This is a genomic window from Methyloversatilis universalis EHg5, assembly GCF_000378945.1.
GTDB lineage: Bacteria > Pseudomonadota > Gammaproteobacteria > Burkholderiales > Rhodocyclaceae > Methyloversatilis > Methyloversatilis universalis_A.
Genome location: NZ_KB900539.1, coordinates 2,330,471 through 2,788,404, shown reverse-complemented (window position 1 = coordinate 2,788,404; position 457,934 = coordinate 2,330,471). Strand labels below are relative to the sequence as shown.

Here is a 457,934-nt window from a genome sequence, read left to right as displayed (position 1 = left end):
ACCTCGCGTTTCGTGCGGGTGCTGAACGAGTTCGAGCGGCTGAACGGGGATCTGGAGGCGCGGGTGCGGCTCAAGCACGCGCAGCTGGAACAGACTTTCGCCCGTGTGCGCGAGATGGAGATGGAACAGGCGGTGACCGACGAACGCGAGCGCATCTACCGCGACCTGCACGATGATGTCGGCGCCAAGCTGCTGTCGCTGGTGTATCGCGCCGGTTCGCCGTCGGCAGCCGACCTCGCGCGGTCGGCACTGCAGGATCTGCGCGACGTGGTGTCGCGCAGCGGCAGCGATTTCTTCCGGATGGACGATGTGGCCGCCGACTGGCGGGCCGAGTGCGAAAAGCGGCTGGCGGAAGCCGCGATTCCGCTGGACTGGTCGCAGTATGGCGCGCTGGGCGAGGTCGAACTGAGCCAGCCGCAGGTGCTCAATGTCGGTCGCGTGCTGCGTGAGGCGGTGACCAATGTGATCCGTCACGCGCAGGCGCGTGGCGTGTGGATAGAACTGGGCAGCGACGGCGAGCGGCTGGCGCTGCGGGTGTGCGACGACGGCATCGGCCTGAAGGGCGGTGAGCCGGGCGCAGGCACGACGGGCAGCGGGCCGGGCGGACGCGGCCTGCGCAATATGGATGCGCGGGCGGCCCGGCTGGGCGGTGTGCTGCTGCGCCGGCAGGCGCCTCAGGGCGGGCTGGAAGTGCTGCTGGAACTGCCGCTCGGGGCCACCCCAGCGGGCGCCTGATCAGCCGCGCGCCAGCGGCAGCGAGAACGAGGCGCGCAGGCCGCCTTCGGCGCGGCGCGACAGCGTGATGTCGCCGCCCTGGGCGCGGGCGATGGCGCGGGCGATGGCCAGACCGAGCCCGCTGCCGCCGGTGTGGCGGGCGCGCGAAGCCTCCAGCCGCACATAGGGTTCGAACACCCGTTCCAGCTCGGCGTCCGGAATGCCCGGTCCGGCGTCCTCGATGTCTACCTGTGCCCGGCCTGCAGCTTCGGACAGCCGCACGGTCACCCGGCCGCCGCCGTAGCGGCGCGCGTTGTCCATCAGATTGACCAGTGCGCGGCGGGTCTGTACCGGGCGCAGCACCACCGGCTGCGACAGGCCGCCTTCGACCGCGATGTCCGCACCCAGCGCGGCGATGTCGTCCGCCACGCCTTCGACCAGCGCATCCAGCCGGGTCGGGGCGGCACTTTCCGCGCTGTCGCCGGCGCGCAGGAAGGCCAGCGTGTCGTCGATCAGGGTTTCCATTTCTGCCAGATCGCGTTCGATCGCGTCGCGTACCGGGCTTTCCGGCAGTTGTTCGAGGCGCAGGCGCACCCGGGTAATCGGCAGCCGCAGATCGTGAGACACGCCGGCCAGCGCCTGGGCGCGGGTCTGTATCAGCGCGCGCAGTGCCGACTGCATGCGGTTGAATGCCTGCGCTGCACCCGCCACTTCGCGCGGGCCGGCGGTGTCCATCGGCGCCTGTTCGAGGTCGCGCGCCAGACCGTCGGCGGCGCGCGCGAACATGGCCAGCGGCCGGGTCAGCCGGCGCACCACCCAGACCGACAGCAGGCCCACCGCCAGCGCCACCAGCAGCAGGCTGATGACGATGCGCACCGGCCGTTCGACCGCCGGCGGCGGGGGCGCGTAGCGGAAGGTGAGCACGCTGCCGTCGGACAGCCGCGCCTGGGTCGATACATTGCTCAGCGTCGGGCGGCCGATCAGCCGGGCCAGCGCATCGGGCGGCGGCGGGGGCGGGCGCAGCGTGCTGGCTTCAGCCAGCGCGCGGCTCACCGGCTGGGCGCGGGTGACCACATGGTGGGTATAGCGCCCCTTGAGCCGGTCGCCGACCGCTCGGGCGAACACCTCGAATTCCTCCGGCACTGGCGGCGCGTCGTCATACCAGGGCTCTTCCAGCGACAGCCGGGTGCTCGGGCTTTCCAGCAGCCGCACCAGCCGGGCGCGGCCGGCCGGCGGCGTGTCGTCGACCAGCGCGATCGATTCGGCCACACGGGTGGCGGCGTATTCGCTGCGCATGTGGCGCGACAGCCGCTCGCGGTCATCCACCACCAGCCACAGGCCGACCGAATTGGCGACCAGCAGGCCACCGAGCAGCGCGCACAGGATCTGGCCGAACAGCGTGCGCGGCCACAGCCGCGACAGCAGGGTCAAAGCAGTTTCTCCACCGGCCCGGTCAGCACATAGCCTTCGTTGCGCAGCGTGCGGATGATGCGCGGCTCGCGGCCGTCGTCGCCGAGCCGGCGGCGCAGCCGGCTGATCATCACGTCCACGGTGCGGTCGAAGGGGCCGGCGTCGCGGCCGGCCAGCACGTCCATCAGCTGGTCGCGCGACAGCACCCGGTTCGGATTCTCGGCCAGCGCGTTCAGCATGCGGAATTCACCGCTGGACAGCGGCGTTACGACGCCGCTGTCGTCCACCAGGTGGCGGGCGCCGAGATCCAGCGTCCAGCCGGCGAATTTCAGCGCGCGCACGCTGCCGTCGCCATCCGGGTGTTCCGGCGCGCGGCGCAGGATGCTGCGCACCCGGGCCAGCAGTTCGCGCGGGTGGAAGGGTTTGGGCAGGTAGTCGTCCGCGCCCATTTCCAGACCGATGATGCGGTCCAGCTCGTCGCCGCGGGCGGTGAGCATCAGGATGGGCAGGCGCGATCTGGCGCGGATTTCCCGGCACAGCGTGAGGCCGTCGTCGCCCGGCAGCATCACGTCGAGGATGAGCAGGTCGCAGCCGTCGCGCTCGAGCGCGACGCGCAGCGCGTCACCGTCGGGGACGGTGCGTACGTCCATGTCCTGCTTGCCGAGGTAGTCGCGCAGCAGGTCGCGCAGGTCCGGGTCGTCATCGACCACCAGGATGCGCGGGCGGGCATTCGGTCCGTTCATGGACCGGAGCTTAGCCGCTCGCGCCGCCGCGGTGGGCGATCCGGACAATTCCGGACAATTCGTTTACGTCGCGTTTACAGCGCGGCCATGGCCGAGGCGGACGAACAGCCCGAGCAGCAGCCCGACCGCCGCGAAGTCGGCCGCATACAGCACCAGGCCGGCGCCCCCCGCAAGCACCGCCAGCGCAGCGAGCGGGCGCTGCCGGGTGATCAGCGCGAGCACGCCGAGCGCCAGCGCCGCCAGGCCGATGCGCTCATGCATGAACAGCTGCGGTGCCCACTGACGCACCGTGCAGCGCCAGTCGCCGGTCGCGCTTGCGCACAGGCCGTGCAGCAGGTCGGATTCCATCAGCCCGTAGCGCAGACCGGCGCTGACCGCGATCGCCAGCGCGAGCGCCGCCAGCAGGCCGGTACCGACGCGCAGTTTCAGGTCGACGCACAGGCCGGCTGCGGGCACGGCGGGTGAGAGCGGGATAGTCATATGTAGGTGTCTTCTGTCAGGGCGCAAAGCCGGATTTTCGCTGTGTTAGCATCGCCGCGCTGCAACATTCTGCCGCGATCCGGCCAGCGCCTGAAGTCCGATGCCGCTCTGCCGCTGAATCCGCCGCCGACCCGATTCCCGCCGAACTGATCGCCGCCGATCCCCAATACCGGACCCGACGCGCATGAAAAGACAGATTTCCTTTGCCCGCGTGATGATCGCGCTGCTGATCGCAGGCGGTGTCGCCGCGGTGCATTTCGCGCTGTGGGCGGTGAGCAACCGCCCGGTCAGCGTGGTCGAGCCGCTCGACTACATCGACGGCTTTTCCTACAGCCCCTACCGTCGTGACCAGACGCCACTGAAGGGCAAGTATCCGAGTTACGCCGAGATCGAGGCGGACATGAAGCAGCTGGGCGGCATCGCTCACCGCATCCGCACCTACAACTCGACCGAAAACCCGGAAGTGTCGGATCTGGCCGGCCAGTTCGACCTGAAGGTGACCGCCGGTGCCTGGCTGGACCGCAACAAGGACAAGAACCGGCGCGAGATCGGTGCGGTACTGGCCGATGCACGGCTGCACGACAACATCGACCGCATCATCGTTGGCAACGAGGTGCTGCTGCGCGACGACCTCACCTTCCCCGAGATGTACGCCTATCTCGACGAGGTGCGCAGCGCGACCGACCTGCCGGTGTCCACCGCCGAGCCCTGGCACGTGTGGCTGAAGAACCCGGAACTGGCTGACCACGTCGACTTTCTCGCGGTGCATCTGCTGCCCTATCACGAAGGCGTGCCGGTCGAGAAGGCGGTCGATTACGCGATGGCGCGCTATCTGGAACTGGTGGAAGCCTTTCCGGGCAAGCCCATCCTGATTTCGGAAATCGGCTGGCCGAGCAAGGGGCCGACGCTGCAGGCCGCAGTGGCGTCGGAACAGAACCAGGCGCGCTTCGTGCGCGAATTCCTGTACCGCGCGCTGTGCAAGAACCTCGACTACTTCCTGATCGAAGCTTACGACCAGCCCTGGAAGATCGACATCGAAGGCTGGGCCGGCGCCTATTGGGGCATGTTCAATGCCGACCGCGAGCTGAAATTCCCGCTCGAAGGCACGGTGGACCGCAACAGCGGCTGGATGGACGACGCGCTGCTGGCCACGGTGTTCGCGCTGGTGCCCATGCTGCTGCTGTGTCTGGCCCAGCGTGGCATGAGCGTCGGCGGCCAGCTGTGGATGTGCGTGCTGGTGCAGTCCTGCGTCACCGCCATCGTGATTTCCGCCCGTCTGCCGGCCGACTACTACTTCACGCTGCGCGACCTGACCGCGCTGATCGGCCTGGTGTTTGGCGTGGTGCTGACCGCCGGCGTGCTGCTCACCAACGGGTTCGAGTTCGCCGAGGTGTTCTTCAAGCCGCGCTGGCGCCGGGCCTACAAGCCGGCCGAGCCGCTGCCGCCGGAGCAGCAGCCCTTCGTGTCGGTGCATCTGGCCTGCTGCAACGAACCGCCGGACATGGTGATCGCCACCATCGACAGTCTGGCCGCGATGGACTATCAGAACTTCGAAGTCATCGTGGTCGACAACAACACCAAGGATGAGGCGCTGTGGAAGCCGGTCGAGGCGCGCATGGCTGAACTGGGCCCGCGCTTCCGTTTCTTCCATCTGCCGCAGTGGCCGGGCTTCAAGGCCGGCGCGCTGAATTTCGCGATGAAGCAGATCGATCCGCGCACCGAGGTGGTGGGCGTGGTCGACGCCGACTACGTGGTCACCGCCGACTGGCTCAGCGCGCTGGTGCCGCATTTCCGCGATCCGAAGGTGGCGGTGGTGCAGGCGCCGCAGGCGCACCGTGAGTGGGAACGTCACTTCTTCAAGCGCATGTGCAACTGGGAATTCGATGGCTTCTTCCGCATCGGCATGCACCATCGGCACGAGCGCAACGCGCTGATCCAGCACGGCACGATGACGCTGGTGCGCCGCGCGCGGCTGGAGGAATCGGGCAACTGGTCGGAGTGGTGCATCTGCGAGGACACCGAACTGGGCCTGCGCCTGCTCGAGCGCGGCGACGAACTGCGCTATGTCGACCGCGTGTTCGGCCGCGGCCTGACGCCGGCCAGCTTTGCCGCGCTGAAGTCGCAGCGCTTCCGCTGGGCCTTCGGCGCGATGCAGATCATGAAGGGCCACTGGCACGCACTGGTGGGCAAGAGCCAGCTCACCGCCGGCCAGCGTTACCACTTCATCACCGGCTGGTTCTCGTGGTTCGGCGACGCGCTGCAGTTCATGTTCGCGCTGGGCGCCATCGGCTGGACCGCCGCCATGCTGATCTGGCCCAAGATGTTCTCGCTGCCGGTCACCATCATGCTGGCACCGGTGCTCGGCCTGCTGGTGGCCAAGGCGGCGATGGGGCCCATCCTGTACCGGCGCGCGATGGACTGTCCGTGGGCCGACATCGCCGGCGCCTCGCTGGTGAGCCTGGGCCTGTCGCACGCGATCGCCCGCGGCATCATCGCCGGTCTTACCCACAAGCGCGGCGTGTTCCTGCGCACCGCCAAGGGCAAGGCCGAGGGCGGACTGGCCAAGTTCTTCCAGCCGATACGGGAAGAGATGTATCTGCTGCTGGCACTGCTGTCGGCCGGCGGCGCCATGCTGGCGCTGCGCGGCACCGACAGCGTCGAGGTGCTGCTGTGGGTGACCATGCTGGGTCTGCAGTCGCTGCCGTACTGGGCGGCGCTGGCCTGCCAGTTCATTGCCCAGCTGCCGGAAAAACCGGCGCCGGCGGCGTCCGCGCCCAAGGCAGCCTGACGCGATGATCGAACCGCTGAACCGTGCGCCGCGCTGGGCGCGCTATGCACTGGTGCATCTGGTCGCGCTGGCGCTGATCGCGTTCTGGCTGTGGCGCGCCAACCAGCCGCAGGCGCTGGCCGAGGTGCCGCCGGATCGTGCGCGGCTGCAGTGCGTGTCCTACGCGCCCTATTACCGGCCGGGCGAATCGCCGCTGGTGCCCGGTTTCCGGGTGGAGCGCGAGCGCATCGATGCAGACCTTGCACGACTGGCCCGGGTGACCGACTGCGTTCGCCTGTATTCGGTTGATCAGGGGCTGGACGCGGTGCCCGAACTGGCCGGCAAGCACGGGCTGAAAGTGCTGGTCGGTGCCTGGATCGGTGGCGACCTGAAGCGCAACGACGCGGAGCTGAGCGAGGCGATCGCGCTGGCCAACCGCCACCGCGACGTGGTGCGCGGCCTCATCGTCGGCAACGAGGTGCTGCTGCGGCGGGAACAGACCGAAGCGGCGATGCGTGCCTACATCGAGCGCGCGCAGCGCGAAACCGAGGTGCCGGTCACTTATGCCGACGTGTGGGAGTTCTGGCTGAAGCACCGTGGCCTGGCCGACAGCGTCGATTTCGCGACGATACACATCCTGCCGTACTGGGAGGACGAGCCGCGCGCCATCGACGAGGCCATCGTCCACGTCAGTCATGTGATGGAGCGCATGTCCGGCGAACTGGGCAAGCCGCTGCTGATCGGCGAGACCGGCTGGCCCAGCCTGGGCAAGCAGCGCGATGGCGCGCGTCCGGGGCTGATCGAACAGGCGCGCTATCTGCGTGAATTCCTGCTGGCGGCGCAGGCGCACGACTGGCAGTACAACGTGATCGAAGCGTACGACCAGCCCTGGAAGCGCCTGCTTGAAGGCACGGTGGGTGGCTACTGGGGCGTGCTGGATTCGGCGGGCCACGCCAAGTTCGGCTGGCATGGCGCACAGGCCGAGCGCAGTGACGGCGCGACGCCGCTGACCGCGGGTGCCGCCGGCCTGCTGATCGGCGTGTGCGTGGTGCTGGCGGCGCGGGTGCGCAGATCGGGCGCCGCGGCCGCGTACGCACTGTCGGGCGCGCTGGCCGGGCTGGTGGCCCTGCTGCAGTGGGAATATCTGCAGCTCGCCTGCCGCAATCTGCCGGAATGGCTGGGCATGGGCGCGGTTGCGCTGGCCGGCTGGGTGGCCTGGGCGCTGCTGCCCTTCGCGCTGACCGGCCGCGCGCAGGGCGCGCTGCGCGCTGCGCTGCGGGTGCTGCTGTTCGGGCTGGCGGTGGCCGGCCTGCTGCTGGCGGTCGATGGCCGTTACCGCGACTTCCCCTTCCTGCTGTTCGCGCTGCCGGCGCTGCAGTTCGGCCTGGCGGCGCGCTGGGCCGGCTTCGGCCTGATGCCGGCGCTGCCCGAGGCGCGTCTGTTTGCGCTGATTGCGGTCGCCGGCAGCACCGTCGCCTGGCTGGCCGACTGGCGCAACCCGCAGGCGCTGGCCTGGGCGCTGATGGCCGCCGTGCTGGCGGCCGCTTTTGCAAGGCCCGGTTCAGCCCGCGACTGAGGGGTTCAGCGCATAGACGCCGGTCAGGCGAGCCTGGCCGAGCACATGGCCGGACAGTGCGGCCTTCACCGCGTCCATCGTGAGGCGCCCCTCGACCGGCAGCCGGTCGACATCCAGTGCGTACAGCGTGAATACGTAGTGATGCAGGATTTCGTCATTCCACGGCGGGCAGGGACCGTCGTAGCCGTGGTAGTCGCCCTTCATCGCGTCGTCGCCGGCGAACCAGGCGGTGTAGTCATTGATGCCCTGACGGGTGCCGCGCGGACCAGCCGGGCCGGGCTTGCCGGTCGGCGTGACCGACGACGAGAACTCGCCTTCGGCGATCTCGCCTGCCGGTGCCAGATCCACCAGTATCCAGTGGGTGAAGTCGCCGCGCGGCAGGCTGGCCGGCACGGTACGGCCGTCCTGGTTCACGTCGTCGCCGCGGGTGGGCACATCCGGGTCGTGGCAGGTGAGCACCAGCGAACGGGTGCCGGCCGGCAGGCCGGACCAGGCCAGATGCGGATTGCGGTTGCCACCCAGCTGCGCACGGCCCTGACCGTCCGGAATGCAGAAGGCGTTGTCGCCCGGAATGCGGGCGCCGTCAGCAAAGGTACTGCTCGTCAGCTCCATCGTTCAGCTCCTCGTCACGAAGCGGCGCGACGTGAGAAGTCGCGCAGCCGGAAACCCAGTGCGAACAGCACCGCGAAATAGGCACCGGCGCCGGCGGGCACCAGCCAGCACAGGTGCAGGATGCGGGTGAGCGTGCCCATCTGCAGCCAGTCGCCCGGCAGCCGGGCACCGAAGTACAGCACCGCACCCATGACTGTCAGCGCGGACAGCATCCGGATCCAGAAGCTCCGCCAGCCGGGCGCGGGCAGGTAGGCGCCGGTGGCGCGCAGGCCGCGGTACAGGAAGGCCGCGTTCACCAGCGAAGCCAGTCCGATCGACAGCGCCAGACCGGCGTGTGCGAAGGGCTTGATGAAGGCGAGGTTCATCAGCTGGGTGAGCACCAGCACGCCGAGTGCGATCTTGACCGGGGTGCGGATGTCCTGCCGCGAATAGAAGCCGGGCGCCAGCACCTTGACCAGGATAAGACCGGTCAGCCCGACGCTGTAGGCCAGCAGCGCTGAACGGGTCTGCATCACGTCGTGGGCGGAGAACTGGCCGTGGTGGAACAGCGTGGCAATCAGCGGCGTGGCGAGCAGGCCGAGCGCGAGTGCTGCCGGCAGCGTGAGCAGCAGGGTCAGGCGCAGGCCCCAGTCCAGCAGCGCCGAAAATTCGGTGCCATTGCCGTCGGCGTGGCTGCGCGACAGCGAGGGCAGCAGGATGGTGCCCAGCGCCACGCCCAGCAGACCGGCCGGGAATTCCATCAGGCGGTCGGCGTAATAGAGCCAGGACACCGACCCGCTTTCCAGGAAGGACGCGAACACGGTGTTGATGAGCAGCGAAATCTGCGACACCGACACACCCAGTATGGCCGGCAGCATGAGCTTGAAGATGCGGCGCACGCCCGGGTCCTGCAGATCCAGCCGCGGGCGCGGCAGCATGCCGATGCGCGCCAGCGCGGGCAGCTGCAGCGCCAGCTGCAGCGCACCGCCGATGAATACCGCCCAGGCCAGCGCCAGCACCGGCGGGTCGAACCAGGGTGCGGCGAACAGGCTCATGAAGATGAAGCTCAGGTTCAGCAGCACCGGCGTGAAGGCGGGCACCGCGAAACGGCTGAAGGTATTGAGCACGCCGCCGGCCATGGCCACCAGCGACATGAACAGGATGTAGGGAAAGGTGATGCGGGTGAGCGTCACCGTCAGGTCGAACTTGTCGGCGTCCGTGGCAAAGCCGGGTGCCGTTACATAAATGATGACGGGCGCGGTGACGATGCCGATCACGGTCACGGCGGCCACCACCAGCGCAAGCAGCGTGGCGACGTGGTCGATCAGCGTGCGGGTGTCGTCGGTGCCGCGCCGGTTGCGGTATTCGCCCAGTATCGGCACGAAGGCCTGCGAGAAGGCACCTTCGGCGAACATGCGCCGGAGCAGGTTGGGCAGACGGAAGGCGACGAAGAAGGCGTCGGTCGCCATGCCGGCGCCGAAGGCCCGGGCAATGAAGAAGTCGCGGACGAAACCGAGGATGCGCGACAGCAGCGTCATGCTGCTGACCGTTGCGAGGGCGCGGAGCAGGTTCATCGGGGGAGGGCGTTGCGAAACAGCGCGCACCTTACCAGAGCCGGCTGCTGCAGGACGCGCTGAGGCGAGTGGCGCAGGGCTTGCGTCGCGCACGGTGCTTGCGTATACTCGCGCGTTTTCCCGAATACCACTTCGCAAGAAACATGGCCAATTCCGCACAAGCACGCAAGCGCGCCCGTCAGGCGATCGTTCGTCGTGATCACAACATGAGCCAGCGCTCGGAGCTGCGCACCGCCATCAAGAACGTTCGCAAGGCCATTCTGGCTGGCGACAAGGCAGCCGCGCAAGCCGTGTTCGTGCAGGCCCAGACGACCATCGACAGCATTGCCGACAAGAACATCATCCACAAGAACAAGGCTGCTCGTCACAAGAGCCGTCTGTCCGGCGCCATCAAGGCGATGGGCCTCGCTGCCTGAGCGGTGGATGCAGCGCCCTGAAGGGCGCGCAATAAAAAAGCCGACCATCTGGTCGGCTTTTTTATTGCCTGTTTTGTCTGTTCCGCTTTCGGTTCAAAGAGCGAAGGGCGCTTCAGGTTCTGCAGGGTTTTCGCAGGTCTGGGGCGAGTGATCGCGTTTTCCGTGCCGCTTGATTTCCGGACGGAGGCATCCGGAAAAAGGATGCCTGCAGATGAATGCCGGTCAGAGTTCGGCGGCGCCGACCTCGAAATCGACCTTCAGGTCGTTGTCGCGTGCGAAGTGCATCAGAAAGTTGTAGGCCAGCGGTTCGAGTTCATACAGGCGGGCATCGACGAACACGCACTTCTCACCGCTGATCCAGCAGCCGGGCCGCACGAACGGGGAGTAGCGCATCTTGCGCTGGCTGCCGAAGGAGGACATGACGCCACACAGGCGGTCTGACCAGTCACTCGGCCGGAAAGTCTTGCCCTTGCTGGTGGCGCCGATGATGGTGAAGCTGCGGGCGCGCCGCGGATCGTCCGCCTGTCGGGCCAGGGTTTCGTTGGCCGGCGTCGGGGTGGGGGCGGGCTGTAGCTGGGGCTGAGGGATCGCGCTCATGTTCTGTTCTGGGCCTCCGGCAGATCGTGGGCCCGGTTCTGCACCGATATGCTTGTGGCGGGTGCAGGTCCGGGGCAGTGTTGCGTCAGACAGTGCTCTTCGTTTTTCTTTTAAAAACAACAGTAATCTGTTGTAAAGCTCAAGTGGTGTTTCTATACTCCGCCTATCCCTATGAGGAGACGGCGTTTATGCTTTATTCAAGTCTTCGGTCGCGACGGCACCAGGCAGTGAGTGAACCGTCGTCTCCAGCCCTTCCGCCACCCATGGCCCGATTCGGTTTCAGCATCCGGACCCGCAGTGGCGTGTTGATTGAAAACCTCGCCATCCCGGGTGTCAGTGCCGAAGAAGCCGAACGCAAGCTCAGGCAGATCTATATGGGCTGCTCGGTGGTAGCACGCTTCGTGCCAGAGGCTGTTGTTGGTGTGCTTACGGGGCGACGACAGGCCTAAGTCCATGTTCCTGAATCCATTCGCGCTGGGTGCTACACAAACAGGCACAGCGCGTGCAAAGAGGTGTGCGCCACCCGGCGGGTGACAATGTGCGCCGCAACATGAGCGACCTCTGCTACACAGCAGGCGGGCTTTGAACTAAAATCCTTGTTCAATCAAGCACGGCGGCGCAAGCCGCCGTGTTTTTTTCGCGCCGTGCTTTCCTGTTTTCAGCGCTGCGCCGCCCAGAGGTCGGTTGCAGCGTCCCGGAGCCGTTTTGATGACGCATCTGATGAATACCTACGGCCGCCAGCCGGTTGCCTTTACCCATGGCAAGGGCGTACGCCTGTACGACGAGGCGGGTCGCGAATATCTGGACGCGGTGGCGGGCGTGGCGGTGAATACGCTGGGCCACGGTCATCCCGATCTGGTGCAGGCGGTGTCGCGCCAAGCCACCGAGCTGATCCACTGTTCCAACCTGTACCGCGTGCTGGCGCAGGAAAAGCTGTCTGACCGGCTGGCCGAACTGTCCGGCATGGACGAGGTGTTCTTCTGCAACTCGGGCTGCGAAGCCAACGAGGCAGCGATCAAGCTGGCGCGCCTGTACGGCCACCAGCGCGGTGTGGAACTGCCGGGCATCATCGTGATGGAGCACGCCTTCCACGGTCGTACGCTGGCCACGCTGTCGGCCACCGGCAACCGCAAGGTGCAGGCCGGTTTCGAGCCGCTGACCCCGGGCTTCCACCGGGTGCCGTTCAGCGATATTGCCGCGGTGCGCGCGATTGCCGAGCACAGCCGCAACATCGTTGCGGTGCTGTTTGAACCGGTGCAGGGCGAAGGCGGCGTGCATGCGGCCGATCTGGCCTACATGCGCGAACTGCGCGCACTGTGCACCGAGCAGCAGTGGCTGTTCATGGTGGACGAGGTTCAGTGCGGCATCGGCCGTACCGGCAGCTGGTTCGCTTTCCAGCACGCAGGCATCGAACCGGACGTGATGACGCTGGCCAAGGGCCTGGGCTCCGGCGTGCCGATCGGCGCCTGCCTCGCGCGCGGCCCGGCGGCCGGCGTGTTCAAACCGGGTACTCACGGCTCGACCTTCGGTGGCAATCCGCTCGCGTGCACCGCCGCGCTCACCACGCTGGACGTGGTGGCGCGTGACGATCTGCGCGGCAACGCGGTACGCCAGGGCGACGCGATACGCGCCGGCTTCCGCGAGGCGCTGAAGGACGTCGCCGGCGTGAAGGACATCCGCGGTGCCGGCATGATGATAGGCATCGAACTTGACCGCCCCTGCGGCGTGCTGGTTGCGCGCGCGCTGGAGGCTGGCCTGCTGATCAACGTGACCCAGGACAGCACCATCCGCCTGGTGCCGCCGCTGGTCTATACCGACGCGGACAGCCGCGAACTGGTCGACCGGCTGGTGCCGCTCATCCGCAACTTCCTCGCGGGCGCCTGACCCGCTGCGTGAAATGACTGAACCCAGACACTTTCTGCAACTGAAGGACCTGTCGCGCGAAGAACTCGACTACGTGTTCGCGCGCACCCGCTGGATCAAGGACAAGTTCAAGCGCTACGAACAGTACTGGCCGCTGCAGGACCGCACGCTGGTGATGATTTTCGAGAAACAGAGCACGCGCACGCGGCTCTCGTTCGAAGCCGGCATGCACCAGATGGGCGGCAGCGCGATCTATCTGAACACGCGCGACTCCCAGCTGGGCCGCGGCGAGCCGGTGGAAGACGCGGCGCAGGTCATTTCGCGCATGTGCGACGTGGTCATGATCCGCACCTTCGAACAGACCATCATCGAGCGCTTCGCCGCCAACTCGCGCGTGCCGGTGATCAACGGCCTGACCAACGAGTACCACCCCTGCCAGGTGCTGGCCGACATCTACACCTGGATCGAGCACCGCGGCGACATCAGCGGCCGCACCGTGGCGTGGATCGGCGATTCGAACAATATGTGCCACACCTGGATGCAGGCGGCCGAGATTTTCGATTTCAAGCTCAACATTTCGACCCCGCCCGGCTACGAAGTCGAGCCGGACAAGGTGGGCGTGGCCGGCAGCCACCACGAGTGCTTCGCCGACCCGATGGATGCGGCGCGCGGCGCCGACCTGGTCACCACCGACGTGTGGACCTCGATGGGCTGGGAAGCGGAGAACGAGGCGCGCTGCGCCGCCTTCGCCGACTGGCAGGTCGATGCCGACATGATGAAGGTGGCCAGGCCCGATTCGCTGTTCATGCACTGCCTGCCGGCGCATCGCGGCGAGGAAGTGTCGGCCGACGTGATCGACGGCCCGCACTCGGTGGTGTGGGACGAAGCCGAAAACCGCCTGCACGCCCAGAAGGCGCTGATGGAATTCCTGCTGCTCGGTCGCGTGTCCGGCAGCTGAACTGACGACTCTTATTGAAAGACTGACGACGATGAGCGACATCAAGAAAGTGGTCCTCGCCTATTCGGGCGGCCTGGACACCTCGGTCATCCTGAAATGGCTGCAGGATGTGTACAAGTGCGAAGTGGTGACCTTCACCGCCGACCTCGGCCAGGGCGAGGAACTCGAGCCGGCGCGTGCCAAGGCGATCAAGCTGGGCATCAAGCCGGAGAACATCTTCATCGACGATCTGCGCGAGGAGTTCGTCCGTGATTTCGTGTTCCCGATGTTCCGTGCCAACACGATCTACGAAGGCGAGTACCTGCTGGGTACCTCGATCGCACGTCCGCTGATCGCCAAGCGCCTGATCGACATCGCCCGCGAAACCGGCGCCGACGCGATCTCGCACGGTGCGACCGGCAAGGGTAACGACCAGGTGCGCTTCGAGCTGGGTGCCTACGCGCTGATGCCGAACGTGAAGGTGATCGCGCCGTGGCGCGAGTGGGACCTGCTGTCGCGCGAAAAGCTGCTGGCCTACGCCGAGAATCACGGCATCCCGATCGAGATGAAGCACAAGCAGGGCGGCTCGCCGTACTCGATGGACGCCAACCTGCTGCACATCAGCTACGAAGGCCGCCATCTGGAAGATCCGTCGGCCGAGGCCGAGGAATCGATGTGGCGCTGGACGGTATCGCCGGAAGCGGCACCCGATGCGGCCGAATACCTCGACCTCGAATTCGAGCGCGGCGATCTGGTGAGCATCAACGGCACCCGCATGCCGGCGCACGAACTGCTGGCCACGCTGAACCAGATTGGCGGCAAGCACGGTATCGGCCGTCTCGATCTGGTCGAGAACCGTTACGTCGGCATGAAGTCGCGCGGCTGCTACGAAACGCCGGGCGGCACCATCCTGCTGCGCGCCCATCGCGCAATCGAGTCGATCACGCTGGACCGCGAAGTGGCCCACCTGAAGGACGATCTGATGCCGCGCTACGCCAGCATCATCTACACCGGTTACTGGTGGAGCCCGGAGCGCCGCGCACTGCAGGCACTGATCGATCACACCCAGCAGACGGTGAATGGCTGGGTGCGGCTGAAGCTGTACAAGGGCAATGTCATCGTCGTCGCGCGCGATTCGAAGACCGATTCGCTGTTCGACCCGACCATCGCCACCTTCGAGGACGATGCGGGCGCCTACGACCAGAAGGACGCGGCCGGCTTCATCAAGCTGAACGCACTGCGCATGCGCATCGCGGCCAACGCGGCGATCAAGCGCGGCAAGTAATCGTCCATCTGCCGCGGACAGGCGCGGGAGGGCGCAGCGGGGCAGGGCCCACGAGGCCTGCACCCGCATCACGTCTTCGCGCCGGTGCGCGGCACCCACTTCATTCCAGGAAAATAAAATGTCCCAGTTCGACAACATCAGCGTCGTCAAGAAGGCCAACGTCTATTTCGACGGCAAGTGCGTGAGCCACAGCATCCAGTTCGCCGACGGCACCAAGAAGTCGGTCGGCGTCATCCTGCCGGCCACGCTCACCTTCAACACCGGCGCGCCGGAAATCATGGAAGGCGTGGCGGGCAGCTGCCGCGTGCGCCTGAAGGGCGAGACGGAATGGAAGACCTACGGTGCCGGTGAGTCCTACAACGTGCCGGGCAACTCGTCCTTCGACATCGAAGTGAGCGGCGAGCCCTACCACTACGTCTGCCATTTCGGTTGATCACAGCGGGCTGACGCTGCGTCAGCCGACGGCGATCCGGCCGGCGCCGGTTTCGCCACGCATCACCGGACGTACACGGGCCTTCCGCTCCGCGTGCGTCCTTTCGCCGTTTACGAGGTGCCCAGCATGCCGTCCTTCGACATCAGTTCCGAAATCGACATGGTCGAACTGCGCAACGCGGTTGATCAGGCCAACAAGGAAATTACCAACCGCTTCGACTTCAAGGGTTCGGACGCGCGGGTGGAACAGGGTGAAAAGCTGCTCACGCTGTTCGCTGACGACGATTTCAAGCTGGATCAGGTGTTCGATGTGCTGGTCGGCAAGTTTGCCAAGCGCGGCATCGACGTGCGCTCGGTCGAGCGCGGCGACGCGCAGAAGGTCAGCGGCAACAAGATGAAGCAGGAGCTCAAGCTCAAGGTCGGCATCGAGAGCGAGTCCGCCAAGAAGATCGTGCGCATCCTGAAGGACAGCAAGCTCAAGGTGCAGGGCAGCATCCAGGGCGAGGAAGTGCGCGTCACCGGCGCCAAGCGCGACGTGCTGCAGGAAGCGATCGCGCTGCTGCGCAAGCAGGTGACCGACATCCCGTTGCAGTTCGGCAACTTCCGCGACTGAGCCTGTCAGCGCCTGCGCCGCTCCTGAAAACGCTCAGGAGCGGGCGCTGCCCGCGAGAGGGTGGCCGTCAGCCCGGAGCTGACGGCGATTCACCTCAATCCTTCAGGCCCTGCACCCACTTCGCGTAGGCGCTTTCCGCCACCGCGTGCAATGCCGCGACCCGTGCTTCCAGATCGCGCTGGATGTCTGCCGGCTGCTGCACCGTGGGCTGCGCCGATGCTTCGGCAATCTCGTCCGCGCCGCCGGCGCACCACGACTTCACCAGATCTTCGGTCATTTCGATGTGACACTGCATCGCCAGATGCTTGCCCATCACCCAGGCCTGATTGTCGCAGCCGTCGGATGCCAGGATGCGGGTCGCGCCGGCCGGCAGCGTGAAGGTTTCGCCGTGCCAGTGAAAGGACGGGAAACGCGCGCGATCGCCGAACCATTGCGCGGTCTTCGGGTCGGTGGCATGGACGTCCAGCCAGCCGATTTCCTTGCAGCGATTGGCGCCGACAGTGCCGCCCAGCGCCTTGGACATGAGCTGTCCGCCCAGACAGTGACCGATCACCGGTATGTCGGCCGCGACCGCCTTGCGGATCAGTTCGAGCACCGGCGGGATCCACGGCAGCGGATCGTTCACGCTCATCGGGCCGCCCATGAAGCACAGGCCGGCGAAGGCGGACGGGTCGGTCGGCACCGGGTCACCGACGTCCATCGCGTACAGGCGGATTTCGCGGCCCAGGCCGGCGACGTATGCTGCAAAATGACCGGGTCCTTCGGTCGGGCTGTGACGGAATACTGCAATGGGTTTCATTGGAACACCTCCTCGCCGCATTCTAGCGGCGCTTGCGTTCGGCGTGCTCGCGCTGCCCGCCCATGCGCTCGATGTGTCGCTGGCTGGCGTGTTCGGCGGCAAGGCGGTGCTGGTCATCGACGGCGGTGCGCCGCGTACGCTGGCGGTCGGTGGCCGGTCGCCGGAGGGCGTGAAGCTGCTGTCGGTCGAGGGTGACCGCGCCTGGGTGGAAATCGAAGGACGGCGCACCCAGCTGCGCATCGGCGAGAACGTTGCGGCGATGAAGGGCGGTACGGATTCGTCCTCGGTCATCCACCTGAATGCCGACGCGCAGGGCCATTTCGAAACGCCGGGCGCGATCAATGGCGTGCCGATGAAATTCCTGCTCGATACCGGTGCCACCGTGGTGGCGATGGATCGCCATCACGCGCGCAGGGCCGGTATCGATCTGTCCCGGGGGACGGAAATCCAGGTGCAGACCGCCAACGGCGTGGTGCGTGCCTGGCGGGTGAAACTGGCCAGCGTGAAGGTGGGCAGCGTGCTGCTCACCGATATCGATGCGGCGGTGATGGAAGCCGACATGCCGCGGGTACTGCTGGGCATGAGTTTCCTGAATCGCATGGACATGCAGCGCAACGGTCAGGTCATGACGCTACGGCAGCGTTTCTGATGACAGTCGAGCCGTCGCCGGGCATGTTGTCCGGACTGCATATCGAACGGTTGCGCGTGCGGCTGGCAGGTTTGCCGGCGCGTCCCGCAGACCCGCTGCACGCCGGCTATACGCCGGCTGCGGTGCTGGTGCCGCTGGTGCTGGGCGGCGCCGAACCCACGCTGCTGCTCACCCGGCGCACCGCCCACCTGCACGATCATCCAGGCCAGATCGCCTTTCCGGGCGGCCGCGTGGATGCCGGCGACGTGTCGCCGGAAGCGACTGCGCTGCGCGAGGCGGAGGAGGAGATCGGTCTGGCGCCCGGTTGCGTCGAGCTGATCGGCCGCCTGCCCGAATACGCGATCACTGCCACCGGCTTCCGTGTTACGCCGGTGGTCGGGCTGGTGCATGCGCCGCTGGCGCTGCGGCTGGACAGTTTCGAGGTGGCCGAAGCCTTCCAGCCGCCGCTGTCCTTCCTGCTCGACCCGGCCAACCGGCGACGCGGGCGCATCGAGCATCAGGGTGTGGTGCGCGAGTTCTGGGCCATGCCCTGGCAGGGCTACGACATCTGGGGCGCGACCGCCGGCATGATCGTGTCGCTGGCCGAGCTGGTGCTGGAAGGCTGAAAGCCCCTTGCTGAAAGGATCCCGCAAGCTTCGCTGTGTTATCGTCCCGACGCTCGCACGGCAAACATGCTTTAAATGACCTGGTTGTCCCTTTTCGTTGCGCTGCTGATCGAGCAGTACAAGCCGCTGTCCTACGAGCGCGTGGTCGCCGGGCCGCTTGCCCGCTACGCGACCTGGTTCGAACAGCGCCTCAATGCAGGCGAAGCCCGCCACGGCGTGGTCGCGTGGTCGCTCGCGGTCGGCCTGCCGGTCGCCGCCGTGTGGTTCCTCTACCTGCTGCTGGTGTGGATCAATCCGCTGCTGGGCTGGGTGCTCAACGTGCTGGTGCTCTACGTCACCATGGGTTTCCGCCAGTTCAGCCACCATTTCGAAGCCACCGCCCACGCGCTGCGCGAGGGCGACCCCGAAGCGGCCCGCCGCGAACTGGGCAACTGGCTGTCGCGCAACACCGACCGCATGCGCGCCGAAGAGATCGCTCGGCTGGCGATAGAGCAGGGGCTGCTGGCCGCCCATCGCCACGTGTTCGCGCCGCTGGCGCTGTTCGCGCTGCTGCCGGGCCCGACCGGCCCGCTGATCTACCGCCTGACCGAACGCCTGTCGTGGTCGTGGGCGCGGCGCGAAAACATCGAATTCGGAGCCTTCGGCCGCTTTGCGCGGAACATGTACGAATGGCTGGATTTCATCCCTGTGCGCATGACTGCAGCGACCTTCGCCATCGTTGGCGACTTCGAGGACGCGGTGCATTGCTGGCGCACGCAGGCCGCAAAATGGCCTGAACAGGCGGCGGGCATTCTGCTCGCCAGCGGTGCGGGTGCGCTGGGCGTCAAGCTCGGTGCCCCGCTGTTCGAACTGGGCGAAGTCGCCGACCGGCCTGAACTGGGCATGGGCGATGAAGCGGATGTTGACCTGATGCAGAGCGCGATCGGTCTGGTCTGGCGCACACTTATATTTTGTCTTCTTCTGCTGGGCCTGCTTACGCTGGCTGGCTATGTCGGTAGCTGATTTCTACGGGAGGGTGGTTCTGATGGCTGACAAAAGAGAAGTGGTGATCGTAGGTGCAGCGCGTACGCCGATCGGTGGTTACGGCGGTTCGCTGAAGGATTTTTCGGCCTGCGATCTGGGCGCGCACGTGGTGAAGGCCGCGTTTGCGCGCGCCGGCGTCGACGCGAAGGAAGCGCAGCACCTGGTGCTGGGCAACGTGATCCACACCGAAGCCCGTGACATGTACGTTTCGCGCGTGGTCGCGATCAATGGTGGCATGTCCAAGGAATCGTGCGCGATGGGCGTGAACCGCCTGTGCGGTTCCGGCCTGCAGGCCATCGTGTCGGCCGCCAACGCGATCCAGCTCGGCGATGCCGAGTGCGCGGTCGGTGCCGGCGTCGAAACGATGAGCCGCGGTGGCTACCTGGTGCCGAGCGCCCGCTGGGGCGCGCGCATGGGCGATGCCAAGATGATCGACATGATGGTTGGCGCGCTGACCGATCCGTTCGACACGGTGCACATGGGCATCACGGCTGAAAACATCGCCAGCCAGTTCGGCTTCACCCGCGAAGAGCAGGACGCCTTCGCGGTGGCCTCGCACCAGAAGGCGGCTGCGGCGACCGATGCCGGTCACTTCAAGTCGCAGATCGCGCCGCTCGAAGTGGTGACCAAGAAGGGCACCACCGTCATCGATACCGACGAACACTTCCGCCGTGATGCGTCGGTCGAAGGCATGGGCAAGCTCAAGCCGGTGTTCAAGAAGGACGGTTCGGTTACCGCCGGCAACGCTTCCGGCATCAACGACGGCGCAGGCGCCGTGGTGCTGATGGAAGCCGGTGCGGCCGCCCGCGCAGGTGCCAAGCCGCTGGCCCGTCTGGTGTCCTACGCGGTGGCCGGTGTCGATCCGACCATCATGGGTACCGGCCCGATCCCGGCCGTCAAGCTGGCGCTTCAGCGCGCCGGCCTGAAGGCGGACGATCTGTCGGTCATCGAGTCCAACGAAGCTTTCGCGGTGCAGGCCATGTGCTGCACCCGCGAACTGGGTCTGGACCCGGCCAAGGTGAACCCGAATGGCGGCGCGGTGGGCCTCGGCCACCCGGTCGGCGCCACTGGTGCCATCCTGACCGTCAAGTGTCTGTACGAGCTGCAGCGCACCGGCGGCCGTTACGGCCTGATCACGATGTGCATCGGCGGTGGCCAGGGCATTGCCGCAGTGATCGAGCGCCTCTGATCACGCTGCGCCTTTCGCGCACAGACGCCCCGCCTTCGTGCGGGGCGTTTTGTTTTGTGCGGGCTGCACCAGATGCACTCCGCACCTGCACCTCACTGGTGCGCAAGACCCTGCGCGGCGCAGGGTTTCCAGCACTGGCAAGGGTTTCCGGGGTGGCACATTTTTCGCTGATAGAAAAATGCGCCACACAACACGAGAAACCCGATCATGGTCCATCCGTCCTCGATCTACGACGAAATGAACGGCGCCGACGGCACGGTGCGCGCTCATTACGCCGGCTACCAGAAGTGGCTGGCTGAAACGCCGCCTGAGCGCATTGCGCAGAAGCGTGCCGAAGCGGATCTGGTGTTTCACCGGGTCGGCATCACTTTCGCGGTCTATGGCGAGGAAGAGGGCAAGGAACGCCTGATTCCGTTCGACGTCGTGCCGCGCATCATCCCGGCGCAGGAATGGAAGCAGCTCGCCGCCGGTCTGCGCCAGCGGGTGAAGGCGCTGAACATGTTCCTGCACGACGTCTATCACGAGCAGAACATCCTGAAGTCCGGCCGCATTCCGGCCGAGCAGGTGCTGTCCAACAGCCAGTACCGGCCCGAAATGCAGGGCGTGGACGTGCCCGGCGGCATCTACGCCCACATCGCCGGTGTCGACGTGGTGCGCGCCGGCGCCGGCGAGTTCTACGTGCTGGAGGACAACCTGCGCGTGCCCTCCGGCGTGTCCTACATGCTGGAAGACCGCCGCATGATGATGCGGCTGTTCCCCGAGCTGTTCTCGCGTCACCGGGTGGCGCCGGTCGAGCACTACCCGGACATGCTGCTGAGCAATCTGCGCGCGGTGGCGCCGGCCGGCGTGATCGATCCGACCGTCATCGTGCTGACCCCGGGTGCCTACAACTCCGCCTACTTCGAGCACGCCTTCCTGGCCCAGCAGATGGGCGTGGAACTGGTCGAGGGGCAGGATCTGTTCGTGCGTGACGAGCACCTGTACATGCGCACCACCCAGGGGCCGCAGCGGGTCGATGTGATCTACCGCCGCATCGACGACGACTTCCTCGATCCGCTCGCTTTCCGCGCCGATTCGATGCTGGGCGTGCCCGGTCTGCTGCAGGTGTATCGCGCCGGCCATGTCACGCTGGCCAATGCCATCGGCACCGGCGTGGCGGACGACAAGTCCATCTACCCCTATGTGCCGGACATGATCCGCTTCTACCTGGACGAGGAGCCGCTGCTCAACAACGTGCCGACATACATGTGCCGCAAGAAGGAGGATCTGGCCTATGTGCTGGCCCACCTCGACGAGCTGGTGGTGAAGGAAACGCATGGTGCAGGCGGCTACGGCATGCTCATCGGCCCGCGTGCGTCGAATGAGGAGATTGCACGCTTCCGCCAGCTGCTGACCGACAACCCGGAGGGCTATATCGCCCAGCCCACGCTTTCGCTGTCGGCCTGCCCGACCTTTGTCGAACAGGGCATTGCGCCGCGGCATATCGATCTGCGCCCCTTTGTGCTGTCGGGCAAGGACATCAACATGGTGCCGGGTGGCCTGACCCGGGTCGCGCTGCGCGAAGGGTCGCTGGTGGTGAATTCGTCGCAGGGCGGCGGCACCAAGGACACCTGGGTACTGGAGGAGTGATGATGGCCCCCACGCTCACTTCGTTCGCTCAACAGGGCCGGCTTTGCACAGCCGGCCCGTTCGGCCGGCACGGCGCAGTGCGCCGCGCAACCCCAGCCTCACCCCCCCGAGGGGGCTGCGCGATGGCCCCCACGCTCACTTCGTTCGCTCAGCAGGGCCGGCTTTGCACAGCCGGCCCGTTCGGCCGGCACGGCGCAGTGCGCCGCGCAACCCCAGCCTCACCCCCCCGAGGGGGCTGCGCTCGCCCTTGGGGCGGCCCTGCTGGCGGCGCGATGGCCCCCACGCTCACGTCGTTCGCACAGCGCCGGCGCAGCGCAGGTGCGTCGGCCGCTTCGTTCATCGCGATTGCAGATAACCGGATGGTGTTCCCATGCTGAGCCGAACCGCAGACCACCTGTACTGGATGGCGCGCTACATCGAGCGCGCCGAGAATATCGCCCGCATGCTGGACGTGAACTACCGCATGTCCATGGTGCCGGAAGGTGACGCCGGCTGGGGTGCCACGCTGTCGATCAACGGGCTGGAACAGGCTTTCCGGGCCAAGCATGACGAGGCGACCGCCGAGGCGGTACTGGATTTCATGGTGTTCGATGGCGACAACCCGTCGTCCATCCTGAGCTGCCTCCGCATGGCGCGCGAGAACGCGCATGCGGTGCGCGGCACCATCACCTCGGAAATGTGGGAAACCACCAACGACACCTGGCTCAGGATGCGCGACTACCCGCGCTGGAAGCTGGTCGGCAGCGAGATCGGCGAGTTCTTCGAGTGGGTGAAGTTCCGCTCCCACCTGTCGCGCGGTGTCACGCTGGGTACCATGCTGCGCGATGAGGCCTTCCACTTCATCCGGCTGGGCACCTTCCTGGAACGGGCCGATGCGACCGCACGTTTCATCGATGTGAAGTACCACATGCTGGTCGATGGCAAGGTGCCGCCGGACGCGGCCGCCGACTACTACCAGTGGAGCGCGCTGCTGCGCTCGGTGTCGGCGTTCGAGGTGTACCGCAAGGTGTATCGCGATCTGATCACGCCGGTGAAGGTGACCGAACTGCTCATCCTGAATGAGCAGATGCCGCGTTCGCTGCGCACCAGCATGGTCGAGGTGTACGAAAACCTGCAGGCGGTGTCCAACTACCGCTCGAAGGAAACCCAGCGCCGCGCCGGCGAACTGCAGGCCAGCCTGAAGTTTGGCCGCATCGAGGACGTGTTTGCGCGCGGCCTGCACGAGTACCTGACCCAGTTCATCGTGCGCGTGAACGAACTGGGCAACCGCATTTCCAACGACTTCCTGGTCCCGATGTCCGCAAGTTAAGGAGTTCGCCATGCTGCTCGACATCCGTCACGAAACCACGGTGAAGTACGCCACCCCGGTCAGCTACAGCATCCAGCAGCTGCGGCTTACGCCGCGCGAGGAATCGACCCAGCGCCCGCTGAACTGGCGGGTGCAGGCGCCGGGCAGCGCGCGGCGTGCGATCGACGCGCACGGCAATGTCGGCCATCTGCTCACGATGGACCGCCCGCACAGCGAACTGACCATCGTGGTCAGCGGCACCGTGCGCCTGACCGATGCCGATGCGTGGATGCCGCGCGATGCCGGTCCGCTGTCGCCGCTGTCCTATCTGGCCGGTACCCGGCTGACCGAAGCGGACGAACAGGCGCACGCGATGGCCGCCAGCCATCTGCGTGCGCGTCGCGACACGGTCGGCGAACTGCTGGATCTGAGCGGCGCGGTGTGCGGCGCGGTCCGCCATCTGCCGGAACGTCTGCCGCCCGGCGGCGCGCTGAGCGCGCTCGCTGCCGGCGCTGGCTGCAGCGCCGACATCGCGCACGCCTTCATCGCCTGCTGCCGCGCCGCCGGCCTGCCGGCGCGCTTCGTCAGCGGCTATCTGATCGACGCCGCCGGCGAGTGGGCGGTGCCGCACAGCTGGGTGGACGTGTGGCTGGCCAGCGGGCCGGCAGCTGGCGGCGAGGCTGGCTGGGTCAGCGTGGATGTGCTGGAGCGCACGCTGGCCGGGCATGGCTACTGCCGTCTCGCGGTCGGGCGCGATCACCTCGACGCCTGCCCGGTCCGTCTGGCAGGCGGCGAAGCGGTGCAGGGCACCTTGACCCGGGTATCGGTGCACGCACACTGAGGCCTGTGCAAGCGGGCGGCGTACACGCCGCCTGTCCATCCTTCAACTTTCGCTGACTGAAATCCGCCATGACCTACTGCGTGGGCATGCTGCTCGATGCGGGCATCGTGTGCCTGTCCGATTCGCGCACCAATGCCGGTGTCGACCACATCAACACCTTCCGCAAGCTCACCGTGTTCGAACGTACGGGCGAGCGGGTGCTGGTGCTCATGAGTGCTGGCAATCTGGCGCTTACCCAGACCCTGATGAGCCTGCTGCGCGAGCGGCTGGCGGCCGACGGGCCCAGCCTGCACACGGTGAGCAATCTGTTCGAGGCGGCGCGGCATGTCGGCGACTGCCTGCGCGAGGTGCACGCACGCGACGCCGAGGCACTGAAGGAATTCGGCATCGAGTTCAACGCCAGCTTCATACTCGGTGGCCAGATACTGGGCGAGGAGCCGCGGCTGTTCCAGATCTACGCGGCCGGCAATTTCATCGAAGCCACCCGTGACACGCCGTATTTCCAGATCGGCGAGGCGAAGTACGGCAAACCCATCATCGACCGGGTGATCCGGCCGGACACCACGCTGGACGAAGCGGCCAAGTGCGCGCTCATTTCGATGGATTCGACCATACGGTCCAACCTGTCAGTCGGTTTGCCGCTGGATCTGCTGGTGCTGCGCACCGGTGAGCTCAAAGTGACTTCGCATACCCGTATCGATGCCGACAACGCCTACTTCGACATGATCCGGAAGCGCTGGAGCGACAGCCTGCGCGAAGCCTTCCACGCGCTGCCTTCGCCAGACTGGGTCCCGGCTGGCTGAAGCCAGTGGCAGGGCAGGCAGACTGGCGTGCAGCGGCCGGTCTGCATCGAATCAGGCCTGCAAGCTAAAGGTTCCCCCGGAATGGGCCGTTCACGTCTGTCCGTGCCGGTGCTCCTGATCCGATGTCCATTTCTGCCCGATCGCTGCTCAGACCGCTTTTCACACGCATCCTTTCGCGCCACGCAGGCCTGCTGCGTGCATTGCCGTTCGTGCTGCTGGCAGCCGCGTCGATGCTGCAGGCGGCCGAACTGCCGTCGGTCGCGCTGCACTACGGCAAGGATGCACCGCTGGCCGCGATGAAGGCCTTCGATATCGCCGTGGTCGAACCCGACCATGGTTTCGATCCGCTCGCCTACAAGGGGCGGGGCGCCTCCGAACTGTTTGCCTATGTCAGCGTGGGTGAAGTGCATCCGACCCGGGACTACGCCGCGCGCATTCCCGAGGCCTGGCGCATCGGCCGCAATGCGGCCTGGAAGTCGCTGGTGATCGACCAGGCCCAGCCGGCCTGGCCAGCCTTCTTCGCCGACGAGGTGGTGGGCCCGCTGTGGGCGCGTGGCTACCGCGGCTTCTTCCTCGATACCCTGGATTCCTATCATCTGGTGAAGGATGTCGACGTCGCCGCCCAGCAACGCGGACTGATCGCGGTGGTGCGTACCTTGCGTGCGCGCTTCCCGGGCATCCGGCTCATGTTCAACCGCGGTTTCGAACTGCTGCCCGAGTTGCGCGGTGAGGTTCATGCGGTGGCGGCCGAGTCGCTGTACCGCGGCTGGGACGCGCGTCACCGGCGTTATGTCGAGGTGCCGGCCAAGGACCGCGAGTGGCTGCTCGGCCAGTTGCAGACTGCGCGCGACCGCTATGGCGTGACCGCGATCGCCATCGACTACGTGGCGCCGGCCGCTCGCGAACTGGCCCGCGATACCGCACGACGCATTCACGCCCACGGCATCGTGCCCTATGTGACCGACGGCGATCTGAAACACCTCGGTGTCGGTCTGGTGGAGGTGCTGCCGCGCAAGCTCATGTTCCTCTACAACAGCCGGGAGGCCGCCCGGGTCAATGTTTCCAGCCCGCATCGCTACGCGGAGATGCCGGTCAATCACCTGGGCTATGTCGCCGAATATGTCGATGTGACCGGACCGCTGCCGGACGCCGTGCCGGCCGGCGAATACGCCGGTGCGGTGCTGTGGTTCGACGGCCATGTGCCGACCGACCGCGCCCGTGCGCTGATGGACTGGATGTCCGCGCGCATTGCCGAGGGCACCCGGATGGCGGTGTTCGGCTCCTTCGGTTTCGAACCGGATGCCGATTTCCTGCGCGTGGCCGGCCTGACGCAGGCGCCACCGGCTCGCGGCCGGCTGGACATCGCCGTGCGCGATCCTGCGGTCGGCTTCGAAACGCCGGCCATTCCCGACCGCGGCCGGCTGGAACGCATAAAAGTAGCGCAGCCGGATGCGCGCGTGCTGCTGGGCCTGAACGACACCGCCGGCAACCGCTACGACGCGGTGGCGCAAACCACCTGGGGCGGTTTCGCGCTGCATCCGTTCGCGGTGAGGGTACTGCCGCTGGACGAGGCACAGACGCGCTGGGTGGTCGAGCCCTTCGCCTTCATCCGCGATGCGCTGGCGCTGCCGCCGCTGCCGGTGCCGGATACCACCACGCTGACCGGCCGCCGCATGTTCTTTGCCCATATCGACGGCGACGGTTTCGCATCGCGCGCCGAAATGAAGGGCCGCAGGCTGGCCGCCGAAGTGCTGCTGGAAGATGTGCTCAAGCGCTACCGGGTGCCGCACGCGATGTCGGTGATCGAGATCGAAACCAGCGAGCGCGGTCCGTTCGCCCGCGATTCCGCCGAAATGGAGGCGGTCGCTCGCCGCATGTTCGCGCTGCCGCACGTCGAAATCGCCTCGCACAGCTACACCCATCCGTTCTACTGGGACAGCGTCGAGCGCGGTGAGGCGAAGGAGGCCGCCCAGGGCTACTCGCTCGCCCCCGCAGGTTACGCGCCCAGTCTGGAGCGCGAGATCGCCGGTTCGGTGGACTACATCCGCAGCCGGCTCGCGCCGCCGGGCAAGCCGGTTGGTCTCATGCTCTGGACCGGTGACGCTGCGCCCACCGAAGCGGCGCTGGAATGGGTCGAACGGCTGGGCATGGTGCAGATGAACGGCGGCTATACCGTGGCCAGCACGCTGTATCCGAGTCTGGCCGCGGTGTCCTCGCTCGGGACCTGGCAGGGGCGCCACTTCCATGTGCACGCGCCCATCATGAACGAGAACGTCTATACCAATCTCTGGACCGGGCCGTACTACGGCTTCGAGCGGGTGACGCAGACCCTGGCCTTCACCGACAGGCCGCGCCGGCTCAAGCCGGTCAATCTCTATTTCCATACCTACTCGGCCAGCAAGCCGGCGTCGCTGGCGGTGCTGCACAAGGTGTACCGGCATGCGCTGGCGCAGCCGGTACATCCGGTCTATCCGAGCGAATACGTGCGCATCGCGATGAATTTCAATGATGTCGTGCTTGCCCGCACGCTGGATGGCGGGCGCTACCTGGTGCGCAACGCCACCCATCTGCGCACGCTGCGCCTGCCGGCGGAACTGGGTCTGCCGGACATGCCGGCTTCGTCCGGCATCGGCGGCTGGCGCGACGGCGTCGAAGGGCGTTACGTCCATCTGACCGCAGACGAAGCGACGCTGACGCTGGTCGGCCGCACCGCCCTGGCGCCGGTGCTGGCCGAAGCGAATGCGCGACTGGAGTCGGCCAGTGTTGAGCAGGACGTGCAACGCTACCGCCTGAACGGCCATGTGCCGCTCGAATTCGCACTGGCCGGCGCCGGCCAGTGCCGCGTCACCGCCGATGGCCGTACCCTCGGCCCGGTGCGCAGCGAGGCCGGCCTCGCCCATTTCCGTCTGGACGCCCATGCTGCGACGATCGAGCTACGCTGCCGCGTCGGTTGAGCGTCCGCGCCTGGTCGCGCCGCATGTGCTGCTGGCCATCGGTCTGCTGGTGGGCGTGCTGTTCACGCTGCTGTTTCCCTACCGAGCGCTGGTCCAGTACACGCTGAACGCCACCCGGGGCGACGCGCTCACGCTGGCTTATCTGCGCAACCTGCTGCGCACCGATCCGCTGAATCCGGAACTCAGGCTTGCGCTGGTGCGCCAGTCCATCGCCCGGCGCGATTACGAACAGGCGCGCGCCGATCTGGCGCCGCTGCTCATCAGCCCGGCCGACCGCGAGGCGCTGACCGAAGCGCGCTGGGTCGAATGGACGCTGTACGAGAGCGAACTGCTGTCCGCGCCGCCGTTTTCGGCGCGCCACGCCGAACTGGAAGCGCAACTGCCGCAGCGGCTGCGCAATGCGGTGACGGTAGAGGGGCTGACCGACCAGAACCGGATGTCGCTGGTGCAGCGCGCGCTGTCGCGCGGGCAGGCGCTGCTGGCGCTGGAACTGATCGCCTCCTTCCGGCGCGATGGCGACGATATCGACCCGCGGCTGTACGGTCAGGCGGCCGCCGAAATGCTGGGTCACGGCGAATACGAAGGTGCGGCGCGCATGCTGCTGCTGCAACGCAGCCGCGAGCCGGATGCCGCGAAGCGCCGCGCGCTGTTCCTGCAGGCGTTGCGCACGCTGCAGTCGGGCAACCGGCTCGATCTGGCGCTGGACATGGCCGAGCGCGAAATCGGCGAACTGGCGAACGACACCGAAGTGATGTACTTCCTGGTCACGCTGGCGCGCGCCGCCAATCGGCCGGATGCTGCCGCCCGCTACGCGAAACGGATGCTGCAGCTGTCGCTGGAACGGCAGCTGCGCCGCAGTCAGTTCGCCGCCGCCGGCATCGACGTGCTGCCGTGGCGGGTGGCGGCCACGGGCGGACCGGAGCTGCCGTTCGACGACCGCATCTACACGCTCGGTTACGAAGCTTTTCTCGGCAACCGTCAGCTGGAGGACGCCGAACGGGTGGCGCAGTCGGCGGTGCGGCAGGCGCCGGACGATCTGCGCTGGCGCGAACGGCTGGCCACGGTGCAGGAATGGATGGGCAAACCGCAGGAGGCGCTCGACCAGTGGTCGCAGATCGCCCGCCGCGGCGGGCGCGAAGAGGCCTGGGAGGCGGTGCTCAGACTGGCGCCCGGCCTGCTCGACGACGACGCGCTGCTGCCGGCGCTCGAATACCGGCTGCGCCGCCGACCGCACGATCTCAAGCTCATGACTGAAATCGTCGCGCTGCACGAGCGTGCCGGCCGGCCGCGCGAAGCGATCGCCTTCCTGCAGCGTGCGGCCGGTGACGCGCCGTCGGTGGCCGAACTGCAGATGCTGGCCGATCTGGCCGAACGCGCGGCTGACATCGAACTGGCCCGGCGCACGCTGGCCCGGCTCGACGCGCTGCTGCCGCCGGACCCGGCGCGCGCGGCCCGGCGTGCCGCGCTGTTCATCCTCGACAGCCGCTTCGACGACGCGCTGCAGGTGATGGAGGGTGCGAAGGCCGCTGCCGATGACGGCAGTCGCGATTTCTGGCGACTGTATGTCGCGCTGGCCCAGCTGGTGCAGGACGATGAACGCGCTCGCAGCGCACTCGAGCGGGTGACCCGCTTTGACGATTCCGATGCTTTCGAACAGAGCGATCTGGTCGACCTGCTGAGCGATGTGTCGCCGCTGGCGGCGGCCCGCGAAGCCGAGCGTGGCTGGCGCCGCTTCGGCGGCAGCGTCTGGTTCCTGCGCACGCTGGATCTCTATGCCGGTGCCGGCCAGCGCACAGAACTGGCGCGGCTGTTCGGCGAACTGCAGCAGCCGGCACAGGCGGTGCAGCGTGCCGAAGCCGAACGCAGCACGGCCTTCCTGCAACGGCGCGCGCAATGGCATCTGGACGGTGGCCGCCGCGCCGATGCCTTTGCCGATCTGTCGGCGGCGCTCAGGCTGGAGCCGGAATCGGCGTCGGTGCGCACCACGCTGCTGTGGCTGCTGATCGATGGCAACGACACCCGCATGCTGCGCGAACTGCTGGCCCGGCATGAACAGGCCTGGGCGCGTGACGAAACGCTGCACGACGCACTGGCCGCCGCATGGCAGGCGCTGTCGCGCCCGCAGGTGGCGCTGGACCGCTACCTGCTGCCGCGGTTGGGGGCGCAGCGCGACGACTTCCTGTGGATGATGAATGTGGCCGACGCGCTGGAACAGAACGGCGATGTCGACCGCGCCTGGCGGGTGCGCCAGATGCTGTGGAAGAAAGAGCGGCCGCGGCTGGCCGAACTGGGCGCCGACGACATCGGCCGCCTTCAGCGTCAGGCCCGTGTGCGGCTCGCACGCACGCTGGCGCCGGGCGATGCGGCCAACGCGCTGCTGCGCGAAGTGATGCGGCTGGACCGCGAACCGGATGGGCGCTGGCTGCCGGCCGCACGCGAATTGGCGCTGTCCGCCTTCATCGACCGTGGCGAGTTCGACGCGGTGCGCGGTTTCCTGTGGCAGCAGTACGGTCGCAGTCTGAACCGGCCGCTGTGGGCCGACATCACCGCCGCACTGGCGCAGGGCGACGTGGCCGCGGTCGGCGCGCTGCTGGAAACCTGGGACGAACGCCTGCCGCGCTATGACCGGGTGAACAGTGCGCGCATGGTGGGCGACCTGCGTCTGGCGCAGAGCGCCGCCTTCGACACCCTGGACGCGCAGCGCGACGACGCGCCGCTGCACCTGCAGCTGTCCGATGCGCTGCTCGATTTTTCGCACCGCTTCGATCTCGACATCGCGCAGCGCACGCTGGGCGGCATCGACGAACGGCAGAGCGGCGCCACGCTGGACATGGCGGTGGCACCCGATCTGCGCATGAGCGTGGAATTCGGCTCCATCACCCGCGAGCGGGGTGACAACGTGCAGTTCAGTTCGACGCCGGGCGAAAGCAGCTATCTGCTGGCCAGACTCGCCTGGCAGCACGATGACGGCGTCACCCGCATCCTGATCGGTCAGCGCGACGGCTTCGAAACCATCCATCCGGTCGCCATCGAACGCGAACAGCGCATCGACAGCCGGCTCAGCGCCACGGTCGGCGTGGGGCTGCACATGCCGGCGACCGAAAACCTCGGGCTGCGCATGGCCGGCATGCGCGACCAGATCGATCTGCGCGCCAACTACCGCGTGGCGCGCGACGACCGCATCGGGCTGCAGTTCGGCAGTTACCGCTACCAGGCGCAGAACGGTCTGGACATCGGCCGTGGCCGGCTGTGGCAGGTCGAGGTGGCGCACGCCATCCGCACCGAACTGCCGGATCTTGAAGTGAGCGCCTACGCCGCCGGTTACCAGTTCAGCCGCGCCGACATCGATCTGGCCGATGCGCGCGCGGTCGAGGTGCGGCAGCGGCTGTTCGCCGGCAGCGGGCTGGATGCCACCGCGCTGCGGCCGCAGAGTTTCACGCTGCAGGGCGTGCGGCTCACCCACAACATCCGGCTGTTGCGCGATTACACAAAGGCGCTGCGGCCTTTCGGCTCGATCGGCGTATCGAACAACAGCGTGGCCGGCGCGGGCTACGACGTGTCGCTGGGCGTGGCCGGCAGCGTGCTCGGCACCGATCATTTTTCGCTGTCCTGGCGACAGGACAAGGGCGGTGGTGGCATCTTCGCGCGCACCACCGAATTCGCACTGCATTACCGACTGTTTTTCTGAACCGGGAGCGTTCGCATGAAACACCTGATCAAGCTCATCTGCGCCCTCGTGGCCTCCGTCACCCTGTTTTCCGGCTGCGCGGTGATCGACCACTCGGCCCCGTCGGGCGCCGACAAGTCAGCCGCCTGGGTGCTGCTGCCTTTCGGCAACGCGACCGAAACGCCGTTCGCCGGCCAGCGCGCCGAAGCGGTGACCGAAAACCTGCTGCGCAGTCTGGGCGTGGCCCAGGTGCAGCGCTACCCGGCCAGCCTGCAGAACGACAACCTGTTCGAGAGCGGCCAGCTGAAAGACGCGGCGCGCGCACTGGCCTGGGCGAAGGAGCAGGGCGCCCGCTATGCGGTGACCGGCACGGTCGATGAATGGCGCTACAAGGTGGGCGTCGATGGCGAGCCGGCGGTCGGTGTCGCGCTGCAGATTGTCGAGGTCGACAGCGGCCGCGTGCTGTGGAGCGGCGTCGGCGGCAAGAGTGGCTGGAGCCGCGAATCGCTGTCCGGTGTGGCGCAGGAACTGATCAAGTCGCTGCTGGTGCCGGCGCTCAAATGAACGATACCCGTACGCCCGGCGACCGCCCGGTCATCCGGCGCGTCGACGAGCCCCTGTGGCGGCGCCTGCTTGCGCGCTTCACGCCGACCGGTTCCGGCGCCGGCCCGGCCGCGCTGGCGGAAACCGTGGCGCTGCCCATGCTGGCGCTGCTGCTCGCTTTCTGGCTGAATCCGCTGGACCCCTTCTTCCTGCGCGCCCAGTTTGCCTGGGTGTGGCTGGGGCCGCTGCTGGTGGCGCTGCGCTATGGCCCGGTGCCTGGCCTGGCCGGCAGCGCGCTGCTGTTTTCGGCCTGGTTCGTGTTCGGCGAAATCGGCGTGGCGCTGGGTGAACTGCCCAAGCTGTACTTTCTCGGCTGGCTGATCGCGGTCATGATCTGCGGCGAGTTTTCGTCGCTGTGGCGCGGCCGGGTGCGGCGCGCCGAAAGCGTGCAGTCCTATCTCGAACAGCGTCTGGAATACCTGACCCACCAGCACTATCTGCTGCGCCTGTCGCACGACCGGCTGGAGCAGGACCTCATTTCCCGCCCGGTGTCGATGCGCGATGCGCTGGTCGGCCTGCGTGGCCTGGCGGCCTCGCCGGCGGCCGCTGGCGAGGCGCTGCCGGGCGCGGCCGATCTGCTGCGTCTGGTGGCGCAGTACTGCCAGATCGAGCGTGCCGCCCTGCTGGCGGTCGATGCCGAGGGCAAGCCGGTCGGCACCGCGCCGGCCTGGCTGGGCACGCCGTTCGACGTGGACGCCGGCGATCCGCTCATCCGCTTCGCGCTCGAACACCGCCGGCTCGCCCACGTCGCGCTCGACGGCGGCACCGCGCCTGCCGGTTCGCGCTATCTGGTGGTGGCGCCGCTGACCGGCCTGGGCGGCGATCTGCACGCGCTGCTGCTGGTCGATCGCATGCCTTTCTTCGCGCTGCACGACGAAACCCTGCAGATGCTCAACCTGCTGCTGGGCTACTACGCCGACGGGCTGTCGGCCAGCGCGCTGGCCGCACCGCTGCGCGCGGAACTGCCGGACTGCCCGCTGGACTTCGCGTTCGAAATGGCCCGCATGTGGCGGGTGCGCGTCGAATCCGGCGTCAGCAGCGCGCTCGTCATGCTCAGTTTTCCGGCTGGCGAAGCAGGCCAGGATCTGGCGCTGCAGATCGCGCGCATGCAGCGCTCGCTGGACGTGGTGTGGCGGGTCGAGCGCACCGATGGCGTTCGCCTGCTCACGCTGATGCCGCTGGCCGGCCCGGCCGCGGTCGAAGGCTATCTGGCGCGCATCGACAACTGGCTTGCCCAGCACCGCGGCGGCGGGCTGGATCATTGCCGAGTCGGCAGTCGCACCCGCATGCTGGACCAGGAAGCGCCGGCCGATCTGCTGGCCCGTCTGACCGGAGCGCGCGATGGGCAGTAGCAAGCTCGCGCTGGCCGCGCTGCTGGCCGAACTGGCCGCCTTCTACGGCCTGGGTCACATCGAGTCGCCCGACCTCGCGCTGTCCGCCTATCTGGCGGCCCACGCGCCGGCCAGCCTGCTGCTGGCGCTGGCGGTCTATCTGCTGATTCCGCTGGCGCGCTCCAAGCCGCGGCTGAGCGTGCTGTCACTGCTGTTCTGCAGCATATTCTTCGTGCCGGTGCTCGGCTTCGTCGGCGTGCTGGTCGGTGCGCTGGTGCGCCATCTGCTGCCGCGGCTAGAGTCGCCCAGCCGCTTTTCCGCGGTGCGGCTGCCGGATCTGGACATCCACGAAAGCAGCGAAAAATCCGGTGCCGGTTTCCGCCAGGCCGGCGTGCGTCAGTTCCTGAAGAACGATCGGGCACCGGTGCCGCAGCGGCTGCGCGCCATGGTGGCGCTGTCGCACGCGCCGTCGCGCATCGGTTCGCCGGTGTTGCGCGAACTGCTGGGTGACGCCGAGGACGATCTGCGTCTGCTGGCCTATGGCCTGCTGGACAACCGCGAAAAGCGGCTCAATGCCGACATCCATGCCGCGCGCCAGAAGCTGGCCGCCTGTCGCAGCGACGACGAGCGCGGCCGGGTGGCGCAGCAGCTCGCCGCGCTGTACTGGGAACTGATCTATCAGGGGCTGGTGCAGGGCGATCTGCTCGACTATGCGGTGGGCGAGGCGCTGCGCCACACCGAAACCGCGCTGGCCACGCTGCGCGACAACCCGGCGCTGCACCTGCAGCACGGCCGGCTGCTGCAGCAGCTCGGCCGGCTGGACGAGGCGGATGCCGCCTATCAGCGCGCGCGCGAGCTGGGCCTGCCAGCGTCGCGCGTGGTGCCCTATCTGGCCGAACTGGCGTTCGCTCGCCGCGATTTTTCGCGCGTACGTACGCTGCTGCAGTCGATGCAGGACTGGGAAGGGCTGTCGCGGCTGCAGCCGGTGCTGAAATTCTGGGGGCAGGCATGAGCGAAGTGATCCGCCGCGCGCCCGAGGGTGTCGATGTCGCCCTGCTGCTCGAAGGCACCTTCCCCTATGTGGCGGGCGGTGTGTCGAGCTGGGTGAACCAGATCATCCGCGCCTTCCCGGACCTGCGCTTCGGCGTGGTGTTCATCGGCAGCCGGCGCAGCGATTACGGTGACATGCGCTACACGCTGCCGGACAACGTGGTGCATCTGGAAACCCACTATCTGCACGACGACCTCGGCACGGTGGCCACTGCGCACGAGCGCAAGCGCGGGCTGCAGGGCGACGCGAAGGCGTTTGCGCAGATGGCGTCGCTGCACGACGCCTTCCGCCGCGGCGGCGGTCGCGAGGGCGCACCCGACGTGCTGTCGCTGTTCGGCGAAGCCTGCCGCGACATCGCGCCCGGCGGCCGCATCGATCTGGAGGCCTTCCTGCGCAGCGAGGCGTCGTGGGACGTGGTGACCGATCGCTACCGTACCTATTGCAGCGACCCCAGCTTCGTCGACTACTTCTGGACCGTGCGCATCATGCATCAGCCGCTGTGGCAGTTGGCCCGCATCGCGCACACGCTGGTGCCGGCCCGGGTCTATCACAGCGTGTCCACCGGCTACGCCGGCTTTCTCGGTGCGCTGCTGGCGCAGTCGACCGGCCGGCCGCTGGTGCTGTCGGAGCACGGCATCTACACCAAGGAACGCAAGATCGACCTGTACCAGAACGAATGGATACGGGACAACCGCAACGTGTTCCAGAAGGACGCGTCCGAACTGAGCTATTTCCGCCAGCTCTGGATACGCTTCTTCGAATGGCTGGGCCGGCTCACCTACGCGGCGGCCGACCCCATCGTTGCGCTGTACGAAACCAACCGGCTGCGCCAGGTCGCCGACGGGGCGGATGCAGCGCGTACCCGCAACATTCCGAATGGCGTGAACATCGGTCGACTGGCGCCGCTGCGCGCGCAGCGGCCGGCCGAAGTGCCGCCGGTGCTGTGCCTGATCGGCCGCGTGGTGCCGATCAAGGACATCAAGACCTTCGTGCGCGCGATGCGCCGTGTGGTGAACCGGATGCCCGAGGCGCAGGGCTGGATCGCCGGCCCGGCGGACGAGGATCCGGCCTACGCGGAGGAGTGCCGCAATCTGGTCGACAGCCTGGGCCTGACCGACAACGTGCGTTTTCTGGGCATGCAGAAGATCGACGAGCTGATGCCGAAGATCGGGCTGGTGGTGCTGTCGTCGATTTCCGAAGCGCTGCCGCTGGTGCTGCTGGAAGGTTTCGCCGCAGGCGTGCCGGCGGTGGCCACCGACGTAGGCTCCTGCCGCCAGCTCATGCACGGGCTGGGCGCGGAGGACGAGGCGCTGGGCGCGGCCGGCCGTGTGGTGGGCATCGCCGACCCGCAGTCGCTGGCCGACGCCGCGCTGGATCTGCTCAATGACGGCGCCGCCTGGCAGGCGGCGCAGCAGGCGGGCATCGCGCGGGTCGAGCGCTATTACGCCGACACGCTGATGTTCGACCGCTACCGCGAGGTGTACGCCGGCGCGCTCGAACGCGATACGCGCCGCGCTGGCGTCTGCCCCTTCGGACACGGAGCGCGCTGATGGCCGGCATCGGTTTCGAACTGCGCAAACTGCTGAAGAAGGACAGCCTGCTCGGGCTGGTGCAGGCCTATAGCTATGCCGGCGTGATCGGCTCCGGGCCGTGGGTGCTGTCCATCGTCGGCATCCTGATGGTGGGTCTGCTGTCGCGTGCGGTGGTGGTGCCGGAATTCCTGATCACCCAGTTCCAGGTGTCGGTCACCTATCTGATCTCGACTTCGCTCATCCTGACCGGGCTGGTGCAGCTGGCCTTCACCCGCTTCATTTCGGACCGCCTGTTCGAGAAGCGCGACGATCTGGTCATGTCCAACTTCAACGGCCTGCTGCTGTGGGTGATCGGCGTGGCCGGCGTACTCGGGCTGCTGCTGGCGTTCACGCTGTTCGCCGGGCTGCCGGTCATCTACCGGCTGCTCATGCTGTCCGGCTTCGTGCTGCTGTGTGGCATCTGGGTCGCCACCATCTTCCTGTCCGGTCTCAAGATGTACCGCGCCATCCTGCTGCTGTACGCGCTGGGTTACGCGGTCACCGTCATCACCGCGCTGCTGGCGCGTCCCTGGGGGCTGGAAGGCCTGCTCGGCGGCTTCGTGCTCGGCCACTTCGTGCTGTTCATCGGCATGTGGCTCATCACCGCCTGGCACTACCGCTCGCGGGTCACCATTTCATACGAGTTTTCGCGCGCGGAAACCCGCTACCCCTCGCTCATGCTGATCGGCCTCCTGTACAACCTGGGCGTCTGGGTGGACAAGTTCATGTTCTGGAGCTGGCCGGAAACGTCGGACGCCATCATCGGGCCGCTGCGCGCGTCGGTCATCTACGACCTGCCGGTGTTCATGGCCTATCTGTCCATCATTCCGGGCATGGCGGTGTTTCTGGTGCGCATCGAAACCGATTTCGTCGAGTACTACGACCGCTTCTTCGACGCGGTGCGCACCGGCGGCTCGCTCGAATACATCGAAGACATGCGCGACGAAATGGTGCTGTCCATCCGTCAGGGCCTGGCGGAGATCGGCAAGATACAGACGCTGGCCATGCTGGCCGCCATCGTCGCCGGTCCGGCGGTGTTCGCGGTGCTGGACATTTCGGAACTGAACCTGCCGCTGCTCTACATCCAGACCCTGGCCGCCAGCCTGCAGGTCGGGCTGCTGGCGCTGCTGAACGTGTTCTTCTACCTCGACCAGCGCCGCATCATCCTCGCGCTGTGCGGCTTCTTCTGCCTGTCCAACATCGCCTTCACCGCGCTGTCGTTCAAGCTGGGCGCCAGCTTCTACGGCTATGGCTACGCGCTGTCGGTGCTGCTTACGCTGATGCTGGGCCTGTGGGCGCTGGACCGGAAGCTGGGGCGGCTGGAGTACGAAACCTTCATGCTGCAGTAAGCGGCGCTCACGGACGCGCAGCCCCGGAGGGCCGGCCGGTTTCAGTACTGCGGCGTGGCGGCGGTGGTGATTTCGTGCCGCAGCAGGTGGTAGAGCGCGAGGCGGTCCGGTGCGACGTGGTCGCGCAGGCCGCAGCCAGGTTCGCTGTCGTGCGCGCAGTCGCGGAAGCGGCAGCTGCCCAGATGGGCGCGGAAATCCGGGAAAGCCTGTTCGAGATCGTTCACGTCGAGCTGGGCCAGGCCGAATTCCTGCAGGCCCGGGCTGTCGATCAGCGCGCCGCCGCCGGCCAGGTCGTACAGCTTGGCGTAAGTGGTGGTGTGCTTGCCCGAATCGAGCGCCTGCGACACTTCGCGCGTCGCCGCCCGGGCGTCCGGCACCAGCGCGTTGACCAGCGTCGATTTGCCCATGCCGGACTGGCCGGTGAATACCGCGGTGCGTCCGGCAAGGTGGGGCCGCAGCGCGTCTGCGCCCTGCAGCGCGCTCAGTTCGAGCACGTCGTAGCCGAGGCGGCGGAAAGGTTCGAGCGCGGCGCGGGCGGCCGGCAGGGCTGCGGCCAGATCGCACTTGTTCAGCACGATGAGCGCGTCGACCTGCTGCGCTTCGCAGGCCACCAGGATGCGCGCCACCAGTTCCGGGCTGAACGACGGTTCGGTGGCCACCACGATGGCCACCAGATCGACATTGGCCGCCACCATCTTCTGCTTCCACATGTCCTTGCGGTAGAGCAGGCTGCTGCGCGGCAGCACTTCGGCGATGCGCGCCTGGTCTTCGCCCTGCATGTCGAGCAGCACGCGGTCGCCGCAGGCGATGTCCGATTTCTTGCCGCGCGGGAAGGCCTGCAGCTCGCGGCCGTCCTCCAGCCGGGCGACGTAGTGCCGGCCGTGGGCCGACACGATGCGGGCGGCCGGCTGTGCGCTCTTCTTCAAACCGTCAGCCGGCGTCGCGCATCGCTTCGATGCGGGCGGCGCAGATGAGGTCGTTGATCGAAATGCTGCGCACGCTGTGGGTGGTGAACACCACGCGCACGCGGTTGGCGCCGAACATGATGTCCGGGTGGTGGTCCTGCGCCTTCGCGATCGCGGCCACCTGGTTCACGAAATTCACCACCTGATCGTAATCGCCGAACTGGAAGTCCTTCGCCAGGTGCTTGTCGGCCTCGATCCAGCCGTGCAAGTCCTTCAGTGCCAGGGCGAGCGCTTCGCCCTCGATGCGGCGGTGCGCGCCCTTCTGCGGCGCGCACTGCTGTTGTGCAAGTTCTTGTCGGGTCATGGATCAGGCGGACTGCAGCCGGGCCACGCGCAGCGCGGCCGGCGGGTGGGAATCGTAGAACTGCGAATACAGCGGGTCCGGCGTCAGCGTGGACGCGTTGTCGCGGTACAGCTTGACCAGCGCGGCGACCAGCCAGTCGGCGCGGGTCTGCGCGACCGCGTAGGCGTCAGCCTCGAATTCGTGCTTGCGCGACATGAGCTTGAGCAGCGGCGACAGCGGGAAGCTGAACACCGGAATCACCAGCGCGAACAGCGTGAGCGCCATCGCGTGGCCCCAGCTGGCCGGGTCGGTAACACCCAGCTCGGCGAAGAACCACGGCGCATCGACCAGCCAGCCGAGCAGCGCGAAGAAGGCGAAGCTGCCGGCGGCGATCCAGCCCACGCGCTTCCAGATGTGGTGGTGCTTGTAGTGGCCCAGTTCGTGCGCCAGCACGGCTTCGATCTCGTCTGCACCCAGCCGGTTGAGCAGGGTGTCGAAGAACACGATGCGCTTGCCCTTGCCGAAGCCGGTGAAATAGGCGTTGCCGTGCGCCGAGCGGCGCGAGCCGTCCATCACGAACAGACCTTCGGAGCGGAAGCCGCAGCGCTCCAGCAGTGATTCGATGCGGCTGCGCAGCTCTCCGGCCGGCATCGGCTCGAACTTGTTGAACAGCGGCGCGATGAACGTGGGGTAGATCACCATCAGCGCGAGGCTGAAGCTGAGCCAGAAGGCCCACGCCCACACCCACCAGGCGCTGCCCAGGCTGCCCATGATCCACAGCACCGCGGCCACCGCCGGCGCGCCGATGGCGGCGCCGACCAGGCCGTGCTTGATCTGGTCGCCGAAAAACATGGCCAGCGTCATCTTGTTGAAGCCGAAACCCTGTTCGATCACGAAGGTGCGCCACAGCAGCACCGGCAGGTCGATCAGCGACGACGCGAAGGTGACGATGCCGATGAACACCAGATCGCGCAGCATGCCGCTGCCGGCCAGACCGGTGGCGACATCGAACATCCACTGCAGACCACCGCCCAGCGTCAGCACCGCCAGCCACAGCGCGCCGATGATCACGTCGGTGCGCGCCAGCCCGGCGCGTGCCACGGTGTAGTCAGCCGCTTTCTGGTGGGCTTCGAGCGGAATGGCATCGCGGAAGGCGAGCGGTACCTCGCCGCGGTGGGCGGCCACGTGCGAGCGGTGGCGGGTGGCCAGCCACAGGCGCACGGCGCTGGTCAGCACGAGGGCGACGACGAAGATTTCGGTCAGCATGATGGGGTGGCCTCGGGTTGGAAACGGTTGTCGGACTGATTGCCGACGCAATTGCCAGACTGGGTGCCGGGACTGTATTTAGACTCAGTCCAGGTCACGCGAGTGTGACAAAATCGGGCCGCTCCGCGTTCGGACGAACGCATTAATCCCGCTTGGAAATTTTCTCGATTATGGCACAGGACCCCTCCCATCTCGTCTGGCTGGACATGGAAATGACCGGTCTGGATCCGGACAACGACCGCGTGATCGAACTGGCCTGCGTGGTCACGAACGCGCAGCTCGAAGTGATCGCCGAAGGCCCGGTGCTGGCGGTGCATCAGTCCGACGAAGTGCTCAATGGCATGGACAAGTGGAACACCTCCACCCATGGCAAGTCGGGCCTGACCGACCGCGTGCGCGCATCGACGCTGGACGAGGCAACGGCCGAGGCGCAGATGATCGCCTTCCTGAGCCAGTACCTGCCGGAGCGCGCCAGCCCGATCTGCGGCAATTCGATCTGCCAGGACCGCCGCTTCCTCGCGCGCCACATGCCCGGACTGGAAGCGTGGTTCCACTACCGCAACCTGGACGTGTCGACGCTGAAGGAACTGTGCCGGCGCTGGCGTCCGGAACTGTCGGGTCAGTTCAAGAAGGCGCAGCGTCACGAGGCGCTGGCCGACATCTACGAATCGATCGACGAACTGAAGTTCTACCGCGAACACTTCCTGCGCATGGAATGAGGCGATGAGCACGCTCCGCATCGCTGTTGCCCAGCTGAACTGCGTGGTCGGCGATCTCGACCACAACGCCGCGCTCATCCTTGACGCCGCCCGGCGGGCGGCAGAGCAGGGCGCCGACCTGCTGCTGACGCCGGAACTGGCGCTGTGCGGCTACCCGCCGGAAGATCTGCTGCTGCGGCCGGATTTCCATCGCGCCTGCGCGCGCCAGATCGCCCGCATCGCGGCAGGTGCGCCGGCCGGACTGGCGCTGCTGGTCGGCCATCCGCATGCGCAGGACGACCGGCTCTACAACGCCGCCAGCCTGATCCGTGGCGGGCAGGTCGAGGCCACCTATCGCAAGATGCGGCTCCCGAACTACGAGGTGTTCGACGAGGAACGCTACTTCGATGCCGGCAGCGAGGCGTGCGTTGTCGAGGTCGCTGGCGTGAAGGTGGGCGTGAACATCTGTGCCGACGTGTGGGAAGCGGGCGCGCCTGAAGCTGCCGCTGCCGCCGGTGCGCAGGTGCTGGCGGTGCTCAATGCGTCGCCCTATCACCTGAACAAGCCGCTCACCCGCGAACAGGTGGTGGGTGAGCGCGTCACCGCCACCGGCCTGCCGGTCGTGTACTGCAATCTGGTCGGCGGACAGGATGAACTGGTGTTCGACGGCGCCTCGTTCGCGCTCGACCGCAGCGCTCGGCTGGTCTGGCGCGCGCCGCACTGCCGCGAACATTTCGCGCTGGTCGAACTGCGCGACGGCGATGTCGTGCCGCAGCCGCTGCCACCGCAGTCCACGGTGGAACAGGACTGTTACGAGGCGCTGGTGCTGGGTGTGCGCGACTACCTCGGCAAGAACGGCTTCAGGTCCGCCCTGATTGGTCTTTCCGGCGGTGTCGATTCGGCGCTCACGCTGTGCATCGCGGTGGACGCGCTGGGCGCGGACCGGGTGCGCGCGGTCATGATGCCGTCGCCCTATACCGCGCAGATGAGTCTCGATGATTCGCGCGCACTGGTGAAGAACCTCGGCGTGCAGTACGACGAGGTGTCGATCGCGCCGGCCATGGCCACTTTCGAACAGATGCTGAAGCCGCTGTTCGGCGATGCCGCTGCCGACACCACTGAAGAGAACGTGCAGGCCCGCGCCCGCATGATCATGCTGATGGCACTGTCGAACAAGACCGGCGCCATCGTGCTCACCACCGGCAACAAGAGCGAAATGGCGGTGGGCTATTCGACGCTGTACGGCGATCTGGCTGGCGGCTTCGCGGTGATCAAGGACATCTTCAAGACCTTCGTCTATCGCCTGTGCGACTGGCGCAACAGCGTGCGGTACGACATTCCGGACAACATCCTCACCCGAGCGCCGTCGGCCGAACTGCGCCCGGACCAGACTGACCAGGACAGCCTGCCGCCCTATGCGGTGCTCGATGCCATCATCGAAGCCTATATGGAGCGCGACGAGTCGCCGCGCGACATCATCGCGCGCGGCTTCGCCGAGGCGGACGTGCACCGCGTGATCGGTCTGCTCCGGCGCAACGAGTACAAGCGCCGGCAGGCGCCGCCCGGTGTGCGGGTGACCGAGCGGGGCTTCGGGAAGGACTGGCGGTATCCGATTACCAACCGGTATCGGGACGAAGGCGCGGCCTGAGAAATGAGGCAGATGCTGCGCGGGCCTACTGAGGCATGAGCAGTGCCCCCATCGACGGCTTGAATTCGGTGACACTGCTGCGCAGGCCGGCCGCGGCGGTGGCGTCGATCTGATGCAGCGCGCGGTAGGTGGCGATCAAGCCCTTGCCGTCGTTGCTGTGCGTCTGGATCATGCCCTTGATGTGCCACGCGACAGTCAGCTTCGGTCGTAGCTGAATGACCTGTTCGATCAGTGGCAGCGCCCGGTCGAGCTGACCGCTGCCGGCATAGGCCTGGGCGAGATAGAGAAGGGTATCGAAGGCGTGCGGCGACAGTGCGCGTGCGCGCTCCAGTGCAGCGATCGCCTCGCCGATCTGCCGATGCTGAAGCAGCGCGTTGCCGAGATTGACCCAGCCGTTGCTGGCGTCCGGCTGCAGGCTGGTAGCGGTCCGCAGCGCTTCGATGGCTTCCGGAAAGCGCTTCATCCGCAGCAGTGCGTAACCTCTGGCGCTCCACGCAGCGCCGAGAGAAGGTGCCAGCACCGTCGCACGTTCGGCCAGCGCGAGCGCATCGGTGAGCTGGTTGCCTCTGTCGTGCAGGTGCGCTGCCGCGATCAGCGCGTTGGTATCGTCCGGCGCTTCGCGGCGCGCGGCTTCGATCAATGGCTCGGCGCTGGCAATATCGCCGGTTTTCAGCAGTGACTGGGCGAGGGTCACGCGGTCGTCGAGCGTGGCGTCCGACAATGTGACAAGTGTCCGACCGTGGGCGATGCTCGCTGCGATATCGCCGGACGCATTCTCCAGTGCGGACAGTTCACGCAGTATGCCTGCGTCCTCGGGGGCGCTGACCAGGGCGCGCCGCAGCAACGCGATTGCGCCGCCTGTGTCCTTCTCGTGGGCATGCTGCCGGGCCTTGATCTGCAGCCCATGGGGGCTGTCCGGATTCCGTTCCAGCAACGCGTCGAGAAGGGTCGCTGCCCGCGCGGAGCGTCCGGTCGCCTGCAGCAGTGCGGCGAACCGGACGCTTGCGTCTTCCGATCCGGGGGCGAGGGACAGCGCACGCTCGAAGGCGGATTCTGCATCCCGGTGATGCCCGCGTTCGAGCGCGCGCTGCGCGAAAGCGACCAGCGCCGGAACGGCGGCAGGCGTGCCGACTCGCGACAAGGTTCTGCGGGCGGCTTCGATGTTGCCGGTTTCCAGTTGCATGCGGGCGAGCAGCGCGAGCAGTCGCCCGTCCTCCGGCGCGTAGGCGAGCGCAATGAGCAGCGCGCGTGCCGCCTCGCTGTGGTGCTGCAACTGAGCCGCGAGTTCGCCGCGCATCTGCCACGCGTAGCCGTCGGCGAAGTCGCGGCCGGTGGCGCGGCGCAGCAGTGCCAGCGCGTCGTCGAGCTTGCCTCTGCGCCACAGGTGAGCCGCTTCGATGCGGTCGGCGTAATCCTGGACACTGGCAAGCGTGCGCGCTTTGCGCAGCGCTTCGACGCCTTCGGCCTCGCGGTCGCGGAGCAGCAGCAGGTCGGCCAGTGCGGCCCACAGTCCGGCGTCCCGGGGATTCGACGCAAGCGCTTCGTGCAGTTGCGCAACGGCGCCATCGGCCTGATCGAGCGACGCCAGCGCCAGCGCCCGCAGTCGCGCAGCCTCGCGCGCGTGGGGCCATGCGCGAAGCCATTGCACACACCATCGATCGAGACCGGCCCAGTCAGCGGCGGCGCGCAGACGCTCTGCCTCCTGCGCCCACGGCGGTTCCGCCTCGGGCTCACGCGGCGGCAGCGGCGGCGGGCTGCCGCGCTTCGTCAGTTCGTCGATCCAGGCCGCGGGAAGTGCCAGATTGGTGTTCTGCCCGGTACTGAAGATTGCGGTGGTGATGCCGATCAGGCGACCTTCGCTGTCATAGAGTCCGCCGCCGCTTGATCCTGGTGACAGCGGGGCGGAAACGATGAGGCGGGGTGACCCGGTTTGATCGATGACTGCGGTCAGCAGTCCGGTACTGTGGGCCAGGCCCAGCCCGAGCGGATTACCGATCGCGATGATCGTTTCGCCGGGTTGCGGCGAATCGCCTGCAGGGCGCCGTGCGACCGGCGCATCTTTCAGCCCCGTCACGCCGAGCAGACACAGGTCGCGGGCACCGTCCGCCAGCGTCGGCTGTGCATCGAAATTGCGTCCGTCGTGTGTGCGTACGCGCACGGATCGAGCGAAGCGCAGTACGTGGCAGTTGGTCACGACCTGCCCTGCCGCGACGATGACGCCGCTGCCTTGTGCCGTATCGCCGAAAGCGCCGACGACGTCGAGCGTGACCGTTGCCGCACGCGCACGATCGAGCGGTGCGCGATCTGTACCGGGGGCGGCCAGGACTGCAGCGCATGGCGCGAGCATGAATGCGGCGCAGAGCGCGAGGCGCGTGCGCCACGCTCCGGAAGCGCACACCGTCGGCTGCCGTGTTGTAGGTTCTCGATCTGTGGCGAGAGGGCGTGTGGCCATCATTCGACGATATCCAGCGGCACGATGCAGCACAGGCGTGCGGCTTCCGCACGCACCGGGTCGAGGTCGCGCAGCCGAGCCCATGCACGGCGCACGTCGTCGGTGCGCGCTTTCAGCGCATACGATTCGATCAGCGCATGCCAGACCTGCGGCTGGCGTGCGTCCAGTGTCAGGCTGCGTTCCAGCGCCTCGATCGCTGCGTCGGGATGACCAAGCTGGCTTTGGACAAGGCCGAGCTGACGCCATGCTTCGGCTCGCTGTGGCGCCTCTGCGACGAAGGCGGAGAAAATCTCCAGCGCTTCGTCGGCATGTCCGGCATCCTTGAGCGTTACGGCGAGAGACCAGCGCCAGCCGGGTTCGCCAGGATCGAGTTCGGTCGCTTTGCGGAATGCCGCAATGGCCGGCTGCCATGAAGCCTGTTCGTAATGGATGCCGCCGATGCCCGCCCATACCCAGGCGGGTGCAAGCGGCCTGTGGTCGAGACCGCGTTCGAAACTGCGCAGCGCGTCGCCCGGGCGTCCGACCGCCTGCAGAGCTCGACCATGGTAGTAAAGCAGGTCGCCGTTGTTCCTGTACGCGGGAGCCGTTTCGATCAGCGCCAGCGCCTGCGCTGCACGCCCAGCGGAAAGCAGAGCGTCGGCATAGTTCATCAATGCAGCCGGATTGTCCGGCGACAGATTGAACAGACGCGCGCGGTGGTCGATCCACGCGTCCGTGCGACTGCGCGCCTGAGCGGTACGGGCCAGCAGATCAAGCGCGGCCGGCGACCACGGATGCAGTGTCAGCGCTCGCCGAGCCGACGCATCGGCGCCGTCGTGGTCACCCGTTGCCGCTTGCGCCTGGGCTCGCGCGATCCATGCGTTGGCATCGCCCGGCCAGGTGTCGGTCAAGGTGCGCGCGGTGGCGGCTGCATGAGCGTCCTGACGTGCGATCTGCATGCGAAGCAGCCCGAAGAGGGCGGCGCGCGATCCTGGATCGAGGGCGACTGCGCGCTCGAAGTCACGGCTTGCCGCGTCCGCGTCGCCACCAGCTGCCGATGCATCGGCTCGCGCAATCAGTGCTGCGGCATCGTCCGGATGGCGCGCCATCCATGCGTCGGCATGAATGCGCAGGTCGTTCCAGGATCCGCGCTGGCGCAGGGCTTCGGCCTGCGCTACCCACCGGTCGCGTTCGGCAGTGTCGAGTGCCTGCGCAGCCGCACGCGCCCCAATGCCTTGCACGGCGGACGCGGGCACGGCGAAGTTCACGTTCTGGCCGCCCTGCAGCGGCTGGTCGATGATGCCGATCAGGCGGCCCTGTTCGTCGAACAGTCCGCCACCGTCCGAGCCGCTGGAGATGGATGCCGTGAATTGAATGCGGGTGGCGTTGCTGCGCCGATGGATGGCCGCGACCACGCCCTCGCTGATGCCGATACCGAGTCCCATCGTGTTGCCGACGGCGAACACCCGGGTGCCGGGTTCGGGCAGATCGGCAATCTCCGCCACCGGCGGCGCGACCGGCCACTCCACGTGCAGGAGGCACAGCTGGCTGTCCGGATCGCGCGCATGCAGCGTCGCCGGTATCGAACGGTCGGCGAGCAGCAGTTCGAATGACGGGGTGGCATCGTCGCAGCGCGATACGAGATGTCCGTCGCTACACGCCACCGCGCTTCGCGCACCGGTTTCGGCACCGGTGGAATCGAGCAGGCGAATACGGAACACGTTCGGCGAGGTGGCCACGAACACCTCTCGGGCGCGCGTATCCGCGCGGCCGTCCGGCGCAGTGACCGACAGTGCTGCGCCGACGAAGAGGATCGCGTTGCGGAGAGCAAACATGCCAATGGATTTGGATAAGAGGGGGCGAATTATGCTCCACGTGTGTTGCAGATCGGCATCGTGACTGGGTGCTCCCCGCACGTTCGGGGTGATCCGGTTGCGGAGGCCGCTGCGGTCACGACATCCCGCGCAAGCTCCGCCGAACGGCGCACCGGCCAGGCCGTGCTGTGTCGCCCCCGGCGAGGCGGGCGTATCCGACCACCGGTGGCCGTGCGTCGGCGCCGCTGTCGCGCAGGTCAGCGCAAAGCGCGTAACCGGCCTGCTCCGGCGCAACGAGCACAAGCGCCCGGTGTGCGGGTGACCGAGCGGGGATTCGGCAAGGACTGGCGCGACCCGATCACCAGGCGCTGCTCGAACGCGTACGACGCCGGCTGAGCGCCGCCGGCCGTCTCCACAATTCGCACACATACGCTCGACAGTCACTCAAGGTTCCCTCTCCAGACTGCAGGCTCCGCACACCGGCGCAGCGCACGGTGCTGCGGATGACCGGCCCGCGCCCGGCACCGCCGGCGGCCGCCCCGCATGATCTGGATATGGAGTGCTCGAGAGATGAATGAACAGCTGCTGGCTGACGAAGCGACCTATTGCTCCTTCGGAGACACGGTCCACTATGTGAACCCGCCCAAGGTGTTCGCCGGATGCGAAGGCAGCTACATGTTCGACGAGGCGGGCACGCCCTATCTGGACCTCCAGATGTGGTATTCCGCGGTGAATTTCGGTTACCGCAACAAGCGCCTCGAAGACGTGATGAAGCGCCAGCTCGAAACGCTGCCGCAGATCGCCAGCCAGTATCTGCATCCGACCAAGATCGAACTGGCGAAGTGGATTGCGCAGGACGCGCAGCGCAAGTGGGGCCGGCCGGGCCGCGTTCATTTCAACGTCGGCGGCGCCCAGGCGATCGAGGATTCGCTGAAGATCGTGCGCAATGCCAGCCAGGGCAAGAGCCTGATGTTCGCCTTCGAGGGCGGCTATCACGGCCGCACGCTGGGCGCCTCCAGCATCACCTCCAGCTACCGCTACCGCCGCCGTTTCGGTCACTTCGGTGATCGCGCGCAATTCATTCCCTTCCCCTATCCCTTCCGTCGTCCCAAGGGCATGACCTCGGAAGAGTACGCGGACGCCATCGTCGCCGAGTTCGCACGCAAGTTCGAGAACGAGTACCACGCGGTGTGGGATCCGAAGACCCGCCAGTGCGAGTACGCCGCCTTCTACGTCGAACCGATCCAGGGCACCGGCGGCTATGTGGTGCCGCCGGCCAATTTCTACACCGGCCTGAAGAAGGTGCTGGACGAACACGGCATCCTGATGGTGGTGGATGAAATCCAGATGGGGTTCTGGCGCACCGGCAAGCTGTGGTCGATCGAGAACTTCGGTGTCCAGCCGGACGTGCTGGTGTTCGCCAAGGCGCTCACCAACGGGCTGAATCCGCTGTCCGGCCTGTGGGCGCGCGAAGAGCTGATCAACCCGACCGTGTTCCCGCCCGGCTCGACCCATTCCACCTTCGCGTCCAACCCGTTGGGTACCGCGCTGGGTCTGGAAGTGCTGAAGATGACCGCCGAGGTCGATTACGGCGCAAAGGTGCGCGCCAGCGGTGCCTACTTCCTCGAAGGCCTGAAGGATCTGCAGAAGCGGCATCCGGAAATCGGCGATGTCGATGGCCTGGGCCTGGCGCTGCGCGCCGAAATCTGCACCGCCGACGGCTTCACGCCCAACCGGGCGCTGCTCGACCGCATGGTGGACATCGGCCTCAGCGGCCGGCTCGAATACCAGGGCCGGCGCGCCGGTCTGGTGCTGGATGTCGGCGGCTACTACAAGAACGTCATCACCTTCGCGCCCTCGCTCGAAATCACCCGTGCCGAGATCGACGAAGCCATGGTGCTGCTCGACCAGCTGCTGGTGTACGCCAAGCGTCCGTGAGCACCGCCCGGGAGGAGGGGCACACCGCCTTCCAGCTCGAACCCGACGCGCTGATCGAAGCCTTCCGCGCACATCCGCCGGAAGGCTTCGATGTGCTGGCCAATCTGCCGCTGCTGTTCGGTGCGCCCTTCGATCTGCTTACCACCGCCGACCCGACGCTGAAGCGCCGGGTGGCGCGGCTGCCGCTGTCCGGGCTGTGGTCGCGGCTTCTGCGCATCCGTGCCGCTTTCTTTGGCGCCACGGTGTCGGAATACCTGCCGTGGCCGCGGGACGACCGGCGGCTGGAACTGCTCCGCCGTTCGCTTGCGGCCTGGGCGCCGCGCTATCCGCTGCTCATCGTCAAGGACCTGCCGGTCGCGTCGCCGCTGCTCGGGGCGCGCGACAACGCCTTCGCCGAGGCGCTGGCGCAGGCCTGCGTGCAGGCCGGCTGCATCCTGGTCGAAGGCCAGGCGCTCGCCTACGTACCGATCGACTTCGACAGCATCGACGCCTATCTGCAGCGGCTGTCGGCGGGCCGGCGCAAGGATCTGAAGCGCAAGCTGCGCCAGCGTGCGCGGCTGGAGGTGCGCCGCCGGCCCTGCGGCGATGCCGCGTTCGCCGACGAGGCCGCTGTCGATGCGTACTGCGCGCTGTACGAGGCGGTCTATGCCCAGAGCGAACTGCATTTCGATCGCCTGACCCGCGACTTCTTCGCCACCGTGCTGCGCGACGCCGCGACTGGCGGCATCGTGTTCGAGTACTGGCTGGAGGGCGAACTCGTCGGCTGGAATCTGTGTTTCGAGCACGACGGCCGTCTGGTCGACAAGTACATCGGTCTGCGCTACCCGCAGGCACGCGACTGCAATCTCTATTTCGTGAGCTGGATGGTCAATCTCGAATACGCGCTCGAACGCGGCCTCACCGCGTATGTCGCCGGCTGGAGCGACCCCGGCGTGAAGGCGCAGCTGGGTGCACGTTTCACCTTCACCCGGCACGCGGTGCATGTGCGCAACCCGCTGCTGCGGGCGCTGGCCCGCCGCTTTGCCGGACATTTCGAAGGCGACCGCATCTGGCAGGCGGAACGGGAAGGAGACGCGGCATGACGCTGCCGTTCCGCATTCCGGTGGTGCTGGATGTCGATGGCGCAGTCGGTGCGCTCGACCGCGAACTGCGGATTCCGCTGCGCCACCGGCAGGACGCGCTGCGCTTCGGCTGTTCCGCACGCCAGCTCGACCGGCTCGCCGGCGATCTTGCGCCGCTGCTGCCGACGGTGCGGCGCTCCGGCACCGCCTTCATCGGCAGCGGCGATTTCCACCATCTGAGCGCGCCGCTCATCCTGCGCTGCGCACGGGCGCTGCACGCGCGCACCGGCCAGCGCCTGCGCGTGGTGGTGCTCGACAACCATCCGGACAATATGCGTTTCCCGTTCGGCGTGCACTGCGGTTCATGGGTAAGACAGGTGGCGATGGACGAGGCGGTGAGTCACGTTCATGTGGCCGGCATCACCTCGGCCGACATCGGCTTGGCCCACTGCTGGGAAAACCGGCTGCAGCCGCTGCGGGCCGGCAAGCTGAGCTACTGGAGCTGTGGCGTCGATACCGGCTGGGCGCGCTGGCTTGGGCTGGGCCACGCTTTTCATGCGCACCGCGACGGCGCCGAACTGGTGGCCGCGCTGACCAGCCACCTGGTGACGCGACCCGAACCCACCTATCTGTCGATCGACAAGGACGTGCTGTCCACCGCCGTGGTCCAGACCAACTGGGATCAGGGCGTGCTCACGCTGGAGCAGGCCGGGGCGGTGATCGACGTGCTCACCGGCTGCATCGAAGGCAGCGACATCACCGGCGAAATTTCCAGTCACCGCTACGCCACGCTGTGGAAGCGGTTGCTGAGCGGTCTGGACGGGCAGGACATCGAACTGAACGCCGCCGCACTCGACGGCCGCCAGGGCCGCCAGCATGAAGTGAACCGCGCGCTGCTCGCCCGCATCGCTGCGGCGGGCGGCTGATCAGTCCGCCACCAGCGCCGTGCACAGGCGGTCGAAGCGGGCATCGTCCAGCCAGGGGCTGTTGCTCAGCGACAGCACGCGCGCCGCGAAGTCGCGTGCGTTCGGCAGGGCGCCGGCGTCCTGCCAGGGTACGACTGAGGCATAGCGCCGGTAGTCCGGCAAAGCGTGTGCGAACGGCAGCCCGACGCCGCAGCCGGCAGCCCACAGACGATCGAGCAGGCGGTCGCGCCGCGCTGCGTCGCTGACCTGCAGCAGCAGCACCGGCCAGGTGCCGGCGGCGTCGGGCACCGCCGGGCTGTCGCCCAGCACTTCGATGCCCGGCAGGCTTTCAAGCTGCGCGCGGCGCCTCAGTGCCCGTTCGGTGCAGCCGGTGATGAAGGCGGGCAAGCGGCCGAGCGCGCGCAGGCCCACCGACTGGCGCCAGCGTCCGGGCCGGTGCAGCGGTATGCGGAGGTCGAACAGGTCGCCGGCCGCCTCCACCCGGTCGCCGGCCCGCAGCGCGTTGCGCAGCGGGCGGCCATAGACCGCGCCCAGCAGCGCCGGCCGGTAGCACAGCGCATAGGCGACCAGTTCGAGCGTGCGGCGCAGTTCCCAGCCGGCGTGCCTGCGGGCCAGCGCCTCGCTTGCCCGGGTGCAGGCGGCGCGCAGCGCCGGGTCGCGCGCGGTCAGCACGCCGCCTTCATAGAGCGTGAGACCCTTGCCCACCGCCAGGCTGAAGAAGCCGATGTCGCCCTGTGTGCCCACGCTGTCGGTTCCGATCCGGGCCCCCAGTGCCTGCGCGGCGTCCTCGATCACGAAGGCGCCGGTGCGGCGGGCGATGGCTGCCGCACCGGCCACATCGCTCACCCGCCCGGCGAGGTGGGTGGGCAGCACCGCCAGCGTGCGCGCACTGCACAGTCTTTCCAGATGGTCGAGGTCCATGTCGGGCCGGCCCGGCTGCAGATCGCACAGCCGCAGTTCGAGTCCGCAGTGCGCCACCGCGATGGCGACCAGCGGGCAGGTGTAGGCCGGCACGATGACCTCGTTGCGCGCGGGCTGCAGGCGCTGCAGTGCGGTCAGCGCGATCACCAGCGCGGCGGTGCCTGAGCATTCGATGCGGGCCCAGGGCAGGTCAAATGCGCGCGCCAGCCCGCTCGCCAGATCGGGGGCCGCGCCCGGTACGCGGCCGAACAGGTCGGACAGTGCCAGCGGCAGCCCCGCGGTCGGCGGGACGCAGCGTTCAGCGGGGCGGCTCATGCGGCGCGGGCGGCAGGTGTTCCAGCGTGGCGCCGGCGCGTTCGCTTTCGGTTTCGCCGACCGCCAGACACAGGATGCCGGCCACGATGCACAGCGCACCGAGCAGCTGCAGCGTGCCGATGTGCTCGTCGAACAGCCCGTGCGACAGCAGCAGCACCGACACGATTTCCAGGTGCGAGGCGGCGAAGGCGGGGCCGATCGGCGCGTGCCTCAGCAGCGTCATCCAGGTGAAGAAGGCACCGACATAGCCGACGAAGGCGCCGTAGATCCACGGTGCGCCGAATACCCGCAGCAGCCAGGCCGGGCCGAATTCGAGCGGCAGCGCGTAGTCGCCGGCCAGCTTGAAGCTGATCTGGGCCAGCGTGTCGAACAGCAGCAGCAGCCCGAAGCCGATGACATAGAAGCGGCGCATCAGGGCAGGCCCACCAGCGCGACGCCGGTCGCGATCAGCAGGATGCCGGCGGTGCGCATCCGCGACAGCCGTTCGCCGAACAGCAGGCGGCCGGCCAGCATGACGACCACGATGTTGATCGATCCGAGCAGCACGCCTTCGGACAGCGGCACCAGCGACAGGAAGGCCAGCCAGACCAGGAATTCGGCGATGTAGCAGCCTATGCCCAGCCACAGCCAGGGGCGGCTGGCCATGTGCCGCCAGCGCTGCAGGCCGTCACTTTCGTGCGCGTCGTGGGCGGCCGCCTTGAAGGCGAGCTGGCCGGCGGTATCGACCACCACGTTCAGCGTCCACAGCAGCGCGACCAGCCCTCCGGAGGGCGCATTCATGCGGCGGCGGTTCCGTCGGCATCCACCGCCAGCCGGCCGACGAATTCGGTGGCCAGCGTGGTCACGGTGCGCCGTTCGCGGTCTATCGTGATCATGTGATAGCTGTCGTGCAGCAGCACCAGACTGACCGGCCCGCGTACCCGGCGGGCGATCAGGCGGGCGTTGTTCACGCTGGAAATGTCGTCTTCGCTCGCATGCAGCACCAGGCAGGGCGCGCGCACCGACTGCAGACGCCGGCGCACGTGGGACGACAGTCGGTGCATTTCGATCACTGCGTACCACGGGTTGCCCGGCAGACCGGCGGCGCTGCTGTCGCCGCTGTTCATCTGTTCGACCACGCGCTTGCGCAGCGCCTCGTCCTTGATGCCGTAGGGCGGCTGTTCCATGAAGGCGCGCCGGCGGCCGATGCCGAGCAGGCGGAACAGCGGCAGCAGGAAGGACAGACGGGTGTAGCGCGGAATGCTCCAGCCGTCGTAGCGGAAGGTGGCGGACAGCGCGCCCACGCCTTCCACCAGATCCGGGCGCGCGATGGCCAGTTCCAGCGCCAGCACGGCGCCCATCGACAGGCCCATCACCACCACGCGGTCGACCTGGGCGCGCAGCCGCTCGGCGCCGGCGTGCACGCTGGCGGTCCAGTCGGTCCAGCGCACCCGGATGAGGTCGTCCGGCGTGCCGCAGTGGCCGGCCAGCTGCACTGCATAGACCGCGAAACCGCCCCGGTTCAGGCCTTTGGCGAGCAGGCGCATTTCGTTCGGCGTGCCGGTGAGGCCGTGCACCAGCAGCACGCCGGTGCGGCCTGCTTCGCCGCTGCCGGGCAGGAAGAATTCGTGTGGCGTGACACACGGGCCAGGTGGCGTTTCCAGAGACGCCTCGAACAGACCGTCATCGGCGCGGGCATTCATGCGCAGGCTCCTTCCGGCAGGGCCAGCTGCTGCAGCATCGCGCACGCCTCGTCGAACTGCACGAAGGGGGTGTGCGGATAGCCGCGTTCGCGGCAGTGGTCGATCAGCCGCGCCTTGGCCAGCACATGGTCGGCACGGCCGGACACGCAGAAATCGGAACTGCCGTCGCCGACGAACAGCACCTGCCGGGCACGGGCCGGTTTCACGTCCGCCAGCCGCGCGCACTTGCAGTTGCCGCTGGCGCGCACGCAGGCGTCGCTGCCGTGCGGGCATTCGAGCGCCCAGCTGCGCTCGCCGGTGCGCAGCAGCCGGTTGGCCAGCACCGGCAGGTGATCCAGCCCGTGTGCGGCCAGGATGCGGTGGATCGCGTAGTCCAGGCCGTCGCTGACCACCTGCAGCGGCACGCCGAGGCGTTCCGCGGCGGCGACGAAGGCCGGGAAGCCCGGATCGATCTTCAACCGGTCCAGATGCGCATCCAGTTCGTCCTGGCTCATGTCGAGCAGCGCGACCTGGCCCTGCATGCAGGCACGCGAGCCGATGTGGCCTGCTTCCCAGTCCTCTTCCAGCGCCTCCCAGCCGGGCCGGCCGAAGCGCTGCAGCAGCGAGTCGGCGACGTCGGTCAGGCAGATGGTGCCGTCGAAATCGCACTGCACCGCCCAGGTGCTTGCGGACGAAGCTGCGGTCTGCCGGAGCGGGGCGTACAGCGCACGATTGCATGCGTCATTCATGGAAACTCACCTTCACGTTCTGACCCAGGCGCAGCGCCGATGACGCGGCCGGATCCAGTTCGAGGAAACAATCGACCACCCGCACGCTGCCGCGCACCGCGTCTTCGCCCAGCCGGCTGCCGCTGTAGGCCGGACTGAGGCGGGCCACCCGCGCCTGCTGAGACGGCGCGTGCTCGCCCGGATGCAGATCGACGTCCGGTGTGACCGTGGCGCTCATGCCCGGATGCACGCTGGCGAGAAAGCTCTCGTTCAGCTCGGCGCGCACCAGCAGCGGCCGGTGCGGCAGCAGCACCATCAGCGCGCGGCCCGCCTGCGGCCCGACCCGGGCGCCCGGCTGCACCGCGAGCTTCAGTACGCTGGCATCGGCCGCCGCCCGCACCGTGAGCCGCTGTTCCGCCAGCCGGGCCTGGCGCAGCTTCTGCCGCGCCACCGCCTGTTCGGATTCCAGCACCGCGATGCCCGAGTCGATGTCCTGCAGCGCCTGGTGCGCCTCGTCGGCGCGCTGCTGTTCGAAGGCGCCGGCGCGCGCCGCCGCGGCAGTGCGCTCGGCCAGCTGCCGTGCGGCCGGCTGGCGGGCGCGCTGCGCGTGTTCGCGCGACTGGATCAGCGACAGTTCGGCTTCGGCCATGTCGACGTCCAGCCGGGCCTGATCGGCCTGCAGCTGCAGCAGCACCTGTCCGCGGCGCACGCTGTCGCCTTCCTTCACCGCGACGCTGTCTACCGTGCCCTCTACCGGCGCCAGCACCTCGAACAGTCCGCCTTCCACCTCGACCTTGCCGCGTGCCATCGCCGCCGGCATCGCGGGCGTCGCGGTGGCCGCGCTGGCGCTGCCCTCGTTGCCGTCGCAGCCGGTGAGCGTCAGTGCCAGGGCCAGCGTCAGCCCGAATGACAGGCCCTGGCCGCGCCATCTTTTCGGTGCCGCCTTCACGATGCGATGTCCTCGATGCAGGCGCGCGCGGCGCCGGGTCCGATATCGTCCTGCGCCGGTGGTCGCCAGTCGCTCTGCATGCGTCCGTCCTCCATGGTCAGTACCCGGTCCGCCTGGCGCACCAGGCGCGGGTCGTGGCTCACGCACAGCACGGTGGTGCCGTGCTGGTGCGCGATGCGTCTCAGAATGCCGGTCACCCGCTGGCCGTTCTCGGCGTCCAGCGCGCTGGTGGGTTCGTCGGCGAACAGCAGGCGGGGCGACTTGGCCAGCGCCCGCGCGACCGCGACACGCTGCTTCTCGCCGCCGGAAAGCTGTGCCGGAAAAGCGTCGCGCCGGTGCGCCATGCCCACTTCTTCCAGCGCCTCCTGCGCCCGCCGCAGCGATTCACGCGCGCTGACGCCCATGTAGCCGAGCGGCAGCTGCACCTGTTCGCACGCGGTCAGCGCCGGGAACAGGTTGAAGCCCTGGAACACGAAGCCGGTGTGGCGCAGCCGGAAGCGCTCGAGCGCACCCTTGCCCATGCGCGACAGGTTTTCGCCGAGCGCCACGGTGTCGCCGTCGTCCGGTGCCTGCAGGCCGCTGAGCAGCGACAGCAGCGTGCTCTTGCCGCAGCCGGACGGGCCGGAAATGAGGGTCAGTTCGCCGGCGTGGATGGCGACCGACAGCCGGTCGAGCACGTGCACCGTCACCGTGCCCGAGCGGAAGGCCTTGCTGACGGTATGCGCTTCGAGGCTGACCGGGGCAGATGTGCGTGCATTCATGAGCCGTATGTCCTCAGCGCAGCAGCAGGGCAGGGTCGGCGCGCAGCAGGCCGCGTACCGCGAACAGGCCTGAACCCAGCGCCAGTGCAAGCACCGCCAGCGCGCAGCCGCCGGCCACCGGCAGCGTGAGCTGGACCGGCACGTCGTTGCGCGCGGCGATGAACAGCAGCACTGCGCTGGTCACGCCGCCGATCGCGAGGCCCAGCCCGCCTATCCAGCACGACTGTTCCAGCACCACCCGGCTGAGTGCGCGCAGGCTGGCGCCGAGCGCATTCAGCGTGGCGTATTCGCGGGCGGACGCGATCACCACCGCGGTCAGCGACTGGCTGGTGACGATGGCGCCGACGATGCAGACGATGACCGCCATGAACAGAACCGCGATGCCGGCGCCGGTATCGAGCAGCCAGTACAACTGCGAACGGCGTGCGAATTCGCGTGCGGTCCACAGTTCGTACGGCCCGAAGCTGGCGGCACCGGCCAGGCGGTCGCGCACTGCCGTCGCCTGCACCGGGTCGCGCAGGCGCGCCACCACATAGGTGCTGCCGGTACCGGCGTCGCCCGGCTGCAGCAGGCGGGCGGTGTCCTGCGATGCCAGCACGTTCACGCCGCCCAGCGCCCGCAGGCCGGTGACTGCCGCGGCGATGCGCACCCGCCGGCCGTTCAGCCAGGCGGTGCCGCCGACGCCGGTGCCCAGCTGTTCGAGATCGGCGCGATCGACGATGACCGTGTCCGGGCTGCGCAGCAGCGCTCTCAGATAAGGCGTCAGGATGCGCGAGAACATCAGCGCGTCGGCCGAGGTGGAAATGCCGGACACGAAGACCGAAACCCCGCCGCCTGAGCGCTGCGCGTTGTACCAGTCGCCCTCGACCCACAGATAGGATTCAACCGCGCTCACAGCCGGGTCCATGCCCAGGTGCAGCGCCACGTCCGGCCCGATCTCGCGGCCGAAGTTCACGCTCTGCGTGCCGGGGTAGCCGGCCCACAGGTCAGCGGAAGAGGCATTGATGTAGAGGGCGGCGCTGCCGAAGATGCCCTCGACCAGAGCAGCCTGCACCACCAGCAGCACGCATGAGAAGGCGACCGCGAACAGCGCGGGCACGAAGCGCCGCCATTCATGGAACAGCGTCTTGCGTGCCAGCGGAATCATGGCGTGGCCTCCGCCGGCAGCGCGGCACCGCCGAGCGAACGGAACAGCGCGACGAAGGACAGCGTGCGGTCCAGTTCGGCGGCCGAGAGGTCCAGTTCGGCCAGCAGCGCGTCGCGGTGTGCGCCCAGCACCGCAAGTTCGCTCGACAGGCCAGCCTGCCTGCGCGCGATGGCCGCCTGTTGGCGGCTGCGCAGCAGGTCCAGCGCGTCGGCCAGCCGGTCGCGGCGGGCGGTGGTCGCCTGCAGCGCAGCCAGCGCCTGTTCGGTTTCGGCCACGCCTTCGAGCACGGTCTGGCGGTAGGCCTGCAGGCTGCCCTGCAGCGCTTCTTCGCGTGCGCTGACTGCGGCGCGGCGCTGCCCCCAGTCGAACAGCGGAATGTCGATCGCCGGCCCGATCGCCGGCAGATGGTCGGTCCGGGTGCCGATGCTTTTCGTGATGTTGTAGGCGTAGAGCAGTGACGCACCCAGCGACAGCTTGGGGTAGAGGTCGGCCCGTGCGATGCCCAGTTCGCCGGCGGCCCGCAGCACGCCCGCTTCAGCGTGGCGGATTTCCGGCCGCTGGCGGAGCAGGTCGGCCGGCAGCTGAGTCAGCGAGAACGGTGGCACCACCGGTGACGACGCGTCCTGCAGCCAGGACGGATCGGGTTCGGTGCGGCCGAGCAGCAGTGCCAGGCCCTGCGCCGAACGGTCGCGCTGTTGTTCGGGCTGGGCGCCGCCGGCTTCGGTGCGTGCGAGCTGGGCGCCGGCTTCGAGTACCGCGCCGTGCGTGCCCAGGCGCTGGGTTTCGAGTACCGCCAGCAGATCGCGGCTGCGGCCGTCGACTGCGGCCAGATCGTGGAACAGTGCGGACTGACGGCTGGCGGCACGCAGTTCGGCATAGGTGCGGACCACGCCGGCCACCGTATTGACGCGCGCCAGCTGGGTGTCGGCGTGGACGATGTCGAGGTCGGCGCGGGCGGACCTCTGGTGGGATTCGCGTGCGCCGAAGGCGCCGATCTCCCACACCATGTCCAGACCGACGTGCAGATAGGTGTCGGTGGCTGACACGTCCTGCAGCGTGCGCGAGGACAGCGACAGCACCGGGCGGTACAGCGCGTCACCGCCGCTGGCGATGGCTGCGGCCTGGCGCAGCCGGCTGTGCGCCTGAGCCAGCGTGAGGTTGTCGCGCAGTGCGCGGGTGACCAGATCGTTGAGTACCGGATCACCCAGACGGGTCCACCAGAGCGCCGGGTCGGCGACCGGAGCGCCGGCATGCAGCACCGGTCGCGCGCGCCAGGCGGCCGGCACCACGTCGGGCAGCGGCGGCATGTCCACCGTGGCGCAGCCGGCCAATCCGCTCAGTGCGAGGGCGCCCATCATCAGCGTGCCAAGTCGGTGCAGCTGCAAGGTATGCAAAATCCGGAACAGGTCAGGGTGCCTATTGAATCGCGGCAACCTTGAGCCGTCGTGCGGCTTGTGTGGAGGTTTTGTGGAGAGGGCGCAGGCTTGCCACACCGGCTGGACGGGGCGCTACACTGCGCGTCATTCCTGTGCGCCCGATGCCGCTTTCATTCATCGGCGCAGGCAGCCGAGGTCCGTTTGCAGATGTCCGCAACCCACGATGCGTCCCCGTCCTCTCAGCTCGTCCTGGTCGTCGAGGACGAACCGGCGATCGCCGAAATCCTGCTGGCCTACCTGAAGCGCGACGGCCTGCGCGCGGTGCATGCCCTGTCCGGCGAAGAGGCGCTGCAGATGTTCGCGCGCATCCGGCCGGATCTGGTGCTGCTCGACATCCAGCTGCCGGGCATGGACGGCATCGACGTGCTGAACAGCGTGCGGGCGGCCGGTGAGGTACCGGTCATCATGGTGACCGCCCGCGCCGAAGACGTGGACAAGCTGCTCAGCCTGCGGCTGGGCGCCGACGACTACGTGGTGAAGCCCTTCAGTCCGGCCGAAGTGGTGGCCCGGGTGCGCGCGGTGCTGCGCCGCTCTGCCCGGCGCGAGGAGGGGGCGCGCAAGGAACTGATCCGGGTCGGGCGGCTGATCGTCGACATGAGCGCGCACTGTGCGCTGGTCGAGGACGAGCAGGGCAACCAGCTGCCGCTGCCGCTCACGCTGACCGAGTTCCGGCTGCTCGCCTGCATGGCGCGACAGCCGCGGCAGTGCTTCTCGCGCAGCCACCTGATCGAAACCTGTCTGCCGGAGAGCGACGCGATGGACCGCGTCATCGACTCCCATCTGAGCAAGCTGCGGCGCAAGCTGCAGCAGGCCGGGCTGGGCGACCTGATCGAAACCGTACGCAGCATCGGATACCGCCTGTGGCCCGAGGCCTAGACCGCATCTGGATCCGCTTCGGCCTGTGGATCGCCGCCACGGTGCTGGTGACGGTGGCGGTGCTCAGCGTGAGCGTGGGCCTGTTCGCGCAGCACGAGTACAGCGAGTTCCAGAAAAGCCTGCCGGAAGCGGTGCGGCACGAGCTTGATGCGCTGCACGGCGCCGGGCTGGAAGACAGCCCGCGCGCGATGGCGATCTACGGCGAGTACTGGACCGGCGACATCCTGTTCGGCGAGAAATGGTCGCTGGTGATCGGCCTGCTGGTCTGTCTGCCGGTCGGCCTGGTGACCGGCTTCATGGTGTCGCGGCTGGTGACGCTGCCGCTGGCATCGATGGCCGAAGCGGCGCAGCGGGTGGCGACCGGCGATTTTTCAGTGCGGGCGCACACCGGCCGCTATCGCGGCGAGCTGGCGGAAATGGTGCGCCACTTCAATCACATGACCGACGCGCTCGAAATGCTCGAACGCGAACGCAAGATGACGGCGGCCGCGGTGTCGCACGAACTGCGCACGCCGCTGACCGTGCTGCGGGCCCGGCTGCATGCGCTGTGCGATGGCGTGATCGCGCCCGGGCCGGACGAGTTCCATACCTTGCTGGATCAGGTCGAACATCTCGGCCGGCTGGTCGAGGATCTGCACACGCTGTCGCTGGCCGATGCCGGCCGGCTGTCCATGCAGCTCGAATGGCTGGATCTGGTGCCGCTGGTCGACGAGGTGCTGGCCACTTTCGAGGGTCGGCTGATGGAGCATGCGATGACGACCGAAATCCGTCATGAGCTGGACGAGGCCTGGGTGCATGCCGACCGCGACCGCATGCGCCAGGTGCTGGTCAATCTGATCGAGAACGCGCTGCGTCACGCGCATGACGGCGGCTGGCTGGGAGTGCGGGTGGCGGCCGAGGCGGGTGGCCGGAACGCGCTGATCGAAGTCAGCGACGGTGGCATGGGGTTGTCCGAAGAGGCGCGGCGCCATCTGTTCCAGCGCTTCATGCGCACCGACCGGTCGCGCTCGAAGGCCACCGGCGGATCCGGTCTCGGTCTGTCGATCGCGCATGCGCTGGTGGTGCGTCAGGGCGGCACGCTGGTGGCGGATGCGTCGGAACGCGGCGGCGCACGCTTCATCATCACGATGCCGCTGCGGCCCTCGCTGTCTTCATCCTGAAGCGCCCGGACGGGGCACCGTCTGCCCGGGCCTGACCGCCCGCTGCCGGACCTCGGCGGTGTCGGCAGCAGGCGCCGGTGTGGCCGGCAGCTGGAGCTGGAAGCGAAAGGTGCTGCCGGCGCCCGGCTCGCTGTCGACCTCGATGCGGCCGCCCATTGCGCCGACCAGACGCTGACTGATGGCCAGACCGAGGCCGGTGCCGCCATAGCTGCGGGTGGCCGAGCCATCGACCTGCGAGAACGGGCGGAACAGCCGCTCCAGCTTGTCCGGCGCGATGCCGATGCCGGTATCGCTGACCGCCCATTCCAGCGCACCGCGCCCGTCGTCCGTCGCGGTGGCACGCACGCCCAGCGTGACCCGACCCAGCCGGGTGAATTTGACCGCGTTGCCGACCAGATTCACCAGCACCTGACGCAGCCGCTGCGCATCGACCTCAATGTGCAGATGCGGCGGCAGGGCGGATTCGACGGCAAGTGCGAGCCCTTTCGCTTCCGCTGCGCTCCGGCTGATGGACAGCACGCTCTCGTGCAGTTCGGTCAGCAGGCAGGGTTGCGGGTCGAGCTCCAGCATGCCGGCTTCGATCTTGCTGAAGTCGAGGATGTCGCTGATCAGGCTGAGCAGGTTATTGCCGCAATCGATCAGCGTATCGACATAGGCGGTCTGCTCTGCGTCGAGCGAGGACGACGCGAGCAACTGGGCCATGCCGATCACGCCATTCATCGGCGTACGGATTTCATGGCTCATGGTGGCCAGGAACTGCGATTTGGCGCGGTCGGCCTGTTCCGCCCGTTCCAGTGCGGCGGCGAGATTGCGGGTGCGTTCCTCGACCTGTGCCTCCAGTGTGGCGGTGAGCCCGCGCAGCGCCTCGTTGCTGGCGTACAGCTCGCGTGCCTTGTCCTCGAGCACCTTCTCCGCCTCCTGGCGGGCGGTGCGTTCGCGTGTGAGCCGGCGCTCGTAGAGCGCCAACGTCTTCGCGACCTCCTCTTCGTTCATGTTCAGATACGCGTGAGCGTGAAGCGGATCGCGCTGCCGGACGCTGCCTGCAGGTCTTCGCGGCGGACGGAGATGCGTTCGCCGAAATGTGCGATGCAGGCGCGGATGAGTCCCTCGGCCAGATCGCCGAAATGGCGGTCCGAGCGGTAGGTCATTTCCAGCGTCCTGACGCCGTCACCACCGATGTCGAAATGGGGCGGCCGGGCATCCGGATAGAGCTTGCGTACCTCCGGGTGGATGATGGATTCAATGCTGGACAGCATCTGGAACGCGTCCTTCATGCCGGCAAACAACTGGGGGTAGCCCTTGTGGAAGCGCCCGAACAGGTACTCACCGAAGGTTTTCACCAGATCGGACACCGGCGCACCGGTGCGGGCCGACAGTTCGACCACCATATTCACCAGTTCGCGGTGATCGTAATGGCCGACCGCGGTGTAGGCGCCGCCATTGGGTGGCGCGACCGCCTGGATCACCTCGTCCATCAGTTCCGGGGTGTAGCGCTGTTCCACCATGTCGATGAATTCGGTAAACACCATGCCCTTCATCCGGATCTCCGAGCGCTCTTGTCGTGAACAGCGTTATCGGTTGTCACAACAGGGGCTTGAGTGCGTGTTCCGTGCGCCGGTGGCGGGTGGGACGCCGCAGCGCACTTCCGAATATGCACCCTTCTGAGGCGTTCGAACCTTTATACTTCGCCGCCTCAGCGAGGAGAGCGCCCCATGAAGAAAATCGAAGCAATCATCAAGCCGTTCAAGCTCGACGAAGTCCGCGAAGGTCTGTCCGAAGTCGGTGTGACCGGTCTTACCGTCACCGAGGTAAAGGGTTTCGGCCGCCAGAAGGGCCATACCGAGCTGTACCGCGGCGCCGAGTACGTGGTCGACTTCCTGCCCAAGATCAAGATCGAGGTGATCGTGGCCGACGAGACGGTCGAACAGGCGGTGGAGGCCATCATCAAGGCCGCGCGCACTGGCAAGATCGGCGATGGCAAGATTTTCGTGATGCCGGTCGAGCAGGTGATCCGCATCCGCACCGGCGAAGCCGGCGAAGCGGCGATCTGATTTCCGCCGCGGCCGGCGGCGCGCAGTCAGGCGAAGGCCTGACTCAGTCGCGCGTGGCCGGCTTCAGCAGCACCATCAGGGCCCCGGCGCCGCCTTCGTGCGGCCGGGCCTGACAGAAGGCGAGCACCTCCGGCCGGTGCATCAGCCAGCGCAGCACCAGTCCTTTCAGTACCGGCTCCCGTCCGGGAGATCCCAGTCCTTTCCCGTGTATCACCCGCACGCAGCGAATGCCGCGGCGGTGAGCGTCGTGCAGGAATTCGACCACAAGGTCGTGTGCCACGTCGCGCGTGGCGCCGTGCAGGTCGATCTGCCCCTGTGACACCCAGCGGCCGCGGCGCAGGTCGCGCAGCACCTGCCGGGTCAGTCCGGCGCGCAGGAAGGAAGGCTCTTCGCCCCCCTCAAGTCTGAGGTCGATGGACAGCGGGCCGCGCAGCGATTCGGCCAGCACCGACAGGTCGTCGGCTTCGCGCTGCGCAGGCCAGGCGCGCGGCGGCGGAAGCTCAAGCAGGACGCGGTCGGTGGTGATCGGCTGTACGCCGACCACCGCCTGCCGGAACAGCGCGATGTCGTCCTCGCTGGGCAGCGCGGGCGCCTTCGGGTGGCGCCGCTTCTTCGATGACATGCAGCGGGTCTTGCGACCGCACTCAGGCCAGGCCGAGACTGTCCAGGTAGCGTTCGGCGTCCAGTGCCGCCATGCAGCCGGTGCCGGCGCTGGTGACCGCCTGCCGGTAGATGTGGTCCTGCACGTCGCCGGCCGCGAACACACCGGCAATGCTGGTGGCGGTGAAATTGCCGTTGCGGCCGGCCTGGGTCACCAGATAGCCGCCTTCCATCTCGAGCTGGCCTTCGAAAAGCTGGGTGTTGGGCTGGTGGCCGATGGCGATGAACACGCCGGCGAGCGCGACGTCCTCGGTGCTGCCGTCCTGCGTCGACTTGATGCGCATGCCGGTCACGCCGGTCTTGTCGCCCAGCACTTCGTCCAGCGTGCTGTTCCAGCGGATGGTGACCTTGCCCTGCTTTTCCTTTTCGAACAGCTTGTCCTGCAGGATTTTCTCGGACTTGAACTTGTCGCGGCGATGCACCACGGTCACGTGGCGCGCGATGTTCGACAGGTAGAGCGCCTCTTCGACCGCGGTATTGCCGCCGCCGATCACCGCCACGTCCTGGTTGCGGTAGAAGAAGCCGTCGCAGGTGGCGCAGGCGGACACGCCCTTGCCGGCGAAGGTCTCTTCCGACGGCAGGCCGAGGTATTTGGCACTGGCGCCGGTGGCGATGATGAGTGCGTCGCAGGTGTACTCGCCACTGTCGCCGACCAGACGGATCGGCTTTTCCTTCAGGTGCGCGGTGTGGATGTGGTCGAACACCATTTCGGTTTCGAAGCGCTCGGCGTGGCGCTGGAAGCGGGACATCAGGTCCGGGCCCTGGACACCGTCGGCGTCCGCCGGCCAGTTATCCACGTCGGTGGTGGTCATCAGCTGACCGCCCTGCGCCAGGCCGGTGATCAGCACCGGCTTGAGGTTGGCACGGGCGGCATAGACGGCGGCGGTATAGCCGGCCGGGCCCGAACCGAGGATGAGCAGGCGGGAATGACGTACAGCCATGGCGGTATTCCGTTCGTTGTATTGAAAAGGAGTCGGGCGATTATAGCGAGCCGGCCTGCATCGGCTGCCCGGGCTCAAGTTCGGGTGAGTCAGGACCGATACAGGTGACAGATAATGGGTCAGTTTGTTTCCGCTGTGAAAAACTCCCTATAATCAGGGCCGCTTCAGTGTTTGTGGCTCGATCAGGCTGAAGGCACGCAGCGACGCGGCCTCGGCAACGACCACAGGCGCGACGATCCATTCAAAGCGGCGCAGCCTGTTGCCCCATCCGGCATGCCCGTATCAGGAGGTCTTTTGATGGTAACGGCTCACCCCGTTTCAATTACCGCTCTGCGGACGTTTTCGATGTTCAGCGGTCTGGCCGACGCGAGCCTGGAGCCGATCGCCAAGGTTTCGAACATGCGGCGCGTGCCGCGTGGTTCCATCGTGGTGCGCGCTGGTGACAAGACCGATTTCGTATATCTGGTTCTTTCCGGCAGTCTCAAGGTGCTGGTGAGCGACGAGGAAGGTCGCGAAGTCATCCTGTCCATGCTCGGCCCGGGCGAACTGTTCGGCGAAATGGGCGTGCTGGATGACAACCCGCGCTCCGCCACCGTGGTGACCGTGGTGCCCAGCGATCTCATCGTGATCGCCAAGAGCGATTTCAAGCGGGTGCTGCAGGAGAACTTCGAAGTGTCGATGTTCATCATGCGCAATCTGGTGGCGCGCCTGCGCACCGCCGACCGCAAGATCGAAAGCCTGGCGCTGATGGATGTCTATGGCCGTGTTGCCCGCCTGCTGCTGGAAATGGCCGACGAGGTCAATGGCGAGAAGGTGGTGAACCGCAAGATTTCCAAGCAGGACATCGCCAAGATGATCGGTGCGTCGCGCGAAATGGTGTCGCGCGTCATGAAGGACCTGCACCTGCAGGGCCTGATCGAGGAAACCAACGGCAAGATCCTGCTGCGCGAGCGGCTCGAAACCGTCTGACCCGGCTGTTTCCCCCTGATGCACACGGGCCGCTGATGCGGCCCGTGCCGCTTATATAATCCGGCTTTGTTTCTCCCCCGGCCCCGCGCCATTTCCCCTGTGGCGAAAGACGCTCAGCAGCTTCCCCTTCCCGAACGCATCGCCGCCGTGCTGCACGAAGCACGGTGGCTCATCCTGGGCGCGCTTGCGCTCTATCTGGTCATGGTGCTGGGCGGTTACGACCGCGCCGACCCTGGCTGGTCGCACGCGTCCATCGTCGAGCAGGTGCACAACCCGGGTGGCCGCTTCGGCGCCTGGCTGTCCGATCTGGCGCTTTTCCTGTTCGGCCTGTCCGCCTGGTGGTGGGTGGCCATGCTGATAGGCGGCTGCGTCTGGCTGGCCCGCAGCGCCGAGCGTCGTGAGGACCGCCGTCCGCTGTTCGTCGCGCTGGCCGGTTTCCTGATTGTGCTGCTGGCCAGCTGCGCACTGGAAGCCATCCGTTTCTACAGTCTGAAAGCCGAACTGCCGGTCGGTCCGGGCGGCATGGTGGGCATGGAACTCGGGCGGTTGCTGAGCGGGGCTTTCGGTTTCACCGGCAGCACGCTGCTGCTGCTGGTCACGCTGTGCGTCGGCCTGAGCGCGATGACCGGGGTGACCTGGCTGCGCGCGGCCGAGCGGGTAGGCAACGGTCTTGAAACCGGCTGGTTCGCGGCACTGCACGCGGTGATTCGCTGGCGCGACCGCCGCATCGGCGAACAGGTGGCGGAACAGCGTGAGGCGGTGGTCGAGGCCGAGCGCCGCAAGCCGACCCGCCGGCGCGAACCCGTACGCATCGAGGTGCCGGAAGTCGAGGTGCAGAAGTCGGAACGGGTGGAGAAGGAACGCCAGCAGACGCTGTTTGCCGATCTGCCGGGTTCGCTGCCGCCGCTGGCGCTGCTGGACGAAGCCAAGCACGAGGTCGAGCCGCCCAGCCCGGAGTCGCTGGAACTGATTTCCCGCCAGATCGAACGCAAGCTGGCCGACTTCAACGTCGAGGTGAAGGTGCTGGCGGCCTATCCGGGCCCGGTCATCACGCGCTACGAAATCGAACCGGCGACCGGCGTGAAGGGCAGCCAGATCGTCAATCTGGTGAAGGATCTGGCGCGCGCGCTGTCGGTCATGAGCATACGCGTGGTCGAAACCATCCCCGGCAAGACCTGCATGGGGCTGGAAATTCCGAATACCCGGCGGCAGATCGTGCGGCTGTCGGAAATCCTCGGCTCCGCGGTCTATCACGACATGGCCAGCCCGCTCACGATGGCGCTGGGCAAGGACATCGGCGGTCAGCCCATGGTGGCCGATCTCGCGCGCATGCCGCACGTGCTGGTCGCCGGTACCACCGGCTCCGGCAAGTCGGTGGCGATCAACGCGATGATCCTGTCGCTGCTGTACAAGGCGGACCCGAGCAAGGTGCGGCTCATCATGGTCGACCCGAAAATGCTGGAACTGTCGGTCTATGAAGGCATTCCGCATCTGCTGGCGCCGGTAGTGACCGACATGCGGCACGCCGCCAACGCGCTGAACTGGTGCGTCGGCGAAATGGACCGCCGCTACAAGCTCATGTCGGCGATGGGCGTGCGCAATCTGGCCGGTTACAACAGCAAGATCGCCGACGCTGAAAAGGCTGGCACGCCGCTGACCAATCCGTTCTCGATCACGCCGGAAACGCCGGAGCCGCTGTCGACCATGCCGATGATCGTGGTCGTCATCGACGAACTGGCCGACCTGATGATGGTGGCCGGCAAGAAGATCGAGGAACTGATTGCCCGCCTGGCGCAGAAGGCGCGCGCGGCCGGCATTCACCTCATTCTCGCGACGCAGCGTCCGTCGGTCGATGTGATCACCGGCCTGATCAAGGCCAATGTGCCGACCCGCATCGCCTTCCAGGTGTCGAGCAAGATCGATTCACGCACCATCCTCGACCAGATGGGCGCCGAAGCGCTGCTGGGGCAGGGCGACATGCTCTACCTCGCACCGGGTACCGGCGTGCCGATCCGGGTGCATGGCGCTTTCGTCGCCGACGGCGAAGTGCACAAGGTGGTCGAGCATCTGAAGACCACCGGCGCGCCCGATTACGTCGAAGGCATCCTGAGTGGCGCCGGTGACGACGACGGCGGCGAACTGTCGCTCGACGGCGCCGGCGGCGGGAGCGCCGACGGCGAATCGGACCCTTTGTACGATCAGGCGGTCGAAGTCGTGCTCAAGACCCGGCGCCCGTCCATTTCGCTGGTGCAGCGTCATCTGCGCATCGGCTACAACCGCGCGGCGCGGCTGATCGAACAGATGGAACGGTCGGGTCTGGTAACCCCGATGAACGCCACCGGCGGCCGCGAAGTGATCGCGCCCGCCCGCGAGGAATGACCATGACTTCACGCTTTCGAAGCTGCATTGCCGCCGTCGTACTGGCGCTGCCGGTGTCGGCCTTTGCCGCCGGCGCGATCGAGCAGCTGCGCGCTTTCGTCGAATCCACGCAGTCCGGCCGCGCCAGCTTCGACCAGCAGGTGACCGCTAAATCCGGCCGCAAGCCGCAGAACGCCAGCGGCACCATGGCCTTCTCGCGTCCGGGCAAGTTCCGCTGGACCTATGACAAGCCCTATTACCAGCTGCTGGTCGGCGACGGCGAAAAGCTGTGGGTGCATGATCGCGACCTGAATCAGGTCACGGTCAAGAAACTCGGTGATGCGCTGGCGTCCACGCCGGCCGCACTGCTGGCCGGCCGCAACGAGCTGGAGAAGAACTTCGAACTGAGCGAAGGCGGTGCGGAAGACGGTCTGGACTGGGTGGATGCGAAGCCGAAAGCCACCGAAGGCGGATTCGAGGCGGTGCGCATCGGCTTCAAGGAGGGCCTGCTGCGCGGCATGGTGCTGCGCGACAGTTTCGGTCAGACGACGAAGCTGCGTTTCACCGCCTTCGAGCGCAATCCGGCCATCGACCCTGCGCAGTTCCGCTTTACGCCGCCTGCAGGCGCCGACGTGATCAGCGACGACGCGAAGAAGTGACCCCGGGCAGCGAGTGATCTGCAGTGACTGATCTTTTCGGCATGCCGGACGAGCCGGCTTCACCCGCGCGCGCTGCCTCAACCGCGACCGAGGTCCGGACGTCAGCCAACGCGCCTCTGGCCGAATTGCTGCGTCCGAAGACGCCGGACGAGGTGATCGGCCAGCAGCATCTGCTCGGGCCGGGCAAGCCGCTGCGGCTTGCTTTCGAATCCGGCATTCCGCACTCGATGATCCTGTGGGGCCCGCCGGGCGTTGGCAAGACCACGCTGGCGCGGCTGATGGCGAACGCCTTCGATGCCGAATTCACCGCGCTGTCGGCGGTGTTCTCCGGCGTGAAGGACATCCGCGAGGCGATGCAGCGTGCCGAGACAGTGGCCGCCAACACCGGGCGACGCACCATCCTGTTCGTCGACGAGGTGCACCGCTTCAACAAGGCGCAGCAGGACGCCTTCCTGCCCTATGTCGAATCGGGCGTGGTCACCTTCATCGGCGCCACCACCGAGAATCCGAGTTTCGAAGTCAATTCGGCGCTGCTGTCGCGTGCTTCCGTCTACGTCCTGCAGAGCCTGAATGAAGACGAGATGGTGACGCTGTTCGAACGTGCCCGCGACAGCGCGCTCGGCGGCCTGAACTTCGACGAGGACGCGCGCACGCGGCTGATCGGCTTCGCTGATGGTGATGCGCGCAAGCTGCTGAACCTGCTCGAACAGCTGGGCACGGCCGCGCGCACGGCGAAGGTTGATCCGGTCACCGCCGCCTTCGTCGATAGCACGCTGTCGCGCAATCTGCGTCGCTTTGACAAGGGCGGGGACGCGTTCTACGACCAGATTTCGGCGCTGCACAAGTCGGTGCGCGGCTCCAATCCGGATGCCGCGCTGTACTGGTTCGTACGCATGCTCGACGGCGGCGCGGATCCGCTCTATCTGGGCCGGCGCATCGTGCGCATGGCGGTCGAGGACATCGGTCTGGCCGATCCCCGCGCCCTCGAAATATCACTGCAGGCCTGCCAGACCTATGAGCGCCTGGGATCGCCGGAGGGCGAACTTGCGCTGGCTCAGGCGGTGATTTTCCTCGCTTGCGCTGCCAAGTCGAATGCGGTCTATGCGGCCTATAACGAAGCGCGTCGCTTCGTTGCCGATGACGGTTCACGCCCGGTGCCGTTGCATCTGCGCAATGCGCCGACCAAGCTTATGAAGAACATGGGGTTTGGCGCCGAGTACCGCTACGCGCATGACGAGGAGGGGGGCTACGCCGCCGGCGAGCGCTACCTCCCGGACGGCATGAAGGATGTGCAGTGGTATCGCCCGACCGATCGCGGCATGGAAGCGAAGATTGCCGAAAAACTGAACTGGCTGCGAGAACAGGACCGCAAGGCAAAGGGCGACTGATCTGTCTGGCGGCCAGATTGGCGCCCGCAGACTGAGCCTCATTCCTTGCCAGGCCCTCGACGCGTCGTCTGCGGGCAGGCGGCGTACCTGCCTGCGCTTGATCGAGCCTGCGATGCAGCGAACTGCCTGTGCCGCGCAAACTGAACCGGTTCAGTGCAGATCCGGCTTGTGTACTGCGCAGAAGCGCTCTACTGCCGCCCGGGTGCGAGCACGTTCGTCCATGTTGAGGCGCTGGGCCGCCTGCTTCTCCGCGTCCTGCAGGAGGCGCAGCATGAGGTCCGCGCCGCCATCGCTCTGCAGCATCGCACCGGCCAGCGTGGCTGCCAGCATCGGCGAAAGACCGGTGTAGTCGGCAAGCACACCGACTTCCAGTTCGCTCAGATTGCTGTGATCAAGACAGTCGCGAAGTGACAGCATGACATTTGCTTGAAAGTTGCGAGGCAGGGTGACTATAACGCCCGGAGCACGGCGCGCTGTTAGAATTTTACGTTGCAAAGCTCGCTCTGAAAGGTTCAGGGCAGGCTCCCGTTCCATCAGCCACAGGTTCTTTTCATGCTAGACGCCCAACTGCTGCGCAGCCAGCTTGCCTTCGTTCAGGAACGCCTTGCCACCCGGGGTTTCGTGCTCGACGTTGCCCGCTTTGAGGCGCTGGAATCCGAACGCAAGCGCATCCAGACCGAAACCCAGGATCTGCAGGCCAAGCGTAATGCCGCCTCCAAACAGATCGGCCAGTTGAAGGCCAAGGGCGAAGACACCTCGGCAGTGATGGCCGAAGTCGCTGGCCTGGGAGATGCGCTGAAGGCGGGCGAAGAACGTCTTGCCGCGTTGCTGACCGATATTCAGGGCTTCGTTGCCTCTCTGCCCAACCTGCCACACGAATCGGTGCCGGTCGGCAGGTCCGAGGCGGATAACCTCGAGGTGCTGCGATGGGGCACGCCGCGCAGTTTCGATTTCGAAGTGAAGGACCACGTGGATGTCGGTACCGCGCTGGGTGGTCTCGATTTCGAGACCGCGACCAAGATCAGCGGCGCCCGTTTCACGCTGCTGCGTGCCGGCATTGCACGCATGCACCGGGCGCTTGCCCAGTTCATGCTCGATACGCACACCACCGAACACGGCTACACCGAGTTGTACGCACCTTATATGGTCAACGCGGAGAGCATGTTCGGGACCGGCCAGCTGCCGAAGTTTGAAGAAGACCTGTTCGCGGTGCCTCGTGGAGACGGCGGAAAGTTCTATCTGATTCCGACCGCGGAAGTGCCGGTCACCAATATCGTGCGCGATACCGTGCAGGCGGCATCGGCGCTCCCGCTCAAATTTGTCTGCCACACGCCGTGCTTCCGTTCGGAAGCAGGTTCGTACGGTCGGGACACGCGCGGCATGATTCGTCAGCACCAGTTCGACAAGGTCGAGCTGGTGCAGATCGTGACGCCGGACCGCTCTTGGGCTGCGCTGGAAGAGCTGACCGGTCACGCCGAAACCATCCTGCGCAGACTCGAACTGCCGTACCGCAAGATTGCGTTGTGTACTGGCGATATGGGTTTTGGGGCGGCCAAGACCTACGATCTCGAAGTCTGGCTGCCGGCGCAGAACACCTATCGCGAAATCTCGTCCTGCTCGAACTTTGAAACCTTCCAGGCGCGCCGCATGCAGGCACGCTTCAAGAACGAACAGGGCAAGAACGAAGTCCTGCATACGCTGAATGGCTCCGGTCTGGCCGTCGGCCGCACGCTTGTGGCCATCCTGGAGAACTACCAGCAGGCGGATGGCTCGGTCGTTGTGCCGGAGGCGCTGCGTCCGTGGATGGCGGGTGTCGACCGCATTTGTGCCTGAAGCACTGGGGGCGCAGGAAAGCTACGTAGTAGCGATTCGCTACAGGAAGTAGCAATTCGCTGTTGCCCGGTGCTATACTGCGCGCCGCTTCGAGACCACGAAGTCGTGCAGTAACCCGGAGAGGTGGCAGAGTGGTCGAATGTACCTGACTCGAAATCAGGCGTAGGCGCAAGTCTACCGTGGGTTCGAATCCCACCCTCTCCGCCAGATTCAGGACGGCCCGCACAGCCCTCGGGACATGCGGGCCGATTCTTTTCTGAGGCCCGTGATGCGGGCCGGTTGGCAAGTGGTTTGAAAGCAGGGTGGCCCGGGTTCGATGACGCAGTGCGATATCGAACACGTAGAGAAACGCGGGCCTCTTCACTCGGCGTCGAGTGCGTTGCAAAAAGTTTTCAAAAAAGCTTGCGCAACGAAGAAAACGTCGCTATAGTCTCGTTTCTCTGCTGCAGCGAAACAAACAGCGCGACGCAGCGAACGTTCTTTAACAAACCAAACAGCCGATAGGTGTGGGCACGTTGTGGTTGAGATGGCGAGCAGCTGTCGTTTCCGGGTGACTGGGGGCGGTGGTTGATCGCATGACAACTAAATTGAAGTGCTCATACGAATCAAAGGTTTTAAGCGAAAGCTTATACCTGTGAATTCTGACGAGTTTTGGGAATTAAACTGAAGAGTTTGATCCTGGCTCAGATTGAACGCTGGCGGAATGCTTTACACATGCAAGTCGAGCGGCAGCACGGGGGCAACCCTGGTGGCGAGCGGCGAACGGGTGAGTAATACATCGGAACATGCCCAGTCGTGGGGGATAACACTTCGAAAGAAGTGCTAATACCGCATACGTCCTGAGGGAGAAAGCGGGGGATCGCAAGACCTCGCGCGATTGGAGTGGCCGATGTCAGATTAGCTAGTTGGTGGGGTAAAGGCCTACCAAGGCAACGATCTGTAGCTGGTCTGAGAGGATGATCAGCCACACTGGGACTGAGACACGGCCCAGACTCCTACGGGAGGCAGCAGTGGGGAATTTTGGACAATGGGGGCAACCCTGATCCAGCCATTCCGCGTGAGTGAAGAAGGCCTTCGGGTTGTAAAGCTCTTTCGGCAGGAACGAAACGGTGAGCTCTAACATAGCTTGCTAATGACGGTACCTGAAGAAGAAGCACCGGCTAACTACGTGCCAGCAGCCGCGGTAATACGTAGGGTGCGAGCGTTAATCGGAATTACTGGGCGTAAAGCGTGCGCAGGCGGTTGTGTAAGACAGGTGTGAAATCCCCGGGCTTAACCTGGGAACTGCGCTTGTGACTGCACAGCTAGAGTATGGCAGAGGGGGGTGGAATTCCACGTGTAGCAGTGAAATGCGTAGAGATGTGGAGGAACACCGATGGCGAAGGCAGCCCCCTGGGCCAATACTGACGCTCATGCACGAAAGCGTGGGGAGCAAACAGGATTAGATACCCTGGTAGTCCACGCCCTAAACGATGTCGACTAGGTGTTCGGTGAGGAGACTCATTGAGTACCGCAGCTAACGCGTGAAGTCGACCGCCTGGGGAGTACGGTCGCAAGATTAAAACTCAAAGGAATTGACGGGGACCCGCACAAGCGGTGGATGATGTGGATTAATTCGATGCAACGCGAAAAACCTTACCTACCCTTGACATGTACGGAACCCTGCTGAGAGGTGGGGGTGCTCGAAAGAGAGCCGTAACACAGGTGCTGCATGGCTGTCGTCAGCTCGTGTCGTGAGATGTTGGGTTAAGTCCCGCAACGAGCGCAACCCTTGTCATTAGTTGCTACGCAAGAGCACTCTAATGAGACTGCCGGTGACAAACCGGAGGAAGGTGGGGATGACGTCAAGTCCTCATGGCCCTTATGGGTAGGGCTTCACACGTCATACAATGGTCGGTACAGAGGGTTGCCAAGCCGCGAGGTGGAGCCAATCCCAGAAAGCCGATCGTAGTCCGGATCGCAGTCTGCAACTCGACTGCGTGAAGTCGGAATCGCTAGTAATCGCGGATCAGCATGCCGCGGTGAATACGTTCCCGGGTCTTGTACACACCGCCCGTCACACCATGGGAGTGGGTTTCACCAGAAGAGGCTAGCCTAACCGTAAGGGGGGCGGTCGCCACGGTGAGATTCATGACTGGGGTGAAGTCGTAACAAGGTAGCCGTATCGGAAGGTGCGGCTGGATCACCTCCTTTCTAGAGTCACGACTGCGACGTGTCCACAACCTATCGGCTGTTATAGAAGCAACAAGGGCAAGGAGCTCGGGAGAGGCAGAGATGCTGATTCCGCAGTGAGCACCCGACCCTGGAAAGACCGGGTCTGTAGCTCAGCTGGTTAGAGCACCGTCTTGATAAGGCGGGGGTCGTTGGTTCGAACCCAACCAGACCCACCAGATTGCCTGAATGAGGGCATAGGGGGATTAGCTCAGCTGGGAGAGCACCTGCTTTGCAAGCAGGGGGTCGTCGGTTCGATCCCGTCATCCTCCACCACCATCTGGTTCTGGCCGGGATGTCGGCTGTACTTGTTGCCGTAGCTTTGAGTGTGAGGCGTGGGGTGCAGAAATGCTGCCCAGACCTCACCCGCAAGGGTGCGAAGTTTGATCTTTAAAAATTTGGAAGAAGTAAAGGGATGTCAGCGTTTCAACCGCGCTGGCATCTCATGGGTAGTGATTGCATCGTCCCACCACTTTGAACCAGCGGTGGGATAGATAGCGCGAGCGCTTGAGAACTATCCTGTAGTGCGGTGTGAGACGCAAGTCGAGCACAGCGTTATAGGGTCAAGTGAATAAGTGCATGTGGTGGATGCCTTGGCGATCACAGGCGATGAAGGACGTGCAAGCCTGCGAAAAGCTGCGGGGAGCTGGCAATGAAGCTTTGATCCGCAGATGTCCGAATGGGGAAACCCGGCCCGTAAGGGTCATCCCTGGCTGAATACATAGGCCAGAGGAAGCGAACCGAGCGAACTGAAACATCTAAGTAGCTCGAGGAACAGAAATCAACCGAGATTCCCAAAGTAGTGGCGAGCGAACTGGGAGTAGCCTGCACGACTAAACCATTTACTTAGCAAAACGGTCTGGAAAGTCCGACGATACAGGGTGATAGTCCCGTATGCGAAAAGTAGATGGCGGGTCTGAGCGTGCGACAAGTAGGGCGGGACACGTGAAATCCTGTTTGAAGATGGGGGGACCATCCTCCAAGGCTAAATACTCGTGATCGACCGATAGTGAACCAGTACCGTGAGGGAAAGGCGAAAAGAACCCCGGGAGGGGAGTGAAATAGATCCTGAAACCGCATGCATACAAACAGTGGGAGCCTCGAAAGGGGTGACTGCGTACCTTTTGTATAATGGGTCAGCGACTTACGTTCAGTAGCGAGCTTAACCGAATAGGGGAGGCGTAGCGAAAGCGAGTCTGAATAGGGCGATTCAGTTGCTGGGCGTAGACCCGAAACCAAGTGATCTATCCATGGCCAGGATGAAGGTGCCGTAACAGGTACTGGAGGTCCGAACCCACTAATGTTGAAAAATTAGGGGATGAGCTGTGGATAGGGGTGAAAGGCTAAACAAACTTGGAAATAGCTGGTTCTCCCCGAAAACTATTTAGGTAGTGCCTCATGTATCACTCTCGGGGGTAGAGCACTGTAATGGTTGGGGGGGGTCATTGCGATCTACCCCGCCATAGCAAACTCCGAATACCGAGAAGTGCGAGCATGGGAGACAGACGGTGGGTGCTAACGTCCATCGTCAAGAGGGAAACAACCCAGACCGCCAGCTAAGGCCCCCAATGCGTGGCTAAGTGGAAAACGAGGTGGGAAGGCATAGACAGCCAGGAGGTTGGCTTAGAAGCAGCCATCCTTTAAAGAAAGCGTAATAGCTCACTGGTCGAGTCGTCCTGCGCGGAAGATGTAACGGGGCTCAAGCCACGAGCCGAAGCTGCGGATATGTCGTAAGACATATGGTAGGGGAGCGTTCTGTAAGTCTGCGAAGGTGTCTGGTAACGGATGCTGGAGATATCAGAAGTGCGAATGCTGACATGAGTAGCGATAAAGCGGGTGAAAGGCCCGCTCGCCGAAAGCCCAAGGTTTCCTACGCAACGTTCATCGGCGTAGGGTGAGTCGGCTCCTAAGGCGAGGCCGAAAGGCGTAGTCGATGGGAAACAGGTCAATATTCCTGTACCAGTCCATGATGCGATGGGGGGACGGAGAAGGTTATAGCAGCCGGGTGTTGGAAGTCCCGGTTTAAGCAGGTAGGCGTGCTGCGTAGGCAAATCCGCGCGGCTTAGCCGAGATGTGATGACGAGGAGCCACGTGCTCTGAAGTGCTAGATACCACGCTTCCAGGAAAAGCCTCTAAGCTTCAGTCATGGATTGACCGTACCGCAAACCGACACAGGTGGGCAGGATGAAAATTCTCAGGCGCTTGAGAGAACCCAGGAGAAGGAACTCGGCAAATTGATACCGTAACTTCGGGAGAAGGTATGCCCCTAGTAGGTAAAATCCCTCGCGGATGGAGCCAAACGGGGTCGCAGAGAATCGGTGGCTGCGACTGTTTAATAAAAACACAGCACTCTGCAAACACGAAAGTGGACGTATAGGGTGTGACGCCTGCCCGGTGCCGGAAGGTTAAGTGATGGGGTGCAAGCTCTTGATCGAAGCCCCGGTAAACGGCGGCCGTAACTATAACGGTCCTAAGGTAGCGAAATTCCTTGTCGGGTAAGTTCCGACCTGCACGAATGGCGTAACGATGGCCACACTGTCTCCTCCTGGGACTCAGCGAAGTTGAAATGTTTGTGAAGATGCAATCTCCCCGCGGCTAGACGGAAAGACCCCATGAACCTTTACTGTAGCTTTGCATTGGACTTTGACGGGACTTGTGTAGGATAGGTGGGAGGCTGTGAGACGTGGTCGCCAGATCACGAGGAGCCATCCTTGAAATACCACCCTGGTGTCGTTGAGGTTCTAACCTAGGCCCGTGAATCCGGGTCGGGGACCGTGCATGGCAGGCAGTTTGACTGGGGCGGTCTCCTCCTAAAAGGTAACGGAGGAGTTCGAAGGTTCGCTTGGTACGGTCGGACATCGTACCTAAAGTGCAATGGCAAAAGCGAGCTTGACTGCGAGACTGACACGTCGAGCAGGTGCGAAAGCAGGACATAGTGATCCGGTGGTTCTGTATGGAAGGGCCATCGCTCAACGGACAAAAGGTACTCTGGGGATAACAGGCTGATTCCGCCCAAGAGTTCACATCGACGGCGGAGTTTGGCACCTCGATGTCGGCTCATCACATCCTGGGGCTGTAGCCGGTCCCAAGGGTATGGCTGTTCGCCATTTAAAGTGGTACGTGAGCTGGGTTTAAAACGTCGTGAGACAGTTTGGTCCCTATCTGCCGTGGGCGCTGGAAGTTTGAGGGGGCCTGCTCCTAGTACGAGAGGACCGGAGTGGACATACCTCTGGTGTACCGGTTGTCACGCCAGTGGCATCGCCGGGTAGCTAAGTATGGAAGAGATAAGCGCTGAAAGCATCTAAGCGCGAAACTCGCCTCAAGATGAGACTTCCCGGGGACTCGATCCCCCTGAAGGGTCGTGGAAGACCACCACGTTGATAGGCTGGGTGTGGAAGTGCAGTAATGCATTAAGCTAACCAGTACTAATTGCCCGTGCGGCTTGACCCTATAACCGTGTGCTCAACAAATCGTTGAAACAGCACCGGTGATCAAAAGTGCCTCGCGCACACAATCACCCCAATCCTTTACTTCTTCCACATGGCGGCCCGATGCACCTCGCGCCTCCATGACAAAGCTTCAGCCTGGTGCCCATAGCGCTGTGGAACCACCCCTTCCCATCCCGAACAGGACCGTGAAACGCAGCCGCGCCAATGATAGTGAGCAATCCGCTCGCGAAAGTAGGTCAGCGCCAGGCTACCCAACAACACAACGCCCGATCACTCATCAGTGATCGGGCGTTCGTGTTTGTGCGAATCAAACACGCATCCAGATAGCACCTACGACTACATCAAGCCGAACCAGCGGAACAGCAGGTTGTAGTCGAGCAGTTCGACGAGCTGGCGTTCGCTGCGGATCTCGGACAAGTATCTGCACTAGCAGCGTACGCAGCAATTGTTCGAGTGGAATCGACGAGCGCACGCAGGGTGCGCATCGGGGGCTCCTTCGGCAAGCGGTGTTTCAGGCTCACGTCGCTGAGCATCGATGCACTGGGGATTCTCTTGCATACGCATGAGAAATCGGGAAAACAGGAAGACGATTCGGGGCGGGAGTTTGCCTCAAATCCCGCCCCGAGGGCAGGGCACGGGATTTTCACCAGCCTGTTAAACCAAGAAATTCAGCGCTCATTGCTCCGAGCGAGTTCATGCAGCGCGAAGGCGTAAGCCTCAGGAAAGTCAATCTGCGCGGCGACCTGACTGGTTTGTATCTGCCGATACAGGCCAAATTGAGTCTTGTATTTGAGGCTGCCGATAGCCAATGGGCCGATGCTCAGAAAATGGGCGGGACCAACGTCGGTTGGAATGGCCTTGTCGTTGATGCCTATGCCTTCAATGCCTGACGGGGGGACCGCGTTGGTGTCTGCGCAGGCAATGAGCTGGCCACCAGCCTGAAGCACTTCTGCGTCCAGAATACGAATGCCGGCTTTAGCTGCGCAGATTGCGATTTCAGTGTCGGCGACGATATTCACTTTGTCTCGATGGGTTTCTGCAGACACCCATTCGATCTGCGCTTGGTAACGTTCGCAGAAGCGCAACGCGGCTTTGGCGTCATCGTCGGCGGTGAGCTGGCAGAGTCGAGTGCGTGCGCCTTGGCGCGCCGCAAGGATGGCCGTGCACAGACCCACCGGTCCAGGTCCGAATACTGAAACTGTTCGTCCGCTCAATCCGGTGCCGGTGCGTTCGCGTACAGCCTTTTCAACCAAGGCGACAACCGCGGCAGAAGTCGTATAAGCGCCGTTTGGATCCGCGAATACGCCGACCTGGAATTCGCCAACCATGGCGCTCTTGGCGGATTGAAACATATCGGTGGCCATATGTACGTCACGTCCACCGATGAATATGCCTGTGTCGTTGAATCGCTTGGGCGGACGGCAGAATATGGCGTCCTGAACCAACGCAGTGACGTTTTCCGGGCGAATGCCTGTCAACGGGACCACTAGATCAAAGCCTGCATCGGCGGCGATGGTGACGTCGAACGGGCTGATGTTGCTGCCGGGCACCAGAAAGTAAAGTATGCGTTGGGTCATCTTGTTGTCTCCTCTTTCCACCATGGCATGTGGCTGAAGTCTGTCCGCGCGGAGTGCAGCGGTGCCGACCTTCAGATCTGTCATATCGACGAGGGGTGGGGCAACTTGAATGCGTGGATGGACGCGCGATGGCTGAAGCGCAGCCTGTTTGTCAGGCTTGGCCCGCCAGAGAGCACAATGCTGCATCGGGCTGCGTTTTTGCGGTAGTGGCGGTGCGTTTTGGTGGGGTAATCGCGCCGGGGGCTTTCAACTCTCCACTCCTGTAGTGATTGAGCGGCGAGGTCCCGCCAGCATCCTGCTGTCGGAAAGTTCGGCTGCGGGACTTGTCGCGATGTATGAAAGCGTTACCCTGTAGTGTCTCGACACCATCCGGCGCTCACGAGGCAACGGCTCACGGGAGATCCATTATGTCAAAGCACCAGAAAACCTTTCAGCTCACCATCCGCCACATTGATTTGATCGAAGATGCGTTGCGCGACCAGATCGGCCGCCTGGCTCATGCCGCGATTGCTGATGGGGTGCCCTCGGCCAGTGCGGAAAGTGACGCCCTGATACACGAGTTGAACGAGCTACTTGGCAGCCTGCACAACCAGAAGATTTTCTACAGTCAGGTCAATCGCACGGGCGTGCCGGCTGGCTAGGCGTAAAGCTTCATTGGGAGGTTTCAGGTGTTCCCGCGGAGAAGCTCTGACAGGCTGGAAATCGCCAGATCTCCAATCATGAGAGAACAAGGCACCTGATGGACACGCGCAACAATGCCCGGTTGACGATTGACCGACGTTCGTAGCCCAGAGCTTGATGCTGGACATGCGTGAGCGTGGTGGTCTGTGGCCACTGACGCTGCGCAGGCCATGGCATTGCTGAGCAGCTGGTGCTTCCATCGTCGAGCTGCGCCGCGAGGCTTTCTTCAGTCACGGATCGTCGCCGGCACCGGCGTATTGCGCAAGAGGGTTTCAGACTTGCCGAGCTGCCTCGCGTTCGCGATCTGGCTCTGTCTGAGGCCATACAGCGTTACGAGCGTCAGGGCCGAGCGAACAGCGTCACATCGGCATCGAGATGCTCGGATACTTCACTGATGCTGGCTATCGATCCACAGGCGATCACTGCAGACGCACTCTGAGCGTACGTGTGCTCGCCGGCATTCGCCCTGTCTTCCATTCGTTCTTTTTGTTCAGATCTGTACTGAACTGGATATCGCGCAGAAATTTATCCGCACCTATGGATTACAGACTAACGGTAAAGCCGAGCGTTTCATCCAGTCCGCCTTGCAAATGGGCTTATGGACACGCCTGCATCGGCACCTCGGATCAGTGCCGCGAAGCCTTGCCTCTCTGGAATCATTTCGACAATTGGCACGTAATCCACTAGGGCATTGGATGCCAAACGCCCGGCTCTTGGCTCTTTGCCAGGCGTCACAGGGGAAGGACGCTCCGGGGCGGTAGAGCCGCCAGTGAAGCAGATCGCTCCCGCGCTACCAGACCGCGTCGCAGGCAAACAGAATTCGCGTTTGCCTGTTGTCATCCGATTGCGGGGAGCGGTGCAGTACGCCACGTCCGTCATTCCCGGGCCAGCGTTCTCCCTTGAGCAACAGTACGTCGCCTGTTGTTGCCCGGTGGATTGCCGACGGCGACAGGATGACTTCTTCGCTGCCAAGCCGGCTGCGATCGGCTCCTGCCTCGTCCAGCCACTCGGTGCCTGGCCCTCGCCATGTGGTGATCAAACGTAAGGTGACGTGATCCACATGCATGCGTGGACACATGGCCTGATCCGGCATTTCGATACGTACGCCTACCTTGGGACATCCCGTGAGATCCGCGAGCAGTTCCGACCAGCTTTGAATCTCAAGTTGCATTGAGTCCCGTCCGGGCAGATCGGGCAGGGCTTCATTCGGCAGGGCTGCTCCGGGTGACAGCACATAGCGGATGCGATCCAGCCTCAATCCGATTCGATCCAGCGCATTCAGATAGTCGTGTACGCCCTGCGGCACAGCCCTGCGCAGGCGTATCAGATGCACGGATGGTTCAAAGATGTGGGCGAGACCTTCCAGTGTGTCCGTATTTTCCCAGCGCATGAACGGTTTCGCAGGCAGCTCGGGCTGGTTGAGTATTTTTTGATGTTGATAAGTCATTATCAAATTATAGATCAAGCCATTCCCGGGCTGTCCACATCAGTGAAGAGCCTCGCTATCGCCTTCTGCGGCAGCAGATGCGTGTAGGCCCGGCAGATGACCGTCTGGCGTCTGGATGCAAATGGGATCCGAATCGGACCCCAATCCGCCCAGGTCTGTCAGTGCTCGTGCAGATGAGGCTGTACGGGCAAAGGCGCGGCTGTGCCGCGAAGACAGTCGCTGCAGCGCCCGAACAAGGTCACATCGTGTGCGTCAACAGCGAAGCCCGGGGGCGTGAGTGCGCTCCAGTCGGTGGTGCATTCGGCGATATCGAATACCCGGTCGCACAGTGTGCACTTGAAATGATGATGGTGACCGAGATGGGCCACTTCATAGCGAGCGGGCTCGCCCGGCAGACTTACCTCGCGGATGCGGTGTTCCTGAAGCAGGGACTTGATCGTCCGGTAGACAGTGGCCAGCCCGAGCGCAGGTGCTTCGTTGCGTGCCATGCCGTGCAGTTCGGTGGGCGACAGCGGCCGGCCGGCGGACTCGATCGCACCGAGGATGGCCGCACGCTGTCGGGTATTGCGCTCCACCTGGATCAGGCCTCGTCAGGCACCGCTTCGCCGGTGTGCAGGTGCATGATCTGCCATCCGTATTCCTTCGCGTGGGTGCGCAGCGTCGGGTCAGGATCCACCGCGATCGGGTGGGTGACGCGACTCAGCAGCGGAAGGTCGTTAAGAGAATCACTGTAGAAGGTGGTGCGACGGAAGCTGCCGAAATACAGCCCCAGTTCTTCCAGCCAGCGCTCCACTCGTTCGATCTTGCCTTCGCGGAAGGCCGGCGTACCGCGCGGCTTGCCGGTGAACTGGCCGTTGTTCTGCGCCGGAATAGTGGCAACCAGGTGAGGAATGTCCAGTTCGCGCGCGATCGGACCGGTGATGAAGCTGTTGGTGGCGGTGACGATGGCACACAGCGCACCGCTCTCCAGATGGACGTTCACCAGACCGCGAGCCCCATCGGTCAGTCTCGGCCGGATCTGGCTGGTCATGAACTCGGCATGCCAGGCATCCAGCTGTTCGCGCGGATGGCGGGACAGCGGCGCCAGCTGGAAGTCGAGGAATTCGTGGATGTCCAGCGTCCCTGCCTTGTACTGGTCGTAGAAGGTGGCGTTGCGTGCCTCATAGACCTCTCGGTCGAGCACGCCTTTGGAAATCAGAAATTGCGCCCACTCGAAATCCGAATCGCCGGCGAGCAGGGTGTTGTCGAGGTCAAAAAGTACCAGTTCCATGAATCGGGTCCGTATCAGATCAGTCTTGCCTGCATGACTTCGCGCAGCAGCGGCAGGGTTACCGGCCGCTGGCGAGTCAGGGAGTGTTCGTCCAGCAGATCGAGGATGCCGAGCAGCGAGCGGATGTCGCGCCGACCATGCCGCAGCAGATAGTCGAACACGTCCTGTTCGACTTTCATGCCGCGGGCAGCGGCGTGTGCGTGCAGCAGTTCGATGCGCTCTTCGTCGTGCAGCGGCTGTATGCAGAAGGGCAGCATCTGCCCGATGCGGGTGCGCAGATCCTCGCGCAACGGGAGGTCTCGTGGTGCGCTGTTGCCTGCCGCCACTACGGTCACGCCACGGGTGTACGCCAGATTGACGGCGCGGAACAGCGCGATCTGCGCATCCGGCTCAAGAAGATGGATGTCGTCGAACAGCCAAAGTTTCGCGTGTGTTGCTTCGAGTGCGCCGATCAGCGTGTCGGCCGCGGTGAAATTGATCTGATCGACTTCCAGGTAAAGGCCACGCGCCTTCGATTCCGCCGCCAGCGCGCGCAGCAGATGCGTACGGCCGCTGCCGCTGTCGCCCCACAGATAGACCGACGCGCCGGACTCACTGCCGGTCATCGTACGCAGATGGGCCAACAGGTCGCGGTTGCCGCCGGCAACGAAATTGTTCAGGCTGGGGGCGGCGATCGGTCGGATGTCGAGCAGCAGCTGACGCATCATTCGATGATCTTGGGCGTGTCACCCTGATAGAAGCCGCTGGCCAGATAGTGCCGGCGCACTTCGCGCAGCCCGACCAGCAGTGCGGCCGAGGCGGGCAGTGCCACCAGCACGCCGACGAAGCCGAACAGCTGGCCGAAAGCCATCAGCGCGAAAATCACAGCCAGTGGGTGCAGACCGATACGGTCTCCGACCAGCCAAGGCGTCAGAAGAAAACTTTCCAGCATCTGGCCCAGACCATACACCACCGCGACGCCGATCACCGGCGACCAGCCCTGGAACTGAAGGGTGGCGACCAGCAGCGACAGCAGCAGGCCGCTGGAAAAACCGACATACGGAATGAAGCCGAGCAGGCCGGACAGCAGACCAAGAGGCAGCGCGTAATCGACGCCGGCGATCCACAGGCCGATGCTGTAGAACAGCGCGAGCGCAACCATGACCGACAGCTGGCCGCGCAGGAACTCCGCCAGCACCGCATCGACTTCGTCCGCCAGCGAAAGCGTGCGATCCAGCCACGGGCGGGGTACCAGCTTGCCGACCCGCTGCCGAAGCTCACGCCAGTCGCGCATCAGGTAGAACATGACCACCGGCGTCAGCAGCAGATTGGCCAGCACGCCAAGGATGACCGTGCTCTGGCTGCTCACGTACTCCAGCGCAAGCATCAGGTAATCCTGCGCGCTGCTCCAGTTCTTCGTGATGAATTTCTTCAGGCTATCGACATCAAGCTTCAGGCTGATGCCGAAGTGCGCCTGCAGCCATGGAATGAACTGGTCGTGCGCCGCGGTCAGATAGGCCGGCAGGCGTTCTATCAGCGTGCGGACCTCCTGCTGTATCACTGGAACCAGAATGAGTACCAGACCGACCAGAAGCCCGATCACCAGCAGAATGGTGAGCACCACCGAGAGCGTCCGGGGTGCCCCTCGCCGGTGCATGCGGTCGACCAGCGGCTCGAAGATGTAGGCGAGCACCAGGCCAAGCATGAAGGGAGACAGCGTCGGACCCAGCAGCCACAGCACGCCGACGATGGCCGCACCTACGCCTGCCCACAGCAAGGTTTGTTTGCGGTTGATGCCGGGAGGGGTCATGACGGGATGCGTGCAGGAGTAGAATGCGCACCCTTGGGGTGGAATGCGCGAATGCGGTGCAAAAACGCCCCGCAGTTTAACAAGATTCCGCTGCAATCCCGTTCATTCATCCTGTTTTCGCGGCGCCTCGCGCCCCATATGTCATGACTTCATCCACTGATTCCCGAGCCCCTCTTAGTTACGCCGCCGCCGGTGTGGACATCGACGCCGGTGATGCGCTGGTTGAGCGCATCAAGCCGCTGGCCAAGCGCACCATGCGTCCCGAGGTGATCGGCGGCATTGGCGGTTTCGGTGCCCTGTTCGAAGTGTCGAAGAACTACCGCGAGCCGGTGCTGGTGTCGGGTACCGACGGCGTGGGCACCAAGCTCAAGCTTGCTTTCCAGCTCGATGGCCACGATACGGTGGGCCAGGATCTGGTGGCGATGAGCGTAAACGACATCCTGGTACAGGGTGCCGAGCCGGTGTTCTTTCTTGATTACTTTGCCTGCGGCAAGCTGGATGTCGACACGGCCGCACGCGTGGTCGGCGGCATCGCCCGCGGCTGTGAGCTGGCGGGCTGCGCGCTGATCGGCGGTGAGACGGCCGAAATGCCCGGTATGTATCCGGCGGGTGAATACGATCTGGCCGGCTTCGCGGTTGGCATCGCCGAAAAGAGCCAGCTCATCAGCGGTGAAACCATTGCCGAAGGCGATGTGGTGCTGGGCCTGGCGTCCAGCGGCGCCCACTCGAACGGCTATTCGCTGCTGCGCAAGATACTCGAGCGTGACGCGCCTGATCTCGACGCTGACTTCCACGGTCGCACGCTGCGCGAAACCGTGCTCGAGCCGACCCGCATCTACGTGAAGTCGCTGCTTGCGCTGATGAAGGAAGCGCCGGGGCTGGTAAAAGGCATGGCTCACATCACCGGCGGCGGTCTGCTGGACAACGTGCCGCGCGTGCTGCCGGCTGGCCTGTCGGCCCATATCGATGCATCGTCCTGGACGCTGCCGCCGCTGTTCGCCTGGCTTCGCGAAGCGGGCAATGTGGCCGAACAGGAAATGTACCGCGTGTTCAACTGCGGCATCGGCATGGTGGTGATCGTATCGGCGGCCGATGCCGATCGCGCGGTGCAGTCCCTGTCGGCTGCAGGGGAAACCGTGTATCGCATCGGCTGCATCGAGCGCTGCAGCGAGGGTGAAGCGCAGACCGTCGTGCGCTGATCCCAGGCTGGAGTAGAGGGACCAAGGCGCCCCCTTGGTCCGTGGTGGCTTGCGGCGTCCCTCTGTACTGGCTGTTGTCCTTTGTCTTTGTTTCAGGCAATAAAAAACCCGCCAGCGGCGGGTTTTTTATTGCGCTTTTGCCATCCCTGAGGATGGCAGGGAAACTCACTTCAGCTTGGTTTCCTTGTACATCACGTGCTTGCGCGCCTTGGGATCGAATTTCATGATCTCCATCTTTTCCGGCGTGGTGCGCTTGTTCTTGTCCGTGGTGTAGAAGTGACCGGTACCGGCAGTCGATTCCAGCTTGATCTTGTCGCGTCCGCCCTTGGCCATGACGTCTTTCCTTCCTGTCTATGCCGGCAGAGCCGGATTGGTTGATCCGGCGCGGCCGGAATTGCTAGCTGTTCGGAACGCTGGGTTCCGGATCAGATCTTTTCGCCGCGTGCGCGGATTTCCGCGAGCACGGTTTCGATGCCCTTCTTGTCAATTGTGCGCAGGCCCTTGGTGCTGACGCGCAGGCTGATGAAGCGGTTTTCGGACTCCAGCCAGAAACGGCGTTGCTGGAGATTGGGCAGGAAGCGGCGCTTGGTCTTGTTGTTGGCGTGGGAAACGTTGTTGCCCACCATCGGCGACTTCCCGGTAACTTGGCAAACGCGGGACATGTTTCGAGCTCCAGAATCGGAAAAGCTCGTGATTATAGCGGATCGATTCCGTTTTGTTCAAGTTCTTCAGAGCATTCCTCGTTCTGCGAACGAGCAGCTGGCACCGCTGCCGACGATGACATGGTCCAGTACCCGCACATCCACCAGGGCCAGGGCCTGCTTCAGCGTCTGGGTCAGAAACTCGTCGGCACGTGAAGGCTCGGCCAGCCCGGACGGGTGGTTGTGCGCCAGGATGACCGCAGCGGCGTTGTGGGCCAGCGCCAGTTTCACCACTTCGCGCGGATAGACGCTTGTTTGAGTGAGCGTGCCCCGGAACAGCTCGACCGCACGCAGTAGGCGGTTCTGTGCGTCCAGCAGCAGCACCATGAATACTTCGTGATTCAGACCACCCAGCCGCAGCATCAGCCAGTCGCGGACCGTCTGCGGTGAGGTGAAGGCGTCACGTTGCTCCAGCTGTTCGTGCAGGCCGCGACGGGCCAGTTCGAATGTCGCTTTCAGCTGCGCCGCCTTGGCGCTGCCCATGCCTTTGATCCGGCACAGTTCGGCGACGCTGGCGTTGTGCAGCCGGACCACGCTGCCATCGAAATGGCCGAGCAGGTCCTGCGCCAGTTCGACCGCCGATTTCCCTGCCACGCCGACACGCAGGAAGATGGCCAGCAGTTCCGCCGCTGACAGCGCTTCCGCGCCATGCAGCAGCAGGCGCTCACGTGGTCTGCGGTCCTCGCTCCAGTCCTTGATCGCCATCGCGTTACAATCCGTGGTCGAACTGGCTCAGGATACACCATTGTCATGAATGCACAGCCCGAGCTGGCGGGACGTTCCGTCGTGCTGGCCGTCACCGGCGGTGTCGCGGCCTACAAGGCGGCCGAACTGGCCCGACTGCTGATCAAGGATGGCGCACGCGTGCGCGTGGTCATGACCGATGCGGCCAGTCATTTTGTTGGTGCCGCGACGTTTCAGGCCATTACCGGCGAACCGGTATGGACCGACCTGTGGGATGCGCGCATGCCCAACGGCATGGCTCACATCGACCTGAGCCGCGATGCCTCGCTCATCCTGATAGCCCCGGCCACCGCGGACTGCATCGCCCGTCTGGTTCAGGGGCGTGCCGATGACCTGCTGACTACGCTGTGTCTGGCACGCGACACCGGTTGTGCGCTGATGGTGGCGCCGGCCATGAACCGTCAGATGTGGGAGCACCCGGCCACCGTCCGCAATATAGATACGCTGCGCAGCGATGGTGCGCTCGTCGTCGGCCCGGCTGCGGGTGAACAGGCGTGTGGTGAGGTGGGGCTCGGCCGCATGGTCGAGCCTGACGTACTGCTGGAGGCGGTGCGTGCCCATTTCACCCCTAAGCGGCTGGTGGGCCGGCGCGTGCTGATCACCGCGGGCCCGACTTCCGAAGCCATCGATCCGGTTCGAGTGGTGACCAATCTCAGTTCCGGTCGCATGGGCTACGCGCTGGCGCTGGAGGCGGCCAGAGCCGGTGCCTGCGTCACGCTGGTGAGTGGGCCGACGGCGCTGCCTTGCCCGCATGGGGTTGAGCGTGTCGATGTCCGCAGCGCAGCGGACATGCATGCGCAGGTGATTGCCCGCTGTGCCGAGGTCGATCTGTTCATTGCGGTCGCTGCGGTGGCCGACTACCGCCCGGCAGCGCCCAGTGCGCGGAAGATCAAGAAGAGCGCAGACACCCTGTCGCTAGACATGGTGCGTAATCCGGACATCCTGAGTGATGTCGCATCCCGTCCGGATGCGCCGTTCTGCGTTGGTTTCGCCGCCGAAAGCCACGATCTGGACACCTATGCCCAAGGCAAGCGCGCGGCCAAGAAACTGCAGCTAGTGGTGGGCAATCTGGTGAGCGATGCCCTGGGGGGCGACGACAACCAGGTGGTGCTGTATGACGACCATGGCCGTCATCCTCTGCCGCGCGCGCCCAAGACCGAAGTGGCGCGAGCCATTCTCGAACATGTTTCACGCCTGATGAAAGACGCCTGATGTCCGTGCTCGACTACAAGATTCTCGACGAAAGGCTGCGCACGCTGCAGCCGGCCTATGCCACGCCCGGTGCTGCCGGACTGGACCTGCGCGCCTGCATCGACTCCGCGGTCGTACTCAGGCCGGGTGACACCCTGCTGGTGCCCAGCGGCATCGCCATCCATCTGGAAGACCCTGGTCTGGCCGCTCTGGTGCTCCCCCGTTCTGGCCTCGGGCACAAGCACGGCATCGTGCTGGGCAATCTGGTGGGGCTGATCGATTCCGACTATCAGGGGCAAATTTTTGTGTCGATGTGGAACCGGGGGCAAGGGGAGTTTGTCCTTGAACCGCTGGAGCGTATCGCGCAACTCGTGGTGGTGCCGGTGGTACAGGTTCGACTGAACGAGGTCAGCGATTTTGCTGCGTCGCAGCGTGGTTCTGGCGGTTTTGGCTCGACCGGTGGCCGTTGATCGGTTAGGGGCCTCAGACTCTTTTTTTAATCAGGACTGCACGGTAAGCTTGCGAGTTCTGGAAAGCGCCAGCCATAAGCCGACACTTATTCCCGGTCCATCGCAGGTCATGTAATCCTATTGGCCGGACAGATCGTTTTGCCCACTGCAACACCCACCAATCAATTGAGGAGAGCTGATTGTGATTCGTAAACAACTCGCCGCCGTCGTGCTGGCAGCGCTGGCTTCCACCGCCATGGCGCAGGAAGCGCCGTACAAGGTTGCCGAAGGCAACAAGGTCGATGCCAAGACGCTGAACGGCTGGAAGGTGTGGCGTCAGGCTGCCTGTGAGCGTTGCCATGGCGCGAATCAGGAAGGTATGGTCGGCCCGTCGCTGATCGAAGGCCTGAAGAAGTACACGAAGGAAGAGTTCGTCGGCATCGTCGTCGACGGTTCGCACGCTGACCGCGGCATGCCTCCGCACCCGTTCCTCAAGGGCGAAAAGATCGATAGCCTCTTTTCCTATCTGAAAGGTCGTTCAGACGGCAAGATCGCTCCGGGCAAGGTCAACCCGATGGAGTGATGCAAGGCCGGGCGGTTACCGCCGCCCCTGCTGACGCGCAAGCCCGCCGGAGAGCGGGCTTTTTTTCGTCCTTGTTTTCCCTTTTGCGGGTGTTCTTCCGCTCGACCAACGAGCGTATCGGATCGAGACGATACGTGCGAGCCCCGGGGTGAACGAAAAACGGCGCCCTTTTGGGGCGCCGTCCATGATGCTGCGTGGGGTAGGCTTACTCCATGCGTTCGTAAGCCGGCAGCGTCAGAAAGTCTTCCAGTTCGGTGGCCACGCACATGTCGCCGAACAGCGTGGCAGCGCGAGCGTAGGTTTCGGTGTAGGCATCGCCAAGCAGGGCACGGATCTTCTCCAGTTCCTGCGGAATCAGGCCGCGCACCATGTCGGCGGTCACCTTGCGGCCGTCGTCCAGAATGCCCTTCGGGCTGCGGATCCAGGACCACACCTGAGCACGGCTGATCTCGGCGGTGGCCGCATCTTCCATCAGGCCGTGGATCGGCACGCAACCGTTGCCGTCCATCCAGGCACCCAGATACTGGATGCCGACATTGATGTTGGTACGCAGGCCGGTTTCGCTGATCGGGCCTTCCGGGCGGAAATCCTGCAGATCGGCGGCGCCGTAGTTCACGTCCAGCTGCTTTTCGATCTGGTTCGGCTTGTCGCCGAGCACCGCTTCGAATTCGGCCATCGCGGCTTCGACCAGGCCCGGGTGAGCCACCCAGCCGCCGTCGTAACCGTCGGTCGCGTCACGACGCTTGTCTGAACGGATGCCAGCCATCGCCTTTTCGTTCGCTTCCGGATCCTTCTTGTTCGGGATCAGTGCGCTCATGCCGCCGATCGCCGGTGCGCCGCGCTTGTGGCAGGTCTTGATCAGCGACAGCGCGTAGGCACGCATGAAGGGCACGGTCATCGTGATCTTGCTGCGGTCGGCCAGGCAGAAGTCGCGGTTGTTGCGGAACACCTTGATGCAGCTGAAGATGTAATCCCAGCGGCCTGCGTTCAGGCCGGCGCTGTGCTCGCGCAGCTCGTACAGGATTTCATCCATCTCGAACGCAGCGTGCAGCGTTTCGATCAGCACAGTGGCCTTGATCGTGCCCTGGGGGATGCCCACCAGCTTCTGTGCAGCGACGAACACGTCATTCCACAGACGCGCTTCGCGATGGCTCTGCAGCTTGGGCAGGTAGAAGAAGGGGCCGGCGCCGCGGGCGATCAGTTCCTTCGCGTTGTGATGGAAGTACAGCCAGAAATCGAACAGGCCGCCGGACACACGCTGACCGTCCACCGTCACGTGCTTCTCGTCGAGGTGCCAGCCGCGCGGGCGCACCTGCAGAACGGCCACCTTTTCGTTGAGCTTGTATTCCTTGCCCTTGTAATCGACGCTGATGGTGCCGCGGACGGCGTCACGCAGGTTGATCTGGCCCTGGATCTGGTTGTCCCAGGACGGCGAGTTCGAGTCCTCGAAATCGCTCATGTAGCTGTCGGCACCGGCGTTCAGCGCATTGATGATCATCTTGCGCTCGGTCGGGCCAGTGATTTCGATGCGGCGACGCTCCAGCGCCTTCGGCAGCGGGGCGATCTTCCAGTTGCCCTCGCGCACATGCAGCGTGTCGGCGAGGAAGTCCATCGGCTTGCCAGCGTCGAGTTCGGCGGCGCGGGTGACCCGGGCGGCCAGCAGTTCGCGGCGGCGCGGTTCGAACTGGCGGTGCAGCTGGGCCAGCTGCGACAGCGCTTCGAAAGTCAGGATGGACTGGTATTCGGCGCTGACCGGAGCGGCGATGCTCACACCTTCAGGCAGTTCCATTGCCCGGTTCAGCTTGTCTGCAGATTCAGCGATAGTCATGTGCGTGCGCTCCGATAACGGTTCGAGAGCCGGTATGACGTGAGCGTGCGTGCTCCGTGCTCCGGACAGGGTGGCCGTCCCTCACACCCGATCGGCGACGGTGGTGCCGTCGTCGGGCGGATGTGCCGCAGCGAGCGGGTTGCGCGCGGTGCGGACGGGAGGACCGGGGTCTAACGTCCGATGCATCAGACCAGGTTGTGCCCGGCATGAATTGCTGCATCTGCACAAATACTAGACTTTCCTTATGCATCCGTTAAGCTTTCCTGAAGTACATTTATCTTTTACTTTTAGTACAAAATGGATCGCTTCAAGGAGATAGAGTCCTTCGTTTCGGTCGCGGCTCACGGCAGTCTGTCTGCTGTGGCCAAGCTCGAAGGTGTGCAGCCGGCGGTGATCGGCCGCCGTATCGATGCGCTGGAAGAGCGGCTGGGCGTGAAATTGATGCTGCGCACGACGCGCAAGCTCACGCTGACCCACGAGGGCAGCGCCTATCTGGAGGATTGCCAGCGCATCCTTAATGAAATGGCGAATGCGGACGCCGCGGTGACTGCAGGCGGCGCCAGGGCGACCGGCCTGCTGCGGGTGAGTGCCCCGGCCGGCTTCGGGCGCAGGCATGTGGCGCCGCTGGTGAAGCGCTTCATGGGCCTGAATCCGGAGGTAAAAATTTCACTGGACCTGACCGATCGCATGGTCGATCTGGTGAATGAAAACGTCGATTGCGCGGTGCGCATAGGCAGCTTGCCCGATTCCAGCATGATCAGTATCAAATTGGGCGAAACCCGGCGGGTGGTGGTGGCGAGCCCGGATTACCTGGGCCGTTATGGCAAGCCGGGCCATCCGTACGACCTGCTGCAGCACCGCTGCCTCGGCCTCGGCCCGAACCGTGCACAGGCGCGGGGCTGGAGTTTCATGGCGCATGGCGAGCCGATCACGCTGCGTATCAATCATCTGGTCGAGTGCAACGACGGTGCGGTGCTGCGGGACTGGGCGCTGAGCGGTCTCGGGCTGGCATGGCGGTCGTACTGGGAGATCAGGGAGGATCTGGCGAACGGGGCGCTGGTCGAGGTGCTGGGCGACTTTGCCGCGCCGCCCATGGGCATCTATGCGCTGTTTCCGCAACGCCGTCATCTGCCGCTGCGGGTGCGCCTGTTCGTCGATCTGCTGAAGATCACCTATGGTGATCTGGCGTACTGGGAATCCGGTGGTGCTTACATGCCGGAACTGCCGGTGGCGGCTGAACCCTGAACGTAGGCATCGGAGGGGGGGGGCTGCCAGCATCTATCTCTGACGCTGCATCCAAAAACAAAAAGGCCATCCGGCTTGCGCCGGATGGCCTTTTTCTGCATCAGACCCGCGACTGCGGGCCCGGCGCATTTCAGTGGAACTGCTCTTCTTCGGTCGAACCGGTCAGCGCGGTCACCGACGAAGTGCCACCCTGGATGGTGGTGGTCACGTCGTCGAAGTAGCCAGTGCCGACTTCCTGCTGGTGCGACACGAAGGTGTAGCCGCGGTCGCGGGCCGCGAATTCCGGCTCCTGAACCTTTTCCACGTAGGCCGACATGCCGCGGGCGACGTAGTCCTGGGCCAGATCGAACATGTGGTACCACATGTTGTGGATGCCGGCCAGGGTGATGAACTGGTACTTGTAGCCCATGGCGCCCAGTTCGCGCTGGAACTTGGCGATGGTTGCGTCGTCGAGGTTCTTCTTCCAGTTGAACGACGGCGAGCAGTTGTACGACAGCATCTTGCCCGGGAACTTGGCGTGGATCGCGTCGGCGAACTTCTTCGCGAATTCCAGATCCGGCGTGCCGGTTTCGCACCAGATCAGGTCGGCGTACGGTGCGTAGGCCAGACCGCGCGAAATGGCCTGATCCAGACCCTTCTTGGTCTTGTAGAAGCCTTCCGAGGTGCGCTCGCCGGTAACGAAGGGCTTGTCGTTGGGGTCGCAGTCGCTGGTCAGCAGATCGGCGGCTTCAGCATCGGTACGGGCCAGGATCAGGGTCGGCACGCCGTAGACGTCGGCAGCCAGACGCGCGGCGATCAGCTTCTGCACGGCGTCCTGGGTCGGCACCAGCACCTTGCCACCCATGTGGCCGCACTTCTTCACGGAAGCCAGCTGGTCTTCGAAGTGCACGCCGGCGGCGCCAGCGCGGATCATCGCCTTCATCAGTTCGTGGGCGTTCAGTACGCCGCCAAAACCGGCTTCAGCGTCAGCCACGATCGGGGCGAAGTAGTCGATGTAACCCTTGTCGCCAGCGTGGATGCCCTTGGCGTGCTGGATTTCATCAGCGCGCGTGAAGCTGTTGTTGATGCGGCTCACGACGGTCGGCACCGAATCAACCGGGTACAGCGACTGGTCGGGGTACATCGCTTCGTACGAATTGTTGTCGGCAGCGACTTGCCAGCCCGACAGGTAGATCGCCTTCACGCCAGCCTTCACCTGCTGCATGGCCTGACCGCCGGTCAGTGCGCCGAGACAGTTGACGAACGGCTCGTTGTTCACCAGATCCCACAGCTTTTCCGCGCCACGGCGGGCCAGCGTGTACTCGACCTGGACCGAACCGCGCAGGCGGTAGACGTCAGCGGCGGTGTAGCCGCGCTTGATGCCCTTCCAGCGGGGGTTCTCGTCCCAGTCCTTCTGGATTGCGGCGATTTCCTGTTCTTTCGTGCTCATTGCATGTCCTCGAATAAAAAAACAACCCGAACAGGCGGCGACTGCCACCCGTACGCCCTGACTCAATAGAAGCTGCTGATGGTGCTGACACCCATGACCGGTTGCGATGACCAGTCATCTTTCGGCCTGTTGAACCGATGCGGGCCGATGCACGAAACCCGCGTGGACCTGTTGCAGCGTTTGGGAGCAATCAGATCGGGCGCCCGGGAAGCCTTCCGGCGTATGCAACCGGACAGCTATCGTGACGAGCACCAGTATAAAGAGGCTTTGGCAAAGCAACAAGATGTCTTGTATAAGACATAAGAAGCTGTGTTTTCAATGAAAACAAAGGCTTGTGTTTTTGTGGCTTTGTCTGGTGTGAAAAAATGCAGAAATTTCTTCTGAAAGTTGTGCGCTGCGAAAGCCCCCGGCGACGGCCGGGGGTGAGAGAGGTCAGATCAGTGCGCGCGGACTGACGATGACGCCGTCGCCATCCGCGTAGAGATGATGGCCCGGCACGAAATCGATGCCGCCAAAGGTCACCGTCAGATCGACCTGACCTTCGTTGCGCTTGACCGTCTTCAGCGGGTGGGTGCCCAGCGCGAACACGCCGATGTCCATTTCGCCGATGGCGGCCGAATCGCGAATGCAGCCGTACACGACGATTCCGGCCCAGCCGTTCTTGACCGCCAGTGCGGCGATCTGGTCACCGACCAGCGCCCGGCGCATCGATGCACCACCATCGATCACCAGCACCCGGCCATTGCCCGGCGCTTCGAGCGCCTTGCGTACCAGACCGTTGTCCTCGAACAGCTTGAGTGTCGTGATCGGCCCCCCGAAGGCGGTGCGCCCGCCGTAGCTGCGGAACATCGGTGCGCAGATGTGCAGTTCGCTTTCAAACTGATCGCAGAGGTCGGCGGTGGAGAGGGTCATGGAGCGCTCCTTTCGAGTGGGGAGGGGCATGGTCGTCGAAAGACGAAAAGCCGCAGGCAAAAAAAGAGGCGGCCATTATGGCCGCCTCCTGTCGGGCCGGGAAGGCGTTCAGGCCGTCGCGGCTTCCTCTTCGGTGTCGAACACCAGCTTCACCTTCTTGTCCGCGTCGAGGTCGATGGTCACCTTGCCGCCGCTGGTCAGGCGACCGAACAGCAGTTCGTCCGCCAGGGCCGAACGGATGGTGTCCTGGATCAGACGCGCCATCGGACGTGCCCCCATCAGCGGATCGAAGCCCGCTTCGGCCAGCCAGTCACGCAGCGTTTCGGAGAACACCACGTCGACCTTCTTCTCCTGCAGCTGACCTTCGAGCTGCATCAGGAACTTGTCGACCACGCGCAGGATGATGTCGCGGTCCAGCGGCTTGAACGAAATGATGGCGTCCAGACGGTTGCGGAACTCCGGCGTGAACATGCGCTTGATGTCGCCCATCTCGTCGCCCGGCTGACGTTCGGCGGTGAAACCGATGACCGCCTTCTGCAGGGTTTCCTGACCGGCATTGGTGGTCATGATGATGACCACGTTGCGGAAGTCCGCCTGGCGACCGTTGTTGTCGGTCAGCGTACCGTGGTCCATCACTTGAAGCAGGATGTTGAAGATGTCCGGATGCGCCTTCTCGATCTCGTCGAGCAGCAGCACCGCGTGCGGCTTCTTGGTCACTGCTTCGGTCAGCAGGCCGCCCTGGTCGAAACCGACATAGCCCGGAGGCGCACCGATGAGGCGGCTCACCGCGTGACGCTCCATGTACTCCGACATGTCGAAGCGGATCAGCTCGATGCCCATGCAGTAGGCGAGCTGGCGAGCCACCTCTGTCTTGCCCACACCGGTCGGGCCGCTGAACAGGAAGGAGCCGATCGGCTTGTTCGGATTGCCGAGGCCGGAGCGCGACATCTTGATCGCGGTGGACAGCGCGTCGATCGCCTTGTCCTGACCGAACACCATGTTCTTCAGGTCACGGTCGAGGTTGCGCAGCGCCGAGCGGTCATCGTTCGACACATGCTGCGAGGGCACGCGCGCGATCTTGGCGACGATTTCCTCGATCTCGGTCTTGCCGATCACCTTCTTCTGCTTCGACTTCGGCAGTACGCGCTGCGCTGCACCGGCTTCATCGATCACGTCGATCGCCTTGTCAGGCAGGTGGCGGTCGTTGATGTAGCGCGCCGACAGTTCAGCCGCCGAAGACAGCGCGGTGGCCGAATACTTCACGCCATGGTGCTGCTCGAAGCGCGACTTCAGGCCCTTCAGGATGGATACCGTTTCCTCGACGCTGGGTTCATTAACGTCGATCTTCTGGAAGCGCCGCGACAGTGCGTGGTCCTTCTCGAACACGCCACGGTACTCGGTGTAGGTGGTCGCGCCGATGCACTTCAGCTGGCCGGACGACAGCGCCGGCTTCAGCAGGTTTGAGGCGTCCAGCGTGCCGCCGGATGCGGCACCTGCACCGATCAGCGTATGGATCTCGTCGATGAACAGGATGGCGTTCGGGTTGTCGAGCAGCTGCTTGAGCACCGACTTGAGCCGCTGCTCGAAATCGCCGCGGTACTTGGTGCCTGCGAGCAGGGCGCCCATGTCCAGCGCGTAGATGGTGGCATCCGCGAGGATGTCGGGCACGCGACCTTCGATGATGCGACGTGCGAGGCCTTCGGCGATCGCGGTCTTGCCGACGCCGGCTTCACCGACCAGCAACGGATTGTTCTTGCGGCGACGGCACAGCGTCTGGATCACGCGTTCCAGTTCGTGGTCGCGGCCAATCAGCGGATCGATCTTGCCGAGCAGGGCCTGGGCATTCAGGTTCTGCGTGAAGCTGTCGAGCGCGCCACCTGCCTGACTGCCTTCCTGCTCCTGCTCGCCCTGTTCGGACTCCGGCTTGGCCGCGGCCGCCGGCTGGGCGGTCTTGGTGATGCCGTGCGAAATGTAATTCACGATGTCCAGACGGGTGACGCCCTGACGCTGCAGGAAGTACACCGCGTGCGAATCCTTCTCGCCGAAGATGGCGACCAGCACGTTGGCCCCGGTCACTTCCTTCTTGCCCGACGACTGCACGTGCAGGATGGCGCGCTGGATTACGCGCTGGAAACCGAGCGTGGGCTGGGTGTCGATTTCCTCGCTGCCATCGACCACCGGCGTGTGCTCGTTGATGAAGGCAGACAGTTCCTTGCGCAGCTCGTCGATGTTCACTGCGCAGGCGCGCAGCACTTCGGCAGCCGAGGGATTGTCGAGCAGAGCAAGCAGCAGATGCTCGACGGTGATGAATTCATGGCGCTTCTGCCGTGCTTCGACAAAAGCCATGTGAAGGCTGACTTCCAGCTCCTGCGCGATCATTTCAGTTTTCCTCCATCACGCACGCCAGCGGATGCTGATGCTGGCGGGCAAAGGTACACACCTGTTCCACTTTGGATGCTGCCACGTCCTTGGGGTAGATGCCGCACACTCCGGCCCCCTCCGTATGTACCTTGAGCATGACGCGTGTGGCCTGTTCCCGGTTCATGCCGAAAAACTTCTGAAGCACTCCGACCACGAAGTCCATGGGGGTGTAATCGTCATTCAGCACCATGACCTTGAACAGAGGTGGGGGCTTGACCCGGGTCTTTTCAAGTTCGAGGAGTGAATCGTCCTGCCTGCGCGTAACCATGGCCTCATTCTAATCACAATCAACCGCTCTGCAACACGTGCAAAGGCGTGGTTTTTCACTGCTCATGCACGTGTGCACAGGTCTGTTCAGCATGTTGGACAGCGTGTTTCCGGAGAGGTGCATCAGGGTGTCGCACACGGGTCTGCAACGGTGCTTCCCGCGCACCCCGAAAGTGCGTCAAAGTCTTCCGTGGTGCAGCATTGAAACGTGTTGACCGACCGCAGTATCTGGGCTAAAAGCCGTCCTTGTGTTTGCTTCAAGCTCTTGAGTGGTCGCAGTCCTGCACCGTTGTCGATACTTGGCGCGGTCGGTAGTTCCCGGGGTCAGAACATCAGAACTTGAAATACACAAAACTAAGTACGGGAGCTTCGGCTCATTTGAGAGGTTGAGAGGATAAGATCAATGGCAACTGGTACTGTTAAGTGGTTCAACGATTCCAAGGGTTACGGCTTCATCACCCCGGATGACGGCAGCGAAGATCTGTTCGCCCATTTCTCGGCGATCCAGATGGGTGGTTTCAAGACCCTGAAGGAAGGCCAGAAGGTGTCTTTCGACGTGACTCAGGGTCCGAAGGGCAAGCAGGCCGCGAACATCCAGGCAGCCTGATTCCCGTACTCTGGAATCGGAAACAAAAAACCCGGCGCAAGCCGGGTTTTTTGTTTGTGCGACCGGCGTCCGCGGACGCCGGTGCGGGCCTTACATGCGGGCGATCATCGCGCGCCCGAACTCCGAGCACGACACTTCGTTTGCACCTTCCATCAGGCGGGCAAAGTCATAGGTGACCTGCTTGTCGCCGATGGCGCGTTCCATCGAAGAAATGATGAGATCGGCCGCTTCCAGCCAGCCCATGTGGCGCAGCATCATTTCTGCCGAAAGGATGAGCGAACCCGGGTTCACCTTGTCCAGCCCCGCGTACTTTGGAGCCGTGCCGTGGGTGGCTTCGAACACCGCATAGTTGTCGGAAATGTTGGCACCCGGAGCGATGCCGATGCCGCCGACCTGAGCCGCCAGCGCGTCGGAGATGTAGTCGCCGTTCAGGTTCAGCGTGGCGATGACATCGTAATCGGCCGGGCGCAGCAGAATCTGCTGCAGGAAGGCGTCGGCGATGACGTCCTTGACCACGATGTCACGACCGGTCTTCGGGTTCTTGAACTTGCACCACGGTCCGCCGTCGATCGGTTCCGCACCGAACTCGTTCTGAGCGAGTGCGTAGCCGAAGTCGCGGAAGCCGCCTTCGGTGAACTTCATGATGTTGCCCTTGTGCACCAGCGTGACCGACTTGCGGTCATTGTCGACCGCGTACTGCAGGGCCTTGCGGATCAGGCGCTCCGAACCTTCGCGCGACACCGGCTTGATGCCGATGGCCGAGGTTTCCGGGAAGCGGATTTTCTTCACGCCCATTTCATCGCGCAGGAACTTGATCACCTTGCGCGCGTTGTCCGATTCCGCCTGCCATTCGATGCCGGCGTAGATGTCCTCGGTGTTCTCGCGGAAGATGACCATGTCGATCAGTTCCGGCTGCTTGACCGGACTGGGCACGCCGGTGAAGTAGCGCACCGGGCGCAGGCAGACGTACAGATCCAGCTCCTGGCGCAGTGCCACGTTCAGCGAACGGATGCCGCCGCCGACCGGCGTGGTCATCGGGCCCTTGATCGAAACCACGTATTCCTTCAGCGCGGCCAGCGTATCTTCCGGCAGCCAGACGTCAGGACCGTACAGGCGGGTCGACTTCTCGCCGGCATAGACCTCCATCCAGGTGATCTTGCGCTTGCCGCCGTAGGCTTTCGCCACGGCTGCATCGACCACTTCCTTCATCACCGGCGTGATGTCCACACCGATGCCGTCGCCTTCGATGAACGGAATGATGGGATTGTCCGGCACAGGCTGGCCGGCAACGATTTTTGTCCCCTCGGCGGGAATCTTGATGTGAGTAGTACTCATGCCATCCAGCTCCTTGGTGTGTTGTCTGGTTATTGTCCCTGTGGCGGGGTTGCCGCCTGCGGGCGCCCACGATTATCCCCCAATATCCACCGCTCGCGTGACCTTGCGACAGCAGGCGCCCGCCATGCGTTCCAGCCCGCAGTGATCGCGCAGGCTCTAGAATCCTGCGATTGTTCCCTCGTGCGGATACGCCATGAACCTCCCGGCAGGACAGAATCAGGTGGCGCAGGCCATTGCGCAGGCGCTGATCGACGGCTTCGACAAGCACTACAGCCTCTTCCGTGCGTCCAGCGGCGACGCGAAGCAGCGTTTCGAACAGGCGGACTGGGCCGGGCAGCAGCGCTGCATCCGAGAGCGCATTCAGTTCTATGACGACCGCGTTCGCGAGTGCGTGGAGCGGCTGCACAGCGAGTTCCACGCGGATTCGCTCGATGACAACACCTGGCAGCAGGCCAAGCTGCTCTACATCGGTCTGCTGGTGAATCACCGGCAGCCGGAACTGGCGGAAACCTTCTTCAATTCGGTCACGACGAAGATCCTGCACCGCAAGTATTTCCACAACGACTTCATCTTCGTACGTCCGGCCATCTCGACCGAACTGATCGAGAGCAATCCGCCGACCTGGCGCAGCTACTACCCGAACCAGACCGGTCTGCGTGCCGCGGTGAAGCAGATCTTCATCGACTTCGACTGGCAGCGTCACTTCACCGATCTCGACCGCGATGTGGATTACATCGTGCGTGCGGCGCTGGAACACGTGGGCGGCGAATGGCCGGCGCGCGAGGCCAATCTGCAGATACAGGTGCTGAACTCCGCCTACTACCGGAACAAGGCCGCCTACGTGATCGGCAAGGCGATCAACGGCCACAACGAATACCCTTTCATGGTGACCGTGCTGCACGACCGTAAGGGCGGGCTGTTCCTGGACACCATCCTGCTCGAGCCGTGGCGGGTCAGCGTCATGTTCTCGCTGTCGCGTGCCTACTTCATGGCCGACATGCAGGTGCCATCGGCCAACGTCAATTTCCTGCGCACGCTGATGCCGAAAAAGCCTCAGTCCGAGCTCTACACCATGCTCGGACTGGCGAAGCAGGGGAAGACCATGTTCTTCCGCGACCTGATCAACCACCTGCGCCATTCGAACGACAATTTCGTCGAGGCGCCGGGCATCCGTGGACTGGTCATGCTGGTGTTCATGCTGCCGTCTTACCCCTACGTGATCAAGATCATCAAGGACACCTTCGGCAGTTCGAAGGACACCGATCGCGCCACGGTGAAGAAGAAGTTTCTGATGGTGAAGCAGGTGGACCGGGTGGGCCGGATGGCCGATACCATCGAGTACTCCGACATCGCGCTGCCGGCCCACCGCTTTTCGCCGGAACTGCTCGAACAGCTCGATAAGCTGGCGCCGTCGATGATCGAGCGCGACGGCGACACGCTGGTGATCCGCCACTGCTACATCGAGCGGCGCATGATTCCGCTGAACATCTATCTCGAAACCGCGAACGAGGAGCAGATCGATCACGCCGTGTATGAGTACGGCAACGCCATCCGTGAGCTGGCGGTCGCCAACATCTTTCCGGGCGATCTGCTGTGGAAGAACTTCGGCGTCACCCGTTACGGTCGCGTGGTGTTCTACGACTACGACGAGATCGAATTCCTGACCGACTGCAATTTCCGCCGCATCCCGCCGGCGCCCAGTCCGGAGTACGAAATGTCCGGCGAGGTGTGGTACTCGGTGCAGCGCAATGACATCTTCCCGGAAGAGTTCGCCACCTTCCTGCTGTCCACGCCCAAGGTGCGCGCCGCCTTCCTGAAATACCACCGCGACCTGCTGGATGTGAAGTTCTGGCAGGAAACCCAGCAGCGCATTCGCGACGGCTACATCCAGGATTTCTTTCCCTATCCGGAACAGCTGCGTTTCGCGCGGCGCTTCGGCCATCTGCAGGGGCAGGTGGCGACGGGGGGCGCGTGAGCAGGCTGATCGCGCTGAACAAGCCCTTCGGTGTCGTATGCCAGTTCTCGCCGGACGGCATGCATCCGACGCTGGCCGATCATGTCCAGCTGCCCGGCGTCTATCCGGCGGGACGGCTGGACACCGACAGCGAAGGCCTGCTGCTGCTTACCGACGACGGCGCGCTTCAGCACCGCATCACCGATCCGCGGCATAAGCTGGTGAAAACCTACCGGGTGCAGGTCGAGCGCGAACCGGACGAGGCCGCGCTGCGGCGCATGCGGCAGGGCCTGCAGCTGAAGGACGGTCCGACCCGGCCCTGCGGGGTCCGGCGCATCGACGAACCGGCCGGCCTGTGGCCGCGTACGCCGCCGGTGCGTCATCGCCTTTCGGTGCCGACCTGCTGGCTGGAGATCGAACTGTCCGAGGGCCGCAACCGGCAGGTGCGCCGGATGACCGCGGCCATCAACCATCCGACGCTCAGGCTGATCCGCGTGGCGATCGGCCCCTGGCAGCTCGGTACGCTGCAGCCGGGCGACTGGGCCGAGCTCGATACCGCGCTGCTGCGCGCGCCGGCCGCCGCCGGCGTACGGCGTTCCGCGCGCGGATGATTTCGATCAAGATGCGGCCTGCGCTGTCCCTCCATCATTCGACCGACGTCCTTTCATCATGATGAAGAACTTTCTGTTCAGCGGCCTGCTGGCGCTGACCACCCTGGTGGCCTGCGCCGGCCTGCCCACGCTCGAACTGGCGGTGGGCATGTACCGCCTGCGCGCCGAGGTGGCCCATACCGATCCGGCACGCATGACCGGCCTGATGAACCGCACCGACATGCCGGCCGATGCCGGCATGCTGTTCGTGTTTCCGCAGGCCAAGAAACACTGTATGTGGATGCGCAATACGCTGATTCCGCTCAGCGTGGCGTTCATCGACGAACAGGGGCGCATCCTGAACATCGAGGACATGCAGCCGCAGACCGAGGACCATCACTGTTCGCAGGGGCCTGCACGTTACGCGCTCGAAACCAATCTGGGCTGGTTCGCATCGCGCAAGCTGGTCGCCGGCAGCCGGGTGGCCGGGCTGGAGCGCGCACCGGCGCCGCAATGAGGAGATTCCGATGACCGATCCGATACACCACCGCATCGACTACACCAGTGGCGCGCTCGACGAGACCGAAGCGGCCGACAATCCGCTTGACCAGTTCCGCTTCTGGTTCGCCGAAGCCGGCCGCGTGGTCGAGCGCGACCCGAACGCGATGACGCTGTCCACGGTCAGTGCCGACGGCCGCCCGAGCTCCCGCATCGTGCTGCTGCGCGGCTATGGTGAGGACGGCTTCGTGTTCTTTACCAATTACGACAGCCGCAAGGGCAACGAGCTGGCGGTCAATCCGCACGCCAGCCTGCTGCTGTTCTGGGCGGCGCTGGAGCGGCAGATCCGCATCGAAGGCACGGTGAGCCGGGTGAGCGATGAAGAGTCGGACGCCTACTTCTCGCTGCGCCCGGTCGGCAACCGGCTGGGGGCCTGGGCTTCACCGCAGAGCCAGGTGATTCCGAGCCGCGAGTCATTGTCGCAGCGGGTACGTGAATTCGAGGCTCGCTTCGGTTCGGCGCCACCGCGCCCGGAAAACTGGGGCGGCTATCGGCTCAAGCCGGAAGCGATCGAGTTCTGGCAGGGCCGGGCTGACCGCCTGCACGACCGCCTGCTGTATCGCCGCGAAGCGGACCGCTGGAGCAGGGTGCGCCTGGCACCCTGACCCTGTCTGCTCAGACGCCGTGCTCCAGTGCGGACAGCAGTCCGCGGGTGGAGGCGTCGGCGTCGCTCGGCAGCCGGCCTGACGCCAGAGAGCGCGCCATCTGCTTGCCGTATTCGACGCCGTACTGGTCGAAGCTGTTGATGCCCAGCAGCCAGCCCTGCACGAACACCTTGTGCTCGTAGAGCGCGATCAGCTGTCCGAGCGAGCGGGGTGTGATCTCCGGCATGATGAGCGTCGTGCTGGGCTGATTGCCGGGGCAGGCCACGTGGGGGGCGAGGCGGGTCGCTTCCTGTTCCGACAGTCCGCTGCGCTTCAGATCTTCCATCGCCTCGTCGCGCGTCTTGCCGCGCATCAGCGCCGAGCTCTGCGCCAGCGCGTTGAGCTGCATCATCCGGCTGCGCTCGTCGCGGCCGCCGCGCGGCACGATGAAGTGCATCGGCATCATGCGGGTGCCCTGGTAGAACTGCTGGTGATACGCATGCTGGCCGACGACGCCCGATCCGCCCCACACCACCGGAGAGGTCGGTGCGCGGCTCAGTTCGCCGGTCGAGGTGCAGCGCTTGCCGTTGCTTTCCATTTCCAGCTGCTGCAGATAGGACGGCAGGCTGCGCAGCAGGTGGCTGTAGGGCAGCACCGCCAGCGTTTCCAGTCCCATGCCGCTGGCGTTCCAGAAGTCGATCAGACCGAACAGCACCGGCAGGTTGGCGTTCATCGGCGCACGGGTGAAGTGCTCGTCCATCGAGCGCGCGCCGTCCAGCATTTCGCCGAAGGCCTGCATGCCGATGGCGCAGGCCAGCGGCAGCGAAATCGAGGACCAGACGGAGTAGCGTCCGCCCACCCATTCCGGCAGGAAGAGGCAGTGGTGCGCCGGCACGCCCAGTTCCTGTGCCGCGGCCGGCCGGTTGGTGACCGCGAACAGGTGCTGACCGACACCGGCACTGCCCAGCCCGTCGGCCAGCCATTTCATCGCCACCTGGGCGTTGGCCAGCGTTTCCTGCGTGGTGAAGCTCTTCGACGAAATGATGAAGGCGGTGTGCGCCGGCTTGCAGTCGCGCAGCGCGAGCTCGAGCGCCAGCGGATCGAGGTTGGCGACGAACTTCACCACCGGCCCGTTGCACTGAGGCTCGAGCGCTTCCATCGCCAGCCGCGGGCCGAGGTCGGAACCGCCTATGCCCAGATTGATCAGGTGGGTGATGGTCTGGCCAGTCGCGCCCAGCAGTTCGCGGTTGCGTATCAGCCTGACCCAGTGTTCGAGCGCGGCGCGGCAGTCACGCACCACGTCGGCGTGCGAGCCGTCCTGCGCACGCAGTGCCATGTGCAGCGCCGCGCGGCGTTCGGTGAAATTGATCTGGTCGCCGGCGGCCAGTGCGCGGATACCGCGCGGCAGGTCGAGCGCACTGACCAGATCCATCAGCATGGTCATGGTTTCGCCATCGACCCGCTGCTTCGAATAGTCGAGCAGCCAGCCGTCGTGGCGCAGCGAGAAGCGCGCGAAGCGCTCTGCATCCTGCTCGAAGAAGTTGCGCAGGTGCACGCGCGACAGCTGGATCGCCTTGGATCTCAGTGCGGGCCACGCCGAAGTCTGCATCAACAGGTTCATGTCATCCGGCGCCCCGTGGCGCTCTCAAGTCGGGTTCTTCATGTACATCAGGAAGTGCTCGTGGCGGTCACCCGGCCGTCGTCCTTCCCATTTCAGTGTCCAGCCCGCATCGAGTGCGGGTTTCCTGCCGCCGCGCCCGTAGTGGGCGATCAGCACCGTGCAGCGACGACCCGACTCACCGGCGTAGGCCAGCGGCTTCAGCCCGGTGAAGTAGTAGAACGCCGCCCGCTGGCTTTCCTGCAGACCGGTGTAGGCGACACAGGTTCGGTCTTCCGGCAGGTGGTCGGCAAGCTGCTTCGCAACGTCGCGATAGCTTCGTCCGTAATCGATCCAGGGCAGCCAGAGGCTGCTCACCAGAAACCATATCAATACCATGCCGCAGCCCCAGCTGACCGCGCCGCGTGTCGGCGTCCGTGGCGAACGCCACAGCAGCCACATCCAGGCCAGGCTCATGATGACGGCAAGCGCCACTGCCATGAAGTAGAACGGCATCGAAAAACCCGGTTCCAGGCGGGAGAAGGTTTTCGCCAGCCGGGGCGGCCAACCGGTGTACATCGCCACCCAGCCCAGCCATATGATGACGCCCAGCAGTGAAAACGTCATGACACCGAACCAGTCCAGCGCATTGGCCGCGCCGCGGCGCAGTTTGGGCAGACCGGCGCTGCCCAGCACCACCAGCGGGGCGAGCAGCGGCAGCGCGCGCTGATTCCGGGCGATACCGTCGCCGGCGAGCTGGACGAACAGCAGCAGCAGCAGCAGCAGTGGCAAGGTGAGCACCGGCGAACGCCACTGGCTGCGCCGCTGCCACAGAGCCCACCCGGCAACCGGCAGTGCGGGCCAGGCGTACCAGGCCATCACCTTCACCCAGCTCGACATGCCGCCGATCAGCAGCGCGCCGTCCGGCAGCAGGCTCGCCACGTCGTCGTTCCAGACCCGCGCGGCCAGTTCCGGCCGCTCTATGCGGAGCGCCACATACCAGCTCGCAGCCAGCGCGGTGCCGGCCAGCATGGCCAGCGGCAGGGCCAGCATGCGTCGCGGCGTGGCCGCCACGGTGCGCCATACCGGCAGCAGCGGCATCAGCGCAGCGGTGAGCAGCAGGATGGCGGTCAGCCACAGTCCGGTGCCCAGTCCGGAGATCGCGAGCGCCAGCGTCAGCACGATGCCGCCGTGCAGCGGCCGGCGCGCGATCAGTGCCAGCGCCCACATGCCCAGCCCCAGTGCCGCCAGCAGTGCGGTGGCGGCCTGCGCGTCGTGCAGGTAGGTGACCGCGCCTATGCTGGCGATGGCGATCAGCGGTGCGATCCGGGCAGCCGGTGCGCCATACAGTTCGCGTGCCGCGCCTGCGCTGCCCAGCAGCCACAGGCCGGTGAACAGGGCGCTGGTCAGGCGCACGCCGTCGGCAAAGCTCGCACCGACCAGCGCGGCCGCGCGGCCTGTGAATGAGGCGACCCAATGGAACAGCGGCGGCGTGTCCAGCCAGATCTGGCCGGCCAGGGTGGGAATCAGCCAGCCGGGTTCGCGGGCGAAGCCGAGGGCGACCGCGATGTGGAGGGCGTCATCGCCCTTCCAGGGGTCCCGGCCGAACAGCCCGGTGAGCAGGAACAGCGTGCACAGCGCGATCACGAAGCCTGTTTCGGGCGGATCGCCGATCAGCGGCCGGCGGCGTGCGAAGGACTGCGATGGAAGGGGCATCGGCGGGATCAGGTGGCGGGGGCCGGATTCGGGTGGTCGGGATTCTAGGGGCTGTGCACGCGGGCGACGAGAGCTGCGGCGTGCTGGCGGGCGATGCAGGCGAAAAAGAGGCCATAAACAAAAAAGGCAGCCATCGGCTGCCTTTTCGGGAACGCGCGCTGCGATCAGCCGCGCGGCACGTTCGCGTACTTCTGGCGGAAGCGTTCGACGCGACCTGCGGTATCGACGATCTTCTGCTTGCCGGTGTAGAACGGGTGGCAGGACGCGCACACTTCGATGTGCAGCGGCTTGCCCAGCGTCGAGCGGGTTTCGAACGCGTTGCCGCAGGAGCAGGTGACGGCGACGACTTCGTAGCTGGGGTGAATGCCTTGTTTCATGCTGATTTCTTTCTCAAGCGCTCGAAGGCGGGCTGCCTCGTGCGGATCATCAAACCCCGGGTCGGCTGAGCCGTGGGAAACCTGCGACCACGTCGCGTTACAGTTTCCGTAGCTGTGCAGACGGTGCCCGCGGAGGAAAACAATAAGTATGGCGGTTTTCTCAGCCCCGTTCAAGGGGTTGCGCAGGCTTGGGCGTCAGCCCGGGCGGCGTTTCGTGTTCGGGGGTGACCGTGACCTGCACGTCGACCGCGTGCTCGCCGCCACCGAGGATGACGCCGCGCATCGGCGTCACGTCGCTGAAGTCGCGGCCCCAGGCTACCGTGATGTGCTGGTCACCCGGCTGCATGCAGTTGGTCGGGTCCATGTCCACCCAGCCCATGCCCGGGCAGAACACCGATACCCAGGCGTGCGACGCGTCGGCGCCGATCATGCGCGGCTGTCCGGGGGGGGGCTGGGTGAGCAGATAGCCACTCACGTAACGGGCAGGCAGTCCGAGTGCGCGCAGGCAGCCGATCATGAAATGGGCGAAGTCCTGGCAGACGCCGCGCCGCTGCCGCAGCAGTGTTTCCAGTGGCGTGCTCACGGTGGTGGCCTGCGGGTCGAATTCGAAGTCGCGGTGGATGCGACGCATCAGCGCCAGAGTGGCGTCGAACAGCGGGCGCTCGCGTCGGAAGTCGAGTCGGGCATAGCGCGCCAGCGCGGCCAGCGGTTCGACGTGCGGGCTGGCGTACAGATACTGGCAGGGCTCCATCAGCGGGGCCGGGCCGATCTGGTGCAGCCGGTCGCGCACATATTCCCAGGCGGGTGACGGTATCGCGTCCGCGGTGCGTGAAGGCGTCAGGTCGACCACGCTTTCGGCGGTCACGGTGAGCGTGTCATGTGCGGTGCCGATGGACAGCTGTTCCAGCACATTGCCGAAATAGTCGGTGCGACGTGCCCGCTCGACCGGGTCCGGATCGATGTCAATGCGGTGCGTCACCGTACGCTGGGTCGGCGTGTCGCGTGGCGTCAGGTGCAGCAGCTGGCGCGAATCGGTGACCGGCCACGCGTAGTGATAAAGCGTCCGGTGCAGCACGTGGTAGCGCACCCGGCTCATCGCCGACCCTCTTCGCTGGCCCAGCGTACATCGGCGTGGCTGAAGAAACGCAGCCCGAGCTGTTCCGACAGCACGTAGGCGGCGTTGCCGAGACGGTCCAGCAGGCCGGCCAGCCGCCCGGAGCCGGTGTGCAGGTCCTGTTCCGGACGCAGCGCCAGCAGTTCGGCCACCGCGTCCGACAGTGCGGCCGATTCGATGGCGCCGAACTGCGCCGCCAGCCGCGACAGGTAGTCGGTCAGCCCGAGCGCCTGGTAGGCGACCGAGCGCGGATTGGTTTCGTCGCTCACCAGCAGGTCGAGCACCGGCAGCCATTGCGGCCGGGTCATGTAGCGGGAGCGGTAGGTGATGGCACTGTCGGCCAGTTCGAGCAGCCAGTCCGGTGCTTCGCCGCCGGTGGCCAATGCGTGCCCCAACGCGGCACACATGAACTGCAGTCGTTCTATCCGTCGGCCCATGGACAGGAAGCGCCAGCCCTGGTCGCGGGTCATGCCGTCGAGTGCGAAACCGGACAGGGTCATCATGGCCTGCACGCAGCGGTCCAGATGTTCCAGCGCCGCGCCTGGGCTCGCGTCCTGACCGCGGCCGGCGGCATCGACCAGCCCGCTGATCACCCGCCAGTTGTCGAGCGACATCCGTTCGCGCAGGCTGAACGCTACGCCGGACAGCTGGTGCAGCAGCGCGGACAGCGCACCGTCGCGGGCCAGCGCGGCGGCGCACAGCGCCGGGCCCGGATCGCCGTCGCCATCCGCCGGCAGCTGGCCGGTATGCCGGCACAGACGGATCAGTGCGTTTTCGCCGGCGTCGTCACTTTCGATGTGGCGTGCGATGGTGGCGCGCAGCAGCCGCGCGGCGTTATCGCAGCGCTCGCAGTAGCGGCCGAACCAGAACAGGTTTTCCACCATGCGGCTGGACAGATTGCTGCCGGCACGCACCAGTTCCGACGGCCCGACCGTGCGGCGCAGCAGACTGAAGGTATCGACTGCGCCCTCGGTCAGCACCCACGTGTCCTTGCTGGCACCGCCGCGCTGCATGGCGATCACCCGTGCCTGCTGTTCCGGGGCGACCCGGGCCAGCCCGCCGGGCATCACCCGGTAGCCGTCCGGACCGGCACAGGCGAATACCCGCAGGCCGACCGTCCGTGCGCCCAGGCGCGGCTGCCGGGCTGCACCGTCCCATACCGGCGCCTGTGCCAGCGGCACCAGTTCCTGCGCCACATAGTGATGAGGCCGCGCGCGCATCTTCGCGATCAGTGCCGCCCGGCCGCGGCGGTCGAGGTCAGCGCCGAACACCGACTCGATGCGCAGCTGCGGGAAGGCGGGCTTGATCACCAGATGGTCGAGCTTGTCGATTGCGTCCTCCAGCGCCGCCTCTTCACCGCACCACCAGGTGGCCAGCGAAGGCATGGCCAGAGGCTCTCCGAGCAGCCGCTCGCACAGCCTCGGCAGGAAGCCGAGCAGGGCGCCGCTTTCCAGCAGGTTGGAGCCGAGCGCATTGGCGATCAACACCTGGCCGCGGCGGGCGGCGTCCAGCAGACCCGGTACGCCCAGCGCCGAATCGGCGCGCAGTTCCAGCGGGTCACAGAAGTCGTCGTCCAGCCGGCGCACGATGGCGTGCACCCGGCGCAGCCCCGACAGGTGCTTCAGCCACACCTTGCCGTCGCGCACCAGCAGATCCGACCCCTCGACCAGCGGAAAGCCCAGGTAGCGCGCGAGATAGGCGTGTTCGAAATAGGTTTCGTTGTACGGGCCGGGCGTCAGCAGCACGGTCAGCGGCGGGCCGTCGCCCTCTGGTGCGTGCTGGGCCAGCGTGTCGCGCAGCGTGGCGAAGAAGCCCGCCAGATGCTCGACGTGCAGGTCGCGGAACTGTTCGGAGAAGGCGCGCGAAATGACCAGCCGGTTTTCCAGCGAATAGCCGGCGCCGGACGGTGCCTGGGTGCGGTCAGCCAGCACCCACCAGCCTCCGTCGGGCGAACGTGCGAGGTCGGCCGCGTACAGGTGGAGATGGATGCCGCCGGGCACCTCCAGCCCGTGGCACGGTCGCAGGAAACCGGCGTGTCCGTGGATCAGTGCCGGCGGCAGCAGGCCCTCGGCCAGCATCTGCTGCGGACCATAGACGTCTGCCAGAATGCGGTTGAGCAGTTCGGCGCGCTGGGCGATTGCGGCGGAAACCTGCGTCCACTCGTCGGCCGGGATGACCAGCGGCAGCAGGTCCAGCTCCCACGGGCGTTCCGCGCCGCGCGGGTCGGCGTATACGTTATAGGTGACGCCGTTTTCGCGGATCTGTCGGCGTACCGCTGCCATCCGTTCCTGCATCTGGCCCGGGCTGGTTGCCTCGATCGCGTCGAACAGTGCGCTCCAGTGCGGGCGCAGCGTGTCGGGTGCCGACAGCAGTTCGTCGTAGCGTGCCGTGGCGTGCGGGTAATGCTGGAGCAGGGGACGGGCCATCGATGAGGCGTTGCAACGGGGCGCGCAGGCTGCCCGGAAGATTTTTGCGGGTCGGCACACACGCTAGCACAGACCTTGCATCATCCGGCACGCACGCTCACGCGGAGCACCACAAAAAAGAAGGACAGCACGGATGCACAACATAGCAGTCATCGGCGCCGGCATGGCCGGTTGCACGCTGGCCCGCCGGCTGGTCGACGCCGGCCGGCGGGTACACGTGTTCGACAAGGGGCGGGCGGCCGGGGGGCGCATGGCCACGCGCGTGGCCGGTCGCTTGCGCTTCGACCACGGTGCGCAGTTCATGTCGGTACGCGGTGACGCGATGCGGGCACGGCTGCCGGAGTGGCAGCGCGCCGGCGTACTGGCCCGCTGGCCGCAGGCCGCGGTCGATGGCGACGAGCGCTGGGTGGCGGTGCCCGGCATGAACGCACTGGCGCCCCGCATGCTCTGGGGTGCGGAATTCAGCGCCCAGACCCTGATCGACGCGCTTGGCGCAGACCGTTTCGGCTGGTGGCTGGCCGAAGAGAGCGGCATGTTGCCGGACTGTTTCGACGCGGTGCTGGTCACCGTGCCTGCGCCGCAGGCCGCGGCGCTGTTTGCCCGCAGTACCGGCGCCGATCTCCACTCGTTTGTCGAGGCCATGCAGCGCATCCGCTACGCACCCTGCTGGACGCTCATGCTGGCGCTGTCCGAGCGTCTGGATGCGGCCGATTGCCTGCGCTTTCCGGCCGGCGGCGTGTTGAACTGGGCGGCGCGCGACAGCGGCAAGCCCCAGCGCGATGGATCGCGCGAGTGCTGGGTGGTGCATGCCGATCCGCAGTGGTCACAGCAGCACCTGGAATGCGAGCCGGAACAGATCGAGGCGCTGCTGACCGCGGCCTTTGCCGAAGCCCTTGGCCAGGCGGTGGAACCGGTGCAACGCTGTGCCCACCGCTGGCGTTACGCGCGGGTGCTCGAGCCGCTGGGCCAGCCCTGTCTGTGGGACGCCGATGCGCGGCTGGGCTATGCCTCTGACGGCTGTCTGGGCGAGCGCATCGAGGACGCCTTTGACAGTGCCAATGCGCTGGCCGACCGTGTGCTGGCGGCGGAAGCCGGACTGGCCAGACCGATGCATCTTGCTGCGGAGCAGCATGTTCATCTGCGCTAAGTTCATGTGTTCATTGAGGAAAAAGTGTTCAGTCTCTGGACAGCCGTAAAAAAAAGCCCCTCCGCTCCATAAAGTCACCCGTACCGGTTCCGTAAGCCCGGTCAATGCGGCGCAAGCACCGCAAGGGTTAATACGGGAAGAAGTTAGGGACTTCGGAGAACGCTCAATGAAACTGTTCGGCCGCCGCACCGGTGCGGCACATTCCGGCATCGTCACGCTGCAGCTGCGCAGCGCTGAACTCGACAGCAGGCTGGCGGCGGTCCGCTGCACGCCGACCTTCATCGGCGGCTATGTGGCGCCGGACACCGATATCGATGCGGTGGCGCGTGCCTTGCGCGCGCGCTTTCCCGGTGTGGCGATGGCGCTGGGCACCACCGCCGGAGAGCTGTGCGGCGCGGCCGGCACATCGCTCTACTGCGACGCGCAGGACGGCCGTGACCGGGTGGTGCTGCAGCTGTTCGACCGTTCGGTCATCGCTTCGGCGCAGACGGTGGCGATTCCGCTGTCCAGCGAAGATCTGCGGCAGTCCGGCCGGGTGCTCGACTACCGTGAGCGGATAGACCGGCTGGCGAACGCCATCCGCGGCGCACGCGTGGATATCGACATCGACCACCGCGACACCTTTGCCTATGCGCTGTTCGACGGCCTGTCGAATTCCGAATCCTTCTTCATGGAAGCGCTGTACGAAAGCGGCCGCTTCCCCTGTCTTTTCGTCGGCGGTTCGGCCGGCGGCAAGCTCGATTTCAAGGATACCTGGCTGCACGACGGCAGCCGCCGGCTCAACAACCACGCCCTGGTCACCTTCCTGAAGATGGCGCCCGAAGTGCGTTTTGGCGTGTTCAAGAGCCAGAACTTCGAAGAGACACCCACCCGCTTCCAGATTTTCAGCGCTTCGGTCGAACGCCGGCAGGTCAGTTCGGTGATTGACCGCGACGGTCGGGCGGTGTCGCTGATCGACGCGCTGTGCAAGACCTTCGGATGCGGACGCGGCGAACTGGCGGCCAAGCTGGACAGCCATTCCTTCGCCATCCGGGTCAATGGCGAACTGTTCGTGCGGTCGGTTGCCACGCTGGATTTCGAGCGCGACAAGGTCGATTTCTACTGCGACGTGGCGCCGGGCGAGGAACTGGTACTGGTCCGGCGCACGCCTTTCGCTGCCACCACCGAACGCGATTTCCGTGCCTTCATGCAGGGCAAGCCGGGTCAGCCGCTGGCCGGCATGTTCAACGACTGCGTGCTGCGGCGGCTGTACAACAAGACCGAACTGTCTTCGCTTGACCGGGTGTTCGCCGGCATCGACATCGCGGGCTTTTCCACCTTCGGCGAAATTCTCGGCCTGAACCTGAACCAGACGCTGACCGCGGTGTTCTTCTTCCGGGCACAAGCCGGTGAGCCCTTCCGCGACGAGTACGTCGATAACTTCGTCGCCCATTACGGCGAGTTCAAGGCCTTTTTCCTGCGCCGTCACAACGCCAAGCTGGCCGGCATGTCGCGGGTGATGGTGCAGCAGATTTCCGATTACCGCGCCGGCAATTTCGGCAGCCGGCTCGATCCGGGCAATGTCGATGTGAGCATGGCGCCGGTGGTGCGCGACCTGAACCATCTGGGCGAACTGATGTGCGACGCGCAGAGCGCCCGCGAAACCACGGCTCGCCAGCTCGAGGCGTGTTCGGGCGATCTGTACGGCTCGGTGGCCGATCTGACCACCCGGCTGTCGGAACAGCAGGAGGTCATCCGTACTGCAGTCGGCACCGTGGATGCGCTGGCCGGTCAGGCCAGCCAGGTCGGCAGCAGCGCGCGTGATCTGTCGCAGGCCAGCGACCGCATACAGCGGGTGGTGGAAATGATCCAGCAGATCGCCGACCAGACCAATCTGCTGGCGCTCAATGCCGCCATCGAGGCGGCGCGGGCCGGCGAGGCCGGACGCGGATTTGCGGTGGTGGCTGACGAGGTGCGCATGCTGGCGGAGAAGTCGCGCAACAGCGCAGGCACCATCGGCAAGGACATTTCCGCGCTGGCTGCTGAAATCGTCCGCGTCGCGCAGATGATCGAAGCGCAGTCAGCCGGCGTATCCGGGCTGACCGAAGTGCTCGAACGCATCGAGGACTGCGCTTCGGGCAGCACCGAGGTGGCCGATCACACCCGTGGTGTCGCCGATGTGCTGAAGGGATTGACCGGCGCACACTGAGCGCGCCTCACTCGCCTCGCGGATTGCGAGGAGCCGGTTGAGCAGACAACCGTTTCTGCAAGCATTGACCACAAGACGAACGCAGGGCAGGACCGGAGCAGAACAGCGCCGTAAACAGAAAGGAGCGACAGGCCCGCTGCTGTCGGGTACTGTCGCCCAAGGGGGAAAGCGAAGAGGAGGGGGCTGCCGCCATGGGCGGCAGACCGGTGAGGATCAGTGCAGCGCCCGTTCCAGGTGCTTCACCAGTTCGCGCAGTTCGCTCGACGTGGTGTGCAGGCGGGTCGCCGCGTCGCCGACCGACTGCACGCTCACATTGGTCTGTTCGACCGTGCTCGAAATGCGCTCCATGCTGCAGGCCACTTCGTGCGAGGCCAGCGACTGCTGGCGCAGCATCTGGGTGATTTCCTCGGAGTAGTTTGCGGCTTCGCGGCTGGCGTCCCAGATGCCTTGCAGGCCGGCGCTGCTCGCTTCGATCTCGCCGGTGGATTTGGCCACTTCGCCTGCGGTCTTGCTCATCGTATCCACCGCCGAACCGGCCAGCTGGATGATGTCGGTCACCGCGGTGCCGATGTCCTTGGTGCTGGTGCGGGTGCGCTCGGCCAGCTTGCGCACCTCGTCGGCCACCACCGCGAAACCGCGGCCCTGTTCGCCGGCGCGGGCGGCTTCGATCGCGGCATTCAGTGCCAGCAGATTGGTCTGTTCGGCGATGTCGTTGATCACCTGCGACACCTGGCGGATCTTCTCGACCGACGCATTCACTTCGGCGATGCGGGTCTGCGACTCGGTCACCACGGTCACCACGCGATGGCTGCTGGTGATGCCGGCTTCCATCGTCTGCATTGCTTCGTGTGCGCTGTGTTCGGTGCGCTTGACCGCTTCCAGGCTGCGGTCGGTATTGCTCGACACCTCGTTGATCGACACGCTCATCTCTTCCATCGCGGCGGCGACCTGCATCACGTTCTCGCCCTGCGATGCGGTGGATCTGACCAGTGTGCGCATCGCATCGTCCAGTTCCTTGGTGCGGTCGTCGACCTCGCGGGCGCTCACCAGCACATCGGCGAACATGGCGCGCAGATGGATGCGCATCACTTCGGCGGCCACGAACAGCGGACGCAGCGCACCGGGGGGCGTGTCGACCTGCGTGGCCAGCTTGCCCTCGTCCAGTTCGAGCAGCGTGCGGTGCAGCTGGTCGAGCCGGTTGGCCACGCTGACGTTCTGCCAGGCCGCGCTGCCCAGTGCCACCACGGCGGCGGCGGCACCCAGGCCGATGCCGACCGGTCCGCCGATCACGCTGCCGGCGACGGCCAGTGTCGAGCTTGCGGCTGCGCCCAGCCACACCTTGCCAGCCAGACCCAGCCTGGGCTTGTTGATCGAGGTCCAGGGGAATTTTGCGCTCTTGTCGCGAACCGCCCGGTACAGCGATTCCGCAGCGGCGACGTCTTCACGCTTGGGCGTGTTGCGCACCGACTGATAGCCGATGGTGCGGCCATCGGTCGTGATCGGGGTGACGAAGGCTTCGACCCAGTAGTGGTCACCGTTCTTGGCCCGGTTCTTCACCAGCCCGCGCCAGGGCTGGCCGGCCTTGACTGTGTTCCACAGATCTTCGAAGGCTTCCGGCGGCATGTCCGGATGCCGCACCACATTGTGGTTGTGCCCGATCAGCTCGTCGCGACTGAAGCCGCTGATCGCAACGAAAGATTCGTTGGCGTAGGTGATCGCCCCTTTCAGGTCGGTCTTGGTGACGATCGGCTTTCCCGGTTCAAGGAAGACTTCTTTCTGCGTAACCGGCAGATTTATTTTCACGGCGACTCTCCTGGTGACGTGGCGTACCGGACACGGACCCTCAGGCGAAAATCGCGGTGAAGGGGTCGTGCGTTGCCCGGCACAAAACCAGTAACGGCTTCGAGTGGGAAATCTTCACTTCTCCGTGAGGGCTTTTACGAACCCTTTTTGATCTGCCTCAAGTTTTGCAGGCGAACCGGGCGGGATCCAGTGCCTTCTGAAGGTCGCGTTCGACTGGAAGCGGGTCGCCGAACAGTGCAGATGCCAGCATTTCAGCGCCGAGCGGATGCCATACCAGGCCGCGAGCGCCCAGCCCGGTCATCAGGGCGAGCTGACCGGCGCCATCCTCTGTGCCGATTTCGCCGATCAGCGGCAGCCGGTCCGGTGTCGCGGTGCGGAAGGACACGCGGCCGTGCAGTGCCGTGGCTGCGGGCGGATTGAGCGCGGCGTCCGGCAGCAGGCGCTGCAGGCGGGCCAGATTGCCGGCGTGGCTGTCCTCGCGCACCGCGGTGTCCGCGTCGTCCGGATCGAAGCTGGCACCGAAATTGAGGTCGCCGTCCGGCGTCGGGCAGATGTAGCCCTCGCGGCAGACCGTGACCTGAAGATGAGGCAGGTGGATGCGCGGCAGACGGCTCACCTGCCCGCGCACCCGGCTCAGCGGCAGTGGCCGCGGCGACAGCGCGCGCGCATCCGCCGCGTTGGCCAGCACCACCGCATCGGCGTCGATGCGTTGCCCGCCGGCCAGTACGGTCCAGCCGTTCGCGCCGTGCTCCAGCGCCAGCGCTTCGGTACAGAACAGGCGCTGCACCCGTTCGCCGGCGCGTTCCAGGTGGGCGGCGCACAGACTGGCCGGATTGACCCAGGCGCCGCGCGGGAACCACCAGCCGCCGGCGGCAACCGGATAGCCGATGCGCCGGGTCATTTCCCAGTCCGACAGATAGCGCACCAGACCGGTCGGCAGCGCGCCGGTTGCGCACACCGCGCGCTGCAGCGCCTCGTGTTCGTCGTCGTGCGCGACCTGGAACACGCCGGTCGGCCCCCATTTCAGCGGCCGGCCTTCGCTGTCCAGCCGGCGCAGGTGAGCCGACGCGTGCAGGAAGGCGGCGCGCGAGAAGCGGGCGATCAGGCTGTCGTCGCGGGCAATCATGGGCCGCAGCACGCCGGCGGCATTGCCCGACGCTTCCTGCGCCGGGGCGGCGTGGCGTTCGATCAGCAGCACGTCGGCGCCGCGTGCCGCCAGCCTTTCGGCCACGCCGCAGCCGGCCATGCCGGCGCCGATCACCGCGACCCGGCGTGGTGCGCTGCGTTCCGGCCGGTGGCGCAGGGCTGCTGCCTGCGCGCCCGGGTGCAGTTGGCCGGTGAGCATGTGGCGCTTGGGGCCGAAGCCGGCGGTCTTTTCGCACACGAAACCGGCACCGGCCAGCGCCTCGCGCACCCCTGATGCCACGCTCCAGGTGGCCAGCGTCGCGTCGGCCGCGGCCAGCCGTGCCAGCTGTTTACACAGGTGGGGTGACCACAGTTCCGGGTTCTTTGCCGGCGAAAAACCGTCAAGGTAGATCGCGTTGGCGCGCAGCGTGAGCTGCGGCAGCAGCGGGTCGGCGTCGCCGAAGCCCAGGGTCAGGATGACCCGGCCGCCGTCGAATTCGATGCGGTGCAGGCCGCGCACCGGCAGCGGCCAGCGTTCGACCAGCTTCTGCGCCATGTCAGCCATGTCAGGCGGCAGCAGGCGCTGGTAAGCCAGTGTCAGGTCGTACTGCGCGAACGGGTGCTTCTCCACCGACACGAAGTGCAGCCGCTGGCAGCGCTCCGGGCTGTCGCGCCAGGCGCGCCAGGTGGCGAGGAAGTTCAGGCCGAGGCCGAAGCCGGTTTCCAGTACGACGAAGCGTTCGCGACCGGCCCAGCGGCCGGGCAGGCCGTTGCCGGCGAGAAACACGTGCTGCGCCTGCGCCAGCGCACCTTCCGACGAGTGATACACGTCGCCGTAGGCAGCCGAGCGCGGCGTGCCGTCGTCAGCGAATTCGAGCGGTGCGGGAACGAGGGGCTGAAGAGGTCGGGACATGGTGTGTCAGGGCGTACGCGGGCGCTGCAAAGCAGAACGCCGATCCGGACCGGTGCCACGGGCATCGGTTCGATCGGCGTTCATCGGCGGCCGTGTTCGGGACGGGCGCTTATTCGCGCCGCATCTGCGGGAACAGGATGACGTCGCGGATATTGGCCGAGTCGGTCAGCAGCATGACCAGACGATCGATGCCGATGCCGCAGCCGCCGGTCGGCGGCAGGCCGTGTTCGAGCGCGCGGATGTAGTCGGCGTCGAAATACATCGCTTCCTCGTCGCCGGCGTCCTTGGCCTTCACCTGGTCCAGGAAGCGGGCAGCCTGGTCTTCCGGGTCATTGAGTTCGGAGAAACCGTTGGCGATCTCACGGCCGACGATGAACAGTTCGAAGCGTTCGGTGATGTCCGGCTGCGTGTCGGAGCGGCGTGCCAGCGGGCTCACTTCCGCCGGGTAGTCGATGATGAAGGTCGGTTCCCACAGCTGCGCTTCGGCGCAGGCTTCGAACAGCTGCAGCTGCAGAGAGCCGAGGCCGCCCGGCTTCACCTTTTCGCCGTGGGTCACGATGGCCTGCTTCACGAAAGCTTCGTCCGCCAGCTGTTCTTCGGTGTACTGCGGGTTGTACTTGCGGATGGCTTCGACGATGGTGAGCCGGTGGAAGGGCTGGCCCAGATCCAGTTCGCGGCCCTGATACATGAACTTCGTCGTGCCCAGCGCCTGTTCGGCGCAGTGGCGCAGCAGGTATTCGGTGTAGTCCATCAGCTGCCGGTAGTCGGCGTAGGCCTGATAGAACTCCATCATCGTGAATTCCGGGTTGTGGCGCGGGCTGATGCCTTCGTTGCGGAAGTTGCGGTTCACCTCGAACACCTTCTCGAAGCCGCCCACCACCAGGCGCTTCAGATAGAGCTCGGGTGCGATGCGCAGGAACAGTTCCATGTCCAGCGCGTTGTGGTGGGTCTTGAACGGCTTGGCCGCGGCGCCGCCGGGGATCGGGTGCATCATCGGCGTTTCGACTTCAAGGAAGCCCTGACGCGTCATTTCGGCGCGGATGGCGCTCATCATGCGGCTGCGTGCGACGAAGGTGGCGCGCGACGAATCGTTGGTGATGAGGTCGAGATAGCGGTAGCGGTATTTCGCTTCCTGGTCCGACAGGCCGTGGAATTTTTCCGGCAGCGGGCGCAGCGCCTTCGACAGCAGGCGGATCGCATCGCACTTCACCGTCAGTTCGCCGGTGCGGGTACGGAACAGCGTGCCGGAACAGCCGACGATGTCGCCCAGATCCCAGTGCTTGAAGGCGCCATGCACTTCTTCGCCGACGCCGTCATTGGTGACGTAGAGCTGGATGCGGCCCGACATGTCCTGGATGGTGGCGAAACTGGCCTTGCCCATCACCCGCTTCAGCATGACGCGACCGGCCAGCTGCACGCGCTCAGGCTGCGCTTCCAGCGATTCGGCGGTGGCGGCCTGGTGCTGGGCGGTGATTTCGCCCGAGTAATGGGTGCGCTGGAAGTCGTTCGGGTAGGCGCCACCGGCCTCGCGCCACTGGCGCAGTTTCTCGCGCCGCTCCGCGATGATGTGGTTGTCGTCGTCGGAAGGCAGTGCGGCGTGGTCGGTCATGATGGGCTCGAAAGATGGGCTGCGCACGCAAGGGCGTGCGGGTAGGCCGCGCACGCAAGTGTGCGCGGCAAAAGCGAAAGCCCGCGATTTTCGCCGATAGCGGGCAGCCGGCACAAGTGCGCGGCTGCCGCGCCCGCCCGGGTGATCAGGCCGAAGTGAGCTTGAGACCGAGAATGCCGGCCACGATGAGGCCGACGCAGGCCAGCCGCGCCGCGTTCGCCGGCTCGCTGAACAGCACGATGCCGAGGATGACGGTGCCGACCGCGCCGATGCCGGTCCAGACCGCGTAGGCGGTGCCCACCGGCAGATTGCGCATGGCGACGCCCAGCAGCACCACGCTGATCACCATGGCGGTCACCGTGAAGGCCGACGGCCAGAAGCGGGAAAAGCCTTCGGTGTATTTAAGGCCGATCGCCCAGGCGCACTCGAACAGGCCTGCGATCAACAGGATGGTCCACGACATTGAGGACATGGCAGCAACTCCGGAAACCGGGGCCGTCCCCGTCGCGAGAAACGCCATGCGGGTCGTCCCGCTGGCGATGTGCATGTTGCACCAAAGGAATATTCGTTTCTTTTGATGCACGGGTCAAGATGCGCAGCCCTGGCTGCCGGCGCAGTCTGCCGCAATCACGGCCCGTTTCGCGCGGCGGCCCGGCTCGATCGAGGCGCCTGCCGCGATGTGCGGTCACCAGCGCAGGCATGACCGGCAGCCGTGCGCCCGTTTGCCTGCGGCGTCCGCTACAGTGCGGCCGGCACACGCCATGACTGGATCATCCCAAGTGGACTTCGACTGGAACGACATTCCTCTGCTGCTCGCGCTGGCGCAGACGGGCAGCATGAACGCGGCCGGAAAACGGCTCGGCATGGATCCGTCCACCATCAGCCGTCGCCTGGCGGCCACCGAAGGCGCACTGGAGACGCCCTTGTTCGTGCGCGGCCCCGGTGGCTATCAGCCGACCGACGCCGGGCGGGTTTTTCTGGAGAACGCCGAGCGCATCTACGGACAGGTGCGCGACATGCTGGTGGATACGCGCGCCGAAGCCGATGGCGTGGGCGGCGTGGTGCGCCTGACCGCCATCGACTTCATGTTCGGCGAGTGGCTGGTCGCTCACCTGCCCGCGCTGGTGGCGGCCCATCCAGCGCTCCAGCTGCAGCTGATCGCATCCAACCAGTCGCTGTCCTTCACGCACCGCGAGACTGATTTTGCGCTGCGGCTGGCGCGGCCGCAGGAAGATGCCGCGCTGGTGATGCGCAAGGTGGGGGAACTGGGCTTCGCAGTCTATGCCCAGACCTGTTTTGCCGACACGCCGCGCGAGCGCTGGGATGAGCTGCCCTGGCTGGTGTACGGCCCCGAACTGGCCGAAACACCGGAAATGCGCTGGATTGCCCGGCACGTGCCGGGTGCGCGCCGGGTGGTGCAGGTGAGCAGCGTCGCGACGCTGCGCAGTGCCTGTCTTGCCGGCCTCGGGCTGGCGCTGTTGCCACATGTCGTACCCGAGGCAGACGGCATGTGCCGCCTGGGCGCGGGTGTAGAACTGCACCGCGAAGTGTGGCTGCTGAGCCACCGTGCAACGGGCCGCATCGCGCGTTACCGCGCCGTCTCCGACTGGCTGGTAAAGGCTTTTGAAACCGACGCGGCCCGCCTGCGCGGAGAACGGGCGGCCCCCGGACCTGATTCTTGAACCGGCCTCAGTCTTTCTGCGACAGGAAGTCCTGTGTCGATACCACCTTCGCGTAGGCAAAGCCCAGCGCCGACATGAAGGCCGCGTGCACCAGTTCCGGCGGCACCGTGATGCCGTTGAACTCGAGCGCTTTCGTCGCGCAGGCGTCATGCACCACCGTCACCGCATAGCCGAAGTCGCTCGCCGCGCGCGTGCCGGCATCGATGCACATATGGCTCATCGCGCCGCAGATCACCACGTGACCGATGCCGCGTGCGTCCAGAAGTGCCTTCAGTTCGGTATCGCGAAACGAGTTGATCTGATGCTTGAGCACGACCGGTTCGCCGTCCCGTGCGGCCACGCTGTCATGGATCTGCGCGCCGTGCGTGCCGGCTTCGAAGAACGGTGCGCCCGCATCCGGAAATTCATGGCGGATGTGTGCGATGAAGGCCCCGTCGGCACGGAAGCGGGCGATCAGCTTCGCCACGTTGGCGGCCGCTTCGTCCATCCGGTGCAAGGCGAAACGGCCGCCGGGGAAGTAGTCGTTCTGTGCATCGATGACGACCAGTGCTGTCTTGCTCATGCAGGCATTCTCCGTAGTGTGGATGCGCGCCGCGGTTCTGCAGCGCTTCCGCAGTATGGAAGGGCGTCGGGCTGTCCGGATGCCGCATTCATGCAGGATGGAATTGCAGGTTTGCGGGTTCAGCGCAGCCCCAAGCGCCCTGCCAGTCGATGCAGGTTGGCGCGGTCCAGGCCCAGTTCGCGTGCGGCCGCAGCCCAGTTGCCCTCGGCGCGTGCCAGCGCGGCGGCGATGGCGTCGCGCTGGAAGCGTTCGGTCGCGCTGCGCAGATCGCCGTCCGTGGCCGGTGCGACGACCTGCGGGCGTGCCGCTTCGGCCGGGGCAGGCGTGCCCAGTTCAAGATGGGCTGCGTCCAGCGTGACGATGCGCGGGCGGCCGGCCGAACCGGCCAGCGCCTTCAGCGCGGCGCGCCCGATCAGGTGTTCCAGCTCGCGCACATTGCCCGGCCAGTCGTGGGCGAGCAGGGCGGCCTGGGCGTCCGGCGCCAGCCGCAGGCCGCGCAGGCCGAGCCGGGCGCGGTTCTGTTCGAGAAAGCGGCCGGCCAGCAGCAGCACATCGCGGCCGCGCTCGCGCAGCGGCGGCACGTGCAGCGGGTACACGCCCAGCCGGTGGTAGAGGTCGGCGCGGAAGCGGCCGCCCCGCACCTCTTCCGCAAGGTCGCGGTTGGTGGCGGCGATCACCCGCACGTCGACATGCACATCCTGTTCGGCGCCTACCCGCTGCAGCTGCCCGCCCTGCAGCACGCGCAGCAGCTTGGCCTGTGCGGCCAGCGGCAGTTCGCCGACCTCGTCCAGGAACAGGGTGCCGCCGTCGGCCAGCGCGAACTTGCCGCGACGGTCGGCCACCGCGCCGGAAAAGGCGCCGCGCACATGGCCGAACAGCTCGCTTTCGACCAGATTGTCCGGCAGTGCCGCGCAGTTCAGGCTCACCAGCGGGCGCGCCGCGCGGGCCGACGCCGCGTGCAGCGCGCGCGCCACCAGCTCCTTGCCGGTGCCGGTTTCGCCGTGCACCAGCACGGTCAGTTCGCTGGCACCGACCACCTCGATTTCCTTCAGCAGCCGCCGGTGTGCGGCGCTGTGCCCGACCATGCCGCGGCTGTCGGCCGGGCTGGCCGCCTCGCGATAGGCCTCGGCCCGCAGCTCGCCGTCCTCGGCCCGGCGCGCCAGCGCTTCCATGCGCTGAGCGGCTTTCACGGTGGCCGCGGCCAGACTGGCGAAGCCGGCCAGCATGTCGAGGTCGGTGCCCTCGAAGCGGGCCGGGTCGAGCGCGTCCAGCGTCAGCACGCCCCAGGCCTGACCGTCGAGGAAGAGCGGGCAGCCGAGGCAGTCGTGCACTTCGAGGTGGGCGCCATGGCCCAGCACCAGGCCGTCGTACGGGTCGGGCAGCGGGCAGTCGGCGGCGAAGCGGGTGGGCTGGGTGCTGTCCAGCAGCGCGGCCAGACGCGGGTGTTCGGCCACGCGGAAGCGGCGGCCCAGCGTGTCCGGGCTCAGCCCGTCGATCGCCAGCGGCAGCAGATGTTCGCCGTCCAGCCGCAGCAGGGCGGTGGCATCACAGGGCAGCAGTTCGCGTAGCGCCTGCAGCAGGCGGCGGTAGCGCTCCTGCGCCGGCAGGTCGCGCGACAGGTCATCGACCAGCGGAATCAGGGCCGACAGCAGCGGGTGTGTTGTCACAATGACTTGATGTTGTCAGTAAGACTTTGTCCAAGTGTAGTCGATCTGACATTGGCCCGTTGCAGGTCATTGATCTGTCAGGGGGCCGGGCATGGCATGCGGCTTGATATGTAAAGGCGTCGGCGTGGCTCGGGACGTTCACGCCGGCGTTTCATTCACTGTCAGGAGAAAACCATGCTGAGCCCGGAACACCGAGCCATCGTCAAGGCCACCGTGCCGCTGCTGGAAAGCGGCGGCGAGGCGCTGACCACCCATTTCTACCGCATCATGCTGGCCGAACACCCGGAGGTGCGGCCGCTGTTCAATCAGGCGCACCAGGCCAGCGGCGACCAGCCGCGGGCGCTCGCCAACGGCGTGCTGATGTACGCGAAGCACATCGACCGCCTGGAAGCGCTTGGCCCGCTGGTCGGCCAGATCGTGCAGAAGCACGTGTCGCTGCAGGTGCTGCCCGAGCATTACCCCATCGTCGGCGGCTGCCTGCTGCGCGCGATCCGCGAAGTGCTCGGCGCGGAAATCGCGACCGATGCGGTGATCGAGGCCTGGGGCGCCGCCTACGGCCTGCTGGCCGATCTGCTGATCGGCGCCGAGGAGTCGGTCTATGCCGGTCATGCGCAGGCGGAGGGCGGCTGGCGCGGTGCGCGCGCCTTCCGCGTCGAGCGCAAGGTGCGCGAGAGCGACGAAATCATCTCTTTCCACCTCGCGCCGGTCGATGGCGGACCGGTGCTGCGCCATGCGCCGGGCGAGTACATCGGCCTGCAGCGGGTGATCGACGGTCAGGAAATGCGCCGCAACTACTCGCTGTCGGCGGCCGCGAACGGGCGTGACTACCGCATCAGCGTCAAGCGCGAAGCGGGCGGCCGGGTGTCCGGCCATCTGCACGAGGCGGTGAAGGAGGGCGATGTGCTCGATCTGTTCCCGCCGGCCGGCGATTTCACGCTGCAGGCCTCGGAACGCCCGGTGGCGCTGATCACCGCGGGCGTGGGCATCACGCCGGCGCTGCCGATGATGGAGCAGGCGCTGGCCGAAGGGCGCGAGGTGCATTTCATCCATTGCGCCCGCCACGGCGGCGTGCATGCTTTCCGCGAACAGGTGGAGGCGCTGGCGCAGCGCTACCCGAAGCTGAAGCGCTTCTATGTATACAGCGAACCGCGCACCGGTGACCAGGCGCATGCCGAAGGTTTCATCGAGCGGCTGCATCTCGAGCGCTGGCTGCCGCAGCCCGCGTCGCTGGACGCCTACTTCCTCGGTCCGAAGCCCTTCATGAAGCGGGTGAAGACCCTGCTGGCCGAAGTCGGCGTGCCGGCCGAGCGCACCCGCTACGAGTTCTTCGGACCGGCCGCCGCGCTGGAGGGCTGACCGGTTTGGTGAGGCGTCGCGGAGGCGGCAGGCAGCCGTCTTCCCGACGCACTCAGGCCTCGGCGGTCTCTTCTTCGAGGGGCAGCGCCGGGCGCGGGCCGGCAGTGCGCAGTTCCTGGCCCCAGTCGACGATGGCGAAGCGGCCGTCGGCGTGTTCGACGATGGCGGTGCAGCTGTCCACCCAGTCGCCGCAGTTCATGTAAGTGAGGCCTTGTACCTCGCGCAGCGATACCGCGTGGATGTGGCCGCAGATCACGCCGTCTACGCCGCGGGTGCGGGCTTCGTGCATGACCGAATCCTCGAAATCGTAGATGAAGCTCACCGCGCTTTTCACCTTGCGCTTGGCGTAGCCGGCCAGCGACCAGTAGCCGGCGATGCCCAGGGTGCGGCGCAGCCACGACAGCCGCGCATTGATGCTCACCAGCAGGTTGTAGGCCACGTCGCCCAGCAGCGCCACCCAGCGGTGGTGGCGGGTGACCTGGTCGAAGTCGTCGCCATGCACCAGCCAGTAGCGGCGGCCGTCGGCGGCCTGGTGGATGTACTCCCGCTGCAGTTCGATGTCGCCGAATACGGTGCCGGTGTATTCGCGCAGCGCCTCGTCGTGATTGCCCGGAATGAAGATGACCCGGGTGCCCTTGCGCGCGCGGCGCAGGATTTTCTGCACCACGGTGTTCTGCGACGGCGACCAGTGGATGGAGCGGCTCATCGCCCAGAAGTCGATGATGTCGCCGACCAGATAGAGGTAATCCGATTCGTGGTGGCGGAGGAAATCCAGCAGTGCCTCGGCCTGGCAGCCGCGGGTACCGAGATGGATGTCCGACAGGAAGATGGCGCGGACGTGCCGGACGAGAGGGTCGGGTGCATTCACGCCGCCGATTCAAACCCTTGCGTGTGACAGGGCGGTGACGGTGCGGGCGCTGCGTTGCATCGGCGCAAAAAAACGGCGCAACAACCGACGCAAAAAGGGCACGCCGTGGCGTGCCCGTAAAACCGGACAGGCGGGCGCCCTGCGCGCCCGCCCGGCCCGGAGGGTCAGTACATCAGTTGCACGCCGAGGATGAACTTGTCGGTCTTCACGCCGGCTGCGCTTTCCATGTCGGAGTACACGCCGGTAATGCGCGCATTGTGGCCGGCCATCACATAGGTCAGGCCCACATCCCACTGGTCGGCCTTGCCGGCACCGGCGTCCGGATCGAATTCCTGGTAACGGACATAGGGCTGGAACTGGCCGATGCCGATCTTGGTCGGGATCAGGTAGGCGGCCGTCACCAGCCAGGCGTCGCCGGCGGTGGCGCCGCCGCAGTTGTTGATGTTGGTACACAGGATGTTGCCGCCAGCCACGTCGGCCACGCCGTCGGTGTCGTAGTTGTAGTAGGCGCCTTCCAGCGTCAGTACGCCGCCGCCCGACAGCTTGCTCTCGTACAGCGCGTCGATGTTCCAGGACTTGTAGTCACCCTTGGCCAGCGCTGTGCCCACGCCGTCTTTCTGCATCTGGTAGGCGAAGCCGACGGTGAAGATGTCCTTCGAGCCGAAGTAGCTGTTGGTGCCGTAGTAGCCCAGTTCGGGGTCGAGGAAGCTGTAGGCGATGCGGGTGGCGTAGAGCGGGGAGTCGCCTTCGTTCGACAGGCCGGCACCGCGGTTCTTGCCCTGGAAGGCACCGAAGGAGTACAGCAGCTTGCCGCCCAGCACATTGCCCCACAGCAGCGCGCCGTCATCGCGGCCGGTGAAGGCGTTCGGGTACTGCGACACCATCGGGTATTCCCATACGTTGGCGAAGTAGGGGCCGGCCATATTGGCGCGGTCGCCCGGCGGCAGCATGCGGCCGAACCAGAAGTTCACGCCTTCGGTCAGTTCGAACTGGGCGACCGCATCGAGGATGCGCATCGATTCGTCCGACTGGCGCTCGAAGTTGATCATGCCGCCGATGTTCTTGGTGATCTTGCCGCTGGTGATGATACGGACCGAATCGATCGAGAAATCGCTGGAGCGCGAGCCGTCCGGCGCCGCGTTCTCGACGCTGGAGTAGGACGAACGCGCCCACAGGCTCAGCGTCAGATAGCTTTCGCCGGGGCCGGCCACGGTGACGCCGGCCTGCGCGGCACCGCAGGTGGCGAGGGCAGCGGCGAGTGCGGCCAGGCGCGGGGTGTTGGATGATTTTTTCATGGTGCTGGACTCCCGGTTGTGAAGGTGCGTTGAAACGGTGGAAAGGCGTGCGCGGGCGATCAGTGGCTGATCATCCAGGGGCGTTTGGTGGGGAAGGCCTTGGAGCCGTCGCGCGCGACGGCGGTGGTCTTGCCGGGCTTGCCGCTGCAGCACGAGCAGCCGGGGCCGTGCGAGCGGCTGGCCAGCTTCGGCTCATGGCGAGCGCGCTCGTTGGTGGCATGCGCGCTGCGCAGCTGGCCCGGCATGTCGGCGAAAGCCGGTGCTGAAATCAGCTGGCGGGCGGCCGGCTGGCCGCAGGCCGGGCACAGGCAGGGCGCGTCCCGCTGCGCGATGCTGCGCATGGCGGAAAAGCCGCCATGCGCCTCGCAGTGAAAGTCGTAGGTCGGCATGGCGGCGTCCTCAGACGTCTTCCGAAATCGGCATCTGCACGCTGCCGTCGAGGAATTTCTGCGGTCCGGCCTCGGTCGGCATGATGTCGAAGTCGAAGATGTCGGTCGGCAGCCACAGCGTCGCGCAGGCGTTCGGAATGTCGACCACGCCGCTGATGTGGCCCTGCACCGGCGCGGTGCCGAGAATCGAGTAGGCCTGGGCGCCGGAGTAGCCGAATTTCTTCAGGTACTCGATCGCGTTCAGGCAGGCCTGGCGGTAGGCCACATGCACGTCGAGGTAGTGCTGCTTGCCCTGTTCGTCGACCGAAATGCCTTCGAAGATCAGGTAGTCGTCGTACTTGGGCGTGATCGGGCTGGGCTTGAAGATCGGGTTCTTGACCGCGTACTTCTTCATGCCGTCCTTGATGATGTTCACCCGCAGGTGCAGCCAGCCGGCCATTTCGATGGCGCCGCAGAAGGTGATTTCGCCGTCGCCCTGCGAGAAGTGCAGGTCGCCCATCGACAGGCCGCCGCCCTTCACATAGACCGGGAAGTAGATGCGCGCGCCGCGCGACAGGTCCTTGATGTCGCAGTTGCCGCCGTGTTCGCGCGGCGGCACGGTGCGCGCGCCTTCCATCGCCGCCTTGTCGCGCGCTTCGCCTTTCAGCCGGCCCATGTGCGCGGTCGGCGCGCACGGCGGGCAGCCCAGCGCCGGTACGCGATCCGGGTCGGTGTTGATGAAGTCGATCTCGCGCGTGTTCCACTCTTCGAGCAGCTTGGGGTCAGGCAGGCAGCCGATCAGGCCCGGGTGGATCAGGCCGGCGTACTTCACGCCCGGTACGTGGCGCGATTCGGTGAACATGCCCTTGATGTCCCAGATCGACTTCTGCGCCAGCGGGAAGTGGTCGGTCAGGAAGCCGCCGCCGTTCTTCTTCGAGAAGAAGCCGTTGAAGCCCCACAGGCTGTCTTCCTTGGCGCCGATGTCCAGGATGTCGACCACCAGCAGGTCGCCCGGCTCGCAGCCTTCGACACCGATCGGGCCGGACAGGAAGTGCACCGTGGTGAGGTCGACGTCGCGCACGTCGTCCGCGCTGTCGTTGTTCTGGATGTAGCCGCCGGTCCAGTCGTAGGTTTCGATCTTGAAGTCGTCGCCCGGCTTCACCCACGCGACGATGGGAATGTCCGGGTGCCAGCGGTTGTGCACCATGTCGTTCTCATAGGGCGACTGCTTCAGGTCTACCTTGATCAGGGTCTCTGCCATGTTGATCTCCTTGGATGGAAGGGGCGTTGGGCGGTGGGTGGCTTTGCGGCGGGGGTCAGACGGACAGGAACTGCTTGATGCGCGCGGTATCGGTTTCCGCGCGGGTGCTTTCATGGACCAGGCGGCCGCCCTCGATGACGAACAGCCGGTCGGCCACGTCCATCGCGAAACTGAGCACCTGTTCGGATACGACGATGGTGATTTCGCGCAGCTTGCGGATTTCGTTCAGCGCCTTCGCGATGTCCTTGATGATCGAGGGCTGTATGCCTTCGGTCGGCTCGTCGAGCAGCAGCACCTTGGGATCGGTCACCAGCGCGCGGGCGATGGCGAGCTGCTGCTGCTGGCCGCCGGAGAGGTTGCCGCCCTTGCGGCGGCGCATGTCCCACAGCACCGGGAAGAGGGCGTAGATCTCTTCCGGCACCTTCTTCACCTTGGCGTTTTCCAGACCGGTGTGGATGTTTTCCTCGACCGTCAGCGTCGGGAAAATCATGCGGCCCTGCGGCACGTAGGCGATGCCCTTGGCGACGCGCCTGTAGCTTTCGTCCTTCGATACTTCGTTGCCGGCCACCTCGATCTGGCCGCTCTTCAGCGGCAGCACGCCGATCAGTGACTTGAACAGCGTGGTCTTGCCCATGCCGTTGCGGCCCATGATGGCGATCGTTTCGTTCCGCTTCGCTTCGAACGAAATGCCGTGCAGCGCCTGGCTCTGGCCGTAGGCGACGAAGACGTCCTTCACGTTGAGCATGATGGAATCCTTTCCGTGGATGGGCTCAGTGGCCCAGATAGACGTCGATGACCTTGGGATCGGCCTGCACCTTTTCCATCGATCCTTCCGCGAGGATCTTTCCCTGGTGCATGACGGTGACCTTGTGGGCGATGCGCTTGACGAAATCCATGTCGTGCTCGATCACGATCACCGAGCGGCCCTTGCAGATGCGCTGCAGCAGGTCGGCGGTCAGTTCGCGTTCGCGCACGCTCATGCCGGCGATGGGTTCATCCAGCATCAGCAGCTCGGGCTCCTGCATCAGCAGCATCCCGATCTCCAGCCACTGCTTCTGGCCGTGGCTGAGCAGGCCGGCTTCGGTGTCGAGCGCGTCGGCCAGGCCGATCTCGGTCGCCACCGACTGCACCCGCTCCTTCACCTCGTCGGTGCAGCGGAAGCCGAGCGCGCCGAGCACGCTGCGGCCCTGCGGGAAAGACACTTCCAGGTTCTTGAACACCGAAAGGTTTTCGTAGATCGACGGCGTCTGGAACTTGCGGCCGACGCCGGCGCGCACGATCTTGTGCTCGGCCAGCCGGGTCATTTCCTGGTTCTTGAACTTGATGCTGCCGGCGCTGGCCTTGGTCTTGCCGCAGATCAGGTCGAGCAGCGTGGTCTTGCCGGCGCCGTTCGGACCGATGATCACGCGCAGCTCGCCGCGATCGACGTAGAGGGTGAGTGCGTCGATCGCCTTGAAGCCGTCGAAGGACACGGTGAGGTCCTCGATCGCGAGTACGAAGTCGGTATTGCTCATGTCGGTCTCCTGTCAGGTCGGGCGCGGGTCAGGCCGACTGGCCCTGTACGCCGCCGGGCAGCGTGGCCGGCGGGGCGGACTTGTGGCTGGGGGCGGGCGGCGGTGCGGCCGGCGGTTCGATCGCGGCCGGCGCGGCCTTGGGCGCCTTGCGGCGTGCGAACCAGGGCTTCACGTGGCTTTCGTACAGACCGGCCAGACCGTTGGGGAAGGCCAGCACCACGCCGATGAACAGCGCGGCCATCAGGAACAGCCAGAGGTCGGGGGCGGACTCGGAGAAGTAGGTCTTGCCGAAATTCACCAGCAGCGCGCCATACACCGCGCCCACCAGCGACATGCGGCCGCCGACCGCGGCGAAGATGACCATTTCGATCGACGGCACGATGCCGACGAAGGACGGCGACATGAAGCCGACCTGCAGCGTGAACATCGCGCCGCCGATGGCCGAGATGCCGGCCGCCAGTACGAAGGCGAACACCTTGAACATCGCCACGTCGTAGCCGGAGAAGCGGACCCGGTCTTCCTTGTCGCGCATGGCCAGCAGCAGCGTGCCGAGCTTGGACATCTGGATCCAGCGGCACAGCACGATCACGCCGATCAGCAGGCCAGCATTGACGAAGTACAGGATGAGCTTGGCGCTGTCGTCGCGGATGTCCCAGCCGAGCAGGGTGCGCAGGTCGGTGATGCCATTGACGCCGCCGGTATAGCCCTGCTGGCCGATGATGAGCACGGTCAGGATGAGCGCCACCGCCTGGGTGATGATGGCGAAATACACGCCGCCCACCCGGCGCTTGAACATCGCGAAGCTGATGATGAAGGCCAGCACCATCGGCACCGCCACCACCGCGATCAGTGCCAGCGGCAGGTGGCGGAACGGCTCCCACCACAGCGGCAGCTCGGTCAGCTGGTTCCAGTCCATGAAGTCCGGAATGCCCGGCGTGCTCTGGATCTTGGTCGCTTCCGGGTCGGACGCTTCCAGTTTCAGGAACATCGCCATCATGTAGCCGCCGAGGCCGAAGAACACGCCCTGGCCCAGGCTCAGAATGCCGCCGTAACCCCACAGCATGACGAGGCCGACGGCGACGAAGGCGTAGGTGAGGTACTTGCCGACGAGGTTGAGGCGGAAAATGTCCATCGTGAGCGGGAACACCACCACGATGAGCAGCGCGAGCAGCAGGATGCTTCCTGTTCCGCTGCGTGCGATCCAGCTCTTGAATGCGTCCATGTGAATCTCCTGGATGGTTCGAAATCGGTGCGGATCGCGTTCAGCGGCGGATCTTCGAAGCGAAGAGGCCCTGCGGACGGATCATCAGGATGGTCACGATGAGCAGCAGCGTGAGCACCTTGGCCATCGAGCCGGTCAGGAAGAACTCGGCGATGGACTGGGTCTGCGCGATGCCGAAGGCGGAGGCCACGGTGCCGAGCAGCGAGCCGGCGCCGCCGAAGGTGACCACCAGGAAGGCATCCACGATGTAGAGCGAACCCGAGGTCGGACCGGTCGAACCGATGGTGGTGAAGGCCGCGCCCGCCACGCCGGCGATGCCGCAGCCGATGGCGTAAGTGAGGCGGTCGGTGCGCTTGGTGTTGATGCCGGTGGCGTTGGCCATCGGGCGGTTGGCCACGGTGGCGCGCACCCGCAGGCCCCAGCGCGACTTGTACAGCGCGAGCAGCACGCCGCCGGTCACCAGCAGGGTGAGCGCGAGCACGAACAGGCCGTTGATCGGAATGTCCAGACCTTCCGACGGCGACCACGAACCCATCAGCCAGTCGGGCAGCGTGGGGCTCACTTCCTTCGGGCCGAAGGTGGAGCGGAACACCTGCTGCATGCCCAGCGACAGGCCCCAGGTGGCGAGCAGCGTGTCCAGCGGACGCTTGTACAGATGGCGTATCAGTGCCCACTCGGTCAGCCATCCGAAGCCGAAGGCGATCAGGAAGGCGGCGAGGATGGCCACCGGGAAATAGGCCTGCATCAGCCCGGGTGCATAGCTTTCGGTCAGGCTGGAGAACAGGAAGATGGTGTAGGCGCCGATGGTCATGAATTCGCCATGCGCCATGTTGATCACGCCCATCTGGCCGAAGATGATGGCCAGGCCCAGGCCCATCAGCAGCAGCACCGAGAACAGGCTCAGGCCGGCGAAGCCCTGCATCAGGGCAATGTTGTAGATTTCGTCGAATGACATGGCGGACCTCCGGTCGGTTGGCCGGGCGCAGGCCCGGCCGGTGCAGGGGAAGGAGGGAGACCGCCCCGGTCTGCGCCGGGGCCGGTCTCGGGAGGCTTACTGGTAGCCCTTGGGGAAGGGATTGGGTTCGATCAGCTCGCCCGATTCGGCCACCACCTTGAAGGTGCCGTCAGGCATGCCCTGGGCGATGCGCGCCTTGCTCCACAGGTGGTGGTTCTCGTGCAGCTTCACGTAGCCCTCGGGCGCGCTCTTGAGCTCGATGCCGGGCGAGGCGGCGACCACCTTGTCCACATCGAAACTGCCCGCCTTCTCGACTGCGGCCTTCCACAGCCAGGGGCCGAGATAGCCGGCCTGGGTCACGTCGCCGATCACCGACTTCGGGCCGTAGGCCTTCTTGAAAGCCTCGACGAAGGCCTTGTTATTGGCGTTGTCGAGCGACTGGAAGTACTTCATCGAGGAATAGAAGCCGGCGAAGTTTTCGCCGCCCACGCCCAGCATTTCGTCCTCGGTCACCGACAGCGTGAGCAGGAACTGCTTGACGCCGGTGATGCCGGCCGCCTTCAGCTGCTTGTAGAAAGCCACGTTCGAGCCACCCACCACGGCTGCGAAGATGCAGTCCGGCTTCGCGACCTTGATCTTGTTGATCAGCGAGTTGAAGTTGGTGTGGCCGAGCGGGTAGTACTCCTCGCCCACCACCGAACCGAGCTTGCCCACCGACTCGATGTGCTTGCGTGCGATCTTCATCGAGGTGCGCGGCCAGATGTAGTCGGAGCCGATCAGGAAGTAGGTCTTGGCCTTCTTCTCCTTCGACGCCCAGTCCAGGCCCCAGATGATCTGCTGGGTGGCTTCCTGGCCGGTGTAGATCACGTTCTTCGACTGTTCCAGGCCTTCGTAGAAGGTCGGGTAGTAGAGCAGGCCGTTTTCCTTCTCGAACACCGGCAGCACCGCCTTGCGCGAGGCCGAGGTCCAGCAGCCGAACACGCAGGCCACCTTGTCATTGACCAGCAGCTTCTTCGACTTCTCGGCGAAGGTCGGCCAGTCGGAGGCGCCGTCTTCCTTGATCACCTTGATCTTGCGGCCGAGGATGCCGCCCATCGCGTTGATCTGGTCGATCGCCAGCTGTTCGGCCTGGATGGAGCCGGTTTCCGAAATCGCCATCGTGCCGGTGGCGGAGTGCAGCTGACCCACGATGACTTCGGTGTCGGTGACCGCGAGCTTGGTCGTATTGACCTTGGCCGTCGGGAACTGCGCGTTGGCGAAGCTGACGCCGGGCACCATCAGGGCCGGGGCGGCGGCCATGCCGAGCAGAACCTTGCGGCGTTGCTCGTCGGTGAGCGGCGCCGGAATCGTGTCTTTCTTGTCAGCCATGTCGAATCTCCTGAGCGGAAGGGGTTGGGGGCTTCAGGCGAGGCGACTGCGGTCCGATAGGTCGTTGTGCAGTGCACCGCAATCGTTCGCTGCGGTGCGAAAAGTAGTTTCCGGGGCTGCGTACGCGAATACGTCAATCGACGTATGTGCGGAGAAGGTGACAGGCGCGGTTGGAGCGGGGCGGGGTGCTAAGGTGGAATCCTGCGCTTTCGCACTGCACCACGATGTCGCTTGCGGCACCGTCGGAGTGCGCGGCGTGGAGGGAAGCTGCACTTGGGCTCCGGGCTGCACGCCGATCTGCCGCCCGGAGCATTTCTTGCATGGCGAGGCTTCGATCGCGTCAGCGCCTGCCCCGATGTCCGAAGCCACCCATCAGATATTCAAGATCCGCCGCGACTACAACACCTGGGTCGCCAACGAGACGCTCGAGGACTACGCGCTGCGCTACACCCCGCGCAGCTTCCGCAAGTGGTCCGAATGGCGGGTCGCCAACACCGCCTTCGGCGCGGTGTCCTTCCTCGCGCTGGAGGCGATCGGCGGCGCCATCGCGCTGAACTACGGCTTCACCAACGCGCTGTACGCCATCCTGCTGGTCGGGCTGATCACCTTCCTGACCGGCCTGCCGATCAGCTACTGCGCCGCCCGCTACGGCGTGGACATGGATCTGCTGACCCGCGGCGCCGGTTTCGGCTATCTCGGCTCCACCATCACCTCGCTGGTCTACGCGAGCTTCACCTTCATCTTCTTCGCCATCGAGGCGGCCATCATGGCGCTGGCCTTCGAGCTGTATTTCGGCCTGCCGCTGGCGTGGAGCTATCTGCTGTGCTCGGTCATCGTGATTCCGCTGGTGATTCACGGCGTCACGCTGATCAGCCGCATACAGCTGTGGACCCAGCCCTTGTGGATCGTGCTGCTGGTGCTGCCCTATGTCGCGGTGTGGTGGCAGGCGCCGCACCTCTACTCGGAATTCACCGGCCTCACAGGCCGCAGCTCCGGCAGCAGCGAATTCGACTGGGTCATGTTCGGCGCCGCCTCGACGGTGGCGATTTCGCTGGTGGTGCAGATCGGCGAACAGGTCGATTACCTGCGCTTCCTGCCGGAAAAGACGCGCGAGAACCGGGTGCGCTGGTGGGCGTCGGTGCTGATCGCCGGCCCCGGCTGGGTGGTGCCGGGCATGGTGAAGATGCTGGGCGGCGCCTTCCTCGCTTTCGTCGCGCTGCAGGCCATGGTGCCGGTGGACCGCGCGGTCGAGCCCACGCAGATGTACCTGGCCGGCTTCGCCTACGTGTTCGACTCGCCGGCGGTGGTGCTGGCGGTGACCGCGCTGTTCGTCATCGTGTCGCAGCTCAAGATCAATGTGACCAATGCCTACGCCGGCTCGCTCGCCTGGTCCAATTTCTTCGCCCGCCTTACCCACAGCCACCCGGGGCGCGTGGTGTGGCTGGTGTTCAATGTGGTGATCGCGCTGCTGCTCATGCTGCTCGGCGTGTTCGAAGCGCTGGAGCACGTGCTCGGCCTGTACGCCAACCTCGCCATCGCCTGGGTCGGCGCGCTGGTGGCCGATCTGGTGGTGAACAAGCCGCTCGGGCTGTCGCCTTCGCACATCGAGTTCAAGCGCGCCCACCTGTACGAAATCAACCCGGTCGGCCTCGGTTCGATGCTGATCGCCACGCTGGTGTCGGTGCTGGCCTATACCGGCTGGATGGGCGATCTGGCGCAGGCTTTCTCACCGTTCATTTCGCTGGCGACCGCCTTCGTGTGCGCACCGCTGATCGCGCTCGCCACCCGCGGCCGCTACTACCTCGCCCGGCGCAGCGCCACGCCGTGGCGACCGGGCGAAACCGTCACCTGCCACGTGTGCGAGAACAGCTTCGAGTCGGAGGACATGGCGCACTGCCCGGCCTACGGCCAGCCCATCTGTTCGCTGTGCTGCACGCTGGAATCGCGCTGCCACGACCGCTGCAAGACGGAGTCGAGCGCAGCCGATCAGCTGCATGCGCTGCTCAACGCCATCCTGCCGGTGCGGCTGGCGCAGCGGGTGAACTTCCGCATCGGTCACTTCCTGGTGGTGTTCCTGTCGCTCACCGTGCTGCTGGCGGTCATTTTCGGTGTCGTGTTCTACCAGGAGGCCATCGTCAGCGGCCTGCATTCGTCGGCACGCGAAAGCCTGCAGCTCACGCTGTCCAAGACCTTCGCGCTGCTGGTGCTGCTGTGCGCGGTGTGTGCCTGGTGGATCGTGCTCGGATCGGAAAGCCGGCGGCTGGCGCAGGACGAATCGAACCGGCAGAACCAGCTGCTGATGCGCGAGATCGACGCCCACCGCCGCACCGATCTGGCGCTGCAGAAAGCCAAGGACGCCGCCGAATCCGCCAACCGGGCCAAGACCCGCTACGTGACCGGCATCAGCCACGAACTGCGCACGCCGCTGAACAGCATTCTCGGCTATGCGCAGATCCTGCTGCGCGAGAGCGGAAAGCAGGGCGCCCGGTCTGGTCCGGACGACACGCAGAAGCGGGCGCTCGGCACCATCCTGCGCAGCGGCGAGCATCTGCTGGGCCTGATAGACGGCCTGCTCGACCTGGCGCGCATCGAGGCCGGCAAGCTCAGGCTGGACCCGGCGCCGATGCACATGCGCGAACTGCTGGACGATCTGGCCAAGATGTTCGAGCCGCAGGCGGCGCGCAAGGGCCTGCGCTTCCGGGTCGACACCAGCGGCCGCCTGCCCGACTACGTGCGGGTGGACGCCAAGCGCCTGCGCCAGGTGCTGATCAATCTGCTGGCCAATGCGGTCAAGTTCACCGAGCGTGGCGAGGTGGTGCTGCGGGTCGACTACCGGATGGAAGTGGCCCGTTTCGACATCGCCGATACCGGCCCGGGCATTGCGCCGGAAGACCACGCCCGCATCTTCATGCCCTTCGAGCGCAGCACCAGCGGCCGCATGATTGCCGAGCACGGCACCGGGCTGGGGCTCAGCATCACCCGCATGCTGACCTCGCTGATGGGCGGCGAACTGACGCTGGACAGCGAGCCGGGCCGCGGCTCCACCTTCCGGCTGCGCCTCTACCTGCCCGAATACCTGTCGGTGCCGTCGCAGCCGCGGCCGGCACGCACCGTGATCGGCTACGAAGGCCCGCGCCGCCGGGTGCTGCTGGTCGACGACGACGCCACCCAGCGCCACATGCTGACCGCCATGCTGGCGCCGCTGGGCTTCGATCTGGACGAGGCGGGCAGCGGCGAAGCGGCGCTGGCCTGCGTTGCCCGGGCGCGTCCGGACGTGGTGCTGCTCGACATCAATATGGACGGCATGGACGGCTGGGAAACCGCGCGCCGGCTGCGCGAGTTCGACGGCGCGCCGATTCCGGTGCTCATGGTGTCGGCCAATGTGTTCGAGAACCGCAGCGAGCTGCTGCGCACTGCCGGCTGCGCCGGCTTCGTGCCCAAGCCGGTGATCGAAGCCGAACTGCTGGACCAGCTGCGCGAGGCGCTGGATCTCACGCTGCATGTCGACGAGCCGGCCGGCGCCGGGGCACCGAAGACCGAGCTGGCGACCGACGCGCCGCTGGCCGCACTCGACGACGAGGAGCGCGCCGCGCTGCTGCGGCTGTCCCGGCTGGGCCACGTGAACGGCATCACCACGCTGCTCGACGCCATCGCCGACCGCTCGGAGGCGGCGCGCGAGGACTGCCGGCGCCTGCGCGCGCTGGTCGATGGTTTCGACCTGATCCGCTTTACCCAATTGCTGCAACGGGATGCCCATGCACTCTGAATTCCAGAAACCGGTGGTGCTCGTGGTCGACGACGCACCTGATTCGGTCGGCTTCCTGTGCGACGCGCTGTCGCACGCCGGCTATACCGTACTGATCGCGCATGACGGCGCGTCCGCGCTGTCGCGCCTCGAATGGGTGGTGCCGGACGCCATCCTGCTCGACGCGGTCATGCCCGGCCTGTCCGGCTTCGACACCTGCCGCCGCATCCGCGACGAACCCGGTCTCACCCACGTGCCCGTCATCTTCATGACCGGCCTGTCCGGCACCGCCGAGGTGGTCGAAGGTTTCACCGCCGGTGGCACCGATTACGTGGTGAAGCCGCTGCGGGTGGAGGAGGTGCTGGTGCGGCTGACTGCCCACGTGCGCAACGCGCGCGCGGTGCGCATCGCCCGCCAGGCGGTGGACGTGGCCGGGCTGGGCGTGCTGGTGGTCGACGCGCTGGGCCGCATTGCCTGGCGCTCGCCGCGCGCGGCGGAGTGCCTCGGCCAGTTCGGCATTGACCCGGCGGCGCCGACCGCCGACTGGCTGGGCGACCCGGCCACGCTGGCGGCCGACCCGGCGGCCGACACGCGGCTGCTGCGCGAGCAGGGCGATCAGGCGCTGTACGTACGCAGCCTGGGTGCGGTCGGGCTGGGCGAGCACATGCTGCTGCTCGACGTGCGCAGGCGCGGCGAATCGAGTACCCGCATTGCCGGCGCCCAGCTCACGCCGCGCGAAGCCGAGGTGCTGTCCTGGCTGGCCAAGGGCAAGACCAACCGCGACATCGGCGACATCCTGGGCATGAGTCCGCGTACTGTTAACAAGCATCTGGAACACATCTACGAGAAACTGGGCGTGGAAACCCGTGCCGCCGCCGCTGCGCTGGCGATGCGGGCGGCCAGCGACTGATCACCGGGAGGGCGTGCGATGGACAGGCTGTGGACCTTCAGTGCCGGCGCCGACGGCCCCTGGCGCATCGACGACGTGCGTGCGGTCACCGGTGCGCCGCTGCCCGGTGCGCCCCGGCTGGACCGCATCGCCGGCGAGGCGCCTGGCGCCGGCCTGTGGTCGCTGCGCGGCATCACCAGCAACGAGCGCTATGTCACGCGTGACGAGAAGCAGGCGCTGGCCGCGGCCACGCCGGCGCTCGGGCGGGCGCAGGCGGTGTGCGCGGTGCTCATCCCGATCCGCAAGTCCGCCGCCTGGTGGGCGCTGGCGCAGGACGAGCGGCGCGCGGTGATCGAGGACCAGTCGCAGCACATCGCGCTCGGCCTGCGCGCGCTGCCGGCGGTGGCGCGACGGCTGCACCATTGCCGCGACCTGTCGCCGGACGAGCCCTTCGACTTCCTGACCTGGTTCGAATTCGCGCCCGAACACGCGCCGGCATTCGACGATCTGCTGGCCCGGCTGCGCGCCAGCCCGGAATGGGCTTACGTCGAGCGCGAATGCGAAGTGCGCGCCCGGCTGGATCTGGGGCCGGAGAACTGAAGGGGCCGGAGAACGGCGGCGCCGGCCCCTGTGCTCACGCCACGATCACCATGCGAAGCTGTCCCGTCCGCCTGCACCGAGGCGGATGTTGCCGAACTGGGCCTGTCCTTCGCCCCGCCCGAACACGCTGTTGGCGATCAGCCACACCCGCACGATGCGCTTCGGCGGCTCGCCGCCGATGGCCTGCGCATAGTCGCGCCAGACGTTGCGCGATTCGTTCAGCCACTTGCCCAGATCAGCGGCGCCGGAGCGCGCCACCACATGGGTTTCCCTGTCCTTCCAGCCGGGCAGCGGGCAGCGGAAGACTTCGCCGACCGGCAGCGCGCTGCTCCACAGATAGGTCAGGTCCTGTCCGTTGTCGAATTCGACCGCGATGCTCAGGTAGTCGTGCGTGATGACCGTGTTTTCGGCACTGCGGCCGGGCAGCCGGTCAACCTTCCATGACCAGCGCAGTTCGGTATCCGGTGACAGCGGTGCGTCGGCGGAGGTCTGCAGGATGGCGACATCGTTGCGCGTGTGCGCATGCATGCGGCGGGTCGGGCCGCCATCTTCACCGGTGGCGCGGGTTTCTCTGAAGATTTCGGCCGGTCCCAGCTCCCACAGATAGGTCCAGCCGTCCGGTGCGCTCGGTGGGGTCTGCAGCCGGGCCAGTGCAGGCGCGGCCCAGGCCGGGGCGTTGGGCTGGCGTGCCAGCGTGGCGAGGGCGGCGCCGATGTTTGCCTGCGGCGACCAGCGGATCAGCGCGATGCTCACGCCACCGCCGCCGTCCGGATTGCCGCGGACGCCGGATTCCTGAGCGCCGCCCTGCGGGTCCAGCCAGCGCAGCGGCAGGTTCTTGATCTGCAGCGGGCCGGCGCGGTCGGCGGTGAAGGTGTCGGTGGCGTCGATGCTGCGCGTGATGCGGCCGTCGTCGCCGATCCGCCGCCACACCTGCAGCGGCGCTTCAAGCGAAATGTCGTAGTGTCGCGACAGCCAGGCCCGGCCCTGCAGCAGCACGGTGACCCGGTCGCCGGCCGCCAGCGTGAGGCCGCTGTCCGTCCAGGGGGCGTGTTCGGCATCGAGATGGACGACGGTGTAGGCCGCGATCGCCTGCCCGGTCAGCGGCGACAGCACGCTGCGGACTTCACGTTCGAACCCTTCATGCGCGGTCTGCGCGAATACCGCGCTCGAGGTGGCCAGGGCCAGTCCGCACAGCAGCGGCCGCCAGACGCGGAAGATTTTCATCGTGATGCCTTCTTTCTGTGTATGAATGGGGAGGGGCGATGCTATCCGCATGGTTTCGCCCGAGGTCGGGCCGTCGAGGGCCGCAGGAAACTTGCCTTTCATGTGCGTGGAAGATGCCTGCCACCCGGCATCGCACGGAGGGTGCGGGCGTCCATCGCCCGAACGGGGGGAGGCGGCCGATGACCCAAACAAGTACCATCACGCCTTCGCAGAATTCCCACATTGCCCGCCGGCATGCCCGAAAGCCGCACCGTTTCTGTCTATTTCGTCGCTTCCCCGCTGCAATACCTGGCTGCGCGGCGCATTGCGCAGACGCTGGAGGTGGGCGCCCGGCAGGTGCTGGTCTGGTACAAGCCGGGCATGAAGTCGGCGGTCGATCCGGCCGAATGGGATGCCTGCAGCTACATGCCCTGGCCACGCTGGGAGCCGCTGCCCGGGCGCTTCGGCCGGCTGCGCCGGCAGCGCGCCAACATCCGCCTGGTGGCGGATCTGGTCGGGCGCTGCGAGCGGCTCATCCTTCACAGCGCGGTGTTCGACACCGAGGCGATCAATTACTTTCTGCAGGCACTGCCGCGTGCCGCCGGCGCGCGTGAAATGCACGCGCGCATCCTGCCGGACGGACTGATTTCCATCCGTCGCTACCCGCTGAGCGCGTTCAGGCGCCTGGCCCAGCAGACGCGGCGGCTGCGCGCGCTGGTGGCGCCTGAGCTCCGCTACACCTGTTTTTCCGGCGACCGCATCGGTTCGGACGCACCGTTCTGCGACCGCATCTATGTGCTGCCGGGTCTGCCGCACGAATACCCGGCGGACAAGGTGGTGGTGCTGCCGCCGCTGGTCGATGCACCGCCGCCGGCCGCCGCGGATGCTCCCCGGCGTGCGCTGGTCGTGGGCCAGCCGCTGACCGGCTTCGGGCTGATGAGCGCCGCCGACCTGGCGACCACCACCGCGCGCATCCGCGACTGGCTGGCGGCGCAGGGCATCAGCGACATCGATTACAAGGCGCATCCCAAGGATGCGGCGCACGAGCTCAAGCACGCGGATTACCGGCTGATCGAGCCGGACTGCGCGCTCGAAGTGCATATGGCCCGTACGCCCTATGCCGCGGTGGTCGGCGTGCGCTCAACCGCGCTGCTGATCGCCCGCCAGATCTACGCGCCGGCGGTGCAGGTACGCGCCTTCGGGTGGCCGGCGGTGCATTTCAAGTCGGCCGACGAGGCGCGCGACATGCGCGCCACCTTCGAACAGTGCGGTGTGGAGATCGAATGAGCCTGGCCACCTTCCGCGCACGCATTCCGGCCATCAATTCATGGCTGCTGGCCGGCGTGTGCGCGAGCATTCCGCTCACCGTGGCGCCGGCGTACTGGCTCACGGCCGTCATGCTGCTGCTGTGGCTGGCAGAAGGGCGTTTCGTCGCGAAGTTCCGCGCGCTGGCCGACGAGCCGCTGGTGTGGATCTGTCTGGCCTATTACGCGGTGTTTGTCGCCTCACTGCTGTGGTCGGACGATCTGGGCTGGGGCCGGCGCATGCTGGGCCGGCAGAATTTCTTCCTGCTGGCGCCGCTGTATTTCAGCGTGGCCAGGCGCGAACACGTCGGTCGCTACATTTCCGCCTTTCTCGCGTCGGTGGCCTTCTGCGAGGCGCTGGCGCTGTACAACTGGGCGCAGATGCATGTCTGGCCCGGGCTGCCGGACGGCATCCGCGTGGACAAGGGCGCGGACGACACCGCGCCCTTCGTCGACCGCATCCTGTACACGCCAGCGCTGGCGCTGGCCGGCTATCTGGCCGGCCACCGGCTGCTGTTCGACAGCGCCGGCACGAAGATGCGCCTAGTGTACGCCGGCCTGCTGGCCACCACCGCCTTCAATCTGGTCATTTCCGGCGGGCGCGCCGGTCTGGTCGGCTTCCTCGCGCTGCTGACGCTGCTGGCCTTCCAGCGTTTTGCCCGTCGTCCGGTGCTGGCGGCGGCGGTGGCTGCCCTGCTGGTGGGCGGCATCGTGATCGGTGGGTATGCCGGCAACGACTATTTCCGGATGCGGGCCGACCGCATCGTCAGCGAAATGGAACATTACGAAGAACTGCCCAAGGCGTCGGTCAGCCAGCGCCTGGTGTACTGGCAGAACGCGCTGAGAGTGTTCCGTGACGCGCCGCTTGCCGGTGTGGGCATCGGCGACTATCCCGAGGTGTACCGTGCGGTCAACGAACGCTACACGCCGGCCTGGGCGCCGGCCTGGAATCCGCACAACCACTATCTGTACGTGCTGACCTCGACCGGCCTGCTGGGCGGTGTGCTGCTGCTGGCCCTGCTGGGCGTGCCGCTGCTGCGGCGTGACCACGGCGACGCCCGTCACCGCATGCGCCGGGCGCTGCCCCTGCTGTTCATGGTGATCTGCCTGTTCGAGTCCTATCTGATGCGCTCCAACACCAGCCTGATGTATGTCGTCTTCCTCGCGCTGCTGTGGAGTCCGGCCCGGGAGTCACGCGCGTGAAGCGCATCCTCATCGTCCGTACCTCGGCCATCGGCGACGTGGTGTTCGCCTCACCATTGCCTCAAGCGCTCAAGCGCACGCACCCGGACGCCTACGTCGCCTGGCTGGTGGAGCCGGGCATCGCGCCGCTGATCGCCGATGACCGCTGTCTGGACGCGGTCATCACCTGGCCCAAGGCCGAGTGGAAGCAGCTGTGGCGCGAAGGCCGCCGGCTGGAGCTGTGGCGGCGGGTGCGCGCCTTCCGGCGCCAGCTGCGCGAGCACCGCTTCGATACCGTGCTCGACCTTCAGGGCCTGCTGAAAAGCGGCTTTCTCGCCTGGCTGACCGGTGCGCCGCGCCGGGTCGGTCTCGGGTCGAAGGAGGGCAGCCGGCTGCTGATGACCGAAGTGATCGCCCGCGGCGGAGATCCGGCGCGCATCAGTTCGGAATACCTGTTCATGGCGCAGCATCTCGGTCTGGACTGCGGCGACTTCCTGCCGCGGCTCACCGTGTCCGATGCGGTCGATGGCCGCGCCCGCGAGGCGATGGCGAAGCACCGGCTGGAATCCGGCGCTTTCGTTGCCTGTGCCCCCTTCACCACCCGGCCGCAGAAGCACTGGTTCGAGGACCACTGGCAGGCGCTGTGTCGCCTGCTGCTGGACCGCCACGGCCTGACGCCGGTGCTGCTGGGCGGACCGGCGGACGCCGAAGCGGCCGCACGCATCGCCGCTGCCGACCCGCGCATCGTCAATCTGGCCGGTGCCACCCGGCTGCCCGAAGCGGCCGCGCTGATCGGCCACGCCGCACTGCTGGTCGGCGTGGACACCGGGCTCACCCATATGGGCATCGCCATGGCCACGCCCACCGTGGCCCTGTTCGGCTCGACCTGTCCCTACACCGTCACCGGCCGCGACAATGCGCGGGTGATCTGGCTGGGCAAGCGCTGTTCGCCCTGCCGCCGCCACCCGACCTGCGGCGGCGCCTTCCACTGCCTGCGCGACATCACGCCCGAACACGTGCTCGATGTCGCGCGGCCGCTGCTGACTTCCCACGCATGAAAACCTTGCACATCGAAATGGGGCGGCACCGCCTCGGCGGCACCATGCAGGTGTACTACCTGATGCGCGGCCTGCGCGCCCGCGGCGAGCCGGCGGTGCTGGTGTGCGCCCGCGGTGGCGACCTGCACCGTCTGGCCGAAGCCGACGGCCTGAACCTGCGCGCGGTCGATTTCGCCGGCGACATCGACCTCCGCTTCATCTGGCGGCTGGCCGCCATCCTGCGCGCCGAGCGGCCGGACGTGATCCACATCCACAGCCGGCGAGGTGCGGACACGCTGGGTCTGCTTGCGGCCAAGCTGACCGGCATCGGTAAGGTGGTGCTGTCGCGCCGGGTCGATGACCCGGTCAAGCCGGGCTGGCTTACGCGGCTGCGCTACGTCACGCTGCCCGACCGTGTTGTGACCGTGTCCAAGGGCATCGCCCGGGTGCTGATCGAGGCCGGCGTGCCGGCCGAAGGCATCCGTCAGGTCTATAGCGCGATCGACTTCCGTGCTTACCAGAGCGCGCTCGACGTCGCGCAGGCGCGGGCGAAGCTCGATCTGCCGCCCGGCGTGCCGGTGCTGGTGGTGATCGCCCAGCTCATTCCGCGCAAGGGTCACCGCTTCCTGCTGCAGGCCCTGCCGCGCATCCGGGCGGTGCATCCGGATACGCAGGTGCTGTTCGTCGGTGAGGGGGCGGAAGAGGTCACGCTGCGCGGCGCGGTCAGTGCCGCCGGGCTGGACGGCTGCGTGCGCTTCCTCGGTTACCGCAACGACATCGGCGACATCCTGCGCGCCTGCGACGTACTGGTGCATCCGGCGACGATGGAAGGCTTCGCCAATGTGGCGATGCAGGCGATGGCGTCCGGCATTCCGGTGGTGTCGTCGGCGGTCGGCGGCATGCCGGAATCGGTGCGCCACGAAGTGACCGGTCTGCTGGTGCCGCCGCAGGACCCGGACGCGCTGGCCGACGCGCTGCTGCGCCTGCTGGGCGACCCGGCGCTGCGCCAGCGACTGGGCGCGCAGGGGCGTGACATCGTCGAGCGCGAATTCAATACCGACGCCATGGTCGAGGGCAATCTGGCGGTGTATCGCGAGTTGCTGGGCGGTGGACGCGCCTGATCCGACGCCGGCCGGCCGTTCGCGGGTGCCCGAAAGCGCCCAGACCGGGCCGCACGAACAGCTGCCGGCGCTGATCGCGCGCCGTGCCGGCCAGCCTTTCCGGCAGCCGGTGGCGCCCTACAGCCGCGAGGCCTTCGAAAGCTTCGCTGCCGGCTGTGCGCCGGACACGCCGCTCATCATCGACAGTTGCTGCGGCGTTGGCGAAAGCACGGCGCGGCTGGCGGAAAGCTTTCCGGACCACGTGGTGCTGGGCGTGGACCAGTCGGCTGACCGGCTCGCGCGCGCGCCGGCACTGCCGGCCAATGCCCGGCTGCTGCGCGCCGACATGGCCGACATCTGGCGCCTGCTGCTGGACGGTGGCTACCGGCCGGCGCGCCAGTACATGCTCTACCCGAATCCCTGGCCCAAGATCGGTCATCTGGCGCGCCGCTGGCCGGCGCATCCGGTGTTCCCGACCGTGCTGGCGCTGGGCGGCCGCATCGAGTGCCGCAGCAACTGGCGCATCTACGTCGAGGAATGCGTGCTGGCGGCGAAACTGATCGCTGGCATCGACGCCGCGGTCGAGGCGTTCTCGCCTGCGATGCCGCTCACCCCCTTCGAGCGCAAGTACGCGGCCAGCGGCCACGCGCTGTACCGCTGCCTGCTGGAGGCTGCGACATGAGCTTTGACTGCACCGCCTGTGGCGCCTGCTGCGCCAGTTTCCGGGTCGATTTCCATCCGTCGGACGGCGAGGCGCAGGGCGGCCGGGTGCCCGAAGGGCTGTACGACGAACTGAATGGCGCGATCGCCCGCATGCGCGGCACCGACCACGCGCAGCCGCGCTGCCGGGCGCTGCGCGGCACGATAGGGCAGTGCGTGAGCTGCTGGATCTACGAGGATCGGCCCGACCCCTGCCGCGAATTCGAGGCCGGCTCGGACGCCTGCCTGCGCGCACGGCGGCGCCACGGTCTGGCCGCCGGCTGATCAGCCGCCGACGATGACCGGTTCCGGCTCGATCGCCACCCCGTAGCGCGCCCGAACGTCGGCCTGGATGTCGCGCGCCAGCGCCAGCAGTTCGGCGGCGGTGGCCCGGCCGTGATTCACCAGCACCAGCGCCTGTCGTTCATGCACGCCGGCGTCGCCGCGGCGCACGCCTTTCCAGCCGCAGCGGTCGATGAACCAGGCGGCGGCGAATTTCACCGCACCGCCCGCAGCCGGGTAGTGCGGTGCGTCCGGATGCGCGGCCAGCAGGCGCGCCGCATCGGCTGCGTCCAGCACCGGATTGCGGAAGAAGCTGCCGGCGTTGCCGATCTGCGCCGGGTCGGGCAGCTTGGCGCGGCGGATGGCACAGACCGCGTCGAACACGTCGCGTGGGGTCGGGGCCGTGATGCCGCGCGCCGCCAGTTCGCGCTGCAGGTCGGCGTACTGCGCGCGCAGGTCGGGCACCGTGCTCAGGCGGAAAATGACCCGGGTGATCACCGCCCGGCCGGCCAGCCGGCGCTTGAATACGCTGTCGCGGTAGCCCATTTCGCATTCGGCGGCGCTCAGGCGCAGCCACTGCCGTGCTTCGAGGTCCCAGGCTTCGACCGCCTGCAGCCGATCGACGAGCTCGATGCCGTAGGCGCCGATGTTCTGGACCGGTGCCGCACCGACGGTGCCCGGAATCAGCGCCAGGTTTTCCAGCCCGTACCAGCCGCGTTCGAGCGCGCTGTCCACCCAGTCGTGCCAGGGCTCGCCAGCCGCGACCGCGACCTGCACCGTGTCGCCCTCCTGCGCCAGCAGTTCGATGCCGCGGGTGCGCATGTGCAGCACGGTGCCGGCGAAATCGCCGGCGAACACGATGTTGCTGCCGCCACCGAGCACCAGCAGCGGCTCGCCGCGGTCGGCGACGGCGGCGGTCAGCGCCGGCAGGTCGGCCGCATCCTCCACCGGCTGCAGGCGTGCCGCGCGCGCAGGCAGATGCAGCGTGTTCAGTTCGCGCAGATCGGCGTGAAGGAGGGTGAAGGGGGGGGAGGGGGCAGTCATGTCGCGCCGTCGGTCGGCAAGCGCAGGGCAGGGGCGCGCAGTATAGCCAAGCCCGCATGTCGCAGTGCGGAAGGCGGCTTGGCTTGAGAATCAATAAAAGATATCATATATAAGACTTGAACCAGCCACCGGCGCAGCCTGTTCTGCACTGCGCCATGGATGTGGGCGTATCAGGGCAAGGCGCTGTTTCATCGGCACTTTTGCACCAACGCCTGCGGTTCTGGCCGCGGATTTTCTGTCCGTGTCTTCGTGCGGCGCACCATCAGCACCGTGTGTCGTTCTATGATGCGGTATACCCGTCTACCGGAGGACTCACCGTGCTTGAAGCTTACCGTGCCCATGCCGCCGAACGCGCCGCGCTCGGCATCCCGCCGCTTGCCCTCGATGCAAAGCAGACCGCTGAACTGATCGAGCTGATCAAGAACCCGCCCGCCGGCGAGGACGCTTTCCTGCTCGACCTGCTGACCCATCGCGTGCCGCCGGGCGTGGACGACGCCGCCAAGGTGAAGGCCTCCTTCCTGGCCGCCGTGGCGCACGGTGACGTCAAGGTTGCGCTGATTTCCAAGGCCAAGGCCACCGAGCTGCTGGGCACCATGGTCGGCGGCTACAACGTGAAGCCGCTGATCGACCTGCTGGACGACGCCGAAGTCGCCGCGGTCGCTGCCGAAGGTCTGAAGAAGACCCTGCTGATGTTCGACTATTTCCACGATGTCGCCGAGAAGGCAAAGGCCGGCAATGCCAAGGCCAAGGAAGTGGTTCAGTCGTGGGCCGACGGCGAGTGGTTCACCAGCCGTCCGGAAGTGCCGAAGTCGATCACCGTCACCGTGTTCAAGGTGCCGGGCGAAACCAATACCGACGACCTGTCGCCGGCGCCGGACGCGACCACCCGCCCGGACATCCCGATGCACTATCTGGCGATGCTGAAGAACACCCGTCCGGACGCGGCCTTCAAGCCGGAAGAGGATGGCAAGCGCGGCCCGATGCAGTTCATCGACGACCTGAAGAAGAAGGGCCATCTGGTCGCCTACGTGGGCGACGTGGTCGGCACCGGTTCTTCGCGCAAGTCGGCGACCAACTCGGTCATCTGGGCCACCGGCCAGGACATCCCCTTCGTGCCGAACAAGCGCTTCGGCGGCGTCACGCTGGGCGGCAAGATTGCCCCGATCTTCTTCAACACGCAGGAAGACTCCGGCTCGCTGCCGATCGAAGTCGATGTGTCCACCCTGGAAATGGGTGACGTGATCGACGTGCTGCCGTACGACGGCAAGATCACCAAGAACGGCGCCACCGTTGCCGAATTCGCGCTGAAGAGCGAAGTGCTGCTGGACGAAGTGCGCGCCGGCGGCCGCATCAACCTCATCATCGGCCGTTCGCTGACCGCCAAGGCCCGCGAATTCCTCGGCCTGAGCGCATCGACCCTGTTCCGCCTGCCGAAGGCTCCGGTCGACACCGGCAAGGGTTTCACGCTGGCGCAGAAGATGGTCGGCCGCGCCTGTGGCCTGCCGGACGGCAAGGGCATCCGCCCGGGCACCTACTGCGAACCGAAGATGACCACGGTCGGCTCGCAGGACACCACCGGCCCGATGACCCGCGACGAACTGAAGGATCTGGCCTGCCTCGGCTTCTCGGCCGACCTCGTCATGCAGTCCTTCTGCCACACGGCCGCCTATCCGAAGCCGGTGGACGTGAAGATGCATCGCGAACTGCCGACCTTCATTGCGAATCGCGGCGGTGTTGCGCTGCGTCCGGGCGACGGCGTGATCCACTCCTGGCTGAACCGCCTGCTGCTGCCGGATACCGTCGGCACCGGCGGCGACTCGCACACCCGTTTTCCGATCGGCATTTCCTTCCCGGCCGGTTCCGGTCTGGTCGCCTTCGGCGCAGCCACCGGCGTGATGCCGCTGGACATGCCGGAATCGGTGCTGGTGCGCTTCAAGGGCGCCATGCAGCCGGGCGTCACGCTGCGTGACCTGGTGCATGCCATTCCGCTGTACGCGATCAAGGCCGGTCTGCTGACCGTGGCCAAGCAGGGCAAGAAGAACATTTTCTCCGGCCGCATTCTGGAAATCGAAGGTCTGCCCGAGCTGAAGGTGGAACAGGCATTCGAACTGTCCGACGCATCGGCAGAACGTTCGGCCGCCGGCTGCACGATCAAGCTGAACAAGGAGCCGGTGCAGGAATACCTGCGTTCGAACATCGTTCTGATGAAGAACATGATCGCCAACGGCTACCAGGACGCCCGCACGCTGGAGCGCCGCATCAAGTCGGTGGAAGCCTGGCTGGCCAATCCGGATCTGCTGGAAGCCGACAAGGACGCCGAATACGCGGCCGTGATCGAGATCGACCTCGCCGACATCAAGGAACCGATCGTCTGCTGCCCGAACGATCCGGACGACGCCAAGTTCATGTCGGAAGTCAGCGGCACCAAGATCGACGAAGTGTTCGTCGGCTCCTGCATGACCAACATCGGCCACTTCCGTGCCGCCGGCAAGATCCTGGAAGGCAAGAAGGACATTCCGGTGCGCCTGTGGATCGCGCCGCCGACCAAGATGGATGCGTCCGAACTGACCAAGGAAGGCTATTACGCCACCCTCGGCGGTGCTGGCGCCCGCATGGAAATGCCCGGCTGCTCGCTGTGCATGGGCAACCAGGCGCAGATCAAGGAAGGCAGCACCGCGATGTCGACCTCGACCCGCAACTTCCCGAACCGTCTCGGCAAGAACACCAATGTGTTCCTCGGCTCGGCCGAACTGGCTGCAGTGTGCTCCAAGCTGGGCCGCATCCCGACCGCTGAGGAATACCAGGCCGAAATCGGCGTGGTGACCCAGAACGCGGACAAGATCTACAAGTACATGAACTTCGACCAGATCGAAGAGTACGTCGAGACCGCCAAGGAAGTGACCGCCTGATCGCGGCTGCATCCTGAGCATGGAACGGCCCGCTTCGGCGGGCCGTTTTTTTTTGCATGCCCGAACCGGCCTTGCATGCCTGATTCATGTTGCACTGCGTTTCTGCCGTGAATGCCGGAATTGCCTGTGCCGGAGCGGCCCATGTCCCTCGATCTGTCCCATCTCGACGTATTGCTGGTCGAACCGTCACCGACCCAGCAGCGCATCATCCGTGAACTTGTGGCCGCAGCCGGTCTGCTGCGGGTGCGCGAAGCAGCCAGCATGAGCGAGGCGCTCGCGCAGATGCGCGAAAAGGCGCCGGATGTGGTGATCAGCGCGCTTTACCTGCCGGATGCCGATGGCACCGATCTGGTCCGTGCAATGCGCGATACGCCTGCGCTGCAGAGCGTCGCCTTCGTGCTGGTGTCGAGCGAAACCCGTCCGCATGCGCTGGACCCGGTACGCCAGTCCGGCGTGTGCGGCATCCTGCCCAAGCCTTTTTCCGGTCCGCAGCTGCAGCGGGTGCTGCTGGCTACGCTGGATTACCTCGGCGACAGCGCAGCCAACGACGACGACGCCGAGTACGACGCGATGCGGGTGCTGCTGGTCGACGACAGCGCGAACGCGCGCCGCTTCATGCGCCGGGTGCTCGAAAGCGTCGGTTTCGTCGACATTGTCGAGGCCGAAGACGGACGTGACGCGGTCGATCTGCTGGAGCGCACGCTGTTCGATCTGGTGGTGACCGACTACAACATGCCGGAGATGGACGGCCGCGCGCTGGTCGAATACGTGCGCCAGCAGAGCTGGCAGGCGTCGGTGCCCATCCTGATGGTGACCAGTGAATCCGACATGGGCCGGCTGGCCGCGGTCGAACAGGCCGGCGTGTCCGGCATCTGCGACAAGCCGTTCGAGCCGGCCATGCTGCGCAGTCTGCTCAAGGGCGCGCTGCAGCAGCGCGCCGCCTGAGTTCAGGCCGCGACCCGGCGTTTCAGTGCGTCGCCGACGGTGGCGGCCAGGTCGCGCAGCATCTTTTCGGTGGTGGCCCAGTCCACGCAGCCGTCGGTCACCGAACAGCCGTACTTCAGCTGCGACAGGTCCTTCGGAATCGACTGGTTGCCGGCGTTCAGATGGCTTTCGATCATGACGCCGACGATGGACCGGTTGCCGTCGCGGATCTGGCCGGCCACGTCGGCCAGCACCAGTGGCTGCATGTCCGGCTTCTTGAACGAGTTGGCGTGCGAACAATCGACCACGATGTTCGCCGGCAGTCCGGCCTTCGTCAGCGCCTGTTCGGCCAGCGCGATGCTGACCGAATCGTAGTTCGGCCGCCCGGCGCCGCCGCGCAGCACCATGTGGCCGTGCGGATTGCCGCGGGTGCGGATGATGCTCGACCGGCCGTAGCGATTGATGCCGAGAAAGCTGTGCGGCCGGGAAGCGGAAATGATGCCGTTGATCGCTGCGTCGAGGTCGCCGTCGGTGGCGTTCTTGAAGCCGACCGGCGTCGACAGCCCGCTGGACATTTCGCGGTGGGTCTGCGATTCAGAGGTGCGGGCGCCGATCGCGGTCCATGAAATCAGGTCACCGAGGTATTGCGGCGAAATCGGGTCCAGCGCCTCGGTCGCGGCCGGCAGGCCCAGTTCCGCCACATCGAGCAGGAAGCGGCGCGCGCGGCGCATGCCTTCCTCGATCTGGAAGCTGTCGTCCATGAAGGGGTCGTTGATATAGCCCTTCCAGCCCACTGCGGTGCGCGGCTTCTCGAAATACACCCGCATCACCAGCAGCAGAGTGGGAGACAGTTCGTCGGCCAGTGCGCGCAGCCGGCGCGCGTATTCCATGCAGGCCACCGGGTCATGCATCGAACACGGGCCGACCACGACGAAAAGCCGCGGGTCACCGTGTTCGAGAATGGCCCGTACCGCCTCGCGGCCGGCCCGCACCGCCGCCGATGCCGCCTCGCTCAGCGGCGCCTCGCCCTTGATGTCGGCCGGCGCCGGCATGACCGAAAAATGTTCGATCCGGCTGTCTTCAAGTGTGGTTTCGCTGTTCATCGCCGCGCTGTTCCTGTCATTGACAGGCCGCAGTCAACGCTGCTTGCCGGCGCCTGTCAATCGCGCCGGTCAATGATGTGCGATTGAGCGCTCGCCGGCGCGCTCAGTGCAGCGACAGCGCGGCGTGGCGGGTGCCGTTCCAGCGTATGCGGTAGATCGCGTTTGCGGCGTCGTCCGACACCAGCAGCGAACCATCCGGCAGCACCTGCACGTCGGCCGGGCGGCCGAACACCGCGTCGTTGCGGCCGAGAAAACCTTCGACGAAGGGCGTGTAGCTCACCACCCGGTTGCCTTCGAGCCGCGCCACCATGACCCGGTAGCCGTCGCGCTCGCGCCGGTTCCAGGAGCCGTGTTCGGCGACGAACAGCGCGCCGCGGTATTCGTCCGGGAACTGGCTTCCGGTATAGAAGCGCATGCCCAGCGGCGCGACGTGCGCCCCCAGCTTCCAGGCCGGTGCGACGTAGTCGCCGCATGAACGGCCCTGTCCGAACTCCGGGTCGGCGATGTCGCCACCGTGGCAGTAGGGGTAGCCGAAGTGCTGGCCGGCCTTGCTGACGCGGTTGATCTCGCAGGGCGGCGTGTCATCACCCATCCAGTCGCGGCCGTTGTCCGAAAACCACAGTTCGCCGGTTTTCGGATGCCAGTCGAAGCCCACGCTGTTGCGCACGCCACGCGCGTAAATTTCGAGGCCGCTGCCGTCGGCATTCATGCGCATGATGTTGGCGTAGCCATCCCGGTCGCGGTCGCAGATGTTGCAGGGCGCGCCCACCGGTATGTAGAGCCTGTCGTCCGGCCCGAAGGCGATGAATTTCCAGCCGTGCGCGGTGTCTTTCGGGAAGCGGTCACTGACCACCACCGGTTTCGGCGGAGCCGCCAGCCGGTCGTCGATGGCCGGCAGCTTCACGATGCGGTCAAGCGAGGACACGTACAGATCGCCCTTGCGCCAGGCCACGCCGACCGGCATGTTCAGGCCACGGGCGATCTTCACCGCGTCGCCGGCCTTCATCGTGACCGGGTCGAAGGGCACCGCGCTGACATGGCCGGCCCGTGAGCCGACGTACAGTCGGCCGGGTGCCCCCAGCGTCATGGCCCGCGGGTTGTCGACCCGGGCCCACAGTTCCACGGTGAAGCCGGGCGGCACGCGCAGCCGTTCCAGCGCGGTGTCGCCATTGCTCTGCGCGTGGGCAAGCGGAGCGCCGAGCGCAAGTGCACCGGCCAGGATCAGGCTTCGTATCATCGGGGTCTTCCTGTCATGCGTATGCGGAATCGACCGGCTTCGCTGCCGCGCGTTCCGCGATGGAGCGATCAGATGAAGCTGGTGAGCTGGAACATCCAATGGGCGCGCGGCTGTGACCGCCGGGTCAGCGTGCGGCGCATCGCCGACACGATACGCGCCGGCGGTGACGCGGACGTGATCTGCCTGCAGGAAGTTGCGGTGGGCCACGATGCGTTGCCCGGTCTGTCGGGCGAGGATCAGGTGGCGCAGTTCATGGCCGAATTTCCACAGTATTCAGCGGTGTTCGCCCCCGGCAGTGACCAGCCGGGCGAGGGCGGTCGGCCGTGCCAGTTCGGCAACCTGCTGCTGAGCAGGCTGCCGGTGCGTGCGGTGTGGCGCCGTCTGCTGCCGTGGCCGGCGGACCCGTCCGTGCCCTCGATGCAGCGTGCGGTGGCCGAAGCAACGCTGGATGCGCCGGGCGGGCCGCTGCGCGTGCTCTGCACCCATCTGGAGTACTACTCGCCGGTGCAGCGCATGGCCCAGGTGGAGGCGCTGCGCGCGCTGTCCGCCGAGGCGCTGGCGCAGGTCAGTGCGCCGCCCGCCGGGAAGGAGGGCAATACCGCTTTCCGGCCGCCACTGCGGCCGGCTGCGGCGCTGCTGTGCGGTGATTTCAACTGCGAACCGGGGTCCGCCGACTACCGTCGGCTGCTCGACCCTGCCGGACAGCCGGGCGCTGACTGGGTGGATCTGTGGCGCCATCTGCACCCGGAGCGGCCGCACGCGCACACGGTGGGTCTGCACGGCGCCGACTGGCCGGACCGGCCCTACTGCTGCGATTTCGCGTTCGCTACGCCGGCGCTGCTGCCGCGCGTGAGCGGCCTGCATGTCGACACGGACACCGATGCGTCCGACCACCAGCCGCTGTGGGTGGAACTGCGCGGCTGAGCCGCAGTCACTGCACAGAGGAAGGGGGCGTTCAGGCGAATTCGTCCGGTTCGAGCAGGCGCTCGAGCGTGGCGATACGGTCGCGCAACACAAGTTTGCGTTTCTTCAGGCGGCGCAGCAGCAATTCGTCGCGCGAACCCGCGTCATGCAGGTCGAGAATGGCCTGATCGAGGTCGCGGTGTTCGGTGCGCAGGCCGTCAAGCGTGGCGCGGATTTCCTGTTCTTCCATGCCTTGCGCACGGCGCCTCGTGGGCGCTGCGGGCTCCGGTTCGTGGGACTGGCGCGGATGGTAGGTCCGCGCGGTGCCCGGCGCAAGCGTGCTCAAGGGTGTCGGTGCATCCGCCGTTAACCGGCTTGAAAGGCGGCGGGTGTGCCCCATCTGCACTGCAGGGACGCGGTGCAGGAAACAGCGGCGGGCGTCGGCCCGTTGCCCGTTGTACAGCCGCACCAGCCAAGGAGAATCGTCATGCACATCATGTTCAACAATCCGCTGGTCTATGTGGTCGAGTACGCAGGTCTGGAAGCGGTCGAGGTGATCGACAAGCGCATCGGTCGCGGCGTGCTCATCCGCGACGATGCGGCGCGGCGGTTCCGTGAGGAACTGCAGGCACTGGTCGACCACGACGAAGAGATGGGCGCGGAAGAGTTCGATGCCTTCATGGGGCCGTGGGAAGCGCTGCTGACCCAGCCGGCCATCTACCACTGAGCCTCTCCACACATCGCTGACTCCGGTCGAGCGAGCCCGAAGCGGGCGGCTGTCCGCCCGCTTCGGTAAAATGCGTGTCCCCCCGCACTGGCACGCATCCGTCCCTACCCGCATGAGCAAGGCCTTCACCAAGGAAACCGACACCGAGGACGACGACCCCGAGGTCGGCAGCGCGCTGCCGCCGGGCAGCAAGAACTACATGACGCTGGCCGGCTACGGCCGGCTGCGCGCCGAACTGGACGAACTGGTGCGCAGCGAGCGCCCGCGCATCGTTGAAACCGTGGCCTGGGCGGCCTCCAATGGCGACCGCTCGGAAAATGGCGACTACATCTATGGCAAGAAACGGCTGCGCGAAATTGACCGCCGCATCCGTTTCCTGATCAAGCGGCTTGAATCGGCCACCGTGGTCGACCCGAAGGCGCAGCAGAATCCGGAACAGGTGTTCTTCGCGGCCACCGTCGACTACGAGGACGAGGACGGCCCGCATACGGTGCAGATCGTCGGCGTCGACGAAGCCAATGCGTCGGACGGCCGCATTTCCTGGATTTCCCCGCTGGCGCGCGCGCTGCTCAAGGCGCGCGAGGGCGACACCGTGCGTTTCCAGAGCCCGGCCGGTGTGCGCGAGATCGAAGTGACCGAAATCCGCTACGAATGATGATCCGGTGCGGCCTGCGGGTTGAACCGCCGGTCACATCGTCTGCCCCAGCCTTTCCATCCCGGAGTGCTCAACATGAAAAGAATCCTGGCTCTCGCCAGCGTGCTGTCCCTGTCCTGCGGCGTCGCGTCCGCCCAGGTGCTTGTCAAGGATGCCTGGGTGCGCGCCACCGTCGCACAGCAGAAGGCGACCGGCGCCTTCATGCAGATCACCGCACCGCGCGCCGGCCGCGTGGTCGCGGCGAAATCGCCGGTCGCCGGCGTGACCGAAGTCCATGAAATGTCGATGGAGAACAACGTGATGCGCATGCGCGCGCTGCCGGCGCTCGATCTGCCGGCCGGCAAGGCGGTCGAACTGAAGCCGGGCGGCCTGCACGTGATGCTGATGGATCTGAAGGCACCGGTCACCGAAGGCCAGACCGTGCCGCTCACGCTCACCGTCGAGTACGCCGACAAGTCGCGGGAAACGGTGGAGGTGAAGGCCGGCGTACGGGCTCTGGGGGCCGCCACGGGCGGTCATGACCATCACTGAGGAATAAGAAGAGGAGGCTGCGTTTGCAGCCTCCGCCATTCGGGATCTGGCGAGGCAGTGACAAAAGCGTCGTGAACGGAAAAGGCCCGCATCGCTGCGGGCCTTTCGTGTCTTGGCTCCCCGACCTGGGCTCGAACCAGGGACCTACGGATTAACAGTCCGGCGCTCTACCGACTGAGCTATCGGGGAAAAGAGACCGCAATGATAGACAGCGTTTGCATGTGCGTCAAGTTTTTGATGAGGCATTTTTTCCGGTCGACTGCGCGGTCATTCCGCGGGCGAGTCGATTTATGATCGCGTCACCGCGCGCCGTTTTTGCGCCGGTCGCATCCGCAACCGGAATGACTGTCCGGTGCGGCAGGGTCATCCACGCGCTCCTGCACCCATGAACGAAAACGCTGTTTACGTGAAGACCGACGCTGGCGAGGAGGCGGTGACCAAACGCACCATCGTCCAGCGCAATCTGCGGTCCATCCTCATCATGGTCGATGGGCGTACGCCGGTCGGCAGTCTGGCGCAGCAGTTCGGCGATCCGCTGATTGTCGAGGGGCTGATCGGCGAGCTCGAGCATCGCGGGCTGGTGCGTCGTGTCGACGCACCGAATCCGTCCGAAGTGGCGGATCGCGCCGAACTGTCCTCGATGCTGGTGGATATCGAAGATCTGGTCAGTCAGCCCATCACGCCGGTGGCCGATGACATCCGTCGTGCGCACGAGAAGTCGTCGACGCCCGAATCGCCGGTGCTGGAGGAATTCGCGATGGCGCTGCCCGAACTGGCGGCTCCTGCGCCGGCCGGGGCGGCTGCACCGGTGGCCGTGCCGGCCGATGACGTGCGCAGCGCGATCCGGCGCGCGATGATGTCGGCCAGTGCGGCCGAGTCGGCGCCGGCGGAGCGTCCGGAAGGTCCGCTGCGCCGGCTGTTCAATCTGTTCACGGGGCGGGTGGGCAGTGGCGAACGTCGGGGTCCGCCGGGGTCGCTCGGGCGCCGGCTGTTCATCGGCGCGCTGGTGTTCATCCTGCTGCTGGCCGGTACCTTCTTCCTCTACCCCTACAACCGTCATCTGCCTCATATAGAGGAAATGGCGACCGAGCTGCTGGGTCATCCGGTGCATATCACCAGCGTGTCGCCCAGTCTGCTGCCGGAACCGTCCATCGCGCTCGAAGGCGTGACGGTCGGCGCCAACAGGCAGTTGCAGATCGGTGCGGTGAAGCTGCTGCCGCGGGTATCCACGCTGCTGTCGGAGCGCACGGTACTGCGCGAGGTACGCATCGAGCAGGCCGGGCTGGACGTGTCCTTCCTGCCCATCCTGTCGCACCGGCAGGACATCAACTGGGCGTCACGCTGGGTGAAGGTCGAGCGGGTGAGCGTGATCGATTCCAGCCTCACGCTGCTCGATGGCGCCATCGGCCGGCTCGCGGGCGATCTTTCGATCGACGACAACGGCGTGCTGACCCGGCTGTCGCTGAATACACCCAACGGGGGCCTCAAGCTGCAGGGCGTGAACGAGTCCGGCACCTGGAAGGTGTCTATGACGGCGCTCGGCTGGGAAACGCCGGGTCATCCTTCGCTGCTGTTCGACGTGTTCGAGGCGCAAGGCACGCTTAGCAGTCGGCGCCTGCAGTTCGACAAGGTGGACGTGAAGCTGTACGACGGCTATGCCACCGGCACGGTCGCGCTGGATTTCGGAGATGCGCCTCGTTTCGAGGGGCAGGTGATGACCTCGCGCCTCGGTCTTGCTGGCCTGCTCAAGGTCCTGGCGCCCACGCTGCGTCTGACCGGCGATCTGTCGATGTCGCTGGCGCTGACTGCCGATGGCGCCGATTTCGAGACGCTGCGCCGCAACCTGCGCGGTACCGGCACGCTGGGCGTGCAGCGAGGACAGATCGAGCGGGTCGATCTGGTGCAGGCGGTGCGCATTCCCCGTCCGGGCGGCGTACGGGGTGGCAGCACTCGCTTCGACCGGCTGGAGGGCGACGCCACGGTGGATGGCAGCGGGCTGTCGCTCGGCCGCGTGTCGATGGAATCCGGTCTGGTCGGCGCCCAGGGAGCGCTGCGTCTGGCCGAGGGGCGTTTCGACGGACGGCTGGATGTGACCCTGCAGGGTTCGGCCACCACCGTGCGTGCGCCGGTCGGCGTGGAAGGGGCATATGCCGATCCGGTGGTGAAGCTGCTGCGCTGACGCGCTGCTCACCGGCGTGACGTGCGGGCGGTCATTGTCCGCACGGCACGGCAGCCGCTCCGCCGTATAGTGTTGCCTCTCCGAATCGCACAGGTGCCTGCATCATGACCATCCTGGTAACCGGCGGAGCCGGCTTCATTGGCAGCAACTTCGTACTGGACTGGCTTTCGGGCAGTGACGAGCCGGTCGTCAATCTGGACGCACTGACCTACGCGGGCAACCGCGCCAACCTGGCGGCGCTCGACGGCGATGCGCGCCACCTCTTCGTGCACGGCGACATCTGCGACCGCGAGCGGGTCGACCGGCTGCTCGCGCAGCACCGTCCGCGCGCCATCATGCATTTCGCCGCCGAGTCGCACGTTGATCGCTCGATCCACGGGCCGGGCGAATTCATGCGCACCAACGTGACCGGCACCTTCACGCTGCTGGAAGCCGCACGCGGCTACTGGGGCACGCTCGAAGGGGACGACAAGGCGGCCTTCCGCTTCCACCACGTGAGCACCGACGAGGTGTACGGCTCGCTCAAGCCCACCGACCCGCCGTTCGCGGAGACGAATGCCTACGAGCCCAACAGCCCGTACTCGGCCAGCAAGGCTGCGAGCGACCACCTAGTGCGCGCCTGGCACCACACCTACGGCCTGCCGGTGGTGACCACCAACTGCTCGAACAACTACGGCCCGTATCACTTCCCCGAGAAGCTCATCCCGCTCATCATCGTCAATGCGCTCGCCGGCAAGCCGCTGCCCGTGTATGGCGACGGCCAGCAGGTGCGCGACTGGCTGTACGTGAAAGACCACTGCGCCGCCATCCGCGAAGTGCTCGCGCGCGGCCGGCTGGGCGAGACCTACAACATCGGCGGCTGGAACGAGAAGCCCAACATCGACATCGTGCGCACCGTGTGCGCGCTGCTCGACGAAATGAAACCGGACGCCGCCGGCCCCTACGAACGGCTCATCACCTACGTGAAGGACCGCCCGGGCCACGACCGGCGCTACGCCATCGACGCGCGCAAGATCGAGCGCGAACTCGGCTGGAAGCCGGCCGAAACCTTCGACACCGGCATCCGCAAGACCGTGCGCTGGTATCTGGACCATCAGCCCTGGGTGCAGAACGTGCTCAGCGGCAGCTACCGCGACTGGGTGAACACGCAGTACGGCAGCGCGGAGCAGGGCGCATGAACATCCTGCTGTTCGGCAAGGGCGGCCAGGTCGGCTGGGAACTGCAGCGCGCGCTCGCCCCGCTGGGCCGGGTGACTGCGCTGGACTTCGACAGCGCAGGTGAGCTCAATAACAACCTGAGCGGCGACTTCAGCAACCCGGACGCAGTCGCCGCCACCGTGCGCAGGCTGGCGCCGGACCTCATCGTCAATGCCGCCGCCCACACCGCGGTGGACAAGGCGGAAAGCGAGCCGGATCTCGCCCGCCTGATCAACGCCGTCACCCCCGGCCGCATCGCGCAGGAAGCGCGTGCGCTCGGCGCCCACCTGATTCACTACTCCACCGACTACGTGTTCGACGGCAGCGGCAGCGCCCCGCGTGATGAAACGGCGGTAACGAACCCGCTCAGCGTCTATGGCCGCACCAAGCTCGAAGGCGAGCAGCTGATCGCCGCCTCGGGGGCTGCTCACCTCATCCTGCGCACCAGCTGGGTCTATGCCGCGCGCGGCGGCAACTTCGCCAAAACCATGCTGAAACTGGCGAAGGAGCGCGAGCGGCTCACCGTCATCAGTGATCAGATCGGCGCGCCCACCGGCGCCGAACTGCTGGCCGACATCACCGCCCACGCCGCACGCGCATTGCGCCAGAACCCGCAGCTTGCCGGCCTCTATCACTGCGTGGCCGCAGGCGAAACCTCCTGGCACGGCTACGCCACCCACGTGATCGAGCGCGCCCGCGCCGCCGGGCAAGACATCAAGGTCGCCCGCGAGGCCCTCCTGCCCATCCCCACCACCGACTATCCGACGCCCGCCGCCCGTCCGCTCAATTCGCGGCTGGACACCCGGCGGCTGCGCGACACCTTCGGCCTCACGCTGCCCGACTGGCAGCAGGGCGTAGACCGCATGTTGGCCGAAATCCTCTGAACGGAATCAGGAGCACCCCCATGACACGCAAAGGCATCGTCCTCGCCGGCGGCTCCGGCACCCGGCTGCACCCGGTCACCATCGCGGTATCGAAACAGCTGATGCCGGTCTACGACAAGCCGATGATCTACTACCCGCTGTCCACCCTCATGCTGGCGGGCATTCGCGAAGTGCTGGTGATCTCGACCCCGCAGGACACGCCGCGCTTCCAGACCCTGCTCGGTGACGGCTCCGCCTGGGGCATGAAGATCGAATACGCGGTGCAGCCCAGCCCGGACGGTCTGGCCCAGGCCTTCATCATCGGCGAAGAGTTCATCGGCGGCGCCCCCTCGGCGCTGGTGCTCGGCGACAACCTCTTCTACGGCCACGAATTCGCGCACGACCTGAAGGCGGCCAGCGCGCGTGAAGCCGGCGCCACCGTGTTCGCCTACGGCGTGACCGACCCCGAGCGCTACGGCGTGGTCGAATTCGACAAGGCGGGGCGTGCCATCAGCCTGGAAGAGAAGCCTGTAAAACCGCGCAGCCGCTACGCGGTCACCGGCCTGTACTTCTACGACCATCAGGCCAGCTCGATTGCCAAGGCACTGAAGCCCTCGCCGCGCGGCGAACTGGAAATCACCGATCTGAACCGCGTGTATCTGGAGCGCGGCGAACTGGAAGTGCAGGTGATGGGCCGCGGCCACGCCTGGCTGGACACCGGCACCCACGACTCGCTGATCGAAGCCGCCCAGTTCATCCAGACACTGGAGAAGCGCCAGGGCCTGAAGATATCGTGCCCGGAAGAGATTGCCTGGCGTCAGGGCTGGATCGACGCCGATCAGCTCAAGCGCATCGCCGCGCCGCTCGCCAAGAGCGGCTACGGCCAGTACCTGCTGCGCATCGCCGACGAACAGGTGTTCTGATGAACGTGATCGAAACCGGGATCCCCGGCCTGCTGGTGCTCGAACCGAAGGTGTTCGGCGACGCACGCGGCTTCTTCATGGAAAGCTTCAACGCGCGCACCTTTGCCGAACTGACCGGCGTGAAGGCCGACTTCGTGCAGGACAACCACTCGCGCAGCGGACGCGGCGTGCTGCGCGGGCTGCACTACCAGGTGCAGCAGCCGCAGGGCAAGCTGGTGCGGGTGGCACAGGGCCGGGTGTTCGATGTGGCGGTGGACCTGCGCCGTTCCTCGCCCACCTTCGGGAAATGGTACGGCGTGGAACTGAGCGGCGAGAACCACCGGCAGTTCTGGGTGCCGGCCGGCTTCGCGCACGGCTTTTACGTGCAGAGCGACAGTGCGGACTTCCTGTACAAGACCACCGACTACTACGCACCGCAGCACGAGCGCAGCCTGGCGTGGAACGATGCGACGGTGGGCGTGCAGTGGCCGCTGGACGGTGAGCCGCAGCTGTCGGCCAAGGACCTGGCGGGCAAGCCGCTGGGTGAGTGCGAGGTGTTCGGGTAAGTCTGTTGCGACGGGTGGGTGCGGTCGAGTTGGCGCGCGGAGCGGTCCGCGTGCGCAGGCCTGTGGCCTGCACACCCTACGGCCTTATCGGGCAAGAGCGCGGCGGGCAAGCCGCTGGGTGAGTGAGAGGTGTTCGACGGGCTTTGAGGCGGGAAGGTGCACCCCTGTGGGCACGGCGACCTCGCCGAGATAGGGCACGTGATCACGCGCTGTCCTGGATTCGAGGCTGCCATCGCGGCGGGGGCGCCGCTCCCACGGGGACTGGCTCTTGTGGGAGCGGCGCCTCGCCGCGATGGGGCCTTTGATCGGGCGCCGCCTCCTGTTTCAGGGCGTAATCGTAGCGCGGGCGATCAGCCCTCGTCGTCGCCAGCAGTGGCCGCTGCCTTCGCCGCCTTGTCCGCGGCCAGCATCTGGACGCGGGTTTCCGGCGTTTCCAGACTGACGCGACCGATCACGCCGTCGCGGTAGTCCTGCAGCAGCGTGAAGGCCGCCTTCTCCAGATCCGGTGCGCCGCCCTTGATGCGATAGCCACGCCGGGCGGCGATGTGTTCGATCACCGCCACGCCGTCCATGTCCGGCGTGCAGCCGTAGCGCGCGGTCAGCATCTGCGGATAGCGCGCCTGCAGCAGGTTGCCGAGAAAGGTCGCCACCTCTTCGTCGATGATGGCGTTGCGGCCGATGGCATGGCTGGCGGCCAGCATCAGGCCGTCGCTTTCGTGCTCGATCTTGGGCCACATCAGACCCGGGGTGTCGTACAGCGTGAGCCGCGGATTCAGGTGGATGCGCTGGATGCTCTTGGTGATCGCAGGCTCGTCGCCGGTGGCGGCCACTTTCTTCTTTACCAGCGCGTTCATCAGCGTCGATTTGCCGACGTTGGGGATGCCCATGATGATGAGCCGCAGCGGCTTGAGATTGTCGTCGCGGTGCGGCGCGAGCGACTGCGCGAGCGACTGGATGCGGCCGGCGTCGCCCGGCTTGCGCGCGGAAATCGCCACCGCCTTCGTATTGGGCTGGCTGTTGAAATGCTTGAGCCAGGCCGCGGTCACGTCCGGATCGGCCAGATCGGCCTTGTTCAGCAGTTTCAGACAGGGCCGGTTCCGGTGCGTGCGGATGGCGTGGATCATCGGATTGCTGCTTGCCTCGGGCACGCGGGCGTCGAGCACTTCGACCACCACGTCGACCGATTTCATCGCGTCGGTCGCGTGCTTGCGCGCGGAGGTCATGTGACCGGGAAACCACTGGATGGCCATGGGAGGAACCGAACGGCGGGAAAGCGCGCCATTGTACCGGTCCGCCGAACCGCCGCGCCGCATGACCGGTCGAAGCCGCATTCCGCCCCGGAGACCGCCCATGCTCGTCCGCCTGATCTACGCCAGCCGTGTCCACCCGGACCTCACCCCTTCGGACATCGATCACATCCTCGCGCACTCGCAGGCGAACAATGCGCGCGACGGGGTGACCGGTGCGCTGTGCTATACCGGCGGCGTGTTCCTGCAGTGTCTGGAAGGCGGGCGCAAGGCGGTGAACGAGGTCTATCACCGTATCGCCGGCGACCCGCGTCACACCGAACCGGCCCTCCTGTCATTCAGCGAAATCGTCGCCCGCGAGTTTGGTGACTGGGCGATGGGCTATGTCGCCCACACCGCCGACAACCGGGCGCTGTTCCTGAAGTACTGCCCGCTGCCGCAGTTCGACCCGTACACCATGAGCGCGGCCTCGATCGAGGCGCTGCTGCAGGAGCTGATGGGCGTGGCGCGCTGGCGCTCGCCACGCTGAACGCGCCCCGCCTCAGTCGACGGTCAGCGCCGCGCCATCCGAACGCGGGTCGGACGCGCCTTCAAGCCGTCCGTCAGGGTGGCGCACGATGAGGCCGGCGTGGCCGGCGCTGTCGTCGAAGTCGGCCAGTCTTTCCACCGCATGCCCGCGCGCGGTCAGCGCCTCGAATACCTCGGCCGGAAAACGACCTTCCAGTTTCAGCGTTTCGCTGGCCGAACCCCAGGTGCGGCCGAGCAGCCAGCGCGGCGCCGATACCGCCTGTTTTACGTCCAGACCGAAGTGCAGGTGGCGCAGCAGCACCTGGGCCTGGAACTGCGGCTGACCGTCGCCGCCCATGCTGCCATACACCACGGTACGCCCGTCCTTCAGCTGCGCCAGCGGCGGATTCAGCGTATGGAAGGGCTTGCGGCAGGGCTCCAGCACATTGAGTGCGCCGGCCTGAAGCGAAAAGCTGATGCCGCGGTTCTGCCACAGCACGCCGGTGTCGCCGGCCACCACCCCGCTGCCGAACTCGTGATAGATGCTCTGGATGAAGCTCACCGCGCGGCCGTCGCGGTCCACTGCGCCCATCCACACGGTGTCGCCGGGCGCGGTGCGCACCCGGCCGCCGGCGCGCTCGGTATCCACGCCGTCGGCCAGCGAATCGAGGCATTCCGGCGTGAGCAGCGACTGTGCATCGACCCTCATGCGCGCCGGATCGCTCAGATAGCGGTCGCGCACCATGAAGGCCTGACGGCTGGCTTCGACCAGGCGGTGGATGAAATCGGCGGACTGATCGCCCTGCTCGCCGAGCCCGATACGCTCGAGCTGGCCGAGGATGAGCAGCGACAACAGGCCCTGGGTCGGCGGCGGCATGTTGTACATGCGGCCCAGCCGGTGTTCGAGCATCAGCGGCGTGCGCCACTGCGCGCGGTGGGCGTGGAAATCGGGCAGGCGCAGCGGGCTGCCGGCGCGTTCCAGCGCGCTCGCCATCTGCCGGGCCAGATCGCCGGTGTAGAAGTCGCCCAGCCCGGCCTGGACCAGATGGGCCAGGGTGTCGGCCAGACGCGGCTGATACAGGGTCTGGCCGGCAGCCGGCGCTTCGTCGCCGGGCAGGAAGTGCCGTGCGAAGCCTGGCTGCCCGCCCACTTCGGCCTGTTTGGCCTTCAGGCTGCGCGCCAGATTGGGGCTGACCGCAACGCCGTGCCTTGCGTACTGTTCGGCGTCACGCAGCAGCCTCGACAGCGGCAGGCGTCCGCCGGCTTCGGCAGCAGCCTGCTGGGCGAGCTGCCAGCCGGACACGGTGCCCGCCACGGTCAGCGCGGCCAGCGGGCCGCGACTGGGGATGCGGTCCTCGATGTCCTGATCCATGTACCAGTGCCGGCTGGCCAGCGCGGCGGCCGCGCCGCAGGCATCGATGGCGCGCGGTGCTTGGCCCGGTTCGGCGATCAGCCAGAAGCCGTCTCCGCCGAGCGCGTTCATGTGCGGGTACACCACGGCAATGGTGGCGGCCGCGGCAATCATGGCTTCGATCGCGTTGCCGCCTTCGCGCATCACGTCGCGCGCGGATTCGGCGGCCAGATGATGGGGGGCAACGGCGATGCCGCCTGCAGATGCGGTCATGGTCTGCTCCGGTGGGGTCGTCGGCAGGTCCGGCGCGATTGCCCCAGATGCCCTGTGCCGCTATGGTGCATCAGTCTGGCGCGATGCGCACGATGCGGGCATGCGTGCGGGTGATTCCCCCGCTGCGCGCCCTTATGAGCGCATGAGGCTTCGGCATGCATCTTGCCAAGCGTGAGTGCCACCCTGTTCATTCCTGCTCCGATCGATGTACGACCTTCCTTCCCTGATACAGCGCCTGCGCGCTTTCCGTCTGCGCATCGGGCAGTTCATCCTGCGCCGTCGTCATTACGCCTACTTGAAGGTGTGGGTCGGACGGCTGGTGCTGTGGGGCGGCGCGGTGAGCGTCGGTCTGCTGGCGGTCGGCTTTGCCCGCCTGTCGGATCACGCGGTCCATTACTTCCGCGACGGTGCGATGGTCTGGTGGTGGCTGCCTTTCGTCGTCACGCCGCTCGGTGGCGCCTTCTGTGTCTGGATCACGCGCCGCTGGTTCGCCGGTGCCGAGGGCAGCGGCATTCCGCAGACCATCGCTGAAATGTCACGGCCGGCGTCGCCCGGCTGGCGGCCCTTGCTCTCATTGCGCATCGTTTTCGGCAAGGTGCTGGTCGGCGCAGCCGCGGTCGGCAGCGGTTTCTCTCTCGGGCGGGAAGGTCCGACCGTGCAGGTCGGCGCCTCGCTGATGAACGCGCTGCACCGCTGGCTGCCCGGCGCGCTGCACATTCCGCGCACCCACATGCTGGTGGCCGGCGGGGCGGCCGGCATCGCGGCCGCCTTCAATACGCCGCTGGCCGGCATTGCCTTTGCCATCGAAGAACTGACACGCAGCGTCGAGGCGCGCATGAGCGGCCTCATCATCACCGCCATCGTGCTGGCCGGCATCGTGTCGCAGGCCATGCTGGGCAAGGCCAGCTATTTCGGTCAGATCGCCATCGCCGGCAGCGACCGTGACATGGCACTGGCCGTGGCGGTGACCGCACTGGTGTGCGGGGTGGCGGGCGGCCTGTTTTCGCGCATGCTCATCATTGCGTCCACCTCGTGGCGCGGACCGCTGGCCGATTTCCGCCGCCGCCGTCCGGTGCTGTTCGCCGCGCTGTGCGGCCTGCTGGTGGCGGCGCTGGGCGTGGTCAGCGGCGGGCTGAGCTTCGGCAGCGGCTATACCGAAACCCGCCATCTGCTGCAGGGCGAGGCGCAGCTCGACTGGCATTACGCACCGCTCAGATTCATCGCCACGCTCATTGCCTACCTGAGCGGGCTGCCCGGCGGCATCTTTGCGCCCAGTCTCGCCATCGGTGCCGGCATCGGCCACGATCTGGCGCCGCTGCTGGGCCAGCAGGCGCATCCGGGCATGCTGCTGGTGCTGTGCATGGCCGGCTTTCTGGCCGCGGTCACCCAGGCACCGATCACCGCCTTCATCATCGTGATGGAAATGGTCGACGGCTACTCGGTCATCATCGGCCTGATGGCGGTGTCGCTGCTGTCGGCCGGCGTGTCCCGTCTGTTCAGCCAGCCGCTGTACCACACGGTGGCCAGACACTTCCTGGCGCGGAACACGCCGCCGCCCTCCTGATCAGCCGCGAGGGAAGGGCATCCAGACGTGCTGGCGGTAGTCGTACATCTGGCAGTCGTTCAGCACCGTCAGGAATTCCTTCAGTGTCAGTTTCACCGTCTTTACGTGGCCGCTGAAAGTCGTTTCCAGCGACGCCTGGGTTTTCACCAGCCGGTACAGCGGAATCTTCTTGTCCACGTGGTGGGCGGTGTGCTGGAACACGCGGGCGAAGGAAAAATCCAGCCAGGCCGGTACTTCGGTGTGGATCGAGCCTTCCACCTGGGCACGGAAGTAGTTCCACTCGTCGCGGTTGTCGTACCAGCGTATGGTCGGGTAGGTGTGGTTCTGGATGGTGACGAAGGTCATCACGTAGTTCCACACCAGGAAGGGCAGGCCGACGCTCAGCACGAGGTTCCACGCGAACTGCGCGCCGTCGGCGGCAAACAGGTAGGCCATGAACACCTGGAAGCCAAGGAAGCCGAAAACCGCGACGAAGTCGGCCAGCACCACCATGGCTGGCACCTCCTTGCCGTTTTCCGAGCGGCGCAGAATGAGCACCTTCCACCAGATGTCGAACAGGTAGTAGCAGCCGAAGCCCCAGATGCTGCGGTAGAAGCGGTGCACGCGCTTCTGCCAGGGTGACAGTGCGGCGAACTCGTCCGGCGACATCGGCGGATAGACCGGATCCATGCCTTTCAGATTGGTCCAGCCGTGATGCATCTTGTTGTGCTCGATCTTCCACGAGCACACCGGATGCAGCGAAGGCATGAAGGCCAGCGTCGCGTACAGCCGGTCGAAGAACGGCCGGTTGGTCAGCGAGCCGTGCGCGGCGTCGTGGCCGATCACGAACATGATGCCGATGGCCTGGCCGCTCATGACGCCGAACAGCGCCTTGAGGGCCAGATTGTCCATCGACAGCGACAGCGTCCACAGCCCGGCGAACAGGCTGGTCACGGTCAGGAAAAGCAGGCTGCCGAGCGGCAGGCTGTAGGCGTAGGCGATGTCGGGCAGCGTCGAGCGCACGTCGAGTGGCGTGGGGCAGCGTTGGGTCACGGCTGTACTCCTGGATGAAGGGCGTGGATCAGGCGGCGACCGGCTGGGCGCTCATGTGCAGCGGCAGCGCGCGCATGCCGCGGAAGCCGAAGTTGGGCAGCCACTCCGGGTGGTCGGTCGGGGCGGTAATGTGCGGGCAGCGCGCCAGCAGCACGGTGAAGGCGATTTCGGCCTCCAGCAGTGCGAGGCGGGTACCGATGCAGACATGGGCGCCGTGACCGAAGGCGAAATGCGTGGTGTCTTCGCGCCGGATGTCGAAGCGGTCTGCGTCCGGGTAGCGGGCTTCGTCGCGGTTGCCGGAGGCGATGATGGGCACCACCATCTGGCCGCGCCGTATCGTGGCGCCGGCGTACTCGAAGTCCTCGGTGGCCAGCCGCACCAGGTACTGCACCGGGCTGTCGTAGCGCAGCATTTCGCGCACCGCGTTCGGAATCAGCGCCGGGTCGTCCTGCAGCGCCTGCATCTGTGCCGGGTGGCGCAGCAGCGCCAGCATGCCGTTACCGAGCAGGTTGCGCGTGGTTTCGTGGCCGCCGAACATGAGCATGGCGCACTGCGACGCCACCTCTTCGGCGGTCAGCGCTTCTTCGTTCTCCTCGATGCGTATCAGCAGGCTGATCAGGTCCTCGCCCGGTTCGCGCCGGCGCTGTTCGACCACACGCTCGAAATAGCGGGTCATCCCGATCAGGCTGTCGCGTCCGCGGTGCGCCACCTCGATGGAACTGGCCGGATTGCCGAAGAAGCGGGCGATGTGGTCCGACCACTCGATGAAGGTGTCCTGGTCGCCTGCATCCACGCCCATCAGTTCGCAGATCACCAGCGCCGGGAAGGGATGGGCGAAGCGCCCCATGTAATCGACCGGGCCTTCGGCCGGCAGGCGGTCGATCAGGCCGTGCGCGGTACGCGTGATGGCGCCGCGCCAGGCCTCGATCACCTGCGGTGCGAAGCCCTTGTTCATCAGCTTGCGCAGCAGGGTGTGCGCCGGCGCGTCCTGGAACAGCAGCCACATGCCGAACAGCCGGTTGAATTCGTCGAAGGCCGGGCGTTCGGCCTCCGGCAGCAGCGCGCTGTAGCAGTGGCTGCGCTGCGCGCTGAGGCGGGCATCGCGCAGCACCGGGCCGATGTCGGCATGGTGCGGCAGCAGCCAGGCACCCCCCAGGAAGTCACCCGCCCAGTGGGCGCGGCCGGATGCACGCAGCATCCGGTAGGTCGGGTAGGGGTCTGCGATGAATTGCTGGTCGAACATGGGCGGGTACTCCCTGTGTCGTGGCGAAAGAATGGGGCTGCCGTCATTCCTTTTGGGTGACGACAGGCTGCAATGCAGCGAACGTTTCGCCCCGGCAGGTAGATAAGGTCCGGGGCGTTTTTCCATCGGAACGCGGCGGTTGATGCGCCGTGTTCCGATGATCAGGTGATGAGTCCGGGCCGGCCCGGACAAAGGTCAGGCGACGGCGAACAGCGCCGGACGGTGCAGGCGACGGCGCAGCAGCAGTGCGCCCAGACCGAGCGGGAACAGCAGCGCGGCGGACGGCTCCGGCACCGGCGCGGCGACCGCGCTGGCCAGTTCGCCTGCGAGCATGGAATAGGCCTGCGTGCTCAGATGGATCGAATCCCAGAAAAAGTATTCGCCGGGCGCACCACAGGCCGCAAAGGCGGCCCCGTCATAGGCGAAGCACGGATCCTGCGCATTGGTCAGACCGCCCGGCCGCGCACCGGCCAGTACGCCGGCGATCGTGTCCTCGTACCATTTCTGGGTGTCGAAATGCATCAGGTTCAGGCCCGCGTTGCTGCCGTCGATCGCGCCGAGCAGACCGCCCAGCCGGTCGTTCATCGCATTCACGCCGTCGTGCAGCAGGCCGCGCAGTGCCGGATCGCTGGCGTAGAAGGGGGCCCAGAAGGGTTCGTACTCCAGCGAAATGCTGTCCAGCACGATGATGTTGCGGGCGCCGGCGCCGATCAGCGTGCTGACGTTGGCCGCGATGTCGTCGGCCGCCTGCATGCCGGCCCGGGTCAGTGCGTCACGCCGGCTGGCGTCGTCGATCGAGTTTGGCAGCGCCTGGCCCAGCCCCCAGAAGTCGTTGTGTCCGCCCCAGACGAAATAGAGTGCGTTGGCGTCCGCCACGCCGGTGGCGGAGAGGTGCGTACCGATCTGGTCACTCAGGCCGGTCTGGCCGATGTCGGTATTCACGAAGGGCAGCACGTTGCCGTGTCCGCTCAGCGCGCCGGTCCAGGCGTAGTTGGTCAGGCCGACGCCGAGCGAGCCGGCCAGGTACTCGACCGCCGACGGGCCATTGGTCGGTCGTCCCTGATAAAAACCGTCCGCGTAGCCCGGAATGGCGAAGGGCGGCCACCAGGCCAGCACTTTCTCGATGGGTTGTGCTGCCAGCGCGCCCACAAGATTGCCGGTGTCGGAGAAGCTGTCGCCGAACGAGTACATGGCCGAATAGCCGGCCGCCCAGCCAGGCTGGCTGATGCCTGACAAGGTCATGACAATCGCCAGTCGGCGCATGAAAGTGCTCATTCCTAACTCCCCTCGTCAAATCGGTATTTGTGTTGGTTTTCGATTCCGCCTGTCATGTCCGGGTGTCGATGGGTCACGATGACTTCAGGCTGAAATCGCGGCTTCGCCCTGAGCAATACCCATGCCCGGTGCATCGGCGGATGGCGGCCAGGCCACCTCGATAGACCATGGAAGGGATTTTCGGCGGTGCATCAGAGGGCCTTGCAATGAGGCGTGCAGCCGGCGGGAGAATGGCCTGTTTCGCTTGCCTGAAAACGCTATCAACGCCTTTGCCATCAGGTCGCGGATGCCTGATGGATGAGGTGTGGATATCGGTTCAGACGCTGGAATGCGTCATGAATACGTAATGGGCATTCATTTTCGACGTGCGTCGATACAGGTGTCTCAATGCTGGACAGATTGTGTCCAACGGTTAAAAAGGTGTGCTGATCGATAGCGTGCTTCCGTTTTCAGTGCCTGATCGCTGCCGGAATCGCCCTCTCCGGGTGCCTGTGTTCCATGCCGGATCAATGTGTCGGGGGAGTTGCTTTGTGTCCTCTGCATATCGAAAAGTCATCTCCGGATCCCGCCTTTCCGGATGTTCCGGTGCTACCGGGCATGCCCTGGCACGGTTATGGCTACGCAGCGCCTCGGTGCCGTGCGCTCAGCACGGAGAAGACTTACGAACGGGGCGAACATCAGCGTGGATCCGCAGAAGGAAGGTCTGTTGGCGTGGATCATCGAAAGGCTGGCCGAAGTGCTGGGCCACGATGCGTCACGCATTCACGCGTACAGCGCGCTGGAGGAGCTCGGCCTCGAATCGATGTCGGTGGTCGCGATGGGGCGGGTGCTCGAAGCGCACTTTCCGCTGCTGTCGAAGACCTTCCTGTACGACTGCAGGACGGTGGGTGACGTGCCCGACTATCTGCTGTCGCGCTTTCCGGACGAGGCGGCGCGGCTGTCCGCTTCGCTGCGGCCTGCGGCCGGCGCCGCAGCGGCCCTGCCGCGCTTCAGCGACGAGTGGGTCACGCTTGATGACGAGGGCTGCGCGGCGACAGGGGTTACTGATCTGACGATCGCCATCGTCGGTGTCGCTGGCCGCTATCCGGGCGCCGAAAACCTGGAGTCCTTCGCGGAGGCCCTTGAGGCCGGACGCGATGCCATCACCGAGGTGCCGGCCGAGCGCTGGTCCGCCGACGGGCTGTTCAGCCGCGATCCGGTGGCGCGTGCGCAGTGGGCCAGCATGTCGAAGTGGGGCGGTTTCCTGCGCGACGTCGACGCCTTCGATTCGGCCTTTTTCGGCGTGTCTGCGGTCGATGCCGACGTGATGGATCCGCAGGAGCGCCTGTTCATCGAGTGCGCCTGGCATGCACTGGAACACGCCGGCCTCGGTCCGGAACGCCTGCCGCGCACGCAGCCGGGTGGCGCGGCGCGCGTCGGCGTTTTTGCCGGCATCACCACGCTGTCCTATCCCCTGCTGGGCGAGGCGCACTGGCGCAGCGGCGGTGGCCAGGTGCCGACTGCCATGCCCTGGTCGGTGGCCAACCGTCTGTCCTGGCTGCTCGATTTCGACGGGCCCAGCGTTGCGCTCGACACCGCCTGCTCGTCGTCGCTGACCGCGCTGCACCTGGCCTGCGAAAGCCTGCGTCGTGATGAATGTGCGGTCGCGCTGGCCGGTGGCGTGAACCTCTATCTGCACCCGTCCAAGTACGTGCAGCTGAGCCAGCAGCGCATGCTGTCACCCACCGGTCGCTGCCACGCCTTTGGCGATGCGGCTGACGGTTTCGTGCCGGGTGAGGGCGTGGGCGTTGTCGTGCTGCGTCGGCTGGCCGATGCGCGCGCGGCGGGTGACCGCATCCTTGGCGTCATCCGCGCCACCGGCATCGCCCATGGCGGTCGCACCACCGGCTACACGGTGCCCAGTTCGCGCAGCCAGGCCGCGCTGATCCGCGACACGCTGGAGCGGGCCGGGCTCGATGGCACGCGCATCGGCTATGTCGAGGCGCATGGAACCGGCACCCGGCTGGGCGACCCGGTCGAGGTCGAGGGCCTGCTGGAAGCGTGGGGTACGGCGCGTCCGCAGCGCTGCGGGCTGGGTTCGGTCAAGACCAATATCGGTCACCTTGAGTCGGCGGCCGGCGTTGCCGGGCTGACCAAGCTGCTGCTGCAGTTTCGTGCGCGAACGCTGTTTCCGTCGCTGCACTCCGCGCGCATCAATCCGGCCGTCGATCTGGCGCGCACGCCTTTCCACATTCCGCAACGGGGCGAACCCTGGCCCGACGGTGAGCGGCCGCGCTGCGCCGCCCTCAGCTCTTTCGGCGCTGGCGGCGCCAACGCGCATGTGCTGGTCGAAGAATGGGCCGGTACCCCGACGGACGTGGCCGGCGGACCGCTTGCTCATCTGTTTCCCTTTTCCGCCAGCGATGACGAACAGCTCGACGCGGTGATCGCCCGCTTCCGCGACTGGCTTGCGCCGCGGATGCGCGATCTCGACAACCCGGCCGGCCGCGCCCGCATCGCGGCGACGCTGCAGCTGGGCCGCACGCCGCAGCGCGCGCGTGCGCTGGTTACCGCCGCCACACTGGCCGAACTGCTGCGGAAGCTTACGGGCGACGACATGCAGCGTGGCGCCGCGAGTGTGGCAGGGAATGCGGCAGCACAACCCGACGCCGACACCGCCGATCCGCTCGTGATCGCCGCACGCTGGCTGGCCGGTGCGCCGGTCAGGTGGGCGACCGGATGGCCGGTCCAGCCGCGTCCGGTCGATCTTCCCGGCTACCCCTTCCGCCGCACCCGGCACTGGATCGGTGGCGGGCAGGCTGCTGCGGCGGTGCGCTTCGACAGTGCTGTCACGCCCGATCCGGCCCCGGATGCGCTGCGCATCGAGCCCGACGACTGGCGGGCCCGCAATCACGTGGTCGACGGTCACGCGGTATTTCCCGCAGCCGGTTTCCTGCAGTTGCTGGCGGCGACCTTGCCCGGCAGCGGCGCGCTCGAGTTCCGCGACCTGATGTGGGGGCGACCGCTGGTGCTCGATGCACCGGCCACGCTGCGGCTGGAGCGGCAGGCGGACGGACGTTGCGCGGTGCATGGCGCGCCCGGCGATGGCGCCTCCGCACACCTGCGCGGCACGCTGCACGCGGCCACCGCGTGCGATGCTGCATCCACGATGGCCATCGGGCGGCCTTCCGCTCCGTTCGACCGCGACGCCTTCTATGCCCGCTTCGAGCGCATGGGTCTGGCCTACGGGCCTGATTTCAGACCGGTGCAATCGCTCGTGCGAGAGGCCGACCACGCGCTTGCCGAACTGTCGGTGAGCCAGCGCGACGGCGTCGGCCGCTTCGACCCGGCCCTGCTTGACGGCGTGTTCCAGTGCGCGGTGGCGCTGGCGCCGGAATCGGTGCTGTCGTCCGGGCGGGCCTTCGTACCATTCTCGATGCGCCGCTTCACGCTGCATGCACCGCTGCCCGGGCGTGTGCGTGTGCGCATCGATTACCGCGGCACGCCGGCGCCGGGTCTGCATGCGTTCGATTTCCGGGCGTGCGACGACGGCGGCACCGTGCTCGCGGACATTGAAGGCTTCTGCTTCCGCGCCTGGGACGGCGCGCGCAGCGCGCCGCTGCACCTGCTGCAGCGCAGCTGGACTGCGTGCGAAGCGCTCCGTCCGGTTGCCTTGCCGACCGGGCCGCTGCTGCTCGCCGCCGGCGCAGGCGTCCGTCTCGACGGCCTTGAATCCAGACTGCGCCGGCTGCATCCGGTGCAGACGCTGTGGCGGGTCGATACCGCGCCGCGCTTCCGCTTTCATGACGACTCGCGCGTGGACATGGATGCGACCGACCCGGCACATCGGCGAGCGCTGCTCGAACTGCTGCAGCACCGCGACGCCTTCCCGGACACCGTGGTGTGGCTGGCGGGCAGCGCGCGCGACATGGTCGAAGCCGATGTGCGACGCTTCGTCGCGCTGGCGCAACTGCTGGTCGGTGCGCTGGGCGCCCGCGCGCTGCGTCTGGTCTATGTCGGTACGCCGTCGGCAGACGATGCGCGCTGCTTTCACGCGGCGATGGGCGGCTTGCTGAAAAGCCTGCATCTTGAGGCGCCACGTGTGTCGGCCGTGCTGCTCGAACTGGATGCGGCCACCCTCGACGACCCGGTGCGGCGCGCCGACGCGATCGCGGCGGCGCTCGCCCACCCGGCGTCGCCCGGTCACGCGCCGCGCCTGCGCGTGCAGGACGGCCGGCTTGAAGAAGCCCGCTTCGCCTGGCTGCACGCGCCGGCCGACGGCTGGCAGCCCACCCGCGGTGCTACCTATCTCATCACGGGCGGCATGGGGGCGCTGGGTCGCACCTTCGCGCGCTGGCTGGCTGGTTGCGGCGTGCATGTCGCGCTGCTCGGCCGCAGTCCGCTCGACGAAGAGGGCGCCCGTATCGTGGCTGCGCTCGGCGGCGACGGCACTTCGGTCATTTACGTGCAGGGCGACGCCACCGACGCCGTGTCGCTTGCCGGCGCGCTGCAGCAGGTCAGGGCGACGCTGGGCCCGGTCAGAGGCGTCATCCACGCCGCCGGCGTGCTGCGCGACGCCTTCTTCGTCAAGCACGGCGACGACGACTGGCAGGCGGTGCTGGCACCCAAGATCACCGCCGCACGCCTGCTCGACGAGGCGACGCGAGACGACCCGCTGGAAGCTTTCGTGCTGTTCTCGTCGCTGGCCGGCGCGCACGGCAATGTCGGCCAGAGCGTCTATGCCTATGCCAATGCCTGGCTGGACGACTACGCCGGTCTGCGTGCGCAGGCGGTCGCTGCAGGCCGACGCAGCGGTCGTACGCTGGCGCTGGCCTGGCCGCTGTGGCGCAGCGAGGACGGCATGCAGGCGCCGCCGCCGGTCATGCAGTGGATGGCCGAGCGCGGGCTCGAACTGCTGGACGCCGAACAGGGCATACAGGCGCTGCGCGCCGCGATGGCGAGCACCGTGGCCGACGTTGTGGTGTGCAGCGGCCGGCGCGAGGGCGTGGCCCGGCTGATGAATGTGGACGACGGGACATCCGGCGATACCCCACCTGCTGCCGCCTCAGTGCCGGTCGAGCTGCCCGCGGGCGATGTCGTGCCGGCGCTGTGCGGTCGTCTTGGCGACATGCTGGCGCGCGCCTGCGGCATCGCCCGCGCGCGCATCACGCCGGGTACGCCGCTGCAGTCCCTGGGGCTGGATTCCATCATGGTGATGGACCTGAACGGCGAACTCGACACCCATTTCGCATCGCTGCCCAAAACGCTGCTGTACGAAGCCGACACGGTGCAGGATCTCGCCTCGCGCATCATCGCGTCCGAGCCACAGGCTGCAGCACGTTTCGCCGGTGCAGACGCACCGACTCCCGCGGCCGCACCGGCCATGATCATGCCGTCGCCGGTGCCGTCATCGCCGTTGTCTGCACAATCGAAGCCCGAGCCGGCGACCACGCCCCCCGATGACGCGCATGGCCTGGCGATCGCCATCGTCGGCATGGCCGGTCGCTATCCTCGCGCCGCCGACACCGACGCCTTCTGGGACAACCTGCTGCAGGGCATGGACTGCGTTGGCGAGCTTTCGCAGCGCTGGCCGGACGACCCTGCCTTCGCCCGGCGCGAGGGTGAGGCGGCGAAGACCGGCGCCTACGCGCGCTGGGCCGCGCTGATCGACCAGCACGACTGTTTCGATCCGCTGTTCTTCGGCATCGCGCCGCGCGACGCCGAGCGCATGGACCCGCAGGAGCGACTGTTCCTCGAAACGTCCTGGCTGGCCATCGAGAATGCCGGCTACACGCCGCAGACCTTGCAGTCGCCGCAATCGCGCGCGGGTGCGCGGGCACGCGTCGGCGTGCTGGCCGGCGTCATGTACGGCGAGTACCAGTATTACGGCGCCGGCGGTTCGGCCACGCTGACCAATTCGTCCTACGCCGCCATTGCCAACCGCGTGTCCTACACGCTGGGTTTCAGCGGCGCCTCGTTCGCGCTGGACAGCATGTGCTCGTCCTCGCTGACCGCACTGCACACCGCCTGCCTGCTGCTGCGCGCCGGCGAGTGCGACGCGGTGCTGGCGGGCGGCGTCAATCTGTCCAGTCATCCCTATCGCTACCGCATGCTGAGCGAGCTGCAGTTCGCTGCCAGCGACGGCCGCTGCCGCAGCTTCGGCGCCGGTGGCGACGGCTATGTGCCGGGCGAGGGCGTCGGCGTGGTGGTGCTCAAGCGGCTGGCCGACGCACTGCGCGACGGCGACCACATTCACGGCGTCATCCGCGGTTCGGCGCTCGGTCACGGCGGGCGCACTTCGGGCTTCACTGTGCCGACGCCGGTCGGGCAGAGCGAAGTGATCGCTGACGCCTTCGCCGGCGCCGGCGTGCCGGCATCGCGGCTGGGCTATATCGAGGCGCACGGCACCGGCACCGGTCTCGGCGACCCGATCGAACTGCGCGGCCTGGCGATGGCGCTCGAAGGCGCGCTGGAGGGGCAGGTGGTGCCCATCGGCTCGGTCAAGTCGCAGATCGGCCATCTCGAATCCGCTGCCGGCATCGCTGCGCTGACCAAGGTGCTGCTGCAGATGCGACACGGCCGGCTGGCGCCGTCGATACACAGCGAGCCGGCGAACCCGAACATCGATTTCTCGAAGCTGCCCTTCCGCGTGCAGGCCGCTGCCGCCGACTGGCCGGCGCCGCGCGATCCGGCAGGCCGGCCCTTGCCGCGGCTGGCGGCGGTCAGTTCGTTCGGTGCGGGGGGCTCGAACGCGCACATCGTGGTCGAAGAATGGCCCGCGGTGACGCTGCCGGATCTGCCCGGGCCGCACATCGTCGTGCTGTCGGCGCGCACGCCGGACACGCTGCGCACGATGGCGCAGTCGCTGGCCGTCCATGTCGAGCGCGCAGTGCAGCGTGGCGAAACGCTGTCGCTGGCCGATCTGGCAGCCACGCTGCGGGTGGCGCGGGTCGCCCAGCCCAACCGGCTGGCGCTGATCGCCGACGACCTGCCGTCGCTGGTCGCGCGGCTGCGCGCCAGCCTGGCCGGCGAGTTCTGGCAGCTCGACGCCTCGGTGCTGCCGCCGGGTGTGTTCAAGGGCGTGGCCGATGCCGAAAGCGCGCCCGCACCGGTCGGCGGCGCACCCGACACGCTGGCGCGTGCCTGGGTCAGCGGCGCCTTCGACGACTGGAACGCGCAAGCGGTGCCGCAGTTGCGTCGCCGCGTACCGCTGCCGGGCACCGCCTTCCAGCGCCGGCGCTTCTGGGCGCAGCCGGTCGTCGCTTCACCGGTAATGAAGATCGAACAGCCGGTGGCGGCCTATGCCGCTGCACCGACGCCGCCGCGCGAGGTGCCGGCGCACGTCGCACCGGTGCTGTCTCCGCGCGACATCCTCGAACGCGTGAAAACCGGCCGCATGACGCCGGACGAAGCCAAGCGTCTGCTCGCCGGCATGCGCGCCACCGCAGACCAGTAAGCGCAAACCCAAGGACAGACATGACGAATTTCGATCACACGGTGGGCATCATCGGCGGCGGCGCCTCCGGCATCGGCGTTGCCAAGGCGCTGAGCGAAGCCGGCCTTGATTTCGAGGTGCTGGAAGCCAGCAGCGGCCTGGGCGGCAACTGGCAGCCGAACGGGCCGGCTTCGAAGATGTACGGCTCGGTGCATCTGATCAGTTCGCGCCGCAACACCCAGTTTTCCGACCTGCCGATGCCGGAGGGCTATCCGCACTACCCGCGGCACAGCCAGATGTATGCCTACCTGATGTCGGTGGCCGAGCGCTACGCGGTCGCCGCCCACACCCGTTTCGACACCCGCGTACTGCGTGCGCGCCCGGATGGCGGGGGCTGGCGCTGCGAACTGGCCGACGGCAGCGTGCGCCGCTACGCCCATCTGGTGGTGGCCAACGGCCTGCTGCGCATTCCGCTGGTGCCGAAGTTCGACGGGCATTTCGACGGCGAAAGCGTGCACTCGGGCGATTACCGGTCGGCCGACCAGTTCCGCGGCAAGCGCGTGCTGGTGGTGGGCGGCGGCAATTCGGGCTGCGACATCGCGGTGGACGCGGCACTCAATGCCGACGCGGCTTTCCACTCGACCCGGCGCGGCTACCACTACATGCCGAAGTTCGTCGATGGCAAGCCGACCCAGGAATGGCTGATGGACATCGCGCCGAAGTTCACCGATGCCCAGGCCTACTGGGACCACGTCGGCGCGGTGTTCAAGCTGGCCGGTTTCGACGGCACCGACTTCGGCCTGCCGGCGCCGGACCACCGGATCGACGCCGCACACCCGATCATGAATTCGCAGGTGCTCTATCACATCGGCCACGGTGATCTGGCCGCCCGGCCGGACATCCGCCGCATCGACGGCCGCACCGTCGAATTCACCGATGGCAGCCGCGAGCAGATCGACCTCATCCTGTGGGCCACCGGCTTCCGCACCGACCTGTCCTTCTTCGACCCGGCCGATTTCGACGCGCGCGCCGACCTCGACCGGCTGTTCCTGCGCATGGTGCCGCAGCGCCACGACAACCTGCTGTTCGTCGGCTATCTGAATACGCCGTCCGGCCTCGGCAACGTACTGAACATCACTGCACGCTTCGTCGCCGCCTGCCTGCAGGCACGGATGGCCGACAGCGACAGTTTCCGCCGGCTGCAGCAGATGAAGCAGCAGCCGGAGCGGCTGGACCTCGGACAGGGCCGCTTCATGGACACCGACCGCCACCGCTACGAGGTCGACCTGTGGAAGTACATCCGCGCGGTCAATTTCGTCACCGGAAAGCTGCTCGACGGCGTCGCCCAGCGCGCGCCGGCCGATGCGCTGACCGCATGAGCACCGATTTCATCACGCATACCGGGGATTCCGCATGGACATGAGCATCGCCGACGAACTGTCGCCGGAAGAGGCGCTGGCGCTGATCGAAGGACTGGAGATGGACGCCGCACCGCCCGCGCCCGCGGTCGCGCCGGTGGCGCGTACATCGGCCGTACCGGCTGCGCGACCGGCGCTCGAAGTGGCGCTGGAACAGGATCTGGGCGCGCTGGTGAGGGCGGTGCTCCAGCTGGACGCGGCCGATTTCTCGCCGACCCGCTCGCTGATGGACTACGGCATGGATTCGATCTCGTCCACCGAGATCGGCAACCGCTTCACCGCGCGCTTCGGCATCGTCATTCCGCCCACCGTGTTCTTCGAGTTCCAGGATCTGCGCGGGCTCACCCGCTACCTGCTGAAGAATCACGCGGCCGACGTGAAACGGGTGCTCGGTGACCTTGAAGGCACGGTGGCCGTCGCGCCCGCGGCGCTGCCAGCCGCTGCACCCGTCGTGCCGGCGCCGCGGCAGCCGGTTGCGGTTCAGGCGCCTCGCCCGTCGCCCGTCGCCGCTCTACCTGTCGCCGCTGCGCCGGTCATGCAAGCGGCGACCACGGCCGCGGGTGCGCCGTTGTCCATCGAAGCACTGTGGGCAGAGCAGGGGGGCGCCGCTGCGCCGGCGCCTGTCGCTGTTTCAGCGCCGGCGAGCATGCCCGCGCCAGTTGCCAGGCAGCCGGATCTGGTCGCCCCGGACAGCGGTGTCCGCCAGCCGTCGCGCGCACATCTGGATGCGCAGCAGGCGGTCGTCGATCAGGCGCGCTCGGTCAGCGTGCAAGGCCGCTCCGGCCGCATCATCGAGGCGGCGGTGTATGGCCAGGGCCGGCCGGTGCTGCTGCTCGGCGGCCTCGTGATGCACACCTCGGTCATGTGGCGGCTGCAGCTGCGCGAACTGGGCGAGCGCTACCGGGTAATCGCCTACCACATGCCCGGCTGCGGCCGCACCGACTTCTACAGCCCGCTGACGCTGTCGTCGATGGCGGCCGACGTGGCCGAACTGCTGGACGGACTCGGTATCGCCGATGCACTGCCGGTGATCGGCTATTCCTTCGGCGGCGTGCTGGCACAGCGCTTCTGCCTCGACCACCCGCAGCGCGTATCGGCGCTGGTGGCCACGGTCACCTCGCCGTTCGCGCAGGGCGCCAACGACTTCGCCACGCTGATGCGCGAGCTGCAGATGAGCGAGCGCTTCATGGAACTGAACCGCGGCTGGAACATTCCGTCGCTGCCGGCCTATCAGGCGGTGGTCGGCGCCTTCGACCACCGCGCCGACCTGTCGGCGCTGCGCTGCCCGGCGCTGGTGATCAGCGGGCGCGACGACCGCTACATGCAGCCGGCCTACGGCCGTGCACTGGCCGATGCGCTGCCCGGCGCGCGCTATGTGTGCTTTCCGGGTGCCGGTCATCTGCTGGGTTTCACTCACTTCGAGGCCTACAACCGGCTGCTGCTGCGTTTTCTCGATGAAGTGGCGCCCGCGCGCAGCGAAGCTGCGGGCCTGCCGGCGCTTTCGCCCGCCAGCGCTTTCATCCGGCCGGATGCCGACACGCTTCAGGTGCTGGAAGACTACGTGCGCCGCGGCGACCAGGGTCACTGCGCCATCCTCTCGCCGCAGTCGGCCCAGCTTGCGCTGCTGCTCAACCGCATACAGTCGCAGAACAAGACCGGTGACGAGGACTACCGCTGCCTGTTCCTGACTTCGCAGCACGAAGCGCTCGACGCCGCGCTGCGTCTGGCCCGGCACCGCGCCCGCAACCGCGACGCCGACAGCAGCGGCGAACTGCTGCTGGTCGATGCCGGCGAGGGCTGGCGCCGCTATTTCGATCCGCTGGATGCCGGCCCGGACGACGCGCTGGTACCTGGCGTCACTTTCGTGTCCACCGCGCTGGAAGCGCTCGAACGGCTGGAAGGCGGCGCTTCGCCGGTGGCCGTGGTGCTGGTGTGCGATGCCTTCACGCCGGTCGATGACGCCGACCGCCTGATCGCCGCCTGCGCGCGGCACGACCGGGTGAGCGTGCTGGTCGACAACAACGACGCCGACACCGGCGCTGCCGGATGGATCGCGCCGGCCTGCCGCGAGCGCGCCGACATGATCGTGCTCGGCGAATCGATCGCCGGCAGCCAGGTGCCGGTGGCCGCCTGCATGGTGCGCGCGCCGGTGCACCACACCTGGAGCATGACGCCCAGCGAAAGCTATGTGCGCAACGTCATGACCAGTTTCGGTTTTCCGCTGGCGGTGGCGCGCGAAGCGCTGCTTGCGCGTTTTGGCGACGTGATCGACGGCGACACCCACCGCCTGATGCGGCGCATCGACGCCGACGTCGACGCCTGCTTCGACGCCCACCTGCGCTGGGGCAATTCCGGCTACGCCCGGGTGGCGCGGCTGCACGGTTTCGACGCCCGCTTCGAAGCGGCACGCGGCATGAAGTCACTGCTGCGCGACCGCGACGGCCATGCGCGCACCGTGCTCGACTGCTTCGTGAACGTGGGCACCAGCCCGCGCGGCCTGAACCCGCTGGACGTGATCGCCGGTGTCGCCCGTGCGCACGACGCGAACACCGACTACTGGAGCGAACTGGCCGCGCTGTTGAGCGAGCGCACCGGTCTGCCGCACGCCTTCCCGGCGTCGAGCAATGTCACGGCGGTGGAATCCGCGCTGACGCTGGCCGCACTCGCCGTGCCGCAGAAGCGCCGCATGCTGTTCTTCTCCGGCGGACTCGGCTTCTCGATGCTGAGCGCGGTGGCGTCGCACGACGCGGTGTTCGACATTTTCCGCAAACCGTTCGAGCCGCTGTACCGGCACAGCGTGTTCATCGACGCGCACGCACCCGATGCGGCGCAGAAACTCGAAGCCGAACTGCTGTCCGGCGACATCGGTCTGGTGTGGTTCGAAACCATACAGGTGGACGCCAACGCCACCCGTCCGCTGCCGCCGCAGCTGGTCGAACTGATCGTCCGCCACCGCGAAGCCGGCGGCTATCTGGTCGGCGTGGACGAAACACAGACCAATCTGATGACCGGCCGCCTGCTGCACAGCGCGCCGCAGGTGCCGTCGCCGGATCTGGTCGCACTGGGCACCGCGCTGTGCGATTCGCTGGTGCCGACCGGCGTCGTGCTGTGCAGCGACGCGGTACGGCAGCGCGCGCAGCAGCGCTCGCCGGCGCGCCTGCAGGAACTGGCCGGCCGCCAGCGCTGCCCGCTGTCCGCACACATATCGCTGCACGCGCTGCGCAGCGTGTTCGAGCAGGGGCTGGACGCCCGGGCGCTGACGACCGGTGCAGCGTTCAGGGCGAAGCTGAGCGCGCTGCAGCGCGAAGTGCCGATGATCACCTCGGTGCGCGGCGAAGGCCTGCTGCTCACCATCGATCTCGACCTCGCCGGGGCCGACCCCTTCCTGCAGCGCAGCTTCGGCTACCTGCTGTGGGGCGCCATGCTGCGCGACCCGGTGCAGGGCGTGGCGGTCGCGGTCTGCCCGATCCACAACAACAGCCTGCGTTTCCTGCCGCCGCTGGACATCGCCGACGCCGAGGTCGACCTCATCGTCGATAGCCTGCGCCGTCATCTGTCAGGCGGCATCGCGCCGGTGGTGCTCGACTGCGCGGCGCATTCGGCGCGCATCGGCGAAGCGCGCACCGCCGCATTCCTGAAGTCCCTCGTCCCCACCGAAAACAAGGAGGTCCGTCGCATGAGTGCTCCCCGTCCACTGTCCGCACCGCCGGTCGCCCGCGACTTCACCCGCGCCTTCGTCGACCGCATCCCGGGCGGCGCACGCATGCTCGAACGCCTGCGCGGCAAGGGCCGCTCGCCGCGCCAGCTGCCGCGGGTGTGCGTGGTCGGCGCCGGCGTTGGCGGCATTTCGATGGGCAAGGCGCTGACCGAGTACGGCATTCCGTTCGACTGCTTCGACGGCCGCGACCGCATCGGCGGCATCTGGGCCTTCGATCCGGACAGGAAGTTCACCTCGGTGTGGCAGGCGATGAACCAGAACACGCCGCGCGGCCTGTACGAGTACACCGACTTCCCGATGCCGGACGATTACCCGGATTTCCCGTCGCACCAGCAGGTGCATGCCTATCTGGAAAGCTATGTCGACCACTTCGGTTTCCGCGACCGCATACAGCTGAACACCCAGGTCAAGCGTGCGGAGCGCATCGGCGACAAGGGCTGGCGGGTGACGCTGGACAGCGGCGAGGTGCGCCACTACGACGCGCTCATCGTCGCCAACGGTCACCACAACGAGCCGAATTTCCCGGATTACCACTACCGCGACGTGTTCGACGGCGAGGCCATCCATTCGCAGCACTACCGCTACCGCGAGGACTACCGTGACAAGGACGTGCTGGTGGTGGGCGTGGGCAACAGCGGTTCGCAGGTGGCGGTGGACATCAGCCACGCGGCGAAATCGACCTGCATTTCGCTGCGCCGCGGCGTCTATGTGCTGCCGCACTACCTGCTGGGCCTGCGCATGGACCGCGCGATGGCCTTCCTGAACGACTGGTGGTTCAAGAAGATCCTGCCCTATCCGCTGTTCAACCTGGTGCACACCGGGCTGTACAAGGCGCTGATCCAGCGTCACTCCAGCATGGGCATGCCCAAGCCGGACCACCTGATGATGTCCAGCCTGCCCACGCTGTCGGAGAACTTCGCCAACCGCATCGGCGACGGCAAGCTCAAGATCGTGCCCGAAGTGAAGTACATCAAGGGCCGCAAGGTGTTCTTTGCCGACGGCAGCGCGCGCGAGTTCGACGCCATCGTCTATTCGACCGGCTTCAAGACCACCTTCCCCTTCCTCGACAAGCAGTTCCTGAACGCCGACGACAACAGGGTGCCGATGTACAAGCGCATCTTCGTGCCGGGCGTGGACAACCTCGCCTTCATCGGCCTGTTCCAGGCGGTGACCTGGGGCTTCCTCGACATGATGGAAGCGCAGGCCAGGGTGGTGGCCGAGCACTACGCCGGCTTTTACAGCCTGCCGGAGGTCGCCGCGCAGAAACGCGACATCGAGCGTGAGCAGAAGGTGATCCGCCGCGAGTACCTGGCGACGCTGCGCAACAACTACGAAATGCACGGCCCCACCTATATGCACGAGCTGGCGAAGGAGCACGCGCGCGGTCGCAGCCGTGCGCGCAAGGCCGGGCTGCCGATGCCGTGCCCGGCCAGCGGTGTGCCGGTGACCGGGGACGCCGACCTGCAGGCCGTGCCGGCGCTGGCCGGGGCGGCCGCCTGATGCAGCCGCTGCCGCCCCCGGGCGCGATCGCCATCGTCGGTCTGGCCGCGCGTCTGCCCGGCGCAGCGGACGCGGCCGGCTTCTGGGACAGCCTGCTCGCTGACCGGCCGGCGATTGCCGAAGTGCCGGCGTCGCGCTGGGACTGGCGCGCCTGCCACGCTGCACCGGGCGCTGCGGCGAACACCGCCTACTCCAACGTGGGTGGCTTCATCGACGACGTGGACGCCTTCGACCTGCGCCACTTCGGCATCGCGCCGCGCGAAGCCGAGGCGATGGACCCGATGCAGAGGCTGTTCCTGCAGTCGGCGTGGACCGCGCTGGAAGACGCCGGCATCGCGCCACGCAGTCTGTCGGGCCGGCGCGTCGGCGTTTTCGCCGGCGTCGGCAATGCCGAGTACACCACGCTGATGCGCGCCGCGCACTGCGACAACGACGCCTACCGGGCGACCGGCATGGCGCTCACGCTGGTCGCCAACCGGCTGTCCTATGTGCTGAACCTGCGCGGTCCCAGCCAGGTGGTGGATACCGCCTGCTCGGGTTCGCTGGTGGCGGTGCATCGCGCCATCGAACAGCTGCGCCTCGGCCAGTGCGAACTGGCGCTGGCCGGCGGCGTAAGCCTGATGCTGAGCCCTGAACTGCATGTGGCTTTCAGCCAGGCGGGCATGCTCAGCACCTCCGGTCGCTGCCGGCCCTTCGACGCCGAAGCCGATGGCTATGTGCGCGGCGAGGGCGTCGGCGTGGTGGTGCTCAAACGCCTGGACGACGCGCTGCGCGACGGCGACTTCATCCACGCCTGCATCCTCGCCTCGGCCGAAAATCACGGCGGTCGCGCGCACAGCCTGACCGCGCCCAGCTTCAAGGGGCAGGCCGAGGTGGTCGCGGCGGCCTGGCAGGCCGCCGGGCCGGCGGTGCGCCATCTGTCCCATGTCGAAACCCACGGCACCGGTACGCCGCTCGGCGACCCGATAGAGATTGCCGGGCTGAACGAGGCGCTGCGCCAGTGCCGCGCGGCCGATCCGGGCTGCGTGCCCGAGGGCGACATCCGGCTGGGTGCGCTGAAGGCGCGCATCGGCCACCTCGAAGCGGCGGCCGGCATCGCCGGTCTGATCAAGACCGTGCTCGCGCTGCGGCACGGGCTGATTCCGGGTCATCCGGCCTTCGCGCAGGCCAATCCGCAGCTCGAACTGAGCGGCTCGCCGCTGCGCATCGCCGCCGCTCCGCAGGCCTGGGGCGATGGGCCGCGCGTGGCCGGCGTCAGTTCCTTCGGCTTTGGCGGCGTCAATGCGCACATCGTGCTGCAGGCACAGCCGGCCCCTGCATGGCCGGCTCGACCGGGCGAGGTCGACATCGTGCTGCTGTCGGCGAGAGACGCCGACACGCTGCGTGCGCGTGCGGCGCAGCTGTTCGACTACCTGCATCCGGGCGTGTCGCCGCAGGTACTGCGCGCACTGCAGCAGGCCAGCGGCGCGCTCGACTTCGACGCACCGTGGCCGGCGCTTGGCGTCTCTGCGGACACGATGGCGCGCGCCGCGCATGCGGCGGCGCAGGGTCTGGGCATCGACCGCGTGGGGCTCGATCTGCGCGACTGCATGAGCTGGGGCGAAGTCGCCGCTGCGCTGAGCGAGGCGCTGCCGGCGCCGGCGTCGCCAGACCGTCTGCAGGCCCGCGCCACGCTGCCGCGGCATGTGCTGGCGCCCACGCTGCGTGCGCTGGCCGATTCGCTGTTCTCCGGGCGCGACCTGCAGTCGTACCGGCTGGCCGTGGTTGCGGCTGACATGAGCGAACTGGCGCTGCAGCTGGTGGCCTGGCTGTGCGACGGGCAGGCGACGCAGGTGGTCGCAGCGCAGAGTGCGCGCGAACCGGGCGCACAAGTGCCGGCGCCGGACTGGCAGGACGCGGCCCAGGTGACCGGCTGGCTGCGGGCGCAGCTGGCGCTGCCCGCGCTGAGCGAAGCGCTGTCGCTGCGTCGTGCGGCCGACCGCGCACCGCGCGTGCCGCTGCCCACGCTGCCGTTCCGGCGCGATCGCGTGTGGTTCCGCAGCGCTGCGCCAGCGACGGCAGCCGGGCCGGCGGACACGCCGTACGACATCGCTGCGCTGCGCGCGCCGTGGGCCGCCCTGTTCGGAGCGCCGCCGCGCTGCCTGCCCACGCTGCTGCCCTGGCCGGCCCATGCGGCCGCGCATGCGGTCAGTTTTGTCGATGTCGCCTGGGCCGCGGCATCGGCCGAAGACCGGCGGCTAGCAGCAGGATTCGATGGTCATGGACTTCGCTACCGCACCGTCGCGGAAGCGGGCGCGCGCACGCTGCTGCGTGTGGCGCGCATCGAGGCGGGCGCCGACGCGCTGAAGGGCGCGGCTGACGCCCCCGTCGCCGGCGATGCACGCAGCTTCGATCTCGATGTCGACCCGCCGCCGCTCGACCCGGCCGGCCTCTGGATGCACTGGACCATAGCGGTCGTGCGCGCACTCCAGGCGCCGTTCCGCGATCAGGCCCGCGCGCCGCTGCTGCCTTACCGCGCCGCGCGGGTGAGCTGGGCGGCGCTGCCGGCTGGCGGCCCGCAGCGACTGCGGGTGACGGTGGACAGCGACAGCGGACGGATCAGCCTGTTCGGCGAGGCGGGCGGTCGCACGCTGCTCCGGATCGACGGCCTCGAACTGCGCGAGGCGCGCTGGCTGTCTGCGCCTGCGGTCGCCGCTGCGGAGCTGCAGTCATGAAGGCCGTCGTCTTCCCGGGCCAGGGTGCGCAGCGCAAGGGCATGGGTGTCGAACTGTTCGAGCGCTATCCGCGGCTGGTCGAACAGGCCGATGCGATGCTCGGCTACAGCCTGCTCGATCTGTGCACCGACGGCGCCGACCGCCTGATCGACACCCGCTACACGCAGCCGGCGCTGTTCGTGACCGGCTATCTCGGCTATCTCGATCATGAGCACCGGCACGGCGCACCGGCCATGCTGGCGGGGCACAGCATCGGCGAATTCGTTGCGCTGGCGGCGGCCGGTGCGCTCGACTTCATCGACGCGCTGCGCCTGGTCGACCGCCGTGCCCGCATCATGGCCGCCATCCGCGACGGTGCGATGGCCGCCGTGATCGGGCCGGACCGCGATCAGGTCGAGGCGCTGATCGCGCGCATCGGCATCGCGGGGCTGGAGATCGCCAACGAAAACAGCCCGACCCAGACCATCGTCGCCGGCCTTTCGGCCGAGATCGACGCCTTCGTCGAGCGCTGCCGCGAGGCGGGTACGCGGGCGGTGCGCCTGCGCGTCAGCGGCGCCTTCCATTCGCGGCACATGCGGCCGGCAGCGGCCGAGTTCGCGCAGGCGCTGCGCGAAACCCCTTTCCAGCCGCCGCGCATCCCGGTGGTGGCCAACGTGACCGCGCGGCCGCACGACGCGCAGATCGCCGACGTGATGGCCGCCCACCTGTACAGCCCGGTGCGCTGGATGCAGTCGGTGCACGCCATGCTCGACGCCGGCGTGACCGAATTCGTCGAGATCGGCCCGGCGCCGGTGCTCGCGCCGATGATCGAAGAGATCCGCGCCGGCTGGCGGCCGTCGGCGGCGCCGGTTGCCATCACGCACTGGCCCGAGTTCGCACCGCCGCCGCTGAGCGGCCCCCACGCGACGCTGGCTGCGACGCTGTACGCGCTTTACCGGCAGCCCGCCCCGGGCGTGGCCGACTGGGCGGCGCTGTGGTCGCGCGGGGCGGGCATCGCCGGCTGGCCGCCGCTCGAACCGGCCGCCACGCCGCGTGCGCTGCGCCGGCAGATACGCCAGGCACTCGAAACCCTGATTCCGGCTGCCGCGTCCGCGCAGCACGCCGACCCGTCTTCACACCTGCACGGACGACACCCATGAGCATCGAACACGACATCGCCGACTTCATCACCGCCTTCATCGCCGACCGTACCGGCGTGCCGGCGCACGACATCGAGCCCGACGAGAACCTGGGCAGCTATGGCCTGGGGTCGATGCAGGCGGTGGATCTGGTCGGCTCGCTGGAAGACCGCTACGGCGTGACGCTGCCGCCGGCGCTGGTGTTCCAGTACCCGACCGTGGGCGAACTGTCGGTGGCGGTTGCGCAGCGCGCAGCCACCGCCGGAGTCTGACCATGTACGCCCGCATCGATACCGATGCCCTGGCCGCTGCGCTGTATGACGAGGTGTCCGCGCTGTCGGTTGCCGACATTCTGCTCCGCCGCGCCCGCCAGCATCCCGAGCGCGTGCTGTTCCGCTTCCTCGACGAACAGGGGCGGGAGGAGGACGTACTCACCTATGGCGACGCCTGGCGACGCAGCAGCGTGATCGCGGCGGAGCTGGCCGGGCAGGGCGAGACCGGTGACCGCATCGCGCTGTTCTATCCGGCCGGTCTGGATTTCATCGTGGCTTTCCTCGGCTGCCTGCTGGCCGGCCGCATCGCGGTGCCGCTCAATCTGCCGAGCCGGCGGCGGGTGGACCGCTGCCTGCGCATCCTGCGCGACTGCGGCTGCCGGCAGGTGCTGACGGTGGCCGCACTGGAAGAGGGGCTGCGCGACATCCTGGCGGTCGATGCCGACCTGCCGCTGGCCTGGCTGGCCACCGACACGCTGCGCGACGAAGCTGAAGTCGCGGCCGTCCTGCCGCCGCCGGCCGATGACCGCATCGCCTTCCTGCAGTACACCTCCGGCTCGACCTCGCATCCGAAGGGCGTCATGGTGAGCCAGCGCAACATCACCACCAATCTGCGCATGATGCGCAACGCCTGGGAGCTGGATCACACGTCCAACACCGTGTTCTGGCAGCCGCATCACCACGACATGGGGCTCATCCTGGGCCAGTTGCTGCCCATCATGCTGGGCAACGAAACGGTGCTGATGGGGCCGAACACCTTCGTGCGCCAGCCGCTGATCTGGCTGGATGCGGTTTCCCGCTACCGCGCGGTGCTGGCCGGCGGACCGAACTTCGCCTACGAACTGGCGGCACAGCGCTGGCAGCCGGGCCGGCTGGAAGGCTGCGACCTGTCGAGCTGGCGCATCGCGCTGAACGGCGCCGACGTGGTGCGCGCGAGCACGCTGGAGCGCTTCGCCGCCACCTTCGGGCCGCTCGGCTACCGGCCGGCCACCATGCTGCCCTGCTACGGCCTGGCCGAAGCCACGCTGTTCGTGTCCGGCGGTCCGGTGTCCGAACTGCCGCGCCTGCGCAGCATCGATGCCCGGGCGGCCGAGTCGGAACGGCGGGTGAGGGACGATCTCGGCGGCACCGGCCGCATCGTGGTCGGCTGCGGCCTGCCGTCGCAGGAAATCGATATCGCCATCGTCGATCCGGCCAGCGGCGAGCGGCTGGAGGCCGACAGCCTGGGCGAGATCTGGGTGTCCGGTGCCACCAATGCGCTGGGCTACTGGCAACTGCCGGAACAGAGCGCGGCCACCTTCGCCGCCGAGATAGCCGACGAACCCGGCTGCCGCTACATGCGTACCGGCGACATCGGCTTCATCGGTGCCAATGATGGCCACATATATATATGCGGGCGGATGAAGGATCTGCTCATCGTCGATGGCCGCAACCTGCATCCGGAAGATGTCGAATACACCATCGTCGAGTCGCATCCGCTGATCAAGCCGCAGAGCTGCGCGGTGTTCGAGGACGAGCGGGGCGAGCAGCGCCGGCTGGTGGCGGTGGTCGAAGCCGACCGCGAACTGAAGCGGGCACTGCCCGACATCGAGAAGGCGCTGCGCATGCAGGTGCGCCGCGCGGTGTCGGAAGAGCATGGTGTCGCGATCGCGGACATCGTGTTCATCGCGCCGGCCACGCTGCGCAAGACCACCAGCGGCAAGGTGCAGCGCAGCCTGATGAAGCAGCTCTACCAGCAGGACGGGCTGGATCTGCTGCAGCCGCTGGCGGTGTCCGATGCAGTCTGAGCCGGGCTGCGGCAGCGTCGTCCGCATCTGCGACGGCGGCCCGCGCGCGCCGTCGGTGCTGGCGGTGCCCTATGCCGGCGGCAGCGCGCAGTCCTTCTTTGCCTGGAAGCCGCTGCTGGAGGGTCGGATTTCGCTGTGGGCGCTCGAGCTGCCCGGTCGTGGCCGCTGTTTCGGTCAGCCCTTGCCGCCGTCGCTGGTGGCGCTGGCGCAGGGCCTGGCCCATACGCTGCACGCACAGGGCGTGCAGCCCGATCTGGTGTTCGGTCACAGTCTGGGCGCACTGATTTCATTCGAACTGCTGCGTGCGCTGCGCGCCCACGGGCGCGCTCAGCCGGCCACCGCGCTGCTGACCGGCCGCATCGCGCCGTCGCGGCCCAGCGCTTTCGGCCTGCCGCGCTTCAGCCGCGGTGACCTGATCGACTATCTGCGCGATCTGGGCGGGACACCGGACAGCGTGCTGCACAACGACGCCGTGATCGACATGATGCTGCCGGTGCTGCAAGGCGATCTGGAACTGATCGCGTCACACACGCACCGGCCGGCCGCGCCGCTGGACATCGACGTGACGGTGGCCGGCGGTTTCGACGACGGACGCGTGCCGATGGAAGGTCTGCTCGCCTGGCAGCCGGAGTTTTCCGGTGAATTTTCGCTGCACATGTTCCCTGGCGGTCATTTCTTCGTCGAAGAGGACCGGCCGGCCATCGTTGAACTTCTGTGCACACTGGCCGGGCGTGCCCGGCGCAGCGAGGCTGCCTGAAGTGACGGCCGCGGGCGCCGCAGGCCGGGTCCGGGTGTTCGTCGCGTCGGTGGAGGAGCACGGTGCCGAACGGCTGCGGCAGCTCGAACAGGCGGTGCTGCTGCCCGAAGAGCGACGCCGCGCCCGTCGCATGCTGCACCCGCCGGGGCGCGACGCCTTCGTGCTCGCCCACGCCCTGCAGCGCCTCGTGCTGCGCGAACTGCTCGGCCATGCCCCGGCCTTCCGGACCGGACCGAACGGCAAGCCGGAACTGACAGACGGCTCGCTGCACGTGAATCTGAGCCATTGTTCCGGCTTTGCGGCGCTGGCCGTATACGACCAGGCGCCGGTCGGGGTGGATATCGAGTCGCGTCCGCCCCGCGCGGATGTCTGGCGCGTCATGAATGTGGCGTTGACCGGAGAGGAATGCAGCCGGGTGCTGGCCGAACGCAATCCCGTGCTGTCCTTCCTGATCCACTGGACGGCCAAGGAAGCCTATGTGAAAGCCACCGGCGAGGGGCTGTCGCACAGTTTCGACGCGCTGTCGCTGGCGTCGTCTGCCTTTCCGCTGCAGCTCGACGGTGCCGGCGTGGTCGAGCACGTATTGCGCTGCCAGGCCTTCCCGCAGCATGTGCTGGCGGTGTGTACCCTGGGCGATACGGTTCCGCCCTGCCATATAGAGCATGCGGTGTGCGACATCGCCGGGGTCAGGACACGCACCGTGTCCATCTGCTGAACCCTGTCGCCCGCCATCACGCGGCACCGGCCGTTGCCGGTGCCCGACGTGCGGAACGGTTTATTCCCCGGTTTGCCGATAAGAATGATTCGCACTCCGTAATGCGCCCGGTGTGGGATACTTTCTCGGATTCGTTTCTGCGCTGCCCATGACTGATCCTTCCATTCCCGATGCCCTGACCCGGACTCTGCGCACCGTGCTGCGTCCGGTGGTGAGACTGATGCTGGCCCGCGGCGTCACGTTGCCGCTGGCCGTTGAACTGCTGAAGCGCGTGTTCGTGCAGGTCGCGCTTGAAGAAAGTGACGCCGGCAAGCCGGTGACCGACAGTCGCGTAAGTCTGCTGACCGGCGTTCACCGCAAGGACGTGAAACGCCTGCGCAACCTGCCCAGCGCGCACGCCGGCCTGCCACGCACCGTATCGCTGGGCGCCCAGCTGGTGAGCCTGTGGACCCGCCGTGCGCCGTGGGTGGACGAGCACGGCCAGCCGCGCCCGCTGCCCCGGCTGGCCAGCGCTGGCGGCGATCTGTCCTTCGACGCACTGGTGGCCACGGTGAGCAAGGACATCCGGGCACGCCCGGTACTCGACGAGTGGCTGCGCCTGGGCGTGGCCCGGCTCACCGAGCGGGACGAGGTGGTGCTGAATGCGGCTGCTTTCGTGCCGCAGGAAGGGTTCGAGGAAAAACTGAGCTATCTCGCGCTGCATGTCGGTGACCATGCGATGGCGGCGGTGGAGAACACGCTGGGCCGCAGCGATCCGTGGTTCGAGCGCAGCGTGCACTACCGCGGCCTGTCGGTCTCCGAGGTCGACGCGCTGCGCGCGCGCGCTTCGGATCTGGGCATGAGCGCGCTGCAGGCCCTCAATGGCGAAGTGAAGGACGATACGCCCGCAGCCGATGGTGATGCCGTTAACAGGCGCTTCACCTTCGGCGTCTATTTCTACGCCGATGATGAAAGGTCAGAGGAGTCCCGGTAAGTGCGTCTGATTGCTGCCCTGTTTTGCCTGTGTGCCGCCATGGCGGCACAGGCCGCGCCCGTGTGCATCGACCCGGGCCAGGGCGTGCCGGACCGGCATGCCGAAGCGGGGGGCGTCGGCGGCACCGGGCACGGCCCCGGAGACGCGGGGGGCATCGGTGGAACCGGTGCCCCGCTGGCCGATGGCATTGGCGGTACCGGTGCCCGTCGCGCGCCCGCCGCTCGTGTCGGCGTGGTGGGTGTGGTGACCGGTTTCGGTTCCATCTGCGTCAATGGCCTGCGCCTGCAGTACGACCGCTCAGCGACGGTCAGCGAGAACGGCCGGCCGGCCGGCACGGCGGCGCTGGCGGTCGGGCAGTTCGTTTCGATCGAGGCCGAACGGGTGGGCGACGCACTGATCGCGCGCGACATCGGCATCGTGCAACTGCTCGAAGGTCCGCTGAGTGCGCGCCGTGAAGACGGCGGGTTCGAGGTGATGGGCCAGCCGGTGCTGCTGCTGCCGGATGCGCGGGTGGATGACGGCGGTCGTCCGCTGCAGCCGGGCGATATGGTCAAGGTGAGCGGCATGCGTGCGCCCGGCGGCAGGGTGCACGCCTCGCGCATCGAACGCGCGCCGGCGCTGGATCTTGCCAGCGTGATCGGCGACGTCAGCCACGACCACGACGTGCTGGGCATCGACGGGCTGCCGGTTCAGGGCACGCTGGATGAATCGGCCGAGTCGCCGACACGGCAGCTGCTGGCGCGCGGCCACTGGGACGGCCGGGTGCTGCGCATCCGGGAAACCCGCATGGATCCCTCGCTGCGCTTTGCCGACCGGGTGGGCAACGTGGTGCTGGAAGCGCTGGTCAGCGGGCGACTGGATGACGGTTCGCTCAATGGCTGCGGGCTGCAGGTGGTGGGCAGTCCGTCCGCCCGTCTGCGCGGCATTGTCGCCAGCGAGGCGCTGGAGGTGCGCCGCGTACGCATGACCGGGCGCATCGCACCGGACGGGCGCTTCGTCGCTGACGAAGTGGACGCGCTGCCGGGCGGACAGCCCATGCCGGTACGCTGATCGCGCCTCGTTGCCTCGTTGCTTCATTGGCAGCCTGCTTTTCCAGTGAAAGGTGGCCCGCTTCGCGGCGAAGCGTTCGGTGGTCTCAAAACGTGGGATAATTTCACTCACTTTTGTGGCCCATCCAGAGCGTTTCATGACCGACGCCGGTATTCCGGATCTGCTGACTTCCGCGGTACGTACCGTGCTGCGCCCGCTCGTCCGGCTCATGCTGTCGCGCGGCGTCACGCTGCCGCTGGCGATCGAACTGCTCAAGCGCGTCTATGTTCAGGTCGCGCTGGAAGACAGCGGGCCGGGCGGCGCATCGACCGACAGCCGGGTGAGCCTGCTGACCGGGGTACATCGCAAGGACGTGAAGCGGCTGCGCGCGTTGCCGGACGCCGGTGCGGCGCTGCCGCGCACGGTGTCGCTGGGCGCGCAGCTGGTGAGCCTGTGGACCACCGCCGGGCGCTGGCTGGATGCACAGGGTCGCCCGCGCGCGCTGCCGCGGCTGGCCAGTGCCGGGGGCGACTGTTCGTTCGACGCGCTGGTGGCTTCGGTGTCCCGTGACATCCGTGCCCGCCCGGTGCTGGACGAATGGCTGCGTCTGGGTGTGGTGCATCTGAACGAAGCCGACGAGGTGGTGCTCAACACCGCCGCTTTCGTGCCGCAGAGCGGTTTCGACGAAAAATTGAGCTATCTCGCGCTGCATGTCGGCGACCACGCGATGGCTGCAGTGGACAACACGCTGGGCCGGCCTGACCCCTGGTTCGAACGCAGCGTGCATTACCGGCGGCTGTCGCCGGAGGCGGTGGCTGCGCTGCGCGTGCGCGCGTCCGCGCTGGGCATGCAGGCGCTGCAGGCGCTCAATGCCGAGGCGGCGCACGCAGCGGCGCCGGGGCCGGACGAGGGCGATGCCCGCCGCTTCACTTTCGGCATCTATTTCCACGCCTCTGTGGCCGACGGCCAGGAGCGAGACTGACCATGCTGTCCCGCCTGCTGACCTTCCTCATCTTCATGCAGGCCGGACTGGCGCTGGCTGCGCCGGCCTGCCTCGACCCCGAGCTCGATGGCCGCGATCCGCGCATTCCGGCGGCTGGGGGTGGCGTGAGCGGAACCGGTCGCGCGCCAGGCGAGGGCGGAGAAGGCGGCATCGGCGGTACCGGCGTGAGCGGTGCGGCGCCGACCGGTGGAACCGGAGGCACCGGCGTGCAGGCGCAGGGACAGGGCGGACTGGGCGGAACCGGTGCGCAGGCGGCCGGCCCCGGTGGCATGGGTGGAACCGGTTCCACCGTTCAGTCACCGGGCGGCATGGGCGGGACCGGACAGCGTGCCGATGCGACCGGTGGCGTCGGCGGTACCGGACGCTCGCCGGGCGACGGCGGTGAGGGTGGGAGCGGCGGCATAGGCGGCACCGGCATCGGGCTCGCCGGCGACCAGACGGTCGGCATCGTCGGCGTCATCACCGGTTTCGCGTCGGTCTGCGTCAATGGCGTGCACGTCGAGTACGACGCCGCGACACCGGTCAGCGAGAACGGTCGCTCGGCCGATGCCGGCAAGCTGGCCGTCGGCCAGATCGTGTCGATCGAGGCCGTACCTGCGCCGGGCGGCGGATTCCGGGCGCGCGATGTTGCCATCGTCCATGTGCTCGAAGGCCCGCTCGGTCGCACGCAGGGCGGCGGTTATTCGGTGATGGGCCAGCCGGTCGGCCTGATGCCGGGTGCGCGGATTGGCGGCGGCCAGGCGCTGGCACCGGGCCAGATGGTGAAGGTGAGCGGTTTGCGCAACGCCGCAGGCGGCATCCAGGCCTCGCGCATCGACGCCGCGCCCGGTCTGACCGAAGCGTCCGCCATCGGTGTGCTGCAGTCGGGTGCCGGCGCGACCACCCGAATGAATGGCATGGCGGTGCGTGGTGCGAATGCGCTGGCAAACGGCTCGACTGGTGTGCCTGGCGAGCAGGGCGCGGCGCTGGTGAAGGGCCAGTGGAACGGGCAGGCGTTGGTGGTGCGTGCAGTGGCGGCCGACCCCACGCTGCGTTTCGCCGATCGTGCGCAGAAAGTGGTGATCGAGGCGCTGGCCAGCGGATCGCTCGCCGACGGCACCCTGAAGGCGGGCGCGCTGCCGGTCAGGGCCGCCGCAGGTGTGGCACCGGAGGGGACGGTGCCTGGCGCGCGGCTGGACAATCAGCGCGTGCGCATCACCGGGCGCATCGAGCAGGGCGTGCTGCGCGCCGACAAGGTGGACGCCGACGTGCCGCAGGGGCTGGACACCCTGTCGTCCCGCAGTGAGCGCCTGCGCACGACATCGAATGCCACCGGCCGTCGCGAGGCGGAAAAGAGCGGCGAAGCCGCCGGGCGCGTGCAGAGGCAGGACGACAGACAGGGGGAAAAACCGGAGGACACGCTGTCTGAACGCGGGAAGGAACAGGCGGTAAAGATTGACCGTGTCGAGGTGACGGACAAGACGGAAAGGACCGAACGTCCGGAAAAGATCGAAGCGGTCGAGAAGGTGGAGAAAGCCGAGAGGATCGAGAAGCCTGAGAAGGTAGAGAAGGCTGAGAAAGTGGAGAAGATCGAGAAGATCGAAAAAGTGGAGAAGGTCGAGAAAGTAGAAAAGGTCGAGAAGGTGGAGAAGGTAGAAAAGATAGAGAAGATCGAGCGGGTGGAAAGGATCGAAAAACCCGAGAAGGTCGAGAAGCCAGAAAAGATCGAGAAGCTTGAGAAAGTCGAGAAGATCGAACGTTGAAGTACGCCGGACAGCAGGGTCCGGACGGGGAGAGCGCATGAAGTACGTGAAGACAGGGGCGACCGCGGTCGCCGGGCTGCTGCTGGTGGCGACCGCGGCACATGCCGAAGGCAGTTTCACGCTGAGCAGCGGGCTGGATTTCAGCAGCGGCAAGTACGGTGGCACACAGAAGACCGACACGGTCTACGTGCCGGTGATCGGCAAGTACGAAACCGGTGACTGGACCTTCAGGCTCACCGTGCCCTGGGTAAGCATACGCGGGCCAGGTGGCGTGGTCGGCTCGGGCAGTGACCGGGTGACCGTGGGCAATCCGGCGGGCAATCGTCGCAGCACCGAATCCGGTCTGGGCGACATCGTCGCCGGTGCGAGCTACACGGTGTTCGAATCCGGCGGCTGGGTGCTCGACCTCGGCGGCAAGGTGAAACTGCAGACCGGCAGCGAATCGCACGGTCTGGGCACCGGCAAGGCTGACTTCACCGTGCAGGCCGACGTCTATCGCAGCATCGGGCCGGCATCGCTGTTCGGCACCGTGGGCTACAAGCGCATGGGCGATCCTGACGGCATCGATTTCCGCAATCCGGTGTTCGCGTCCATCGGTCTGGCCCACAAGGTGGGCGCGACCACCACGGTGGGGCTGAGCTATGACTGGCGTCAGCGTCTGCGACCCAGCTCCGACGAAATCAGCGAAATCACGCTGTTCGCCTCGCACCGCTTCAGCGACCAGTGGAAGGCGCAGATCTACGCCATCACCGGCTTCTCCGACGCCAGCCCTGACTGGGGCTCGGGCCTCATTGTCGGGCGCATGTTCTGACCTTCCGGTCGGCGGCGTCGTTCGATCCTCCTGTTTCGTCAGGCGAGGTGGAAAAAATCCCACGTCTGATGTAGTCTCTGTTTGTGGGATTATTTCCCTCAATTGTGATGCCGCGGATTTACCGTGCTTTGCGGGCGCCGCCGGTGCCGGTCACACGACAAGACTAGGGAGCGAACAATGAAATACGTAAGCGGGCAGACCTTCATCCGCACCAGCCTGTGCCTGGCGTTGTGCGCGGCAGGCATCGGTGCGGCCCAGGCAACGCCGGTGATGTATGGCAGCCTCAGCAATTTCGATGTCTATAACGACACCGGCGCGGAAACTCACGGTTTCGAGATCGAACTGCACGGCATATCGAGTGCCGACATTTCGTACACCTTCGGCGGCGACTGGCACCGTTACGGCACGCCGGTGATGGAGGATTTCGCCGGCGGCGTGTTCGTGCGCTACCGCAGCAGTTTCGACAGCGTAGCCAGCCGCTTCCTGTCGGCCACCCCGGTGCCCACGCTCATGTCGCCGACCGACGGCCACTCCTGTGTGACCGGTGGTGCGGGTTACGCGAACAGCGGTTGCGAGCATTTCGGCCTCGGGCTGAACCAGAACGCCACCCAGACCTACTACCGCTGGCTGCGCGGTGACGTGTCGACCGGCCTGCTGTCGGCGGTTGGCGGCAATGTCCCGATCGCCGCACCGGTCTGGAATGTGGTGCCTGCCGCTGACCCGGTGGCGCCGCCGGTGGTGCAGGCGGTCATCGTGCCGGAGCAGGCGCGGAACCGTGACCAGTACGGCGAAGCCCAGTGGGTGAAGGTGTTCACCACCGAAATCGAGCGTGAGGTCGAACTGGGCGAACTGCTCAGCGACAACAATGTGGTGCCGCGCGAACAGTCCGAAACCGAGATCGAATGGCGCATCTTCCAGGCCCTGCCGGCCGACAAGAATGGCGGCGAAGGCGATGAACTGGTGCTGGAACAGCCCCTGGCCGAATTCGGCGACAGGAAATCCATCATCCGCCGCTACGAGTTCTACGAGTATCTCGGCCAGTACGACGCCGAAAACCACGAGGCGCTGTGCGCAGTCGATTGCGATACGCCGGAAGAGTGGGAGATCGGCCGCTACGTCGGCTCCCAGATGGCGGCGGCCAATCTTGCCGCAGCCGCACCGGTGCCCGAGGCCTCCACCTGGATGAGCATGCTGGCCGGCCTCGGTCTGCTCGGTCTGCTCGGCCTGATCGGCCGCCGCCGTCTGCCCTGAAGCGCAGGCGCATTCCCGTCCCGGGCGCCCGGCGCCCGGGTAGCCCATTTCATTTCACACACCGGATCCGATGATGCATGCCCGTCATTGCCTCACCCTTGCCGCCGTGCTGTGTGCTGCGCAGGCCGTACAGGCCGCGCCGCTCGCCGGCACGCTTGATTTCAACGACCTGGCGCCGATCAGCGGCGGCATCCAGATGCCCCAGGGTTACGGCGGCTTCCAGTGGGGCAGCAGCGTTTATGCGATGACGCTTGCTTCGGCGCCGTCCGACGCCTTCGTGGCCTTCGCCGGTACGGCGATCTCGCTACGTCGTGTCGATGGCGCTGATTTCTGGTTCGACGGCGCGGATTTCTGGAGCCGCCGCGGCGCGGACGCCAACGGCTCGTTCTACTTCGTGCTGTCGAACGACGGGCAGGTGGTGTTCGACGGCCGCGCGGATTCGCAGAACCGCATGCGCTTCACCGCCACCCACACCTTCATGAGCACCGGCTACAGCGGCCCGATCGACTACATGGCGATCACCTTCCGTCAGGGCGGCGACGACTGGGACCATCTGGCGTTCGACAACTTCACCTACCGTGCCACGCCGCTGGCCGCGCTGCCGGCGGTGCCGGAGCCCGCCACCGGCGCGCTGTTTCTTGCGGGGCTTGGCCTGATCGCCGCCGGTGCCCGCTTCCGCGTGCGGCGCGAGGGCTGATCTGCGTCAGCGGTCCTGTGCGATCAGGGCCGCCACCGGCGCCGCCAGCGCCGCCCCGAGTTCGGCGTGCTGGGCGGCATCGACATGTACGCCGTCCTGCGGGCTGGCGTGGATGACGCTGCCGGCATCGAAAAAGGCGCAGCCCAGTTCGCCGCATACCGCGCGCAGCGCCTCGGCCAGACCGGCGCACTTGTGCTCGCCGCCTTCGAACTTCGGCGCGATCGGCCCGCGCGGTGCGGTGATCGGCGGTGGCGCCACCACCAGCACCGGCGGTACCGGCATGCCCGGCTCGATCGGCGCCTCGCGGATCGCCCGCACCAGCGCCGCCGTACCCTGGGCCGAATGCCAGGCGTTGTGAGCATGCATGGACTGGAAGTCATTGGTGCCCAGCATCAGCACCACCAGCGCCAGCGGCGAATGGATTTCGATGCGCTGCGCCAGGCCCTGCAGGCCGTTGCGGCCCGGCTTGAACGGGTCGTCCCACACGGTGCGGCGGCCGTTCAGACAATCTTCGATCACGCGCACCCGGCGCGTGCCGTCGTTCAGCGCGTTTTCCAGCACACCGGGCCAGCGCTGGTCGAAGTCCAGCCGGCGGCGGGTGGTGGGCACGATGCCCCAGGACAGCGAGTCGGCGTAGACCAGTATTTGCTGCATCGCGCGCTCCATCAAAAAATTAAATGAGTGCGGCGGACAGTGTGGCACGGCCTGCGTGCTGCGTTGCGCAAATACCCGCGGCATGAAGGCTGCACTCCGCCAGCGCTTGCCGACGCCTTGTGTGGCCGTTCGATTCATCCTTTCGTCATCCTTCCGGCGCGTTTTTGGAATGCGCTGAAAGCCGCATCTGTGCGCCATATGTCACGATTTCGGTGACAGGTTTTCCAGCTCAAGCGATATCCGGCGACGCCGTAAAGTCGATCGTTGCCTGACCCGGGACGCAGTCCGCAGGCGACATTCCGCTGCGACATCGCACGCCGGTGTCGCGTACAACTCGCTGGAGATAGACCGATGACAAAGCACTCCAAGCAGGAAGCCGGTTCGCTCGACGACGGGCTGGCCGACCAGGCACCGCCGCCGGCGCGTACGGTCGACCTCACCCGGTCCACGCCGCTGCGCATGGGCAGTTTCGCCTTCTGTGCGCTGTTCTTCGCGCTGTTCGGTGTTGCCGCCGCCTTCGACTGGGTGAATCCGCGCGCCGCAGCGCTGCTGGCCTGTGCCGCCGGTGCGATGATCGCCTTCGCTGATGCGCTCTACATCCGGCAGATGGACCGCACCATCGCGCAGATGGCCGAAGCGCTGGCCGACACCGGGCGCGACGTGAATGATCTGTCCAGCCAGTTCGTGCTGCCCGAAAGTTCGCCGGTCAAGGCGATCAGCAAGCTCATCGCCGAACGCGACGGCCGGGTGCGCGACATGGTGTTCCGGGTGCGTCGCGGTACGCTGGGCGCGGCCTGCCACACCGCCCACCTGACGCGCTCGCTGCGCGATACCGCCGAGCTGGCGCAATCGCAGCGCGCACTGGCCGAACAGGTGTTCGTGGCCGGCACCACCACGCGCGACGCGGTCGGCAGCGCGCGTCAGCACGCGGCCGACCTCGACCAGGCCACCCGGCGCCACATCGATGCCGCACGGCTGTCGCTGGAAGAACTGCAGGCCGCCGCCCGCCGGGTCGACCAGTTCGAAACCCGGGTCGCCGCCTTCGAACGCACGGTGCAGCAGCTGCACGACCAGTCGGCTGAAATCGGTCAGGTGGTGCAGATCATCAGCACCATTTCAGATCAGACCAATCTGCTGGCGCTGAACGCCTCGATCGAGGCGTCGCGCGCTGGCGAGAATGGCCGCAGCTTCGCGGTGGTGGCTGACGAGGTGCGTTCGCTGGCCGAGCAGGTGAAGGTGGCGACCGAAAACGTGGGCCAGAACATCGACCGCATGAACAGGCTGGTGGCCGGCACCCGCGCCGAAACCGACGACATCCGCGACCACATCATGGCCACCGGTCAGGCGGTGCGCGTGGTGTCCGGCCGCTTCGGCGACATGGTGGGCGAGTACGAAGTAATGGGCGAACGCATCGCCCGCACCGGCGATGCGATACGCAGCCTGGGCGACAGCAATGAGCGCATCCACGCGCTGGTGAGCGACATCCACGATGGCTGCGACCGGGTGGCGCGGCTCATGCTCGACGGCGAGCGCAATCTGGGCAAGGTGAGCCGCTCGACCGAGCGCATCCAGGATCTGGCGGCCTCCTTCCGCGTCGGCTCTGATCAGCTCGAATCCATCGTAAGCGTGCTCGGCCGCTACCGCGACCAGTGCAGCGCCGCGGTGGCCGGTGCGCCGACGCTGGCGGTCGATGACGACGGCCAGGAAATGGCGGCCAGCGCCGCGCGCGCGGTGCCGCTGCCTGAAGTGACGCGGGCGGTCGGCGCGCTGCGCGGCGAGGTGAGCGTGCTGCGCTACGCGCTGGTCACCACGCCGTCCGGTCAGGTGCTGGGCCACAGCGGTGCGTGCCCGGCGCCGGCCGACATCGCGCAGCGTGCCGCCGGCAGCGACCGTGCGCTGCTGATGCAGCCCTTCGCCGCCGACGACGGCACGCTGTACTTCGACATCGCGCTGCCGATGCGTCGTGGCGGACGCAACTGGGGCACGCTGCGTGCCGGCGTGCCGGCCGACATGATGCTGGCCGCCTGAGCCGGCCGACCGGCAGAGAATCCACGGGAAGGGGGAGAACATGCTTTCACACGAACAGATGCATCACGTCGCGCAGCAGGGTCGCACTTTGCATTCGGTCTATGTCTATCAGGCGCCGGTGCGCCTGTGGCACTGGGTGACCGTGCTGGCGATGACGGTGCTGATGGCCACCGGCTACTTCATCGGCAAGCCCTTCCTGATGCTGCCGGGCAACGATCCGGACATGTATCTGATGGGCTATGTGCGCTTCGCCCACTTCGCCGCCGGCTATGTGCTGGCGGTGGCTTTCGCCGGCCGCATCTACTGGGCCTTCGTCGGCAACGAGCATGCGCGGCAGATCTTCCTGCCGCCGCTGTTCAACGGCGCCTGGTGGAGCGAAGTCATGTTCGAACTGCGCTGGTACTTCTTCCTCGAAGACCGGCCGAAGAAATACACCGGCCACAACCCGCTGGCCGCGGTCATGATGTTCTTCCTGTTCGTGCTGGGCAGCCTGTTCATGATCGCCACCGGCTTCGCGCTGTACAGCGAAGGGGCCGGCCACGGTCACTGGAGCGATCTGCTGTTCGGCTGGGTGCTGGTCGCCCTCGGCGACAGCCAGACCGTGCACAGCCTGCACCGGCTGGGCCTGTGGGTGCTGCTCAGCTTCATCTTCGTGCATGTGTATGCCGCGCTGCGCGAAGACATCATGAGCCGCCAGAGCATCATTTCGACCATGATCAGCGGCTGGCGCTCCTTCCGCGACTGAAGCGGCGCCGGCGGCGCACTCCGCCGCCGGCAGCACGGACCGGCGCTCAGGCGCCGTCTGGCCTCACCTTGGCGATGCTGCCGTCGGAGCGCCCTTTCAGATAGGCGTACAGGTCGTCGAACTTGTCCGCCAGATACGGATGGCTCGGCATGCCGCGCTCCAGCCGGCCTTCCAGCACCGTCTTTTTCACCTCGTCCTTGCTCAGCCGCTTCAGCGACTCGATCAGCGAGGGGCCGACCATGCCTTCCTGCGCAGCGCCATGGCAGCGCTCGCAGGCGGCCGAGCGCCAGGTCTTCCAGCCCTTCACCACGTCGGCACCGGCTGCAGCCGCAACCTGCGCAGCGGGCGCTGCCGGTGGCGAGGCCGTTTCCACGGCCGTTGCAGCAGGCGCTGCCGGAGCCGGAGCAGGGGCGGGCGGCGGCGCCACGGCGGCGGCCGGTGGCGCTACGGCTGCAGCGGGTGCAGCGGGCGGCTCCGCCGGCTTGCCGCAGGCGGCGAGCAGCAGGGTGGCGACACAGGCGCTCATCAGGGTGCGTGCAGGCATGTCGGTTCTCCTCCGTGACGACAGATGCAGAGTAGCCGCTGGCCGCGCTGCAGGCTTGCTGCACTGCGGAGTGGCAGCGCGCGGCGGGCGTGGCATGCTGCGTTCCGCGACCGGGCCGGAGCGTCCGGCGCCACTGTCCGTGAATGAGGAGATTCTGCCTTGAGCAGACTGTACGATCCGCAGCACCGCGCCTTCCAGGATGAATTCGGCACCCGCGCAATGGCCGACCGCGTCGAGGAACTGGCCTGCAAGACCGAGTTCGACGACATGGCCAAGGGCTTCATCGAATCGATGGACATGTTCTTCCTGTCCACGGTCGATGCGCGTGGCCGGCCCACCGTGTCGTACAAGGGCGGCGACCCGGGTTTCGTGCGCGTGGTCGATAGCACCACCCTGGTGTTCCCGAGCTACGACGGCAACGGCATGTTCTATTCGATGGGCAACATCGCGCAGAGCGCTGAGGTGGGGCTGCTGTTCATTTCCTTCGAGAAGCCGCACCGCGTGCGGGTACAGGGCCGTGCCACGGTGTCGCGCGACGACCCGATGATGGCTGCCTACACCGAGGCGGATTTCATCGTGCGGGTCGAGCTGTCGGAGCTGTGGCAGAACTGCCCGCGCTACATCCACCGCTTCCAGCGCGGCGACCGTTCGCGCTACGTGCCGCGTGCCGAATGCGAAACGCCGCTGGCCGAATGGAAGCGCATCGATCTGGTGCAGGACGTGCTGCCGCCGGCTGATGCCGCCCGTGCGCAGGCGGCCGGCACCATCGCCATCGAGGAGTGGATGGAAAAGGTGGTGACCGGTCACCCGGAGGCCTGAACCTCCGCCCTTATCCTCCGCCCCTACCCTCCGCCCTTACAGCCGGAAGCGGCCGGTCAGGTCGCTCAGCCGGCCGGCCAGCGACTGCAGGTGGGTGACCGACGCCGACAGCGTGGTCACCGCCGAACGGTTCTGTTCCGACATGCCGGCGATCTGTTCGACATTGCGTGCGATGTCGCCGGCGGCGCGGCTCTGCTGTTCCAGCGCCTGGTTGATACCCTGCACCTCGTGCGCCGCGACCGACACCGCCTGATGGGCGGCGCCGATCACCTGCTGCGCCGAGTCGCTCGACGATTCCGCTTCACCCACCGCGTCGCGGCCGTGCGCCAGCGCTTCCGACAGGCTGGCGGCACGCTCGGACAGCGAGCGGGTGATGGTGTCGATCGCGTCGGCCGATGCGCCGGACTTTTCAGCCAGCTTGCGCACCTCGTCGGCCACCACCGCAAAACCGCGACCGGCTTCACCGGCACGCGCTGCCTCAATGGCCGCATTCAGCGCCAGCAGATTGGTCTGATCGGCGATTTCCCGCACCTCGCGGGTCATCCGGGTGATTTCCTGCGCATTGTCGATGAAGGCTTCGGCCGCACCCGACACTTCGTTCATCACACCGGCTGCGCGCACCACCGCGCCGCGCAGTTCGCCCAGGTGATCCTGCGCCCGGGCCGACTGGGCCAGCGAAGCGTCGGCCTGCTGCGCCGCGTTGCCGGCATTGACCGCCACCTGACGGATGCCGGCGGTCACGTCGTCCACCGCGGCGGCGGTCGAACTGGCGGCCTCCGTCTGCGCGCTCGATGCTTCCGCCACCCGCCCGGATTCGCCGCTCACGGTGCGCGATGCGTCGAACAGCGAATGCGCCGACTCGGTGAGCTGGGACACCAGCGCGCCGAGGTCGTGACGGATGCGTTCGGCGCTGCGCGCGATGTCGCCCAGTTCGTCGCGCGTGCTGCACGCCACCCGCGCATGGAAGTCGCCGCCGGCCAGCCGTTCGAGGTCAGCCGACAGCTGCCGCGCCGGGCCGATGATGGTCCGCTGAAGCGCCCACAGGAAAAGACCGAAGGCGACCGCCACCACGCCGGCGAAAGCGCCGCCGATCAGCATCAGCGTGTGCAGCGTCGAGGCGCGTATCGCCTGCGCCTGGGCGCGTGTGACGTCGCCGGCCAGCGTGTCGATGGCCGACCACTCGACCCCGAGGCCGACCACGGCCGCCACCAGCAGCGCGGCTGTGCCGCCGCCGCAGATGACCAGAAGCTTGTTGCGGATGCTGCGCGAGATGAAATCCATGGATGTGTCCGGGTGCTGTCGGGGCAGAACGGTGATCATGCCCCTTCCGGCCCCGGTGTTGCGCTGCGAAAACAGCGGGGAATACCCCCTGAATCGGTGCGCTGCGACCGGACGTGCGTGCCACGGCCGGCGAAAGATGCCGGCAATCAACTCATCCGCTTGTCGCTGCCGGACTGTCTGCATGGCGATCGGCCGGCGCCTTTACGCGCGCGCGGCCAGATCCAGCTGCCGGTCGTGAAAGGCGTCCAGCGTGCTGCGGTGGGCCACGCTCACCAGCGTGCAGCCGGGCAGGCGCGCCAGCAGCAGGCCCATCAGGTGGGCTTCGGTGTCCGGGTCGAGCGCGCTGGTGGCTTCGTCCATGAACAGCACGTCCGGCCGGTACAGCAGTGCGCGGGCGAAGGCCAGGCGCTGCTGCTCGCCGGGCGACAGCGTGTGCGCCCAGTCGGCGTGCTCGTCCAGCCGGGTCGCGAGATGCGGCAGCCGGCAGTCGGCCAGCGTCTGCGCCAGCGTGGCGTCGTCGTGGCCGGCGGCGTCGGCCGGGTAGGCCAGCGCGTCTTTCAGCGGGCCGTCCGGCAGGTAGTTGCGCTGTGGCAGGAACATGAGCCGCGCCTCGCCGGGCAGCGTGATCTGCCCGCGCCCGAAAGGCCACAGCCCGGCCAGCGCGCGCAGCAGGGTGCTCTTGCCGCAGCCGGAGGGGCCGCGCACCAGCCAGCGCTCGCCCGGCGCGAAACGCAGTGCGCCGACCGCGCTGAGCGCCCGGCCGTCCGGCAGCGCGAGGACGATGTCCGCGCCCTGCACCGCGGGCTGGGCCGGGTCGCGCCGCAGCGTGATGCCGTCCGGCTCCGGCTGCGCCATCGCCGCCTCCAGCGCGCTCAGGCGCTGCACCCGCGCCGACAGCTGGAACAGTTCGCGGTAAGAGAGCGCGAACCAGGCGATGGCGGCCGACGTTTCGGTGAAGGCGCCCACGTCCTGCATCAGCGTGCCCAGCGTCATGTCGCCGGCCAGCACCTTCGGTGCCACCGCCAGCACCGGCACCGCGAGTGCCACGCCGGAAAAGCCGCCGCTGGCCAGATTCAGCCACACGTTCTGCCGCATGAGCACCTGCCAGTTGCCGCGTATCGCGTCGAACAGCCTGCCCAGCCGTCGCTGCTCGACGCCGTTCCCCCGGTAGAGCGCGATCTGTTCCGCCGAGTCCCGCACCTTGGCCAGCGCGAAGCGGAAATCCGCTTCCACCGTCTGCTGCGCCACGGTCACCGCGGCCAGCCGGTGGCCGGCGATGTGGGTGACCACGGTCTGCAGCACGCCCCAGCCGATGGCCACCCAGAACAGATAGCCGGGCACGGTGAAACTGTGGCCGCTGACAGTTAAATCCATCGGCCCGGCGGACGACCACAGCAGCCAGCCCATCGAACCCAGCGTGCCGAGGTTGGCGACGAAGCCGAGGCCGAGCAGGATCATCAGTCGCACGTACTCGGTGATGTCTTCGCTCACCCGCTGGTCCGGGTTGTCGCAGCTGCGGTCGCGCTCGATGCGGTAGAAGGTGTGGCCGTCCAGCCAGCGCGCCAGCGTGGTGGCGGTCAGGCGCTGGCGCCAGCGGATTTCGAGCGCCTGTTCCATGTAGTTCTTCAGCGTGGCGGCCAGTATCCAGGCGGCCACCGCGGCGAAGAACAGCGTCGCGCCGTGCACGAAGCCGGGCGCGTCGCGGGCTTCCAGCGCGTCGAAGAAGGTTTTCTGGGTCACCGTGAGCGCGTAGTTCAGGCCGGTCACCAGCGCGGTCAGCGCGAGCAGCACGCCCCCGAGCAGCCAGGCGCTACGACGGGTCGCCGGATCACGCCAGAACGGAGCGGCGAGCCGGAAGGTGCGGGCGGTGATCGTGGTCATGGGCGGACGCGGGTGGCGGAGGCGCGTCGATGTTAGCGCGGCCGCAGACTGCTGCAGCGGGCCGCGTGAAGAACTGCGCAGTGGCGGTCTGTTCGGGCCGCAGACTTAATGTGGACCTAAGCTCGGGGCTTCAGCATCCAGCCCGTCGATCAGGTGTCGGTGCGCCGTCATGGCGAAGTCATCGGACCTTGCATTGGCGCCACTGCGTGCCGCGACAACGGTGTGAGGTGGCGAAAGTCCGTCTGCCTTCACCCTTGATCCAGCCCTTACCGATGAAAAAACTGCTTGCTGCAACGCTCGTCCTGTCCGCCCTTAGCTTCGAAGCCGGCGCGGTTGCGCCCGATCTGCTGACCAACGGTGACTTCTCGTCCTTCCACACCGCCTCGCAGGGCGGCAAGACCAACTTCGGCATTCCGGACAGCTGGGTCGGCATCACCGGCCAGATCGACAATGCCACCGTCTATAACGGTGCCATGCTGTTCGCGACCAGCGGGCCGCGCAATCCGAACTACGACCGCTTCTACATCTACCAGTCCTTCGTCGCGCCGACTGCCGGCAGCTACCTGCTGACCTTCGACTACCTGCTGCGCAATGTGTCGTCCGGCACCGGCTACAACGGCGCGAAGATCTACCTCGACAACATGTACGGATCGGCGCCGGGCGTCACGCCTGTGGTGGTGCCCAACACCGTGTTCTCGCGCACCTACAGCGACGAGTATCAGGCCATCCTGCGTAGCGGGCTCACGCCCAACGTGTGGCACCTGGGCCAGAGCGTGAACCTCACGCTGAGCGCCGGCACGCACACGCTTTACCTGAGCTCCGGCGGCATGGACATGTCGTTCAGCTCAGCGGCGGTGATGTTCGACAACGTGAGCGTGCGCGCGCTGACGCCGGCCGTGCCCGAACCCGCGTCGGCCGCGCTGATGCTGGCCGGCCTGGGTCTGCTGGGCGGTATCGCCGGTCAGCGTCGCGTACGCTGACCAGCCACCGCGGAGACGGCTGCGCTGCGCGGTGCTCCGTTCAGCGCGCGGGTGATGCCATCAGGCGCAGCGTTTCGCGGTCCGGCTCGCCGTCGTAGAACACGGCGAGTGCGCGGCGGAAGCAGGGTTCGTCCGGCGCCACCTCGGCGAACAGCGTGAGGCAGGAGCGGAACTTCAGCGCGTCGATCTCGCCCAGCATGTCGACCACGCTGCGGTCCGGATGGGTGAGCACCGCCTGCACGCATTCGACCAGCCGCGGCCCGAGCACCGGGTGCGCGAGGTAGGCCACCGCCTCCGCCCGGTCGGCGATGCCGTATTCCCGCGCGCGCGGGCTGCGGCCCAGTGCGCGCAGCTGGGGCAGCACGTACCAGATCCAGTGGCTGCGCTTGTGGCCGTCCTTCAGTTCCTGCAGTGCAACCGCGTAGTCGCGGTCCTGGGCGGGCAGGAAGCGGTCGAGCAGGGCAGGGGCGGGAGCTGTCATGGCGCCGGCGACGGAAGCTGCGGATCACCGCAGCGTACGCCCAGCCACCGGCGTCCGGCAAAGGGGCCTGTGCTCAGGCTCGCCGTCTGCGCATCCACCCGCCGGCGAGGCCGGCGCCGGCCAGCAGCGCCAGCGTGCCCGGCTCCGGCACGTCGGTCGGGCGGTTGTCGAAGGTTGCGGAAAAAGCCAGATCCGGCCCGGCCAGCGAGAACCACTGGGCCGCGAGCACCGTATCCAGACTGGCGTCGGCATCGCGCACGGTGTTGTAGGCGCCGACCTGGAGGGATTCGCCCGCTGTTGCCACACGCAGCCGGGAATCCAGCGGAATCTGCACGTCGTAGTTGTTGGCGAACATGAACATCAAGTAGCCGCTCGCCGCCGCCACCTCGACATCCATGTCGAAGGTATAGGGCACGAACTGCAGGCCGTCGGTCAGCGGTACGGTGACCGGCGCGCTGGTGTAGAGCGCCGGGCCGGTGATGCGGCGGGCCGCGATGTCGTACGGCACCAGATAGGCCTGCAAGGTGACCGGCACCGGCGTGGTGCCGCTGCCCTGCAGCGCATCGCTCAGCACGAAGGTGAAGTCGAGCATGCGATTGACGCCAGTCGGTGCGCGGAAGAACTGCCCCCAGGCGGAAAAGCCCGCCGCACCGAAATCGCCGATGCTTTCGTTGCCGTCCCACGACGGCAGGGTGCTGAGCACGATGGGGGCTGCTGCCGCGCTGCCTGCGTGCGACAGCGCCGACAGGCCGATAACGAGAGAGGCAATGAGCGGGTGGGGTTTCATGGCGGTGCATCCTGTGTCCGGTTCATCCACGGTCACCGGTCGCGGGCGCGACTGGCTGACCCGTCCGGCCCGGTCACCTGCATGACAGGTGCGCGCGCCGACGGTGCGGACGCATTCTGGTCGGACGCGGCGCATGACTCAATACGCATATGCGCGTAGTGAAGCCGGGTGGTCCTTACCGCCGCATGAGGCAAGGGCGGGCGGTGCTCAGGGCGCCCGCGCCGCCGCCTCAGTTTCCGGTGCCGCCTGTCCGGTTCGACGACATGAAGGCGATCAGCGCCATGCGCATCGCCTCTTCGACCGACATGTTCACCGGCGTCACCCAGGCACGTGGCACGAACACCGTGTAGCCGCCGATCATGTAACCCATCGGCAGGTATACCGCGACCTGATCCTCCAGCTCCGACAGCTCGGCGGGCAGGCCGGCCATCGACTGCCGCGTGATCAGCCCGACGATGCCCATCTCGTTGCCCGGCATGCGCAGCAGCACCACCTGCTGCGGCGACTTCGCGTGCGGCGCGAAATAGTCGGCAAAGTTCTTCAGCGACGAATAGATGCTCTTCACCACAGGCAGATTGTTGAACGGTAGTTCGAGCATGGACAGCCAGCGCGCGGTTTCCGGGCGTGACACGAGCGCACCGAGGCCGATAATGAGCAGCGCGCCGAGGCCGATGCCCAGGCCCGGCAGATAGAAATCGCCGGTCAGCGGATGGACCAGCTTCATCGCCACGCTTTCGGTCCAGGTGACGAACATCACCAGCACGTACAGGGTCAGGAACACCGGCAGAAAGGTGATCAGGCCGCGGAAGAAATACCGGTAAAGACGACGCTTCATGGCAGGCAGTCGGAACGGAACCGGGTGAGCTTACCGCGCGAACATGTCGGCCGGCGTAGGCCTGCGCCGGCAGGGCGCCGCGAACCCGGCCGCGCGCCCCGGCCCGGATGTGGTCGGCGGCAGCCCCGTGGATAACCCTGCTATCGAGTACGATCACATGGCTTGATTCTCAAGCCACAAACTGTCCATCGGACGGGGGCAACTCCAGCGCAGCGGGTGGTCCTTCGGCACGCGTTGCTCCAGGCTCATGTAGCTGAATGTCGACGCCTGGGGATTCTCTTGGCCGCGCGTGGGAAATCGGGAAAAGTAGGAAGACGTTTCGGGGCAGGCGTCTGCCTCAAAACCCGCGCCCAGAGCAGGGCGCCGGGTTTCTCTCCAGCCCGTTAGGACAGTTATGGCGTGGACAGTCCTCCCTGGTGCCGGGCCATGGGCGCTCCAGCTCGCGAGGACCTACTTCCCTTTCGCCTGTCCGATGAAACTGGTGTCAGGGATTTCCTTCTCGCAGGTTTCGGGTGTCGCCATCTCGGGATAGACGCGATACACCACTACGCCAAGTCCAACCGACAGTCGCACGCACTTCTCTTCGTTCGCGCCGAGTGCGAACGTCAGCTTTTTGTCGACCTCGGTCGACAGCACGACCTCATAGTTGTCGGCCGGCACGTCCATATAGAAGAACCCGCCCGGCTGTGCGCTACCGACAACCTTTCCGTTGAGTTTCACATCTGGCTGTATGCCAGAGCCGAATACATTCGCCGTCCGATAGAACAGGATGCGCCCCTTGCCGTCTCCTAGTGCGGGCATGGAGGGCCTGACCTCCGTGTAGCGCGGACCGGACGCGCAACCTGCCAGCACTGCGGTGGCAACGGCAATCATTTGAAGCGTACTGCGCATTACTCGTACTCCTTCCAGAGAGTTGGGCTTTGATCGGAGGATATCGGCGAAAACGCGCGTTCCACGGGCAGATAGAATCCGACGAGTCGTCCTGATTTCACGACGAGGTAGGCTTCGTGGACATGCGCACCTTCTACGGAAAATGTGCTTCCGCTCGACGCATATACGCTCCCCTCAGAAACGGCGCCGACCTGTCGCCAGCGCGAACCGGAGGCAAGTACTCGCGTGTAGCCGGTGCCCAGACGAACTTCGATTTCGCGGTCGACGCTGCGCACCGACGCAACCTCGATTGCGGGTTGGAATCGGGCGGGCTGGCGGGGTACTTCAGATGCGCACGCCGCGAGCGTGATAAGCGAAATGGCTAAACAGCCATGCATGCGCATGCCGTTTCCGGTAGCACGGGGGAAAACCATAAAATGCCGTATGGATCGATCAGAACGGGCGCGGAGTTTAGCACCTGCAGATTAGATTATTGCTTTGAGCTACTGAGTGCTGGGTCACTGGATCGAACCTGCACAGACGCCGCCCGCCGATCGACCTCGCGCAAAGCGCAGTCGGAAGGGTCATCGGTTTCAGGTGTTGCCGGACGAAGCCTTCGCCTCAGACGGCGTGCCTACTCAGTGTCTTCGGTAAAGATCCACGTATCGGGGCGGCGGCGGAAAGCGCATGTCGGGCCAGCCGTCTCGGCGAGCGGTACGCGGGGAAAACGTGGCCCGACCCTGAAACTTCCCCGGCGTAGGCCTGTGCCACCAAGGCCGTCCAGAACCCGGCCGTCCGCAGGCGGTCTTTCAGCGGTCGCGGCGCCACCCGGTTGCCGCTCGCCGCGCAGATTCCATGTCGGCACGGGTCACTCTAAACCCACTACGGATGCCAGATATACGACTGCAAGTGATCTACCCGGGAAAACCAGACTATCGGTCAGTCTTGATTTTGGGGGGAGTCCATATAGGAGGGGTTAGACGCCTGTGGCATCGGAATGCCCAGATGAATGAACCGCTCCATCAGGTTTTCTCCGCTGGGACACAAGCCGGCTTCCTGCATGGCTGCGTACCAAGAAACCAGAGCTTTCTTTCCGGCAGCTAAGTCGCCTTTGGGGGCGGACCCGACATGCTGAATCCATAGCTCGACTTCTTTCACTGAGATCTCCTTCTTGCCAACAGAGACTGCGGCTACCTGAATCAGGCTCTTTGCTAGCTGCTCATCGACAACTTCGGAGGGAACCGACCAGTTACCCTTGCCAAGGCAATCTGTGTAGAACCCGAGCTGTTTGACTTGGTCAAGTAAGTGCGGATGCTCTGCGTTAACGTCAAAAAGAGGGCGGAAGTCCTCCAGCTTTTGCGCGCCCTTTAGCGCCATGTCGGGAAGGAGCCACTGGACGTTCTTTCGGGTGTGCGACCTGTAGTCCTTCCACGCGGCAGCAGCTTCTTCTTGAGACTTGGATGTTGAAAGGCTCCGAAGTATCGAGACTTTGCCGGATTCCTCTATCGATAAGGCAGCGAGAGAGGCCGCGGTTGGAAAGCGGCCAATCTGCACCAGGGCCTGAGCGTCTTCAAGCAGGCGTCTTGCATTTGCGTTCGCTGCGTTCATTCCGTCGGCGATCTGCTTTGCACTCAATTTTCCCTTGTACGACGGTAGCTTCTTCGAAGACATGGAAGGCGTCTAACGACGCTGTAGAAAAACCCCATTGCGGGGCAAGCGATTGCTTCCGGCCTTGGCCGGTCCGAAGTGGTTCATCCTCATTTCAGTATCTCGATCTTCGTTTCATCGTCGTCCCCTGACGTCAGCCGTGGCCCTTGACCGGCGCGATGCCGTAGTCGTGGCCTGCCCGCGAGCTTACCTAATTTGCGTATCCGTGGTGCCCGAGCTTTTCGATGTTGTGCACCAGGCAGTACAGCTTCCACTGCCCATCCACTTTTGTGCGCCCGCGCAGCGTGAAGCGGGCGAGCCGCTTGTTGTGCCGCAGGTTGCCGAACACCGGCTCTACGGTGGCAAACCGCGCGGCGATCATCCGCTTGCCCTCGCTGGAATCGATGCGCCGCTTCATCCGCTCGGTGTGTGATTCGACGCCGTCGCGTTTGCCGCGGAAGAAAGCGACCTGTCGCACCTTGGTCTTCTCTGGCGTGCGCAGGCAGCGGCTGCGCTGCTCGCACGGCACGCAGTCGCGCTCGGCACCGGTGTACTTGGTGGCGGCGTAGCCGTTGATCGTGCATTCGGCGCCGTTGCGATAGAGGCGCTTGCCCGCCGGGCAGAGGCAGTGGCTGCGGTCTTCCGCTTCGGTGAAGTCGGTGTTGGCGTAGCGCGTGTTCTTGCTGGCCGTGCGTGCCAGCTTCGCCTTCTCGCTCTTGTCCCACAGCGCGTCAGGCTTTGCTTTGTGTCTGGCCTGATCGGCGTATCTCGGGTCGCGCTGCCGGTAACCGTTGTCACACACCCAGGCGGGGACGTTCCGGCTCTCCAGCCCGGCGAGGTTCTTCTCGGAGTGATAGCCGGCGTCAGCGCAGATCGCGGTGTGCTCTTTGCGCTGTGCGCTGCTTGCATCGATCACTGGCAACAGCAGTTCCTGTTCCGATCCGGTGCCGTGTGCCTGGGCATCGACCACGATCTGGTGGGCCGCATCGACCGTGGCCACGCCGGTATAGCCCTGGACCACGCCCTTGGCGGTGGCCATCTTGGCCGAGTCGTTGTCGGTGCGGTTGGACAGGCGCAGCGCGCCCTTGGCGCCTTGCCTGTCACGTGGGTTGCGCGCGAGCCAGTCGCGGATCTTTGCTGCTTCGTGGCTCAAGCGCTCTCGGGTGCGCTGTGCACGGGCTGCGTCGTCATTGCTCGCTTGCGCATCGCGCGCCTTCTGCTCACCGATCATGCGCTGCACGGCCGCTTCCATCTTTGCGGCTTCGCGCTCGAAGTCGGCACGCGTGCCGCTCTTGGCCTTGGATGCATTCGACGGCAGCTTGACGCCGTCGATGGCGAAGAGTTCGCGCCCGATCAGCCCCTGGCGGTCGCACACGAGCAGTACCTGGGTGAAGAGCGCGCGAGCCTCATCGCCCAGACGGCTGACGAAGTGGGCGACGGTGGTGAAGTGCGGTGCGCTGTCGCCGGAGACGGCCATGAACAGCACGTTGGTGCGGCAGGCGGTGGCGATGGAACGCGAACTGATCAGCCCGCGCGAGTACCCGAGCAGCACGATCTTGAGCAGCACGGCCGGATCGAAGGCCGGGGCACCCCCGGCATCGTTGGCGTAGCGGGTGCGGAGCGTGGAGAGATCGAGTTCGTTGTCGACCAGGTGGCAGAGCGCGAACTCGAAGGTGCCGGGCAGCACCTGCTGCGCGAAATCGACCGGGATGAGCTTCAGGTCGTAGTCGGGCGTCTTGAATCGCGGCATCGCAGGGCTCCGGGGAGGCGATGCGCAATCATAACGACGGCATGTAAACGAACGAAGGTGGGGAGGGGTTTTTCTACAGCCTCAACGGTTGAGCTGAGCGGCGCGCGCGCTGACGTACGAGCTTGGCACTTTATCCCTCAAGCGTCCGCTCGAGCGAGGTGTTAGGCGACAGTGCGATGACACCGGGGCTCAGCGCAAACCCGATTCGAATCGCCCACCAACTTATTGCGATCGCAAAGCCTGTGGCTAACGCGAAGGCCAAGAGCACGAACGATTCGAAAAGGAGAAACTGGCTCCAGATGGAAACGGCGACCATCGGGACACAGAGGGCGGCCCCAACCGCCCCCACCGCTACAACGAACGTGAACAAGTTGAGCCTACGCCTCTCGGAGAGCCAGGCCGCGACCTTCGAACACACTACCGCAGCGATCGGCCACGCTATGGCAAGCACGACCATGGCAATCACAACGCCAACTGCGCAGCCGCCACTATCGCAAGTGTCTCGTGAGCCCCAAAGGACGGCTGCGACTGCGAACAGAATTGCCCCTGGTGCAACCCACGCAAACTCCCGAACCCTGGATCGAAGCGTGTTCATGTTGTCGCCTAACGTGATGTATACATCATATCTGCGTGATATATCAGAACGCTGCGTGATATTCCAGCAGACCGTGCAACTTGTTTGGTATTGAAATCATCGTGTTACCTATTGAACTGTGTTTACGCACAGTATGAAGGCTGCGGTGTTACACGAGAGGGCGCGCGGACACGCTCAGACCTCCGGGCGAGGCGGACATGCTGCGAGCCTAATCGGTCGATGAGCCCCGCTGAGGGCTTTCAGGTCGGGCTGCTGACGATTTGACTGCGACGCCTTTCCGGCCTCGTACATCACATTGGCCTCGGTACTTCCCGTGGCGAAGGTCATCTGATTCCTGCTCGGGCTGTATAGCGTGGGAGCTGCCTCACGCCGCCCGACAGCTCGCCCGTTTTCCAGTCAACTGGTCCGCAAAGGCGGCGAAGTCGTTCGCGATGGCGGCGGGGTGGATGTCCGGATCCTGCTCGTCCGCCGGGGTGTATTTTCCGGTGCGCACCAGAACACCGGCGATGCCGGCGGCCTGGGAGCCGCCGATGTCGTCGCGCAGGTCGTCGCCGATCATGATGGCCTGGTGGGCGGTGACGCCGGCCAGATCGAGTGCGGCCTGGAAGAAGGGGGCGGCGGGTTTGCCGGCGATTTCGGCGCGGGCGCCGGTGCTGTATTCCAGCCCGGCGACGAAGGCGCCCATGTCGAGCGACAGGCCGTCCTCTTCCTTGAAGTGACGGTTGCGCGCCATCGCGATGAAGGGCAGGCCGCGCATGATGAGGCGGAAGGCGGTGTTCAGCGTGGCGTAGTCGAAATATGGGCCGGCGTCGCCGAGCACCAGCGCGTCCGGCTCGGCGGCGTCCGGCCCGACTTCGTCGCGCAGGTCCGGATGCACGATCCAGTGCGGATGCAGGCCACGGCTGCGCACCAGGTTCTGCGTGGCGCCGGGCGCGGTGAGCAGTTCGTGGTCGCGCACGTCGAGGCCGAGTTTCTGCATCTTCGCGACCAGCGTGCGCCGGGGCGTGCGAGTGGTGTTGGTCATGAATACCAGCTTGAGGCCGGCGGCGCGCAGCGCGGCGAGGGCGGGTACGGCGCCGGGCAGCACGCGGTCGCCCACGTGCAGTACGCCGGCAAGGTCGATCAGCAGGGCCTGGGGGTGAGAGGGCAGGGGCAGGGACATGGCGGGGCTCCTTCTCGCGGGCCCCCGGGCGTGCCTCCGGCACCACGCCGGACGACGGCGGGGGCGTGGAATCTGACCGCCGCACCGGCGACGGTCAGTACGCAGCTTGCATCAAGCGTGCCACCACATCCTGCGCCCAATTGCCGACGAAATCATCTGCTAAAGCGCACGCTGGCGCGCCGCGGATCACGCATCCGGTGACGCCGGGCAGACCGGGCGCCCGCGCGTGGTGCGCTCAGGCGCTCACGTCGCGCACCCGCAGTGCGCCGTCGGTTTCGTCCGCTTCGATCAGCCCCTGTTCTTCATAGCGGCGCAGCTTGCGCCACAGCGACACGCGGTCGATGCCGAGCAGGCGGGCGGCCAGGGCGCGGTTGCCGCCGACGCCGGCCAGCACGTCGAGGATGTGGCCGCGCTCGACCGCCTCCAGCGTACGCACCTCGCCATTGCCGCCACGGGCGCCGGCGCTGCCGCGCGCGCCCAGGCCGGGTGGCAGGTCCTCTTCGCCCAGCATGCTGCCGCCGGCCAGCGCGACACCGCGCTCGATGATGTTTTCCAGCTCGCGCACATTGCCCGGGAAGTCGTAGCCGCACAGCTTCTGCATCGCCGGCGGGGCGATTGCGGTCACGTTCTTGCCCATGGCCTGCGCCGCGCGGCGCACGAACTGCTGCGCCAGCAGCGGAATGTCGTCGCGCCGCTCGCGCAGCGGCGGCAGCTGCAGCGTCACCACGTTGAGGCGGAAGTAGATGTCCTGCCTGAACTGCCCGGCTTCGACCGCCGCGCGCGGTTCGCGGTTGGTGGCGGCGAGGAAGCGCACGTCGGCGCGTACCGGTTCGGTGCCGCCGACGCGCAGATATTCGCGCTCCTGCAGCAGGCGCAGCAGCTTCACCTGCATGCTGGCCGACATTTCGGTCACTTCGTCGAGGAAGAGCGTGCCGCCCTGGGCCGCTTCGACCAGACCGCCGCGCGCCTGGGCAGCGCCGGTGTAGGCGCCCTTTTCGTGGCCGAACAGTTCGTTGGCCAGCAGCTCCTCGTTCAGCGCGCCGCAGTTCACCGCGACGAAGGGCCCGCTGGCGCGCCGGCTGTGCGCATGCACGTGGCGGGCGAGCAGTTCCTTGCCGGTGCCGGTTTCGCCGACGATGAGCACATTGCAGTCGGTGGGTGCCACGCCGCGCGCGATGTCGAGGATGGCGCGCATGCCTTCGTCGCGCGTGATGATGCGTTCGTCCGCCGCGTGCTCGACCAGTTGGCGCAGGCGCTGGTTCTCGGCGCGCAGCTGCGCCTTGTCCGCCGCCTCGCGCACCAGCTTGCGCACCTCGCCCAGCCGGAAGGGCTTGGAGACGTAATAGAAGGCGCCGGCCCGCATCGCCTCGACCGCCGATTCGGTGGTGGCGAAGCCGGTCACCACCAGCACTTCCATGGCCGGCCAGGCCTCGCGCGCGCGGCGCAGCAGTTCGAGGCCGTCCATGCCCGGCATCTTCACGTCGGTCAGCAGCACCTCGTAATCGTGCTGTCTGAGCAGCGCGAGCGCGGCTTCGCCGTTGTCGGCGGTGGTCACTTCGAGTCCGTCGCGGCGAAGCGCGGTGGCCAGTCCTTCCCGGGCCACCGCTTCGTCATCGACCAGCAGTACGTGTGCGCTGCTCATGCCTTGTCCCCCTCCGCCGGAATCCAGAGCGACACCGTGGTGCCGCCGCCCGGTCTGTTGTGGATGCCTGCCTTGCCGCCGTGCTCTGCGGCGATCTCATGCACCACGAACAGGCCGAGGCCGGAGCCCTTGCCGACCGGTTTCGTGGTGAAGAAGGGGTCGAACACGCGCGCCAGATTGCGCGGGTCCACGCCCGGTCCGTTGTCGCCTACGGTGATTTCTGTACCGCCTTCGCGCAGCCGCGCGGCCACTTCGATGCGCGGCGCGATGCCGGCGTCGGCACAGGCTTCGAGCGCGTTGCGGATCAGGTTGAGCAGTGCCTGCTGCATGCGCTGGCCGTCTGCGAGCACTTGCAGGTCGGGCGGCAGGGTGATGTGCACCGCGTCGCCGGCGTCCGGCCGTTCGGCACGCAGCAGCGAAACGGTTTCTTCCACCAGCGGCCGCAGCGGCTGGCGCACCAGCGCGAAGTGGCTGTCGCGGGCGAAGTCGAGCAGGGTGCGCACGATGCGCTGGGCGCGCTGCACCTGGTCGTCGATCTGTTCGACGAAGCCGTTGATCTGCTTCGGGTCGCACACGTCGCGCTCTTCCAGCAGTAGCTGGGCGTTCAGCGAAATATTGGACAGCGGGTTGTTCAGCTCGTGGGCGACGCCGGACAGCATGGTGCCGAGTGAGGCCAGCCGCGCAGTGCGCAGCACCGCGAGCTGGCGTTCTTCCAGATCGCCGAGCGCGCGGTTGAAGGCGGTCACCAGGGCGGCGATTTCGTCGTCGCGCTCGCGCGGCGTGAGCCGTGCCTGATTGCCGGTGCCCACCCGCGCCAGATCGCTTTCCACCTCGCGCAGCGGCGCCACCACGCGCCGCGTGACCAGCTGGCCGATCACCAGCACCAGCGCCACCGCGGCAATCATGATGGTGTAGAGCTGCGACTCCTGGCCGGACAGCGCGCGGCGCATCGCCTCGCGCGCCTGGTCGGACAGCCGCTCGCTTTCTTCGAACACCTGCTTGCCCACTTCCGCCATGCGTTCTTCCAGCGGCGAGATCGGGTCGCCCGGCCGGATGCGCCGCTGCAGACGGTCGTCCAGCAGGTCGCGCCAGTCGGCCAGCACCTCGGTCAGTTCGTCCAGCGCGAAACCGGGGGCGGCCCGTTTCATCAGGTCGCGGTCGCGCGCGATCAGCGCCAGCGCCTCGTCCGCCTTGCCCACCGCCGCCTTCAGTTCAGACGGCTTGCGGAACAGCAGATAGTTCTTTTCCAGCCGGCGCGCTTCGCGGATCACGTCGTGCATGCGGGTGACGTGGTGTTCGTCATCCACGCGCGACAGCAGCAGGCGCACCTGGTCGAGCGCGGCGAACACCAGCAGCACGAACAGGCCGCCCAGCACGATGTAGCCGAGCAGGATCTTGCCGTGCAGGGATCGGGGCAGCAGTTTCATGAATTGCATGCTGCAACGAGCCGTTGCGATTTTCAACAAGGACCACAGGCGCGCAAGAGCCGGTTTCATCGAGGTTTTTGTTGTGAGGATGTCCGGACGCAGATGAGCGTGCTGCATGTTGCAACGCGCAGGCAGGGCGGTGTCAAGGGCGGGTAAATAAAGCATTTGAAATTCAATGCCTTGCGTTTTTGTGCGAAGGTGGCACACAGCCTGCTAAGAAAAGCGTGCCAACCCTGTAGCGACGATTTTGAAGGCTCCTCGGGTCGTCGCTCGGCGGGGCTGGCAATGGGGAGGCCGGGCGACCTAGCGGACAGCACCGGTTCTTTTTGCGGCTCGCGAGCAATCGCGGGCCGCTTTTTCTTGGCTCTTCGGCTGCGCCTGCTCCCCTCGCTCACGCCACGGGCGCCTTTCCCGACGTGCGGCCGCTGCGCGCGCCGTATTTCGGGGATAATTCGCGACCCTTCACCGACCCCGCCGCGTTCTTCCGCCGCACATCTTCATGGCCGAGGCCACCGTTCCGCTCATTTCCGCTCATGCGCTCGCCTGTACCCGCGGCTCCGCGCGGCTGTTCGCCGGCCTTGAACTGGCGGTGGGCGAGGGCGAGCTGCTGCAGGTGGGCGGGGCGAATGGCAGCGGCAAGACCAGCCTGCTGCGCATTCTGTGCGGGCTGTCGGAGGCTGAATCCGGCGAACTGCGCTGGGGCGGCGAACCGGTGAAGAAGGCGAAAGACGCCTGGCGCGCCGGGCTGCTCTATCTCGGTCACCGCAATGCGGTGAAGGACGATTTCACGCCGCTGGAAAACCTGCGCGCCAGTGCCGCCATCGCCGGCGAGGCGCTGGGCGAAGACACCGCGCTGCGTGCGCTGGTCGACATCGGCCTTGGTGCCCGGCTGGACGTGCCGGCCCGCAATCTGTCGCAGGGTCAGCGTCGCCGTGTCGCGCTGGCCCGTCTGCTGTGCGGCACCCGCGCCCGCCTGTGGATACTGGACGAACCCTTCACTGCGCTCGACGTGCGCGCGGTCGCGCAGCTGGCCGGTGCGATGGCGGATCACATCCGCGGTGGCGGCGCGGTCATCTACACCACCCACCAGCCGGTGGAGATCGACGCGTCGCGCCGCGCGCTGCTCAATCTGGACGACTACGCATGCTGAGCGTGTTCATGGCCGTGCTGCGGCGCGACCTGCTGCTGGCTTGGCGCCGCCGTTCCGACGTGCTGACCGCACTCGGCTTCTTCCTGCTGGTGACCAGCCTGTTTCCGTTGGGCGTGGGGCCGGAACCTGACCAGCTGGCGCAGATTGCCGGCGGCGTCATGTGGGTGGCGGCGCTGCTCGCGACCCTGTTGTCGGTGAGCCGGCTGTTCGAATCTGACGAGGCGGACGGAACCCTTGAGCAGATGCTGCTGTCCGTGGAGCCGCTGGCAGTGATCGTGCTCGCCAAGGTGTGCGCCTACTGGCTGCTGACCGGACTGCCGCTAGTGCTGATCGCACCGCTGATCGCGCTGCAGTTCAGCCTTACGCCGGACGAAACGCTCATCGTGTGCGCGTCATTGCTGATCGGCACGCCCACGCTGTCGCTGCTTGGCGCCATCGGCGCTTCGCTGACACTGGGGCTGCGCGGTGGCGGTGCGCTGATCGCGCTGCTGGTGCTGCCGCTCTACATTCCGGTGCTCATTTTCGGCGCTGGCGCGATAGACCGGTGGCGGGCCGGGCTGGAGGTCGGCTCCAATCTGGCGCTGCTGGCGGCCTGTCTGCTGGTGGCGCTGGCGGTGGCGCCGGTGGCCAGCGCGGCGGCGTTACGCATTGCCCAGGATTGATAGGGCGGCGCGCAGCGCTCGGTTAAACTTGCTGTTTTTTGCCGGTGGGCGTCTGCCGGCATGCGGGCTCGCACGTTGAGTGCCTGCCGTCCTCACCAAATCGAGACCGGGTGATCCCGCTTCGTTGATGTCCGAAACACAGTCTTCCGTCGCCCGTGCCCCGTCGCCCGGCTTCAGCTTCTTCCACTACGCCAGCCCGCAGACCTTCTTCCCGCTCGCCGGCAAGCTGCTGTGGCCGTGCTGGATCGCTGCCGCGCTGCTGACGCTGGCCGGCCTCTACATCGGTTTCTTCGTTGCGCCGACCGACGCCACCCAGGGCGACAGCTACCGCATCATCTTCATCCACGTGCCGGCCGCCTGGATGTCCATGGTGGTCTATCTGGCGATGGCCTTCTGGTGTGCAGTCGGTCTGGTGTTCAACACCCGGCTGAGTTTCATGATGGCCACTGCGCTGGCGCCGACCGGCGCCATCTGGGCCTTCGTCGCGCTGTGGACCGGTGCGCTGTGGGGCAAGCCGACCTGGGGCACCTACTGGGTGTGGGACGCGCGGCTGACCTCGGAACTGATCCTGTTCTTCCTGTACTGCGGCTACATGGCGCTGCAGGCCGCCATCGACGACCCGCGCCGGGCCGATCGCGCGGGCGCGCTGATCGCCATCGTCGGCGCGGTGAACGTGCCCATCATCTATTTTTCGGTGAAGTGGTGGAACACGCTGCATCAGGGCGCGTCTGTAAGCCTGACGGCTGCGCCGACCATGGCCACCACCATGCTGACAGGCATGCTGATGATGGCGCTGGCGGCCTGGGCCTACACGATAGGCGCCGCGCTCGTGCGGGTGCGCGCCATCATGATCGAACGCGAGCGCAGCGCCGACTGGGTGCGCAAGCTCGTCACGGGTGCCGACTTCAACGGAGACAGCAAGGCATGAACTGGGAAAGCGCCAGCCACTTCTGGGCCATGGGCGGATACGGCTTTTTCGTCTGGGCCTCCTACGGCGTGACCGGTGCGGTCATCGCCTTTGAACTGATTGCGCTGTCGCGCCGCATGAAGCGGGCGCGCGCGCAGGTGAAGCGCGATGCGACGCTGGACCGCATCGAAGCCGAAAAGCGGGGCGGTGCATGAAGCCGCGTCAGAAACGCATGGCGCTGATCGGCGCCGGTATCGCGCTGCTGGTCGGCGCGGTCGCGCTGGTGCTGAACACTTTCAATGACAACATGGTGTTCTTCTACAGCCCGACCCAGGTCGCGGCGAAGGAAGCACCGCAGGGCCGCACTTTCCGCATCGGCGGCATGGTGCAGGAAGGCAGCCTGCAGCGCGGCGACGACGGCACTTCGGTGAAATTCGTCGTGACCGATACCGCCCATACCCTCACCGTGGCCTACAAGGGCGCGCTGCCGGACCTGTTCAAGGAAGGTAAGGGCGTGGTCGCCCAGGGCAAGCTCGACGAAGCCGGGCTGTTTACCGCCAGCGAAGTGCTGGCCAAGCACGACGAGAACTACATGCCGCCGGAAGCGGCGCACGCGCTGGAACAGGCGAAGAAGGCGCAATCCACGGTCGTCCAGTAAGGGGCCAGACCGGACGCGTCGGCGGTGTTCGCCGGCGTGTGACGTTTCAGAGGCAGGAACCACCATGTTTCCCGAGTTGGGCAATTTTTCGCTGGCCATCGCGCTGGCGCTGTCGGTATTGCTGGGGCTGATTCCGCTGGTCGGTGCGCAGCGCGGTGACGCAAGGCTGATGGCCAGCGCGCGGCCGCTCACCCAGGGCGTGTTCGTGTTCGTGGCGTTCGCCTTCTTCTGCCAGATCCAGTCCTTCGTGCTGAACGACTTCTCGGTGCTGAACGTCGCCACCAACTCCAATTCCACGCTGCCGCTCGAATATCGCGTCGCGGCCGCCTGGGGCAGCCACGAAGGTTCGCTGCTGCTGTGGGTGTTCATGCTGTCGGTGTGGTCGCTGGCGGTGAGCGTGTTCTCGCGCCGCCTGCCGGACGAAATGGTGGCGCGCGTGCTGGCGGTGCTGGGCTGGGTGTCGGTCGGCTTCCTCGCGTTCATGCTGGCCAGTTCCAACCCCTTCGACCGCCTGCTGCCGGCCGCGGTTGACGGCCGCGACCTGAATCCGCTGCTGCAGGATCCGGGCATGATTTTCCATCCGCCCATGCTGTACATGGGCTACGTCGGCTTCTCGGTCGCCTTCGCCTTCGCGCTGGCGGCACTGATCGGTGGCCGGCTCGACGCCGCCTGGGCGCGCTGGTCGCGTCCGTGGACCACCGCGGCCTGGGTGTTCCTGACGCTCGGCATCGCGCTCGGCAGCTACTGGGCCTACTACGAACTGGGCTGGGGCGGCTGGTGGTTCTGGGATCCGGTCGAAAACGCCTCTTTCATGCCCTGGCTGGTCGGCACCGCGCTCATCCACTCGCTGGCGGTGACCGAAAAGCGCGGCGCCTTCAAGAGCTGGACCGTGCTGCTCGCCATCGCCGCGTTCTCGCTGTCGCTGCTCGGCACCTTCCTGGTCCGCTCCGGCGTGCTGACGTCGGTGCATGCCTTCGCGACCGACCCGGAACGCGGCGTGTTCATCCTCGCGCTGCTGGTGTTCGTGATCGGCGGTTCGCTGCTGCTGTTCGCGCTGCGCGCGCCGTCGGTCGGTCTGGGGGGCGGCTTCGCGCTGCTGTCGCGCGAAACATCGCTGCTGGCGAACAACGTGCTGCTGGCGGTGGCCACCTCGGCGGTGCTGCTCGGCACGCTGTATCCGCTGTTCCTCGACGCGCTGGGCATGGGCAAGATTTCGGTCGGCGTGCCTTATTTCAATGCGGTGTTCGTGCCGCTGATGACGCCGGTGCTGTTCCTGATGGCGATCGGCCCCTTCGTGCGCTGGAAGAAGGACGACGTGCCGGGCCTGACCGTGCGCCTGCGCTGGGCCTTCGCGGTCAGCGTGGCCGCCACCGTGCTCGCGGTGGTGCTGGGCGGTGACTTCAAGCCCATGCTGGGTCTGGGCGCCTTCGCCACCGTGTGGATCGTTGCCACCAGCCTGCAGCTTTTCGTCGAGCGGGTGCGCGTGCGCAACGGCGAGGGCAGCTGGGTGGACCGCGTGCGCGCGCTGCCCGGTGGCTTTTGGGGCATGTGGCTGGCCCACCTCGGTGTGGCGGTGACGGTGGTCGGCATCACGATGGTGAGCGCGTTCCAGCAGAACGCCGACATGAAGATGTCGCCCGGCCAGACCGCCGAACTCGCCGGCTACACCTTCAAGTTCCACGGTGCGGTGCCGCACGACGGTCCGAACTACGACGCCGCGCGCGGCCGCATCGAGGTAACCCGCGACGGCCGCCCGGTGGCCATCATGAACCCGGAAAAGCGCATTTACCGCGTGTCGCAGATGCCGATGACCGAAGCGGCCATCGATTCCGGCTTCACCCGTGACGTGTACGTGTCGATGGGCGAACCGCTGCCCGACGGCGAGGCCTGGATCGTGCGCATCTTCTACAAGCCCTTCGTGAACTGGATCTGGTTCGGCGCGCTCATCATGGCGCTGGGCGGCGTCATGGCCGCAGCGGACCGGCGCTACCGCAAGCTCGCGCAGCGCGACGCGAAGAAGGCTGAGCCTGCCTCCGCACAGTCGCTGCCGCCTGCGCAGCAACAGCACGCCTGACCCCGGTCAGGCGCGCCCGACACATCGAACGGAGACTTCCGCCGTGAATCGTTTTCTTTGGCCGCTGGGCATCTTCGTGGTGCTCGCAGGCTTTCTCTTTGCCGGCCTCTACCTGAACCCGCGCGAGGTACCCAGTCCGCTGATCGGCAAGCCGGTGCCGGCCTTTTCCGCGCCGCAGCTGGCCGATCCGGGCAAGACCTTTTCGCCGGCCGACATGAAGGGCAAGGTGTGGCTGGTAAATGTGTGGGCGTCCTGGTGCGTGTCCTGTCGCCAGGAACATCCGCTGCTGGTCGAACTGGGCAAGTCGGGCGTGGTGCCGATGATCGGACTGCACTACAAGGACGAGCGGGATGCCGGACTGAAGTGGCTGGCGCAGCACGGTGACCCGTATCTGCTGTCGGCACATGACCGCGATGGCCGGGTGGCCATCGACTTCGGCGTCTATGGCACGCCGGAAACCTTCATCGTCGACAAGGCCGGCGTCATTCGCTACAAGCACACCGGCCCGCTGACCCCGGAAAAGCTGCGCGACGACATCCTGCCGCGCGTGAAGCAGCTCGAGGCCGCGACGTGAGCCGCCCGCTGCATCGTCTGCTGATGCCGGCGCTGGTCGCGCTGCTGCTGCCCTGGGGGGCTCTGCACGCCGACGAAGCGGCGTCGGTCGCGACCGACCCGGTGCTGGAAGCTCGGGTGCAGAAGCTGGGCGAGGAACTGCGCTGCCTGGTCTGCCAGAACCAGAACATCGCCGATTCGCACGCCGACCTCGCGCTCGACCTGAAGAAGCAGCTGCGCGAACAGATCGCTGCCGGCCGCACCGACGACGAAATCAAGAGCTATATGGTCGAGCGCTACGGCGACTTCGTGCTCTACCGCCCGCCGCTGAAAGCCACCACCGTGCTGCTGTGGGCCGGTCCTTTCGTGCTGCTGGGGGCGGTGGCGTTCGCGCTGCTGCGCCGGCTGCGCACCCGCGCCGCACGTGCGGCGGCGGCCAACACACTGAGCGCCGATGAACACGCGCGCGCACGCGCGCTGCTGAATGGCGAGGAGAAGCAGGTTTGAACACCTTCATGATGGGCGCGGCAGCCATGCTGCTGCTCGCGCTGGTTTTCGTCGTGCTGCCGCTGCTGCGCGCACGCGGCGCTGACGGCACCGATGCGCAACGCGCGCTCACGCTGGCCATCCACCGCGACGCACTGGCCGAACTGGACCGCGATCTGGCGGCAGGCCTGATCGACGACACCCAGTACCGCATTTCCTGCGCCGAACTCGAACGCCGCGTGCTCGACGAGGCCGGTGTTGCGGCGGTGGTTCGCGGTCGCTCGTCCGGCCGCTGGCTGGCTTTCGCCGCTGCCGCTGCGGTGCCGGTGATCGCGCTGCCGGTGTACCTGGCGCTCGGTCACCCGCAGGCGGTTGAGGCACCGCGCCGCAGCGAGCCGCAGGCCGAGCAGGGCGAAGTGACGCCGGAACAGATACAGGCCATGGTGGCGCGGCTGGCCGAGCGCATGAAGGCTGAGCCGGACAACGCTGAAGGCTGGCAGATGCTGGCGCGCTCTTACTTCGCCATGGGGCGCTTCGAAGACGCCGCCAATGCCTACGCCAGCCTGGTGAAAATCGTCGATCGCGACGCGCAGGCCTGGACCGACTACGCCGACGCGGTGGCGATGAAGCAGGGGCGTCAGCTTGCGGGTGAGCCTGAGCGGCTGCTGAAGAAGGCGCTGGAAATCGATCCGGACAACGTGAAGGCGCTGGCGCTGGCCGGCAGCGCGGCGATGCAGCGGGGCGACGCCGCCGGTGCGCGCCTGCACTGGGACCGTCTGCTCAAGCTGCTGCCGGCGGATTCGCCGCTGATCGCGCCGATACGCGAAAGCCTGCAAGACCTGGAGTCTGCGCCGAAGCCCTGACGCAAGCGCGCACCGTCGCGGGTGCCGGCGCGACGCCTGCCGGCTTCGGTAACACGGAGGGAAAGGTGCGCGACGGGTCGGTGCGGCGTCGGTGAGGGATATGCCTGAATTTCTGCACTGAGCGATGGCGGGAGCTATTCCGGCGACCGGTGAAACAGTGAAGAGGGTATGTGGGAGAGGGCGCGTGGGAGATTCTATGTTCGAGCGCAAGCGTTTTCGTGTTGTTGAGGGACGTAGTCGGAGGCGTTCTTCATTAGCGAGAAGGCGACCCTTGCGAGCTTTCTGGCCAGCGCGACCAGCGCCTGCGTGCGGCTGAATCCGCGCTGGAGCATGCGCTGGTAGAAGGGCTGCCAGGTACTGGATCGGCTGGCCGCCATGGCGGCGTTGTAGAGCAGGCGGCGCATCTCGGCATCGCCCTTCTTGCTGAGCACCCCGCGTGCGCGCTGGGTGCCCGATTGGCGTACGGTCACATCCAGGCCGAGGAAGGCGATGAAGGCATCGGCCCGGCCGAATGGGGCGCGGTGGAAGGTGGCGCACAGACCGGCGGCGGTGAGTGTGCCGATGCCTTCAACCTTCAGGATGCGCCGGTACGGGTCGCCCCAGCCGCTGGTGCCGATCAGCGCGGCGATGCGCTGCTCCAGCCGTTTGATCAGCGCCTGGATCCGCTCGGTGACGGCCCGCACCTGGCGGGTGAAGCCGGGCAGCTCCTCCATGCTCTGACGCATGCGGCCCAGGCAACGCACCAGGGTGGCGCGACGGCGCAACAGGGCGCGCAGGTCGGTCACCGCACGGGGCGGCAGCGAGAACGGGCGCAGACGCGCCCCTTCGTGGGCGAGATAGCGGGCGATCAGCCCCGCGTCGTGCCGATCGGTCTTGGCACGCTGGCCCAGCGTGTCGCGGTATCTGGACAGCGTGTAGCCGTCGATCAGATACACCCGATGACCGGCGCCGATGAGCAGCTTGACCAGCGCGCGGTGGTAGGTGCCGGTGGATTCGCAGGCGATGTGGCAGGCGCCCGGGGGCAAGGTGCGCAGCCAGCCGCGGATGGCCTGGGCGGTGTTGTCGATGTGCAGCACCGGCGAGCGGCCGTACTCGGCGATGTCCAGCCAGCGCTTGGAGACGTCGATGCCAAAGCGGGGGGATTCGGTCTGACTTGTCACGATGAGCACCTCCGGACTATGGTTGAAGGGCTTGTCGGGGTCACCTGGGCACAGGCTTGCAGGATATGGTCGGTACCGTGACGGACGCGGTCCGAAGGATTCCTCATCGGTGCTCGGGGGTGAAGGCGGGACATCTCTCCCACTGTCTGTACGTGCTTGCCGTCAGATGCGGCGCTCGTCCCTCCGCCCGATAAGCGTCCACTACTACGCTTGCCGTAGATGAACATACAAGCGGCGCCTCGCCGCGATGAGGCCTGCGCTGAGAGCGATTGCCCATTCCCTGCCGGAAATCCGGTCAGGATGCAGCTAAGAGATCAGGTACGCAGTGTTCTTGGTGCGCATGGAGACGCTTCAGAGATTCCTGAAGCGCTGTCGATGCTTCGATGACCCGGGCTGCAGAATTTGAAGCCCCCATTCTGAAGCACCAATAAAAAAAGCCGGCTTGCGCCGGCTTTTTTCATGCACGAGGCAGAAGAATTACTTCTTCTCTTCGGCCGGGGCAGCAGCCGGAGCAGCCGGAGCAGCAGCGTCAGCAGCCGGGGCGGCCGGAGCAGCAGCGTCAGCCGGAGCAGCCGGGGCAGCAGCCGGTGCCGGTTCAGCAGCCGGTGCCGGGGCAGCGGCCGGAGCGGGTTCAGCGGCCGGGGCCGGGGCTTCTTGCGGCTTCGAGCAAGCGGCCAGGGCAGCGGCGAGAATGGCGGCGAGGAGGAGCGACTTTTGCATTTTGGTTTCCTTGGCTGTTGGCAATCAACGTGAATTCGGTAAATCACCCGATCGAGCTAGCGACCTCGATCAGCCCAAAATAGTAGCACGAGCGATGGGTATCAAGTTGCACGTCTGGAAACAAGGTTTTACAGGCCCAGTTTTGTTGTGCTGATGCAACACGAACAGGCCTCCCAGATTTCGTCGAAACGGCCGCGGTAACCGGCGGTCAGCGCACCATCGCCGCTGACCGCCTTTCCGCGCCAGTGCTCGCTGTGCGTGCGGAGGACGATGGCCGACGACCCGTTCAGCATGAACAGTTCGGTCAGATGGCGCAGCGAGCGCGGCGTCTGCCGTATCTGCAGCCGATGGGATTGTGCGGCGCACAGCGCCCACAGCCGGGGCATGCGGCCCTGCAGCGGCCCGGCATCGTGCAGCACGATGCGCACTTCGGCGCGCGGCGCACCGGCCAGCGTGGCGGTGAGCAGCTCGACCGCAGCACGGCCGTCCAGGCCGGTGCCGCTCAGATCGGTGTCGAAAATGTCCAGTCTGCGGTCGATGTCGGTCAGCAGGCCGCTCACCGCAGCCTGATAGCCGGCACGGTCGTCGAAGCGCAGCGTGGCGGCCTGGTCGCTCAAGCCGCGTCGTCCTGCGCGCCGACGTGGATGAAGCCGGCGTCGTACCAGTCGTAAAGCAGTTCGATCAGCGACGCGTCGTCCGGCACGCGGGCCAGCCGGCGTTCGCTGGCGAGCGCCTTCAGTGCGTCATGGCTGCCAGCCGGCAGCTCGACCGGTTCGCCATTTACCCAGAACTGCCGGCCACTGCGCAGCAGCAGGGTGCGGCCATCGACCCGCACGCCCATTTTCGTCACTGCGGCGGCGAAACGCTTCGGCGTCAGCGCGTCGTCCGGCGCGTCGAAGAACACATGCGGCTTGGGTTCGCTCAGATAGCTGCCGAGAAAGGCCTCGACGTCCTTGCGCGTCCAGGTGATGCCCTTGAGCACCGCCTCCACCTTGTCGATCATCGCCGCCGGCAGCTGGGCCGGGTCGGCCTGCAGCGTCAGATCCGGGTCGGCATACATGCCGGACAGGCACACCTGTTCGCGCAGATGGTCGAGGAAGCCGGTGGCCAGTTCCTGCATCGACGGCGTGCGGAAGCCGATCGAGTAGGTGGTGCATTCGCCCTCGGCGATGCCGTTGTGCGCGCACTTGGGCGGCAGGTAGAGCATGTCGCCCGGCTCCAGCACCCATTCCTGTTCCGGCACGAAATTCTTCAGGATGCGCAGCGGTGCGTCTTCCACCACGGTGAGATCGGTCTGTTCGCTGATCTGCCAGCGGCGGCGCCCGGTGCCCTGCAGCAGGAACACGTCGTAGGAATCGAAGTGCGGCCCGACGCCGCCGCCGTCGGTGGCGTAGCTCACCATCACGTCGTCCAGCCGCGCGTAGGGGATGAAGCTGAAGCGGCGCATCAGCGCGTCCGCCTCGGGCAGCAGCATGTTCAGGCCCTGCACCAGCACCGTCCAGGGCCGGGTTTTCGGGCGACGGGTCAGCGAAGCCGGCAGCGGGCCGCGCTCCATCCGCCAGTTGCGGCTGTCGTGTTCGATGAAACGCGATTCGACGTCTTCGTCGCGCGCCAGATTGAGCAGGTCCTCGCGCGGCAGCAGGCCGTTGAAGCCCGGAATGGCGCCGCGTATCAGCAGCGGTTTCTTCTGCCAGTAGTCACGCAGGAAGGTGCGGGGCGTGAGCCCGCCGAGCAGTGTCTTGTCCATGGGCGGCGATTATCCGCGAAGCCGGCGGCGGCGGGGCGGGGGACGGGTGCGCGTCAACGGACAAGGGCGGCGCGGCTGCGGGTAAAATCGCGCCCTTTCGCTTTCTGCAGGACAGCCCATGCCGGTCGCCCGTATCGAATCGCTGGACCACGAAGGTCGCGGCGTCACCCATCACGAAGGCAAGGTCATTTTCGTCGATGGCGCTCTGCCGGGCGAAACCGTCGATTTTTCGCCCTACCGGAAGAAGTCGTCATACGAACTGGCGCAGATCAGCCGCATCGTGCGCGCCAGCCCGCAGCGGGTGACGCCGCGCTGCAGGTATTTCGGTTACTGCGGCGGCTGCAGCATGCAGCATCTGGATGTCGCTGCGCAGGCTTCGGTCAAGCAGCGCGTGCTGGAAGACGCGCTGTGGCATGTCGGCCGGGTGAAGCCGGAAACCGTGTTCGCGCCGCTGGTCGGTCCCGGCTGGGGCTATCGTTACCGCGCGCGGCTGTCGGTGCGCTACGTGGCGGGCAAGGGTGGCGTGCTGGTCGGTTTCCGCGAGAAGAAGTCCAGCTACGTGGCCGACATGAGTTCCTGTGAGGTGCTGCCGCCGCACGTGTCGGCGCTGTTCCTGCCGCTGCGCGAGCTGATCAGTGGCTTTTCGCTGCGCGACCGTCTGCCGCAGATCGAGATCGCCATCGGCGGTGAGCGCGAAGAGCAGATGACGGTGCTGGTGTTCCGCATCCTCGACCGCATGACGGCCGAGGACGAGGCTGCGCTGCGCGCCTTCGGCGAGAAGCACCGGCTGTATATCTACGTGCAGACGGGCGGCCCGGATACCGCGGTTCCGTTCTGGCCGATCCCGATGCCGGAACTTGCCTACTCGCTGCCGGATTTCGGCGTAAAGCTGGCGTTCGCGCCGACCGAATTCACCCAGGTGAATCACGGCATCAACCGCTCGCTGCTGCGTCGTGCGATGTCGCTGCTGGCACCGCAGCCGGGCGAACGCATCGCCGACATGTTCTGCGGCCTGGGCAATTTCTCGCTGCCGATCGCGACTTTCGGTGCCGATGTGGTGGGCATCGAAGGTGCGGATGCGCTGGTGAAACGAGCGGCGCGCAACGCCGATGCCAACGGCCTGGGCGCCCGCTGCAGCTTCGCGGTCGCCAACCTGTTCGATACCGACGAGGCGTCGCTCGCGAAGCTGGGCCGCTTCGACAAGATGCTGATCGACCCGCCGCGCGAAGGTGCGATGGAACTGTGCAAGGCGCTGCCGCATGCAGCTGACGAGGCGGCACCGAAGCGCATCGTCTATGTGTCGTGCAACCCGGCCACGCTGGCACGCGATCTCGAAGTGCTGGTCGTGCAGAAGGGCTATCGCCTGCGCGGCGCCGGCATCGCCAACATGTTCCCGCAGACCTCGCACGTCGAATCGATCGCGCTGATCGAGCGGGGCTGAGGGGCAGGCCGGATGCCCGGCTTGTCGTAGGGCACCGGTGCGTAGTCAGGGGTCGTATCGCGGCGAGGGCGCCGCTCCCACGAATCTGGCGACAGACTGCGAACACCCGTGGGAGATTCTATGTTCGAGCGCAAGCGTTTTCGTGTTGTTGAGGGACGTAGTCGGAGGCGTTCTTCATTAGCGAGAAGGCGACCCTTGCGAGCTTTCTGGCCAGCGCGACCAGCGCCTGCGTGCGGCTGAATCCGCGCTGGAGCATGCGCTGGTAGAAGGGCTGCCAGGTACTGGATCGGCTGGCCGCCATGGCGGCGTTGTAGAGCAGGCGGCGCATCTCGGCATCGCCCTTCTTGCTGAGCACCCCGCGTGCGCGCTGGGTGCCCGATTGGCGCACGGTCACATCCAGACCGAGGAAGGCGATGAAGGCATCGGCCCGGCAGAATGGGGCGCGGTGAAGCGTGGCGCACAGACCGGCGGCGGTGAGTGCGCCGATGCCTTCAACCTTCAGGATGCGCCGATACGGGTCCTCCCAGCCGCTGGTGCCGATCAGCGCGGCGATGCGCTGTTCCAGCCGTTTGATCAGCGCCTGGATCCGCTCGGTGACGGCCCGCACCTGGCGGGCGAAGCCGGGCAGCTCCTCCATGCTCTGACGCATGCGGCCCAGGCAACGCACCAGGGTGGCGCGACGGCGCAGCAGGGCGCGCAGGTCGGTCACCGCACGGGGCGGCAGCGAGAACGGGCGCAGACGCGCCCCTTCGTGGGCGAGATAGCGGGCGATCAGCCCCGCGTCGTGCCGATCGGTCTTGGCGCGCTGGCCCAGCGTGTCGCGGTATCTGGACAGCGTGTAGCCGTCGATCAGATACACCCGATGACCGGCGCCGATGAGCAGCTCGACCAGCGCGCGGTGGTAGGTGCCGGTGGATTCGCAGGCGATGTGGCAGGCGCTCGGGGGCAAGGTGCGCAGCCAGCTGCGGATGGCCGGGGCGGTGTTGTCGATGTGCAGCACCGGCGAGCGGCCGTACTCGGCGATGTCCAGCCAGCGCTTGGAGACGTCGATGCCAAAGCGGGGGGATTCGGTCTGACTTGTCACGATGAGCACCTCCGGACTATGGTTGAAGGGCTTGTCGGGGTCACCTGGGCACAGGCTTGCAGGATATGGTCGGTACCGGGTCAGACGCGGTCCGAAGGATTCCTCATCGGTGCTCGGGGGTGAAGGCGGGACATCTCTCCCACTGTCTGTACGTGCTTGCCGTCAGATGCGGCGCTCGTCCCTCCGCCCGACAAGCGTCCACTACTACGCTTGCCGTAGATGAACATACAAGCGGCGCCCTCGCCGCGATGCTTCCTGGGAAGTCGCGCGGCGCTGATCGAACACGAGCCGTCAGACCCGGAACCCCGCGGAAAAAAAGCCCCGGACGCTTTCGCCTCCGGGGCTTTTCCTTATCCGGTGACAGCGGGATTTATTCGCGCTGGCCGGTCAGTGCCATCAGCAGGTTGATCAGGCTGACGAACAGGTTGTACAGGTTCAGATACACCGACAGCGACGCGCTCACGTAGTTGGTTTCACCTCCGCGCACGATGTTCTGGATGTCGTACAGCATCCAGGCCGCCGACAGCAGCGCGATGCCGGCTGAAATCGCCAGATGCAGGCCCGGAATCTGCAGGAAGATGTTGGCGACAATCGCCAGCAGCAGCACGATGGCGCCCACGGTCAGGAAGCTGCTCATGCCGGAGAAATCGCGCTTGGTGGTGGCCGCGATCGACGACAGCACGAAGAAGGTGGCTGCGGTGCCGCCTGCGGCCATCGCGATGATGCTGCCGCCGTTCGAGAAGCCCAGCGCCACCTGCAGGATGCGGCTCAGCATCAGGCCCATGAAGAAGGTGAAGCCCAGCAGCAGGGCCACGCCCAGACCGCTGTTCTTGTTCTTCTCGATGCCCCACATGAAGCCCCAGGCCACGCCCATGAACACCAGGAAGGACACCAGCGGGCTGCCGGCGAAGAAGGAGAAGCGCATCTGTATGCCCACCAGCGCACCGATCAGCGTCGGCACCATGGACACGGCCAGCATCAGATAGGTGTTGCGCAGCACGCGGTTCTGGCCGACCGAGATCGAACCGGTGGTCTGCATGCTCTGGAATTGCGGTTGCATCAAAGTCTCCCGAAGGATAGTTAGTGTTCTAAAGACTATCGCAGGGGGTGCGAAGTTTCAATGACAGCGGCCCGTGCTAGACTTCGGCCCTCAAAATATCCCTTGCCCCGCGCGGCTCCGCGCCCGGCAGGCGGCATCCGGAAGCTTGGCAGAGTGGTTGAATGCACCGGTCTTGAAAACCGGCAACGTCGCAAGGCGTTCGTGAGTTCGAATCTCACAGCTTCCGCCAGATTCCACGCATGCAAGCCGTTTCATGCGGAACAAAATGATCCGCCCAACAAAACGACCAACTAAGTTAGAGCGCTTTGGCGGTTCCCGTCAATGCACGGTCAAGCTTTCAACGTCAAGGCGCTATCAGCTCGATCATCACATCCATGGCTTGTTCGCGCGTCTCCTCGAGGATGACGGTTTCACCTGCTGCCCGGCGCCTCTCGACATCGGCCTCGATGGTCGCGCGCTGCTCCGGCGTTGCGCCTTCGGGAAACCATGCCAGAACGGGCAACCAGCCGGAACGACTGGCGGGGCTTGTTGCTGTTTCCAGCCTGGTAATACGGGTGCGCAGGTTCTTCATTCGGGTTTCCTTTCGGTGAGCGACGGACCCGGCCGCTGCGTGGCCATGAATACCCGCCTGCCCGGATGGTCGCGTCGGCAACGCTCTTCCAGTTCGGCGATGCTCTCGCCCGGCTGCCTGACGATGACGTCATGGGCTGCGGTGCTGCCCTCGCTGGCGTAGCGCGCCGATACGCGGAATGATCCGCAGCCATCCGGCTCCCAGAAGTCGGGGATGGTGATGAACAGCACCGGCAGGCCGTCGCCGGCTTTTCGCTGCGCCTCGGCCTCTGCCTTGCGCAGGCGCTGTTCCAGATTCTTCAGTGACATCGCGGCCGCCCCTTCCCATCCGACTGTGCTGCCTCGATGGCAGCGATTCGGCGCTCCAGGTCGGCGCCTTCGATCAGTCGGCCCAGCAGCGCCAGCATGTTCGCCAGCTTGCTGGCGTCGCCTACGTCCATCTGCCCCGCCTTGGCTGACCGATACAGCCGGGCAAGTTCCGCCTTCACGTCGTCGATCGATGCGAGCTTCAAACGAACTCGAGGGGGGGAGGGATGCTGCGCCTCTCCTGTTCTTGTGCGGCTCATCGGAGAATTTGATGTGGTTTTTCTTGCCACTTATCCCCCCTTTTGCCGATGCTCGCGCACGACTGCTGCCCGCCTCGATGCGGCCGAGACGATGCTTTCGAACTCCTTGGTAAGAAGCGCTTCGTACCTCTGTAGTGTTTCGACTTCGCTGGCCGTGCCGCCTGGAATCAGACTCGTCATGTCAGCGGTCAGCTCCTCCAGAAGTGGAGCGAGCTCGATTTCTCGACTCGCTGCCAGATGCGCCATTACGATAGTCAGAATGTGTCGATTTGCGGCGATAGCTGCACGCAATTTGAGGTAATTCAATTCGTCCATTCAGTAGCCTCCTGTCTGTGGCCGTAACCCAAATCGTCCATGGAGCGCAGCATTGAGTGGGCCAACGCCTGCGCCGACATCATCGGCCATCTGCGCCGCGACAGCTCGGATCAAAACGTTCAGGGAACCGTCCTCGCCTCGGGTGGTGGTCACCTCGGCCGGGGTCTGATTCGTGATGTTCACCACCAGACCATCGCGGGCGGGCGCCCCAGCCGCACCAGAGGCCTGGCCGACGTATCCACCGGCCGCGTACTTCCTGATCGGGCCTCCCGTGTTGATGGCATCGAGCGTGGCGACGCCAACCTTGCGCACGGCCTCCGCGCGGATCACATACTCGCCATTGCTCAGGCGTGCAGGGATGCTGTCGCTGGTGGCTGATCCAGGGCCGCGAACGTAACCGCCATCTGCGAAGCCAAGGAAGCTGGTGATTGCGGAGAAGATCCCGCCGAACCCTCCGCCGCCCCCGCCCTTTGCGCTGAAGGCCGCGGCAACGGCTTCCCCCAGTGGCTCTGTGATGCTCTTGCGAATCGCGATGCGCGCGACATCCTCGGCTAGGCCCGCGAACACGTCGGAGAGCTCTCGGCCGCGCAGAATCGCATCCTCGAAGGCGCTGCTGAACGTGAGGCCAAGCTCTTCACCGATGCCGCGCTGCTCGCGCAGCTTCTCATTCACTTCTCCGGTGGCGCGGTCCATGTCCTCGTAGAGCTTGGAGCGCACGGCGAACGCCTCTTCCCCAGTCAGCAGCGCCTGCGCCTCCAGGGCATTCACAAGCTGCACTTCTTCACGGTAGCGGCGCGCAGGATCGGCGATGTCCTGGTATGTCCGCACCATCGCGTCGCGCCGCTCTTCTGACTCGGCCTTCCAGTCAGCGAGCGCGGCGTTCGTATCCCTTGATTCGAAGCTGTCCTCCAACTCCCAGCGCAGTTTCAGAGGCGACCACTCGTCGACCATCGCCTCAGCCTCGCGTAGCATTCTCTCGCTGTCGTCGGAGCCTTTGCGGCGGCTTCCGCCGCGCGCAGTGAAGGTGCCTGCGGCGGCCCTTGGTGTTGCACTGGCAGCTACCGGTGTTGTCGCCGCTGGCTTCGCGCGTGTGCGGCTCAGAACATCCTTCTCGTACTGGTCCAGCGCTCGGCGAGCTTCGGCGGCGTCTGCCTTCACGGCATCCCCGATTGCGCTGAAGCCGGAGAAATCGAGTCTGGACAAAGCCTCTGCCTGGGCGGCGATGGCGCCAATCTCTCGGCCGATGCTCTTGAAGACGAATGAGATGTTGGCAGCGAGAACCTTGACAGTTTCTTCGACCACAAGGAATGCTTCGGCCAGCAGGCCGATATCCTTCTGCCCAGCCGCACCGCGCGATATCTCGTCACCCAGTGTGCCCATGAACACCGCAGATTCAGAGATTGTCTTCGCGAGCGAAGCGCTTGCACCGGTGGCTTCGTCCAACTTCCCGATCAACTTCAACAGCGAGTTTGCGCCCTGCGTCGAGGCCTGTTCGACCGTCTTGGCCATCGAGTCAAACTCTTTGCCGACCTGTTCGCCAGACTTGCGGATTGCCTCGAAAACACGCGCACCCGTGAGCTCGCGCAGCTTCCCGATGGGAACGCCGAGGCCGTCGGCGATCGCTTGGGCGAGCCGCGGCGCCTGCTCGAGCACGCTGTTCAGCTCCTCGCCGCGCAGCGTGCCGGAAGCAAACCCCTGTCCAAGCTGCACGAGGGCAGCAGCTGCACCTTGCGCGCTGGTGCCACTGACGATCAGGGCTTTGTTGATCGTCTCGGTGACGCCCAAGACCTCGGATTGCGAAACGCCGAGCGACTGTGTTGAACGGCGCAGGTTGCCGTACAGGTCCGAGGTCTGTTCGAGCCCCACACGGGTACGTTGGCTGATGTCGAACAGCGCCTCCTGCGCGGCCACGAACTCACCGGCGCTCTGCGTAACCAGCTTCAACCGCGAGTTGATGTTCGAGTAGGTATCCGCCAGCTGGACGAAGTTGCGCACAGCGACGGCAGTGGAAAGGCCAGCGAAGACATTTCGCAGCGACGTGGTGGCGCTGGCCAGTCGGTTTGCGGACGTCTCAGCGTTCTTGCCGGACTGCTCGAACCGGTGGAGCGCGGTGGCTGCAGATGTCGCCTGTGACGCGTCGATACGAAGCGCTAGGGTTGCGGTATTCGCTGTCATGCAATGCTCCTTGCGAATGCTTCAATCTGTCGGGGCAACTCGGCCAGCGTGGCCTTCACCATGCCGGCCGGCGCCTGTTGCGACCAGCCATCCTCAAGCCTTTGGACGTAGGGGAGGCTGTTCGATACGTAGAGGTATGGGACGGAGGCAATACGCACGGTCATCACTGCTGCCGCAATCGCCCCCTGTGTCGCGCCGCCGCTGCGGTCCGTTCTCGTCTCGACCACCTCGTAGTTGATTGCGCCAGCGCCGAACACCCAGTTCGCTCGAGCGCGCCCGGTATCGACCGGCGTGCGCATGATCAGGCCTTGCGCAGCAAGCACGACGGCCTGTCGTGCTGCACGCTCGATGTTGCCGTTCGTTTTCTCGACGAACCGGGAGATATCGACGCTGAACTGACCCATTACGCAGCCCTGTTCATGATCCCCAGCGCCTCGACGCGCTGCCGCGACGCCGCAGCGTCCTGGTCGGAGAATCCGAAGGCGCGGTAACCGGTGCCGGTTTCAAGCTTGTTGGTTGTGAGCGTGTCGACAACGGCATCCCGGCTCGCGCCGATGGCATGCTGAGCAACGGCCGCTGTGTGCAAAAGCACCTCTTGCGCGTAGGCCACGGCCGCGCGCCCCTCGTCGATGGCCGCAGCCTCTTCCGGGTTGCCTGCGCGTCTGCCGCGGTTCCAGACATCACGGACGAAATTCACCTCACCGTCGAGCATTGCGAGCGGCAGAGGGCTGCGCAGCAGCGCAATGGCCAAGCGCTGGTGCTTCTCGGGTTCGGCGTCGATACGGGCCAGCATGCGGGCTTTTTCCTCGGTTGGAAGGGCGCGCCACCAGTCGCGGCACTCGCGGTCCTCGACGGCGACAGCCGCGGCGGTCGGGTCCAGGGTCGGCAGGGCGAGCAAGGCGGCCTCCCGGTTGTCGATGTGGCGCGCGAAGGTCTCGACTTGCGACCAGCCGGCGGCAACGCGGCCAAGGATTTCCTCATCCACCGGCCGCGACTTATGCGCCCGTCCAGCGCTTGAGAGGTGCGGGTCCTGGTGGATCACCCTGCGGGCCGTCAGTCGTTCGTCGATGATTTCCAGTACGGCATCTGCGATGACTACGGGGTCTGTCCGCTTGGGTGAGGTCCAGCGCGGCGCCTGGATCTGGCGACCGTCCGAAAACTCGATCATGTCGTGCGTTTCTGCGGCGGCGGGGTGCGGTATGCGTTTCATTTCGATGTCCTCAGGCGATCAGTTGCTCAAGGCGCGCGCGGATCGCGTCGCCAGGGTTCGGCCATGCCGGTAGCGGGAAGTCCAGGTGCTGCGGCAGTTCCAGCAAGGCGTTGAATGAACGCGCGGGTCCGTCGAGCACGGCGATGGGGATGCGACCAATCCCCGTCGATCGATCCTGGTAGTTCTGGCTGCTCAGCGGCCCGGTTGTGTTGGTCACTGGATTCGGGTGAACGATGCCGTTGGGGAAAACGACATTGGTATTCACCACAGCCCGATCCAGTGCCGCGAGCTCGATGTACGCGGCCCGAAGCTGGGCGCATAGCGTTTGCCAGTTGTTTGCAGCGGTGGCGCGCTGTGAAGAGAGTTCGGCGAGAGTTGCCATTTCGAAACTCCTTGCGGTGATCTGGATGTCAGGCGCGACGGGTGCCGTGCAGTTCGCCCATGTATGCATCGACGATGCTGGCCGGCGCAGTCGAGTAGTTCGCGAACAGCTCGGTCAGCGAGTCTCGGCAGAAGGCGCTGTCTTTCACGTCCCAGCCGTCAGCGATATCGAGAATCACGTCCTCGTCTGCCTTGGTCTTGGCTTCCTCGCGGAACGCCCTCAGCTCGTCGCGCGTCTTGTGCTTGAACACGAACTCGATTTCGCCAGGCTTGGGCTGGCCGGGGATATGGATCTGAACCTTGGTCTTGAAGGTGGGGTCGGGTTTCAGCTTGAACGTCATGGTCATTCTCCAGAGTGTGTTTCGTGGGGCAGGTTGTGGAGCGAATCGGCAAGCCGGCCTATGTCGGCTTGCCGGTACTACTTGTGGCGGATGTCTGCTCTGTCGAACTGCTATCCGTCGAAGCCGCGGTCGCGATAGCCCCTGTGAATCGCGTCGCGCGGTATTGCCTGGTCGCGTGCCGGTCCGTATCCATCGCCAGGCACGAAAAGCGTTCTGTGGTGGATGTACCGAAGCCGGATCTCACCGGTCGGGCCATTGCGGTGCTTGCGCAGCAGCAGTTCGCCGACGCCTTGCCACTCGGGGGCGCTGTGCGTCATCTCCTCCCGGTGCAACATCAGCACGATGTCGGCGTCCTGCTCGATCTCGCCGGAGTCGCGCAGGTCGTGCAGCTGGGGGCGTCTGTCGCTGCGGTTCTCGACGCCGCGGTTCAGCTGCGCGCAGGCGATGATCGGCACGGCGAGTTCCTTGGCCAGCGCCTTGAGTCCGCGGCTGATGCTGCCCAGCTCCTGCGTCCGGTTCTGGCCCTCGCCGCGCATCAGACCGATGTAGTCGACCACGATCAGGTGCAGGCCGTGCTTCCTCGCCAAGCGCTTCGCGCGTGCTCGCAGGTAGGCGAGGGTGATGGCTGGCTTGTCGTCGATGAACAGACGCTGCCGGGCTGCCTCGCCGGATACCCGCGTGAGCGCCGACCAGTGCTCGTCGTTGCGCGTGCCGGTGCGCATCGCATGGACGCTCACGCCCGACCGCTGCGCCATCACGCGCATGCTCAGCTCGCGCGCCGGCATCTCCAGCGACATGAACAACGCGGTGCGCCCTGCTCGCGCAGCGTGATCGGTGACGCCCAGGGCGAAAGCGGTTTTTCCGACGCCAGGGCGAGCGGCCAGGATGATCAGCTGGCCGGGCTCGAACCCGCCAGTAAGCGCGTCCAGGTCCGTAATACCGGACGGCAGGCCCGTGACGCCGCCACCGTTCGCGCGATCGTTGATCAGCACCATCGCTTCGCGCATCGAATCGCTCAGCAGCAGAGGTTCGTCGCGCTCGCTGTCGATGGCTTGCGCCGCGATCCGCTCCAGACCGGCGGCGAACTCGTCGTGCGATACCGCTCCGGCTGCGTAGGAGACCGCCAGCGCCTCCGCTTCGGTTTGGCCCGTGCGCCGGTATGCCCGATCGCGAATCGTCGCCGCGTAGGCCCGGATATTCGCGGCGCTCGGTGTGTTGTTCGCGATCTCGCCCAGATAGGCCAGACCGCCGCAGCGCTCCGCCTCGCCGGACTGCTCCATCGTCGCATGCACCGTCACCACGTCGGCCGGCTTGCCGGCGCGGATCAGCGCGGCGATGTGGGTGAAGATCCTGCGATGGTCGTCGCGGTAGAAGTCGGCATCCGTCACCGTGCCTTCGATACGGTCCCATGCGTCGTTGCTCAGCAGCAGGGCGCCGATCAGCGACTGTTCGGCCTCGATCGAGTGCGGCGGCAGCTTCAGGGCAGGCGCGTTCATGCTGTGCTCCTGTGGTACTTGCCTTCGATGCACTTCGCGAAGTTCTGTGGCGACACCAGCCAATCCAGGCTCACGACAAACGGGTCACGACCATTGGCGGGTTGCGTCTGGCCGGTCAGGAACTCGGACTGCGCGCAGTAGGCGAAGAAGCGCTGCCACCACTCGACGTTCTGGCGTTTCGTGTCCTCGCGCCAGCGGGCTTGCAGGTGCTTGACCCGTGCGCCGCTCCAAACTCGAACACGTGTGCCGGTGGGCAGTGCCTGGTGGTACAGCTCGATGATCTGCTGATGCGGGCAGTCAGGGATACGGTGTTCAGGCGTGGCCTGAGCACCACCATCGTCGACAGACGATGGTGCAGTTGAAGGGTTAAGGGAATCAGGAATCAGGTTAAGGGAATCAGCCGGGCCGGTTCCGTGCTCGCCCGGTGCATGTACAGTGCTGGCACGGTGCTCACCCGGTGCTGGTATGGTGCTGGCCGGTTCGCGACAGTGGGGGTTCTGGTGTCTGGCGAAGTTCACCACCTGAATGAACCGTTGATCGTCGGTCTGATAGCGCTGGATGAACCCAGCGCTATGCAGTTCGTTCAGCATTTCATCCACGCTGCCGTCGTCATAGGGCAGTACTTCGGCACGGATTCTTTTCGGTCGATCCTCCAGTCTCCCGTCGCGGTCGGAGAGCGTCCAGAGACCCGCGAACAGCAGTCTGGTCAGGGGGGAGAGCTCGGCCAGCGCTTCGTTCTTGAAGAAGCCGGGTTTGATGTTCCTGGAACGAGCCACGGCTTACGCCTTCGCTGTGAGCAGGCCTGCCTTCAGCAGGCACAGCAACGCGAGAATGACGGGGCGGTGCTCGCTCTCCGGCAGGCGAGTGAGCAGCTCGGCGAGGCCGAAAGCGCGCTCGAAAAACTCCGCGCTCAGGTCGCCCCGGTGGGGGTGGCCACCATGACCGCGACTTTCCACAGGTATGACGTTCCCCATGGTGCTTCCTCACGCGGCCTTGGGAACTGCGGCTTGCGCGTCGCGCCAGGCGGTCAGCTGGTTTTGATCAAAAACCGTGCAGCGGGCGGATAGGCGGAGGGGCTTGGGGAAGTCAGCGCGTTCTTTTGCCCAGCGCCAGAGGGTGGCGCGGCCGATGCCAAGGAAGGCCGCGGCTTGAGCAGGGCGAAGAGATTTCGATTGCATGATGCGCTCCAGTTACCCCGCAATGGCGCGGGTCGGAGCGGATCATTTCTAACCGGATTTATGGCTCGCTATTCCGTAAATTCTTATCGTCGAGTGTGGCGCGAACCTCTGAACAGATGACCTGAAACCTAGGGTAGTTGCAGCCTTGGCCTGCCGTTTTGCCTTCGATGTACTTCCCGGCACGGTTCTCGCACACCAGCCACCCACGCGGTAGCGCATTCTGCAAGGACTCCCAGATTTTCGCGTTCTTCATTTTGGGGTTCTTCTTCAGCAGCTTTCGCACAGCCGTCTTTACAGGACCTTCGGAACCCTTTTTCCTCCCCTTGAACTTTCGCGCCAGGATCACTTCCGGCGCAGCTGCAATGTTCTGCCCGTAAAAGCGGCACGCCCACTGCAGCGCGGAAGCGCGCGCCAATGCGAGTTCATAGCCCTTGGCGCGATAGGCTGCCAGGGCATCGGTGCGCATTGCCAATAGGTCGTCGCGCACCCACTCTGGCAGAGCCTCCGATTCAATGAAGTCGTCGATGCTCTCGAGGCTGATTTCCTCGCAGGACCACAACTCGAAAAGGAAGCACCCCTCATCCTGGTCGAGGTATTCCCAAACTCCATCCGGATGCTGAGGGGTCGGTGGATGTCTTCGTCGCTGAATCATGGAGTCGTTTGCTCCAGACGGCGCACCGGAGGCATGCGACCTCAAGCTGTTCCCTTCCGGCGCTTGCTGCCGCGGTCGCCGATGCCTTCGATCGCGGCGAAGTTGTGAGCTCGTTCTGCATGGACGGAAGGCACGGTCGGCTGCGCTCCGGTGAGTCGCGCGCGCCAGTACTCGCGCAGCACGCGAATGTGTCCAGTCGCGGCGACCGCGTACGGCCAGCGATTCGCATCCAGCCACGCGCGCTGCCGGGCGCGGTGAGCGCACCCGGTCAGTTCGCGCAGCTCGTCGGTTGAAAGGTAGGTTTCGGACATTCCGCTCTCCTTCGAGGTCATCGGGTAAGCATATGCGTGACTCCCTCGAAGCCGCTGCCTCGCGCCTTTCAGCTGGCGCCGACCCTAACTCGCACACGCATCAAGTAGGCATCCTTACAGCGTTTGGACGCTCTGTGCAAAGCCTTCCGAGCCTGGTTTCTCGACGATAGTCGGCGGGAAAGCGGGATGCCGAGCAACATGCTGGAATCCGCCGAGTGATCATCTCTTGCGATCATGAAATACGTCTTGAAAATGGCGCGCATGGTCGAATCCCTTCAGAGTCAGATGACGCGGCGGTATTGCAGAACACCGACGACGCGGCCGATGAGCTTGATCTCAGGTTCCTCGATGCGCTCGTTCTCGTAATGTTGGTTTTCGGCGATCACCTGAATGCTTCCGTCCGCGCACTTCATGAGAGAGCGTACGAATTGCCGGCCGCCCACCTCGAACGCGTAGGTGTATCCGCCGGTGCTAATCCGGCTGCAAGGCTCTATCTGCAGCAGGTCGCCCTCCTCGATCTTGGGCGCCATGCTGTTGTCGGGCATGCGGCCTGTGATCTGCGTTGCGCGGTCGCTGAAGTGTTCGAAAACGGCAGAGGGCGGCAGTAGCGGCTCCGGCCTGCAGGTGGTGCTGGTAATGTTCGATACAGCCATGGGGTTACCTCCGTAACAGGTGCTTCATGGTCAGGGGCTGCCGGTGCTCGAACACCGCGCAGCCCCGCTTGCCTGAGTCCGTCAGGCGGCGGTACTTCTTATCGGTGTCACGTCAGCGGCAGACGTGAGTGTGTCGCAGAATTTCGCCCAATCGCGCATCAGCCGGCGCCGCTTCTCGAACAGGTCGCCGCGCCGGTACGCCGCTTCGACGTCGTTGCCGATGGCATGCGCTAGCGCCATTTCGGGCACCTCGCGTGCGTAGTTCGTGGCCTCGGCTGCCCAATCTCTAAAGGCGGACCGAAATCCATGCACCGTGATGTCGGCGTGGCCCATGCGCCGAAGGACCGCCGTCAAGCTCATGTCAGACAGCATGGCTCCCTGCCTGGAGCCGGGGAACACGAAGTCATCCCCGCGCGGCATCGACTCAAGTACGGCCAGCGCCTGATCGGACAGCGGCACCCGATGTTCCTTGCCAGCCTTCATCCGGTCGCCCGGAATAGTCCAGGTGCCGGCCTGCAGGTCGAACTCCGACCAGCGCGCACCGCGCACTTCGCCGGATCGGGCGGCAGTCAGGATGGCGAACTCGACCGCACGCGCTCCGATGCCTTCTCGAGTGCGCAGCTCCGCCATGAAGGCGCCCATTTCGCGCCAGGGCAGCGCGGGAAAGTGGGCACGCTTGGCGACCTTCGCAGGCTTGGGAAGGAGCTTGTCGAGGTGGCCTTTCCACCGCGCGGGGTTGTCCGCTTGCCGGTACCCGCGCACTGCGCACCAGTCGAGAACAGATTCAATCCGGCCGCGAAGCCGGACCGCCGTTTCGGTCTTGGTCGTCCAAATGGGCTCAAGGATGCGCACGACATGCGAAAGCTCGATGTCGCGCACGGCCAGCGGCCCGATAACCGGGCTGGCGTAGGTGGCGAGCGTGGAAACCCATTGCGCCTCGTGCTTCGCGTTCCGCCACTCGTGGCGCATGGCCTCGATGTACTGTCGCGCTGCGTCGTCGAAAGTGACGGCCGATCCGCGTGCCGCAATCATGGTGGCGCGCTGCACGCGCTTCTGTTCCACGGGATCGATGCCGCTCCGGATGGACTCGCGGGCGGCGCGGGCGGCATCACGCGCGCCGGCAAGCGAGACGGTCGGATATCCACCCAGGCCGATGTCCCGCCGCTTGCCGCCGACAGTGACGCGAAGGATCCATGTGCGGCCGCCAGAAGGCAGGATGCGGAAGTGCAACCCGGCGACGCCACCGGCCGCATACATGCCGGGTTCTTTCAGGCGCCTGAGCGCCAGGTCCGTCAATTCTCGTGCGATCTTCGGCATTGCCATCACTCCCCACGAATCGCCCAACAAAAACCGTGAGATTCAACAATACAATGCGATGCGACTAGATGCAAAGAAAAAGACAGAATAAGGCTTATAAGTGATTTTTTGGTGCGTGCTGAGAGGGTGTGGGGTTATACGGAGGCGGACACAGCTTCCGCCATAACCCTCTGCATCTCACCTCGACACGACGCATTCCCCGGCGGCCTCACGCTTCCTGCGTTCGTTCCGTGGTCATTCCGTCCAGCACCTGCCCACGGCGCATCCGCGCATAGCCGCGCCTGACTTCAAGCGTGCCGAATGGAGTGACGTGTGGTGACTCGAAGCTCCACAGCTCGTCGCCCGGACCGAGCTGATCCGCAAACGTCTGCCAACGGCGATTCAGGTGTCCGAAGGGCAGGGGCGGGGCGGCGTTCAGCGGGTCGGTGACTGTTTCGCGCTGCTCAATCGCGGCCCGGGTCAGGCGTTCGACCAGATGTTCGCTGCGAGGTCTGAAGTCGCTGAGTGCGCTGTCGAAGGGCGTGTCGGAATCGGCATGTTGCGTGTCGTCACGTCTTGCTGGCAGGGCAAGGCGAGCGAGGCGATACAGACTGCAGCCCATCAGCCACACGCCGATCGGCCAGAGCGCGATCACCGCGAGCGCCGCCAGCGGAGCGACCAGCATGCGCGTGATCCAGCGCTGTCGAGCTGTATGCGGGGCTTCCGTCGGATTCAGCAGTGCCCGGAAACGCCGGTTGCGAACGAGCGCAACAAGCTGCTGTATCAGCGCCATCGTCAGCGTCAGTACGCCGGCGACGAGATACAGCGTGAGCAGCGTATGTGGGCTCATTCCGGGCGCTCCGGGTGGGTACCGTTGGCAGGATCGATCCTGACACCGTTGGTGGCACCTTTGGCGACACCATTCGTGCGCACCTCGATGCCGAGCACTGCACCGCGCTCGACCCGTATCAGGCGGTCGCGCTCGAAGGTGCTGCCATAGCCGCCATGCACATAGTGCAGGCGCCGGCCTTCCGGTATCCGCAGCGTGCCGCTGCACCAGTGCGCGAACACCCGATCGGGATGTTCGGGGAAAAGGTCGGTGAGCTTCGCTTCGCGCCCGTCGGGGTAGCAGGCGTCGATGCGCAGCAGGTAGAGCCGGTCATGCGCGATTTCCCAATGCCCGACATAGCCGCGCCACAGCGCGGTGCAGCTGATCTCGAAGCCGCTGCGCACGCCGGACAGCGCGAAATAGTCATTCAGCGGCTCGGTGCACATCGAGCGCGGGCGTCCGTCGATCAGCAGGGTTTCCGGAATCTGGGCCGTCATGTTCAGCCCTCTCGGCGCGCGGCGCTGAAATCGACGAAGGTCACGTTGCCGCGAACCCGGGTTGGTGGAATGCGCGTTGACGCCACGCCACCCAGGCGCTGAATGGCGTCTTCCAGACGCCGGTCGATCACCTCGATCACCGGGTCGATGTTGATGAGAAACAGGTGCGCCCGTTCGCGCTCACGGTGCAGCCAGGCGCGGAATACGTTGGTCTGACACAGCACCGCATGCCGCAGCTCCGGCCAGATCGGCGCCAGCACCGAAAGATGCACGTTGGCCACTACAGACTTCCAGTGCGGCCCGGCCTTGCGTGGCAGGGCCAGCGCCTGATCGAGTTCCGGCGAACACAGCCAGATCAGATTCCAGCGCGCAGCCTGCAGGTCTTCATCGGCCTTATCGCCGGTCACGGCATGCCAGAGCATCGAGCTCTGCGGCTCGGGGCTGGGGCAGTAGTCGGTAAAGGGGCGGTGCGAATAGCGCACCCGGGTAGTGAGTGAAGGCTGTCTCATGTACGCATCATCCGAAAGGCTGAGTGGTCGGTTGCGCACGGAATTTCCCGGTGCGCGTGAGGCATCATCGGATCAACAAGGCTCACTGACTGAGCTCACGCGAACGGGCAACAGCCCGCCAGAAATACGGAGACACGGCATGAGCGCCATGGAGCGCATCTACTGCATCGACCAGCTGCTCGCCGGCCGTAAGGCCGTGCCGCGCGCCGAACTGCAGGAAAAGCTCGGCGTGTCGTGGGCGACGCTGAAGCGCGACCTTGCCTACATGAAGGACCGGCTGCACGCGCCCATCGTCTTCGATCGCGACCTCGGCGGCTACCGCTTCGAGAAGGAAGGGCAGCGCATCGGCCCGCAGTACGAACTGCCCGGGCTGTGGTTCTCGGCGGAGGAGATCCACGCGCTGCTCACCATGCAGCACCTGCTCGCCAACCTCGACACCGGCGGCCTGCTCGGCCCGCATATCCAGCCGCTGCTCGCCCGCCTCTCAGGCCTGCTCGGCAGCGCCGACAACCCGGCCGAAGAGGTGAAGAAGCGCATCCGCATCGAAACCGTCGGCGCGCGTCGCTTCCACCTCAGCCACTTCCAGGCGGTGGGCTCGGCCCTGCTGCGCCGCAAGCGCATGTTCATCCGCTATCACGCCCGCGGCACGGACCAGGAAACCGAACGCGAAATCTCGCCGCAGCGGCTCATCTACTACCGCGACAACTGGTACCTCGACGCCTGGTGCCACCTGCGTGAAGACCTGCGCGCCTTCTCGCTCGACGCCGTCCGCGCGGCCGACATCCTGGAGAAGAAGGCGAAGGAGGTGTCCGAGAAGCGCCTCGACCAGGTGCTTGGCTCCGGCTACGGCATCTTCTCAGGCGACAACGTCACCTGGGCCACGCTGCGCTTCACGCCAGAGCGGTCGCGCTGGGTGGCGGCGGAGAAATGGCATCCGGATCAGGTGGGGAGGGTGTTGGAGGATGGCTGCTATGAACTCAAGGTGCCTTATACGGATGATCGGGAGTTGATGATGGACATCATGAAATTCGGCGAGGACTGCACCGTGACTGCTCCAGACTCCCTTCGGCAGGCTGTGGCCAAGAAGCTCTCCGATTCCATCTCGAATTACTCGACCTCGGAGCTCAATTCATGAGCCTCGTGGCTGATAGGATCGGAGCCTCAAGCTAACGCCATGCATTCATGCCGAAGCTAAAACAAATACAGAACAACGCGGCTGTGTCGGGCTTAGAGCCAGGGCAGGTCGTGCGCGTCGTCACCACTGAACAAGTCGGCCCTTATGCTCTGACCATTTTCTCGGTCGAGATACAGGCTGAGTCGAATACAGGTTTTGATGACGGAGTGCAGCGGGCCATGAAGGAGAACTGCACTGTGCTGAAGTTCAAGAGCGCCGAGTTCAAATCAGGAGAGTGAGTACCCTTCGCGACTGGGGCGTGGAATCTGTCTGCAGTAATAAGATGACCTGCCGTAGATCTGTGTTCGTGTGTTTGAACGCCCTATGCGCATTTCGCTTGGGGCTGACGATGAAGCGCATTGCGTAGCTTGATTTCATGGACCACTCGACGCTCGTCACTTTGCGCGACCATCACCCCGCCTGGCGACTGCTGACTTCGCTGCATGCGCCGTTGGTCGCAAGTTTCCTGCACAGGGTTTTTGTTGCACCGAATGTGCGCGTGATGAGCGAGGTGAATCTTGCCGAGGCGCTGGAAGACGAGCTGTATGTCTTGCGCGAGCAGTTCGGGCTTGCGGCTTATCCAAAAGGCGCACTGGAGTATCTGAACGACTGGACTTCGTCGGACAAGGGATGGTTGCGCAAGTTTTACAAGCTGGGTACCGACGAAGCGCAGTTCGACCTCACGCCTGCGACCGAGAAGGCCATCGGCTGGCTGGCCTCGCTGACCGAGCGGCCTTTCGTCGGTACGGAGTCGCGCCTGCTGACACTGTTTGCGCTGCTGGAGCAGATCAATACGGGGACCGAAGCCGACCCGATCAAACGGGTGGGTGAGCTGCGCAGGAAGCGCGATGAAATCGATATCGAGATCGCTCGTGTGCTGGCGGGCGATGAGCCGCTCATGGACGATACGGCGATCAGGGATCGCTTTCAGCAATTTCAGCAACTGGCGCGTGAGCTGCTGGCCGACTTCCGCGAGGTGGAACACAACTTCCGTTTGCTCGACCGCAAAGTGCGCGAGAAGATCGCTCTGTGGGATGGCGCCAAGGGTGCGCTGCTCGACGAGATCATGGGCGAGCGCGATGCCATCGGCGATTCGGACCAGGGCCGCAGCTTCCGCGCATTCTGGGACTTCCTGATGTCCAGCCGGCGCCAAGAGGAGCTTTCCGAGCGGCTGGATCAGGTGCTGGCGCTGCCCGCCGTCGAGGCGCTGAAGCCTGAGCCACGCACTCGCCGCGTGCACCACGACTGGCTTGAGGCCGGTGAACACACGCAGCGCACGGTGGCCCAGCTTTCGCAGCAGTTGCGCCGTTTCCTGGACGACCGTGCTTTTTTGGAGAACCGCCGCATCCTGGACTTGCTGCACGGCATCGAGAGTAAGGCGCTGGCATTGCGTTCAGCGACGCCAACCAGCGCTGTGATGTACATCGACGCGATGGGAGCAGACATTGAACTGCCGCTGGAGAGACCGTTGTTCGTGCCGAGCGTGAAGCCACGCCTGGCCGGCTTGGCGCTCGCCGCCGCCGAGGACGAGATCGACACTGCGCGCTTGTTCGATCAAGTCGTGGTCGACAAAACGCGCCTGCGTTCAGTTGTGCAACAGGCACTGCGCCGCCAGCCTCAGATCACACTGCGTGAGTTGCTGGATGCCGAGCCCCTGCAGCAGGGCCTGGCCGAGTTGGTGGCTTATCTGGAGTTGGCCCACGGCGGCGATGGCGTGGAAGGCCTGCGCGCTCTCGTGGACGAAGCTGTGGAAGAGCCGATTCGCTGGCAAGCCAGCAACGCAGCGGGCGAAGCCGTGACGCGCGAGGCGCGTTTGCCCCGCGTCATCTTCACGCGCTGACGGCGTCCGGCAAGCGGGAGAAGAAGGACATGAACGACACGCTGCAAGAGAACGATTTGATAGAGACGCCGCTCAGCGCGCTGCCGGTCCTACCCGAGCTTTCGCTGCTGATGGTTTACCTGCTCAAGGGTGTGCTCTACCGCGACGACGATGAGCGCCTGTGGGCCAGTCTGCTGCGCCTGCAGGCGCGGGTGCGAGAACAGGCGGCAGTGCTGCTTCTCGATATGGTGCTGGATGAGGCGGAGGGCTACGCCTTCCTGAAGAGCCGTCTGGACCCGGACGACGCAGATGGAGCGCCCCACCTGCCGCGCCTCGTCGCACGCCGGCCGCTGTCCTATCCGGTGAGCTTGATGCTGGCGCTGCTCCGCAAACGCTTGGCCGAATTCGATGCCGGCGGTGGCCAAGATGGGGAGGGGAGGCGGCTGGTGCTCTCGCGCGACGATATCGCCGAACTGATGCGGTTGTTCCTGCCCGATGGCACGAACGAAGCCCGGCTGATCGACCAAGTTGATACGACGATTACCAAGGTGGTCGATCTGGGCTTTCTGCGCCGACTCAAGCCCGCAGCCGGCAGTGCGCTGGACCGAGGCCACTACGAGGTGCGCCGAATCCTGAAAGCCTTTGTCGACGCGCAGTGGCTGGCAGAGTTCGATGCGCGGCTGGAGGTTTACCGCACGGCGTTGTCGGCCGGCGCCGGTCAAGGTGCCGGTCAGGAGAAAGCCGATGATTGAGGCGTCGACGCTCGGCTTGGACTTCGTGGCTGACGACAGCCGTGTCGGTTTTAGGCTGCAGCGGCTGGAAGTGCTCAATTGGGGCACCTTCGACAAGCGCATATGGCGCTATGAGCTCGATGGCCACAACGGCTTGCTTACGGGCGATATCGGCTCGGGCAAGTCTACGTTGGTCGATGCCATCACCACTTTGTTGGTGCCAGCCCATCGCGTGGCCTATAACAAGGCGGCCGGGGCGGATTCGCGTGAGCGGTCCTTGCGCTCCTACGTACTGGGCCACTACAAGAGCGAGCGTAACGAGGTCACGGGTAGCGCTCGGCCCGTGGCTTTGCGCGATGCGTCGAGCTACGCGGTCATCCTAGGCGTCTTTCGCAACGAGGGCTACGATCAGGCGGTGACGCTGGCTCAAGTCTTCTGGCTGAAAGACCCGCAGGGCCAGCCCGCGCGCCTGTTCGTGGCTGCCGAGCGGGCGCTCGCGATCGCCGATGACTTCAGCGGCTTCGGTAGCGACATCTCTGCCCTCCGAAAGAAGCTGCGCGGTGCTGGCTGCGAGCTGTTCGACAGCTTCCCTCCCTACGGGGCCTGGTTCCGCCGGCGCTTTGGCATCGAGCACGAGCAGGCCCTGGAGCTCTTCCACCAAACCGTCTCGATGAAGTCGGTGGGCAACCTCACTGACTTCGTGCGCAGCCACATGCTGGAGCCCTTCGACGTCGGCAGTCGCATCGAGGCGCTGATCCGCCACTTTGATGACCTGGATCGGGCGCATCAGGCCGTGCTCAAGGCCAAGCGGCAGGTGGACTTGCTGACGCCCCTGGTTGAGGAAGGGGCGCGCCACCAAGCGCTGGTAGCCGAAATCCAGAGCTGGCGGAATGCGCGCGATCAGATTGGGCCCTACTTCGCCCGGCTGAAGGGCGAGCTGCTGGACCGCCGCCTCGGCACGCTGAAGGAGGATGCGGCCCGGCTCGATGCGCAGATCGAGCGCTTTGACACGCAGCGTGAAACCGAGCGCGTTGAAATCGGCAGGCTGGAGCGAGCTCTGCGAGACAACGGCGGCGACCGCCTGGAGGAACTGGCGGCTGAGATTCGCCGTCTGGAGCAGGATAAGGAACAACGCCAGAAGAAATCTGACCGTTTCCAAGAGCTGCTTGCTCGCATCGATGAGGCGGCGCCAGCCGATGAAGTGGGCTTCCTGGCCCAGCAACAGAGCATTGCCCAGCGTGCCGATGGCCTGCGCGAGCGCATTGCTGACTTGGACAACCGAGAGCGAGAAGAAGACTTCACTTTCCGCAAGGGCCGTGAAGAGCACACAACCCTGTCCGACGAGATCGACAGTCTCCAGCGGCGCAAGAGCAACATCGACGCCGCCCAGATCCGCATCCGCGATGCGCTGTGTTCGGCGCTGTCGATCCGGGAAGGCGAACTGCCTTTCGCAGGCGAGCTCATGCAGGTGCGCGACGACGAACGCGATTGGGAGGGTGCCGCCGAGCGGCTGCTGCGCGGCTTTGGCCTCGCGCTGATGGTGCCGGATGCCCACTACAAGGTGGTTGCTGACTGGGTGGAACGCCAGCATCTGGGTGCTCGGCTGGTGTACTTCCATGTGCGCGCGCGAAAAGGCACGCAGAGTCAAGGGCTACACCCGCAGTCGCTGGTGCGCAAGCTAGTGATCAAGCCAGACTCGCCCTACTACGAGTGGCTGGAACAGGAGCTTCGCCACCGCTTCGACGTGGCCTGCTGCGATACGGGCGAACAGTTCCAACGCGAGGCCCGCGCTATTACGCGTGCAGGGCAGATCAAGGATCCGAGCGGTCGCCATGAGAAAGACGACCGCAGTCGAATCGATGACCGCAGCCGCTACGTGCTCGGCTGGAGCAATGCCGACAAGCTGCGGGCGTTGCGCGATCAGCGGGAGCGTCTGGAGGAAAGACTCGCCACGCTGGGGAAGTGTATCGGTGAGATCCAGCAGGCGCGCAATGAACTGCGTGGCCGGCTCGATGCACTCAGCAAGTTGGAGGAGTTTACGCGCTTTGCGGACATCGACTGGATGAGCCTGGCTCGCCAAATTGCTGCACTCACCGAGGAGCGCGCGCGGCTGGAAGCCGCCTCCGACACCCTGCAAGAGTTGGGTCGCCAACTCAAAGCCGCGCAGGAGCGGCTCGGCGAGCTGGAGGTCAAGCGGTCCGACGCCTTCGGCAAGCGGGGCGAGGTTAAGAGCAAGCGTGAGACAGCGCAGGCGATGCGGGATCAGGCCGGCAACGTGTGGAACGACTTGCCGCTGACCGAGACGCAGATCGAGTGTCTGGACGACTGGCGCTCGCAGGCGCTGGGCGAGCATCAACTGTCGGTCGAATCCTGCGACAACCGCGAGCAGGAGGTGCGCAAGTGGCTGCAGGATCGCATCGACGCGGAGGACAAGCGCCTGGCCCGTCTCACCGAGCGCATCGTTAATGCCATGCGCGGCTTCAAGGAAGAGTTCAAGGCCGAGACCGTCGAGATGGACGTTAGCCTGGAGGCGTTGTCGGAGTACGAGCGCATGCTCTCCGGATTGAAGAGCGACGACCTGCCGCGATTCGAGGCGCGCTTCAAGGAGCTGCTCAACGTCAACACGATCAACGAGATTGCCAACTTCAACGCGCAGCTGGCTCGCGAGCGGGAGACGATCAAGGAGCGCGTCGACTTCATCAACCAATCGCTCCAGGCCATCGACTACAACAGTGGCCGGTACATCAAGCTGGTGGCGCTGCCCAGCCCGGATGCCGAGATACGTGACTTCCAGCAGGATCTGCGGGTGTGCACCGAGGGCGCGATGACGGATTCAGCAGATGAACAGTATTCGGAAGCCAAGTTCCTACAGGTCAAGGTCATCATCGACCGCTTCCGCGGCCGTGAAGGACTGTCGGACGCAGACAGGCGCTGGACTGCCAAGGTGACCGACGTGCGCAACTGGTTTTTGTTCTCGGCCAGCGAGCGTTGGCGCGCAGACGGTGCCGAGCACGAGCATTACTCGGATTCGGGCGGCAAGTCGGGTGGCCAGAAGGAGAAGCTGGCCTACACCGTGCTCGCTGCGAGTCTGGCCTATCAGTTCGGGCTGGAGTGGGGCGCTGTGCGTTCGCGGTCGTTCCGCTTCGTGGTCATCGACGAGGCGTTCGGGCGCGGGTCCGACGAGTCGGCGCAGTATGGGTTGCGCCTTTTCCAGCAGCTCAATCTGCAGTTATTGATCGTCACGCCGCTGCAGAAGATCCACATCATTGAGCCCTTCGTGGCCAGCGTGGGTTTCGTGCACAACGAGGGCGGGCGCGACTCGCGGCTGCGCTGCCTGTCGATCGAGGAGTACCGGCAACACAAGGCGACAGGGGCGGTGGGTCGGACGACAGAAACCACGGCTGCCGGAGGTGGCGCAGCGCCATGAGTTGGACCATGCCGGCGGATTTGCGCATACAGGTCCAACGCTTGTGGGACCGGGGCGACTTGCAGCGGGCGGCTGTAACGGACACCGTTTCCTGGCCTCTGCGCCTGACGCTGAGGGCGCCCACGGCTGCGGACCTGTCCGATCGATTCGAGGCAGTTCGTGATTGGGTGCGCGTCGTTGCCGATACCCCTCGGGTTCGTATCGAATGGCGCGAGTGGAATCACCGCGTCCAAGGTATGCAGCGGCTCCCGGCGGCCGTCTGGATCGATACCTTGCAGAACGCCTTGGCCTTCATCGGCAAGGGCCGCGAAGCGCAGAAGTTCGAGGCGTTGTGGCAACAGACGGCGGCCACCCAGCCTGCGCTGCTGGCGTGGCTGGCTCGGCGGCCGATCCAGGCACTGGACATGGCCGACCGCTGGGAGCGTTTGCTGGCCGTCGTCACGTGGCTGCAGGTCCATCCTCGCCCGGCCTTGTACTTGCGCCAGGTCGACGCGCCCGGCGTGGACAGCAAGTTCATCGAGGCCCACCGAGGCGTGTTGGCTGAACTGCTGGACCTGGCGCTGCCACCAGAAGTCATCGAGACCGATGCGACTGGAGTCGCGCAGTTCAATCGCCGATTTGGCTTTCTCGACAAGCCCGCCCGGATTCGGATTCGTCTGCTCGACCCGGCCTTACCCAGCCTGCCGGGCTGCGAAGGCCTGCCAGACATCACTTTGGACGCGGCAAGCTTTGCGGCGCTGGCGTTGCCCGTGGAGCGCGTCTTTATCACGGAGAACGAAACCAACTTTCTTGCCTTTCCGGAGGTCGCTAGAGCCATTGTTGTCTTCGGCGCTGGTTACGGCGGTTGGGAGCCGCTGGCGCGCGCCGCGTGGCTGCATCGATGCCAACTGAACTACTGGGGAGACATCGATACGCATGGTTTCGCGATACTCGACCAGTTGCGAGGCCATTTCCCAAGCGCAGCGTCCTTCCTCATGGACCAGGAAACACTCACTGCACATCGTTTGCACTGGTACGAGGAACCCGAGCCTGTTCGCCACGACTTGTCGCGCCTCACGAACGAGGAGGTCGCTCTCTACGATGACCTTAGATTCGATCGCCATCGACCCAGACTACGATTGGAGCAGGAGCGGATCAGCTTTGGATGGGTGATTGATCGATTGGCGTGACTCGATCTTGCTGACGGCAGATTTCAGGAGACGATTGCTGACTGGACCATGAAGAGAGGGCTCACACAATGACTTCTGCTTTTTTGTGTGTGGGCTCACGCTGTGCGCCTGTGCGTTCTTAAGATGCCTGCAGCGTAATCATCCATCACGACGGAGGCTTTCCATGGCAGATCTGGACAAGCGTTTCGCGCTGCTGCGAGGCGGTGAGCACTGGTATGCGGCAATGATCGCCGAGAGGGGAGGGACGGGCTCTTCGTTCCGCATTTCGCAGAGAGGTGTGTCGAGGGATGCACGTGGCCAGGCGGAAAAGGTTACGGATATTTTGACTGTCGCCCATCGCGTCATTCTGGAGGGCAGGCGCATGCGCTGCGCGAAGGAAGGCGAGCCCGCCAGTTCTCTCGAGCTGCAGAGCAGTGGCGTGACCGGATACATGCTCGACGCGAACGTCGCTCGCGAACTTGGTGTTCCGCCTTCCGCACCCTGAGCAGACTGACGAGGCCAGTCGGGGCAAATGGCGCCCCGGCCGGCTCGGAGCGACTTTGTCTCCGGACCTGCTCGACGTTCTGCCGTGATCGCCAACCCGGTTCATTCATCCAATGCAAAGACGCAACGGTAACGTTCTCTATTCCGCCTCTGATTTCGTCAACTTCCTCGAATGCGATCACCTGACGACGCTCGATCTGATCAATCTCGAAACACCCCTGCCACGCAAGGTGGTGAGCGATGAAGACAGATTGATTCAGCAGCACGGTTTCAAGCACGAGAGCGCGTATCTGGACTACCTGAAGCGCAATTACGCGCGGGTGGTTGATCTATCAGACGTCGATGGGACGATGGACGGGCAGGTCACCGCGACGCTGGATGCAATGCGTTCGGGGGCCGATGTGATCTTTCAGGCGACGCTGCGGGATGGCTGCTTTATTGGATATGCCGACTTCCTGCGTCGCGTCGAGCAGCCGTCGGCCCTCGGAGACTGGAGCTACGAGGTCATCGACACCAAGCTCGCGCGCACGGCGCGCGCGAAGTTTCTGGTCCAGCTGGCTTACTACGCGGCACTGCTGACGGTCGCGCAGGGTGTCGCGCCGCGGGCGATGCATGTGGTGCTCGGTGACCAGCGTGAGCTCACCTATCGTTGCGCCGACTATGCGCGCTATCTTGAGACGGTCAAGCAGCGCTTTCTTGAGCGCGTGCGGGTCGGCGATGTCGGCTCCTATCCGGATCCCTGTGACAAGTGCGCACAGTGCACTTGGGAGGATCTGTGCGACGCGCGCCGGCTCAAGGACGATCATCTGGGCCAGGTGGCGAACATTAGTCGCGTGCAGACGCGAAAGCTCGAGGCCGCTGGCGTGCCGACCCTCGAAGCGCTCGCGCAACTGCCCGCGGATGCGACAGTCGCGAAGATGGTGCCGGAAACACTGGCCCGGCTGCGGCATCAGGCCGGCCTGCAGTACCGCGCCCGGCAGTCAGGGGAGCGGCTGGTGGAACTGCTGCCCGCGCCGGAAGGGCGACTGACGGGCTTCGCCCGTATGCCGCGGCCAGACGAGGGCGACCTGTTCTTTGACATGGAAGGCGATCCGCTGGAGGAGGGTGGGCTGGAGTATCTATTCGGCCTGTACTTCCTTGTCGATGGCGAACCGCAGTTTCGCCCTTTCTGGGCGTATGACCGCGCCGGCGAGAAGCTGGCGTTCGAACAGTTCATGGATTTCGTGACTGCGTGGCTGCGCGACCATCCGGGCGCACACATCTATCACTACGCCGCTTACGAACAGACGGCGCTGAAGCGATTGATGTCGCTGCACGGCACGCGCGAGGCGGAGGTGGACAACCTTCTTCGCACCCACAAGCTGGTCGACCTGTACAAGGTCGTTCGCGAGGGTATTCGCGTTTCGGAGCCGCGATACTCGATCAAGAACATCGAGTACTTCTATCTCGACGGACGCACGGGTGACGTGACCAGTGCAGGGGCCAGCATCGTCTGGTTCGAGCGCTGGAAGGAAACTGGCGACGAGAAGTACCTGAAAGACATCGAGGCCTACAACTACGACGACGTGCGCTCGACCTTCGAGCTGCGGCAGTGGCTGCTGAGCTTGCGGCCGGTCGACACGCCGTGGTTCTCAGCCGCGGGATTAGAAGGGAGCGACGCACCAGCGCCTGGCGGGCTCAGCCCGGCGGAGCTACGACTGGTGCCGTATCGCCAGCGCCTGGTCGATGTGCTCCCGGCGGAGACCGAAGCCTGGAGTTCCACGGAACATTTGCAACTGCTTACCTACCAGTTGCTGGATTTTCACCGTCGCGCGGCCAAGCCGGAATGGTGGGCTCTGTTCGCCCGCATGGACATGAGCGATGAAGAATTGCTCGACGATGGCGAATGTCTGGGTGGGCTGGAGCCTGATCCGGAGTACCCGCCGGAGAGGGTAAAGCGGTCGGTGCGCTACACGTTCCGCTACCCGGCGCAGGACACCAAGCTGCGTACCGGTGTAGCGGCCACGGTCGTGCGTACTAGGGCGGGGGTGAGCAATCTGGTCATCGACGAAGATTCGAGACGGGTGAGCTTCACGCTGGCCTCAAACCGCGAACTGCCACCTCCGCCGCTCGCTCTGGGGCCCGGCAAACCCGTCGATCCGAAGGATCTCGTGAATGCGGTATTCCGGTTTGCCGACAGTCTGGTGGCCGGGAATCGCAGATATCCGGCGCTCGAGAGCTTTCTGCAGCAGTTGCCGCCGCAGGTGAAGGGGCATGTGCCGGGCGAGCCATTGGTTCCGCGTGCCGAAGATCAGCTGCCTCAGATTATCGACGTCATTGCGCGGCTGGAGGAAAGTTGCATCTTCGTTCAGGGCCCTCCTGGCGCTGGCAAGACCTACACCGGCTCGCACGTCATCGTGGCCATGCTGAAGCAGGGCAAACGGGTGGGCATTTCGTCGAACAGCCACAAGGCGATCAACAACCTGCTGTCGGGCGTGGAGCGCGTGGCGCGTGAGCGTGGCCTTGTCTTCCGCGGAGCCAAGAAGTCGACCGCCAAGAGTGCCGAGAGCATGTTGAACGGCGAGATGGTCGAAGACGTGTTCGAGAACGAGGACATCACGAGCGAACTGGAGGGCCCGCGCCCCTATCAGCTGGTCGCCGGCACGGCCTGGCTGTTTGCCGACCCGGCGCTGGATCGCAAGCTTGATTACCTCTTCGTGGACGAAGCCGGGCAGGTTGCCGTGGCCAATCTGGTCGCCATGGGCACATCGGCACGCAACATCGTGCTGCTCGGCGACCAGATGCAGCTCGGCCAGCCCATACAGGGCGTGCATCCGGGGCGGTCGGGCGAATCGGCGCTGGAGTATCTGCTCGATGGCATCGCGACGATTCCGCCTGATCGCGGCATCTTCCTTGCACAGACCTGGCGCATGCATCCGGATATCTGTCGCTTCATATCCGCTGCGGTCTATGACGGAAGACTCGAGTCTGAGCCGGGTACGCGCAATCAGTCGCTGCTGCTCGGTGGTAAGGCACATCCGGCCCTGAAACCGACGGGCATCGTCTTTCTGCCTGCAGAGCACGAAGGGTGCGGTCAGCGCAGCGAGGTCGAGGCCGACATGGTGAAAGCGCTTTTCGAAAGTCTGCTGACGCAGCGCTACCGCGACCGGCGAGGTGTCGAGCACGCGCTCACCAGTGAGGACATTCTCATCGTGGCGCCCTACAACATGCAGGTGAATCTGCTCAGGGAAACCCTTCCCGAGGGCGCGCGCGTCGGTACGGTGGACAAGTTCCAGGGTCAGGAGGCAGAAGTGGTCATCGTGTCCATGGCCACATCGAGCGGCGACGACTTGCCGCGCGATATCGGATTTCTGTACAGCCGAAACCGACTCAATGTCGCCATCTCGCGCGCACGCTGCTTGGCGGTGCTCATAGCCAACCCCGCACTCACGGCGATTCGTTGCAAGACGCCGGAAGACATCGCGCTGGTGAACACCTTGTGCTGGGTGCGGGAGATAGGCGTCGACTGTGGCTTATAAAACTAGAGAGAACGATATATGAATATTTACTTTTCTCGGCATGTTCATGACTGGGATGAAGGGGACTGGATTCGCTTCTTGTACGACCGAAACGCAGTGGCCATTCAATTTGACGGTAATGAGTCCTGGGATCCGGAGCATTACTCCGGAAGCGGCGGTGGAAGGGCGGCCATTCGCTACTTAAACGAACTGAACGCTGGGAATGAGGATGCCTTTATCTTTGCGTCTTACAGTTTCGACGGACAAGCTCGCGTTGTCTGCGGAAGGCCCAGAGTTGGTTCCAAACGCTTCTTGTCTGAGCTCGATGACTGTCCGGTTGATGGAAGACCCATCCGCCCATTGAAAGTCTTGTTTCTAGATGACGTTCGTTCCGTGGGCCGGGATGAGTTTCCGTTGGCTTATTTACTGGCTCCTCCGCTGACTACATTTGTGAGATGGCGATCGGTCGAGCGTGTAGCGATTCCTTGGTTAGAGAATCGTCCTGTCGATTTGCTCGAACCGGGGAACTACCTGCCCGCCTCGATTGAAGTGGCATGCGAGGAGTACATGCGCGTGGCCGGTCTGCTTAATAGAAAGATCCTGCGCATCGGCGGAACGATGGCAGCCTTCGATATCGTGGGCTTCGGGCAGCAGGGCCCCATTCTTGCTCAAGTGAAGAATGGTGGACGCCAGAACTCAATTATCGATGCGGCGAAGAGGATGATTGATGAGGCGGGAGATGCTAATGCCAAGTTGTACCTCTTCTGCCCGCGGGCCTCGATTCCCATTTTCGACAGCCAAGTAAGCTTGATATCGGTCGAAGATGTGCTGCAGACGCTGAAGAACAGTTACGGAGAGGAGTACCTCAGAAGTTTGCAGAGTGCGCGCTTTACATCTCCTCGTCAGCAAGAGCAGGGGTGATTCCCTAACCGATCTGTCGCATCACTGCGCGCTCGGCGTGTCCGGAGAGGATGACGTGTGCTGCCAGATGGCAGCGAGTCAGACCTACGAACAGCTTCGTCTTCTCGGCTGGTGTCAGCTCCTCGAAATCCAGCTCGGTGAGCACGATGCCGGCCCGGCTCTGGCCTTTGAAGCGGAATATGGAGTCGATCAGCAGTTCGCCCTGTGTCCAGACCGGGTTGCCGTTGCGGTCGTACTGGCCGGTAAAGCGGCGTGTGGTCCAGGGGCCGATGCGGTCGAGGGACAGAAGCTGAGAATGCTTGAGACCGTGACCAGTGAGGATGGCGATGTCGTCAATCGGTATGCCGCGGTCGAGCAGGGCCTGTACCCCTTCAACCGTCCTGCGTATCAGTTCCGCGCTTGCGGAGTAGGACAGGAACTCCGGCAGTTCGCCCGCGTATGGGCAGCATGCACTGACCGGGCGGGCGGCCAGTGCGAGCGCATTGATGACTTTGACGATGCTGCGCGGGGTGCGGAAATTGTCGTCGCAGCGCAGCGTGACTGCGCCATCCAAATCGAATTCGTCTCGCTCGTACAAGCGTTGCGAGGCGTCTTCCATCAGGTAGAGGCGACCGTCGGCGGTCAGTTGCGGCAGAAGACTTTCGAGCCACGCTGGCTGAAAATCCTGGCCCTCGTCGATGATGAGCAGGTCGTAGCGCGCGGGCATCGACGACGCGTCGACCTGATAGCGCTCGGCGATGGTCTGGAATACCGATGAGTCGGAGAAATCGGGCTCGCCGACGGTACGGCGGTAGTGCTCCACGCAGCGTTCATGAAAGGTGCCGACTTCGGCCGTTGCCGGTGCAAGGCTGATGATGTGATCGGCCAGCGCCCGATTGAAGCAGACGTAGAGCGCCCGCTGCTTACGCGCTGTCGCGTTTTCCAGCAGCCTGAGCGCGAGCTGGGTCTTGCCTGACCCGGCGGTGGCGTCGATGCGGATGACGCCCGACGGCGATTCGATGCGGGGCACCCAGGTGGCAAGGCCGTCGGACAGTCGCTGCGTGGTGGCGCGCAGTTGGCTGCCCAGCGCGCGCAGATCCGGTGACACGCGGAATTCGTCGGACAGGAAGCGGCGGATGTCTTCTCGCGGGCTGTTCTCTGGGTCGGCCGGCATCAGGCTGCGCACCAGTGCCGGCAGCCGCTCGAAAACCTCGGCATCGAAGATGCGCTCGCGGGCGAACGAGGCGATGTGCTCGTCCCCAACGATGAAGTCGGGCAGTGCCAGACAGTTGATCACTCTCGCGTGCAGGCCGGCTTGCTTCAGCTTGTTAACCATGGCTGCAAACTGGATGCGTGCCTGTCGGGCAGCATCGCGAGGTCGCCCATCGTAGAGCTTGAGCAGTTCGCCGCTGGCGACAGTGAGCTGGCCGGCCTTGATTTCCATCAGCACGATATCGCCTGCAGGGCCCAGCACGACCACGTCGATTTCGCGGTGTTCGTCGACGCCCTCCCGCAGCGTGTGGAGTGTCAGGCTGTGGAAGATGTCGAAGCCGTCGTCCAGGCCAGTTTCCAGGCGGCGGATGACGTCAAGTTCGCGATAGTAGCCCGCATCGGGGCGAGGGCCGGTGTGCTGCGGATGAAGATGTGCCATGACTCATGAGTGCTTGGACGACATCGGCATTCTAGTCGCACCGGGTAAGCGGAGTGCCGGCGGGCATCAGTAAGGCGGGTAGCGCGTGACCATCCTGTCAGTTTCGATGAGGCCTGCCTCTATTTCCGCGGTCAGGGTCGGGTTGTCGGGCTCCCAGGGCAGCAGCCCTCCGCAAAGATTCCAGTCCGGATATTTGGCAAGATCGTCCGCAATCTCCGCGATCACGTCACGCAGTTCCAGGGGGGCGAGCCATCGTTGCGGAATCGCCTGCTCGCCCATCAGGGCGCCCAGGATGTTGCCGGCAATGGCACCGGTGGAGTCGCTGTCGCCGTCATGGCTGACCGCCAGGCTGAGGGCGCTCTCGAAATCCTCGCAACCGAGTGCGCAGTACAGCGCGATGGCCAGCGCCTCTTCGGCCACCCAGCCCTCGCCGAGCAGCGCAAGCTGGTCTGGATCGTTAGGCGACTGCATTGCGGCGACGCGCGCGGCCTCCACGGCATCGAGCGTTTCTTCGTAGCCGGAGTGGGCGACCAGCAGTGCGATGCTTTCATCGATAGCCTGCTCGACTGAACGGTCTCTGCAGATCAGCGTGATCAACGCGCTCAGAAAGCCCGCCGACAAGGTGGCCGTGACATGTCCGTGCGTGATCAGTGACGATCTCATGCCGAGTCTGAATGCCTCTTCCGGAGCGGCATCGCCATGCTGCGAATGAGACCAGTAGAGGCCGATGGGCGCCACCCGCATCACAGTGCCGCAGCCCTTGCTTTCATTGTTGGCCGAGAATTCGTCCTCCGACTCACGCAGCGCTGTAAGGCAGGTGTTGCCGGGCGCACGCTGGGCGAACAGGTCGCGATGCGTGAGCAGCCATCCATCCATGTGTCCGTCGTCGACTTCACCGTGGCTGTAGCCTTGGGTGCGGTACCAGCGCAGATAGCTTCGGCGCATCAGACCGCCGTGTGCGCCAATCCCCTTAGTTGAGCCGCGCACATGGGAGCGAAGCAGGGCGTCGGCCGTGAACAGCGTCATCTGGGTGTCGTCGGTGATGGCGCCAATGTGACCGTACGCCGGCATGTAGTCGCGCACACCTTCGGGGCCGAAATGCAGGGTGATCTCGCTCCGAGACCAGAACTCGACGGGCGCACCCAAGGCGTCGCCGACCGCGCCGCCGAGCAGGCAGCCGCGGAAGCGGGAAACGAGTGGCGCGTCACGCCCCGGCGCGGGCTGCTCTGTGGTCATTCAGTCTCCCGTTATGAATAGTCGATGTCGTGCTGACCGGAGGTCATTGTGGCTGAGCGTCGTGAGTCACGCTGTCGTCCAGCGCAGCCTTGATCTGAGGAAGCAAGGTCCCGCTCGTCTGCGCGAACGCATCGTCGGCGACCACTGCTCGGAAAAAGTCGACCGGGCGGATGTTCAAGTCCCGGGACTGAAAAAAGGCGTCGATCTGGGCCTTGAACAGTTCGATGAACGCAGGAATGAGCGCCTGCGCGTGGCCAATGTCCAGCTGCCCGGATGCCTCTGCTGCCGAAATGATCTTCAGCGGGTTCTCATTGTGAATGCCGAACCCTGACCATCCGAACTTGGGAAAACGCGTCGCTGACTGCCACGCGGGAAAGACAGCCGGAAAGTGAGCGTGCAGGCATTGGTCGGTGATGACCGCCATGAAGAGGCACAGCACGAAGTGCTCGCGATGTGTCGGCGATATGCGCGCGAGATCGCTGGACACGTTGCGCCAGTCCGGGCCACCGAAGAAGAGTGCGCTTGGGTCCTTCAGTATGTGCTCGCGAACGATCGAGTTTGGTTCAACGAATTCCAGCTTGCGCCAGTCGCCGGGAAAGATTTCTTTAAAGTAATGGTTCATCAAGGTGCCTTCTCCTGCGTGAGTTTTTGATCCCGATCGAAGTCGTAAACGGCAGACGCATTCGTCAAGCGGTCACTGATCGACCGACGAAGCGATGCAGGTGAGCGCACCTCGATCTGCTCCGCCTGCGACAGCAGCCACCAACGTAACTGCCAGGTGTCCTGCACGCGTGCCCGGAGCGTGAAAGTCTCACCGTCGGCTCTCAGGGTCTGGTCCGCAGCCAACGGTGTTTCACTCAGGTGGTGGGCCAGTCGAGCGTCCACCTGCAGTTCGAGGTCTATTGCTTCACCCCGGCCGAATCCGGCGCCACCTTCTTCCAGCCATTCATCCAGATTGAAATCCGCGGGGCGCTGGGCGACCTCATCCAACGGGCGAGCAGCGGCGATGCGGTGCATCGCGTACATCCGGACGTCTTCATAATCGAATGCCGTTGCGACGACATAGCTTGCCGGTCCGCGATGCACCAGGCCCAGCGGGTGCAGACGTAGCGTGCGATGCGCGGCCGGTTCTCCGATTGCGGCGTACTCGATCTCGATCTGTGTGCCGGTCAGCAGCGCGCTCTGGATTCGGGTCAGCACTTCGGGGTCGATCTGCGCGGGCATAAGTGGCTGGCCAGGTTGGACAATTCGTACCGCATCGGCTGCACGCGAACGCTGTGCGGAGGGCAGTGCAGCGATGAGCTGGGCGGCATGGCTGAAACGGGCGGTCAGCGGTTGCAGCAGTGCCTCAGGCACCAGCGGCCGGAGGAGCTTTTCGATGGCGACCAGAGACAGTGCTTCGGCTGTGTCCAGCCCCGGCAGTTGCGCGTCCGCCTGCAGCATCCATCGCCAGCCCCACGGAGTACTGCTGTCCAGGCATTCGATCGGGAAAAGCGTGGCCAGCTCGGTGAGATCGCGTTCGACCTGTCGCTTGGTCACCGCGTGGCCGGCGGTCTCCAGTTGCGAGGTCAGCTCGCGCGCCGTCATTCCGCTGCCCCGGTGAGGCAGCAGGCGCAGCAGAGTCCATTGTCGGGCCAGTGTGGATCGCGTGTTGCGGGCGGGCATCAGTGGCGAGGGCGTTGATCGCTCTGCAGAAGGAAAGCCCTGGATGAATTCCGCTCTCGCAAGGCCACCGAAGAAAGATGTTCTTCGACCCAGTATGCAGTGCGTTTGGGCATCAGTGACCGGTCTGAGCCTTTCGGATGATGTCCGCCGTGGTCTGACGGGCCGCGTGTTCTTGCAGTGCTTCCCGATAGGCGCGTATGCCGTAGTCAAGTGCGCTGAGCAGTTGATCGAAGACTGCGATGAAGTGTGCAGGTTCGGCGTAACGACCTTCGGCAATGACGCTGACGAATGCGTCAGGCACCATGCACTTGACCGCCTTGGTGCCCATGCTGACTTCCAGAGCGATCTTCAGAGCCTGCTCTTGCCCGTCTTCGTCGAAGCGATGGATGCACTGCGCTGCAAGAATGTAGTGGGTGCTGTCGTCCGCTCGCTGGGTAATCAGATAGCGTCGGCCGAACATGACGATGCGCAGATCGCCATCGGGATCGACGGTCGGTCGATAGCCCTCTGCTTCAAGCCATGCGAGGACTTCGCGTGCCTGGGGGGTGATGGGAACTTCCGGTTGCTGTGCAGTGCTCATGAATGCTCTCTCCTCATGATTGGCCGTGATGGGCATCGATCACGACATGGTGAGGGTGTGGTGCGACGGAATGCGTCGCGGTTGATCAAGCGCCGCTTCGATTCAGCCCTCGCCGTCACAGGTGTCCGAATACGCGTAATGAACGCCGATCTCGGTCACGACTTTGGCTGCCCGACGAGGCGGCAGGGTGAGCTGATCCCGCCAGATGGGAAGGCTGCTGCCGTCCGCGGATATCCCAAGGCCGTACTGCCAGTAAGACAGATAGGCTTCGCCGCGATCCGCGGCGTAGGCGTTGCCGTTGGCCGCGGCACCGTCAAGTGCGTACGCCCAGTTGTTTTCTCGCATGCATACGCCGGAGTCCGGATGCGGCGTTTGCCCCAGGGCAATCAGATAGCTGATGCTCTTTGCGTCCAACGGGCGGTACGTCGAGATGCGGAGCCGCCCGTCCGTCAGTGGGCGAATGGCTGCGATGACCTCCATCTCACGCTGCAGGGTGACCAGTTCCTGGCCTGGATCCAGTGGTCCGACGTCAAGCCACCAGTTCTCGCCTGATACGCAAAGCGTTGTCCGCGGGTCTTCAGGTGCCAGAAGTTCAGTCAGACGATCTATCGCGGGTGACAACGACCGCCACAGATCTGGGTCATCGTTCGCCCGCAACTGCAGGCCGTAGAGCATCAGCTCGAACGGGAGTGAGCCGCTTTCCAGTACATGTTCGAAGGCGTGTTCGGGAATCGGATAGGCGATGTCAGGAAGCGAGTGGGTGTCGAGCGCTTCCGGCTTCAGCCAAAGGTCCATCCAGGTATTCGGATCGTTCATGGCTGGCCTCGCTGGAATCGGAAAGCATTCTCAGCATGATCGCTGCTACCGGGCTCATGGATTGAGCCCGGTAGCAGCGATCCGACTGCGAGGTGATCAGCCAGGTAAAAGTCGCGAGAGATGGCGCCAGCAGCGGATGACAGACGTCGGACTTCTAGCCGCAGGTTTTCCTGCTGCGTGCGGCATTGCTGATTCCGGATAACCCCCTCCCGCTCAAACCGCTAAGCTTGGGTTGCTGTCCGGCTGCATGCCGGCCTTGCATACTCCCTCTTTTGCAGGCCCGCCTTGTGCGGGCCTTTTCTTTTGCGGTCGGGGAGCGAAGGCGGAGGAGGGCGGTCGGCGGGGATGCCGACCGGGGGCGATCAGCGCTTGCCGCTGCCGCCGAGCAGGGCGGCGATCATGCGGCGGGGGCGCTTGGCGGCGGATGTGTCGCCGGAGGCCGGAGCGGAGGCGTCGGCCGGGGTGGCGGATTCGTAGGGCTTGCTGAAGTCGAAGCCGTCAGCGGCGATCATTTTCTGGGCCGGACGCGGGGCGCGGGGGGGGCGCGGGGCGTCGCTGCCGGCACCGCTACGGCTGCGGCGTTCGCCGCGTTCCGGGCGCTCGCTGCGCTCCGAACGCTCGTGGCGCGGTTCGCGGCCGCGCTGGGCGCGCGGGTCGAAGCCGTCCGGGGCGACGATTTCGATCGGCTTGCGGATGAGCTTTTCGATGTCGGCGACGCGGCCCTTTTCTTCCGGGGCGGCCAGCGAAATGGCTTCGCCCGAGCGGCCGGCACGGCCGGTACGGCCGATGCGGTGCACGTAGTCTTCGGCGTTGTGCGGCAGTTCGAAGTTGATCACGAAGGGCAGGTCTTCGATGTCCAGGCCGCGGGCGGCGACGTCGGTCGCCACCAGCACGCGCACACTGCCGTTCTTGAACGCTTCCAGTGCTTCGGTGCGCTGCTGCTGGCTCTTGTCGCCGTGGATGGCGTCGGCGGCCACGCCCTGGCGCACCAGGTGGTGGGCCAGTCGGCTGGCGCCGAACTTGGTATTCACGAACACCAGCGCCTGACGGTCGGCGTAGCTTTCCTGCGTCAGCAGGTGGGTGAGCAGCGCGCGCTTGTCGTCGGTGTCGCAGGCGTGCACGCGGTGGGTGATGGTTTCCGCGGTGGCGTTGCGGCGCGCGACCTCGATCAGCTGCGGGTCGCGCAGCATGGCCTGCGCCAGCTTCTTGATCTCTTCCGAGAAGGTGGCCGAGAACAGCAGGCTCTGGCGCTGGGTCGGCAGCAGCGCGAGGATGCGCTTGATGTCGGGGATGAAGCCCATGTCCAGCATGCGGTCGGCTTCGTCCAGCACCAGCATCTGAATCTGGCCCAGATTCACGGTCTTGCCTTCGACGTGGTCGAGCAGGCGGCCGGGCGTGGCGACCACGATTTCGCGGCCTTCGCGCAGTTCGGCCACCTGGGCCTTCATGTCGACGCCGCCATAGATGCAGGACGAGCGCAGCGGCAGGTGCTTGCTGTAGGTCTTGACGCTTTCGTGCACCTGCATCGCCAGTTCGCGGGTCGGGCACACGATGAGCGCGCGCACCGGATGCTTGGCCGGCGACGGCGAGCTGTTGGCGTGCGGCGCGAGGCGCTGCAGCAGCGGCAGGGTGAAGCTGGCGGTCTTGCCGGTGCCGGTCTGGGCACCGCCCATCACGTCACGGCCGGCCAGTACGACCGGAATGGCCTGGGCCTGGATGGGGGTGGGCGAGGTGTAGCCGGTATCGGCCACCGCGCGCAGCAGTTCGGGAATCAGCCCGAGTTCATCAAACGACATGGGTGCGAAGCTCTCTCGTGCAGAAGCGCGCACATGGCTTGTGGCCGCGGCGCGGGACGCTTCTGTGGACTTCCGCCTGGCATGCCGGTTCAGGCTGGGGAAATCGGTTCCGGAAAACCCGGCGCGAGGCGCGCGGCGTGGATGCCTGCGCGAATGTCGAGCCCGGGGGCGCAGGCGCCAGGGCGGGGGAAGGAAGGCCATTGAAGGCCGCACACCTCATGCCGCGCCATAACCGGCGAGGCGACTGCGGCGCGCATTATCGCACAGGCGCGGGCTGTCGTCGGCGCCAGTCTGGGGCCGGTTCTGCGCGGCCACCGGCCGGAGTCGATCCTTGGCCGGGACATGTCGCGGCGGGGCGCCGCTTACACGTGTTTGTTGCGGGTCTTGGCTGGAGCAGGGGGGCTTGGCCGCGGCGATCAGGGGCGGATCCGATGCTGGGCGTGATCGCAGGCTGCATCGCGGCGGGGGCGCCGCTCCCACGGGAATCTGCGCAGACCGCGACCGGTTCCGTGGGAGCGGCGCCCTCGCCGCGATAACGGCGGCGGCACGCGCGAGGCGTTCAGCGTTTCCGCTTGCGTCCGCCGCCGCCGGCCTTGCCCGGGTCGCCGAGATAGCAGGTGACTTCTTCCCGGTCGTGATAGAGCTGGCGGCAGCGCAGCACGTACTTGCGGTCGCCCATGGCTTCCGCGATCAGGTCGGTACACAGCTGCAGTTCGTCGTAGCGGCGCTTCATCGGCAGCTTGAGGTTGAACACCGCGTGCCGGCACAGGCCCTGGGTGAGCCAGCGGGCGGCCAGCGCGGCCACGCGGCGCGGCTGTTCGACCATGTCGCATACCAGCCAGTCCACCGGCTTGCGCGGCACGAAGCGGAAGCCGTCCTCGCGTTTGTGCACCACCAGGCCGGATTCCAGCAGTTCCGGGTTCATGCGGCCGTTGTCCACCGCGGTCACGCTGATGTGGCGCGACACCAGCTGCCAGGTCCAGCCGCCCGGGGCAGCACCCAGATCGACCGCGCTCATGCCCGGCTTGAGCAGGCGTTCCTGTTCGTCTTCCGACAGCAGGGTGTGGAAGGCTTCGGCCAGCTTCAGCGTCGAGCGCGACGGTGCTTCGCGCGGCATGCGCAGCCGCGGGATGCCGTTCAGCCACTCACTGCGCCGGCCTGGCCAGCTCAGCGCCACGGTGGCACGGTCGGTGGCGGTGAACAGAATGTGCAGGCGCGGCGCGTCCGGCGCGTCGCTGAAGGCGCCGGCCTCTTCCAGCGCCTGGCTCAGGTGCGGTTCCAGCTTCTTGATCATCGACGACAGCGATTTCGCGTCATCGGTGTCCGGCGTTTCGACCAGAAAGTCGGCGTAGCCGTCGCACAGTTCGCGTGCCGCCTCGACCAGCGGCGTCACCCGGTCGCCGGGCGCCATGCCTTCGACCGTGCGGCCGGAAAACAGCAGCTGGCGGGCGAAACACAGGTCCTGCCAGCGCAGGATGCGGGTGAGCGCCCACAGCGTGCCGCCTTCGGCCTGCGCCTCGACCCAGCCGCTGTTCTGCTCGGCGCTGACCTCGACCAGATGGCCTGCTTCGCCGCAGCGGTCGGCGATTTCCTGCGCGCATTCGCGCTCGAAGCCGGGGCGGCAGTAGAGCAGCAGGCCGTTGAGATGTGTTTTCAAGATATTTCCGATCTGCGGGAATCGACGTGGTGAGACACGGTCTGTGGTACATGTCTGGCCCTTGCCAGACACACCTCCGGACTTCCTCAAGCCACATCATGGACAGCAAGGATATCGCGCGGCGCCGGCTCGGACGCTCGTCGCTGGACGTGCCCGCCATCGGGCTGGGCACCATGACCTTCGGCCAGCAGGTCGATGAGCGCAGCGCGCATGCGCTGATGGACGAAGCTTTCGAAGCCGGCATCGACCTGCTCGACGCGGCCGAAATGTACCCGGTCCCGGCGCGCGCCGAAACCTGCGGCGCCACCGAAAGCATCGTCGGCAGCTGGCTGGCGAAGAAACCGCGCGACAAGGTGATCGTTGCTACCAAGGTGGCGGGGCCGGCGCGCGGCATGCCGTGGATACGCGGCGGCCCGCTGGCGCTGGACGAAGCCAACATCCGCGCCGCGGTCGAAGGTTCGCTGCGCCGGCTGGGCACTGACCATATCGACCTGTACCAGATCCACTGGCCGGCCCGTAACGTGCCGATGTTCGGCCACTACGAATACGACCCGGCGGCCGAACGCGACGCCGCGTCGCTGCGCAGCCAGCTGGAAACGATGGCGAAGCTGATCGCCGAAGGCAAGGTGCGCCACATCGGCGTGTCCAACGAAACGCCCTGGGGGCTGATGACCTGCATGCGCCTGGCCGACGAGGGGCTGCCGCGGGTGGTGAGCATCCAGAACGCCTACCACCTGATGAACCGCACCTTCGATTTCGGGCTGTCGGAGGTGTGCGCGCGAGAGCAGGTGTCGCTGCTCGCCTATTCGCCGATGGGCTTCGGCCACCTCAGCGGCAAGTATGCGGACGACGCCGATGCGGCCGGCCGCATCACCGAATTTCCGCAGTTCGGCCAGCGCTATTTCAAGGAGAACGTGGCGCCGGCTTCGCGCGCCTATGCAGCGCTGGCGCGCGAGCACGGGCTCACGCCGGCGCAGTTGGCGCTGGCCTTCTGCTACCGCCGCAGCACGGTGGCCAGCACGCTGATCGGGGTGACGAACGCCACCCAGTTGCGGGAAAATATCAGCGCGTGGTCGGTCAGCCTGTCTGACGAGCTGTGCAAGGCGATCGACGCGATCCACCTGCGCTACACCAACCCCGCGCCATGAGTCAGCGCCGGCAGCGCACCGCGCCTGCCGCGCTTGCAAGAGATTTCAGAGCAGCCCGCCGCCCCGAGGCGGCACAGAAGGAGAACACCGCATGACCCTCAAGCCGTTCGCCGCACTGATCGCGGCCAGCGTCCTTGCTTTCCCGCTCGCCCTGCACGCGCAGGACGCGAAGAAGAGCCCCGCGAAGAAACCGGCTGCCGCCAGCAAGAAGGCGGCCGCACCGGCGAAGGAAGCCGAACCGCTGGAACTGGCGCACTCGCTCGATGAGAGCACCGCGCAGGCGCTGCAGAAGCTGGTCGATGACTTCAACGCCAGTGGCAAGGCGTCGCAGAAGATCGTGCTGAGCGCCCGCAAGTGGGACGACGGTGCCGCGCCCGCGATGCAGGTGCTGGATGCCGATGCCCGTGCTCATTTCCTCGACGGCAAGGTGCGCTACACCCCGCTGGCCGACGTGATGGCCAAGGGCAAGGAGAAGTTCGCCGCGGTGCGCATTCCGTCGCCGATGCCGTCCTGGCTGGCCGATGGCAAGGGCCGGCTGAATGCACTGGCCATCGGTTTGGCCACGCCGGTCATGTTCTACAACAAGGACGCCTTCACCCGCGTTGGCCTGGACCCGCAGCAGCCGCCCAATCACTGGCTCACGCTGCAGTCCGCGCTCGGTGACCTGCGCGACGCCGGCTATTCCTGCCCCTATACGAGCGCACGTCCGGCGCTGGTGCACGTGGACAACGTGAGTGCCTGGCACAACGAGCCGTTCGCCCGCAAGGTGGCGGCCAAGAAGGGCCAGAAGGCGGGTGAGGAACTGGCGTTCAACGGTCTGGTGCAGGTGAAGCACCTGGCCATGATGTCGTCCTGGTACAAGAGCCGCTATCTGCACATCTTCGGCCGCGGCGACGAGGCGGTGCCGATGTTCTCCAGCGGCAAGTGCCAGGTGCTGACCGCGATGTCTTCCTCGTGGCCGGCAATCAAGCACGACGCCAAGTTCGAGGTGGGTGTGGCACCGCTGCCCTTCCACGAAGACGTGTACAACAAGACCGGCCACACGCTGGCCGATGGCGCCTCGCTGTGGGTGTCGGCTGGCCGCAGCGCGGCCGATCTGCAGACCATCGCCCGCTTCGTCACCTTCGCGCTCGATCCGGAGCGTCAGGCGCGATGGGCGCTGGACACCGGTTTCGTACCGCTGAACCGTGCTGGCGTGGTGGCGCTGAGCCCGGTGGATGCACCGACTGCCGATGGCGTGGTGCGCGTGGCGCTGCGTCAGCTGGCCGGTCGCGGCGGTGCGGCGGCGGCAGACGGCGGCCCCAGTGTCGCGTCGGCCAACCCCAAGGTGCGCGCAGCACTCGACGAAGAACTGGAGGCGCTGTGGGCTGACCGCAAGCCGGCCAAGGCCGCGCTGGACAGTGCCGTGATGCGGGCGGCGCAATGAGCGACAGCGAACAGCTGGTGCTGCTGATACGCAGTGCACGCGAGGACGCGTCGGTGCGCGAGCCGCTGCTCAAGCTGCTCGCGCTCGACGACGCCGCGCGGGTGCGTGCGATCGAGAACTGGGTGAAGGAGGGCGTGGCCAGCGGTCAGTCCATCGAACTGCTGTCGGCCATCGCCTGGCTGGTCGACGATCAGGTTGCGCGCGAGGCGCGCGATCTGCTGCAGAACCAGTGAGGTCGAACCGGTGAGCGCCTACCCGTGAGCGACTGGGGGCGACCGCTGTGGATCGCCCACCGGGGCGGCGGTCGTGCCGCGCCGGAAAACACGCTGGCGGCGATACGCGCCGGCGCGGCGGCCGGCTTCCGCATGGTCGAGTTCGACGTGATGCTGAGCCGCGACGGCGTGCCGGTGCTCATCCACGACGACACGCTGGAGCGCACCACCAGTGGCCGTGGTGCAGTGGCTGAGCACGACTTCGCCGCGCTGCGCCAGCTCGACGCCGGTGCCTGGCACGGCCGGGCCTTTGCCGGCGAAGTCATTCCCACACTGGAAGAAGCGATCGCGCTGCTGGTCGCGCTCGATCTCGACGCCAATATCGAAATCAAGCCGGCGCCGGGCCATGCCCGTGCCACCGGTGACGCGGTGGCGCGCACGGTGGCGGCGCGCTGGCCGGTCGGGCGCACGCTGCCACTGTTTTCATCCTTCGATTTCGATGCGCTGGACGCGGCCCGCGCGCGGGCGCCCGAGGTGCCGCGCGGGCTGCTGTTCGAAGCGGTGCCGGATGACTGGCGCACGCAGATGCGCACGCTGGGCGCGGTGTCGCTGCATTGCGATCACGGCCGCCTTGCCGCGGAGCGCCTGGCCGACATCGTCGGCGCCGGTATTCCGCTGCTGTGCTACACGGTGAATCAGGCCGACCGCGCGGCCGCGCTGATCGCGGCCGGCGTGCGCGGCCTGTTTACCGACTGCCTCGACCTGCCGGGGCAGGTCGCAGGCCACTGACCCGCTGTCGCCCGGTTACAGCGGCGGCATGCGGGTGACCGCGTGCTTCTTGAAAATGCGGTCCAGCGTACCGTCGCTTTCCAGGTCGGCCAGCGCCTTCTTCAGCGCCTGTTCCAGGTCGGCGGCGTCGGCCACCACCGCCATGCCCAGCGCCCAGCCGGCCTGCGGCAGGCCCGGCAGCGGCGGCGGATTGCTCATCGTGAAGCGGCTGCCGGTGGCGGCCTTCATCGGTTCGATCTGGCTGCGCATGCCGAGGAAGGCCGCGATTTCACCGGATTCGAGCGCCTTGCGGGCATCGGTCATCGACGCATAGTGATGTAGCTGGCTGCGCAGCCGGCCGGCGTCCGACGACAGCAGCGCCATCGACAGGATGGATTCGCCTTCGGCGCCCAGCGGCTGCTGGTCGATGTCAGCCACCTTGTCCAGCTTGGGCAGCTTTTCGGTGTCGCGCAGCGCGGCCAGGGTTTCGCGGTGGTAGGCGCCGAAGATGCGCACCTGCGGGTTGCGCTGGCTCATGACCGGGTCCACCGGTACGTGCACCATCACGTCGGAGACTGCCGGGCCGAGCACCGTGCCCTTCCAGACGATGTTGCGCAGGTCGTCGTCCATGTTCTCGCCGGCGTCATAGCTGGCCAGCACCGCTTTCAGACCCATTTTTTCGGCCAGCGCGCGCGCGATGTCGACATCGATGCCGGCGCCGTCGTCGGCGTAGGGAGGGAAGTCCTTGTACAGGCCGACCCGCAGCTGGCCGCTGGATTTCACTTCGGCGAGATCGCGGGCATCGGCGGCTGCGGTGGCGAGCAGGCCGGCGGCGAGCAGGGCTGTACCCAGCAAAGTCTTCAGGCGGCTTGATGTCATGCGGAAGGTCACGTTCGGATGCTCCGTGTTGAGAGTGAGCGCAGCTTAGGCCGGGCCGGCTGCCGGCACGCCGGTGTTCTGCCGCAGGCGGTACGGTCAAATTGCCCGCTCCGGGCCGTCGGGCGGCACCCTATGATCCGGCCGCGCTGGCCGGCTGATCAGCGCATGCGCACAATGTGCCTCCATCACCCGTCTCGTAACGCCTGCCGATGAAACGCGTAGACCTCAAGCGCATCCTGCTGATCCGCATCACGCTGTTTGCGCTGCTGCTGCTGGCCTGCGCGATCGCATTCACGCTGGTACAGACCCGCGAACGGCTGCACGCCGACATCCCGCGTACCGGCGACACCATCAAGCAGCTGATCGAGAACGAGATTTCCCGCGTGTCGCCGCCTTTCGTGCGCGATCTGGGTTCGCTGGAACTGAACGATCTGGAGGGCATAGGCCGGCTGGTGCATTTCTGTGCCGAGGTGATCAACATCTACTCACGTCCGGTGGTGCAGCGCTGTTTCGGCGACGCCGAAGCGCCGGTCTGGCTGCCGGCCAGCCTGATGCGCCGGGTGGTGGGCGAGGAGGCGCGCTATGTCGGCGCGGTCGGCCGCTATCCGGGCATCAAGGTAGGTGAGTTGCTGCTGACGCCCAATTACAACAGCGTGGCGCAGTCGGTGGCGACCGCCATCCGCAACCTGCTCATCATCACCGCCGGCGTGCTGCTGCTGAACGTGCTGGTCTATCTGCCGGTGCGCCGGGTGCTGCGCCCGGCTGATGACATCCTGCGCGGCGTTGAGCGCATGCAGGCCGGTGACCTGTCGGTGCGCCTGCCGTCTTTCGAACTGATCGAACTGCAGCGCATCGGCCAGGTGTTCAACCATCTGGCCGGCCGGCTGCAGCACACCATGGAGGAACAGCGCCTGCTTGCCCGCCGTCTGCTCGACGTGCGCGAGGAGGAGCGGCGCCGGCTTGCGCGCGAACTGCACGACGAAATGGGCCAGTGCCTCACCTCCATCCAGGCCGAGGCGGCCTATGCGCGCGAACTGGCGCACGACCAGCTGCCGGCGCTCACGCCCTGCGCCGAGGCGATTTCGCGCATCACCGCGCACATGATGGAAGTGCTGCAGCTCATCCTGCGCGAACTGCGGCCGGTCGGGCTGGAAGCTTTCGGTCTGGCGGCCTGTCTGGAACAGCTGATCGACAGCCGCAACCGCAGCAGCCACGGTCGCTGCCTGCACACGCTGGACATTCAGGGTGACCCGTCCGGTCTGGCCGACAACCTGAACGTGAGCCTCTACCGCATCGTGCAGGAAAGCCTGACCAATGCGCAGAAGCACGCGGATGCCCGTCATATCGCGGTATCGCTGCGCTGCGTCGGCGGCGAGGTCAGACTGAGCGTCGATGACGATGGCCGGCCGCTCGAAGGTGCGAAGTTCGAAGGCGGGCTGGGCGTGCTGGGCATGCGCGAGCGGGTGAATGCGCTGGGCGGCCGGCTCACGCTGACGCCGCGCAGCGAAGGTGGCCTGCGGGTCGAGGTGGTACTGCCGGCCGATGCCGGCGCGGCGACGAACAGAAACGAAGGAGTGCTCGCATGATCCGTCTGCTGCTGGTCGACGATCACGCGGTGGTGCGCGAAGGCTATCGCCGGCTGCTGGAACGCCGGCCCGACCTGCGCATCGAGGCGGAGGCGTCCACCGCGGGCGAGGCGCTGACCGCCTTCCGCAGCGTGGAGCCGGACGTGGTGGTGCTGGACCTGGGCCTGCCCGACATGGGCGGGGTCGAACTGGTGCGCCGGCTGGTGCAGCGTGATGGGCGCGCGCGCATTCTGGTGTTCAGCATGCACCGTGACCCGCTGTTCGCGTCGCAGGCGCTGCGCGCCGGCGCGCTCGGCTACGTGACCAAGAGCTGCGCGCCGGACGTGCTGATCGATGCGGTCTATCAGGTGGCGGCACGGCGCCGGGTGCTCAGCCCGGACATCGCGCCCGAACTGGCGCTTGCGCTGCTGAACGAGTCGGACAATCCGCTCGATGCGCTGTCACCGCGCGAATTCGAGGTGCTGCGGCTGCTGCTCGACGGCCGCACGCCGGACGAGATCGGCCAGATGCTGCACATCAGCCCGAAAACCGCGCAGAACACTCACTATCAGATCAAGGCCAAACTCGGCACCCGCACCGACATCGATCTAGTACGGCTGGCGCTCAAGTGGGGCATGGGTGGCGGCGCGGAAGGCGGCAGCGGCGACAGTCCGGGCGGCGCTGAGGGGGCTGCAGACTGAGCTGCGGCGCGGCCGGCCCCCGGTGACCGACTTTCAGCGCGCAGCCATCTGCATGGTGGCTGCGATCGCCTGCTGCCAGCGTGGCAGCAGCGTGGTGGCCAGCGTGTCGTCCTGCGGCTCGAAACTGCGGCCGCCGGTTTCCGGCAGCGCCATGTCCAGCCCGCAGCCGCGGGCGGCCAGCAGTGCGGCCCCCAGCGCGGTGGTTTCGGCGGTCGGCGCCACCTGTACCGGGCAGCCCAGCAGATCGGCCTGCATCTGCATCAGCAGGGCGTTCGCGGTGCCGCCGCCATCCACCCTCAGCGCGCGCAGCGGCGCGCCGGCGTCGGCTTCCATCGCGCGCATCACGTCCAGCGTCTGCAGCGCGATCGCCTCCAGCGCGGCGCGGGCGATGTGGGCAGGGGTGGTGCCGCGGGTCAGCCCGTACAGCGCGCCGCGCGCGTCCGCCGACCAGTGCGGCGCGCCCAGCCCGGTGAAGGCCGGCACCACGGTGACGCCGCCGCTGTCCGGCACGCTGGCGGCCAGCGCCTCGATGTCGGCCGAGCGCGCGATCAGGCCCAGCCCGTCACGCAGCCACTGCACCAGCGCCCCGGTCACGAACACGCTGCCTTCGAGCGCGTATTCGATGTCGCTCGAGGTCTGCGCCGCGCAGGTGGCGAGCAGGCCGTGGGTGGAGGCGATCACCTGCCGGCCGGTGTGCATCAGCATGAAACAGCCGGTGCCATAGGTGTTCTTCGCCAGGCCGGCCGCGTTGCAGCCCTGACCGTACAGCGCTGCCTGCTGGTCACCGGCGATGCCGGTCAGCGGAATCGCGCGGCCGAACAGGGCGGGGTCGGTATCGGCCAGAGGGCCGGCCGACGGCAGCACTTCGGGCAGCAGCGCGCGCGGTACGCCGAACAGGGCCAGCAGATCGTCGTCCCAGCGCCCGCTGCGGATGTCCAGCAGCTGGGTACGGCTGGCGTTGGTGAGGTCGGTGATGTGGCGGCGACCACCGGTGAGCTGCCACACCAGCCAGCTGTCGAGGGTGCCGCAGGCCAGTTCGCCGCGTTCGGCACGGCCGCGGGCGCCGGGCACATGGTCCAGCAGCCAGGCGATCTTGCTGGCCGAAAAGTAGGGGTCGAGCACCAGCCCTGTCCGGCCGCGCACGAAGGCTTCGTGTCCGTCTGCGCGCAGCCGGGCGCAGGCGTCGGCGGTACGCCTGTCCTGCCATACGATGGCGGGTGCCTGCGGCGTGCCGGTCGCTCTGTCCCACAGCACCACGGTTTCGCGCTGGTTGGTGATGCCGATGGCGGCGATGTCGGCCGGTTTCAGCGCCGCGCGCAGCAGCGCTTCGTGCATGCAGGCCAGGGTGTCGGTCCAGATGCGCAGCGCATCGTGTTCGACCCAGCCAGGCTGCGGATACATCTGGGGAAGTTCGCGCTGCGCCATCGCGACCACCCGGCCGGCGGCGTCGAACACCAGCGCGCGCGAACTGGTCGTGCCCTGGTCGAGGGCGAGAATGAAGCCCTGTGCGGCAGTCGTGTGCGCGGCGTCGGTCACGGCGGAACTCCTCCCTCTTCACGGTGGGGCGCGGGCGGAACAGGCCTTCCGCTGCAGTGCTCGACGATACCGGGCCAGCCGGCGCTTGCAAACTTTCGCGCCGCCCCGATATCCACTGGCATGTGCCCGCAACGGCCGGGCTGTGCGCAGTCCGCCGCCCTCCGTCCCCACCGCAGTCTTCCGAGCTGGAGCCCCGATGCCCGAACCGTTCAACATTCCGCTGTCCATGCTCGATCTGGTGCCGGTCCGCCACGGTGGCAGCGTGGCCGATGCGCTGCAGGAAGCCGTCGCGCTGGCGCGTCATGTCGAACAGCTGGGCTTCAGGCGCTACTGGCTGGCCGAGCACCACAATATGGATGGCATCGCGAGTGCCGCCACCGCGGTGCTGATCGGCCACGTGGCCGGCCAGACTTCGCGCATCCGCGTAGGCTCGGGCGGCGTCATGCTGCCCAATCACGCGCCGCTGGTGGTGGCGGAAAGCTTCGGCACGCTGGCCACGCTGTATCCGGGGCGCATCGATCTGGGGCTGGGCCGCGCGCCGGGCGCCGACCGCGCGACCATGCGCGCACTGCGTCGCGATCTTTCAGCCAATGGCGACGACTTTCCGGAGCAGGTGGCCGAACTGCGCGCGCTGCTGGCGCCGGCGCAGCCCGGGCAGGCGGTGCGGGCGATGCCGGGCGAGGGCACCGAAGTGCCGGTGTGGCTGCTCGGCTCCAGCCTGTTCAGTGCGCAGCTGGCGGCCCAGCTGGGCCTGCCTTACGCCTTCGCCGCCCATTTCGCGCCACGCATGATGCTGGAGGCCGCCCGCCTGTACCGCGAACTGTTCCGGCCATCGGCGGTGCTCGACCGGCCGCACCTGATGCTGGGCGTGCCGGTGATCGCCGCCGACAGCGACCACGAGGCGCGCGGGCTGTTCACCTCGACGCAGCAGCGTGTGCTGGCGCTGATGCGCGGCGAGTCACTGCGGCTGCGCCCGCCGGTGGCCGACATGACGCCGCTGTGGGCCGGCCACGAGAAGGCCTCGGTCGATGCCTTCCTCGCCGAAGCGGTGGTCGGCGGCCCCGATACCGTGCGCCGCGGCCTGGCGTCGCTGGTCGAGCGCACTGGCGCGGACGAACTGATGGTGGTGACCGACATCCACGACTTCGCGCTGCGCCTGCGTTCCTGCCGCATCGTCGCCGAGGTGGCCGGCGTGAGCGCGGAGCCGGCCGTCGCCTGAACGCGCCACGGCCATCAGGCCGGCGGCGGCGCGAATGCTAGAATCCGCGACTGTTTTCGCGCCGCAGCGCGCGCCCTGAAATCCTGATTGCCGACCATGAACAGCGCCGATATCCGCTCCGCCTTCCTGAATTTCTTCGCTTCCAAGGGCCACCAGATCGTGTCCTCCAGCTCGCTGGTGCCGCACGAGGACCCGACGCTGCTGTTCACCAACGCCGGCATGAACCAGTTCAAGGACGTGTTCCTCGGCTTCGACAAGCGCAGCTACAACCGCGCCACCACCTCGCAGAAATGCGTGCGCGCCGGCGGCAAGCACAACGATCTGGAAAACGTCGGCTACACCGCGCGTCACCACACCTTCTTCGAAATGCTGGGCAACTTCAGCTTCGGCGACTACTTCAAGCGCGACGCCATCGCGTTCGCGTGGGAACTGCTGACCGAAGTGTTCAAGCTGCCCAAGGACAAGCTCACGATCACCGTCTATGCCGAAGACGACGAAGCCTTCGACATCTGGACGAAGGAAATCGGCGTGCCGGCCGAGCGCGTCATCCGCATCGGCGACAACAAGGGCGCGCGCTACGCCTCGGACAACTTCTGGATGATGGGCGACACCGGCCCCTGCGGCCCGTGTACCGAAATCTTCTACGATCACGGCGCCCACATTCCGGGCGGCCCGCCGGGCTCGCCGGACGAGGACGGCGACCGCTACATCGAAATCTGGAACAACGTGTTCATGCAGTTCAACCGCGACGAAGCGGGCGTGCTGCATCCGCTGCCCAAGCCCAGCGTGGACACCGGCATGGGTCTGGAGCGCATCGCCGCGGTGCTGCAGGGCGTGCACAGCAATTACGAAATCGACCTGTTCGTCGCGCTGATCGCCGCCGCCGCGCGCGAAACACAGACCACCGACCTCGACACGCCGTCGCTGAAGGTGCTGGCCGACCACATCCGCGCCTGTTCCTTCCTGATCGCCGACGGCGTCATTCCGGGCAACGAAGGCCGCGGCTACGTGCTCCGCCGCATCATTCGCCGCGCCATCCGTCACGGCTACAAGCTGGGCGCACGCGCCGCCTTCTTCCACCGCATGGTGCCGGACCTGGTGGCGCAGATGGGTGCTGCTTATCCGGATCTGGCTGCGGCGCAGCAGAAGGTGATGGACGTGCTGCGGCAGGAAGAGGAGCGCTTCTTCGCCACCATCGCCAACGGCATGGACATCCTGGAATCGGCGCTGGCCGCGCTGGCGCAGGGCACGCCGCTGGATGGCGAAACCGCGTTCAAGCTGCACGACACCTACGGCTTCCCGCTCGATCTGACCGCAGACATCTGCCGCGAGCGCGGCCTCACCGTGGATACCGCAGGCTTCGACGCCGCAATGGCACGCCAGAAGGAACAGGCACGCGCCGCCGGCAAGTTCAAGATGGCGACCGCGCTCGAATACGACGGCGCGTCCACCACCTTCCACGGCTACGACACGCTGGACGCGGCCGGCAAGGTGCTGGCGCTGTACCGCGATGGCGCTCCGGTGAATGAACTGCACGAAGGCGAACTGGGCGTCGTGGTGCTGGACAACACGCCCTTTTACGCCGAATCCGGCGGCCAGGTTGGCGACCGCGGCGAACTGCGCGCGGCCCAGGGCATTTTCAAGGTCGAGGACACGCTGAAGATACAGGCGGCGGTGTTCGGTCACCACGGCGTGGTCGGCACCGGCCGCATCGCGGTCGGCGACAGCGTGAGCGCGCGTGTTGATGTGCGCGCCCGCGCCGCCACCGCGCGCAACCACTCGGTCACCCACCTGATGCACAAGGCGCTGCGCGAGGTGCTGGGCGACCACGTGCAGCAGAAGGGCTCGCTGGTCGACGCCGACAAGACCCGCTTCGATTTCGTGCACACCGCGCCGATGACCGACGACGAAATCGGCCGTGTCGAGCGCATCGTCAATGCCGAAATCCTCGCCAACGCGGCCACCCAGGCGCGCGTGATGGGCATCGAGGACGCGCAGAAGTCGGGCGCCATGATGCTGTTCGGCGAGAAGTACGGCGACGAGGTGCGCGTGCTGGACATCGGTTCGTCGCGCGAACTGTGCGGTGGTACCCACGTCGCCCGCACCGGCGACATCGGTCTGTTCAAGATCACCGTGGAAGCGGGCGTCGCTGCCGGCGTGCGCCGGGTCGAGGCCATCACCGGCGAGAACGCGGTGGCTTTCGTGCAGCGTCAGGACAGGCTGGTGTCGGAAGCCGCTGCCGCGTTCAAGGCGCCGGCCAATGAGCTGCCGGCCAAGATCGCTCAGGTGATCGACAACGTGCGCGCGCTGGAAAAGGAAATCGCCCGTCTGAAGAGCAAGCTCGCCGCCAGTCAGGGCGACGAACTGGCCGCGCAGGCGGTGGCTGTCGGCGGCGCGAAGGTGCTGGCCGCGGTGATGGAAGGCGCCGACGTGCCGGCGCTGCGCGAAACGCTGGACAAGCTGCGCGACAAGCTCGGCTCGGCTGCCATCGTGCTGGCCGCGGTGAACGACGGCAAGGTGAGCCTGATCGCTGGCGTGACCGCGGATCTGATCGCGAAGGTGAAAGCCGGCGAACTGGTCAACTTCGTCGCCGGCCAGGTCGGCGGCAAGGGCGGCGGCAAGCCGGACATGGCGCAGGCGGGCGGCACCCAGCCGGAAAATCTGCCGGCCGCGCTGACCGGCGTGGCGAAGTGGGTGGAAGGAAAGCTCGGATGAAAACGCGTGCGGCCGTGCTGATGCTGCTGGCGTCCGTCTGCGCGCAGGCGGGCGAGGGCGCGGTGATCGAGGCGACCACCGCCGCCGGCGACCGGGTCGAACTGATGCCGGACGGCCGCTGGCGCTTCGTCGATCAGGCGAAGCAGGCCGAGGCGAAGAAGGTGGCCGACAGCTATCCGCAGAATCAGCTGCGGCCGGAAGGTGCGCAGGGCGGCTGGTTCGGCACCCGCACGCTGCTGCCCGGTGACAAGGACTACAACCGCGGCACGCTGAACCCGAAGATGCGCTGAACGCTGAAATGAAAAAGCCGCCCACGGGCGGCTTTTTCATTTCATGGAAGCTGTCTGGATACTAGATGCCTGGGTCTCCGCTGGCCGCCTGTTCTGCGCACTGCACGATGTCATCGACCAGCGCTTCACGTTCCAGGCCGCAGGCACGGGTCAGGGCCGGGTCCAGCGTACCGGCGATGCCGGCAGCCGGCAGTCCGTCGCTGATGGCAAAGGCGATGCGTGCCGCCAGATGGGTGAGCCGGGACAGATCGCCGGCCTCTTCGAGCTGAGGCTGGCTGTAGTGCTGCAGCGCGTGCGCGATGTCGTCCGGGAAATTCCAGCGCATGGCCAGTTCGGCGCCCACTTCACAGTGATTGGTGTGCAGCTTGAGCTGTTCCATCGCGGCGCGTTCGCCCACGCTCAGGTCGTGACAGTCGCGGGCGATTTCGTCGGCGATGCGCGGGAAAGCGATGTGGATCATGAGCTGGCCGACCCGGTGCATGAGGCCGGCACTGTAGGCGTACTCACCATTCATGCCTGCCCGTTTCGCCAGCACCGACGCGAGCGTGGCGGTGAGCATGGCGTGCCGCCAGAATTTCTCCAGATCGACGCCGGGCACCTTCGGAAAGCTGCCGCTGATGCCGGCCGAAATGACCAGGGTGCGTACTGCGCGGGTGCCGATCAGCGTGACCGCCTCGTCGATTGAACCGACGCTGCGCCGGGTGCCGTAAAAGCCGGAATTGGCCAGCCTCAGCACACGGGCGGAAATGGTCGGGTCGGTGCGGATGTCGGCGATCAGCGGCTGCAGGTCGGCGTCTTCGTCGCGCAGCGTTTCGATCAGCTTCTGCACCACACGGGGAATGGTGGGCAGCTGGCCGGCGGCGGCGAACAGGCGCTCGATGGCGTGGGTCGGGGGCTGGGTCATCAAATCGTGTCCTGTCGAACGACCGTGTCAGCGGTTGCCGAGGTCGGCCGCCCAGGTCATGGCTTCGGAAACCGCCACATTGAAATCCTCGACCGTCAGCGGTGGCAGCGCGCCCAGTGCCTGCGCATAGTCGTTCAGTGCGTCCTCTTCCCAGTTGCGCAGCAGTGCGAGCAGGTTGCCGAGCAGACCGTGGCCGTCGGTCAGTGCGCCGCGTATGTGGTCGTCCACCGCCAGGGTGCGCAGCACTTCATCCATGCCCACGCCGAGCAGGGTGGGCAGCAGCGACAGGATGCCGGTCAGGAAGGCGGCGTCAGGGTCGCAGCTGCGGTTGTCGCAGCGTTCGGCCAGCAGTTCCATCGTGCGGGCGCGGGTGGCCACCATGTTGAGCAGTGGTTTGTTGTCGCCACCACCTTCCTGCGAACAGAACAGCAGCAGCTGCAGCCAGCGTTGCAACTGGCGCCGGCCGAGCAGGGTGATTGCTTCGCGCACGGTCGATATCTGGCGGTTGCTGCCGTTGCCGACCGAGTTGGTGATGCGCATCAGGTTCACCAGCAGCGCCGGCTCCTGCTTGATCAGCGGCTCCATCTCGCTGGTGTCGGCGTCGCTCATGACCATGCCGAGCAGGCGCAGCAGCGTGGTTTCACTGGCGGTGAGCGTGCGCGTGCTGAGCACGCTGGGGCGGGCGAAGTAATAACCCTGGAAGAAGCTGAAGCCGAGCTGGTGGCAGTAGGCCGCCTGTTCTGCGCTATCGACCTTTTCCGCCAGCAGCTTGGCGCTGAACGGACGGAATTTCTCGACCAGATCGGCCAGCGCGTCGGCGGGTACGCCCAGCAGGTCGATCTTGATGAAGGAGGCGATGCGGATCAGTGGCAGGAAGCGCTCGTCCAGCTCGAGCACGTCGTCCAGCGCCAGCTTGAAGCCCTTGCGTACCAGCTCGCGTGCGCGGGTGATGACTTCGGGCGTGGGCGGCACCGTTTCGAGCAGCTCGATCACGATCTTGTCTGCCGGCAGCAGTTCGATGGCTTCGGACATCAGCATTTCTTCGCTGACGTTGATGAAGCCCAGTGCGTCGCCGAGCGAGCGTTCCAGCCCCAGTTCGTTGAATACCGAGGTGATCACGCGCGCGGTGGCGCTGATATCGCAATGGAAATCCGCCTGTCCGACATGGCCGGAACGGAACAGCAGTTCGTAGGCGTACAGCGCACTGGTCCGGTCCAGGATGGGCTGTCGGCCGACATAGATGTTGTTGGTAGCGGCAGTGAGCATGAACCTGTTGTCGGCATGCCGGCCGCGACATTTAGGGGCGGGAACGCATTTATTTCACGTCGGTTTCATACCGCCCCGCGGCAGCCCATCCGCCATGCCGCGGAGGATGGGCGGACTGTGCTCAGAACGGCAGTGCGAGCTCCGGCCGGGCACCCAGCAGAACACGGCGGAAGTCGGCCTGGATGCGGGCAAGCGCGGCTTCGTTATCGGCCTCGAAGCGCAGCACGACCACCGGTGTGGTGTTCGATGCGCGCATCAGGCCGAAGCCGTCGGCGTACTCGACCCGCAGGCCGTCGATCTTGATGATGTCGCGGGCGCCGTCGAACACCGCTGATTGCTGCATTGCGGCGATCAGCGCGTGCGGTTCGCCTTCGTTCATCTTCAGATTCAGCTCGGGTGTGGAGGTGGCGGTGGGCAGCGCCTTCAGCACCGCGTTGGCGTCCGGCGAGGCGGACAGGATTTCCAGCAGGCGGGCGCCGGCGTAGAGGCCGTCGTCGAAGCCGAACCAGCGTTCCTTGAAGAACATGTGACCGCTCATCTCCCCGGCCAGCGCGGCGCCGCTCTGCTTGAGCTTGGCCTTGATCAGCGCGTGGCCGGTGTTCCACATGACCGGTTCGCCGCCGTGTTCGCGGATCCACGGTGCCAGCAGGCGGGTGCATTTGACGTCATAGACGATCTGGGCGCCCGGCTGACGCGACAGCACGTCGGCGGCGAACAGCATGAGCTGGCGGTCCGGGTAGATGATTTCGCCGTCGCGGGTGACCACGCCGAGGCGGTCGCCGTCGCCGTCGAAAGCCAGGCCGATTTCGGCGTCGCCGGCGGCCAGCACGCGGATCACGTCTTCCAGGTTTTCCGGCTTGGACGGGTCCGGATGGTGATTCGGGAAATTGCCATCCACTTCGCAGAACAGCGGCACCACTTCGCAACCCATCGCCTCGAACAGACGCGGGGCGATGTCGCCGGCCACGCCGTTGCCGCAGTCGATCACCACCTTCATGCGGCGCTTGAGCTTCACGTCGGCGGTGACGCGGGTGATGTAGGCGTCGCGCACGTCGGCCTGGCGGGTCGTGCCCTGGCCGTGCACCAGATCGTTTTCGATGATGCGGCGACGCAGGTCCTGGATCATGTCGCCGTACAGCGTCTGGCCACCCAGCACCATCTTCAGGCCGTTGTAGTCCGGCGGGTTATGGCTGCCGGTCACGCTGACGGCGCTGTCAGTGCCCAGATCGAAAGCGGCGAAGTAGGACAGCGGGGTCGGCACGCAGCCGATGTCCAGCACATCCACGCCGGCGGCGTTGATGCCTTCGGCCAGCGCACCGGCCAGTTCCGGGCCCGACAGCCGGCCGTCGCGGCCGACCGCGATCGTGCGCTGGCCGCGCTTCACCGCCTCGGAGCCGAGCGCGTGGCCGATGGCGCGCACCGCGTCGGCGGTGAGCGTCTTGTCCACGATGCCGCGGATATCGTAGGCCTTGAAGATTTCGGGTGCCGGGAAGGACATCGGTTTTCCTTTCTGCGTTCTGTTCTGTGGGGCGCCAGCGGGGATGCGGCAATGCATCAATTATCGCGTGCCGCCCATGACAGGCGCGCGGCATTGTTTTGCAAAGTGTCAGCCGCCCGTGATCAGGTTGGCGATGAAGGCCCGGGTTTCGGCCGGGCGCGGCGTGTCGCGCTCGCTGTCCATCATGCCCAGACCGAACACGTAGGCGTACAGCAGCAGGCTGCGGTTGGCGGCTTCGTCGGCGCTGCGACCGGCGGCGCGAAACAGCGTGGCGGTGCATTCGAGCCGTACCGCATCCACCGCGTCCAGCGTGGCGCGGGCTGCGGCGTCGTGCCGCGCCCAGTCGCGCACCGCCAGTTCGACCTGCATGCCGCGCCGGTTGCGCACCAGACTGTAGGTGTCGATCACGTGCAGCAGCTGGGCGATTTCCTCGCCGGGGGCGGCCTGGGTGCGACCACGGATGTCGTCGATGCGGCCATCGCGCCAGTGTTCCAGCATGGCGTCGAGCAGGGCGCGTCTGTCCTTGAAGTGCCAGTAGAAGCTGCCCTTGGTCACGCCTAGCTGGCGTGCCAGCGTTTCGACTTTCACGCCATCGAGCCCGGCATCGGCCAGGGTCTGTATTGCTGCACGCACCCAGGTTTGCTGATCGGTCTGGAGGCGGGGAGGGGAATCGGTATCGGACATGACGGTATTCCGGTGCGGATTGCTGTGGACCGCTGTGGACTGTTGACGGCTCAATTGCGCATACGGTACCGTATGGTCCGTACATACGCATCCGTATGGAAGTTGAAGCGGATGAGCGGACAGCGTGTGCGCGATGCGGCCGGCGGCCGTTCGCCTTACCATCCGACTCCATCATCAACGCAGTGCAGCAGAGCGCAGGAGGCGCAGGCATGAAGATTCTGGTCCCGGTCAAGCGGGTGATCGATTACAACGTGAAGATCCGCGTGGCCGCAGATGGCAGCGGCGTGGAAACCGCGAACGTGAAGATGTCGATGAACCCCTTCGACGAAATCGCGGTGGAAGAGGCGGTGCGCCTGAAAGAAGCCGGCATCGCGACCGAAGTGGTGGTGGTGTCGGCCGGCGTGGCCGGCAGCGTCGATACGCTGCGTACCGCGATGGCGCTGGGCGCCGACCGCGCCATCCATGTGAATACCGATGCCGAACTGCAGCCGCTGGCGGTGGCCAAGCTGCTGCAGGCGGTCGCTGGCCGCGAACAGCCGCAACTGGTGATCTGCGGCAAGCAGGCGATCGACGACGACGCCAACCAGACCGGTCAGATGCTGGCTGCGCTGCTGGGCTGGGGCCAGGCGGCCTTCGCGTCGAAGGTGAGCGTGGCCGATGGCCGCGCGTCGGTCACCCGCGAAATCGACGGCGGTCTGGAAACCGTGAGCGTGGCGCTGCCGGCGGTGATCACCACCGACCTGCGCCTGAACGAACCGCGCTTCGCCAGCCTGCCCAACATCATGAAGGCGAAGAAGAAGCCGCTGGACACCGTGACGCCGGAAGAACTGGGCGTCGATGTGTCGCCGCGCCTGAAGACGCTGAAGGTGGCCGAGCCGCCGAAGCGTCAGGCCGGTGTCAAGGTGGCCTCGGTGGCCGAACTGGTCGCGAAGCTGCGCGACGAAGCCAAAGTGCTGCGCTGAGGAGCCCGACATGAGCATTCTGGTCATTGCAGAACACGACAACGCCGGCCTGCGTCCGGCGACGCTGAACACCCTGGCCGCCGCGGCGAAGATCGGCGGCGACATCATCGTGCTGGTGGCCGGCAGCGGCTGCGCCGGCGCTGCTGCGGCCGCTGCTGCGGTGCCGGGCGTCGCGAAGGTGCTGAGCGCCGACGCCGCCCACCTGGCCCACCCGACCGCGGAAGATCTGGCCGCGGTGACGCTGGCGGCCGCCGTCGGTCACAGCCATGTGCTGGCGCCGGCCGGCAGCTTCGGCAAGAACTTCATGCCGCGCGTCGCGGCGACGCTGGACGTGGCCCAGGTGTCGGACATCGTCGAGGTGGTGTCGGCCGACACCTTCGTGCGCCCGATCTACGCCGGCAATGCGCTGGCCACGGTGCAGAGCGCCGATCCGGTCAAGGTGGTGACGGTACGCGCGACCGCCTTCGATCCGGTGGCTGCCACCGGCGGCAGCGCACCGGTCGAGGCGCTGGCCGCACCGGCCGCCAGCCCGCTGTCGGCCTTCGTGTCGCAGGAACTGTCGACCTCGGCCCGCCCGGAACTGGGCAATGCCCGCGTGGTGGTGACCGGTGGCCGTGCGCTGGGCAGCGCCGAAGCCTACGCCAGCGTGCTCGAGCCGCTGGCCGACAGGCTGGGTGCGGCGCTCGGCGCCAGCCGTGCCGCGGTCGACTCCGGCTATGCGCCGAATGATTCGCAGGTCGGGCAGACCGGCAAGATCGTCGCGCCCGATCTGTATATCGCGATTGGCGTGTCCGGTGCCATCCAGCACCTGGCCGGCATGAAGGATTCCAAGGTGATCGTCGCGATCAACAAGGATGAGGAAGCCGCCATTTTCCAGGTGGCCGATTACGGCCTGGTCGGCGATCTGTTCGAACTGGTGCCTCAGCTGGTCAGGGAACTGGGCTGACGCCGGTACCGGAAGGGCGGCGGACCGCGCTGCCCTTCCGGTCTCTTGCCCACTTTCAAGCGCGTTCACACGCGACCGTCCGGTCGCACACCTTTCCTTTCACCCATTCTTTCAATCTCGAAGGCCGTCAGAGCCCGAGGAGGAGACGCTCATGAGCGAATACGTCGCGCCGCTGCAGGACATGCGCTTCGCACTGGAACTGGCTGGCCTGGACGAAGTGTCCGCGCTGCCGGGCTATGAAGAGGCCAGCCCGGACGTGATCGATGCGGTGCTGGAAGAGGCGGCCCGCTTCACCGGTGAGGTGCTGTCGCCGCTGAACCGGGTGGGCGACCGGGTGGGCGCGAAACTGGGCGAGGACGGCCGGGTCGGCATGCCGGAGGGTTTCGCGCAGGCCTACCGGGCCTGGGCTGACAACGGCTGGAACGGCATGGGCTGCGACCCTGAACACGGCGGCGCCGGCATGCCGCATCTGGCGGTGGCGCAGATCCAGGAAATGGTGATGGGCGCTAATATGGCGTTCTCGCTGTGCCCGCTGCTGACTGCCGGCGCCATCGAGGCGCTGGCACTGTGCGGGTCTGAGGCGCAGAAGGCGCTCTACCTTGATCGCATGGTGAGCGGCGAATGGACCGGCACCATGAATCTGACCGAACCGCAGGCCGGCTCCGATCTGGCGGCGGTGCGCAGTCGCGCCGAACCGCAGCCGGACGGCAGCTACCGGGTGTCCGGACAGAAGATTTTCATCACCTTCGGCGATCACGAACTGGCGTCCAACATCGTGCATCTGGTGCTGGCCCGCACGCCGGGCGCCCCTGAGGGCGTCAAGGGGATTTCGCTGTTCATCGTGCCCAAGTTCATTCCGGACGCCGACGGCAATCCCGGCGTGCGCAACGACGTGCGCTGCGTGTCGCTGGAACACAAGCTGGGCATACACGCCAGCCCGACCTGCGTGATGGCCTTCGGCGATGCCGGTGGCGCCACTGGCTGGCTGTGCGGCGAAGAGAACCGCGGCATCGAGTACATGTTCATCATGATGAACGCCGCCCGCTATGCGGTGGGGCTGCAGGGCATCGCGGTGGCCGAGCGCGCCTTCCAGCAGGCCCGCGAGTACGCCAATGAACGCCGCCAAGGTGGCGAGGCTGGCGTGAAGGGCGGCGGCAGCGTGGCCATCGTCCGTCACCCGGACGTACGCCGCATGCTGATGCGCATGAAGTCGCAGGTCGAGGCCATGCGTGCGCTGGCGGCGGTGACCGCGGCGGCGCGCGACCGCGCGGCGCGTCACCCGGATGAAGCCGAACGTACGCGCGCCCAGGCCTTTGTCGAACTGATGATTCCGCTGGTCAAGGGCTGGAGCACCGAAACTGCGAACGAGGTGGCGTCGCTGGGCGTGCAGGTGCACGGCGGCATGGGCTATGTCGAGGAAACCGGCGCCGCGCAGTACCTGCGCGATGCGCGCATCACCAATATCTACGAAGGCACGACCGGCATACAGGCGAACGATCTGGTCGGCCGCAAGATCGCCCGCGACGGTGGCGAAGCCGCGCGCGCGGTGCTGGCCGACATGCGTCAAACGGCGGTGGAACTGCGCGCGGCCGGGCTGGAGGCCATCGCCGCCGGTCTCGATGACGCGACGCAGGCGCTGGAACGCGGCATCGATTTCGTGCTTGCTCACTGGCGCAGCGACGTGCGCGCGGTGCTGGCCGGCGCGGTGCCGCTGCTCATGCTGTTCGGCCGCGCGGCCGGCGGCTGGCAGCTCGCGCGCAGCGCCCTGATCGCGCAGCGCAAGCTGGCGGCTGGCGACGGCGATGCGGATTTCCTGCGCGCGAAAACGGTGTCGGCCCGCTTCTACGCCGATCACGTGCTGAGCGAATGCGGCGGGCTGGCGCACATGGTGTGCAGCGGTGCCGCGGGCGCGCTGGACGACGCGGCCGCGCTCTAGTCTTTCCGGCCGGCCAGCACCTGGGCCAGTTCGACCGCCGAGCGCACGCCCATCTTCTCGAAGATGCGTGCGCGGTGAACCTCCACGGTGCGCATGGTGACGCCGAGGTCGCTGGCGATCACCTTGTTCATCTGGCCGGCCAGCACCCGCTCCATCACTTCGATCTCGCGCTGGGTGAGCTGGGCGATGCGTTCCTCTATCGCCTGCAGCGCGGCGCGTTTCGACACCTGCTCACGGTGCATGGCCAGCGCGGCCAGTGCGCGATCCACCAGTTCGTTGTCGTTGAAGGGCTTTTCGACGAAATCGAACGCCCCCTGCTTGATCGCGCCGACCGCCATCGGCACGTCGCCGTGTCCGGTCAGGAAGATGACCGGCAGCGTGTGGCCGTGCTCGTGCAGCCAGTCGAACAGTTCCAGTCCGCTCATGCCGTCCATCCGGATGTCCAGCACCAGGCAGCCGCAGTGGGCGATTTCGCCGCTGTCCAGCAGCGCCTCGGCCGACGGCCAGGTGCGCACCGCGTGACCGCGCGAGCGGAACAGCCAGCCGAGCGCGTCGCGGATGGCGTCGTCGTCGTCGACGATGAAAATCTGGCTTTCGGGTGCGCTCATGGCGTTGCGCCTCCGGCAGGCAGTTTCAGGATGAACACCGTGCCGCCGCCATCAGCCGCCTCGAACCACAGCCGGCCGTGGTGCAGTTCGACGATGGAGCGGCAGATGTTCAGCCCCATGCCCATGCCGTCCGGCTTGGTGGTGAAGAAGGGGGCGAACAGCTTGTCGGCCACCTCCGGCGGGATGCCGGCACCGGTGTCGCGCACCGACACCTGAACGCCCTCGGCATCGGCGCCGGTCTGTATCAGCAGGCGGCGGCGCTCCGGTGCGCAGGCGGCCATCGCGTCCATGCCGTTGCGGATCAGATTGAGCAGCACCTGTTCGATCATCACCCGGTCGGCGTGGATGTCGGGCAGCCCGCCGGCCAGCGAGCTGGAAATGCGGATGTCGCGCTTGCGCGCATCGGCTTCGATCAGTCCGAGTGCCTCCTCGACCACATCGTTCAGCGAACAGGCCACGCGCTTGGGTTCGGAGCGGCGCACGAATTCATGCACCCGGCGGATGATGGTGCCGGCCCGCTTTGCCTGCGAACTCATTTTCGTCAGTGGCTCCTTCAGGTCGGGCAGGGTGCCGGTGCCGTGCTCGACCATATTCAGGCAGGCGGTGCTGTAGCTGGCGATGGCTGACAGCGGCTGATTCAGTTCGTGCGCCAGCGTCGAGGCCATTTCGCCCATGGTGATCAGGCGGCCGGTGAACTGCAGCTTTTCCTGCTGCTGCCGGTACAGCTCTTCCGCCTGCTTGCGCTCGGTGATGTCGAGCACCGAACTCATCCAGCCGACGTGACGGCCGCGGGCATCCATCAGCGGCGCCTCGGAAATGAGCACGTCGAAGCGCTGGCCGTCGCGGCGCACGAATTTCAGTTCCATCGCCTCGTGTGACATGGCGCCGCCGGCCAGGATGCCGTCGTGCAGCGCGCGGATGTGTTCCGCCTCTTCCGGCGCCCAGTAGGGCATGGGGGGCGTCATCGCCATCAGTTCTTCCGCACTCCAGCCCACCATGCGGCAGAAGGCCGGGTTCACGTGGCTGATGCGGCCGCTGAGATCGCGTGCGCGCAGGCCGATGATGAGCGAATCCTCCATCGCGGTGCGGAAGCTGTGTTCTTCGCGCAGCGCCTGTTCGGCGGCCAGCCGGCGCACCAGATGCCGGCGCAGCGCCCACAGGCTCCACAGCATGGTGAGCGCGAGGCCGACGATGGTGACCACGAGCAGCGCGGGCAGCAGCCGTGTCTCGCTGCGGTAGGCGGTTACCCGCAGACGCAGGCCGTGCCCGGGCGGATCGAAGGCGAGTGCGTAATTCATCTCACCGTGTTCGGCCGCCACCTTGGACTTGCTGGCCAGCACGGCTTCGGTGTTGTCGATCACATCCAGCTTGTAGCGCTCGGCAAACCACCAGGGCACCGACTGCGACAGCATCTGGCCGATCGAGTAGCGCCCGAGCATCCAGCCCAGATCGCCGCCCAGCGGCGCCAGCACCTCGAAATGAACGTCGCCGTCCGGCATGCGCTGCGGCGGCAGATAGACCGCCCGACCGGTGGTGCCGGACAGGCGGGCCGGGCCCGCCAGTTCGCCACCCTCCACATCCGGTGCCTGCAGCGTGTCGATCTTCAGCAACCCGTGCCCGTTGGCGATCAGGCTGCGCAGCCGGGCCTCGATCACTAGCGGGTCGAGCCGGCGGTCGCCCGCGTCGCGACCGATCTGCGCCATCTGCTCGGCGTTGCGGTCGAGATGGAAGCGCAGGTCCTGTTCCATCCACAGCACGTCGTTGATCAAGGTCGCGCGCTGTTCGTCCAGATCGTTGCGGTGCAGCCACCACACCAGCGCACCGATGGCGACCAGAAACAGCGCGACCGCAATCCGCGGCACGATCCAGTACCAGCCGGGGCCGGAGGCGGGAGCGGGCAGGGGGGGCGTGAGGTTGGGGACGGTATTCATGACGGGCAAGGGGGCAGGCTGCCCATCATAAGTGGGTCGGGCAGGGGTGGTGTTTCGGTTTTCCACAGCCGGCCCTGCGGTTGCGGATTTCCACAATGGCCGCGGGCTGCCCGGCCGACCAGAATCCGATCATCACATCGGCCGTCCGCGCCGTGTGGCCTTCCAATACGAGGAGACACCATGAAACTGCATTCCCTGCTGTTCGGCCTGCTGACGCTGGGCCTGACGCCGCTGGCCATGGCCCAGCAGCCCATCGTGATCAAGTTCAGCCACGTGGTGGCGACCGAAACGCCGAAGGGCAAGGCAGCCGAGTACTTCAAGAAGCGCGCTGAAGAACTGACCGGTGGCAAGGTGAAGGTCGAGGTGTATCCGAACAGCCAGCTGTACAAGGACAAGGAAGAGATGGAGGCGCTGCAGCTCGGCGCGGTGCAGATGCTGGCGCCGTCGCTGGCCAAATTCGGCCCGCTGGGCGTGAAGGAATTCGAGGTGTTCGACCTGCCCTTCATCTTCGATAACTACGACGAACTGCACCGCGTGACCCAGGGCCCGATCGGCGCATCCATCCTGAAAAAGCTGGAGCCCAAGGGCATCGTCGGTCTGGCCTTCTGGGACAACGGTTTCAAGTCCTTCTCGGCCAACACCCCGATCAAGACGCCGGCTGACCTGAAGGGCAAGAAGCTGCGCATCCAGTCGTCGAAGGTGCTGGAAGAGGAAATCCGTGCGCTGGGCGCGCTGCCGCAGGTGATGGCGTTCTCCGAGGCCTACCAGGCGCTGCAGACCGGTGTGGTTGATGGCACCGAGAATCCGCACTCGAACATGTACACCCAGAAGATGCATGAGGTGCAGAAGTACATGAGCGTGACCGATCACGGCTATCTGGGTTATGCGGTGATCGTGAACAAGAAGTTCTGGGACGGCCTGCCGGCCGATGTGCGCGGCCAGCTGGACACCGCGATGAAGGAATCCACCGCCTACGCGAACAAGATCGCGAAGGAAGAGAACGACGCTTCGCTGGAAGGCATCCGCAAGAGCGGCAAGACCCAGATCTACGTGCCCACCCCGGACGAGCGCATGGCGTTCAAGCGTGCGCTGGTGCCGGTGCACAAGAAGATGGAAAGCCGGATCGGCGAACAGACCCTGCGCGACATCTACAAGGAAACCGCGTTCGATCCCACCAAGCTGTAACAGCGTCTGCCGCGGCGGCCGTTCCGGTCGCCGCCTCCTCCTCTCTCCGTCCGGAGGCTTCCCATGAAATTTCTCGATCACCTTGAGGAGTGGCTCATCACTGCCCTCATCGGTGCTGCGACGCTCATCGTGTTCGTCGCCGTGGTGCACCGCTATCTCGCCGGCTACGCGATTCCCGGCCTGCAGGACTGGCTGCTGTCGATCAACCTGAGCTGGGCGCAGGAACTGACCATCATCATGTTCGTATGGATGGCCAAGTTCGGTGCGGCCTACGGCGTGCGCACCGGCATCCACGTCGGGGTCGACGTGCTGATCAACCGGCTGCAGCCAAAGAATCGCGCGAAGTTTGTCGTGTTCGGCCTGCTTGCCGGCGCGCTGTTTACCGCCACCGTCGGCACGCTGGGCGCCTCTTTCGTCTGGGAAAACGGCGCGCATCACGCGGTGTTCTCCTGGCTGGGCCGCGACCTGACCGACATTCCTGAAGGCCCGACCACGCCCGATCTGGAGTGGCCGACCTGGATCGTCTATTCGGCGATTCCTTTCGGTTCCTACCTGATGTGTTTCCGCTTCCTGCAGGTGACGCTGGGCTTCATCCGTACCGGTGCACTGCCGCACCACGACCACGGCCATGTCGATGGTCTGGACGAAGTCACCGAATCGAAGGAGGCACGCGCATGAACGCCCTCATCATTTTCACGCTGCTGTTCGTGCTGATGCTGACCGGCATGCCGATCTCGATCTCGCTCGGCCTGACGGTGCTCACCTTCCTGTTCACGATGACCCAGGTGCCACTGGAATCGGTGGCGCTGAAGCTGTTCACCGGCATCGAGAAGTTCGAAATCATGGCGATTCCGTTCTTCATCCTGGCCGGCAACTTCCTGACCCACGGCGGGGTGGCGAAACGGATGATCGCCTTTGCTACTTCGCTGGTCGGGCACTGGTACGGCGGTCTGGGCCTGGCCGGCGTACTGGCCTGTGCGCTGTTTGCCGCGGTGTCCGGCTCCAGCCCGGCGACGGTGGTGGCCATCGGCTCCATCCTGCTGCCGGCGATGGTGAAGGCGGGGTTCCCGAACCGCTTCGGCGCCGGCGTCATCTCGACATCAGGTGCGCTGGGCATCCTGATCCCGCCATCCATCGTGATGGTCATGTACTCGGTGGCGACCAACACTTCGGTCGGTGCGCTGTTCATGGCCGGCGTCGTGCCGGGCCTGGCGCTGGCCGGCGTACTCGGTTTCGTCACCTGGTACCGGGCCCGCAAGTTCGACTACCCGCGCCAGCCCAAAGCCTCGACCGCCGAGCGCCTGAAGGCCTTCCGTGAGTCGATCTGGGGCCTGCTGCTGATCGTGGTGGTGATGGGCGGCATCTACACCGGCATCTTCACGCCGACCGAAGCCGCCGCCATGAGTGCGGTGTATGCCTTCATCGTCGCGGTGTTCGTGTATCGCGACATGGGTCTGCGCGACGTGCCCAAGGTGCTGCTGAACTCGGCCAACATGAGCGCGATGCTGCTGTACATCATCACCAATGCGGTGCTGTTCAGCTTCATCATGACCAACGAGAACATTCCGCAGGCGCTGGCCGAGTGGATGCTGGGTCAGGGCCTGGGCCCGATCGCCTTCCTGCTGGCGGTGAACGTCATCCTGCTGCTGGCCGGCAACGTGATGGAGCCGTCGTCCATCGTGCTCATCTTCGCGCCCATCCTGTTTCCGGTGGCGGTCAAGCTGGGCATAGACCCGGTGCACTTCGGCATCATGATGGTGGTCAATATGGAGGTCGGCATGTGCCACCCGCCGGTGGGCCTGAACCTCTACGTGGCCTCCGGCATCACCAAGATGGGCATCACCGAGCTGACGGTGGCGGTGTGGCCCTGGCTGCTGTCCATGCTGGGCTTCCTGGTGGTGGTGACCTACTGGCCGCCGCTGTCGCTGTGGCTGCCGCGCATGCTGGGCATGATCAACTGATGCTGCGCTGAAATTCTGTTGCAATGCACAAGGCCGCATGGTGTTCCATGCGGCCTTTTTTCATGGATGCGACTCAAGTCGGCAATGTGAACGCCCGTTACAGAAGCCTGAGGAGATCGACGGCGGGCATCTACAAAATAAAGAGCCGTTCGACCAGAGCCCACCCAGAAAGACAAGGACCGGAGACATGACGAACATGCTGAGCATTCGCAAGGCTTTCCTTTTCCACTCGATTTTTGCGTCGGTCATGTGCGTGACCGTCTTCGGCGTGCAGGAGACGCTGTTCCCGGGCTGGCCGGGGCTGCTGGTGGCCGGCGCGATCTGCGCGGCAGCCATTGTCGGCGTCGGTGTGTGGTTCGGCAGCGCTTTCGGCCAGCGTGCCGAACTGCTGGTCAATGCGATGCACAGCCTGTCCGAAGGCAAGCTCAATCACAAGCTCAATCTGTCCGGCAAGGATGACTTCGCCTGGCTGGGCTACGAGTACAACCAGGCCTGCAAGTCCTTCCGCAAGCTGATCGAGAAGATGACCGTGCTGTCCTCGACGCTGACCTCGTCGGCCGAAGAACTGTCACGGCTGACCACCAGTGCCAACGAAACCGGTTCGCAGCAGGCGGACCGCATCCGTACCGTGGCCGAGGCAATGGAGGAGATGACCGCCTCCGCACGTCAGGTGGCCGACCTGTCGGCGGATATGGACGGCATCGTGCGCACCGCAGGTGACAGCACCCGCGGTGGCAAGACCGATCTTGAAGTGTCGATGGAAGGCGTGAGCCGCATCGCCCGCGAAATGGAAGAATCGCTGCAGGTGATCGAACGCCTGGTCAGGGATTCGGAAGAGATCGCCAAGATCAACGATGTGGTGAAGGACATTTCCGACCAGACCAATCTGCTGGCGCTGAACGCGGCGATCGAGGCGGCACGTGCCGGCGAGCAGGGCCGCGGCTTCGCGGTGGTGGCGGACGAGGTGCGCAAGCTGGCCCAGCGTACCCAGGGCTCGACTGCCGATATCGAACAGATCGTGGCCAAGATCCGTCACGACGCGCAGGAAACCGTGGAGCGTGTGGGGCAGGCCAGCCAGCGGGTAAGCGGAGCGGTCACCACTTCGCGTGACGCGGTGGAAACCTTCGAATCCATCCTGAACCGCATGGACGAACTGGCGCACAAGTCGGGCGAGGTCGCCACCAGCATGCGCGAGCAGGACACTACAGCGCACGCCATCCTGCGCAACGCCGGCGAGCTGTCGGCCCTGTCGGAAGACAACGCGCGTGGCGTATCGCAGACCGCTTCCCAGGGCGAAGCGGTGGCCGCTTCGGCACGCGAGCTGGAAGCCAGTCTGCGCAGTTTCCAGATCTGAGTTCCGGCGCGCTTCGCGCAAGAAAAAAGCCGGCCCCGGGGCCGGCTTTTTTACGCCCGTTTCAGGGCGCCTGTCTGGCTTCGCCGAGTTTCAGTCTGGCCTGTTCGTCGATTCGCGATTCGATGAAGCTGCGGATCGCCCATACCGCTTGAGGGGTCAGTACACCGTCCCATGGCGGCATGTGCTGCACGTCCAGCACCCGCTTGCCGCGCCGGACCGATTTCACGAAGTAGTGATCGACATCGGCCATGCAGCGCTGGTGCAGTGCGGCATCGGCTACTTTCTGACATCCGCGCTGCAGGCGCAGCAGGTTGGGGCCGACCTGGTTCCGGTGGTTGAGATCCGGCCCGTGGCAGACCGCGCACGACTCGTTGTACAGCGCGCGACCGGTGGCCACCACTGCGCTGTTGCCGCGGTAGGGGTTGAGCTCGGCCCAGCCGTCGGGAATCGGCGGCAGCGACGAGGTATCGGTCTTCGGCGGCAGTGCCTCGACCGACGGATCCCCTGCCCATGACGGCGCCTGGGCCATCAGAGTCAGTGCGATCAGGCCGGGCAGAGCCTTCTTCAATGCATGCATGTCGTTTCTCCTGGGCCGTTCACCAGCCGACGGGGCAGCCCTTGCACTCGTCGAAATTGGCGTCGAGGAACACGGTGTAGCGGATCAGGCAGCCATCGACGATGGCGTGCCGGAAATCGGCGCTGCCGAACTTGGTTTCCTGCAGATTGGCGTCGATCAGCCGCGCGTAGTGGAAGCGGGCAAACATCGGACGGGCTGCTTCGAGATTGGCGGCGGTGAGATCGGCGTGGCTGAAGTCCGCACGGAACATGCGGGCGAACTCGAGATTCGCTCCGCGCAGCTGGGCGCCCTTGAGGCTGGACGCCGGCATGCTGATCTTCTGCATCTGCGCGGCGGTCAGGTCGGCGCGGTCCAGGATGGCGCCCGCCAGATTTGCAGACCTCAGATCGACCCTGACCATGTTCGCTCCGGTGAAGTCGGCGCCGGCCAGATCCTTGGCCGACAGATCCGCATGGCGCAGGTCGGCACCCGGGCAGCGGGTGTAGGGCCAGATCGGACAGCCGTTGATGACCGGTGGCTCGCCGCTCTGTACTTCGGCGTGGGCGGGGAGGGTGAGAGATGCGGACAGCAGTGCGGCCGCAAGGATGCGACCGCGAGGGAGGCGACCTCGCATGTGTTCTCCGGAAAAAAAGGACACCCGAGAACCGCACGGCGGAAACGCGGCGGGAGTGCCTGCGCACAAGGTGCAGGAATGCGGTCTCGGGCGAAGCCGGCGACGCAGTGCCGGCGGAGGACAACACGCCCCTTCCGGATGGAAGGGGCAATGCCTGATCAGCGCTTCGGCAGCTTGAAGGCCCAGAAGGAGCCGCCCTGGCTGACCTGTTTGGTCAGTTCGGCCATGTCACCACCCCACAGCGGCACAGCACCGCCGTAGCCGGATGAAATGCCGACGTACTGTTCACCATCCTGTTCCCAGGTGATGGGCACCGACACCACGCCGGAGCCGGTCTGGAACTTCCACAGTTCCTTGCCCGACTTGGCGTCAAAGGCCTTCACATAGCCATCCGAGGTGCCCGTAAACAGCAGTCCGCCTGCGGTGGTCAGCGTGCCGGCCCACAGCGGGAACTGTTCCTTGTGTTCCCAGGCGATCTTGCCGGTCTTCGGGTCGATCGCACGCAGGATGCCGACGTGGTCATCGAACAGTTTCTTGATCCGGAAGCCCTGTCCCAGGTAGGCGGCGCCCGCCTTGTAGGTCACGTTCTCGGTCCAGTAATCCATCGCCCAGTGGTTGGCCGGGATGTAGAACAGCTCGGTGTCCGGGCTGTAGCTCATCGGCATCCAGTTGGTGCCGCCCAGGAAAGGCGGCGACACGAAGATGGATTCGCCCTTGTCTGCGCCAGCCTTCGGCTTGGGCGGGTACTGGCTTTCGACGACATTCGGCAGGCCGGTCTTCGAATCGAAGCCCTTGGCCCAGGTGATGCCGTCAACAAAGGGCCAGGCACCGATCAGTGCGCTCTGCTTCCACGGGTAGCCGGCGCCGGTGGCGAGCTTTTCGCGGTCGGTCACGAAGAAGTAGCCGTTGCGGTCGGCGTGAGCCGAAGCTTTCACCTGCTTGCCGGTTTTCGGGTCCTTGTACTCGAACAGCAGCACCGAGTTGTTGCCGGAGAAGTCCCAGGCGTCGTTCGGGGTGTGCGAGAAGAAGCCCTTCAGTTCGCCGGTGGCGGCGTCGACATAGGCCTGGCCCGAGGTGAACAGGCTGGGCCACTTGGTCGGGCTGTCGCCTTCGGCGGTGCGCTTCCAGGTGTTCCACGGTGCCGGGTTGCCGGTACCGATGACGACCATGTTCTGTTCCACGTCGAACGACGCGGTCTGCCACGGGGCGCCGCCGCCATGGCTCCAGGCCTCGACCTTGCCGGTGGGCGAAGCGGGATCGTTCGGCCAGCTCGGCGCCTTGGCGTCGCCGGTCGGCGTGCTGTCCTTGCCGTTCAGGCGGCCCATGTGGCCCTCGACCATCGGGCGCGCCCAGATTTCCTCGCCGGTATCGACGTCGCGGGCGAACAGATAGCCGACCACGCCGAATTCGTCGCCGGACGAACCGTGCACCAGCATGACGCGGCCGGACTTGGCGTCCTTCACGACGAAGGGGGCGCCGGACATGGTGTAACCCACCTTGTGGTCACCCCACTTCTTCGACCACACGACCTTGCCGGTGTCCTTGTTCAGCGCGACCATGCCGGCGTCCAGCGTGCCGAAGAACACCTTGTCGCCGTAGATGGCGGCACCGCGATTTACCACGTCGCAGCACGGGCGGATGTCGTCCGGCAGGCGGTGTTCATAGGCCCACAGACGCTTGCCGGTCTTGGCGTCCAGTGCATACATGCGCGAGTAGGAACCGGTCACATACACCACGCCGTCGTGCACCAGCGCCTGGCCTTCCTGGCCGCGCTGCTTCTCGCCACCGAAGGAGTAGGACCAGGCCGGGGCCAGGCCGGCGACGGTCTTGCTGTTGATCTGCTTGAGCGGGCTGTGGCGCTGGGCCTTCATGCCCAGGCCGTAGGTCAGCACGTCCTTGCCGGTCTTGTCGTCGTTGACGATGTCGTCCCAGCTCACCGTCTTCGCGGCATAGGCGGGGGCGGTCACCAGCGCGCCGAGGGCAAGTGCCAGCGCCGGGTTCCTGAGGGCAAACGTTTTCATCCTGACTCCTCTTTCAGTGTGGTCTGTCGTGTCGGCACCGGCGCCGCCCGCAGGGAGTGACGGGCATGGGGCGTCGATGCGCAGTGCAGGTTAGGCAGAGCACGGCGAGGTGGATGGTTCAAAGCTCCCGCGAAAGCCGGGACATGCTCCCGTAATTCGCGACTGTTCAACGGCTGGACACCCGGCTGTCGGACTGTGGAACAGTGGACGGTGCCGGATGTGGTCGCGGGCAGCGAGCTGCCCGGTCGCGGCTCTGGTCGATTGGCCTTCGTCTTGCTTGATTGCCCGACGGTTCGGCATGATCCGTCTGCGGTCGTACCCCAATAAAAGACATATGCATCGTTGCTGGAGGAGCTTGTTTTGATGAAGAGATGGTTTGCGGCCCTCGGGCTCGCATGGCTGTGCGCAGCTGCCGTGTCCGCGGCCGACGCCGATCCGCTGAATTCGGTGCGCTGGCCCGATCTGCAGCGCGAATACCTGGGCAATGCCCCGGTCAGCTTTGATCCGCGTATCGAGGTACTGGCGCCCAAGGTGGCCGAGGATTCGATGAATGTGCCGGTCACCGTGCGCATCAAGGGCCTGCCGGACGTAAAAAGGGTGCTGGTGGTGGCCGACTTCAATCCCATCGTGAAGGTGCTGGATTTCCAGCCGCTGATCGCGCAGCCCGGCCTGTCGTTCCGGATCAAGCTGCAGCAGGCCAGCCCGGTGCGCGCGCTGGTGCAGACCGGCGACGGCCGCTGGCTCGCCGGCGGTGCCTGGGTGGACGCCGCAGGCGGCGGCTGTACCGCACCCAGTACCGGCCGCGGTGCACCGGACTGGGCGCAGAAGCTCAATCAGGTGCAGGGCAGGGTGTGGAAGGACGGCCAGAACCAGCGCCTTCGGCTGCGCATCATGCATCCGATGGATACCGGTCTTGCGCCGGGCATTCCGGCCTTCTTCATCGAACAGCTTGCGGTGGTCGATGACAAGGGCGCACCGATGCTGAAGCTCGAAACCTTCGAGCCGCTCAGCGAAAACCCGGTGTTCTCGTTCGACCTGCCCGATCTGGGGCAGGACGCCCTGCGCGTGGTCGGCCGCGACAACAACGGCAACCGCATCGATGCACGGGTGCTGCCATGAGTATCCGGATGAAAACCCCGTCCAGGGCTCGCTTGATACTGGCTCTGTGTGCCGCGGTGACCGCCTTCGCCGCCCAGGGTGATGCCGCCTTCGATTACCGTCTGCAGCCGGTGAAGATCGCGGATGACACCTGGGCACTGATCGGCAGCACCGAGGACATCACCCGCGGCAATGGCGGCAACATCGTGAACACCGCCTTCGTGGTGACGCGCGATGGCGTGGTGGTGATAGACAGCGGTCCGTCACTCCGCTACGGCGAGCAGATGCGCGCCGCCATTGCGCGCGTGACCGGGCAACCGGTGATACGCGTGTTCAACACCCATCACCACCCGGATCACTTCCTCGGCAACCAGGCCTACCGCGGCGTGCCGATCGCCGCGCTGCCGGCTACCCGCGCTGGTGAGCACAGCGATGGTGGTGCCTTTGCCGACAATATGTACCGGATGGCCGGCGACTGGGCGTCCGGTACCGAAGCACAGGTGGCGGACGAAGACGTGCGCCCCGGGCGCTGGAGTGCGGGGGGGCACGAATTCGAGCTGATCGCGCTTGAAGGGCATACCGCCGGTGACCTGGCCATTCTCGACCGCAGCACCGGTACGCTGTTCGCCGGCGATCTGGTCTTCCTCGACCGCGCACCCACCACGCCGCATGCATCGGTACCCCGCTGGCTGGCGACGCTGGATGCGCTGGCCCGGCTGGGCGCGAAGCGTACGCTGCCCGGACACGGTCCGGTGCACGAAGGGCTCGCCGGCATCGATATGACCCGCGACTGGTTGCGCTGGCTTGACCAGACACTGGCGCAGGCCGCTGGCAGCGGCATGGACATGGCCGAAGTGATGCGCATGCCCTTGCCCGCCCGGTTCGAACGCATGCCGCTGGCGCGGAGCGAATTCGAGCGCTCGGTCACCCATCTGTATGCGGCTTATGAACAGCGGGCGATGAACAGCGCTGCACAACCGGTGCTGCAACAAAAATGAACACCTGACCTGTTTCGCATCGCCAAAAGGCGGTGCGAACGGGATTTCTTCCTTGTTTTGGGGTGGCCCGTTTTTTGCGGTCATTCTCCCGCCGAAAAAGGGATTGAATCCCGTCGTGCGAGAGAGAAATTCACCAACGAGGAGGAAGTATGAAAGGCTTGCGTAATTCGACGCTGTCCGGTCTGCTGATCGCGGCGTTTGCCGCGATGGCAGCTCCCCAGGTCATGGCCGGCGTGACCGACCGCGACATCGAGAACGATGCCAAGAGCACCGGCGACGTGCTGTCGTGGGGCATGGGTACCGAAGGTCAGCGTTACAGCCCGCTCGACAAGGTCAATCTGAACACCGTCAAGAACCTGGTTCCGGCCTGGTCCTTCTCGTTTGGCGGTGAAAAGCAGCGCGGTCAGGAATCCCAGCCGCTCGTGGTCAATGGCAAGATGTTCGTGACGGGTTCCTACTCCCGCCTGTTCGCGCTCGATGCCAAGACCGGTGCCAAGCTGTGGCAGTACGAGCACCGTCTGCCGGACGGCATCATGCCCTGCTGCGACGTGGTGAACCGCGGCGCCGCCGTCTATGACAACCTGGTCATCTTCAGCACGCTGGACGCTCAGCTGGTCGCGCTCGACCAGAACACCGGCAAGGTCGTGTGGAAGGAAAAGATCGACGACTATCAGGCTGGTTACTCGAACACCGCTGCTCCGATCATCGCTAAGGGCCTGATCCTGACCGGCGTGTCCGGTGGTGAGTTCGGCATCGTTGGCCGCGTCGAAGCACGTGACGCCAAGACCGGTAAGCTGGTGTGGATCCGCCCGACCGTCGAAGGCCACATGGGCTACAAGTTCGATGCCGCCGGCAACAAGACCGAGAACGGCATCAGCGGCACCACCAACGCCACTTGGCAGGGTGATCTGTGGAAGACCGGCGGCGCAGCCACCTGGCTGGGCGGCTCCTACGACGCCAAGACCGGTCTGGCCTACTTCGGCACCGGCAACCCGGCTCCGTGGAACAGCCACCTGCGTCCTGGCGACAACCTGTTCTCCTGCTCCACCGTTGCAGTGGATGTCGCAACGGGCCAGATCAAGTGGCATTTCCAGGGCACGCCGAACGACGGCTGGGACTATGACGGCGTGAACGAATTCGTCACGTTCGACATGAACGGCAAGCGCATGGGCGGCAAGGCCGACCGTAACGGCTTCTTCTACGTGCTGGATGCCAACACCGGCAAGTTCGAGCGCGGCTTCCCGTTCGTCAAGAAGATCACCTGGGCCAAGGGCCTGGATGCAGCCGGCAAGCCGATCTACGATCCGGCCAATCGCCCGGGCGACCCGTCCAAGGGTGCCGATGGCAAGAAGGGTGAGTCCGTGTTCTCGGCGCCGTCCTTCCTCGGCGGCAAGAACCAGATGCCGATGGCCTACAGCCCGGATACTGGCCTGTTCTACGTGCCGGCCAACGAGTGGGGCATGGAAATCTGGAACGAACCGATCACCTACAAGAAGGGTGCGGCTTACCTGGGTGCCGGTTTCACCATCAAGACCATCGACGACAAGTACATCGGCGCCCTGCGCGCAGTCGATCCGAAGACCGGCAAGATCGTCTGGGAAGTCACCAACAACGCTCCGCTGTGGGGTGGTGTGCTGACGACCAAGGGCGGCCTGGTGTTCTGGGGCACGCCTGAAGGTTTCCTGAAGGCCGCCGACGCGAAGACCGGTAAGGAAGTGTGGTCCTTCCAGACCGGTACCGGCGTCGTGGCGCCCCCGATCACCTGGGAACAGGACGGCGAGCAGTACGTTGGTGTCGCCGCAGGCTGGGGCGGCGCAGTTCCGCTGTGGGGTGGTGATGTGGCCAAGAAGGTCAACTACCTGAACCAGGGCGGTTCGATGTGGGTGTTCAAGCTCCACAAGTAATATGAGTTCGAAGACATATGTTGGCACAGCGCTTGCATATGTCTTCATGCTTCCGGGCCTCGTGCCCGGAAGTGCCTGAACAAGGCAGGCAGGCCGCAACGAACCGGAGAACGTACTGTAGTTCCGGAGCGTGCCTGTCACCGGTGGTGTGATCCACCCCGGTACTGCGGCCGTATCCGTTCCGTTACAGGCAGTTTCGGGGTGGTGTTGTTCTCTTCAGTTAGACATGGCTCTTTGGCCGGCTTACCCAAGCCGGCCATTTTTTTGCCCGTCTTCCGCCTGGGCCGGGATGGATTCCCGGTGCCGTTACAGGTGGAACGAAGCTGTACGAAGTGTTCAGCCTCGTGACGCCCACGCTTGCACCCGAGCCGCTCAGCCTTCTTTCAGCTTGCGGTACAGCGTCGTGCGGCTGATGCCCAGTTCCCGCGCGGTGGCGGCGACATTGCCTTCGTTGCGGGCCAGCGATTCGCGGATCGCGCGCAGCGTGAGGCTGTCCAGATCGCAGGGCGCCTGGCTCTGTATCGGCCGGAACTCCGTTTCGACCGGCCGCAGTGCCGGTGTGCTGCCACCCAGTTCGTCGATGAAATCGTCCGGCAGGTGGCGGGTGTGGATGCAACCGTCGTCGGCCGCCATCACGCCCGCGGTGCGCAGCAGGTTGGCCAGCTGGCGCATATTGCCCGGCCAGGGGTGGCGCTCGAACAGCGAAATCACCTCGTCGTCGATGCGCAGCCCCTGCGGAATCGATTCTTCGCTGGCCAAGATGCGATGGACCAGTGCGCGCAGGTCGCTGCGCTCGCGCAGCGGCGGCAGCATGACGGTCAGGCCGTTCAGGCGGTAGTACAAGTCGGCGCGGAAGCTGCCCTGTGCCACCAGATCGCGCAGCTTGCGGTGGGTGGCGCAGATGATGGACAGGTCTACGGGTGTTGCACGGCCGCTGCCCAGCGGTACCACGGTGCGCTCCTGTAGCACGCGCAGCAGCCGTGCCTGCAGCGCCAGCGGCATATCGCCGATTTCATCGAGGAATAGGGTGCCGCCGTCCGCCTGCATGATGCGGCCGGGGTAGCCCTTGCGTCGTGCGCCGGTGAAGGCGCCTTCTTCGTAGCCGAACAGTTCTGATTCGATCAGCCCGTCCGGAATGGCGGCGCAGTTCACCGCCACGAAAGTCTGGTCGTGACGCGGGCCGTCGTCGTGGATGGCGCGGGCCAGCAGCTCCTTGCCGGTGCCGGTCTCGCCCTGGATCAGTACCGGAATATCCCGGCCCAGCACGCGGCGCACTTTCTCGACCACTGCATCCATCTGTCCGTCGCCGGTGCTCAGGCGATGCAGTCCCTTGTCTTTCGAAATCTGGACGCGCGGACCGGCCGATGGTCCGGATTCCGTACGCTGCACGTCCATGCTGATCACGCGTGCAGGCGGCCGGCTCAGATTGCCGGCCTTGGGGCGGCCGAACAGTGTGCGGCCGCCGAACAGGCGCAGTTCCAGCGTGTCGGTGCCACGCAGCAGCGGGTCGTACAGTGCGCTGAGCGGCTTGTCGAACATCGACGTGAAAGTGTGCGTCAGCAGTTCGGCGTGGCTGCGACCGATCAGGCGGCAGGCGCTGCGGTTGGCCGATAGCACCCGTCCGTCGTGGTCGAACGCGAGCATGGCTTCGAACACCGTGCCTATCAGTTCCTGCTGCACGTGGCAGTTCAGCACGAAGCCTTCCGGAAAGGCCTGGGCGAACATCTGGTTCTCGATGGTCTGCACCGCCAGATTGATCAGTGCCAGGCTGTGGTGCGACGGATTGCGCGAGTCGCCGGTCACGTCCAGCACGCCCAGCATGCGGCTGCACGGATCGAAGATCGGCGCGGCCGAGCAGGTCAGGAAGTGGTTCGCCGAGAAGAAATGCTGCGAGCCGTGCACCGAAACGGGCACCTTTTCCACCAGCGCAGTGCCGATCGCGTTCGTGCCCTTGCTCTCTTCCGACCATTCGACGCCGGGCGACAGCGCGACCTTTGATGCGCGGTCGAGGAAGGCCTGGTCGCCGACCGAGTGGATGATGAAACCCGACGCATTGGTGAGTACGATCATCGAACCGGAGCGCGCGATCTGCGCGTACAGGCCGTTCATGACCGGAGCCGCGTGCTTGAGCAGTGATTCGTTGCGCTCGCGCTCGGTCATCAGCAGGTCGCGCCGCGCGCGTTCGATCTCCTTGGCGCATTTGTCCGCGTCAAGGCCGCGGCTGATGCAGCGACTCCAGGATGTTTCGATCAGCGCGGGCAGAACGCCCGAAGGCACCTCGCCGGCACTGCGCATGATTTCGTGAGCCTGCTCGCTGCGCGAGAGGTCGGCGGGGCTGTATTCCATGTCTCCTCCGAGCCCGTTTCCGGGATGCACGGCCGGTCGTGCCGGCTCTTGCCGTCGATACCTGCCGCGCAGCTCATGCCCGTGCAGCGGGTATCGGGATATAGCCCCTGTTATAACTTGAATCGTCTCGTTACGCTACACCTGTCTCAAAATGGAGTGAGACATGGCACGATTCGTGCAATCGAGCACACCCGCAAGCTGATCTACAGCATGTGAACTTTCTTGGAGGAGTTATGAAAGCAGCAGCCGCAACCCTGAAGACGACCGCTCTGGTCACCGCCCTGATCGCTTTCGGCAGCGTGATGACGCCCAAGGCCGAAGCACACGGCGACGTGGTGCCGCAGGCCGTTGACGTGAGCACGCTGAAGAAGCTGGGCGACGAGTGGGCCAAGCAGAACCCCTACCGCGGCGACAAGGAAGCCGTCCGTGTCGGCAGCTCGGCCTACAATCAGAACTGTGCGCGCTGCCATGGCCTGGAAGCAGTGAGCGGCGGTATCGCGCCGGATCTGCGCATGCTGCCGATCGATGCGGAAACCGACGATTACTTCATCAACACCGTGCGCAAGGGTCGTGTCCGCAACGGTGCTGTGTACATGCCGCCGTTCGAAGCTGCGCTGTCGCAGGAAGCCATGTGGGCCATCCGTGCCTACATCGAAACCCGTCATGAAGACTGAAATCTGCCTGCCGCGTCGCCGCATGCTTCTGGCCGGGGCGGCGCTGGCGATGGCCGGGCTGCCGGCACGGGCCGACGATGACGTGGTGTGGGCGGCGGTCAGGAAGAATGGCGCGTTGCGCGTGGCCTTCTACAAGGATTTCGCGCCGTTCTCGGACGATGGCAAGGGCGCCGACGTGGATATCGCAACCGCCGTCGCGGCCCGCATGGGGCTCAAGATGTCGCCCATGTTCTTCGACGCGGACGAGAACATGGACGACGACCTGCGCAATATGGTCTGGAAGGGCCACTACATGGGCTACGGTCCGGCCGACATGATGATTCATGTGCCGGTCGACCGTGAGTACATGGTCCGCCAGGACAAGGTCGAATTCATTGCGCCCTATCACCGCGAGCGCTATGCGGTGGCCTACGACCGGCGCAGGGTCGACAACCTCGACAGCATGCTGCCGTTCGAGAAGCTGCCGTTCGGCGTGGTGGTCGATACCCTGCCGGATTCACTGATGCTGTCGGCCGATGGTGGCCGTTACCGCGACCAGTTGCGCCATTTCAAGACGCTGGCTGATGCGGTGACGGCGCTGCGCAGCGGCGAAGTGGCCGGTGTGATGGCGCTGCAGGGCGAACTTGAGGCGTCCGTGGCCGGGGACACCAACTTCCCGGTCGGGCAGCCGCCGCTGGCCATGCTCAATTCGCGTCAGTGGCCGGTGGGCATCGCCATCCGCAAGGGCGAGCCGCAACTGGGGCGCGCCATTATGGCGGCAATGAATGCGCTGATCGCCGAAGGCGAGATCAAGCGCATCCTGGCCCGACATCACATCAACTGGCGCACACCGTGAGTGTTCAGGTGTCCATAATTTGGACACCTGAACACCTGTCTCACAAATAAGAACTTTTTGAAGCGTGCAACGCGCGCAGGCGCCGAAATCCGGGCGCTAAAATATGAAGTGTTTTTCATAGCAAGCCAGCGGGTGCGCTGGGCCCGTCCCGCACCCCGGCATCACGCCCAGAACGTGGAGGAGCGAATCACCATGCAAAAGTCCCTGCACATCGATCCCTCGAAGTGCACCAGCTGTCTTCAGTGCGAGATGGCCTGTTCGTTCGAGAACTACGGTGTATTCAACAACTCGCTTTCGCGCATCAAGGTGTTCGACTTCCATCACACCGGCGCCAAGGTGCCCTACACCTGTACCCAGTGCGATGAAGCCTGGTGCATGCATGCCTGTCCGGTCGAGGCGATCAAGCTCGACAAGGACAACGGCGCCAAGGTGGTGTTCGAGGATGTGTGCGTTGGCTGCAAGGTGTGCACCATCGCCTGTCCGTTCGGTACCGTGAATTACGTGGCCGAGACCGGCAAGGTGCAGAAGTGTGATCTGTGCGGTGGCAATCCGGCCTGTGCCGAAGCCTGTCCGACCGGCGCCATCACTTATGTGGACGCCAACTGGACCGGTCTTGACCGCATGCGCCAGTGGGCCGACAAGCTCGGCAACCAGCCCGCCTGATTTTCGGAGGAACACAGACATGGCATGGACCCGCAAAATTCTGCGCGTTAACCTGACCGACCGCACCACGAAGAGCGAACCGCTCAATATGGAGTGGGCGAACGACTACCTCGGTCAGCGTGGTCTCGCGACCAAGTATCTGGTGTCGGAAATCGACCCGAAGGTCGATCCGCTGTCGCCGGACAACAAGATCATCTGGGCGACCGGCCCGCTGACCGGCACCATGGCCTCGACCGGTGGCCGCTATTCGGTGGTGACCAAGGGTCCGCTGACCGGCGCCATCGCCTGTTCGAACTCCGGCGGCTATTTCGGCGCCGAACTGAAGTTCGCAGGCTGGGACATGGTCATCATCGAAGGCCGTGCGTCGAGCCCGGTCTACCTGTCGATCCAGAACGACAAGGTCGAAATCCGTGACGCCTCGCATCTGTGGGGCAAGACCGTGTGGGAAACCGAAGAGACGCTGAAGTCGGAACATCAGGACCCGCAGGTCCGCGTGTCCTGTATCGGCCGTACCGGCGAGGCAGGCGTACTGTACGCCGCCATCGTCAATGACCTTCACCGCGCCGCCGGCCGCTCCGGCGTCGGCGCCGTGGCCGGTTCGAAGAACCTGAAGGCGCTGGTCGTGCGTGGCACCCTGGGTGTCGGCAATCTGGCCAACCCGAAGGAATTCATGAAGGTCACCTTCGAGAAGAAGAAGATCCTCAAGGAAAACGCGGTCACCGGTCAGGGCCTGCCCACCTACGGCACCCAGGTGCTGATGAACGTGATCAACGAGATCGGCGCGATGCCGACCCGCAATCACAAGGACGTGCAGTTCGAAGGCGCGCGCAAGATTTCCGCCGAAGCCATGCATGAGCCGCGCGAATCCGACGGCAAGGCGCAGCTGGTGAACAACCAGGGCTGTTTCGGCTGCACCATCGCCTGCGGTCGCATTTCCAAGATCGACCAGACCCACTACACCGTGGTGAATAGCCCGAAGTACTGGGGCGCGACCGGCGGTCTGGAATACGAAGCGGCGTGGTCGCTGGGCTGTGCCAACGGCGTCGATGACATCGAGGCGCTGCAGTACGCCAACATGCTGTGCAACGAAGACGGTTTCGACCCGATTTCCTTCGGTGCCACCATCGGTGCAGTGATGGAACTGTACGAAATGGGCGTGTTGACCAAGGAAGAGATCGGCATCGAAGCGCCGTTCGGCTCCGCCCGCGCGCTCACCTTCCTGGTTGAACAGACCGCTCGCGGTGAAGGTTTCGGCAAGATCGTGGGTCTCGGTTCCAAGCGTCTGTGCGAGAAGTACGGTCACCCGGAACTGTCTATGTCGGTCAAGGGCCAGGAATTCCCGGCCTATGATGCGCGCGGCGTTCAGGGCATGGGCCTGACCTACGCAACCTCGAACCGTGGCGCCTGCCACCTGCGTTCCTACACCATTTCGTCCGAAGTGCTGGGCATTCCGGTCAAGACCGATCCGCACACCACCGAAGGCAAGCCGGCGCTGGTCAAGGCCTTCCAGGACGCGACCGCAGTGGTCGATTCGTCCGGGCTGTGCGTGTTCACGACCTTCGCCTGGGCGCTGTCGGACATCCAGCCGCAGCTGCAGGCCGCCTGCGAAGGCGACTGGTCGATGGAAAAGCTGGACCTGATGGGCGAGCGCATCTGGAACATGGAGCGTCAGTTCAACAATGCCGCCGGCTTCACTCGCAAGGACGACGATCTGCCGCCGCGCCTGAAGACCGAAGCCGCCAAGGCCGGTCCGGCCAAGGGTCTGGTATCGGGCATCGACAAGATGATTCCCGAGTACTACGAATTGCGCGGCTGGGACAGCGAAGGCCGTCCGACGGCGGAAACGGTTGCCCGCCTGGGCCTGTGACCGACGCCATCGCATGAACACAGCGCGCCCTCCGGGGCGCGCTGCACTTCAAGAGGAACATCATGAAGCACGTCATCATCGGTAACGGCCCGGCTGGCGTGGTCGCCGCCGAAGCCATCCGTCGTGCCGACCGCAACGCCGACATCGTCATGATCGGCGACGAGCCGGAGCCGCCGTATTCGCGCATGGCCATTCCCTACCTGCTGGTCGGCAATATCCAGGAGAAGGGCACCTGGCTGCGCAAGACCGACGGTCATTTCGCGTCGCTGAACATCAGGGAAGTGCTTGGACGCGCAAAGTCGGTCGATACCGCCGGCCGCATCGTTCACATGGAAGACGGCACGTCCTTCCCGTATGACCGCCTGCTCGTCTGCACCGGTTCGCATCCGCTCAAGCTGCCGGTGCCGGGCATCGATTCGCCCAATGTACACACCTGCTGGACGCTGGACGACGCGCGCCACATCGCGGCCAAGGCGAAGAAGGGCGCGCGCGTGCTGCAGATCGGCGCCGGTTTCATCGGCTGCATCATCATGGAAGCGCTGGCTTCGCGCGGCGTGAAGCTGGACATCGTCGAAATGGGCGACCGCATGGTGCCGCGTATGATGACCTCCAAGGCCGGCGGCATGATCGCGCGCTGGGTGAAGCAGAAGGGCGTCAGCGTGCACACCAATGCGCGTGTGACCTCGATTCGCCCGAATGGCGATGAACTGATCGCCACACTGGGTGACGGCACCGAAGTGGTGGCGGATCTGGTGATCGCCTCCGCCGGCGTGAAGCCGAACGTGACCTTCCTCGATGGCAGCGGTGTGGCCTGTTCCACCGGCATCCTGATCGATGAGCGCTGCGCCACCAACATTCCGGACGTCTATGCCGCCGGTGATGTGGCCGAGGCGGTCGATTTCTCGACCGGCGAGCGCCTGGTCAACGCGATCCAGCCGAACGCGGTCGATCAGGGCCGCATCGCGGCGCTGAACATGGTCGGTCGCAGTGCCCGTTCTCAGGGCACCATGGCGATCAACGTGCTCGACACGCTGGGCCTCATTTCGGCCTCCTTCGGTCAGTGGTGGGGCGCGGAAGGCGGCGAATCGGTTGAGCGCATCGACGAGGAGCGCTTCCGCTACATCAGCCTGCAGTTCAAGGATGACGTGCTGGTCGGCGCCACCTCGATCGGCGTGACCGATCACGTCGGCGTGCTGCGCGGCCTGATCCAGACCCGCACCCCGCTGGGCGCCTGGAAGCAGCGGCTGATGCAGGACCCGCTGCGCGTGATGGAGGCCTATCTGTCGATGGCCCAGGCACAGAGCGCTGCACCGCTGGCCGAGGCGCTGCACTGAGGATGCAGGTCACGCTGAAGCTGTACGCCTCGCTGTCCGACTATCTGCCGGACGAGGCGAAGCGCACCAACGAGTGGCCGATGGATGTGCCCGAAGGGACCACGGTAGGCGATATGATTGCGCGCCACCAACTTCCCGAACGGCTTGTCCATCTGGTTCTCGTGAACGGTCATTTCATACCTCCGGGCAGCCGCGCCGCACGTGTGCTCGCTGCCGACGACGTCCTCGCCATCTGGCCGCCGGTGGCGGGCGGATGAGCGCCGCCTTTCCGCTTAAGCCGGAGGAACTCGCCTCCGGCACGGTCGTGCGCGTCATGAGCATCGGGCGCGACGAGTTCTTCCACATGCTGCCGGGTGCGGTCGATCTGCCCATCGTCCATCGCGGCGATGGCGCCAGCGGCCGCGGCTGGAGCCTGTCGGTCGAAGTGCAGCCTGCGCTGCACATTGCACTGCTGAGTCTGCCCCGGCTCAAGGTGTCGCTCGAATTTCCGATCCGCGACGCTGCCCACATGGCCGCCTTCATGGCGCGTTTCGACCGCCATTTCCAGCGCGGCGGCGGCTGAAAGGCCCGCCGCCCCCGCCGGTCAGGGCACGTTTTTTCAGTCCGGGCTGGCCGGGCAGGGGGCTCCCGGGGTAGAATTCGTTGTGGCGGGTCTCCCCGCATCGTGGCGCGGTGAACCTGGTCAGGTCCGGAAGGAAGCAGCCACAGCTGCTCACCACGAGTGCCGGGGGTCAGGCTCGCCACCCCTCCCTTTTTTGCAGTGCGCACCGTCGCTCACTCTGCCGGCGTTCAGATGACTTATCAGGTTCTCGCGCGCAAGTGGCGTCCCCGCAGCTTCGAAACGCTGGTCGGCCAGGATCACGTGGTCCGTGCCCTGAGCCACGCGCTCGAACAGAAGCGGCTTCATCACGCTTACCTGTTCACCGGTACCCGCGGCGTCGGCAAGACCACCATTTCCCGCATCCTGGCCAAGAGCCTGAACTGCGAAACCGGTCTGACCGCCCACCCCTGCGGGCAGTGCGCCGCCTGTACCGAAATCGATGCCGGACGCTTCGTCGACTATGTCGAGATGGATGCCGCCTCCAACCGCAGCGTGGACGACATGGCTGCGCTGCTGGAAAAGGCGGCCTACGCGCCGGCACGCGGCCGGTACAAGGTCTACATGATTGACGAAGTTCACATGCTGACCGGCCACGCCTTCAACGCGATGCTGAAGACGCTTGAAGAGCCGCCGGAGCACGTGAAGTTCATCCTGGCCACCACCGACCCGCAGAAGATTCCGGTCACGGTGCTGAGCCGCTGTCTGCAGTTCAATCTGAAGCAGATGCCGCCGGATGCCATCGTCCGCCACCTGTCCGGCGTGCTGGATGCCGAGGGCGTCGAATACGAGCCGGCCGCGCTGAGGCCGATCGCCAAGGGGGCCGCCGGTTCGATGCGCGATGCGCTTTCGCTGCTCGATCAGGCGATCGCGCACGGTGCCGGCCGGCTGGTCGAGCAGGACGTGCTCGACATGCTGGGCACGGTCGGCGACGAACATCTCTATCTGATCCTCGATGCGCTGCTGGCCGGTGACGGCGCGGCGCTGATGACGCTGACCGCGCAGATGCGTGCCCGCAGCGTCGACTTCGACCAAGCGCTGCGCGAACTGGCGGTGCTGCTGCACCGCGTGGCGGTGGCCCAGATGGTGCCGGATGCCATCACCGACGAACTGGAACAGGCCAGGCTTGCGCCCTACGCGGCGGGCATGGATGCCGAGTCGGTGCAGCTGGCTTACCAGATCGCGGTTCAGGGCTGCAATGATCTGCCGCTGGCGCCGGACGAAGTGACCGGTTTTTCGATGACACTGCTGCGTCTGCTGGCTTTCCGGCCGGTCACGCCGCCCGCACTGTCGGCCGCACCGCGTGGCCAGAGTGCTGCACTGCAGGCGCCGCCCCGCGTGGCCCGCACCAGTGCGGCGGTGCCGCCGCCGGCCGCGGTCGAAGCGCCACGTCAGACCGAATCCGCGCCGCCGCCGGTCGCCGCAAAGCCGGCACCGGTGCCGCCGCCCGTCCCTGAGCCGGTACGCCCAGCTGCGAAAGCCGCGCCGGCAGACGAAGCGCCGCCGCCGTGGGCAGAGGACGAAGAATTCGTTGCGCCGACCGCCGCACCCGAACCGGCACCGATACCTGCCACGGCCGCACCGACGGCAGCGCTGCCGCGCACCAATGAAGACTGGCACGCGCTGGTCGATCAGCTCGACGTGGCCGCCCTCAGCAAGCAGCTCGCCCATCAGTGCGAATGGCGCGCCAGCGAGGGCGGGGTGATACGGTTGCGGCTGTCGCGCGACATGTCGCACCTGATCGCCTCCGGCCAGGACAAGCTGCGCGCTGCACTCCAGACCCGCCTGGGCAGCGCAGTCCGGCTCGAATTCGAGCAGGGCGAGCCGGTCAGCCAGACCGTTGCCCAGCGGCTCGGCGCCGAACAGCGCGCACGTCTGGAACAGGCGTGCGTATCAATGAAGAATGACCCCTTCGTTCAGCAGGTGATCGAGCAGTTCGGCGCCCGCCTGATCGAAGACTCGATCAAACCCGTTTGAGGACCGCACCATGATGAAGGGTGGAATCGGTGGCCTGATGAAGCAGGCCCAGCAGATGCAGGAAAACATGAAGAAGATGCAGGAGCAGCTGGCCAGCGTCGAAGTCGAGGGCCAGTCGGGCGCCGGCATGGTCAAGATCGTCATGACCTGCAAGCACGACGTGCGTCGCGTGTCGATCGATCCGTCGGTGATGGACGACCGCGAAATGCTGGAAGACCTGCTGGCCGCTGCGGTGAACGACGCGGTGCGCCGGGTCGAATCCACCACCCAGGAAAAGATGGCCGGTTTCACCTCCGGCCTGAACCTGCCGCCGGGCTTCAAGCTGCCGTTCTGAAGCCGGCACTGCGCCCGTCATGAATACAGGTGTGCTGGACGAGCTGGTCAGCGCCTTGCGCTGCCTGCCGTCGGTCGGACCCAAGAGCGCGCAGCGCATGGCTTTCCATCTGCTGCAGCGCGACCGTTCCGGCGCCGACCGGCTGGCGCGTGCGCTCGGCGACGCGCTGACCCGGCTGCACAACTGCGCGCGCTGCAACACCTTCACCGAACTGGAGGTGTGCGAGCGCTGCAGTTCGCCGCGCCGCGATGCGTCGCAGCTGTGCGTGGTCGAAACGCCGGCCGACATGCTCATGATGGAACAGACCCACAGCTATTCCGGCCTCTATTTCTGCCTGATGGGGCGCATTGCGCCGCTTGAAGGCGTCGGGCCGAAGGAACTGCGGCTGGACCGTCTGCTCGAGCGGGCGGCCGATCCTGCGGTGCGCGAAGTCATCCTGGCCACCAATTTCACCAACGAGGGCGAGGCGACCGCGCACTACCTCGGTGAAATGCTGCGCGCGCGCGGTCTCGCGGTCACGCGCATCGCGCGCGGCCTGCCGGTGGGCGGCGAACTGGAACATACGGACATCGGCACCATCGCCCAGGCGCTGTCGGAAAGGCGTCCGGCGTGAGCGCGGCCGTCCCTACCGGCGCGGACAGCACGCAACCCCGGCCACTGGACGGCCTGAAGGTGGTCGAACTGGGCACGCTGATCGCCGGCCCGTTCGCGTCGCGCATCCTGGCCGAATTCGGTGCCGAGGTGATCAAGGTGGAGGCGCCGGATGGCGGCGATCCGCTGCGTAAATGGCGCCTGCTGTACGAAGGCACCTCGCTCTGGTGGTTCGTACAGGCGCGCAACAAGAAGTCGGTCACGCTGAACCTGAAGCATCCGGACGCGATCGCGGTGCTGAAGAAGCTGCTCGCCGGCGCAGACCTGCTGGTCGAGAACTTCCGCCCGGGCGTGCTGGACAAGCTGGGCCTGTCCGAAGCGGTGCTGAAGGACATCAATCCGTCGCTGGTCACCGTGCGTCTGTCCGGTTTCGGCCAGACCGGGCCGATGGCGCAGCAGCCGGGCTTCGGCGCCATCGGCGAATCGATGGGCGGGCTGCGCTACATCACCGGTTTCCCCGACCGGCCGCCGGTCAAGGTGGGCATTTCGATCGGTGATTCGATCGCCGCACTGTGGGGCGTGATCGGCGCGCTGATGGCGCTGCGCCATCGCGACGCCACTGGCGGGCGCGGGGCAGGGCAGGGCCAGACCGTGGATGTCGCCCTCTACGAGGCGGTATTCGCGATGATGGAAAGCATGCTGCCGGAGTTCGACGTGTTCGGTTTCATCCGCGGTCGCACCGGCAACATCATGCCCGGCATTACGCCGTCAAACACCCACACCGCGCGCGACGGCCGTCACATCATCGTCGGCGGTAACGGCGACGCCATCTTCCGACGGCTGATGACGGCCATCGGCCGGCCTGACCTGGCCGCTGACCCGTCACTGGCCGACAACGCCGGGCGCGATGCGCGGCGCGACGAAATCTATGCGCTGATCGACGCCTGGGTGGCGGCGCACGACGGCGACGAGGTGCTGCGCGTGCTGGGCGAGGCCGATGTGCCGGTCAGTCGCGTCTATTCGATCGAGGACATCGCGACCGATCCGCAGTATCTGGCGCGCGCGGTGTTCGAAACCGCCCGCTTGCCGGATGGCCGTGAATTCAAGACGCCGGCGCCGATGCCGCGGCTGTCGGAAACGCCAGGGCGTACCGACTGGGTCGGCCCGGCGCTGGGCGAGCACACCGACGAGGTGCTGTCGGCGCTGGGTTACCGGCAACAGGACATTGCGGCACTGCGCGCCGGAGGCGCGCTGTGACCGTCGCGAAGCGGCGATTCTTCGCCGCCTGAAGGGTGTTGGGAATGCATCAGGGCTTTAAACGGGGCACCGCTTGAGGGTATAATCGCAGGTTGTGCAGAATCAATTGTCTAGACGGGAACAAGCATGAGTGGCAATGAACGGAAGGCGGATTGCGGCCGGCGCAGTCTGCTCGTGGCAACAGCCTGTGCGGGTGGTGTGGCCGGGCTTGCAGTGGCAGTGCCTTTTCTCACCAGTCTTTCCCCTTCGGAGCGCGCGAAAGCCGCCGGTGCTCCGGTCGAGGTAGACATCTCCAAGCTCGGTCCGGGTGAAATGACCACGGTCGAGTGGCAGGGCAAGCCGGTGTGGATCATGCGCCGCACCCCCGCCCAGATGGAGACCCTGGCCGCCATGGCCGACAAGCTGGCCGATCCGAAGTCGGAGCGCAATCCGTCCGAATTCACGCCCGAGTACGCCCGTAACGATCTGCGTGCCCGCGAAGACCACAAGGATGTGCTGGTGGTCGTGGCCATCTGTACCCACCTCGGCTGTTCGCCGTCCGGCCCCTTCGAATCCGGTTCCAACGCCCAGCTGGGCGCTGACGCAGGTTTCGTCTGCCCTTGCCACGGTTCCACCTTCGACCTGTCCGGTCGCGTTTTCAAGGCCAAGCCGGCTCCGGACAACCTGAAGGTGCCGCCGTTCATGTTCCTGTCTGACACGCGCATCCTGGTCGGCCAGGATTCCAAGGAGGGTTGATCGAGATGGCTGGCGAAAAGGTAGTCACCACCACTGGCCTGCTCGGCTGGATTGACGAGCGCTTCCCGCTCACCACGCTCTGGAAGGAACACCTTTCGGAGTACTACGCACCGAAGAACTTCAACTTCTGGTACTTCTTCGGCTCGCTGGCACTGCTGGTGCTGGTGATCCAGATCGTGACCGGCATTTTCCTGGTCATGCACTTCAAGCCGGACGCGTCGCTGAACGCCTCGGGCGTGCCGGTCGCCTTCGCGAGCGTCGAGTACATCATGCGCGACGTGCCGTGGGGCTGGCTCATCCGCTACATGCACTCGACCGGCGCATCGGCCTTCTTCGTGGTCGTGTATCTGCACATGTTCCGTGGTCTGCTCTACGGTTCCTACCGCAAGCCGCGCGAGCTGGTGTGGATCTTCGGCTGCATGATCTTCCTGTGCCTGATGGCCGAAGCCTTCATGGGCTATCTGCTGCCCTGGGGTCAGATGTCGTACTGGGGCGCCCAGGTGATCATCAACCTGTTCTCGGCGATCCCCTTCGTCGGCAACGACCTGTCGATCTGGCTGCGTGGCGACTTCGTGATCGGTGATGCAACGCTGAACCGCTTCTTCTCGTTCCACGTCATCGCGGTGCCGCTGGTGCTGATCGGCCTGGTTGCCGCGCACATCATCGCGCTGCACGAAGTGGGTTCGAACAACCCGGACGGCGTCGAGATCAAGAAGAACAAGGATCCGAAGACTGGCATTCCGCTGGATGGCATCCCCTTCCACCCGTACTACACGGTGAAGGACATCGTCGGCGTGGTCGTGTTCCTGATCTGCTTCTCGGCCGTGGTGTTCTTCGGTCCGGAGTTCGGCGGCTACTTCCTGGAGTACAACAACTTCATCCCGGCTGATCCGATGAAGACGCCGCCGCATATCGCGCCGGTGTGGTACTTCACGCCGTTCTACTCGATCCTGCGCGCCAACACGGTGAACTTCCTGTGGATCGACGCGAAGCTGTGGGGCGTCATCTTCATGGGCCTGTCCGTGATGATCTTCTTCGCGCTGCCCTGGCTGGACCGTTCGCCGGTGAAGTCGATCCGCTACAAGGGTCCGATCTTCAAGTTCGCGCTCACCGTGTTCATCATCGCCTTCCTGATCCTGGGCTATCTGGGCATGCAGGCGCCGACCCCGATGGGCACGCTGGTGTCGCAGGTCTGCACGGTCATCTACTTCCTGTTCTTCGTGCTGATGCCCTGGTACACGGCCATCGACAAGTACAAGCCCGAACCGTCGCGTGTGACCGGACACTGAGAGCCAGAATCATGAAACAACTCAAAAAACTGTTTCTTGGCGCGCTGTGCGCGCCCCTGCTGGCCTTTGCCAGTTCCGAATCGGTGCATCTCGATCGCGCGCCGACCGACAAGTTCCGCGACGCCAACGCCATCCAGCGTGGCGCCCAGGTCTTCGTCAACTACTGCCTGAACTGCCACTCGGCGTCCTACATGCGTTACAACCGCCTGAAGGATGTCGGCCTGACCGAAGAGCAGATCAAGGACAACCTCCTGTTCGCCGCCGACAAGACCGGTGAAACGATGAAGGTGGCCCTGACCCGCGAAGACGGTAAGAAGTGGTTCGGTGCCGCACCGCCCGACCTGACCGTGATCGCACGTTCGCGTGCCTCGGCCGACGGCACCGGCGCCGACTGGCTGTACACCTACCTGCGCAGTTTCTATCGCGACGACAGCCGGCCGACCGGTTGGAACAACACGACCTTCGCAAACGTTGGCATGCCGCACGTCCTGTATGAACTGCAGGGTGAGCAGTCGGCCAAGCACGTCAAGGTGGCCGATGGCCACGGCGGCGAGAAGGAAGTGGTCGAGCTGGAACTGACCAAGCCGGGCAAGCTGTCGAAGTCGGAATACGACTCGACGGTGGGCGATCTCGTGGCCTATCTCGTCTATATGGGCGAGCCGGGCGCCGAGAAGCGTCGCCAGACCGGCCTGCTGGTCATCATCGGATTGTCTGTGCTCGCCGCTCTGAGCTACCTGCTCAAGCGCGAGTTCTGGAAAGACATCCACTAAGAATCCACACGCCCGAAAGTCATGCAAGCTCTCGGTCATCGCGAAGCGACCTCACCACGCGTCCGGCGTGTGGTGAGGGATGCCGAGTACTCCTGGGGTGTTAACACCATGATGAATCTGTATTCAGGGACGACAGACCCCTTTTCCCACCGTTGCCGGATCGTGCTCTACGAAAAGGGCATGGATTTCCAGGTCATCGATGTCGACCTCTATAACAAGCCGGAAGACATTGCGGTCATCAACCCGTACAACCGCGTACCGGTGCTGGTTGATCGCGACCTGATTCTCTATGACTCGAACATCATCAACGAGTACATCGACGAACGGTTCCCCCATCCGCAGCTGATGCCGCCGGACCCCATCATGCGCGCCCGTGCGCGGCAGCTGCTGCACACGGTCGAGAGCGAGCTGTTCTCGCACATCGAGGCGCTGGAAAAGAACGCCCGCACGGCAGACAAGTCACGCAGCCACCTGCGTGACCGCCTGACCGAGCTGACGGCCATCTTCGCAAAGCAGAAGTACATGCTGGGCGAGGAATTTTCCATGCTCGACGTGGCGATCGCTCCGCTACTATGGCGCCTCGATCACTACGGTATCGAGCTGCCGAAGTCGGCTGCGCCGCTGATGAAGTACGCGGAGCGCATCTTCTCCCGTCAGGGATTCATCGATGCGCTCACGCCGTCCGAAAAGGTGATGCGCCGCTGATCTGCGGACAGCTCGGCTGAAAACACCCGATGGACGTCATGAGTTCGGTTTCCACCAAGCCCTATCTGTTGCGCGCACTGTTCGACTGGTGCGCCGACCAGGGGCTCACGCCGTATATCGCGGTCGTCGTTGACGACCGCGCCGGCGTGCCGCGGCAGTACGTGAAGGATGGTCAGATCATCCTGAACATCGGCCGCGAGGCGGTGCATCAGCTGGTGATGGGCAATGAGCTCATCACCTGTTCCGCCCGCTTCGGCGGTGTGGCGCAGGAGCTGACGATTCCGGTCGAGTGCGTGGCCGCGATCTACGCCCGTGAAAACGGTCATGGCATGGCGTTCGAAGTCACGCCGGGCCAGCCGGTGCGGGCGGATGTCGCGCCGGCCACCGTGGTTGACCGCAGTGAACAGGCCGTGCTCACCACGCCGGCCGCTGACAAGCCGTCGCCGGCCAAGCCCCATCTGCGGCGCATCAAGTAGGCGCAGCTTGGTGTCCGTTCGAGGCAAAAAGCCGGCAGATGCCGGCTTTTTGCACTTTGAACGTCTGCTGCCTGCACTCGCATGCGCGTCTGTCCGCCCGTATCGGGTATGACGCGCTAGAATTGCGCACCCTTGTTTACGGTCAGCCCGATGAAGACAACCTTTCTCGATTTCGAACAGCCGATCGCCGAACTTGAAGCGAAGATCGAAGAACTCCGTTTCGTGCAGGACGACTCCGCTGTCGATATATCCGAGGAAATCACCCGGCTCGAAGCCAAGAGCCAGGCGCTGACCAAGGACATCTACGCCAAGCTCACACCCTGGCAGATCGCCCAGGTGGCGCGCCACCCGCAGCGTCCTTACACGCTGGACTACCTGCGGCTGATGTTCTCCGATTTCCAGGAACTGCACGGCGACCGCGCCTTCGCGGACGACCACGCCATCGTCGGCGGCATCGCCCGCTTCAATGGCCAGCCCTGCATGGTGATCGGTCACCAGAAGGGGCGCGACACCAAGGAAAAGATCCTCCGCAACTTCGGCATGCCGCGCCCCGAGGGCTATCGCAAGGCGCTGCGCCTGATGAAGCTGGCGGAAAAGTTCGGCATGCCTGTGCTCACTTTCGTCGACACTCCGGGCGCCTATCCGGGCATCGACGCCGAAGAGCGGGGGCAGTCGGAAGCGATCGGCCACAATCTGTATGCGATGGCCGAACTGCGCGTGCCCATCATTTCCACAATCATCGGGGAAGGCGGTTCCGGCGGCGCGCTGGCGATCGCGGTGGCCGACACGCTGATGATGCTGCAGTACTCGACCTACTCGGTCATTTCGCCGGAAGGCTGTGCGTCCATCCTCTGGAAGAGCGCGGACAAGGCGGCCGATGCAGCCGAAATCATGGGTATCACCGCGTCGCGCCTGAAGACGCTCAGCCTGATCGACAAGGTAGTGAACGAGCCGGCTGGCGGCGCTCACCGTGATCATGCCGCCGTGGCAGCCTCACTCAAGCGCGCGCTGGCCGAATCGCTGCGCCAGCTGGCCGATCTCACTCCCACCCAGCTGGTCGAGCGCCGTTTCGAGCGCGTCATGGCGTATGGAAAATTCAAGGAGCAGGCGGTCGCCTGACCCGTTCGACCGCGTTGCGGCGGCCATCGCCGCTCAGGTGTCCGCGGTCCTGCCCGACGGGGCGCCGCTGCTGCTCGCCTGCAGCGGCGGTCTCGATTCCACGGTACTGCTGCATGCGCTGGCCGCCGCAGGTCGCTGGCAGCTTTCCTGCGCCCATGTCCATCACGGACTGAGCCCGAACGCCGACGACTGGGCCGCCCACTGTGCAGCCCAGGCCGCGGTGCTCGGCCTGCCGTTTTCGGCGCATCGGGTCGCAGTCGCGCTCGACAGCCCGGACGGGATCGAATGCGCGGCGCGCGATGCGCGTTACCGCGCTCTCAACCTGCAGGCGCTGGAGCAGGGCGTCGCTGCGCTGCTGACCGCCCACCACGCTGACGATCAGGCAGAAACGCTGCTGCACAATCTGGTGCGCGGCGCCGGCCTGATGGGGCTGGCTGGCATGCCGGCTTGGCGCCCGTCCGAACCCGATCGACCCGCCCAGCTGCGCCCCATGCTCGCGCTGTCGCGCAGCGTGCTCGAAGCTGCAGCGCAGTCGCGTGGCCTGTCCTGGGTCGATGACGAATCCAACGCCGACATCCGCTACGCGCGCAACTATCTGCGTGCCGAGGTGATGCCGGTGCTGTCGTCGCGCTGGCCGCGCACTGCTGAAACGCTGTCCGGCGCCGCGCGCCGGCTGGCCGAAGCGCAAGGGCTGCTGGACGGGCTGGCCGACCGCGATGCCGAGTCGATCGCCGTGGCGACTGACTGGGGCAGGGCGTGGTCGATAGACGGCCTGCGCGGCCTCGAAGCGGCCCGCCAGCGCAATCTGCTGCGCCGTCTGCTGCGGCGGGTCGGCGCGCGCACCGCACCGACCGAAGCCTGGCTGGACGAATGGCGCCGTCAGGTGCTGGCCTGGCAGTCCGGCGCCGAGTGCCCGGTGTCGCACGCCGGCGTCGCCGGCTTCTGTCATCGCGGACTGCTCTGGCTGATGCCGGATCTGCCGGCGCCGGCCGCGCTGAACTGGCAGGGCGAAACCGACATCGCCTGGGGGGCCGGACGTCTGCAGCTGCAGCCGGTGCAGGGGCGGGGGCTGTCGCAATCGGCGCTGGCACAGGCGGCGCCGGTGCTGCGTGCGCGCCAGCCCAAGGACCGGGTGCGCCGCGGGCCCGGCCGTCCGCGTGCAGGCGTGAAGCAGATCGCGCAGGAATGCGGTCTGCCGCCCTGGCTGCGCGACCGCGCACCCATTCTGGTGGTCGGCCGCGAGGCGCTGTGGATGCCTGGCTGCGAACCCGCCGAGCCGTGGGTTGCCGGACCCGGCGAATCGGGCTGGATGCCTGTGTGGACGCCGGTCGTGGCGCAGTCGACATCGGGGTGACCTTGTAACGCTTGGTGACATTTCCATGTCGCATGGCGGCCTTATGATCCGGCGATTCCCGGACCACATGCCACGGCCCTGATGAGCCCGACTCCAGCCGCATCCCGGCGCGCAGCGCTCGCGCGCATTCTTCCTTTCACCCTCTACATCGCCTTCCTGGTCATCGCCGCGCCGCTGGCCGGGCTCGTTGGCATCGACGTGCGCTGGATGTACGCGGTGCAGATCGCCTGCGTCGTCGCCGCGCTGATGTATTTCTGGCGCGACTACGTCGAGCTGCGCGAACCGGCCCCTGACACGCCGCTGCGTGGCGCTACCGGCTGGGTGGCTGCACTGGTGCTGGGCGTGGCGGTGTGGGCGTTGTGGATCTGGCTCGATTTCTCACCTTTCGCATTTGCGCCGGGCAAGGGCTATCAGCCGCAGGACGAGGCCGGTGCGCTCATTCCGCTGATGGTGGTGGTGCGCATCTTCGGCGCGGCGGTGGTGGTGCCGGTGATGGAAGAGCTGTTCTGGCGCTCCTTCGTCCAGCGCTGGCTGGACCGAGCGGATTTTCTGTCGCTGCCGGCCTGCGCGGTCACGCTGCGCAGCCTGCTGTTCGCTTCGCTCGCTTTCGGCTTCGAACACGGTCAGTGGGCGGCCGGCATCGTCGCCGGTCTGGCCTACGGCGGGCTCTATCTGAAGAGCGGCCGGCTGTGGCTGGCCATCGTTTCTCACGCGCTGACCAATCTGCTGCTGGGCCTGTGGGTGGTGCACACTGCACAATGGCATTTCTGGTAGAGCCGAACGCCCATCAAGGGCGGCCGGCTGACGACCGTTAACGGGGATCCTGACCGTGTCTGCCCGCCATGCGCTGCCCGCCCTCCATCATCGCCGTCGCATCGAACCGCACACGCCTGCTGGCCTGTGTTGCGTTCGCTGCGCTGGCGTCGCAGGTGCTGGCCTTCTCCTATCAGGGTTACCTGCTCACCGTGCGCGCTGAACTGCAGCAGAAGATGACCGCCCGCTTCGGCGACAAGGCCGGGCCGCGGCTGGCTGAACTGTCCGAGGCGCTGGCCGGGGCGGCGAAGATCGCCGACGAGGCGGTGCGGGTCGAGCGCATCAACCAGATCGCCAACCGCGCCCGTTACGTGACTGACCCGCAGCTGTGGCAGTCGGAAGATTACTGGGCCACGCCGGCCGAATTCACCGCGATCGCGGCCGGTGACTGCGAAGACTATTCGCTGGCCAAGTATTTCGCGCTGCGCGAACTGGGCATGCCGGCCGACAAGCTGCGCATCACCTATGTGCGCCTGCTGCGTCAGGGCCGACTGGAGAATCACATGGTGCTGGCCTATTACCCCGAACCGGGCGCCGAACCGTGGGTGCTCGACAATCTTGAGAAGCGCTTTCTGCCGGCACGTGAGCGGCCGGATCTGACCCCGGTGTACAGCTTCAACGACGACCGGGTATGGAAGGTGCAGACCGGTGGCGACCGCGAACTGGGTTCGCCTCAGCAACTGCGCAAATGGCGCGAACTGCTGGACCGGGTCGATGCGGAGGTGCGCGGATGAACAGCCTGCGCATGCGTCTGCTGGCCGCGCTGCTGGGCGTCGGCGTGCTGGCCTTCGCCGCCGCGCTGGCCACCGCGCTGTGGGTGTCGCGCGACCGGGTCGAAGCGCAGATGGCCAGCCAGGCGCAGGCGATCGCGCTGTCGCTGACCGTGGCGCTGACCGCTGGTGGTGAGCCGGCGCTGCAGAACGCCGAAAGCCTGGTCGAGCCGGTGTTCGACCAGAGCTATCTGCGCCGCATCGAAGTGCGCGACGCGAAAGGCGCGGTCATCGCGTCGCGTCAGGCGCCGGCGCGCCTGCCCGGCGGTGCGCCGCAGTGGTTCATCGACCTGCTGCCGCTGGCGGCCGGCCCACAGACCTCGGACATCATGCACGGCTGGCGCATCGCCGGCAGCGTGCAGGTCGAGCCGCACCCTCACTGGGCCCAGCTGCAGCTGTGGTCCATCGCCGAAACCCTGATGCTGTGGATGGGCGGCGGTCTGGCGGCCGCCAGCGTGCTCGGCCTGATGGCGCTGCGCTGGGGCCTGCGGCCGCTGCGCCGGGTGCAGCGTTCGGCGGTGGCGGCCGCTTCACGCAAATTCCTGCCTATCGACGAAGCGCGCATGCCGGTCGAGCTGCAGCCGCTGGTCGGCGCTTTCAACCGCATGCTGACCGCGATGGCCGGTGCGCTGGAAAGCGAAGCCGGTCGCGCGCAGCAGTTCCGCGATCAGGCCCTGGTCGACGAACTGACCGGCCTGCCCAACCGCCGTGCCTTCCGCGCCGCGCTCGAAGCACGCATCGAAGCGGGCGAGCGCAGCGGCTGGCTGGCCCTGCTGCAGGTCGAGGGGCTGGAGGACCTGAACCATCTTTACGGCCGCGAGGCGGTGGATGACCTGCTGGCCGAATCCGCCGGCTTCATGAAGGCGCTCGATCAGGTGGTGCTGAGCGGCCGGGTCGAAGGTGCCTGTTTCGCGCTGCTGTTCGACAGCGACGAGGCGAGCACCCGCGATGCGCTGGGCGGGTTGCTGGTCCGGCTCGACAGTCTGGCCGGTGCGGCCGGCTCGGGCCAGGCCTATGCCTGGCGCGCCGGTGCGGCCGATGGTGCCGGTACCGACATCGATGCCGGCGGCTGGCTGGCAGCGGCGGATCGCGCGCTGCACCAGTGGCGCATCGAAAGCGGCGCCACGCCGGTGCTGGCCCACGCGCGCGAGGCGGAAACCGGTGCCGGTGACCTGCGCACCCAGGTCCGCGAACTGATACGCGGCGGCCATATCGCCTTTGCCACCCAGGCGACCCATGTGCTCGACGGTACCGGTGTCGTCGCGCCACTGCACGTCGAATTGCGCGCCGCGCTCGATGCCGGCAACCGGCTCATCCGTGCTGCCGAGTACATCACGTATGCCGGCGAAGTCCGGGTGGCGGCCGCGCTCGACAGTGCCTGCCTGATGCGTGCGCTGGAACAAGCGCGCAGCCGCCGTGACGGCCTGGCCACGGTGGTCAATGTCGGGGCCGCCACGCTGACCGATGCCGACATCCTGCGCTGGGTGCGCGGCTACCGGCATGACGCACGCGCCGGCACGCTCATCCTCGAATTCCCGGAGGCTGCGCTGCTGGGCGATGTCGATGCCGCCGAAGCCTTTGCCCAGTTGGCGCAGTCGCGCGGGCTGGCGCTGGGCATCAAGCATTTCGGCCTGCACGCCAATGCGCTTCAGTTGCTGCGCCGGCTGCGTCCGGCCCACGTGAAGTTCTCGGTCACGCTGACCCGCGAAGCGCTGCTGAATCCGGATTCCGGCGCCTATGTGCAATCGCTGGCCGGCATTGCGTCCGCACTCGCGGTCACACCGGTGGCGGTGGCGGTGGAACACGCCGACGCGTTCGCCGGCCTGCACGGGCTGGGCATACGGGCGGTACAGGGGGCCGCGGTGGCGGCCGAGCAGGTGCCGCAGCCCGACGTGTCCCGGCGCTGAATGCGCGGATGCGGTGCATCCGCGGCTGCCCTCAAGCGCTGATGCGGGCCGTATGGGTCCGGAAGCTTGCCGGCGGGGCTGCCGGTTCCTGCGTCACGCAGGCCGGCATGACCGCCATGTCGAGGTGCAGCAGGCGTGCCGGTGCACCCACCCGTGCGCAGGTACGCTCGGGGCCACGCACGGTGAAGCCGAACTGTCGCTGGTAGTAGCGCATATGCCGCGGATTCACCTCGATCACGCAATCGGTGGCCCCCAGCGCCATGCGCCCGAGCAGCAGCGCGCGCCGTATCAGTTCGGCCGCCAGATCATGGCGGCCCGCCCAGGCGCGATCGATCGCGAAGCGGGTGTATTCCACCAAGCGGCGGCCCTGCCGGCGCAGTTCGCCCACATGTTCGGCAAAGCCCGCTTCCGCCTGCAGCCGGACACGGGAACCGCTGCGCACGGTGACGGTGCCGATCACCCGGTTTCCGATCCGGGCCAGCAAGGTGCTTTCGCCCTGCCGGGTATTCGCGTGCGGGGCGTCGTAGCCGCGCTGGCCATAACAGGTCAGGACCAGCTGGCGTGCAGCCGCGAACTCGTGCTGGTGCGAAGCAATCAGGTATTCGACGCGTTCGGCGGCGCAATGAGTGGTCATGCGTGTCATTATCGAGGGAAATAATCCCACAAATAATAGCCGCATTCCGAGCTGCGGACCAGCCTCATCGACCGCTGTGCGCGGATAGGGACGATCAGTGAAGACGCGGTGCCTGATCGTGAGCGATGCAGGGCGGCGGTACCGCCATGTCCAGATGCAGCAGCCGGGCCGGCGCGCCCACCCGCTCGCAGGTGCGCTCCGGGCCGCGCACGGTGAAGCCGAACTGACGCTGGTAATAGCGCATGTGACGCGGATTCACCTCGATCACGCAGTCGGTCGCGCCCAGCGCCACCCGCCCCAGCAGCAGTGCGCGCCGTATCAGTTCGGCCGCCAGATCGTTGCGGCCTGTCCAGCCCCGGTCGATCGCGAAGCGGGTGTATTCCACCAGCCGCCGGCCCTGGCGGCGCAGTTCGCCCACGTGTTCGGCAAAGCCCGCTTCGGCCTGCAGCCGGGTACGGGTGCCGTTGCGCACGGTGACGGTGCCGATCACCCGGTCACCTATCCGCGCCAGCAGCGTGCTTTCGCCGGGATGCGGCCCCGTACTTTCCGTGTCGTAGCCGCGCCATCCGTAACAGGCCTGCACCAGCGCGGCGGCGGCGCTCAGTTCGTCCGCGCTCGACGCGATCAGGTATTCGATTGCGGGTGCCGCCGGGGCTGACCCGGCGGCAGGCACCGGATACACCCGGGGTCGGGCACGGTGCAGCGGGAAGGGCAGGAAACGCGCGTCATTTGCGGCGTCGTGGCGCAGACGGGGTGACATGGAAGCCTCGCTCGGGTCATTTGCAACATTCGGCAAAGCTCCGGGCGTCCGTGACCGGTTTCCTTGCTGCGTGCGCAGGCTGAGGTTGCCGCATTGCATGCGCTTGATGCGGAGTTGAAGCTTTCATGTCAGCCGGCGTCGCACGCGGTGCAGTGCAGCAGGCGCCGCGATCGCTGCATGCCTGCAACCTGACTGGGCACTCGCGCAGCAATCTTGTGGCGGACAGGCCGCAAACCTGATGCCGGCCCGGTCGGCAGAGATCCGGAGGCCGTTGCGATGGCACTGCTTCTGCAGGAAAGACGCTTCACCGCGACCGGCCCCGTGCCGGTCGCGAGCCCCTGTGTCGCCACCGACCGGCGAAAGGGGGTTACGGCCGCAGAGTCAGTGCAGTGTGCCGATGCGCGCGACCGCGGCGGCGGTGGCTTCGGGCGAGGCGTCGGCCACATCCATCCACACCGTGCCGTCGTCGCCGGTGCGCGCCTGCAGGCCCATCGCGGCCAGTACCGCGATCACCCGGGTGCGCAGCATGTCCAGTTGCAGCGCACGCGCGTCGCCCTCGCTGGCGGAGGCGCCGGCCAGCAGCGCGGCGATGCGCGGCCATTCGCGACCGAGGATGGAGGCATCCAGCCCGGCTTTCAGTTCGGGCGCGATGTCGGCGGCAGAGCGGCCCAGACCGGCGAGATAGCCCAGGCTGAAGGCGGTGGTCTGCATGAGCAGCGCCAGCCGTGCCATCGACAGCCCGGCCAGTGCATCGAGATTGCCGTCGATGCGATAGTCGGCGCGGGCACGGTCGCAGGCGGCCGGCAGTTCTTCCAGCAGGCCGAGCAGATGCGGCAGCAGCAGGTCGGCGTTGTTCGGCAGCGACCAGGCGCTGGCGCGGTTGGCGCGGTATTCGTCGAACATGCGGGCCACGATGGGCGAGAACTGCGCTGCGAGCGCGTCGGCCGGTGAGGCCGCTGCCGCTTCGCGCGCCAGTTCGCCGCGCCACAGTTCGCGGTGGATCAGATGCACCAGCTGCAGCAGCTGGTCGGCCTCGCCGCCCAGCGCCTGTTCCACATAGGGGGCGGCCAGCGTGAGCGTGCAGCCGTCCGCGTCGTCGCTGCGCACCAGCGGCGGGACTTCGGCCTGCCCTTCGGCGGCGGGCGCCCGTTCGTCGCTCACCACCAGCGCCTTCAGGCGTTCTGCCGACAGTGCGCTGTCGCGTGCGTACAGCCGGGCCAGCAGATCGGACAGCGTGGCGCGCAGCGCCGGCGCGGCCGATTCCAGCCGCGCACCGAGAATATGAACGGTGGTCATCATGCAAGTCACTGATTCGTCAGGGCGCGCAGCATAACGGCGCAGCGTGCGGGCGTCCATGCCTGTGCGAGCCAGTGCTTTCATTTCAGAGGTGCTCGTCGGCGCGCGGGCACCCCGTGGAGGCGGCGATCCCGCCACGAGAGGCCTTTGATCTGCCGCCGTCTCCGTTTCAGAGCCGAATCGCGGCGAGTCGCCGCTCCCACGAAACCCGCCCAGTCCGTCGCCCAGACCCGGTGGGAGCGGCGCCCTCGCCGAGAAGGGCCTTTGATCACGCGTCGTCTCTGTGTCCGCCGCGCACACCCAAAGCCTGCGCGATGCGGCGATAATCCCGACCGGTCATGACAAACGGGCGATGCTCGATGGCGAACAAAGCGGTGATCGGTTGGGTGGCGGCGCTGGCAGTGGCGGCCGCGGGCGCAGGGGCCTGGTGGCAGTTCGGGCGCGATGCGGGCGGGCCGGGTATCGCGGCGGTGGGCGACGATCCGTCCGCGCCGTTCGCGGTCATGGGCTGCGCGGCGCGCAGCCGCGACGGCGGGCCGGCGCTGGCGGTCACCTTTTCGCGGCCGCTGGCCGGGCGGCAGTCGCTGACCGAACTGATGAAGGTGACCGATCTGGGCGAGACCGAAGGCGGTCGCGACGCGGCGGACAAGGTGGCCGGCGGCTGGGTGATCGGCGACAACCCGCGGGTCGCCTATTTCGGCGGCGTGCTGCCGAAACACCGCTATCGCATCGATATCGCCACCGGCGTGACGACACGCTCCGGCGAAAAGCTGGCGGCCGCCCACCAGTGCGATACCGCGGTGGACGACATGCCGCCGGCGCATTTCTTCGCCAGCCGCGGCACCGTGCTGCCGGCCGGCCAGAACGGCGGCCTGCCCGTGGTCACGGTCAATACGCCGGAAGTCGATGTCGAGTTCCTGCGGGTCGAACCGGCCCAGCTGCCGGCCTTTCTCGACAAGGTGTATGGCATACGCCGCAATGCGCCGGCCGAAGGCGAGGAGGGCGGCGAGGGCGAATATTACGAGGGCGAGTACTACGACGGCGGCGGCGTCGATCTGCGCGGCCGCACCTCGGGCTGGTATCTGGACCAGTTCAAGGATCTGTCGACCAGCGTCTATATCGGCCGCTTCCTGACCGACGACAAAAAGGATCGCCGTCACGTCAGCTTCCTGCCGGTCGAGAAGATCAAGGAACTGCAGGAGCCCGGCGTCTATATCGCGGTCATGCGCGCGCCCGGCAGTTTTGCCGGTGACTATCAGACCACCTATTTCCACGTCAGCGACATTGGCCTGCATCTGCACCGCAATGGCAGCCGCATCGATGCCTTTGCCACCTCGCTGAAATCCGGTCGCGCGCTCGACGGCGTCGAGTTCGAACTGCTGGATGGCGACGGCAAGCGGGTGGGCGCGCTGAAGGGTGACGGCGATGGCCGCGCTGCCTTCGACGCGGTACCGGCCAATGCCCAGCTGGTGATCGCCCGGCGTGGCCGCGAAATGTCGGTGGTGTCGCTGGCCGAAGCGGCGCTGGATCTGTCCGAATTCGACACCGCCGGCCTGCTGCCGGCGCAGACGAAGCTGTTCGCCTGGAGCGGCCGCGACCTGTACCGGCCGGGCGAACAGTTCGAGGTGTCGCTGCTGGCGCGCGACGCCGACGGCCGCGCCATCGCCGCACTGCCGGTCAGCGCCACGCTGAAGAGGCCGGACGGCCGCACCGTGAGCCAGCGCGTGTGGAAGCCCTCGGCCGAACAGCCGGGCTATTACCGGCAGCCGATCGCCATTCCGGCGGACGCCCAGACCGGCAGCTGGATGCTGGAACTGCGCGCCGATCCGGCCGCGAAGCAGCCTGCCGCGCTGATGCGCTTCAGGGTCGAGGAATTCCTGCCCGAGCGCATGAAGCTCACGCTGAAGTCGGACGAACGGGTGCTGACCGAAGGCGCGCCCTTCGACATCGGCGTGCAGGGCGACTACCTGTACGGCGCACCGGCCGCCGGCAACCGGCTGCTGGCCGCGCTGGCGGTCGAGCGGCTGCGCTTCGCGCTGCCGCAGAAGAAGCCGGGTTTCATTTTCGGTGACTTCGCCGACGACAGCGTGAAAGGCCGGCGCGAACTGGAAGAAAGCGCGCTCGATGACCGCGGCGCCGCGAAGGTCGAGGTGCCGTATGACGCCGGCAGCGCGAAGTCACCGCTGTCGCTGCGGGTGGCGTTCTCGCTGCTCGAATCCGGCGGCCGTCCGGTGGTGCGCTCGGTCGAGCGCGCCTGGTGGCCGGCGCCGGCGCTGGTCGCGGTACGCCCGCTGTTCGAGCGCGACGTCGCGCGCGAGTCGTCGCTGGCCGAATTCGAGATCGGCCGCTTCCTGCCGGACGGCGCTTTCGCACCCATCGACAAGGCCAATGTGCGGCTGTTCAGGGAAGAGCGGCAGTACTACTGGCGCTTCGACGACCAGCGCGGCTGGCATTCCGGCTTCAGCGAAAACGACGAACTGGTCGATAGCCGCAGCGTCGCGCTGAAGGCGCAGGCCAAGGTCGGCTTCCCGGTCACCTGGGGCCGCTACCGGCTGGAAATCGACGACCCGCAGTCCAGGCTCACGATGCGCTACCGCTTCTACGCCGGCTGGGGCGCGCAGGACAACGAGGCGCTGGGCAACCGGCCGGACCGGGTACAGGTGAAGCTAGAAGGCGCGCCCTACAGGGCGGGCGATACGGTGAAGGCCACGGTCACGCCGCCGCACGACGGCGACGCGCTGGTGCTGGTCGAGGGCGACCGCGTGCTGTGGGCGAAGCGGGTGAAGGTGAGCGCCTCCGGCACCGCGATCGAGGTGCCGCTGGACAAGAGCTGGAACCGGCATGACCTCTATCTGTCGGTGATCGCCTTCCGGCCGGGCAGCGAAGGCAGCCGGGTCACGCCGGCGCGTGCGCTCGGTCTGGCCCACCTTCCGCTCGCGCGCGAGGACCGCCGGCTCAAGGTGGCGCTGGACGCGCCGGCCAAGGTCGAACCGGAAACCAAAACCACAGTGAAGGTGAAGGTCGATGGCGCCGCCGGGCAGGCGGCCTGGGTCACGCTGTCGGCAGTGGATCAGGGCATTCTGAACATCACGAAATTCCCGACGCCCGACCCCTTCGCCTACTTCTTCGGTCGCCAGCGCTACGCCGCCGACCTGCTGGACCTGTACGGCCGGCTGATCGAGAAGATGGACGGCTCGCGCGGCCGGCTCAAGTGGGGCGGCGACGCCGGCATGCGCGATTCGCAGAGCATGCCGAAGAAGGTGAAGCTGGTCGATCTGTTCTCCGGCCCGGTAAAACTGGACGACAGGGGCGAAGCGGCGATCACGCTGGCGCTGCCGGATTTCAACGGCAGCCTGCGGCTGATGGCGGTGGCGTCCACCCCGGAGCGCTATGGCCACGGCGAGCGCGAACTGACGGTGGCCGCGCCCATCGTGGCCGAACTGGCCACGCCGCGCTTCATCGCGCCGGGTGATCGCGCCACGGTGGCGCTGGACGTGACCAATCTGACCGAGTCGCCGCAGCAGATCCGGCTCACGCTGTCGGCCGAATCGCCGGCGCGCATCGCCGACGGCAGCCGCACGCTCACGCTGGCGCCAAAACAGCGCGAAACGCTGCGCTTCGACGCCGAGGCGGTCGAGGCCGAAGGGCTGGCGCGGCTGAAGCTGGTGCTCGACGCGAGCGGCGGTGCGAAGCCCCTCCATATCGAACGCGAAGCCGCGCTGCAGGTGACGCCGCCAGTGGCGCTGGAGCGCACCGCGCTGCGCATCAAGGTCGAGCCGGGTGCGCGCCAGGTGATCGATGCCGCGCTGCTCGAAAGATTCTGGCCGGCATCGGCCACGCTGGCGGTCAGCGCGTCGTCCAGCCCGCCGCTGAACATCCGCGAAAGCGTGCGCGGCCTGCTGCGCTACCCCTACGGCTGCGCCGAACAGACGGTCAGTTCGGCCTGGCCGCATGTCATCGTCGATGACGCCTATGCGAAGGAACTGGGGCTGAAGCAGTACAGCCGGGCCGAACGCGCGGCCATGGTCGAGGGCGCCATCGGCCGGCTGGCCGGCATGCAGGGCGCGGCCGGCGGCATGACCATGTGGGGCGGCGGCGAGTACGAGCACTGGATCACCGCCTATGTCGGCGGCTTCCTGATCGACGCGAAGGCGGCCGGCTTCACCGTTCCGGAAAGCTTCCAGAAGAAGATGGGCGACTGGATGCTGAAGGAATTCCAGCTCGCGCCGTCGCAGATGCCGCGGCTGCCGGCGCAGGTCGGCACTCAGCCCGGCCAGATGGATCTGCTGCGCGGCGCTCACCTGCGTTTCGCCAACGCCGCCCATCTCGGCTACGTGCTGGCGCGCGAGCAGCGCGCGCCGCTGGCCACGCTGCGCCTGCTGCACGACGAGCACCGCCAGCTGGCGAAGTCGCCGCTGGCGCTGGCCCATCTCGGTCTGGCGCTCAAGCTGATGGGCGACGAGGCGCGCGCCCGCGTCGCGCTCGATGAGGCGCTGGCCAGACCCTATGGCCTGCGCGGGAACGACAGCGAATACGAGTGGCTGGGTGACTACGGCAGCCCCTTGCGCGACCGCGCCATGCTGTACGCGCTGCTCGCCCGGCACGAGGTGAAGCTCGACCGCGCCGCCAACCTGCTGTTCGAACTGTCGAACGACACCGCGAAACGCCGCTGGCTGTCCACCCAGGAACAGATCGCCATGGTGATGGCCGGCCGCGCCGCCGGTCTGGGTGCCGGCAAGCCGTGGTCGCTGACGCTCGAAGGGGGTGAGGCCTACAAGGGCGAGAAGCCGGCCCTGCTGCCGCTGGACGCCGCGGCCGCCCGCAAGGGCGCAGCCCTCACCAATACCGGCGAGGCGCCGCTCTATGTCGAGGTCGAGGGCGCCGGTTATCCGAAGGTCGCGCCGCCGGTGGACAACGGTCTGGGCAGTGCGCAGCGCACGCTGTTCGAGGCGGACGGACGCCCATGGGGCGGCCGCGCGCTGAAGGTGGGCGATCTGATGCTGGTGCGGGTCGAGGTGAGGCCGACCCGGCGTGCCGACGATGCGCTGGTGGTCGACCGCCTGCCGGCCGGTCTGGAAATCGAGAACCAGAACCTGTCGCAGGGGCCGCAGGCATCCGAATTCGCGCTGCAGCTGCCGGGCGGACAGACGCTGCGCGTGATGGATACGCTGACCGACAATCGGGTGAAGCACCGCGAGTACCGAGACGACCGTTTCGTCGCGGCGGTGAAGCTCGATGCGGCGCCGATGAACCTTGTATATATGGTGCGGGTGGTCACGCCCGGCCGCTACAGCGTGCCCGGCACCTTCGTCGAGGACATGTACCGTCCGGAACTGCGCATCATCGGTGAACGCGGTGCGCCGCTGGACGTTGTGGACAGCGTGGCGGGCCGCCGGTGAGCGCGGGTCGCACAACAGGAGACATTCGATGAGACCGAACCGGTACACCAGCCTTTCCGCTGCCTGCGCTGCGGTGCTTGGCATCGCCTTGCTGGCCGGTTCTCTGCCGGCACAGGCCGATGGGGCGGCTGAATTCGCGGCCTGGAGTACCGCCGCCCGCAAGCGCTGTGATGCTGACGCCCGCGACAGCGGCAAGCTGGACGAAGTGCTGTTCCACCGCTGCATGGTCGATGCGCACGAGCGCAGCGGCTGGGTGGCGCAGGACCGCATCGAACGCTGCCGCGAGAAATCCGGCGCCTTCTGGGGCAACCGGCCGGGCGAAAGCGATGAATCGCTGTGGAACTGCCTGCAGCGCGAAGCGCGCAAGCAGGCCGATGCCGGCACGGTGCCGGCGGCCGCGGCGCGCAACCAGCACGGCTCGCTCGAGCGCGCGGCCGCCCGTCGGCCGGCCTGTGAGGCGTGGGCACGCGACAATATCGAAGAGGGCGGCCCGGTGCTGAGTTATGTGTCGCGCTGCATGTACGGCACCGCGTCGCCGGCCGCCATCGGCGCGGAAATGAGGCTGGGCCGGCCCGGGACCGACGAAAGTTCCGCGCTGTCGCAGATCATGCCTGCCGACAATCCGGTGCGCGCCGGCAACCGCGCCTGGTGCGCCGACCAGAACGCCGGCCGCGGCGATTCCGGCCACCTGCGTTTCGACTGCGCCTGCGTGGATGACCTCACCGTGCGCGAACAGCGTCTGCGTCGCACCGACGACGGCCGCATCGCGCAGCGCCGCTTCGACCTCAAGCCCTGCATAGACCGCGCGGCCACGGCCGACATCGTGGTGAAGGACATGGGCGGCCGCGGCCTCGACAACCTGCTCGACCGGGACAGCGAGATCCGGACCCGCGACGCCTGCTACCGGCGCGCGGTCGAGCGCGATCTGGACATCGGGGTGGTCGCCGACCGCAGCCGGCTGCGCAAGGAACTGGAGAAGCGCTGCAAGTAGAGTGGGTGACCCGGTCCGGAGCCCGGTTCGGTGGGCGCGGCGCCCTCGCTGCGATCATTCCCTTCACAGGCATGCTGGCCTGATTCACCATCCGCATCGCGGCGAGGGCGCCGCTCCCACAAGGGTGGCGCTCCCACAGAGTTGCTGATCGGACAGGGCGCTGACCGCGCTGACCGCGGAAGGCTTTTCTTTCGCGCGGTCTCTGTCCTGATTACGGCGGCCGTTTCGGCCTCAGGCCGCGTTGAAATACTGCCGGATGGCTTCGTCCGAGGTGTGGGTGTTCAGTTCGCTCACCTGCATCACCACGCTGCCGCTGGACCACATGTAGTGCTTGCGGAACCACTCGCGCAGTTCGGGCGAGCCCTTCTGCATCGCGCCGATGCGGCCGGCTTCGACCAGGAAGTGCAGCGCGCGGTCGGCGCCCGGGGTTTCCCGGGTGACCACGCGGTGTTTTTCCATCGGATGGAACAGCCGGCCCACGTCGTAGGCGGTGACGGTGGCCGGCTGGGTGGCGAGTATCTGATCCAGGCGCTCGACTGCGGTCACCCAGGCATCGTCCAGCTTGAACCGCTGCTTCACGCTGCTCAGCCAGGCGCGGAGCAGCGGGACGTAATCGTGTTCGGTGGCGCGTTCTGTTGTCATTCTGTCCATCCTCGTCGGGGGGCCGGAGTGGGCGGCGCTCAGCGTATCGACCTCGATATCGGCGGCAATGACGGCGGCTTGAGGGCGAATGCGCAGGGTGTTGTGCCGTATTCGACCATCCGCATGACCTGCTTCCACCGATGAGCGGCGGCCGGGGTGCGCTGTGCTCAGCGTGCGAGCGGGTCGTGGTCGGCCGGCGCCAGTCCGGCCTCCATCGCCGCCTGCAGCGCCTCGATCAGCCGGTCGGCGGACACCGGCTTGTACAGCACCGGCAGGCCGCTGGCGCGGGCGCGCTGCAGGCGGTCGGGGGCGGTGTCGCCGGTAATGAGCAATGCGGGCAGCGCTTCGCCGGCTTCGGCGCGCAGCGCGGCGATCAGCGCCAGACCGTCCTCGTCGCCGCGCAGCCGGAAGTCGCAGATGAGCGCGTCGACCGGATCGTCGCGTTCGCGGGCTGCCTGCACTGCGGCACGCGCCTGGCTGCCGTCCTCGGCCAGGGCCACCTTCATGCCGGCGCCTTCGAGCGCGGCGGCGGTCGAGGTGCGTACCTGGGCTTCGTCGTCGATCACCAGCACATGCAGCGCCCAGTCGGCCAGCGCGGGCGCGGCCGGCGCCACGTCGGTGTCGCTGCGCGCCGGCGGCAGGGCGAGCGGTGCCCACAGCCGGAACAGGGTGCCGTGGCCCGGCTGCGAGCGCAGCGCGAGCGGCATGGTCATCAGGTCGGCCAGCCGGCGCACGATGGCCAGCCCCATGCCCAGGCCGTGCGCGCGGTCGCGCTCCGGGTTGCCCACCTGATAGAACTCCTCGAACACCCGCGCCTGTTCGTCCGGCGGAATGCCGATGCCGGTATCGCGCACCTCGATCGCCACACCGCCGTCGCGCAGTCGGGCGCCGACCAGTACGCCGCCTTCGCGGGTGAATTTCAGTGCGTTGTGCACCAGATTGCCGAGCAGGCGCTCCAGCAGCTGCGGGTCGCCCAGCACCCAGTGCCGGCCGGGGCGAAAACGCAGCATCAGGCCACGCGCTTCCGCCTGCGGGCCGAAACTCGCATCCAGCGCGCGGCACAGTGCGGCCACCGACACCGGTTCGCTGCGCGGGCGGATCACGCCGGCATCCAGCCGCGATACCTCCAGCATTTCGTTGAAGGACATTTCCAGCGCATTCACGCACTGCATCAGGTTGTCGGCCAGCGCGCGTTCGGCGCCGCTGTCGAGCCGGCGCTGCAGCGCGGTACCGAACAGCCCGAGCGAATGCAGCGGCTGCCTCAGGTCGTGGCTGGCCGAGGCGAAGAAGCGGGTGCGTTCTTCGCTGGCGCGGCGGGCGATGGCGATCTGCTCTTCCAGCTGGCGCGCCAGCGCCTCCTTCTCATAGCGGCTGCGCAGCGCCTCGGTCAGCAGCAGGTGCTGCTGCAGGCCGAAATCGAGATTCACGTACAGATAGACCAGCGCCGACACGCCCATGAACAGATGCAGCGCGTCGCCCTGCCACAGCATGGCGCTCGACAGGCCGAGCATGACCGGTATCGGAAAGCTCAGCAGCGCGCGCCGGTGCGGCGCCAGCGAGGCGATGGAGCCGGTGGTCATGCCCATCAGCACCAGCATCATCAGCGCGGTCACCAGCGCGTTGTCACGCGGGAAGAACAGCCAGGGCGACAGGCCCCAGATCGACGCATTCACCAGCAGCGCGCGGGCATACCAGTTGCCGGCGGTGGCCGGGTCGCGCGCCTCCGGTGGCGTGCGCAGATAGCGCCGGCAGCCGAGATAGCGCCACAGCTGGCAGCTGTGCAGCAGCGCCGCCCACAGCAGCGCGCCGCGGTCGCCGGTCTGGGCCCAGGCAATGGTCCAGAACCCCAGGCCGACGAAAAAGGCGGCGATGGCGCCGCTCCAGCTGGTGCGCATCATCGAATCGACCTGCTCGCGCAGAATGCGCGCGCCGATGTCGTCGGTGTGGGCGGGGACGGTCATCGTGAACGCGGGCGCCGCAGCGGAAGGCGGTGGGCGAGGGGGCGGAGGCGGTTCATCGGTCGCAGCCAGAGGCAGGTCGGTGGGCGTCGCGGGCGAAGGGCAGTGTCGGCATCGCCCGTAAGGCTGTCAATCTGCATGGCAGCGCAGGGCCGGCCTGCACCGACAGCGGTAACATGCGGGCGCTTTCCTTTCCTCATTCCTTTCCTCACACCCCCGAGCCGATGCGCCTCCTCACCCTGATCGCCAACAGTCTCGATGGCCGCATGCTGCGCGACATCCTGGCGCTGGACGGCCTGCACGTGCAGCTGGTGCCGGCGCCGGCCGAGGTGCGCCAGGGCGGGGCGGTGGCGCTGCTGATCGAGGACGACGAATTCGACCGTGCCCGCGCCACGCTGGCGCGCTGGGCGGCCGAGCATCCGGGCATCGTGTCCGACCCGCCGCCGGCCGCCGGTCCGGCATGAGCCGGGCCGCGGTCGGCGCCTTCATCCGCCGTCATCCCCGCTGGTCGCTGCTGTTCGCGCTGTGCGCGCTGCTGTGGGCGCTGGACCGCCTGTTTCCGCCGCCGTTGCCCGCCGGTAACGACGGCTTCATCGTGTTGGCCCGCGACGGCAGCCCGCTGCGTGCCTGGCCGGGCAGCGATGGTGCCTGGCGCTATCCGGTCTCGCCGGCCGACGTGTCGCCGCGCTACATCGAGGCGCTGCTTGGGTATGAGGACCGCGGGTTCCGCTGGCATCCGGGCGTCAATCCGGCGTCGCTTGCGCGCGCCGCGTGGCAGTGGGCCACCACCGGCCGCATCGTGTCCGGTGGCTCCACGCTCACGATGCAGGTGGCGCGCATCCTCGAACCGGTGCCGCGCACGCCGCGCGGCAAGCTGCGCCAGATCGTGCGTGCGCTGCAGCTGGAATGGCGGCTGTCCAAGGACGACATCCTCACCCTCTATCTGAACCACGCGCCGATGGGCGGCATCGTCGAGGGCGTCGAGATGGCCAGTCGGGCGTATCTGGGCAAGCCGTCGCGCGAGCTCAGCCACGCCGAAGCGGCGCTGCTCGCCACGCTGCCGCGCGCGCCCAGCCGGCTGCGGCCGGACCGCGCGCCGCAGGCGGCGCAGGCGGCGCGCGACCGGGTGCTGGCGCGGCTGGAGCGCTTCGGCGTCTGGTCGCCCGAGGTGGTGGCCGATGCGCGCATCGAGCCTGTGATCGCGCAGCGGCTGCAGGGCGCCTGGCTGGCACCGCTGGCCGCCGAACGCCTGCGCGGACAGGCGCGGCGCGCCGGCAGCGCCGGCCTCACCCGCGTGGCCAGCACGCTGGACCGCGAACTGCAGGCCACGGTCGAGCGCCTGCTGGCCGACCGCGCCAGCGTGCTGCCGCCGCGCGTGTCGATCGCTGCCCTGGTGGTGGACGCCGCCACGCTGGAAGTGCGCGCCTACGCCGGCTCGGCCGACTTCGGCGACAACGCGCGCGGCGCCCATGTCGACATGGTGCGCGGCGTGCGCTCGCCCGGCTCGGCGCTCAAGCCCTTCCTGTACGCGATGGCGCTGGACGACGGCCTCATCCACTCCGAAAGCCTGCTGATCGACGCGCCGCAGGCCTTCGGCGGCTACCAGCCGGGCAACTTCCAGGCGGACTTTTCCGGGCCGGTCAGCGTGTCCGAAGCGCTGCAGAGATCGCTCAACGTGCCGGCGGTCGACCTGCTGGACCAGATCGGCCCTGCGCGCTTCGCTGCCCGGCTCACCGAGGGCGGCATCAAGCCGCGCATCGCCACCGGCGAACAGCCTAACCTCAGCCTCATCCTCGGCGGTGCCGGCGTCACGCTGGAGGAACTGGTCGGCGGCTACCGCGCGCTCGCTGCCGGCGGCGTGGCCGGCAAACCGCGGCTCACGCCGGACGCGCCCATCGAGGAAGCGCGGCTGATGAGCGAAGGCGCGGCCTGGATCGTGCGCGACATCCTGGAAGGCGGCGGTCACCCGGACCGGCCCTTCGTCGAGGGTGGTGGCGCCGCGCCGCTGGCCTGGAAAACCGGCACCAGCTTCGGCTTCCGCGACGCCTGGGCGGTCGGCGTGTCGGGCCGCTACGCGCTCGGCGTGTGGCTGGGCCGGCCGGACGGCACGCCCAATCCCGGCTTTTTCGGCGCCAATGTCGCCGCACCGCTGCTGAAGGACATCGCCGCCGCGCTGCCGCGCGAGGTCGTTCCTTCGCGCGCGCGGCCGGCCACGGTGCACCCGGTCGACATCTGCTGGCCGCTCGGCACGGCCGCCGTCGACACGCCCGCGCCGATGTGCCACCGCCGCCGCAGCGCCTGGTCACTGGCCGGCGCCGTGCCGCCCACGCGGCCGGATCGCATCGACGGCAGCAGCCTGCGGCAGACGCTCTGGATCGATCCGGCCTCCGGCCTGCGTACCGTGTCCGGCTGCGGCCACGGCCAGCCGCGCGACACCGCTCGCTGGCCCACGCTGCTGCAACCCTGGCTGGCCGGCTGGCTGCCGGCCGATCAGCGTATCCCTGACTGGCAGCCCGGCTGCGCGCCCACCGGCGGCACCCCGGCCGCCACGCTGCGCATCGTCGGCCTGAACGACGCCAGCCGCCTGCGCCCGGCCCCGCATCAGCGCCACGTGTCGCTGCAGCTCGCGGTGCGCGGCGCGCAGGGGCCGGTGTACTGGCTGCTGGATGGCCGGCGGGTTACGCCGGATGCCGGCGGCAAGCTGCTGCTGACTGAATCCGGGGCGCACCGGCTTACGGTGATGGACGAAGGCGGGCGGCATCACAGCGTGGCGTTCGCCGTGGATGCGCGCTCCGGAAATTAATCTTTTCGTACCGCCTCAAAGTGATGTGAGTATTCTTTGTTTTAATTAAATTAGCTTTCGTTTGAGACAATTGGGTGAAATTTTGAGATTGATCTTAAGACGAGAATTGGCATTTTGAGCTCAAAGGTGGAAATGTATTTGCTAATTATTAGTGATATGTTTGTATTTACTTGGTTTAATAGTATTTCACCCCAGTGGTCGGGTGAGTATCGCATCAGGTTGCTCAACATGCTTGTTAGTAGGAAGTGTGTGCAAATCTCAGGTAGGATTACAGGAAAAAATGGGTTCTCTATGTACCATAGTCGTCCTCGAATGTCGGAGTAAATTGTTGCTTGAGATACGTGTTCCTCTGCGGTCGGGATTGTGACTATTACTTTTCCGTGACGCTCTGATATTCTAAATGATGGAAAGGACTGTTGGATGTCGGCGAGAGGTGGTTTGCTAATGCCGTCACCGATTTGCAGTTCCCACGATGTGGTTCTGCGATCGGTTACTGTGGAAATTTCCAGCGGGTGGGTTCTTGATTCTCTTCCAGTGGTTATTTTGTAATAATCTCGAATTTCTGGAACCATGCTTAACAACGTTCCAGTGCTTACGGTGTGTCGCGTTTTGTAGAATGCAATAATTGATGGGATGCTGCTTTGTGAAAAATCCACTTCCCTCGCTCTTATTGAATTGGTGGGGAATGAAACTAGAAGATCGCTGAATGTTCCCAGTGGCATGTCACCACCAAACTGAGCTTTGACGTGCTCGGGTAGGTAATTCATTCCGTGGGAGCCAGGGAGATTGTCGAGCTTAAATCTTATTGGATTGTTAAGTATGACAATAGAGTATGCGTAGGCTGTTAGGGAGTAAAACAATGTTAGTGGCTTGACCATAAGCGGTCCGCCTCGGCTGCTGAGGTATAGCTCGCGCCCTTGTCTCATACAGTTTTTAAGGCGCCTCGCTTCATCAGTTGATATCCCTGCGTTTCGCCCGTTACCTGTCGTTTTTTTTCTTAATCTGTATAAGTCTCGAATATGTTCGGTATTTTCCGTGTTCTCGAGTAATTCGATTGCTGGTTCCGGGTAGCTAAGTTCATCCAACAGAATTATGTCAATTGGGCTTTTTGTTCCAACTCGCTCGTTTACTTCGTTTTTTAATAGATAAAGATTTTTTCCGTTTGTGAATTCAGGTGTTTCTTCCGGTAGTAAGGCTCTTTCCTGGTATAGTCTTTTGATCTCCCCTGAGTATATTTTTTGACCATCTTTTCCCATTGCTTTCCACTCTTCCAAGGCTGCGTCGCGGGCGGAGAGAAAGCTCTTGTAGTCAAAGTTTGATTCAAATTGCGGCTTGTTTCGAGCCTCGGTGAGTTCTACTTTGTCAGTAAGTATTTCTTCTATTTGCACGATTTTTCCTTTCAGTTTTGTTTTGATTTTGTGTCAGCGTTTTTGTTGCCTGTTTTTACTTCTGCGTCACGACTTCAGTAGTGCTACTAAAGATTCTTCTGGTGTGTGCTGCGTTAGGCGGTGAGCTCGACGAAACAGATCAGGTTTTTAAGGTCACATATGCAAACGCGCTTCACGTCATTACAGCGCAACGAGTAGGTAATTGCTCCAACTTGAGACTGCAGTTCATGCTCATATGTCATGGTTCGATGATATAGGGAAACCTTGCTTTTCATGATGAGTGTATGTGCTGCGATGCAGTGGAGCGTCTAGCCGACTCGGTGCTAAAAGAGACGCCCACAAAAAAGCCCGCCCCGCAGATGCGGAAGCGGGCCCTGAGTGCCCACCGCGCTCTCGCGCGGCGTACGAACCTCAGTTGAGGTCGTAGCGGTCGGCGTTCATCACCTTGGTCCAGGCGGCGACGAAGTCGCGGACGAACTTTTCCCTGTTGTCGTCCTGGGCATAGACCTCTGCGTAGGCGCGCAGGATGGAGTTGGAGCCGAACACGAGGTCCACGCGGGTGGCGGTCCACTTCACCTGGCCGGTCTTGCGGCAGCGGATTTCGTACGTATTGCTGCCGGTCGGCTTCCAGCTGTTGGCCATGTCGGTGAGGTTCACGAAGAAATCGTTCGTGAGTGCGCCGACCCGGTCGGTGAATACGCCGTGCCGGCTGCCGCCGTGGTTGGCGCCGAGTACCCGCATGCCGCCGATCAGCGCGGTCATTTCGGGGGCGGTGAGGCCCATGAGCTGAGTGCGGTCGAGCAGCAGTTCTTCCGGCGTGACCACGTAGTCGCGCGGCTGCCAGTTGCGGTAGCCGTCGGCCGCCGGTTCCAGCACTTCGAACGATTCGACGTCGGTCTGCGCCTGGGTGGCGTCGCCGCGGCCGGGGGCGAAAGGCACCTCGACCTTGAAGCCGGCGGCCTTGATCGCCTGTTCGATACCGACATTGCCGGCCAGCACGATGACATCGGCGACGCTGGCGCCGGTTTCCGTTGCGATGCGTTCATACACCGCCAGCACTTTCGCCAGCCGTTCCGGTTCGTTGGCGGCCCAGTCCTTCTGCGGCGCGAGGCGGATGCGCGCGCCGTTGGCGCCGCCGCGGAAGTCGGAGGCGCGGAAGGTGCGGGCGCTGTCCCAGGCGGTGGCGACCATGTCGCCGACGCCCAGGCCGGCGGCGGTGATCTTCGCCTTGACCGCAGCCACGTCGTAGCCGGTGCGACCGGGGGGCACCGGGTCCTGCCAGGTCAGCTCTTCGGCCGGTACCTGCGGGCCGATGTAGCGCGTCTTCGGCCCCATGTCGCGGTGGGTGAGCTTGAACCAGGCGCGGGCGAACACTTCGCTGAAGTAGGCCGGGTCGGCGTGGAAGCGCTCGGAGATCTTGCGGTAGGCCGGGTCCATCTTCATCGCCATGTCGGCGTCGGTCATGATGGGGTTGTGGCGCACCGACGGATTTTCGGCGTCGACCGGCTTGTCTTCCTCGCGGATGCCCACCGGCTCCCACTGCCAGGCGCCGGCCGGGCTCTTCTTCAGTTCCCAGTCATGGCCGAGCAGCAGCTTGAAGTAGCCGTCGTCCCACTTCGTCGGGTGGGTGGTCCAGGCGCCTTCGAGGCCGCTGGTGACCGCCTGGTTGCCGACGCCGCGGGTGCTGTGGTTCATCCAGCCGAAGCCCTGTTCCTCGATCGGCGCACCTTCGGGCGACGGGCCGAGCCGCGAGGCGTCGCCGTTGCCGTGCGCCTTGCCGACCGTGTGGCCGCCGGCGGTGAGCGCCACGGTTTCCTCGTCGTCCATCGCCATGCGGGCGAAGGTGATGCGCACATCGTGCGCGGTCTTCAGCGGGTCGGGCTGGCCGTCCACGCCTTCCGGGTTCACGTAGATGAGACCCATCATGACCGCGGCCAGCGGGTTGTCGAGGTCACGCTCGCCGGAGTAGCGGCTGTGCGGGTTGTCGGTCTTGGCCAGCCATTCCTTTTCCGAGCCCCAGTAGATGTCCTTTTCCGGGTGCCAGATGTCTTCGCGGCCGAAGGCGAAGCCGTAGGTCTTCAGACCCATCGACTCATAGGCCACGGTACCGGCGTACAGGATGAGGTCGGCCCAGGACAGCCTGTTGCCGTATTTCTTCTTGATCGGCCACAGCAGGCGGCGCGCCTTGTCGAGGTTGCCGTTGTCCGGCCACGAGTTGAGCGGCGCGAAGCGCTGGTTGCCGGTGCCGCCGCCGCCGCGGCCGTCGGCCACGCGGTAGGTGCCGGCCGCGTGCCAGGCCATGCGTATCATCAGGCCGCCGTAGTGGCCCCAGTCGGCCGGCCACCAGTCCTGGCTGTCGGTCATCAGCGCGGTCACGTCCTTGCGCAGCGCGTCGAAATCGAGCTTCTTCACCTCTTGCCGGTAGTCGAAGCCTTCGCCCATCGGATTGGTCTTGCGGTCGTGCTGGTGAAGGATGTCGAGGTTCAGCGCCTTGGGCCACCAGGACATCACGTTGACGTCGCCGGTGGTGGCGCCGCCGTGCATGACCGGACACTTGCCGCTGCTGCCGCTTCTTGCATTCATGTCTGTCTCCTCAGAGTTGGAATCCGGCGCAGCGCCTGCTGCCGGGTCGGTCTCGGGCCGCACCGCGTCGTGTGCAGCCTGTCGCGGACGTGGACAACCGGATCGGCCGATCGATCCACACGGAATGCTGCATGGCCTTGCTGCACGCGCGTCGCCGGTGATGGGCTGCACTGACCGGCAGGCACGTGACCGGATTCTGCGTCAGCTTCGCGGCGATGGAATCGCTATTTTCTGCAGTTTTAGATTTAGTCTAAATCATGGGAAAAGTGTATCGCCGCATCGTGGCGAGAGGGCGTGGTCGAGGCGACGCGCAGCTCAGAACCCGGTGATGGCGTATGCCTGAGCTTCGGGAAGGTGGGGCCGCTCAGACGAAGGAAGCCGTACTGTCGGCGTGGATCAGGCGTACGGTGACGCCGGTGCTGCGGGCGATGCGTGGCAGATGGGGGTCGACGATGCCCAGCGTGGCCAGTGCGTCGAGATCGCCCCCGGGCAGCGCGCAGGATTTCACCAGCAGCACCTGCGGGCTGCCGATGCGGGCGGCGAGCCAGACCGCGATGCTGTCCGACGTGACGGTCCAGTCGCGCGGCAGCGTGGTGTCGAGATCGAGCGGGCGGGCCGGCAGCCACACCGGCGTGCCGCCGGCAGCGCAGAGATCGACGAGGGTCGCCGGGTCGTCGCTGGCAGTGAGGCCGGGAAAGAGATCGCACAGCATGAGACCGCACTGGTCCATCGCACGCAGCGCCATGCGGTGAGCTGCGTCGTCGGAAAACCCCCAGCCTGCCTGCGCCTCGCGCACCGCGTCGGCATAGGGCCCGCCGCCGGGCACGATGAGGGCGCGGCCGGCGTGTTCGCCGGTGAGGCGTGCGCACCAGCGGCGCAGGCGGCCGTCCTGCGGATCGCTCAGCAGACTGCCGCCGAGCTTGATCACCACCGGCGCATTCATCGCGGCGTGACGGTCGCGCCGCCGGCAATCGGTGTCGTCATCACGCGGCGTCTGCGAGCAGCGCTACCGCGACCGCTGGCGCGCAGGTGGTGGCTGCATCCGCGCAGGACGGGGCGATATCGCGGAGCAGTGCGCCCAGCGTGAGTGCCGGGCGGCCAAGTGTGGCCGCAAGGCGGGTGGCAACGAAATGGCCGGCGCCGGCAGCTATCACGGGCGCGTCGGCCGCCAGTCCGCGGATGCCCGGCAGACCGCGGCAGGCGTCCGCCAGCGCGGCGAGCTGGGCGTCGGCAAAGGCGGCGGCAAGCGCGCGCCAGTCGTCCATCGAACCTTCGTCGAGGTCACGGCCTATCATGCGGGCCAGCCGGCGGGCGCATGCCTCCGGGGTCTTGGCGCCGCCATCGGCCGCCGGATACTGGTCGGCGTGGTCCGGCAGTTCACCCAGCAGGCGCCACACGTCGGCGCTGGTGGCGAAGTATTCAGCCATCAGCCGGTGGTGTCGGCCGCGGAACTCGATGGCGGGCGCCAGCGCCATCAGCGGCGTGCGCACCACGCCGGCATAAACCAGTTCGCCGCTGATCAGGCGATCGGCGTCGGTGCGGCTGTCGGTGGCTACGCCGCCATCGATCACGATGAGATCGCTGGTGGTGCTGCCGACGTCGGCCAGCAGGGCCTGCGGCAGCCGGGTGGCGAGCCAGGCTGCGGTGGCCAGCCAGTTGGCCGAGGCGATGTCGTCGGCCCGGGCGTGCGCGCCGTCGACCGCCGCCCAGCCGGCGCGCCCGGCGTACAGCGCGATGTCACCGCGCAGACGCGCGCGCATGCGCTGCGCGATGCCGGCCACGCCATCGGCGCGCGAGGCGAACAGATCGGTCATTTCGCCGGTCATGGTGATCGCGTGACGCGGTGATTCACCCAGCACCGACAGTGCTTCGGCCACCGCGGCGTCCAGCCTGTCCAGTCCCTGCCACAGCGGGCAGGCCACCTGCACCACGCCGATCACCTGTCCGTCGATCACCCGGGCCGCCTTCACATGGGCGCCGCCGATGTCCCAGCCGGTCAGTGTCGCCGTCATGCAGCCACCTGCGCGTCGTCCAGCACGATGCGCTGCGGGCGCAGGGTGGCCACTTCGGGCAGACGGCCGTGCTTCAGCGCCGCCAGCGTGGCCGCGATCAGGTTCACGCCGGTGGCGGCGCGCAGTGCGCAGGCCGAAGTACTCATGCGCGGATTGATTTCCACCACCACCGGGCCGTCTTCGGTTTCGACGAAATCCACACCCACCGGGCCGAGCAGGCCGGGCAGGGCGGCAGCGATCTGCTGCGCGAGGCGCTGGTGCGCCGGCGAGGGCGGGATGTCACCCACCGCAAGGGCCGCCAGCGTGATGCGGCCGTCGTCGTCGGCGAGGATCTGCCGGTTCACTGACAGCAGCGCGGCGTGGCCGCGCACGCACAGCAGATTCATGCTGCATGCCTCGCCGTCCAGCCAGGGCTGGGCCACCCGGCGGCCCGGCGCGCAGCGCAGTGCGGCGGCCGCGGTGGCGCGGTCGGGCAGGCGCTGCAGGTCGTCGCAGCCGGCGCCGTCGTCCGGCTTCACCGCCCAGGCGCCCAGAATGTCGGGCAGCGTGTCCGGGTCGGTGTAGTGCGGCAGCACCGCAATGCCGGCCTTGGCCAGCGCACGCGCGGTGCGCGATTTCGACGCTGCCAGCGCGCTGGTTGCGCTGTCGCAGCCGAGCAGCCGCCGGCCGGCGGCTTCGACCCGGCCGGTCAGTGCAGCCAATACGCCGCCGGTTTCCGGCGCCACCACCAGCACCGCGTCGGCGCGGGCGAGTGCGGCATTGAAGGCGGCGTCGAAGCCGGTCGCGTCCGCCACCGCTATCCGTTCGATCGCTGTGTGCGCCGCCGGCGGCGTAAGCCTTGCGTCGTGCAGCGTGAGCACCGTACCGCCTGGCAGTTCCAGCGCATCACGCAGCAGCGCGTCGCGCATCAGCGCACCTTCGCGTGCGAGGGATGGCGGCAGCGGCTCACCGGCCAGACCGCCGCCAGTGATAAACTCGAATACGAAAATGCATTGATTCATATAGGGTTTCTTGTGCCTGAACTGATTCCGGTGATCGACCTGATGCAAGGTCAGGTGGTTCACGCCCGCCGCGGCGACCGGCAAGCTTACCAGCCGCTGCGCTCCCGTCTGGTCGAGGGCTGTGCGCCGGTGGCGGTGGTGGATGCACTGATCGAGGCCACCGGCGCATGCCATCTATATATAGCGGACCTCGATGCGATACGCGGTCTGGGCGACCACCGCGCGCAGATCGCTGCGCTGGCAGTGCGCCACCCCCAGGTCGAGTTCTGGGTCGATGGCGGTTTTGCCGGTGCCGATGCGGCCCGGGCGCTGCATGAGGCCACCGGCGCGCTGCCGATACTGGGCAGCGAAACGCTGGCCGAGCCGGCTGCGCTGGCCAGGCTGGCGGCAGCCGGCGTGCCGGCGCTGCTGTCGCTGGACCACCGCGCCGGTGCGCCGCTCGGGCCCGACTGGGCGCACGACCCGGCCGGCTGGCCGATGCGCGTGATCGCGATGGAACTTGCCCGGGTCGGCGCCGATGCCGGCCCGGATCTGGCGCTGATCGCCCGCCTGCGCGCGCAGCGGCCGGATGTGGCCGTGATTGCCGCGGGTGGCGTGCGCGATGCGGTTGATCTGGCGACGCTGGATGCCGCCGGTGTGCCGGCGGTGCTGGTGGCCAGCGCGCTGCACGACGGCCGGCTCTGAAAGCAGCCGGTTTTTTTTGTCGCAGGATGCTGCGCCGCAGTAAGACATTTTGATCCAGGTCGGGAATATTTCCCGACGCCCGGGTGTAGATTGCCTGCAGGCGCCGGCCGCCGGGGAGGGCGGGCGCGGACGGTCCGTATCGCGGGGAAACGATGCGGACGCGGCCCGGTTCGATGACGACCATCCGCGATGAAGACGGATGCGCCAGCGGGCCGGCCCGGAGCACGCATGCGGGTGAGTCAGACATGTCGAACAATTCGAAGGGCAATGCGCGGGTTTTCCGACCGGCGCTGATGTCTACCCATGCGGCGGGACCGCGCGAAGTCCGGCTGATCCGGCTCATCGTGCTGTTCTCGGTGCTGCTGTTCGTCGCCAGCCTGCCTTTCCTGCGCACGCCGCTGCCGGCCTTTCCGGCCTTCATGGCGGTCTATGACGCAGCGCTGTTCGTGGTCTATCTGATCACCGCGGTGCTGCTGTACAGCCACGGTCACACCCTCTGTTCGCGTGCGCTGATGCTGCTGGCGGACGGCTTCCTGTTCGTGGCATGCATCATCGTGCCGCACCTGCTCACCTTTCCCGATCTGTTTGCACCCACCGGTCTGCTCGGCGCCGGGCTGCAGAGCACGGCCTGGCTCTATCAGCTGTGGCACGGCGGCTTCCCGCTGTTCGTGCTGCTCTACGTGAGGCAGGCGCGACGCGAGCGCAGAAGCGCGGGCACGGCTTCGCTCGCCGTGCGACCGTCGGTGTCGCGGCACATCGTCGCGTCGCTGGCGGTGGCGGGGGCTGCCTCGCTGATCGCGCTGCAGCAAGACTCGGTGCTGCCGGTGCTGATGAAGGACTGGACCGTCTATGTGCGCGACATGACCGTGGTCAGCATGCTGCCCTGGGCGCTCAATCTGCTGGCGCTGTGGATGCTGTGGCGCAAGCGCCCGCACGCGGCGCTCGACCTATGGCTTCTCGTGACCCTGATTACCTGGGTGCTGGAAGTTTCGATGGCGGCGCTGCTCAATGCCGGGCGTTACGATCTGGGTTTCTATGTCGGCCGGGTGAATGGCCTGATCGCCGCCAGTCTGGTGCTGATCGCGCTGCTGATCGAGAACGGGCGGCTGTATGCGCAGCTTGGCCGTGCTCACGAGCGCATGCAGCAGCGGGCTGACGAGCTTGAGCGACGCAGTGCGCTGGACGGACTGACCGGTGTGGCCAACCGTCGCCATTTCGATCTCATGCTGGGGCGCGAATGGCGGCGTGCGCTGCGCAGCGGGCTGCCGCTGTCACTGCTCATGATCGACGTGGATTTCTTCAAGCACTACAACGACCGCTACGGCCATCTGGCGGGCGACCGCTGTCTGAAGGAGGTCGCCGCAGCGCTGGCCGGCGGTACCCGCCGTGCCTCGGACATGGTGGCGCGCTACGGCGGCGAGGAATTCGCGGTGCTGCTGCCCGACACCCCGGCCGAAGATGCACTGCGTCTGGCCGAAGCCATGCGCGCGGCGGTGCAGCAGCTCGCGGTCGGGCACGAAGGGTCCGCCGTCAGTCAGGTGGTGACGGTCAGCGTGGGCGTGGCCACCGTGCGTCCCGGTCCGGTCATGGCCACGCGGCGCTTCGCGCAGGTGAATGCAGATTCATCGACCCAGTCGCTGCCGCAGTTCACCCAGCTGGTCGATGCCGCCGACCATGCGCTCTACCGGGCCAAGGACGGTGGACGCAATCGCGTGGAGGTGGCCGAGGCCGGCGCCATCATCTACCAGATGCCCGGATCGGCCCGGTAGTAGTCGCGCAGCGCGTCATACAGTTCAGGCAGTTCGCGCGCCAGCGACTGCGGGCGCTCGAAGAAGCTTTCGCTGGCCACCGCGAAGAATTCCGCCGGGCTGTGCGTACCGTAGGGGTCGAGCGCCGGCACATCGCCGGCCGCCACCTGCTGGTTCAGCAGTGCGTAGGCCGCGCCCATCACCGCTGCCCAGCGGGCGATGCGTGCGGCACCGCGCATCGGCGGCGCACCGTTGGCTTCGCCGTTCTGCTGGTCGAGCTGGTGTGCGAATTCGTGGATGACCACGTTGTGACCGTCGTACGGGTCGGCTGCGCCGGCCAGTACCGCGTCCCAGGCCAGCACCACCTGGCCGCGCGCCGACGATTCGCCCAGATGCACCCGCGGACCGGAGTGCTCGACACCGCTGGCGTCGGTCTCGCATCGCTGTACCGCGAACGCACCGGGGTAGAGCAGGATTTCGCGCACGTTCGCCAGATCGTCCAGCGGCCGGTTCAGCACCAGCAGACAGGCCTGGGCAGCGATCAGCACCTTCATGTCTTCGCTTACCACCAGGCCGTCACAGCCGACGAAGCGCTTCTCGGCAATGAAGATGCGTATGCAGCGGCGCAGCCGCTGCTGCAGGTCAGGCGGCAGCCGGCGCCAGGCCGGCATGTGTCGCTGCAGCAGCCGCCGCCATTCGGCAGGGAAGGGCCGGCTCGCCACCCGGCGGCGCCGCAGCGCGGTGCGCAGCGGTGCGGTGATCAGCCACAGCGCTGCTGACAGCAGCACTGTCAGCAGCGCACCCAGCGCAAGCAGTGAGGAGAGCGATTCCATCTGTCGCAGATCGGGGCGGGTGGCGGTGTTTCAAGCGCAGCTTCGCGTCCTCGGCGATCACCTGGGAACGCATCGTGCGCCGCGCCCACCGGGGGCTCGGGCGCAGGGCTGAGCGGGTTTCGTGGGAGCGGCGCCTCGCCGCGATTTCGACGTTGAAACGGAGACGGCGCCTGATCAATGGCCCGATCGCGGCGGGGGCGCCGCTCCCACCGAGAAGCGCTGGATCCGGGGCGGGTGTTGTGGGAGATTCTATGTTTGAGCGCAAGCGTTTTCGTGTTGTTGAGGGACGTAGTCGGAGGCGTTCTTCATTAGCGAGAAGGCGACCCTTGCGAGCTTTCTGGCCAGAGCGACCAGCGCCTGGGTGCGGCTGAATCCGCGCTGGAGCATGCGCTGGTAGAAGGGCTGCCAGGTACTGGATCGGCTGGCGGCCATGGCGGCGTTGTAGAGCAGGCGGCGTTGTAGAGCAGGCGGCGCATCTCGGCATCGCCCTTCTTGCTGAGCACCCCGCGTCCGCGCTGGGTGCCCGACTGACGCACGGTCACATCCAGGCCGAGGAAGGCGATGAAGGCATCGGCCCGGCCGAATGGGGCGCGGTGGAAGGTGGCGCACAGACCGGCGGCGGTGAGTGTGCCGATGCCTTCAACCTTCAGGATGCGCCGGTACGGGTCGCCCCAGCCGCTGGTGCCGATCAGCGCGGCGATGCGCTGCTCCAGCCGTTTGATCAGCGCCTGGATCCGCTCGGTGACGGCCCGCACCTGGCGGGCGAAGCCGGGCAGCTCCTCCATGCTCTGACGCATGCGGCCCAGGCAACGCACCAGGGTGGCGCGACGGCGCAACAGGGCGCGCAGGTCGGTCACCGCACGGGGCGGCAGCGAGAACGGGCGCAGACGCGCCCCTTCGTGGGCGAGATAGCGGGCGATCAGCCCCGCGTCGTGCCGATCGGTCTTGGCACGCTGGCCCAGCGTGTCGCGGTATCTGGACAGCGTGTAGCCGTCGATCAGATACACCCGATGACCGGCGCCGATGAGCAGCTTGACCAGCGCGCGGTGGTAGGTGCCGGTGGATTCGCAGGCGATGTGGCAGGCGCCCGGGGGCAAGGTGCGCAGCCAGCCGCGGATGGCCTGGGCGGTGTTGTCGATGTGCAGCACCGGCGAGCGGCCGTACTCGGCGATGTCCAGCCAGCGCTTGGAGACGTCGATGCCAAAGCGGGGGGATTCGGTCTGACTTGTCACGATGAGCACCTCCGGACTATGGTTGAAGGGCTTGTCGGGGTCACCTGGGCACAGGCTTGCAGGATATGGTCGGTACCGNGNCNGACGCGGTCCGAAGGATTCCTCATCGGTGCTCGGGGGTGAAGGCGGGACATCTCTCCCACTGTCTGTACGTGCTTGCCGTCAGATGCGGCGCTCGTCCCTCCGCCCGATAAGCGTCCACTACTACGCTTGCCGTAGATGAACATACAAGCGGCGCCCTCGCCGCGATACGGCCTCAGCGCTGCAACACCTCCGGGTTGAGCACCGTCGGCGGCGTGCCGCCGGTCAGGATGGCGATCAGGTTTTCGGCGGCAAGGTCGGCCATGGCCTTGCGGGTGGCGCCGGTGGCGCTGGCGATGTGCGGCGTGAGCACGGTGTTGGGCAGGTCGAGCAGGCCCGGGTGCAGTTTCGGTTCGCCCTCGAACACGTCGAGCGCGGCGGCGGCGATGCGCTGCGCGCGCAGTGCCTCGACCAGCGCCGCGTCATCGACCACGCCGCCGCGCGCGATATTGGTCAGCGTGGCGGTCGGCTTCATCTGCGCCAGTTCGGCGGCGCCGATGGCGTGATGCACCGCCGGCGAGTACGGCACCACCAGCACCAGGTGGTCGGCCTCGCGCAGCAGCGTGTCCTTGTCTACCCAGCGCGCGCCCAGCGGCGCCTCGATGTCCGGCGAGAGCCGGCTGCGGTTGTGGTAGATCACCTTCATGCCGAAGCCGAGCGCGCCGCGCCGCGCGATGGCCTGACCGATGCGGCCCATGCCGAAGATGCCCAGCGTGGCGCCATGCACGTCGACGCCATTCATCAGGCCGTAGGTCCAGTGGGTCCATTGCCCGGCGCGCAGGAAGCGCTCGCTCTCGGTCACCCGGCGGGCGGCCGCCATCATGAGCGCGAAGCCGAAATCGGCGGTCGATTCGGTCAGCACGTCCGGCGTGTTGCTCACCGCGATGCCGCGGGCGGTGCAGGCGGCGACGTCGATGTTGTTGTAGCCCACCGCCATCGTGCACACCGAACGCAGATCAGGGCAGGCGTCGAGCAATGTGGCGTCGATCTTCTCGTTGGCGGTGATGAAGGCGCCGCGCTTGCCCTGCAGCCGGGCGATCAGTTCGGACGGCGACAGCAGCTGATCGGCCTGATTGGATTCGACCTCGAAATGCTGCGACAGGCGGTCCAGCAGTTCGGGCAGGACGTAGCGGGCGACGAGGATGGCAGGGCGGCTCAAGACGGGCTCCGGAAACGTGATGACGGAGCCGCGAATCTAGCGCGGGCGCGGCACGCGGGCGAGCCGCGGCGCACAAGTGTTCTGCGCCGGAGGACGGCACAGTGGTGTTCTGCGCCGGCGGGCGGCACAGTGGTGTTCCGCGCCGGCGGGCGGCGCCGTGGTGGTGTGATGCGCCGCCCGCCGTCCGCTTACCAGGGCAGCGCTTCGCCCATGTGGAAGAAGCCGCCGGTCGGGCCGTCGGCCGGCAGCGTGGCCAGCTGCACGCTGGTCTTGCCGCCGTCGGCCAGTTCCATCGGCGCGTTCGGGCCGCCCATGTCAGTCTTCACCCAGCCTGGGTGGGCGGAGTTCACCTTGATCGCGCTGTCCTTCAGTTCCGCCGCCAGATGCACGGTGAAGGCATTCAGCGCGGTCTTGGAGGCGTTGTAGGCCAGTTCCTTGGCCGGCGCGATCGGCGAATCCGGCGCGCTGTGCACGCCCAGCGAACCGAGGATGGACGACAGGTTCACGATGCGGCCGGCCGGCGCCTTGCGGATCAGCGGCAGCAGCACCTGGGTCAGTTCGATCACCGAGAACAGATTGATGTCGAAGGTGCGGCGCAGCACGTCCTGCGACACCGTGCTGGCATTCGGTGCGAAGAAGTCGGCCAGCGCGATGCCGGCGTTGTTGATCAGGATGTCCAGCCGGCCATAGACCCGCTCGAAGTGGTCATGGATGGTGCGGAAGCTTTCCGGCTTTTCCGCGTCGAAGCCGATGGCCGAGGCGTGGATGCCTTCGGCGCGCAGCGCGGCGACCGCTTCTTCACCCTTGTCCGGATTGCGTACGCCGATCACCACTTCGATGCCCAGCTTGCCGAGGCCACGTGCGGTTTCCAGACCGATGCCGCGGTTGCCGCCAGTGATGAAGGCGACCTTCTGTTGCGTGTTCATGGTGTTTCTCCTCAGTGATTGCGTGCGTGCAGGATCTGGTCCGGCCCTGCGTCGGATGGTAATGCGGATGTCGTGTCCGGTGCGGCCTGTGTCCAGCCGCCACCCAGCGCACGGATGAGACCGACCGCGGCCCGTGCGCGTTCGCCTTCGAGCTGGGCGGCGACCCGGCGCTGCAGCAGCACGCTGCGGTCGGCGTCGATCACGTCGAGCTGGCTGACCGACCCTTCGCGGTAGCGGATCTGCGACAGTTCCGCCGCGCGCGCGGCGGCGCGCACCGCGTCGTTCTGGGTCTGCGTCTGTTCGGCCAGGATGCGCAGCGCGGCCAGCTGGTCCTCGACCTCGCGGAAGGCGTTCAGTACGGTCTGGCGGTAGCTGGCAACGTCTTCCTCGTAGGCGGCGCGGGCGCGCTCCAGACCGGCTTCGCGCGCGCCGCCGTCGAACAGGGGCAGCGTGAGCGCGGTGCCGACCAGCGGCCCGAGCACAAAGCTGCGCGTGCTCCACTGGAACAGATTGCCCAGTTCGGACGATTCGTAGCCCAATGCGCCGGTCAGGTTCAGCCGCGGAAACCAGGCCGCCTGTGCGATGCCGACCCGGGCGTTGGCGGCCGCCATCGCGCGTTCGGCGGCCGCGATGTCCGGCCGCCGCTCCAGCAGCGCGGACGGCAGGCCGGGCGGCACCGCGACGGTGACCGGCTGCAGCGGCCGCGATTCGAGCGCGAAATCGGCCGGCGCACGGCCGGTCAGCAGCGCCAGCGCGTGTTCGGCATTGGCGCGCCGGCGCGATACGCCCAGCGATTCAGACTGCGCCGACGCCAGTTCGGTCTTCGCGCGGGCCAGCTCCAGCTCGCTCACGTCGCCCTCGTCGTAGCGCCGCTGCATCAGCCTGAGTGCATCGGCCCGCAGCGTGACGGTGCTCGCATACAGCGCCTGTTCGGCATCCAGCTCGCCGATCAGGAAATAGCTCTGGGCGACGTCGGCCTGCAGTGCCAGCTGCAGCGAGCGGAACAGCGCCTCGCGCTGCTGCGCGGTGAAGGTGGCGGCATCGACGCCGGCGGCGACCCGGCCGAACAGATCCACTTCATAGGATGCGGTGGCCTGGGCACGCCACAGCGTGAGCGCGCTGCCGTCGGCGCCGTCGTCCAGACCGCGTGCGGCCGGCGACTGGCGCTGGCGGGTCGGGCCGAAGCCCGCGCCCACCTGCGGCGACTGCTGCGAGCGGGCGTCACGCACCAGCGCCCGTGCCTGGGCCAGCCGCGCCGCCGCGGCCTTCAGGTCCTGGTTGGCGTCCATGGCCTGTGCCACCAGCAGGTTCAGCCGGCTGTCGCCGAACACGGTCCACCACTCGCCGCGCGCCAGTTCTTCCGACGGGTGCGCAAGCTTCCAGTCCTTGTTGCCGGTGGGCGCCTCCTTGAAAGCGACCGGCGTATCGACCGCCGGGCGTTCGTAGGCCTGCATCACCGAGCAGCCGGCCAGCACCAGCAGGCTCACGCTCAGTATGACGGTGCGGCGCAGGGCAGGGATATCGAATGCGTTCATGTCTTGCTCCGGATCAGTGGGCCGCCGCTGCGACATCGGGCAGCGGGGTATGGCCGGCGTGGGTGAGCTTGCGGCCGGAGGCCTTGCGCAGCAGCACGTAGAACACCGGCGTCAGGAAGAGGCCGAAGAAGGTGACGCCCAGCATGCCGGAGAACACCGCCACGCCCATGGCATGGCGCATTTCCGAGCCGGCGCCGCTCGATGTGACCAGCGGCACCACGCCCATGATGAAAGCGATCGAGGTCATCAGGATGGGGCGCAGACGCAGCCGGCTGGCTTCGATCGCGGCCTCGACGATGCCGTGTCCGCGCAGTTCCAGCTCGCGGGCGAACTCGACGATCAGGATGGCGTTCTTCGCCGACAGCCCGACCAGCACCATCAACCCGATCTGGGTGAAGATGTTGTTGTCGCCGGCGGTCAGCCAGACGCCGGTCAGCGCGGCCAGAATGCTCATCGGCACGATCAGGATGACCGCCAGCGGCAGCGTGAGGCTTTCGTACTGCGCGGCCAGCACCAGGAACACCAGCAGCACGCTGATCGGGAACACCCACACGCCGGCGTTGCCGGCCAGAATCTTCTGGTAGGTGAGGTCGGTCCATTCGAACTTCACGCCGCGCGGCAGCACTTCGGCCGCGATGCGCTCGGCTGCGGCCTGCGCCTGGTCGGACGAATAGCCGGGTGCCGGGCCGCCGTTGATGTCGGCCGCGGTATAGCCGTTGTAGCGCACCACCATTTCCGGGCCGAAGCTGGGCTTCACCTTCACCAGCGAGGACAGCGGCACCATGTCGCCATTCGCGTTGCGCGTCTTCAGCGCCAGGATGTCCGCCGCCTCGGCACGGAAGGGCGCGTCGGCCTGGGCACGCACCTGATAGACGCGACCGAAGCGGTTGAAGTCATTCACGTACAGCGAGCCGAGATAGATCTGCATGGTGTCGAACACGTCGGTGATCGGCACGCCGAGCTGCTTGGCCTTCACCCGGTCCAGATCGACGTCGAGCTGCGGCACGTTGATCTGGTAGCTGGAAAAGGACGGGCCCAGTTCCGGCGCTTTCGCGGCGGCGGCGATGAACGCTTCCTTGGCGGCATCGAGTTCGGCGTAGCCGAGCGCGCCGCGGTCCTGCAGCTGAAGCTTGAAGCCGCCCAGCGTGCCCAGACCCATCACCGGCGGCGGCGGGAACACCGCGATGTAGGCGTCGGAAATGCTGGCGAACTTGGCGTTCAGCGAGGCGGCGATAGCACCCGCCGACAGCTCCGGGCTCTTGCGCTCGTCGAAGGGCTTGAGCGTGGCGAACACGATGCCGGCGCTCGAACTGTTGGTGAAGCCGTTGATCGACAGGCCGGGGAAGGCCACCGCGCTTTCCACGCCCGGCTGCGCCAGCGTGATTTCGCCCATGCGGCGGATCACGTCTTCGGTGCGGTCGAGCGAGGCGCCGGCCGGCAGCTGGGTGAAGCTGATCAGGTACTGCTTGTCCTGCGCCGGCACGAAGCCGCCGGGCACCAGGTAGGACAGGCCGACCGTCGCACCGAGCAGCAGCGCATAGACGCCCATGGCCGCGCCCTTGTGGCGGATCACGCCCTGCGCGCCGTTGCTGTAGCGCTCGGAACTGCGGTTGAAGAAGCGGTTGAAGCGGGCGAAGAAGCCGCCGAACACCGCGTTCATCGCCCGCGTCAGCGCGTCCGGCTTCGCGTCATGGCCCTTCAGCAGCATGGCCGCCAGCGCCGGCGACAGCGTGAGCGAGTTGAAGGCCGAAATGACCGTCGAGATCGCGATGGTCATCGCGAACTGCTTGTAGAACTGGCCGGTCAGGCCGGTCATGAAAGCCAGCGGTACGAACACCGCCACCAGCGTGAGCGCGATCGCGATGATGGGGCCGCTCACTTCCTGCATCGCGCGGTAGGTCGCTTCGCGCGCCGACAGGCCTTCGGCGATGTTGCGCTCGACGTTTTCGACCACCACGATGGCGTCATCGACCACGATGCCGATGGCCAGCACCATGCCGAACAGCGACAGCGCGTTGATCGAGTAGCCGAAGCCCAGCATCAGCGAGAAGGTGCCGACGATGGACACCGGCACCGCCAGCAGCGGAATGATGGAGGCGCGCCAGGTCTGCAGGAACACGATGACCACCAGCACCACCAGTGCGATCGCTTCGAGCAGGGTCACGATGACCGCCTTGATCGACGCGCGCACGAACTGGGTCGGGTCGTAGACGATGCGGTACTCGACCGAGGGCGGGAAATCCTTGGCCAGTTCGGCCATGGTTTCGCGTACCGCGGCCGACACGTCGAGCGCGTTGGCGCCCGGGGCCTGCTGTATCGGCAGCGCCACCGCCGGCTTGTTGTTCAGCAGCGAGCGCAGGCCGTACTCGGAGGCGGCCAGTTCCACCCGCGCGACGTCGGCCAGGCGGGTGATGCTGCCGTCCGGTGACGACTTCAGGATGATGTGGGCGAACTCTTCCTCGCTCTGCAGCCGGCCCTGCGCATTGACCGACAGCTGCAGCGGCACGTCGCGCCCGCTGGGCGAGGCGCCGATCACGCCGGCGGCCACCTGCACGTTCTGTTCGCGGATCGCGCGCACCACGTCGCTGGCGGTCATGCCACGCTGGGCCACCTTCTGCGGGTCCAGCCACACGCGCATCGCGTAGTTGCCGGCACCGAACATGCCGACCTCGCCGACGCCCTTGATGCGCGCCAGGCGGTCCTTCACGTTGATCACCGCGTAGTTGCGCAGATAGGTGGTGTCGTAGCGGTCGTCCGGCGAAATCAGGTGCACCACCATGGTGAGCGTGGGCGAACTTTTGAGCGTGGTGACGCCCAGCCGCTGCACGTCCTGCGGCAGTCGCGGCATGGCCTGCGACACCCGGTTCTGCACCAGCTGCTGCGCCTTGTCCGGGTCCATGCCCAGATTGAAGTACACGGTGAGCGTGAGGTTGCCGTCGCTGTTGGCCTGCGACTGCATGTAGAGCATGTCCTCGACGCCATTGATCGCCTCTTCCAGCGGCGAAGCCACGGTTTCGGCAATCACCTTGGGGTTGGCGCCCGGGAACTGCGCGCGTACCACGACCGAGGGCGGCACCACTTCCGGATATTCGGAAATCGGGAGCTGGAACAGCGACAGCGCGCCGGCCAGCAGGATGATGACCGACAGCACACCGGCGAAGATCGGCCGGTCGATGAAGAACCTGGAAATGTTCATGGCTTCAGGCCTTCACGGCGTGGCGCTGGCGGGCCGGCTGCACCGGGGCGTCGACCAGGCTTTCGCGGTTCATCGGCACCTCTTTCGGCGACACGGTGTCGCCCGGCCGGGTGCGCTGCAGTCCGCTGACCACGATGCGTTCGCCGGCTGCCAGCCCGCTCTCGATGATGCGCAGGCCGCTCTGCCGGGCGCCCAGCCGCACTTCGCGGTAGGCGGTGCGGTTCGTTTCGTCGATCACCAGCACGAAGCGCTTGTCCTGATCGGTGCCGACGGCGCGTTCGTCGATCAGCACCGCCTCGCGCGGGGCGCCGCCGCCGAGCCGGATGCGTGCGTACAGGCCAGGCAGCAGGCGGCCGTCGGCGTTGTCGAACACCGCGCGCACGCGGATGGTGCCGGACGAGGTGTCGAGCCGGTTGTCCACCGATGCGATGCCGCCGCGCCGCGAATGACCGTCCTCGTCGGCCAGGCCCAGATAGACCGGCACCGGCTCGGCCTTGGCGCGCTGCGCCGGATTCACATGCTTGAGGAAGCTCTGTTCGTCCACGTCGAAGGCGGCGTAGATGCGGTCGACCGACACCAGCGTGGTGAGCGGCGGCGTGCCGGCACCGGCGGCGACGATGTTGCCCACGGTCACTTCGGCGCGCGAAATGCGGCCGGACACCGGGGCGACGATGCGGGTGTATTCGAGATTGAGCTTCGCTGCGGTCAGCGCGGCCTGTGCCGCCTGCACCTGGGCATCGGCTTCGCGGGCGGCGTTCTGCTTTTCGTCGAGGTCGCGTTTCGCGATCGCGTTGTCGGCAGCCAGACGCTGGCCGCGAGCCAGTTCGGTCGCGCTGTAGGCGGCGCGGGTCTGAGCGGCGGCGAGCTGGGCCTGCGCGCGTTCCACCTCTGCCGCATACGGACGCGGGTCGATGGTGAACAGCACTTCGCCCTTCTTCACGTAGGCGCCGTCGCGGAAGTGCACCGCGGTGAGCGTGCCGGACACCAGCGGACGGATGTCCACGCGGTCTACCGCTTCCAGCCGGCCGGAATAGTCCTGCCAGTCGATGATGGTCTGCGCCTTCACTTCCGCCACCTCGACCGCGGGCGCGGCCGGTGCGGCGGCTGCCTGCGGGGCGTCGGCCTGCGCACGCAGCGCGACGAAGCCGCCGGCGGCGAGCAGTGAGGTGAGCAGCAGGGCGAGGGTGGTGCGCTTGTAAGGCAATGACATGGCGAAGCTCCCGGTTGCGATGAATGTGTGTGTCTTGTTGTGGGTTTCAGCGCGGGCTGTCTGCGCTGCACTGGCCGAAGCGGCAGCGCAGGAACTGCAGCAGGCAGTCGCGCAGCTGCGGATGGGCGAGCAGGGCCGCGTGATCGGCGCCGGCGTAGCGTTCGACCTGGGTGTGCACGCCGGCCGAAATGAGCGCGCCGGCATAGCTTTCGGCCTCGCAGTGCAGCAGGTCCTGGGCGGCGGTGGCGATGTAGGCGGGCGGCAGCCCGGCCTGGCGGCAGGACTCCAGCGGCGCGGCATACGGATGCAGGCGCTGCGACAGCTGCGGCAGGTACTGGCGGTAGCAGTGCGCGAAATCTTCGGCGCTGACCGCGGCCGGCAGCGGCGTCGCGTGCCCGGCGCGGGTCATGCTCGGGTCCAGCATCGGGCCGATCAGCACCTGGGCGGCGATCTTCAGGTCCTGCCGATCGCGCGCGATCAGTGCGAGCGAGGCGGCCAGATTGCCGCCGGCCTCGTCGCCGGCCACCGCGATGCGCCGGTCGTCGGCGCCCAGCGAGGCGGCGTGCTCCGCGGCCCACAGCAGTGCGGCGTAGGCGTCTTCCGGGGCGGCGGGGAAGGGCCGGGCCGGCGCCAGCGCGTAATCGACCGACACCACCACCGCCGGCAGGCCGCTGGCGATGTGGCGCGCCATCGGGTCGGCGTCGTCCAGAGAACCGCCGACGAAACGGCCGCCGTGCAGGTAGAGCACCAGCGGCAGCAGGGCGTCGGCCGCCGGCTGGTACAGGCGCAGCGGCAGCCGGCCGTGCGGGCCGGCGATGTCCAGATTGCGCACCCGTGGCGGGGCAGCCGCGGGGCGGGAAGGGGAGGCAGAAGCGGGTGTTGCGGCGGAAGTCATCGCTCAATCCGGGCCGGGCATGCCGGCGTCAAGGCATGGGCAGATTGTCGATGTTGGCGATTGATGGATAAACTGCGCGAATCCGATAACACTGTTATCGAAGTCTGAACAATTGATCGTCACTGTTGCAGCCCGATCGGGCGGCAGCCGGCGTCTGTTTACAGCGCGGGAGATGCCATGGATCGCTTCCAGGCCATGCAGGTTTTCGTTCGGGTGGTGGATTCGAACAGTTTCACGCAGGCGGCCGACAGTCTCGGCCTGCCGCGCGCCACCGTCACCACCGCGGTCCAGCAGCTGGAGAACCTGCTGCAGGTGCGGCTGCTCAACCGCACCACGCGGCGCATCAGCCTGACGCCGGATGGCGCGGCCTATTACGAGCGCTGTGCGCGCATCCTGGCCGACGTGGAAGAGGCGGAAACGTCGTTCCGCGAGGTGTCGCGCGGCCCACGCGGCAAGCTGCGCATCGACGTGCCGCCGCCGATCGGGCGGCTGGTGCTGATTCCGCGCATGTGCGAATTCCACAGCCGCTATCCGGACATCGAGCTGGCGATCGGCATGGGCGACCGCCCGGTCGATCTGGTGCGCGAGAGCGTCGACTGCGTCATCCGCGTCGGCGAACTGCAGGATTCGTCACTGGTGGGCCGGCGTATCGGCACCATGGACACGCTGACCTGCGCTTCGCCCGACTACATCGAGCGCCACGGCGAGCCGCGCTCGCTGGAAGAACTGGCGCAGCACCGCGCGGTGCATTATTTCTCCAGCCGCACCGGCCGCCACTACGACCTCGATTTCACGGTCGAGGGCCGGGTGACCGAAGTGAAGGTGCCGAGCAAGGTGTCGGTCAATGACGGTGACGCCTACGTGGCCTGCGGCCTGCAGGGTTTCGGGCTGATACAGCCGCCGCGCTTCATGGTGCAGCAGCATCTGCAGTCGGGCGCGCTGCGCGAGGTGCTGCCGCAGTGGCGGCCGTCATCGATGCCGATTTCGGTGGTCTATCCGCACAACCGCCATCTGTCGCCCAAGGTGCGCGCCTTTGTCGACTGGGCGGCCGAACTGTTCGGTCATTGCCCCATTCTCGGCGGCTGCGAGGGCGCGTCGACCGAATGCAGCTTCGTCGCCGGATCCGAAGGCCATGTGCGTCAGGCGGTGCTGGGCATCGAGGCAGAAACCTACTGAAGCGCCGCGTCAGCGCGGCGGTCGTCTGACCGCCAGCAGCGTGAGATCGTCCGGCAGCGGCCGGCCGCCGGCGTGGGCGCTGACCGCGTCACGCAGCGCGACGATCAGCGTGCCGGCGTCACCGCTGTGCCGGGCGCTGTGCGCCAGCAGGCGATCGTCGCCGAATTCCTCGCCGGCGATGTCCGGCGCTTCGGTCAGACCGTCGGTATAGCCGAGCAGGGTGTCGCCCTCGGCCAGCATGATGTCGGCCGCCTCGAACACCACCTGTTCGAACACGCCGACCAGCGCGCCGCGCGGCATGGGCAGCAGCCGTGCGCGGCCCTGCTGCAGCAGCACCGGGGGCGGATGACCGCCGGTGGCGTAACTGAGCCGGCCGCTGGCGGTGTCGAGAAAGCCGCACAGCAGCGTGACGAACATGTTCACCTCATTGCCTTCGCACAGCTGGTCGTTGACCTGGCGCAGCAGCTGGTCCGGTGCGCGCACGCCCATCGCGGTGATGCGCACCAGGCCCACCACCCGTGCCATGAACAGCGCGGCCGGAATGCCGTGGCCGGATACGTCGCCGACGCAGAAGAACAGCGTGTGCGGATCGACCAGAAAGGCGTCGTACAGATCGCCGCCGACCGCCGAGGCGGATGCGATGCGGGCGGCCACGTCGATATCGGTCCGCTCCGGGAACAGCGGCTGGCGGTGCGGCAGCATGCTGGCCTGGAGCTGGCGGGCCACCTCCAGCTCCTGCTGCAGGTATTCCAGGTCCAGCTGGCGGCGCTGCGAACTGAGCATCACTTCGTTGCTGCGCCGCATGCGCACCGCCACCACCGACAGCAGATTGCGGGCGATGCCGGGCAGCGTGCTGAGCCGCTGCCAGAACAGTTCGCGCGGCAGCCGCAGTACTCGGGCATCACTGAGAGCCAGCACCAGCGCGGACACCGGCTGACCGTCGCCGGCCGACAGTTCGCCCACGGTTTCGCCCGGCAGCACCTCGACCGTGGAGGAGAGGGGCGTGCTGCTGTCCAGTACCGCGCCGAGCCGGCCCGACAGCAGCAGATAGACCGCGTCGTTCGCCTCGCCCGGCCTGAGCAGTGCCGTGCCGGCGGGCAGCGCCAGCACTTCGCAACCGGCCAGCGCCTCCTCGATCCGTTGCGCGTCGGCGTCGCGGAACAGCGCCAGCCAGGTCAGGGGGCGGCTGCGGCGCTCGGCTCCGCGTCGGCAGCCGGGCACTGCGTCGCTGTGTGCACGGCGGTCGGTGGCGCTGCGCTGGAAGGGCGTGCGCCGTATCGGGTCAGAGGGCATGAAGGGGCGTGGGGGGAGCGTATTCAGGGGGCGGGAATGCGCGCCGGGTCAGGCGGTTTCTGCCCAGGCAACCACTACCGTGAGGTGATTGCAGGGGTGTGCCCGGCGGTAGTGCAGGCGGTCGGCGAAATGGCGCATCAGCGTGATGCCCAGCCCGCCGGGCTGCAGCGCTTCCAGCGAGCCCGCCTGCGGGCGTGGCGTGATCGCGAGCGGATCGAAAGCGGCACCGTGGTCGCTGATGACCAGTGCCGCTTCGCATCGACTGCCGATGGCATTGACAGTGAAGTTCAGCGTAACTGGCAGGGCACTGCTGCCGCCGTGTGCGGCGATATTGGCCAGGGCCTCGTCCAGGCACTGGTCCAGCCGGGTCACCGCGTCGGCCGGCACTGCCTGTGCCGCACTGCGGGCGTGCAGCCAGCGCGTGGCGTCGGCCATGGCCGCGCCGAGCGCGTCCAGCACCAGTGTGTCGTCGTCAGGCGAGCGCGCCACGCTCGGCGTCGGCCAGTTCATGAAAGACCGGAATCATCTGCGGAATGCCGGTGGCGTCGAGCACCTTGCCGACCGCATCGTTCTGGCCGACGAACAGGACCAGCCTGCCGCCACGCTGCTGTTGCGCCTTGGCATTGATCACCAGCGCGCGTATGCCCATCGATGCGAGGAATTCAACGCCGCTCAGATCGACCACGATGCGGTGTTCGGAGCTGGCGGCCAGTGCCGCAAAACGGGTCGAGATGGCGTCGGTGCCCGGCACGTCGAGCCGGCCGGTGATGACGATGCGGCGCAGCGTGTCGCTGACGTCGGTGAATTCGATGCTCATGATCGTGGCCTGGGGATCTGGCGGTTCGCCGCCGCGAACTTTATGAAAGAACTGTGACCGGGTTGTGACAGAACGATGTGCCGGGCAAAAAAATGGCCGACCCGGGGAGAGGTCGGCCAACCGTGTTTCAACTCACATCGTGACAGCAATCAAGGATCGCAGTGCAGTGTGAGCGCGCTGTGTTACAGCACGATGCTCACTTGCGGCGCAGGCAGTCTTCGAAGCCGTGGTTGCCGTCCTTGAATTCGGGTTCGTAGTAGAACTTGCGCAAGCGCCACTGGCCCCCTTTGCTGCGTTCGAAGCGGGCGATGCCGGTGCCGTAGTCGCGGGTACTCTGGTCGGGCAGCGCGAAGTGGATGGCCATGTGCCGGCCGTGCGAGGCGGCGTGGCCGCGATAGACGCCATAGCCGGGCACGTCCAGCGTGAACGTGTATGCGCCGTAGGTACCGGTGCTCTGGGCGGCCACCCGTTCCAGCGTGACGGTGCCGGTGTAGGGGCCCTCGTGGTGGTCCTGTCCGGTGCAGTCGTAGATGCCGCTGAAATCCGGGCCGGTGAAGGCGGCGGGCGTTGTTGCGGCGGTGGCGATGCCGAGGTTCAGCAGCGTGGCAAGGAAGGCGATTTTCCGGGCTTTCAAGAGCGGGCTCCGTGAGGTGATCTGAGGTCGGCCTGTCCTGGTACGGATGGGGCCGGTTCAGGAAAGGACGTTCGGAACTGCGGATTCAGCGCCGGTGAACCCGGTCGTCGCGTGCTCACGCCCCGGCGCTTGCAGCGATTTTTCGAGCACATGCAGATCAAGCGCGCCGTGCAGCGGCTGGCCGGTGGCGCCACCGGCGGGATAGGGCAGGCGCCGGCCGGTATCGTGGTAGCCGCGTCTGAGGTAGAAAGACTTCAGTTCCGGCCGCGCACCGATCACGGTGAGCAGGGCGATGGTCGAGCCGAAGCGTTCGTGCGCCCACTCCTCGGCCGCAGCCAGCAGCTGTTTGCCGAGACCGGCGGTCTGTTGCGCGGGTGAAACCGCGAGCATGCCGATGTGGGCGCCGCCCGCATCCGTTTCGACCAGCACGCAGCCGACGGGCGTGTCGGCCATCAGCCCGGTCAGCACGACCGAGCCGGCGCCCGATGCCGCGATCAGCGCCGCGACCGCGTCGATGCCGGTGCGCTGGCCGTCGAGCAGCGCGGATTCGTGGGTCCAGCCGCCGCTGCCTGCCGGCGGTCGATAGGCGGCATTCACCAGTTGCGCGATGGCGGCTGCGTCGTCGGCCTTGGCGGGCCGGATATGCAGGGAGGGCGGCTTCATGCACCGTGAACACGTAAGAGTCGAGCCGCGGATAATCGCATGGCGCACGCGGTGCGGCCAACGATGGGAAAGGACGGCATGGACGGAGCTCTGGAACAGATCGGTGCGCTGGTGTTCGACGTGTTCGGCACCCTGGTCGACTGGCGCGGTTCGATTGCACGCGAGCTTGCGGCGGTGTTTGGCGGCCGGGTCGATCCCCATGCCTTTGCTGACGACTGGCGGGCGCAGTACCAGCCGGCGATGGAAGAGGTGAGGGCCGGGCGCATTCCGTTCTGCAAGCTCGACCGCCTGCACCGGCGCAATCTGGATATCGTGCTCGCACGGCACGGGCTGGACGATACGCCCGAGGCGATCCGGGTGGATCTCAACCAGGCCTGGCACCGGCTGGATGCCTGGCCGGACGTTGCGCCCGGCCTGCAGCGGCTGCGCGCGCGTTACCGGCTTGCGCCGTGCTCGAACGGCCATATCGCGCTGATGGTGAATCTGGCGCGGCGCAACGGCCTGCCGTGGGACGCGATCACCGGGGCCGAACTGGCGCGCGACTACAAGCCCAAGCCGGTGGTCTATCTGTCGGCCGCCGATGCCTTCGATCTGGCGCCCCATCAAGTGATGATGGTGGCCGCCCATTCATCCGATCTGGAGGCGGCCGCCGCGGCCGGCCTGCGTACCGCCTTCATCGCGCGTCCGGACGAGCATGGCCCGGGTCTCGGCGAAGCGCAGGCGGCAGTACCGGTCGATCTGTCGGTTACGAGCGTGATCGAACTGGCCGAGCGGCTCGAAGCGCTCGGCTGAGCCCGGCATCTCAGTCCCGCGTCCGCAGCAGGCGCACCACGACCACGCAGGCCACACCGACCAGCAGCGCACCGCACAGCGCGGTGAATTGCAGCGCATCGGTGAAGGCGGCGCGCGCGGCGGTCGCCAGCGCCTCGCCGGCCGGGCCGGCGGCGGCCGCCTGTTCCAGCGTGTCGCCCAGGGTACCGGTGGCGATACTGCCCGGCAGGCGCGCTTCCAGCCCATGCCGGTAGATCAGCGTGCCCAGACTGCCGAACAGCGCGATGCCCAGCGCGCCGCTGAATTCGGCACTGGTTTCCGACAGCGCCGCGGCCGCACCGGCGCGCTCTGCCGGCGCCGAACTGACGATGATGTCATTGCCCACCGTGAACACCGGCGCCATGCCCAGACTCATGACCACGGTGGCCGCGATCAGCACCGGCAGCGTGTGCGGGCCGCCGGCGGCGCACAGCAGCGCGAAGCCGGCGGTGGCAACCGCCATGCCGGTGATCAGGATGCGAGAAGCCGATACATGGCGTGCGATGCGCGGGGTCAGCAGCGAACCGCATACGAAGCCCAGCGACCACGGCAGGATGGCCAGACCAGCCTGCAGCGGTGACATGCCCAGTACCCACTGCAGATACTGGGTAATGAAGATGTACACGCCGAAGATGGCGAGGCAGGACAGCGCATAGGCGGCGATGGTGGCGCTGAACGCTGGCCGCGAGAACAGGGTGAGGTCGAGCAGCGGGTCGGCCAGTCGGCTCTGGCGTCGTACGAACAGCAGGCCGAAGGCGATGCCGGCTACCAGCGTGCCTGCTTCGATCATGCCGAAGCCGTGGGTGGCGGCCTGCTTCAGCCCGTAGATGCAGCTCAGCACCGCAGCGATGGATAGCGCCACGCTGGCCGGATCGATGCGACCGGCCCGCGGATCGCGGTACTCCGGCAGCAGCGTGGGGCCGAGCGCCAGCAGCAGGAGCATCACCGGCACCGCGGGCAGGAAGGTGGCGCCCCAGCTCCAGTGCTGCAGCACCAGACCGCCGGCCAGCGGACCGATGGCGCTGCCGACTGAAAACGCGGTGATCCAGATGCCGATCGCGAACTGCCGTTCGTGCTCGTCATGGAACATGTTGCGGATGAGCGAAAGCGTGGACGGCGCCAGCGTGGCGCCGGCGATACCCAGCAGCGCGCGGGCCGCGATCAGCGTTTCGGCCGTATGTGCAAAGGCGGCCAGCAGCGAAGTGAGGGCGAAGGCCGCGGCACCGATCAGCAGCAGCCGGCGGCGGCCGATGCGGTCGCCCAGCGTGCCCATGGTGATGAGCAGGCCGGCAACCATGAAACCGTAGATGTCGATGATCCACAGCAGCTGCGCCGGGTCGGGCCGGAGGTCGGCGCTGATGGCCGGCAGCGCCAGATTGAGCACGGTGAGGTCCATCGCATAGACCAGACAGGGCAGCGCGATGACCGCGAGGCCTGTCCATTCCCGGCGGGTGGCGCGAGTGGGGGTTGGCGTTGTGCTGCACATGGAGATCGGGTGAAGCAAGGGGCAGGGAGAGCGCGATAGTGCGGGCTGCGCATGACGCGCCATATCAGGACTGCACAAAACAAAAACGCCCCCGGCCTTGCGGCCGGAGGCGTCTGCAGCACGAGCGCTGTAACTGAGTCGTAAGACTTAGTTGGCAGCGAACGGGTGCGTGGCCGAGCCCTTCTTGGCAACCACTTCGGCTGCGGTCGGGGTGCCGGCAACTGCGCGTGCGATCGATTCCTTGGTCGCGCGGTAGTTGTAGTCCTGGATCTTGGCGTCGTCTTCGGCCAGCCAGTGGATGAATACGCCAACCGAGATGAACAGGTCGTCGGCTTCGTCAGCCGGGATGGTGCCGTCAGCAACGCTGTCAGCCACGGCCATGGCAACGCCACGCTGTGCCGGGCCAAACATCTGGACAGCCTGCTTGGCGCCCTTGATGGTCACCTTGTTGAACATGACGGTGGCCGGCTTGACGACCAGGTTCGGGGCAACGACGGCCAGCAGGGAGGTGAAACCATCCTTGTTGTTGACCAGGGCGTTCGCGAACGCGGTCTCGGCAGCGCTGCCGCGCGGGCCAATCAGCAGATCGATGTGAGCAACTTCGTTGCCGTCACCAACCAGGGACTCGCCGACACGCAGACCGTTAATCTTCGCCATATTGAATCTCCTCATTTACAAGGCAGTTATAGGGGGTTTCCCCCCCCGGGTGGATAACCTATGTTCCGGGGTGCGAAACACAGGATCAAAACTTCTTCTCGCGCAGTGCGCAGGTTTCTTCGATCACACCGGCCAGAAAGGCCGTCACCACGGTGAGGTCGGCGCTCGTACCGGGATTGATTCCGTGGTTTTTAAGCTCTTCATCCCATGCCAGCAGCGCGTCTTGCATCATAACCGGATCGCTGCATTGTTCAAGCCGATCGTACATCTGCACGCCTTTTTCGCGGATCGAACGCGCCGTTTCCGCACCATGTTTGCGCGCGATATGGGTGTCGGGAATCAATGCGAGACAGAACATGAACACAGTGGTCGCTGCCCATGCTTCACTGCACCATGAACGACGCGCTGCAATAAATCTCGGCAGCAGATGATCGAACACCAGTGCATGTCCGTTCGCGTACAGCGCCGCGATGCTGTCGCGGTGAGCCGCGATGTCCATCGCCTGCTTCAGCGTGATGGCCGGCGCTTCGGCCACATCGTGTTCGGATCGTTCCCCGATGCCGGCCGGATGCGCCAGACGGATTGCCGCATACGCACGTGACGCGTCGGTGACATCGAGCGCGGCCAGTGTGCGCTGCAGCGACTGCCGCAGCGTTTCGTCCGGCTTGCGTTGCAGTGCGGCATGCGCAATCGGCGCGCAGCCGAGCACGATGCCCAGATTGGTGTTGCAGCCCACTGCCGCCCAGGTCGCGCGCATCGCGTCCTCGATCCGTTCGCCGACTGTGGCGCCGGGGCGACACAGTGGCGCAGCGGCCGCATCGGCGCTGGCGATGAAGTCGGCCACCTGCATCCGGTGACCGTCGCCGTGCAGACCGACATTGCCCGGTTTGAGCGCTTCGATGTCGAGCCGGCAGGCGCGGCGGAACAGCGCTTCCAGCGTTTCGTGGCTCAGCGCGTTCAGCACGCGATCTCGCCCGCGCGCGGAATGCGCGTGATCAGATCGTCGGCCAGCGCCTGCGCGATGTTCAGGCTGGTCACGCCCTGCAGGCCCTTCCATGCCGGGATGCTGTTCACCTCGAGCACGGTGAGCTGACCGTGGTCGTCGCGCAGGATGTCGATGCCGGCGTAATCCATGCCGCAGGCGCGGGTGGCGTCGACCGCCAGCTGCATCAGCGCATCGTCCGGCGACACCGGAATTGCTTCGCACACGCCGCCCTGGGCGACGTTGTTGAGCCAGCTCTTGCCCCGACGCAGCATGGCGGCCACCGGCCGGCCGGCGATCACCATGACCCGCCAGTCCGACCACTCGCCCACGCTGTCGCGCGAGCGCGCGCTGTAGCGCTGCATGTACCAGACATTGCCCAGCGTTTCCGCCGCCGGCAGCGCGTCGCCGGCCTTCAGCCGTACGATGCCTTCGCCCTGCGAGCCGAACAGCGGTTTCACCAGCACGTCATGGCCGGCCGCGAACTCGCGCATCAGTACCGCGCGCGCCTCGGCTTCCTGCTCGGTCACCCAGGTCGGCGGCGTCGGGATGCCGGCGTGATGCAGCAGCACGCTGGTCATCGCCTTGTCCACGCTCTTCTCTATGGCGCGTGCGTGGTTGTAGACCGGTATGCCCAGTTCGCCGAGGTAGTGCAGGAAGTCCATGCGCAGCACCACCTGCTGCAACGAGCCGCCCGCCACGCCGCGCACGAACACGGCTTGCGGCAGTGCCTGTTCGAAGCCCGGCATCACGACGCCGGAAATGCCGCGCTGCAGATCGATGTGGCATTCGCCGAGCGCGACATAGCGCGCGCTGAAACCGCGCGCGCGGAAGGCCTCGACCAGACGCTTGCCGTGCCAGCCCGGATCGTCGGTGACGATGGCGATGTCAGGCGAAGGCCTCGCCTGACTCGCCGGGTGCGACGAAGCCACGGGCTTACTTGCCCTCGCCGAAGGACTTGGCCAGCAGTTCGGTATTGATCTGGCCGGCGCGGAAGCTCTTGCCGGTGCGCAGATTGCTCACCACCACGCGGGCCGGTGCGAACAGCATCGGGTCGATCTTGTAGAAGTCGTACTTCACTTCCTTGAACACTTCGGCGAACGGACGGCCGTAGTCGCGCGAAGCGGAAGAGGGCAGCTTCTGCGCCAGATCGGCCGCGGCGTCGTCTTCACAGTCGACATAGAGCTGGGCGACGCCGCCGAACAGGATGGCGTCATTGGTGCGGCCCATCGCGTTCAGGAAGTCGGGCGCCGGCGGCGCGATCGGCGCGCTGGCCGAGCCATCGACGATCTGCTGCAGCGGGAAGCCCAGCGCATGCACCTTGTGCAGCGCCACTTCGAGCACACGGCCCACCACCTGCACGGTGCCGGCCAGGCTGCGGGTCGGGGTCAGGATGAGCGTGACGCCGTCGTCCGGTACATTGCAGTCGCGGCGGATCTTGGCCAGCACTTCGGCCGGCGGCTGGCGGTCGACCTCAAGCACCAGCACCGCGTGCTTCGCGTCGTCCTTGTAGCCCAGCTCCTTGTACAGCGGCTCTTTCACCGCCAGCGCGCGGCCCGGGCCCGAACCGAGCGCATGGAAGGCTTCCTTGCCCTCGCCGTGCGACAGGCTCCAGCCGGCGTACTGGCTGGCCAGGCAGGCAACCACCGGGTGGGTGGAATGCACGTTGATGATGAGCGGCCAGTGCGCTTCGCGGGTATTGAAGGTGGCGGTGCCGAGGCCGCCCATGCAGATTTCGGTGATGCGGCGGCCGGCTTCGATGCCGCCCGGCACGTTGATGCCGGCGTCGATCACGCGGCCGCCACCGGGCAGCGGCTCGACCTTGATGCGCAGCGCGTCGGCGTCGCGCACCAGGCCCTCGACCAGGGCCATCACATGCTTGCCCACGCTGGGCTGGGCGCCGGTCAGCACCGGGCCGTGTTCGGGATTGCTCATCTCGTTCTCCTCACGAAAAGACTGTTGTCATCATCTGCCCGACTTCAGGATTGAAGCCGAACATGTCCAGAATGTCGCGCTCGCGCCGCTTCAGCAGCCGGCTCGCGGCCGCGCCGTCGTCGGCGTCCGCATGGACCGTGCACAGCGGCGCGCCATGCGCTACCACGCTGCCGGCGGGCGGGCGATCGCCGCACCACGGTGGCCAGCGCAGCGCATCGCCGACCGGAATGTCGTGCGGCGCATACACCACCCGCAGTCCCTTCACCGGCCTTGCGGTCGGATTCACCTGCGTCAGCCGTCCGCGGCAGGCCTCGATATGGGCGGCGAACAGCCCGCCGGTCACCCGATGTCCGTACAGCATCATGGTTGCGGTCGGGCGCGGGTTGATCTCGATCAGCACCGGGTCACCGTCGGCGCTCATCACCAGATCGATGCCATTGAGCCCGCGCAGCCCGAGAACGGCGCTCAGCGCGTTCAGCGCCCGTTCGATCAGTCCTGTCGAGGCCGGGCTGCAGGGCAGGTCACCGGTCGCTTCGCACCAGGCGTAGGGACCGGCGCTGCTGCCCGGCGTCTGCCGGCTCACGCCGACCACACGCGCCTGCTGTCCGTCAGCCAGAAAGAGCACCGAAGCCGGCTGGCCGTCCACGCGCCGCTGGCCGTAATGACCGGCCGGCAGCGTTTCGCCGGCGTGGGCAGCGCGTACACCCAGACCGCCACAGCCGCCCAGCGGTTTCACCAGCCAGTCGCCATCCAGCGCGCCATGCAGCCGGACATCAGGGCTGCGCAGCCCGGCTGCCCGGGCTGCATGTGCGACTTCGGCCGGGTCCTTGCAGCGGGCGACCGTTGTCGCGTCGTTGCCCAGCACCGGCGCGAATGCCGACAGCGCGTCCAGTGCGTCCGGACATGCTTCGAAGCCCGAACCGGCGACGATGCCGTCCCAGCCGCTCTCGCGCTGCATGCGGCCGATCAGCGCCGGCAGCGCGCTGCCGAAACCGTCCGCGCCGAACGGCGCCCGCGCATGGCGTCGCGCCAGCGCGCGGGTGTCGCTGTCGCCCCAGGGGTCGATCACGTCGCAGCTCATGCCGGCGTCGACGCAGGCCTGCGCAAGCGGTCGCGCGCTGCCTGCCACGATGAGCCAGTGCGACACCGGCCGCCGCTCCGCGCGGGTTGATCCGGACTCAGGCAACCAGCTGGCGGGCGGTTGCGAAGGCGTCGCGGAAGTCGAGGTAGACCGGCTTGTCGGTGTTGATCATGCGCTGGAACAGGCCGCGCTGGCACAGGTACTTCACGTTGCCGATGGCCAGCGCACCGATGCCCACTGCCTTGCCGGAACCGGATTCCAGCGGCTTGCCGTCGTCCATCACGCCCAGGCCTTCGATGCCGGCCGGCGGCACCGCATTCACGTCGGCAGCGACCAGCAGCGACTTTGCGTTCTGCAGCTGGATCTTGTTCAGCACCTGGATGCCGGCCTTGGCGGTGCAGAGGATGACGTTGGCCTGGGGCATCAGGCCTTCCTTCTGTTCGTTGGAACCGGCTTCGACCGGCTCGACCGACGAGCCGTAGCGGGCATTCACCACTTCAGAGGCGACGCGGGCACGCATCGCGCTGGAGTGGCTGCCGACAAGCACCTTGGCACCGGCGCTGGAGGCCAGCACTGCGGCGGCGGTGCCGACCGGGCCGGTACCGCCCAGCACCAGCACGGTCTTGCCTTCGAGTTCGGTGTTATGGGCCTTGCGCAGCTGGCGCTCGACGCAGGCGACCAGCGCAGCGGCGGTGGTGAAGGCGCCGGACGGGTCGGCGAACACCGACACCTCGAACGGCGGCACCATGGCGCCGCGGCAGGCGTCCAGCATGTCCGCGGCCATGCCGATGTCACGGCCGCCGATGAAGATGCCGGTGCGCTTCACGCCATTGGGGCCGCGCGAAAAGATGGCGTCCTGGGTCAGGCCGTAGATCTGGTCCAGACCGACACCGGAGTAGGGCATCAGCACCTGAAAACCGGCGTCGCACGCCATGTTCACATCGAAGGGACTGATGTTGTTGGTGGGGCTGAACATGTGCAGGATGTACGGGTTTTCCATGGTCTCTCTCGCTCTTTCCGCCCGAAGGCTGGCTTCTCTGTTACGTCTTTTCTCGACGCCTCACCGGATGCGCACGCGCGTCCGTTCCTTGTTCCCGGCCTGCACCTGAGGCTTCAGCCCGGCAGTTCGCTCCACTGCGCGCCTTCATTGCGCGCAGCACACACCATCAGTTCCAGCCCTTCGGCCTGCCCGTACCGGGCGCGTACCGAAGCCACGAGGGCCTGTGCTTCCTGCTCCGAGGCGGCCAGCGCGAAACCGGTCGGTCCCCATGAGCTCTGACCGATGCAGGCGGCACCCTGCGCGGCCATGAATTCTGCGACTTCGCTTACCAGGCGGCTGGTGTAGCGGCCGCCCTGCGCCGGCGCGAAATAGTCGCCCACGCAGTGCTGCAGTTCGTTGATCGCGGCACCGAACAGTTCGATGTCGCGCTCGGCCAGTGCCGGCAGTGCCCGCATCAGCACCAGTCGGCTCAGCCGGTCGGCCAGACCGGGCCGGTAGGGCGGCAGCACCCGGAAGGCCTCCTTTTCCGCCGCGCCGTGCAGGCCGTGTGTCGCATGGTCGAAAATCAGCACCAGGCGCCAGTCGTCCGGAAACGGCATCTGCGACACGATGGGCGGCGGCGCATCCAGCGCTCCCCGACCACCATCGACGATGAAGCCGCCGCCGTCAAAGCTGCCGATACCGATGCTCCCACGTGCGCCGCGATCGAGCAGGTGAGCCACATCCCGGGAGCGGACTGTCACGCCATGGAAACGGGCCAGCGCCACGCCCACCGCAAGAGCAAGTTGCGTGCCGGAGCCCAGGCCGGAATGCGAAGGAATGGCACCGGTAATGTCGATGCGTGCCGGCGGCAGCTGGAAGCGTTCGCTGACCGCAGTGGCGTAACGGCGGGCGCGTTCGGCGTCCGGTCCGCTGACTTCAAGGCTGTCCGACGGGCCGACCCGGATCGTCGTGAACAGCCCGTTAAGCGTCAGCCCCACACTGCCGAAACGGCGGCCCAGGCTGCCGTCGAGATCCACGAAACCCATGTGCAGGCGCGCGGGGGCCCGGACTTGCAGGGCGGTGGCGGTCGCGTGCGGTGCGTTCATCCGGTGGTGGGTCATGTGAAGAGGGGCGGATTATCCCAAATTCGGGCGCCGGTCAGGCAAGCGCCGTGCGGCTGCCGTGTCGGCGGCTGCAGCGGCCGCCGGCGCCGGTCGTTTATGGATCGCGCTGCTACGCATGTGAAACAGGTTGACCAGGATGGATCGTGCGCTCCGGATGCTGCGGTGCGGCGCGCTCAGGCGCGTCCTACCTGGGTTTCGGGCTTGTTGTATCGTTACAGACTGCGGGTTCGATTTAACCTGATGAAACGGATGACTCATGACGAATGAAGCGAGTTCGACCGTCGTCACCGAGGTGGCCTGTCCCTTCTGCGGACTGGCCTGTGACGATCTGAGCGTAGACACCGCCGGCGAAGCGCTCGCGGTGGTGGGCGGTGGCTGTGCGAAGGCGCAGGCCGGCTTCGCGCGTCTGGGCGTGTCGCACGACGGCGCCAGCGCGCGCGTTGGCGGCCAGCCGGCCAGCCTCGAAGTGGCCTGCGCAGAGGTGGCCCGCCGCGTGAAGGCGTCGGCGCAGCCGGTGTTTGCCGGCATGGCGCTGGACGTGAGCGGTATGCGTGAAGTGATGGAACTGGCCGACGCCGCGGGCGGCGTGGTCGACCATCTGTATTCCGAGATCGGCTGGCGTTCGACCCGGGTGGTGCAGGATGTGGGCTATGTGACCACCACGCTGGCCGAGGTGAAGAACCGCGCCGACCTGATCGTGCTGGTGGGCACCGATGTCGTGAGCAAGGCCTCGCGCTTCTTCGAGCGTTATGTGTGGAACGACGAGGCGATGTTCGAGCCTGCGCCGGCAGCGCGCCGCATCGTCTATCTGGGTGGCGGGCTGAACACCGCCGCCGGGCAGTCGCCGGACGGTCGCGCGCCCGAGGTGTTCGACTTCGACCGCGCCCGCATGCCGGAAGCGCTGTCCACGCTGAACGCGCTGCTCGCGAAGCAGCCGGTGAGCGAGGCCGCGCCGCTGGGCATCGAGCTTGCTCGCTGGCAGGCGCTGGCGGATGCGCTGCGCGCGGCGAAGTATTCGGTACTGGTGTGGATTGCGGGCGATTTCGAGCCGTCCCAGGTGGATCTGAACATCAACGCCATCATGAGCGCGGTACGCACGCTGAACGTGAGCACCCGCTCGAACGGCCTGGGTCTGGGTGGTGCCGACGGCGAACTGAACGCCTCCATGGTGCATGCCTGGCAGACCGGCTACCCGATGCGCACCAGCTTTGCCAGCGGCATTCCGCTGTACGACCCGGTACACAACGGCACCGCCCGTCTGGTCGAGCAGGGCGAAACCGATACCGTGGTGTGGATCAGCGCGCTGAACGACAAGACGCCGCCGCCGCCGGAGGCGAAGGTGGTGATCGCGCCGCCCACGCTGAAGCTGGAGCACGAGCCTGAGGTGTTCATCCCGGTGTCGACGCCGGGCGTGCATCACGTCGGGCACTTCTTCCGCGGCGACAAGGGTGCGGCATTGCCGCTGCGCGCGCTGCGCGCGACCCGCCTGCCGTCCGCTGCGAAGGTGGCGGCCGCCATCACCGCACAACTGAAGGAGGTGAGCGCGTGAGCGTCATCAAGCTGACAGGAGGCCGGGTGATCGACCCGGCGAACGGCATCAACGACCAGGTGCGCGACATCTACGTGAAGGATGGCCGCATCGTCGCCGCGCTGGCCGACGGCGACAAGGTGAGCGCCGAGTACAACGTGTCGGGCCGGGTGGTCATGTCGGGCGCGATCGACATGCACACCCACATCGGCGGCGGCAAGGTGAACATCGCCCGCGAAATGCTGCCGGAAGACCATCGCGGCGACCCGGTGGCGCGCACCGAAATCACCCGTTCGAGCTGTGGCTACTGCGCCCCGGGCACGCTGGCTGCCGGCTACCGCTATGCCGAAATGGGCTACACCTCCTGCTTCGAGCCGGCCATCATTCCGATGAACGCCCGTCAGGCGCACATGGAAATGGGCGATACGCCCATCATCGATACCGGCGGCTACGCCATGCTGGGCAGCGACGATTTCCTGCTGCGCATGCTGGTGGCCAACGAAGACCAGAAGAGCATCAACGATTACGTCGCCTGGATCCTGCACTCGACGCAGACCCTGGGCATCAAGGTGGTGAACCCGGGCGGCATTTCGGCCTTCAAGTTCAACCAGCGCAAGCTCGATCTGGACGAACAGAACGCCTACTACGGCGTGACGCCGCGCCGCATCATCCAGACGCTCACCCGCGCGGTGCATGAGCTGGGCGTGCCGCATCCGCTGCACGTGCATGCGAGCAATCTGGGCGTGGCCGGCAACGTGGACACTACGCTGGCGACGATGGAAGCGGCGGAAGGCCGGCCCATCCACATGACCCACATCCAGTTCCACAGTTACGGAACCGAGGGTGACCGCAAGTTCTCGTCGGGTGCTGCCCGCATCGCCGAGGCGATCAACCGGCACAAGAACGTCAGTGCCGACGTCGGCCAGGTGCTGTTCGGCCAGACCGTGACCGCCTCCGGCGACAATATGTCGCAGTACCGCAACGCCGCGTTCGCGTCGCCGAAGAAGTCGGCGGTGATGGACATCGAAATGGAAGCCGGCTGCGGCGTGGTGCCCTTCAAGTACAAGGACCAGAATTTCGTCAATGCGCTGCAGTGGGCGATCGGCCTGGAAATCTTCCTGATGGTCGATGATCCGTGGCGCATCTTCCTGACCACCGATCACCCGAACGGCGCGCCGTTCACGACCTATCCGCACCTGATCAAGCTGCTGACCGACCGCAGCTTCCGCAACGCGATGCTGGACACCATCAATCCGGACGCGAAGGCGATGAGCAATCTGGCCGCGCTGGAGCGCGAGTACTCGCTGTACGAGATCGCCATCATGACCCGCGCCGCGCCGGCCCGCATCCTGGGCCTGACCGACCGCGGCCATCTGGCGCCCGGGGCGGCCGCAGACATCGTGGTCTACACCGAGAACGCCGACCGCGAGCGCATGTTCGAGAAGCCGGACCTGGTGTTCAAGGACGGCGAACTGGTGGTGCGCGACGGCAAGGTGGTGAAGGTGGTGCGCGGCAACACCCACGTGGTGAAGCCGGAGTTCGATCGCGGCATCGAGAAGAAGATCGAACCCTACTTCCGCCGTTTCCATTCGGTGCGCATGAACAACTTCAAGATCAGCGACGACGAACTGTGCGAATGCGGTGGCGGTTCGAAGCTGATTCCCCACGCCTGCGGCAAGCGGAGCTGAGCCCATGATCATCAACGGTGTATCGATCGACGATACCTTCGCCGAAGCGTTCGGCATGCGGGGCATACGCCTCATCATCACCGCCTACAACGAAACCTGGGCGCTCAATTCGGCCAATGCGATGACCGGTTTCGCGACCTCGGTCATCGCCTGCGGCGCCGAGGCGGGCATCGAGCGCCTGCTGTCGCCGGCCGAAACGCCGGACGGTCGTCCGGGCGTGTCGGTGCTGCTGTTCGCGGTATCGAGCAAGGAACTGATCAAGCAGATCGAGCGGCGGGTGGGCCAGTGCGTGCTCACCAGCCCGACCAGCGCCATCTTCGCCGGCCTGGAAGAAGGTGACCCGGTGCCGCTGGGCAAGACGCTGCGCTTCTTCGGCGACGGCTTCCAGACCTCGAAGCAGATCGCCGGCAAGCGCTACTGGCGGGTGCCGGTCATGGACGGTGAATTCCTGGTGCAGGACACCGCGCGCATGGTGAAGTCGGTGGGCGGCGGCAACTTCCTGGTGCTGGCCGACACTCAGGTACAGGCGCTGGAAGCCTGCGAGGCGGCCATCCGTGAAATGCGCAAGCTGACCGACGTCGTCATGCCCTTTCCGGGCGGCGTGGTGCGCTCCGGTTCCAAGGTGGGTTCCAAGTACAAGGCGCTGTCCGCCTCGACCAACGATGCTTTCTGCCCGACGCTGCGCGGCGCGACGAAATCGGAACTGGACGAGCGCATCGGCGCGGTGCTGGAAATCGTGATCGACGGTCTGACCGACGCATCGGTCAAGAAGGCGATGGAAGTGGGCATGCGCGAGGTGTGCAAGATCGGCGCGGCCGGCGGCATCCGCCGCCTGTCCGCCGGCAACTATGGCGGCAAGCTCGGCCAGTTCCAGTACCACCTGCGGGAGATTCTGAAATGAGTGCTCTGGTTCTTGCACTGCGCAATGCACCGGCCCAGCGCGTGGACGTGGGCAGCCTGAATCCGACCGCGCTCGCCGGTCTGTCGCTGGCCGACATCGCGGCGCTGACGCTGTCGGTCGGCAAGCGCACGGTGCGGGTGGACGACCTGTTCGAGCTGTCGGGCGACGACAGCAGCGATGTGGTGTTCCGTGGCGACTGTTCGAAGCTCGAGCGCATCGGTGCCGGCATGAAGTCCGGCCGGGTGACGATCGAGGGGGATGCCGGCGCCTATGTCGGCCAGGGCCTGCTCGGCGGCGACATCGTGGTCAAAGGCAGTGCCGGCGCCTTCTGCGGCACCGGCATGAAGCGCGGCCGCATCGAGGTGACCGGCGACGTGGCCGATTTCGCCGGCGCCGCGATTCCGGGCGAAATGAAAGGCATGGCTGGCGGTCTGCTGCTGGTCGGCGGCAATGCAGGCGAGCGTCTGGGCGACCGCATGCGCCGCGGTCAGATCCTGGTCAGCGGCAATGCCGGCGACTACTGCGGTGCCCGCATGATTGCCGGCACCATCGCGGTGGCCGGCAAGGTGGGCGCCTATCCGGGCTATCTGATGAAGCGCGGCACCCTCATCCTGAACGCGCTGCCGGCGCAGATGCTGCCGGGCATCGTCGATTGCGGCAGCCATCGCCTGGGTTTCCTGAGCCTGCTGTATGCGAGCTGGAAGGGCCTGCCCGGTCCGTTCGGCGCGCTCGACGCCAGCGCCTGCACCGTCCGTCGCTACATGGGCGACATGGGCGTGACCGGACGCGGCGAACTGCTCGTGCGCGGCGGATGACATACCGCTGGTGGCCGCAGTCGTCCTATGCGCTGGTGCGCCGCACCGCGGCGGGGCGGCTGCTGGTCACCGATGAACTGCTGCGCGCCTGGCTGGCGCGGCCCGAACTGGCGCTGGTCGATGACAGCTGCCCGGCCGAGCGCGCGCTGGTGGCCGCGCTCGATCACTCGCCGGCGCGGGTGGTCGAACACGGCGAGATCGCGGCCATCCGCGATCCGGATGCGCGCGACAACTGGTTCGCCTTCGTCGCTTTCCGCAACCGTGTGCTGGCCCAGCCGGACATCGAATCCGCCTGGCTGGAACTGTTCCTGGACGGGCTGTCAGGCATCGCGCCGGTGTTCGTGCCGCAGCTGACCGAGCTCATCCTGCACGGCCTGCTGCACGACTGCGACGACCCGCTGATGTGGCGTGCCGCAGAGCTGTTCTTCCGCAGCCAGCGTGCCACGCCACAAGGTGGCCGGGTGCTGATGGCGGACGCAGAGCTGCTGGGCGACTACGCTGAAACTGGTGGCTTCGGCAACATCGGTCGCCTCATCCTGCAGGCGGGGGGCGCGCCGCGCCGGGCCGACCTCGACGTGCTCGACCCGGCCAACGCGGCCGAACTGTACGAACGTGTGGGGCGCCGCGCCGTGCTGCCGCTCAATGTCGGCCAGCCCGGCCTCGATGCGCTGTGCCGCGTGATGGAACGCTTCATCGCCCACTTCTACGGCTGTGCGGTACGCATTGCGCCGCAGAAAGACATTCAGGACGAGCGCTGGGCCTGGCATATCGGGCTGGACCGCGAGGCGATGGACCTGCTCAATACCCTGTACGAGGGTGGCGAACTGGCGCCGGACCGGACCGCACGCATCGTTGCGCTGTTCCGTCTCGATTTCGTCGATCCGCTGGATCTGCGCGCCGAACTGCGCCGCGATGGCGAAGCACGGCCGGTGTGGATGGCCCTGGCCATGGACGACGCCGGGCTGGTGCAGATGAAGCCGCAGAATCTGCTGCTCAACCTTCCGCTGGCCGCAACGAACTGAAGCCTTGACTCACTGCTGGCCAGGGCGGTGTTACGCATGATCCTGCCCGGGCCGTCGTTCCGGTCACTGATGGGCCGGACCGGGCGGCACAGATGCCGCCGCCGTGCTGCGCTGCAATGCCGCCGCGGCTATACTCGGCCGCTTTCCCTGCCCGACCCGAAAGCGCCATGACCGTCGCCAAGCCTGAAATCCGTCCGGCCCGCCCGTATTTCTCTTCCGGCCCCTGCGTGAAGCGCCCGGGCTGGACATTGGACGTGCTGAAAGACGCCTTCATCGGCCGTTCCCACCGTGCGAAGGAAGGCCTGGCCAAGCTGAAGGAGGTGATCGTCCGCAGCCGTGAGGTGCTGGGCATTCCGGACGACTACCGTATCGCCATCGTGCCCGGTTCGGATACCGGCGCAGTCGAAATGGCGCTGTGGACCCTGCTCGGCGAGCGCGAGGTCGATTGCCTGGCCTGGGAAGCCTTCGGTGCCAACTGGGTGACCGACGTCGGCCCGGTGCTCAAGCTGGCGAACGCGCGGCTGGTGGTTGCGCCCTACGGCAGCCTGCCGGACCTGTCGGCCGTGAGCTGGGACCGCGACGTGGTGTTCACCTGGAACGGCACCTCGGGCGGCGCGCGCGTGCCGGATGGCGACTGGATTGCCGACGACCGCGCCGGCCTGTCGATCTGCGACGCCACCTCGGCCGCGTTCGCGATGGATTTGCCCTGGCACAAGCTGGACGTGACCACCTGGTCCTGGCAGAAGGTGCTGGGCGGCGAGGCGGCGCACGGCATGATCGTGCTGAGCCCGCGTGCGGTCGAGCGGCTGTACCGCCACACGCCGGCCTGGCCCATCCCCAAGGTGTTCCGCCTGATGAACAAGGGCAAGCTCACCGAAGACCTGTTCGAGGGCAACACCATCAACACGCCGTCGATGCTCTGCGTCGAGGACCAGATCGACGTGCTGCGCTGGGCGCAGGACATCGGCGGCCTGCCGGCGCTGATCGCGCGCAGCCAGGCCAGCTTTGCCGCCCTCGAAAGCTGGGTGGCGAAGACCGGCTGGGTGGACTTTCTGGCCGACCGCGCGGACGTGCGTTCGCCCACCTCGGTCTGTCTGAAGATCACCGACCCGTGGTTCGAGGCGCAGCCGCTGGACGCGCGCTGGGCCATCGTGCAGCGCCTGTGCGCGCTGCTCGAACGCGAGAACGCCGCGTTCGACATTTCCGCCTACCGCGACGCGCCGCCGGGCCTGCGCATCTGGTGCGGCGCCACCGTCAATACCGAGGACGTCGTTGCGCTGACCCTCTGGCTGGACTGGGGCTATGCCACGGTGAAGGCCGGAGCCGACGCATGAAGCAGGTCATCCTGTTCGACTGCGACAGCACGCTGTCCACGATAGAAGGCATCGATGTGCTGGCCGAACGCGCCGGCGTGGTCGATCAGGTGGTGCCGCTGACCAACGCTGCGATGGACGGCCGGCTCAGGCTGGAAGAGGCCTATGCCGCGCGGCTTGACCTCATCCGGCCGGACGCGGCCACGCTGGAGGCGATCGGCCAGCTCTACATCGACACCCGGGTGGACGGCGCCTCGCAGGCGGTGGCCGCGCTGGCCGCACTCGGCTGGGAGGTGCATGTGGTGAGCGGCGGCATCCGCCAGGCGGTGCTGGCCATCGCCGGCTTCCTCGGCGTGCCTGGCGAACGGGTGCATGCGGTCGATCTGCGTTTCGACGAGGCCGGCCACTACGCCGGCTTTGACACCGCCTCGCCGCTCGCGCGCACTGGCGGCAAGGCAGAAATCGCCCGCCGTGTGGGCGCAGGCGCCGACCGGCTGGTCATGGTGGGCGACGGCATTACCGATCTCGAAGCCGGTGATGCCGGCGCGACCGTGATCGGCTTCGGCGGCGTCGTACGGCGTGAAATCGTGGCCAGCCGGGCGCCGCATTTCATCGACCGCGCCGATCTGCGCGAAGTGGTGAAGCTGCTGGCGACGCCGGACGAACTGGCGCGGGTCGAGGTGCTGCTGCGCTGAAACCGGCGCCGGTCAGCGTGTCGCGGTGATGCGGCGGCCGTCGCCGGTCACCAGATACAGTGTCCGGTCGTCCGGCCTGTCCTGGCGCACCACCTTGTCCAGCAGTTCGAACAGCCGGGCTTCGATCACCATGCCCGGCCCCATGCAGGCCATGCGGGTGGCGGCGATCCGGCCGAGCCGCATTTCGTGTCCTGCGCGCGCCCAGCTGCCGGTGTAGCGGTTGCAGCCGCCGCGTCCGGTCAGCCGGCCATCCGGCAGGAATTCGATGTGGGCGTCGACGTCGGCCGGCACCTTCAGTTCGCCGATTTCATGAATCTGCCAGCGCCCGTCCGGCGGACCGCCCCCGCCGTAGGCGCAGGCGGTCAGCAGGGTCGCGGCGAGCAGGGCGGATGGAACGGGGAGCCGGATCATCGTTTCAGAAGCGCGGCTGGCGCTGCAGCGGGCCGAAGCACTGGCTCATGTCCGGGCGGTAGCACACCAGATGACTGTCGCCGCCCTGCCTGAAGTAGACGAACACCCGGTAGGTTTCGCCGGCGTCGTCGCCGTTCTGGCCGAGACAGTCCTTGCCGCCTGAATTGCGCCGTATGGTCACGTTCAGTTCGAAGAAATCGTCGGCCACCGGCACCGGCGAAAAAACGTAGTCCACGTCGGTGCTTTCGTCGCCGCTGAGCACCCGGCCGCTGCCATCGCTGCGGTACTCGTAGCTTTCGACGCACTGCGATTCGTCGGTCCAGCGCCACAGCCCCTCGATGTGCGGCGCGGACAGCGGCGCGGCGGAACTGACCCGTGCCGCGGCCGGCAGGGCCATCAGGCACAGTGAGCCGAACAGCAGCGCTCGATGCGCGGAGGAGGGCGGGGTCATGGCGTACTCCGGTGACGGCCTGTTTCGATTGTAGGCGGCGCGACGCCGCCCGTCCGCCGGCACTGCAGCATGCGTGACCGCTTCAGAGGCTGGAGCCGCGGCTTCTTTTCAGCGGGCCGAAACAGTGCTTCAAATCCGCTTCCATGCACACGATGTGCTGGTCGCCGTCCGGGTGGAATTTCAGATAGACGGTGTAGCGCTCGTGGGTGTCGTCGCTGGCTGAGCCGGCACAGTCCAGACCGCCATTGTCGCGGGTGATGGTGGCTTCCAGCCGGTAGAAACCGTCCTTCAGCGGCACCGGGTCGAAGATGTAGGCCATCTCCGCGCGCTCCTGCCCGCTGCTTACCCGGCCGCTGCCGTCGGCGGCGTATTCGTAGGTTTCGCTGCACTGCTGCGGATCGGTCCAGCTCCAGCTGCCGGCCAGCGTGGGCGGCTGCCCGGGGCGGCCTGCCGGCGCGCGTGGATCGGCCGGCAGCGCGTGCGCGGCCAGGGCGGTGAGGGCACAGAGCGCGGCAGCGCTCAGACGCAGTGCGGACGAACTCGAAAACATGGCGGACTCCGTTTCGGGTTGGCTTGCAGGGGCGGTGCGACCGGCGCATTCTTGCATCGCACGCGCCCTCCGACACGGGCGACGTGCCCGAGTTCGGCAGCCCGGGGGGCTGCGGGCATGTCGGCAGTGTGCCGGAGATACCGGAAACGGTTTTGCGCGTGCGATGTCCGAACCGCATCGATCCGCGCCGGAGCCCCGCCATGGCCGATACCGTTCTGCTGTCCTATCTGCTGGGCGTCGCGTCCGCGCTGTCCGGCTATCCCGAAGTGCCGCTGGCCGATCTGCCGACGCTGCGGCTGATGACACCGGCTGCGCTGGTCGAAGAAGCGTGTCCGGACGAGCCACGAGAGTGCGAAAAGCTGGTCGCGCTGTACGACCACGACCGCGAACAGATCCTGATCCGCGCGGACCTCGATCTGGACAACCCGGCCGACAATTCCTTTCTGGTGCACGAATTCGTGCACGTGCTGGAAGCCCGCCAGAAGGGCGCGCTCTACCAGCACGACTGCAATGCCACGCTGCGTTCCGAGCGCGAGGCCTACCGGGTGCAGAACCGCTATCTGCAGCAGGAAGGCCGGGCCGAGCGCTTCGGCACCATGCTGGCCACCATGGTGTGCGCGCGTGACCAGCGCATGGCGGGTGGCGAGGCGATGAAGCTCGAACTGGCGCCCGGCATTTCGTCCGAAGAAAGGGTGCTGGAGAATTTCATGCAGGAATTGCGTGACGGCGCGGCAGCCGCGCAGCGTCGCTGAAGCGGGGACCCGGCAGCGCTTGTGGCGCTGCCGGGTATGCGCCGGCGGCAGGTGCGCCGCCGGCAGACAGAAAGCGCTCCGCGGAACGGAGCCGGCCCGGGGCGGGCCTCAGAGCAGTACGCGCTCGATGCCGCCGGCGTTGGCCTGTTCGATGTAGCGGGCGGCCCAGTCCTCGCCGAGCAGATGACGCGCCATTTCGACCACGATGTAGTCGGCCTGGGTGCTGCTGTCATTGTCGTAGCGCGACAGTCCCTGCAGGCAGGACGGGCAGGAGGTCAGGATCTTCACGTCGCCCTTGAAGCCGTCGGCGCGCAGCGCGTCCGCCCCCTTGCGCATTTCCTCTTCCTTGCGGAAACGCACCTGGGTCGAAATGTCCGGCCGGCTGACCGCCAGCGTGCCGCTTTCGCCGCAGCAGCGGTCGTTCAGCGCGATCCTGCTGCCATCGGCGGTGGCCACCAGCTGATTCACCACCTTGAGCGGCGCGTGCGTCTTCATCGGCGTGTGGCAGGGGTCGTGGTACATGTAGCGCACGCCCTGAACGCCCTCCAGCTTCACGCCCTTTTCCATCAGGTATTCGTGAATGTCGAGCAGCCGGCAGCCGGGGAAGATCTTGTCGAATTCGTACTGCTGCAGCTGGTCCATGCAGGTGCCGCAGGACACGATCACGGTCTTGATGTCGAGGTAGTTCAGCGTGTTGGCGACACGGTGGAACAGCACCCGGTTCGAGGTGCTGATTTCCTGCCCCTTCTCGGCATTGCCGCCCGCGGTCTGCGGATAGCCGCAGCACAGATAGCCCGGCGGCAGCACGGTCTGGGCGCCCACGTGATAGAGCATGGCCTGGGTCGCCAGACCCACCTGCGAGAACAGGCGCTCCGAGCCGCAGCCCGGGAAGTAGAACACCGCTTCCTGTTCGTCCGCGGTGCGCTGCGGGTTGCGGATGACCGGCACCACCGCGGCGTCCTCGATATCCAGCAACGCGCGCGAGGTGCGCTTGGGCAGGTTGCCGGGCATCGGCTTGTTGATGAAGTGGATCACCTGCGCCTTGACCGGCGGCTTGCCCAGCGTGGGCGGCGGCGCCTTGGTCTGGCGGTCCACCAGGCCGAGCGCCTTGCCTACCTTGTGGCCCAGCCGCTGCGCCTTGTAGCCCACGCCCATCATGGCCACGCGCAGCGCCTTGATGGTGGCCGGATCGGTGGCGTTCAGGAAAGCCATCGACGCGGCGGTGCCCGGGTTGAACTTGCGCTTGCCCTGCTTGCGCAGCGCGTTGCGCATCGCGATCGACACGTCGCCGAAGTCGATGTCCACCGGACAGGGCTTCTCGCAGCGGTGGCACACGGTGCAGTGGTCAGCCACGTCGCCGAATTCGTCGAAGTGGCGCAGCGACACGCCGCGCCGGGTCTGTTCCTCGTACAGGAAGGCCTCGATCAGCAGCGAGGTGGCGAGGATCTTGTTGCGCGGCGAATAGAGCAGGTTGGCGCGTGGCACATGGGTCGAACACACCGGCTTGCACTTGCCGCAGCGCAGGCAGTCCTTGATCGAGTGCGCGATGCCGCCGATGTCGCTCATTTCCATGATCAGCGACTCGGTGCCCAGCAGCGAGAAGGAGGGCGTGTAGGCGCGGCTGAGGTCGCCGCCGGGCAGCAGCTTGCCGGCGTTGAAATGGCCGTTCGGGTCGATGCGCTGCTTGTAGTCGACGAAGGGCGCCAGTTCTTCCTGCGTCAGGAATTCGAGCTTGGTGATGCCGATGCCGTGCTCGCCCGAAATGACGCCACCCAGCGAACGCGCCAGCGCCATGATGCGGGCGACCGCGGCATTGGCTTCCTGCAGCATGCCGTAGTTGTCGGAGTTCACCGGAATGTTGGTGTGCACATTGCCGTCGCCGGCGTGCATGTGCAGCGCGACGAACACGCGGCCGCGCAGCACCTCTTTCCGTATCGTTTCGATGCGCTCCTGGGTCGGGCGGAACAGCGCGCCGTCGAAAATCTCGTCCAGCAGCGGTTTCAGCTCGCGCTTCCACGACACGCGTACCGAATAGTCCTGCAGCCGGTGGAACAGCGTCGGGCTGGCCGCACGGTTGGCCAGCGGCGCCATGTCCACGCCCAGCGACATGAGCAGCGGCTCGGCGCGCTCCAGCGGCATGTCGAGATTGTCCAGCACCCACTGCCAGCGGCCGCGTACCGCGGCCACCTGCTGCAGCGCCTGGGCGCGGCGGTCGCCGATCAGCTGATCGGCGTCGACATTGGCGTCACCGGCGTGCAGCGGCAGTTCACCGCTCAGGAAGCCCGCCAGCGCGTCGCACAGCCGGAGCTTGCTGGCGATCGACAGTTCGATGTTGATGCGCTCGATGCCGTCGCAGTAGTCGCCCATGCGCGGCAGCGGGATGACCACGTCTTCGTTGATCTTGAACGCGTTGGTGTGGCGGGCGATGGCGGCGGTTCGTGCGCGGTCCAGCCAGAAGGTCTTGCGCGTTTCGGCCGACACCGCGATGAAGCCTTCGGCGCTGCGCTGGTTGCACAGGCGCACCACCTCCGAGGCGGCGTTCATGACCGCGGTTTCGTCATCGCCGACGATATCGCCGATCAGCACCATCTTCGGCCGGCCGTGGCGGCGTGCCTTGGTGGCGTAGCCGACCGCGCGCACATAGCGCTCGTCCAGGTGCTCGAGACCGGCCAGCATGACGCGGGCGCTGCCGGTCTTGGGCAGGCCGTCGAGGTAGTCCTTGATATCCACGATGGCCGGCACCGCCTCGCGCACCTGGCCGAAGAACTCCAGACAGACGGTGCGGGTGACCGGCGGCAGCTTGTGCAGAATCCAGCGCGCGCTGGTGATCAGGCCGTCGCAGCCTTCCTTCTGCACGCCGGGCAGGCCGGCGAGGAATTTGTCGGTCACGTCCTTGCCCAGGCCCACCTTGCGGAAGGTGGCGCCCGGCACTTCGAGGATTTCGGCTTCGCCGCGCGGCGTGCGGCCGTCGGCGTCGAAGCGCTGGACGGCGAAGCGCACCAGCGGCGCGTCGTGGATCTTGCCGAGGTTGTGATCCAGCCGCGTGATTTCCATCGGCCAGCCATCGGCATCCACCATGCGCCAGCTGGCCAGATTGTCGAGCGCGGTGCCCCACAGCACCGCCTTCTTGCCGCCGGCATTGGTGGCGATGTTGCCGCCGACACAGGAGGCATCGGCCGAGGTCGGGTCGCAGGCGAACACCAGACCGGCGTGCTCGGCGGCATCCATCACCCGGCGGGTGACCACACCGGCACCGGTGCGTATCGTGGCGTAGGGCTCGGACAGGCCGGGCAGCACCATGGGCTCGACCGGTCCGAGGTCAATCAGCTTTTCGGTGTTGATGACCGCGGATTTCGCCGACAGCGGCACCGCGGAACCGGTATAGCCGGTGCCACCGCCGCGCGGGATGATGGTGAGGCCGAGTTCGATGCAGCCCCGCACCAGCGGCGCGATCTCGTCTTCGGTGTCCGGATAGAGCACCACCATCGGGTACTCGACCCGCCAGTCGGTGGCGTCGGTCACGTGAGCGACCCGGGCCAGACCGTCAAACGCGATATTGGCGTCGCGGGTGTGGCGGCCGAGCACGCGGCGGATGCGGCTGCGCAGGCGACGGGTGTCTTCGAAGCGGGCGTCGAAATCGAGAATGGCGGTACGCGTGGCCTCGACCAGTTCGCCCACCTTGCGGTCGCGTTTGCGGGCGACCGGATCGATGCCCGGACGGCGGCGCAGGTCGACCTCGCGCAGCCGATGCTGCAGCGCACCGACCAGAGCGGCCTGCCGCTTCGGGTTGTCCAGCAGGTCATCCTCGAGATAGGGATTGCGCTGGACCACCCACATGTCGCCCAGCACTTCGTACAGCATGCGGGCCGAGCGGCCGGTCATGCGTTCGTCGCGCAGGCTGACCAGCAGGTCCCACATTGGGGCGCCCAGCAACCGCATGACGATTTCGCGGTCGGACAGCGAGGTGTAGTTGTACGGGATTTCGCGCAGTCGGGTAGGGTCGCGCGAAGCTTGCAAATCGATGAGCGCGGTAGCGGATTCCATCAACAAGCCATGAAGCGAATCGGAGCGGCAGTATACGCCGGTTTGTTGTGCACTGCGCCAGCAATGGCGCGCAGTGTGTCGTTCACTGTTCCATCGGCGGTGCGCGTCCGCCGGATCTGACCGAAAGGATGTTTTGGATACCCTGACTCACGCGCTGTCCGGTGCGCTGCTCGGACGACTGATGGCCCGGCCGCCGGCCGGCCCGGCTCAGCCCCAGGTATGGCAGGCGGTGGCCACCGCCACCTTTGCCGCCACCTTCCCGGATTTCGATTTCGTGCTGAATTTCGTGTCCGATCTCGCCTATCTGCGCGGGCACCGCGGGCTGACCCATTCGGTCCTCCTGCTGCCGTTGTGGGCGCTGCTGATCGCCTGGATGATGCCGCGGCTGCTGCGCGCGCGGCAGATCGACTGGCGCGCGCTGTACGCGCTGGCCTGCGGCGGCATCGCCATCCACATCCTGGGCGACCTGATCACGCAGTTCGGCACCCTCATCCTGGCGCCGCTCTCCGACTGCCGCTTCGGCTGGGGCACCACTTTCATCATCGATCTGCCGCTGACCGGGCTGCTGATCGCCGGTCTGCTGGCCAGCGCGCTCTGGCGGCGCAGCCGGTTGCCTGCCGCACTGGCACTGGCAGCGGCGGTGGGCTGGGTCGGTGTCGGTGCGGTCGGCCGGTCGGAGGCACTCGACGCGGCGCGGCATTACGCCACGCAGCAGGGTATTGCCGTCGTGGCGATAGACGCCATTCCGCGGCCGGCGTCGCCATTCAACTGGACGGCCGTGGTCGATGACGGCACGCGCTTTCACATCGCCCACATCAACACCCGGCGCAGCGAAGTGATGAGCGCAACCGCGGACGATGGCTTCATCCGCCGCTACAGCGCGCATTACCGGCCGGTGGCGCAGGCGGAATGGATGGTGCGCCCGCGCTTCGACGAGGGCGAGGCGAGGGCGCTCAGTCAGGCGGCATGGACCGCCCCCGAGTTCGCCTTCTTCCGCTGGTTCTCGATGTTCCCGGTGGCCGAACCGCCCACTGCGGGCGCACCCGGCTGCGCGGTGTTCCGCGACCTGCGTTTCGAAACGCCCGGGCGGGATGCCGTGCCCTTCCGCTACGGGCTGTGCCGGCAGGGTGAAGGCTGGCGTCGCGTGCTGAGCACCGAAGGCGGGCTGCGGCCGGTCAGCGACTGAGCGGGGTCTGTCGCACCGACGAAAAAAGACCCGCCGTCCGTGAGGAGGGCGAGTCGATAGCGGAGAAAAACGGGAGGAAATGCGGCCGGCCAGGCAAGCCGCTTTCTGCCGGTCAGTAGCGGACGGCCACCGTGAGCTGGAAGGCACGTTCGGTGCCCGGCACCGCAAAGCCGCCGTTCTCGTACAGCGCTTCGTAGTAGCGCTTGTTGAACACGTTGAGCACGTTCAGCTTCACGTCGAACTTCGACAGTTCGTAGGCCAGCATCAGATCGGTACGCACGAAGCTCGGGGCCTTGCCCTGGGCGATCGGTGCGCAGGCGCTATAGGCCCATGCGTTGGTGGCATTGGCGGCAGCGGAGTCACACTGGCCGATGCCGTAAGCCAGTCGCGAGCCCTTGCCTTCGATACCTACACCGGCACGCCAGTTCGGCATGAAGCGGTAGGTGGTCCAGAGGTTGAAGGTGTAGTCCGGCGTGTTGCGGGGCGTTTGACCGACGCTGTACGGGTTGTACTTGCCGCGATAGACCAGACGGTTGGCATTCGCTGCCTGACCGGCCTGGAAGGTGCCGCCCGCTGCCGCAACCACGTCACCGAAGGTACCCAGAAGCTGGCCGTCGTACTGTTCGTCGATCTGCGCCTTCATCAGTGCGACGCCACCGAAGATGTCCCACTTTTCGGTGATGCGACCGGCCGCTTCGAATTCGATGCCGTCGGTATGGCGTTCCTTCGACAGCACGGCGGAATTGGCCTGTTCCAGATCGGTATTGCGCTCGTTGAACTTGGTGGCGCGGTACAGCGCGGTACGCAGCGACAGGGCACCATCAAGCAGTTCCCACTTGGTGCCCAGTTCCACCGTGCGGCTGCGCTCGGCGTCGTAGCGTACGTTGTTGTTCAGCTGATAGAGGTCGGCGGTCGGGTTGAACGAGTCGCTCCACGCGAAATAGTAGGTGGACAGGTCGGTCGGCTGGTACAGCAGGCCGCTGCGATAGCTCCACTCGTTGTACTTCAGGTTGAAGTTGGTGGTGATGCCGGTGGTCGACGCCAGCGTGTGGTAATCGGCGTCCATGCGGTCGTGACGCAGGCCGAGCAGCAGCTTCCAGTTCGGCATGAACTCGATCTGGTCCTGAGCATAGAGGCCGACCGAGTTGCCGGTGTAGCCGGCCGGGTTGAAGCGGGTGCGGTTGCCGTAGGCCGCCGGTACCGCGATGTCCGGATTCGGATTGCCGACCGTGGTGGTCGGTGCGGCCACGTTGATCGCGGTGTAGGACCAGCGGTCGGCCTTCTCGCGCAGCAGTTCGATGCCGAACAGCGCTTCGTGCTTCATGCCGGCGGTCTGGAACTTGGTGGTCAGGTCGCTCTGCACGGTGAAGGTGTCTTCCTCGCCGCCGCGCGCCTGGCGGCCGCGGGTGATCACGGTGGCATCGGTCACGGTGGAACTGTTTACCCCGCCGGGCAGGCGCGGTGCAACCGCCCACAGGTCGCGCTTGTAGTTGGCGGCCCGTGCCACGGTGCGCAGTTCGGTGTCCTGCGAGAAGCGGTGGGTCCAGATACCGGTGCTGATATGGGTGTCGTTGCGTTCGTAGTCGGACGAGGTGCCGTAGAAATTGCGGGCGCTCACGTCGAGCGGACGACGCGTGACCCGGGTATCGGTCAGCGTGCCCACGTTCGGGCGCGTGACGAAGGGCACGCCGAAGTCCGGCACGTTGTTGGTGGTCAGGTAGAGGTGGCCGATGGAGAATTCATCGGCGGTGCCGATGCCCCAGCGGAAGGTCGGCGCCAGGCCCTCGCGTTCAGATTCCACACCCTTGCGCGAACTGCCGGCATCGGTCTTCATCGCGCTGATGCGCAGTGCGGCGTTTTCGCCGACCACCTTGTTCACGTCTGCGGTGACGCGGCCGTATTCGTAGCTGCCCACCGTGGCCGACACTTCGGTGCGGTCCACCAGACCCGGCTGCTTGCTCACGCGGTTGATCACGCCGCCGGCCTGGCCGCGGCCGAACAGCATGGCGGCCGAGCCGCGCAGCACGTCGATCTGCTCCACGTGAAAGGTTTCGCGGTTGTACTGGGCGACATCGCGGATGCCGTCCAGATACAGATCGCCGAAGGAGTAGAAGCCGCGCAGCATGATGTTGTCGCCGATGCGGCCGCCTTCGCCCGAGTTGAAGGTGAGGCCGGCCACATGGCGCAGCGCGCTCTTCATCGTGTCCGCATTGCTGTCCAGCATGAGCTGTTCGGTCACCGTGGTGATGGCCTGCGGAATGTCCTTCGCCAGCTGCTTGGTCTTGGCCGAGGTAACGATGCCCGACTGATAGCCGCGGTTCGGCGAATTCGGCCGATCCAGGTCTTCACGTACCTGGACTTCTGGCAGCAGCGGAACCGGACCGTCGGCGACCGGTGCCTTGTCTTCAGCGCCGGCGGTGGAAGAGAGGGCCATCAGCATGGCGGCAGCGAGCGTCAGCGGCTGCTGCGGGGGCAAGCGTTTCATCTGCGGTGCAAGTCCTGGAAAAGGTCGTTTTCGAGAGGACTGGCTTGCAGGAGTGGGCATCGATGCCCGGGGCTGGCTGGTCCGTCCGGTCGGCGCTGATGTGCAGTGCCGACCGATCATGTGACCGATTGTAAATGAGAATGGTTATTAATGTAAATTCTCTTTTTATCCGGCAGCATGTTTGCTGTGATCGCGCCGCAAGGGCTGCGGGACGGCGTGGGCGTCCGGTTTGCCTTGCTTGATCCGGGTCAGAAGCTGTACGCGCTGTGCCCGCTAAGCTGATAATGATTCTCAGGCAGTCGTCCGGAACAGCGTCTGCCGATCCGTCTTTCCCCTTTTCTTTCCGTCTTTTCGCTCCATTGCTGCTTTCCTCCGCTCGATGACTTCTTCCGATCCAGGTGCACTCCACGCGCAGACGCTCAGCGAAGCTCCCTGCGGCCGCCGGCTGTTCATTCACGCGCTGAACGCGGCGTCCGGTGAGGGACAGGAATGGGTGGCGCGCCTGCGGGAGCTGGGCTTCATTGAAGGCGAGCCGGTGCAGGTACTGCGCCGCGGCCAGCCGGGCGGAGAGCCGCTGGCGGTGAGGGTGGGGGTGTCGACCTTTGCGTTGCGCAGGGCCGAAGCGGCCTGTATCCAGGTCATGCCCGCGGACGCCTCATGACTACCGTCACTGTCGATACCTCACGCCTCGGTCCACCGCTGGTGGCGCTGGTCGGCAACCCGAACTGCGGCAAGACCGCGCTGTTCAACCTGCTGACCGGCAGCCGGCAGAAAGTGGCCAACTACGCCGGCGTCACGGTCGAACGCAAGGAAGGGCGGCTGCAACTGCCGTCCGGCCGTCGCGTCGCGCTGCTCGACCTGCCCGGCACCTACAGCCTGGCGCCGCACTCGCCGGACGAACAGGTGACCTGCGACGTGCTGGCCGGCCGCTTCGACGGCGAGCGCCGTCCGGATCTGGTGCTGGCGGTGGTCGATGCCACCCGGCTGGCCCGCCAGCTCAGGCTGGTGCTGGGGCTGATGCGGATGGGACTGCCGGTGGTGGTGGCGCTGAATATGACCGATCTGGCGCGGGCTCGCGGACAGGTGGTCGATGCCGATGCACTGTCCGCCGCACTGGGCGTGCCGGTGGTGTCCACCGTGGCGGTACGCGCCGACGGCGCCCGCGCGCTGCTGGAGCGGCTCGATCTGCCCCCGCCGGCGCCAGCCGGATTGTCGACCGGTGGTGGCGATCAGGTCGTGGACGATCATCGCCGGGTGCGCGACATCCTGCGCCAGCTGGGGCTGGACAGCCTGCAGGCGCACGCCTTCAGCGACCGCGCCGACCGCGTGCTGCTGCATCCGCTGGCCGGCCCGCTACTGCTGCTGGCGCTGCTGTTCGTGGTGTTCCAGGCGGTGTTCGCGTGGGCGGAAGCACCGATGGGCTGGATAGAGTCCGCGACTGCCGCGACCGGCGAGACACTGGGTGCGCTGCTGCCGCCCGGACTGCTGCGCAGCCTGCTGGTCGACGGTCTGGTGGCCGGGCTGGGCGGCGTGCTGGTATTCCTGCCGCAGATCGTCATCCTGTTCTTCTTCATTCTGGTGCTGGAAGAATCCGGTTACCTGCCGCGTGCCGCCTTCCTGCTCGACCGGCTGATGGGCGGCGTGGGCCTGTCCGGCCGCTCCTTCATTCCGCTGCTGTCCAGCTTCGCCTGCGCCATCCCGGGCATCATGGCCACGCGCACCATCCAGAATCCGCGCGATCGCTGGGTCACCATCATGATCGCGCCGCTGATGACCTGTTCGGCGCGGCTGCCGGTCTATGCGCTGCTGATCGGCGCCTTCGTGCCGGCACGCACGGTTGCCGGCGGGCTGGCGCTGCAGGGGCTGGTGCTGTTCGCGCTCTATGCGGCGGGCATCGTGTCCGCGATCGCGGTGGCCTGGCTGGTGAAGCGCTTCGGCACGCGCGACCGCCGGCAGACCCTGATGATGGAACTGCCGGACTATCACTGGCCATCGCTGCGCAATGTGGCGATCGGACTGTGGCAGCGGGTGCTCATCTTCCTGCGCCGGGTAGGCGGCGTCATCCTGGCGCTGACCGTGCTGCTGTGGTTTCTGGCGTCCTTCCCGGCACCGCCGGCCAGCGCCACCGGGCCGGCCATCGAATACAGCTTCGCCGGCATGCTGGGTCATCTGCTGCTGCCGCTGTTCGAGCCGCTGGGTTTCAACTGGCAGATCGCGGTGGCGCTGGTGCCGGGCATGGCGGCACGGGAGGTGGTGGTGAGCGCGCTGGGTACGGTCTATGCGCTGTCCGCCACCGCGGACGACACCGCACAGGCGCTGGCGCCGCTGATCGCGGCGCAGTGGTCGCTGCCGACCGCGCTGTCGCTGCTGGCCTGGTTCGTATTCGCGCCACAGTGTCTGTCTACGCTGGCCACGGTGCGGCGCGAAACCGGCGGCTGGCGCGCGCCATTGCTGATGGCTGGCTACCTGTTCGGGCTGGCCTGGCTGGCGGCCTTCATCACCTACCGTATTGCTCAGGCCTGCTGCGCATGAACGGCCTGACCGATCTGATTGCGCTGGTCATCGTCGCGCTGTGTGCGGGTGTGGTGCTGCGGCGCGCATGGCGCTGGCTTGCGGCGCTGCGCAGTGCCGGGTCTGCGGGCGCCTGCGGCGGCTGTAGCGGCTGCGATACAGGCCGGGACCGGCGTGGCGGCTGTTCCTGAAGAGCCGGCCGTCCACGCCTGCCTCAGTCGGCCGCTTCGGCCACCAGCAGCGGACGGCCGCTGCCGTCGTCGTCCAGTACCCGGCAGCGCAGGCCGAAGGCGTCGGCCAGCGCCGGGCTGCGCAGCACCTGATCCGGCGGGCCGTCTTCCCGCAGCCGGCCGCCGGTCAGCAGCACCATGCGATCGGCATAGCGGGCGGCCAGATTGAGGTCATGCACGATGGCCAGCACCGACGTGCCGCGCTGCCGGGCGAACTCGCGGGCGCAGGCCAGCGTGCGGTGCTGCCAGGCGATGTCCAGCGCGGCCACCGGTTCGTCCAGCAGCAATGCATGCCCGCCGGGCGGCGCGGTCCACACCTGGGCCAGCGCGCGCGCCAGATGCACCCGCGCCTGTTCGCCGCCGGACAGGGTGCCGCACACCCGGTGCGCCAGCGCGCTGCAGCCGGTCAGCGCCATCGCCTCGTTCGCGATGGCACGGTCGGCAGCGGTCGGACGGCCGAGGTGGTGCGGATAGCGACCGAGCGCAACCACGTCGCGCGCAAGGTGGTCGAGATCGCTGCGCTGGTGCTGCGCCAGCACCGCACGCAGCCGGGCACGTTCCAGCGCCCCCAGATCTCGCACCGGGCGGTCGCCGTAGCGCACTTCGCCGTCGGCCGTGTCCAGATCGCCGGACAGTGCGCGCAGCAGCGTGGTCTTGCCGGCGCCGTTCGGGCCGACCAGCACGCACAGCTGGCCCGGCTCAAGCGCGAGCGTCAGTTCGTCGAGCAGGCGCCGTCCGCCGACGCGTACGCCGAGATGATGGGCGGACAGCATGTCAGTGCAGCTCCCGTGCTGCGCGGCTGCGCAGCAGCATCATGAAGAAGGGGGCGCCGATCAGTGCCGTGAGCACGCCGATCGGCAGTTCCGCCGGTGCGACCCAGGTGCGCGCGGCGGTGTCAGCCAGCACCACCAGCACCGCGCCGCACAGCGCGCTGGCCGGCAGCAGTCCGGCGTGGGCCGGGCCGACCAGGCGGCGTGCCAGATGCGGCGCGATCAGGCCGATGAAGCCCAGCGTACCGGTGAGCGCCGTGGTGGCGCCGACCGACAGTGCGATCAGCAGCACGCAGCTGCGGTTCAGTCGCGCGGTGTCGACGCCGAGGTGACCGGCCTGCGCTTCGCCCAGCGCCAGTGCGTCCAGCGGCCCGGCGCGGCGCAGCAGCGCGTGCAGCGCGACCGCGGTGGCGGCGGCTGCGGCCGCCACGCCGGGCCAGGTGGCGGCGGCCAGACTGCCCAGGGTCCAGAAGGTGAACTGCCTGACCTGGGCGTCGCTGCCCATGAACATGAGCAGGCCGATGCCGGATAGGGTGAGCGCATTGATGGCAATGCCCGACAGCAGCATGCGGGTGACCGAACTGCGACCGTCCTGGCGCGAGGCGGCATAGACCAGCGCGGTGGTGAGCGCGGCGCCGGTGAAGGCGGCCGCCGGCAGCAGCACGGCGGACAGCGCGCCGCCGGCACCCGGCAGCAGGCCGCCCAGCACCACCACAGCGGCCGCGGCCAGCGCGGCACCGCTGCTGACGCCGATCAGGCCGGGGTCGGCCAGCGGATTGCGCATCAGCCCCTGCATCGCGGCGCCGGCAATGCCCAGCCCGGCGCCGGCGATGACGCCGAGCATGACGCGCGGCAAGCGCAGCGTGCGCACCACCAGCGCTGCACCGTCGTCGCTGCCGGTGCCGGTCAGTGCGGCCAGCACCGCGCCCGGCGACAGCGCGACCGCACCGCTGCCCAGTGCGAGCAGCACCGTCATCGCGAGCGCTGCGGCCAGACAGCCCAGCGTGGTGGCGACCGGCCAGGCAGCGGGCAGCGTCAGCGTGCGCGCATTCATGAGGCGCGCACCGCACGCGCCAGTTCGCGCACCGCCTCAGGCAGCCGCGGGCCGAAACCCAGCATGCGCAGCGCGTCCATGCTCACCAGCCGGCCGGCCCGGGCCGCCGGCAGTGCCGACAGGCCGGGCCGGGCGAGGAAGGCTGCGCGGCCGCCGGCCGCGGCCAGCGCTTCGTCGGTGGTGACGATGACGTCCGGCGCAGCGGCCAGCGCGGCTTCCAGCGTGAGCGGGCGGTAGCCGCGGAAGCGGCCGGCCATCACGTTGGCAGCGCCGGCATAGCCCAGCATGGCGTCGGCTGCGGTGTCGTCACCGGCCACCATGGGCGTGCCGCCGCCGTGGTCGAGAATGAACAGCACGCGCGGCTTGCCGGGCAGGGGGGCGATGTCGCGCCGGGCGGCAGCCCAGTCCTGCTCGAAGCGGGCGGCCATCGCTTCACCGGCCGCCTGCATGGACAGCGCTGCGGCCACTGCCCGGATGCTGCGGCCGACCTCGGCTGCGCTGTGCTCGGCCGGCAGCTGCATCACCTGCACACCGGCGCCGCGCAGCTGGTTCAGCACCACCGGCGGGCCGGCGTCCGCGGTCGCGATCAGGTGGGAGGGCCGCAGCGCCAGCACGCCTTCGGCGGCCAGCGCACGCTGGTAGCCCACCTTGGGCAGGGCCTGCGCGGTGGCCGGCCAGGTGCTGGTGGTGTCGGTGGCGACGATGCGGTCGGCCGCACCCAGCGCATGGACGATTTCGGTCACCGCACCGCCCACCGTGACCAGACGCTGGGCCGGCGGTGCGGCGAGTGCGGCGAGTGCGACCACTGCGCACAGCGCCGCGGCGAGCGCGCCGGCTGCGCGCAGCGCCTTCATGCGGCGACCTCCTGCAGGTCGGCCAGCGTGCGCACCAGGGTGCGCCAGTCTTCGCGTTCCGGCTTGCCCGGCTTGCGTTCGCCGAAGAACAGCGCAATGGTTTCGCCGGTCGCGTCCAGCAGTTCGACCGAGGTGACGATGCCGTCCGCGGTCGGCTTGCGCACGATCCAGGTTTCGACCACCAGATCCTGCCGCAGGTGCAGGTTGAAACCGGCGTCCAGCACATTGATCCACGGACCCATGGGCTCGATGCGATGCACCGGCCCGGTGTGGATCTGGATCATGCCCGGGTTGCCGACGAAGCACATGATGGATACGCCGTCGCCGGCCGCCGCTTCCAGCAGCGGTCGCACCGAGGCGTTGTCGATGCGCAGCGCGTGCTCGGGCGGTGCCAGCTGCATCGCCTGCCGGCGCGACACCGCGTGGCGTTTCAGCAGCGGGAAGAAATCGTGCGTGTCCTGCATGGCCAGCCAGTCGCGGCGGAAGGCGGCGGTGTCGACCGTATCGACCGAAGGCTCTGCCGCTGCCGGCGGGCGCGGCAACACGCTTTCGCCGGCCTGCTGCTCCTCTGCCGTGAACGCGCTCACCAGCGCGTCCCATGCGGCCAGATCGGTGCCGGCGCGCGAGAACACCTTGTGCACCGCTTCGCCGTGGCGGTCGTAGAACTGCAGACTGCGCGATTCACCGCGCGGCGTGCTTTCGGTCACCGCATAGCCGTGCGCCCAGCGGCCGTAGAAGATGCGCAGGTCGATCGCGCTGCCGAGCGCCAGCCCGACCTTGTCGTCGCCCGACATCTGTTCGAAACGGCCGGTCTTTTCATGCACCGCGGCTTCGTTGCGGGTGAGCGCCATCACTTCACCCAGTTCGGGCATGCGGCGGAACAGGGCGTCGAAAGGGGCGGCGAGCCGCACCGCGTCGCGGCCGACGCCGCTGGCGATGGCTTCGCATTCGCTGATGCCGAGCGCAGCGGCCGCGTCACGGTTGCGCAGCCGGCGTTCGGCTTTCAGCGCATGGAAGGTGTGGTGGAGGCTTTCCGGATCTGCATGTGTGGTCATGGTCGGCTCCCGGTTCAGACGCGGCGACGCGCGAGGGCGCCGAGCAGACCCAGACCGGCGGCCAGCGACAGCCACACGGACGGTTCGGGCACCGGTGCGGCGAGCACTGCGAGCTGGTCCAGGCTGGTGTGGGCGGCCGAACTGCCGAAGCTGAACTGCAGGCTGCTGACGTCGGTCACCGTCCAGCGCCAGTAGGCTTCTTCTTCGCTGCCACCGAAGCCGCCCAGCGCGGCGCTGTAGCTCACGCTCTTGTCGGCGGCGACGCCATTGAGCGTGGCCACGCTGTCCAGCGACGTGCCTTGGGTGGCGGTGCGCAGCCATACCGTCCAGGTGCCGTTCAGCACCGTGTCGAGCGTGGCCGAAAAGGCGGCCGCACCGCCGGCGCTGTACAGATTGCCGGTGCCGGTCAGGAAGCTGCCGGCGGCCGGATTGAGCTGGCTCAGACTGCCGCTGCCGGCGATGTCCGGCGTGCTGTCGGTGGTGGTGCTGTCGAACACGTTCCACTCGGCGGCGACGCTGCCGGTGGCCCAGGGGCTGGCTGAAGAGGCGCCGCTGCCGTCGGAGCCGGCGAGCGAAGTGTCCCAGCGCGCGCTGGCGGCGAGGGCGGTGGAGGAAAGAACAGCGGACAGCGCGCACAGCGCGCCGGCGGACAGCAGACGACGGAAGGACATGACGGACCTCGGGTGAGCCCCTGCATCCCTTCCCCGCGAAGGCGATCGTTCAGGCGGAAATGATGATGTGTGCTGCAGCTCCGCGGCCTCGCGCCGCCGGAGGTGAAGGGCGTACCGCGGCTCAGCCGGGCACGAAATCGATGACGTAGCGGTACTGCTTGCCGCAGTCGATGATGACTTCCTTCTGGCCGCGCTTGAGCAGCCGCACTTCCACGCTCAGCGAGCCGAACCCGTCGTGGCGGATCAGCTCGTCGAGCAGCGCAGACAGACGGACTTTCAGCGCATCGGCCGGCGGATGGTGAGGCGAAGGTTGGGACGCAGGCAGCATGGACGCAGGCAGTCGTTCATCATTTGGTAAATGATAATTATTACTGATTGGATGTCAAGCGTGCCTGTGCATGCGCGTGCAGGGCGCATGCGAAGGAAAGGCGGTGATCAGTGGTTGATGCGACGCAGTACGAAGCGGTCAGCCAGGCCGCTGGCGTCACCGTGGGCTTCCTGAACGTCCAGCAGCAGGCCGCCGCTGCCCAGTGCGTCGAGCACTTCGGGCGTGATCCAGTATTCGCATCCGGCCACTTCGCCCAGCTTGATGTCGTGGTCGGACACCGCCAGCGCACCGACCGGGCGGCAACGAGGCTGCATCAGGTCTTCTGCGTCGTCGTGGCGGAACATGAGCGGGCCGTAGCGCGCGGACAGGCGGATGATGAGCATGACCGCATCGACACTGGTGGACAGCTGCGGCAGTTCGGTCGGATCGGGCATGAAGCCCTGGCAGTAGGGGTCGGACGGGTGAGGCATGAGGCGATTCGTAGGTCAGTCAGCCGGCGGAGCGTCCGGTCATGCAGCCATCTGCGGACCGTGAGCGGCGTGCTGAGACAGCGTGCTGCGGCGGTGAGCGGTAACGAAGTGCATGGCGAAGGTCTCCGGTTCCGGCAATCGGCTGCGGCGGAAGGGCGCAGCGCCGCCCTGTTCGGGCTTTGTCGCGAATCAGCAAGAGACGAGCCATGCGGCAGTGAAGCGGCTGAACGATGATTCCGCAGCGGATTTTCATGCGGCGGGCGCAGGTGCGCTGCGAAGTGTCCAGTTACGGTGCATTGCATGTGTTCATGGCTGAAACGCTGGTGACAGGCCGCCGTCATGGTCTGTGCGCGGGAACGCACGGCCCGGCGGCATTCTCGCCGGGCCGCGGGGTCTTTTACATATGATTTTATATTCATATGTTGACCGGCTTTCGCCGGTGGCCGCCCTCGGGAGCGCATGCAGTCAGCGGATTAGAAGCGCATCGTGACCGACGTGCGCAGCGCGCGACCCGGTGCCTGTACGCCGACTGCGCCGGCGAAGCCGTCCTGCATGCACCAGGTTTCGTTGGTCAGGTTGTCGACATTGATCCGCAGCAGCGTGTCAGCGGTGATCTGCCAGCTGGCGAACAGTTCGAACAGCCGCACGCCGTACTGGGTGCCGATCACGCCCACGCCGGGCACCACCAGACTGCCGGGGCGCGAGCACACGGTGGCCACGCTGCCGGTGACCGCCTGCCGGTTGGCGATGTCGCGCATGCGCACGCCGCCTTCCAGACGGCCGTCCAGCCCGCGCAGGCCGACGCTGACGCTCAGCGTATCGCCGGGCACGCCGTACAGCGCGTAGTCGGTGCCCGCCACCGGATTGGTGATGCGGCCGTCGATCTGTGACCAGGACAGCGAAGAGAACCAGCGTCGCCCGTCGTAGCTGATTTCCAGTTCGGTACCCTTGCGGCGTTCCTTGCCCGGCTGGTCGACCTCACCGCCGACATTGGCCAGCGAACTGAGCAGCCGGCGGGTGTGGATGTCGTAATAGCTCGCGCGTGCCTGCCAGCGGCCGTCGGCGGCGCTGGCCGGCTGCGGCATCCAGGCCAGCGTCAGTTCGTGGTTGGACGATTCCTGCGGCCGGTAGAGCGCGCCGCAGATTTCGTTGGCGGGTGCGAGATCCAGCGCCGGGTCGTAGGGCTGGCCCACGCCGGAGGGGTCGTACAGCGGTTCCGGGTAGAGCACCCGATTGCCGGGCAGGGCCGGCCAGCCGGCGCTGCGGGCGCAGCGGCTGGCAAAGCTGCCGCGCGCGAAGTACTCATCCACCAGCGGCGGCCGGAAGGCTTCGTGGTAGCGCACGGTGGCCGACACATCGCTGCGCGGAATGCGCCAGGTCAGCGCCGCCGCGGGTGACAGTCGGGTGAAGCGGATGTCCGGCGCCTGGCCGGCGGCGATCATGTTCACCCGGGTCTGCCCCTGGGCGCTCACGTGGTAGCGGTCCATCCGGGCACCCGGAGTGAAGGTGAAATCGCCCCAGGTGAAGACGTTCTCGACGATCAGCGCGTCCGACATCTTGTCGCCTGGCGGCTGCGCCTCGTTGAAACCGTTGGGATAGATCTGTTCGTTGGTCAGCGCACGCGAGGTGACACGGGAAATGTCGCGGCTGTTGCGTATGCCCTGGTAGCCCACGCTGAGCACGCCGGCCACCGGCCCGAGCGTGTAGCGGGTGTCGTTGAACACCTCTGCGGTCCAGATCTGGTAGCGCCAGGCGTCGTCGCAGCGGTCGATGCGGAAAGCGGCCGGAAATGCGGTGGACGGTGATACGCAGATGCGGCTCTGGCCTATCCGGTGCACATCGGCGAGGTCGGTGCTTTCGTAGGCCAGCGTGGCGCGCAGCGCGATCCATGAATCCGCTGGCGTGTAGGTGGCGCGCAGATTGGTGGTGCTGTCTTCGATGCTGCGTTCGACCACGCCGAACTGGCCGCTGCTGCCCGCGGTGGCATCGTAGGGCGCGCGCTCCGGCCCCCCGGTGTAGCGGGTCTGGCTCAGTTCCAGCGTGAGATCGTCGGTGGCGTAGAAGGTGAGCTTGGCGAAGCGGCTTTCCGAATGGGTGGCGGTCAGATCGAGCGCACGGCCGTCAGGCAGCCGGATGTCCTGTGAATCGCGCAGCGCCACTGATACCACCAGATCGAGATAGCCGTTCGGCCGGCCATAGACCGTCGTCATGCGCAGACGCTCATGGCTGTTGGCGTTGTAGCCCAGCTTGACCTGGGCGCCGAACTGTTCGCCCGGGCGCAGGAAGTCGGCGGCTGAACGGGTGGTGGCCGACACGGTGCCGCCCAGCGCGCCGGAGCCGGATTTCAGCGACGGACCACGCTCGATTTCAACGGCCTTCAGCAGTTCCGGCTCGATGAACACGCCGCTGCCGAAGCGGTACTTCTCGAAGCCCTTTACCGCGCCGTCGATCTTGAACAGCACGTCCTCGTTGTCGGAAAAGCCGCGCAGATTGAATTTCATGCCGGATGCGCGCGGTCCGCCATCGACCGATACGCCGGCGACGTCGCGCACCAGATCGAACAGGTTACTGGCCTGACGACGCGCGATCGCTTCGGCGTTCAGCGTGGTGACCGGCCGGTCCGCCGGCAGTTCGAGTTCGCCGGTCGGTTCGGGGTCGGGCGTGCCGATGATTTCGACTTCGGGCAGCAGCACCGGGCGGTTGTCGTCGGTGAGGGTGTCCTGTGCGGCGGCCGTGGGCGCGATGAAACCGTGCAACAGCGAGAGGGGAAGACAGAACAGCAGTGAGCGGGCGAAAGGGTGGGTCACGGTCAGGGAAAGTGCGTGTGCAGACAGGGGCGCAGCAGGCCCCTGCCAGCGGATGCCGGCGGGGGCCTGACATCCGCGACGGTGCTGCGAGATCAGTTCAGGCGGCGGCGGGCGCCCAGCGCGATCACGCCCAGACCGGCCAGCAGCAGGGCATAGGTTTCCGGCTCCGGAACCGGGGCCGTGGGTGCGGTTGCGGCCGCCGCCAGCTGGTCGAGCTGGAAGGACTGGACCTGCGCGTGGTTGTCGGTGGCGAAGGTGATGCGGAAGCTGGTGACCGGTACGGTGACGCCCAGTGCGGCCAGATCCCAGTTGAAGGTGAGGTGGTTGGGATTGTTCGGATCGGATGCCACGTACTGACCGGTGAAGAAATCGGTGTAGCCGAGGTTTTCGCTCAGCTGGCTGCTGGCGAGCAGGAACTGGCTGCCACCGTTGAAGCTCAGGCGGGGCAGATTGCTGGCGGCCAGAAGGCCGTAGATGCCATTGCTGCCGGTGCTCACATTGACATAGCTCTGGAAGGTGAGACCGGTGAGGCCATCCACCGCGTCGCTGACCGCGATTTCGAAGGTCGAGCCATTGCCGGCAAACTGGTACAGGCCGGCCGAAGCCGGGTAGGCGCCGCCGGAGGTCTTGCGCAACGTGGCACCCCCTTCGCTCTCCACATTCGATGCGATGCCGGCGGTCAGCTGGGTGCCGGTGATGCGGGCCGCGGTCAGGTTGTTGAAGCCGTCGGTGGCGATCGAATCGACCGGGGTGTCGAAAGCCGCATGGGTGGTACTGGCCTGAGCCTGACCGGCGATGAGCAGCGTGGCGGAGGCGAACAGCGGCAGCGCGGCGCTGCGCAGGGCGGGTGACATCATGGAATGACCTCTTTCGTTGGATGGACCGGGTTGAGCGGCCCGCAGTGGCTGCGGGCCGCCGTAACAGGAGCCGATCGGGACGGCGGAGGTCGGGGGGAAAGGCTTTGAAGGGATTGCGGGGGTCATGGGCGCTCCGGGGCTGTGCATGACTGGCTGGCCCCGCAGGCGGGCTGGCTGGCAGGATGGAGCCGGCGTGCTGCCGGCCGGGGACGGTGACGGCTTACACGCGCAGCGCGTAGAACTCGACCACCTTCTGTGATTCGAACGGGAAGGGCGCGGCGTCGCCCGGTGGCAGGTGCGCCAGTCGCAGGCTGAGGGCGGATGCGTCAAAGGCGATCCATTCCGCCCGCTCCAGCGCAGGCGTGGCCAGCGCATCGACCACGCTCTGCACAGCGCGCCCCTTTTCCGTCAGCGTCACGGTGTCACCCACGCGCAGCCGGATCGACGGAATGTTCACCCGCCTGCCATTGAGCAGCACGTGGCGGTGGCGCACCAGCTGGCGGGCGGCCGGGATGGTGGGCGCGAGGCCGCCGCGGAACACGATGTTGTCAAGCCGACGCTCCAGCAGTTCGACCAGCTTTTCGCCGGTCGGCAGCTTCGACCGCTCGGCCTCCTTGAATACCGCGCGCAGCTGGGTTTCGGTCAGGCCGTAGTTGTAGCGCAGCTTCTGTTTTTCCATCAGCTGGGCGCCGAATTCGGACTTGCGGCGGTTCGGGCGATTGCCGTGCTGGCCGGGGGGCGAGGTACGGTTTTCGACGCTCTTGCGGGTGAGGCCGGGCAGTTCGGTGCCGAGGGCGCGCAGCACGCGCAGGCGGGGACCGGTATAGCGGGACATGAAAACTCCGGGTATCAGGTACGAGGGAAAGCGGAAATCAATGCGCTGAATTCAAGGCGCGGAACTCAGTGCGCGGTGCGCGACGCCGGCGCGCTGGCAGCGTGCTGGGACCAGCGGTGGATCAGCGCACCGCACACCTCGCGCATCAGCGGGTCGGCGCGCTCGTCGTCGGCCACCACTTCCAGATGGCGGATCACCATCTGCGCCACCTCGGGGCAGGGGCGCTCGGCAAAACGGGTCATGACGAAAAGCGTTGCAGCGGCCAGCGTGCTCGGGCTGGCTTCGGCGGCGTTCTGTGCTTGCGGGGTCATATCGATGCGGCCTCCGGCTGGGCGAACGGTGGGCGTTCGCACGGTTCTTGATCGGGAGGCTGGCATCGAACCGCGGGGTGTCGCGGTGCGGGCTGGCGGTTGCGCAGCAGTGCTGCGAATCGTTCTATATGAGAACGATTCGCATTACATCAATACCGGGTCGAGCTGTCAAGCGCATCTGTCCGGAATATGCGCAGGGGGGCTACAAAGCAGAACGGCCGCCCCGAGGGGCGGCCGTTCGTGACCGGGCAGCAGCTGATTACTTCGCTGCCGACGGATCAGTGACGAAGCCGATGCGGGTGAGACCCAGGCGGGCCGCCTCGCTCATCACGTGCGCCACCGAGCGGTAGGGCACGTTCTGGTCGGCACGCAGCTGGATCTCTGCATTCTTGTCTTTGGCGGCCGCTTCCTGCAGACGCGCCTTGAGCGTGTCGACATCCACCTTCTCGCCGGCCCAGTACAGCTGTTCGTCAGGACCGATGGCGATCTGGATGTTTTCCGGCGGCAGCTGGTTGGCGCTGGTCGATTCCTTGGGCAGGTCGACCTTGACCGCGTGGGTGAGCAGCGGGGCGGTCACCATGAAGATGATGAGCAGCACCAGCATCACGTCGATCAGCGGAATCATGTTGATTTCCGCCATCGGGCCGTCGTCGTCCTGCTCGAAACTTGCAAAGGCCATGGTTCGGCGCTCCTGCTCAGTGGTTGCCGCGGGCGCGTTCGACCAGCGACAGCACGCGGTCGCCGGTGGCCTTCGGGTCGTTGGCGCCGCTGTCCTTGACGCCGGTCGACAGCATGACGAACACGTCGTGGGCGAAGCTGTTCAGTTCGGCCATCACGTTGCGGGTCGAGCGGGCGAAGAAGTTGAACGCGAGCGCGGCCGGAATGGCGGTGGCCAGGCCGATGGCGGTCATGATCAGCGCTTCGCCGACCGGGCCGGCCACCTTGTCCAGCGTGCCCTGGCCCGACATGCCGATGGCCAGCAGTGCGTGATAGATGCCCCACACGGTGCCGAGCAGGCCAATGAACGGTGCGCTGGAGGCGACCGACGCGAGGAAGGTCTGGCCGTATTCCATGCGGCTGCGGTCGCGTTCGATCGAACGCTTCAGCGCGCGGGTCAGGAATTCGTCGGCACTGCCGGTGGCGATCAGGCCGCGCGTGCCGGCATTGCCGTTGCGCAGCGTCTCAACTGCGCTGAAACCTTCATGCACCAGGTGCGAGAACGGATCGGTCACGCCGTGCGAACGCATGTCGCGCGCCACGTCTTCCAGCGAAGAGGCATTCCAGAAGCGGTCGAGGAAGGCGCCGCTGGCACGGCGCTGACGCACCGCGACGATGCCCTTCAGCACGATGAGGAACCAGGTGCCGACGGAGGCCAGCACCATCAGCACGAGGATGGTGGTCGCGACACCGTCTGCATTCGACAGAAAGTGCGCAAAACCGAGGGATTCGTTCATTCAATTGTCTCCTGATGGAAGCCTGAGTCATAAATCGGCCGCCGCGCAGTGTACGCCTGCGGCGGGCCGGGTCAAATCATGCGCCGGGGCCGAGGCGGAAGGACAGCGGTACATCGGCCTGGCCAGCCACTGCCTGGTCGCCGCGCTTGGCCGGAACGAACTTCCAGCGATTGCGCACCACCTCGAGCGCGGCCTGGTCCAGCAGCTCGTAGCCGCTGGAGGTGAGCACCACCACATTGGTCGGCAGGCCTTCCGCGCTGACCGACACCCGCAGCACCACGCGACCGGTCTGGTTCTGACGCTTGGCCATCGGCGGATAGGTGGGTGCGGGATTCTGCAGATAGGCGGCATCGAAGCGTGGCGGAATGACCGGCGCCGCAGCCGGGGCACTGTCCGGCGCCGCACTGGGCGGCGACGGGCGCGCCGGGGCGGCATCGATGGCCACCGGCTCCGGCGGCGCAGGCGGCTGTGGTGCAACGCTGGCTGCGGTCGGTGCATCGCTGGCGGCAGCCAGCACCGGCAGTGCGGTTTCCTTGCGCTGCGGCTTGGGCTGCTTCAGCGGCTTGGGCGGTTCAGGTTCGATCCGCGGCTGTTCCTTCGGCGGTTCGGGTGCCGTCATCGGCAGCGGCTCGGGGGCGATCAGCGCGGCATGCATGACGATCTGCGGCGCTTCGACCGGCGCCGGCGCATGGACGATCCACAGCAGGGCCAGTACATGCAGCAGCACCGCACCGACGAGTGCGCCACCACGCAGCGTCAGCCCGGTCCGCGGAATGCCGCTCACCGCGATGCGGCGGACCAGCCGCGCTGCGGCCGGGCCGAGCGCCGGGGCAGAGGCCAGGAATTCAGGGGCATCCGGGCGCAGTGCGGCGCTGGTCATGCGTGCTCCCGGACGGTCAGACGGACGGTGAAAGGCGTATGCATCGGCATCGGTGCGTATCGTGAATCAGAGAGGGTGCGGCGACGGCTGGGCGGGTGCGGCGGCCGGGGTGGGGCCGGTGGAGGCGGCATCGCGCGGAGCGGTGAGATCGGGGAGTGAAACCAGCAGCCAGGCAGCGGCCATGCTGGTGAGCACCGACAGCAGGGTGCGGGAGGCGGAGGCGGACCGGCCGGCGGTCCGCGCGGGGGCGTTCAGCGGTTTCATGGCGGTTTCGTATCGTCCGGTGTTGCATGACCCCGCTGGATGGCGGGGCGCGGGCAGTTCAGTACGAAACCGCCCGGTGCATCAGCTGCCGAGTTCTCCCATGGCGGACTGCGTGTAGTTCTGCAGTCCCATCTTGTCGATCAGGTCCAGCTGGGTTTCCAGCCAGTCGATGTGTTCTTCGGTGTCGGCGAGAATCTTGCGGAACAGGTCACGCGACACATAATCACCCGCGGTTTCGCTGCAGGCGATGGCTTCCTTGAGCGTTGCATGCGACAGCTGTTCGACCTTCAGGTCGCCGCCCAGCATTTCCGGCACGTTCTCGCCGATCAGCAGCTTGTGCAGATCCTGCAGATTGGGCAGTCCGTCGAGCATCAGGATGCGTTCGATCAGCAGATCCGCATGCTTCATTTCCTCGATCGACTCGTGATACTCGTGGTCGCCGAGCTTGTTCAGCCCCCAGTTCTTGTACATGCGTGCATGCAGGAAGTACTGGTTGATCGCGGTCAGTTCATTGACCAGCTGCTTGTTCAGGTACTGCAGAACCTTCTTGTCGCCCTTCATTTGGATTCTCCCAGTCAGGCGGTGCCACAAACGGTGACGCCTGACCGGATTTTAGGCTGTCATGAGCGCTGTGCGTCCGCCGGTGTCCGATTTTCAGGCGGCCATCGCAGGCTGGGTGTTGCGCTGCAACCGAATCGGCCTCATTTCGGCACGCGTGGCGTCGATCACTTCCTTCGCCGCCTTGGCGCAGCGTCCGCAGTCCCGGCAGCAGCCGAGCTGGCCGGCCACGTCGCGCAAGGTACGGCAGCCGGTCTGAACGGCGGTTCGGATGTCACGGTCGGTCACGGGTTCGCACAGACAGATGTACATGTCGTCCTACTTGGTCAGGATGAGTTTGCCGTTGCGGGTCAGACGCAGCGAATAGAGCTCGTCGCCGTGCCGGATCGCCACCTGCTTCTGGCCTGCAAGCAGGGTGGTGGAGTCGAGTGCGGGTCGCTGCACGAGCTCGGCAACCGGACGCGGGCTGGGCGCGGCTGGCTGGGTGCTGGGAGACTGCGACATTCGGCAATAATCATAGGAATGAGAATGGTTCGCATTAATTCATAGTGTGGAAGGCCTGTCAAGCACTCCGGTTTGAGCCAGCGCAAGAATCTGCAAACGCGGCGTCCGGCGTGCGAACGCCTACAATCCCGCCATGACCCGACACCCTTCCCGCACATCCTCCCGACACACGTCCTCTGCCAGCCCGGATCGCACCGCCAGGCCGTTCTGCCCGGTGCACCGGGCAGATTTCCTGCCCCACCCGGAAAAGTCCGGCCGGGCCATAGAACACGTTCTGTGGCTCAGTGCGCTGGCCATGGTTGCGGAAATCGTGACCGGCCATCTGTCCGGCTCGATGGCGCTGCTGGCCGACGGCTGGCATATGGGCACCCATGTCGCGGCGATGGCCATCAGTGCCTATGCCTACCGTTACATGCGGCGCCACGCCGGGCAGGCCTTCTACAGCTTCGGTCCGGGCAAGGTGTCCTATCTGGCCAGCTACACCTCCAGCCTGCTGCTGGCCGGCGTGGCGGTGTTCATGCTGTTCGAGGCGGCCAGCCGGCTGCATGCGCCGCATGCGATCCAGCACGAGGAGGCGCTGGTGGTGGCGCTGATCGGTCTGGCGGTCAATCTGGTCAGTGCCTGGCTGCTGCACGGACGCGACGGGCACGGCTCGCATCACCACGGCGAGCCGGAGCGGGGGCAGGACCATCACGGTCATGATCATGAAGGTGAAGGGCACCATCACCATCACCATCACCACGATCACAATCTGCGCGCCGCCTATCTGCATGTGCTGGCCGACGCGCTGACCTCGATTGCCGCCATCGGTGCGCTGCTGGCGGGCAAGTGGGCCGGCATGGACTGGCTGGACCCGATCGTGGCGGCGGCCGGCGGCCTGCTCATCCTGCGCTGGGCCTGGCAGCTGGCACGCGACAGCGCCTCGGTGCTGCTGGACAGGCAGATCGGTGGACCGGTGGCGCGCGCGGTGCATGCCCATGTCGAACACTGGGGCGGGGCGACACTGGACCTGCATCTGTGGCTGCTGGCGCCCGGACGCCACGCGCTGTCGCTGACGGTGGAGGCCGGACCGGCGCATGATCCCGAGCGACTGCGCGCACTGCTGGAAGCCGAACCGGCGCTGGCGCATGTGACGCTTGACCTCAGGTTGCGACACGATTCTTCTGTTGCGCCGCAACAATCGCTATAATCGCGGGCTTTTCACAAGGAGCGAGACATGGGTCTGGAACGAGTTCCGTCGGGCAAGGATCTGCCCAACGATTTCAACGTTGTGATCGAAATCCCGATGCATTCGGACCCGGTCAAGTACGAAGTGGACAAGGAGTCGGGCGCTGTTTTCGTCGACCGCTTCATGTCGACCGCCATGCACTACCCGTGCAACTACGGCTACATTCCGCACACCATCGCTGGCGACGGCGATCCGGTCGACGTGCTGGTGATGTCGCAGTTCGCGCTGCCGCCGGGCGTGGTCGTGCGCTGCCGCCCGATCGGCATGCTGAAGATGGTCGATGAGGCCGGTGAGGATGCGAAGCTGCTGGCCGTGCCGGTGGACAAGCTCACCCCGATGTACCGCTCGGTGCAGAGCCCGCGCGACCTGCCGCAGATCCTGCTGGACCAGATTTCGCACTTCTTCGAGCACTACAAGGATCTCGAGCCGGGCAAGTTCGTGAAGGTCCAGGGCTGGGGTGACATCGAGGACGCCAAGAAGGAAATCATGGCGGGCGTCGAGCGTTACCAGCAGGCCGAAGACAAGCCGAATTACTGAAGATCGGCGAGCCCGACGCCCTCCTGCCCGACGGTGGCCCGGCCGCCGTCCCGGTACGGGGTGCGTTCCTCAAGCTCGTTGATATGCAGTGCCATGCCGGCGCGCTCCCTCTGCAGGTAGCGCGCCACGGCATCCGCGAAATCCGCGTCGCGCAGCCAGTGCGCCGACGCGGTGCGCACCGGCTCAAAGCCGCGCGCCATCTTGTGCTCGCCCTGGGCACCCCCTTCGAAAGCCTCCAGTCCGCGCTCGATCGCGTATTCGATGCCCTGGTGGTAGCAGGCCTCGAAATGCAGACAGGGCACGTATTCCATCTCTCCCCACCAGCGGCCGTACAGCCGCCTGTCGTCGCGCAGGCTCAGTGCGCACGCGATGTCATGTCCGTTGCGCGACGCGATCACCATCATCAGTGACGAGGGTATGCGGCTGCGCAGCGTTTCGAAGAAGCGTGCGTTGAGATAGGGCCGCTGTCCGCGCACCCGGTAGGTGTTGCGGTAGCAGGCGATGAACAGCGCCAGCGCCGCGTCATCCAGGTCGGCACCGTCCACCCGCCTTAGCGTGATGCCGGCATCGCACACCCGGTGCCGCTCCTGGCGGATCTTCTTGCGCTTGTCCCTGCTCAGCGTCGCCAGGAAGGCCTCGTAGTCGGCGTAGCCGGCGTTGTGCCAGTGGAACTGCACCGATTCGCGCAGCAGCAGGCCGGGCCGGTCGCGCAACGCGGCCAGCGATACCGCATCCGGAAACAGCAGGTGGGCGGACGACAGACCCGAGCTTTCGGCCTGCTGCAGCCAGGCATCGACCAGTCGGGTGCGGGCCGCGTTGTCGCGGGCCAGCAGCCGGGGGCCGGGCACCGGGGTGTAGGGGATGGCGGACAGCTGTTTCGGGTAATAGCTGCGGCCGGTGCGTTCCAGCGCTTCCGCCCACGCCCAGTCGAACACGTACTCGCCGTAGCTGTGCGACTTCAGATAGCCGGGCAGGGCGGCCACCAGCGTGTCGCCGTCGTACAGCGCCAGATGGTCCGGCTGCCAGCCAGTGTCGGCGCTGACGCAGCCGGACGACTCCAGCGCGTCGAGAAAGGCGTGCGACAGCGTCGCATGACCGCCGCCCAGCGCGTTCCACGCGGCGGCGTCGATGTCGGCGATCGCCGCGTGGCGCGCGATGCGCAAGCCGGTGTAGGTCAAACGGCCTCCGCGTCCGGCTGTCAGTCGTACTTGATGTACTTGAAGCGCGGGTCGTCCGGCGTGCCGGCCAGCGCGCTGCCTTCTTCCGCACCCGGCTGCCACATGATGACGTCCTCGATCTTCTTTGCCAGCTGGAAGTCGCGCTCGGTCACGCCCTTGGCTTCGTGGTTCACCAGTTTCACGATCACGAAGGCATAGGACACCGTGAGATCCGGATGATGGAAAGCGGCCTCGGCCAGATGGCCGACCGTATTGACCACCATCAGCGTGCCCTTCCAGCCGCTGGTCTTGTACTTGCGGCGTATCCAGCCGTCTTCGTAATACCACTTCGGCAGTTCCGCCTTCAGGCGGGCATCGATCTCTTCCGGCGTGAAGGTTTCGTTCGGGCCGGCTTTTCTCCATTGCGACATGGCGTTTCTCCCTGTGCGTTGACAGCATTCCGACCGTGCAAGTCACGGTGCGTTTCGCCCGGCTGCAAAGAAAAACGCGCTGCAGGCGAATGTACCGTGCAGCGCGTCGTTCATGCCGTCCGGGGACGGCAGTGTGCGGAATCGTTCAGCGACTTCCGCAGCCGGCAGCTCAGCCCGCGAAGTTCGCGGCGGCGAAGTCCCAGTTCGCCAGGCTGGCGAGGAAGGTGTCGACGAAGTCCGGACGACGGTTGCGGTAGTCGATGTAGTAGGCGTGTTCCCACACGTCGATGGTCAGCAGGGCCTTGGCGTCCGAGGTCAGCGGGGTGCCGGCGCCGGAGGTGTTCACGATGTCCAGCGAGCCGTCAGCCTTCTTGACCAGCCAGGTCCAGCCGGAGCCGAAGTTGCCGACGGCCGAGGTCTTGAACGCCTTCTTGAACTCGTCGAAGCTGCCCCACTTGGCATCGATGGCTGCAGCCAGTGCACCGGTCGGTGCGCCGCCGCCGGCCGGCTTCATGCTGTTCCAGAAGAAGGTGTGGTTCCACACCTGGGCCGAGTTGTTGAACACGCCGCCGACCGGTGCCTTCTTGATGATGGCTTCGAGGTCGAGCGCTTCGTATTCGGTGCCCTTGACCAGATTGTTCAGATTGGTGGCGTAGGCCTGGTGATGCTTGCCGTAGTGGAATTCCAGGGTTTCGCGCGAAATGTGCGGAGCCAGTGCGTCGAGTGCGTACGGCAGGGGGGGCAGGGTGTGTTCCATATTGTTTGTTCTCCCGGTCAGTCGGTTCAATGCAAGGGCGAGAGTTTAGGTCGGGTGTGTTTCGAGTACAAGGCGGTTTCAGCCCTCAGTTCGCGGTGCGTACGCTTTCTGTCCTTTTCAGTCTCTTTCAGTCCTTATCCCTCAGCCGGGTGATATCGGCGTCGGCGCCGCCCTGGCCGAACTGCAGCCGCACCGGCTGGCCGACCGTCAGGCTGGCCGCGTCACGCACGATGCGGCCTTCGCTGTCGCGCACCAGCGCATAGCCGCGCGACAGCACGGCGCCCGGATCGAGCTGACCGAGCTGGGCCGCTGCCAGCCGCAGTCGCTGGCGGGCGTCGTCCAGGTGGCTGCCTGCCGCCTGCTGCAGATGATCCCGCAGCCGGGCCAGTCCGGCCCGCCGCATGTCCAGCGCCGGCCGGCTGCCGCGCAGCCGCAGCGTCAGACCTTCGGTCCGGTTCTGTGCCTGCCGGAGCTGACTGGCCCCGGCGCGGCGCATCCGGCCGTGCAGCGCGTCCAGCCGCTCGCGGGCGAGCGCGAGCTGACGTGCCGGCGCATGCAGGCGCTCGGCCAGATCGTCCAGCCGGCGTCCGAGCCGGTCCAGCCGGTCGCGCTGCGCGCGGCCCAGCCGTTCGGCCAGCGCGTGCAGCCGGCGCGCGGCATCGACGTGGCCGGTGCTGACGATTTCGGCCGCGGCGGTCGGTGTGGCGGCGCGCAGATCGGCCACGAAATCGGCAATCGAAAAATCGGTCTCGTGACCGACGCCGCTCACCACCGGCAGCGGGCAGGCGGCGATGGCGCGCGCCACACGCTCGTCGTTGAAGGCCGCCAGGTCTTCGGCCGATCCGCCGCCGCGTACCAGCAGTACCAGATCCGCATCACAGCGGCCGGCGGCGGCCAGCGCGGCGGCGATCCGTGCCGGCGCCTCGACGCCCTGTACAAGACAGGGCACGAGCACGAGTTCGACGTGCGGGGCGCGTCGCGCCAGCGTGGCCAGCACATCGCGCAGTGCGGCGGCCGAGGGTGAGGTGACCACCGCGATGCGGGCCGGCAGCGGCGGCAGCGGCCGCTTGCGCGCGGCGTCGAACAGGCCTTCCGCCTCCAGCTTCGCCTTCAGGCGCAGGAAAGCTTCGAACAGCCCGCCGACACCGGCCTGACGCATCGCGTCCACCGTGAGCTGGAAGTCGCCGCGCGGTTCGTACAGCGAAACCTGGGCGCGCACCTCAACCTGCAGTCCGGCACGCGGTTCGAAGGGCAGCAGCTGGCTGCGGCTGCGGAACATGACGCAGCGCAGCTGTGCCGCGTCGTCCTTCAGCGAGAAGTAGAGGTGGCCGGAGGCCGCGCGGGTGACGCCGGACAGCTCACCGCGTACCCAGAGCACCGGAAACTGGCGTTCCAGCGTGATGCGTGCGCGTCGCGCGAGCTCGGATACGGCGATGGCGGACGTTTCTCCGCGCAGGTCCGCGGCAGTGGTCGGAAAATCGGAAGACATGGAATCTGTAGCGCGTGTGTCGCGGGTGGTGACGTGTCCGACCCGGCTGTCATCGAAGCTTAATTTTTGATCGGCGTAAGAAAAAATCTTTTCGGCGGGCGGTTTAGCGTATCCGCCCAGACGAAACCCACACAGTTATCCACAATTTCTGTGGATAACCCTGGCAGGCCTTCGAACAGCGCTTCGGCAGGGTTGCCGCCCCGTATCCGCTCAGGCTACATTTCGCGGCTTGTTCAGCGAAGGAAAGCGCACGTGTTCGACATCATCCGCGCGGCCGGTTGGCCGATCTGGCCGCTGATCGCGGCTTCCGTCATCGCCGTCGCGCTGATCATCGAACGCCTCGCCAGTCTGCGCCGCAGCAAGGTGGTGCCGGATGCGCTGCTGGAATCCATCCTGACCGATCTCAAGGGCAGGCAGCCCGACCCGGACATGATACGCCGCGTCGCCGCGCACTCGCCGCTCGGCCGGGTGTTCGCAGCCGGCCTGCGCAATGTGCGCGCCACCCGCGAAGTCATGAAGGAAGCAATCGAGGAAGAAGGCCGCGCGGTGGCGCACTTCCTGGAGCGCTATCTGAACACGCTGGGCACCATCGCCGCCGCGGCGCCGCTGATGGGCCTGTTCGGCACCGTGGTGGGCATGATCGAAATCTTCGGCTCGCAGACCGCCACCGGCAGCAATCCGCAACAGCTGGCCAGCGGCATCTCGATCGCGCTGTACAACACCGGCTTCGGCCTGCTGGTGGCGATTCCGGCGCTCATCTTCCACCGCTACTTCCGTGGCCGGGTCGACGACTTCGTGGTCGATATGGAGCAGCAGGCGGTGAAGCTGGTCGAGGTGGTGCACGGCGAGCGTGCAGCGAAGTAAGGGCCGGCGATGAATTTCCGACGCGGCCGCGGGCGCGAAGAGCTCGAAATCAATCTGATCCCGCTGATCGATGTGCTGCTGGTCATCCTCATCTTCCTGATGGTGACCACCACGTATTCGAAGACTGCCGGCCTGGAGATCACGCTGCCCAGCGCCGAGGCGCCGGAGTCGCAGGCGAACGACCGCGAAATCAACGTGCTCATCACCGCGCGCGGCGAAATCCTGATCAACCGCCAGCCGGTGGCCGGCCGCGGCAGCGACGCGCTGGCCGAGGCGCTGGGCCGGGCGGCGGCGGGCCGCAAGGATCCGGTGGTCATCATTTCATCCGACCGCGATGCGCGTCTGCAGTCGTCCATCGACGTGATGCAGGCGGCCCAGCGGGCCGGCATCGCCGGCATTTCATTCGCCACCCAGTCGGACGCGTCCGGCGGCCGATGAACAGCGCGCCTGCGCTGTGGCGCAGCCGTGGCATCGCTGCCTGGCTGCTGTGGCCGCTTTCCATGCTGTTCGGTCTCGTGGCGGCCGTCCGCCGCGCGGCCTTTGCCGCCGGCCTGCTCCGAAGCACCCGCCTGCCGGTGCCGGTGGTGGTGGTCGGCAATATCATCGCCGGCGGCGCAGGCAAGACGCCGCTCACGCTGCATCTGGCGCGCGAACTGAGCGCGCGCGGCTACCGGCCGCTGATCGTGACCCGCGGCTACGGTGGCGAGGCCGATACGCCGCACCCGGTGTCCGCCGACGGCGATGCCACCCGGTCGGGCGACGAAGCGGTGCTGCTGGCGCGCCGCTCGGGCGTACCGGTGTGGCAGGGCCGACAGCGTGCGGCTGCGGCGCTGGCCGGGCTGGCCGCGCATCCCGAATGCGATCTGGTGCTGTGCGACGACGGCCTGCAGCACTACGCGCTGGCGCGCGACATCGAAATTGCGGTGGTGGACCGGCGCGGCCTGATGAATCGCCTGCTGCTGCCGGCCGGTCCGCTGCGCGAACCGCCGGCGCGGCTGCGCACGGTGGATGCGGTGGTGCTCAATGGCACGGCCGAAGCGCTGGCAAGCGGGCAGCCGACCTTCCGCATGCGTCTGGAAGGCCGCGTCTTCCATCGCCTCGACGCACCGGAGCGCACCGCCGACGCACAGGATCTGCGCGGCCTGCGCCTGCATGCGCTGGCCGGCATCGGCGAGCCCGCGCGCTTTTTCGACCATCTGCGTGCGCTCGGGCTGAATTTCGTCGCGCATCCGTTTCCCGACCATCACGTGTATCAGCCGCAGGATGTCGCGTTCCCGGAGTGCGATGCACTGCTGCTGACCGAGAAGGACGCGGTAAAATGTCACGGTTTGTTGAGCACCCCGATCTGGGTGCTGCCGGTCGAGGCTCGCCTCGACCCTGATCTGGCGGCCTTTGTTCTGGGCCGCCTCGCGGAGTTGAAGCATGGATCCACGTCTTCTTGAAATTCTCGTCTGCCCGGTCACCAAGGCACCTCTGGTGCTGGACCGTGCGCGCAACGAACTGCAGTGCAAGGCCAGCCGTCTGGCCTACCCGATACGCGACGGCATTCCGGTCATGCTGGAGGACGAAGCGCGCGAAATGAGCGAGGACGAAGTCGCAGCGCTGCGCGAGCCGTCCGGCCGCAGCGCCTGAAGCGCGGGGAGGCATCATGTTCAAGGTCGTCATTCCCGCCCGCCATGCCTCGACCCGGCTGCCCGGCAAGCCGCTGCTCGACATCGGCGGTCTGCCCATGATCGTGCGGGTGGCACAGCGGGCGGCGCAGAGCGGTGCCGACGCGCTGGTGGTCGCCACCGATCACGAAGGCATCGCCGACGCGGTGCGTGCTCACGGTTTCGAGGCGGTGATGACCCGCAGTGACCACGCCACCGGCACCGACCGCATCGCCGAGGTGGCGGAACAGCTGGGCTGGTCGCCGGCTACCGTGGTGGTGAATGTGCAGGGTGACGAACCGCTGATCGACCCCGACCTGATACGACAAGTTGCGCAGGCGCTGGACCAGGATCCGGAGTCCTCCATCGCCACCGCCAGCAGCGCGATCACCGACAGCGCGGATTTCTTCAATCCGGCGGTGGTGAAGGTGATCAGCGACATCCACGGCCGCGCGATGTATTTCTCGCGTGCGCCGATTCCCTGGGCGCGCGACGCCTTCGCCGCCTCGCGCGACACGCTGCCGGTGGGTCTTGGCGCCCAGCGGCATATCGGCATCTATGCCTACCGCGTGCGTTTCCTGCAGCGCAATGCGCGCCTCGATCCGGCGCCGATGGAGCAGGTCGAGGCGCTCGAGCAGCTGCGTGCGCTGTGGCACGGCTACCGCATCCGCGTGGTGGCTGACGTGCCGATGCCGCATGCCGGCGTCGATACGCCGGACGACCTCGAACGCGTCCGCGCGCTGTTTGCCGGCGGCCAGGTCTGACGCATTGCGGTTTGACCGCGCACACCGTTGCGCGGTAACGTCGCGCCCGCTGGCATTGCGTTTGCCAAGGTGCGCGCACTGTTCGAACAGAATTCAAAAACAGACTCACATCAGGAGAGGACATGCGTCTCATACTTCTGGGCCCCCCGGGCGCAGGCAAAGGCACTCAGGCGACCTTCATCAAGGAACGCTTCAACATCCCCCAGATTTCCACCGGTGACATGCTGCGTGCCGCGGTCAAGGCCGGCACGCCGCTGGGCATCGAGGCGAAGAAGGTGATGGACGCTGGCGGTCTGGTGTCCGACGACCTCATCATCAATCTGGTCAAGGACCGCCTGAAGGACGACGACTGCAAGGCCGGCTACATGTTCGACGGCTTCCCGCGCACGATTCCGCAGGCCGACGCGATGAAGGCGGCCGGTGTGCCGATCGACTTCGTGCTCGAAATCCAGGTGCCGGACCAGGACATCATCACCCGCATGAGCGGTCGCCGCGCCCACATCGCATCGGGCCGCACCTATCACGTGGTGTTCAATCCGCCCAAGGTCGAGGGCATCGACGACGTGACCGGCGAACCGCTGGTGCAGCGCGACGATGACCGCGAAGAAGTGGTGCGCAAGCGTCTGGACGTTTACCACTCGCAGACCCGTCCGCTGGTCGAGTACTACTCCGGCTGGGCGCAGCGCGGCGAGCCGGGCGCACCGAAGTACCGCGCCATTTCCGGCGTCGGTCCGGTCGATGAAGTGAAGCAGCGCGCCTTCGATTCGCTGGCCTGATCGCATGGTCGCAAACCTGTTCTACGCGCAGTCCGGTGGCGTCACCGCGGTCATCAACGCGACCGCCTGCGGTGTCATCCAGGCCGCGCGTGAACGGGGTGATGTGATCGGTAAGGTGTTCGCCGGGCGCAATGGCATCCTCGGTGCGCTGCACGAAGACCTGATCGACACCTCGCTGGAAAGCGATGCGGCCATCGCCGCCCTGCGTCACACGCCGGGCGGCGCCTTCGGCTCCTGCCGCTACAAGCTGAAGGGCCTCGAAGAAAGCCGTGCGCAGTACGAGCGGCTGATCGAGGTGTTTCGCGCGCACGACATCCGCTGGTTCCTCTACAACGGCGGCAACGATTCGATGGACACCGCGTGGAAGGTGTCGCAGATCGCGGAAAAGCTGCTCTACCCGCTCACCTGCGTCGGCATTCCGAAGACGGTGGATAACGATCTGGTCGAAACCGACAACTGCCCGGGCTTCGGTTCGGTGGCGAAATACGTTGCGGTGTCGATGATGGAAGCCGGTCTCGACGTCGCCTCCATGGCACGCACGTCGACCAAGATATTCGTGATGGAAGTGATGGGCCGGCACGCCGGCTGGATCACCGCCGCCGCCGGTCTGGCCGCGCGCACGCCGGGCGAGGCGCCTCACATCCTGCTGTTCCCCGAAATTCCGTTCGACGAGGCGGCCTTTCTGGCCCGCGTCGACGCCTGCGTGCGCGAGCATGACTTCTGCGCCATCGCGGTGTCCGAAGGCCTGCGTGGCGCCGACGGCAAGCTGCTGGCCGAGTCCGGAACGCGTGACGCCTTCGGCCACGCCCAGCTGGGCGGCGTCGGTCAGCAGATCGCCGAACTGATCAAGACGAAGCTCGGCCACAAATACCACTGGGCGCTGCCGGACTACCTGCAGCGCAGCGGCCGCCACATCGCCTCCGGCACCGACGCAGAGCAGGCCTACGCGCTCGGCCGCCGCGCGGTCGAACTGGCGGTCGAAGGCCGCAATGCGGTCATGCCCGCCATCGTGCGCGTGTCCGACACGCCGTATGCATGGAAGATTGACGTGGCGCAACTGCAGAACGTTGCGAACCGCGAGAAGATGATGCCCGCGCATTTCATTTCCGACGACGGCTTCGGCATCACCGACGCCTGCCGGAAATACCTGCAGCCCCTGATCGAAGGCGAGGACTACCCGCCCTACGTGAATGGACTGCCGGCCTATGTCAGTCTGAAGAACGAAAGCGTGCCGCGCACGCTGCCGCCGTTCGCAGGCTGACCGGGTCGAAGACGCACCGCTTGTAGCCGCACGCTCCCCGGCGTGCGGATGACATACCAGGTCAGGCGCCGCAGGGGCGGCTGACCGGCAGCCCACAAGGTTGCTCGCTGCTTTCGGGGGCGACGTGAAAGCGCCGTCCTTTCGTTGCACGCAGTCAAAACAAGAGGAGGGGTGATGACGTCGTCTTTCGGTCTGTGGTTCGCACTCGTGTGCGCCGTGGTGGCCATTGTCTATGGCGCCGTATCCAGCAAGTGGATTCTTGCCCAACCCACAGGCAATCCGCGCATGCGCGAGATTGCCGATGCGGTGCAGGAGGGGGCGAAGGCCTACCTCAACAGGCAGTACCGCACCATCGGCATTGTCGGCGTCATCCTCACCGTCCTGCTCGCTGCCACGCTCGGCGTATCGACCGCTGCCGGTTTCGTCATCGGCGCGGTGCTGTCGGGCGCGGCCGGCTACATCGGCATGAACGTGTCGGTGCGCTCCAACGTGCGCACCGCGGAAGCCGCGCGCAAGGGCATCTCCGAAGCGTTCGACGTTGCCTTCCGCGGCGGGGCCATCACCGGCATGCTGGTGGTCGGTCTGGGCCTGCTCGGCGTGGCGGGGTATTACGCCATCCTGAAGGGTTCGGCCGCGCATGGCGCGGCGATCGACCAGATCATCCATCCGCTGATCGGCCTGGGCTTCGGCTCGTCGCTCATTTCGATCTTCGCCCGTCTGGGGGGCGGCATCTTCACCAAGGGTGCAGATGTCGGCGCCGATCTGGTGGGCAAGGTCGAAGCGGGCATACCGGAAGACGATCCGCGCAATCCGGCGGTGATCGCCGACAACGTGGGTGACAACGTCGGTGACTGCGCCGGCATGGCGGCCGACCTGTTCGAAACCTATGCGGTGACCACGGTGGCCACCATGCTGCTTGGCGCGCTGATGCTGAAGTCGAACGCCGAGGCGGCGGTGATCTATCCGCTGGCGCTGGGCGGCTTCTCCATCATCGCCTCCATCATCGGCTGCATGTTCGTCAAGACCAAGCCGGGCCAGAAGATCATGAACGGCCTCTACCGCGGCCTCATCGTCGCCGGTGTGCTGGCGCTGATCGCCTTCTACCCGCTGACCACGATGCTGATGCCGGACGACGCGCTGAATGCCTCGATGGGCATCTACGACGGCGCGCAGATGCGGCTGTACGGCGCGGCGGTCGTGGGCTTGGTGCTCACTGGTCTGATGGTGGTGATCACCGAGTACTACACCGGCACCGACTTCAGGCCGGTGAAGCACATCGCGGAGGCCTCGACCACCGGTCACGGCACCAACATCATCGCCGGCCTCGGCGTGTCGATGAAGTCCTGCGCCTGGCCGGTGCTGGCGGTGTGCGCGGCGATCTGGGCGGCCTACACGCTGGGCGGCCTGTACGGCATCGCGATCGCGGCCACCTCGATGCTGAGCATGTCCGGCATCATCGTCGCGCTCGACGCCTACGGCCCGATCACCGACAACGCCGGCGGCATCGCCGAGATGGCGGAACTGCCGGATTCGGTGCGCGCGGTGACCGATCCGCTGGACGCGGTCGGCAACACCACCAAGGCGGTGACCAAGGGCTATGCCATCGGCTCGGCCGGTCTGGCCGCGCTGGTGCTGTTCGCCGACTACACCCACGCGCTGGAAGCGGTCGGCCACAGCGTGGCCTTCGATCTGGCCAATCCGGCGGTCATCATCGGACTGTTCATCGGCGGCCTGATTCCCTACCTGTTCGGCGCGATGGCGATGGAAGCGGTCGGCCGTTCCGCAGGTGCGGTGGTGGTCGAAGTGCGTCGCCAGTTCAAGGAAATCCCCGGCATCATGGAAGGCACGGCCAAGCCCGACTATTCGCGCGCGGTCGACATGCTCACCGTGGCGGCGATCAAGGAAATGATGGTGCCTTCGCTGCTGCCGGTGCTGGTGCCGGTCGTCGTGGCCTTCGGCATCGCCTTCCTGATGGGGCCGCAGGCCGGCGTGCAGGCGCTGGGCGGGGTGCTGATGGGCACTATTGTGACCGGCCTGTTTGTCGCGATCTCGATGACCACCGGCGGTGGCGCCTGGGACAACGCGAAGAAGTACATCGAGGACGGCCACTTCGGCGGCAAGGGCTCCGAGGCGCACAAGGCAGCGGTGACCGGCGACACCGTGGGTGATCCGTACAAGGACACTGCAGGCCCGGCCGTGAACCCGCTGATCAAGATCATCAACATCGTGGCACTGCTCATCGTGCCGCTGCTGCCGTCGGCGGCGGGCACGACCGCGCATTCTTCGGCACCGGAGGTGCAGGTGCAGAAGGTGGCGGTGGTGGTCCAGAAGTAGGTTTGCGCATCACCGGGCTCCATGCATCAGCGTGCATGGGGTCCGGGCAGGGCGCTGTCTGCCGTCCGCCGGGTTGAGCGCCTTCCGCTGTTCGACGAACCGCTGTCGAGACATGGAGTGAGCGATGGGTGACGATCTCTTTCGCAACATCCTGTTTGCGCCCTGTACCTGCGGTCACGATGTCGCGCCAAGACGCCGGGTGCTGTCCGGTCTGGTCGGCATGGGGCTGGCAGCGGGGCTGTCCGCCTGTCGTTCCGCATCATCACCCTCAGGCAGCGATGGCGGGTCGATCGATGTCCATCACCATCATATTCCGCCGTTCTATCTCGAACAGTACCGGGACAGGATTGCTGGTGTCCGCGGCGGCGGACTGAGCCAGGCCTGGCTCAGCTGGACGCCGGACAAGGCGGTCGAGGCGATGGATGCCAACGGCGTGGCTACGGCGGTGCTGTCGCTGACCTCGCCCGGGGTGTGGTTCGGCGATGCGGCAGCTGCGCGCCTTACCGCCCGCCAGGTGAATGATTACGCGGCCGGGCTGGGTGCGAAGTACCGTGGCCGTTTCGGCCTGTTCGCGGTGTTGCCGCTGCCTGATCAGGAAGGCAGCCTGAAGGAGATCGAATACGCGCTGGACGTGCTGAAGGCTGATGGCATCGGCCTGATGACCAGCTACGGCGACAAGTGGCTGGGCAATCCCGCATACGACACCGTATTCGAAGAGCTCAACCGCAGGAAGGCGGTCGTGTTCGTACACCCGACCGCGCCGATCTGCTGTCGCAACCTGATGCCGGATGTCGCACCCATGATTGCAGAGGTGCCGCAGGACACCGCGCGCGCGATCACTAATATGCTCTTTACCGGCACTTTCGCCCGCTATCGGGACATCCGTTTCATCTTCACCCACGCCGGCGGCACCATGCCGATGATGATCGGCCGCATGAAGCAGTACGGTCCGGCCAATCTGCCATCGCTCGCCCCGCAGGGCGTGGAAAGGGAACTGGCCCGGCACTGGTTCGATCTGGCCGGTAGCGCCAACCGGCCGGCCCTTGCCGCACTCACCAGTTTTGTCCCGCTGTCGCAGATATTGCTGGGCAGCGACAATCCCTTCGTGCCGCTGGCAGAAACCGTGCGTGACCTGCAGTCGGTCGGCCTGACGGAAAGCGGGGTGCGCGCCATTACCCGGGACAACGCGCGGGCGCTGCTGCCGACACTGCGCCGGCACGGATGAAGCGGGTCAGGGCCGGCCTCTCGCCCCGGTCTCAGTGCGGAGCGGGCAGGTGGCTGGCGCGCACCGCTGCCTCGATCGCCGCGCGGTTGTTCGGTTCGGCGTCCACCCATTCTTTCGCCACCGCCTGCAGGCGGCCCCAGTCACCGTCGTTCTCGTGCTGTATGGCGCGCAGGAAGTAAGGTTTGTCCGCATCTGCCGCAGCCCAGAAGGGTGCGGCGCCGATGGCCAGCGGCAGCGGCATTTCGCCGGAGGCCGCCAGCGCCTCGGCCAGCCAGTCGGCCGGTACTGCGAAATGCCGCTTCAGGCCGGGGATGAAGAAGGTGAGCACGCCCACCATGCGGCCTTCGCCATCGAACAGCGCGCCGCCGGACGCCCCCTGCTGGAAGGACGCGTCGGTTTCGATCACGCGGGCGCCATCCATGTCGTGCAGTGCGGTCACCCGGCCCTCGCTCATCGACAGCGATTTGCCGCCGGAAAAACCCATCGCGTAGACCGTATCGCCCACCTTGAGCGCGCTGCTGGATCCGATCTCGGCAGGGCGACCGGCGGCGACCGGCGTATTCATCACGCACAGATCGTGACGGCGATCAGCGACGCGGGCGGTCGCCGGCATACCGGTACTGCCGCGGGCCACGATCACGTGATGGGCAACGCCGACCACGTGGCAGTTGGTGACCAGGGTGCGTTCGTCCAGCTGTACGCCGGTGCCGGTGTTGATCCGGCCGTCCGCGTTGGCGGCGAGCACTTTCACCATGTGCATCGACAGCTGAAGGTAGCGCTCTGCGTCGGCATGGGCGCCGGGCGCGACAGTGAGCATGAGCAGCAGGCCGAGGATACGCATGGTGATCTCCAGTTGAGCCACCCTCGGCCTGAGCGTCGGGCGGTGACAGATGGACTAACGGGACATGAAGGGCAAACCTGTGTCAGTGGATATGTGATGGTGCATCGCACAAATTAAAGCGTGATCCGTGCCAGAACGCGTCAGACGGCGGTGACCAATGGGCACCGGCACATGCGGCATTCATCGGAGATACCCGGTGCGCGCCGTCTGGCGCCGACGGACGGCGGCTGGTGTGTGCGGTGCAGCATCGAAAGCCGGTGAAACGACGTTTCAGGCTTCAACGGCGAAAGGGGAAGAGCGCGGGCGCAGCTGTTGCAATCCGCACGCCGGAGTGCGGAGGCGCGCACAGGCGGACGGCAGACTGCCGGGAGTATGCACCGGGACGGTGCGTGTTCAGGCGCACTCCAGAGGAGGGGGCGGGTTGCCGGCGGGAACGGGACGGAGCGCTTCAGGCGTCCGTTCCCGAACGCCTGAAGCCGGCCCGTCCGGGCCTGGCTCAGGTTGCGCTCAGGACTTTGTCTGGGCTTCGATCAGGCCTCGATCAGGCCTCAATAAGCCCATTTCGCAGCGCGATCAGCGTCAGTTCGGCCTGGTTGGACGCACCGAGCTTCTGTTTCACGTTGTACAGATGGGTGCCGACCGTGGAGGTCGACAGGTGCAGGGTTTCGGCGATCTGGTTCACCGACTGGCCGCGCGCAAGGTGGATGAACACTTCGAACTCGCGCTCCGACAGCGCTTCGACCGGGTTCTGCGTGCCGGTTACGTCCTGCATCGCCAGCTTCTGCGCGATTTCGGCATCCAGATACATGCGTCCCGCCGCCACCGTGCGCACCGCGTCGATCAGCGCTTCCGGCGCCCCGCGCTTCGACAGGTAGCCGGTGGCGCCGGCCTTGAGCACTCGTTTCGGATGCGCGGTGTCCTCGTGTGCCGACAGCGCCAGGATGCGCACGCCCTTGTCGCGTGCGGTGAGCCGGCGCACCGCCTCGATGCCGCCCATGCCGGGCATGGACAGGTCCATCACGATCACGTCCGGCTTCAGTTCGGCATAGCGCTGGTAGGCCGCTTCGCCGCTGTCCGCCTCGCCGATCACCTCGATGTCCTCGCAGGCCGCGAGCAGCAGCTTGAATCCCATGCGGACGACCGCGTGATCGTCCACCAGCATGACCTTGATCGGTCCCATCACGCCCATTCGGTTTCCCCCTTCAATCCATCGGCAGCCGTGCGCTGACGCGGGTGCCGCCACCTTCGCGTGGCTGCAGTGCCAGATCGCCGCCCAGCGCCTGCGCGCGTTCACGCATGCCGCGCACGCCGTGGTGGCCGCGCTTCTGCGCCCATCCCTCGGCCAGCCCGGCACCGTCGTCCTCGACCTGCACCTGCAGCCCGCGTTCCGTGCCGGCCAGTGAAATCATGATTTTCCGGGCATGGGCGTGCTTCAGCGCGTTGGTCACCGCTTCCTGCACGATGCGGTAGGCCGCCAGCTTGAACGAATCGCCGGGCGATTCGGGCAGATCGCGCAGCGTCAGTGCAAATTCCATGTCCGGATGATGGCGCCGCCACTCCGACACCAGATCTTCCAGCGCGTCCTCCAGCCCGAGATTGTCCAGCGCCAGCGGCCGCAGTTTCGGGATGATGCTGTGCATCACGTCGTACAGGTGATTGGCGGTATCGACGATCAGATTCGCTGCCTCGGCGCTGCGCGGGTCGGTCTGCGCATCGCGCCGTGCGATCGCCAGCCCCATGCTCTTGATCGCGGTGACCGCCTGGCCCATTTCGTCGTGCAGTTCGCGTGCGATGTCGCGGCGCTCTTCTTCGATGCGGCTCTGGATGAACTGGGTCAGTTCGCGGTTCTCTTCCAGATTGCTGCGCGCCTCCAGCGCCTCCTGCCGCGCGTTCATATTGTCCTCGATCGACTGCGCCATGCGGTTGAAGGCCTGGGCCATCGAACCGGCTTCCTTGCCCGGCAGCGGTGGCAGTCGGGTGTGGTAGTCGCCGGCACGCATCTGTTCCAGACCGCGGACGATGGTGCTGAACGGTCGCACCTCGCGTCCGACCAGCCAGAACACGATGCCGTTGCCGAGCAGCAGCGCGATCGAGCCGACGATGAGCAGCTGCAGTGCTTCGTCCCACCCGTCGAGGATGGCGCGCGAGGCGTCGGCCGCGATCACCAGCCGGGCGCCGTCGCCGAGCGTGATTTCCTGCAGCGGCCGCTTGGGCAGGATGGCGTTCGAATACCAGTCCGGCGCGTCGCGGCCGGCCTTGTAGGGCGAGGGCGGCGAGGTGTAGAGCAGGTTGCCGCCGCTGTCCAGCAGGTGGATTTCGGTGGCGCGCACCCGGCCCAGCCGGTGCAGGAAGTCGACCAGGGCCGGCGAACCCATATTGGCGTACACCAGCGCCACCCGCGACAGCAGCTGGGTCGCTACCCGGTTGGCGGCCTCGATCTCTTCGCCCACCGCGCGCCGGGTGCCCATCAGTTCCAGCGTGAGCATGGTGCTGGTGAAGGTGAGGATGACCAGCGCGATCAGCAGGTTCAGCTTCAGCCGCAGGCTCATGCACCGTCTCCGGGCCAGGCGTCGAAATGACCGTCGCGCGCATGCGCGTCCAGCGCTGATCCGATCAGCGCCAGACTGGCCGGGTGGAAGGGGTCGTGGCCGGCGCCCTGTGCCCATGCGAGCCGGCTGCCGGCCAGCGAGCGGTGAGCGCGTGCGGCGTTCTGCGGCCGGCAGATCAGGTCGTTCGTGCCGTGGATGAAAGCCACCGGCAGGCCGCGCAGGCGCGCAAGCGCGTCCAGCACCCGTGCTTCGCCAAGGAAGCAGCGGTGCGCGAGATAGTGGCTCTGCACCCGGTAGCGCGCGCGCAGCAGCGGCCATTCGTCCTGCGTCGGCTCGGCCGGCACCGTGCGTTCCGGCCACACGCCCAGCGCGTGTTCCCAGGCGCGCCAGGCCCGTACCGCAGGGTCGATGCGGGCCACCTCGCCGGCGGAGAACACGCGGTCCAGCCAGGTGACGACGCGTCGGCGCCAGCGGGCCGGCACCGCCTGCATGAAGGCGTCGTGCGCTTCGGGGGCGAGGGCGGCTGCACCGTGGAAGAACCACTCGATGTCCTCACGGCCGCCGAGAAACAGTCCGCGCAGCAGCACGCCGCTGCAGGCTTCGCGGTGGCGGGCGACGTAGGCGGCGGCCAGGGTCGCACCCCACGAGCCGCCGAACACCAGCCACTGCGCGATGCCCAGGTAGTGGCGCAGCGCCTCGATGTCGGCGATCAGCGCATCGCTGTGGTTGTGTTCGGTGTGGCCCAGCGGGGTGCTGCGTCCGCAGCCGCGCTGGTCGAACAGCACCACGCGCCACTTTTCCGGATCGAAGAAACGCCGCTGGCGTGGCGAACAGCCGGAGCCGGGGCCGCCGTGCAGATACAGCGCCGGGCGCCCGTCCGGGTTGCCGCACTGTTCGTAATACACGCGATGGCCGTGGCCGACCTCGAGCCAGCCGTGATCGAACGGTTCCATCGGGGCGTGCAGCATGGGCGGATGCAGTGAAAGTGCGCGGGGGAGCGATGTTAGCCCATGCCCGGCTGCCTCACATGCTGCGCCGCATGGGACAATTGACTCATGAACGAAAGGAATCACCGGGTCGAAATACTCGGACAGGTCTTCACCCGGAACGATGTGGTCGAACGCATGCTGGCGCTGCGCCGCAATCGTGGCCGTACGCTGGAGCCGTCGGCGGGTGACGGCGCCTTCGCGACGCGCATTCCCGGCTGCACCGCGATCGAGATCGATCCTTCGGTCGCGCCGGCCGGCGCACAGGTGATGGACTTCTTCGCCTATCCGGTGAGCGAGCAGTTCGACACCGTGATCGGCAATCCGCCCTATGTGCGCCACCAGGACATCCTGCCGGACACCCGGGCGCGCCTGCCCGGCGAGCTGTTTGACCGCCGCAGCAACCTCTACCTGTTCTTCATCGAGAAGTGCGTACGTCACCTGAAGCCGGGCGGCGAACTCATCTTCATCGTGCCGCGCGACTTCATCAAGCTCACCGCCGCGCGCCGGCTCAATGACTGGCTTTACGCCCAGGGCAGCATCACCGATTTCATCGAGACCGGCGACAGCCGGGTGTTCGGCCCCTTCGTGCCGAACTGCGCGGTATTCCGTTTCGAGAAGGGCCGCATGGACCGGCGCATGCACGACGGCCGCCGCTTTCATTGCGAACGCGGCCAGCTCATGTTTCTGCGCGGCGACTACACGGTACCGCTGGCGTCGCTGTTTGACGTGCGGGTGGGCGCGGTGTCCGGTGCCGACGACGTGTTCGTGCATCCGGACGGCAATATGGAATTCGTCTGTTCCAGCACCGTGGATACCGGCCAGACCCGGCGTGCCTACTTCGACCTGCGCAACGACTGGCTGGCGCGGCACAAGCCGCGGCTGCTGGCGCGCCGGGTACGCAGTTTCGGCGAACACAACTGGTGGCAGTGGGGGCGCATGCACCACCGCAGCGGCGGGCCGCGCATCTACGTGAATGGCAAGACCCGCAAGCCGCGACCCTTTTTTCTGCACGACTGTCCGGATTACGACGGCTCGGTGCTGGCGCTGTTCGCCCGGCCCGGGGTGGCCGATCTGGCGCGTGCCGCCGAACTGCTGAACGACGCGGTGGACTGGCAGGAACTGGGCTTCGTCTGCGACGGCCGCTATCTGTTCGCGCAGCGCAGCCTGCAGAACTGCATGCTGCCGGCGGTGTTCGAAAGCCTGCGCTCAAGAAAATCCTGAGCCGTCTTTCCAGACCGCTTGGAGGTGGTCGCGGCCGGTGCGGCGCAGTATTCGATCCATGCACTGCAGCCGCAGTGAATGAGCGAACACCTCCAAGGAGACAGACATGAACTGGGAAACCCCGAAGGCCACCGACCTGCGTTTCGGCTTCGAAATCACCATGTACGTCGCCAACCGCTGATCATTCGCGGCTGGGCAAAAAAAGCGGGCTGCAGCCCGCTTTTTTTTCGCCCGTTCTCCGGCGCAATCCAGACCGGCGCCGATGCCGGCTTCAGCGTCTTCGGCCCGCCCGCCAGCACAGCAGCGCGCCGACGCTGACCAGCAGCGCACCCCACCAGAACGCCGGACTCGTCGATGCGCCCAGCCACACCGCGGCGAACGCCGACGACAGCACCGGGGTCGCGTAGGCGGCGCCGGTAATCAGCGTGACCCGGCCGTGCAGCATGGCCACATTCCACAGCGCGTAACCGGTACTCAGTGCGGCGCCGGCCAGCACCGCCTGCAGCAGCGTGACCGCGTCCGGCAGCGCATGCAGGGCGCCGGTACCGATCGCCATCGCCAGCAGCACCGCCGCGGTGGCGCAGAAGAACCAAGTCACGCCATTGCGCCCGCCCGCCCAGCGCCGGGTCAGAGCGCAGTACAGCGCCCAGCACAGCGCGCCGGCGAGCGCCATGGCCGGGCTCAGCGGCGCGTCGCGCACCGCATCGACCAGTGGCGCCAGCGCCGGCGTCATCGAACCGCCGAACACGCAGGCCACGCCGTACAGGCTCAGCGCGAAACCGGGCAGTGCCAGCAGCCCGAGGCGTTCGCCATTGAGCAGCACCGCGCACAGCACGGTCAGCAGCGGCCACAGATAGTTGATCAGGCCCACCACCAGGGCCTGCTCACGGCTGACCGCCAGCCCCACCGACAGCGACAGCAGCAGTTCGTACAGCACGAACAGGCCGCCACCGACCAGCAGATAGCGCGTGGAGAAATGGCGTACTGGCGGCGGGCGGAACAGTGCCAGCAGGCACAGCGCACCGGCGCCATAGATCAGCGCGGCGCCGCCGACCGGACCCGCGCGTTCGCTGACCGAACGCAGCATGCCTATCGTGACGCTCCAGAGAAGGATCGCGGCGAAGCCGTACAGCGTGGCCTTGCGGGAAGACGGAACGGACAGCGGGGCGTGCAGGGCAGTCGAGGACATCACACCATGATGCCATGGGTGAAACTAAGATTCTCTTGGTGAATCGACCCATCCGGTGCCGGCCCCACAAAAGAAGACCGGCCAGGGAGGGATCCGGTGGCCGGTGCGAATGCCCTGAAATACAGGACAAGGAGGAGATGAAACTGACTCCAGTATGGTCGCCGCCGGCTGTGCTGCCATGATCCAGCTCAACATTGATGCGGGTGCAGACTCGTGAACGGGCGCCGCTCCCACGACGGCGCGAGGTTTTCCTGTGGGAGCGACGCCCCGTCGCGATGGGGCCTGAATCCGGCGCTGGCGCGTGAACGGGCGCCGAGATCGCGGCGGGGGCGCCGCTCCCACGACGGCGCGGGGCTTTCCTGTGGGAGCGACGCCTTGTCGCGATGGGGCCTGCATCCGGCGCTGGCGCATGAACGGGCGCCGAAATCGCGGCGGGGGCGCCGCTCCCACGACGGCGCGGGGCTTTCCTGTGGGAGCGACGCTCCGTCGCGATGGGGCCTGCATCCGGCGCTGGCGCGTGAACGGGCGCCGAGATCGCGGCGGGGGCGCCGCTCCCACGACGCCGCGCGGGGTTTTCCTGTGGGAGCGACGCCCCGTCGCGATGGGGCCTGCATCCGGCGCTGGAGCGTGAATGGGCGCCGAAATCGCGGCGGGGGCGCCGCTCCCACGACGGCGCGGGGCTTTCCTGTGGGAGCGACGCTCCGTCGCGATGGGGCCTGCATCCGGCGCTGGCGCGTGAACGGGCGCCGAAATCGCGGGGGGGGGGTGCCGCTCCCACGACGTCGCGGGGTTTTCCTGTGGGCGCGACGCCCCGTCGCGATGGGGCCTGCTGATGGCCAGCGGTCGTGGCCGTTCTCAGACGAAGTCTTCACCCGGAAAGGCGGCCGGTACGGCCGGGCCGCGCCGGTCGACCACCACCAGCACGTCGGCATCGGCTTCCGACAGCACATGCTTGGTCACGCTGCCCAGCAGCAGTTCTTCGGTCACGTGGGTGCCGTGCTTGCCCATCGCGATCAGGTCGCAGCGGCATTCGGTCTGCGCGTCGAGGATGTGACGGGTGGCTTCGCCGTGTTCGACGCGCACCGAATAGCGGCCGCGCTCCAGCCCGGCTTCTTCTGCCAGTGCGTGCAGCCGGCGCAGCGCGCGTTCGCGCGCTTCCGCGCGGTAGCGGTGGATCACCGCCTGTTCGATGCCGGCGTACTGAAGCATGCCTTCGAACGGTACGTCGAAGCTGTTCAGAAGCAGCAGGTCGGCGTCCGGTGCGACATGGCTGGCCATGCGCAGCGTGGCCAGCGAGCCGGGCGAGAAATCCACCGGCACCAGCACCCGGCGGTAAGGCGTGCGGCCCGGCTTCTTCACCACCAGCACCGGGCGGGCGCACTTGCGCAGCAGGCGCGAGGCGGTCGAGCCGACCAGCAGCCGGCTCAGCACGCTGGCGCCGCGGGCCCCCACCAGCACCAGATCGGCCTGTTCGGACGCGGCATAGTCGGCCAGCACGCGGGTCGCCAGGCCCGGTTCTATCTTCACGTCGGCCACCACGCCGGCATTGCGCGCCGGATCGCCGGCCACGGCGGCCAGCGCGTCGAACTGGTGCTGTATCGCCTTTTCGGCCACCAGTTCGGCCTCGTCGCCGAGCAGATCGCGCAGCGGGCCGAGCGCGTCCAGGCCGAGGGCGTGGAGCAGGGTGTAGTGCGCGCCATGGCGCGCGGCCAGTTCGAAACCGCGGTCGACCGCGTGCAGCGAGGCGTCCGACAGGTCGGTGGCGGCGATGATGCGGCGGATGGTCGGCATGGTGTCCTCCTGACGGGGCTTAGAGACGGTGGATGCGCAGGCGGCGAAGCAGGGCCTTCTCGGCTTCGACCGCGATGAAAAGCAGCAGTCCGCTGACCGCGATCACGCTCCATGACTGCAGGTCCAGCGGCGCGCTGCGGAACAGGGCGTGCATCGGCGGGGCGTAGGTGAACAGCAGCTGCAGCACGATGAGCAGCGCGCCGACACCGAGCGCGACCCGGTTGCCGGTCAGCGTTTCGAGCCGGAAGGCGTGGGCGGTGAAGTGGCGCACGTTGAACAGGTAGAACAGTTCGCACATGACGATGGTGTTCACCGCGGCGGTACGCGCCAGTTCCAGGCTGCTGCCGCGCGCCAGTTCCCAGTGGAACACACCGAAGGTGGCGGCCACCATCAGCGCGATCACGAACAGGATGCGCAGCCCCAGCGCGCGCGTGATCAGCGCCTCGGACGGCGGTCGCGGCGGATGCTGCATGACGCCGTGCTCGGCCGGCTCGAACGCCAGCGACAGCGCCAGCGTGACCGAGGTGACGGTATTCACCCACAGGATCTGGCCGGCGGTCACCGGCAGCGGCAGCCCGGCGAAGATGGCCAGCAGGATGACGCCGGCCTCGCCGCCGTTCGTGGGCAGCATGTGCATCAGCGACTTCTTGATGTTGTCGAACACCACGCGGCCTTCGCGTACCGCGCGGGCGATGGTGGCGAAGTTGTCGTCGGTCAGCACCAGGTCCGACGCCTCGCGCGCGGCGTCGGTGCCCTTGCCGCCCATGGCCACGCCGATGTCGGCCGACTTCAGCGCCGGCGCGTCATTCACGCCGTCGCCGGTCATCGCCACCAGATGGCCTTCGGCACGCAGCGCGGCGATCAGACGCAGCTTGTGTTCCGGGCTGGCGCGCGCGATCACGTCGGTGTCGAGCGCACGCGCGCGCAGCGCGGCGTCGTCCAGCCTGTCCATCTGTTCGCCGGTCAGCGTGCCCTCCGCCTGCAGGCCCAGTTCGGCGCCGATGGCGGCGGCGGTGACTGCGTGGTCGCCGGTGATCATCTTCACCCGTATGCCGGCGTCACGGCACTGCGCGACCGCGGCAATCGCTTCTTCGCGCGGCGGGTCGATGATGCCGACCAGACCCAGCAGTTCGAACGGTGCGTCCAGATGCGCCGCTTCCAGGCTCACCGTGCCGTGCGCGACCGGCGCACAGGCCAGCGCGAGCACCCGTTCGCCGTCACCGGCCGCGCGGGCCACCTCGGCCGCCCAGGCGTCCGGATCGAAGGCGCCGCCGCCGGCCTGCCGGTCGCAGCGCGCGAGCACGCGCTCCGGTGCGCCCTTGAGCAGCACGCGCGCGTGGCCGTCGTGGTCGTGGTGCAGCGTGGCCATGAACTGGCGCGCCGAGTCGAAGGGCAGGGTGTCGAGCCGCGGCCAGGCGCGCGCGCTGTCCTGCGGGTCCAGCCCGGCCTTGCGTGCCAGCGCCAGCAGCGCACCTTCGGTCGGGTCGCCCACCAGGCTCCAGCCGCCGGCGCCGTCCTGCCCGATCTGCGCGTCATTGCACAGCAGCGCGCAGTGCGCTGCCGCGGCGATGGCTTCGTCGGCTTCCGGATCCACCGGCCGGCTGCCGTCATGGAAGCCGCCTTCCGGCGCATAGCCGCCGCCGCTCACGCGCAGTGTGCGACCGCCGGTCAGCACCAGCCGCACCGCGCTCATTTCATTGCGGGTGAGGGTGCCGGTCTTGTCGGTGCAGATGACAGTGACCGAACCCAGGGTTTCCACCGCGGGCAGGCGGCGCACGATGGCCTTCTTGCGCGCCATGGTGCGGGTGCCGATGGCGAGCACGATGGTCACCACCGCCGGCATGCCTTCCGGGATGGCGGCCACCGCGATGCCCACCACCGCGAGGAACAGGTCGAGCAGCGGCATGTGCGCGACGAACAGGCCGTAGGCCACGGTCAGCGCCGACACCGCGAGGATGAAGCCGGTGATCTGGCGCGCGAACTGGTCCAGCCGGCGGGTGAGCGGCGTGGCCAGCGTATTCACCTCCGACACCAGCGTGCCGATGCGGCCGATCTCGGTGCGCGCGCCGGTCGCCACCACCACGCCGCGGCCCTGACCGAAGGCGACCAGCGTGCCGGAATGGCAGACCGGATGACGGTCACCGATGCCGGCACCGGCCTCGACCGGCTCCAGCGTCTTGTCCACCGGCGCCGACTCGCCGGTCAGCGCCGCTTCCACCGTGCGCAGGTTGTGCGCCTGCAGCAGCCGCAGATCGGCCGGCACCTTGTCGCCCGGCTCCAGCAGCACGATGTCGCCGGGCACCAGTTCGGCCGCATCCACCGGGTGACGCTCGCCGTCGCGCAGCACCGTGGCGCGCGCGGCCAGCATGCCGCGCACCGCGTCCAGCGCGCGCTCGGCCTTGCCTTCCTGGATGTGGCCGATCAGCGCATTGATGAGCACCACGCCGAGGATGACGCCGGCGTCCACATGGCTGCCCAGCGCCAGCGTGACCAGACCGGCCGCCAGCAGCACATAGATGAGCGGGTTGTGGAACTGCAGCAGGAAGCGCAGCCAGGGCGGGCGCCGCGGTGGCTCCGGCAGCCGGTTGTCGCCGTGTCGCACCCGCCGTGTGGCCGCTTCGGCGGCCGACAGGCCGGTGTGCGGATCAACCTCCAGCGCTGCACAGACCGCGTCTGCGGTCAGTGCATGCCAGGGCTGCGGGTCGGGGGAGGTGGGGCGAGGCGGCGGTGCGGAGGACATGGCGTGTTTCGGTGGAGCGGCGTCAGTGGCCGGAGGGCGGATGGATGGCTGTGCTGTCGGCGGCGGCCGGGCGGCCGAAATGACGCGCCACGTGATCGGCCATGCCGCGCGCCAGTTCGTGTTCGCCCAGCAGCACGGTGCCGAGCTTTTCCCGGCGCAGCAGTTCGGCTTCGTCCTCGTTGTGGCTGCGCATCACCACTTCGATGTCCGGGTTCAGCGTGCGGGCGACTTCGACCATGGTGCGCACGTGCAGCGTTTCCGGCAGCGCGATCACCAGCATCGCGGCGCGTGCGATATGCGCCTGGATCAGCACCTCGGGCGACTGCGCGTCGCCATAGACCGCCGGTATGCCCTGCTGGCGCAGCTGGTCGACCCGCTCGCGATTCATTTCCGCCACCACATAGGGAATCTGCAGCGCCTGCAGCGAGGCGGCGATGCGCTGACCGACCCGGCCGTAACCGACCAGCACCACCTGTTCGTGCAGCAGCCGGCTGTCGGTGCTCGTCGGCAGCGCCGACAGCGGGTCATCGCGCTGCTCCAGCCGTCGTGCCAGTGCCGAGCGCGCGGTCACCCAGGCGCGCAGCGGTTCGATGGCCGAGAACAGCGCGGTGTTGGCGGCGATGGACAGCACGGCGGCGGCCAGTACCAGGCTCTGGCCTTCCGCCGGCATCACGCCCAGCGACACGCCCAGCCCGGCCAGGATGAAGGAGAACTCGCCGATCTGCGCCAGGCTCACGCCCACCGTGAGCGCGGTGTTCAGCGGATAGCGGAAGGCCAGCACCAGCAGCATGGCAGCCACGGTCTTGCCCACCATGACGATGGCCACCACGATGAGCAGCTTGAGCGGCTGGTTCCACACCACCGCCGGGTCGAACAGCATGCCGACCGACACGAAGAACAGCACCGCGAAGGCATCGCGCAGCGGCAGCGATTCGTCCGCCGCGCGATGGCTGAATTCGGATTCGCGCATCATCATGCCGGCGAAGAAGGCGCCCAGCGCGAACGACACGTCGAACAGCTTGGCCGCGCCGAAGGCGACGCCGACCGCGATCGCGATCACCGCCAGTCGGAACAGCTCCTGCGAACCGGTGCGCGCCACCCACCACAGCAGGCGCGGCAGCACCCGCCGGCCCACCACCAGCATCAGCACGATGAAGGCGACCACCTTGGCCAGTGTCAGCGCCAGCGCCTGCCACAGCCCGAGGCCGGAGGCGTGCGCGGCGCCGCCCTGTGTGCCGCCGAGCACATCGGCCAGCGCCGGCAGCATGACCAGCACCAGCACCATCACCAGATCCTCGACCACCAGCCAGCCGACCGCGATCTGGCCGTTCACCGACTTGAGCAGGCCGCGTGCCTCAAGCGCGCGCAGCAGCACCACGGTGCTGGCGACCGACAGACAGAGGCCGAACACCATGGCACCGCCGAGCGACCAGTCCCACAGATGGGCGGCCGCCATGCCGAGCACGGTGGCCACCGCGATCTGCACGATGGCGCCCGGTATCGCGATGCGCCGCACCGCCATCAGTTCGTCCAGCGAAAAATGCAGGCCGACGCCGAACATGAGCAGCATGACCCCGATCTCGGCCAGCTGACCGGCGAGGCCGACATCGGCGACGAAGCCGGGCGTGCTCGGACTCACCAGCACGCCGGCGAGCAGATAGCCGACCAGTGGCGGCAGTCGCAGCCGGACCGCGAGCAGACCGAAAATCATGGCGAGGCCGAAACCGGCCGCAATGGTGGCGATGAGGCTGACGTCGTGAGGCATGGCGATGAAAGGCGGGTGGGGCGTCACCGGTGTCGGTGTGCGTCCCGGTCTGTCGGCTTCGCGCTGCGGGGCTGGCGTCAGGCAGTCGCCGGTCCCTGCGTGCGACGGCGTGGCATCCGGTGCTGCGGTGCCGTGCTCGAAGCTGCGCGAAGTGTGCAGTCAGTTTTATTCGTGTGCTTAGTATTAGATCAAACTTTTGCCGCATGAATCGCGGCCGATCAGCCTGTCATGTGCGGCATCAATATGCCAGCCGTGTGTGCCGGCCACGATCGATTCGATCGCCGCCCGCCCGCCGCGTTCCCGCTGTGCCGGCCACGGGCCGGAGCCTTCCGGTACGCATCGAGCCGACCCTGACAAGGGCGGCGCTCAAGTCCTGCTGGCGCCCTGGAGAAAGAGGCGCTCGATGATCAGCGGAAGGTCGAGTCGCGCCACCCGGCCGCGGCGTTCGGATTCGGCCATGCCGAACAGCAGATTGATGAAGGCGTCGGTCAGACAGGCGGCACTCATGTCGATGCGGAACACGCCGGCTTTCTGTCCGCTCAGGAAGAAGGCGTCCAGACGGGCGTCGTGCTTCTGCCAGGCATCGTAACCGTCCGATCCCAGCACCGGCTGCGGCTGCCAGTAGCGCATCAGGAAGTTCATGAAGTCGCGGTGAGCCAGATGCAGTTCGACCAGGCGGGTCAGCGCGGCCGCAGGCGTTCCGGTTTCCAGTCCGGCATCTTCCAGCACGCGCCACATGAGCAACGTCGCGTGGTCCAGCAGCTGCTGGATCAGCGCTTCCCGGGTCGGACAGAGGCGATACAGCGTTGCCTTGCTGATGCCGACCGTGCGCGCCAGTTCCTGCAGCGTGGCGCGCGGCTGTTCGACGACCGCGCGCGCAAGGCCTTGCAGCAGTTTTTCGTCGATGCTTGCGGTGCTCATGTCTGTCTCCCCATTCTGATATCCGGCGGCCCGATCTGAATCTGTCAGGTCTCGAAGCTGCGGCTCTGGCGTGATTCTGATCGAAATCCGACTCATACAGCGTAACAAGATTCTAACAAGGTCTTAATGAATCATTATTGATTCAATCGGTGTTTGTGAGTATCTTTCGGTCTCCGATAATTTCGACGACCGACGCTCATGAACAACAGCTTGCGATACGCGCGCCATGCGGCTGCGCCGATGATCCTGGCGGCCACGCTGGCGCTCGGCGGCTGCGGCCGCGGGCAGGAACCGGTGGCCCAGGCGGAATCCGCTCCGGTGCCGGTCAGCAGCGTCGAGGTGAAGGCAGAGGCGCTGCAACTGAGCAGCGAACTGCCCGGCCGCATCGAACCGCTGCGCGTGGCCGAGGTGCGTGCCCGTGTCGCCGGCATCGTGCTGAGCCGCGATTTCACCGAAGGTGCAGACGTGAAGGCCGGGCAGGTGCTGTTCCGCATCGATCCGGCGCCGTTCCGGGCTGCGCTGGCCCGGGCGCAGGGCGAACTGGCGCGCGCCGACGCGGCACTGCACGACGCCCGCGTGGTGGTCGGCCGCTACGAGCCGCTGGTCGGCATCGAGGCGGTCAGCCAGCAGGAGTACGACACCGCGGTCACCACGCTGCGCAGCGCCGAAGCGGCGCGGCGTTCGGCCAGCGCCGATGTCGATACCGCGCAGCTCAATCTGGACTACGCGACCGTGCGGGCGCCGATTTCCGGCCGCATCGGCCGTGCGCTGGTGACCGAGGGCGCGCTGGTCGGCCAGAACGAAACCACCGCGCTGGCCACCATCCAGCAGATCGACCGCGTGTATGCCGACTTCAAGCAGCCGGTGGCCAGCGTGCTGCGCATGAAGGAGGCGCTGGCCAAGGGCGAACTGCTGCAGGACAAGGACGGCGGCGCGCGCATTTCGCTCACCGTCGAGGGCAGTGAACGGCCGCGCGAGGGCCGGCTGCTGTTCTCGGACATATCGGTGGATCGCCAGACCGGCCAGGTGTCGCTGCGCGGTCAGTTCGACAACCCGGATGGCGTGCTGCTGCCCGGCATGTATGTGCGTGTGCGCACGCAGCACGGCATCAGCCGCAGCGCGGTCAGCGTGCCGCAGCGGGCGGTGCATCAGGCGGCCGACGCGAGTCCGCAGGTGCTGGTGATCGACGGCGAGGGCAGGGCGCAGGCGCGTGCGGTGCGCACCGGCGAAATGACGGGCGCCCACTGGCAGATCCTTGACGGCCTGAAGCCGGGCGAGCGGGTCATCGTCAGCGGCAAGGCGACCCCCGGCATGGTGGTGCGCGAAGCCGAACCGGCGGCGCAGGACGTGGCCCTCGCGGCCGGCGAGAGTGGAAATTAAGCGGAAACCAAGCGGAGGCCCCATGTCCAGATTTTTCATCGAGCGGCCCAATTTCGCCTGGGTGGTCGCGCTGTTCATTTCGCTGGCCGGCGTGCTGGCGATCCCGTCGCTGCCGGTGTCGCAGTTTCCGGTGGTCGCGCCGCCGCAGATTTCGATCACCGCCACCTATCCCGGCGCGTCCGCGTCGGTTGTGGTCGACACCGTCACCAGCCTGATCGAGGAAGAGCTCAACGGCGCGCGTGACCTGCTGTACTTCGACTCGTCCAGCAGTTCCGACGGCGTGGCCGAAATCACCGCCACCTTCAAGCCGGGCAAGAACCCCGACCTGGCCCAGGTCGATGTGCAGAACCGGCTGAAGAAGGCGGAAGCCCGCCTGCCGCGCGCGGTGACCCAGCAGGGCGTGCAGGTCGAACAGGCGAGCTCCGGCTTCCTGATGATCTATTCGCTGAACTACAAGGGCGACGACAGCGGCAAGGACGTGGTCGGCCTGGCCGACTTCGCGGCGCGACGCATCAACAACGAAATCCGCCGCGTGCCCGGCGTGGGCCGCGTGCAGCTGTTCGGCTCGGAAGCGGCGATGCGGGTATGGATAGACCCGCAGAAGCTGGTCGGCTACGGCCTGTCGGTCGCCGATGTGAATGCCGCCATCACCGCGCAGAACGTGCAGGTGCCGGCCGGCAGCTTCGGCGCCGCGCCGGGTACGGTGGACCAGGAATTGAGCGCCTCGCTGGTGGTGAAGGGCACGCTCAGTTCGCCGGAGGAATTCGGCCGCATCGTGCTGCGCGCCAATGCCGACGGCTCGACCGTGCATCTGTCCGACGTCGCACGGCTGGCGGTGGGGCAGCAGTCCTACGATCTGCTGTCGAAGGAATCCGGCCGCAAGTCGATGGCCGCCGCGGTGCAGCTGGCGCCGGGCGCCAACGCCATCGCCACCGCCAATGCGGTGAAGGCGCGGCTGAAGGAACTGTCGGCCGACTTCCCGGCGGACATCGAATACTCGACGCCCTACGACACCTCGCTGTTCGTGAATGTCGCCATCGAAAAGGTAGTGCATACGCTGTTCGAGGCGATAGCGCTGGTGTTTCTGGTGATGTTCCTGTTCCTGCAGAACGCACGCTACACGCTCATTCCGGGCATCGTGGTCCCGGTGTGCCTGCTCGGCACCTTCGCGGTCATGCTGGGCCTGGGTTTCTCGATCAACATGATGAGCATGTTCGGCATGGTGCTGGCCATCGGCATCCTGGTGGACGACGCCATCGTGGTGGTCGAGAACGTCGAGAGGCTGATGGCGGAAGAAGGCCTGTCGCCGAAGGACGCGACGATCAAGGCCATGCAGCAGGTGTCGGGCGCCATCGTCGGCATCACCGCGGTGCTGTCGGCGGTGTTCATGCCGCTGGCTTTCATGAGCGGTTCGGTCGGCGTGATCTACCAGCAGTTCTCGGTGTCGCTGGCGGTGTCCATCCTGTTCTCCGGCTTCCTCGCGCTGACGCTGACGCCGGCGCTGTGCGCCACGCTGCTCAAGCCCATTCCGGCCGGCCATCACGACGAGAAACGCGGCTTCTTCGGCCTGTTCAATCGCGGCTTCGCCCGGCTGACCGAGCGCTACACCGTGCTCAACGGGTCGCTGGTGCGCCGCACCGGCCGCTACATGCTGCTGTACGCCGGCCTGGTCGCGGTGCTCGGCTACACCTATGTGCGGCTGCCCGAATCCTTCGTGCCGCCGGAAGACCAGGGCTACATGATCGTCGACGTGCAATTGCCGGCCGGTGCCACGCAGGCCCGTACCGAGGCGGTGACGCGCGAGACCGAAGCCTTCCTGAAGTCGCGTGACGCGATGGAATCCTTCACCACGCTGATCGGTTTCAGCTTCTCCGGTCGCGGCCAGAATGCGGCGCTCACCTTCCCGACGCTGAAGGACTGGTCGCTGCGCGGCGACGGGCAGCACGCGGAAGACGAGGTCGCGGCCTTCAATGCGCGCTTCGCCAGCCACCCGGACGCCAGCATCATGGCGGTCATGCCGCCGGCGATCGACGGCCTCGGCAATTCCGGCGGCTTTGCGCTGCGCCTGCAGGACCGCGGCGGCATCGGCCGTGCGGCGCTGTCGGCGGCGCGCGACGAACTGCTGGCGCGCGCCAACGCCTCGCCGGTCATCGCCTACGCGATGGTGGAAGGCCTGGCCGACGCGCCGCAGCTGCGTCTCGATGTCGACCGCGAAAAGGGCGAGGCGCTGGGCGTGGGCTTCGATACCGTCAATACCGCGCTGTCCAGCGTGTTCGGCTCGATGACGGTGAACGACTTCGCCAACGCCGGCCGGCTGCAGCGGGTGGTGGTGCAGGCCGACGCCGAACAGCGCATGACGCCGGAAAGCGTGCTGGCACTGCACGTGCCCAACAGCCACGGCGACGAGGTGCCGCTGAGCGCCTTCGTGACCGCGCGCTGGGAAATCGGGCCGGTGCAGGTGTCGCGCTACAACGGCTATTCGGCTTTCCGCATCGCTGGCGATGCGGCACCGGGCTACAGCACCGGCGAGGCGATGGCCGAGATCGAGCGCATCGTCGCCGAGCTGCCGGCCGGCGTGGGGCACGAATGGACCGCGCTGTCCTATCAGGAAAAGATGGCCGGTGCGCAGGCGCCGATGCTGTTCGCGCTGTCCTTCCTGGTGGTGTTCCTGCTGCTGGTGGCGCTCTACGAAAGCTGGTCGATTCCCGCGGCGGTGATGCTCATCGTGCCGATCGGCGCTCTGGGCGCGGTGCTCGCGGTCACCGTCGTCGGCATGCCGAACTCGGTGTACTTCAAGGTCGGCCTGATCACCATCATCGGTCTGGCGGCCAAGAACGCCATCCTGATCGTCGAATTCGCGAAGGACCTGCACGCCGCCGGCCACAGCGTGATCGACGCGGCGATCGAGGCGGCGCGGCTGCGCTTCCGCCCCATCGTGATGACCTCGATGGCCTTCATTCTCGGCGTGGTGCCGCTGGCCATCGCCACCGGCGCGGGCGCCGCCAGCCAGCGCGCGCTCGGCACCGGCGTGATCGGCGGCATGGTCAGTGCCACGCTGCTGGGCGTGCTGTTCGTGCCGGTGTTCTACGTGTGGGTGCTGTCGCTGGCCGAACGTCGCCGTCGTCGTGCCGCGGGTACCGATGCGTCCCCATCCCTTTCCACGACGGGCTCCACCACCGGTTCATGAGGACGTTTGACATGACTGCTTCTTCCCTTCCGGGCCGGCTCGGCGCACTGGCCACGGCCCTGCTGCTGGCAGGCTGCTCGCTGGCGCCGGTCTACCACCGCCCCGAAGCGCCGGTCGCGGCGCACTGGCCCGCCGCCGATGCGCAGTCAGGACCGTCGTCCGCGGACAGCGTGTCCTGGCAGGACTTCATCATCGACGCACCGACGCAGAAGGTGGTCGAGCTTGCGCTGGACAACAACCGCGACCTGCGCAAGGCGCTGCAGAACATCGAGGTGGCGCGCGCGCAGTACGGCGTGCAGCGGGCCGACCGCCTGCCGCGCATCAATGCGCTGGGCAACGGCACGCGCCAGCGCCTGCCGGCGGATCTGTCGACACGCGGTGGCGGCGTGCAGGGCAGCTATGAGGCGGGCATCGGCATCAGCGCCTTCGAGCTGGATCTGTTCGGCCGCGTGCGCAGTCTGTCGGACGCCGCGCTGCAGGATTTCCTGGCGACCGAAGAAGCGGCCTGCGCCACCCGCATCACGCTGATCGCCGAGCTGCTGCAGGCGGTGCTCGATCGCGAAAGCGCGCAGCTGCGGCTGGACTTCACGCGGCAGACGCTGCAGGCGCGCGAAGCGTCGCTGAACCTGATCGAACAGCGCCGGCGGGTCGGGGCCGCGTCCGCCCTCGATCAACAGGAGGCGGTCGGCCTGACCGAACAGGCGCGGGCGGATCTGGAAAGCATCGAGCGCGCGCTGCGCCAGGCGGACAACGCGCTGGTGCTGCTCGCCGGCACGCCGGACGTGCTGGCCCTGCTGCCCGCACGCCCGGCGGACGCGCAGCACGTGCTGCAGGAGATCGCGCCCGGCCTGCCGTCGGGGCTGATCGAGCGCCGGCCGGACATCCGCGCCGCCGAGCGCACGCTGCAGGCGCGCAACGCCAGCATCGGTGCGGCGCGTGCCGCCTTCTTCCCGCGCATATCGCTGACCGGGCAGTTCGGCAGTTCGAGCGCGGAGCTGTCCGGCCTGTTCGGCGGCGGTTCGAGCGCCTGGTCCTTCATGCCGCAGATCACGCTGCCGCTGTTCAGTGCCGGCGCCAACCAGGCGAATCTCGATCTGGCGACCGCACGGCGCGACATCGCGGTGACCGACTACGAAAAGACGATACAGACCGCATTCCGAGAAGTGGCCGACGCACTCGCCGCCACCGACACCCTGCGCCGCGAGGAATCGGCGCGCGCCGCGCTGGCCGAATCCGGGCTGACCGCAATGCGGCTGTCGGAAGCGCGCTACCGGCAGGGCGTGGACGGGCATCTGCGCTATCTGGACGCGCAGCGCACCTATTTCGCGCAGCAGATCAATCTGATCGAAATCCGCGCCCAGCGGCAGGGTGCGCTGGTTACGCTGTTCAGGTCGCTGGGCGGCGACTGGACGACGGGCGAGGGGGCTGCTCACGCACCGCCCCCGGAGGTGTCACCGCGTCCGCTCGCTGTCGCGGCGGCTGGCGCACGGTGAATGCGGTGGGAGCGTCCGCTCAGACCGTACGTGACGTCCGCCACTGCCGCGGCGACTGCCCGGTCTGGGCGCGGAAGGCGCGTGACAGCGCCGCTTCGCTGCCATAGCCCACGTCGTCCGCGATCAGCTTGAGCGCGCGGCCCTGGCGCAGCGCGCGCTGTGCCAGGCCGATGCGCCAGCGCTGCAGATAGGCACCGGGCGTGCAGCCCATGGTGTCGCGGAAGGTATTGGCAAACACGCTGCGCGACATGCCGCAGGCGGCGGCCAGCGCGTCCAGCGACCACGGGTGGGCGGGCTCGGCGTGCATCGCCACCAGCGCGCGGCGCAGCCGCGGGTGCGACAGCCCGGCCAGCATGCCGAGGCGGGTTTCGCCGCTTTCCATCAGATGGCGCAGCACCTGGATCAGCAGCACTTCGAACAGCCGGTCGAGCACCGCCTGCCGGCCGCAATACTGCCGGCCCGCCTCCTCGAACAGCAGCGCCAGCACCGCGCCGGCACCGTCGAGCGCGGACAGCGGCAGACAGGTGACATCCGGCAGCGCGGCGGCGATCGGGTTCGCGTCGCCACCGGAAAAGTGCAGGCGGGCGCAGGCGAAATCGGCGCCGCGCACCGGGTCGGTCACGAAGCGGCTGGCCTGGGGCCGCGGGTAGAGCAGCAGGCTCGGTTCGCTGAGCTGCAGCACCGGGCGGCCCGGGTGGTGCACCTCGACCGCGCCGGCGCGCACCAGATGCATGCGACCGGCCGCGTCCGCTTCGCCGATGTCGGTCACTCCGCACAGCGCACCGGTATTGAATACCCGCGCGCTGACCGAAAAATGCTGCAGCAGGGCTTCGAGCCGGTCCGGTGCGGCAGGTGCCTCATTCGTCATGAGTGATACGATCAGTCAAGTAATCGATACATATTATCTCCATTGGTGCGGATGAGCGGCGCATAGTGCGGTCACCGGGTTCACCGGCCCGTCCGGGGCGGTACCCGATTCCACCTCATACCCAGGAGACCACCATGTCGATTGAACAGGTTCTGTATACCGCCCAGGCCAGCGCCACCGGCGGCCGCGAAGGTCGTGCCGTGTCGTCCGACGGCGTGCTCGACATCCAGCTGTCCACGCCGAAGGAACTGGGCGGCGCCGGCGGCCCGGGCACCAATCCGGAACAGCTGTTCGCGGCGGGCTACTCCGCCTGCTTCCTGGGAGCGCTGAAGTTCGTTGCCGGTCAGGACAAGGTCGCGATCCCGGCCGACGCCCGCATCACCGGCCGCGTCGGCATCGGCGCCATCCCGACCGGCTTCGGCATCGAGGTCGAACTGACCATCTCGGTGCCCGGCCTGCCGCGCGAACAGCTGCAGGGCCTGGTGGACCGCGCCCACATCGTGTGCCCGTACTCCAACGCCACCCGCGGCAACATCGACGTGAAGCTGGTGCTGGCCGACTGAGCGAGGCCGGGCCGAAAAGTCTTCCGGATCATGGCTTCATGAATTTCCTTAGACTGAGTTCAGACCTCTGCCGAGGCCGACGCCACAGCGGCTGACGATACTGGCAGTGCAGGTCAGGCGGAGCGCAACCGCGCCCCGCCGGGCCTGCGAAAGAGCCTATCCACAACCGAGGAGATCAATATGAGCTGGGAAACCCCGAAGGCCACCGACCTGCGTTTCGGCTTCGAAATCACCATGTACGTCGCCAACCGCTGAGTTCTGCGGTGGCAAGGAAAACGGCGGGCCTCTGCCCGCCGTTTTCTTTTGTGGGGTGCGTTGCCGGATGCTGGAAGCGTGATCTGTCATCCACCCCTCGATTCGCGAGCGGGTTCGGGCTCACGCCACGCGAACACTCATCGGGATCGACCCGCAAGCTCGGGCGCATCTCGAAGCAGGGCGACAAGTATCTGCACATGCTGCTCACGCACGGCGCGCGCGCCTGCCTCAGAGCCGCCACGCTCGCCGCCAAAGCTGACCGGCAGCTGGATGCGCTGCGCCAGTGGGCGGTGAACATCCAGGCGCGTACCCACCACAACAAGGCCGCGTGCGCACTGGCCAACAAGCTCGCGCGCATCTGCTACAGCGTGCTGCGCGATGCCACCGCCTACGGTGAACCCCAACCCCGGCTGGCAAGAAAGGCAGCCCGGGCTTCGTTCGCCGTGGCTGCCTGAGCAGAGTCACCCCCTCCCGCCACCGCTTGCCACGAGACAGATCGCTCATCATGGCCAACCGGGTCACACCCACGGGGACGAACGCCGATAACTCTTCCGGCAGCGAAATGCGTGCCGTTTGTATCGATTGGCGCGCCCCGCGCAGATTCCATGTCGGCACGGGTCACTCAGAACCCACTACGGATGCCGGATATACGACTGCAAGTGATCTACCCGGGAAAACCAGACTATCGGTCAGTCTTGATTTTGGGGGGAGTCCATATACGAGGGGTTAGGCCCGCCCCGCGCGGACGTCGGCATGCTACGTCTATCGATGGGTGAACATTGTGAGCCAATCGAGCTGCTGCTTCGATATGCCCGATATGCGCTCCAATTGCTCAAGGGATGTTATCTCTCCCAGCGCCATTCGTAGTGCAATCACTTTGGCTGCGGCTTCATGATCTATTGGGTAGAGAGTGCACAGGGTTTCTGCGTCAGCTTTGTTTAGATCAATACTAGCAGATTTCCATTGGCCGTCAGCGAAATCATCTCGATGCCAGGTGAAAGGAACTCTAGCGCGCCACAAGAACACTTCCCATCTCTTCGGGCGCGTTGTTGCCACTCTGAGGTGAAACTGAGTGAGAGTGGCTTCGTAGGAGATCTTCGTCGAGATCACTCCATTCTTGTAGTGTGTGGAACCCCATCGATAGGTTTGACCGACTTTTAGGCCTCGCAGTGTTCCAATTGTCTTCTCCCCTACGTACCAGAGCTGTCCGTCGCGGCCTTCCAAGCCACCGAATCCGCAGCCTAATCCAGATTCAGTCTCAATGGATTGATCGTCCACGAATTCATCTATTCGATATTGATCGAGGGGTTTCGGCTGCGAGTTCAACGGCTCCAGGGTGTCTAGCTGCCACTTTAGTGCGTATTCGTTGGCGAAACTTAGGCAGAATTGCGCATCGCTCTCTTGCCAAGGGCGCATCATTACCATATTCCCGCGTTCGTCAATTCTGCGGTCATGCGGGATGTGATCGAGTATTCTTCGAAATCGATCAAGCCGAGTGGGATTGACGCCCAATCTAAGCGATTGCAACTCATCAGCGAGCGTTTCAAGTAGGTAACTCTCTTCTGGGCTCGTGCTTCGGTTTAGTGATACTGCTGCAGGTGCAAAAGTGCGCAGCCTAGACTCGGCCAGATGGGATAGGTAGGCGTTTTCGTAGGCATCTCGAGCAGCTTCTACTGACTCGAGATATTGAGCCTGCTTTAGATGGGTCTCGGACTCTTCAAGATACAGCTTTATTTGAGGGTTTTGAATCAGCTGCGAAATGGAGAGGCGGTTCGCTTGCAATCCGAAGATGGCTGGCACAACTGCGTCAAAGAAGCGCTGCGTAATTCGAACAAAGTGGATGAGGTCTTTGGCTACATCGATTGCAGCGTGCTGCACAAGATTCCTGGCTTGACGAAGTACTCGGATGTCCTCAAAGTGCGGCAGCGCGACGGCGTAGTTGGCCTTCAGGTGTTTATTGAGCTTCGCGATGATCTCTAGCAGGCCGCTCTTCTCAAGGGAGTCGCCGGTGAGTAGTTCGTAGTCGATATGGCGTGCGATGATTCGCACAAGATACTCAATTGAATTGTCCAAGCCGTGAACCACTATGATCGGATCGACGCCCGACGCCGAGGTCGAATGACTAACCGCATGCTCCAGCAGCGACCTTGCTCGAATCAGGAGGTCTAAGGTGTCCGGGGACGGAGGGGAGGGAATTTTCGGCAGAGTCATCGGATGTCGTTCTTGGCGGGCCTAACTTTGTTTTCTGGCGAAGTTTTGCTCCATAACTATGGATGCCGCCTGATAAACACAAAGGATTTTCACGGGTTACTTCTTTTTTTCAATTTGTTACGGCGCTGTGTGCCGGATAACTAACTGTTAAACGAGCACAAAAAACCTCACCTCTTGTATGTCAGACAAGTGGAGCATATCCACGGTGTCGGTTCCATCAGTCATTCATCCGAGTGGAGCGGCGGTGGGGGCTCCTCGAGCGGAAAGTTCGGTCTGGCGACGTCTTCTGTTCGCACCTGCGCGGCCATGTCGGGGCCGGGACCATGGCAGAGACCCGCTTCTCGGCCTTTCACACCAGAACCCTGACGCATGCCCGGGCATGCCGCGCCGGCAACGGATAGATTGCGGCCTTTCCTGCTTCTTTCCGGTCTCACCGTTGCTCACATGAATGCTCCCGCTTCGTCGCCCCTCCACATCGAATGGACCACCCTGCAGCAGGACCACGAGCGCCATGAGCGTTGCGCCATTGGCGTGAAGCTGGCGGCGGTGGCGCTGGCGGTGTTCTGCATGCTGTTTACCTTTCCGCTTGAACTGGCGGCGCCGCTGCTGGCGGTGGTGTGGGTGACCGAGGCGATGCTGCGCACGGTGCAGGCGCGGCTGGGGACGCGGCTGCTGAAGATCGAAGGGCTGATCGCCGAGGGGGCCGATGCCAGTGCCGCCTTCCGGCTGCACCGCGAGTGGCAGGCAGGCCGGCCGGGCGCGGTCGGGTTGCTGGCGGAGTACGCCGGTGCCGCGCTTAAGCCCACCGTGGCATTTCCGCACGCGGTGCTGCTGCTGATGTTGTGCGCGTTGGCGTTGTCCGGCAGCTGAATCTTTCCCGGCGGGCGTCGTGGCGGGCCGGTCGGCCGCGGCAGGTTGGCGGGCATTGCGCTTTCATGTCTGAGCTGCGTGCGCTCGCCTCTGGCGAGCACACCCTACCGGGCTGCCTGGGCCTTGTCCGGTTCTGCCTGCAGGGTGTGCAGCTGACACTGTTGCGGCCACGGGATGCTGCGTTGCGAAAAATCAAGACGCTGAAATGCCCACGCGGCAGAATCGGGGCATGACTTCATCCTGCAGGGCGCATTCATGAGTGCATCCCGACGCCGTCTTGTTCTTCTGCTGCTGGTGCCGGTCGCCGCCGTGGCCGGCTATTTTGCGTGGCGCACGCTGAACGCGCCGGCGCCGCCCGCCGCTTTCGCGTCCGGCAACGGGCGCATCGAGGCGACCGAGATCGACGTGGCGGCCAAGACCGGCGGCCGGCTGGAGAGCGTGGCGGTGCGCGAAGGCGACGATGTGGTGGCCGGGCAGGAGGTGGCGCGCATGGACGTGCGCGCGCTGGAAGCCGAACTGCAGATCAGCGACGCGCAGATCGAGCAGGCGAGGGCCAGCCGCTCTGCCGCCGTGGCGGCGGTCGCGCAGCGCCGCAGCGACATGGCGACCGCGGGTGCGGTGGTGTCGCAGCGCGAAAGCCAGCTCGCGCTGGCGGAGAAGGACATCGAGCGCACCCAGCGCCTGGTGGACAAGGGCTTCATTTCGACCCAGAAGCTGGACGTCGACCGCACCAACCGCCGCTCCGCGGAAGAGGCGCAGCGTGCCGCGACCTCGCAGCTGCGCGGGGCGCAGTCGTCGATCGAGGCGGCGCAGGCGGCGGTGAAGCAGGCCGAAGCCGCGGTGGCGGCGGCCGAAGCGCGCAGCGAGCGCATCCGCGTTGACCTGCACGACGCCCGGCTGCTGGCGCCGGCCGACGGCCGCGTGCTGTACCGGCTGGCCGAGCCGGGCGAGGTGCTGGCGGCCGGCGGCAAGGTGCTCACGCTGCTCGACATCACCGACGTCTACATGACCATCTTCCTGCCGACCTCGCAGGCCGGCCGGGTGGCGATCGGCGCCGAAGCGCGCATCGTGCTCGACGTGCGGCCGGACATTTCGATTCCGGCCACGGTGAGCTTTGTGTCGCCGCAGGCGCAGTTCACGCCCAAGTCGGTGGAAACCGAAGCCGAGCGCGAGAAGCTCATGTTCCGCGTGCGGGTGAAGATTCCGCCCGAGCTGCTGAAGGCGCACGCGAAGCAGGTGAAGACTGGCCTGCCCGGCGTGGCGTGGGTGCGGCTTGATCCGGATGCACCGTGGCCGGCCACGCTGCCGCCGCTGGTCGGCACACCGAAACCCTCCGCAGCACCATGACGGACGCGGTCGCGCGGCTCGCCGGCGTCGGTCTGCGCTACGGCGACACCGTTGCGCTGGACGACATCACGCTGGACATTCCGGCCGGCTGCATGGCCGGCCTGATCGGGCCGGACGGCGTCGGCAAGTCCAGCCTGCTGGCGCTGGTGGCCGGCGTGCGCGTGATACAGCAGGGCAGCGTGCGCGTGCTCGGCGGCGACATGGCCGACCGTGCCCACCGCGCGGCTGTCTGCCCGCGCATCGCCTACATGCCGCAGGGCCTGGGCCGCAATCTGTACATGACGCTGTCGGTGTACGAAAACGTCGATTTCTTCGGTCGGCTGTTCGGCCATGCCGGCGCGGAGCGCGCCGCGCGCATCGACGAACTGCTCGCCGCCACCGGGCTGGCCGCCTTCCGCGACCGGCCTGCGGGCAAGCTGTCCGGCGGCATGAAACAGAAGCTGGGCCTGTGCTGCGCGCTCATCCATGACCCGGATCTGCTCATCCTCGACGAGCCGACCACCGGGGTCGATCCGCTGTCGCGCCGCCAGTTCTGGCAGCTGATCGAGCGCATCCGCGCGCGCCGGCCGGGCATGAGCGTGCTGGTGTCCAGCGCCTACATGGGCGAGGCCGCCGGCTTCGACTGGCTGGCGGCGATGGACGACGGCCGTGTACTGGCCACCGGCACGCCGGCCGAACTGCGCGCACGCACCGGCGCCGCCGATCTCGACGCCGCCTTCATCGTGCTGCTGCCTGAAGAGAAGCGGCGCGATCACGAAGTGCTGGTGGTGCCGCCGCGCAGCGCGCAGACCGACGGCCCGGCCATCGTGGCCGAGGGCCTCACCATGCGCTTCGGCGATTTCACCGCGGTCGATCATGTCGATTTCGAAATCGGCCGCGGCGAGATTTTCGGCTTCCTCGGCTCCAACGGCTGCGGCAAGACCACCACGATGAAAATGCTCACCGGCCTGCTGCCGCCCAGCGAGGGCAGGGCGCTGCTGTTCGGCCGCGAGGTGAATGCGGGCGACATGGCCACCCGCATGCGCGTGGGCTTCATGACCCAGGCCTTCTCGCTGTACGGCGAACTGAGCGTGCGGCAGAACCTGGTGCTGCACGCCCGGCTGTTCCACCTGCCGGCGGCCGACATTCCGGCCCGGGTGGACGAAATGGTGGCGCGCTTCGGGCTGGCCGAATATCTCGACAGCGCGGCGGCCGGCCTGCCGCTGGGCATACGCCAGCGGCTGTCGCTGGCGGTGGCGGTCATCCACCGGCCGGACATGCTCATCCTCGACGAACCGACCTCGGGCGTGGACCCGGTGGCGCGCGACGGCTTCTGGCGGCTGCTGGTCGAGCTGTCGCGCCGCGACGGCGTGACCATCTTCGTGTCCACCCACTTCATGAACGAGGGCGAGCGCTGCGACCGCATTTCGCTGATGCATGCCGGACGCGTGCTGGCCAGCGACACCCCGGCCGCGCTGATCGCCCGGCGCGGCGCCGCCAGTCTGGAAGAAGCCTTCATCGCCTATCTGGAAGAGGCGACCGCCGACACCGCAGCAGGTGGCGGCGAAGCGCCCGCCGGGCCGGCGCCGGCGGCCGCACCACCGGCGGCGGAACGCGCGCAGCCGCCGGCCTTCAGCCTGCGCCGGCTGCTGGCCTACGCGCGGCGCGAATGGCTGGAAGTGATGCGCGACCCGGTACGGCTCACCTTCGCCATGCTGGGTTCGGTCATTCTGGTGCTCATCCTCGGCTACGGCATTTCGATGGATGTGGAAGACCTCAAGTTCGCGGTGCTGGACCGCGACGACACGCCGGAAAGCCGTGCCTACATCGAGAACATGGCCGGCTCGCGCTATTTCATCGAACGGCCGCCGCTGGCCGGCGCCGACGATCTGGACCGCCGCATGCGCGCCGGCGAACTGAGCGTGGCGCTGGAAATTCCGCCCGAATTCGGGCGCCGGCTGCGCAGCGGTCACGCGGTCGAGATCGGCGTGTGGGTCGATGGCGCCATGCCCTTCCGCGCCGAAACCACGCTCGGCTACGTGCAGGGCCTGCACGCCGACTTCCTGCAGCAGGCGGTGGTGCGCGAAGGGCTGCCGGCCACCGCTTACCCGGCGAAGCTGGACATGCGCTACCGCTACAACCAGGGCTTCCGCAGCGTGTATGCCATGGTGCCGGCGGTCATCCCGCTGCTGCTCACCTTCATCCCGGCCATCCTGATGGCGGTGGGCGTGGTGCGCGAGAAGGAGCTGGGGTCGATCACCAATCTGTACGCCACGCCGGTCACCCGGCTGGAATTCCTGCTCGGCAAGCAGCTGCCCTACATCGCGGTGAGCATGGCCAGCTTCTACGGCCTGGTGCTGCTGGCCATCTTCGTGTTCGAGGTGCCGCTCAAGGGCAGCCTGGCCGCGCTCAGTCTGGCCGCGCTCATTTTCGTCACCGCCACCACTGGCATCGGCCTGCTCATGTCCTCGTTCGCGCAGACCCAGATCGCCGCGCTGGCGGCGACCGCGGTGGTGACCATGCTGGCCACGGTCACCTTTTCCGGGCTCACCCATCCGGTGTCCTCGCTGGAAGGCGCCGGCCGCACCATGGGCACCTTCTTCCCGGCCACCTATTTCCTCACCATCAGTCGCGGCCTGTTCTCGAAGGCGCTCGAACTGCGCGACCTGTACGCCGACTATCTGGCGATGGCCGCCTTCGTTCCGGTGCTCACGCTGCTCAGCGTATGGCTGCTGAAGAAGCAGGAAAAATGATGCGCCGCCGCCTGCTCAACGCCTGGCGACTCGGGCTGAAGGAACTGATGAGCCTGTGGCACGACAAGGTGCTGCTCATCATGATCGCCTGGGCGTTTTCCGGCGGCATCTACAGTGCGGCCACCGCCACGTCTCAGGAGCTGCACAACGCGCCGATCGCCATCGTGGACCAGGACGCCTCTGTGCTGTCGGCGCGCATCGCCGGTGCCTTCTACGGCCCGTACTTCAGGCGGCCGGACATGATCGCGCCGCCGGCGGTCGATCCCGGGCTGGACGCCGGCACCTGGACTTTCGTGCTCGACATTCCGCCGGATTTCGAGCGCGACGTGCTGGCCGGCGAACAGCCGTCCATCCAGGTGAACATCGACGCGATGCGGGTGAGCCAGGCCTTCATCGGCGCCACCTACATCCAGAACATCGTGCTGGGCGAGGTGGCGGAATTCGTGCAGCACCGGCGGACCGAAACGGTTGCGCCGATCGAGCTGGCGCCCACCATCCTGTTCAACCCCAACCTGACCAGCGCCTGGTTCGGCAGCGTGATGGAACTGATCAACAACGTAACGCTGCTGTCGGTCATCCTGACCGGTGCCGCACTGATCCGCGAGCGCGAGCACGGCACGCTGGAACACCTGATGGTGATGCCGGTCGGCGCCTTCGAAATCATGTTCGCCAAGGTGTGGGCGATGGCGCTGGTGGTGTGGGTGGCGGTCGGCCTGTCGCTGCACTTCGTGATCGGCGGTGCGCTGGCGGTGCCGATCGCCGGCTCGCTGCCGCTGTTCATGGCCGGGGCGCTGATACAGCTGCTGGCCACCACCTCGCTCGGCATCTTCATCGGCACGCTGTCGCGCAACATGCCCCAGCTCGGGCTCATGATGATTCTGGTCATCCTGCCGCTGGAGCTGCTGTCCGGCGGCATGACGCCGCGCGAGAGCATGCCGCAGGCGGTGCAGTTCATCATGCAGTTCGCACCCACCACGCATTTCGTCAGCCTCGCGCAGGCGGTGCTGTACCGCGGTGCCGGGCTGGACGTGGTGTGGCCCAGCCTGCTCGCGATGGCGGCCATCGCCGCCGCGCTGTTCATCGCTTCGCTGCTCATGTTCAGACGCAGCATCGCTGCGGCCGGATAGGCGGACGAGGCGGGGAAACCGGACTGCGCAGATCTGCGCAGCGGTGCGCATGGATCGGCAGCGCTGCGCTCCGGGCAACCCTTCCGCTCAGCGCGTGATCGACGCGGCGCCGCACCGGATGTGGCGCCGGGCCTCGTTTTCCGGCCATCGAAGAACTTTCGGCATCGTTCTTGCACTGCGGCATGCAGATCCGGCGCGGACATTCCGTCCTGTCGGACATCCCGCGCTGCAGGAAGGTCATCATGTCGTTTTTCACCCGACGCTTCGGTCTGGCCGTTGCCGCCGCCTTTTCGTTCGGCGCCTATCTGGCGCTGCGTCCGTCACCTGAACAGCCGGTCGCGCCGGTCGATGTGCCGCGCAGCGAAGCCGCCCGGCCCGCTGCGGCCGGCGCACCGCTGACCACGCTCACCATCGCCGCGATCTCGTCGCCGCACCAGGGCCAGCAGGTGTTCAGCGGTGCTACCCAGATCATTCTGGAACAGGGCTGGCTGGAGGCGGAACTGGCGCGCCGCGGCGTGGCGCTGAAGATAGAGCCGGTGTCGCCGGCGGTCGGCGGGCCGCAGATCAACGAGGGCTTTGCCGCGAAGCGCATCGACTTCGCGGCCTATGGCGACTTCCCGGCGCTGATCGCCAAGGCCGGCGGCGTGGACATCCGCACCGTGCTGTCGCCGGGGCAGGGCAACAACGCCTATCTGGTGGTGCGCAAGGGGCTGGCAGCGCAGTCGATACGCGACCTCAAGGGCAAATCCATCGCCATTCACCGCGGCCGGCCGTGGGAACTCACCTTCGCCAAGCTGCTCGACGCGAACGGCCTCACGCTGAACGACTTCAAGATCTACAACCTGAACCCGCAGGCCGGCCACGCGGCGCTGGCGGCCGGCAAGGTAGACGCCACCTTCACGCTGAGCGAGGCGCTGGTGACAGAACAGCAGGGGGCCGGCCGCATCATCTGGTCGACCAAGGACGCGCCGCTGCACTGGAAGATGCGCACCGGCCTGTGGGCGCGCCACGATTTCACCGACGCGCATCCGGACATCACGACGCTGGTGGTGGCCGCCTACGTGAAGGCGGCGCACTGGCAGGCGCAGGAGGAGAACCGCGACAGGGTGCTGCAGATGGCGTCGCGCGGCAACCTGCCGGTGGACCTGATCGCGCGCGACTACGATGACCCGCGCGTGGGCTGGAAGGACCGCTTCTCGCCGCTGCTCGACGGCTTCTACCGCCAGCACTTCAGCGACGTGGCCGAATACATCCACGCCAACGGCCTGGTGCAGAAGCGGGTGCAGGTCGAGGACATCATCGACGACCGTTTCCTGGCTGCGGCGCTGCGCGATCTGTCCGCCGGCGGTCTGCCGCTCGACGGCTACTGGACGCCGCAGGCCGAACAGAAGGTGGCAGCCCGGTGAGTGCTGCGCGCATCGACGAAGCCACGCTGCGCCGCAGCGTCATGGTGGCGTCGCCGCTGGCGGTGCTGCTGGCCTGGCAGGTGCTGAGCGCCGCGCGGGTGTTTCCGCCCGAGGTGCTGGTGTCGCCACAGGCGGTGCTCGCGGCCTTCGGCCAGCTCACCGCCTCCGGCGAACTGGCCCGCCATCTGGGCGAAAGCCTGCAGCGTCTGCTGTGGGGCTTCTCGATCGGCAGCGGCGCCGGGCTGCTGTTCGGTCTGGCGGCCGCACTGTCGCCAACCTTCGCGCGGCTGTTCGACCCGCTGTTCCAGGCGCTGCGCCAGGTGCCGGTGCTGGCCTTCATTCCGCTGCTCATCCTGCTGTTCGGCATCGACGAGGTGTTCAAGATCGTCATCATCGCCAAGGCGGCTTTCTTCCCGACCGCGCTGTCCACGCTGGACGGCGTGCGCGGTGTGCCCAAGGCCTGGTTCGAGGTGGCGCGCATCTACCGCACGCCGCTGCCCTCGCTGGTGTGGCGGGTACTGATACCGGCCACGGTGCCGGCGGTGCTGTCCGGTGTGCGGCTCAGCCTGACCCGCGCCTGGCTGGTGCTGGTGGCGGCCGAACTGATCGTGGCCGACAGCGGCATCGGGCAGATGATGGAAATGGGGCGCCAGATGTTCCGGCTCGACGTGGTCATGGTGGGCGTCGTCGTGTGCGGCGTCATCGGTTTCGCGCTCGACCGCGGTTTCGTGCTGCTGCAGGCACGTCTGCTGCGCTGGCGTGCCCAGCCGGCCGGAGCGGCGGCATGAGCGCGGCGCTGCGCAGCTACGGCGCCGGTCTGCCGGCCCGCATCGCGCTCGGCCTGCTGGTGCCGCTGGCGCTGATTCTGCTGTGGGATCACCAGGCGCGCCACGGTGGCGAGCACGCCTTCGCCTTCGTGTCCGCGGCCCAGGTGGCTGGCGCGCTGCGCGAACTGTGGCAGTCCGGCGATCTGCTCACCGCCTACGGCAACAGCCTGCGCAATGCCTTCGGCGGGCTGTTCTGGGGCAGCGTGACCGGGCTCGCGGTGGGTTCGGCGATGGCGCTGCTGCGACCGGTGGACTGGGTGCTCACGCCGCTGTACCACGGCCTGCGCCAGGTGCCGCTGCTTGGCTGGCTGCCGCTGATCGGCCTGTGGTTCGGCAGCGGCGATCTGTCCAAGGTGATCGTGGTGTCGCTGTCCGCCTTCTATCCGGCGGTGCTCTACACCTATGAGGGGCTGAAGGGCGTCGAGGCGCGAATGCTCGAGGTCGGCCAGCTGTACCGGCTCACGCCGTGGCAGACCTTCTGGCGCATCCGCTGGCCGTCGGCACTGCCCTCGCTGTTCACCGGCCTGCTGCAGTCGGTGGCCTTCGCCTGGATCGCCACGATAGGCGTCGAACTGCTGTTTCCGACCGGCTTCGGGCTGGGCACCGTAATGCAGCACGGTCAGCTGCAGGCGCGGCTGGACATCGTGGTGGTGTGCATCGCGGTGGTCGGCCTGACCGGTTTCGCGATCAATCTGCTGGTGGCCCGCCTGAGCCGGCACGCCTTGCGCTGGCGGCCGGTGCGCACCTGATCCGGCCCGCTCCGCCCCCTGAATTCCGGAACCTCGACATGAACATCGATTCGCGCGCCGTGGTGCGCACCCCTGAACAGCCGGCGCTCCGCTCCGGCGCGCTGCAGCTGAAGGAAGTGCGCAAGCGCTTCCTGTTCGACCAGCGCGAACTGACCGTGCTGACCGGCCTGAACCTGGACGTGCATCCGGGCGAGTTCCTCAGCATCGTCGGCCCCTCCGGCTGCGGAAAGTCGACGCTGCTGCGGCTGATCGCCGGCCTGGACGACGACTACGAAGGCCATATCGCGCTCGACGGCAGCCGTGTCGCCGGCACTTCGCTCGAACGCGGCCTGGTGTTCCAGGACCACCGGCTGTTTCCGTGGATGACGCTGGAACAGAACGTGGCGTTCGCGCTGATCCGGCGCGACATGTCGGCCGCGGCGCGCGACCGGCTGGTGCGCGAGCACATCGCGCTGGTCGGCCTGAGCGGTTTCGAGCAGGCCTACCCGCACCAGCTGTCGGGTGGCATGAGCCAGCGCGCCGCCATCGCCCGGGCGCTGGTGAACGAACCCAAGGTGCTGCTGCTGGACGAGCCCTTCGGCGCGCTCGACGCGCTGACCCGGGTGCATCTGCAGACCGAGCTGCAGCGCATCTGGATGAGCCAGGGTTCGACCATGATCATGATCACCCACGACGTCGACGAGGCGCTCTACCTCGGCGACCGGGTGGCGGTGATGCAGGCGCATCCCGGCCGCATCGCGCACATCGTCGATGTCGACCTGCCGCATCCGCGCGACCGCGCCGCACCGCTGCTGCACCGGCTCAAGGACGACATCCTGGCCGAACTGACCGCCACCGATGCGCCGCGCAGCGAGGCGGTGGTGCCGCTGACCCGGCGCCGCTCGGGCTGATCGCATTCCCACCATCCCGTCGTACCCGAGGAGTTTCCGATGTCGTCCACCTTCTACTGGCGCCTGCCCGGCGCGGACGATGCGCGCAACCGCGCCTTCGACGCGCTGGCGGCCGGCAACGCGCCGCGCCTGCCTGCGGCCAACGACCTGCGGCATGGCCGCTACGGCAGTTTCGACCACGTGGTTCAGGTGGCGCGCGCTGCTGAACTGGTGGCCTTCGACGGTCTGGTGGCCGGTGACGAGCCGGAAGGCGACGCCGCCCTCATCGTGCTCGGCGCGCTCGCGCGCGAAGTGCGCCGGCTGAAGCTGGTCGCCACCTTCAGCCCGGGCGCCGGCTCTGCGGTGTATGCGGCGAAGAAGGCGGTGAGCTTCCAGCGCTACAGCGGCAACCGCTTCGGCTGGGCGCTCGAATCGTCGGACGATGCGGCGCGCCGGCGCCGGCTCGGCGATTTCGTCGGCAGCGGCGACCTCGGTGCGCGGCTGGAGGATTTCGTCACCGTGGCACGCGGCGTCATCGAGTCCGCGCACTTCAGTCACGACGGTCCTTTCTTCTCGGTGCTGGAGGGCGGCTTCCAGGGGCCTCTGTCCGGCCGTCCCTTCCCGGAACTGACACTGGCCGGCGACAGCGCCGAAGACATCGCGCGTTCGGCGCGGCTGGCCGACGTGCACGCCTTCACGCTGGGCGAGGCACTGAGCGAGCGCATCGCGCTGCTGCGCGAGGCCGCAAGTCGCGCGGGCCGTTCGCCGCAGGTGGCGCTGCGCGCCCGCATCGTGTCGCACGACGACGGCGCGCGTGCACGGCTTGAGGCTGAACGCGCAGGTCTGGCCCACGCCCCCGACCTGCTGGCCGGCAGCTACGACGAACTGGCCGCGCGCATCGTCGCGCTGCACCGGCAGGGCGTCGATCGTTTCGAACTGTCCTCACCGCGTTCGCTCGACGAGGTGTATCGCGTCGGCGAACACCTTCTGCCGCGTGTGCGGCAACTGCTCGGCAGGAAGGCCGCCTGATCATGACCCACGCTTCATCCGCCGCACAGACCATTGATTTCTTCTGGCGCCTGCCCACGCATGGCGACATCAGCACCGTGCGCAGGCCGCAATCGACCCGCGGCGACTGGTGGCCGCTGCGCGACGGCAACCAGGCGCCGGGCCTGCTGCACGGCGAGCCGGACGGCAGCAGCTATATCGACCATCTGGCACAGATCGCGAAGGCGGCCGAAATTTCCGGCTTCCAGGGCGGGCTCATTCCGTCCTTTCCGATGACTGACGACCCCTGGGTGATCGCCGCCCACCTCGCGCGCGAAACGAAAACCTTCCGTTTCATGCTGGCTTTCCAGCCGGGCTTTCTGAATCCGGTCGAAGCGGCGCGCATGTCCGCCACGCTGCAGCGCGTGAGCGGCGACCGCATGCTGTTCAACATCATCACCGGCGGCGGCGGCCCGGCCCAGCTGTGGTGGGGCGACCGCTTTGCGCACGACGACCGCTACGGCCGCACCACCGAATTTCTCGACATCTTCAAGGGGGTCTGGAAGGGTGACGGCCCCTTCGATTACGACGGCCGC

At 66.5% G+C, this 457,934-nt stretch carries 401 protein-coding genes, 5 tRNA genes, 3 rRNA genes, 1 other RNA gene and 3 pseudogenes (2 of these 413 running past the window's edge); 210 read left to right on the top strand and 203 right to left on the bottom strand.

All coding sequences use genetic code 11. The features are described from left to right. Positions 1–735, top strand: the 3' portion of a protein-coding gene (locus METUNV2_RS0112810) for an ATP-binding protein (RefSeq protein WP_018229866.1). 1,137 nt of this gene lie to the left of the window's left edge; the window shows 735 of its 1,872 coding nt (coding positions 1,138–1,872); its start codon lies beyond the left edge, outside the window; its stop codon occupies positions 733–735. Here METUNV2_RS0112810 and METUNV2_RS0112805 read toward each other — a convergent pair whose 3' ends face one another. From METUNV2_RS0112805 to METUNV2_RS0112795, 3 genes are all read right to left on the bottom strand, one after another. After that, entirely contained in the window at positions 736–2,145 is a 1,410-nt protein-coding gene (locus METUNV2_RS0112805; RefSeq protein WP_018229865.1) for an ATP-binding protein, read from the bottom strand. It abuts the gene before it with no gap. After that, positions 2,142–2,867, bottom strand: a complete 726-nt coding sequence (locus METUNV2_RS0112800; RefSeq protein ID WP_018229864.1) for a response regulator — start codon at positions 2,865–2,867, stop codon at positions 2,142–2,144. Before METUNV2_RS0112800 ends, METUNV2_RS0112805 begins: the two co-directional genes overlap by 4 nt. 63 nt (positions 2,868–2,930) lie before the next feature. Continuing rightward, a complete protein-coding gene (locus METUNV2_RS0112795) occupies positions 2,931–3,347 on the bottom strand; it encodes a hypothetical protein (protein WP_018229863.1) in 417 nt (138 codons plus the stop codon). Between the two features lie 214 nt (positions 3,348–3,561). Between METUNV2_RS0112795 and METUNV2_RS0112790 the strand changes: the two genes are divergently transcribed. Beyond that, on the top strand, positions 3,562–6,135 hold the full coding sequence (locus METUNV2_RS0112790) for a glycosyltransferase (RefSeq protein ID WP_081618543.1): 2,574 nt from the start codon (positions 3,562–3,564) through the stop codon (positions 6,133–6,135). A gap of 4 nt (positions 6,136–6,139) precedes the next feature. After that, the gene (locus METUNV2_RS0112785) at positions 6,140–7,690 is read left to right on the top strand and encodes a glycoside hydrolase family 17 protein (protein ID WP_018229861.1); all 1,551 of its coding nucleotides are present in this window, start codon (positions 6,140–6,142) and stop codon (positions 7,688–7,690) included. Here METUNV2_RS0112785 and METUNV2_RS0112780 read toward each other — a convergent pair. Both METUNV2_RS0112780 and murJ read right to left on the bottom strand, forming a co-directional pair. Then, positions 7,676–8,302 (bottom strand): YbhB/YbcL family Raf kinase inhibitor-like protein, encoded by a 627-nt coding sequence (locus tag METUNV2_RS0112780; protein ID WP_018229860.1) that lies wholly within the window; start codon positions 8,300–8,302, stop codon positions 7,676–7,678. The genes METUNV2_RS0112785 and METUNV2_RS0112780 overlap by 15 nt on opposite strands. Before the next feature lie 14 nt (positions 8,303–8,316). Continuing rightward, positions 8,317–9,855, bottom strand: a complete 1,539-nt coding sequence (murJ, locus tag METUNV2_RS0112775) for a murein biosynthesis integral membrane protein MurJ (protein ID WP_018229859.1) — start codon at positions 9,853–9,855, stop codon at positions 8,317–8,319. A 143-nt stretch (positions 9,856–9,998) separates the two neighbouring features. Here murJ and rpsT point away from each other — a divergent pair, with 143 nt between their 5' ends. Beyond that, positions 9,999–10,271: a 30S ribosomal protein S20 gene (gene rpsT, locus METUNV2_RS0112770; RefSeq protein ID WP_026188135.1), complete on the top strand. Its 273-nt coding sequence runs from the start codon at positions 9,999–10,001 to the stop codon at positions 10,269–10,271. Positions 10,272–10,493: 222 nt separating this feature from the next. Here the strand turns inward: rpsT and METUNV2_RS0112765 are convergent, their stop codons facing one another. Next, on the bottom strand, positions 10,494–10,868 hold the full coding sequence (locus METUNV2_RS0112765; RefSeq protein WP_018229857.1) for a DUF3579 domain-containing protein: 375 nt from the start codon (positions 10,866–10,868) through the stop codon (positions 10,494–10,496). Positions 10,869–11,576: 708 nt separating this feature from the next. Here METUNV2_RS0112765 and METUNV2_RS0112755 point away from each other — a divergent pair. The 5 genes from METUNV2_RS0112755 to METUNV2_RS0112735 all read left to right on the top strand — a co-directional run bounded on the left by METUNV2_RS0112755 (position 11,577) and on the right by METUNV2_RS0112735 (position 15,998). Continuing rightward, positions 11,577–12,752, top strand: a complete 1,176-nt coding sequence (locus METUNV2_RS0112755) for an aspartate aminotransferase family protein (RefSeq protein ID WP_018229856.1) — start codon at positions 11,577–11,579, stop codon at positions 12,750–12,752. Positions 12,753–12,765: 13 nt separating this feature from the next. Beyond that, positions 12,766–13,689: an ornithine carbamoyltransferase gene (gene argF / locus METUNV2_RS0112750; protein ID WP_018229855.1), complete on the top strand. Its 924-nt coding sequence runs from the start codon at positions 12,766–12,768 to the stop codon at positions 13,687–13,689. Positions 13,690–13,720: 31 nt separating this feature from the next. Beyond that, on the top strand, positions 13,721–14,953 hold the full coding sequence (locus tag METUNV2_RS0112745) for an argininosuccinate synthase (protein WP_018229854.1): 1,233 nt from the start codon (positions 13,721–13,723) through the stop codon (positions 14,951–14,953). A gap of 118 nt (positions 14,954–15,071) precedes the next feature. Further along, on the top strand, positions 15,072–15,386 hold the full coding sequence (gene ppnP / locus METUNV2_RS0112740) for a pyrimidine/purine nucleoside phosphorylase (protein ID WP_008062806.1): 315 nt from the start codon (positions 15,072–15,074) through the stop codon (positions 15,384–15,386). Positions 15,387–15,512: 126 nt separating this feature from the next. Continuing rightward, positions 15,513–15,998: a YajQ family cyclic di-GMP-binding protein gene (locus METUNV2_RS0112735; RefSeq protein ID WP_026188133.1), complete on the top strand. Its 486-nt coding sequence runs from the start codon at positions 15,513–15,515 to the stop codon at positions 15,996–15,998. A gap of 94 nt (positions 15,999–16,092) precedes the next feature. Here the strand turns inward: METUNV2_RS0112735 and METUNV2_RS0112730 are convergent, their stop codons facing one another. Continuing rightward, positions 16,093–16,797, bottom strand: a complete 705-nt coding sequence (locus METUNV2_RS0112730) for a type 1 glutamine amidotransferase (RefSeq protein ID WP_018229852.1) — start codon at positions 16,795–16,797, stop codon at positions 16,093–16,095. On the opposite strand from METUNV2_RS0112730, the gene METUNV2_RS0112725 reads away from it, so the two are divergent. From METUNV2_RS0112725 to pelG, 15 genes are all read left to right on the top strand, one after another. Continuing rightward, a complete protein-coding gene (locus METUNV2_RS0112725) occupies positions 16,787–17,446 on the top strand; it encodes a retropepsin-like aspartic protease family protein (RefSeq protein ID WP_026188132.1) in 660 nt (219 codons plus the stop codon). The two genes, METUNV2_RS0112730 and METUNV2_RS0112725, sit on opposite strands and share 11 nt — an antisense overlap. After that, positions 17,446–18,051, top strand: coding sequence for a CoA pyrophosphatase (locus tag METUNV2_RS0112720; protein WP_018229850.1), 606 nt, complete (start codon positions 17,446–17,448; stop codon positions 18,049–18,051). Before METUNV2_RS0112725 ends, METUNV2_RS0112720 begins: the two co-directional genes overlap by 1 nt. Before the next feature lie 75 nt (positions 18,052–18,126). Continuing rightward, positions 18,127–19,053 (top strand): CobD/CbiB family protein, encoded by a 927-nt coding sequence (locus METUNV2_RS0112715; RefSeq protein ID WP_018229849.1) that lies wholly within the window; start codon positions 18,127–18,129, stop codon positions 19,051–19,053. A 22-nt stretch (positions 19,054–19,075) separates the two neighbouring features. After that, positions 19,076–20,263: an acetyl-CoA C-acyltransferase family protein gene (locus tag METUNV2_RS0112710; protein ID WP_018229848.1), complete on the top strand. Its 1,188-nt coding sequence runs from the start codon at positions 19,076–19,078 to the stop codon at positions 20,261–20,263. Between the two features lie 207 nt (positions 20,264–20,470). Then, positions 20,471–21,892, top strand: a complete 1,422-nt coding sequence (locus METUNV2_RS0112705) for a circularly permuted type 2 ATP-grasp protein (RefSeq protein WP_018229847.1) — start codon at positions 20,471–20,473, stop codon at positions 21,890–21,892. Between the two features lie 370 nt (positions 21,893–22,262). Continuing rightward, on the top strand, positions 22,263–23,201 hold the full coding sequence (locus METUNV2_RS0112700) for an alpha-E domain-containing protein (RefSeq protein ID WP_018229846.1): 939 nt from the start codon (positions 22,263–22,265) through the stop codon (positions 23,199–23,201). 10 nt (positions 23,202–23,211) lie between these two features. Next, positions 23,212–24,021, top strand: a complete 810-nt coding sequence (locus METUNV2_RS0112695) for a transglutaminase family protein (protein ID WP_018229845.1) — start codon at positions 23,212–23,214, stop codon at positions 24,019–24,021. A 68-nt stretch (positions 24,022–24,089) separates the two neighbouring features. After that, positions 24,090–24,824, top strand: a complete 735-nt coding sequence (locus tag METUNV2_RS0112690; RefSeq protein WP_018229844.1) for a proteasome-type protease — start codon at positions 24,090–24,092, stop codon at positions 24,822–24,824. 122 nt (positions 24,825–24,946) lie between these two features. Next, the gene (locus METUNV2_RS0112685; RefSeq protein WP_018229843.1) at positions 24,947–27,778 is read left to right on the top strand and encodes a bifunctional glycoside hydrolase 114/ polysaccharide deacetylase family protein; all 2,832 of its coding nucleotides are present in this window, start codon (positions 24,947–24,949) and stop codon (positions 27,776–27,778) included. Then, the gene (locus tag METUNV2_RS0112680) at positions 27,741–31,466 is read left to right on the top strand and encodes a tetratricopeptide repeat protein (RefSeq protein ID WP_018229842.1); all 3,726 of its coding nucleotides are present in this window, start codon (positions 27,741–27,743) and stop codon (positions 31,464–31,466) included. Before METUNV2_RS0112685 ends, METUNV2_RS0112680 begins: the two co-directional genes overlap by 38 nt. A gap of 15 nt (positions 31,467–31,481) precedes the next feature. Next, positions 31,482–32,009 (top strand): hypothetical protein, encoded by a 528-nt coding sequence (locus METUNV2_RS0112675; RefSeq protein ID WP_018229841.1) that lies wholly within the window; start codon positions 31,482–31,484, stop codon positions 32,007–32,009. Then, complete coding sequence (locus METUNV2_RS0112670; RefSeq protein ID WP_026188131.1) at positions 32,006–33,400, top strand: PelD GGDEF domain-containing protein; 1,395 nt, start codon at positions 32,006–32,008, stop codon at positions 33,398–33,400. Before METUNV2_RS0112675 ends, METUNV2_RS0112670 begins: the two co-directional genes overlap by 4 nt. Beyond that, a complete protein-coding gene (locus tag METUNV2_RS0112665; protein ID WP_018229840.1) occupies positions 33,390–34,391 on the top strand; it encodes a hypothetical protein in 1,002 nt (333 codons plus the stop codon). Before METUNV2_RS0112670 ends, METUNV2_RS0112665 begins: the two co-directional genes overlap by 11 nt. Continuing rightward, a complete protein-coding gene (gene pelF / locus METUNV2_RS0112660) occupies positions 34,388–35,980 on the top strand; it encodes a GT4 family glycosyltransferase PelF (RefSeq protein WP_018229839.1) in 1,593 nt (530 codons plus the stop codon). Before METUNV2_RS0112665 ends, pelF begins: the two co-directional genes overlap by 4 nt. After that, positions 35,980–37,350, top strand: a complete 1,371-nt coding sequence (gene pelG / locus METUNV2_RS0112655; protein WP_018229838.1) for an exopolysaccharide Pel transporter PelG — start codon at positions 35,980–35,982, stop codon at positions 37,348–37,350. Before pelF ends, pelG begins: the two co-directional genes overlap by 1 nt. A gap of 41 nt (positions 37,351–37,391) precedes the next feature. Here the strand turns inward: pelG and rsgA are convergent, their stop codons facing one another. Genes rsgA through METUNV2_RS0112640 form a run of 3 tightly spaced genes read right to left on the bottom strand, consistent with a single transcriptional unit; the run spans position 37,392 to position 39,864 of the window. Then, a complete protein-coding gene (gene rsgA, locus METUNV2_RS0112650; RefSeq protein WP_018229837.1) occupies positions 37,392–38,276 on the bottom strand; it encodes a ribosome small subunit-dependent GTPase A in 885 nt (294 codons plus the stop codon). 4 nt (positions 38,277–38,280) lie between these two features. Next, positions 38,281–38,619 (bottom strand): 4a-hydroxytetrahydrobiopterin dehydratase, encoded by a 339-nt coding sequence (locus METUNV2_RS0112645; protein WP_018229836.1) that lies wholly within the window; start codon positions 38,617–38,619, stop codon positions 38,281–38,283. A 3-nt stretch (positions 38,620–38,622) separates the two neighbouring features. Further along, positions 38,623–39,864: a M48 family metallopeptidase gene (locus METUNV2_RS0112640; RefSeq protein WP_018229835.1), complete on the bottom strand. Its 1,242-nt coding sequence runs from the start codon at positions 39,862–39,864 to the stop codon at positions 38,623–38,625. Between the two features lie 170 nt (positions 39,865–40,034). Between METUNV2_RS0112640 and orn the strand changes: the two genes are divergently transcribed. Both orn and METUNV2_RS0112630 read left to right on the top strand, forming a co-directional pair. Continuing rightward, a complete protein-coding gene (orn, locus tag METUNV2_RS0112635; protein ID WP_026188130.1) occupies positions 40,035–40,583 on the top strand; it encodes an oligoribonuclease in 549 nt (182 codons plus the stop codon). Between the two features lie 4 nt (positions 40,584–40,587). Continuing rightward, the gene (locus tag METUNV2_RS0112630) at positions 40,588–42,210 is read left to right on the top strand and encodes an NAD+ synthase (RefSeq protein WP_018229833.1); all 1,623 of its coding nucleotides are present in this window, start codon (positions 40,588–40,590) and stop codon (positions 42,208–42,210) included. A 25-nt stretch (positions 42,211–42,235) separates the two neighbouring features. Here METUNV2_RS0112630 and METUNV2_RS19390 read toward each other — a convergent pair whose 3' ends face one another. Beyond that, positions 42,236–44,557: a tetratricopeptide repeat protein gene (locus METUNV2_RS19390; protein WP_018229832.1), complete on the bottom strand. Its 2,322-nt coding sequence runs from the start codon at positions 44,555–44,557 to the stop codon at positions 42,236–42,238. 104 nt (positions 44,558–44,661) lie between these two features. Continuing rightward, positions 44,662–46,476, bottom strand: coding sequence for a serine protease (locus tag METUNV2_RS19870; RefSeq protein ID WP_018229831.1), 1,815 nt, complete (start codon positions 46,474–46,476; stop codon positions 44,662–44,664). A 549-nt stretch (positions 46,477–47,025) separates the two neighbouring features. Here METUNV2_RS19870 and METUNV2_RS0112615 point away from each other — a divergent pair. Genes METUNV2_RS0112615 through METUNV2_RS0112605 form a run of 3 tightly spaced genes read left to right on the top strand, consistent with a single transcriptional unit; the run spans position 47,026 to position 50,380 of the window. Beyond that, complete coding sequence (locus METUNV2_RS0112615) at positions 47,026–48,393, top strand: aspartate aminotransferase family protein (RefSeq protein ID WP_018229830.1); 1,368 nt, start codon at positions 47,026–47,028, stop codon at positions 48,391–48,393. After that, entirely contained in the window at positions 48,390–49,475 is a 1,086-nt protein-coding gene (locus tag METUNV2_RS0112610; RefSeq protein ID WP_018229829.1) for a peptidogalycan biosysnthesis protein, read from the top strand. The genes METUNV2_RS0112615 and METUNV2_RS0112610 overlap by 4 nt, the downstream gene beginning before the upstream one ends. Further along, on the top strand, positions 49,472–50,380 hold the full coding sequence (locus METUNV2_RS0112605) for an arginase family protein (protein ID WP_018229828.1): 909 nt from the start codon (positions 49,472–49,474) through the stop codon (positions 50,378–50,380). The genes METUNV2_RS0112610 and METUNV2_RS0112605 overlap by 4 nt, the downstream gene beginning before the upstream one ends. On the opposite strand, the gene METUNV2_RS0112600 is transcribed toward METUNV2_RS0112605, so the two are convergent. The 9 genes from METUNV2_RS0112600 to METUNV2_RS0112560 are packed head-to-tail and all read right to left on the bottom strand — an operon-like array spanning position 50,381 to position 58,247. Beyond that, positions 50,381–51,616, bottom strand: a complete 1,236-nt coding sequence (locus METUNV2_RS0112600) for a DegT/DnrJ/EryC1/StrS family aminotransferase (RefSeq protein WP_018229827.1) — start codon at positions 51,614–51,616, stop codon at positions 50,381–50,383. It lies immediately after the preceding gene. Beyond that, positions 51,600–52,028, bottom strand: a complete 429-nt coding sequence (locus METUNV2_RS0112595; RefSeq protein ID WP_018229826.1) for a DMT family transporter — start codon at positions 52,026–52,028, stop codon at positions 51,600–51,602. Before METUNV2_RS0112595 ends, METUNV2_RS0112600 begins: the two co-directional genes overlap by 17 nt. After that, positions 52,028–52,396 carry an EamA family transporter gene (locus METUNV2_RS0112590; RefSeq protein ID WP_018229825.1) on the bottom strand — a complete coding sequence of 123 codons (369 nt, stop codon included), beginning with the start codon at positions 52,394–52,396 and terminating at the stop codon, positions 52,028–52,030. The genes METUNV2_RS0112595 and METUNV2_RS0112590 overlap by 1 nt, the downstream gene beginning before the upstream one ends. After that, positions 52,393–53,298, bottom strand: coding sequence for an alpha/beta hydrolase (locus tag METUNV2_RS0112585; RefSeq protein WP_018229824.1), 906 nt, complete (start codon positions 53,296–53,298; stop codon positions 52,393–52,395). The genes METUNV2_RS0112590 and METUNV2_RS0112585 overlap by 4 nt, the downstream gene beginning before the upstream one ends. Further along, positions 53,295–54,026: an MtnX-like HAD-IB family phosphatase gene (locus METUNV2_RS0112580; RefSeq protein ID WP_018229823.1), complete on the bottom strand. Its 732-nt coding sequence runs from the start codon at positions 54,024–54,026 to the stop codon at positions 53,295–53,297. The genes METUNV2_RS0112585 and METUNV2_RS0112580 overlap by 4 nt, the downstream gene beginning before the upstream one ends. Then, positions 54,019–54,954, bottom strand: coding sequence for an HlyD family secretion protein (locus METUNV2_RS0112575; protein ID WP_018229822.1), 936 nt, complete (start codon positions 54,952–54,954; stop codon positions 54,019–54,021). The genes METUNV2_RS0112580 and METUNV2_RS0112575 overlap by 8 nt, the downstream gene beginning before the upstream one ends. Next, positions 54,951–55,715: an ABC transporter ATP-binding protein gene (locus METUNV2_RS0112570; RefSeq protein WP_018229821.1), complete on the bottom strand. Its 765-nt coding sequence runs from the start codon at positions 55,713–55,715 to the stop codon at positions 54,951–54,953. Before METUNV2_RS0112570 ends, METUNV2_RS0112575 begins: the two co-directional genes overlap by 4 nt. Before the next feature lie 13 nt (positions 55,716–55,728). Continuing rightward, the gene (locus METUNV2_RS0112565; RefSeq protein ID WP_018229820.1) at positions 55,729–56,862 is read right to left on the bottom strand and encodes an ABC transporter permease; all 1,134 of its coding nucleotides are present in this window, start codon (positions 56,860–56,862) and stop codon (positions 55,729–55,731) included. Further along, the gene (locus METUNV2_RS0112560; RefSeq protein WP_018229819.1) at positions 56,859–58,247 is read right to left on the bottom strand and encodes an efflux transporter outer membrane subunit; all 1,389 of its coding nucleotides are present in this window, start codon (positions 58,245–58,247) and stop codon (positions 56,859–56,861) included. The genes METUNV2_RS0112565 and METUNV2_RS0112560 overlap by 4 nt, the downstream gene beginning before the upstream one ends. A 198-nt stretch (positions 58,248–58,445) precedes the next feature. Here METUNV2_RS0112560 and METUNV2_RS0112555 point away from each other — a divergent pair, with 198 nt between their 5' ends. Further along, positions 58,446–59,174 (top strand): response regulator, encoded by a 729-nt coding sequence (locus METUNV2_RS0112555; protein ID WP_008062867.1) that lies wholly within the window; start codon positions 58,446–58,448, stop codon positions 59,172–59,174. Next, positions 59,159–60,334 carry a sensor histidine kinase gene (locus METUNV2_RS0112550; protein ID WP_018229818.1) on the top strand — a complete coding sequence of 392 codons (1,176 nt, stop codon included), beginning with the start codon at positions 59,159–59,161 and terminating at the stop codon, positions 60,332–60,334. The genes METUNV2_RS0112555 and METUNV2_RS0112550 overlap by 16 nt, the downstream gene beginning before the upstream one ends. Here the strand turns inward: METUNV2_RS0112550 and METUNV2_RS19175 are convergent. Together METUNV2_RS19175 and METUNV2_RS0112540 are read right to left on the bottom strand one after the other, a co-directional pair. Continuing rightward, positions 60,326–61,327 (bottom strand): ATP-binding protein, encoded by a 1,002-nt coding sequence (locus METUNV2_RS19175; protein WP_018229817.1) that lies wholly within the window; start codon positions 61,325–61,327, stop codon positions 60,326–60,328. The two genes, METUNV2_RS0112550 and METUNV2_RS19175, sit on opposite strands and share 9 nt — an antisense overlap. Positions 61,328–61,329: 2 nt before the next feature. Then, on the bottom strand, positions 61,330–61,872 hold the full coding sequence (locus tag METUNV2_RS0112540; protein WP_026188127.1) for a heme NO-binding domain-containing protein: 543 nt from the start codon (positions 61,870–61,872) through the stop codon (positions 61,330–61,332). A 174-nt stretch (positions 61,873–62,046) separates the two neighbouring features. Here METUNV2_RS0112540 and METUNV2_RS0112535 point away from each other — a divergent pair, with 174 nt between their 5' ends. After that, positions 62,047–62,385 (top strand): P-II family nitrogen regulator, encoded by a 339-nt coding sequence (locus METUNV2_RS0112535; RefSeq protein WP_018229815.1) that lies wholly within the window; start codon positions 62,047–62,049, stop codon positions 62,383–62,385. A 43-nt stretch (positions 62,386–62,428) separates the two neighbouring features. Here the strand turns inward: METUNV2_RS0112535 and METUNV2_RS0112530 are convergent, their stop codons facing one another. Beyond that, positions 62,429–63,007, bottom strand: a complete 579-nt coding sequence (locus tag METUNV2_RS0112530; protein WP_018229814.1) for a Smr/MutS family protein — start codon at positions 63,005–63,007, stop codon at positions 62,429–62,431. Positions 63,008–63,029: 22 nt separating this feature from the next. After that, positions 63,030–63,986 (bottom strand): thioredoxin-disulfide reductase, encoded by a 957-nt coding sequence (gene trxB / locus METUNV2_RS0112525; RefSeq protein WP_018229813.1) that lies wholly within the window; start codon positions 63,984–63,986, stop codon positions 63,030–63,032. 345 nt (positions 63,987–64,331) lie between these two features. Between trxB and METUNV2_RS0112520 the strand changes: the two genes are divergently transcribed. The 4 genes from METUNV2_RS0112520 to METUNV2_RS0112505 all read left to right on the top strand — a co-directional run bounded on the left by METUNV2_RS0112520 (position 64,332) and on the right by METUNV2_RS0112505 (position 69,360). Continuing rightward, positions 64,332–64,955 carry a Crp/Fnr family transcriptional regulator gene (locus tag METUNV2_RS0112520; protein ID WP_008062880.1) on the top strand — a complete coding sequence of 208 codons (624 nt, stop codon included), beginning with the start codon at positions 64,332–64,334 and terminating at the stop codon, positions 64,953–64,955. Positions 64,956–65,102: 147 nt separating this feature from the next. Beyond that, a complete protein-coding gene (locus METUNV2_RS0112515; protein WP_018229812.1) occupies positions 65,103–67,334 on the top strand; it encodes a DNA translocase FtsK in 2,232 nt (743 codons plus the stop codon). Continuing rightward, positions 67,331–67,972 carry an outer membrane lipoprotein chaperone LolA gene (lolA, locus tag METUNV2_RS0112510; RefSeq protein WP_018229811.1) on the top strand — a complete coding sequence of 214 codons (642 nt, stop codon included), beginning with the start codon at positions 67,331–67,333 and terminating at the stop codon, positions 67,970–67,972. The genes METUNV2_RS0112515 and lolA overlap by 4 nt, the downstream gene beginning before the upstream one ends. A 41-nt stretch (positions 67,973–68,013) precedes the next feature. Continuing rightward, a complete protein-coding gene (locus tag METUNV2_RS0112505) occupies positions 68,014–69,360 on the top strand; it encodes a replication-associated recombination protein A (RefSeq protein ID WP_018229810.1) in 1,347 nt (448 codons plus the stop codon). A 150-nt stretch (positions 69,361–69,510) separates the two neighbouring features. Here the strand turns inward: METUNV2_RS0112505 and METUNV2_RS0112500 are convergent, their stop codons facing one another. Beyond that, positions 69,511–69,777: a hypothetical protein gene (locus METUNV2_RS0112500; protein ID WP_018229809.1), complete on the bottom strand. Its 267-nt coding sequence runs from the start codon at positions 69,775–69,777 to the stop codon at positions 69,511–69,513. Positions 69,778–69,912: 135 nt separating this feature from the next. Between METUNV2_RS0112500 and serS the strand changes: the two genes are divergently transcribed. The 7 genes from serS (at position 69,913) to rrf (ending at position 77,101) form a co-directional block, all read left to right on the top strand. Next, positions 69,913–71,193, top strand: coding sequence for a serine--tRNA ligase (gene serS / locus METUNV2_RS0112495; RefSeq protein WP_018229808.1), 1,281 nt, complete (start codon positions 69,913–69,915; stop codon positions 71,191–71,193). A 117-nt stretch (positions 71,194–71,310) separates the two neighbouring features. After that, positions 71,311–71,400, top strand: a tRNA-Ser gene (locus tag METUNV2_RS0112490). A gap of 453 nt (positions 71,401–71,853) precedes the next feature. Further along, positions 71,854–73,386, top strand: a 16S ribosomal RNA gene (locus METUNV2_RS0112485). 120 nt (positions 73,387–73,506) lie between these two features. After that, a tRNA-Ile gene (locus METUNV2_RS0112480) sits at positions 73,507–73,583 on the top strand. Positions 73,584–73,604: 21 nt separating this feature from the next. Then, positions 73,605–73,680, top strand: a tRNA-Ala gene (locus tag METUNV2_RS0112475). Between the two features lie 285 nt (positions 73,681–73,965). Then, positions 73,966–76,854, top strand: a 23S ribosomal RNA gene (locus METUNV2_RS0112470). A 133-nt stretch (positions 76,855–76,987) separates the two neighbouring features. Then, positions 76,988–77,101: ribosomal RNA gene (gene rrf, locus METUNV2_RS0112465) — 5S ribosomal RNA — on the top strand. The 16S, 23S and 5S rRNA genes sit together here with 3 tRNA genes alongside, the layout of an rRNA operon. Before the next feature lie 100 nt (positions 77,102–77,201). On the opposite strand, the pseudogene METUNV2_RS20140 reads toward rrf, so the two are convergent. Both METUNV2_RS20140 and METUNV2_RS0112455 read right to left on the bottom strand, forming a co-directional pair. Then, positions 77,202–77,322, bottom strand: a pseudogene (locus tag METUNV2_RS20140) (transposase); the annotation flags it as partial. A 199-nt stretch (positions 77,323–77,521) separates the two neighbouring features. Further along, on the bottom strand, positions 77,522–78,430 hold the full coding sequence (locus METUNV2_RS0112455) for an NAD(P)-dependent methylenetetrahydromethanopterin dehydrogenase (RefSeq protein ID WP_018229807.1): 909 nt from the start codon (positions 78,428–78,430) through the stop codon (positions 77,522–77,524). Between the two features lie 407 nt (positions 78,431–78,837). Between METUNV2_RS0112455 and METUNV2_RS0112445 the strand changes: the two genes are divergently transcribed. Continuing rightward, complete coding sequence (locus tag METUNV2_RS0112445) at positions 78,838–79,071, top strand: hypothetical protein (protein ID WP_018229806.1); 234 nt, start codon at positions 78,838–78,840, stop codon at positions 79,069–79,071. A gap of 830 nt (positions 79,072–79,901) precedes the next feature. Here METUNV2_RS0112445 and METUNV2_RS19660 read toward each other — a convergent pair. The 5 genes from METUNV2_RS19660 to METUNV2_RS0112420 all read right to left on the bottom strand — a co-directional run bounded on the left by METUNV2_RS19660 (position 79,902) and on the right by METUNV2_RS0112420 (position 83,617). Beyond that, positions 79,902–80,558, bottom strand: coding sequence for a DUF1826 domain-containing protein (locus tag METUNV2_RS19660; RefSeq protein ID WP_232415673.1), 657 nt, complete (start codon positions 80,556–80,558; stop codon positions 79,902–79,904). A 158-nt stretch (positions 80,559–80,716) separates the two neighbouring features. Further along, complete coding sequence (locus METUNV2_RS0112435; protein ID WP_018229804.1) at positions 80,717–81,133, bottom strand: Fur family transcriptional regulator; 417 nt, start codon at positions 81,131–81,133, stop codon at positions 80,717–80,719. Positions 81,134–81,138: 5 nt separating this feature from the next. Beyond that, on the bottom strand, positions 81,139–81,828 hold the full coding sequence (locus tag METUNV2_RS0112430; RefSeq protein WP_018229803.1) for an HAD family hydrolase: 690 nt from the start codon (positions 81,826–81,828) through the stop codon (positions 81,139–81,141). A 14-nt stretch (positions 81,829–81,842) separates the two neighbouring features. Further along, a complete protein-coding gene (hda, locus tag METUNV2_RS0112425; RefSeq protein WP_036271202.1) occupies positions 81,843–82,535 on the bottom strand; it encodes a DnaA regulatory inactivator Hda in 693 nt (230 codons plus the stop codon). After that, positions 82,532–83,617: an AI-2E family transporter gene (locus METUNV2_RS0112420; RefSeq protein ID WP_018229801.1), complete on the bottom strand. Its 1,086-nt coding sequence runs from the start codon at positions 83,615–83,617 to the stop codon at positions 82,532–82,534. Before METUNV2_RS0112420 ends, hda begins: the two co-directional genes overlap by 4 nt. A gap of 143 nt (positions 83,618–83,760) precedes the next feature. Here METUNV2_RS0112420 and purM point away from each other — a divergent pair, with 143 nt between their 5' ends. Continuing rightward, positions 83,761–84,816 carry a phosphoribosylformylglycinamidine cyclo-ligase gene (purM, locus tag METUNV2_RS0112415; RefSeq protein ID WP_026188121.1) on the top strand — a complete coding sequence of 352 codons (1,056 nt, stop codon included), beginning with the start codon at positions 83,761–83,763 and terminating at the stop codon, positions 84,814–84,816. A gap of 165 nt (positions 84,817–84,981) precedes the next feature. On the opposite strand, the gene rpmG is transcribed toward purM, so the two are convergent. The 3 genes from rpmG to radC form a co-directional block, all read right to left on the bottom strand. Then, a complete protein-coding gene (gene rpmG / locus METUNV2_RS0112410; RefSeq protein ID WP_008061064.1) occupies positions 84,982–85,149 on the bottom strand; it encodes a 50S ribosomal protein L33 in 168 nt (55 codons plus the stop codon). Between the two features lie 92 nt (positions 85,150–85,241). Next, positions 85,242–85,478 (bottom strand): 50S ribosomal protein L28, encoded by a 237-nt coding sequence (rpmB, locus tag METUNV2_RS0112405; RefSeq protein WP_026188120.1) that lies wholly within the window; start codon positions 85,476–85,478, stop codon positions 85,242–85,244. A gap of 66 nt (positions 85,479–85,544) precedes the next feature. Beyond that, the gene (gene radC, locus METUNV2_RS0112400) at positions 85,545–86,222 is read right to left on the bottom strand and encodes a RadC family protein (RefSeq protein WP_018229799.1); all 678 of its coding nucleotides are present in this window, start codon (positions 86,220–86,222) and stop codon (positions 85,545–85,547) included. Between the two features lie 45 nt (positions 86,223–86,267). On the opposite strand from radC, the gene coaBC reads away from it, so the two are divergent. The 3 genes from coaBC (at position 86,268) to METUNV2_RS0112385 (ending at position 88,484) form a co-directional block, all read left to right on the top strand. Then, positions 86,268–87,473: a bifunctional phosphopantothenoylcysteine decarboxylase/phosphopantothenate--cysteine ligase CoaBC gene (gene coaBC, locus METUNV2_RS0112395; RefSeq protein ID WP_018229798.1), complete on the top strand. Its 1,206-nt coding sequence runs from the start codon at positions 86,268–86,270 to the stop codon at positions 87,471–87,473. Next, positions 87,473–87,922, top strand: coding sequence for a dUTP diphosphatase (gene dut / locus METUNV2_RS0112390; RefSeq protein WP_018229797.1), 450 nt, complete (start codon positions 87,473–87,475; stop codon positions 87,920–87,922). The genes coaBC and dut overlap by 1 nt, the downstream gene beginning before the upstream one ends. Before the next feature lie 181 nt (positions 87,923–88,103). After that, positions 88,104–88,484 (top strand): c-type cytochrome, encoded by a 381-nt coding sequence (locus METUNV2_RS0112385; protein WP_026188119.1) that lies wholly within the window; start codon positions 88,104–88,106, stop codon positions 88,482–88,484. A gap of 205 nt (positions 88,485–88,689) precedes the next feature. Here METUNV2_RS0112385 and aceB read toward each other — a convergent pair whose 3' ends face one another. Then, positions 88,690–90,312: a malate synthase A gene (aceB, locus tag METUNV2_RS0112380; RefSeq protein WP_051081925.1), complete on the bottom strand. Its 1,623-nt coding sequence runs from the start codon at positions 90,310–90,312 to the stop codon at positions 88,690–88,692. Between the two features lie 297 nt (positions 90,313–90,609). On the opposite strand from aceB, the gene METUNV2_RS0112375 reads away from it, so the two are divergent. Then, a complete protein-coding gene (locus METUNV2_RS0112375; protein WP_018229794.1) occupies positions 90,610–91,557 on the top strand; it encodes a LysR family transcriptional regulator in 948 nt (315 codons plus the stop codon). Between the two features lie 130 nt (positions 91,558–91,687). On the opposite strand, the gene aceA is transcribed toward METUNV2_RS0112375, so the two are convergent. The 4 genes from aceA to clpS form a co-directional block, all read right to left on the bottom strand. After that, complete coding sequence (aceA, locus tag METUNV2_RS0112370; RefSeq protein WP_018229793.1) at positions 91,688–92,986, bottom strand: isocitrate lyase; 1,299 nt, start codon at positions 92,984–92,986, stop codon at positions 91,688–91,690. Positions 92,987–93,418: 432 nt separating this feature from the next. After that, positions 93,419–93,898, bottom strand: a complete 480-nt coding sequence (gene rraA / locus METUNV2_RS0112360) for a ribonuclease E activity regulator RraA (protein ID WP_018229791.1) — start codon at positions 93,896–93,898, stop codon at positions 93,419–93,421. Between the two features lie 108 nt (positions 93,899–94,006). Then, positions 94,007–96,277: an ATP-dependent Clp protease ATP-binding subunit ClpA gene (gene clpA, locus METUNV2_RS0112355; protein ID WP_018229790.1), complete on the bottom strand. Its 2,271-nt coding sequence runs from the start codon at positions 96,275–96,277 to the stop codon at positions 94,007–94,009. 1 nt (position 96,278) lies between these two features. Beyond that, positions 96,279–96,587, bottom strand: a complete 309-nt coding sequence (clpS, locus tag METUNV2_RS0112350) for an ATP-dependent Clp protease adapter ClpS (protein WP_008061043.1) — start codon at positions 96,585–96,587, stop codon at positions 96,279–96,281. Positions 96,588–96,989: 402 nt separating this feature from the next. Between clpS and METUNV2_RS0112345 the strand changes: the two genes are divergently transcribed. Then, positions 96,990–97,193 carry a cold-shock protein gene (locus METUNV2_RS0112345; RefSeq protein WP_008061041.1) on the top strand — a complete coding sequence of 68 codons (204 nt, stop codon included), beginning with the start codon at positions 96,990–96,992 and terminating at the stop codon, positions 97,191–97,193. 90 nt (positions 97,194–97,283) lie between these two features. Here METUNV2_RS0112345 and icd read toward each other — a convergent pair whose 3' ends face one another. Then, positions 97,284–98,528 (bottom strand): NADP-dependent isocitrate dehydrogenase, encoded by a 1,245-nt coding sequence (icd, locus tag METUNV2_RS0112340; protein WP_026188117.1) that lies wholly within the window; start codon positions 98,526–98,528, stop codon positions 97,284–97,286. A 193-nt stretch (positions 98,529–98,721) separates the two neighbouring features. Here icd and aceK point away from each other — a divergent pair, with 193 nt between their 5' ends. The 4 genes from aceK to pdxH are packed head-to-tail and all read left to right on the top strand — an operon-like array spanning position 98,722 to position 102,235. Further along, the gene (gene aceK / locus METUNV2_RS0112335; RefSeq protein WP_018229788.1) at positions 98,722–100,503 is read left to right on the top strand and encodes a bifunctional isocitrate dehydrogenase kinase/phosphatase; all 1,782 of its coding nucleotides are present in this window, start codon (positions 98,722–98,724) and stop codon (positions 100,501–100,503) included. Further along, complete coding sequence (locus METUNV2_RS19170) at positions 100,500–101,093, top strand: pseudouridine synthase (protein WP_018229787.1); 594 nt, start codon at positions 100,500–100,502, stop codon at positions 101,091–101,093. Before aceK ends, METUNV2_RS19170 begins: the two co-directional genes overlap by 4 nt. A gap of 58 nt (positions 101,094–101,151) precedes the next feature. Next, entirely contained in the window at positions 101,152–101,589 is a 438-nt protein-coding gene (locus METUNV2_RS0112325; RefSeq protein ID WP_018229786.1) for a DUF192 domain-containing protein, read from the top strand. 10 nt (positions 101,590–101,599) lie between these two features. Beyond that, positions 101,600–102,235 carry a pyridoxamine 5'-phosphate oxidase gene (pdxH, locus tag METUNV2_RS0112320; protein ID WP_018229785.1) on the top strand — a complete coding sequence of 212 codons (636 nt, stop codon included), beginning with the start codon at positions 101,600–101,602 and terminating at the stop codon, positions 102,233–102,235. Positions 102,236–102,245: 10 nt separating this feature from the next. Here pdxH and pgi read toward each other — a convergent pair whose 3' ends face one another. The 5 genes from pgi to METUNV2_RS0112295 form a co-directional block, all read right to left on the bottom strand. After that, a complete protein-coding gene (pgi, locus tag METUNV2_RS0112315; protein ID WP_026188116.1) occupies positions 102,246–103,835 on the bottom strand; it encodes a glucose-6-phosphate isomerase in 1,590 nt (529 codons plus the stop codon). A gap of 24 nt (positions 103,836–103,859) precedes the next feature. Next, the gene (locus tag METUNV2_RS0112310; RefSeq protein ID WP_018229783.1) at positions 103,860–105,527 is read right to left on the bottom strand and encodes an ArnT family glycosyltransferase; all 1,668 of its coding nucleotides are present in this window, start codon (positions 105,525–105,527) and stop codon (positions 103,860–103,862) included. Positions 105,528–105,691: 164 nt separating this feature from the next. Further along, positions 105,692–105,904 (bottom strand): 50S ribosomal protein L31, encoded by a 213-nt coding sequence (rpmE, locus tag METUNV2_RS0112305; protein WP_008061026.1) that lies wholly within the window; start codon positions 105,902–105,904, stop codon positions 105,692–105,694. A gap of 160 nt (positions 105,905–106,064) precedes the next feature. Then, complete coding sequence (locus METUNV2_RS0112300) at positions 106,065–107,000, bottom strand: transglutaminase family protein (RefSeq protein WP_018229782.1); 936 nt, start codon at positions 106,998–107,000, stop codon at positions 106,065–106,067. Then, on the bottom strand, positions 106,997–109,444 hold the full coding sequence (locus METUNV2_RS0112295) for a circularly permuted type 2 ATP-grasp protein (protein WP_018229781.1): 2,448 nt from the start codon (positions 109,442–109,444) through the stop codon (positions 106,997–106,999). The genes METUNV2_RS0112300 and METUNV2_RS0112295 overlap by 4 nt, the downstream gene beginning before the upstream one ends. A 133-nt stretch (positions 109,445–109,577) precedes the next feature. On the opposite strand from METUNV2_RS0112295, the gene METUNV2_RS0112290 reads away from it, so the two are divergent. Continuing rightward, complete coding sequence (locus tag METUNV2_RS0112290; protein ID WP_018229780.1) at positions 109,578–110,591, top strand: NAD(P)/FAD-dependent oxidoreductase; 1,014 nt, start codon at positions 109,578–109,580, stop codon at positions 110,589–110,591. A 166-nt stretch (positions 110,592–110,757) separates the two neighbouring features. Next, entirely contained in the window at positions 110,758–112,779 is a 2,022-nt protein-coding gene (locus METUNV2_RS0112285; protein WP_018229779.1) for a methyl-accepting chemotaxis protein, read from the top strand. A gap of 213 nt (positions 112,780–112,992) precedes the next feature. Here the strand turns inward: METUNV2_RS0112285 and METUNV2_RS0112280 are convergent, their stop codons facing one another. The 4 genes from METUNV2_RS0112280 to sugE all read right to left on the bottom strand — a co-directional run bounded on the left by METUNV2_RS0112280 (position 112,993) and on the right by sugE (position 118,692). Continuing rightward, positions 112,993–114,582, bottom strand: coding sequence for a methyl-accepting chemotaxis protein (locus METUNV2_RS0112280; protein ID WP_018229778.1), 1,590 nt, complete (start codon positions 114,580–114,582; stop codon positions 112,993–112,995). Positions 114,583–114,739: 157 nt separating this feature from the next. Further along, positions 114,740–116,620: a bifunctional tRNA (5-methylaminomethyl-2-thiouridine)(34)-methyltransferase MnmD/FAD-dependent 5-carboxymethylaminomethyl-2-thiouridine(34) oxidoreductase MnmC gene (mnmC, locus tag METUNV2_RS0112275; RefSeq protein WP_018229777.1), complete on the bottom strand. Its 1,881-nt coding sequence runs from the start codon at positions 116,618–116,620 to the stop codon at positions 114,740–114,742. Positions 116,621–116,729: 109 nt separating this feature from the next. Continuing rightward, positions 116,730–118,229 (bottom strand): lysine--tRNA ligase, encoded by a 1,500-nt coding sequence (gene lysS, locus METUNV2_RS0112270; RefSeq protein WP_018229776.1) that lies wholly within the window; start codon positions 118,227–118,229, stop codon positions 116,730–116,732. 145 nt (positions 118,230–118,374) lie between these two features. Then, the gene (sugE, locus tag METUNV2_RS0112265) at positions 118,375–118,692 is read right to left on the bottom strand and encodes a quaternary ammonium compound efflux SMR transporter SugE (protein ID WP_018229775.1); all 318 of its coding nucleotides are present in this window, start codon (positions 118,690–118,692) and stop codon (positions 118,375–118,377) included. A 298-nt stretch (positions 118,693–118,990) separates the two neighbouring features. Between sugE and METUNV2_RS0112260 the strand changes: the two genes are divergently transcribed. Beyond that, a complete protein-coding gene (locus METUNV2_RS0112260; RefSeq protein WP_036271201.1) occupies positions 118,991–119,911 on the top strand; it encodes a LysR family transcriptional regulator in 921 nt (306 codons plus the stop codon). 7 nt (positions 119,912–119,918) lie between these two features. Here METUNV2_RS0112260 and METUNV2_RS0112255 read toward each other — a convergent pair whose 3' ends face one another. Together METUNV2_RS0112255 and norR are read right to left on the bottom strand one after the other, a co-directional pair. Next, positions 119,919–120,473: a cysteine hydrolase family protein gene (locus METUNV2_RS0112255; RefSeq protein WP_018229773.1), complete on the bottom strand. Its 555-nt coding sequence runs from the start codon at positions 120,471–120,473 to the stop codon at positions 119,919–119,921. 119 nt (positions 120,474–120,592) lie between these two features. Then, complete coding sequence (gene norR / locus METUNV2_RS0112250; protein WP_018229772.1) at positions 120,593–122,140, bottom strand: nitric oxide reductase transcriptional regulator NorR; 1,548 nt, start codon at positions 122,138–122,140, stop codon at positions 120,593–120,595. Between the two features lie 174 nt (positions 122,141–122,314). On the opposite strand from norR, the gene hmpA reads away from it, so the two are divergent. After that, a complete protein-coding gene (gene hmpA / locus METUNV2_RS0112245) occupies positions 122,315–123,496 on the top strand; it encodes an NO-inducible flavohemoprotein (protein WP_018229771.1) in 1,182 nt (393 codons plus the stop codon). 52 nt (positions 123,497–123,548) lie between these two features. On the opposite strand, the gene METUNV2_RS0112240 is transcribed toward hmpA, so the two are convergent. The 9 genes from METUNV2_RS0112240 to urtA form a co-directional block, all read right to left on the bottom strand. After that, entirely contained in the window at positions 123,549–124,364 is an 816-nt protein-coding gene (locus METUNV2_RS0112240) for a UDP-2,3-diacylglucosamine diphosphatase (protein ID WP_018229770.1), read from the bottom strand. Between the two features lie 164 nt (positions 124,365–124,528). After that, positions 124,529–125,659, bottom strand: a complete 1,131-nt coding sequence (locus METUNV2_RS0112235) for a hypothetical protein (RefSeq protein ID WP_018229769.1) — start codon at positions 125,657–125,659, stop codon at positions 124,529–124,531. 59 nt (positions 125,660–125,718) lie between these two features. After that, positions 125,719–126,048, bottom strand: a complete 330-nt coding sequence (locus METUNV2_RS0112230) for an FmdB family zinc ribbon protein (RefSeq protein ID WP_018229768.1) — start codon at positions 126,046–126,048, stop codon at positions 125,719–125,721. 10 nt (positions 126,049–126,058) lie between these two features. Further along, positions 126,059–127,288, bottom strand: coding sequence for a formamidase (fmdA, locus tag METUNV2_RS0112225; protein ID WP_018229767.1), 1,230 nt, complete (start codon positions 127,286–127,288; stop codon positions 126,059–126,061). 55 nt (positions 127,289–127,343) lie between these two features. Continuing rightward, positions 127,344–128,033 carry an urea ABC transporter ATP-binding subunit UrtE gene (gene urtE, locus METUNV2_RS0112220; RefSeq protein ID WP_018229766.1) on the bottom strand — a complete coding sequence of 230 codons (690 nt, stop codon included), beginning with the start codon at positions 128,031–128,033 and terminating at the stop codon, positions 127,344–127,346. A gap of 25 nt (positions 128,034–128,058) precedes the next feature. Next, entirely contained in the window at positions 128,059–128,802 is a 744-nt protein-coding gene (gene urtD / locus METUNV2_RS0112215; protein ID WP_018229765.1) for an urea ABC transporter ATP-binding protein UrtD, read from the bottom strand. Between the two features lie 28 nt (positions 128,803–128,830). Further along, entirely contained in the window at positions 128,831–130,024 is a 1,194-nt protein-coding gene (urtC, locus tag METUNV2_RS0112210) for an urea ABC transporter permease subunit UrtC (RefSeq protein ID WP_018229764.1), read from the bottom strand. Between the two features lie 40 nt (positions 130,025–130,064). Continuing rightward, the gene (urtB, locus tag METUNV2_RS0112205) at positions 130,065–130,979 is read right to left on the bottom strand and encodes an urea ABC transporter permease subunit UrtB (RefSeq protein WP_018229763.1); all 915 of its coding nucleotides are present in this window, start codon (positions 130,977–130,979) and stop codon (positions 130,065–130,067) included. Positions 130,980–131,075: 96 nt separating this feature from the next. After that, positions 131,076–132,347 (bottom strand): urea ABC transporter substrate-binding protein, encoded by a 1,272-nt coding sequence (gene urtA / locus METUNV2_RS0112200; RefSeq protein ID WP_018229762.1) that lies wholly within the window; start codon positions 132,345–132,347, stop codon positions 131,076–131,078. Positions 132,348–132,702: 355 nt separating this feature from the next. On the opposite strand from urtA, the gene METUNV2_RS0112195 reads away from it, so the two are divergent. From METUNV2_RS0112195 to METUNV2_RS0112185, 3 genes are read left to right on the top strand one after another with little or no spacing between them, the layout of a single operon-like run. After that, positions 132,703–136,113 carry an ATP-binding protein gene (locus METUNV2_RS0112195; RefSeq protein WP_036271200.1) on the top strand — a complete coding sequence of 1,137 codons (3,411 nt, stop codon included), beginning with the start codon at positions 132,703–132,705 and terminating at the stop codon, positions 136,111–136,113. Further along, on the top strand, positions 136,103–137,002 hold the full coding sequence (locus METUNV2_RS0112190; RefSeq protein WP_018229760.1) for a response regulator transcription factor: 900 nt from the start codon (positions 136,103–136,105) through the stop codon (positions 137,000–137,002). The genes METUNV2_RS0112195 and METUNV2_RS0112190 overlap by 11 nt, the downstream gene beginning before the upstream one ends. 18 nt (positions 137,003–137,020) lie before the next feature. Then, on the top strand, positions 137,021–137,581 hold the full coding sequence (locus METUNV2_RS0112185; RefSeq protein WP_018229759.1) for a chlorite dismutase family protein: 561 nt from the start codon (positions 137,021–137,023) through the stop codon (positions 137,579–137,581). Between the two features lie 45 nt (positions 137,582–137,626). Here METUNV2_RS0112185 and METUNV2_RS0112180 read toward each other — a convergent pair whose 3' ends face one another. Beyond that, a complete protein-coding gene (locus METUNV2_RS0112180; protein ID WP_018229758.1) occupies positions 137,627–138,805 on the bottom strand; it encodes a DUF3047 domain-containing protein in 1,179 nt (392 codons plus the stop codon). Positions 138,806–139,039: 234 nt separating this feature from the next. Here METUNV2_RS0112180 and METUNV2_RS0112175 point away from each other — a divergent pair, with 234 nt between their 5' ends. From METUNV2_RS0112175 to METUNV2_RS0112150, 6 genes are read left to right on the top strand one after another with little or no spacing between them, the layout of a single operon-like run. Next, complete coding sequence (locus tag METUNV2_RS0112175; protein WP_018229757.1) at positions 139,040–140,071, top strand: polysialyltransferase family glycosyltransferase; 1,032 nt, start codon at positions 139,040–139,042, stop codon at positions 140,069–140,071. After that, positions 140,068–141,291 carry an O-antigen ligase family protein gene (locus METUNV2_RS0112170; RefSeq protein WP_018229756.1) on the top strand — a complete coding sequence of 408 codons (1,224 nt, stop codon included), beginning with the start codon at positions 140,068–140,070 and terminating at the stop codon, positions 141,289–141,291. Before METUNV2_RS0112175 ends, METUNV2_RS0112170 begins: the two co-directional genes overlap by 4 nt. Next, entirely contained in the window at positions 141,288–142,328 is a 1,041-nt protein-coding gene (gene waaF / locus METUNV2_RS0112165) for a lipopolysaccharide heptosyltransferase II (protein ID WP_018229755.1), read from the top strand. Before METUNV2_RS0112170 ends, waaF begins: the two co-directional genes overlap by 4 nt. Continuing rightward, positions 142,325–143,428 carry a glycosyltransferase gene (locus METUNV2_RS0112160; RefSeq protein WP_018229754.1) on the top strand — a complete coding sequence of 368 codons (1,104 nt, stop codon included), beginning with the start codon at positions 142,325–142,327 and terminating at the stop codon, positions 143,426–143,428. Before waaF ends, METUNV2_RS0112160 begins: the two co-directional genes overlap by 4 nt. Then, positions 143,415–144,089, top strand: a complete 675-nt coding sequence (gene trmB / locus METUNV2_RS0112155) for a tRNA (guanine(46)-N(7))-methyltransferase TrmB (RefSeq protein WP_018229753.1) — start codon at positions 143,415–143,417, stop codon at positions 144,087–144,089. The genes METUNV2_RS0112160 and trmB overlap by 14 nt, the downstream gene beginning before the upstream one ends. Beyond that, positions 144,086–144,391 carry a YkgJ family cysteine cluster protein gene (locus METUNV2_RS0112150; protein WP_018229752.1) on the top strand — a complete coding sequence of 102 codons (306 nt, stop codon included), beginning with the start codon at positions 144,086–144,088 and terminating at the stop codon, positions 144,389–144,391. Before trmB ends, METUNV2_RS0112150 begins: the two co-directional genes overlap by 4 nt. On the opposite strand, the gene murB is transcribed toward METUNV2_RS0112150, so the two are convergent. Continuing rightward, positions 144,392–145,432, bottom strand: a complete 1,041-nt coding sequence (murB, locus tag METUNV2_RS0112145; RefSeq protein WP_018229751.1) for a UDP-N-acetylmuramate dehydrogenase — start codon at positions 145,430–145,432, stop codon at positions 144,392–144,394. Between the two features lie 317 nt (positions 145,433–145,749). Here murB and acnB point away from each other — a divergent pair, with 317 nt between their 5' ends. Beyond that, entirely contained in the window at positions 145,750–148,341 is a 2,592-nt protein-coding gene (gene acnB, locus METUNV2_RS0112140) for a bifunctional aconitate hydratase 2/2-methylisocitrate dehydratase (RefSeq protein ID WP_018229750.1), read from the top strand. 141 nt (positions 148,342–148,482) lie between these two features. Beyond that, on the top strand, positions 148,483–149,286 hold the full coding sequence (locus METUNV2_RS0112135; RefSeq protein WP_018229749.1) for a response regulator transcription factor: 804 nt from the start codon (positions 148,483–148,485) through the stop codon (positions 149,284–149,286). Positions 149,287–149,288: 2 nt separating this feature from the next. Here the strand turns inward: METUNV2_RS0112135 and METUNV2_RS0112130 are convergent, their stop codons facing one another. Further along, positions 149,289–150,368: a 3-deoxy-7-phosphoheptulonate synthase gene (locus METUNV2_RS0112130; protein ID WP_018229748.1), complete on the bottom strand. Its 1,080-nt coding sequence runs from the start codon at positions 150,366–150,368 to the stop codon at positions 149,289–149,291. 103 nt (positions 150,369–150,471) lie between these two features. Continuing rightward, positions 150,472–151,605 (bottom strand): PQQ-dependent sugar dehydrogenase, encoded by a 1,134-nt coding sequence (locus tag METUNV2_RS0112125; RefSeq protein ID WP_018229747.1) that lies wholly within the window; start codon positions 151,603–151,605, stop codon positions 150,472–150,474. 72 nt (positions 151,606–151,677) lie between these two features. Here METUNV2_RS0112125 and METUNV2_RS0112120 point away from each other — a divergent pair, with 72 nt between their 5' ends. Then, the gene (locus tag METUNV2_RS0112120; protein WP_018229746.1) at positions 151,678–152,529 is read left to right on the top strand and encodes an endonuclease/exonuclease/phosphatase family protein; all 852 of its coding nucleotides are present in this window, start codon (positions 151,678–151,680) and stop codon (positions 152,527–152,529) included. 31 nt (positions 152,530–152,560) lie between these two features. On the opposite strand, the gene METUNV2_RS0112115 is transcribed toward METUNV2_RS0112120, so the two are convergent. Continuing rightward, entirely contained in the window at positions 152,561–152,758 is a 198-nt protein-coding gene (locus METUNV2_RS0112115; RefSeq protein ID WP_018229745.1) for a DUF465 domain-containing protein, read from the bottom strand. Between the two features lie 237 nt (positions 152,759–152,995). On the opposite strand from METUNV2_RS0112115, the gene METUNV2_RS0112110 reads away from it, so the two are divergent. The 3 genes from METUNV2_RS0112110 to METUNV2_RS0112100 all read left to right on the top strand — a co-directional run bounded on the left by METUNV2_RS0112110 (position 152,996) and on the right by METUNV2_RS0112100 (position 154,421). Further along, positions 152,996–153,235 (top strand): DUF3567 family protein, encoded by a 240-nt coding sequence (locus METUNV2_RS0112110; protein WP_008060947.1) that lies wholly within the window; start codon positions 152,996–152,998, stop codon positions 153,233–153,235. Positions 153,236–153,347: 112 nt separating this feature from the next. Continuing rightward, positions 153,348–153,890 carry a transcription elongation factor GreB gene (gene greB, locus METUNV2_RS0112105; RefSeq protein WP_018229744.1) on the top strand — a complete coding sequence of 181 codons (543 nt, stop codon included), beginning with the start codon at positions 153,348–153,350 and terminating at the stop codon, positions 153,888–153,890. A gap of 75 nt (positions 153,891–153,965) precedes the next feature. After that, positions 153,966–154,421, top strand: coding sequence for a copper chaperone PCu(A)C (locus tag METUNV2_RS0112100; protein ID WP_018229743.1), 456 nt, complete (start codon positions 153,966–153,968; stop codon positions 154,419–154,421). Positions 154,422–154,534: 113 nt separating this feature from the next. Here METUNV2_RS0112100 and METUNV2_RS0112095 read toward each other — a convergent pair. Continuing rightward, positions 154,535–154,610: transfer RNA gene (locus METUNV2_RS0112095), tRNA-Asn, on the bottom strand. A 37-nt stretch (positions 154,611–154,647) separates the two neighbouring features. Next, positions 154,648–154,788: a hypothetical protein gene (locus METUNV2_RS19865; RefSeq protein ID WP_157281407.1), complete on the bottom strand. Its 141-nt coding sequence runs from the start codon at positions 154,786–154,788 to the stop codon at positions 154,648–154,650. An 18-nt stretch (positions 154,789–154,806) separates the two neighbouring features. Between METUNV2_RS19865 and METUNV2_RS0112090 the strand changes: the two genes are divergently transcribed. From METUNV2_RS0112090 to rfbC, 5 genes are all read left to right on the top strand, one after another. Further along, complete coding sequence (locus METUNV2_RS0112090; RefSeq protein ID WP_018229742.1) at positions 154,807–156,600, top strand: AsmA-like C-terminal region-containing protein; 1,794 nt, start codon at positions 154,807–154,809, stop codon at positions 156,598–156,600. A gap of 104 nt (positions 156,601–156,704) precedes the next feature. Next, positions 156,705–157,778, top strand: a complete 1,074-nt coding sequence (gene rfbB, locus METUNV2_RS0112085; RefSeq protein ID WP_018229741.1) for a dTDP-glucose 4,6-dehydratase — start codon at positions 156,705–156,707, stop codon at positions 157,776–157,778. Continuing rightward, a complete protein-coding gene (rfbD, locus tag METUNV2_RS0112080; protein WP_018229740.1) occupies positions 157,775–158,680 on the top strand; it encodes a dTDP-4-dehydrorhamnose reductase in 906 nt (301 codons plus the stop codon). Before rfbB ends, rfbD begins: the two co-directional genes overlap by 4 nt. 20 nt (positions 158,681–158,700) lie before the next feature. Continuing rightward, entirely contained in the window at positions 158,701–159,582 is an 882-nt protein-coding gene (rfbA, locus tag METUNV2_RS0112075) for a glucose-1-phosphate thymidylyltransferase RfbA (RefSeq protein ID WP_018229739.1), read from the top strand. Beyond that, the gene (gene rfbC, locus METUNV2_RS0112070; protein ID WP_018229738.1) at positions 159,582–160,127 is read left to right on the top strand and encodes a dTDP-4-dehydrorhamnose 3,5-epimerase; all 546 of its coding nucleotides are present in this window, start codon (positions 159,582–159,584) and stop codon (positions 160,125–160,127) included. Before rfbA ends, rfbC begins: the two co-directional genes overlap by 1 nt. 350 nt (positions 160,128–160,477) lie before the next feature. Here rfbC and ylqF read toward each other — a convergent pair whose 3' ends face one another. Continuing rightward, complete coding sequence (gene ylqF, locus METUNV2_RS0112065; protein ID WP_026188112.1) at positions 160,478–161,377, bottom strand: ribosome biogenesis GTPase YlqF; 900 nt, start codon at positions 161,375–161,377, stop codon at positions 160,478–160,480. A 100-nt stretch (positions 161,378–161,477) separates the two neighbouring features. On the opposite strand from ylqF, the gene METUNV2_RS0112060 reads away from it, so the two are divergent. Then, positions 161,478–161,903 (top strand): BLUF domain-containing protein, encoded by a 426-nt coding sequence (locus tag METUNV2_RS0112060; RefSeq protein ID WP_018229736.1) that lies wholly within the window; start codon positions 161,478–161,480, stop codon positions 161,901–161,903. Between the two features lie 12 nt (positions 161,904–161,915). Here the strand turns inward: METUNV2_RS0112060 and METUNV2_RS0112055 are convergent, their stop codons facing one another. Beyond that, on the bottom strand, positions 161,916–163,505 hold the full coding sequence (locus METUNV2_RS0112055; RefSeq protein ID WP_018229735.1) for a gamma-glutamyltransferase family protein: 1,590 nt from the start codon (positions 163,503–163,505) through the stop codon (positions 161,916–161,918). A 205-nt stretch (positions 163,506–163,710) separates the two neighbouring features. Between METUNV2_RS0112055 and METUNV2_RS0112050 the strand changes: the two genes are divergently transcribed. Further along, a complete protein-coding gene (locus METUNV2_RS0112050; RefSeq protein ID WP_018229734.1) occupies positions 163,711–165,069 on the top strand; it encodes a chloride channel protein in 1,359 nt (452 codons plus the stop codon). Here METUNV2_RS0112050 and METUNV2_RS0112045 read toward each other — a convergent pair whose 3' ends face one another. The 3 genes from METUNV2_RS0112045 to METUNV2_RS0112035 form a co-directional block, all read right to left on the bottom strand. Continuing rightward, on the bottom strand, positions 165,070–166,101 hold the full coding sequence (locus METUNV2_RS0112045) for a fatty acid desaturase (RefSeq protein WP_018229733.1): 1,032 nt from the start codon (positions 166,099–166,101) through the stop codon (positions 165,070–165,072). A gap of 28 nt (positions 166,102–166,129) precedes the next feature. Next, entirely contained in the window at positions 166,130–167,344 is a 1,215-nt protein-coding gene (locus tag METUNV2_RS0112040) for a cytochrome P450 (protein WP_018229732.1), read from the bottom strand. Between the two features lie 195 nt (positions 167,345–167,539). Beyond that, positions 167,540–168,619 (bottom strand): SGNH/GDSL hydrolase family protein, encoded by a 1,080-nt coding sequence (locus METUNV2_RS0112035; RefSeq protein ID WP_232415672.1) that lies wholly within the window; start codon positions 168,617–168,619, stop codon positions 167,540–167,542. A 682-nt stretch (positions 168,620–169,301) separates the two neighbouring features. Between METUNV2_RS0112035 and METUNV2_RS0112030 the strand changes: the two genes are divergently transcribed. The 16 genes from METUNV2_RS0112030 to METUNV2_RS0111955 all read left to right on the top strand — a co-directional run bounded on the left by METUNV2_RS0112030 (position 169,302) and on the right by METUNV2_RS0111955 (position 197,538). After that, a complete protein-coding gene (locus tag METUNV2_RS0112030) occupies positions 169,302–176,054 on the top strand; it encodes an SDR family NAD(P)-dependent oxidoreductase (protein ID WP_018229730.1) in 6,753 nt (2,250 codons plus the stop codon). A gap of 20 nt (positions 176,055–176,074) precedes the next feature. Then, positions 176,075–177,412: a flavin-containing monooxygenase gene (locus METUNV2_RS0112025; protein WP_018229729.1), complete on the top strand. Its 1,338-nt coding sequence runs from the start codon at positions 176,075–176,077 to the stop codon at positions 177,410–177,412. 34 nt (positions 177,413–177,446) lie between these two features. Next, on the top strand, positions 177,447–182,669 hold the full coding sequence (locus METUNV2_RS0112020) for an alpha/beta fold hydrolase (protein WP_018229728.1): 5,223 nt from the start codon (positions 177,447–177,449) through the stop codon (positions 182,667–182,669). Then, positions 182,669–185,383, top strand: coding sequence for a beta-ketoacyl [acyl carrier protein] synthase domain-containing protein (locus METUNV2_RS0112015; protein WP_018229727.1), 2,715 nt, complete (start codon positions 182,669–182,671; stop codon positions 185,381–185,383). The genes METUNV2_RS0112020 and METUNV2_RS0112015 overlap by 1 nt, the downstream gene beginning before the upstream one ends. Continuing rightward, complete coding sequence (gene fabD / locus METUNV2_RS0112010; protein WP_018229726.1) at positions 185,380–186,522, top strand: ACP S-malonyltransferase; 1,143 nt, start codon at positions 185,380–185,382, stop codon at positions 186,520–186,522. The genes METUNV2_RS0112015 and fabD overlap by 4 nt, the downstream gene beginning before the upstream one ends. Further along, positions 186,519–186,773: an acyl carrier protein gene (locus METUNV2_RS0112005; RefSeq protein ID WP_018229725.1), complete on the top strand. Its 255-nt coding sequence runs from the start codon at positions 186,519–186,521 to the stop codon at positions 186,771–186,773. Before fabD ends, METUNV2_RS0112005 begins: the two co-directional genes overlap by 4 nt. Positions 186,774–186,775: 2 nt before the next feature. Beyond that, entirely contained in the window at positions 186,776–188,560 is a 1,785-nt protein-coding gene (locus tag METUNV2_RS0112000; RefSeq protein WP_018229724.1) for a fatty acyl-AMP ligase, read from the top strand. Then, the gene (locus METUNV2_RS0111995; protein ID WP_018229723.1) at positions 188,550–189,317 is read left to right on the top strand and encodes a thioesterase II family protein; all 768 of its coding nucleotides are present in this window, start codon (positions 188,550–188,552) and stop codon (positions 189,315–189,317) included. The genes METUNV2_RS0112000 and METUNV2_RS0111995 overlap by 11 nt, the downstream gene beginning before the upstream one ends. A gap of 1 nt (position 189,318) precedes the next feature. Further along, positions 189,319–190,032: a 4'-phosphopantetheinyl transferase family protein gene (locus tag METUNV2_RS0111990; protein WP_232415671.1), complete on the top strand. Its 714-nt coding sequence runs from the start codon at positions 189,319–189,321 to the stop codon at positions 190,030–190,032. Between the two features lie 148 nt (positions 190,033–190,180). Next, entirely contained in the window at positions 190,181–191,005 is an 825-nt protein-coding gene (locus METUNV2_RS0111985; RefSeq protein WP_026188111.1) for a DUF6502 family protein, read from the top strand. Beyond that, the gene (locus METUNV2_RS0111980; RefSeq protein ID WP_018229720.1) at positions 191,006–192,055 is read left to right on the top strand and encodes a DUF5666 domain-containing protein; all 1,050 of its coding nucleotides are present in this window, start codon (positions 191,006–191,008) and stop codon (positions 192,053–192,055) included. It begins immediately after the preceding gene. A gap of 136 nt (positions 192,056–192,191) precedes the next feature. Next, positions 192,192–193,016 carry a DUF6502 family protein gene (locus METUNV2_RS0111975; RefSeq protein ID WP_018229719.1) on the top strand — a complete coding sequence of 275 codons (825 nt, stop codon included), beginning with the start codon at positions 192,192–192,194 and terminating at the stop codon, positions 193,014–193,016. A 2-nt stretch (positions 193,017–193,018) separates the two neighbouring features. After that, positions 193,019–194,779: a DUF5666 domain-containing protein gene (locus METUNV2_RS0111970; RefSeq protein ID WP_018229718.1), complete on the top strand. Its 1,761-nt coding sequence runs from the start codon at positions 193,019–193,021 to the stop codon at positions 194,777–194,779. A 37-nt stretch (positions 194,780–194,816) separates the two neighbouring features. Further along, positions 194,817–195,590 carry a hypothetical protein gene (locus tag METUNV2_RS0111965; protein ID WP_018229717.1) on the top strand — a complete coding sequence of 258 codons (774 nt, stop codon included), beginning with the start codon at positions 194,817–194,819 and terminating at the stop codon, positions 195,588–195,590. Between the two features lie 177 nt (positions 195,591–195,767). Next, positions 195,768–196,841, top strand: coding sequence for a PEP-CTERM sorting domain-containing protein (locus METUNV2_RS0111960; protein WP_018229716.1), 1,074 nt, complete (start codon positions 195,768–195,770; stop codon positions 196,839–196,841). 73 nt (positions 196,842–196,914) lie between these two features. Then, positions 196,915–197,538: a PEP-CTERM sorting domain-containing protein gene (locus tag METUNV2_RS0111955; protein ID WP_018229715.1), complete on the top strand. Its 624-nt coding sequence runs from the start codon at positions 196,915–196,917 to the stop codon at positions 197,536–197,538. 6 nt (positions 197,539–197,544) lie between these two features. On the opposite strand, the gene METUNV2_RS0111950 is transcribed toward METUNV2_RS0111955, so the two are convergent. Next, on the bottom strand, positions 197,545–198,192 hold the full coding sequence (locus tag METUNV2_RS0111950) for an SGNH/GDSL hydrolase family protein (RefSeq protein WP_018229714.1): 648 nt from the start codon (positions 198,190–198,192) through the stop codon (positions 197,545–197,547). A gap of 351 nt (positions 198,193–198,543) precedes the next feature. Here METUNV2_RS0111950 and METUNV2_RS0111945 point away from each other — a divergent pair, with 351 nt between their 5' ends. Together METUNV2_RS0111945 and cybH are read left to right on the top strand one after the other, a co-directional pair. Continuing rightward, positions 198,544–200,220, top strand: a complete 1,677-nt coding sequence (locus METUNV2_RS0111945; RefSeq protein WP_018229713.1) for a methyl-accepting chemotaxis protein — start codon at positions 198,544–198,546, stop codon at positions 200,218–200,220. Positions 200,221–200,260: 40 nt separating this feature from the next. Continuing rightward, positions 200,261–200,965 carry a Ni/Fe-hydrogenase, b-type cytochrome subunit gene (gene cybH / locus METUNV2_RS0111940; protein ID WP_018229712.1) on the top strand — a complete coding sequence of 235 codons (705 nt, stop codon included), beginning with the start codon at positions 200,261–200,263 and terminating at the stop codon, positions 200,963–200,965. 46 nt (positions 200,966–201,011) lie between these two features. Here the strand turns inward: cybH and METUNV2_RS20135 are convergent, their stop codons facing one another. Next, positions 201,012–201,509 (bottom strand): c-type cytochrome, encoded by a 498-nt coding sequence (locus METUNV2_RS20135; RefSeq protein WP_018229711.1) that lies wholly within the window; start codon positions 201,507–201,509, stop codon positions 201,012–201,014. Positions 201,510–201,668: 159 nt separating this feature from the next. Between METUNV2_RS20135 and METUNV2_RS0111930 the strand changes: the two genes are divergently transcribed. Further along, a complete protein-coding gene (locus METUNV2_RS0111930; RefSeq protein ID WP_018229710.1) occupies positions 201,669–202,328 on the top strand; it encodes a pyridoxamine 5'-phosphate oxidase family protein in 660 nt (219 codons plus the stop codon). Positions 202,329–202,364: 36 nt separating this feature from the next. On the opposite strand, the gene METUNV2_RS0111925 is transcribed toward METUNV2_RS0111930, so the two are convergent. Further along, a complete protein-coding gene (locus METUNV2_RS0111925) occupies positions 202,365–203,609 on the bottom strand; it encodes a methyl-accepting chemotaxis protein (RefSeq protein WP_018229709.1) in 1,245 nt (414 codons plus the stop codon). Between the two features lie 201 nt (positions 203,610–203,810). Further along, positions 203,811–205,490 carry an ABC transporter ATP-binding protein/permease gene (locus tag METUNV2_RS19165; protein ID WP_018229708.1) on the bottom strand — a complete coding sequence of 560 codons (1,680 nt, stop codon included), beginning with the start codon at positions 205,488–205,490 and terminating at the stop codon, positions 203,811–203,813. Positions 205,491–205,762: 272 nt separating this feature from the next. Between METUNV2_RS19165 and METUNV2_RS19860 the strand changes: the two genes are divergently transcribed. Continuing rightward, positions 205,763–206,470, top strand: a complete 708-nt coding sequence (locus METUNV2_RS19860) for a PEP-CTERM sorting domain-containing protein (RefSeq protein ID WP_018229707.1) — start codon at positions 205,763–205,765, stop codon at positions 206,468–206,470. A gap of 40 nt (positions 206,471–206,510) precedes the next feature. Here METUNV2_RS19860 and METUNV2_RS0111910 read toward each other — a convergent pair whose 3' ends face one another. The 11 genes from METUNV2_RS0111910 to METUNV2_RS0111865 form a co-directional block, all read right to left on the bottom strand. Further along, complete coding sequence (locus METUNV2_RS0111910; protein WP_018229706.1) at positions 206,511–206,951, bottom strand: DUF1810 domain-containing protein; 441 nt, start codon at positions 206,949–206,951, stop codon at positions 206,511–206,513. Positions 206,952–207,024: 73 nt separating this feature from the next. Continuing rightward, the gene (locus METUNV2_RS0111905) at positions 207,025–207,738 is read right to left on the bottom strand and encodes a PEP-CTERM sorting domain-containing protein (protein WP_018229705.1); all 714 of its coding nucleotides are present in this window, start codon (positions 207,736–207,738) and stop codon (positions 207,025–207,027) included. 229 nt (positions 207,739–207,967) lie between these two features. Further along, a complete protein-coding gene (locus METUNV2_RS0111900) occupies positions 207,968–208,573 on the bottom strand; it encodes a DUF502 domain-containing protein (protein WP_018229704.1) in 606 nt (201 codons plus the stop codon). Positions 208,574–209,023: 450 nt separating this feature from the next. Then, positions 209,024–209,464, bottom strand: coding sequence for a DUF2846 domain-containing protein (locus METUNV2_RS0111895; protein ID WP_018229702.1), 441 nt, complete (start codon positions 209,462–209,464; stop codon positions 209,024–209,026). Beyond that, entirely contained in the window at positions 209,464–209,847 is a 384-nt protein-coding gene (locus METUNV2_RS19855) for a hypothetical protein (RefSeq protein WP_157281401.1), read from the bottom strand. The genes METUNV2_RS0111895 and METUNV2_RS19855 overlap by 1 nt, the downstream gene beginning before the upstream one ends. 535 nt (positions 209,848–210,382) lie before the next feature. Next, entirely contained in the window at positions 210,383–211,114 is a 732-nt protein-coding gene (locus tag METUNV2_RS0111890) for an AbiV family abortive infection protein (protein WP_018229701.1), read from the bottom strand. A gap of 187 nt (positions 211,115–211,301) precedes the next feature. Then, positions 211,302–212,840, bottom strand: a complete 1,539-nt coding sequence (locus tag METUNV2_RS0111885; RefSeq protein ID WP_018229700.1) for a transposase — start codon at positions 212,838–212,840, stop codon at positions 211,302–211,304. Between the two features lie 130 nt (positions 212,841–212,970). Beyond that, positions 212,971–213,297: a hypothetical protein gene (locus METUNV2_RS0111880; RefSeq protein ID WP_026188109.1), complete on the bottom strand. Its 327-nt coding sequence runs from the start codon at positions 213,295–213,297 to the stop codon at positions 212,971–212,973. A 502-nt stretch (positions 213,298–213,799) separates the two neighbouring features. After that, positions 213,800–214,597, bottom strand: a complete 798-nt coding sequence (locus METUNV2_RS0111875; RefSeq protein WP_018229698.1) for a TIGR01458 family HAD-type hydrolase — start codon at positions 214,595–214,597, stop codon at positions 213,800–213,802. Between the two features lie 235 nt (positions 214,598–214,832). Continuing rightward, positions 214,833–216,239 carry a sigma-54-dependent transcriptional regulator gene (locus tag METUNV2_RS0111870; RefSeq protein WP_018229697.1) on the bottom strand — a complete coding sequence of 469 codons (1,407 nt, stop codon included), beginning with the start codon at positions 216,237–216,239 and terminating at the stop codon, positions 214,833–214,835. Continuing rightward, the gene (locus tag METUNV2_RS0111865; RefSeq protein WP_018229696.1) at positions 216,236–217,666 is read right to left on the bottom strand and encodes a sensor histidine kinase; all 1,431 of its coding nucleotides are present in this window, start codon (positions 217,664–217,666) and stop codon (positions 216,236–216,238) included. Before METUNV2_RS0111865 ends, METUNV2_RS0111870 begins: the two co-directional genes overlap by 4 nt. A gap of 499 nt (positions 217,667–218,165) precedes the next feature. Here METUNV2_RS0111865 and ccmA point away from each other — a divergent pair, with 499 nt between their 5' ends. The 9 genes from ccmA (at position 218,166) to ccmI (ending at position 225,018) form a co-directional block, all read left to right on the top strand. Beyond that, positions 218,166–218,816: a cytochrome c biogenesis heme-transporting ATPase CcmA gene (gene ccmA / locus METUNV2_RS0111860; RefSeq protein WP_018229695.1), complete on the top strand. Its 651-nt coding sequence runs from the start codon at positions 218,166–218,168 to the stop codon at positions 218,814–218,816. Beyond that, positions 218,810–219,478, top strand: coding sequence for a heme exporter protein CcmB (ccmB, locus tag METUNV2_RS0111855; RefSeq protein ID WP_008060562.1), 669 nt, complete (start codon positions 218,810–218,812; stop codon positions 219,476–219,478). Before ccmA ends, ccmB begins: the two co-directional genes overlap by 7 nt. A gap of 127 nt (positions 219,479–219,605) precedes the next feature. Then, positions 219,606–220,406, top strand: a complete 801-nt coding sequence (gene ccmC, locus METUNV2_RS0111850) for a heme ABC transporter permease CcmC (RefSeq protein WP_018229694.1) — start codon at positions 219,606–219,608, stop codon at positions 220,404–220,406. Continuing rightward, on the top strand, positions 220,403–220,600 hold the full coding sequence (ccmD, locus tag METUNV2_RS0111845) for a heme exporter protein CcmD (protein ID WP_018229693.1): 198 nt from the start codon (positions 220,403–220,405) through the stop codon (positions 220,598–220,600). The genes ccmC and ccmD overlap by 4 nt, the downstream gene beginning before the upstream one ends. Further along, positions 220,597–221,043: a cytochrome c maturation protein CcmE gene (ccmE, locus tag METUNV2_RS0111840; protein ID WP_018229692.1), complete on the top strand. Its 447-nt coding sequence runs from the start codon at positions 220,597–220,599 to the stop codon at positions 221,041–221,043. The genes ccmD and ccmE overlap by 4 nt, the downstream gene beginning before the upstream one ends. Before the next feature lie 64 nt (positions 221,044–221,107). Continuing rightward, positions 221,108–223,117, top strand: a complete 2,010-nt coding sequence (locus METUNV2_RS0111835; RefSeq protein ID WP_018229691.1) for a heme lyase CcmF/NrfE family subunit — start codon at positions 221,108–221,110, stop codon at positions 223,115–223,117. A 43-nt stretch (positions 223,118–223,160) separates the two neighbouring features. After that, positions 223,161–223,691 carry a DsbE family thiol:disulfide interchange protein gene (locus METUNV2_RS0111830; protein WP_008060544.1) on the top strand — a complete coding sequence of 177 codons (531 nt, stop codon included), beginning with the start codon at positions 223,161–223,163 and terminating at the stop codon, positions 223,689–223,691. Then, a complete protein-coding gene (locus METUNV2_RS0111825; protein ID WP_018229690.1) occupies positions 223,688–224,176 on the top strand; it encodes a cytochrome c-type biogenesis protein in 489 nt (162 codons plus the stop codon). Before METUNV2_RS0111830 ends, METUNV2_RS0111825 begins: the two co-directional genes overlap by 4 nt. Next, positions 224,173–225,018 carry a c-type cytochrome biogenesis protein CcmI gene (gene ccmI / locus METUNV2_RS0111820; protein ID WP_018229689.1) on the top strand — a complete coding sequence of 282 codons (846 nt, stop codon included), beginning with the start codon at positions 224,173–224,175 and terminating at the stop codon, positions 225,016–225,018. Before METUNV2_RS0111825 ends, ccmI begins: the two co-directional genes overlap by 4 nt. Positions 225,019–225,212: 194 nt before the next feature. Here the strand turns inward: ccmI and METUNV2_RS0111815 are convergent, their stop codons facing one another. From METUNV2_RS0111815 to METUNV2_RS0111805, 3 genes are all read right to left on the bottom strand, one after another. After that, on the bottom strand, positions 225,213–226,187 hold the full coding sequence (locus tag METUNV2_RS0111815) for an IS110 family transposase (protein ID WP_018229688.1): 975 nt from the start codon (positions 226,185–226,187) through the stop codon (positions 225,213–225,215). 839 nt (positions 226,188–227,026) lie between these two features. Continuing rightward, positions 227,027–227,515, bottom strand: a complete 489-nt coding sequence (locus tag METUNV2_RS0111810; protein WP_018229687.1) for a DUF7931 domain-containing protein — start codon at positions 227,513–227,515, stop codon at positions 227,027–227,029. After that, positions 227,512–228,645, bottom strand: a complete 1,134-nt coding sequence (locus METUNV2_RS0111805) for a cupin domain-containing protein (protein ID WP_018229686.1) — start codon at positions 228,643–228,645, stop codon at positions 227,512–227,514. Before METUNV2_RS0111805 ends, METUNV2_RS0111810 begins: the two co-directional genes overlap by 4 nt. A gap of 118 nt (positions 228,646–228,763) precedes the next feature. Here METUNV2_RS0111805 and rlmD point away from each other — a divergent pair, with 118 nt between their 5' ends. Next, complete coding sequence (rlmD, locus tag METUNV2_RS0111800) at positions 228,764–230,086, top strand: 23S rRNA (uracil(1939)-C(5))-methyltransferase RlmD (RefSeq protein WP_018229685.1); 1,323 nt, start codon at positions 228,764–228,766, stop codon at positions 230,084–230,086. Between the two features lie 118 nt (positions 230,087–230,204). On the opposite strand, the gene METUNV2_RS0111795 is transcribed toward rlmD, so the two are convergent. After that, a complete protein-coding gene (locus METUNV2_RS0111795) occupies positions 230,205–231,179 on the bottom strand; it encodes an IS110 family transposase (protein WP_018229684.1) in 975 nt (324 codons plus the stop codon). Between the two features lie 361 nt (positions 231,180–231,540). Then, positions 231,541–232,230, bottom strand: a complete 690-nt coding sequence (locus tag METUNV2_RS0111790) for a Bax inhibitor-1/YccA family protein (protein WP_026188105.1) — start codon at positions 232,228–232,230, stop codon at positions 231,541–231,543. 139 nt (positions 232,231–232,369) lie between these two features. Between METUNV2_RS0111790 and METUNV2_RS0111785 the strand changes: the two genes are divergently transcribed. Beyond that, positions 232,370–232,459: transfer RNA gene (locus METUNV2_RS0111785), tRNA-Ser, on the top strand. 114 nt (positions 232,460–232,573) lie between these two features. Here the strand turns inward: METUNV2_RS0111785 and METUNV2_RS0111780 are convergent. The 20 genes from METUNV2_RS0111780 to METUNV2_RS0111695 form a co-directional block, all read right to left on the bottom strand. Further along, positions 232,574–232,801 (bottom strand): hypothetical protein, encoded by a 228-nt coding sequence (locus METUNV2_RS0111780; protein ID WP_018229682.1) that lies wholly within the window; start codon positions 232,799–232,801, stop codon positions 232,574–232,576. Beyond that, positions 232,798–233,109: a hypothetical protein gene (locus METUNV2_RS0111775; protein WP_018229681.1), complete on the bottom strand. Its 312-nt coding sequence runs from the start codon at positions 233,107–233,109 to the stop codon at positions 232,798–232,800. The genes METUNV2_RS0111780 and METUNV2_RS0111775 overlap by 4 nt, the downstream gene beginning before the upstream one ends. Further along, positions 233,100–233,312, bottom strand: a complete 213-nt coding sequence (locus METUNV2_RS19155; RefSeq protein WP_018229680.1) for a hypothetical protein — start codon at positions 233,310–233,312, stop codon at positions 233,100–233,102. The genes METUNV2_RS0111775 and METUNV2_RS19155 overlap by 10 nt, the downstream gene beginning before the upstream one ends. A gap of 84 nt (positions 233,313–233,396) precedes the next feature. Beyond that, positions 233,397–233,681, bottom strand: coding sequence for a hypothetical protein (locus METUNV2_RS0111765; protein ID WP_018229679.1), 285 nt, complete (start codon positions 233,679–233,681; stop codon positions 233,397–233,399). Continuing rightward, positions 233,682–235,856, bottom strand: a complete 2,175-nt coding sequence (locus METUNV2_RS0111760) for a tape measure protein (RefSeq protein WP_018229678.1) — start codon at positions 235,854–235,856, stop codon at positions 233,682–233,684. Beyond that, positions 235,853–236,260 carry an HK97 gp10 family phage protein gene (locus METUNV2_RS0111755; RefSeq protein WP_018229677.1) on the bottom strand — a complete coding sequence of 136 codons (408 nt, stop codon included), beginning with the start codon at positions 236,258–236,260 and terminating at the stop codon, positions 235,853–235,855. Before METUNV2_RS0111755 ends, METUNV2_RS0111760 begins: the two co-directional genes overlap by 4 nt. Continuing rightward, complete coding sequence (locus tag METUNV2_RS0111750; protein WP_018229676.1) at positions 236,260–237,066, bottom strand: hypothetical protein; 807 nt, start codon at positions 237,064–237,066, stop codon at positions 236,260–236,262. Before METUNV2_RS0111750 ends, METUNV2_RS0111755 begins: the two co-directional genes overlap by 1 nt. A 10-nt stretch (positions 237,067–237,076) precedes the next feature. Next, on the bottom strand, positions 237,077–237,448 hold the full coding sequence (locus tag METUNV2_RS0111745; protein WP_018229675.1) for a hypothetical protein: 372 nt from the start codon (positions 237,446–237,448) through the stop codon (positions 237,077–237,079). A gap of 28 nt (positions 237,449–237,476) precedes the next feature. Further along, positions 237,477–237,788, bottom strand: a complete 312-nt coding sequence (locus METUNV2_RS0111740; protein ID WP_018229674.1) for a phage tail assembly chaperone — start codon at positions 237,786–237,788, stop codon at positions 237,477–237,479. Between the two features lie 110 nt (positions 237,789–237,898). After that, the gene (gene dnaB, locus METUNV2_RS0111735; protein ID WP_018229673.1) at positions 237,899–239,284 is read right to left on the bottom strand and encodes a replicative DNA helicase; all 1,386 of its coding nucleotides are present in this window, start codon (positions 239,282–239,284) and stop codon (positions 237,899–237,901) included. Then, positions 239,281–240,060, bottom strand: coding sequence for a hypothetical protein (locus tag METUNV2_RS19650; RefSeq protein ID WP_018229672.1), 780 nt, complete (start codon positions 240,058–240,060; stop codon positions 239,281–239,283). Before METUNV2_RS19650 ends, dnaB begins: the two co-directional genes overlap by 4 nt. 3 nt (positions 240,061–240,063) lie before the next feature. Continuing rightward, positions 240,064–240,258 (bottom strand): hypothetical protein, encoded by a 195-nt coding sequence (locus METUNV2_RS19645; protein WP_018229671.1) that lies wholly within the window; start codon positions 240,256–240,258, stop codon positions 240,064–240,066. 9 nt (positions 240,259–240,267) lie between these two features. Continuing rightward, on the bottom strand, positions 240,268–240,462 hold the full coding sequence (locus METUNV2_RS19640; RefSeq protein WP_081618538.1) for a helix-turn-helix transcriptional regulator: 195 nt from the start codon (positions 240,460–240,462) through the stop codon (positions 240,268–240,270). Between the two features lie 58 nt (positions 240,463–240,520). Continuing rightward, positions 240,521–241,114 (bottom strand): hypothetical protein, encoded by a 594-nt coding sequence (locus tag METUNV2_RS0111725; protein ID WP_018229670.1) that lies wholly within the window; start codon positions 241,112–241,114, stop codon positions 240,521–240,523. 41 nt (positions 241,115–241,155) lie between these two features. Beyond that, the gene (locus tag METUNV2_RS19150; RefSeq protein ID WP_018229669.1) at positions 241,156–241,425 is read right to left on the bottom strand and encodes a DUF4224 domain-containing protein; all 270 of its coding nucleotides are present in this window, start codon (positions 241,423–241,425) and stop codon (positions 241,156–241,158) included. Between the two features lie 281 nt (positions 241,426–241,706). Further along, on the bottom strand, positions 241,707–242,078 hold the full coding sequence (locus METUNV2_RS19145) for a S24 family peptidase (protein ID WP_018229668.1): 372 nt from the start codon (positions 242,076–242,078) through the stop codon (positions 241,707–241,709). 81 nt (positions 242,079–242,159) lie between these two features. Further along, positions 242,160–243,395: a tyrosine-type recombinase/integrase gene (locus tag METUNV2_RS0111710; RefSeq protein WP_018229667.1), complete on the bottom strand. Its 1,236-nt coding sequence runs from the start codon at positions 243,393–243,395 to the stop codon at positions 242,160–242,162. A gap of 208 nt (positions 243,396–243,603) precedes the next feature. Further along, complete coding sequence (locus METUNV2_RS0111705) at positions 243,604–244,224, bottom strand: hypothetical protein (protein WP_018229666.1); 621 nt, start codon at positions 244,222–244,224, stop codon at positions 243,604–243,606. Beyond that, on the bottom strand, positions 244,221–244,700 hold the full coding sequence (locus METUNV2_RS0111700; RefSeq protein ID WP_018229665.1) for a hypothetical protein: 480 nt from the start codon (positions 244,698–244,700) through the stop codon (positions 244,221–244,223). Before METUNV2_RS0111700 ends, METUNV2_RS0111705 begins: the two co-directional genes overlap by 4 nt. A 2-nt stretch (positions 244,701–244,702) precedes the next feature. Beyond that, the gene (locus tag METUNV2_RS0111695; RefSeq protein WP_232415670.1) at positions 244,703–245,209 is read right to left on the bottom strand and encodes a hypothetical protein; all 507 of its coding nucleotides are present in this window, start codon (positions 245,207–245,209) and stop codon (positions 244,703–244,705) included. A gap of 148 nt (positions 245,210–245,357) precedes the next feature. Here METUNV2_RS0111695 and METUNV2_RS0111690 point away from each other — a divergent pair, with 148 nt between their 5' ends. From METUNV2_RS0111690 to METUNV2_RS19850, 9 genes are all read left to right on the top strand, one after another. After that, on the top strand, positions 245,358–246,344 hold the full coding sequence (locus METUNV2_RS0111690) for a helix-turn-helix transcriptional regulator (protein ID WP_232415669.1): 987 nt from the start codon (positions 245,358–245,360) through the stop codon (positions 246,342–246,344). A gap of 47 nt (positions 246,345–246,391) precedes the next feature. After that, positions 246,392–246,622, top strand: a complete 231-nt coding sequence (locus METUNV2_RS19385) for a hypothetical protein (RefSeq protein WP_018229662.1) — start codon at positions 246,392–246,394, stop codon at positions 246,620–246,622. Positions 246,623–246,759: 137 nt separating this feature from the next. Beyond that, positions 246,760–248,223, top strand: coding sequence for a DUF3375 domain-containing protein (locus METUNV2_RS0111680; RefSeq protein ID WP_026188103.1), 1,464 nt, complete (start codon positions 246,760–246,762; stop codon positions 248,221–248,223). A 29-nt stretch (positions 248,224–248,252) separates the two neighbouring features. Beyond that, positions 248,253–248,954 carry a DUF4194 domain-containing protein gene (locus tag METUNV2_RS0111675; RefSeq protein ID WP_018229660.1) on the top strand — a complete coding sequence of 234 codons (702 nt, stop codon included), beginning with the start codon at positions 248,253–248,255 and terminating at the stop codon, positions 248,952–248,954. Further along, the gene (locus METUNV2_RS0111670; protein ID WP_018229659.1) at positions 248,947–252,360 is read left to right on the top strand and encodes an ATP-binding protein; all 3,414 of its coding nucleotides are present in this window, start codon (positions 248,947–248,949) and stop codon (positions 252,358–252,360) included. The genes METUNV2_RS0111675 and METUNV2_RS0111670 overlap by 8 nt, the downstream gene beginning before the upstream one ends. Beyond that, positions 252,357–253,529 (top strand): DUF3322 domain-containing protein, encoded by a 1,173-nt coding sequence (locus tag METUNV2_RS0111665; protein WP_026188102.1) that lies wholly within the window; start codon positions 252,357–252,359, stop codon positions 253,527–253,529. Before METUNV2_RS0111670 ends, METUNV2_RS0111665 begins: the two co-directional genes overlap by 4 nt. A gap of 163 nt (positions 253,530–253,692) precedes the next feature. Beyond that, positions 253,693–254,013, top strand: coding sequence for a hypothetical protein (locus METUNV2_RS0111660; RefSeq protein WP_018229657.1), 321 nt, complete (start codon positions 253,693–253,695; stop codon positions 254,011–254,013). A 112-nt stretch (positions 254,014–254,125) separates the two neighbouring features. Further along, positions 254,126–257,530, top strand: a complete 3,405-nt coding sequence (locus METUNV2_RS0111655; protein ID WP_018229656.1) for a TM0106 family RecB-like putative nuclease — start codon at positions 254,126–254,128, stop codon at positions 257,528–257,530. 18 nt (positions 257,531–257,548) lie between these two features. Further along, entirely contained in the window at positions 257,549–258,430 is an 882-nt protein-coding gene (locus tag METUNV2_RS19850; protein ID WP_157281395.1) for a hypothetical protein, read from the top strand. 4 nt (positions 258,431–258,434) lie between these two features. Here the strand turns inward: METUNV2_RS19850 and METUNV2_RS0111645 are convergent, their stop codons facing one another. From METUNV2_RS0111645 to rlmM, 8 genes are all read right to left on the bottom strand, one after another. Next, complete coding sequence (locus METUNV2_RS0111645; protein WP_018229654.1) at positions 258,435–260,060, bottom strand: nuclease-related domain-containing DEAD/DEAH box helicase; 1,626 nt, start codon at positions 260,058–260,060, stop codon at positions 258,435–258,437. A gap of 66 nt (positions 260,061–260,126) precedes the next feature. Then, positions 260,127–261,296, bottom strand: a complete 1,170-nt coding sequence (locus METUNV2_RS0111640) for an ADP-ribosylglycohydrolase family protein (RefSeq protein WP_018229653.1) — start codon at positions 261,294–261,296, stop codon at positions 260,127–260,129. 43 nt (positions 261,297–261,339) lie between these two features. Further along, entirely contained in the window at positions 261,340–261,918 is a 579-nt protein-coding gene (locus METUNV2_RS0111635) for a hypothetical protein (RefSeq protein WP_018229652.1), read from the bottom strand. Further along, entirely contained in the window at positions 261,918–262,961 is a 1,044-nt protein-coding gene (locus tag METUNV2_RS0111630) for a helix-turn-helix transcriptional regulator (protein WP_026188100.1), read from the bottom strand. Before METUNV2_RS0111630 ends, METUNV2_RS0111635 begins: the two co-directional genes overlap by 1 nt. 112 nt (positions 262,962–263,073) lie before the next feature. Then, positions 263,074–263,541 carry a hypothetical protein gene (locus METUNV2_RS0111625; protein WP_018229650.1) on the bottom strand — a complete coding sequence of 156 codons (468 nt, stop codon included), beginning with the start codon at positions 263,539–263,541 and terminating at the stop codon, positions 263,074–263,076. Positions 263,542–263,643: 102 nt separating this feature from the next. After that, the gene (locus METUNV2_RS0111620; RefSeq protein WP_026188099.1) at positions 263,644–264,357 is read right to left on the bottom strand and encodes a hypothetical protein; all 714 of its coding nucleotides are present in this window, start codon (positions 264,355–264,357) and stop codon (positions 263,644–263,646) included. A 362-nt stretch (positions 264,358–264,719) separates the two neighbouring features. Then, entirely contained in the window at positions 264,720–266,153 is a 1,434-nt protein-coding gene (locus tag METUNV2_RS0111615; RefSeq protein WP_018229648.1) for a DEAD/DEAH box helicase, read from the bottom strand. A gap of 559 nt (positions 266,154–266,712) precedes the next feature. Beyond that, on the bottom strand, positions 266,713–267,810 hold the full coding sequence (gene rlmM, locus METUNV2_RS0111610; RefSeq protein ID WP_018229647.1) for a 23S rRNA (cytidine(2498)-2'-O)-methyltransferase RlmM: 1,098 nt from the start codon (positions 267,808–267,810) through the stop codon (positions 266,713–266,715). 98 nt (positions 267,811–267,908) lie between these two features. Here rlmM and METUNV2_RS0111605 point away from each other — a divergent pair, with 98 nt between their 5' ends. From METUNV2_RS0111605 to ugpQ, 4 genes are all read left to right on the top strand, one after another. Next, positions 267,909–268,958, top strand: a complete 1,050-nt coding sequence (locus METUNV2_RS0111605) for an aldo/keto reductase (RefSeq protein ID WP_018229646.1) — start codon at positions 267,909–267,911, stop codon at positions 268,956–268,958. Between the two features lie 91 nt (positions 268,959–269,049). Beyond that, a complete protein-coding gene (locus tag METUNV2_RS0111600; protein WP_018229645.1) occupies positions 269,050–270,384 on the top strand; it encodes an extracellular solute-binding protein in 1,335 nt (444 codons plus the stop codon). Further along, positions 270,381–270,617 carry a hypothetical protein gene (locus tag METUNV2_RS0111595; RefSeq protein ID WP_018229644.1) on the top strand — a complete coding sequence of 79 codons (237 nt, stop codon included), beginning with the start codon at positions 270,381–270,383 and terminating at the stop codon, positions 270,615–270,617. Before METUNV2_RS0111600 ends, METUNV2_RS0111595 begins: the two co-directional genes overlap by 4 nt. 24 nt (positions 270,618–270,641) lie before the next feature. Then, positions 270,642–271,385 (top strand): glycerophosphodiester phosphodiesterase, encoded by a 744-nt coding sequence (gene ugpQ / locus METUNV2_RS0111590; protein WP_018229643.1) that lies wholly within the window; start codon positions 270,642–270,644, stop codon positions 271,383–271,385. A gap of 15 nt (positions 271,386–271,400) precedes the next feature. Here ugpQ and METUNV2_RS0111585 read toward each other — a convergent pair whose 3' ends face one another. After that, positions 271,401–272,243 carry a substrate-binding periplasmic protein gene (locus METUNV2_RS0111585; RefSeq protein ID WP_026188098.1) on the bottom strand — a complete coding sequence of 281 codons (843 nt, stop codon included), beginning with the start codon at positions 272,241–272,243 and terminating at the stop codon, positions 271,401–271,403. Positions 272,244–272,452: 209 nt separating this feature from the next. Here METUNV2_RS0111585 and METUNV2_RS0111580 point away from each other — a divergent pair, with 209 nt between their 5' ends. After that, positions 272,453–273,829 carry an ATP-binding protein gene (locus METUNV2_RS0111580; protein ID WP_018229641.1) on the top strand — a complete coding sequence of 459 codons (1,377 nt, stop codon included), beginning with the start codon at positions 272,453–272,455 and terminating at the stop codon, positions 273,827–273,829. Further along, a complete protein-coding gene (locus tag METUNV2_RS0111575) occupies positions 273,826–274,509 on the top strand; it encodes a response regulator (RefSeq protein WP_018229640.1) in 684 nt (227 codons plus the stop codon). The genes METUNV2_RS0111580 and METUNV2_RS0111575 overlap by 4 nt, the downstream gene beginning before the upstream one ends. A 33-nt stretch (positions 274,510–274,542) precedes the next feature. Here the strand turns inward: METUNV2_RS0111575 and glpK are convergent, their stop codons facing one another. Next, positions 274,543–276,045, bottom strand: a complete 1,503-nt coding sequence (gene glpK, locus METUNV2_RS0111570; protein WP_018229639.1) for a glycerol kinase GlpK — start codon at positions 276,043–276,045, stop codon at positions 274,543–274,545. A gap of 196 nt (positions 276,046–276,241) precedes the next feature. Here glpK and METUNV2_RS0111565 point away from each other — a divergent pair, with 196 nt between their 5' ends. The 3 genes from METUNV2_RS0111565 (at position 276,242) to METUNV2_RS0111555 (ending at position 280,269) form a co-directional block, all read left to right on the top strand. Beyond that, positions 276,242–277,264: an LLM class flavin-dependent oxidoreductase gene (locus tag METUNV2_RS0111565; protein WP_018229638.1), complete on the top strand. Its 1,023-nt coding sequence runs from the start codon at positions 276,242–276,244 to the stop codon at positions 277,262–277,264. A 96-nt stretch (positions 277,265–277,360) separates the two neighbouring features. Continuing rightward, on the top strand, positions 277,361–279,979 hold the full coding sequence (gene alaS / locus METUNV2_RS0111560; RefSeq protein ID WP_018229637.1) for an alanine--tRNA ligase: 2,619 nt from the start codon (positions 277,361–277,363) through the stop codon (positions 279,977–279,979). Beyond that, on the top strand, positions 279,976–280,269 hold the full coding sequence (locus METUNV2_RS0111555) for a hypothetical protein (protein ID WP_018229636.1): 294 nt from the start codon (positions 279,976–279,978) through the stop codon (positions 280,267–280,269). The genes alaS and METUNV2_RS0111555 overlap by 4 nt, the downstream gene beginning before the upstream one ends. 61 nt (positions 280,270–280,330) lie before the next feature. Here the strand turns inward: METUNV2_RS0111555 and METUNV2_RS0111550 are convergent, their stop codons facing one another. The 4 genes from METUNV2_RS0111550 to METUNV2_RS0111535 all read right to left on the bottom strand — a co-directional run bounded on the left by METUNV2_RS0111550 (position 280,331) and on the right by METUNV2_RS0111535 (position 284,621). Further along, a complete protein-coding gene (locus METUNV2_RS0111550; protein WP_018229635.1) occupies positions 280,331–281,173 on the bottom strand; it encodes an HDOD domain-containing protein in 843 nt (280 codons plus the stop codon). A 27-nt stretch (positions 281,174–281,200) separates the two neighbouring features. Continuing rightward, a complete protein-coding gene (locus tag METUNV2_RS0111545) occupies positions 281,201–282,439 on the bottom strand; it encodes an EAL and HDOD domain-containing protein (protein ID WP_018229634.1) in 1,239 nt (412 codons plus the stop codon). Positions 282,440–282,560: 121 nt separating this feature from the next. Further along, positions 282,561–283,937 (bottom strand): phosphomannomutase/phosphoglucomutase, encoded by a 1,377-nt coding sequence (locus METUNV2_RS0111540; RefSeq protein ID WP_018229633.1) that lies wholly within the window; start codon positions 283,935–283,937, stop codon positions 282,561–282,563. A 108-nt stretch (positions 283,938–284,045) separates the two neighbouring features. Further along, a complete protein-coding gene (locus tag METUNV2_RS0111535) occupies positions 284,046–284,621 on the bottom strand; it encodes a TetR/AcrR family transcriptional regulator (RefSeq protein WP_018229632.1) in 576 nt (191 codons plus the stop codon). Positions 284,622–284,830: 209 nt separating this feature from the next. On the opposite strand from METUNV2_RS0111535, the gene METUNV2_RS0111530 reads away from it, so the two are divergent. The 3 genes from METUNV2_RS0111530 to METUNV2_RS0111520 all read left to right on the top strand — a co-directional run bounded on the left by METUNV2_RS0111530 (position 284,831) and on the right by METUNV2_RS0111520 (position 288,465). Next, entirely contained in the window at positions 284,831–285,583 is a 753-nt protein-coding gene (locus METUNV2_RS0111530) for an electron transfer flavoprotein subunit beta/FixA family protein (protein WP_018229631.1), read from the top strand. A 10-nt stretch (positions 285,584–285,593) separates the two neighbouring features. After that, the gene (locus tag METUNV2_RS0111525) at positions 285,594–286,529 is read left to right on the top strand and encodes an FAD-binding protein (RefSeq protein ID WP_018229630.1); all 936 of its coding nucleotides are present in this window, start codon (positions 285,594–285,596) and stop codon (positions 286,527–286,529) included. Between the two features lie 151 nt (positions 286,530–286,680). Beyond that, positions 286,681–288,465 (top strand): acyl-CoA dehydrogenase, encoded by a 1,785-nt coding sequence (locus METUNV2_RS0111520; RefSeq protein WP_018229629.1) that lies wholly within the window; start codon positions 286,681–286,683, stop codon positions 288,463–288,465. On the opposite strand, the gene METUNV2_RS0111515 is transcribed toward METUNV2_RS0111520, so the two are convergent. Together METUNV2_RS0111515 and METUNV2_RS0111510 are read right to left on the bottom strand one after the other, a co-directional pair. Next, positions 288,462–289,073 carry a response regulator transcription factor gene (locus METUNV2_RS0111515; protein ID WP_018229628.1) on the bottom strand — a complete coding sequence of 204 codons (612 nt, stop codon included), beginning with the start codon at positions 289,071–289,073 and terminating at the stop codon, positions 288,462–288,464. The genes METUNV2_RS0111520 and METUNV2_RS0111515 overlap by 4 nt on opposite strands. Beyond that, entirely contained in the window at positions 289,070–291,004 is a 1,935-nt protein-coding gene (locus METUNV2_RS0111510; protein WP_232415668.1) for a sensor histidine kinase, read from the bottom strand. Before METUNV2_RS0111510 ends, METUNV2_RS0111515 begins: the two co-directional genes overlap by 4 nt. A gap of 180 nt (positions 291,005–291,184) precedes the next feature. On the opposite strand from METUNV2_RS0111510, the gene METUNV2_RS0111505 reads away from it, so the two are divergent. The 4 genes from METUNV2_RS0111505 to METUNV2_RS0111490 all read left to right on the top strand — a co-directional run bounded on the left by METUNV2_RS0111505 (position 291,185) and on the right by METUNV2_RS0111490 (position 295,504). Continuing rightward, positions 291,185–292,189 (top strand): TRAP transporter substrate-binding protein, encoded by a 1,005-nt coding sequence (locus tag METUNV2_RS0111505; protein WP_018229626.1) that lies wholly within the window; start codon positions 291,185–291,187, stop codon positions 292,187–292,189. A 63-nt stretch (positions 292,190–292,252) separates the two neighbouring features. After that, the gene (locus METUNV2_RS0111500) at positions 292,253–292,867 is read left to right on the top strand and encodes a TRAP transporter small permease (RefSeq protein ID WP_018229625.1); all 615 of its coding nucleotides are present in this window, start codon (positions 292,253–292,255) and stop codon (positions 292,865–292,867) included. Continuing rightward, positions 292,864–294,150 carry a TRAP transporter large permease gene (locus tag METUNV2_RS0111495; protein WP_018229624.1) on the top strand — a complete coding sequence of 429 codons (1,287 nt, stop codon included), beginning with the start codon at positions 292,864–292,866 and terminating at the stop codon, positions 294,148–294,150. The genes METUNV2_RS0111500 and METUNV2_RS0111495 overlap by 4 nt, the downstream gene beginning before the upstream one ends. Positions 294,151–294,337: 187 nt before the next feature. After that, positions 294,338–295,504, top strand: coding sequence for a methyl-accepting chemotaxis protein (locus tag METUNV2_RS0111490; protein ID WP_018229623.1), 1,167 nt, complete (start codon positions 294,338–294,340; stop codon positions 295,502–295,504). Between the two features lie 61 nt (positions 295,505–295,565). Here METUNV2_RS0111490 and METUNV2_RS0111485 read toward each other — a convergent pair whose 3' ends face one another. From METUNV2_RS0111485 to METUNV2_RS0111475, 3 genes are all read right to left on the bottom strand, one after another. Then, positions 295,566–296,081, bottom strand: a complete 516-nt coding sequence (locus METUNV2_RS0111485; protein WP_018229622.1) for a c-type cytochrome — start codon at positions 296,079–296,081, stop codon at positions 295,566–295,568. Between the two features lie 19 nt (positions 296,082–296,100). Next, on the bottom strand, positions 296,101–296,694 hold the full coding sequence (locus METUNV2_RS0111480) for a pentapeptide repeat-containing protein (protein ID WP_018229621.1): 594 nt from the start codon (positions 296,692–296,694) through the stop codon (positions 296,101–296,103). Between the two features lie 158 nt (positions 296,695–296,852). After that, positions 296,853–298,715 (bottom strand): methanol/ethanol family PQQ-dependent dehydrogenase, encoded by a 1,863-nt coding sequence (locus METUNV2_RS0111475; RefSeq protein WP_018229620.1) that lies wholly within the window; start codon positions 298,713–298,715, stop codon positions 296,853–296,855. 363 nt (positions 298,716–299,078) lie between these two features. On the opposite strand from METUNV2_RS0111475, the gene METUNV2_RS0111470 reads away from it, so the two are divergent. The 3 genes from METUNV2_RS0111470 (at position 299,079) to METUNV2_RS0111460 (ending at position 302,715) form a co-directional block, all read left to right on the top strand. Next, the gene (locus METUNV2_RS0111470; protein WP_018229619.1) at positions 299,079–299,834 is read left to right on the top strand and encodes a quinoprotein dehydrogenase-associated SoxYZ-like carrier; all 756 of its coding nucleotides are present in this window, start codon (positions 299,079–299,081) and stop codon (positions 299,832–299,834) included. A gap of 8 nt (positions 299,835–299,842) precedes the next feature. Further along, complete coding sequence (locus tag METUNV2_RS0111465) at positions 299,843–300,811, top strand: quinoprotein relay system zinc metallohydrolase 1 (protein ID WP_036271196.1); 969 nt, start codon at positions 299,843–299,845, stop codon at positions 300,809–300,811. A gap of 149 nt (positions 300,812–300,960) precedes the next feature. Next, positions 300,961–302,715, top strand: coding sequence for a PQQ-dependent methanol/ethanol family dehydrogenase (locus METUNV2_RS0111460; RefSeq protein ID WP_018229617.1), 1,755 nt, complete (start codon positions 300,961–300,963; stop codon positions 302,713–302,715). Positions 302,716–303,087: 372 nt separating this feature from the next. On the opposite strand, the gene METUNV2_RS0111455 is transcribed toward METUNV2_RS0111460, so the two are convergent. Then, positions 303,088–305,061, bottom strand: coding sequence for a sigma-54-dependent Fis family transcriptional regulator (locus METUNV2_RS0111455; protein ID WP_018229616.1), 1,974 nt, complete (start codon positions 305,059–305,061; stop codon positions 303,088–303,090). 233 nt (positions 305,062–305,294) lie between these two features. Between METUNV2_RS0111455 and pedF the strand changes: the two genes are divergently transcribed. From pedF to METUNV2_RS0111350, 22 genes are all read left to right on the top strand, one after another. Beyond that, positions 305,295–305,735: a cytochrome c-550 PedF gene (gene pedF / locus METUNV2_RS0111450; protein ID WP_018229615.1), complete on the top strand. Its 441-nt coding sequence runs from the start codon at positions 305,295–305,297 to the stop codon at positions 305,733–305,735. Next, positions 305,725–306,570, top strand: coding sequence for a substrate-binding periplasmic protein (locus METUNV2_RS0111445; RefSeq protein WP_026188094.1), 846 nt, complete (start codon positions 305,725–305,727; stop codon positions 306,568–306,570). The genes pedF and METUNV2_RS0111445 overlap by 11 nt, the downstream gene beginning before the upstream one ends. 192 nt (positions 306,571–306,762) lie before the next feature. After that, positions 306,763–307,233 carry a 4Fe-4S dicluster domain-containing protein gene (locus tag METUNV2_RS0111440; RefSeq protein WP_018229613.1) on the top strand — a complete coding sequence of 157 codons (471 nt, stop codon included), beginning with the start codon at positions 306,763–306,765 and terminating at the stop codon, positions 307,231–307,233. A gap of 19 nt (positions 307,234–307,252) precedes the next feature. Further along, positions 307,253–309,100, top strand: coding sequence for an aldehyde ferredoxin oxidoreductase family protein (locus METUNV2_RS0111435; protein WP_018229612.1), 1,848 nt, complete (start codon positions 307,253–307,255; stop codon positions 309,098–309,100). A 62-nt stretch (positions 309,101–309,162) separates the two neighbouring features. Beyond that, positions 309,163–310,434: an NAD(P)/FAD-dependent oxidoreductase gene (locus METUNV2_RS0111430; RefSeq protein WP_018229611.1), complete on the top strand. Its 1,272-nt coding sequence runs from the start codon at positions 309,163–309,165 to the stop codon at positions 310,432–310,434. A gap of 2 nt (positions 310,435–310,436) precedes the next feature. Beyond that, positions 310,437–310,691 (top strand): sulfur carrier protein ThiS, encoded by a 255-nt coding sequence (gene thiS / locus METUNV2_RS0111425; protein ID WP_018229610.1) that lies wholly within the window; start codon positions 310,437–310,439, stop codon positions 310,689–310,691. Next, the gene (locus tag METUNV2_RS0111420) at positions 310,688–310,996 is read left to right on the top strand and encodes a hypothetical protein (RefSeq protein ID WP_018229609.1); all 309 of its coding nucleotides are present in this window, start codon (positions 310,688–310,690) and stop codon (positions 310,994–310,996) included. The genes thiS and METUNV2_RS0111420 overlap by 4 nt, the downstream gene beginning before the upstream one ends. Positions 310,997–311,080: 84 nt before the next feature. Next, positions 311,081–311,179, top strand: an RNA gene (gene ffs, locus METUNV2_RS19635) — signal recognition particle sRNA small type. A 48-nt stretch (positions 311,180–311,227) separates the two neighbouring features. Continuing rightward, positions 311,228–313,009 carry a DNA polymerase III subunit gamma/tau gene (dnaX, locus tag METUNV2_RS0111415; protein ID WP_018229608.1) on the top strand — a complete coding sequence of 594 codons (1,782 nt, stop codon included), beginning with the start codon at positions 311,228–311,230 and terminating at the stop codon, positions 313,007–313,009. A 10-nt stretch (positions 313,010–313,019) separates the two neighbouring features. After that, positions 313,020–313,343: a YbaB/EbfC family nucleoid-associated protein gene (locus tag METUNV2_RS0111410; RefSeq protein ID WP_018229607.1), complete on the top strand. Its 324-nt coding sequence runs from the start codon at positions 313,020–313,022 to the stop codon at positions 313,341–313,343. A gap of 19 nt (positions 313,344–313,362) precedes the next feature. Then, on the top strand, positions 313,363–313,956 hold the full coding sequence (gene recR / locus METUNV2_RS0111405; protein ID WP_026188093.1) for a recombination mediator RecR: 594 nt from the start codon (positions 313,363–313,365) through the stop codon (positions 313,954–313,956). Beyond that, entirely contained in the window at positions 313,953–315,191 is a 1,239-nt protein-coding gene (locus METUNV2_RS0111400; RefSeq protein WP_018229605.1) for a CaiB/BaiF CoA transferase family protein, read from the top strand. Before recR ends, METUNV2_RS0111400 begins: the two co-directional genes overlap by 4 nt. Positions 315,192–315,317: 126 nt before the next feature. Then, on the top strand, positions 315,318–315,926 hold the full coding sequence (petA, locus tag METUNV2_RS0111395; protein WP_026188091.1) for a ubiquinol-cytochrome c reductase iron-sulfur subunit: 609 nt from the start codon (positions 315,318–315,320) through the stop codon (positions 315,924–315,926). Positions 315,927–315,931: 5 nt separating this feature from the next. Beyond that, positions 315,932–317,215: a cytochrome b gene (locus METUNV2_RS0111390; protein ID WP_018229603.1), complete on the top strand. Its 1,284-nt coding sequence runs from the start codon at positions 315,932–315,934 to the stop codon at positions 317,213–317,215. Between the two features lie 11 nt (positions 317,216–317,226). Beyond that, positions 317,227–317,985 (top strand): cytochrome c1, encoded by a 759-nt coding sequence (locus METUNV2_RS0111385; protein WP_018229602.1) that lies wholly within the window; start codon positions 317,227–317,229, stop codon positions 317,983–317,985. A 108-nt stretch (positions 317,986–318,093) separates the two neighbouring features. Next, a complete protein-coding gene (locus METUNV2_RS0111380) occupies positions 318,094–318,690 on the top strand; it encodes a glutathione S-transferase N-terminal domain-containing protein (protein WP_026188090.1) in 597 nt (198 codons plus the stop codon). 29 nt (positions 318,691–318,719) lie between these two features. Then, positions 318,720–319,166 carry a ClpXP protease specificity-enhancing factor gene (locus tag METUNV2_RS0111375; RefSeq protein WP_018229600.1) on the top strand — a complete coding sequence of 149 codons (447 nt, stop codon included), beginning with the start codon at positions 318,720–318,722 and terminating at the stop codon, positions 319,164–319,166. A 150-nt stretch (positions 319,167–319,316) separates the two neighbouring features. Beyond that, positions 319,317–320,285 carry an acetyl-CoA carboxylase carboxyltransferase subunit alpha gene (locus tag METUNV2_RS0111370; protein WP_018229599.1) on the top strand — a complete coding sequence of 323 codons (969 nt, stop codon included), beginning with the start codon at positions 319,317–319,319 and terminating at the stop codon, positions 320,283–320,285. 37 nt (positions 320,286–320,322) lie between these two features. Beyond that, complete coding sequence (gene tilS / locus METUNV2_RS0111365; protein ID WP_018229598.1) at positions 320,323–321,639, top strand: tRNA lysidine(34) synthetase TilS; 1,317 nt, start codon at positions 320,323–320,325, stop codon at positions 321,637–321,639. A gap of 81 nt (positions 321,640–321,720) precedes the next feature. Next, positions 321,721–322,413 (top strand): CAAX prenyl protease-related protein, encoded by a 693-nt coding sequence (locus tag METUNV2_RS0111360; RefSeq protein WP_018229597.1) that lies wholly within the window; start codon positions 321,721–321,723, stop codon positions 322,411–322,413. A 68-nt stretch (positions 322,414–322,481) separates the two neighbouring features. Next, positions 322,482–323,186, top strand: coding sequence for a transglutaminase-like cysteine peptidase (locus METUNV2_RS0111355; RefSeq protein ID WP_018229596.1), 705 nt, complete (start codon positions 322,482–322,484; stop codon positions 323,184–323,186). Continuing rightward, the gene (locus METUNV2_RS0111350; protein WP_018229595.1) at positions 323,183–325,129 is read left to right on the top strand and encodes an EAL domain-containing protein; all 1,947 of its coding nucleotides are present in this window, start codon (positions 323,183–323,185) and stop codon (positions 325,127–325,129) included. Before METUNV2_RS0111355 ends, METUNV2_RS0111350 begins: the two co-directional genes overlap by 4 nt. A 31-nt stretch (positions 325,130–325,160) precedes the next feature. On the opposite strand, the gene METUNV2_RS0111345 is transcribed toward METUNV2_RS0111350, so the two are convergent. The 3 genes from METUNV2_RS0111345 to METUNV2_RS0111335 form a co-directional block, all read right to left on the bottom strand. Beyond that, entirely contained in the window at positions 325,161–325,763 is a 603-nt protein-coding gene (locus METUNV2_RS0111345) for an N-acyl amino acid synthase FeeM domain-containing protein (RefSeq protein ID WP_018229594.1), read from the bottom strand. Positions 325,764–325,857: 94 nt separating this feature from the next. Then, positions 325,858–326,523, bottom strand: coding sequence for an N-acyl amino acid synthase FeeM domain-containing protein (locus tag METUNV2_RS0111340; RefSeq protein WP_018229593.1), 666 nt, complete (start codon positions 326,521–326,523; stop codon positions 325,858–325,860). A gap of 381 nt (positions 326,524–326,904) precedes the next feature. Beyond that, on the bottom strand, positions 326,905–327,819 hold the full coding sequence (locus METUNV2_RS0111335) for a hypothetical protein (RefSeq protein ID WP_081618569.1): 915 nt from the start codon (positions 327,817–327,819) through the stop codon (positions 326,905–326,907). A 359-nt stretch (positions 327,820–328,178) separates the two neighbouring features. Here METUNV2_RS0111335 and METUNV2_RS0111330 point away from each other — a divergent pair, with 359 nt between their 5' ends. Further along, the gene (locus METUNV2_RS0111330) at positions 328,179–333,218 is read left to right on the top strand and encodes an alpha-2-macroglobulin family protein (protein WP_018229591.1); all 5,040 of its coding nucleotides are present in this window, start codon (positions 328,179–328,181) and stop codon (positions 333,216–333,218) included. Positions 333,219–333,246: 28 nt separating this feature from the next. After that, entirely contained in the window at positions 333,247–334,209 is a 963-nt protein-coding gene (locus METUNV2_RS0111325; protein WP_018229590.1) for a hypothetical protein, read from the top strand. A gap of 231 nt (positions 334,210–334,440) precedes the next feature. Here the strand turns inward: METUNV2_RS0111325 and METUNV2_RS0111320 are convergent, their stop codons facing one another. Further along, positions 334,441–334,851, bottom strand: a complete 411-nt coding sequence (locus METUNV2_RS0111320) for a hypothetical protein (RefSeq protein ID WP_018229589.1) — start codon at positions 334,849–334,851, stop codon at positions 334,441–334,443. Between the two features lie 167 nt (positions 334,852–335,018). Beyond that, entirely contained in the window at positions 335,019–336,812 is a 1,794-nt protein-coding gene (locus tag METUNV2_RS19135; protein ID WP_018229588.1) for an ATP-binding response regulator, read from the bottom strand. Positions 336,813–337,033: 221 nt separating this feature from the next. Between METUNV2_RS19135 and METUNV2_RS0111305 the strand changes: the two genes are divergently transcribed. Then, complete coding sequence (locus METUNV2_RS0111305) at positions 337,034–337,273, top strand: hypothetical protein (RefSeq protein ID WP_018229587.1); 240 nt, start codon at positions 337,034–337,036, stop codon at positions 337,271–337,273. Further along, complete coding sequence (gene pbpC, locus METUNV2_RS0111300) at positions 337,270–339,612, top strand: penicillin-binding protein 1C (RefSeq protein ID WP_018229586.1); 2,343 nt, start codon at positions 337,270–337,272, stop codon at positions 339,610–339,612. Before METUNV2_RS0111305 ends, pbpC begins: the two co-directional genes overlap by 4 nt. 50 nt (positions 339,613–339,662) lie before the next feature. Here the strand turns inward: pbpC and METUNV2_RS19630 are convergent, their stop codons facing one another. The 5 genes from METUNV2_RS19630 to METUNV2_RS0111280 form a co-directional block, all read right to left on the bottom strand. Beyond that, positions 339,663–341,000 carry a YaaC family protein gene (locus METUNV2_RS19630; RefSeq protein WP_081618537.1) on the bottom strand — a complete coding sequence of 446 codons (1,338 nt, stop codon included), beginning with the start codon at positions 340,998–341,000 and terminating at the stop codon, positions 339,663–339,665. Positions 341,001–341,411: 411 nt separating this feature from the next. Beyond that, positions 341,412–343,583, bottom strand: coding sequence for a catalase/peroxidase HPI (gene katG / locus METUNV2_RS0111295; RefSeq protein WP_018229585.1), 2,172 nt, complete (start codon positions 343,581–343,583; stop codon positions 341,412–341,414). Positions 343,584–343,947: 364 nt separating this feature from the next. Continuing rightward, positions 343,948–344,526 carry an amino acid kinase family protein gene (locus METUNV2_RS0111290; protein ID WP_018229584.1) on the bottom strand — a complete coding sequence of 193 codons (579 nt, stop codon included), beginning with the start codon at positions 344,524–344,526 and terminating at the stop codon, positions 343,948–343,950. Between the two features lie 40 nt (positions 344,527–344,566). Next, complete coding sequence (locus METUNV2_RS0111285; RefSeq protein ID WP_018229583.1) at positions 344,567–345,595, bottom strand: hydantoinase/oxoprolinase family protein; 1,029 nt, start codon at positions 345,593–345,595, stop codon at positions 344,567–344,569. Further along, positions 345,592–346,596, bottom strand: a complete 1,005-nt coding sequence (locus tag METUNV2_RS0111280; protein ID WP_018229582.1) for an ATP-grasp domain-containing protein — start codon at positions 346,594–346,596, stop codon at positions 345,592–345,594. The genes METUNV2_RS0111285 and METUNV2_RS0111280 overlap by 4 nt, the downstream gene beginning before the upstream one ends. Positions 346,597–346,608: 12 nt before the next feature. Between METUNV2_RS0111280 and METUNV2_RS0111275 the strand changes: the two genes are divergently transcribed. Together METUNV2_RS0111275 and METUNV2_RS0111270 are read left to right on the top strand one after the other, a co-directional pair. After that, the gene (locus METUNV2_RS0111275) at positions 346,609–347,280 is read left to right on the top strand and encodes a HisA/HisF-related TIM barrel protein (RefSeq protein ID WP_018229581.1); all 672 of its coding nucleotides are present in this window, start codon (positions 346,609–346,611) and stop codon (positions 347,278–347,280) included. Between the two features lie 245 nt (positions 347,281–347,525). Further along, positions 347,526–349,049, top strand: coding sequence for a GGDEF domain-containing protein (locus tag METUNV2_RS0111270; RefSeq protein WP_018229580.1), 1,524 nt, complete (start codon positions 347,526–347,528; stop codon positions 349,047–349,049). Here METUNV2_RS0111270 and METUNV2_RS0111265 read toward each other — a convergent pair. From METUNV2_RS0111265 to METUNV2_RS19125, 8 genes and pseudogenes are all read right to left on the bottom strand, one after another. Then, the gene (locus METUNV2_RS0111265; RefSeq protein WP_018229579.1) at positions 349,022–349,861 is read right to left on the bottom strand and encodes a zinc-dependent peptidase; all 840 of its coding nucleotides are present in this window, start codon (positions 349,859–349,861) and stop codon (positions 349,022–349,024) included. The two genes, METUNV2_RS0111270 and METUNV2_RS0111265, sit on opposite strands and share 28 nt — an antisense overlap. Before the next feature lie 249 nt (positions 349,862–350,110). Next, positions 350,111–351,102 (bottom strand): annotated as a pseudogene (locus METUNV2_RS19130) (IS110 family transposase). A 247-nt stretch (positions 351,103–351,349) separates the two neighbouring features. Beyond that, the gene (locus METUNV2_RS0111255) at positions 351,350–352,333 is read right to left on the bottom strand and encodes a 2-hydroxyacid dehydrogenase (protein ID WP_018229578.1); all 984 of its coding nucleotides are present in this window, start codon (positions 352,331–352,333) and stop codon (positions 351,350–351,352) included. A 188-nt stretch (positions 352,334–352,521) separates the two neighbouring features. Further along, positions 352,522–353,259, bottom strand: a complete 738-nt coding sequence (locus METUNV2_RS0111250; protein WP_018229577.1) for an SDR family oxidoreductase — start codon at positions 353,257–353,259, stop codon at positions 352,522–352,524. Between the two features lie 11 nt (positions 353,260–353,270). Beyond that, positions 353,271–354,794: an efflux transporter outer membrane subunit gene (locus tag METUNV2_RS0111245; protein WP_018229576.1), complete on the bottom strand. Its 1,524-nt coding sequence runs from the start codon at positions 354,792–354,794 to the stop codon at positions 353,271–353,273. Positions 354,795–354,807: 13 nt separating this feature from the next. After that, positions 354,808–357,990, bottom strand: a complete 3,183-nt coding sequence (locus METUNV2_RS0111240; protein ID WP_018229575.1) for an efflux RND transporter permease subunit — start codon at positions 357,988–357,990, stop codon at positions 354,808–354,810. 4 nt (positions 357,991–357,994) lie between these two features. Next, positions 357,995–359,200: an efflux RND transporter periplasmic adaptor subunit gene (locus tag METUNV2_RS0111235; RefSeq protein WP_018229574.1), complete on the bottom strand. Its 1,206-nt coding sequence runs from the start codon at positions 359,198–359,200 to the stop codon at positions 357,995–357,997. 46 nt (positions 359,201–359,246) lie between these two features. Continuing rightward, on the bottom strand, positions 359,247–360,095 hold the full coding sequence (locus METUNV2_RS19125) for an alpha/beta hydrolase (protein ID WP_051081918.1): 849 nt from the start codon (positions 360,093–360,095) through the stop codon (positions 359,247–359,249). 177 nt (positions 360,096–360,272) lie between these two features. Between METUNV2_RS19125 and METUNV2_RS0111225 the strand changes: the two genes are divergently transcribed. Then, positions 360,273–361,271 (top strand): LysR family transcriptional regulator, encoded by a 999-nt coding sequence (locus METUNV2_RS0111225; protein WP_018229572.1) that lies wholly within the window; start codon positions 360,273–360,275, stop codon positions 361,269–361,271. Positions 361,272–361,280: 9 nt separating this feature from the next. On the opposite strand, the gene METUNV2_RS0111220 is transcribed toward METUNV2_RS0111225, so the two are convergent. From METUNV2_RS0111220 to METUNV2_RS0111200, 5 genes are all read right to left on the bottom strand, one after another. After that, complete coding sequence (locus METUNV2_RS0111220; RefSeq protein WP_018229571.1) at positions 361,281–362,564, bottom strand: PP2C family protein-serine/threonine phosphatase; 1,284 nt, start codon at positions 362,562–362,564, stop codon at positions 361,281–361,283. 48 nt (positions 362,565–362,612) lie between these two features. Beyond that, positions 362,613–363,074, bottom strand: a complete 462-nt coding sequence (locus METUNV2_RS0111215) for an ATP-binding protein (protein WP_232415665.1) — start codon at positions 363,072–363,074, stop codon at positions 362,613–362,615. Then, positions 363,037–363,381 carry an STAS domain-containing protein gene (locus tag METUNV2_RS0111210; RefSeq protein WP_018229569.1) on the bottom strand — a complete coding sequence of 115 codons (345 nt, stop codon included), beginning with the start codon at positions 363,379–363,381 and terminating at the stop codon, positions 363,037–363,039. The genes METUNV2_RS0111215 and METUNV2_RS0111210 overlap by 38 nt, the downstream gene beginning before the upstream one ends. Before the next feature lie 196 nt (positions 363,382–363,577). Further along, positions 363,578–364,015, bottom strand: a complete 438-nt coding sequence (locus METUNV2_RS0111205) for a hypothetical protein (RefSeq protein WP_018229568.1) — start codon at positions 364,013–364,015, stop codon at positions 363,578–363,580. A gap of 57 nt (positions 364,016–364,072) precedes the next feature. Continuing rightward, on the bottom strand, positions 364,073–364,726 hold the full coding sequence (locus METUNV2_RS0111200) for a GNAT family N-acetyltransferase (protein ID WP_232415664.1): 654 nt from the start codon (positions 364,724–364,726) through the stop codon (positions 364,073–364,075). Positions 364,727–364,756: 30 nt separating this feature from the next. On the opposite strand from METUNV2_RS0111200, the gene METUNV2_RS0111195 reads away from it, so the two are divergent. Then, positions 364,757–365,470, top strand: coding sequence for a haloacid dehalogenase type II (locus METUNV2_RS0111195; protein ID WP_018229566.1), 714 nt, complete (start codon positions 364,757–364,759; stop codon positions 365,468–365,470). 10 nt (positions 365,471–365,480) lie between these two features. Here METUNV2_RS0111195 and METUNV2_RS0111190 read toward each other — a convergent pair whose 3' ends face one another. From METUNV2_RS0111190 to METUNV2_RS0111155, 8 genes are all read right to left on the bottom strand, one after another. After that, entirely contained in the window at positions 365,481–366,974 is a 1,494-nt protein-coding gene (locus METUNV2_RS0111190; protein ID WP_026188085.1) for an MFS transporter, read from the bottom strand. A gap of 147 nt (positions 366,975–367,121) precedes the next feature. Then, positions 367,122–367,631 carry a formaldehyde-activating enzyme gene (gene fae, locus METUNV2_RS0111185; RefSeq protein ID WP_008060293.1) on the bottom strand — a complete coding sequence of 170 codons (510 nt, stop codon included), beginning with the start codon at positions 367,629–367,631 and terminating at the stop codon, positions 367,122–367,124. A gap of 85 nt (positions 367,632–367,716) precedes the next feature. After that, positions 367,717–368,595: a triphosphoribosyl-dephospho-CoA synthase gene (locus tag METUNV2_RS0111180; RefSeq protein WP_018229564.1), complete on the bottom strand. Its 879-nt coding sequence runs from the start codon at positions 368,593–368,595 to the stop codon at positions 367,717–367,719. Continuing rightward, entirely contained in the window at positions 368,589–369,545 is a 957-nt protein-coding gene (locus tag METUNV2_RS0111175) for an ATP-grasp domain-containing protein (protein ID WP_018229563.1), read from the bottom strand. The genes METUNV2_RS0111180 and METUNV2_RS0111175 overlap by 7 nt, the downstream gene beginning before the upstream one ends. 4 nt (positions 369,546–369,549) lie before the next feature. Then, entirely contained in the window at positions 369,550–370,548 is a 999-nt protein-coding gene (mch, locus tag METUNV2_RS0111170) for a methenyltetrahydromethanopterin cyclohydrolase (RefSeq protein WP_018229562.1), read from the bottom strand. Positions 370,549–370,558: 10 nt separating this feature from the next. Next, the gene (locus METUNV2_RS0111165; protein ID WP_018229561.1) at positions 370,559–371,695 is read right to left on the bottom strand and encodes an ATP-grasp domain-containing protein; all 1,137 of its coding nucleotides are present in this window, start codon (positions 371,693–371,695) and stop codon (positions 370,559–370,561) included. A 31-nt stretch (positions 371,696–371,726) separates the two neighbouring features. Next, entirely contained in the window at positions 371,727–372,629 is a 903-nt protein-coding gene (locus METUNV2_RS0111160) for an NAD(P)-dependent methylenetetrahydromethanopterin dehydrogenase (RefSeq protein ID WP_018229560.1), read from the bottom strand. A gap of 113 nt (positions 372,630–372,742) precedes the next feature. Continuing rightward, a complete protein-coding gene (locus tag METUNV2_RS0111155; protein WP_018229559.1) occupies positions 372,743–373,717 on the bottom strand; it encodes a beta-ribofuranosylaminobenzene 5'-phosphate synthase family protein in 975 nt (324 codons plus the stop codon). A gap of 274 nt (positions 373,718–373,991) precedes the next feature. Between METUNV2_RS0111155 and METUNV2_RS0111150 the strand changes: the two genes are divergently transcribed. The 7 genes from METUNV2_RS0111150 to METUNV2_RS0111120 all read left to right on the top strand — a co-directional run bounded on the left by METUNV2_RS0111150 (position 373,992) and on the right by METUNV2_RS0111120 (position 381,697). Next, on the top strand, positions 373,992–375,284 hold the full coding sequence (locus tag METUNV2_RS0111150) for a hypothetical protein (RefSeq protein ID WP_018229558.1): 1,293 nt from the start codon (positions 373,992–373,994) through the stop codon (positions 375,282–375,284). Beyond that, positions 375,281–376,951 (top strand): formylmethanofuran dehydrogenase subunit A, encoded by a 1,671-nt coding sequence (locus METUNV2_RS0111145; protein WP_018229557.1) that lies wholly within the window; start codon positions 375,281–375,283, stop codon positions 376,949–376,951. Before METUNV2_RS0111150 ends, METUNV2_RS0111145 begins: the two co-directional genes overlap by 4 nt. Before the next feature lie 4 nt (positions 376,952–376,955). Next, a complete protein-coding gene (gene fhcD / locus METUNV2_RS0111140) occupies positions 376,956–377,852 on the top strand; it encodes a formylmethanofuran--tetrahydromethanopterin N-formyltransferase (protein ID WP_018229556.1) in 897 nt (298 codons plus the stop codon). Further along, the gene (locus METUNV2_RS0111135) at positions 377,849–378,667 is read left to right on the top strand and encodes a formylmethanofuran dehydrogenase subunit C (protein ID WP_018229555.1); all 819 of its coding nucleotides are present in this window, start codon (positions 377,849–377,851) and stop codon (positions 378,665–378,667) included. Before fhcD ends, METUNV2_RS0111135 begins: the two co-directional genes overlap by 4 nt. Further along, positions 378,664–379,689 (top strand): DUF6352 family protein, encoded by a 1,026-nt coding sequence (locus METUNV2_RS0111130; protein WP_018229554.1) that lies wholly within the window; start codon positions 378,664–378,666, stop codon positions 379,687–379,689. Before METUNV2_RS0111135 ends, METUNV2_RS0111130 begins: the two co-directional genes overlap by 4 nt. 167 nt (positions 379,690–379,856) lie before the next feature. Next, entirely contained in the window at positions 379,857–381,023 is a 1,167-nt protein-coding gene (locus METUNV2_RS0111125) for a phosphoserine transaminase (protein ID WP_026188083.1), read from the top strand. Continuing rightward, positions 381,020–381,697: an HAD-IB family phosphatase gene (locus METUNV2_RS0111120; protein WP_018229552.1), complete on the top strand. Its 678-nt coding sequence runs from the start codon at positions 381,020–381,022 to the stop codon at positions 381,695–381,697. The genes METUNV2_RS0111125 and METUNV2_RS0111120 overlap by 4 nt, the downstream gene beginning before the upstream one ends. 12 nt (positions 381,698–381,709) lie before the next feature. Here the strand turns inward: METUNV2_RS0111120 and METUNV2_RS0111115 are convergent, their stop codons facing one another. The 3 genes from METUNV2_RS0111115 to METUNV2_RS0111105 form a co-directional block, all read right to left on the bottom strand. Next, positions 381,710–382,108 (bottom strand): META domain-containing protein, encoded by a 399-nt coding sequence (locus METUNV2_RS0111115; protein WP_018229551.1) that lies wholly within the window; start codon positions 382,106–382,108, stop codon positions 381,710–381,712. A gap of 4 nt (positions 382,109–382,112) precedes the next feature. Beyond that, a complete protein-coding gene (locus METUNV2_RS0111110) occupies positions 382,113–382,559 on the bottom strand; it encodes a hypothetical protein (protein ID WP_018229550.1) in 447 nt (148 codons plus the stop codon). 82 nt (positions 382,560–382,641) lie between these two features. After that, complete coding sequence (locus METUNV2_RS0111105) at positions 382,642–383,109, bottom strand: hypothetical protein (protein ID WP_018229549.1); 468 nt, start codon at positions 383,107–383,109, stop codon at positions 382,642–382,644. 200 nt (positions 383,110–383,309) lie between these two features. Here METUNV2_RS0111105 and METUNV2_RS0111100 point away from each other — a divergent pair, with 200 nt between their 5' ends. Further along, positions 383,310–383,861 carry a DUF6647 family protein gene (locus METUNV2_RS0111100; RefSeq protein ID WP_018229548.1) on the top strand — a complete coding sequence of 184 codons (552 nt, stop codon included), beginning with the start codon at positions 383,310–383,312 and terminating at the stop codon, positions 383,859–383,861. A gap of 108 nt (positions 383,862–383,969) precedes the next feature. On the opposite strand, the gene METUNV2_RS0111095 is transcribed toward METUNV2_RS0111100, so the two are convergent. After that, positions 383,970–387,905 (bottom strand): DUF3683 domain-containing protein, encoded by a 3,936-nt coding sequence (locus METUNV2_RS0111095; RefSeq protein ID WP_018229547.1) that lies wholly within the window; start codon positions 387,903–387,905, stop codon positions 383,970–383,972. Positions 387,906–388,038: 133 nt separating this feature from the next. On the opposite strand from METUNV2_RS0111095, the gene METUNV2_RS0111090 reads away from it, so the two are divergent. Further along, positions 388,039–389,091: a metal-dependent hydrolase gene (locus METUNV2_RS0111090; protein ID WP_018229546.1), complete on the top strand. Its 1,053-nt coding sequence runs from the start codon at positions 388,039–388,041 to the stop codon at positions 389,089–389,091. Between the two features lie 112 nt (positions 389,092–389,203). On the opposite strand, the gene METUNV2_RS0111085 is transcribed toward METUNV2_RS0111090, so the two are convergent. Then, a complete protein-coding gene (locus tag METUNV2_RS0111085; RefSeq protein ID WP_018229545.1) occupies positions 389,204–391,576 on the bottom strand; it encodes a TonB-dependent receptor in 2,373 nt (790 codons plus the stop codon). 379 nt (positions 391,577–391,955) lie between these two features. Here METUNV2_RS0111085 and METUNV2_RS19120 point away from each other — a divergent pair, with 379 nt between their 5' ends. The 3 genes from METUNV2_RS19120 to METUNV2_RS20010 are packed head-to-tail and all read left to right on the top strand — an operon-like array spanning position 391,956 to position 394,278. Beyond that, complete coding sequence (locus METUNV2_RS19120) at positions 391,956–392,237, top strand: FeoA family protein (RefSeq protein WP_018229544.1); 282 nt, start codon at positions 391,956–391,958, stop codon at positions 392,235–392,237. After that, positions 392,234–394,108 carry a ferrous iron transporter B gene (gene feoB / locus METUNV2_RS0111070; protein ID WP_018229543.1) on the top strand — a complete coding sequence of 625 codons (1,875 nt, stop codon included), beginning with the start codon at positions 392,234–392,236 and terminating at the stop codon, positions 394,106–394,108. The genes METUNV2_RS19120 and feoB overlap by 4 nt, the downstream gene beginning before the upstream one ends. Next, positions 394,105–394,278: a hypothetical protein gene (locus METUNV2_RS20010; protein WP_018229542.1), complete on the top strand. Its 174-nt coding sequence runs from the start codon at positions 394,105–394,107 to the stop codon at positions 394,276–394,278. Before feoB ends, METUNV2_RS20010 begins: the two co-directional genes overlap by 4 nt. Positions 394,279–394,301: 23 nt before the next feature. Here the strand turns inward: METUNV2_RS20010 and METUNV2_RS0111060 are convergent, their stop codons facing one another. The 18 genes from METUNV2_RS0111060 to hemP form a co-directional block, all read right to left on the bottom strand. Next, positions 394,302–395,090: a heme ABC transporter ATP-binding protein gene (locus METUNV2_RS0111060; protein WP_018229541.1), complete on the bottom strand. Its 789-nt coding sequence runs from the start codon at positions 395,088–395,090 to the stop codon at positions 394,302–394,304. 1 nt (position 395,091) lies between these two features. Then, the gene (locus tag METUNV2_RS0111055; protein ID WP_018229540.1) at positions 395,092–396,141 is read right to left on the bottom strand and encodes a FecCD family ABC transporter permease; all 1,050 of its coding nucleotides are present in this window, start codon (positions 396,139–396,141) and stop codon (positions 395,092–395,094) included. Beyond that, on the bottom strand, positions 396,138–396,995 hold the full coding sequence (locus tag METUNV2_RS0111050; RefSeq protein WP_018229539.1) for a heme/hemin ABC transporter substrate-binding protein: 858 nt from the start codon (positions 396,993–396,995) through the stop codon (positions 396,138–396,140). The genes METUNV2_RS0111055 and METUNV2_RS0111050 overlap by 4 nt, the downstream gene beginning before the upstream one ends. Then, positions 396,992–398,050, bottom strand: coding sequence for a hemin-degrading factor (locus tag METUNV2_RS0111045; protein WP_018229538.1), 1,059 nt, complete (start codon positions 398,048–398,050; stop codon positions 396,992–396,994). The genes METUNV2_RS0111050 and METUNV2_RS0111045 overlap by 4 nt, the downstream gene beginning before the upstream one ends. Positions 398,051–398,064: 14 nt before the next feature. After that, positions 398,065–398,721 carry a PEP-CTERM sorting domain-containing protein gene (locus METUNV2_RS0111040; protein WP_018229537.1) on the bottom strand — a complete coding sequence of 219 codons (657 nt, stop codon included), beginning with the start codon at positions 398,719–398,721 and terminating at the stop codon, positions 398,065–398,067. Positions 398,722–398,842: 121 nt separating this feature from the next. Next, a complete protein-coding gene (locus tag METUNV2_RS0111035; RefSeq protein ID WP_018229536.1) occupies positions 398,843–399,049 on the bottom strand; it encodes a hypothetical protein in 207 nt (68 codons plus the stop codon). Between the two features lie 107 nt (positions 399,050–399,156). Next, positions 399,157–399,519 (bottom strand): DUF779 domain-containing protein, encoded by a 363-nt coding sequence (locus METUNV2_RS0111030; protein ID WP_018229535.1) that lies wholly within the window; start codon positions 399,517–399,519, stop codon positions 399,157–399,159. Positions 399,520–399,992: 473 nt separating this feature from the next. Beyond that, a complete protein-coding gene (locus METUNV2_RS0111025) occupies positions 399,993–402,326 on the bottom strand; it encodes a TonB-dependent receptor domain-containing protein (protein WP_088178083.1) in 2,334 nt (777 codons plus the stop codon). Positions 402,327–402,418: 92 nt separating this feature from the next. Next, positions 402,419–403,183 (bottom strand): PEP-CTERM sorting domain-containing protein, encoded by a 765-nt coding sequence (locus METUNV2_RS0111020; RefSeq protein ID WP_018229533.1) that lies wholly within the window; start codon positions 403,181–403,183, stop codon positions 402,419–402,421. 220 nt (positions 403,184–403,403) lie between these two features. Beyond that, positions 403,404–404,018 carry a 30S ribosomal protein S4 gene (gene rpsD, locus METUNV2_RS0111015; protein WP_018229532.1) on the bottom strand — a complete coding sequence of 205 codons (615 nt, stop codon included), beginning with the start codon at positions 404,016–404,018 and terminating at the stop codon, positions 403,404–403,406. A gap of 65 nt (positions 404,019–404,083) precedes the next feature. Continuing rightward, positions 404,084–404,329: a hypothetical protein gene (locus tag METUNV2_RS0111010; protein WP_018229531.1), complete on the bottom strand. Its 246-nt coding sequence runs from the start codon at positions 404,327–404,329 to the stop codon at positions 404,084–404,086. Positions 404,330–404,588: 259 nt separating this feature from the next. Beyond that, the gene (locus METUNV2_RS0111005; RefSeq protein WP_018229530.1) at positions 404,589–405,008 is read right to left on the bottom strand and encodes an ExbD/TolR family protein; all 420 of its coding nucleotides are present in this window, start codon (positions 405,006–405,008) and stop codon (positions 404,589–404,591) included. Between the two features lie 16 nt (positions 405,009–405,024). Beyond that, positions 405,025–405,783 carry a MotA/TolQ/ExbB proton channel family protein gene (locus tag METUNV2_RS0111000; protein ID WP_018229529.1) on the bottom strand — a complete coding sequence of 253 codons (759 nt, stop codon included), beginning with the start codon at positions 405,781–405,783 and terminating at the stop codon, positions 405,025–405,027. 76 nt (positions 405,784–405,859) lie between these two features. After that, positions 405,860–406,663 carry an energy transducer TonB gene (locus METUNV2_RS0110995; protein WP_018229528.1) on the bottom strand — a complete coding sequence of 268 codons (804 nt, stop codon included), beginning with the start codon at positions 406,661–406,663 and terminating at the stop codon, positions 405,860–405,862. Positions 406,664–406,729: 66 nt separating this feature from the next. Next, a complete protein-coding gene (locus tag METUNV2_RS0110990; protein WP_018229527.1) occupies positions 406,730–406,927 on the bottom strand; it encodes a hypothetical protein in 198 nt (65 codons plus the stop codon). Positions 406,928–407,008: 81 nt separating this feature from the next. Beyond that, positions 407,009–407,488 (bottom strand): bacterioferritin, encoded by a 480-nt coding sequence (gene bfr, locus METUNV2_RS0110985; protein WP_018229526.1) that lies wholly within the window; start codon positions 407,486–407,488, stop codon positions 407,009–407,011. Between the two features lie 93 nt (positions 407,489–407,581). Continuing rightward, positions 407,582–407,797, bottom strand: coding sequence for a (2Fe-2S)-binding protein (locus METUNV2_RS0110980; RefSeq protein ID WP_026188077.1), 216 nt, complete (start codon positions 407,795–407,797; stop codon positions 407,582–407,584). Positions 407,798–407,803: 6 nt separating this feature from the next. After that, positions 407,804–407,989 carry a hemin uptake protein HemP gene (gene hemP, locus METUNV2_RS0110975; protein WP_018229524.1) on the bottom strand — a complete coding sequence of 62 codons (186 nt, stop codon included), beginning with the start codon at positions 407,987–407,989 and terminating at the stop codon, positions 407,804–407,806. A 214-nt stretch (positions 407,990–408,203) separates the two neighbouring features. Here hemP and dmeF point away from each other — a divergent pair, with 214 nt between their 5' ends. Both dmeF and ppa read left to right on the top strand, forming a co-directional pair. Next, a complete protein-coding gene (dmeF, locus tag METUNV2_RS0110970; protein WP_018229523.1) occupies positions 408,204–409,178 on the top strand; it encodes a CDF family Co(II)/Ni(II) efflux transporter DmeF in 975 nt (324 codons plus the stop codon). A gap of 27 nt (positions 409,179–409,205) precedes the next feature. Continuing rightward, positions 409,206–409,754, top strand: coding sequence for an inorganic diphosphatase (ppa, locus tag METUNV2_RS0110965; protein ID WP_018229522.1), 549 nt, complete (start codon positions 409,206–409,208; stop codon positions 409,752–409,754). Here the strand turns inward: ppa and METUNV2_RS0110960 are convergent. The 4 genes from METUNV2_RS0110960 to xseA all read right to left on the bottom strand — a co-directional run bounded on the left by METUNV2_RS0110960 (position 409,748) and on the right by xseA (position 413,588). Beyond that, on the bottom strand, positions 409,748–410,932 hold the full coding sequence (locus tag METUNV2_RS0110960) for a GNAT family N-acetyltransferase (RefSeq protein WP_018229521.1): 1,185 nt from the start codon (positions 410,930–410,932) through the stop codon (positions 409,748–409,750). The genes ppa and METUNV2_RS0110960 overlap by 7 nt on opposite strands. Positions 410,933–410,952: 20 nt before the next feature. Further along, positions 410,953–411,342 carry a 4a-hydroxytetrahydrobiopterin dehydratase gene (locus tag METUNV2_RS0110955; protein ID WP_018229520.1) on the bottom strand — a complete coding sequence of 130 codons (390 nt, stop codon included), beginning with the start codon at positions 411,340–411,342 and terminating at the stop codon, positions 410,953–410,955. Positions 411,343–411,511: 169 nt separating this feature from the next. Beyond that, positions 411,512–412,099, bottom strand: a complete 588-nt coding sequence (locus METUNV2_RS0110950) for a superoxide dismutase (protein ID WP_018229519.1) — start codon at positions 412,097–412,099, stop codon at positions 411,512–411,514. A gap of 127 nt (positions 412,100–412,226) precedes the next feature. Further along, on the bottom strand, positions 412,227–413,588 hold the full coding sequence (gene xseA, locus METUNV2_RS0110945; RefSeq protein WP_018229518.1) for an exodeoxyribonuclease VII large subunit: 1,362 nt from the start codon (positions 413,586–413,588) through the stop codon (positions 412,227–412,229). Between the two features lie 252 nt (positions 413,589–413,840). Between xseA and METUNV2_RS0110940 the strand changes: the two genes are divergently transcribed. From METUNV2_RS0110940 to METUNV2_RS0110900, 9 genes are all read left to right on the top strand, one after another. Beyond that, entirely contained in the window at positions 413,841–414,452 is a 612-nt protein-coding gene (locus METUNV2_RS0110940) for a MotA/TolQ/ExbB proton channel family protein (protein ID WP_018229517.1), read from the top strand. A gap of 9 nt (positions 414,453–414,461) precedes the next feature. Continuing rightward, positions 414,462–414,890 carry an ExbD/TolR family protein gene (locus METUNV2_RS0110935; protein ID WP_018229516.1) on the top strand — a complete coding sequence of 143 codons (429 nt, stop codon included), beginning with the start codon at positions 414,462–414,464 and terminating at the stop codon, positions 414,888–414,890. After that, positions 414,887–415,894, top strand: coding sequence for a tetraacyldisaccharide 4'-kinase (gene lpxK / locus METUNV2_RS0110930; RefSeq protein ID WP_018229515.1), 1,008 nt, complete (start codon positions 414,887–414,889; stop codon positions 415,892–415,894). Before METUNV2_RS0110935 ends, lpxK begins: the two co-directional genes overlap by 4 nt. Then, positions 415,875–416,084, top strand: coding sequence for a Trm112 family protein (locus METUNV2_RS0110925; protein ID WP_008060169.1), 210 nt, complete (start codon positions 415,875–415,877; stop codon positions 416,082–416,084). The genes lpxK and METUNV2_RS0110925 overlap by 20 nt, the downstream gene beginning before the upstream one ends. 16 nt (positions 416,085–416,100) lie before the next feature. After that, positions 416,101–416,865 (top strand): 3-deoxy-manno-octulosonate cytidylyltransferase, encoded by a 765-nt coding sequence (gene kdsB, locus METUNV2_RS0110920; RefSeq protein WP_018229514.1) that lies wholly within the window; start codon positions 416,101–416,103, stop codon positions 416,863–416,865. 122 nt (positions 416,866–416,987) lie between these two features. Further along, on the top strand, positions 416,988–417,641 hold the full coding sequence (gene adk / locus METUNV2_RS0110915) for an adenylate kinase (protein ID WP_018229513.1): 654 nt from the start codon (positions 416,988–416,990) through the stop codon (positions 417,639–417,641). Between the two features lie 4 nt (positions 417,642–417,645). Continuing rightward, the gene (locus tag METUNV2_RS0110910; protein ID WP_018229512.1) at positions 417,646–418,902 is read left to right on the top strand and encodes a 6-phosphofructokinase; all 1,257 of its coding nucleotides are present in this window, start codon (positions 417,646–417,648) and stop codon (positions 418,900–418,902) included. Between the two features lie 174 nt (positions 418,903–419,076). Further along, positions 419,077–421,236, top strand: coding sequence for a sodium-translocating pyrophosphatase (locus METUNV2_RS19115; protein WP_018229511.1), 2,160 nt, complete (start codon positions 419,077–419,079; stop codon positions 421,234–421,236). Positions 421,237–421,360: 124 nt separating this feature from the next. Continuing rightward, positions 421,361–422,461, top strand: coding sequence for an amidohydrolase family protein (locus METUNV2_RS0110900; protein WP_018229510.1), 1,101 nt, complete (start codon positions 421,361–421,363; stop codon positions 422,459–422,461). A 31-nt stretch (positions 422,462–422,492) separates the two neighbouring features. Here METUNV2_RS0110900 and METUNV2_RS0110895 read toward each other — a convergent pair whose 3' ends face one another. From METUNV2_RS0110895 to pip, 4 genes are all read right to left on the bottom strand, one after another. Next, positions 422,493–423,302: a S1C family serine protease gene (locus METUNV2_RS0110895; RefSeq protein ID WP_018229509.1), complete on the bottom strand. Its 810-nt coding sequence runs from the start codon at positions 423,300–423,302 to the stop codon at positions 422,493–422,495. 541 nt (positions 423,303–423,843) lie between these two features. After that, positions 423,844–424,482 (bottom strand): response regulator, encoded by a 639-nt coding sequence (locus METUNV2_RS0110890; RefSeq protein WP_026188076.1) that lies wholly within the window; start codon positions 424,480–424,482, stop codon positions 423,844–423,846. Between the two features lie 22 nt (positions 424,483–424,504). Next, positions 424,505–425,851, bottom strand: coding sequence for an ATP-binding protein (locus tag METUNV2_RS0110885; RefSeq protein WP_018229507.1), 1,347 nt, complete (start codon positions 425,849–425,851; stop codon positions 424,505–424,507). Then, positions 425,848–426,819, bottom strand: coding sequence for a prolyl aminopeptidase (gene pip, locus METUNV2_RS0110880; protein ID WP_018229506.1), 972 nt, complete (start codon positions 426,817–426,819; stop codon positions 425,848–425,850). The genes METUNV2_RS0110885 and pip overlap by 4 nt, the downstream gene beginning before the upstream one ends. Positions 426,820–426,906: 87 nt before the next feature. Here pip and METUNV2_RS0110875 point away from each other — a divergent pair, with 87 nt between their 5' ends. Both METUNV2_RS0110875 and pqqA (METUNV2_RS19625) read left to right on the top strand, forming a co-directional pair. Beyond that, positions 426,907–428,061: a class I SAM-dependent methyltransferase gene (locus METUNV2_RS0110875; RefSeq protein ID WP_018229505.1), complete on the top strand. Its 1,155-nt coding sequence runs from the start codon at positions 426,907–426,909 to the stop codon at positions 428,059–428,061. 106 nt (positions 428,062–428,167) lie between these two features. After that, entirely contained in the window at positions 428,168–428,242 is a 75-nt protein-coding gene (gene pqqA, locus METUNV2_RS19625; protein ID WP_008060153.1) for a pyrroloquinoline quinone precursor peptide PqqA, read from the top strand. A gap of 90 nt (positions 428,243–428,332) precedes the next feature. Here the strand turns inward: pqqA (METUNV2_RS19625) and yddG are convergent, their stop codons facing one another. From yddG to METUNV2_RS0110850, 5 genes are all read right to left on the bottom strand, one after another. Next, the gene (gene yddG, locus METUNV2_RS0110870) at positions 428,333–429,250 is read right to left on the bottom strand and encodes an aromatic amino acid DMT transporter YddG (protein WP_018229504.1); all 918 of its coding nucleotides are present in this window, start codon (positions 429,248–429,250) and stop codon (positions 428,333–428,335) included. An 855-nt stretch (positions 429,251–430,105) separates the two neighbouring features. Beyond that, positions 430,106–431,041 carry a universal stress protein gene (locus METUNV2_RS0110865; RefSeq protein WP_018229503.1) on the bottom strand — a complete coding sequence of 312 codons (936 nt, stop codon included), beginning with the start codon at positions 431,039–431,041 and terminating at the stop codon, positions 430,106–430,108. A gap of 19 nt (positions 431,042–431,060) precedes the next feature. Then, positions 431,061–433,781: a cation-translocating P-type ATPase gene (locus METUNV2_RS0110860; RefSeq protein ID WP_018229502.1), complete on the bottom strand. Its 2,721-nt coding sequence runs from the start codon at positions 433,779–433,781 to the stop codon at positions 431,061–431,063. Between the two features lie 22 nt (positions 433,782–433,803). Then, positions 433,804–435,546 (bottom strand): YbaL family putative K(+) efflux transporter, encoded by a 1,743-nt coding sequence (gene ybaL / locus METUNV2_RS0110855; RefSeq protein WP_026188074.1) that lies wholly within the window; start codon positions 435,544–435,546, stop codon positions 433,804–433,806. A gap of 366 nt (positions 435,547–435,912) precedes the next feature. After that, positions 435,913–436,467 carry a TetR/AcrR family transcriptional regulator gene (locus METUNV2_RS0110850; protein ID WP_018229500.1) on the bottom strand — a complete coding sequence of 185 codons (555 nt, stop codon included), beginning with the start codon at positions 436,465–436,467 and terminating at the stop codon, positions 435,913–435,915. Between the two features lie 198 nt (positions 436,468–436,665). On the opposite strand from METUNV2_RS0110850, the gene METUNV2_RS0110845 reads away from it, so the two are divergent. Genes METUNV2_RS0110845 through METUNV2_RS0110835 form a run of 3 tightly spaced genes read left to right on the top strand, consistent with a single transcriptional unit; the run spans position 436,666 to position 442,527 of the window. Beyond that, the gene (locus METUNV2_RS0110845; RefSeq protein WP_232415663.1) at positions 436,666–437,847 is read left to right on the top strand and encodes an efflux RND transporter periplasmic adaptor subunit; all 1,182 of its coding nucleotides are present in this window, start codon (positions 436,666–436,668) and stop codon (positions 437,845–437,847) included. Between the two features lie 22 nt (positions 437,848–437,869). Further along, positions 437,870–441,034: an efflux RND transporter permease subunit gene (locus METUNV2_RS0110840; protein ID WP_018229498.1), complete on the top strand. Its 3,165-nt coding sequence runs from the start codon at positions 437,870–437,872 to the stop codon at positions 441,032–441,034. A gap of 11 nt (positions 441,035–441,045) precedes the next feature. Beyond that, positions 441,046–442,527, top strand: coding sequence for an efflux transporter outer membrane subunit (locus tag METUNV2_RS0110835; RefSeq protein ID WP_018229497.1), 1,482 nt, complete (start codon positions 441,046–441,048; stop codon positions 442,525–442,527). Positions 442,528–442,546: 19 nt separating this feature from the next. Here METUNV2_RS0110835 and METUNV2_RS0110830 read toward each other — a convergent pair whose 3' ends face one another. Continuing rightward, positions 442,547–443,395, bottom strand: a complete 849-nt coding sequence (locus METUNV2_RS0110830; RefSeq protein ID WP_018229496.1) for an AraC family transcriptional regulator — start codon at positions 443,393–443,395, stop codon at positions 442,547–442,549. A gap of 134 nt (positions 443,396–443,529) precedes the next feature. Between METUNV2_RS0110830 and METUNV2_RS0110825 the strand changes: the two genes are divergently transcribed. The 3 genes and pseudogenes from METUNV2_RS0110825 to METUNV2_RS20355 all read left to right on the top strand — a co-directional run. Further along, the gene (locus METUNV2_RS0110825) at positions 443,530–443,958 is read left to right on the top strand and encodes an organic hydroperoxide resistance protein (protein ID WP_018229495.1); all 429 of its coding nucleotides are present in this window, start codon (positions 443,530–443,532) and stop codon (positions 443,956–443,958) included. A 180-nt stretch (positions 443,959–444,138) separates the two neighbouring features. Beyond that, positions 444,139–444,213 carry a pyrroloquinoline quinone precursor peptide PqqA gene (gene pqqA, locus METUNV2_RS19620; RefSeq protein WP_008060142.1) on the top strand — a complete coding sequence of 25 codons (75 nt, stop codon included), beginning with the start codon at positions 444,139–444,141 and terminating at the stop codon, positions 444,211–444,213. Positions 444,214–444,311: 98 nt separating this feature from the next. After that, positions 444,312–444,668 (top strand): annotated as a pseudogene (locus METUNV2_RS20355) (transposase); the annotation flags it as partial. A gap of 307 nt (positions 444,669–444,975) precedes the next feature. Here METUNV2_RS20355 and METUNV2_RS0110810 read toward each other — a convergent pair. Beyond that, positions 444,976–446,424: a ComEA family DNA-binding protein gene (locus METUNV2_RS0110810; RefSeq protein WP_026188073.1), complete on the bottom strand. Its 1,449-nt coding sequence runs from the start codon at positions 446,422–446,424 to the stop codon at positions 444,976–444,978. Positions 446,425–446,868: 444 nt separating this feature from the next. Here METUNV2_RS0110810 and METUNV2_RS0110805 point away from each other — a divergent pair, with 444 nt between their 5' ends. The 10 genes from METUNV2_RS0110805 to METUNV2_RS0110760 all read left to right on the top strand — a co-directional run. Then, the gene (locus tag METUNV2_RS0110805) at positions 446,869–447,294 is read left to right on the top strand and encodes a hypothetical protein (protein ID WP_026188072.1); all 426 of its coding nucleotides are present in this window, start codon (positions 446,869–446,871) and stop codon (positions 447,292–447,294) included. Between the two features lie 255 nt (positions 447,295–447,549). Next, positions 447,550–448,641, top strand: a complete 1,092-nt coding sequence (locus METUNV2_RS0110800; protein ID WP_018229490.1) for an HlyD family secretion protein — start codon at positions 447,550–447,552, stop codon at positions 448,639–448,641. Continuing rightward, positions 448,638–451,373: a ribosome-associated ATPase/putative transporter RbbA gene (rbbA, locus tag METUNV2_RS0110795; RefSeq protein WP_026188071.1), complete on the top strand. Its 2,736-nt coding sequence runs from the start codon at positions 448,638–448,640 to the stop codon at positions 451,371–451,373. Before METUNV2_RS0110800 ends, rbbA begins: the two co-directional genes overlap by 4 nt. Beyond that, positions 451,373–452,500 (top strand): ABC transporter permease, encoded by a 1,128-nt coding sequence (locus METUNV2_RS0110790; protein ID WP_018229488.1) that lies wholly within the window; start codon positions 451,373–451,375, stop codon positions 452,498–452,500. The genes rbbA and METUNV2_RS0110790 overlap by 1 nt, the downstream gene beginning before the upstream one ends. A 242-nt stretch (positions 452,501–452,742) precedes the next feature. Continuing rightward, a complete protein-coding gene (locus tag METUNV2_RS0110785; protein ID WP_036271344.1) occupies positions 452,743–453,906 on the top strand; it encodes an ABC transporter substrate-binding protein in 1,164 nt (387 codons plus the stop codon). After that, positions 453,903–454,694 carry an ABC transporter permease gene (locus METUNV2_RS0110780; protein WP_018229486.1) on the top strand — a complete coding sequence of 264 codons (792 nt, stop codon included), beginning with the start codon at positions 453,903–453,905 and terminating at the stop codon, positions 454,692–454,694. The genes METUNV2_RS0110785 and METUNV2_RS0110780 overlap by 4 nt, the downstream gene beginning before the upstream one ends. After that, on the top strand, positions 454,691–455,482 hold the full coding sequence (locus METUNV2_RS0110775; RefSeq protein ID WP_018229485.1) for an ABC transporter permease: 792 nt from the start codon (positions 454,691–454,693) through the stop codon (positions 455,480–455,482). Before METUNV2_RS0110780 ends, METUNV2_RS0110775 begins: the two co-directional genes overlap by 4 nt. A 38-nt stretch (positions 455,483–455,520) precedes the next feature. Beyond that, entirely contained in the window at positions 455,521–456,372 is an 852-nt protein-coding gene (locus METUNV2_RS0110770; protein WP_018229484.1) for an ABC transporter ATP-binding protein, read from the top strand. A 39-nt stretch (positions 456,373–456,411) separates the two neighbouring features. Next, a complete protein-coding gene (locus METUNV2_RS0110765; RefSeq protein WP_018229483.1) occupies positions 456,412–457,380 on the top strand; it encodes an LLM class flavin-dependent oxidoreductase in 969 nt (322 codons plus the stop codon). Between the two features lie 2 nt (positions 457,381–457,382). Further along, a protein-coding gene (locus METUNV2_RS0110760) for an LLM class flavin-dependent oxidoreductase (protein ID WP_018229482.1) crosses the window boundary here: on the top strand, positions 457,383–457,934 show its start. The gene runs 639 nt beyond the window's last position; the window shows 552 of its 1,191 coding nt (coding positions 1–552); its start codon is at positions 457,383–457,385; its stop codon lies off the right edge, out of view.

Coding starts and splice junctions, on each gene's coding strand:
- METUNV2_RS19125 (WP_051081918.1), bottom strand. CDS start 360,095: ATGACTTCCGCCGCAACACCCGCTTCTGCCTCCCCTTCCCGCCCCGCG.
- rpsD (WP_018229532.1), bottom strand. CDS start 404,018: ATGTCCCGCTATACCGGTCCCCGCCTGCGCGTGCTGCGCGCCCTCGGC.
- METUNV2_RS0110885 (WP_018229507.1), bottom strand. CDS start 425,851: ATGAGCCTGCGGCTGAAGCTGAACCTGCTGATCGCGCTGGTCATCCTC.
- METUNV2_RS0111010 (WP_018229531.1), bottom strand. CDS start 404,329: ATGACCCCGCAAGCACAGAACGCCGCCGAAGCCAGCCCGAGCACGCTG.
- METUNV2_RS0112700 (WP_018229846.1), top strand. CDS start 22,263: ATGCTGAGCCGAACCGCAGACCACCTGTACTGGATGGCGCGCTACATC.
- METUNV2_RS0110990 (WP_018229527.1), bottom strand. CDS start 406,927: ATGAAACCGCTGAACGCCCCCGCGCGGACCGCCGGCCGGTCCGCCTCC.
- METUNV2_RS0111465 (WP_036271196.1), top strand. CDS start 299,843: ATGAAAACCCCGTCCAGGGCTCGCTTGATACTGGCTCTGTGTGCCGCG.
- METUNV2_RS0112645 (WP_018229836.1), bottom strand. CDS start 38,619: ATGACCCGACAAGAACTTGCACAACAGCAGTGCGCGCCGCAGAAGGGC.
- METUNV2_RS0111890 (WP_018229701.1), bottom strand. CDS start 211,114: ATGTCTTCGAAGAAGCTACCGTCGTACAAGGGAAAATTGAGTGCAAAG.
- METUNV2_RS0111290 (WP_018229584.1), bottom strand. CDS start 344,526: ATGAATGCGCCGGTGGTGATCAAGCTCGGCGGCAGTCTGCTGAGCGAT.
- METUNV2_RS0111680 (WP_026188103.1), top strand. CDS start 246,760: ATGGACCACTCGACGCTCGTCACTTTGCGCGACCATCACCCCGCCTGG.
- METUNV2_RS0112505 (WP_018229810.1), top strand. CDS start 68,014: ATGCCGGACGAGCCGGCTTCACCCGCGCGCGCTGCCTCAACCGCGACC.
- METUNV2_RS0111515 (WP_018229628.1), bottom strand. CDS start 289,073: ATGAGCGCACCCGAAAGCCAGATTTTCATCGTCGACGACGACGACGCC.
- METUNV2_RS0112170 (WP_018229756.1), top strand. CDS start 140,068: ATGAGCCTGGCCACCTTCCGCGCACGCATTCCGGCCATCAATTCATGG.
- METUNV2_RS0110840 (WP_018229498.1), top strand. CDS start 437,870: ATGTCCAGATTTTTCATCGAGCGGCCCAATTTCGCCTGGGTGGTCGCG.
- ppnP (WP_008062806.1), top strand. CDS start 15,072: ATGTCCCAGTTCGACAACATCAGCGTCGTCAAGAAGGCCAACGTCTAT.
- METUNV2_RS0111540 (WP_018229633.1), bottom strand. CDS start 283,937: ATGTCCTTCCCGGCACCCGAAATCTTCAAGGCCTACGATATCCGCGGC.
- rlmD (WP_018229685.1), top strand. CDS start 228,764: ATGCCGGTCGCCCGTATCGAATCGCTGGACCACGAAGGTCGCGGCGTC.
- METUNV2_RS0112565 (WP_018229820.1), bottom strand. CDS start 56,862: ATGATTCCGCTGGCACGCAAGACGCTGTTCCATGAATGGCGGCGCTTC.
- METUNV2_RS0111780 (WP_018229682.1), bottom strand. CDS start 232,801: ATGAAGAACCTGCGCACCCGTATTACCAGGCTGGAAACAGCAACAAGC.
- METUNV2_RS0112000 (WP_018229724.1), top strand. CDS start 186,776: ATGTACGCCCGCATCGATACCGATGCCCTGGCCGCTGCGCTGTATGAC.
- METUNV2_RS0112345 (WP_008061041.1), top strand. CDS start 96,990: ATGGCAACTGGTACTGTTAAGTGGTTCAACGATTCCAAGGGTTACGGC.
- bfr (WP_018229526.1), bottom strand. CDS start 407,488: ATGAAGGGCGACAAGAAGGTTCTGCAGTACCTGAACAAGCAGCTGGTC.
- hmpA (WP_018229771.1), top strand. CDS start 122,315: ATGCTGAGCCCGGAACACCGAGCCATCGTCAAGGCCACCGTGCCGCTG.
- greB (WP_018229744.1), top strand. CDS start 153,348: ATGAGCAAGGCCTTCACCAAGGAAACCGACACCGAGGACGACGACCCC.
- METUNV2_RS0111985 (WP_026188111.1), top strand. CDS start 190,181: ATGACTGATCCTTCCATTCCCGATGCCCTGACCCGGACTCTGCGCACC.
- METUNV2_RS0111575 (WP_018229640.1), top strand. CDS start 273,826: ATGATCCGTCTGCTGCTGGTCGACGATCACGCGGTGGTGCGCGAAGGC.
- METUNV2_RS0111280 (WP_018229582.1), bottom strand. CDS start 346,596: ATGAATCAATGCATTTTCGTATTCGAGTTTATCACTGGCGGCGGTCTG.
- METUNV2_RS0112050 (WP_018229734.1), top strand. CDS start 163,711: ATGTACGACCTTCCTTCCCTGATACAGCGCCTGCGCGCTTTCCGTCTG.
- rfbC (WP_018229738.1), top strand. CDS start 159,582: ATGAACGTGATCGAAACCGGGATCCCCGGCCTGCTGGTGCTCGAACCG.
- METUNV2_RS0110800 (WP_018229490.1), top strand. CDS start 447,550: ATGAGTGCATCCCGACGCCGTCTTGTTCTTCTGCTGCTGGTGCCGGTC.
- METUNV2_RS0111005 (WP_018229530.1), bottom strand. CDS start 405,008: ATGGCCTTTGCAAGTTTCGAGCAGGACGACGACGGCCCGATGGCGGAA.
- METUNV2_RS19645 (WP_018229671.1), bottom strand. CDS start 240,258: ATGGGGAACGTCATACCTGTGGAAAGTCGCGGTCATGGTGGCCACCCC.
- rbbA (WP_026188071.1), top strand. CDS start 448,638: ATGACGGACGCGGTCGCGCGGCTCGCCGGCGTCGGTCTGCGCTACGGC.
- adk (WP_018229513.1), top strand. CDS start 416,988: ATGCGTCTCATACTTCTGGGCCCCCCGGGCGCAGGCAAAGGCACTCAG.
- METUNV2_RS0111355 (WP_018229596.1), top strand. CDS start 322,482: ATGCGCTGCCCGCCCTCCATCATCGCCGTCGCATCGAACCGCACACGC.
- sugE (WP_018229775.1), bottom strand. CDS start 118,692: ATGTCGTGGACCATCCTGTTGATCGCAGGCCTGTTCGAGTGCGCCTGG.
- METUNV2_RS20135 (WP_018229711.1), bottom strand. CDS start 201,509: ATGCCTGCACGCACCCTGATGAGCGCCTGTGTCGCCACCCTGCTGCTC.
- xseA (WP_018229518.1), bottom strand. CDS start 413,588: ATGTCTTCCGATTTTCCGACCACTGCCGCGGACCTGCGCGGAGAAACG.
- METUNV2_RS19165 (WP_018229708.1), bottom strand. CDS start 205,490: ATGACCACGATCACCGCCCGCACCTTCCGGCTCGCCGCTCCGTTCTGG.
- METUNV2_RS0111975 (WP_018229719.1), top strand. CDS start 192,192: ATGACCGACGCCGGTATTCCGGATCTGCTGACTTCCGCGGTACGTACC.
- METUNV2_RS0111765 (WP_018229679.1), bottom strand. CDS start 233,681: ATGGACGAATTGAATTACCTCAAATTGCGTGCAGCTATCGCCGCAAAT.
- METUNV2_RS0111340 (WP_018229593.1), bottom strand. CDS start 326,523: ATGTCACCCCGTCTGCGCCACGACGCCGCAAATGACGCGCGTTTCCTG.
- cybH (WP_018229712.1), top strand. CDS start 200,261: ATGCTTTCACACGAACAGATGCATCACGTCGCGCAGCAGGGTCGCACT.
- METUNV2_RS0110895 (WP_018229509.1), bottom strand. CDS start 423,302: ATGCGTATCCTCGGCCTGCTGCTCATGCTCACTGTCGCGCCCGGCGCC.
- METUNV2_RS0111505 (WP_018229626.1), top strand. CDS start 291,185: ATGAAACTGCATTCCCTGCTGTTCGGCCTGCTGACGCTGGGCCTGACG.
- METUNV2_RS0111645 (WP_018229654.1), bottom strand. CDS start 260,060: ATGGCACATCTTCATCCGCAGCACACCGGCCCTCGCCCCGATGCGGGC.
- METUNV2_RS0111430 (WP_018229611.1), top strand. CDS start 309,163: ATGAAGCACGTCATCATCGGTAACGGCCCGGCTGGCGTGGTCGCCGCC.
- METUNV2_RS0111215 (WP_232415665.1), bottom strand. CDS start 363,074: ATGAACTGGCCGACGCCGAGCGTGGCGCGCTCGCCTGACGACGACACA.
- METUNV2_RS0111525 (WP_018229630.1), top strand. CDS start 285,594: ATGAGCATTCTGGTCATTGCAGAACACGACAACGCCGGCCTGCGTCCG.
- ccmC (WP_018229694.1), top strand. CDS start 219,606: ATGTCCGAAACACAGTCTTCCGTCGCCCGTGCCCCGTCGCCCGGCTTC.
- METUNV2_RS0111675 (WP_018229660.1), top strand. CDS start 248,253: ATGAACGACACGCTGCAAGAGAACGATTTGATAGAGACGCCGCTCAGC.
- pedF (WP_018229615.1), top strand. CDS start 305,295: ATGAAAGCAGCAGCCGCAACCCTGAAGACGACCGCTCTGGTCACCGCC.
- clpS (WP_008061043.1), bottom strand. CDS start 96,587: ATGGTTACGCGCAGGCAGGACGATTCACTCCTCGAACTTGAAAAGACC.
- METUNV2_RS0112730 (WP_018229852.1), bottom strand. CDS start 16,797: ATGAAACCCATTGCAGTATTCCGTCACAGCCCGACCGAAGGACCCGGT.
- METUNV2_RS0111690 (WP_232415669.1), top strand. CDS start 245,358: ATGGAGCGCATCTACTGCATCGACCAGCTGCTCGCCGGCCGTAAGGCC.
- METUNV2_RS0111910 (WP_018229706.1), bottom strand. CDS start 206,951: ATGACAGCTCCCGCCCCTGCCCTGCTCGACCGCTTCCTGCCCGCCCAG.
- METUNV2_RS0111700 (WP_018229665.1), bottom strand. CDS start 244,700: ATGACGGCCCAGATTCCGGAAACCCTGCTGATCGACGGACGCCCGCGC.
- METUNV2_RS0111545 (WP_018229634.1), bottom strand. CDS start 282,439: ATGCTCACTGCCGCTACCAACAACATCTATGTCGGCCGACAGCCCATC.
- METUNV2_RS0111495 (WP_018229624.1), top strand. CDS start 292,864: ATGAACGCCCTCATCATTTTCACGCTGCTGTTCGTGCTGATGCTGACC.
- rpmE (WP_008061026.1), bottom strand. CDS start 105,904: ATGAAACAAGGCATTCACCCCAGCTACGAAGTCGTCGCCGTCACCTGC.
- METUNV2_RS0111035 (WP_018229536.1), bottom strand. CDS start 399,049: ATGCTGCCTGCGTCCCAACCTTCGCCTCACCATCCGCCGGCCGATGCG.
- METUNV2_RS19850 (WP_157281395.1), top strand. CDS start 257,549: ATGAATATTTACTTTTCTCGGCATGTTCATGACTGGGATGAAGGGGAC.
- rfbA (WP_018229739.1), top strand. CDS start 158,701: ATGACACGCAAAGGCATCGTCCTCGCCGGCGGCTCCGGCACCCGGCTG.
- METUNV2_RS0111105 (WP_018229549.1), bottom strand. CDS start 383,109: ATGTTTTCGAGTTCGTCCGCACTGCGTCTGAGCGCTGCCGCGCTCTGT.
- METUNV2_RS0111870 (WP_018229697.1), bottom strand. CDS start 216,239: ATGAGCAGCGCACACGTACTGCTGGTCGATGACGAAGCGGTGGCCCGG.
- rraA (WP_018229791.1), bottom strand. CDS start 93,898: ATGACCCTCTCCACCGCCGACCTCTGCGATCAGTTTGAAAGCGAACTG.
- METUNV2_RS0111965 (WP_018229717.1), top strand. CDS start 194,817: ATGAAGTACGTGAAGACAGGGGCGACCGCGGTCGCCGGGCTGCTGCTG.
- METUNV2_RS0112290 (WP_018229780.1), top strand. CDS start 109,578: ATGCACAACATAGCAGTCATCGGCGCCGGCATGGCCGGTTGCACGCTG.
- METUNV2_RS0111955 (WP_018229715.1), top strand. CDS start 196,915: ATGCATGCCCGTCATTGCCTCACCCTTGCCGCCGTGCTGTGTGCTGCG.
- METUNV2_RS0112005 (WP_018229725.1), top strand. CDS start 186,519: ATGAGCATCGAACACGACATCGCCGACTTCATCACCGCCTTCATCGCC.
- METUNV2_RS0110950 (WP_018229519.1), bottom strand. CDS start 412,099: ATGGAACACACCCTGCCCCCCCTGCCGTACGCACTCGACGCACTGGCT.
- METUNV2_RS0112765 (WP_018229857.1), bottom strand. CDS start 10,868: ATGAGCGCGATCCCTCAGCCCCAGCTACAGCCCGCCCCCACCCCGACG.
- METUNV2_RS0112325 (WP_018229786.1), top strand. CDS start 101,152: ATGATGAAGAACTTTCTGTTCAGCGGCCTGCTGGCGCTGACCACCCTG.
- METUNV2_RS0111135 (WP_018229555.1), top strand. CDS start 377,849: ATGAGTGCTCTGGTTCTTGCACTGCGCAATGCACCGGCCCAGCGCGTG.
- urtB (WP_018229763.1), bottom strand. CDS start 130,979: ATGTCATTCGACGAAATCTACAACATTGCCCTGATGCAGGGCTTCGCC.
- METUNV2_RS0110765 (WP_018229483.1), top strand. CDS start 456,412: ATGTCGTCCACCTTCTACTGGCGCCTGCCCGGCGCGGACGATGCGCGC.
- rfbB (WP_018229741.1), top strand. CDS start 156,705: ATGACCATCCTGGTAACCGGCGGAGCCGGCTTCATTGGCAGCAACTTC.
- METUNV2_RS0111470 (WP_018229619.1), top strand. CDS start 299,079: ATGAAGAGATGGTTTGCGGCCCTCGGGCTCGCATGGCTGTGCGCAGCT.
- METUNV2_RS0112590 (WP_018229825.1), bottom strand. CDS start 52,396: ATGAATGCGCCCTCCGGAGGGCTGGTCGCGCTGCTGTGGACGCTGAAC.
- ccmE (WP_018229692.1), top strand. CDS start 220,597: ATGAAGCCGCGTCAGAAACGCATGGCGCTGATCGGCGCCGGTATCGCG.
- murJ (WP_018229859.1), bottom strand. CDS start 9,855: ATGAACCTGCTCCGCGCCCTCGCAACGGTCAGCAGCATGACGCTGCTG.
- METUNV2_RS0111120 (WP_018229552.1), top strand. CDS start 381,020: ATGAAGCAGGTCATCCTGTTCGACTGCGACAGCACGCTGTCCACGATA.
- METUNV2_RS19640 (WP_081618538.1), bottom strand. CDS start 240,462: ATGCAATCGAAATCTCTTCGCCCTGCTCAAGCCGCGGCCTTCCTTGGC.
- METUNV2_RS0111760 (WP_018229678.1), bottom strand. CDS start 235,856: ATGACAGCGAATACCGCAACCCTAGCGCTTCGTATCGACGCGTCACAG.
- METUNV2_RS0111535 (WP_018229632.1), bottom strand. CDS start 284,621: ATGTCCGATACCGATTCCCCTCCCCGCCTCCAGACCGATCAGCAAACC.
- METUNV2_RS0112190 (WP_018229760.1), top strand. CDS start 136,103: ATGCACTCTGAATTCCAGAAACCGGTGGTGCTCGTGGTCGACGACGCA.
- METUNV2_RS19150 (WP_018229669.1), bottom strand. CDS start 241,425: ATGTCCGAAACCTACCTTTCAACCGACGAGCTGCGCGAACTGACCGGG.
- METUNV2_RS0110845 (WP_232415663.1), top strand. CDS start 436,666: ATGAACAACAGCTTGCGATACGCGCGCCATGCGGCTGCGCCGATGATC.
- METUNV2_RS0111670 (WP_018229659.1), top strand. CDS start 248,947: ATGATTGAGGCGTCGACGCTCGGCTTGGACTTCGTGGCTGACGACAGC.
- METUNV2_RS0111520 (WP_018229629.1), top strand. CDS start 286,681: ATGAGCGAATACGTCGCGCCGCTGCAGGACATGCGCTTCGCACTGGAA.
- METUNV2_RS0111225 (WP_018229572.1), top strand. CDS start 360,273: ATGGATCGCTTCCAGGCCATGCAGGTTTTCGTTCGGGTGGTGGATTCG.
- ppa (WP_018229522.1), top strand. CDS start 409,206: ATGGGTCTGGAACGAGTTCCGTCGGGCAAGGATCTGCCCAACGATTTC.
- pip (WP_018229506.1), bottom strand. CDS start 426,819: ATGCTGCACGCCCCGATGGAACCGTTCGATCACGGCTGGCTCGAGGTC.
- alaS (WP_018229637.1), top strand. CDS start 277,361: ATGAACAGCGCCGATATCCGCTCCGCCTTCCTGAATTTCTTCGCTTCC.
- METUNV2_RS0111330 (WP_018229591.1), top strand. CDS start 328,179: ATGGCGAACAAAGCGGTGATCGGTTGGGTGGCGGCGCTGGCAGTGGCG.
- METUNV2_RS0111155 (WP_018229559.1), bottom strand. CDS start 373,717: ATGAACGCACCGCACGCGACCGCCACCGCCCTGCAAGTCCGGGCCCCC.
- METUNV2_RS0111305 (WP_018229587.1), top strand. CDS start 337,034: ATGCGCCTCCTCACCCTGATCGCCAACAGTCTCGATGGCCGCATGCTG.
- METUNV2_RS0112185 (WP_018229759.1), top strand. CDS start 137,021: ATGGACAGGCTGTGGACCTTCAGTGCCGGCGCCGACGGCCCCTGGCGC.
- METUNV2_RS0111110 (WP_018229550.1), bottom strand. CDS start 382,559: ATGACCCCGCCCTCCTCCGCGCATCGAGCGCTGCTGTTCGGCTCACTG.
- METUNV2_RS19175 (WP_018229817.1), bottom strand. CDS start 61,327: ATGAACGAAGAGGAGGTCGCGAAGACGTTGGCGCTCTACGAGCGCCGG.
- METUNV2_RS0111960 (WP_018229716.1), top strand. CDS start 195,768: ATGAAATACGTAAGCGGGCAGACCTTCATCCGCACCAGCCTGTGCCTG.
- METUNV2_RS0112800 (WP_018229864.1), bottom strand. CDS start 2,867: ATGAACGGACCGAATGCCCGCCCGCGCATCCTGGTGGTCGATGACGAC.
- aceA (WP_018229793.1), bottom strand. CDS start 92,986: ATGAGCACGAAAGAACAGGAAATCGCCGCAATCCAGAAGGACTGGGAC.
- METUNV2_RS0112300 (WP_018229782.1), bottom strand. CDS start 107,000: ATGAGCCGGGTGCGCTACCACGTGCTGCACCGGACGCTTTATCACTAC.
- METUNV2_RS0112725 (WP_026188132.1), top strand. CDS start 16,787: ATGGGTTTCATTGGAACACCTCCTCGCCGCATTCTAGCGGCGCTTGCG.
- METUNV2_RS19855 (WP_157281401.1), bottom strand. CDS start 209,847: ATGCGCATGCATGGCTGTTTAGCCATTTCGCTTATCACGCTCGCGGCG.
- thiS (WP_018229610.1), top strand. CDS start 310,437: ATGCAGGTCACGCTGAAGCTGTACGCCTCGCTGTCCGACTATCTGCCG.
- METUNV2_RS0112120 (WP_018229746.1), top strand. CDS start 151,678: ATGAAGCTGGTGAGCTGGAACATCCAATGGGCGCGCGGCTGTGACCGC.
- METUNV2_RS0111600 (WP_018229645.1), top strand. CDS start 269,050: ATGACCCTCAAGCCGTTCGCCGCACTGATCGCGGCCAGCGTCCTTGCT.
- ylqF (WP_026188112.1), bottom strand. CDS start 161,377: ATGGCCATCCAGTGGTTTCCCGGTCACATGACCTCCGCGCGCAAGCAC.
- METUNV2_RS0112055 (WP_018229735.1), bottom strand. CDS start 163,505: ATGACCGCATCTGCAGGCGGCATCGCCGTTGCCCCCCATCATCTGGCC.
- murB (WP_018229751.1), bottom strand. CDS start 145,432: ATGACTGCCCCCTCCCCCCCCTTCACCCTCCTTCACGCCGATCTGCGC.
- coaBC (WP_018229798.1), top strand. CDS start 86,268: ATGAATGCACAGCCCGAGCTGGCGGGACGTTCCGTCGTGCTGGCCGTC.
- METUNV2_RS0111880 (WP_026188109.1), bottom strand. CDS start 213,297: ATGGTCGTGCTTGCCATAGCGTGGCCGATCGCTGCGGTAGTGTGTTCG.
- METUNV2_RS0111420 (WP_018229609.1), top strand. CDS start 310,688: ATGAGCGCCGCCTTTCCGCTTAAGCCGGAGGAACTCGCCTCCGGCACG.
- METUNV2_RS19860 (WP_018229707.1), top strand. CDS start 205,763: ATGAAAAAACTGCTTGCTGCAACGCTCGTCCTGTCCGCCCTTAGCTTC.
- METUNV2_RS0111665 (WP_026188102.1), top strand. CDS start 252,357: ATGAGTTGGACCATGCCGGCGGATTTGCGCATACAGGTCCAACGCTTG.
- METUNV2_RS0111350 (WP_018229595.1), top strand. CDS start 323,183: ATGAACAGCCTGCGCATGCGTCTGCTGGCCGCGCTGCTGGGCGTCGGC.
- METUNV2_RS0111325 (WP_018229590.1), top strand. CDS start 333,247: ATGAGACCGAACCGGTACACCAGCCTTTCCGCTGCCTGCGCTGCGGTG.
- METUNV2_RS0112680 (WP_018229842.1), top strand. CDS start 27,741: ATGCTGCGACGATCGAGCTACGCTGCCGCGTCGGTTGAGCGTCCGCGC.
- METUNV2_RS0111580 (WP_018229641.1), top strand. CDS start 272,453: ATGAAACGCGTAGACCTCAAGCGCATCCTGCTGATCCGCATCACGCTG.
- purM (WP_026188121.1), top strand. CDS start 83,761: ATGACTTCATCCACTGATTCCCGAGCCCCTCTTAGTTACGCCGCCGCC.
- METUNV2_RS0112675 (WP_018229841.1), top strand. CDS start 31,482: ATGAAACACCTGATCAAGCTCATCTGCGCCCTCGTGGCCTCCGTCACC.
- METUNV2_RS0111750 (WP_018229676.1), bottom strand. CDS start 237,066: ATGAAACGCATACCGCACCCCGCCGCCGCAGAAACGCACGACATGATC.
- argF (WP_018229855.1), top strand. CDS start 12,766: ATGACTGAACCCAGACACTTTCTGCAACTGAAGGACCTGTCGCGCGAA.
- METUNV2_RS0110995 (WP_018229528.1), bottom strand. CDS start 406,663: ATGACCAGCGCCGCACTGCGCCCGGATGCCCCTGAATTCCTGGCCTCT.
- METUNV2_RS0112060 (WP_018229736.1), top strand. CDS start 161,478: ATGCTCGTCCGCCTGATCTACGCCAGCCGTGTCCACCCGGACCTCACC.
- METUNV2_RS0112790 (WP_081618543.1), top strand. CDS start 3,562: ATGATCGCGCTGCTGATCGCAGGCGGTGTCGCCGCGGTGCATTTCGCG.
- METUNV2_RS0112040 (WP_018229732.1), bottom strand. CDS start 167,344: ATGTTCGACCAGCAATTCATCGCAGACCCCTACCCGACCTACCGGATG.
- METUNV2_RS0111435 (WP_018229612.1), top strand. CDS start 307,253: ATGGCATGGACCCGCAAAATTCTGCGCGTTAACCTGACCGACCGCACC.
- METUNV2_RS0111335 (WP_081618569.1), bottom strand. CDS start 327,819: ATGACCACCGTTCATATTCTCGGTGCGCGGCTGGAATCGGCCGCGCCG.
- METUNV2_RS19115 (WP_018229511.1), top strand. CDS start 419,077: ATGACGTCGTCTTTCGGTCTGTGGTTCGCACTCGTGTGCGCCGTGGTG.
- METUNV2_RS0111710 (WP_018229667.1), bottom strand. CDS start 243,395: ATGCCGAAGATCGCACGAGAATTGACGGACCTGGCGCTCAGGCGCCTG.
- METUNV2_RS0111370 (WP_018229599.1), top strand. CDS start 319,317: ATGAAGACAACCTTTCTCGATTTCGAACAGCCGATCGCCGAACTTGAA.
- METUNV2_RS0112025 (WP_018229729.1), top strand. CDS start 176,075: ATGACGAATTTCGATCACACGGTGGGCATCATCGGCGGCGGCGCCTCC.
- METUNV2_RS0111050 (WP_018229539.1), bottom strand. CDS start 396,995: ATGAAGGCGCTGCGCGCAGCCGGCGCGCTCGCCGCGGCGCTGTGCGCA.
- METUNV2_RS0112110 (WP_008060947.1), top strand. CDS start 152,996: ATGCACATCATGTTCAACAATCCGCTGGTCTATGTGGTCGAGTACGCA.
- METUNV2_RS0111265 (WP_018229579.1), bottom strand. CDS start 349,861: ATGGAATCGCTCTCCTCACTGCTTGCGCTGGGTGCGCTGCTGACAGTG.
- METUNV2_RS0112720 (WP_018229850.1), top strand. CDS start 17,446: ATGACAGTCGAGCCGTCGCCGGGCATGTTGTCCGGACTGCATATCGAA.
- METUNV2_RS0111790 (WP_026188105.1), bottom strand. CDS start 232,230: ATGCAACCGCAATTCCAGAGCATGCAGACCACCGGTTCGATCTCGGTC.
- METUNV2_RS0112530 (WP_018229814.1), bottom strand. CDS start 63,007: ATGTCATCGAAGAAGCGGCGCCACCCGAAGGCGCCCGCGCTGCCCAGC.
- kdsB (WP_018229514.1), top strand. CDS start 416,101: ATGTTCAAGGTCGTCATTCCCGCCCGCCATGCCTCGACCCGGCTGCCC.
- METUNV2_RS0111660 (WP_018229657.1), top strand. CDS start 253,693: ATGGCAGATCTGGACAAGCGTTTCGCGCTGCTGCGAGGCGGTGAGCAC.
- METUNV2_RS0111635 (WP_018229652.1), bottom strand. CDS start 261,918: ATGAACCATTACTTTAAAGAAATCTTTCCCGGCGACTGGCGCAAGCTG.
- METUNV2_RS0112015 (WP_018229727.1), top strand. CDS start 182,669: ATGCAGCCGCTGCCGCCCCCGGGCGCGATCGCCATCGTCGGTCTGGCC.
- rpmB (WP_026188120.1), bottom strand. CDS start 85,478: ATGTCCCGCGTTTGCCAAGTTACCGGGAAGTCGCCGATGGTGGGCAAC.
- METUNV2_RS0111480 (WP_018229621.1), bottom strand. CDS start 296,694: ATGCGAGGTCGCCTCCCTCGCGGTCGCATCCTTGCGGCCGCACTGCTG.
- rpsT (WP_026188135.1), top strand. CDS start 9,999: ATGGCCAATTCCGCACAAGCACGCAAGCGCGCCCGTCAGGCGATCGTT.
- METUNV2_RS0111490 (WP_018229623.1), top strand. CDS start 294,338: ATGACGAACATGCTGAGCATTCGCAAGGCTTTCCTTTTCCACTCGATT.
- METUNV2_RS0111725 (WP_018229670.1), bottom strand. CDS start 241,114: ATGATTCAGCGACGAAGACATCCACCGACCCCTCAGCATCCGGATGGA.
- lysS (WP_018229776.1), bottom strand. CDS start 118,229: ATGACCGACCACGCCGCACTGCCTTCCGACGACGACAACCACATCATC.
- METUNV2_RS0111285 (WP_018229583.1), bottom strand. CDS start 345,595: ATGACGGCGACACTGACCGGCTGGGACATCGGCGGCGCCCATGTGAAG.
- METUNV2_RS0111360 (WP_018229597.1), top strand. CDS start 321,721: ATGAGCCCGACTCCAGCCGCATCCCGGCGCGCAGCGCTCGCGCGCATT.
- METUNV2_RS19660 (WP_232415673.1), bottom strand. CDS start 80,558: ATGACTTATCAACATCAAAAAATACTCAACCAGCCCGAGCTGCCTGCG.
- METUNV2_RS0111705 (WP_018229666.1), bottom strand. CDS start 244,224: ATGAGCCCACATACGCTGCTCACGCTGTATCTCGTCGCCGGCGTACTG.
- METUNV2_RS0111805 (WP_018229686.1), bottom strand. CDS start 228,645: ATGGACAAGACACTGCTCGGCGGGCTCACGCCCCGCACCTTCCTGCGT.
- METUNV2_RS0112690 (WP_018229844.1), top strand. CDS start 24,090: ATGACCTACTGCGTGGGCATGCTGCTCGATGCGGGCATCGTGTGCCTG.
- METUNV2_RS0111530 (WP_018229631.1), top strand. CDS start 284,831: ATGAAGATTCTGGTCCCGGTCAAGCGGGTGATCGATTACAACGTGAAG.
- METUNV2_RS19385 (WP_018229662.1), top strand. CDS start 246,392: ATGCCGAAGCTAAAACAAATACAGAACAACGCGGCTGTGTCGGGCTTA.
- METUNV2_RS0111755 (WP_018229677.1), bottom strand. CDS start 236,260: ATGGGTCAGTTCAGCGTCGATATCTCCCGGTTCGTCGAGAAAACGAAC.
- METUNV2_RS0112420 (WP_018229801.1), bottom strand. CDS start 83,617: ATGACCCCTCCCGGCATCAACCGCAAACAAACCTTGCTGTGGGCAGGC.
- METUNV2_RS0110980 (WP_026188077.1), bottom strand. CDS start 407,797: ATGTACATCTGTCTGTGCGAACCCGTGACCGACCGTGACATCCGAACC.
- METUNV2_RS0111235 (WP_018229574.1), bottom strand. CDS start 359,200: ATGTCATTGCCTTACAAGCGCACCACCCTCGCCCTGCTGCTCACCTCA.
- METUNV2_RS0111020 (WP_018229533.1), bottom strand. CDS start 403,183: ATGATGTCACCCGCCCTGCGCAGCGCCGCGCTGCCGCTGTTCGCCTCC.
- METUNV2_RS0111390 (WP_018229603.1), top strand. CDS start 315,932: ATGGCTGGCGAAAAGGTAGTCACCACCACTGGCCTGCTCGGCTGGATT.
- METUNV2_RS0112160 (WP_018229754.1), top strand. CDS start 142,325: ATGAAAACCTTGCACATCGAAATGGGGCGGCACCGCCTCGGCGGCACC.
- METUNV2_RS0110785 (WP_036271344.1), top strand. CDS start 452,743: ATGTCGTTTTTCACCCGACGCTTCGGTCTGGCCGTTGCCGCCGCCTTT.
- METUNV2_RS0112175 (WP_018229757.1), top strand. CDS start 139,040: ATGCCCGAAAGCCGCACCGTTTCTGTCTATTTCGTCGCTTCCCCGCTG.
- METUNV2_RS0112710 (WP_018229848.1), top strand. CDS start 19,076: ATGGCTGACAAAAGAGAAGTGGTGATCGTAGGTGCAGCGCGTACGCCG.
- METUNV2_RS0111630 (WP_026188100.1), bottom strand. CDS start 262,961: ATGCCCGCCCGCAACACGCGATCCACACTGGCCCGACAATGGACTCTG.
- METUNV2_RS0111550 (WP_018229635.1), bottom strand. CDS start 281,173: ATGACCCAGCCCCCGACCCACGCCATCGAGCGCCTGTTCGCCGCCGCC.
- METUNV2_RS0111565 (WP_018229638.1), top strand. CDS start 276,242: ATGCCCGAACCGTTCAACATTCCGCTGTCCATGCTCGATCTGGTGCCG.
- METUNV2_RS0112595 (WP_018229826.1), bottom strand. CDS start 52,028: ATGCGCCGCTTCTATGTCATCGGCTTCGGGCTGCTGCTGCTGTTCGAC.
- serS (WP_018229808.1), top strand. CDS start 69,913: ATGCTAGACGCCCAACTGCTGCGCAGCCAGCTTGCCTTCGTTCAGGAA.
- hda (WP_036271202.1), bottom strand. CDS start 82,535: ATGATGCGTCAGCTGCTGCTCGACATCCGACCGATCGCCGCCCCCAGC.
- METUNV2_RS0111585 (WP_026188098.1), bottom strand. CDS start 272,243: ATGACATCAAGCCGCCTGAAGACTTTGCTGGGTACAGCCCTGCTCGCC.
- METUNV2_RS0110810 (WP_026188073.1), bottom strand. CDS start 446,424: ATGACTCTGCCGAAAATTCCCTCCCCTCCGTCCCCGGACACCTTAGAC.
- METUNV2_RS0111945 (WP_018229713.1), top strand. CDS start 198,544: ATGACAAAGCACTCCAAGCAGGAAGCCGGTTCGCTCGACGACGGGCTG.
- METUNV2_RS0112135 (WP_018229749.1), top strand. CDS start 148,483: ATGTCCCTCGATCTGTCCCATCTCGACGTATTGCTGGTCGAACCGTCA.
- METUNV2_RS0112555 (WP_008062867.1), top strand. CDS start 58,446: ATGTCCGCAACCCACGATGCGTCCCCGTCCTCTCAGCTCGTCCTGGTC.
- METUNV2_RS0111160 (WP_018229560.1), bottom strand. CDS start 372,629: ATGGAAAACCCGTACATCCTGCACATGTTCAGCCCCACCAACAACATC.
- METUNV2_RS0112020 (WP_018229728.1), top strand. CDS start 177,447: ATGGACATGAGCATCGCCGACGAACTGTCGCCGGAAGAGGCGCTGGCG.
- fae (WP_008060293.1), bottom strand. CDS start 367,631: ATGGCGAAGATTAACGGTCTGCGTGTCGGCGAGTCCCTGGTTGGTGAC.
- ccmD (WP_018229693.1), top strand. CDS start 220,403: ATGAACTGGGAAAGCGCCAGCCACTTCTGGGCCATGGGCGGATACGGC.
- orn (WP_026188130.1), top strand. CDS start 40,035: ATGGCACAGGACCCCTCCCATCTCGTCTGGCTGGACATGGAAATGACC.
- METUNV2_RS0112260 (WP_036271201.1), top strand. CDS start 118,991: ATGACTGGATCATCCCAAGTGGACTTCGACTGGAACGACATTCCTCTG.
- METUNV2_RS0111115 (WP_018229551.1), bottom strand. CDS start 382,108: ATGATCCGGCTCCCCGTTCCATCCGCCCTGCTCGCCGCGACCCTGCTG.
- pdxH (WP_018229785.1), top strand. CDS start 101,600: ATGACCGATCCGATACACCACCGCATCGACTACACCAGTGGCGCGCTC.
- petA (WP_026188091.1), top strand. CDS start 315,318: ATGAGTGGCAATGAACGGAAGGCGGATTGCGGCCGGCGCAGTCTGCTC.
- rfbD (WP_018229740.1), top strand. CDS start 157,775: ATGAACATCCTGCTGTTCGGCAAGGGCGGCCAGGTCGGCTGGGAACTG.
- METUNV2_RS0111995 (WP_018229723.1), top strand. CDS start 188,550: ATGCAGTCTGAGCCGGGCTGCGGCAGCGTCGTCCGCATCTGCGACGGC.
- aceB (WP_051081925.1), bottom strand. CDS start 90,312: ATGACTATCGCTGAATCTGCAGACAAGCTGAACCGGGCAATGGAACTG.
- mnmC (WP_018229777.1), bottom strand. CDS start 116,620: ATGTCCCGACCTCTTCAGCCCCTCGTTCCCGCACCGCTCGAATTCGCT.
- METUNV2_RS0111885 (WP_018229700.1), bottom strand. CDS start 212,840: ATGCCGCGATTCAAGACGCCCGACTACGACCTGAAGCTCATCCCGGTC.
- METUNV2_RS0112125 (WP_018229747.1), bottom strand. CDS start 151,605: ATGATACGAAGCCTGATCCTGGCCGGTGCACTTGCGCTCGGCGCTCCG.
- METUNV2_RS0110865 (WP_018229503.1), bottom strand. CDS start 431,041: ATGCCGACCATCCGCCGCATCATCGCCGCCACCGACCTGTCGGACGCC.
- METUNV2_RS0112670 (WP_026188131.1), top strand. CDS start 32,006: ATGAACGATACCCGTACGCCCGGCGACCGCCCGGTCATCCGGCGCGTC.
- ccmB (WP_008060562.1), top strand. CDS start 218,810: ATGCTGAGCGTGTTCATGGCCGTGCTGCGGCGCGACCTGCTGCTGGCT.
- METUNV2_RS0112445 (WP_018229806.1), top strand. CDS start 78,838: ATGTCAAAGCACCAGAAAACCTTTCAGCTCACCATCCGCCACATTGAT.
- METUNV2_RS0112600 (WP_018229827.1), bottom strand. CDS start 51,616: ATGAGCCGCCCCGCTGAACGCTGCGTCCCGCCGACCGCGGGGCTGCCG.
- METUNV2_RS0111150 (WP_018229558.1), top strand. CDS start 373,992: ATGACGAATGAAGCGAGTTCGACCGTCGTCACCGAGGTGGCCTGTCCC.
- METUNV2_RS0112255 (WP_018229773.1), bottom strand. CDS start 120,473: ATGAGCAAGACAGCACTGGTCGTCATCGATGCACAGAACGACTACTTC.
- METUNV2_RS0110860 (WP_018229502.1), bottom strand. CDS start 433,781: ATGTCCTCCGCACCGCCGCCTCGCCCCACCTCCCCCGACCCGCAGCCC.
- METUNV2_RS0112295 (WP_018229781.1), bottom strand. CDS start 109,444: ATGGCCCGTCCCCTGCTCCAGCATTACCCGCACGCCACGGCACGCTAC.
- fhcD (WP_018229556.1), top strand. CDS start 376,956: ATGATCATCAACGGTGTATCGATCGACGATACCTTCGCCGAAGCGTTC.
- pelG (WP_018229838.1), top strand. CDS start 35,980: ATGGCCGGCATCGGTTTCGAACTGCGCAAACTGCTGAAGAAGGACAGC.
- METUNV2_RS0110770 (WP_018229484.1), top strand. CDS start 455,521: ATGAACATCGATTCGCGCGCCGTGGTGCGCACCCCTGAACAGCCGGCG.
- METUNV2_RS0112235 (WP_018229769.1), bottom strand. CDS start 125,659: ATGAAAAAATCATCCAACACCCCGCGCCTGGCCGCACTCGCCGCTGCC.
- METUNV2_RS0111385 (WP_018229602.1), top strand. CDS start 317,227: ATGAAACAACTCAAAAAACTGTTTCTTGGCGCGCTGTGCGCGCCCCTG.
- feoB (WP_018229543.1), top strand. CDS start 392,234: ATGACTACCGTCACTGTCGATACCTCACGCCTCGGTCCACCGCTGGTG.
- METUNV2_RS0111100 (WP_018229548.1), top strand. CDS start 383,310: ATGGCCGATACCGTTCTGCTGTCCTATCTGCTGGGCGTCGCGTCCGCG.
- yddG (WP_018229504.1), bottom strand. CDS start 429,250: ATGTCCTCGACTGCCCTGCACGCCCCGCTGTCCGTTCCGTCTTCCCGC.
- METUNV2_RS0111210 (WP_018229569.1), bottom strand. CDS start 363,381: ATGAGCATCGAATTCACCGACGTCAGCGACACGCTGCGCCGCATCGTC.
- METUNV2_RS0112500 (WP_018229809.1), bottom strand. CDS start 69,777: ATGCTGTCACTTCGCGACTGTCTTGATCACAGCAATCTGAGCGAACTG.
- METUNV2_RS0111130 (WP_018229554.1), top strand. CDS start 378,664: ATGACATACCGCTGGTGGCCGCAGTCGTCCTATGCGCTGGTGCGCCGC.
- METUNV2_RS0112705 (WP_018229847.1), top strand. CDS start 20,471: ATGGTCCATCCGTCCTCGATCTACGACGAAATGAACGGCGCCGACGGC.
- METUNV2_RS0111475 (WP_018229620.1), bottom strand. CDS start 298,715: ATGAAAACGTTTGCCCTCAGGAACCCGGCGCTGGCACTTGCCCTCGGC.
- urtC (WP_018229764.1), bottom strand. CDS start 130,024: ATGGACGCATTCAAGAGCTGGATCGCACGCAGCGGAACAGGAAGCATC.
- METUNV2_RS0110910 (WP_018229512.1), top strand. CDS start 417,646: ATGGTCGCAAACCTGTTCTACGCGCAGTCCGGTGGCGTCACCGCGGTC.
- METUNV2_RS0110775 (WP_018229485.1), top strand. CDS start 454,691: ATGAGCGCGGCGCTGCGCAGCTACGGCGCCGGTCTGCCGGCCCGCATC.
- recR (WP_026188093.1), top strand. CDS start 313,363: ATGAATACAGGTGTGCTGGACGAGCTGGTCAGCGCCTTGCGCTGCCTG.
- METUNV2_RS0111455 (WP_018229616.1), bottom strand. CDS start 305,061: ATGGAATACAGCCCCGCCGACCTCTCGCGCAGCGAGCAGGCTCACGAA.
- METUNV2_RS0111895 (WP_018229702.1), bottom strand. CDS start 209,464: ATGCGCAGTACGCTTCAAATGATTGCCGTTGCCACCGCAGTGCTGGCA.
- METUNV2_RS0111745 (WP_018229675.1), bottom strand. CDS start 237,448: ATGGCAACTCTCGCCGAACTCTCTTCACAGCGCGCCACCGCTGCAAAC.
- METUNV2_RS0112640 (WP_018229835.1), bottom strand. CDS start 39,864: ATGCTGACCGAAATCTTCGTCGTCGCCCTCGTGCTGACCAGCGCCGTG.
- METUNV2_RS0111835 (WP_018229691.1), top strand. CDS start 221,108: ATGTTTCCCGAGTTGGGCAATTTTTCGCTGGCCATCGCGCTGGCGCTG.
- METUNV2_RS0112520 (WP_008062880.1), top strand. CDS start 64,332: ATGTTCAGCGGTCTGGCCGACGCGAGCCTGGAGCCGATCGCCAAGGTT.
- METUNV2_RS0111320 (WP_018229589.1), bottom strand. CDS start 334,851: ATGACAACAGAACGCGCCACCGAACACGATTACGTCCCGCTGCTCCGC.
- METUNV2_RS0110805 (WP_026188072.1), top strand. CDS start 446,869: ATGAATGCTCCCGCTTCGTCGCCCCTCCACATCGAATGGACCACCCTG.
- METUNV2_RS0112430 (WP_018229803.1), bottom strand. CDS start 81,828: ATGGAACTGGTACTTTTTGACCTCGACAACACCCTGCTCGCCGGCGAT.
- METUNV2_RS0111605 (WP_018229646.1), top strand. CDS start 267,909: ATGGACAGCAAGGATATCGCGCGGCGCCGGCTCGGACGCTCGTCGCTG.
- METUNV2_RS0110900 (WP_018229510.1), top strand. CDS start 421,361: ATGGGTGACGATCTCTTTCGCAACATCCTGTTTGCGCCCTGTACCTGC.
- dut (WP_018229797.1), top strand. CDS start 87,473: ATGTCCGTGCTCGACTACAAGATTCTCGACGAAAGGCTGCGCACGCTG.
- METUNV2_RS0111460 (WP_018229617.1), top strand. CDS start 300,961: ATGAAAGGCTTGCGTAATTCGACGCTGTCCGGTCTGCTGATCGCGGCG.
- METUNV2_RS0111195 (WP_018229566.1), top strand. CDS start 364,757: ATGGACGGAGCTCTGGAACAGATCGGTGCGCTGGTGTTCGACGTGTTC.
- METUNV2_RS0111640 (WP_018229653.1), bottom strand. CDS start 261,296: ATGACCACAGAGCAGCCCGCGCCGGGGCGTGACGCGCCACTCGTTTCC.
- METUNV2_RS0111775 (WP_018229681.1), bottom strand. CDS start 233,109: ATGTCACTGAAGAATCTGGAACAGCGCCTGCGCAAGGCAGAGGCCGAG.
- METUNV2_RS0112130 (WP_018229748.1), bottom strand. CDS start 150,368: ATGAACAGCGAAACCACACTTGAAGACAGCCGGATCGAACATTTTTCG.
- METUNV2_RS0111595 (WP_018229644.1), top strand. CDS start 270,381: ATGAGCGACAGCGAACAGCTGGTGCTGCTGATACGCAGTGCACGCGAG.
- METUNV2_RS0111375 (WP_018229600.1), top strand. CDS start 318,720: ATGGACGTCATGAGTTCGGTTTCCACCAAGCCCTATCTGTTGCGCGCA.
- METUNV2_RS0111905 (WP_018229705.1), bottom strand. CDS start 207,738: ATGAAACCCCACCCGCTCATTGCCTCTCTCGTTATCGGCCTGTCGGCG.
- METUNV2_RS20010 (WP_018229542.1), top strand. CDS start 394,105: ATGAACGGCCTGACCGATCTGATTGCGCTGGTCATCGTCGCGCTGTGT.
- METUNV2_RS0112735 (WP_026188133.1), top strand. CDS start 15,513: ATGCCGTCCTTCGACATCAGTTCCGAAATCGACATGGTCGAACTGCGC.
- METUNV2_RS0111440 (WP_018229613.1), top strand. CDS start 306,763: ATGCAAAAGTCCCTGCACATCGATCCCTCGAAGTGCACCAGCTGTCTT.
- METUNV2_RS0111250 (WP_018229577.1), bottom strand. CDS start 353,259: ATGAACACGCAACAGAAGGTCGCCTTCATCACTGGCGGCAACCGCGGC.
- METUNV2_RS0112605 (WP_018229828.1), top strand. CDS start 49,472: ATGACGCTGCCGTTCCGCATTCCGGTGGTGCTGGATGTCGATGGCGCA.
- METUNV2_RS0111060 (WP_018229541.1), bottom strand. CDS start 395,090: ATGCTGTCCGCCCATCATCTCGGCGTACGCGTCGGCGGACGGCGCCTG.
- METUNV2_RS0112195 (WP_036271200.1), top strand. CDS start 132,703: ATGTCCGAAGCCACCCATCAGATATTCAAGATCCGCCGCGACTACAAC.
- METUNV2_RS0112685 (WP_018229843.1), top strand. CDS start 24,947: ATGTCCATTTCTGCCCGATCGCTGCTCAGACCGCTTTTCACACGCATC.
- katG (WP_018229585.1), bottom strand. CDS start 343,583: ATGAATGCAAGAAGCGGCAGCAGCGGCAAGTGTCCGGTCATGCACGGC.
- METUNV2_RS19865 (WP_157281407.1), bottom strand. CDS start 154,788: ATGACCCTGCCGCACCGGACAGTCATTCCGGTTGCGGATGCGACCGGC.
- METUNV2_RS0110830 (WP_018229496.1), bottom strand. CDS start 443,395: ATGACGAATGAGGCACCTGCCGCACCGGACCGGCTCGAAGCCCTGCTG.
- dnaB (WP_018229673.1), bottom strand. CDS start 239,284: ATGAACGCGCCTGCCCTGAAGCTGCCGCCGCACTCGATCGAGGCCGAA.
- METUNV2_RS0111445 (WP_026188094.1), top strand. CDS start 305,725: ATGAAGACTGAAATCTGCCTGCCGCGTCGCCGCATGCTTCTGGCCGGG.
- METUNV2_RS0112755 (WP_018229856.1), top strand. CDS start 11,577: ATGACGCATCTGATGAATACCTACGGCCGCCAGCCGGTTGCCTTTACC.
- METUNV2_RS0111655 (WP_018229656.1), top strand. CDS start 254,126: ATGCAAAGACGCAACGGTAACGTTCTCTATTCCGCCTCTGATTTCGTC.
- METUNV2_RS0111085 (WP_018229545.1), bottom strand. CDS start 391,576: ATGAAACGCTTGCCCCCGCAGCAGCCGCTGACGCTCGCTGCCGCCATG.
- METUNV2_RS0111695 (WP_232415670.1), bottom strand. CDS start 245,209: ATGAGACAGCCTTCACTCACTACCCGGGTGCGCTATTCGCACCGCCCC.
- METUNV2_RS0112230 (WP_018229768.1), bottom strand. CDS start 126,048: ATGCCGACCTACGACTTTCACTGCGAGGCGCATGGCGGCTTTTCCGCC.
- METUNV2_RS0111000 (WP_018229529.1), bottom strand. CDS start 405,783: ATGAACGAATCCCTCGGTTTTGCGCACTTTCTGTCGAATGCAGACGGT.
- METUNV2_RS0112455 (WP_018229807.1), bottom strand. CDS start 78,430: ATGACCCAACGCATACTTTACTTTCTGGTGCCCGGCAGCAACATCAGC.
- ccmA (WP_018229695.1), top strand. CDS start 218,166: ATGGCCGAGGCCACCGTTCCGCTCATTTCCGCTCATGCGCTCGCCTGT.
- METUNV2_RS0112615 (WP_018229830.1), top strand. CDS start 47,026: ATGAATGAACAGCTGCTGGCTGACGAAGCGACCTATTGCTCCTTCGGA.
- METUNV2_RS0112780 (WP_018229860.1), bottom strand. CDS start 8,302: ATGGAGCTGACGAGCAGTACCTTTGCTGACGGCGCCCGCATTCCGGGC.
- METUNV2_RS0111875 (WP_018229698.1), bottom strand. CDS start 214,597: ATGTCCCTGCCCCTGCCCTCTCACCCCCAGGCCCTGCTGATCGACCTT.
- fabD (WP_018229726.1), top strand. CDS start 185,380: ATGAAGGCCGTCGTCTTCCCGGGCCAGGGTGCGCAGCGCAAGGGCATG.
- mch (WP_018229562.1), bottom strand. CDS start 370,548: ATGAGCAATCCCGAACACGGCCCGGTGCTGACCGGCGCCCAGCCCAGC.
- METUNV2_RS0110835 (WP_018229497.1), top strand. CDS start 441,046: ATGACTGCTTCTTCCCTTCCGGGCCGGCTCGGCGCACTGGCCACGGCC.
- METUNV2_RS0112785 (WP_018229861.1), top strand. CDS start 6,140: ATGATCGAACCGCTGAACCGTGCGCCGCGCTGGGCGCGCTATGCACTG.
- METUNV2_RS19120 (WP_018229544.1), top strand. CDS start 391,956: ATGACTTCTTCCGATCCAGGTGCACTCCACGCGCAGACGCTCAGCGAA.
- METUNV2_RS0111055 (WP_018229540.1), bottom strand. CDS start 396,141: ATGAATGCGCGCACGCTGACGCTGCCCGCTGCCTGGCCGGTCGCCACC.
- METUNV2_RS0112715 (WP_018229849.1), top strand. CDS start 18,127: ATGACCTGGTTGTCCCTTTTCGTTGCGCTGCTGATCGAGCAGTACAAG.
- METUNV2_RS0110935 (WP_018229516.1), top strand. CDS start 414,462: ATGAATTTCCGACGCGGCCGCGGGCGCGAAGAGCTCGAAATCAATCTG.
- METUNV2_RS0112665 (WP_018229840.1), top strand. CDS start 33,390: ATGGGCAGTAGCAAGCTCGCGCTGGCCGCGCTGCTGGCCGAACTGGCC.
- METUNV2_RS0111410 (WP_018229607.1), top strand. CDS start 313,020: ATGATGAAGGGTGGAATCGGTGGCCTGATGAAGCAGGCCCAGCAGATG.
- METUNV2_RS0111740 (WP_018229674.1), bottom strand. CDS start 237,788: ATGACGTTCAAGCTGAAACCCGACCCCACCTTCAAGACCAAGGTTCAG.
- METUNV2_RS0112540 (WP_026188127.1), bottom strand. CDS start 61,872: ATGAAGGGCATGGTGTTTACCGAATTCATCGACATGGTGGAACAGCGC.
- hemP (WP_018229524.1), bottom strand. CDS start 407,989: ATGTCGCAGTCTCCCAGCACCCAGCCAGCCGCGCCCAGCCCGCGTCCG.
- METUNV2_RS0110790 (WP_018229488.1), top strand. CDS start 451,373: ATGCGCCGCCGCCTGCTCAACGCCTGGCGACTCGGGCTGAAGGAACTG.
- METUNV2_RS0110925 (WP_008060169.1), top strand. CDS start 415,875: ATGGATCCACGTCTTCTTGAAATTCTCGTCTGCCCGGTCACCAAGGCA.
- METUNV2_RS0111865 (WP_018229696.1), bottom strand. CDS start 217,666: ATGAAACTGCTGCCCCGATCCCTGCACGGCAAGATCCTGCTCGGCTAC.
- METUNV2_RS0110955 (WP_018229520.1), bottom strand. CDS start 411,342: ATGTCGCAATGGAGAAAAGCCGGCCCGAACGAAACCTTCACGCCGGAA.
- METUNV2_RS0111510 (WP_232415668.1), bottom strand. CDS start 291,004: ATGAATACCGTCCCCAACCTCACGCCCCCCCTGCCCGCTCCCGCCTCC.
- METUNV2_RS0112115 (WP_018229745.1), bottom strand. CDS start 152,758: ATGGAAGAACAGGAAATCCGCGCCACGCTTGACGGCCTGCGCACCGAA.
- METUNV2_RS0111485 (WP_018229622.1), bottom strand. CDS start 296,081: ATGCATGCATTGAAGAAGGCTCTGCCCGGCCTGATCGCACTGACTCTG.
- urtE (WP_018229766.1), bottom strand. CDS start 128,033: ATGCTCAACGTGAAGGACGTCTTCGTCGCCTACGGCCAGAGCCAGGCG.
- METUNV2_RS0111380 (WP_026188090.1), top strand. CDS start 318,094: ATGATGAATCTGTATTCAGGGACGACAGACCCCTTTTCCCACCGTTGC.
- METUNV2_RS0111970 (WP_018229718.1), top strand. CDS start 193,019: ATGCTGTCCCGCCTGCTGACCTTCCTCATCTTCATGCAGGCCGGACTG.
- METUNV2_RS0111030 (WP_018229535.1), bottom strand. CDS start 399,519: ATGCCTCACCCGTCCGACCCCTACTGCCAGGGCTTCATGCCCGATCCG.
- METUNV2_RS19390 (WP_018229832.1), bottom strand. CDS start 44,557: ATGCTCGCGCCATGCGCTGCAGTCCTGGCCGCCCCCGGTACAGATCGC.
- pelF (WP_018229839.1), top strand. CDS start 34,388: ATGAGCGAAGTGATCCGCCGCGCGCCCGAGGGTGTCGATGTCGCCCTG.
- METUNV2_RS0111125 (WP_026188083.1), top strand. CDS start 379,857: ATGACCGTCGCCAAGCCTGAAATCCGTCCGGCCCGCCCGTATTTCTCT.
- ybaL (WP_026188074.1), bottom strand. CDS start 435,546: ATGCCTCACGACGTCAGCCTCATCGCCACCATTGCGGCCGGTTTCGGC.
- METUNV2_RS19135 (WP_018229588.1), bottom strand. CDS start 336,812: ATGACCGTCCCCGCCCACACCGACGACATCGGCGCGCGCATTCTGCGC.
- METUNV2_RS0110850 (WP_018229500.1), bottom strand. CDS start 436,467: ATGAGCACCGCAAGCATCGACGAAAAACTGCTGCAAGGCCTTGCGCGC.
- METUNV2_RS0111900 (WP_018229704.1), bottom strand. CDS start 208,573: ATGAAGCGTCGTCTTTACCGGTATTTCTTCCGCGGCCTGATCACCTTT.
- METUNV2_RS0112535 (WP_018229815.1), top strand. CDS start 62,047: ATGAAGAAAATCGAAGCAATCATCAAGCCGTTCAAGCTCGACGAAGTC.
- fmdA (WP_018229767.1), bottom strand. CDS start 127,288: ATGGCAGAGACCCTGATCAAGGTAGACCTGAAGCAGTCGCCCTATGAG.
- METUNV2_RS0111500 (WP_018229625.1), top strand. CDS start 292,253: ATGAAATTTCTCGATCACCTTGAGGAGTGGCTCATCACTGCCCTCATC.
- METUNV2_RS0111555 (WP_018229636.1), top strand. CDS start 279,976: ATGAAAACGCGTGCGGCCGTGCTGATGCTGCTGGCGTCCGTCTGCGCG.
- aceK (WP_018229788.1), top strand. CDS start 98,722: ATGAACCTCCCGGCAGGACAGAATCAGGTGGCGCAGGCCATTGCGCAG.
- METUNV2_RS0111615 (WP_018229648.1), bottom strand. CDS start 266,153: ATGTCGTTTGATGAACTCGGGCTGATTCCCGAACTGCTGCGCGCGGTG.
- METUNV2_RS0112035 (WP_232415672.1), bottom strand. CDS start 168,619: ATGAGCACTTTCATGCGCCGACTGGCGATTGTCATGACCTTGTCAGGC.
- clpA (WP_018229790.1), bottom strand. CDS start 96,277: ATGATCGCGCAGGAGCTGGAAGTCAGCCTTCACATGGCTTTTGTCGAA.
- METUNV2_RS0112570 (WP_018229821.1), bottom strand. CDS start 55,715: ATGAATGCACGCACATCTGCCCCGGTCAGCCTCGAAGCGCATACCGTC.
- icd (WP_026188117.1), bottom strand. CDS start 98,528: ATGAGTACTACTCACATCAAGATTCCCGCCGAGGGGACAAAAATCGTT.
- METUNV2_RS0111045 (WP_018229538.1), bottom strand. CDS start 398,050: ATGACCACACATGCAGATCCGGAAAGCCTCCACCACACCTTCCATGCG.
- METUNV2_RS0111240 (WP_018229575.1), bottom strand. CDS start 357,990: ATGAACATTTCCAGGTTCTTCATCGACCGGCCGATCTTCGCCGGTGTG.
- urtA (WP_018229762.1), bottom strand. CDS start 132,347: ATGGCTGACAAGAAAGACACGATTCCGGCGCCGCTCACCGACGAGCAA.
- METUNV2_RS0112630 (WP_018229833.1), top strand. CDS start 40,588: ATGAGCACGCTCCGCATCGCTGTTGCCCAGCTGAACTGCGTGGTCGGC.
- METUNV2_RS0111040 (WP_018229537.1), bottom strand. CDS start 398,721: ATGTCCTTCCGTCGTCTGCTGTCCGCCGGCGCGCTGTGCGCGCTGTCC.
- METUNV2_RS0111625 (WP_018229650.1), bottom strand. CDS start 263,541: ATGAGCACTGCACAGCAACCGGAAGTTCCCATCACCCCCCAGGCACGC.
- METUNV2_RS0111950 (WP_018229714.1), bottom strand. CDS start 198,192: ATGCAGCAAATACTGGTCTACGCCGACTCGCTGTCCTGGGGCATCGTG.
- METUNV2_RS0112375 (WP_018229794.1), top strand. CDS start 90,610: ATGGATCGCTTCAAGGAGATAGAGTCCTTCGTTTCGGTCGCGGCTCAC.
- METUNV2_RS0112285 (WP_018229779.1), top strand. CDS start 110,758: ATGAAACTGTTCGGCCGCCGCACCGGTGCGGCACATTCCGGCATCGTC.
- METUNV2_RS0110890 (WP_026188076.1), bottom strand. CDS start 424,482: ATGGGACCGATCAAGGTCATGCTGGTGGACGATCACGCGGTCGTCCGC.
- METUNV2_RS0112310 (WP_018229783.1), bottom strand. CDS start 105,527: ATGCCCCTTCCATCGCAGTCCTTCGCACGCCGCCGGCCGCTGATCGGC.
- METUNV2_RS0110825 (WP_018229495.1), top strand. CDS start 443,530: ATGTCGATTGAACAGGTTCTGTATACCGCCCAGGCCAGCGCCACCGGC.
- lpxK (WP_018229515.1), top strand. CDS start 414,887: ATGAACAGCGCGCCTGCGCTGTGGCGCAGCCGTGGCATCGCTGCCTGG.
- METUNV2_RS0111190 (WP_026188085.1), bottom strand. CDS start 366,974: ATGTGCAGCACAACGCCAACCCCCACTCGCGCCACCCGCCGGGAATGG.
- pbpC (WP_018229586.1), top strand. CDS start 337,270: ATGAGCCGGGCCGCGGTCGGCGCCTTCATCCGCCGTCATCCCCGCTGG.
- dnaX (WP_018229608.1), top strand. CDS start 311,228: ATGACTTATCAGGTTCTCGCGCGCAAGTGGCGTCCCCGCAGCTTCGAA.
- METUNV2_RS0112745 (WP_018229854.1), top strand. CDS start 13,721: ATGAGCGACATCAAGAAAGTGGTCCTCGCCTATTCGGGCGGCCTGGAC.
- METUNV2_RS0111270 (WP_018229580.1), top strand. CDS start 347,526: ATGTCGAACAATTCGAAGGGCAATGCGCGGGTTTTCCGACCGGCGCTG.
- METUNV2_RS0112585 (WP_018229824.1), bottom strand. CDS start 53,298: ATGAATGCCCGCGCCGATGACGGTCTGTTCGAGGCGTCTCTGGAAACG.
- METUNV2_RS0112090 (WP_018229742.1), top strand. CDS start 154,807: ATGAACGAAAACGCTGTTTACGTGAAGACCGACGCTGGCGAGGAGGCG.
- radC (WP_018229799.1), bottom strand. CDS start 86,222: ATGGCGATCAAGGACTGGAGCGAGGACCGCAGACCACGTGAGCGCCTG.
- urtD (WP_018229765.1), bottom strand. CDS start 128,802: ATGAGCAATACCGACTTCGTACTCGCGATCGAGGACCTCACCGTGTCC.
- METUNV2_RS19870 (WP_018229831.1), bottom strand. CDS start 46,476: ATGTTTGCTCTCCGCAACGCGATCCTCTTCGTCGGCGCAGCACTGTCG.
- METUNV2_RS0112100 (WP_018229743.1), top strand. CDS start 153,966: ATGAAAAGAATCCTGGCTCTCGCCAGCGTGCTGTCCCTGTCCTGCGGC.
- pgi (WP_026188116.1), bottom strand. CDS start 103,835: ATGAACCTGTTGATGCAGACTTCGGCGTGGCCCGCACTGAGATCCAAG.
- METUNV2_RS0112150 (WP_018229752.1), top strand. CDS start 144,086: ATGAGCTTTGACTGCACCGCCTGTGGCGCCTGCTGCGCCAGTTTCCGG.
- lolA (WP_018229811.1), top strand. CDS start 67,331: ATGACCATGACTTCACGCTTTCGAAGCTGCATTGCCGCCGTCGTACTG.
- METUNV2_RS0112795 (WP_018229863.1), bottom strand. CDS start 3,347: ATGACTATCCCGCTCTCACCCGCCGTGCCCGCAGCCGGCCTGTGCGTC.
- METUNV2_RS0111925 (WP_018229709.1), bottom strand. CDS start 203,609: ATGGATTTCATCTCGCGCAGCATCCGCAACAAGCTTCTGGTCATCTGC.
- METUNV2_RS0110875 (WP_018229505.1), top strand. CDS start 426,907: ATGAACGAAAGGAATCACCGGGTCGAAATACTCGGACAGGTCTTCACC.
- METUNV2_RS0112695 (WP_018229845.1), top strand. CDS start 23,212: ATGCTGCTCGACATCCGTCACGAAACCACGGTGAAGTACGCCACCCCG.
- METUNV2_RS0112180 (WP_018229758.1), bottom strand. CDS start 138,805: ATGAAAATCTTCCGCGTCTGGCGGCCGCTGCTGTGCGGACTGGCCCTG.
- METUNV2_RS0111345 (WP_018229594.1), bottom strand. CDS start 325,763: ATGACCACTCATTGCGCCGCCGAACGCGTCGAATACCTGATTGCTTCG.
- METUNV2_RS19145 (WP_018229668.1), bottom strand. CDS start 242,078: ATGGCTGTATCGAACATTACCAGCACCACCTGCAGGCCGGAGCCGCTA.
- METUNV2_RS0111620 (WP_026188099.1), bottom strand. CDS start 264,357: ATGAACGATCCGAATACCTGGATGGACCTTTGGCTGAAGCCGGAAGCG.
- METUNV2_RS0111095 (WP_018229547.1), bottom strand. CDS start 387,905: ATGGAATCCGCTACCGCGCTCATCGATTTGCAAGCTTCGCGCGACCCT.
- rpmG (WP_008061064.1), bottom strand. CDS start 85,149: ATGGCCAAGGGCGGACGCGACAAGATCAAGCTGGAATCGACTGCCGGT.
- METUNV2_RS0112580 (WP_018229823.1), bottom strand. CDS start 54,026: ATGAATGACGCATGCAATCGTGCGCTGTACGCCCCGCTCCGGCAGACC.
- trxB (WP_018229813.1), bottom strand. CDS start 63,986: ATGGCTGTACGTCATTCCCGCCTGCTCATCCTCGGTTCGGGCCCGGCC.
- METUNV2_RS0111220 (WP_018229571.1), bottom strand. CDS start 362,564: ATGCCCTCTGACCCGATACGGCGCACGCCCTTCCAGCGCAGCGCCACC.
- METUNV2_RS0111245 (WP_018229576.1), bottom strand. CDS start 354,794: ATGAACGCATTCGATATCCCTGCCCTGCGCCGCACCGTCATACTGAGC.